Genomic DNA, 449,105 nt, shown 5'->3' with positions numbered 1-449,105 from the left:
GAGGACAGCCGTTCCTGCTGACCGAGTTGCTGCGCGGGATGCGCGAGGAGAAGTCGGTAGCGGTCGACGACGGTGTCGCCCGACTCACCGGGACCCGGATCCCCTTGCGGTTCGTCGATTCCGTGAACCAGCAGCTGGCGCGGCTGTCCGTCGAGGCGTACGACGTGCTGCAGATGGCCTGCGTACTGGGCCGGCGGTTCTCGGCCGACGAGCTGGCCGGGCTCGTCGGCACCACACCGGCCGCGATCCTCGGCGCGCTGCGCGAAGCTCTGGCCGCCGGCCTGATCGCGGAGGACGGCGATCGGGTCGCGTTCCGGCACGATCTGGTCCGCGAGGCTGTCGCCGCGACGCTGCCCAGGACCGTGAAGCGCAGTCTGCGCCGTCGCGCGATCGACGTGATGCTCCAGAACGGCGCTCCGCCGTCGGACGTCGCCGACCATGTCCTGGAGGTGGCTCAGCCCGGGGACGCCGATGCGATCGCGATCCTGCGCCGGGCCGCCGCGGAGACAGCGCGGGTCTCGCCGACGGTCGCGGGCACCCTCAGCCGGCGGGCCCTGGACCTGGCGCCGCGCGGTGATCCCAGTCGCGGTCCGCTGACCGCCGAGACCCTTGCCTACCTGGTGCATGCCGGGAAGGCGGCGGAGGCGGTGGGACTGATGACGGCCGCGCCGGAGGACCTGGTCGATCCGGCGGCGGAGGCCGAAGCACGGCTCAGCCTCGCGATGCTTTCGATGCAGTACAAGTCCATCGACGTGGTCGAGCAGTCGCAGCGTGGGCTGCGGTTGTCCGGCGTACCCGTGACGCTGCGAACCCAGCTGCAGTCGTTCCTGGCGCTGGGGCTCGACCTGTGTGGCGACGTCGCCGGCGCAGGCCGGGCCGTGCAGGACGCCGTCGACAGCGCGCGGTCGACCGGTGACCCGGCCAACGAGGTGGTCACGCTGCTCCCGCGCGCTACGCAGGCGCTCGCGCGCGGCTGCTGGCGGGAGGCCGTCCGACTGATCGACGAGGCGCTCGCCGGGCAGGCCGCCACCGACCGCCTGGCCGTGCGGCTGTGGCTCGCCGATGCGTGGAAGGCACTGTTCTTCATCATGCTGGCCCGTCTCGACGAGGCGTTCGCGCTCATCGACGCCGGGATGAACGCCGCCCAGCAGGCCGGGGTCTCGGCGCACCTCCGGATCTGGTCGATGGTGCGGTGCCGGGCGATGTTCGCCGCCGGGCACCTCGCTGACGCCCGGAGCGACGCCGAGGCGACCATCGAGATGGCCGACGAGATCGGCGACGGGAGCTACGGCTACATCAACCACGTCTGCCTCTACATCCTCGGCAGGGTGGCACTGCACACCGGGGACCCGGCAGGAGTCGCCCAGGCCCGCCGATCCGCGGCCCGGCTCTGCGAGGCACAGGAGTCTCCATTCAGCCGCCGTCTCGGAGCCTGGCTGATGGCGCTGGCGGCCGACGCGGACGGCGATCCAGCAGCAGCCGCACAGTCTGGCGGAGACGTACTCGATCCATTGGGCGCGGACCTGCTCTCGGCAAGCAACCCACGGATGTACGCCGACTCGGCCGCACTCACCCGCATCCTGCTCGACGCGGACCGACGTGCGGAGGCGAAGGACGTGGTCGCCCGCGTGGAGGACTTCTCGGCGCAGCATCCGGACTTCCCGATGCTGCAATGCGCTGCTCTGCACGCCCGGGCGATCCTCGACAGCGACCCGGACATCGCGCTGCAAGCAGTGGCCTGCAGCGAGACGGATCCCCGCCCTCTGGTTCGGGCGGCTGTGCTCGAGGATGCCGGCCGGCTCCTTCCGGACGCTCGGGCGGGCGAGGCCGTGGCACTGCTGGAGTCCGCGCTCGCCGCCTATACCCAGGCCGGCGCCGAGCGGGACGCCTCTCGGGTACGCAGCATGCTGCGCGCTCGCGGCGTACGACCGGCGGCCAGCGGCCCGCGTTCGGCTCCCGACTGGCCAGAGCTCACCGAATCGGAGTTCGCGGTGGTCGGCCTGGTGGCGCGGGGAGCCACGAACCGCGAGGTCGCCGAGCGCCTTTACCTGTCGCCGTACACGGTCAACACACACCTACGGCACGTGTTCGCCAAGCTCTGCATCCGGTCCCGCGTCGAGCTGGCGCATCTCGCAGCCACCCGCGGGATCGCTGCCGAACATCCGTGACCGCCGTCACTCCAGCACGGACGCCATCAGAGCCTCGCCTCCTCCCGTGATTGAATCTCACTTGTAGGTGAATATTCAGAACTATGTGAATCTTGGAGAGATTATGAGCAGGGTGAGGCGAGTGCTGCTCGGCGGCGCCGCGGCCGTGGCGCTGATCACGGCCGGAACCACCGCGACCGCGTCGGCAGCAACAGGCGTACCGAGCGGACCGCCCCCGGCCGAGAACGGCTGGGACGTCTGGTGCGTATCGGTGACCGGCGCGAAGGCGTGCTTCGCGTCCTACGGCGACCGGGTCTGGGTGAAGGACACGAAGACGAACGGCCATTCCGTCGCCGCCACCATCAAGTCGGACCCGAGCCACAGCCACTGGGGCCGGGAGTGCTTGAACACCCGCGGCGCCGACGGCGGCTGGGTCATGTGCAACTTCGACGTACCGGAATTCCAGCCCGGCAAACTGTGGGTCATCGACCAGCCCTGGATCGGCGACGCGGCCTACACCGCAATCAGCACCGGCAACACCGCCTGACCCGCCACCCACCGAAAAGTTGACCCAGGCAACAGTCTCGACCCCTTGCCTGGGTCAACCGTTTGATCCACTTCATCGACGGCGCGACACGACGAAGCCCCGGTCCGCAGGACCGGGGCTCATGTTCTGACAAATGGAGCGGGTGACGAGAATCGAACTCGCACTGTCAGCTTGGGAAGCTGATGTTCTGCCATTGAACTACACCCGCGCGGCCGGTCGCCCGGCGACGGGGACGAGCATAGCCGATCCCGGGGCCGGGGAGCACGCCGGGTCCGCGCGCCGGACCGGCCCGGTTGCGCGCACCGGAGCCCGCCGATCGGCTCGCTCCGGGGGCCGCTGCCGGGCGAGTTTGCTGCGGCGTCAGTGGGATACCCGGAAAAGGTGGCCGAATGCATCGAAAAGACCGCTACGGACGGTTTGCACCCGGGCTTCTTGGGCAGTTTTTCACAAAGGGTACGTTCAGGACTGGGCAGGTTCGTCATCTTCTGGCAGATTAGAACGCGTTGCCGGGGGCAACATTCGACGCATGTGAGGATCCGGTCCTGGACCGGGCGAGATGGTTGCGGGGCAACTGGATGAAGGGGTGAACGGTGGCAACAGACACAACTGACGCGGTCGACAATCTCGAGAAGGAGCTCGTCACGTTGGCACGCCGGCTGCGCGGTCTGCAGCGGACGCTGTCCGACGAGGCGCACCCGGATCTCGAGCCGGCACAGTACGCGTTGCTGAACCACGTGGAAGAGCTGGCGCCGGTGCGGATGGCCGACCTGGTGGCAGCGCTCGAGGTGGACAAGGGACCGGTCAGCCGGGCCTGTGCGCGCCTGGAGGAGGAGGGTCTGCTGAAGCGGGCGGCCGACAAGTCGGACGCGCGCGCGACCCTGCTGACGCTGACCGCGGCCGGCAAGCGCAAGCTGACCGCGGCCCGGAAGAAGCGGCACAAGGTGATCGAGGACCTGCTCAAGGACTGGTCCCCGTCGCAGGTGAAGACCTTCGCCACCCAGGTGTCGAAGTTCAACAAGCTCGCCAACTGACGATAGTTGCCTCGGGCCCTGGTCTTGGTGGTGCGGCCCCGCCGGAGAGCTGAGGGCTCCGGACGACCCACCACCAGGCACCCGGATCACAGGCACCGAAGCTGTGCGGATGAGCAGCACGCTGCTAACGTGCGACCGTGCTGCTCTCCGACCGTGACATTTTGGCCGAGCTCGACGCGAAACGGGTCCAGCTGGATCCGTTCGATGCTGCGATGGTGCAGCCGTCGAGTGTCGACGTACGGCTGGACCGGTTCTTCCGGGTCTTCGAGAACCACCGGTACCCGCACATCGACCCCGCCGAGGAACAGCCGGACCTGACCCGGCTGGTGGAGCCCGACGGCGGTGAACCGTTCATACTGCATCCCGGTGAGTTCGTCCTGGGATCGACGTACGAACTGGTGACGCTGCCCGACGACGTGGCCGCGCGCCTCGAGGGCAAGTCGTCGCTGGGCCGTCTCGGCCTGCTCACGCACTCCACGGCCGGCTTCATCGACCCGGGCTTCTCCGGCCACGTGACGCTCGAGCTGTCGAACGTCGCGACGCTCCCGATCAAGCTCTGGCCCGGGATGAAGATCGGCCAGCTGTGCTTCTTCCGGCTGTCCTCCCCCGCCGAGAACCCGTACGGCTCCGCGAAGTACGGCTCGCGGTACCAGGGCCAGCGCGGCCCGACCCCGTCCCGCTCCTTCAAGAACTTCCACCGTACCGACATCTGAGCACCGAAAAGGGGCCGCGGGCAGTACGCCCGGGCCCCTTCTGGTCGATCGATCAGGCGGTCGCCTTCAGGAAGATGCAGACCGAATCGAGCTCGCTGGTGACGCTGTAGTCACCGTGTGGCGCCTGCTTGAAGACGCCGCCGTACGGCGAGACGGACTCGGGCGAATCCAGCTTGCCTGCCCAAAGACCCAGGTCGCCGTTGCCGGGAGAGCTGCCGTCCGAGGGGGTGCCGCTGTCGGACGGAGTGTCACCGTCGGACGGCGTGTCACCGGCGGTCGGGCTGTCACCGTCCGACGGCGAGTCACCCGTGGACGGGCTGGCGCTCGAGCTGCCGGACGGGGCCTTGCTGGGCAGGTCGGCGCCGGTCTTCGCGTCGATCAGCACCGCCTGCGCCTCGGTCTGCGCGTACAAGACACCGTGGTACGCCGCGGTCACGTCCGGCACGTTGCGGTTGCCGGAATCGTCCGTGAAGCCCCAAACCTTCTTGCCGCTGGTGTCGTCGAGCCCGATGATCGTGGCGACTCCCGGGGAACCCGTCTTCCCGGTGCAGACAACTGAGGTCGCCGCGTCGTAGTCGCAGATCAGGGCCGAGTCCTGGGTGCTGTCCTGGATCGGCGGCAGCGGGGTGGTGGTCACCGCACCTGTCGAGAGATCGACGGCGTACAGCCCGAGCGACCACCCCTTCTCGTAGCTGATGTACTTCGAACCCTTGAAGTAGGCGTGCTTGCTGCCACCTGCCAGGTTCTCGTAGCCCGTCTGCAGCGGGCCGACCTTCTTCGTGACCTTCCCGCTCGGGCCGTCCGCGAGCGCCATCGAGGCATCGTTGGCGTTGGTCGACGACGGCTCGGTCGAACCCACGATCGCGCCGTCGTGCACCGCGGCCGGCGAGATCCCCGGCACCGGCGTGACCTTCTTCGTCGCCGGGTCGGCGAACAGCGTGACAGGCACCGAGCCGCCACCCGCGCGGGCCGCTCCCCCGGTCCCGACGACGACCTGGCCGCTCTCGACGTCGTACGCCACGTTGCCGATCGAGGCGGTGTCGTACGCGGTCTTCGACGAGATCTCGGCGATCTTGTCGCCGGTCGCCACGTCGATCCACTGGATCACCACCAGGCCCTGCGGCTTCTGGGTGCCGTTGCCCTTGTCGGTCTCGGAGTAGATCGCGACCGCGACGTCCTTGCCGTCGACCTTCACGGCCTGCGGCTTCACCGCCTTGTTGATCTTCGTGGTGGTTGCCGGGGTCGCCTTGACCGTCCAGGACTTGGTCGGATCGGTGACATCGCGGCCGGTGAGGCCCGTGATGGAGCTGGTCACGACCACCTTGCCGACGATGCCCATCTCGGCTCCGTCGTAGGAGTACTGCTCGGACTTGAGCACCGGGTAGGCCGCGCCGATCGCGAAGCCCTTCGGCGGGTCGAAGGTCGGGATGCTCGGGGCCGTGGGCGAGGCGGAGCTGTTGGGCTGGTTGCCGTTGCTGTCGGAGCCCGCGTCGGACTTCTTGTCGTTGCCACCGCAACCGGCCACCAGAATCAGGGCTGCGGTGACAGCTGTAGTTGCCACCATCGGACGCAACATCGTTGGTTTCTCTCCCAGGTCGACCGAGAATGATCGCCTGAACGCTAGCAGTGTCCGTGGGTCTGCCAGGGGAGTTATCCACAGGCGTTGCAGGAAGCTGCAGTTCTACCGGCGGCGCTGCGCCCCGACGAGCCCCAGGCGGACGAGCAGCGCGAGGAGCGCGGCGCCGTTGATCGGCGTACCGGTCACCGGACGATCGAGAGGCCGGTCCCGCGGTGCCGGGCCTGCGGCTCGGTGATCGCCCGGGCGGCCGGCTCCGTCAGCCGGCGCGACGTCGGCTCCAGCTTGTCGGCCAGCCGGCGCAGTACGCCCGCCAGCCCCGCCCGAGGGGTGGTGCGTTCCCTGCCTTCGTGCAACTGGGCCCTGGCCTCGGCGGCGCGCACCTGCTCGGCGACGCGGTAACGGGCAACCTCTGCGTGTTCGGTCATCATGATCGTGCTCCCCTCGCGTAATCCCCGTGCTGTCTGGTTTTTGGCAGTGCTTCGCCCAGGTCCCGCCGTGTCGGCGGGACCTTCGAGCGGGTGGTGCTGGTGTCAGACCTTGACGACGGTGATGTCGCCGGAGACGGTGCGGGCCCGCAGCATCAGGGCGCGCTCCCCCTCGGCCGGCTTCTGGCCGGGCTCGAGGTCACACCGGATCCGTCCGGTGACCGTCTTCAGGTCCAGGTACGCCGGGAGCCCGTCCGGAACCCCGATCTGTACGTCGCCGCGGGCCGTCTCGGCCTGGACGCTCGGTCCGTCGGCGATCTCGACCTTGACGTCGCCGGAACCGGAGGTGGCGACCGAGTGGTCGCGGATCCGCTCGATGGTGATGTCCCCCGAGCCGACCTTGACCGACGTCGGACCGGACGCGTCGCCGATCGTGACGTCGCCGGAGCCGGTGCTCAGGCCGAGCGCGTCGGCCGCCTCCTCGATGTCGATCGAACCGGACCCGGTGCTCGCCCGGACGGCCCCGCCGGCCTGCTCGACCTTGACGTCACCGCTCCCGGTGTTGATGCCGAGCTCCTGCTCGACCCGGGACAGCTGGACATCACCGGAGCCGGTCGCGAGCCTGGCCACCCCGAGCGGAACCTCGGCGGTGATGTCGCCGGAGCCGGTCTTGACCCGGGCGTCGAGCACCGCGGAGGTCGCGATCCGGACCGTGATCTCCGGCCCCCGGCGGACGTTCCGCGGGCTCTCGATGATCAGCTCGCCGTCGTGGGCCTCGAAGATCACGCCCTCGTCGTCACCCTCGACCTCCATCGAGACCACAGTGCCCTCGCCCTCGGAGTTCGGCCCGATCTCGATCAGCCCGGAGCCGATCTCGATCCGGATCCGATCGATCCGGTCGTTCTCGTCGTCGATCAACTGGGTCGCACTGTGCTCGCTCATTCTGCCCATCCCGTCAGTCGCTGGCCCGGACCGTGTCCGCCACGGCGCCGTTCCTTGTCTTCCCGTCGCCGGTCCTTGTCGTCGCGCCGGCGGTCCCGGTCGTCCCGGCGGCGGTCCCGGTCTCCCCGGCCGCGGTCGGGGCCGAAGACGCCCTCGTCACCGAACGGTCCGTTCGGACCGAACACGCCGTTCGGGCCGAAGACACCGTCGGGGCCGAGCGGCCCGTTCGGACCCAGCGGGCCCTCGGGGCCGAACACCGGTCCTCGCGGTGGGCGCGGCGGCCGGGGCGGGCGCGGGCCACCACGGCGGGCGACGCTCAGCTCGGTCATCACGGTGCGCATCAGCCACGCGTTCGAGGAGATGCCCTCGGCGTTGGCGGCTTCGTCCACCTTGTTCTTGATCGACATCGGCAGCCGCAGCGTGATCCGCGCGGTCGGCTCGTCGGCGTCCGGGACGAACTGCTCGCCGTCCTCGGCGTCCACCTCGTCGTCGATGTCTTCGTCGGGCTCGTCCGGACCGGTCAGCTGGCTGGGCGCCGGCGTGACCACGAACTCCGGGCGGCCGCCGGCCATCCGGAGCTCGACCGAGCCCGGGGACAGCTCGCGGCTGATCTCCCCGGCGGCGTCGGACAGCGCTGAGATGAGGGCCAGGCGGCCCGCGTCATCCAGCGTGGCCCCGAGGCGCTGAGCCACGGAGCGGGTTTGCTCGTCGGCCAGGGCGGTGGCGTTCTCGACGCTCCGCCGGACCGACTCGAGGTAGTGGTCAAGTTCCATGGCAGCAATCATGACGTCAGCGTGACGTCACTGTCAACCCCTACTGATGTCAGTGTGCCGCCAAAGGCAGAATGGGATGCTGTCACCCGGACGCGCACCGACAAGGAGAATCATGTCCAGAGGAGTACTGATCACCGGCGCCTCCCGAGGGGTCGGTGCGGCCGCGGCGAAGGCGTTCGCAAACGCCGGCGACCGGGTGCTGCTGCACTGCCGCGGCGCCGTCGACCGTGCCGAGGAGATCCGTTCCGCGCTGCCCGGCGAGGGCCACGCGGTGCTCGCCGCCGATCTCGGCGATCCGGCCGCAATCCCTGCCCTGGTTGACGAATCGGCCGCCCGGCTCGGCCGGATCGACGTCCTGGTGAACAACGCCGCGATGTTCGTCGACGAGCCGGTCGCGGGCTCCCGGCGGATCGGTCACCCGTTGGCCGAGACGTCGTACGACGAGTGGGTCGCGACCTGGCGCCGGACGCTCGCGGTCAACCTCGAGGGCGCCGCCCACGTGACGTGGTGCGTGGCGCGACAGATGCTCGACTCCGACCCCGCGAAGGGCGTCAGGCGGGGCGCGATCGTCAACGTCGGGTCCCGCGGCGCGTACCGCGGTGAGCCCGACGTCCCGGCGTACGGTGCCTCGAAGGCGGGACTGCACGCGCTCGGCCAGTCGTTGGCGGCATCGCTGGCACCCGCTGACATCACCGTGACGTCAATCGCGCCCGGATTCATCGCCACCGACATGACCGAGACGTTCCTCGCCGGCCCGGGCGGCGACGCGATCCGCGCGCAGAGCCCGTTCGGCCGGGTCGCGACCGCCGAGGAGGTCGGGAACGCGATCTACTGGCTCGCGTCAGCCGAGGCGAACTGGGCCAGCGGCGCGGTCCTCGACTTCAACGGAGCGTCGTACCTGCACTGAGCCCGCCCAGCCGACCACGACCGCGGTGACCGTCCAGACCGCGGCGAGCACCGCGATCGGGAAGAGGTCGCCGCCCTCCTCGTCGAACAGCAGGATCAGTGCCAGGTTGACCGCCGCGTGCGCCGCCGTCGCAACCACGAGGTTGGTACGGCGGGCACCCTGCAGCACCGCGCCCATCACCACGGACAGGGCAGTCGCCATCACGACGAACAGGCCCATGAACGCGAGACCGTTGGCGAACCCACCGATATGCCAGAAGCCCCACAGCACACCGACGATCAGCGAGGACCCGAGCACCGGGAACCGCGTCTGCAGGTACGGCTGCAGGTATGCGCGCCAGCCGAGCTCCTCGCCCGCCGCACCGACGATCATCGTGATCACCAACGCCCAGACCGGGAACGGCAGGCTGTCCGCACGCCACGACCGCCCGGCGACCACATGCACGAGGACGGACACCAGCATCGCCGCGACGACGATGCCGACCACCAGGGCGCTCCGCCCGGCGGCGACCTTCGCCGGCTTGAACCGTACGGCGACCCGAGTGGTACGGCGGAACGCCAGGAACATCACGCCCACGCCGAGCGCCGGCGCGAACTGCACCAGCTGGATCAGGTCCGGATCCGGGCCGACCGCCGACTGCAGCGCGTTCAGGATCCCGCTGAAGGCCATCGTGGCCAGGTAGAACACCACCACCCGCAAGAACACAGCTACTCCTTGATGAGATGGGGAGCGATCAACAGGTCGAGCTGCTCGGTGAGGAACTCGGTCAGCGAGCCCCAGCCGTTCACCGCCCAGACCTGGAGCGCGCCGTTGAAACAGACCAGGGTGTGCCGCGCCAGGGCCGGTACGTCGGTGTCCGCGCGCAGCTCGCCCGCCTGTACCGCCTCCCGGTAGAACCGGTCGCAGCTGTCGACGATCGCCGCCGAGTGCGCCAGCGCGTGCTGCCGGAAGTCCGGATCGGCGACGTCGAGCTGGACGAATCCGAGACCGTTGCCGAGCTGTTCACGGCGCTCGATGTGGGCGACCGACGACAGCGCGAAGTCCCGGAGGGTGGCCAGCGGCGAGGAGTTCCGTTCCGCGACCGCCGCGGCCAGACGCTGGACCATCAGCGGCGATCGGGCCGCGGACGCGAGCAGCAGACCACGCTTGGAGCCGAACCGCTGCATCAGCGTCGGCGCCGCCAGACCGGCGCGGGCCCCGACCGCCGCGAGGGTCAGCTTCAGCGGCCCCAGCTCGGCCAGCACCTCGCGGGTCGCGTCGAGGATCACCTCGTCACTCACCAGCCGTGGCCGGGCCATGTCGGCGCCTCCGAGTTTGTGAATGGCTATTCGTTAATATCTGAAATCGTAACAGATCCCTGTGCGATCAGTTAGTCAGTGACAACGGGTGAGCATCCGGATACCTGGAGAGGGGTCCGGACCGCGAGTCCGCCGTCCGGTGCACCCGTCCGTTGCCGGACACGTCGTACAACGGGAGCCTCTTCATGCGTTTCGCCCGCATCGTCCTCGGCCTGCTGCTGGCAGTGGCAGGTTCCGTGGCCACCGTCGCCGGAGCCGCCGCCGCGTTCTGGCTGGTCGGCCCGGACAACACGATCTCCACGCCCAGCCGCCAACTCGCCAGTACGGGTCTCGCGGTCGTCAGCGCGCCGGCGCTGCTCGATCGGCACGGTCCGACGCTGCACGTCAGTGCGTCCGGCGACAAGCCGCTGTTCATCGGCGTCGCGCAGGACCTGGACGTCCGCGACTACCTGTCCGGCGTCGCGCACACCCGGGTGGTCAGCTTCGACCCTCCTGCCACGTTCGGGACGCAGGACCTGCGCGGCGGAGACAAGAAGCTGACGCCGCCCGGCGAGCTGGACTGGTGGGTCGCGCAGTCCGCGACCGGCGCGCAGTCGATCAGCTGGCCGGTGCAGGACGGCCGGTACGACGTCGTCGTGATGAACGCCGACGGTTCGCCGGCTGTCGGCGCACGGGTCACGTTCGGCATCCAGGTGCACCGCCTGTTCGGCATCTGCCTGCTGGTGCTCGGTGCCGGCGTGCTGGTGCTCGCGCTCGGGCTGGCGCTGATGCTGCGCCGCCGGCGGGTGCCGGCCGCGATCCTGGACACCACTGAGATCCCGGTCCTCACCAGCACCCGGATCCCCGTGCTGGTGTCGGCCGCTCCTGCGGACCGCAACGAACAGGACTACGCCCCGGCGTACCGCGTCTCTCCCTTCGCCCCCGACCGAGTAAGCCCCTTCGCTCCCCTGACAAATCAAGAGCGCGAGGAGGACGCCCCCGTCGAGCCGACGCCGGTGCAGGCGGCTCCCGTGCAGGCGGCTCCGGTCGCGCCGGCCGCGGTTGCGGTGCCGGCGGCGGGGGTTGCGGTGCCGGCGGCGCCGGTGTTCATGTCGGCGGCCGCCGTTGCCCGTGCGAAGTCTCCGGTGCTGATCGGCGCCGGCGCTCCGCACCGCTCCGAGGCACGACACGACGAGCCCACGTACGAAGCCCCTGAGACCAACGCCTCGACTGCGGTGAAGACGGAGGAGATTGTGCCTTTGGCTGAGTCTCCCGAGTTTGTCAAAAGTGATGAGGCGGTGCGCAAGACTGCCGCGTTGCTGGCCAGCGGGGCTCTGCTGCTGACGGCGACGAGCTGCGGGCTGATGCCGCCGAAGAACAGCTTGAGCGTGCCCGACAGCCGCCCGGCCGTCACCCTCGCCGACGCCCAGGCGGTCGTCCAGCGCTACAACCAGGTCAACAACCAGGCGAACCAGACCCGCGACGCCAAGCTCGCCGCCACCATCGAGGGCACGCCGACGCTCACCCAGACCCAGGCGGGCTTCGTGATCGGCCGGAAGCTCGACGCCGCCGGCAAGCAGGTGTCGAAGCCGTTCAGCTACACCGACCCGGAGATCGGCGCGCCGCAGTTCACCTCGTACCCGATGCGGTTCGTGGTCAGCTCCGGCGTCTCGGACGACCCGGCGAGCCGGCAGCTCGGCGTCTGGCAGCGGGCGAGCGCGGGCAGCCCGTGGCTCCTCACCCACTCGGTCTACCCGACGAAGTCGGTCACCGTACCGTCCGTCGAGGGCCTCCGAACCCCGGACACCGCCGACCTGAACAAGCTCCGCGCCCAGCCCGCAGCGGTCGCCAAGGACCTCGCGGCGTACCTCACCGGCGGCCCGAAGGCCCCGCAGGCGGCCGTCTTCACGCCGTCGCCCGGCCTGTCCAAGCTGGTCGAGCTGCGCGCGAAGTCGAAGGTCACCGACACTGCCGAGCCGTACATCGCGAGCGTCACCGACACCTTCCAGCCGTCCGGGACCCCACTCGCCTTCACCATGGCAACCGGTGACGCACTGGTGTTCCTCACGCTCACCGAGCAGTACCTGCAGCGCGTCGAGCCGGGCTCGAACGCGTACTGGACGAGCGGCGAGGCGACCGCGTTCAGCAGCATGGTCAAGTACACGCAGACCCTGCACCAGGACTATCTGCACCAGGTCGCGCTGGTGATCCCGGCGAAGGCGGCCGGCAAGGCGGTCCAGGTGCTGTCGATCGATCCGCAGCTGGTCGGCGCCGGCGGTGCCTGACTAGTCAGCGGTAAACGCTTGTCGAAAGATAGTTCCGACTGATTGACTCCCGGGGTCAGGATTTCCCGTCCGCCCGGGAGTACCAGTGCATCTCACCCGTCGCCGCCTGCTGTCGTTCGTTCCCGCCACCGCTCTGCTGACCGCGGTCAATCCGGCCCCGGCCGCGCGCGCGGCCACCACCGGCGCCGCCGTCGGGGCGACCGGCACCGCCGAGCCCGGCCAACTCCTCGCCAACGCGATCGCGATCTACGCCGGTACGGCGGAGTCCAACGTGCGGCCCGAGGTCGCGGCGAAGGTCGCCGCGATCGACCAGACCGCCCGTACCTGGCTGGCCGCCCTGGACAAGGCGGGCACCGGCGAACTGTTCGCCGGCGTCCCGCTCGGCACCAGCGATCCGAACCTGAGCGCGTCGTACCAGCACCTGTACGAGATCGCGCTCGCCTACCGCCGCCCCGGCCCCGCGTCGGACCTCCAGGTCGCGGCCGTACGGGACCGCATCGCGACCGGGCTGCAGTGGTTGTACGACAACTACTACGGCGACCAGTCGAAGGGGTACTACGGCAACTGGTTCACCTGGGAGATCGGCATCTCGACGTACGTGTCGAAGACCCTCGCGCTGATCGACGCACCGGCCGAGCTGATCACGCCGTACGTCGCCGCGATGGACGCGTACCTGCGCAACGGCAAGGACGGCGACGTCGACCTCGACTCGCGCTTCCACACCGGCGCGAACCTCGTCGACATCACCGCGAACCGCGTCCTGCAGGGCGCACTGCTGACCGACGACGCGCGGATCCGCAAGGCGCTGCAGGACCAGTTCACGGTGTTCGCAACCGTCGATCCGTACAACCTGCAGCACGGCGTCACGGACGGGTACTACGCGGACGGGTCGTTCATCCAGCACGCGTCGGTCGCGTACACCGGCTCGTACGGGAAAGGCCTGCTCAGCCGGGTCGTGCAGACCATCAAGGTGCTGTCCGGAACGGAGTACGCGCAGAGCGACGACCTGGTCGGCGTCGTACAGGGCTGGGTCGAGCACGGGTTCGCGCCGCTGATCTTCGAGGGCTGGATGATGGAGATCGTCAAGGGCCGCGCGGTCTCGCGGACCGGAACCGGGTACGCCGACGTCGCGGTGATCGTGGAGGCGATCGTCGACCTGGCCGACTACGCGACCGGCGCGGACGCGGCCCGGCTGAAGTCGTTCGCGAAGTTCACCGCACAGCCGACGATCAACCCGAACAGCTTCGTCTCCCCGGTCAGCATCGGCCGGTTCGCGGACCTCAAGGCGGACGCGTCGATCGTGCCGGCCGATCTCAACCCGGCAGCGCTCAGTACGGCGTTCAACGCGATGGACCGGACCGTGCACCGCCGTCCGGGGTACGCGTTCGCACTGGCACGCAACTCGCAGCGGATCAGCAAGTACGAGTACATGAGCGGCGAGAACCTGCTGCCGTGGTTCCAGGGCGACGGCGCGCACTACCTGTATCTGTCCGGTCAGGACCAGACGCAGGCGTTCGGCATCGACTACTTCACCACGGTGTCGCCGTACGCGCTGGGTGGGGTGACCGCGCCGGTCGAGACCCGCAAGTCGGTGCCGGAGCTGTACGGGACGGCGTACTACGACAACGTCGATGCAGGTTTCACCGCATCATCGGAGTCGCAGAACACGTACGTGTACTTCCCGGTCGGTACCAATGCGCATTCCGGCGGCGCGACGCTCGACGCGTACGGCGCGGTGGGCTGGGTGCAGTCCGACGACTTCGCGTACGCGTCGCGCAAGGACCTGCCCGACGACTTCGTGGTGTACAAGAACGCGTCGGCGACCAAGTCCTGGTTCCTGCTCGACGACGAGATCGTCGTACTCGCCGCAGGTGTCGGCGACGCGACCCGCGCCGTGACGACGACGCTGGACACTCGCATCGCGGCCGCCACGGCGCCGGTGAACGTCTCCAGGTCGTCGCGATGGTTCCGGTACTCCGACGGAACCGTTGCTGTCGGCTACTACTTGCTGCAGGCGGCAGACGTGTCCGCACAGGTGGAGACGGTGACGCGGAGCCGTCGAGTGGTCCGTACGTCGAACCCGGACACGGCTGTCACCAAGCAGGTCTTCGCACTCACGCACAAGCAGCCGGCCGGCAGGAAGCATTCACTCGCGTACGCATTGGTGCCCAACGCAACGGAATCCGCGCTGAAGTCGTACCAGCACGGGCGCGTCGTGGTGCTCTCGAACACCGTTGCCCTGCAGGCGATTCAGCATCTCGGCCTGCGCCTGACCGCCGCCAACACCTTCACCCGCGGCCTGCATCACCTGCCCGGGCTGAGCGTGGACGGACCGGCGTCGGTGCTCGTCCAGCGCCAGGCTGCCGACATACAGGTTGCGGTGTCCGATCCGACGACGCAGCGCGACAGCATCACCGTCAACCTGTGGGCGCAGTACTTGAAGACCGCGGCTCCGGTCGACGGGGTTCGGGTGACGCGCACGGCGGTCGGCACGCGGCTGACGTTCAGGACCCGGCACACGAACGGGGCGAGTCTGCAGGTCAAGCTTCTTCCAGCTTGGTGATCAGGGCCTGCATCGTGCTGAGCGTCGTCCGGAGCTCGTCGAGGTCGACGGTCTTCGCGAGCTCGGAGGTCCAGGGGTGCTGCGCGACCGCGATCTGGCGGATCGCGTAGTACCCAGCCTCCGTGCACGCGAGCAGCTTGGCGCGGCGGTGCGCCGGATTCGGCCGGTACTCGGCCAGCCCGCGCTCGACGAGCAGGTCCGCGATCCGCTGCACGCCCTGCCGGCTCACGCCCATGATCCGACCGACGTCCGCGACCGACCGCGGCTGGTCGAGGACGCCACCGAGCACCTGCCACCACGCGGCGGTCAGCCCGCCGTTCGCCGCCAGACCCTGCGCGGCCTCCATCAGCCGCGCGTTCAGCCGGAAGGTGGCGAGGACGACGTCCGTCAACAGCGCACCACCTTCCGACTGCCGCCCGGGCTTCGGCCACTCCTCCCGCGGTGGAACAGTCATCCCACCAGGGTCGCGTACGCGGCCGGGTCGGCACGGTGGAACACGCCCTCGTACGCCTCCAGCTTCCGCTCGTCCGCGAGTCCGAGCCGCTCCAGCACCGCCCGCGCGAACTGCACCGGCGAGTCCGGCCCCGCGGTGATCAGATCGCCGCCGACGACCGCGCGCGCATCGACGTACCGACCCGAACCCTGATAGCCGGTCGCCTGCAGATACTCCTTCGCGGCGCTGGTGTGGTCACGCTCGTCGAGCAGCCCGGCCCGCGCCAGCCCCGCCGTCGCACCGCAGATCGCCGCCACCGGTACGCCGTCGTCCAGGAACCGCCCCGCCAGCTTCGCGAACGCCTCGCCACCTCCGGCATCCCACTGTCCAGACCCCGCAAGCACGAGCAGGTCGCCCGCCACCGGCTCCACCTCGCCGATCGTCACGTCCGGCACCACCCGCATCCCACCCATGGTCGTCAACGGCTCCAACGACTCCCCCACCGTCACCACCCGCCAAGGCACCCCGGTAAACCGCCCCGTCCGCAACTCCACAAGAAGATGCCCAATCTCCCAGTCCGCCAACGTCTCGTACACCGCCACGTATGCCGTCTTCATAGACAACATGCTGTCATTTCGGCAACATGTTGTCAAGAGGTGTGCAAATCCAGGTGCTCGTGAGGGTTGGGGGTGCGAGGGTGTGGGGATGGGCGTGCGTGCGGTGACGTTGGAGGATTGGCGGGAGTTTTGGCCGTTGGTGGAGGGGTTCGGGACGGCGTTTTCGGAGGCGGAGAGTCGGGGGTTCTTTGCGGAGTTGGTGGGGGATCCGCGGTGGGTGGTGTTGGGGTACGACGACGGCGGGCTGGTGGGGTATGCCGCGGTGCAGGACTACGGGACGCATCTGCGGGGTGGGGCGCGGCATCACGGGCGGTTGCACGACCTGTACGTGATTCCGGAGCGGCGCGGCGCCGGCATCGGGCGGGCCTTGATGGACGGTGCGGTCGAGTGGGCGTCGATCCGCGTGCGGTACCTCGAATGGCAGGCGCACCACGAGCGCTCGGCCCCGTTCTACGAGGCCCTCGGGTACCACGGCCAGCCGTGTCCGCAGCCTGACTACCCGACGTTCGAGATCGACTTCAAAGCCTCAGCAGGCTGACCCCGGCGAGCGCGGTCGCGGCGGCGGCCACCGCGAGGGCGTGGCGTACGTCGAGTGTCGCGAGCAGATTGGTCGAGGCGATCAACGGCACGGTCTGTACGAGGGACAAGAGCGACTGCAGGCGGGTCAGGTGTGATCGTGGAGTACTGCGGACGAACACCGGCGCAAGGTGTGACGCGAAGAGGCCGACGCCCAAGCCTTGTACGAGAGTCGCCCCGACGGCGGCTGGGACTGATGGCGCCAGTGCGAGGCCCGCGATCCCCACTGCACCGAGGAGACACCCGACTCCGCCCGCCAGGCCGGCGCGGGCGAACGTCCCGAACCGAGCGACCAGGACAGTCACCAACAGGCTCCCGCAGACGTTGCCTGCAACAACAAAGCCGGCCTGGCCCGCTGTCCAGGCGTGCGATCGGGCGAGGAGCGGCACGCACAACGACGTCACCGGCAGGACGAACGCGGCGACGAGTGCGACCACCCCCAGGACCATCCGCAGTACTGGATCACCGATCGCGACCCGCAGCCCGTCCAGCGCAGCACGTACCATCGACGGGCGCTCGCTCTGCGGCGGGACGTCGTACGGCGGCCTGAGGATCAGCAGCACGAAGAACTGCACCGCGAATGTCAACCCGTCGAGCACAAGCGCCCCGACCAACCCAACCGTCGCAACCAGCACACCGCTGAACGGGCCGCCAGCCAACCGCATCACCTGCGACGCAGAGGTCTGCATGGCCATTGCCCTGGGCAACTGATCGTCCGGTACGAACAGCCGCGCGAGCACACCGGCCGCGGGCAGGGCGAACGCGTCGACAGTCCCCACCGTGATCGACGTGGCGAGCAACAGACCCGCGGACACACCGCGGATGCCGACCACCAGCGCCAGCAGGAAGCAGCAAGCGCCGACGATCGCGGTGCAGGCGAGCAGCAAGCGGCGCGGGCCGATGCGGTCGCCGAGCACACCGCCGAGCAGGAGCAGTACGGCGCGCGGCAGGGTGAACCCGGTCAGTACGAGCGCGGCGACCTGCGGACCGATGCCTGTCGCGGCCCATCCGAGCGCAAAGTACAGCGCCGTGTCGCCGAGTACCGAGAGAGTGGAGCCTGCCAGCCAGCCGTAGTAGGTCCGGTTCACCCATCCAGCCGGACGGGCATCACGAGCGTCGTGAACGTACCCTGATCCGCCGACCGTACGACGACCGGCCGGGCCGGCTCGCAGATCTCGAGCAGTACGTCCGGACCGACGCTCGCCTCCAGCGCCGCGGCCAGCATGCTCGCGGTGAATCCGACCCGTGCCGTACCGGACCCGATCGCGTCCAGCCGCACCTCGTCGCCTGATCCTGGAGGTACGTCGACGATGCGTAGCGCGTCGGACTCGAGGTCCAGGACGACCACCTCGCGCCCGACGAGCGCGCCGAGTAGCGCCACCCGATCGACGACCACGCGGCACACCGGCGGCGCCAGCCCCTCGAGGATCTGCTGGTACGCCGGGTACTCGGCATCGGAGACCGGAAGCGCCCGGGCCTCGTACTCGGCATCGGAGACCGGAAGCGCCCGGGCCTCATCCTCCCGCGCGAGCACCAGCCCTCCGTCCACCTCCACCCGTACGACGTCTCCGGCCGCGATCCACCGGCTCAAGGCCATCAGGTCCGCGGCGGGTGCGAGGACCCGTCCGGTGGCGCCGGCGAACTCCACCGGCCGTACGGTCCGCACCGCCAGCCGGTAGCGGTCGGTCGCCACGAACGTGATCTCCTCGGGCGACAGCTCGATCAGCACACAGTCCAGCCCCGGGTACTCGTCGGTCGGAGCAGCGGTCGGCGCGACCTGCCGGACCGCACTCGCGAATTCGGGCCCGCCAAGAACCGCAGTCGTCCGCTGCGAGAGGAGCTGGGTGAGCAGCCGGGTCGCGGCTTCCCGGGTCGCGGTGGACTTGGCCTCCAACGTACGAAGGTGTGCGCGGACCAGCTCGGCAACCTCGGCGGCCGGCGCGTCCAGCGCGAGCCGAACATCCGGGAGCGGCAGGTCGATCTCTCGCAGGTCGCGAAGCAACCGCGCCCGATCCGCCTGCGACGCGTCGTAGTACCGGTAGCCATTGGTCGCGTCGACCTCGGCAGGTGGAAGCAGCCCACAGTCGTCGTAGAACCGCAACGCACTCGGCGCCAGCCCCACCAGCCGCGCAAACTCACTGATCGTCATCCCGCGACCCTCCCCCCTGCACCAACTCGAAGGTCAACCCACAGCCCCCGCATCTGGAGGGTCAGCCGCGGATTCGGCCCCAGAGGTTGAGGGTTTTGCCGAAGCGTTCGCCGCGGATCCAGTCCAGGATGCCCTTGGCGGAGCGTTCCGGTGGTACGTCGCCGCGCACGGAGCGCGGGACGTGTTTGCGGATCTCCGCCGCGTCCGCGAGCGCGTCCTGGATCTGCGCCTCGATCCAGCCACGGGCCGCGAGCCGCTTGCGCCGTACCGCGTCCGGACAGTCCAGGTGCAGCCAGCGGCCCTCGGGCAGCTCGGTCGGCAGCAGCGGCGACAACAGCAGTACCGGGATCCCCGAGCGCCGGATCAGCTCGGTGATCCGCAGCCACAGCGCGTTGTACGCCGGCCAGATCGGCGCCGCCGTCGGACTCGCGATGCTGATCCCGAGCAGCCGGCCGTTGTCGTCCAGCAGCTCGTCCATGTCCATCACGACCAGATTGCCGGGGCTGAGCCGTACCAGCTCCGGCACAACCGTCGACTTCCCTGAACCGGGCGCCCCGGTCACCACGAACAACCTCGTCACAGCTCTAGTGTGCGGTCATTCGACTGAGAGGCGCACGGGAGGTCGTGCTTCGCCGGGAACTGTGGGGAGTCCGCTGGGTCCTGGGGTGACCGAACCGAGGACGCTGGAGTGGCCTGCGCCGGTGCAACTAGGGACCGTGCCGCCGAGTCCGTGAACGGTCAGGAAGCCGAGGACGGCAAACGCGTACGCCTCCTTGGCCGCCGCCGGCATGCCCAGCTCATCGGTGGTCCGGACCGGTACGTCGAGCTCGTCCGCGAGCAGGTGCATCAGGACCGGGTTGCGGATCCCGCCGCCCGAGGCCACCACCTCGGTCCCGCCGTACCGGCGTACGGCATCAGCCACCGTCCGCGCCGTCAGCGTGGTCACGGTCGCGACCAGGTCCTCGGCCGGGATCACGGGCAGCCCCTCCATCGCATGCGCGACGTACGCGAGGTTGAACAGCTCCTTGCCCGTCGACTTCGGCGCCGGGCGCTGATAGTACGGCTCGGCCAGCAGCCGCGTGAGCAGCTCCTCGTGCACCTGCCCACGCGCGGCCATCACGCCGTCCGCGTCGAACGCGTGCCCGGTCAACTCCGTCACCACGGCATCGATCAGCGCGTTCGCCGGCCCGGTGTCGAACGCGACCGGATCGCCGTGCACGACGGTGATGTTCGCGATCCCACCTAGATTCAGCGCCACCGGTACGCCCGGACGCCCGCGCAACCACAGCACGTCGACGATGCTGACGAGCGGCGCACCCTGCCCACCGGCCGCCACGTCCCGCGCCTGCAGATCCGACACAACCGGTACGCCGGTGGCCTCCGCGATCCAGGCCGGCTGCCCGAGCTGCAGCGTCCCGCGCGCCACCCCGTTGTCGACCCAGTGGAACATCGTCTGCCCGTGCGACACGATCAGGTCCGCGTACCCACCGCACAGCTGCTCGACGGCCTGCCGGGCGACCGTCGCGAACGCCTGCCCGATCCCGGTGTCGAGCTTGCACACCTCTTCGGCCGACGTCGGCGCCGGCGGCAGCGCGGACGCGACCGCAGCCCGAAGATCGTCCGGGTACGGCTGACTCAGCATCCCCAGCGGTGTCAGCACCAACTGGTCCCCGTCCAGCCGCAGATCCGCTGCGGCAGCATCGATCGCGTCGTACGACGTCCCGGACATCAGCCCGATCACTCGCATGTCACTCCCGTCGGTGGCGGTCGCAACCCCCAGTCTCGGTCATCAGGCCGGGGGTCTTGACAGCCGGTGATCGCCGATTGATGATCGGTGACGCTATACCGGTTTATCTCCGCCGTCTGCACGCACAGCCAGACAGGTGGTGAGGGCTACTTAACCGATATAGCAACTCCGCCCACCTTTGACGAGGAGTCGATCTGCTCATGAAGCGAAGGACCCTGTTGTCTGCTCTGGCCGCCGGCACTGCCGCGGCCACCGTCACAGCCACCGGCGCCACGCTGCCTGCCGAGGCCGCCCGTAAGTGCCGCCGCGCGCAGAAGACCGGGCCGGTCACCGTCGCGTACGTCGAGGTCAACGACCACAGCATGCTGAGCGCCGGCAAGTACACCTTGGCGAACGGCGGCGCGCAGGTGATCGACGTCGCGGTGATCTTCGCGGCGAACATCAACTACGACGGCTCGAACGCGTACCTGTTCTTCAACGACCAGGTGACCAACGTCCTGAACAACGTCGCCACCCAGGTCCGCCCGCTGCAGCAGAAGGGCATCAAGGTCCTGCTGTCGATCCTCGGCAACCATCAGGGCGCCGGCTTCGCGAACTTCCCGAACCAGGCGGCCGCCGACGCGTTCGCGCAGCAGCTCGCGGACGCGGTCAACCAGTACGGTCTGGACGGCATCGACTTCGACGACGAGTACGCGGAGTACGGCAACAACGGCACCGGCCAGCCGAACGACTTCTCGTTCGTCTACCTGGTCCAGGCGCTCCGCGCCAAGCTCCCGAACAAGCTCATCACGCTGTACGACATCGGCCCGGCGGCGGATCGCCTGTCGTACAACGGCCAGAGCATCGCGGAAACCTTCAACTACGCCTGGAACCCGTACTACGGCACCTGGGGCGTGCCCGCCGGCCCGAGCGAGAAGTCCCGCCTCTCCCCGGCTGCCATCTCCTACACCGCCACCAGCTCGTCGACCACCGCAAGCCTCGCCCAACGCACGGTCGACGAGGGCTACGGCGTCTTCCTCACCTACAACCTCACCGAGTCCGACACGTCGTCGTACATGACGGCCTTCACTCAGAAGCTCTACGGCAGCGCCACGGTCTACAACCCGTAGGTCCAGCCCGGCTGCCAGTTGAAGGGCGACTCGATCAGTTCCTCCAGGGGGCGGCCGCTGCCGAGCAGATGGTCGAGGGCCCAGCGGTTGGCCGAGTGGGCGACCACGAGGACAGTCGCGGCGTCGTACGACCGTTTGAGGTCGGTCAGGAAGGAACGGGTCAGGTCGACCACGTCGGCGTACGACTGACCGCCCGGGAACGGGGTCCGGACGCGCTCGATCCTGGGGGCGAGCGCGTCCACCGGGGCGCCGTTCAGCTCGCCGTAGTTGCATTCGCGCAGGCGCCAGTCCTGGAGGTGCGGGACAGTCAGCCCGGACAACTCGACGGTCTGCACGGCTCGCCGGAGGTCGGAGCTGAACACCACGTCGACATCCTGCCGGCGCGGCCCGATCTCCGCGGCCAGTCGCCGCCCCTCCTCCGACAGCTCCCCCGGCAGCCAGCCGGTCGCGAAGCCCTGCTCGTTGTCCACCGTGGTCGAGTGCGTCTCGTAAATCAGCTTCATAACCTCACACCCAATCTCACTTTGCCTCTATTACCGACGGGTATATACTCAAGTTACTCGTGAGTAAACTGCTTAGGGGATCTCTGTGAGTCATTACAAGTCGAATCTGCGGGACATCGAGTTCAACCTGCTCGAGGTGCTGGGCCGTGCCGACGTGCTCGGTCAGGGCCCGTACGCCGAGATGGACGTCGACACCGCCCGTGAGGTGCTCGCGGAGGTCGACCGGCTGGCCAAGCACGAGCTGGCCGAGTCCTTCGCGGAGGCTGACCGGAACCCACCGGTCTTCGACGCGGCAGCCCATGAGGTCCGGATGCCCGAGGCGTTCAAGAAGAGCTACCACGCCTACATGGACGCCGAGTGGTTCAAGCTCGAGCTCCCCGCCGAGCTGGGCGGTCAGCCGACCCCGCCGTCGCTGCGCTGGGCTGCCGCCGAGCTGGTCCTGGGCGCGAACCCGCCCGTCCACATGTACGCCGCCGGCCCGAACTTCGCGCACGTGCTCTGGCGCAACGGCACCGAGCGCGACCAGAAGATCGCGCACCACATCATCGAGCGCGGCTGGGGCGCGACGATGGTGCTGACCGAGCCGGACGCCGGCTCCGACGTCGGCGCCGGGCGGACCAGGGCCACGCTGCAGGACGACGGCTCGTGGAACATCGAGGGCGTCAAGCGGTTCATCACCTCGGGCGAGCACGACATGACCGAGAACATCGTCCACCTGGTGCTCGCGCGTCCGCAGGGCATCGAGGGCGCCGGCGGTCCGGGCACGAAGGGCCTGAGCCTGTTCGTGGTCCCGAAGTACCACTTCGACCTCGAGACCGGCGAGCTGACCGGGGAGCGCAACGGCGCCTTCGTCACCAACGTCGAGAAGAAGATGGGCATCAAGGTCTCCACGACCTGCGAGGTCACCTTCGGCGACACCAACATCGGCGGTCCGGCCAAGGGCTGGCTGCTCGGCGAGGTGCACGACGGCATCGCGCAGATGTTCCAGGTGATCGAGTACGCCCGGATGATGGTCGGCACCAAGGCGATCGCCACCCTGTCCACCGGCTACCTGAACGCGCTCGAGTACGCGAAGGAGCGGGTGCAGGGCGCCGACCTGACGCAGCCGGCCAAGGACGCGCCGCGCGTCACGATCACCCACCACCCCGACGTACGGCGCTCGCTGCTGACGCAGAAGGCGTACGCCGAGGCGCTCCGGGCGCTCGTGCTGTTCACCGCGACGTACCAGGACCGTGCCGAGCAGGCGCGGTACGCCGGTGAGCACGACAAGCTCGCCGAAGGCGTCAACGACCTGCTGCTGCCGCTGGTGAAGGGCTACGGCTCGGAGAAGTCCTGGACGCTGCTCGGCACCGAGTCGCTGCAGACGTTCGGCGGCTCCGGCTTCCTGCAGGACTACCCGATCGAGCAGTACGTCCGGGACGCGAAGATCGACACCCTCTACGAGGGCACGACCGCCATCCAGGGCCAGGACCTGTTCTTCCGCAAGATCATCAAGGACCAGGGCAAGGCGCTCGGCCATCTCGCCGAGCAGGTGCAGGCGTTCGTCGCCTCCGAGGCCGGCAACGGCCGGCTCAAGGAGGAGCGCGGACTGCTCGCCAAGGGCCTCGAGGACACGCAGAAGATCCTGGGCATCATGGGGCAGGCCCTGATGGCCAGCAACCCGCAGGCCGAGAACGGCGACCCGCGGAACGTCTACAAGGTCGGCCTGAACACTTCGCGGCTGCTGTTCGTGCTCGGCGACGTGGTCTGCTCGTGGCTGATGCTCCGGCAGGCCGAGATCGCGCTGGAGAAGCTCGGCGGCGAGCTGTCCCCCGCCGACCAGGACTTCTATACAGGCAAGGTCGCAGCGGCCCAGTGGTTCGTCCGGAGCACGATGCCGTCGGTCCGCGCCGAGCGGGTCAAGGCCGAGCTCACCGACCTCGACGTGATGGACCTCCCGGAGTCCGCGTTCTGAGGGTATGACCCCTCCGGCTCGGCCGCTTGCGCGGGTCGAGCCGGAGGCCCCGGGCCCTTCGGGGCTCTCCGGGCCGAGAGCCTCGGGGCATGATTTGCCCGATCTGCCCCGGGTTGCCCCGCGATCTGCCCTGTTGCGGAGCGCGTTGGTGTAGCAACGTTTCTGCCCTGAAACACCGTGACCCTGGCTTGGTCTCCCCTGTCCAGGCCAGGGTCGCGTCTACTCCGGAGCGGAACCGGGCGAGGATGGTCTGCGTCGGTGTGAATGTGTCCACCCTCGGTCGTCGTACGCTGTCCGCGATGCGCCTCCGATTTCTCACCGCCCTGCTCGCGGCCCTCGCGTTCCTTCCCGCCCTCCCGGCGCGGGCGGACACGCCCGAGTTGCCCGACCGGATCGCCACCGCGTGGCGGACCGACCACCTGTCGGTCGACCCACGGCTGGCGATCCCGGCGACCGAGCTGAACCGGATCCGCGCCGCGATGCGCACTGCGGGCATCCCGGTGTACGTCGCGATCGTGCCGCGGACGCCGTACCTGAAGACGAACGCCTACAACATGCCGACGCTGCTGCACGCCCGGATCGGCGAGCAGGGGCTGTACGTCCTCGCGGTTGCGAACGACGACTACTGGTCGACGACCGCGGGGCTCTACCGCCAGGGTGGCCTGCACGGCCGTGACCTGATCGGTGTCCAGGCCGACGACAAGCAGCGCCTCGACATCGTCACGGACCGTCCGGCGCCGACGATCGTCCGGACGATCCAGCAGGCCTCGACCGCGTTCGACGGGCGCGCGCTGCCGCCGGTCCCGGCCGGCGACCTCGAGCCGCCCGACAAGCCCCGCGACCACCGTCTGTCGGTGACCGACAAGAAGGACCGGTCGGCCTACATCGGCATGGGCATCGGCGGATTCCTCGGGCTCGTGCTGACGCTGGTGATCGGGCTGCGGCACCGGCGGGGCACCAAGCGCACGAAGCAACCGGTCAAGGACAGGAAGCCGGTCGACACCAAGGGCGTGCAACTCAAGGCCGCCGCCAAGATCAAGGCGGCCGAGCGCGCCGTCGCACGGCTCGACAAGCGTCGCAACCGGACGACGGAGCAACTGGACCAGCGCGACGACGCGTACCGCCGGCTGGATGCGGCGCGGACGCTGCGCGCGGACCAGCCGGAGGACCTGCTCGCCTCGGCCGGCGCTCTCGTGCTGGCCCGGCAGGCTGAGCGGGTCGCGTCCGGCGCGGCCCTGCAGCCGCCGTGCTTCTTCGACCCGAGGCACAATCCCGGTACGGCGACGGTCGAGTGGGCGGACGACGTCGAGGTGCCGGCCTGCCAGCAGTGCGCGACCGTCGTCCGGCAGGGAAAGACGCCGCGCGGCCTGCGGGTCTCGTCCAGGTCCGGCGTGCTCGGCCACGACCGCAAGCAGGTGCCGTACTGGACGCTCGACCCGGAGGACAGCCCGATGGTCGCGACCGGTTTCGGCGCGCTGTCCGACGACCTCCCCGAGCGGATCGCGAACCGGAAGGACGACGTGCGATGAGACGACTCGTCCTGTTGCTCGCAGCAACAATTTTCCTGCTGACCGGGACCGCTCACGCGGCCACGCCGACGGACACCCGGATCACCGGCGCGGTCGCCGCCTGGGCGCACGAGCCGCTGTACGTCGACCCCGACTTCAGCACAGTCGTCGATCGCTCCGAGACGCTGCAGGTGATCTCCGGCCAGCAGGTCCCGGTCTTCGTCGCCGTCGTACCGACCGGCGAATGGTTCCCGGAGAAGGGCGACGCCGAGTTGCTGGCCGGCCGCCTGGCCGCTGCGAACGGCAAGCCCGGCGTGTACGTCGTGACGGACGGCGACCGGACGTACGGCGTCGCGAACCAGCTCGCTGTCTACGCGCCGAGCTGGACGTACGGGACCGGCGACGACTCGGTCAGCAAGCAGCTCGCGGCGTACCTCGACGGCGTCGAGCAGACGAAGCACAGCACGCCCGAGCCCGCGCGGACGACGCCGACACCGCCGCCCGGACCGCCGCGGGAGTACCCGGAGGAGAAGTTCACCGTCGGGAGCGCGATCGGGAACGGCGTCGCCGGTAGTGTCGTCGGCCTGATCGGCGGCGGTTTCCTGGGCGGGATCGTACTGATCGTGGCGGCGATCGCCACCCCACGACGACGGAAGGAACGCGCGTGAAGGTCCGGATTCTCCTGACGTGCCTGGCCGCGGCACTGACGCTGCTGGTCGCGGCACCGGCGCAGGCCGGTACGACGCGGACCCCGGCGGAACGGGCCCGCGAGATCGCGACCGCGCTGACCAAGGACCCGCTGTACATCGACCCGGCGTACGCGACCGCCCTGCCGGCGAACCTGCGCGCCGACGTCAAGAAGCGCTCGGACGCGCTCGGGTACCCGGTGTTCACGATCATCCTGCCGCTGACGCCGAGCGACGAGTTCGAGGGCAAGGAGAGCAACGTCCTCACGCTGGTGATGGACGCGCTGAAGAAGCCGGGCCTGTTCGTCGTGGTCGACGGCGGCAGCCGCTTCCCGTGGTACGAGGCGCGCGACGTACCGCAGCTCAGCGACGAGAAGCTGGACGCCTCGCGCCAGCGTGCGCTGGACGACACCGGGTACGACGCCGGACCGACCCAGGTACTGGCCCGGATGTACGAGCTGCTCGCTCAGCCCGGGATCCCGAAGACGTCCGCACGGCCGACATCGGCGTCGCGGCCGGACCGGGGAGACTCCGACTCCGGCGGCCATGGCTGGATCGTGGCGTTGTCGATCGTCGGTGGGCTCGTCGTCCTGATCGGGCTCGGGCTGGTGATCGGGCGGACGCGTGGTTCGGGGTCGGGACCGCGGCGGGAGAAGACCTTCCAGATTCCGCCGCACGTGGCCGCGACGGTGGCGGCCGAGCGGCGCCGGAAGCTGACCCGCGACACCAACGCCGAGCTCACCAGCCTCGGTTCGGAACTCGCCGCGTTGCCGACGACGGCGGGCGGTGGGCTGGTTCACCAGCAGGCCGCGCTCGACGATCACGCGGCCGCGGCGAAGATCCTCGACACCTCCGCGCCGGAGCTCGTCGACCTGGTCGGCGCGATGGTGCTGCTCGACAAGGGCCGCCGGGAGTACGACGCCGCGGTCGCGGTCGCCGCGGGCCGGCGCGCCGCCGACGTACCGGAACTGTGCGCCTTCAACCCGCTGCACGGGCGCTCGTCCGCACGGCCGACGAAGGTCGAGTCGAACGGCACCACGCTGACGCTGCCGCTCTGCAACGAGTGCCGGCAGGCGCTCAAGCGCGGTGCCGCGCCCGCGTCCCTGCCCGGCAAGGACGGCCCGTACTGGTACGAGGACTCACTCTGGGCCCGGACCTTCTTCGGCACCACCGGCGACGACCTGGCCGCGGCCGTGTCACGGGGCGAGCTGCGTCGGTGAATCCCTGAGAGGGGCTCAGGGACTGGTCGGGGGACCTGCCGGATCCTGGAGTACTGCCTTCGAGCCTACTGTCGTTGCGACAGCGTGGGTGGGCTCGAGAAGAGGCGGACGATGGCGGAGAACAAGCAGCTCGGCGTGATCCTGCTGGTAGCGGCGGCCGGGTTGGCGTTCTGGCAGTTCGGGGACCGGGACTCCGACGACACACACAAGATCGACGACCAGATCAGCACGGTCCAGCTGGCCGCCGACCACTCCGACATCACGATCAAGGTGTCCGACGACGACCACGCGAGCGTGCGGGAGAAGCGCAAGTTCTGGTTCTTCAAGCACGGCGACGCGTACTCGGTGGACAACGGCGTACTGAAGCTCACCGGCGACTGCGGCTGGCAGTGCTCCGCCGACTACGAGGTCACCGTGCCGCGCGGCACGAAGGTCACCGGCGACAACGGCAGCGGCGATCTCGAGGTCAGCGGCGTCGGCGGGATCGACGCCAAGTCCCGCTCCGGCAAGGTCGAACTCCGCGACGTCGCCGGGGACGTCAACCTGGACGTGACCTCCGGCGACGTGTCCGTCCACGGCCTGGCCGGGAAGCTCGACGTCAAGGCGAACTCCGGCGATATCGAGGGCAAGGACCTGAAGGGCGGCGCGGTCGACGTCGAGACCACCTCCGGCGACATCGAGCTGGGCCTCGCCCAGGCGAACGACGTCCACGTCAAGGGCACCAGCGGCGACATCGAGATCACCGCTCCCGGCGGCGACTACAAGGTCACCACCGACAGCAAGCACGGCGAGGTCGACAACACCCTGGGCAACAACTCCTCCGCCGCCCACTCCGTCACCGCCACCACCACCTCAGGCGACATCGAGCTCCGCGCTACTCATTGACGTCGCGGTGGTGTTCTTCGACCACGCGGTATTCCTCTTCGACGGCCGGGTCGATGGCGTTCGTCTCGACCCGCCGACGGCGGTTGGTGATGTAGAAGGACAGCAGGATGCCGGCCACGCCGGCCAGCAGCAGGATGTAGCCGACGACCTGCAGGTTGACCGCGTCCCAGCTGTCCCGAACGGCGAACGCCAGGATGGCGCCCACCACCATCAGAAAGATCCCCACACCGATACTCATCGACGTCCTACCTTTCCGGCGCGCGACTACCTGAATCCGCCCACCCAGTACCCCAGCGCCAAACTCCCAGTGCGGGGCACTAGCTAGTTGGCGCCGGACAGGACCAGTTGCAGGCGTGCCGGACCGTCGGGGGTGACCGTGACGGGGACGCCCCAGTCCTGGCGGTGCATGTGGCAGGCGGGGAACTCGACCTCGGCGGAGTCGTCGCAGGACGCGGCCTGGACCGCGACGTGCAGGACACCGGAGCCGGCGTGCGGGTCGATCACGAGGCGGCGTACGAGGTCCGTCGAATCACCGGCCCCCTCGCGCAGCAGGTTGTCCGGAGTGGACGAGACCAGGAGCCTGGTCGACGGGCCGTACCGGGTATCGAGTTTCTGGCCGGGCGGTGGCGTGAACACGACCTCCAGGGTCACCTCGCCGGCGGCGATGTCCATCGGAGGACGCTGCGAACGGGTGCTGAACTCGTCCGCGGTCGCCGACGCACCGAGCGGGATCCGCGTCAACCGGTGCGCGGCCGACTCGACCACCACCAGCTCGTTGCCTACGACAACGGCACCGCTCGGCTCGGCCAGCCCGGTCGCCATCGTCTCCACGCTCTCGGTCGCCGGGTCGTACCGCCGGACGGCACCGTTGTACGTGTCCGCGATCGCGACCGACCCGTCCGGCAGTGCCGTCACACCGAGCGGGTGCTGCAGCAATGCCTCGCCGGCCTTCCCGTCCCGGAGCCCGAAGTCGAACAGGCCAGTCCCGACGGCGGTGTGTACGCCGGCCTCGTCGACCCATCGCAGCGCCGAGATCTCGGAGTCCGCGAGCCACAACCGCTCACCGTCCGCCGCGAGCCCGCTCGTCTGCGCGAACCAGGCCTCGTCGAGCGGACCATCCTTGAGCCCTTCGTTGGTCGTCCCCGCAGCAACCGCTGTCACCCCGCTGAACGGATCGAACGTCCACAGCTGGTGGACGCCGGCCATCGCGATCCACACCTTGCCGCCCCACCAGGCCACGTCCCACGGCGAACTCAGCACGTCGGTGCCGTCGCCGTCCATCCACTGCTTCCCCGTGCCGACCAACGTTCGCACCTCACCGGTGCCCAACGAGATCCCGCGCAGCGCGTGGTTGACGGTGTCCGCGACCACCACGTCGTACCCGACCTGGCCGGCCACGTCGTCCGGTAGCACGACCAGACCGTTCGGCTCGGAGAAGCGCGGCTCGAGGCCGTCGATGAAGCCCCGCTCGCCGGTCCCGATCCGCCGTACGACGGTGGTCGCGTCGGCGGCGAGCTCGACGATGCTGTGGTTCCCGGCGTCCGCGACCAGGAACCCGTTGTCGAGCGCAACCACCTTCGCTGGGAAGCGTAGGTCGGTCGGCTCGGCAGCGGGAGCGACGTACGGCGACTTGCCGCGCGTCAGCGTACCGGCGGCCTCGTGCTGGGGCACCAACTCGGCCAGCAGCGCGTCGAGCGCGTGCAGATGCCCTTCACCGGAGTACTGCGCGACGATGTAGCCGTTCGGATCGACCAGAACGAGGGTCGGCCAGGCGCGTGCGGTGTAGTTCTGCCAAGTGATCAGCTCCGGGTCGTCCAGCACCGGATGCCCCACCTCGTACCGCTCGACGGCGGACCGTACGGCGGCCTCCTCGCCCTCATGCGCGAACTTCGGCGAGTGCACCCCCACAATCACCAGCGCATCGCCGTACTTCTCCTCCAGCGGCCGCAACTCATCCAGCACATGCAGACAGTTGATACAACAAAACGTCCAAAAATCGAGCATCAAAAAACGGCCCCGGAAGTCGGCCAGCGCCAACTCCCGCCCACCGGTGTTCAACCACCCACGACCCCGCAACTCAGGCGCACGCACATGCATGCCCCCATTGTCCGTCCTGGCTCAACCGGACGCGTCAGCGCGGGAGGATCAGGGTGTCGGTGAGGAGTTTGGCGGTTTTGCGGAGGGTGGCCGGGGAGGAGGAGAGGTCGGTGGCGAGGGTGTAGGGAGTGAGAGTCTCGCCGGGGCCGACCAGGCGGTGGCGATGGGCGATCAGCCAGACGATGGCGCGCGGCCAGGTGGAGAGGCGGGCCTTGGCGAGCAGGTCGGGGGCGTCGCGGACCAGGCGTTCGGCGATGTCGAACGCGTCCGGCGCGTACGCCGTACCGAGAGTTTCGCCGGCCATCAGCCAGGCGTGCGGGGCGAGCACCGAGAGGGTGGCGGCCTGGTGGTTGTCGAGGCCGCTGAGGTCCGGTTGCGGCGGGGACCCGAGACCGGCCAGGGCGCGGTAAGCGTCTTCCAGGTCGTTGGTGCTGTCATCCAGGAAAACCCGCTCGCCCGGCTTCGTACCGACCGGGTCGATCATCGCGGTGGCCTCCAGCGCGGGCTGCCAGACGTCGACGGCGTCGACGGCCTCCTCGATCGTGTCCAGCGGCAGCTGCGTGTGGTCGCCGGCGAACTCGAGCCAGGCCTTCACCACGGCCGGCACCGCGTCGAAGTAGGTGCTGTCGGCAAGCACCTTGCGGGGCAGCCAGTGCGCCAGGAACAGCTCGACGAGCACCCCGCTGACCCGGAGCGGGCCGCCGACGGTGTGGTCGACCGCGTGGTCGATCCAGAGCCGGACGATGTCCTGGGCATCGTGGGGCAGGCCAACGGCGAACCGTGACTCGAGGAACTCCTCCACCAACTGCTCGCGCTGCCGCGGGGAGAGCAGCGGCCGCATCGGTGGGCGGACCGGGCGTTCCGGCATCTGGGTCAGCCGGTTCACCAGCAGGCCGGTGAAGAACTCGAAGTCCTCGCTGACCGGCGGATCGTCGTAGTCGCGGGTCTCGCCGAGCGCCTGCAGGATGATCCCGGCCGCAATCGGCGGGCGCACGGTCCGGATGGTCACCCGGCCGCCGCGCTCGTACGCCTCCAGGACGCGGTCCACCGGCGGGCCGACGAACACGTCCTTGATGATCGCGCCGACGTTGTTGTCGATGAACACCACCACGGTGTGCGGATGATGCTCGTCGTAGTAGTCCAGGACGACGCTCAGCCCGTCGCCGGTGATGTCCTCGGAGACGATCGCGCTGGTCAGCCGGAAACCGGCGATCCGCGTAACCCACTCCGGCACTTCGTCCTGCGTCCGCAGGCGGGACACGTGGGCCCGCTGCAGCGGCAGCCGCCCGGCCGGACCGACCGTCCGCGCCAGGCTGGTGAGCAGCACGAAGGACTCCAGATCACGGCGCTCACCGAGCACCCGGGCTGCGTCGGCCCAGAAGAACCGCTCCACCTCTCCGATCTCGTCCGGACGCCCGGCCGGCCACAGCTGGTCGGCGAGCATCGCCGCCGAGCGCGCCACGGACGCCTCGGCGATCACCGGGTGCAGCGCGGCCGGCACGGAGGCCAGGTCGAGGGCAAGCGTTTCCAGCAGGGTCTCCAGCACAGCGAGGCTCGGCGTGGTGTCGACATCGACACCCGCCACCGGCGCGTAGGGCTCGCCGGGCTCCGAACCGACGAGCCGCAAGTGGCTGCGCCGTCCGTCCCGTCCACGAGGAGACTTGGTCACCTCCGTGAGATTACCGTCCGGAGCCACTCCCCCGCAGTCCCCACCGCGTGCCCTGTGGACAACTGTGCTTTCGGCCTCGCCTTCGGCTCGGCGGGTCCTGGCGCTTTGTCTCCCGTTCTTCCCTCGTCGCTTCGGTCGCTTCGCTTCCTACGCTCCTCAGTCCAGAACGGGAGGCCCCAGGACCACACAGATCGCCCTGCCGTCAGCCCTTCAATGCGCCTGCCATCAGGCCTCCGATGAACCAGCGGCCCAGGAGGATGTAGACGATCAGCGTCGGGAACGACGTGATCAGGGCGCCGGCCATGCTGGCCGCGTAGTCGACCTTCTGGCCGCCCGCGAGGGCCGCCAGGCCCAGAGTGACCGGGCCGTTGTTCTGCTGGGTGAGGAACAACGCGAACAGGAAGTCGTTCCAGACCGAGGTGAACTGCCAGATCAGCGTCACCACGAACCCGGAGATCGAGATCGGCAGGATGATTCGCAGGTACGTCTGCACCAGTCCGGCCCCGTCCACCCGGGCCGACTCGATGATCTCGTTCGGCACGATGGTGGCGTAGTAGTTCCGGAAGATCAGCGTGCAGATCGGGATGCCGTAGATGCAGTGCGCGACGATCAGCGTCGGCACGCCCCGGGTCACGTCCAGCTCGGTGAAGGTCGTCCGCAGCGGCAGCATCACCGCCTGGTACGGGATGAACATCCCGAACAGGATGAACGCGAACACGATGTTCGCGCCCGGGAACCGCCAGCGGGCCAGGACGAACCCGTTCATCGACCCGATCAGCGAGGAGATGATCGCGGCCGGGATCGCCAGCGACAGCGACCGGATCATGTACGGCTGCAGCACGTCCCAGGCCTTGCGCCACGGCTCCAGCGTCCATTCCTTCGGAAGGTTCCACTGCGAGGCGGCCGTGGTGTCCCCGGAGGTCTTGAAGCTGGTGATCAGTACGACATAAACCGGGATCAGCACGAACAACAGGAACAGCAGCAGCAGAACGTACCGGACCGTGCGGCTGCGCCGGGTCGAGCCGTCCGTGATCGTGCTGTGCTTCTGCGGCTTCCGGCGGATCGCCGCCGCAGCCTGACCGGTCGCAGCGGCCGTATCGGCGCTCATTCCTCGTTCTCCTGCCGGACGGTGTACGCGATGTACGGGATGACGAGGACCGCGACGACCGCGAGCAGCACGATCGCGATCGCGGCCGATTTGGCCATGTCACTGCGCAGCAAGGTGTTCCACATGTAGACCGCGGGCACCTCGGTACGGAACTGGTTCGGCCCGGTGATCGCGTAGATCAGGTCGAACAGCTTCAGCGACATGTGCCCGAGGATGATCAGCGCGGAGAGCGCGATCGGGGACAGCTGCGGGAACAGCACGTGCCGGTACAGCTTGAACTCCGACGCACCGTCCACCCGGGCCGCCTCGCGCAGCTCCGGCGGGATGCCCCGGAAGCCGGCCAGGAACAGGGCCATGATGTATCCGGACAGCTGCCAGACCGCGGGCAGTGCGATGGACGCCATCGTTGTCCATCTGCTCCCCGCGGTCCACCAGGGATTCTCCAGGAAATTCAGATGGAGCATCTCGAACAGCCGGTTCAGGCCGCGCGCCTCGTCGCCCTGGGACGGGTTCAGCAACCAGCCCCAGACCACGCCCGAAGCGATCATCGAGATCGCCATCGGGAACAGGTAGATCGACCGGAAGATCGACTCGCCAGGCACGCCCTTCTCCAGCAGCAGTGCCCAGAGCAGGCCGAAGATCAGCGTGCCCACGATGAACGCCACCGTGAGCACGCCGAGGTTCTTCAGCGAGTTGAGGAACCGGTCCTCACCGAACAGGTGCCCGTAGTTCTCGAATCCGACGTAGTCGGCCGGGCCCTTCCGAGCCGTGTGCCGGTTCGTCAGCGAGGTGTTGAAGGACCATGCGATCAGCCCGTACACGAAGTACCCGAGCAGCAGCACGGTCGGCAGCAGCACCAGGGCTCCGGGTCCCCAGGTGCGGATTCTTCCGTGCACGCTCAGTCCTCCAGCTCGGTTCGCAACTCGCGGTGCATCAGCTCGTCTTCATCGCCGTGACGAGCGACGCCTGCAGCTTCGCGATGTCCTGGCTGCCGCTGAACTGACTGAGCGCGGACAGGATGTCGTTGTTCTGCCCCAGCGTGCACGCGGCACCGTGGGCGCAGGACGGCACGATCTTGTCCTTCTTCCAGTCAGCCATCGCCGACTGCTGGTACTTCGGGTAGTCGGCCGGGTTGGCGTCCGAGCGGGCCGGGATCGAGCCCTTCTTGGTGTTGAACGCCTTCTGGCCCTCGGCCGAGCCGACCGTCTTCAGCCAGCACTTCGCGCCGTCCGGGTCCGCGCCGTTCGTCGGCAGCGTGAACGAGTCCGACAGGAACTGGAAGTTGCCCGCCGTGCCCGGCGCCGGCCAGTACGTGTACGCCGTGTCCGGCACCTTGTCGGCCAACTGCTGCGCGGCGACCCAGTCACCCATCACGAAGTACGCGGACTGACCCTTGTTCAGGTAGCCCAGCGCGTCCGGCCAGTCCACCGCCTCGCGGTCGACGTTGGTGTACGACAGCAGCTTCTTGTACTTGTTCAGCGCCGAGGTGACGTTGGCGCCGGACCAGTCGGTCTTGCCGTCGAACAGGCCCTTGAAGCTGTCCGGCCCGAGCTCGGCCAGCAGCACGACCTCCATCACCATCTCCTGCGCGAAGCCCTTGGAGATGGCCAGCGGCGCCTTGACGCCGGCAGCCTTCAGCTTGTCCATGTCGGCGATCCAGGCGTCCACGCTGGCCGGAGCCGTCGCGGCGTCCAGGTTCGCCTTCTTCAGCACGGTCGGGTTCGTCCAGACCATGTTCGCGCGGTGCACGTTGGCGGGGATCGAGTAGATCTTGCCGTCGACGGTCAGGTTGTCGATCAGGTTCTGCGGGAACGCCTTGTCCAGCCCGAAGTCCTTGTACAGGCCGCTGATGTCGTCGACCTGACCGGCGTTGATGTAGTCGCTCAGTTCCTTGCCGGCGTGCGCCTGGAAGGTGGACGGCGGCTTGCCCGCCTGCAGGTCGTTGGCCAGCACCTGCTTGGCGTTCGAGCCCGCGCCACCGGCGACCGCCGAGTTGACGAACTTGTAGTCCTTGCAGTCGTTCTTGAACACCGACACCATGCCGTCCAGGCCGGCCTTCTCACCACCGTCGGCCCACCAGGTGAAGACCGTGACGTCCTTGTTCGCCGACGAGTCGCCGCCACCGCCGCTGTCGTCGCTGTTACCGCAGGCGCTCACCGCGAGCAGACCCGCCGCACCCACCAGCGCCAGGGTCTTACTCAGACCACCACGCATGATTCACTCTCCGATCAATAGATGGAGCCGCCTGTGACAACGATGCCCCCTTGACTGTGCAACTCTGGGACGGCGCGCAGCGAGTGTCAACGTTCCGCGCAGTCGCGTTGCGCAGCCGTGACCCCGTGCAGCTTGACAGTGTGAGAGCGCGCACATTTGCCGCCTGCGGAGGCTCTGCGCGCACTTGCGATGCGCAAAACTCAGGGCCGTAGCAGCACCTTGATCGCCTGCCGTTCGTGCATCGCGGTGTACCCCTGTGCGACGTCGGCGAGCGGGAGTTCGGAGTCGAACACCCGGCCCGGGTCGATCTCCCCGGCGAGGACGTCGGCCATCAGGTCCGGCAGGTACGCGCGGCACGGTGCCGCACCACCGTTCAGGCCGATGTTCCGCCTGAACATGGTCGAGATCGGCACCTCGACACCGTGCGGTACGCCGACGAATCCGACCGTTGAACCTGGCCGCGCGACCTCGAACGCGGTGGTCATCGACTGTTCCGTACCGACGCATTCGAGGACGGCGTCCGCGCCGACGCCGTTCGTCAGTTCGAGGACGGCCTCGCGCGCCGCGTCGCCGCGTTCGGCAATGATGTCCGTGGCGCCGAACTCCTTCGCCAACTTCTGCCGGGGCAGATGCCGCGACAGGGCAACGACCCGCTCCGCACCCATCCGCGCCGCCGCGAGGACGCCGCACAGGCCGACCGCTCCGTCACCCACGACAACGACCGTGTCGCCGGGCTTGACCCGCGCCGACCGCGCCGCGTGCCAGCCGGTTCCCATCACGTCCGACAACGTCAGCAGGGACGGGATCATCGCGTCGTCGGGCAGCTCGGGTGTGGCGACCAGCGTGCCGTCGGCGTACGGGAGCTTCACGTACTCACCTTGGCCGCCGTCCGCCTTCGCGGTGCCGTAGCCGACCCGGTTCTGGCAAGCGGTCTGGTAGCCCGCCAGGCAGTGCGGGCAGGTGCCGTCGCTGACCACGAACGGCGCGATCACGAAGTCGCCCGGCTTGACCGTACGGACCTCGGCGCCGATCTCCTCGACGATGCCGACGAACTCGTGCCCGATCGGCCGCGGTTCCCGCACCTCCGGGTCACCGCGGTACGGCCAGAGGTCGGACCCACAGATGCACGAGGCAACGACCTTGACCACCGCGTCGCCCGGCCCGTCGATGCGCGGATCCGGGCGGTCTTCCAGCCGTACGTCGAATGCTCCGTGAATCACCGTGGCTCGCATGAGCGCAACGTTAGATCGTCACGTAGCGTCCCCGACGGTGGGCCAGGGCGGGGACGTCGTCCGCGCCGAACTCGACGTGGACGATCTCGAGCTGGATCTGCAGGCCCCACCCGATCTCGGGCGGGTCTTGGTTCACCAACGTGCAGCCCGCCCACGTACTCACGCCGACGGGCGCCGGGCCCCAGGCGGTGTCCGTCCAGTCGATCAGACGGAACGGCCCACCGGGGGCCGGCGCAACGTACCCGAAGGCGTCGGCCAGCTGGCGATGCGGCTCGCCGAGCAGCGACACCACCGCGGTCCTTGCCTCACGCAACGTTTCCCACAGGTCCGACTCCGGGTCGAGCAGACCGATCACGTACCCGGGCGCACCGTCGGCGACGAGCATCGACGACACCGTGAGCCCGGCCCGCTCCCCCTCGTGCGCCGTCGTCCACAGCCCCACCGGCGACGCCAGCCGCCCCCGAAACCGCCGCACCGGACTCCGCTCCGACTCGGGCGGAAGAAACGGATGATCGCCGTGAATGGTCACCCGGCAACGGTAACCCGGTCCGGGAGGGTGAAGTTGTGGATCGGGTGCAGAGTGAGGCCGCTGGAGCCTCGGACGGACTGGACGGCGCCGTTCGCGTCGAACGTGAAGCGGTACGACTCGCCGTACGAGTTGTAGCCGTTGCCGCCCGCGACGCGCAGGGCGTCACCGTCGACCTCGAGCGGCAGCGGCTCGTCGGCCGGGTTCGGTCCGGACGGGTCGGTCACGTACAGCCGCCCGCCGATCAGCATGATGTCGGTGAGGCCCCAGAGGTTCGCGAACCGTCCGGTGAAGCGGGCAAGATCGGCCTCCTCGCCACGCTCCTTCGACTCGGCCAGGTCGAGCAGCCGGAAGAAGCCCTCGGCGAGCTGCGACGCCGGTGCGTCGATCGCGTTCGTCAGGACGACCACGACCAGCCGCTTCTCCGGGTCGACGAGCGTCCGGGTGATGTGGCCCGGGTACCCGCCGCCGTGCCCGATGAGCTCCCGCTCACCGATCTTCGTGACCGCCAGGCCGAGGCCGTACCGCGCCTTGTCGTCGGCGCCGGTGGTCCACAGCGGGTGCTGCATCTCGCGCTTGGACTTGTCGGTCAGCAGCCGGTCGTCGCCGGGCAGGTGCGCGGAGAAGTACGTCGCCAGGTCCCGCGCGTTGCCGAAGAACCCGGTCGCCGAGGCCAGCGCCCGGGTGTCGATGTGCTCGATCGGCACCCGCGCGTCCGCGTACGCCAGACTGCTGTAGCCGGCGGCGTACTCGGTCAGCCTGGCCGGGTCGAGCTCCGGCCCGAGCCCGGTCAGCCCGAGCTTGTCCACGATCGCGGTCTGGACATAGGCGTTGTACGACATTCCGGTGGCCGCCTCGACGACCAGACCGAGCAGCCCGAACCCGATGTTCGAGTACTTGAAACGCTCGTTCTCCGGGATCACGGCCGAGGAGGCGTCCCGCAGTACGGCGAGCAGCTGGTCGCGGTCCGGGAAGGCCGCGGCCAACTGCCACCAGTCCGCGTCCAGGCTGTCCCGGGTCACGCCGCCGGCATGCGCCAGCAGCTCCCGTACGGTCCGCTCGCCGATCGGCGTACCGACGATCTCGGTGACGTGCTGCGACGCCTTGTCGTCCAGCCGCAACCGCCCCTGCTCGACCAGCTGCAGGACGGCCGTCCCGGTGAACGTCTTCGAGTGCGACGCGATCCGGAACAGGTGCTGGTCGGTCAGCGGTACGTCGTTCTCCACATCGGCGTGGCCGTACGCGCCGGAGAACGCGATCCGGTCTCCGGCGTACACCGCGGCCTGGATCCCCGGCACCCGCAGATACCGCTGGTTGTAGCTCAGCCAGCTGTCGTAGTAGGCGAGTACCTCGGTCAGATTCTGGGTCACGGTCGGCTCCTGGGCGGATCGGCGGAACGGAGATGTCCTGCGGGTGTGAAATTCATACCTTCCGCATCAGGGTCTGCTCAACGACGCTTCGGCAGCAACTTCAGCACCGCGAGTCCCGCAAACAAGAGCGCGAAACCGGCCACCGCCAGGGCCAGCGTGTTGGTCGCGGCACCGGTGGCGGCGAGGGTGGTTCCGGGCAGGGTGAGGCTGGTGTGTCCGTACATGGTTGTCCCCGTAAGGCTGTGAATGGATAGGAAGTCCGGTCAGGAGACCGGGGTGGTGACGTGGTGCCAACGGGCCTCGGCCCGCCGGACGGCATCCCACGCCGAGCGGAGCAGGACGGCCTGCAGGAACAGGTCGTACGCCCACTCGACCACCATGACGGTGGCCAGAATCATGGCTCGAAAACCGCGACGGCGAACCGTCACGATCCGTTCGGCGACGAAAACCAGGCCGACCGCGAGCCAGAGCGGCCGGACGTGGAAGTCCGCACCGGCGGTCAGCACGGTGAGCATCAGGAAGCACCACATCGCGAGCAGACCGACGCCCATGCCGGCCTGCTGGACGGCGTACGGGAGCGTGATGCGGTTCAGGCCGTACGCGCGCAGGTTCTCGATCGCACCGCGTTGCCAGCGGACACGCTGCCGCCACAGGTCCCGCCAGGTGGGCATCACCTCGGTGATCACCCAGCAGTCAGCGGGCGACACGCAGCGGTATCCGAGCGACTTGATCGCCAGCGTGATCTCGTTGTCCTCGGTGAGCGCGGTGGTGTCGTACACGAGGCCGTGCGGCCCGGGCAGCTCGTCCCCACGCGCGGCCGCGACGCGTGTCAGTACGTCGACGCGATGCAGGGTCGCCGTACCGGTAAGCACCATCGCGCGCCCCCTCTTGCGGTCGATGTCGCGGGCGTACCGCGCGTACTCGTTGCGCTGCAGCTCGCCGACCAGGCCGTGGCCCTGCTCGCCCCAGAAGATGCCGCCGACCGCACCGACCGTCTCGTCCTCGAGTTCGCGCAGCGCGGTCTCGACGAACGCCGGGGCGAGGGCGCCGTCGGCGTCCATCACCAGGACACGGTCGGCCGGCTCCAGGACCTCGAGCAGGATCGCCAGGGCCTGATTCAGGCCGCCGGCCTTCTTGTCGACGTTACCCACGGTCTCAAAGACCTCGGCGCCGGCCGAGCGCGCGACGGCCGCCGTTGCGTCCGTGCAGTTGTCTGCGACCACGACGACCCGGTCCGGCCGCCGGGTCTGCCGCCACAACGAGTCGAGCGCCGCCGGCAAGGCGGCCTCCTCGTTGTGCGCAGGCACCAGCACCACTACTTGGGCACGACGGCCCGTCCCCCGCTCCAGCACCGCTCTGCCCCCAGTTAGTAAGTGCTTCTACGCTCAACTAACGGAGAGTGTGCGGCCGCGGATCAGAAAAGGCAAGTGGTTGCTCTGAGTATTTTTTTAACGTCCAAGTCACCTTACGTGCACGAAGGCTCCGATCGGCGATCACCCAATGTGGCGGCGGGACTGGATGACGCGGAAGCGGCTCGCTACATAGGCGCCGTCGGTGTAGGTGGCGTTCGCGGCCGGGTTGGCGCCGGTGCCGTGGAAATCGCTGAAGGCGGCCGACTGGTTCACGAACACCGGGCCGGTCAGGTTCTCCGACAAGGCGACGCCTGCGTCGAGGGCCGCGTCCCGGGCTTCGTCGAGGATCTTGGAGTCGGTCGAGTAGATCCCGGCGGTCATCGCGCCGCCCTCGGTGACGGTCGACCGGAACAGCTCCAGCGACTGCGCGGTGTCGGCCGTACGGACCAGGAACGAGACCGGGCCGAAGCACTCCCGCCCGAACACGTCGGCCTCGTCCGCGTCGAGCGCGACGAGCAACGGCGTCCGAACGGTCGCGTCCTCGAACGCCGGGTGCTGGATCGCCCGCGACTCGAGCACGACGTCGCCGTACTCCGCGGCCAGGTCGAGGCGGTTGATGACGGCCTGGTTGACGATGCCGCCGAGGATCTCCACCGCGCGGGCGTCGTCGCCGAGCAGCTTGCCGATCGCAGACCCGAGCGCGGCGCCGACCTCGTCAAAGGACTTGTGGCCCTCGTCGGTCTCGATGCCGCCGGCCGGGACGAACAGGTTCTGGGTGGTGGTGCACATCTGGCCCGAGTACAGACTCAGGGTGAAGGCGAGGTTGTTGCAGAGCGCCTTGAACGCGTCGGTGGAGTCGACGATGACCGCGTTCACACCGGCCTTCTCGGTGAAGACGGTCGCCTGGGTCGCGTTCTGCTCGAGCCACTCGCCGAACTCGCTGCCACCGGTGAAGTCGATCAGCTTCACCTCGGGCCGGGTCGCGAGCGGCTTGGCGAGGCCGTCGCCGGCGCGCTCGGTGGCGAGCGTCACCAGGTTCGGATCGAAACCGGCCTCGGCGAGCACCTCACGGCAGACCTCGACAGTGATCGCGAGCGGCAGTACCGCGAGCGGGTGCGGCTTCACGACGACGGCGTTGCCGGTCACCAGCGAGGCGAACAGACCGGGCCACGAGTTCCAGGTCGGGAAGGTGTTGCAGCCGATCACGAGCGCGACCCCGCGACCGGTGACCGTGAACGTCTTCTCCATCCGGATCGGGTCGCCCTTGGCCGGCTTCTCCCAGGTCGCCGTCGCCGGGTAGCGGCTCATCTCCTCGTACGCGTACGCGACCGCCTCCAGCGCACGGTCCAGCGCGTGCGCGCCACCGGCCTGGAACGCCATCACGAACGCCTGTCCGCTGGTGTGCTGGACCGCGTTCGCCAGCTCGAACACCCGCTTGTGCAGCCGGTCGAGGATCTCCAGCGCGACCCCGGCCCGGCCGTCGATGCCGGCCCGCCGCCAGTCCGCGAGACCCCGCTGGGCCGCGGTCAGCAGCTCGTCCAGCCCGTCCTCGACCACCCGCGGGTACGAGACGTCCATCGCGATCCCGAACGGCGACTGCTCGGTGACGACCGTGCCGCGCGCACCGGGGATCTCGAGGCCGTACGTCGCCCCGAGATGCGCCTCGAAGGCCGCCTTGCCGTCGGCCGCGGCGGTCTCGCCGTACACCCGTGGGCTCGGCGACTCGGGGAACGCGGAGTGGTACCCGCGGTCGTGGATCGCCTTCAGGGCGCCGTTCAGGCGGTCACGATGTGCGGAGAGCAGGTCCGTGGTCATGACTGCGATGTTACAGTCGATGGCGCAACCGGTACTAGTGTGTCACAAGCCGACTTTCTCGATGGGGCAGGCGTATGGACGACTTGGCGGCGCGCGTCGCGGCGGCGATGTGGGCCGAGGACACCGCGAGCGCCGGACTGGGGATGAAGCTCGTCGAGGTCGGCGAGGGGACCGCGCGGGTCGAGATGACTGTGCGCGAGGACATGGTCAACGGGCACGGGATCGCGCATGGTGGATTCGTGTTCAGTCTGGCCGACTCCGCGTTCGCGTTCGCGTGCAACTCGCGTAACCGGGTGACGGTCGCGCAGGCGTGCGACATCGTGTTCGTGGCCCCGGCACATCGCGGCGACGTCCTGGTCGCAGCGGCGCAGGAACGGACGACGTTCGGGCGGAACGCGATCTACGACATCACGGTCACCCGCGGCGACGACGTGATCGCCGAGTTCCGTGGCCGCAGCCGGCAACTCTCAGGCACCATCGTTTCGGAGGAAGTACATGAGTCGTGAGGCCTTTCTGGTCGACGGGGTCCGGACGCCGATCGGGCGGTACGGCGGTGCGCTCGCGGCGGTGCGTCCCGACGATCTGGCCGCACATACGATCTCCTCGCTGCTGAACCGGACGGCGCTCGATCCGGCGCGGATCGACGACGTGATCCTCGGCTGCGCGAACCAGGCCGGCGAGGACAACCGGAACGTCGCGCGGATGGCACTGCTGCTCGCCGGCCTCCCGGACTCGGTGCCCGGGACGACGATCAACCGGCTGTGCGGATCCGGCCTGGACGCGGTCGCGTACGCGGCCCGCTCGATCATTGCCGGAGACAACGACATCGTGGTGGCCGGCGGCGTGGAGTCGATGTCGCGGGCCCCGTTCGTGATACCCAAGGCCACCACGGCGTACTCCCGGCAGGCGGAGGTCTACGACACCACCATCGGCTGGCGCTTCGTGAACCCGGCGCTCAAGACGCAGTACGGGATCGACTCGATGCCGGAGACCGCGGAGAACGTGGCCGCGGAGTTCTCGATCTCCCGCGAGGACCAGGACCTGTTCGCGCTGCGATCGCAGCAGCGGGCCGCGAAGGCCCAGGCGAACGGGCGGCTGGCGGAGGAGATCGTGTCCGTCGACGTACCGGGGAAGCGCGGTGCCGTGACAGTGGTGGATGCCGACGAGCATCCGCGGGACACGTCCCTCGAAGCGCTTGCCGGCTTGAAGACCCCGTTCCGAACGCCCGGTACTGTCACCGCGGGCAATGCCTCCGGGGTCAATGACGGCTCGGCGGCCCTGCTCGTGATGAGCGGGCAGGCAGTCGAGCAGTACGGCGTGACACCGATTGCCCGCATCGTGGGGACAGCCGCCGCCGGCGTACCGCCCCGGATCATGGGGATCGGGCCGGCGCCCGCGACCCGCAAGCTGCTCGAGCGCACCGGTGTCGCGCTGTCCGACATCGAGGTGATCGAGTTGAACGAGGCGTTCGCGTCGCAGTCGCTGGCCGTACTGCGCGAGCTCGGGCTGCCCGACGACGCCGAGCACGTCAACCCGAACGGGGGCGCGATCGCGCTCGGCCACCCACTCGGGATGTCCGGGGCACGGCTCGCACTGACCGCCGCACTGGAGCTCCGGCACCGCGACGCCCAGTACGCGTTGGCCACCATGTGCATCGGCGTCGGTCAAGGGATCGCGACCTTGCTTGCCCGTCCCTAGTCGGAGGTGCTGGATGCTTGGCGAACCTTGCCCTGTTGAGCTGCGGGATGCCGGCGAGCAGTTGTCCGTCGACGAGCTCCGGTCGCGTCAGCTGTCGTTGCTGCAGGCAACAGTACGGCGGGCGTACGAGAACGTGCCGCACTACCGTTCCGCGCTGGACGCGGTGGGGTTCAAGCCGGACGACCTGCACGAGCTGTCCGATCTGAGCCGGTTGCCGTTCACCGCCAAGAAGGATCTGCGGGACAACTACCCGTTCGGGATGTTCGCGGTGCCACGGACCGAGGTGGCGCGGGTGCACGCATCGTCCGGGACCACCGGGCGGCCGACCGTGGTCGGGTACACACAGCGGGACCTGGACACCTGGGCCGACCTGATGGCGCGGTCGATCCGCGCAGCAGGCGGACGCGCCGGGGACGTGTGCCATGTTGCCTACGGCTACGGGTTGTTCACCGGCGGGCTCGGCGCGCACTACGGAGCCGAGCGGCTCGGGTGCACCGTCGTACCGGTCTCGGGCGGCATGACCGAGCGGCAGGTGGACCTGATCCGCGACTTCGGGGCCCGGATCATCATGGTCACCCCCTCGTACTTCCTGTCGATCGTCGACGAGCTGGAGCGCCGCGGGCTCGATCCGCGGGACACCTCGTTGCGGATCGGGATCTTCGGCGCGGAGCCCTGGACCGAGCAGATGCGGACCGAGGTCGAGGAACGGACCGGCATTCACGCGGTCGACATCTACGGGCTGTCCGAGGTGATGGGGCCCGGTGTCGCGCAGGAGTGCGTGGAGACCAAGGACGGGCTGCACATCTGGGAGGACCACTTCTACCCGGAGATCATCGACCCGGTGACCGGTGAGGTGCTGCCGGACGGCTCCGAAGGCGAGTTGGTCTTCACCACGCTGACCAAGGAAGCCTTTCCGGTACTGCGGTACCGCACCCGCGACCTGACCCGGCTGCTCCCCGGCACCGCCCGCCCCGGCCTGCGCCGGATGGAGAAGATCACCGGGCGTACCGACGACATGATGATCGTCCGCGGCGTCAACGTCTTCCCCACCCAGATCGAGGAACAACTCCTCCTGGTCGACGGTCTCACCCCGCACTACCTCTGCGTCCTCACCCGCCCCGGCCGCCTCGACGAACTCACCGTCCAGGTCGAAGCCGCCCCCGGCCTTACCGACCGCTCAGCAGCCGCCGCAGCCCTCGCCCACCGCATCAAGAGCCGGGTAGGCGTCACCGCAACCGTCGAGGTAGTCGCCCCACACGCCCTCGAACGCTCCCTCGGCAAAGCCAAACGCATCCGCGACGACCGGTAGCTGTACCGAAGAACGGGTAGTGGTGCCGGTCGACCGGTCGGTCGCGGGCCGGCTGAGCGGGCGCCGGCGGCGCCGGTGCGGCCGACGCCCGACCACAACCCGTTCTTCGGTACGTCAGAGCAGCACTTCGGTCTGGGCGTCGGCGGGGCGGGACTTGCGGAAGGCGGGTGGGCGGATGTGCGGGCGGACCAGGGCCTCCACCTCGAAGTCCTCGAGGTTAAATTTGGCGGCGATCTCCCGGTAGGTGGCTCCGGTGCGGACCTCGTCGATGACGTCCTCGACCGGTACGTCGTCGACCAGCGGGCGGCCGTTGGCGCGTTCGGGATCCACGATCACGTCGATGTCGTGGTAGATCACCAGCCGGAGCGTTCCGGCGTACCCGTCGTCGGACCAGCCGATCGCGGCCGAACCGCGGCGGAGGACCCCGGGGAAGCCGCCCTGGCTGTCGCGGATCCGTTCCCAGCCGGCCTCACGGCCCTCCGCGGCGATCTCGACGAGCAGATCGCGGCCGTCGTGCGCGAGCCCGGACCACGCCAGCGGGTACCGGCGGCCGGCCCGTGAGCGGAGCGCGACCGCGGCCTCGCCAATCGCGTGCAGCGACAGTCCCGTACGCCGCAGATAGCGGAGCATGTGCGTCTCGACCAGCCCGGCGAACGTGATCGTCGGCTCGCCACGGCCGCCGCTGCGCGCCTCCAGCGCCCCGGACCGCATCCAGTCACCGAGCGTAGTAGCCGGCAACCCGAGCTGGAGCGCCACCTCAGCCCGCGTGTAGAGCGCCACATCGAACCGCGGATCCACCGCTCACCTCCCTCACAAAGGCGACTCCGCTGAGCATGCCATCCCCGGAGCCGACCTTGAGCACCCATCAACCGTTCTGCGCTGCGGAAATTGGTTGGTAGGGCCCCGAAGAAGGCCAGTACGGTGCTCAGCCATGACTGACGTACAACGCCCTGCCCTGACCGCCGACGAGCGCACCCAGCTGATCGGGTGGCTCGACGTCCAGCGATCCTTCGTCCGGATGAAGTGCATCGGACTCTCCGAGGAGGACGCGCACCGCAAGGTCCTGCCCACCTCCCCCTTGATGACACCGGCGGGGCTCGTCGCCCACCTGCGCTGGGTCGAGTACTCGTGGTTCCAGCTCGGGATGGTCGGGGTGCCGGACACCGGCCAGACGCCATGGGTCGAGGGCGCGCACGTCGACGCCGAGATGTTCGTCGACGACGTACCGATCGCGCAGCTGCTCGACGAGTACGACGAGGAGTGCCGGAGCTCGAACGCGGCGATCGCGGACCTCCCGCTGGAGACCGTCGAGGCCGGGCATCCCACGGAGAAGGCGGCGTCGTTGCGGTACGTCCTGTGCCACATGATCGAGGAAACCGCCCGGCACGTCGGCCACCTGGACATCATCCGCGAGCTGCTCGACGGCACCAAGGGCTACACCGACCCGGAGTAACCCGGTTACGCCCGGGCCGAGGGGTGGATAGGATGTCCGGCATCTGGCACGGGGTAGCGACAAGAGGTGTGATGAGGGAACCCTCCGTACGCCGTTATTCCGGGCGGTCAGTCGAGGAGTGGAAGGCCGCGCGCCGGGAACGGTTGCTGGCCGCCGCGCTCGAACTCTTCGGGACCGACGGCTATCCGGCGACATCCGTGGAACGCCTGTGCACACAGGCGAAAGTGTCCACGCGGCACTTCTACCACGAGTTCCAGAACAAGGAGGCCGTGCTGCTCGCGGTGCACGCGCAGGTGATCGAGCTCGCGGTCCGGAGCACCGGTGACGCGCTCCGGCAGACCGCCGACAAGCCGGTCCGGGAGCGGATCGCCGCGGCCGTCGACTCGTACCTGCGGACCATCATGGCGGATCTCCGGCAGGCCCGGATCTCGTTCGTCGAGGTGGTCGGCACCAGTCCGGCGGTCGAGGAGCAGCGGAACGCGTTCCGGGAGCTGCTGATCGGCAACGTCCGGGATCTCGGCGACACCGCGGTCGAGCGCGGCGAGATCAAGCGCAAGGACTTCCGGTTCCTCGCGCTGGCGTTCTTCGGCGCGGTGAACGCGGTCGTCCACGACTGGATGCTCGCCGAGCCACGCCCGCCCGAACAACGCGTTCAGAAGTCCCTACGCGAGCTTGCGGTGCAACTCATCACGGCCTAGCGGGTCCTCGTCGGGGAGGTAGCGCTTGCGGACCTCGGCGACGGCCTCGTCGCGCGACAAGGCGGCGCCGTCCGCGAACGCGGCCTCGTACGCATCGTTGCCCAGGGCATCGCGAATGTTGTCGACGAGCCGTTGTACGTCGGCGTCCGGGATCGCGCGCAGGCCGCGCATGCTCGCCGCGAGCCCGAGCAGGCGGGCTATCTCGGCCGGCTCGCTGGTCAGCAGGTCGGCGTCCAACCCGATCTCGACGACGGCGGCCGCGACCGGCATGTCCTCCGTACTGAGCGCCAGCCCGACGGCCTCGTGGGCGTATCGCTGGGCCTTCTCGATGTCGCCGATGGACGCGTAGATCCGGCTCAGTGCGCCGAGCATCACCGCCTGGCCGTGCGGAGCGATCCGCTCGGCGTCCAGGTCGAGGGTCGCGTACGCACGCTCGGCCAGCTCGCGCGCCTGGTCGACCCGATCGAGCCGGAACTCGATCTTGGCCAGGCCCATGTACGCCATCGCCTCGCCACCACGGGACCCGGTCTCCTCGGACAACCGCCGCGCGCGCTCCAGGTCCGCCCGGGCGCCGTCGTAGTCACCGAGCTCGAGGCGGCTCATCGCACAGCTGCCGAGCAACTGGTTGACGCCCTCGGTCGTGCCGAGCTCCTCGATCAGCCGGAGCGCCTCGATCAGCGCCTCCAACGCCGCCGCGTGGTCGCCGGTGGTGGCCCAGTACCCGGCGAGGCCGCGCTGCGCCATCGACGTACCGAAGCGGTCACCGATCTTGCGGAAGCCGTCGAGGGCGATGTTCAGGTTGACCACCATCTCCTCGACCTCGCCCTCGTTCTCGCGGAACATGGCGCTGGTCATCAGCCCCATGTTCCGGATCCAGGGATCGGGGTGCCGTCCGGCGGCCTCCAGTTCGGCGAAACAGGTCGCCTTGTCCCGGCGTACGGCGGCCCACACGGCATTGGTGAACAGCCCGATGCCGGAGTCGATCAGGATCTGGTGCTTGCGGGTCATCCAGCGCACTGTGGCAAGGCCGCGGATCCCCTGCTGGAACGAGGCTGCCGGGTCCTCGCTGGCGGACATCCGGCCGAGGGCGAGCAGGTACAGCGCCTCGGCCTTGTCGGTCGGCACACTCTTGCCGGGCACTGCGAGCGCGGCCTGCATCCAGCTGACTGCCTCGGCCGGGCGGCCGCTCATCGTCCAGTACTCACCGAGGACGGCGACCATCTGGACGGCGACTCGCGCGTTGCCGGTGTCGATGGCGGTCCGGAGCGCGTCGATCAGGTTCTCGTTGTCGGCGTCCAGCCGATGGATCCACTCGATCTGCTCGCCGGTCCGCAGCTTCGGCCTGGCCTTGCGGAGCATGCGGCTGAAGTACGCGGTGTGGGCGTGGCGGAAGCGCTCGTACTCGCCGGAGGCGTGCAGCTGCTCACCGGCGTACGCACGGACCGTCTCCAGCATCCGGTAGCGCACCGACCGCTCGTCGGCGGCCGCCTCCACGAGCGACTTGTCCACCAGGGAGGCGAGGACGCCGAGCACGGACTCCGACGGGATGCTCTCGTCGCTGCAGATCACCTCGGCGGCGTCGAGCGTCGCCCCGCCGGAGAACAGCGAGAGCCGCCGCGCAACCGCCTGCTCGTCCGGAGCGAGCAGGTCCCAGCTCCACTCGACCACGGCGCGGAGCGTCTGGTGCCGCGGCAGAGCAGTCCGGGAGCCGCTGGTGAGCAGCCGGAACCGGTCGGTCAGCCGGTCGACGATCTGCGGCGGGGTCAGCGCCCGCAGGCGCGCCGCGGCCAGCTCGATCGCCAGCGGCATGCCGTCCAGCCGGCGGCAGATCTCGGCGACCGCCGCGCGATTGGCGTCGGTCAGCTGGAAGTCGGGGCGTACGGCACGAGCGCGGTCGACGAACAGCTGCATCGACGGATACTCGGCGGTGGCCGAGTCCTCCGGCGGCAGACCGAGCGGACCGACCGGATGCAGGTGCTCACCGGGGATGCTCAGCGGCTCGCGGCTCGTCGTCAGCACCCGCAGCCGCGGGCAGGAGGCGAGCAGCGAGTCGACCAGTCCGGCGACCTCCTGGACCAGGTGCTCGCAGTTGTCGAACACGAGGAGGATGCGGCGGTCGCCGATGACCTCCACCAACCGTTGGGTCGCGGCCCGGCTGGTCGGGATGTGCTTGGGCGCGAAGTGCGCCGGGGAGACGTCGACGTACTCGCTGGCACCGAGGGTGGACAGTACGGCGGGCGCCACGTCGGCGGCGTCGCCCAGGGGCGCGAGCTCCACGAACCAGATGCCGTCGCCGGACTGGTCCACGAGCGACCTGCTCGTCTCGGTGGCCAGCCTGGTCTTGCCGGCACCACCTGGGCCCACCATAGTGACCAGCCGGGTCCCGTTGCTCAGCAGACGGGACAGCTCGGCCACGTCCTCACGCCGGCCGACGAAGCTGGTCAACGGTGCACGCAGGTTGCTCCGCGGTGGTGTTGGCACGGGAGCCGGTGTTGTGTTCGCAACCGGGTCGATCGAGTCGCCCCGGAGAACTGCCACGTGCAGCTCGCGGAGCCGTGAGCCCGGGTCGGCGCCCAGCTCCTCGGCCAGGGTGGTGCGGATCCGTTCGTACGCGGTCAGCGCCTCCGCCTGACGTCCGTCGGCGTACAGGGCCCGGATCAGCAGCTCGTGGACGCGTTCGCGGAGCGGATGCGTGACGGCGAGGTGCTCGAGGTCAGCGATCAGGTCGCGAGCGTGGCCGCAGCTGACGGCCGCCTCGGCCAGATCCTCCTCGGCGGCCAGGCGCAGCTCGGCCAGCCGGTCCGCCTCGACCGCGGCGAACGGGAGGTCACGGAGGTCGGTCAGGGCCTCGCCCCGCCACAGCTTGTCGGCTTGGGCGAGCAGTGCGTGCGCCTTGGCCGGGTCGGAGGTGAGCGCTGCGCGTCCGCGCCGTACCAGCTCCTCGAACTGGAGTGCGTCGACGCAGTCCTGGGCGATCGTCAGCGTGTAGCCGGCCGGGCCGGACTGGACGGAGATGCTCGACTCGGTCGCCGGCAGGCTCGCGCGCAGGCGCGACACCAGGGACTGCAGTGCGTTCGCGCTCGGGGCCTCGCTGCACCACAGACCGTCGACGAGCGTCTCGACGCTCACCGGCCGCCCCGCGGACAGCGCGAGTCGCGCGAGCAGTCCGCGCAGGCGGACGCCGCGGATGTCGAGCGGAGTCCCGTCGGCCGCCCACATCGCGAGAGGACCGAGCACCGCTATGCGCACTCCACCAGCCTCGCACATCCCACCGACCAAACCCCTGCCTTTTGTCACTTGGCTCCCTTAGGCTCCGAACTCGTGACCGATATCGCCGCGCCGGTGCAGACCGCGCTCACCCGTCTCGTCGCCGAACGTCAGTCCAAGGGCCGCGTGCCCGGTGTCGTCGGGGCCGTCGCCCGTGCCGGATCGCTCGCCTGGTCGTACGGGGCCGGATCCGCGGACCTGGAGCATCCGGGCGTACCGCCGACCGCCGATTCGCAGTTCCTGATCGCGTCGCAGAGCAAGACGCTGACCGCGGTGACGATCATGGCCCTGCGCGACGAGGGCAAGCTCAGCCTGGACGACCCGATCGAGAAGCTGATCACGGACAGCAAGCACGAGGGCATCACCGTACGGCAGATGCTCAGCCACGCCAGCGGGATGCAGCGCGAGCCGGTCGGCGACGTGTGGGACCTGATGAAGTTCCCGTCCCGCGAAGACCTCGTCCCCGGCTGGAACGGCGCCGCGCGGATCGGCAGGCCGCACCACAGGTTCCACTACTCGAACCTGGTCTTCTCGCTGCTCGGCGAGATCGTCGCGCGGCTGGAAGGCCGGTCCTGGTACGACTCCGTCAAGGCGCGGATCCTGGACCCGCTGGAGATGCGCCGGACGACGGTCGGCATGGACGGCGGCCCGGCCCAGACCGGGTACTACGTGCCGCCGTTCTCGGACGTACCGGTGCGGGAACCGCTGCTCGACATCGGCGCGATGGACGCGTGCGGCGGGCTGGCGTCGACCGCCGAGGACCTGGCGAAGTGGGCGATGTTCGTCGCGAACCCGGTCGACGAGGTGCTCTCGAAGGACACGCTGGACGAGATGTGCCAGGTGCAGATCATGGCCGACGTGGACCGCTGGCAGCTCGCGTTCGGACTCGGGTTCATGCTGCTGCGCCGCGGCGACCGGTTGTTCGTCGGGCACGACGGTGGGATGCCGGGCCACATCACGTCGACGTTCGTCGACCGCTCCTCCGGTACGGCGGGGATCGCGCTCTTCGGCTCCACGTCCTCGCCGGCCCCGAGCGCGCTGGCGACCGACCTGATCATCAAGGTCCTCGAGGACGACCCGCTGCCCGACGAGGCCTGGGTCCCCGGCACCTCGGTCCCCGACGAACTGGTCGAGGTCCTCGGCACCTGGTTCACCGAGGGTTCGCCGTTCGTCTTCTCGGTCAAGAACGGCACCCTCGAGGCGAAGAGCCCGACAGCTGCCGAACACCAGTCCCCCGCCGTCTTCGAACGCCTCTCCGAAGACACCTACCGCACCGTCTCCGGCCGCGAAACCGGCGAACTCCTGCACATCACCCGAGACCCCGCCGGCCACCCCACAAAGTTGCACTGGGCAACCTACCTCTGCACCCGCCAACCCCTCGCCTTCAGCGAGATCATGCCTGGATGAACCGTGTTGCCCGGAACCAGATCGTCGGATAGCCTTTGAGCATTCCCCCAGTTGCTTCGGTGGCTGGGTGCGAGGCCCCACTTCGGTGGGGCTTCTGCTTTTTCACCACCCGGCCGGTTTCCGGATCACCGATCCCGTGCTGTCCGGCAGCCGATCGGGAAGCTGGCTGGCACTCAGGACTCCCGCACGAATCTGCTTCGCGAACGTCGGTCGACAGGTCCGCAGTCTCTGTCGTGCCGAGAAGTGCTGCTTGTGGACAACTCAGGTCCATCTGCCCCGGGATGCCCCTGGATGCCCCTTAAACGACGCAGAAGTCGTTGCCTTCGGGGTCTTTTAGCCAGAGGTGGTCGAGGGGGGTGGTGTTTTCGTGGGGCACCTCGCGGAACAGGGTGGCGCCGGCCGCGAGGAGGGTTTCGGCGGTGCTGCGGATGCGTTGTTCGCGGAGGTGCTGAGGTTCGGAGCGGCCGCCTGCTACCTGGAGGTCCAGGTGCAGACGGTTCTTGACGGTGCGCGGCTCCGGGACCTTGAGGAAGGAGATGGACGGGAGGACGCCGTTCGGGTCGGAGATCGACGCGCCGTCGTTCCACTCGTTCTCGGGGACGTTGAGCTCGGTGAGCCACGCCTCCCAGGTGTCCCAGCCGGCCGGCGGATCGGACTCGGTGTAGCCCAGCGCCGTACACCAGAAGCGCGCGACCAGCGCCGGGTCCACGCAGTCGATGGTGAGCGTCCAGTTGGTCGTCATACCGACCACTCTGACGCCCACCACCGACAAATTTCAGGTACGGCGGCGGTAGGCGCGGATCGCCAGCGGAGCGAAGACCGCGATCAGGCCGACCATCCAGGCGAGGGTGATCAGCAGCGGCTTCTGGATCGGGCCGCCGAGCATCAGGCCGCGCATCGTGTCGACCAGGTACTTGACCGGGTTCACGTTCACGAAGGCCTGCAGGAAGCCCGGCAGGGTGCTGGTCTGTACGAACACGTTGCTGCCGAACGTGAGCGGGAACATCACCAGGAAGGCGACGCCCTGCACGCCCTGGGCGGTCTTCAGGGTCAGCCCGAGCCACACCCAGATCCAGCACATCGACAGCGCGAACAACAGCACGACCACCAGCGCGAGCAGCCCGTACCCGACCCCGTTCTGGAACCGGAACCCGAGGATGAAGCCGGTCGTCATCAAGATCACGATCGACAGCGTGTACCGCACCGCGTCCCCGAGCACCGCACCGATCAGCGGCGCCACCCGGGCGATCGGCAGCGACCGGAACCGGTCGAACACACCCTTCGCGAAGTCGTCGTTCAGCGCGACGCCGGTGCCCATCGTGGAGAACACCACGGTCTGCACCAGCAGGCCGGGCAGCAGGAACGGCAGGTAGTCGTGCCAGGTCCCGCCGTTGGCGATCGCGCCGCCGAACACGAACAGGAACAGCACCAGGAAGATGATCGGCTGGAACGTCACGTCCGCCAGCGCCTCCGGGTTCTGCCGGATCCGGACGATGTTCCGCCAGGCCAGCGTCAGGCTCTGCTGGGCCCACGCCAGCGGATTGCTGCGGCGCGCCAGGTGGGCCGCAGGCTCAAGAGTTGCCGCGCTCATCGACCGACTCCTTCCAGGATGTTCTCGGACTGCTTCGCTTCGGCGGTGTGCCCGGTCAGCGCCAGGAACACCTCGTCCAGGCTGGGCAGCCGCAGCGACAGTTCGGTCACCGCGATCCCGGCTTCGTCCAGCCGCCGTACGACGACCGGCATCGACGAACCGTCCGTCACCGGCACACTGACCAGCGTGTTCACGACGTCGACCGTCGGCCGCGTACCGACCGCCTCGGCGACGATCGCGGCGACCCGCTCGATGTGCGACGGCTCGGCGGGACGTACGTCAAGCGATTGCTTGCCGGCTTGCGCCTTGAGCTCCGACGGCCGTCCGTTCGCGACCACGGCGCCCTTGTCGAACACCACGATCGAGTCGGCCAGTGCGTCGGCCTCCTCCAGGTACTGCGTGGTGAGCAGGACCGTGGTGCCGTCGAGCACCAGGTTCCGGATCGTCTCCCAGACGCCGTTGCGGGCGTGCGGGTCGAGGCCGGTCGTGGGCTCGTCCAGGTAGAGGATGCTCGGGTTGCCGACCAGGCTGGAGGCCAGGTCGAGACGCCGGCGCATACCACCGGAGTACGTCTTCGCGATCCGGTCGCCGGCGTCGGTCAGCTCGAACCGCTCCAGCAGCTCGTCCGCCCTGGCGCGCGACTCCGGCCGCGAGTAGCCGAGCAGCCGGCCGATCATGATCAGGTTCCGGCGGCCGGACATGTCCTCGTCGACCGACGCGTACTGCCCGGTCAGCCCGATGATGCTCCGGACCTTCCCGGCCTCCCGTACGACGTCGTAGCCGCCGACCGTCGCGTGCCCGGCGTCCGGCCGGAGCAGCGTGCCGAGAATGCGGACCGCGGTCGTCTTGCCGGCGCCGTTCGGGCCGAGGACCCCCAGAACGGTGCCGGTCGGCACGCTCAGGTCGACGCCGGCAAGCGCGGTCGTACTGCCATATTTCTTGACCAAGCCGACCGCCTCGATAGCGACCTGGTTCGTTGTGGTCATCGGATTCCTCCCAGTGGTCTTACTCAACTGGGACTACCATCCTGCGTCGCCCTGGCACCGGGCTGGCACTTCGCTGACAGCCCGTGTCAGCGCGCTGGCTCAGCCCTTCAGCGGAACGATCTGGTTGGCCAGCAGCGCCTGGTACGCCTCCGGGTTGTACCGAGCCAGGTTCCCGCGCGCCTTCCGCCGGTACTTGAGAATCTGCCGCGTCCCGATCGCCCACAGCACGTACTGGAAGGCCAGCGCGAACTTGAAGTCGTCGATCGCCTGCGGCGCACCGCCCGACGACGCGTCCAGCAGGACCCCGACCATGCCGATGCAGAGCAGCGTCGCGATGAACCCACCGGTGTTGACCATCCCGTTCGCGGCGCCGAACCGGGTCGTCGGGTTGAACGTCCGCGCGTAGTCGAGTCCGAGCATCGACCCCGGACCGCCGGCCGCCTGCACCACGATCAGTGCCAGCAGCACCGGCATCGGGGCGCGCCCCGGCCACAGCAGTACGACGGTCCACATCACCACCGAGCCGGCGATCACCGCCAGCACGATCCAGGACCGGTAGAACGGGAACTTGGCGGCGTACCGCCCGACCAGGGGCCCGTAGCAGAGGCCCGCCAGCACAGGGACGATCAGCATCGCTGCAGCGGTCGTTGGTGCGACCCCCTGTCCCTGGACGAGGAACGGGAAGCCCCAGAGCAGGCCGAACGTGCTGCCGGAGAAGCTGGTGGTGAAGTGCGTCCACAGCCCGAGGCGGGTCCCCGGCTCCTGCCAGGCGCGGCGCAGGTTCTTCTTGACCTCGTTGAGCGGCTGCTTGGCGCGGCGGAGCGGCTCATCGTACGGCGTGTTCTTGACGAGCAGCAGCACGAGCAGACCGGTCACAAGGCTCAGCACGCTCGCGGTGGCGAACGTCGGCGTCCAGCCGAACGCGTGGAACGCCGCGGCCATCGGGACGGTCGACATGATCGCGCCAAGACCGCCGAGCATCCCGGTCGCCTGTGACATCACCGGCTGGCGCAGCGCGGGGAACCAGGACATGACCACGCGCAGCACACTGATGAAGACCAGTGCGTCACCAACGCCCAGCACTGCACGAGCAGCAAGAGCGGCGGGGTACGAGTCGACCATGCTGAACGCGGACTGCGCCACGAACAGCAGACCGGACGCAGCGATCAGGAGGCGCTTGGAGCCGTAGCGGTCGAGCAGGACGCCGACGGGAACCTGCATGGCCGCGTACACCGTGAGCTGTACGACGGTGAAGCTGGCCAGCGCCGACGCGGAGATGTGGAAACGCTCCGCGGCCTGCAGACCGGCCACGCTCATCGAGCCACGGTGCAGCACAGTCACGAGGTACGTCAGGACAGCAGTGGCCCACACCGCCCAGGCTCGCCGTCCGCCCAGGGGGTAGAGGAGTTCGGTCACCGGGTGCCCCGCAGATCTGTTGCGGCCTCTGCGATGTGGGTGACGACGAGCTCGCGGAAACGCTTGACGCTGTTGCCGCCGAGGGCCTCGATCATCTCCTGGTGCGCGGTGATCGACTTGTCCATCCGGGCCGGCTGGACCTCGATCCCGGGCACGCCCATCCGGACCTGGCGGTCGCGGAGGCTGTTGTAGAGCTTGGCGAGAATTTGGTTGCCTGCGGCATCGACGATCGCCTCGTGGAAGGCCCGGTCGGCCTCCAGGAAGGTCTTCGCGTCACCGGCCTTGCGGTGCGCGCGCATCTCGTCGACGCGCTCGGTGAGCGCCTCGATCAACTGCTTGCGGCGCGGCCAGACCTTCGCGGCGGCGTGCGTCTCGATCAGCTCGCGGGCCTCGAGGACGTCCTCGATCTCCTGCGGCAGCACCGGCAGGACCAGCGCGCCCTTCTTCGGGTAGAGCTTGACGAGGCCGGACTCCTCCAGCCGCAGCAGTGCCTCGCGCACCGGCGTACGGGAGACACCGACCGCACTCGCCAGCTCACCCTCGGTGAGCAACTCACCGCCCGGATATGTCCGCTCGAGGATCGCGGCCTTCACGTACGCGTACACGCGCTCGGCCGCGGGGATCTTGTCCACCCCCGGCGCCGCCTCGACCACCACCCGTGCGATCTCCGCGGTCTCTTCACCCAATGTCAACGCGTCGTTCGCCGCGTCCCCGGTTGTCACTGCACTCCCACCCATACGACTCGTATACCTGTTGTATCTATCCTACCTGGAGACGTAATCCACTGTCCAAGCGAGATATTCCCCAAGTTATCCACAGGTCGGTCCACAGTGTGTGGGCAACGGAGGGTGATGCAGGGTTTCCCCTGTGTTGGGGACGAGCCGCTCCGCTGGTCGGTGATCCGGCCTAGAGTCCCGGGTTATCGGCCCGGGCCCGTCCGCCCGGACCTTGCCCTGAGGAGGCCTCGTGTCCCGAACATCCCGTCCTCGCCGGCTGGCCGCCGGTCTCTCGGCGGCCGCGCTCGTCTGCGTGTCACTCGGCGCGACCACCAACGCGAACGCCGCCGACCCCGAGCCCGGCCCCCTGATGAACTACGTGGTCAACACCAAGGCCACTCCCGGCCACGTCCGGAAGACCGAGGACGCCGTGAAGGCGGCCGGCGGCTCGGTTCTGGTGTCGTACCGGCAGTTCGGCGTGGTGGTCGCGCAGTCGACCAACCCGGACTTCAAGACCGACGTACGCAGCGGCCACAACGGCAAGGAGGTGCAGTCGGTCGGCGCCACCCGGACCGCGGCGGTCAGCGAAGGCGCCGGCGGGCTCAACGCACTCGCGGCGACCCCGGCGCCCGACCCGCGCGAGGGCGACCAATGGGACATGGTCCAGATCAAGGCCGACCAGGCTCACCAGGTGACCGACGGGTCGCGCAAGGTGCTCGTCGGCATCAACGACAGCGGCGTCGACGACACCCACCCCGACCTCGCCCCGAACTTCGACGCCGCGGACTCCGTGAGCTGCATCAAGAACGGGGTGCCGGACCGGACCGCCGGCGCGTGGCGTCCGACGACCAGCTCGCACGGCACGCACGTGGCCGGTACGGTCGCCGCCGCCCGCAACGGCGTCGGCATCGTCGGCGTCGCGCCCGGCGTACGGATCGCGTCGGTCAAGGTGGTGAACGACAACGGCTTCATCTACCCGGAGTACTCGATCTGCGGGATCGTCTGGGCCGCCGAGCACCACATGGCCGTGACGAACCACAGCTACTTCATCGACCCGTTCGAGTTCTGGTGCGCGGACAACGGCGACCAGGGCGCGGTTCAGGAGGCCGTACGGCGTGCGTACGCCTGGGCGACGGGCGAGGGCACGCTCTCGGTTGCGGCGGCCGGCAACTCGAACTACGACCTGGCCAACAAGACCACCGACAGCGGCAGCCCGAACGACTCGACCGCCGTCACCCGCACCATCAACAACAACTGCCTCGACATGCCGACCGAGCTGCCCGGCGTGATCACCGTCGCCAGCACCACCCAGACCCGGGCGCGGAGCAGCTTCTCCAACTTCGGCCTGCACAAGATCGACGTCGCCGCCCCCGGCAGTTCGATCCTGTCCACGCTCCCCGGCGGCGGCTACGGCCTGATGAGCGGTACGTCGATGGCGTCCCCGCACGTCACCGGTATCGCGGCCCTGATGAAGTCCGCGCATCCGTCGTGGGGTCCCCGTGACATCGAGCGCGCTCTCCAGCGTGAGGCCGACGACACCGCCTGCCCCACCACCCCCGACGCCCGCTGCACCGGCACCACCGCCAACAACGCGTTCTACGGCGAAGGCATAGCCGACGCCCTTGACGCAGTCACCCCCTGACCGAGTGGGGGTCCCCCGCCCGGGACCCCCACTCACATTCGGGCTCTGAGGACGTCTACCTCGCCACCTGGGCTGAAGGGGTCGTAGTTGTGTTCGATCAGCCAGCGGACGGACAGGAGAGTTCGTAGCGACCACCAGGCGCGGATGATGGCGGGGTCGGCTTCGCCGCCGTACCCGGCCAGGACGTCGTCGAGGTGCTCCGGGTGGCCGAGGGTCATGGTCGCGACGTCGCGGAGCGGATCTCCCTGGCCTGCTTCGGACCAGTCGATGATGCCCGTCAGCTCGTCACCGTCCGCGAAGACGTGGGCGATGTGCAGGTCGCCGTGGGTGAACGCCGGCGTCCACGGTCGCAGCGCGGCCTGGGCGACCTCCCGGTTGCGGGTCACCAGGTCGCGCGGCAGGACGTCGTCGGCGACAAGCCGCTCGCATTCGGCGTCGAGCTCAGCCGCGAGCTCGTCGAGGTTCCCGCCGTTGCGGCCGATCCAGGGTGGCAGCGGCGCGTCGTGCAACCTGCGGAGCGCGGCGCCGGCTGAGGCCCAGGCTGCCGGGGGCGAGGTGGATGGCCGGCAGAGGCGGGCGAGTACGGTCCCGCGGACCGCCGCGATCGCGAGCACGGGGGGCTCGTGCCACAGGATGTCCGGGGTCGGGACCGGCGCCAGCGTCATCGCCTCGACCTCACGCTCCAGCCGCGCGCGGTCCGTGTCCACCTTCAAGAACACGTCCCCGACCCGCAGCGTCGCGCGCTCGGGATGAGCAACAACAACGCTCACCTCATCCATGCCCACCCAGTATGCCGACGACGACCGTCCGAGTCGCCTGCTTTAGCTGGTGGTGATGAGGATGATGCCGGCTACCACGACGGCCGCAGCGGCAGCTCGTTTCGGGCCGAAGCGCTCCTTGAAGAAGATGGCTCCGATGACGGCGCCGAAGATGATGCTGGTTTCACGCAGGGCGGCGATCGCGGCCAGGGTGCCACGGGTCTGGGCCCAGAGCACGAGCCCGTACGCGACCATCGAGACGACACCGCCCGCGAGACCGGACACGATCGCGGGACGAGGAAGGTTGAACGCCTGCGGCCCACGCCACGCGAGCACCGCGATCGGAACCGCGAACCCCTGCAGCATGAACACCCAGCCCATGTACGTCGCCACCGGCATCTTGTGCACCGCGACCCCGTCGACGACCGTGTACGAGGCGATCATCAACCCGGTGCCGATCGCCGCGAACAACGCCGGCACCTGACTGCGTCCGGGCCTCCCGATGAAGACGAGCCCGATCAAACCGGCCGAGACGAGCAGCACGCCGGCCAACTCCAGTACGGCGAGCTGCTGGTGCAGTACGACGATCGACACCACAGCCACGACCCACGGCGACGTACCGCGGGCCAGTGGGTACATCTGGCTGAACTGCCCCAGCTGGTACGACGCCAGCAGCCCACCGAGGTACGCGAGATGCAGCAACGCCGACGCGATGATGAAACCCCACGTCCCGGCCGGCGGCAGCCCCATCACCAGGACCCCGACCAGCCCGATCACCCCGGCGGCGAGCTCGAACAATGCCAGCCCAGCCACCCGATCCGGAGCCCCGTGCGCCATCGCGTTCCACGTAGCATGCAGAACAGCAGCCCCCAGCACCACCAAGATCACCACCACCCCCACACCCTCTCACCACCAGCCTGAGCCGGTCAGGCGGATTATGTGGCGTTCAAGCGGCGCTTGGAGCCAGCAGGCCGAGGGCTTGGAGGCTTTGAGCGGTTTCGAGGATGGTTGTTTCGGCGGGGCGGGGAGTCCAGTCGAGGAGTTTTCGGGCGCGGGTGTTGTGGATGACCGGGCGCGGGAGGTCCGGCCCCGGCGCCTCCTCAGTGGGTGTGTCGGCGCCGAGCTCGCGGTGCAGCAGTTGAGCGATCTCCAGGAAGCTGGTGGCCGGGTCGTTGCTGACAGCAAGGAAGCGGTTGCCTGCAGCATCGGGGGTGGCCATGGCGCGGACGTGCAGGTCGGCGACGTCGCGTACGTCGGCCACTCCGAAGCGGGCGCGCGGTACGACCTGCATCGTGCCGTCGAGCATCAGCTTGATCAACTGGGTCGAGGAGCGCAGTTCGGCCGTGAGGGTGGGGCCGAAGATGCCGGTCGGGTTGACCACTACCAGTTCGGTTTCGGCGTCGCGCATCAGGTCCCACGCGGCGCGTTCGGCGATCGCCTTCGAGCGCGGGTACGGCGCGAGGCCGGGCGTATCGGGATCCGTCCAGTCGTCCTCGGTGTAGTCGGCCCCGGGCTTCGGTGAGTAGCCGACCGCGGCGAACGACGAGGTCAGTACGACGCGTCGCGCGCCGGCGGCCTGGGCTGCTCGCAGTACCCGCAAGGTTCCTTCGCGGGCGGGAACGATCAGCTCGTCCGGGTCCTCCGGCTGGACGACGGGGATCGGCGAGGCGGTGTGATGGATCTCGGCGCACCCGTCCACCGCGGCCGGCCAGCCGTCGTCGGACAGCAGGTCCGCCTCGACGATCTCCAGGCGGCTGTCGTCCGCATCACCCCGACGTACGGCCGCACGCAACGCGTCGGAGCGCGCCGTGGAGCGTACCGTCGTACGGACATCCCGGCCGTCCCGCAGCAGACGCGCGATCAGATGCGTCGCCAGATACCCGGACCCGCCAGTCACCAGGACCGGGCTCATCGGAGCGCTCCCAGGTCGTCGACGACCCCGATCAGGCGCTCGATCGTCGCCGCCTCGGCAGTGTCGTCGCCTCGGTCGCGGGCGTCCCAGAGTGCTGCCTTCTCGCGGAGGTATCGCAGGCGTGCCTGCTGCGCCGCGATCTCCGCCTCGACGCGCTCGGCGTGCCGGAGCAGGAGATCGCGCTGCTCGCCGGCGGCCTCGCGGCCACGACCACGATTGGCAAGGTACGTACGCATGTCCCCGATGCCGACGCCGGCCGCCCGCAGGCAGGACAACGCCTCGAGGGTGTCGACGTCGGTGGTGCGGTAGCGCCGGTGCCCGCTGCTGGTGTCGCGATCGATCGGACCGACCAGCCCGACGTCCTCGTAGTACCGCAACGTCGGCTCGCTCAGACCGCTGCGGCGCGCGACCTCCTGGATGGTGAAAACCGTCATGCCGTCACCGTCACATACCTCAAGCGCTTGAGGTCAACCTCAGCTCCCGGGGCTGTTGTACCTGCGGATCATCCGGTTGAAGAGGGTCAGACCGGCCGCGAAGATGATCGGGCCGCCGAGAGGTGAGGCGGCTGCCAGCCAGGTAGGGATCGGGAGTTCGTCGCTGCGTCCGAGGAGCACCGTCGCCGGCAGGTACGCGATGAAGGCCATCGGGAAGACGAAGGTGAGCGAGAGGAATCCCCACCGGTTGAACATCGTCAGCGGATAACCACTGAAGCGGGTGATGGTGTCGTCGGCGAGGATCCGCAGCGACGCGGTGGACGTCATCCGGAAGGACAGCCCAGCCAGGAGGGTCTGCAGGCCGGTCTCGACCAAACCGCCACTGACAAGCGCGGCGATCAGGAACGCCACTTTCCCGGGTGTCCAGGACACCGCTGACTGTGGAGCGAAGATCGCCAGCGATCCGAACCCCAGAAGCGCGTCGCCGAGCGCCGCCAGCGGTGCATAGCGGGTCATGACCTGCAGATAGATCCCGGCTGGGCGGAGCAGGTAGCGGTCGACGTCGCCCTGCTGGATCGCGGTGTCGATCGAGTACAGCGCGCCGAACGGGACGACGTAGAACGCATGCGCGGCCAGCCGCATCGCGAACAGGAAGGCAATGTCGTTCAGCCGCCAGCCGTGGATCACGTTGAACTTCGCCAGCAGCACCCCGATGAACAACAACTGCGTACCCTGCAGGGCCACGCCGCCGATGATCATCGCGAGAAAGCTGACGCGGTACCCCATCGCGGCACGCCAGGACGCCCGCAGCAGGATCCGGCCAGCGCGCAGGTCCTGTCCGATCGCCGACCGTGGTCCAGCCGTCTCAGCCACCGAGAACCACCACCCTGTGGACCGCCCGCCGCCAGACAAGTTGCAGGAGCACGAAGAGGGCGAGCACCCAGCCGAGCTGAAGCGCCAGCGTTCCGATCAGCTCGCCCCCGTGCCTGGTGCCGAACCAGATCGACAGCGGGGCGTAGATCTGGGCCTGGAACGGAAGCCGGCCGATGATCGGCTGCAACCACTCCGGCATGAACCACAGTGGAATCAGTGCACCGGACAGGAACGCCGACGCGAACCGGTAGAGGATCATCACGCCGCCGGTCTCCAGCGTCCAGAACGCGATCATCGACACCAACAGGTTGATGGTCATGATGTTGGCGATGCCCAGCAGGATCGACACGGCCGAGGCGAAGAGATCAAGCAGCGACCGTGGCGCCTGGACGCCTCCGAGAGCGAGGCCGACGGCCAACCCCGCGACACCGATCGGAAGCCTTCCCACCATCGTTCCGGCCGCCTGGGCCAGATTCTGGCTGATCAGCGATCGCGGCCGCATCATGTCCACTCCGATCTGGCCGCGGAACACTCGTTGCGGGAGCGACGAGAACTGCCAGGGCATCACGACGGACTGGATGCAGCCGGCCAGCACCGCGTACGCGACGGCTGTGGAACTCGCGACTCCGGCGACCTCGTCGTGACCGTCGTACAACACGCGCCAGACCGCCACGGCCAGCACGGTCTGGATGACGAAACCGATCACGCCGAACAGGAGATCCGCGCGGTAGGCAAGAACCGACCGATATCCGGCTCGGTAGAAGCCCCGCAGCCCGGTCAGCCGGGTGCCGAGCGTGTCCGCCGGGGTGATCACGCCGTTCACGGGGCAGCAGCCTGCGTCCGCTGTGAGTACAGCTGCCGGATCACGTCCTCGAGGTTCGGTTCGAGCAGAGTCAGGTCGGTGATCGGGTAGCGCGAGGTGAGATCGTGGATGACCTTCGGCGCGGCGGTCGTCGCCGGCGCGAACCGCAGTGTGGCCTTGAACCGGTCGGCCGAGATCACCTGCGCGAACGGCGACGAGATCGTGGCTGCGTCGACGTCGCTGCAGTGCACCACGATGTCCCGGGTACTGACGAACTGCGCCTTGAGGGTCTCGATGTCACCCTCGTACAGGATCTTGCCGTGGTCGATGATCACCACCCGCCGGCACAGCCGCTCGACGTCGTCGGTGTCGTGGGTCGTCAGGATGACCGTCGTACTGCGGCCTGCGTTGATCTTCGCGACAAACTCACGAATCTTGCCCTTGGCAACAACATCGAGCCCGACCGTCGGCTCGTCGAGGTACAGGATCCGCGGTGCGTACAGCATCGCGGCGACCAGGTCCCCACGCATCCGCTGGCCCAGCGAGAGCGACCGCACCGGGGTGTCGATGAACTCGTTCAGGTCGAGCAGTTCGATGAACTCTCCGAGCCGCGCCGAGTAGGTCGCGGAGTCCATGCTGTACAGGTCTCTGATGATTTCGAACGAGTCCCGCAACGGGAGGTCGTACCAGAGCTGGGTGCGCTGACCGAACACTGCGCCGATGGCCCGGGCGTTGCTGCGCCGATCACGCCACGGCACCCGCCCGGCGACCGTGATGGTTCCCGACGTGGGCACGAGGATTCCGGTGAGCATCTTGATGGTCGTGGACTTTCCGGCACCGTTCGGTCCGAGGAAGCCGATCAACTCACCCTCGTCGATGCCGAAGCTGATGCCGTCGACCGCCCTGGTGACCTTGCGCGCCCGGGTGAACAGGGATCTCGTCGCCTCGAAGCGGCCGGGCCGGACATCGGGCCGCGAGAACTCCTTGATGAGGTCAGAAACCTCGATGATCGGGAGCATCCCGCGATGCTAGCAAGAGCAGGACAGCCCGGCCCGGCGCTGCGTGTCTCCGATCAGCTGCGGCGCAATTCAGGCAAGAGACTCGATCGCCTGAATCGTCTGGGCCAACTCGGCGCGATGTTTGTGGTGGATGTCTTCCGATCTGGCAAGAGCATTCCTGCTCGCCTCTTGCTCGTACGCGGGATCAGTCGTCAACCGGCTGAGCTGACTCCGCCACGCTTCAGGGTTTCTCGGGTGCAGATAGATCGCAGATGATCCCATCGCCTCCCGGACGCCCGCCAGCATGTTCGATACGACCGGAATCCCGGACGCGGCGGCTTCAAGCGCCACCATTCCGTACGACTCTGATTTCGACGGCATCAGCAGGATCCGGGTGCGCGACCACACGTCCGATCGCATGTCATCCGTGTGGTTCTGGATGGTGACATTTTTCGGGAGGTTTTCCGTCTCCTGGACGCCGTAGCCACCGACCACGCCCAGAAAGGGAATCTCCGGGAGTTGTTCGGCCAGCGAACGGAAGATGCCGACCCCTTTGTCCTCGCGGAGATTCACCAGAGTTACATGGCTCCCTTTCTGGATGCGATGAAGCTCTGGGTTGACGGGTGGGTGGAAGACCTCGGACCGACCGCAGTGGGTCGTGAAGAAGTCGCGCAGCAGTCGCGTGTTGAAGATCGTGAGATCGGGCCGGCCGGCGATCAGGTTCCGGTAAGCCCTGGGGTCGTCTCCGTGAATGACCTCGATGTACTTGGCGCGGTGCGACCTGGCCAGCTCGGACGCTGTCGCGCTGGCGCCGAGCTGGCTGATGACCACATCGATCGATCGCGAACCGTCGAAGATCGCGCGGAGTTGCGCGATGGTGCAGACCTTGATCTGGATCCCGTCCAGGCAGACCTCTTCGAGCGGCAGTACGGAGTCCCGCCGGACCTCGGGAATCACCAGAACCTGAACGGAATGGCCGGCCTCCGCCAGTCCGCGTAGCAGGGCATGCGTCATGACCTCGGCGCCTGCCCGGCGCCAGGGAAGGTACAACGGAAAGATCGCGACAATGTTGATGACAGGTGCCTTTCTGAAGGTCAAGCGCTCCGAAGTTTCGCGGCGAGGGCTGTGGTGGATCGGCCCGGGACGAGCGGAATCGCGACCGTACGACCGTGCCAGGCCTCGAGCAGGGACTCCTCGGGAAGTCGCGCATCGAGGTAGTCGGCGCCCTTCACCCAGACATCCGGACGGAGATCTCGGAGGGCCTGGCCAGGCGTCGGCTCGTCGAAGACGACCACGGCATCGACACATTCGAGGGCGAGCAGCATCTCGGCCCGATCGGCCTGCGGCACGATGGGTCGGCCGGCGCCTTTCAAGCTCCGAACGGAGTCGTCGGAATTGATCAGCACGACCAGGACGTCACCCAACTGCCGCGCGGAGCGGAGGGTCCGCAGGTGCCCAGGGTGGATCAGGTCGAAGCAGCCACCAGCAGCGACAACGGTGCCGCCCGCCGACCGGATGCGCTCGACCAGCGGCCTCCAGTCCGACGTTGATGAGCGATGGACCGAAGCTGCATGGCCCATTGCGGCGACTCCGCCACCCGCGAGGAACTCGCAAGCCTCGTCGACGGCGGCGTCAACGGCTGTCGGTGGGTCCGCGCCGGCGGCGAGCTGGGTCGCGACGGAGGCGGTGAACCGATCGCCCGCGCCGCAGGTGTCTCCGGCCACCTGGCGAGGTGCTGGAACGTACAGGCAATGGTGGCCGCCGCCGGAGACGACCGCGCCGTCCTGGCCGAGAGTTACCGCTACGGCAGCGACGCCCCACTCCCGACGCAGCCGGTCGGCGGCGTCGATCGAGCTGCTCAGGCCGACTCCGCTGACTCTGGACAGCCGACGGGCCTCGTCCGCATTAGGAGTCACCAGGCTGACGTTCTTCGTGGGCGGAACGCCACGAGCATGCGGGTCCCAGACGATCGGCATCAAACCGGCGAGTCGATCCAGGCGCTCCCGGATCAGAGGTGCAGCGGCGACGCCACGCGCGTAGTCGGCGACAACGATCGCGTCGGCATCGTCGAGGCAGCTCAAGTCCGGCCCGCCGAACACGGGAACGGCTGTCGACTCGCAGTGTTCGTCGAAACGGCCGATGACCTCGGATCCTTCGAACAGGCGGGTCTTCACCGGCGTACGACTGCGGAGCTCGCCGGCGACGACGTTCACACCCTCGAGCTGCGCGACGACCGACGCTGCGCTCTGATCGTCACCGATCGCCGTCAGCAGGGTGACCTCATGGCCGTCGTCGCGCAGCATCGACGCGACGAGACCCGCCCCGCCCGCGCGGCGCAGCCGCCGACCGACGTCCAGCACCGGAGTAGCGAAGGGATTCGGTTCCCGGGTCACGCCCAGGATGTCCACATCGAGAAAAGCATCCCCGACCACTGTCAGCCGCAGCGATCGGCCGATCATGCGTGGTCCGCCGGTGCGATCCCCCGCAGCGTCGGCTCGAGCGCTTTGCAGAGCGTGTGGATCAACACGAGATGGCCTTCTTGCACCTGGTGACGAGGCCCGACGACGCAGATGGCGCTCTCGACAGCATCCGCGAGCGGGTTGGGAGCCGCGCCGGTCATCGCGAGAGTGTGCACCTGCAGTGCCGAAGCCACGCGCGCCGCCCGCATCAGGTTGGGGCTCTCGCCACTCGTGGTCAGCAGGATCAACACGTCTCCCGGACGTGCATGCGCCCGCACCTGGCGTTCGAAGGTCTGCTCGTAACCGAAGTCGTTCCCGATCGCCGTCACGGCCGAACTGTCCGCGTGCAGCGGGATGGCGGAGAACGGAGGCCGGTCGCCGTCGAACCTCCCCACCAGCTCCGCGCTCAGGTGCTGGGCTTCGGCAGCCGAGCCGCCATTTCCAGCCACCAGCAGGCGCCCGTCGTTGGCGAAACAGGTCCCGAGGCGGTCGGCCCAGTCGAGCAGCGTCCGGATATGACCGGGCAGCGCGGCGATCGTCGCCGCCGAGTCCTCGAGGTGCCGTGTCACCGAAGCCGCGACGGTGGCTTGGACCCCGGGGCCAGGGGCGGGCCGAGCCGAGAGGGTCAACGCCGGCCCCGCAGCAACTCGCTCGAGACGACCTGCTCGACGAAGCCTGCTGCGGCATCCATCAACTCGGGCGCTCGCTGGAGATCGACGGTGTTGCGCAAGGCACCGGGGGTGACCGTCGCCAGGGCGGCACTCGGGGTGTTCATCGCGGCGGAGAACTTCACGGTGACGGCCGCCCAGGCGAGGAAGACCTGGAACATGATCGGGCGGGTGATGATCGGGTCGACGGGCCAGGTAGCACGCCAGATGCGCTCGAATTCGGCCACCAGCTCCCGCCCGTCCCAGCCATGTGCCCTGAGCCAGTCGAGGGCGGACGTTTCCGTGATCGCCTCGGCCGGGCGGGCCGGAGTCGTCACCCTCGCCTCGGCCTGCCAGCCCACATAGGGCAGGAGATCAACGGCAGCGCCGGCGCCCGACGCGTCGGGTGACCAATCCCCGGCATCGTCAGCGAACAGCGCCGACCGGATCGGTCCTCTCTCGACCTTGTCGGGCCACAGGCTCGGCTGATGAGTCACGTCGTGCTGCACAAGATTCGGCACGGAGATGCCGACGGACAGACCGCGAGCCCGGCAGAACTCCCACATCAGCTTAGAGTCGCGGGTTTCACCGCGTTCGATAGCTTCGGCGCAGCAGCGGGCGAACTCCTGCGCGGCATCCGCGCGCATCAACATCGCCTGCGGTGGGATGGACCGCTGGAAGATCGGCGCGATGCCACGGCCGTGCATTGCCGCGATCCGGACCGACTGCCCGTTGACCGATCCCCAGTCGGCGAACATGCTGACCGCGTCGCAGTCACCGGTCGACACGGCGCCCAGCCGGGACTCGAAGTCGACGCAGAGGGTCGTGTCGTCCTGCAGGACGAGGTGGTACCCCTCAGCACCCGCGCTGTCCCAGGCAAGTGCCGCTGTCCTCATCGCCGACGGCGCGCCGTCCGGCTCTGGGTCCAGGACCACGGCCGGGCTCAGGGTCGGCAGATTCGCGGCCAGCTTCTCGGCGCGTTCCCACCGTCGAGGATGCGCCATGATGCTTGCGCTGATCTTCAACGTCGCTCCTTTCGCCGGACGAGCACGGTTCCCGCAGTCCTGAAACAAAGGGCTGGCATATTGCAGTTGGTCATCGATATCCTCGGACCGTGAGCGCACATGGATTCTACTGAGTTCGTGTCAATACCAATCATGATTCCGCCCAGAATCTCTGCCGCCCGGCCGCCAAGTATCCTCGGGTTCGAGCGCATTCGCAACCGGATTGCGCGTGTCGCCGTCATTCACGACACCGACCGTTGGTATCTCGGAGACTTCCTCCGCGCCCTTCCCTGGGCTGCCGTCGCAGCGTCGATCGCGGCGACAGATCTCCATTCGGACACCTCGTACGGAGCACTCGCAGAGACAACGGGTCTCTTCTCCGACATCCTTTCTGTACAGGCGCTTTCGGCGTCCGTGGCGTCGCAGTACGACCTGGTGGTTGTACCTTCCGCCTTCCCGCCCACGGATCTGGATCCGCGCTTCTCACGAGCCCTCTATTCATGGAACGACGGATGGCTCTATGCCAGATACGGAACCATATTCGCGCGCGGCGGCGCGACCGCCATCAATGCATTCGACCGGGCGGCTGAACAAATGCGGGAAATCGGTCTTCCGGTCCCGCCGCCGGTTCGAATCCAACCCCGGCCCGCCGACATTGAAGCGATCGAGGTTGCCAATGGCCCGCCCGTCATCATTTACAATCCGACGGCTTCGAATCCAACGACGCGCCGCACTTCGGTACCCAAGGAAATAACATCGGTCCTCGATGTCGGTGAACATGAGGATTTGATTCGCGCGCTTCTGCAGAAGCTTCCGGCGCACCATTTCCTGATCGGAAGTGCGCTCGTTCCCAATGACGTCTTGAACCGCGGCCTCATCGCCGAACTCGGGGCACGTTTCGCGGCGGAGAGCCGGGTTGTCACCGTCCTGGAGGCGGCACCGCAGGCCGTGTCGCTGAGCGGCTTCGCGGCCCTGCTGGCGTCGCCCGCGGTCGAGGCGACGATCGGAACGGCGACCGGCACGAACACCCACCTCGCGGCGCTGGTGGGAAAGCGATCGTTCTGCCTCGAACGAGCGGTGGACGATGACATCCGGGCAACGTGGCGGCAACCCGAGGCTGTCTCCATGGGGGCAATCCACTGGCGGAACCCGAGTCCGCTCGCCGGATCCGTCAATCTGCGGTGGGACTCGAAATCTCGAGACGAACTCCTGCAAGCGGCCGATGCCTTCGCACTGCATCTCGCTGTCGGACGGCAGGGCGCCGCTGCCGTCTCACCCGAGCCGGAGCGATGCGTCGAGTACGCCGGTGATCTCGTACGGGCATTGGAAAGTGGCTCGGATCGTCCCGCGCGGGCGGCGCTGCGGCTGTCCAGATCACTGACTGCGGCTGCCGTCGCGATCTATGCGGACGTCACGGAGGAGCTGACCTATCTGGCCGACGCCGGCCGGGAGTACCGCACCCTTGAAGAGCTCGACCTCGCATCCGCCGAGCTCGACGATGCAGGCCGACGGCTCATCCGCCAAGTGCTCAGGAACTCGGCACTCCACCGGTTGGCTCAGGAACTGGCGCCCGCGGAGCCGCCGGCATCGTCGAGCAGTCCGGCGCGGATCCTCGGCCGGCTCCGGTCCGCGGTTCCACTCGCCGACGACCAATTGGCCGAGCTCGGGCTGCCCGATCAGCACGCGGCGCGGCAATGGATCGCGGACACGTTGCGGGACACGGTCGCCGAGGTGGCCGCGGACGTGAGTGCGCCGGAACTCGTCGTCGGCTGGCAGCATCGCGTCCGCGTCCTGGAGTCGTCGGTCGTCAAACGAGTCTTCACGAACCCCGCGAGTGAGTACTTGTCGGACGAGTTCACCCGGCGATGCATCGATGACGTACTCGAGCGCGGTGGCGGTCTCGTTCCCCCCTCTGCGCGGGCCGGCGACAACGGCGTCGTGTCTCGTCGACTCGCGATGTTCGTCACCCCGGATGGGGATCACGCCGAAGACCATCTCGGCGGAAGATGCCTCGAGGAGACGCACCTCGCCGCCGGATGGGTGTCCACGCACGTCAGCCACTGGGCGGCGCTGATGGATCAGGGCCTGTTCAACTTCGACATCAAGTTCAAGGACACCGGGGTGGACCAGCAGGGGATCTACCTGCTGGCCGACTTCTCGAGCACCATGTTCCTCGAGCGTGCGCTCGCCTACCGGCGTGGCGATCGCCGGCTGTCGATGGATCGCCTGTGTGTCAACGAGATCGTACGGAACGGGCAGTTCTTCTCGCGGTTCGCCAACGGCGGCGAGCTGGTCGACGCGTACGCCGGCGCGATCTTCGAGTCGCTGCGGTTCGACGTACGTCCATTGATGCCGGGCTGGGTCTGGGGCGACCAGGAATCTCCAGCAGCTGACGAGCCTGCCGCACAGGTGCGGGCCATGATGGAAAGCCGGATCCGCGACAAGTACACGGCCTTCCCGGCTGTACCACTGGTCTCCGAAGCGGCCGACCGTTCCTTGCTGGCTGCAGTGTCGCAGCGCGTCTCTGATCGCCCACGAGCACCATGCCAAGAACACCAGATCGGATGAGACCGGCCGTCTTCCTGGATCGCGACGGCACCGTGACGGAGCCTCGTCACTATCCCAGCCGTCCGGACGACCTGGTGCTGCAGTCCGGTGTCGCCGCAGGCATCAAGTTGTTACGACGCGCCGGGCTGGCGGTAGTTCTCGTGACGAATCAGTCGGGTCTTGCGCGCGGCTTCTTCGACGGCGCCGAACTGGCAGCCATGCACGCACACCTCGATCGGCTGCTGACCCGCGAAGGCACGGAGTTGGATTCGGTCGAGGTGTGTCCACACCATCCCGACGGTGTGGTGCGGGGGCTGACCATGGTCTGCGGATGCCGCAAGCCCGCCCCTGGCATGCTGCTCAACTCCGCGGCCCGGCTGGATCTCGATCTCAGCAGGTCCTGGATGGTCGGCGACACACCGAGCGATGTCCAGGCTGGGCAAGCCGCCGGCTGCCGGACAGTGCTCGTCGGGCAGGCGACCGACAGCGTCCGTTCTCCGAACCCGGACGCCTACTTCGCGACGACTGCGCAGGCGCTGCACTTCATCCTCAGTCAGGTCGACGGCTGACCGGTACAAGGCGAAAGGCCCGGACGGGATTGTCCGGGCCTTTCGTCGTACTGGAGCTCAGAACATCAGTGCGCGGGCGGGATCCTCGAGGATGCTTGCGACGTCGGCGAGGAAGATGGAGCCCTTCTCGCCGTCGATCAGCCGGTGGTCGAAGGACAGCGCGAGCGTGGTGATCCAGCGCGGGACGATCTCGTCGTCCACCACCCACGGCTGCTTGCGGATCGCGCCGAACGCGAGGATCGCGGCCTCGCCCGGGTTGATGATCGGCGTACCGGCGTCGACACCGAACACGCCGACGTTCGTGATCGTGAACGAGCCGCCGGCCTGGTCAGCCGGCTGCGTCTTGCCCTCGCGGGCAGTGGCGACCAGGTCGTTCAGCGCCTTGCACAGGTCCGGGAGGGTCAGTGCGTCGGCACCCTTGATGTTCGGGACGATCAGCCCGCGCGGGGTGGCCGCGGCGATGCCGAGGTTGACCGCGCCCTTGTACACGATCTCCTGGGCTTGCTCGTCCCAGGCAGCGTTGATGATCGGCGTACGGCGGGCGGCCAGCGTGACCGCCTTCGCGACGATCAACAGCGGTGAGACACGCAGGTCCTTGAACGCCCTGTCCGTCTTCAGGCGCTCGACCAGCTCCATCGTGGCGCTGACGTCGACGGTGATCCACTCGGTGACGTGCGGCGCGGTGAACGCACTGGCGACCATCGCCTGGGCCATCACCTTCTGCACACCCTTGACCGGAACGCGCGTGTCCTCGCGCCCACTCACCACCGGCGCCGGTTCGTATGCCGCGACAGCCGGCGCCTCCGCAACAGCCGGGGCCGCCGTATGCGATTCCACGTCAGCCCGGGTGATGATTCCACCTGGTCCGGTCGCCGTCACCGCACCCAGGTCGATCCCCAGATCTTTCGCCAACTTCCGCACCGGCGGCTTGGCCAACACATGCACAGCCCCGTTGCCCCCAGCAACCGGCGCCTGCGGCGCCGGGGTGGTGACGGCGGGTGCTGGTGGCGGGGCCGGGGTTGCTGCGAGTGCGGCCACACCTGGTCCGCCCGCTGCGGGTTTGCGTTGGCGGCGTTTGGCTTCGGTGGTTTTGGGGCCGTAGCCGACCAGGACCGCCGTACGGCCGCCGTTCTCCGCGGGCTCGGGGACCGCCGGAACCAGGTCGTCCGCGAGCGGCTCGTCACCGGCGGACTCGGTCTCCACCGCGATGATCGGGGTGCCGACGTCGACCGTTTCACCCTCAGGGACCAAGAGCTCCTTCACGACGCCCGCGAACGGGACCGGGAGCTCGACCAGCGACTTCGCGGTCTCGATCTCGACGATCGTGTCGTTGAGCTTGACGGTGTCGCCGGGCTTGACCTTCCAGCTGACGATCTCCGCCTCGACGAGCCCTTCACCGACGTCGGGGAGGCGGAACTGCTGCGTGCCCATCAGTACCCCATCACGCGGTCGACGCCGTCCAGGACCCGATCAAGGTCCGGCAGGTAGTCGTCCTCCATCCGCGACGGCGGGTACGGAGTGTCGTACCCGGTCACGCGGAGCACCGGCGCCTCGAGGTGGTAGAAGCACTCCTCGGTCACCCGCGCCGCGATCTCCGAGCCGGGGCCGAACGAGTACGGCGCCTCGTGCACCACGACCGCGCGCCGAGTCTTCTTCACCGACGCGAAGATCGTCTGCAGGTCGAACGGCGCGATCGTCCGCAGGTCGACGACCTCCAGGTTCCGCCCGTCCTCGACCGCGGCCTCGGCCGCCTGGACACACGTCTTCACCATCGGGCCGTAACAGAGCAGCGTCGCGTCCGTACCCTCGCGCACCACCTTCGCCTTGTGCAGCGGCAGTGCCGGCGGCGTGGACTCGTCCAGCTCGGCCTTCTCGTGGTACCGGCGCTTCGGCTCGAAGAAGATCACCGGGTCGTCGGACGCGATCGCCTGCTGGATCATCCAGTACGCGTCCACCGGGTCGCCGCAGGAGACGACCTTCAGCCCCGGTACGTGCGCGAACAACGTCTCCGGCGACTCCGAGTGGTGCTCGACCGCGCCGATGCCACCGCCGTACGGGATCCGGATGACGATCGGCATCTTGATCTTGCCCATCGACCGGTAGTGCATCTTCGCGACCTGGCTGATGATCTGGTCGTACGCCGGGAACACGAACCCGTCGAACTGGATCTCGCACACCGGGCGGTACCCGCGCAGCGCGAGCCCGACCGCGGTGCCGATGATCCCGGACTCGGCCAGCGGGGTGTCGATCACCCGGTCCTCACCGAAGTCCTTCTGCAGGCCTTCGGTGACCCGGAAGACGCCGCCGAGCTTGCCGATGTCCTCGCCCATCACGACGACCTTCGGGTCCTTCTCCATCGCGGACCGGAGACCGGCGTTGATGGCCTTGCCGAGAGTGATCTTGGTCATCGCTCAGCCCTCGCCTTCGAACGAAGCGGCGTACGCGGCGTACTGCCCGCGCTGCTCGGCCAGTTGTGGCGTCTCCTCGACGTACACATGCTGGAAGAAGTCGGTCAGCTCCGGCTCCGGCAGCGCCAGGCAGCCGGCCCGCAGCTCCGCGGCGACCTTGTCGGCCTCCGCCTCGACCTCGTCGAAGTAGTCGTGGTCGACGCCGGCATGCCGGGTCAGGTACGCGTGCACGCGCTCGATCGGGTCCTTGAGCTTCCAGTGCTCGAGGTCCTCGTTCAGGCGGTACTTCGTCGGGTCGTCGGAGGTGGTGTGCGCACCCATCCGGTACGTGTACGCCTCGATCAGCGACGGCCCGCTGCCTTCGCGGGCCCGTTTGAGCGCCTGCTGGGTCACGGCGTACGTAGCAAGGACGTCGTTGCCGTCGACGCGGACGCCCGGGAAGCCGAAGCCGGCCGCGCGCTGGTACAGCGGGATCCGGGTCTGCCGGTCGATCGGCTCCGAGATCGCCCACTGGTTGTTCTGGCAGAAGAAGACCACCGGCGCGTTGAACACCGAGGACCAGATGAACGCCTCGTTGACGTCGCCCTGGCTGCTGGCGCCGTCGCCGAAGTACGCGATCGTGGCCTCGCCGTCGTCGGCGTCGCCGATCGCGTGGTCGCGTTGCTGGCCCATCGCGTACCCGGTCGCGTGCAGCGTCTGGGCGCCGATCACGATCGTGTAGAGGTGGAAGTTGTTGTCCTTGGGGTCCCACGCGCCCTGGTCGACACCGCGGAACAGGCCGAGCAGGTTCAGCGGGTTGACCCCCTGACACCACGCGACGCCGTGCTCGCGGTACGTCGGGAAGACCATGTCCTTCTTGTTCAGCGCCCGGCCGGAGCCGATCTGCGCGGCCTCCTGGCCGAGCAGCGACGCCCAGAGGCCGAGCTCACCCTGACGCTGCAGGGCGGTCGCCTCGGTATCGATGCGGCGCACCAGGACCATGTCCTGGTAGAAGCCCTTGATCGCCTCGTCGTCGAGGTCGAACGAGTAGTCCGGATGCTCGACGCGCTCGCCTTCGGGCGTCAGGAGCTGGACGAACTCGACCTCTTCGGAGGCCTGGGGCGGACTCACCGGCGCCTTGTGGGGCGCGAACACTTCCGGGGCAGGGCCCGGCACCGACTCACTCACATGCACTCCTCGGGTTCGAGCGCGGGATCGCCGCGACCGCAACGTTGCACGGGTCCCCCCGTTCTTGCCGGATGCGGCTGTCGCAGGTTGGGTCCGCGTGATTCCAGGGGTTGATGCACTGCTGGCAGTGGACCATCTCACCGGTCTCACTCCCATCTTGCCGGACACCGTACCGACCAGGTGCCTGATCCGCTAACTGTCTGGACTCCGGCGGGTACGGCGGTACCGAAATGGGTCTCGCGCTGAGACACCAGTCCATCAACTGGTCCCATCCGCACGCTCATCTTACAGACGTACGCGGATCTCGACGAGAAGTGTCACAAATACGTCTCGACCTGCCGGGTTGGCGGGATCCCGCCGCGCGGTGGCCGGAAACCGCCTTGTGCGGCCGCCGCCCCCGGATCTAGCGTAAGCATCGTTCTTGCATGACACCCCTGACACCCCGAGGATGGTTGCGATGGCGACTGCCGCCCCGGCCGGAGTGGTCGAGACTGGTTCACGGCCGGCCTCCGGCGCGATGATCTGGACCGCACTCGGGGTCGTCTATGTCGTCTGGGGTTCGACGTACCTGGCGATCCGGGTCGTCGTCGAGGCCGAGATCCCGCCGATGCTCGGGATGGCCACCCGCTTCCTCACCGCGAGCGCGCTGATGGCGATCGGCCTCGCCCTGAAATCGGGATGGCGGCGACTGCGGATCACCCGCCGGGAGGCGATCGGCGCGGCTACCGTCGGCATCCTGCTGCTTGCCCTCGGCAACGGCGCGGTCGCGATCGCGGAGCAGACCGTCCCGTCGGGGCTGGCGGCATTGCTGGTCGCCGCGATCCCGCTGTGGCTGATGCTGCTGCGGGTCGGCGGCGGCGAGCGCCCGCGGGCCTTGACCTGGGTCGGCGTACTGATCGGGTTCGGCGGGGCCGCACTGCTCGCGTTGTCAGGTGGCAACACGAGCGCGAAGCCGCTGTCGGTGGCGATCCTGGTCGTCGGCACGATCTGCTGGGCGACCGGCTCGCGGTACGCGCCCCGGCTCGGTCTCCCCCGCGATCCGTTGGTGACAGCGCTCTACGAGATGGCCTTCGGCGGTACGGCGATGGTGCTGCTCGGCGTACTGCGGGGCGAACCCGGGCGGCTGCATTTCGATCGGATCCACGGCTCCGGGTGGATCGGGCTGGCGTACCTGGTCGTGTTCGGGTCGCTGCTCGCGTACACGGCGTACTCGTATCTGCTCGCGAACGCACCGATCTCTCTGGTCGGGACGTACGCGTACGTGAACCCGGCGGTCGCGGTGTTCCTCGGCTGGCTGATCCTGAGCGAACCGCTGACCTGGCAGATCCTGCTCGGCGGCGCGGTGATCATCGTCGGGGTCGCGCTGGTCGTCACCTCGGAGCGCCGGCGGTCGGCGCGCGGGTCGGCTCACTGACCCGGAGAATGGGAAAGACCCGGGCCCTAGGGACCCGGGTCTCCCACCGCTGCCGATGCGCGCGGCAGCGGGTCTGGCTGCCGGTCGCGCCCTGCCCCGAAAAAACACGGCACGAAACTCCGGCAATGGTTCCAAATTGTTCCGACGAATCGTGCTATTGCCAATTCGGCAGCCACCGAGTCCACCGAAACAATCCTGCGATCCGTCACCCGCGCTGACTCAACGACGTATCCTCAGCGCGGTTACGGGCGCTTCCATCTCAACTTCCGCTCGCCGAGATCACTGTTGTATCAGGGAAAATAGTTGACGAAAAAGTTTGTAACCGGCCGTGCCAGGTGTCGTTAGCACTAAGACGAATCCGTCAAACCCGAAAGGAAACCTGGCATAATGCAGGTAACTCGTAAGATCGTCGCGGCCGCGGCGGTGGCGACGGTCGCCACCCTCGGTCTGGCAACCGTTGTGAGCGCCAACGTTCTCGACGACACCCAGAAGAAGGCCCAGGACGCGGGTCTGGCCGACGCGGTGTCCGCGGCGAGCAAGGGCGGCTACGACCAGGGCCACGCGCGCTGGTGGGGCATGCACAAGGACGGCTCGCTGGTCGCCCTCGACCGCAACGACCTCGGTGCGGTTCAGGCCTGCCACAACTTCGGTGCCGGTACCGGCATCGGCGGCACCGTCCCGGCCCAGGACATCACCGGCATCATCGGCTGGGGCAACGACGGCAACAGCATCACCGCGGTCAAGACCTGCGAGCAGGACAACACGCAGGACCGCAAGTGGTACAAGGCCGACAGCAACGGGCTCGTGTCGATCAGCGACAACAAGGTCGGCCCGTGGCAGGTCTGCCACAACGAGATCGACGCCACGGGCATCGGCGGCACCGTTCCGCTGACGAACCCGACCGGCATCCTCGGTTTCAACAACGACGGTAACTCGATCGACTCGCTGAAGACCTGCGAGCAGAGCAACCAGCAGAACAACTGACCCTCCCTGGTCAGTGATGATGCAGGACCCGAAAGAGCCACCTCGGTGGGGTGACTGATTCGGAGCAACACCGCGGCGCCGGGAGCAAGCCTCACTCCTCCCGGCGCCGCATCCTTGTCTGCAGGTGCTCGAACCCGCGGGAGCTACTCCCCGCGCTGCCGCCAGGATTGGGCGACGGTCAGGAAGAGGTTGTTGGCTTCGGGTTCGCCGATGGTTATGCGGACGCCGTCGCCGGGGAAGGGGCGTACGGAGACGCCTTCGGCCTGGACTGCTGCAGCGAACTTCACGGTGTCGTCGCCGAGTTCCAGCCAGACGAAGTTCGTTTCGGGCTCGGGGACGGTCCAGCCGGCGGAGCGCAGTTCGGCGACCACGCGGCGGCGTTCCTCGACCAGCGCGTCGACGCGCTCCAGCAACTGGTCCTCGACGGCGAGCGACGCGATCGCGGCCGCCTGGGCGACGTAGCTGACCCCGAACGGCAGCGCGCACTTGCGGATCGCGGCGACCACGTCCGGATGCCCGACCGCGTACCCGACCCGGAAGCCAGCCAGCCCGTACGCCTTCGAGAACGTCCGCAGCACCAGCACGTTCGGCCGGTCGCGGTACAGCTCGACGCCGTCCACCACATCGGTGTCCCGGACGAACTCGCGGTACGCCTCGTCCACCACGACCAGCACGTCCGACGGTACGGCGTCGAGGAACGCGACCAGCTCGTCGCGATGCACCACCGGGCCGGTCGGGTTGTTCGGCGTACAGACCAGGACGACCTTGGTGCGGTCGGTGATCGCGGCCTCCATCGCCTTGAAGTCGTGGCGGGCGTCCACGGTCAGCGGGACCTGGACCGAGGTCGCGCCGGTCAGTTGCACCGCGATCGGGTACGCCTCGAACGAGCGCCAGGCGTACACCACCTCGTCGCCGTCCGCGACCGTCGCCTGCAGCAGGTGGTAGAGCAACGCGACCGATCCGGTCCCCACCGCGAGGTCGTCGACGGGCACGCCGAACCGGGCCGACAGCGCCTCCAGCAGCTCCACGGCCCCCATGTCCGGGTAGCGGTTCATCTGCGCGGCGGCCTCGGTCGCGGCGGCCAGCACTCCCGGAAGCGGCGGGTACGGGTTCTCGTTGCTGGACAGCTTGTACGTCGGACGGCCGTCGGAGCGCTCCGGCGGACGGCCGGGCTTGTAAGCCGCGACATCGTCCAGGCAAGCGCGAAAGCGAACCTCGTTGTCAGGGGTCATGCCCGCAGGTTAGTCCTTACCGAATCCCCGCGGAAGCGACCTGGAGCACACCGTTTGACTCCGGCCACAACGAGCCTCAAACTGACTGATTGTCGGACAATCAGGGGATCTATAGTTGGATCCCGCAGGGTCAGGGAGGGTGTCATGGGGCAGCCGCTGGAGTGGGGTCGTCGCTATCTGATGGTCCGGCCGGACCACTTCCGGATCGACTACGTGATCAACCCGTACATGTCCACGCAGGACCAGCCGGACCCGGCGCTGACACTGAAGCAGTGGGACGCGCTCCGGCAGGCGATCCTGGACGCCGGCGGCGAGGTCGAGGTGCTCGAGCAGCGCGCCGACTCACCGGACATGGTGTACGCGATGAACCTCGGCCTGGCCGCCGCGGACGGCCGCGCGATGCTCTCGCACATGCGGTTCGAGCCGCGCCGGAAGGAGTCGCTGAGCGCGGCCGAGTGGTTCACCGGTCACGGGTTCCGCCTGGACCGGGTCGGCGGCGAGGGCGTCGGACCGCACTTCGAGTCCGGGGACGCGTTCGTGTTCGGCGACAGCCTGGTCGTCGGATACGGCCCGCGCACCGAGGCGGACGCCCTCAAGCACCTCGCGACCGGGTGGAACCTCCGGGTCCGCGGGCTGCGGATCGCGCACGAGGGGATGTACCACCTCGACCTGCCGTTCTGCCCGGTGGACAGCACGCACGCGATGGTCTACCCGCCGGCGTTCGATGCCGCGAGCCAGGGTGCGCTGGCGGGGATTGTGCCGGACCCGATCGTGCTCACCGACGAGGAGGCGTTCGCGTTCTCCGCGAACTCGATCGTGGTCGGGGCGACGATCATCATGCCGGCCTGCTCACCGCGGCTGCGGGAGATCTTCGCGGGCCTCGGGCTGCGGGTCGTCGTCCTCGACCTGTCCGAGTTCCACAAGGGTGGCGGCTCGGCGCGCTGCCTCACCAACCCGCTCGACTTCCCCCTGCACACCATCACCACGGCCGGCGGCGAGCTCGTCCTCCCGCTCTGATCCGACGGCTACTTGCCGGTGGTCCAGATGATGTCGAGCGTGCTCGGGTCCCAGCCGTAGCCGTCGATCCACTCCAGGGCCTTGGCCTTGCCTTGCGGTCCGAAGACCTCGATGCCGAGCGAGATGGCCTCGGGGTTCTTCGGATCGGTCTTGGAGGTCTCCCGGGTGGCCTCGAACCCGTCGCCGATGTACGGCAGGTAGCTGATCACCGGGTACTTCGCGAGCAGTCTGGCCTGCATCTCGTCGAAGTGCCGGCCGGCCTCGGCCTCGAGCTCCCGCTCCTGCTCGGGGTTCTTCGAGGCCCACTCGTAGCCGTCGGGCCCGTTCGCATAGAGGTACATCTTGTACTGGAGGGCGTCGCCGGTCAGGTCGATGTCCTGGCTGTAGCTCTGGAAGCCGCGCCGCGATCCCTCCAGGGTGTGCCGGCCCGATTTGACCTTGATCTCGCCGTTGGCCGGAATCTCGTGCCCGTCCAGCCGCAGGGTGAGGTCTCCCGGGATCGACTGGACGATGAGCTTGGTCTGCGAGCCGCCCCGGAACAGCAGGATGCTGCCGATCAGTACGACGATCACCGCCACCGCGACACCGCCGATGACCAACGGCCGCCGGTTCTCCTCAAGCATCGGTACTCCCGTCCTTACTCAGCTCGTCGGCGTCGTCGTCGGTGTGGTCCCGCCCTTGACCCGGAAGACCCAGAACCCGCTGGGACCGACGTCGTACAGGTGTCCCGCCGCCGGTACGTGGTCGCCGAGGGACCCGGACGCGGAATCGAATCCGCCGCCGTCCTTGCCCCACGGGCCAACGTACAGATACGTGTGGCCGGGGCCGTTCAGGACGTCACCGGGTTTCATGCCGCCCGGCGGCTTCGAGTCCCAATGGTCCCACTTCTCCGGGTGCGCCAGCATGTAGCTGCGCTGCACACCGGTTCCCACGTTCGGGAACTTCGGGTCGGCGCCGCTCATGTGCAACACGGTCGCGACGAATCGCCCGCAGTCGCTGTACGGAGTCTGACCGTTGGGGCCGTCGTTGTACTTCTTCATCGCGGCCACGAACTCCGGCTTCGCCGCGCTCGCCTCGACACTCCAGTGGTTCCTGGCGTCGTCCGGCCAGGCGAGGTTCTTTGCGACCTGGGCGATGTTTCCGCTGCCGGCTCCGCAGGGGTCTGCGGCCGGGGCCTTGGGATCGCTGCTCGCCGGTGCGCCGCCACCGAAGGTGGCCAGTACGTGCTCGGCGTTCGCCTTGCGCTCGGCGTAGCGCGAGTTGTTCGGGTTCTCGTACCCCGCGAAGCGCTCGAACTTGCCGCCGAACGCGACCGCGGCAGCGTCCACGGTCGTCGCCGCCTTCACGGCGTCGCCGGCGGCCTTCTCTGGCAGCGAGCCCTGGCCGAGGAGCTGTTTGTGCAGGAAGTCCAGCTGGAACGCCAGCGTGCCGATCTCGTCGTCGCTGGCGCCGCCCGACCTGGCCGGGTTGATCATCTTGCGGGCCGGGGTCCACTGCACGATGCCCCAGCCGCCCTCGGTGCCGATCACATCCATCGGTTTGCTCACCGTGCCGGGCTTGGTGCCCTGGAGGCGGCCCGGTTCGACGCCGGACTCCGAGATCATGTTGCCGACGATGCCGGCCGCCTGCTGCTTGGAGTAGCCGACCGAGACGAAGTAGTTGAAGGCCTTCTGCTGGTTGTTCGTACCCGTCAGGTCGCCGCCCGGGCAGGAGCCGCAGCCGTCTCCGGGGTCCTCCTCCGCGCTGGTGTCGGGCACGAACGGGTTGGCGTTCAGATGGGTGTTCTTGAGGTGACCGTCGGATTCCTGGTCGATCCAGATCTCGAGGTGCAGGTGCGGGCCGGACAGTCCGGGCGGGCTCTCGTCGCCGGAGCCGGAGGTGGCGATCTGGTCGCCCTTCTTCACGGCCTGGCCCGCATGGACCTTGATGGTCTTCAAGAACTTGTAGTGGCTCTGGACCTCTTGCTCGTGCTTGATCACGACCTCGTTGTCCTTGGTCGAGACCACGCTGCCGTCGGCAACCGCGTACACCTTGCTGCCCTCGTCGACCTTGAAGTCCATCCCGGAGTGCATGTCGCCGGTGTTCGGGTCCGGGTCGGCCCAGTCCTGGGAGATCTCGGTCTTGTCGGTCGGCCACGCGAACGAGGCCGAATCCGCACTGTTCGCCGGGGACAACGCGCAGGACGCGGCTTCGGAGTCGATGCTCATCAGCGAGCCCAGCATCATCACGATGGCGATCACCAGGGCGAAGATCAGGAACGCCGGCGCAGCGAGGAGCGGCAGCAGCTTCTTGGCATCCACGATCTGCTCCTCGCTCACTCGAGTGGTCTTCCACGCCGATCCGCGGAAGGGGCGGCCACCAGGTCAAATGGTGCCTGAAAACCGGGTCAACGTGTCGAGAGTTATCCACAGGCCGCGCAGCGGGGCGGGGCGGACGCGACAACGGACCCCGTCTGGACGAGAATCCTCCCATGTACGAACGGCTGCGGGTGGACCGCTCGACCACGGTGGACCGGGTGGTCGACGCGCTCCGCGCCGCCCTGTTCGCCGGCGATCTGGAGCCCGGTACGCCGCTGCGCGAGCAGCCGCTCGCCGAGGCGCTGGGGGTCGCCCGGAGCACGATCCGGGAGGCGATGACCATGCTCGTCACCGAGGGCCTCGCGGTCCGCGAGCCGAACAAGGGCGTCAGCGTCGCGATCCTGCACCCGGCGGCGGTGGCGGACATCTGCCGGGCCCGCTTCGTCCTGGAGTCCGCCGGCATCCGGGCCTGGTACGACGCCGACGAGCCGGCCCGGGAACGGGTCCGCGAGGCGATGCGGGTGTTCGCCGCGACCGCCAAGGACGGCGCCGACCCGGAGGCACTCACCGAGACCCACCTGGCGATCCACCGCAGCCTGGTCGCGCTGACCGGCAGTGAGCGCCTGATCGCGACCGCCGACTCGGTCACCGGCGAGGCCCGGCTCGCGCTGGCCCGGGTGGACGCGCTGCGCCAGGACGCGCGCCAGCAGGTCGCGTCGCACCGCAAACTCGTCCGGCTGCTCGAGCGCGGCGAGCTCGACGAATGCGTCGAGGAGCTCCGGCGGCACCTCGCCGGCGCCGAGGAGTCGCTCCTCGAGGCCATCGCGATGCCGCCGAGCTGATCCCATTTGCCTGGCTGACCCATCAAATGAGGGGTTCCACACCCTGAGTCAGGGTGTGGAACCCCTCATTTGCCTGGCTGACCAGGCAAATTGCCTGGTCAGCCAGGCAAATGGGATCAGGCGAGGCCGGCTGCGGTGACGGTGTAGGTCGTGGGGCCGACGCGGAGGCCGGTCAGGCGGGCGTTGGGGTCGAGTTCGGTGACCTGGGGGTTGGCGGTGACGGTGCCGTCCAGGGCTACCTCGATGCCGAAGATGCCCTCGAGGACCAGGCTGACCCAGGAGCCGGAGGACGAGCAGGACCAGTCGATCAGGTACGGGAACTGGGGCGGCGACTTCCGTGCGCCGCCGGCCATCGCGGGTTGCGCCTCCTCGACGAAGTGCGCCTGACCCGTCGGGCCCTGGTTCGCGGTCTTCGCGAGACCCGGCAGCCAGTCCAGCAGTACGTCACCGCGCCCGAGCGCGAACAGTGCGCGCCCGGCGTCGGCCGGCCAGGCCGGGTAAGCGCCGTTCCACTGGTGGTCCGGGCGGAGGCTGAACGCGGCATCCGGGTCGTACGGCGACAGTGCCCGCATCCACGTGGGTGTCTGCAGCTCCCGCTGGAAGAACGCCACCATCTCCGCGCGCTGCGACTCGGACAGGTCGTCCGGGATCGTCGTACCGACGATGTTGAAGTCGTAGCAGTGCCGGACCGGGACCAGCGTGCCGTCCGGCTGCCGCGCGTGCCAGAAGCCCTTGCCCTCGACGTACAGCTGGTTGACGTGACCTGCCTGCGCTGACGCTTCCTTGCGCAGCAGGGCGGCCCGGTCGGTGTCACCTGACCGGTCTGCGAGCTCGGCCGCGACACGCATGCACCACACGTTGGCGGCGTTGAAGCTGGCCACCTCGTGCACGTAGCTGCTGACGCACTCCAGCAGGTTGTCGATACCGCCGTAGTCCGCGAGTGCGTGCTCACCGCGCAGACCGCGCCAGGCGGTCGCCCAGTCGTGCACGTGCTCCCCCACCTGCTTCGGGCCGACCTGTGCATCCAGGAAGGCGCCGTCACCGGTGAAGCGCACGTAGTCCCGTACCAGGCGGGTCATGGCGAAGTCGTTGACGGAGTACCAGTAGCCGACCGGTCCTCCGGTCAGCCACTCGGTGCCGAAGTGCTTGTGGGTGTCCAGGGTGATCCAGTGCTCGATGTGCTTGCGCATCGGCTCCGGGTCCAGCAGTGCGTGGGTCAGGGACGAGAGGCTGTAGTCCCAGATGAACGTCGTCGTCTGCCAGTACCGCGGCATCAACGTGTCGTACGTCCGCCCCAGCACCGACGCCGGGTTGTCGCGCCGGAACCAGATGACGCCGAGCACACCCCACCAGTACAGCTTCTGCAGCGCCTCGTTGGACGTCTCCAGGACGGGCAGCGAGCCGCTGAACCCGTCGCTGTCCGGGTCGAACGCATCCGCGATCGCCACATCCCACATGCTCTCCGCGACAGTGAGCACCGCCGGTACGTCAGCCACGCAGACGTCGAAGTGCTCCGACGCCTCGTCCAACGTGCCCGCCAGCACATGCACGTACGACAGCCGGCCGTGCCCGGCGTCGTCGAGCACAACGGTCGCGTTGAGCATCCCTCTGTCCACAGTGCTGGGCACATCAAGGCCCTGGAGGCTCACGGCTGATTCGGACGCGCCAGTGCCGACAACCCGATTGTCAACAATCTGCAGGGTGTTCGGCTCGGACGGGGGCTCCGGGCGCAACCAGCCTTCGGCTGAGCGGGTCGCGGTACTTGCGAGCGAAAGCCCCAGCTGGACGGAGCGTCCCGGCTCGCCGGCAATGTCCAGTTGTACGACCACAGCCGGCCGGCCGGGGGCGCAGGCGGTGGAGGTGCGCAGGTGCAGCCCGTCGACGGTCGTGGAGCGTACGACGCAGTCCGGCCGCCACACCACCTCGACCGTTCCACCGTACGAGCGGGCCAACCGCCCGTCGACGTACAGCTGGCCGGTGATCGTGTCGCCGTGCGAGTACGGCGGGAAGTTCACGCTGCGGATCGCCAGCACGTCCAGGTCGACCTGCGCGGTGCCGAGGAAGTTCGTCAGCCCGGGCGGGTTGAACATGTCGTCGTACGTGTGCGTGAGAACGTCGCTCGCCAGGTCGGCGCTACGCGGAATCATGAAGGGTCTGCCCAATCGGTGTTCGGGAGGAGCGGGTACCAGTCCGGGCGGGCCGGATCGCGGTCGTACGGATAGGGGCCGAGTTCGCGGAACAGTTCGGCGTACTCGGCGAGCTTGTCGCGGTCCAGCTCGACGCCGAGCCCGGGTCCGTCCGGGACCGCGATCGCGCCGTCGACGTACGGAAGCTTGCCGCCGGCAATGATGTCGTCGCGCAGGTGGTGGTAGTGCGCGTCCGCGGCGAACGACAGGTTCGGTACGACGGCGCCCAGGTGCAGCATTGTCGACAACTGGATGCCCAGCTCGCCCGACGAGTGCACGGCGACGCCGAGCTGGAACGTCTCACACACGCCGGCTGCCTTGATGCACGGCCGGATCCCGCCCCAGAACGTCGTGTCCAGCAGGATCACGTCGACCGCGGGGTCCCGGACGTTGGCCGCGAGCTGTTCGAAGTTCACCACGACAGTGTTGGTGGCGAGCGGGATCGGGGTGTTCTCGCGAACCCGGCGCATCCCGTTCAGGCCCCAGGCCGGGTCCTCGAGATAGTCGTTGTCGAGGTCCTCGATGCCGCGCGCGAACCGGATCGCCTCCTCGACGCTGAACGCGCCGTTCGGGTCGAACCGTACGCGGTGCCCGGGAAACGCCTCCGCCAAGGCACGGAAGCACTCCCGCTCGTAGTCCGGCGGAAACACGCCGCCCTTGAGCTTGTGCACGCTGAACCCGTGCTCGTCGACCAAGGAGCGCGCGTGCGCCACCAACTGCTCGGCGGTCCGGATCTCACCGGTGCCGTCGTCGTTCGGGTGCCGGAAGAACAGATAGCTCGCGAACGGGACCTTCTCGCGCACCTTCCCGCCGAGCAGTTCATGCACCGGTACGCCGAGCTCACGCCCCTGCAGGTCCAGGCACGCGAACTCGATTGCCGCAAGCAACTGCGTGCGGTTGTTGTACAGGCTCGCGGTCGGGTTGGCGAGCATCCAGCGCAGCGCCTCCGTACGCGCCGGATCGTGGCCGACCAGGTACTCCTTCAGCCCGGTGACCGCGGCCTCGGCGCTCTGCCCGCCACCACCCATCTCGCCCAGCCCGACCAGCCCGTTGTCGGCCTCGACCTCTACGACAGTCCGTACGAAACGTCCCCAGTGCGCTCCGTTGCTGTGCCGCAGCGGCGCCTCCAACGGCACCGTCACCGTGGTCGCGCGGATATCGACGATCTTCACTTCGCGTCCTCCGGCAGTACGACGGGAAGGCCCGCGGTCAGGCCGCCGTCGACCTTGACGTCCGCGCCGGTCATGAACGACGCGGCCGGCGAGGACAGGAAATAGATGACCTCGGCAACTTCTTCGGAGGTCGCCACGCGGCCGAGCGGATGCGAGCGACCCCACTCCGCGACCACCTCGTCGGTCGAGCGGCCGCCGGCGAACTGCGCGGCCGACGTCCGCAGCATCGGGGTGTCGACGGAGCCCGGGCAGACCGCATTCACGCGGATCCCGTCCGGTGCGTGGTCGACAGCCATCGCGCGGACCAGGCTGAGCAGTGCGCCCTTCCCCATCGAGTACGCCGCGACGCTCTTCTGCGCCGCGTACGCCTGAACGGACGCCACCACCACGACGCTCCCGCCCCGCGGCAGCTTGGGCACGAACGCCTGGCAGGCGAAGAACACCCCGCCGACGTTCACCGCCAGCACCTCGTCGTACACGCTGTCCGGTGTGTCGACGACAGTCCCGTACCGCTGGATGCCGGCCGCACACACCAGCGCATCCACCGCACCGACCTCCTCGGCGGCGGCTGCAAGCGCGGCCCGGTCCGAAACATCTACCTGAACGCCAGTCACCCGATCGCCCAATGCCGCGAGCGAAGAGGTGTCGCGGTCGAGGACCACGACTTGGTCGCCGGCGGCGAGGAACCGTTCGACGGCACCTCGTCCGATCCCCGCGGCACCCCCGGTGACCACGACTTTGCGGCTACTCATACACGTCCTTTCAGAACTGGCCGAGGGCGAGGCCCCGGGAGAAGAAGCGTTGCGCGGCGAGGAACAAGATCACGGTCGGCAGCGAGACGAGCAGGCCTCCGGCAAGGACCGTCGGCAAGGCAGCACCGCCGTACGTGCTCTGCAGGCCGGTCAGTGCGGGCATGATCGGGCGCACCGAGTCGGACTGACTCAGGGTCAGGCCGAGCAGCAGGTCGTTCCAGACGAACGTCGCCTGCAGGATGAAGATCGCGGCCAGCGCCGCACCCGCCATCGGCAGGTAGATGCTGCGGAAGATCCGGAACAGCCCGCCGCCGTCGACCACCGCGGCCTCGAAGACACTGCGCGCGATCCCGGTGAAGAAGTTCCGCATCACGAAGGCCGAGAACGGCACGCTGATCGCTGTGTAGACGATGATCATGCCGGTCCGGGTGTCGTACAGCCCGGAGTTCGCGTACCCGGAGAACAGCGGCATCAGGATCATCTGCAGCGGGAAGATCGTCCCGCCGAAGATGAACACGAACCACAAGAACCCGCGCTTCAGCTTGAGTACGACGATCGCGTAGCCGGCCGCGGCGCCGATCAGTACGGCGAGCACCGGCGCGATCACCGAGTACATCGTGGTGGCCACCAACGTGTCGCCCAGCGACGCCTTGCTCCAGGCGTCACCGATGTTCGCGAACAACGAGAAGCCGGCCGGCTTCCAGACGGTCTTGGCGTCGTACCCGTCGATGGACTTGGACGCGTTGACGATCAGCAGGTACACCGGTGCCAGCCAGACCAGGCCCAGCAGCATCAGCACTGCGGTCTTAACCCTGCTCACGGGCGTCCCCCAACTGGTAGCGCAGGTAGAGGATCGACGCGGCGAACGTGACCAGGCTGAGGAACAGCGCGATCGCCGCGCCCTGCCCGTAGTCGTTCAGCACGAAGGTCTCCTTGTACATGGACAGCGCCAGGGTCTCCGACGAGGTCCCGGGACCGCCCTGCGTCATCACCCACACCACATCGAACGTCTTCAGACTGCCGACGAGCGAGAGACCGATGACGACCGTGGTGATCGCTCTGAGCTGCGGCCACAGGTGATGGCGGAACAGGCTGAACCCCTCAGCCCCGTCCAGACGGGCTGCTTCGAGCGGCTCGTTCGGGATGGACTGGAGGCCTACGACGAACAGCAGGGCGTTGACGCCGGCCGCCTGCCAGGTGGTGGCGACGATCATCATGATCGTGTTGCCGGGACCTGCCTGCAGCCAGCCGGTGTGGGCACCCGGGAGCCCGAAGAACCCGAGTGCCTGACCCAGCGCGCCGTCCGGCTGCAGTACGAAGCCCCAGATGACGCCGACAGCAACGCCCGAGATCGCGTACGGCAGCAGGAACGGCAGCCGCAGCCACGTGCCCCACTTGTGCCCGTACGTCATCACGGCGATCAGCAGACCGAGCGCCACCGGCAGCGTGATCATGCCGGCCACCCACAGCAGTGTGTTGACCAGCGCCCCGATCAGGTCAGGGTCGCTGAACATCGCCTTGTAGTTGGCCAGCCCGGACCACACCGGTGACGCCAGGCCGTCGTAGTCGGTGAAGCTGACGTACGTCGTCCACAGGAACGGCAGGTACAGCAGCAACGCCACGACAGCCGCGGCGGGCAGGCCGAAGAGCGGTGCCACGCGGGCACCAGTCCGGTCCGGGCGCTGCCTGCTCGCCCGGACCTTCAACGGCGGCCGCTCGATCGTCGAAGTCACTTCTGCTTGGCCCAGTACGCGTCCGCCTCGGCCTGGATCTTCTGCAGGCCCGGCATCGGGTCACCCGGCTTGGTCACGAACGCGCCGAACACCTCGAGCGCCTTGTTCGCGACCGGGACCGGGGTCGCCTCGAACCACCGGTTGATCAGCCGGTACCCGTCGCCGCCGACGTCCTTGTTCAGCGTCGCCAGGCCCGGGTCCTTGACCTCGGCCTTCGGGTTGAACGACAGGTCGCCGCGCGAGTTCGCCCAGGCGGTCTGCGCCTGCGGCGTGACCCACCAGTCGGTCCACTTCTTGACCGTCGACGCATGGTCGCTGGCCGCGGCCGAGCAGACCGGTCCGGTCTCGAAGATCATCGAGGTCTTCGGCAGCGACGGGTTCACGTTCGGGATCACGAAGAAGTCGTAGTCGGTGCCGGCCTTCATCTTCAGCGTGTTCAGGTTGCCTGAGAACCAGGTGCCGAAGTTGATCATCGCGACGTCGCCGTTCTTCAGCTGCGCCTGCGGCTCGGTCTTCGAGCCCGGGTCGCTGAAGTACCCGGCGTCGATCATCTTCTTCCACTCGTTCATCACGTCGACCACGCCCGGGTCGGTGTACTTCGCCTTGCCGGCCGCCAGCTTGTCGTACAGGTCCGGGTCCTTGCCGGCCAGCAGCGTCTCGAACCAGACGAACGAGAACAGGATGTTGGTCTGGTAGAACGGCTTCACGCCGATCGCCTTGACCTTGTCCGCGGCCTGGGTCAGCTCGGCCCAGGTGGTCGGCTTCGCGGTGATGCCGGCCTTCTTGAAGACGGCCTTGTTGTAGTACATCACCCAGTACCCGGCGTTCAGCGGCACGCAGTACTGCTTGCCGTCGTAGGTGAAGTACTGCTTGAGCTGCTCCGGGATGTTGCCGTCGGCAACCGCCTTGGTCCACTGGTCGGTGGTCTCGGCGACGAGCTTCTGGTCCACCAGATCCTGAAGCTCCTTGCCGGTGTGCCAGCTGAACAGGTCGGCCTTCTCCTTGGTCCGGAACGACGACCGGATGAAGGCGGTGTACGTGTTCGAGTCGGAGTACCCGACCGGCTCCATGCCGACACCGATGTCCTTCTTGCTGGCCGCGCCGACCTGGGTGAACGCGTCCTTCCAGCCGCCCTTGTCGTTGTAGAACTTCAGCGAGTCCACGGGCTTGTCGGCACCCTTCTTCGGCGCCACAGCCCCGCCGCCTCCGCCACAGGCGGACAGTGCGAGCGCGCCCACCACCACCAGTGCGGCCAGCGCCTTGCCTTTGTTGCGTTGCATGATGCGTCCTTCCAGCTCAGGGCTTCTGAACTCGGTCGTTGATGACGGCCAGCACGCCGTCGAGATGTTCGCGGGTGAGGAGCTCGGCCAGGTCGGGGTCGCCGGACCGGACGGCGTCGTAGATCGCGCGATGCTCGTCGAGATCGGCCTGGCGATCGCCGTGGATGTGCAGGATCTCGAGCTGCTCACGGGAGTTCACGACGGTCACGGACTCGACCACCTCGGCCAGGGTGGCGTTGCCGGACGCCTGGGCCAGCGAGCGGTGGAAGTCCATGTTGACCTCGGCCAGCTGTGCGCCGTCGCCGGACGCGATCAGTCCGGCTGCTGCGTCGAGGTCCTTGGCCATCTGCTCCAACGCCGCCTCGACCTGAGTCGTCGCAGCCAGTGCGGCCACGGGCGGCTCGATCAGTACGCGTGCCTGCAGCAACTCCACGAGCCGGCCAGGACTCGGTGCCAGTGCCAGGGGGTTGGCCAGCACCAGCCTGCCGACGTTCGGCCCGACGTACACGCCAGAACCGTGCCGGAGCTCCACAGCCCCGGTCGCCTCCAGCCGGCGCAGGGCCTCCCGGACAGTGGGTACGGCGACCTTGAACCGCTCGGCGAGCGACCGTACGGCCTCGAACTGGTCACCGGGCGTCAGCTTCCGCTCGGCGATCAGCGCGAGCATCGACGTGGCCAGGTCATCCAGCAGACTCCGCCGTACGACGCCTCCGGAGGAGCTCACTTGGCCGCCGCCAGCGTGACCGAGAGGAACCGGGGGCGGTAGATGCTCACGTCGCCGTACAGCTCGTCGCTGACCAGGCTGTTGACGTTGTAGCTCACCAGGAGCGAGGTACCGCGCCGCAGGTCCGGGTGCTCGTGGGAGTTGTACGTGATGATGTTCCCGCCGGTCTCCGGCGTCTGGTACAGCTCAACCGGCTTGACCCACGGGCCGGTCGGAGAGCAGGAGAAGTACCCCAGGACGCTCTTGCTGAACAGCTCCTTGGTGTTGTGCGTGACCAGCAGGTAGCCGTCACCCCAGCGGGTCACGCTGTGCTCGTTCGCCACGCCTTCGAGCACACGAGCCGACGCGGCCTCGTCCTGGGACCAGCCGGAGCCGGTCCAGTACTCCCACGGCTTGGCGGTCAGGTCGTCGCCACGGACGCGGGCGACGTGCTGGTACTTCGACCCGCCCAGGTCCTCCACCCCGTACACGTAGGTGTAGCCGTGATCGCGGAGCAGCCAGCCGGACCACTGCACGTTCGCGGACGACGGGAGCGGCTTGAGCGACAGCAGCTTGAACGTCTTGCTGTCGAAGCGCGCCAGGTAGTTGCTGGCCCAGTGCCAGTCCCACTGACCCGTACCCGTCTTCTCGAACCGCAGTGCGACCACGTCGAGGTCGCGACCGGCGTGGCTGGTCTGTGCGGCGCCGAACCAGTACCAGCCGTTGGCAGGCGGCGGTACGAGCGCTGTCGGGGCGGCAGCCGTACCGCCGTGGACCGTCTTCAGGTCGGAGCCGTGCTGGATCACGAACGAGTTGTTGATGAACGGCGCCGTGGTCGGACGGGAGCCGTCCGCGTTCACCGGGCCGAGGAACGTGTCGGAGAAGATCCACGCCGTACGGCCGCCGGACAGCGGCACGGAGTACGTGCTGTCGGCCCCCGTCCAGCCCTTCCCGGTGTTGCTGTAGGCGTTCAGCAGACCCTCGGGCGCGGCGTGCGGGGTCGTCTTGGCGGTCCAGTTCGTGCTGACCGTGCTGCAGCTCGTGGGCGCAGCGGCGGCGGAAACAGCGGGGACAGCGAGGCTCGCTGCCGTCAGAGACAACGCAACAACCGCAACCAGTGGGCGTGACATGAAAATGATCAGATCACTTGGTCATTTTCGTTGTCAAGAGTCAGGGTTCGATCAGGGCGCGTACCGAGAGTGGTGTCACCCCGTGGGTGGGAGGATCGACAGCATGAAGAACTTGATCATCAGACTGCTGGCGAACGCCGTCGCGCTGGCGGCAGCGAGCTGGATCGTCGGCGGCATCACGCTGCAGGGCGCGACCACCGGCAAACGGGTGCTCACGCTGCTCATCGTGGCCGCGATCTTCGGCGTCGTGAACGCGATCGTGAAGCCGGTCGTGAAGGTGCTGTCGTTCCCGCTGCTGATCCTCACGCTGGGGTTGCTGACCTTCGTGATCAACGCGGCGATGCTGCTGCTGACGTCCTGGATCACCGGCAAGCTCGACGTCCAGTTCCACGTCGACGGCTTCTGGTCAGCCCTGTTCGGCGCGCTGATCATCAGCATCGTCGGCATGATCATCAACGCCGTCCTGCCGGAGAAGGCCGAAGTCCACTAGCCAGCCGTAGTGGGTGGAGACAGGAACTGGTGGGTGCAGACAGGCAATTACCTGTTCACACCCACCAGTACATGTCACAGGCCGCCGCGCCGGACCGACGCGGGGCCGCAGGCTCAGGCTTGGCCGATCTCCGACTTCAGCTGGACGAACCAGTCGACGCCTGCGTCGAACTCCTTGCCGCCGGCGATCCGCGGGAACTCGATCGCCCGCAGCTCGTCGCCGCGCTCCTCGTCCTGCCCGACGACCCCGGACTCACCGCGCAGCGCGGCGTCGACGGCGTAGTCGGTGCACTCCTTGATCAGCGCGAGGTCGCGGTCGTTGGCCGCGGCCGACCGGCTGAAGTAGCCGCTCTTCTGCACCATCGTCTTCTCCGCGCCGATCCGCTCCGCGAACTGCTTCGCGAACCAGGCGCCCGGATTGATGGTGTCCAGCTTGACGTGCCCGAACGGGTCCCGCCCGACCTCCTCGCCACGCGCCTCCAGCTCTGCCACGATCGACGGCACGCCCGCACCCTCGGACAGGAAGATGTTCACGCAGTCCGCGGAGTCCATCACCTTGCGCAGCCGCTCCGCCTCGGCGTCCAGGTCGATCGTTGCCTCCGGCACGTACACGGCGTGCACCGACCAGCTGTCCTTGTCCAGGCCGATGCCCGGGTTCCACTCCTGCGCGTCGACCCACTGCTGGTACTCGCGCGCGGTCTCCGCGGTCAGCCACCCGCAGTTCCGGCCCATCACCTCGTGGACGATCAGCATCCGCGGGTTCGAGCTGTGCTCGGCGATGATGTTGCGGGCGAACAGCGCGCCCTGCTCCGCCGCGGTCCACGCACCGAGGCTCTGCCGGATCGGCACCACGTCGTTGTCGATGGTCTTCGGCAGGCCGACCACGGTCAGGTCGTAGTCGTGCTCCTGCAGGTACGCCGCGAGGTCGGCGGCGGTGGTGTTGGTGTCGTCACCGCCGATGGTGTGCAGTACGTCGACGCCGTCCGCGACCAGCCGCTCGGCGGCCACCTGGAGGGCGTTCTGCCCGTCCTGGATCAGGCCGCGCTTGACCAGGTCCGCGGTGTTGGTGAGCTTCACCCGGCTGTTGCCGATCGGGCTGCCGCCGAACTTGTGCAGCACGGCGGCCTTACTCCGCACCTCGGGCGTGACCTCGAGGAACCGGCCGCTGAGCAGGCCGTGGTATCCGTTCAGGTACGCGATGATCTCCACATCGGGCGCCACCTCGGTGTAGCGCTCGATGAGCCCGCCGACGGCGGACGACAGGCAGGGCGCGAGCCCGCCGGCGGTGAGCAGGGCAACTCTGCGGACAGACTTGTCGGCAGCCATGGTCGAGGTCCTTCCAGGGGTCACTGAAGTCGGCTACAGACTAGTGATGCAGACCACCCCTCGGGGTGGTTGGGGTTCAGCTCGCGGACAGCGGCACTCTGCGCGGCGGGACCGGCGTGGAGACGATGAACGAGCTGGTCGTCTGTCCGTGCACGAGGAACTTGTCCAGGACCTCCTCGAGCGCCGCGATCTCGGCGACCTGGACGCGCAGCAGAAAGCAGTCCTCGCCGGAGATCCGGTGGCACTCGACGACGGCCGGGGTACGGCCGGCGAGCTCGATGATCTTCGGGATCTGGTTCGGCCCTGGCCGGAGCCGCACCCAGGCGGCGACCGGCAGCCCGACCGCGGCCGGATCGACGTCGAGCCGGTACCCGCGGATCACGCCGGACTCCTCGAGCCGCGCGACCCGCTCGCGCACCGTCGGTGTCGAGACTCCGAGCCGGCGGGCCAGCTCGGTGGTCCGCAGCCGCGGGTCCGCGGTGAGCTCCTCCAGGATCCGGGTGTTGAGCTCATCCAGCATTTGGCTTCTCATTTCAGTAAGCACAATCGCCTCCTAGCCTCCGATCTGCCATGGAGATGCGCAGACTCCCTTCCTATCGTAGTGAGGGTGACAACCCTCGCAGAAGCCCCGCCCCGGACCGGTCTCGCCACCGGCGCCGCTGCCGTGACCGTCGTCTTGTGGGCGTCGTCCTTCGTCGCCATCCGGCACGTCGGCACCGAGATCTCCGCCGGTGCGCTGTCGCTGGCCCGCCTCGGGCTGGGCAGCATCTTCCTCGGCGCCCTGCTCTTCGTCCGCCCGCGTCCCGTCCGCCCGCTGCCGGCCGGAAGGCGCTGGCCGGCGCAGCGCGACTGGCTGCCGCTGATCGCCTGCGGCGTGCTCTGGTTCGGCGTCTACAACCTGGCCCTGAACGAGGCCGAGCGCCGACTCGATGCCGGCACGTCGGCGATGCTCGTGCACATCGCGCCGCTGCTCATCGCCGTACTCGCCGGATTCGGTCTCGGTGAGGGCTTCCCGCGGCAGTTGGTGATCGGCGGCCTGGTCGCGTTCGCCGGCATCGTCGTGATCGGTATGTCGACCTCCAGCGGCCGCGCCGAGACATGGGGTGTCGTCCTGTGCGTGGTCGCCGCGATCTCGTACGCAGTCGGTGTGGTCACCCAGAAGCCTCTACTGAGCCGTCTGCCCGCTGCTGAGATCACCTGGCTCGCCTGCACGATCGGCGCAGTCGTCTGCCTGCCGTTCGCACCGACCCTGGTCGATGAGTTCCGTACTGCCGACGCAGCAACCATCTGGTGGGTCGTGTACCTGGCGGCCTTCCCCACTGCGCTCGGCTTCACCACGTGGGCCTTCGCGCTCAGCCGTACCAGCGCCGGCCGCATGGGCGTCACCGTGTACGCCGTACCCGTCGTAGCGATCGCCCTGGGCTGGCTAGTCCTTGGCGAGACACCTGCGGTCCTAGCACTGGCCGGCGGCGCTCTGTGCCTGACAGGAGTCGCAATCTCTAGGAGAGCAGCATGAAGTTCGGTGTATTTGTCCCACAGGGCTGGCGGATGGATCTGGTCGAGCTGGCCGACCCTGTTGAGCAGTGGGAGGCCATGACCGCCGTCGCCCGTGCAGCCGACGCAGGTCCGTGGGACTCGATCTGGTTGTTCGACCACTTCCACACGGTGCCTGAGGAGGTCCGCGAGACTGTCTTCGAGATGTGGACGACCACGGCGGCGCTGGCCCGTGACACCTCCCGGGTGAACCTGGGACAGCTGGTTGGATGCAACGGGTATCGCAACCCGGCACTGGTCGCCAAGATGGCTGCCACGGTGGACGTCGCCAGCCACGGTCGCATGTACGCCGGACTCGGTGCAGGCTGGTCGGAGCAGGAGTGGAAGGCCTACGGCTACCCCTGGACGAGCCAGAAGGAGCGCATGGGTTCGTTCGTCGAGTCGGTCGAGCTGATGCACCGCCTGTGGACCCAGGACGACGTGGTGTTCGACGGGCAGTACCACTCGGTCGACAAGCCGTACGTGGTCCCGCGGCGCAAGCCGAAGCTCTGGATCGGCGGTGGTGGTGAGCAGGTCACGCTGCGGCTGGTCGCGAAGTACGGGGACGCCTGCAACTTCGGTACCGGACGGGTGGACGTCATCGAGCGCAAGCTGGCGATCCTGCGCAGGCACTGCGAGGACGTGGGTCGCGACTACGACGAGATCACCAAGTCGACCAGCCTGAACGTCTTCCCGATCGAGGCCGGTGCCGATCCGGTGTCCGCGACGGCCACGGCACGTGGTCGCTGCAGCCTGGACGAGTTCCTGGAGATCGGCTCCGGCGGCACCTCCCACATGCTGGCGGAGGTGGTCACCACGAAGCAGCTCAGCGAGCACGTGGAGCGGCTGGCGGAGGCCGGGATCGACTACGTGATCTCGTACATCCCAGGCGTCGCCTACGACCACGAGCCCCTGCATCGCTTCGCGGAGGACGTCGCACCGCAGTTCAGCTGAGTGCGGAGCGCAGGTGCTGGTGGATGCCGTCGTACGCCGTGACGCGTGGCAGCAGCCGCTTCGGGACCTTGGTGACCACGCTGTAGTTGGCGTCGACGACGTTGGCCAGCGGGACCTCACTGACCTGGCTCAGCAGCTGGTACGCGTCCAGCTTGTCGAGTCCGTAGAGATCACCGAGCCAGCGGACCATGTCCACCTGCCCTGCTCGCCACGCATCCTCGAGCGGGCGGCTCGATCCGACGACGGCGAGGTACTCGTCGTTCTCGATCCGGGGCCAGACCGGTCCCGGAGTCTTGAGCAGATCGACGATCAGGACGACGTTCATCGCGCCCTCGACCGCGGTCCCGCAGGACTCCCCCTCGCCCTGGCGGTAGTGACCGTCGCCGACCGAGAACAGCGCGCCCTCGACGTTGACGTTCAGGTAACACGTCGCACCGGCACGCAGCTCCGGCGTGTCCATGTTGCCGCCGAACACGTCCGGGACCAGCGCCGACCGGACCTCGCCGGCGGCCGGCGCGACGCCGACCGTACCGAGCATCGGTTCCAGCGGGAGCGCGATCTCCAGCTCGCTGCCCTGCGCCTGGAAGCCCACGGTCTGCCGGTGCGAGTCCACCTCGTAGATCCAGGTCCGCTCCGGCAGCGGGTCCTGCAGTGTCGCAGTACGGTCGGTGCTGGTCAGACCACCGAAGAACGGGATGGTCGCCGAGGCGCCCCAGGTCCGCGCGGGCGTCAGCTCGACGAAGTGCAGCACCAGGGTGTCGCCCGGCTCCGCACCCTCGACATAGAACGGCCCGGTCTGCGGATTCACGAACGGCATGTTCAGCGAGGCACTCGCCAGGTCCGTCGTACTCCGGAGACTCCCCGCGAACGCGTCCTCCGTCCACAGCCGCAACGCAGTACCCGGCTTGACCCGGCGAACCGGCGGAACCCCACCGAAGGTCCAGGCGAAGTCGGCAGGCTCTGGGGTGAATTCGAGAATGTCCACGCCTGACAAGTTATGTGAATTGGACGATCAGCGGGTTCTCAGGCGATTCTCACAGAAGCGACTTACTCTCGGTGGCGGAACTTCTAGCGGAGCGGGGACTACAGATGCGGGTACTGGTGGTGGACGACGACCGGGCGGTCCGGGACTCGCTGCGCCGTTCGCTGGAGTTCAACGACTTCGAGGTGGTGACCGCGTCCGACGGCGCCGAGGCGCTCGCGGTGATCGGCAACGTCGAGCCGGACGTGGTCGTGATGGACGTGATGATGCCGCGCCTGGACGGGCTGGAGACCACCAAGGCCTTGCGGGCCGCGGGCAACAATGTGCCGATCCTGGTGCTGACCGCGCGGGACGCGGTCGCCGACCGGGTGGACGGCCTGGACGCCGGCGGCGACGACTACCTGACCAAGCCGTTCGCGCTCGAGGAGCTGCTGGCCCGGCTGCGCGCACTGCTGCGCCGCAGCACCACACCGGGCGAGGGCGGCCAGCGCGGCGAGGTGCTGCAGTACGCCGACCTCGTGGTCGACGTCGACGCGCACGAGGTGCACCGCGGTGAGGTCGCGATCCAGCTCACCCGCACGGAGTTCTCGCTGCTCGAGCTGCTGATCCGCAACCCGCGCCGGGTGCTGGAGCGCGCGGTCATCCTGGACGCGGTCTGGGGCTACGACTTCCCCACCACGGCCAACTCGCTCGAGGTGTACGTCGGCTACCTGCGCCGCAAGACCGAGGTCGACGGTCTGCCCCGGCTGATCCACACCGTCCGCGGCATCGGGTACGTACTGAGAGACACCCCACCGTGAGTCAGCAACACCCTCAGGGTTTCCCCTCGTACACCGGGGGACCGCAGCAACCTTCGGACACCGAGCCCGCACTACCTGTTGCCAACGGCAACGGCGGTCGGGTGGCGGCGACGGCTGCCCGGACCCAGACCTGGTGGAACGAGTCGCTCCACAAGCTCAGCCTGCACGCGCGCGTAACGCTGCTGGCCGCGGTCGCCGTCGGTCTGGCGGTCGCGATCGTGAGTGTGGCGGCGTACATCACCGTCCGCCAGCAGATGTACCAGAACCTCGACAACAGCCTGCAGCAGCGGGCTGTCCAGGCCGCGCGGAACGGCGTCCTGACCAACCTGACGAACCTGCAGAAGGCCTCGGCCGACGCGTTCGGGCTGAGCGACATCCGGGTCGGGGTGCTGGGCGCGAACGGCGAGGCGTACGGCGCCCAGCAGAGTCCGCTCCCGCCGCTCGACGAGCACGAGCTCCAGGTTGCCCAGGAGCAGAGCAGCGAACCCAGCATCCGGACCGCAGGAGCACGCAACGGCGCCTCGCACTTCCGCGTGATCGCGGTCGCCACGCGCTACTGCCCAGCGGGCCAGACCGACTACTGCTCGGCCGAGCCGGACGACTTCCTGAAGCCCGGTGCACTGGTGGTGGCGCAGTCGCTGGGGTCGATCGACCAGACGCTGCACAACCTCGGCATCGTGCTGTGGGCGTTCGGGCTGATCGGCGTCATCGGGGCCGCGTTGGCCGGCAACGCCGTGGCGCGATCCGGGCTGCGGCCGCTGGCCCGACTGACCGGCGCCGCCGAGCACGTCGCGGTGACCGAGGACCTGAAACCGATCCCGGTGACCGGGACCGACGAGATCTCCCGGCTCGCGGTGGCCTTCAACGCGATGCTCGGCGCGCTTGCGCAGTCCCGCGACCGCCAGCGCCGGCTCGTCGGCGACGCGGGCCACGAGCTGCGTACGCCGCTGACGAGTGTGCGGACGAACCTCGACCTGCTCGCCCAGGCGGACAAGCGCGGAGGCCTCCGGTCCGAAGACCGGCAACAGTTGCTGGACGACGTACGGGCTCAGATGGACGAGCTGACCCAGCTGATCGGCGACCTCACCGAACTGGCCCGCGACACCCCGCAGGTGCGGAACGCGGAGCTGATCGAGCTGTCCAACGTGGTCGAGGACGCGGTCATCAAGGTACGGCGGCGCGCCCCCGGCCTGGACTGGGACGTGCAGCTGATGCCGTTCCCGGTCTGGGGTGACGAGCGGCTGCTCGGGCGCGCGGTGATGAACCTGCTCGACAATGCAGCGAAGTACAGCGTCCCGGACGAGGCGGGCCGGCCGACCGACCGGGAGCACGACGACGGGCAGCCGCGCGGGCACGTCGCGGTCCGGCTGCTGGACGGCGTACTGACTGTGACCGACTCCGGGCCGGGGATCGCCGAGGCGGACCTGCCGCACGTGTTCGACCGGTTCTACCGGTCCAGCGAAGCGCGAAGCCTGCCCGGATCGGGGCTCGGACTCGCGATCGTCAAGCACGCCGCGGAGCAGCACGGCGGCATGATCTACGCCCGGAACGCCCCCGGAGCAGGCGCCCAGTTCACCCTCTGGCTCCCCCACGCAGCCACCCAGACCCGCTGACTGTCGCCTGCCCCCTGCCTGACAGGTCCTTCAGAGGATCTTCATGGAGTTCTTCGGTCACTCCGAGGGGATCTTCAGGCGCCTTTCAGGTCCGGCGGACAAAGTACTTCCCATGACCGAGAACCAGCCGCAGCAGCCGCAGCCGCACCCCGGCCAGAATGCACAGGGACAGCAAGGGCCGGAGCGGACGCAGCAGCTGCCGATGTACGGGCAGCATCAGCAGCAGCACTACGCGCCGCAAGGCGGGCAGCCGCGGCTGGACTCGGGGCCGCAGGGGCAGCGGCCGGGCCAGTACCCCGCAGGTGGGGGTGCCTACCCGCAGTTCGGGCAACCGGGGACGCATCAGGGGGCGTCTCCGGGCCCGAACTGGCCCCACGGACCGCAGCCGCCGGCGACGGCTGCCGCCCCGAAGCAGAAGCGCCGGGCCGGCCTGGCCGCGGTGGCACTCACCGCGCTGCTCGTCGGTACTGCCGGCGGCGTCGGTGGCGCCGCGGTGTACTCGGCCAGCAACGACCACACCACGAACACCCCGTCGGTGACCGCCCCGCTGAACGGCAACCAGGCGGCTCCGGCTGCTGCGCCGGACGGCTCGGTGCAGAGCGCCTCCGCGAAGGTGCTGCCGAGCGTGGTCAAGATCGCCGTCGTCTCCTCGCAGGGTGCGGAGACCGGTTCCGGCATCGTGATCAGCAAGGACGGCCTGATCGTCACGAACAACCACGTGGCCGCCGGGCTCGGCAGCGCCGGCAAGATCTCGGTGATGCTGAACGACGGCCGGACCGTACCGGCGACGATCAAGGGCACCGACCCGCTCACCGACATCGCCGTGATCAAGGTCGACGCGACCGACCTGACGCCCGCCACGCTCGGTTCGAGCGGGAAGCTCGCGGTCGGCCAGGGCGTGGTCGCCATCGGCTCACCGTTCGGCCTGGAGGCGACCGTGACGAGCGGGATCGTCTCGGCGCTGAACCGCCCGGTGACGTCCGGCGACGAGCAGCAGGACAGTACGACAGTCTTCCCAGCAATCCAGACGGACGCCGCGATCAATCCAGGGAACTCCGGCGGCGCCCTGATCGACCTCGCCGGCCAGGTGGTCGGTATCAACAGCGCGATCAAGACCGCCGGAGGATCGGGACAATCCGAGGGCGGCAACATCGGCCTGGGCTTCGCGATTCCGATCGACCAGGCCAAGCCGATCATCGACGAGCTGGTGGCCAAGGGCAAGGCCACCCATGCGAGGCTCGGCGTGACGGTCGGCGACGCGCAGTCCTCCGACGGGCTCACCAGTGGGGCACGCCTCGGCGAGGTCACGTCCGGCGGTGCGGCGGACAAAGCCGGTCTGCAGTCAGGTGATGTGGTGACCGCTGTGGACGGCAAGACGATCGCGTCAGGGGACGCGCTGGTCGCCGCAGTCCGTTCGCACCGCCCGGGCGACCAGGTGAAGCTCAGCATCACTCGCGGCGGCACGAAGCAGACCCTCACCGCCACCCTCGGCTCCGACAACGGGAACCCGACGGGCTGACCGAGCGTCTCACCCTTAGACCGGACTGCGCCGCCCACCGAGCGGCGCAGTCCGTTCCTGTATTACTGGACCGTGGAGATCTTCCGGGCGGACGAGCGGTTCGCGACGACGTCGGACTGGCTGGAGTCGCGGCATTCGTTCTCGTTCGGGGCGCACTACGACCCGGCGAACGTCGGGTTCGGGTTCCTGGTCGCGCACAACGACGAGACGGTTGCCCCTGGCACCGGGTTCGGCACGCATCCGCATCAGGACCTGGAGATCGTCACCTGGGTACTGGGGGGCGCGCTGGCGCACCGTGATTCGCAGGGGAACAGCGGCACGATCCACCCCGGTCTCGCGCAGCGGATGAGCGCGGGCTCCGGGATCCAGCACTCGGAGTGGAACGACGGCGCGGACCCGGTGCACTACGTCCAGATGTGGGTACGCCCGGAGCAGTTCGACCTGCCGCCGTCGTACGAACAGAGCGAACTCGATCTGCGTACTGGCGAACTCGTCCCGGTCGCCTCAGGTCTCGCGAAGCACGCCGCCTCGACCGCGATCCGCCTCAACCAGCCTGCCGCCGGGATGTCCGTCGCGCGACTCGCGGCGGGCGGCACGATCACGCTGCCCACCGCCCCGTACGTGCACCTGTTCGTCGCGACCGGTACGGCAACCCTCGAGGGCGCCGGCGAGCTCAGTACCGCGGACGCCGTACGGCTGACCGGCGCGGACGGCGAACGCCTCACCGCCGGCCCGACCGGCGCCGAAGTGCTCGTGTGGGAGATGTACTAGGCCTGCTCGCTCATTGTCCAGACATGACGGAGGGACTGGCCGGCGACGCCTTCGGGGTTCTGGGCGAAGCCTTCGACGAACTGGCTCATGTGCTGCTGCCAGCGCTGGTCGGTCGGGTTGTCGCGCAGGTACGCGACGGCGGACTCGTAGTCGTCGGACTCGACCAGATGGAACAGGTCCCGGCCGCTGCGCCAGATCGACCAGTCGCTGATGCCGGCGGCGTGCATCACCGTGATCAGCTCCGGCCAGACGCGGGCATGCTCGGTCTCGTAGGCCTCTTCGGTTCCGGGAATCAGGCGGCTGTGCAGAGCAAGGCGGGTCACAAAGGAGCAGAATACGCCGCGTCCGGCGGGCGTGGAACGCGGTTCCAGATTCCGGCAGACCAATTCACGCAGCGTCTTGCCCCTGATTCACCCTTCCTCTGCTGCCAACTCCTGAGCGGGCCGGGGCGTCGTACTTGGGCAGGTTGAGTAAGTTTCCGAGGTAGCCACACGCCGAAGACCGTGTCCCGGTGTCCATCCGTCGTCGTGCGAGAGTTGGGATTGTGAAGCGAACCACTGCCATCGTCTGCCTGAGTAGTCTGCTGATCACCGCTGGTTGTTCGGACAGCAAGTCCGGTGGCGGCAAGTCCGGGAACGACGAGCAGCAGGCGTCCGGAGCGGTCATCAAGCAGTTCGCCGACGCCTGGGTGAAGGCCTGGGCGCCGAACGGCAAGCCCGACGCGGCCGGTGCCCTCACCGACAACCCGACGGTGTTCTCGAAGCGCCTCGACGACGTCGACAGCGCGCTGGTAGCGAGCACCGTCACGGTCGCGCCACAGGGCGACCCGAAGTGCTCCGACGACAACAACTGCACCCAGGAGCTCGCGGTCGAGGCGCAGTTGCGCGGCATCGGCGCGATGAAGTGGACCAGTACGGCCACCGCGGTCAAGACCGGCGACGCCTGGAAGATCAAGGCCGCCGGCGACACCATCTACCCCGGCCTCGGCGACGCGAACTACCTGAAGCGGGTCCGCGCGCTGCCGGCCCGCGCGTCGATCCTGGACCGCAACGGCGTCGCGCTGACCGCGAACCGGCAGGTCGTGATCGTCGGCGTCGCGTCCGGCACCAAGGCCACCGCGGCGACGTACGCCGCGTTCACGAAGTACCTCCAGGTCGACGGGGCGAAGCTCGCCGCCCGCGCGAAGGCGGCGCCGGCCGGGCAGTTCGTGGACGCGATCACGATCCGCGCCGAGCAGTGGGAGGCGCTGCGGCCGAAGATGAGCGCGCTGCCGGGCGTCCTGACCATGGGCGGCACCCAGTCCCTGCCGCCGACCGCGACGTTCGCGCGTTCGCTGATCGGCACCATGAAGACCGCGACCGAGGACACCCTGAAGAACGCCGGCCCGACCGCGTCCGCCCAGGACCAGGTCGGTACCACCGGCCTGCAGTACGCGTTCCAGCAGCAGCTCGCCGGGACACCGGGCGGCACGGTCACGCTGCGGGACGGCAAGACCAAGCTGACCATCAAGACGGTCTTCAGCCAGAAGGGCACCGCCGGCAAGCCGGTGAAGACCACGCTCGACACCAACATGCAGAAGGCCGCCGAGGCCGCGCTGGCGACGAGCAAGCTGCCCGCCTCGCTGGTCGCGGTGCAGGCGTCCACGGGCCAGATCCTCGCGGCCGCGAACGGCCCGGACCCGACCACGTACAACAAGGCCTTCCAGGGCCGGTACGCGCCGGGTTCGACGTTCAAGATCGTCACCTCGGCCGCGCTCCTCGGCGCCGGTGAGACCACCACGACCATGCTGCCGTGCACGGACACGATCAACGTGTTCGGCAAGTCGTTCAAGAACTACGACGGTCTGGCGGCGTACGGCAACGGCACCATGCAGAAGGCGTTCAACGAGTCCTGCAACACCGCGTTCATCTCGCAGCACGGGAAGCTGCCGAAGGACGGCATGACCAAGGCCGCCGCGATGTTCGGCATCGGGCGGGACCTCGGGCTGTCGCTGTCCGCGTACGGCGGTCAGGTGCCGGCGCCCAAGGACGACGTCGACCAGGCCGCGTCGATGATCGGTCAGGGCACCGTGACGGCCAGCCCGCTGGCGATCTCGCTGGTCGCCGGTGCGGTCGACCACGGTACGGCGATGAAGCCGGTGCTGGTACCGGGCAAGGACGCGGCCGGCGCGGCGGCGTCTCCGTTGCCCGCGGCAACGGTTGCGGCACTGCGGACGTTCATGCGGACCACGGTCACCAGCGGTACCGCGAAGGTGCTGGAGGGCAGCGGCGCGGTCGCCGCCAAGACCGGTACCGCCGAGGTGGTATCGAACGGCAAGGTCATCACGAACGCCTGGATGGCCGGCTACCGCGGCGACGTCGCGTTCGCGGTCATCGTCGAGGGCGGCGAGTCCGGCTCGCACACCGCGGGCCCGATCCTGAAGCCGTTCCTGGCCAGCTTCAAGTAGGAAGTTGCTGATAGTTCGCTGAGAGTCCGGGTCCGGGCGGATTTCGTCACCTACCGTTTCCGGATGGAGAGCCTGACGTGTCCCAAGTGCCATGGGCTGATGCGAACCTACGAGCGCAGCGGCGTCACCGTCGACCAGTGCGGTGACTGCCGCGGCGTCTTCCTCGACCGCGGCGAACTGGAACACCTCGTGGACGCCGAACTGCGCTTCAACGCGCCACCACGGCGCGAGGAGAAGCACTACGACGACCGGCGGTACGAAGACAAGCGGTACGGCAATCAGCAGTACGGGAATCAGCAGTACCCGCGCAAGAAGAAGAAGTCGTTCCTCGAAGACCTCTTCGACTGATCCCTACCGCTTGACGGCGATCACCGTGCCCTGGGCCAGTGCGCACAGGGTTTCGGTGTCGCCGTCGACGGTGCGGAGTTCGCACGTACAGGTGGCCTGCCGGCTGGTTGCGTGCGCGACCGTGGCGACGGCTCGCAGTACGTCACCCTTGGCCGGATGCAGGTAGTTGATGGTGAACCCACCAGTCAGCACACTCGGGCCCAGAGCCGTACCGCCCGCGAACGTCAGCGCATTGTCGGCCGCGTAGCTGAGCACGCCGCCGTGCAGAAACCCGTTCTGTTGCTGGAGATCCGGGCGGATGTCGAGCTCCAGCGTCGCACCCCCGTCCCCGAACGCCGTCACCCGCGCCCCGACCAGCACACTGAACGGCTGCATCGCCAGCAACTCCTGCGCAAACCCCAACGTCAACTCGGTCACGTTGTGCACCTTAGGCGAACTGCCTGATCAGGTTGGCGAATTGTTGCGGCTGGTCGAGTGGGATCAGCGTGTAACTGTCGTCGATCAGCTCGAGGCGCGCCTGGGGCAGCAGCTCGGCGAGCCGGCGGCCGTGTTCGAGCGGCATCACCCGATCGGCGGACGCCCAGATCACGAGCGCCGGCCGGTCGAAGTGCGCGAGCTCGGGCGCGGTCTCGTCGAGCAGGCCGCGGTCCGCGAAGACCGCCCGCAGCATCCGTACCGCATCGACGCGGATCTCGGGCGACTCCAGTACGGGCCTGATCCAGCGCGCGACCGCCGCGTCACCGCGCTTGGTCAGCGTTCCGAACGCGAACGGCGCACGACGCGCCGGCTTGAGCCGCAACTGCTGCATGAACGCACCGAACAGCGCCGGCGACAGCTTGCCGGCCATCGCGATCGCCTTCCCCGTCAGGCCGGGCGGCAGATTCCCGAACGCCTCACACGAGGCCAGCACCGCGCGCCCCACCCGCTTGGCACCGTCCCGCAGGATGAGCTGCACGAGCGCCCCACCCGTGTCGTTCCCGACCAGTACGACGTCGCGCAGGTCGAGCCGCTCGAGGAACTCGACGACCAGCGCGGCAATGCCCGGGAGCGACAGATCCGCATCGGGGCTCATCGGCAGCCGGTGTGCGCCGAGCGGCAGCGTCGGGGCGATACATCGGTGGTCCGTGGCGAGGTCGGTGATCACGTCGTCCCATAGCGACGCGTCCATCAACAGTCCATGCAGCAGCACGACCACCGGCCCGTCGGTCCCGCTGTCGACGTACTGCAGGGTCCCCGAGGACAGCTCCAGCTCGTTCATCGTTCCTCCTGTTAGTATGAATCTCATACTATACGAAACTCATACGTAGGAGTTCTCTCGTGACGAACATCCTGGTCACCGGCGCGACCGGAACCGTCGGCCGGCCGTTGGTGGAACTGCTCAGCGGGCGCGGGGCGAACGTCCGCGCGGTCGCCCGGTCCTTCGATTCCGGCGTGCCGACGAGCGTCGAGCGCTGTACTGCGGACCTCGCCGATCCCGCCGGCGTCGCGCCGGTGCTGAAGGGCATCGACGTCCTGTTCGTCCATCCGCGGGCGGTCGGCGAGCGAGCCGGTGACCTGCTCGCGGTGGCGGTCGAGGCCGGCGTCCGGCGGGTCGTGGTGATGTCGGCGATCAATGTCGACGACGACCCTGCGCTGCAGCCGTCGCGCTGGAACGGCGATCGCAACCGGGAGGTCGAGGAAGCGGTCGTCGCGAGCGGACTGCCGTGGACGGCGGTGCGGCCGACATCGTTCGCCGGCAATGTGATTGGGATGTTCGGTGGTCAGATCCGGGCCGGCGACGTGGTGCGCGCACCGTACGCGGGGTTCACCGAGGCGCCGACCCATGAGGGCGATCTGTCCGCCGTACTGGCCGAGGTTCTGCTCGACGACGCCTGGGAGGGTCAGCGGCTCGCGGTGACGGGGTCGGAGGCGCTCACCCAGGAGCAGTTGGTGGCGGTCATCGGCGAGGTGCTCGGACTTCCGCTGCGCTTCCAGGAGATCCCGGCGGATGCTGCCGTACGGGCGATGACCGCCAACGGACTGCCTGAGGGCTTCGCGGTCGCCCTGATGGAGCGGTACGCGCGCGATGATGCGGGGATCGTCACGGACACCGTCGAGCGGGTTCTCGGACGGCCGGCGCGGACGTTCGCGGAGTGGGTGGACGAGCACCGGGCGGCCTTCCGGCGCTGAAAGGTGGTGGACGGCGCTTTCCGGTCGGAATACCGTGGGGGAGGCGGCAGCCGCACGTCGGAAGGATCCACAGGACGCTGCCCGGTCCTGACAATCTCCCGAAAGCGGTGCACTCACGTGACACCTGTTCACGACCTGCCGCCGGTCATCGCGGCACACGACCTGACCAAGACCTACACGTTCCACAAGCAGCGTGCCGGACTCGGCGGCGCGCTGAAGAGCCTGGTGCGGCGCAAGTACGAGACCCGGCTCGCGGTCGATCGGATCTCGTTCGCGATCGACCGCGGCGAGGTCGTCGGACTGCTCGGCCCGAACGGCGCCGGCAAGACGACGACGCTGAAAATGCTGTCCGGCCTGCTCTACACGACCTCCGGCGAACTGGAGGTGCTCGGCCACACGCCGTCCGATCGCAAACACGACTACCTGCGGCGGATCGCGCTCGTGATGGGCCAGAAGACCATGCTGTGGTGGGACGTCCCGGCGATGGAGAGCCTCCTGCTGCACAAGGACATGTACGGCCTGTCCACCGCGGAGTTCGACCGCAACGTCGCCGAACTCGCCGAGCTGCTCGACGTCCAGGACCTGCTGAACGTACAGGTCCGCAAGACCTCGCTCGGTGAACGGATGAAGCTCGAGCTGATGGCGGCGCTCGTACACGGACCGGAGATCCTGTTCCTGGACGAGCCGACGATCGGGCTGGACGTGGTCGCGAAGGCCCGCGTCCGCTCGTTCCTCGGCGATCTCAACCGGGCCCGTGGGACGACGATCCTGATCACCAGCCACGACATGGACGACATCGAGGCGCTCTGCTCGCGGGTGATGATCATCGACCACGGGCGGCTGCAGTTCGACGGCGGGCTCGACGACCTGGTCCGGACGGCGCAGCCGCGCAAGCTGGTCCAGGCGACGTACGCGACGCCGGTCGATGCCACCCGGCTGACCGCGATGGACGGGGTGGGCGCGGTCGAGGTGACCGGCCAGATCGTCCGGCTGGAGGCTGATCGGGAGCGCGCGGGATCGGTGATGGAGCAACTCACCCGGCTCGGTCCGCTCGTCGACCTCGACGTCGCGGACGCCGACATCGAGGACATCATGCGGGACCTGTTCCAGCGCCGGAGCTCGCTGTGACGGGCTCTCTGACGGGCCCTCTGACGGGCTCTGTGATGGGTACCGTCACGCGCAACCTCCGCGTCGTCCGGCGGATGACCGCGGCCGAGGTCGCGCAGGGGTCGGTGTACCGCGCCGCGTTCGTGATCTTCATGCTCTCGAACATCACCATGCCGATCATCTCGCTGCTGATCTGGCGGACGGCGATCGCGAGCGGGGCCCGGTTGCCGGTCGACGAGCGGTACGTCACGACGTACTTCGTGCTGCTCGGGTTCGTGACGATGGCGACCTCGTCGTGGATGGCGGGATTCCTCGCGCAGGACATCCGGCTCGGGAAGCTGTCGAGCTGGATGGTCCGGCCGGCGTCGCTGCTCGTCGGGTTCGTTGCGAACAACCTGTCGGAGAAGTTCCTGAAGCTGTTCGCGCTGGTGCCGATGATCGGCATCGTGTGGTGGATCTTCCGCGACTCGATGAACATTCCGGCGGGTCCGGGGCGGTGGGTCCTGTTCGCGATCAGCATCGGCCTCGGGGCGGTCCTGGCGTTCACGATCGACATCCTGGTCGCGTCGCTGGCGTTCTGGATGGACGACGTGAGCGCCTTGGTGCAGGCCCGCGTGATCATCGCGAGCGTGCTGTCCGGCGCGGTCGTACCGCTGGCGCTGATGCCGGAGTGGTCGCGCGGGTTCGTCGACCATCAGCCGTTCCGGTACACGGTGTCGTTCCCGGTCGAGATCGTCGCGGGCCAGCTCACCGGCCGCGAGTTGCTCGCCGGGCTGGGATTCCAGTTCGGGTACGTCGTCGTGTTCGCCGTGATCGCCCGCGTGGTGTGGTCGGCCGGGATCCGCGCGTACTCGGCGGTGGGCGCATGAATACGTATGCAGCGGAGCGTCCGCCACTCGACCGGAGCTGGTGGCACATGCAGTGGCGGCACGTGCGGCTGTGGCGGCGGTTCTTCGCGCAGGCCGTCGTACGGGAGACGCACTACCGCGCGCACTTCCTGACCACGTTGCTCGTCGGGCTGGTGCAGCTGGGGCTGGGGATCGTACCGACGTTGCTGCTGTTCGGGTTCACGGCCGAGGTGCACGGGTGGTCGCGGGCGCAGGTGATCGCGCTGGTCGGGGTGTTCCAGATCGTCACCGGGCTGATCGGCACGTTCATCGCGCCGAACCTGAACCGGATGACGACCTACCTCACCGAGGGCGAACTGGACGGCGTACTGCTGCGGCCGGTGTCGAGCCAGTTCTATCTGACCTTGCGGTGGATCAACGTCGCCGAGCTGACGAACGTTGCCAGCGGCATCGTCGTCCTGGTGATCGGGCTGGTGCAGGCCAGGATCGGCTTCGGGCCGGGCCAGGTCGTGCAGGCACTCATCCTGGTCGGCTGCGGACTCGTGCTGCTGACGGCGGTGTGGTCGGCGATGTCGTTCCTGGCGTTCTGGCTGCAGTCGGTGAACCCGATCGGCTTCGTGTTCCTGAACCTGATGGAGGCCGGCCGGTACCCGTTGGTGTTCTTCCCGCTCGCGGTCCGGACGTTCCTCACCTTCGCGTTCCCGGTGGCGTTTGCGACGACGTTCCCGGTCCGGGCGCTGGCGGGCGACCTCGACTGGTGGCCGGTCCTGCTCGGCGTCGTGCTCTCGGCGGTGGCGTTGCTCCTGGTGCGGCTGTTGTGGCGGCGCGGGCTCCTGACGTACTCCAGTGCGTCCAGCTGATGTGGTTACCTGTGCCGTATGAGCTGGTGGATCCTGCACGTGGACATGGATCAGTTCATCGCGGCCGTCGAGATCCGGCGGCGGCCTGAGCTTCGCGGGCTGCCTGTCGTGGTGGGTGGATCCGGCGATCCCGCCCTGCCGCGGCAGGTGGTCGCCACGGCGTCGTACGAGGCGCGCGCGTTCGGCGTCCACTCCGGGATGCCGGTGCGGGCCGCGTACAAGAAGTGCCCGGCCGCGGTCTTCCTGCCCACGGACCCAGCGGCGTACGACGCGGCGTCGGCCGAGGTGATGGACACCCTGCGGTCGTTCCCGGTCGTGGTCGAGGTGTGGGGCTGGGACGAATGCTTCGTCGGCGCCGAGACCGACGATCCGGAGGCCCTGGCCGCCGAACTGCGGACCGCCGTGGCCGAGCGGACAGGGCTGACCTGTTCGGTCGGGATCGGCGACAACAAGACCCGCGCCAAGCTCGCCACCGGGTTCGCGAAACACGAACGCTCGCACGCCGAACCATTCGAAGGCGCCGGGCCGGTCGAGGGCGCCTCAGGTGGCGCCGGCGTCTATCGCCTGACCGGCGCGAACTGGCGCGAGGTGATGGACCACCGCCCGGTCCGCGACCTCTGGGGCATCGGCTCGCGGATGGAACGCAACCTCAACGAACTCGGCCTGCTCACGGTCGCCGACCTGGCCGCCGCGGACGTCGACGTACTGAAGAAACGCTTCGGCCCCAAGATGGGCGCCTGGTACGCCGCACTCGGCCGCGGCCTCGGCGACACGCAGGTCACCGACGTACCCCGCGAACCCGTCTCCCGCAGCCACGAGGAAACCTTCGCCGCGGATCTCGTCGAACGCCCCGACATAGAACGCGAACTCCGCCGCATCGCCACCGAACTCACCCAAGAGGTCGTCGCCGAAGGCCGCACCATCCAACGAGTCTGGGTCAAGCTCCGCTTCGTCAACTTCTACACCCCCATCAAAAGCCGCAAACTCCCCGCCCCGACCCAGGACCCCGAGGTCATAGCCGCAACAACCATGGCCCTCCTGGAAAAGTTCGACCTCCACCGCCCCATCCGCCTACTAGGCATCCGCGTCGAGTTCGTCCCCCCACCGACCTGACAGCGCCCGCTATTTAACTTTATTGAGAGAAAGTTATATAGCGAGAACTCGCCGCGTCCCTGCCCCGGGCCGACGGCGAACTGGTTCCGCTTGCCGTGGTCCTGCTGCGCATCGAGTCGATCCTGGCCGCCCATCGCGCCCTGATGCACGACCAGACCTACGCTCGCCCCGGACAGCTCCGGGACGGGCAGGTCTGGATCGGCGGTGGTCCGACTCCGCACACCGCGGCGTTCGTCCCGCCCCGGCACGAACGGGTCCTCGCATTGATGGATGACCTCGTCGCCTTCTGCCGGCGGACCGACGTCCCCGTACTCACGCAGGTCTCGATCGCCCACGCACAGTTCGAGACCATCCACCCGTTCAACGACGGGAACGGCCGCACCGGCCGGACACTGGTGCACGCGATGCTGCGCCGGTCCGGCGTGACGCGACGGCTGACCGTCCCGGTCTCCGCAGGCCTGCTCACCGACACCGACGCGTACTTCGCGGCGCTCGGCTCGTACCGCGAGGGCGACCCCACGCCGATCATCACCCAGTTCAGCCGCGCGTCGTTTGCTGCCGTCGGCTCGTCGGCGACCTCACCGGCATCTACGCCACCTGGCAGGACACCGTCCCGTCGCGGAAGGGTTCGGCCGCCCGTCGCCTGCTGCCACACCTGCTCAGCCAGCCGGCGGTCACCGTCACGTACGTCCGGCAGCACCTTGCTGTCTCACAACCCGCTGCGCAACGTGCGATCGACCAACTCGTCGACGCACAGGTCCTGAAGCAGATCAGCACCGGACGGCGGGACCGCGCCTGGGTCGCCCGTGACGTGATCACCGCCCTCGACAACTTCGCAACGCGCACCGGCCGCCGAGCCTGAACCCCAACGACCGCCGATCAGGTGAGGGTGGTGAGAAGGTTGGCGAGGGCTGGGTAGGTTTCGTGGACGGGGGTGTGTTTGGCGAGGCGGTGGCGTTCGAGGCGGACGGCGGCCAGGTGCCAGGCCTCGTAGATGCGGGCTCGGTGGGCGGCCTCGGGCGAGCGGTCCAAGGGGCCGTACGAGTCCCAGAAGGATTCGCGTTCGTCGGTCCTGGCTTGGGCCATTCGGATCGTCCAGTCGGCGGCGGGGTCACCGAATTCGGCTCGGTCGAAGTCCAGCACGCCGGAAATCAGGGGCTCCGGTGCGTCGGCGTCGAGCATGCAGTTGACCGTCCACAGGTCGCCGGTCAGCAGCCGCGGTTCGCGGATCTCGTCGAGGAGGGCGCGGTCGCGGGTGGCTACGGTGGCGGCTGTTCGTACGTCGGTGGCGTCGAGGCCGGCGTGCTCCAGGTCGTCGGCGATCTGTTCGAAGGAGGCGATGACGAGTGCGCTCCAGGAGGTGTACGTCGGGCCGGCCGGGCGTCCGAAGTACGGTCCGCGTACGTCGTGAACGCTGCGGGTGATCGCCCCGAGTTGGCGGAAGAACGTCGTACGGCCGGATCGTGGATAGTGGCCGAGATGCTCAGGCGCGGGGAGACCGGACAGGCAGCTCTGGATCATCCAGTCCCGGTCGACAATGTCGTGCGACCAGTCGACCGCCAGGACCCGGGGCATCAACGGTGCGATCACCGCGAGCCAGGGCGTCGCGGCGTACTCGTTCCGCATCAGCTGCCGCTCCGACCCGTACTGCACGGACTCCCGCGGCGCCACCCGCAGAACCACCGGACCGCTCTCGAGCTCGACCCGGTACACAGTGTTGTACCCGCCAAGTCCCAACTCGACCGCCTCCGTCGCCCGCACGTCCTCCCCGAACGCCCGCCGGCAGATCGCCAAGATCTCCGGTCCCGACAGCGACTGCTGAAACGCGTCCTGGGGCCGCTCGAGGGTGTGCAGTCTCATGAAGTCATCCTCACGCCTGAACGGATCTCCACGCAGGCAGAACCCCCTGAATCGAGGCGTTTGCCCCTAAAAAGGGGGTTGTGCCTGCGTGGCGGTACTCACAGCCGGTACGTTCGCGTGGCGGTGGCGCCGAAGACGGCGTCGCGTTCGGTCGGGGTGAGGTTCGCCGTTAGGGTCTCGGCGGTTTCGACTACCTGGTCGTACGTCGCCGCGAGCAGGCAGACGGGCCAGTCCGAGCCGAACATGACCCGCTCCGGACCGAACGCGTCCAGCACGACGTCGGCGTACGGCTGGAGGTCGGCGGGTTTCCACGTGGTCCAGGGCGCCTCGGTCACCATGCCCGAGAGCTTGCACGTGACGTTGGGCAGGGCGGCCAGCTCCCGGAGCCGGGTCGCCCACGGCTCCAGCGGTTCGCCGATGACGGGCTTGGAGATGTGGTCGAGGACGAACGTCAACTGCGGCAGCTCACGCGCCGTCCGGATCGCGGCCGGCAGGTGCGGCGCCTTGGTGAGCAGGTCGTAAGCAAGGCCGGCGTCCGCAACCGCACCCAGACCACGCTGTACGTCCGGACGCAGCAGCCAGTCGATGTCGGGCTCGTCGTGGACCTGGTGCCGGATCGCCTTCAAATACAGGCCATCCGGCCGGGCAAGGAGACCGGCGAGCGCGTCCGCGACGTCGTCCGCGGTGAGATTCACCCAGCCGACCACGCCACCGACAAGGTCGTTGCTGGCAGCAACCTCCAGGAATTCGACCGTCTCCTCGACCAGGCCGATGGTCTGCACCAGCACGGTCGCCTCGACGTCGGCGGCCGCCGCGAGCGGCGCGAGGTCGGAGATCGCGAAGTTCCGCCGGATCGGATCCAGCTCCGGACCGGCCATCCACGACTGCTCGCGAACGGTCAGGTCCCACACGTGGTGATGTGCGTCGACCCTGCGCATCCTGCGTACCTCCTCATCCGACCCGGCGGTCGTCGATCGCGTCCTGGTTCCAGTCGATGCCGAGACCGGGCGTGTCCGGCGCGACCGCGTGCCCGTCGACAATATCCATCTCGGTCGACGTGATCGCCCGCAACTGCGGGATGTGTTCGACGTACCGGCCGTTCGGTACGGCGGCGGTGAGGCTGACGTGCAGCTCCATCAGGAAATGCGGGCAGACCTCGAGGTTGAACGTCTCAGCCAGGTGCGCGACCTTCAGCCACGGGGTGATCCCGCCGATCCGGGCGACGTCGACCTGGACGATCCCGGCGCCGCCGGCCGCGACGTACTCGCGGAACTGCGAGACCGAGTACAGCGACTCGCCGACCGCGATCGGAATCGAGGTCCCCGAGGCCAGCCGGACGTGCCCGGTCAGGTCGTCGGCCGGCAGCGGTTCCTCGAACCAGGACAGGTCCACGGCCTCGAACGCCGCAGCGCGCCGGCGGGCCTCGGGATAGGTCATCGACTGGTTCGCGTCGACCATGATGTCCATCGCCGGCCCGACCGCGTCCCGGACCGCGGTCAGCCGCTCGAGGTCCTCGTGCACGCGCGGCTTCCCGACCTTGAGCTTCACGCCCGGCCAGCCGGCCTTCTGCGACGCGAGCGCACCGGCGACCAGCTCGTCCGTTGTCAGGTGCAACCACCCGCCCTCGGTGTCGTACAGCGGGACCTCGCGGCGGTATCCGCCGGCCAGGCGCCACAGCGGCTCGGCCGCCCGCAGGCAGCGCAGATCCCAGAGCGCGGTGTCGACCGCGGCCAGGGCAAGGGAGGTGATCGCGCCCACGGTCGTGGCGTGGGTCGACCAGAACAGGTCCGACCACAGGGCCTCGACGTTGCGCGCGTCCGCACCGGTCAGGCGCGGCAGCAGGTGGTCCCGGAGCAGCGCCAGTACGGCGGTGCCTCCGGTGCCGATCGTGTACGAGTACCCGAGGCCGGTCAGCCCGTCCGCCGTGGTCAGCGAGACGAAGATCGTCTCCTGTTTCAGGAACGACTGGACGGCGTCGGTCCGGACGGTCTCGACCTCGAGGTCGACCAGGAACGCCTCGGCCCGGACGATCGCCGTACTCACATTGCCTCCCGAGATCCTATAGGATATTGCGCATCTTGATGTTGCCGCCTCACACTGGACCCGTCAAGGCGGACCGCGAGTCGCTAGGTTGGGCAGATTCATGTTGGGAGGAGCGACAGGTGACGGATGCGCATGCAGGTCTGGCCGGGCAGCTCGCCCGTCTGCCGCAGCGGCAGGTGCTGAGCGACGACGTCTACGAGACGGTCAAGGGCCTGATCATGGACAGCGTCGTCGAGCCCGGTACGCGGCTGAACATCGACGCCCTGACCCGTGAGCTGGGCATCTCGCAGACCCCGATCCGGGAGTCGCTGGCCCGGCTGGAGTCCGACGGTCTGGTGATCAAGGAGCCGTTGCGCGGGTACCGGGTGTCTTCGCGGCTGACCCGCGCGGAGTTCGAGGACCTCTTCGAGTACCGGCTGCACATCGAGCCGTGGGCGGCCGCGCGCGCCGCGGAGCGGGCCGCCGACGAGGACCTCGCCCGGTTGAAGGCCGAGATGCTTAGCTACACCGACGTGCCGGATCGACCGTCGTACGACAGCTACCGGGCGATGGCCGGGCACGACCAGCGCTTCCACGACCTGGTGCTGGAGCTGGCCGGCAACGAGACCGCCCGGCTGTCCTTCCAGCGGACACACTGCCACCTGCACCTGTTCCGGCTGTACTACGGTGGCGGCATCGCGACGAAGGCGTTGCGAGAGCACAAAACAGTGGTGACCGCGGTCCGCAAGGGTGACCCGGAGGAGGCGGCCGCGGCGATGCGGTCGCACATCGAGGCCTCCCGCGCCCGCCTGCGACTGATCTACGACAAAGAGTCATAGGAGACATCTGTGGAACTGCTCCGCCTCGGGGCGGTCGGTGAGGAGCGCCCGTACGTGCGCGCCGCCGACGGCACCGTTCACGACCTGACCCCGCTGACCGCCGACATCGACGGCGCGTTCCTCGCCGCCGACGGGATCGCCCGGACGCGCGCCGCGCTCGAGGCCGGTGAGCTGCCGGTCGCCGAGACCGACGGCCTGCGGGTCGGCGCCCCGGTCGCTCGTCCTGGCGCCGTGGTCTGCATCGGCCAGAACTACGCGGCGCACGCCGCCGAGTCCGGTGCCGAGCCGCCCAAGCAGCCGATCGTGTTCTTCAAGCACCCGAACACCGTCGTCGGCCCGTACGACGACGTGCTCGTCCCGCGTGGCTCCGTCAAGACCGACTGGGAGGTCGAGCTGGCGGTCGTGATCGGCAAGCAGGCGCGGTACGTCGAGACCGACGAGGACGCGCTCGCCTGTATCGCCGGGTACGCGATCTCGAACGACGTGTCCGAGCGCGCGTTCCAGATCGAGGTCTCCGGTGGCCAGTGGTCGAAGGGGAAGTGCTGCGAGACGTTCAACCCGTTCGGGCCGGCGCTGGTTCCGGCCGACGAGGTCGACCCCACCAACCTGAACCTGAAGTCGTGGGTGAACGGCGAGCCGCGGCAGGACTCGAACACCCAGGACATGATCTTCTCGGTGGCGGCGCTGATCCGTGATCTCTCGCAGTACATGGTGCTCAGCCCCGGCGACATCGTGAACACCGGTACGCCGGAAGGCGTCGCGATGTCCGGCCGGTTCCCGTACCTGTCGCCCGGCGACGAGATGGAGCTGGAGATCGACGGCCTCGGCCGCCAGAAGCAGTCCCTCGGCAAGGCCTGAAAAACTGTCCCCGGCCGGCCTTAGTGTCGGCCGGGTGACCGACTACCTCGCGGATATCCAGACGTCCTACGACAATGTCGCCAGTTCGTACGCCGACTTGGTGGTGGATGCCGCGGATGGGGAGGACGACGCGTTCGACCTGCTGACGCAGCTTGTCGCCGATGCAGACGGACGGGTCGTTCTGGATGTCGGCTGCGGGCCGGGGCGGACCACCGGTTCGCTGGCCAGGCGCGGTCTGCAGGTTGTCGGCATCGACCTCTCCCCCGGCATGATCGAGGTCGCCCGCCGCGATCACCCGGAGCTCGACTTCCGGGTCGGCTCGATGACCGCCCTGGACATTGCGGACGGCTCGGCCGCCGCAATCGTCGCGTGGTGGTCGATCATCCACCTGCCCCGCGACGTCGTACCGCGGGCGTTCTCCGAGTTCCACCGGGTGCTCGCTCCGGGCGGTGTGCTGCTCCTCGGGTTCCACCTCGGCACCAAGTCGACGCACAAGACCTCCGGGTACGGCGGCCACCCGATGAACATCCATGTCCATCGCTGGACCGCGCCCGGGCTCAGCGAGATCGCGGTCGCGGCCGGCTTCACGCCGTACCCTTCCGATCTGGCCGAGGATCGGCTGCTGTTCCGCCGCTGACTAAGGAGAATTCCCGAGGGCGGTGGCCGCTTTTCGCAAGTAGCCTCTGCGCATGACTTCTCGCGTGCGGACGGTGACGTTCGATGCCCACGACCCCTATGAGATCGCCGGCTTCTGGCTCCAGGTCCTGAAGGCCGAGCGCCCCGACGACGACCAGCCCGGCGACCCGTACGCAGCGGTGCCCGCCGACGGCCTGACCGTCCTGTTCGAGCAGAACAACGACGAGAAGGCGGTCAAGAACCGCGCCCACCTCGACCTGGAGCCCGAGACCACCCGCGACGAGGAGGTCGCGTGGCTGCTGACCCTCGGCGCGACCATCGCCAACGACCACCGCGAACCGGACGGCACCGGCTGGGTCGTCATGCAGGACCCCGAGGGCAACGAGTTCTGCGTCCTCCGCAGCGCCTCCGAACGCGCCGCAACCAGCTGACCGGCTACAGGTCGTCGACGTGTGGCGTCTGGCCGGTGAAGGTCAAACGCCAGTCGGTGGTCTCGGCGGTGGCGGTGAGGTCGTAGCCCTCGCGGCGGGCGGTGAGCTCGTGGCGGCCGTCCGTGACCTCGGAGAACGTGACCTTCCAGCCGCGGGACTCGAGGGTCTCGGCGGCGAAGCCGATCTGGGCCTCGGGGTCCGGCGTGGTGGTCGGGTCGCCGGTCTCGACGGTGATCGTGCAGACGGACTCCGGGCCGCGGTCGCCGGACAGCGCGCCCTGGTCGACGGGACCGACGTCCTGCGTCACCGTCGGGGTCTGGTCGGGTACGACGGTCGCTGCCACCACCAGGAGTTCAGAGCGGAGGAAGTTGCGGGCTTCGGTCAGGGTCACGCTTCCGTGATACACCGTCCAGCCAAGGCTCGCGAGGACACGCCGTACACCGATTCTCAGGAAACGACGGGTGTCTCTCCGGTGAACGTGATCCGCCAGTCCGTCGCCCAGGCGTGGACGGCGACGTCGTACCCGTCCCGCGCCGCCGCGACCCGGTAGTGACCGTTCTCCGGAGGTACGACGTCCGCTGTCCACCCCCGGCTCCGCAACGCCGCCGCCGCGGCCTCGACCGCCGCCGCCGGGTCCGGTGACTGCGGGTTGCCGCTCTCGACCGTCACTCGGGCGACGGTCGCGGATCCACGGCCGTCGAACAGTACGCCGGGGTTCACCGGCCCTGGGTCGTGCGTGACGACCGGCCGCTGATTCGGTACGACGGCCTCAGCCACCGCCACCAACTCGCTCCGCAGGAACTCCCGTCCGTCCGTCACAGCCCTCGCCCCTCTCGAGCTCCGCCGGTCGAACGCGGCGTCGCGGATTGTTGCGCGGCAGCCGCTGCCGACTCCTTCGACGGCTTGGTGAGCGACACCACTCCGTTGTACACCGACGAGGCCACATGGGCGGCCTTGTTCAGTACGCCGCCCCACGACGTACCGAGAACGAGCTTGGTCTCTGCCTCGCGTCCCGTCTTGGTGGTCGTGATGTGGTCGACGTCGCCACGGACCACCCGGCCGATGTTGCGCAACGCCTCGCTGTTCGGCCGGTAGTACTCGTTGTGCCAGTGCACCGACACCGGGTCGTCCCCGCCGCGCGGATCAGCCGTCGCCATCCGGATCGCGTCGTCGAAGTTCGCCGGATCCGGCCCATGCCATTCCGAGTACGAGACGTAGTCCCCGGGCGCGCGTTCGGTGTACAGCCTGGTCGGCGGGAGGACGAAATCCGAGGCCTCGTCGATGTACGTCTCGATGCCGGGCGACCCCGTCATCACCAGTCGTCTCGGGCGCGCGCCGCCCTCGATGACCGCCTGCGCGGCAACATCGGTGCCGTACGAGTGCGCGACTACCGTGACATCCGCGTTCTCGTCCTTCAGCTGATTGATCTCGTTCAGGGACGCCGCGAGTTGCGGGCCGCCCTCGAGCGCCGCTTCCTTGCTGGCCGCCTCCAGCAACCCGTGCGGCGAGTCGTAGTCCAGCCACACGACCACTGCCGTACCGGGGCCGGCCTCGTCCTTGATCAGCCGTCCGCGGTCCGACTGCCCGCGGAACGTCTCCAGGCTGTTCCCCATGCCGGGGACCAGCACCGCGATGTTCTTCGCCGCCTGGAGGTCGCCGAGCACCTCGACCGCGCGGCCCTGTCCCTCCGGGTCGACCTTCAGGAACTGCCGCGGCCGCTGTTCCTCGACAACGTTGCCGTCGGCATTCACCTCGCTGACGGTGACCGGGGTGAGCAGCTCCTTGACGGTCGCGAGCCGCTGCTCCTGCTCGGCACTCGCGGAGCCGGCGCCGACCGCGGCCTGCAGCCGGTCGCGGGCGGCGACGAGCAGGTCGTGGTTCGCGCGGAACCGTTCCGCCAACTGGTCGGACTCAGCCATCGCGACTCCCCGTGACATCCGGTCACCTGGGCGTGCGACCGGGGCAACCGCAGTTTGTCAGGCCGAAGGTCCGAAAGCGAGGGACCAGTTGCCGGAGTGGTGTGACAGGGCGATCGTGTCCAGCGGCCGTACGTCGACGTGCCGGAGCGACTCCGCGGGGGCGTCGACGACGTACAGGACGACCGCCCGGACGACCGCGGGATGGACGATCGCGACCGCGGAGGTGCGCTCGTCGTGCCGTTCGACCAGGTCCCCGAGCCAGTCGGCGACTCGGGTCAGTACGTCGTTCTCGGTCTCGCCGCCGGGAGTGGCGTTGTGCGGCCGCTCGAGCCACGCTGCCACTCGCGACGGTTCGGACGCGAGCAGCTCCTCCAGGCCGCGAGCAGCCCATTCGCCGTACTCACGGTCGCGCAGCGCCGGCTCGACCACCGGGTCGAGCCCGAGCGCCGCAGCTGTCAGTACGGCAGCCCGCTCCGGCCCCGCGTACACGACGTCGGCCGCGAACTTCAGCTCGCGCGCCGCCTCGACACTCGCCGGATCAGGCTCGGCGTCGCCACCGAGCACGAGTCCACGCAGCGCGGGCGTCAAGGCGTGCGCCACCAGCGTCAACCTCAAACTGCCACCTTCTGTCGGGCCGGCCGGCGATCCACCGCGACCGCGTACCCGAATCCGAGCAGGAGCCACAGGGTCGCCTGCGTACCGAGCGAGGCGAACCGGAACTGCCACAGCAGCGTAGCGGGGAACGTCTCCGGAACCTCGTTGATCCGCGGCAGGATCAGGTACGCCACCACGACGGTGACGAGCACCCCGACGACACCGCCTGCGAGCCGGGCGACTTCGCCGTACCGGGCGGCCCACCGGGACAGCGCGACGCCGCCCCAGACCGCGAGCAGGCCGATCACGAGCGTCAGGAGATACGTGACGGTCCGCCTGGTGATCGTGTCCGGATCGCCGACGGCGGGTGGATTGGGTGGGTACTTGAAGAACGGGACCAGGACGATCCCGACGAAGCCGGCCGCGGCGAGTCCGAGCGCGGCGTACGCGTCGTTCCCGGTACGGAGCTTGCGCCGCAGCAGCGTGAACGCGACGGCGAACAGGCCGCCGAGCGCAACGCCGTACAGGCTGGTGGCGAGGAACAGGCCGGCCTTCTGGCCTTCGCGGCTGACGAGCGGCTGCTCTTCCGCCTGCTCGGTGCCGTCAGCATGGTCGTGGTTGTGGTCATGGGTGTGCGCGGCGCCGCCCTCTTCGATCGCAATCGCCGCGTCGACACGCGGCTCGCCCATCACGTAGGCGAACGTTCCGGCCAGCAGGCCGGCGAAGAGTCCGACGATCAGTCCGCGCACCAGGAGCGATCCGAAGGTGCGCATCGTCTTAATGGCAGGGCACGCCGAGCAGGTGGCGACCGTCGTGCATCAGCTCGTGCAGGTACATCCCCGAGCGGGAGACGGCCCCCTGGTCGAACCCGACCAGGTACGCGAGCAGCAACATCAGGCCGACGCTGAGCAGCGCGGCACCGAGGATCTTGGGAGAAAGCGCCGGTACGGCGACCGAGCGGGCAGGAACTGCCATCTGAACTGGACCTCCTGGGGAAGTGCGCGTCCCCTTAGAAAGGCTGCTGTGCCCGAGCGTCCTGACTTACGAGCCGAAGCTCGATCACAGTGGCGCGGCCGTGCCGGTCTCTCACCGGCTTCCCTCATGGCACCGCAGGTTGACCCTCGAACCGTAGAGCCCCACCCCGACCCCGGTCAACGCACCACGACGGCCCGGTGACCAATCCCACCTCGCGGCAGGTGGGGTCAGGAGGCCGGGGTTCGGCGGGCGGCTTGGAGACCAAGTAGGGCGAGGAGGGCGGGCAGGCCGAAGGCGACCAGGTAGGCGGCACTTTCGGAGTGGGGTTCCATCGCGGCGAACAGGGAGCCGCCGATGGCCAGGACTGTTGCCGTGAACAACGAGTCGCTGAGTTGCGCGGCCGAGCTGTTGGCACCCTGTTCGGCGCGCGGCGAGTATTCGAGGACGAGCACCGACAGGGTCGGGAAGACCGTACCCATCCCGAGGCCGGTCAGGCTCCAGCCGAGGATGCCGACCAGGACCGGGACGTGCGGGTTCAGCGTGAGGGTCGCCGTGGCGATGCCGAGCACGATCGCGATCATCCCCGCCTGCAGGAACACCGTGTTCGAGAACGGTTGGTTCGGACGGCCCCGGTACCAGGATGCCGCGCTCCAGCTCAGCGCACTCACCGTCAGCACGAGCCCGGCCAGCGCCGGCGACAATCCACGCTCACGGGTCAGCATCAGCGGCAGGAACACCTCAGCCCCGAAGCCCGCAGCGGCCACCAAGCCCCGCAGAGCAACAACAGACGGCAACCCACGCCCGAACGCGAACGTCCCACGCGGCAACAGTCGCGGCCCGAACGCAACCACACCAGCCAGCCCCACGACCAGTAGCCCAACCTGTACCAGCCCGCGCTGCTGACCGCCGTAATGCAGCAGTCCAACACCAATCGCGGCCGCGACCGCCCATAGCGCCCGCTTGTCCCACAGCCTCCCCGGCCGTACGTCGTAGGCACCGCTCTTGGCCAGCCCTGGCCGCATGACGAGAGCTGCTGGTATTGCGATGACCGGTACGGCGAGGAACACGATTCGCCAGGTGGTGTGCTCGACGATCAGGCCGGCGATCGCGGGACCGACCAACGACGGCACCACCCAGCCGGTCGCGAAGGCCGCGAAGATCCGTGGCCGCAGGCGCGCCGGGTACAGCTGTCCGACGACGACGTACAGCGCGACCGTCAGCAGACCCGAACCGAAGCCTTGGATGATCCGCCCGGCGACCAGGACCTCCATCGACGGCGCAAAGCCCGCGATCAGCAGTCCGCCCAGGAACCATGCCGTACCGTGCCAGAGCGGGCGGGTCGGACCCTTCAGGTCGCTCCAGGTGCCGGAGACAACCATCGCGACCACACCCGACGCGAGCGGTCCGCCGAACGCGAGCGCGTACAGGCTGAGCCCGTCGAGGGCCTGTGCAACAGTCGGCATCGCGGTCGCGACCGCCAGCGACTCGAAGGCGACCAGCGTGATCAGCGCAACCATCCCGACGGTCAACGCACGGTACTGCGGGGACAGGACGCCGCTGGTGTCAGTGGCCGGCTCGGCAAGGGTGCTCATGCCGAGAACTGTCGGTGCTCAAGTGCACTTTAAGTCAATTGGAGGATTGCGGCGAGTACGAGCGCGATGATCGGCGGGACGGCCTGGGTGGCGGCGGCGCGGGCCATGCGGCGGTCGGAGGCGAGCAGGACGACGCCCGCGCCGGCCATGCAGGCACAGGCGAAGAGGGCGATCGCGTGGCCCTTGTCACCGCCCCAGATCAGTCCGCCGAGCGCACCGATCGCCAGGAACAGGTTGTAGAAGCCCTGGTTGAAGGCCCACGGCCGGGCGACCTCCACCTCGGCGTCCTTCACCAGGAATCGCCGGTACGTACTCGGCTTGCGGAACAGCACGCTCTCCATCGCGAACACGACCACATGAAAGACACCGGCAAGCGCGACAAAGACCTGAGCAACGACGTTCATCCGCGGAACGTACCGCTAGCTGCGCCAATCCGTCGCGAAGGCGCGCGCTGGGTTGAGCCGGAACACGGCGTCCGCGACGTCCGCGCCGAAGTACCGCGTGATCCGCGGCAGTAGGTGGGTGAGCAGGTACGGCATGCCCGGCCCCTCGCCGGTCGAGGCCCGCGCCCGGGCGCTTGTCGTGTCGCCGCCGAGCAGCAGGCGATCGCCATACCCACCGTCGATCAAAGCGGCCAGGCAGTCCGTCAGCCGCGGGTCGGTCGCGTTGTTGGCTCGCGAAGGCCCATCGAAGGCGAGCCACGCACCCCGCTGCGCCAGCTCGAGATGGACGCGATGGTCCGGAAAGCGGTTCAGATGGCCGAGGATGACCGCGGCCGGATGGACGTCGAGCTCGTCGACGAGCAGGTCCAGTACGGCGTCGGCGGCCGAGCCGAGCTCGTGGTGGATCGCGATCGGCGCATTCGTCGCGTGATGCGCCTCGGCGGCCGCGCGCAGCACCAGTTCGGCGTGCGCGTCGAGGAGGTGGAACCCGCTCGCGACCTTGATGATCCCCGCGCGGACCTGGGTGTCGCCGATCCCGGCCGTCAGTTCGCGGACGAAGATCTCGGCGAGCTGGTCCTGCACCTTGTCGACGAAACCCTCAGGGTAGTGCTCGCGCCGGTGCAGGCCGGTCGCGGCGACGATCGAAACGCCCGTCCGGGTCGAGATCCCGGGCAGCAGCCCGGCGCGCCGATTGAGCCCGTACGGAGTCCACTGCACGATCGCCTGGCCGCCCGCGTCCGCGAACGTACGCACCTCGGCCACCGCGGCCGCCTCGTCATCCAGCGCCTGATCCGCCGGCAACGCGGCCGAACGGAAGAACAAGTGGTCGTGCGAGTCGGTCACGCCCAGCGCACCCGGCACCAGGTCGTTCAGCACCGTACGGATCCGCATCAGCACCTCGTCATCTCACTGTCAGGTCACGGCTCCCAGCACGGGAACCGTAACCTGACAACTGGAGCGTGTCTCCTGATCCCCCGCCGTAGCTCAGGCGGCCTGGCGCCCGGTGGAACGACGCCGGCCGCCACGACGTGCGGGGCGGCGCCCCGGACCTGCGGAGCGTCCGCCGCCTGCGCGGCCCGGCGTCTGCTTGGCGGAGGAGGCCTGCTTGGGCGGCGCCTGCTTGACCGCCGGCTCGACGTACGTCCGGTCGCCGGGGGCGAGCTCGGACAGCAGCGGGTGGTCGGCTCCGACCTTGGTGATCGTCGGGGAGATGCCGGCCTTGCGGGTCAGGTCACGGACGTCGCGGACCTGGTCGTCGGTCATCAGCGTGACGACGGTGCCCTCGGCTCCGGCGCGCGCGGTCCGGCCGGAGCGGTGCAGGTACGCCTTGTGCTCGACCGGCGGGTCGGCGTGGATGACGAGCGTGACCCCGTCGACGTGGATGCCGCGGGCGGCGATGTCGGTCGCCACCAGGGTCCGCGCCGAACCGTCGGAGAACGCCTCGAGGTTGCGCGTGCGCGCGCCCTGCGAGAGGTTGCCGTGCAGCTCGACGGCGGGCACGCCCTGGGCGATCAGCTTCTTGGTGAGTGACTTGGCGCCGTACTTCGTCCTGGTGAACACCAGCGAACGCCCGGGCGCCGCGGTCAGGTCGACGAGCACCGGGAGCCGGGCGTCGGACTGGACCTGCAGGACGTGGTGCGTCATCTGGGAGACCGGTGAACGCGCCGAGTCGACACTGTGCGTGACCGGGTCGGTCATGAACCGGCGGACGAGGACGTCGACACCGGCGTCCAGGGTCGCCGAGAACAGCAGCCGCTGCGCAGTGGCCGGGGTCTGCTCGAGAATCCGGCGGACGGCGGGCAGGAAGCCGAGGTCGGCCATGTGGTCGGCCTCGTCGAGCACGCTGATCTCCACCGAGCCGAGCTTGGCGTGACCGGCCTGCATGTGGTCCTCGAGGCGGCCCGGGCAGGCGACGACGATGTCGGCGCCCTTGCGCAGGCCGTTGATCTGCGGTCCGTGGCCGACGCCGCCGAAGATCGTCATCGAGCGCAGGCCGAGCTGCTCGGCGAGCGGGGTGATCGAGGCCTGGATCTGCGTCACGAGCTCGCGGGTCGGGGCCAGGATCAGCGCACGGGGGTGGTTCGGACGGCGCTTGCCGGCGCCGGCCGCGAGCCGCGCCAGGACCGGCAGTACGAAGGCGTAGGTCTTGCCGGAGCCGGTCCGGCCGCGGCCGAGAACGTCCTTGCCGGCCAGGGAATCCGGCAGCGTGGCCGCCTGGATCGGGAACGGCTTGGTCACGCCGGAGGCAGCCAGGGCAGTGACCAGCGAGGCCGGCACACCGAGCTCGCCGAACGTACGGTTGTCATCGGCAACTGTCTCGACGACGTCGTCGCCGAGCGTTCCCTGATCGTTGCTTGCAGCAACCTCTGCGCGTGGGGCAGCGGACTGCTGGTTGCGCGCGGTGCCGGAGCGGCGCCGGCGGCGCGGCCGTGCGGACCCACCACGCGCGTCGCCCGCTGCGGCGGGGGCGGCGGTGGACCGGCGGTTCTGGGGGGCGGACTGGTTGGGCGTGGTTGTAGACGTGGGGCGGCGGACCGCCATAGAAGTACTCCAAAGTTCGGGGGGTCGTCCTGCCCGGCGCGGCTGGTGGGCCGCGGCGCGTGGTGGTCGACTGCTGGCGCACAGTTACCGTGCGCTCACCGGCCCGAGGCAGAACTGGGCGGGCCGTCACAGACAGTCTACGGCACGGGTGGGTGCGGCTGGTCGAATTGTTCACAGGATGCTCGTCACACGGGTTACGTTCTGCCCGTGACCGAGTTCCGAGTGGATCCGCCGACCGCTGCCGGCGAACGTGAGCTGCTGCAAGGCTTCCTCGACTACCACCGGGGAACCCTGCTCTGGAAAGTGTCCGGGTTGAGCGGTACGCAACTGGTCGAACGGTCGGTCGATCCGTCGACGATGTCGCTGCTCGGGCTGGTCCGGCACCTGAGCGAGGTCGAGAAGTACTGGTTCCATCGCGCTCTGGCCGGCCATGACTCGCCCCCGAAGTACTGGACCGCCGAGCATCCCGACGGCGACTTCGACCTGGCGACACCCGCACAGGCCGAGCAGGACGTCGAGGACTTCCGCAAGATCGTGAAGCTGTCGGACGAGCTCGCCGCGCGGCACGCCCTGGACGACACCTTCATCCGCCCAGGTCACGAGGGGCCGTACTCGGTCCGCTACCTCTACATCCACATGGTCGAGGAGTACGCGCGCCACAACGGCCATGCCGACCTGCTCCGCGAACGGATCGACGGCGCGGTCGGCGAGTAGGTCCTGGCTGCTAGGGCTTGATCGAGTTGATCAGGCTGACGATGTCGCCGGTCACGCCTCTGAAGCCGGGGAGGCGCGAGAGGCGGAGCAGGCGGTCGACGAGCGGTACGGCGCGGTCGATCAGTGTGCGCGTACGACGTACGTCATCGCTCTGGTCGTGCACCCAGAACAGGACGACACCCATCTGGAGGAGCCAGAGCAGCTCGGGGAGCTCGGCCTTCAGGTCGGGCGGGAGCTTCAGGTCGGAGCCGTCGACGACCCGCCGGAAGACCTCGACGCTCGCGTCCCGGGCCGGGTGCGACTCCGCGCTGAACGGCGACAACGGGCTGCGCGGATCGGCGGCCGTCTTGAAGAACGTACCGGCGAACTCGTGGTACGGCGCGGCGACGTCCAGCCATTCCTGCAGTACGCCCCTGAGTCGCGGCACGAACGCCTTCTGACCGGCGAGAACGGACTCGACCGCGTCCCGGTGCTGATCCTGGAGCAGGTCGTAGTACGCCTGCATCAGGTGGTCCTTGGAGCCGTAGTAGTAGTACGCGTTGCCGACCGAGACTCCCGCCTCGTTGGCGATCGCGCGCATCGTCGTGCGCCCGTACCCCTGCTCCCGGAACAACCGCAACGCGGTCGTCAGGATCAGCTCACGCGTCTGCTCACCCTTCGCGGTCGCACCGTCCGTCACACCGGTCAGCGTAATCACCCCCATTCAGTCGCCGCAGCCCCGCCGCCGCCTCCACCATCGCCCGCGCCACGGGCCGCATCATCGGACTCGCCAACCGTACGGCGGTAGGCCTGTGCTCCCCCGTGGCCCACAGGCAAACGATCCACGCGCGGTCGCCGACGTACACCGAGCCGTCGTCCGCAACCACTGTCACGTCGCGCAAGGTGGCCGCATGATCCAGCGCGGGGTAGAGCGCCCGCGCGTTCGCCGACCCCGCCGCGACGAACCGCAGACGCACCACCCCGCCGTACCCGTCCGGCGCCGGGGTCTGCGCGGCCAGCCAATCCTTGAACCGGCGGCACAGGCCACACTCGGCGTCGTACAGAACGGTCAGCTCACGCATGGTCGGCGGGCCAGATCTGTGGCGCGCCTCCCACGAAGCCCGGGCCGTGCACGGTGTCGTTCGGCGGCACCGGCGGCCGGGTCATGGTGTCGAGCCGGCTCCGGGTACGGATCTTGTTGAAGATCCAGACGTTGGTCAGATGCACCACGCCGAGCACGAGCATCACGACGCCGAGCTTCACACTCAGCTGCTCGAACACGCCGCTCGCGTCCTCCACCGGGCTCCCACTGCGCAGGAACAGCGTCACGAACCCGAGGTTGAGCAGGTAGAACCCGACCACGAGCAGCCTGTTCACCGCGTCGGCGAAGTCCTCGTTCCCGCCGAACACGTCGACCAGGAAGATCCGCCCGTTCCGGCTCAGCGTCCGCGCCACCCAGATCGTCAGCGGCACCGCGATCAGCAGGTACAGCAGGTAGGTCGTCACCGTCATGCTCATCATCCACCCCACATCTTGAACACGTTCAAATTCCTTGTGGTCCTGACCGTACGCCGCTCTTTTGAACATGTTCAAGTCGAGGTCCACGTGATCTGGATCTCCCCTGGGGCAGGATGGCGTCATGACGACCTGGGTCTTCGAAGGAACCGTCCTCCCCGCCGGGGACAGCGCCCGCCTGACGTTCGGCCAGGATCCGTCCGGAGAGCAGTTGCCCGGCCGGTACGCCGTACCGGGGCTGGTCGACTCGCATTGCCACCTGACGTTCGACGCGACGGTGAACGGACCGGTCCTGCGTGGCGAGGACTTCGCGGCCGATCGGCTGGCTGAGCTGGCCGGAGCCGGAGTCAGCGCACTCCGGGACGTCGGCGGCAACCGTGACGTCACCCTGCGGCTCGCCCGGGACGCGGATGACGGCCGCCCGCTCGTGCTCGCAGCCGGACGCTTCCTCGCGCCGGCCGGCGCGTACTTCCCACAGGCTTACGAGCCGGTCGCGCCGGAGGACCTGCTCGCCGCGGTCGAGGCCGAGATCGCCGACGGAGCGACCTGGCTCAAGCTGGTCGGCGACTTCCCGGAGGTCGGTCCGGACGGCCCGATCCGGGGCAGCAAGATCAGCCCGACGTACGACCTCGAACTGGTCGCCGCGATGGTCGACCTTGCGCATTCCCGCAACGCCCGCGTCGCGGCGCACGTCAACACCGACCACGTGACCGGGCTGATCCAAGCGGGGATCGACTCGGTCGAACACGGTACGGCGCTCACCGAGCGGGACCTGGAGGCGCTGGGCGCGCGCGGAGGTGCCTGGACTCCGACGCTGTCCGCGTCGGTCAGCCCGAGCCCGAACGAGACTGCTGAACAGAAGGCCCGGCGCGAAGGACGGTCGGCGTACCTCGCCTCGGTCCTCCCACTAGCCGAGCGGTACGGCGTCCGCGTACTGACCGGATCCGATGTGGTTGGTACGGTCGCCGGCGAGATCGACATGCTCGTCAAGCACGGACTGTCGGTCGAGCAGGCCATCACGGCCGCGTCGACCGGCGCGCAGGACTTCCTCGGCCTCACCGGGACCGGCAACCTCGTCACGTACGAGGCGGATCCGCGGGATCATCCCGACGTACTGGCGCGGCCGGCCGCGGTCGTACTCAGCAACCGGCGGATCCGGTGAAGGAGAGGGACCTCGACCGGTGGGTCCAGAAGTACCGGAAGGCGTGGGAGTCCAACGACCGCAAGGACATCGCGGCGCTCTGGACGGCGGAGGCGACCATGTACCGGCGCCCGGACGAGGCGCCGGTGGTCGGCCGGGACGCGATCGTGGACGCCTGGCTCGAGCTCGCGGACGCGCCGGGCGAGACGACGTTCGAGTACGAGGTACTGGGGTTCGGCGACGGCGTGGCGTTCGTCCGCGGCTGGACGACGTACCTGACGAATCCGCCGGGCGAGTTCAGCAACCTGTGGGTGATCCGGATGGAGAAGGACCGCGCCTACGAGTTCACCGAGTGGTGGATGGAGAAGCCGCGGTGAGCTACTGTTCGAGTAGGCACTCAGGGTGCCACCGGTCCGCGGGAAGGGCTCAGCCCACCTGAGGAGCTGCACCCTGTGCACAGTTTGACCTCCTTTCTCGCCTGACGATGCGGACAGCAGGCTCGTAGAGAGGAGGTCGGCCATGCCGACCATGCCGACCCGACGTCTTCCGGACGACCCGAACCTGGACCATCTGCGCGGCCAGGCGAAAGCCCTGCTGAAACAGGTCCGCGGCGGCCAAAGCTCCGCGCTGGCCGACGAGTTCCATCCCGTGCAGAACCTGGCGGACGCGCAGCTCGTGATCGCCCGCAGCTACGGCTTCCCCAGCTGGCCGCGGATCGTGCGGCACGTGGAGCTGGTCGATCACTACAGCCGTTCGCCACACCGGCAGTCCGTCGGTGGACCGCTCGAGACCCCGGAGCAGCGGGCCGACGAGTTCCTCCGGCTGGCGACCCTGCACTACGGGCAGGACGATCCGGCACGGCAGCGATCCGCACGCGAGCTCCTGGAGCGATTCCCAGAGGTTGCCCAGAGCAACATCTACACCCAGGTGGTCGCCGGAGACCTGGACGGGATCGACTTCTCCGCAGCGAGTACCGAGGGCGGACCGTTCCGCTGGGAGCCGCTGCTCTATCTCACCTACAGCCGCCTCGAGGCGCCGCATCAGCTCGAGATCGCGCGCCGGCTGCTCGAGAACGGCGCGGATCCGAACGCCGGCTACCTGTGGCAGGGCATGCCGTCACCGTTCACGGCCATCACCGGCGTCTTCGGCCGCGGCGAGGGTGATCAACCACCGCACCTTCATCGAGTCGAGCTTGCACGGCTGCTGCTCGACGCGGGCGCCGACCCCAACGACAGCCAGACCATGTACAACTGCGGTCCCGGCTGTCCCCCGCCGTACGACGATGTGCATCTGGAACTCCTGCTGGAGTACGGCCTCGGCCGCGGTGACGGAGGCCCGTGGCACGAACGCATGACGACCGCACACCCCACTCCGCAACAATTGCTCGAGGACGAGTTGGTGTTCGCATCCTGGGCCGGTCTGCTGCACCGGGCCGAGCTGGTCCTTGCCCAGGGCACCGATCCGGAGGGCACCGGCACCCGGCACCCGGCGTTCGGCGGCGAACGTCCGTACGAGCTGGCCGCCGTCCAAGGGCATACGGAGATCGCGGAGCTGCTGCGGGCGCGCGGTGCGGCACCGTTGGACGACGTCCACGAGGTGTACGCCGCCGCAATGCGCGGTGAGACACCCGACGTCGACGCCGAGCTGGCCGCCCGTGCGGTGGCGCGCATCAGCCACCTTCCGGTACGCGCCGCCGAGATCGGGAGGACCGAGGCGATGGAGCCGCTGCAACGCTTGGGGTACGACCTCGGCCGGCTGTACGGCAGCACCGCGCCGATCCATCGGGCCGCGCTGAACGGTCACCTGGAGACCGTACGGAAGCTGATCGAGCTCGGCGCCGACCCGGAGCTGCGCGACCTCAACTACCACGGGAACGCGCTGGGCTGGGCCGAACACAACCACCAGGACGCGGTGGCCGACTACCTCAGGGGCTTACCGCGAGGAACAGGAACGCGCTGAACACCGCCAGGTGAACGGCGCCCTGCAACAGGGTCGCCCGGCCGGTCGAGAGCGTGATGATGGCGGTCACGACGGTCAGCGCGAACAGCACCATCTCCTTGCCGCCGAGCCCGAGGACGAGCGGCCCGCTCAGCCAGATCGAGGCGACGGCGATCGCGGGGATGGTCAGGCCGATGCTGGCCAGCGCTGACCCGAGGGCCAGGTTGAGGCTGGTCTGGAGACGGTTCCGCAGTGCTGCGCGTACTGCGGCAACCGTCTCCGGCAGCAGGACGAGCAACGCGATCACGACACCGACCACGGACAACGGCGCGCCGGCCGACTCGACCGCGGACTCCAGCTTCGGCGAGACGGTCTTGGCCAGCCCGACCACCGAGATCAGGCAGACGAACAGCAGTGCGAGGCTGAGGACCGCGGTCTTCGTGCTCGGTGCGGCCGCGTGCTGATCCTCGTCCTCGTCGACATCACTGTCCGGCGCGACGGGCAGGAAGTAGTCCCGATGGCGGATCGTCTGCACGAACACGAACACGCCGTACAGAACCAGCGACGTGACACCGGCGAACGCGAGCTGCGCGGGGCTGAAGCGCGGCCCCTCCGCACTCGTGGTGAAGGTCGGCACCACGAGGCTGAGCGTCACCAGGGCGGTCATCACCGTCAGAGCTGAGTACGACGCCTGGACGCGAAACTCCTGCACGCGGTGCCGCAGCGAGCCGACGACGAGTGCGAGCCCGAGGATGCCGTTGGAGGTGATCATCACGGCGGCGAACACGGTGTCGCGGGCCAGCGAAGCGGCCTTGTCGCCGCCGGACGCCATCAGCGTGACGATGAGTGCAACCTCGATGACTGTCACCGCGAGCGCGAGGATCAACGTACCGAACGGCTCGCCGACCCGATGCGCGACAACCTCGGCGTGGTGCACTGCCGCGATCACCGCAGCGCCGAGCCCCAGACAGACCAGGATCAGCAGAACCGCACCGAGATTGCGATGCCAGGTCGCGGCCAGGACGACGAAGGCGAGCGGCGGCACTGCCAGCGTCCAGCGCGGCAGCTCGTGGATCACAGAGTCGGTCATCCCCGCTCAGCCTATCCGGGGAATCGGCTTGGCATCGGGGGAATCGCGGGTGATGCTTCTCCCAATGACTATCGACATCAGGGACGCCCGGCCCGAGGACTGGACGGCGATCTGGCCGTTCTTCCACGAGATCGTCACGGCGCGCGAGACGTACACGTACGACCCGGATCTCACCTCGGAGCAGGCCGAGGCACTGTGGATGTCGCCGTCGAGTTCTCCGCTGGCGCGGACGACGGTCGCAGTCGATGCCGACGGCACCGTTCTCGGCAGCGCGAACATGTACCCGAACCGCCCCGGCCCGGGCGCGCACGTCTCCAGCGCGAGCTTCATGGTCGACGGCAAGGCCCGCGGTCGCGGCGTCGGCCGGCGGCTCTGCGAGGACATGATCGCCTGGGCCGGACGATCCGGTTTCCGCTCGATCCAGTTCAACGCGGTCGTCGAGACCAACGAACCCGCCGTGCACCTCTGGCAGGCCCTCGGCTTCCGGATTGCCGGCACCGTCCCCGAAACCTTCGACCACCCCAAACTCGGGTACGTCGGCTTGCATGTGATGTACCGTCCGCTTACATGAATCGCGCCCGCCAGATGTGGAAAGCGCTCGAACCGTTTCACGCGATCACGTACTTCGCGCCTGAGACGCGGAAGGCGACCGACGCGCTCGGGCTCAAGGGCGGGTGGATGAGCTACTTCGGCTGCCGTGCTGCTCCGCTCGGGGCGGTCGGACCGGAGATCGTGGCCGCGGTGTTCTACAACTTCCATCCGGCGATGGTCGGGCGCTCACTCCCGGACGCGTGGAGCTACGCGACCCCGGCCCAGCTCCTCGACGCGCGCCTGGCGGCGGTTGACAGCGCCGTACGTCGACTGTTCCCGGACGCCCCGTTCGACCGGGCCGCGGCACTCGCCCGGCAGGCCGCCGAGCTCGCACCGATCGCCGGGCGACCACTCGCCGCGGCGAATGCATCGTTGGAGTGGCCAACTGATCCTGGAACCGCGCTCTGGCAGGCGACCGCAATCCTGCGGGAGTCACGCGGCGACGGGCACGTCGCGGCACTCGTCACCGCCGGCCTCAGTCCCTGTCAGGCGCTCGTGACGATCTCGGCCGCGACTGGTCCTTCGAAGGCCGTCTTCCAGGCCAGCCGGCGGTGGAGCGACGAGGAGTGGGATGCGGCCTCAGACGATCTCCGGACGCGCGGTCTGCTGGACGCCTCCGGAGCCCTCACGCCGGCCGGGCACGCACTGCGGCAGCAGGTCGAGGACACCACGGACGCCCTCGCCGACCAGGCCTGGCAGGCGCTCGGCGACGAGCTGACCACCGAACTGCACGACCTCGTACACCCCTTGAGTGCCGTCCTGATGGCAGACGGCCTGGTCCCACCCGACAACCCCATGGCCATGCGCTGGGACTGACCGATCGCTATGCGCGGGGACTGATCCGATCGGCGAGCGCGCGCAGCGATCGTGCGAGCTCGTCGCCGCTCGGAGCGCTGTCCGGATCGAACATGCGCTGCGCGACGACACCGAGCAGCATCGCCTGGAGCAGTGAGCCGATCGCCTGAATCTCCTCGAGGTCGGCATCCGGGCCGACACCGCCGAACAGTTGCGCGAGCCCTTCGCGCGCCTCGCCCTGCATCTTGGCCAGGTCCGCGACCAGCTCCGGCATGCTCCCCCCGAGACTGAGCACCTCGAACTGAGCGGTCCACAGCGCCCGCATCCGCGGATTCTGCAGGCTCTCGGCGATCTGCCCCCAGGTGCCCACGAACTGCTCGTAAGGCACCCGCGCAGCCGCCCGCCCCGTGCCCGCACCTTCCGCGCCCGCATCAGTCGTACCCGCGTCAGTCGTACTGGCGGCGTCTGTCGTCGTGGCTGCGACCTCGGTCGCCCACTCGTTGATGAGGAGCTCGCGGAGCGCCTCATTCAGCAGGGCGTCCTTCGAACCGAAGTGGTACCCGATCGCCGCCAGGCTGACCCCGGCAGCGGTCGCGATGTCGCGCGCCGTCGTACGGCCGTAGCCCTTCTCCAGCAAACACGACTTCGCACCCTCGACCAGGGCTTCGCGGTTTCCCATGCCCCGCACTCTAACACAACCGTCTCATACATATGTCTTGCACAATCGTCTAAGACCGTCGTACAGTCACCGCATCAACCGAGCTTCCGGAGGGGTGCACGATGACGACGGTTCTGATCTCAGGCGCGAGCGTGGCGGGTCCGGCGCTGGCCTACTGGCTCCAGCGGTACGGGTACGAGACGACCGTGGTCGAGCGGGCGCCGGCGCCCCGTCCCGGCGGCTACGCGGTCGACTTCCGCGGGGCGTCGATGACTGTGCTGGAGCGGATGGGCATCCTGTCCGCGGTCCAGGAGCGTGCCACCCGGATGGGCGCGATGACGTACGTGAACGAGGCCGGCAAGAACACGGCGACGACCTCCGTCGAGGCGTTCAGCGGCGAACTCGAGATCCTTCGCGGCGACCTCGTCGAGATCCTGTACGACCTCACCCGCGACACGACGGAATACGTATTCAACGACTCGATCGCGGAGCTGACGCAGGACGGCTCGGGTGTCGACGTGGTCTTCGACAGCGGTACGCAGCGGCGGTTCGACCTCGTGATCGGCGCGGACGGCCTGCATTCGAACGTACGGCGGCTCGCGTTCGGGCCGGAGTCGTCGTACATCCACGACCTCGGGTACTACGCCTCGGTCTGCACCGTCGAGAACCACCTCGGCCTCGACCACACCGGGCAGATCTTGAACGTACCGGGCAAGACCGTCGGTACGTACAGCGCCCACGACAACACCGAGGCGAAGGCATTGTTCTACTTCACCTCCGATCCGCTGACCTACGACCGGCGCGACGCCGCAGCACAGAAGGCGATCGTCGAGCAGCAGTTCGAGGGGATCGGCTGGGAGGTGCCGCGGCTGCTGGACGGGCTGCGGACCGCGCCGGACTTCTACTTCGACTCGATCAGCCAGATCAAGCTGGACAGCTGGTCACGCGGTCGCGTCGCATTGTGCGGAGACGCCGGGTACTGCGCTTCGCCGCTGTCCGGGATGGGTACGAGCCTCGCGATCGTGGGAGCGTACGTACTGGCCGGCGAGCTGCACGCGGCCGACGGCGATCACGGCGCGGCGTTCGGGCTGTACGACGTACGGATGAGGGACTTCGTGGAGGCGTGCCAGAAGCAGGGCGTCGACGGGGCGAGATGGTTCATCCCGGCGAGCAAGCGATTCACCGTGCTGCGGAACCTGATGTTCCGGATGATGCCCTACCTGCCGTGGCGGAACGTGATCCGCGACATGTCGCTCAAGGTCGGGAACGCGATCGAGCTGAGGGCGTACGCTGCGTCACCGTCCGAAGGCCTGCCTTCGCGGCCCGCAGCACCGCGGCCGTGAGCGCGTCGAGGACGCCGGACTCGAGCTTCCAGTGCTGCCAGTACAGCGGCACGTCGATGTACTTGCCTGGGGCAACCTCTACCAGACGGCCCGCGGCGAGCTCGGGTCCGGCGACCTGATCCTCGATCATCCCCCAGCCGAGCCCGATCCGGACGGCCTCGTGGAACGGGGCCGACGCCGGGATCGCGTGCGACGGCGGATCCAGCTTGCGCCGCGTGACCTTGCGGACCAGTCGGTGCTGCAGCACGTCTTTCTCGTTGAACACCACCATCGGCGCCGCAGCCAGTGCCTCCGGCAACGGTTTGCCGGTCAACCAGCGTTCGGCGTACTCCGGAGTTGCGAGCGGGAGGTAGCGCATCTTGCCGAGCGGTACGACCCGGCAGCCCTGCACCGGCCGCGGGTCGGCGGTGACTGCGGCGAGGACGGTGCCGTTGCGCAGGTACTCGGCCGAGTGCTCCTCATCCTCCTGGTGCACGAGGAATCGCGCGTCGTGCGTACGGGACAGGTCGAGCATCGCGGGCAGAAACCAGTTGTTCAGCGAGTCCGCGTTCACGGCGAGCGGGATGCGTTGCGCATCGATCGTGCCGCGGACGGCCGCGATCGCCTCGAGCTCGAGCAGAGCGACCTGCCGCGCGAGCCGGAGCAGCGCCTCCCCCGCCGCGGTCGCCCGGGCCGGCTTGCCGCGCATCACCACGACCTGACCGAGGCGGCTCTCCAACGCCTTGATCCGTTGACTGACCGCGGACGGCGTCACACTGAGCCGACGCGCAGCCGCGTCGAAGCTGCCCTCGTCGAGGACCGCCACGAACGTCTCGAGCTGCACCGAGTCGAACTGCATGATGAAGCAATCCTAATGGTGCGTCAGAATCTTTAGCTGGTTTGGAGCGGCTCAAGGTCCTTACCGTCGAAGACATGCCCCTCCTCGCCGGCTTCGTCACGTCGCTGTCCCTGATCGTCGCGATCGGCGCCCAGAACGCGTTCGTCCTCCGCCAGGGTCTCCGCCGCGAGCACGTCCTGCCGGTCGTACTGACCTGTGCACTGTCCGACGCAGTACTGATCACGAGCGGCATCGTCGGCCTCGGCGCACTCCTCACCCGCAGCCAACTCGCCCTGGACATCGCGAAGTACGGCGGCGCAGCGTTCCTCTACTCGTACGCTTTCCTCGCCGCCAAGCGCGCATTCAAACCCGGCGCCATCACCCCCGCCGACCACGCTCCCGCGGCGCTCCGCACTGTCGTCCTCGCATGCCTGGGCTTCACGTACCTCAATCCGCACGTCTACCTGGACACCGTCGTACTCCTGGGTTCCCTGGCCAACCAGCAAGGCACCAACAACCGCTGGCTCTACGGCCTAGGCGCCGTAACCGCCAGCTTCACCTGGTTCTTCGCCCTGGGCTTCTTCTCCCGCAACCTAACCCCCCTCTTCGCCCACCCCCGCGCCTGGCGCCTCCTCGACACAGCCATAACCCTCCTAATGACAACCCTCGCCACCTACCTCCTCCTCTGACATCCGGCTCTCCTGACAGATCCGTGGATGCTGATCCCCCTCCCCTCCCCGTCCCCCTCGCCATGGCGCCGAGTCGTGGCGTTTGGCCGGACCCCGGATCGCCGAGTCGTGGATCGAGCCTGCAATCGGTCGCATTTCGCCGCCACAATCCACGACCCGACAAAACGTGAGGCACTACGGCCCACATCCGGCGTCGACAGGTCGAAGGCCCGGCAGGCGCGCGCCCACACCTGCGTCAGAAGAGTGGACATCCGCTGCTCTGGTGGGTTCTTCGCTCGTACACCAGCAGAGAACCCTCAACGCGAGTGGAGATCCACAGGCACACATTCACCTCGCAGCCGATCACTGGCGTCTGTGCGTTGATCACCGTCGAGCTGTCCGCGTGCGGATGGGGCCCGTTGGAGATGGGATTCCCGGCGGGATGGGAGAGGATCAACCCGTGGATGTGACGGTGTTGTGTGATGCGGTGGCGGTTTTTCCTGAGGGGGTGGGGGAGGCTTTTCCTGGGTGGGGGAGTCGGGAGGGGGAATGGGTTCGGCGGGTGGTGCCTGGGAATGTTCGGGGTGGAGCTTCTGCGCCTGGAGCGACCGAGCGTGGGTGGTTGCTGCATTTTCATAGTTACTTGGTGGTGGGGGACGACGGGGTGGTGCTGGTCGATGCGGGGGTTGGGCCGGCGGGTGGGGAGGCGGCTGAGTGGTTGGGGGTGAGTGGGCGGTTGCCTCAGTTGTTGCAGCAGGTGGGTGTGGCGGTGGAGGACGTCGATGCGGTTGTGGTGACGCATGTACATCTGGATCACGTGGGGTGGATGTCCGACGGGGTGCGGCCGGCGTTCCTGCGGGCGGAGTACGTCGTGCAGCGGGACGAGGTTGAGCACACGCGCAGCGGGTCGACGTACGCGAGTCGCATCCGTCCGATCGAGGAGGCCGGCCAGTTGCGAGTGGTCGACGGCGAGACGGCGCTGCGGGGCGTGCGGTTGCTGCCGACGCCGGGTCATACGCCGGGGCATCAGTCCGTGGTGACCGAACGGGCCTTGCTGGGCGGTGACGTGCTGGTGCATCCCGCGCAAGCGCGCTGGCCCGAGCTCACGTACGTCTATGAGCAGGATCCGGCGACGGCCGTGACCTCGCGCCGTGAGGTGCTGGCGTTGGCGGCCACGCTGGGGATCCCGATCGCCGCCGCGCATCCGCACGCCGCGCTGTCGTCAACAGCCGAGCCAGTCACCTCCGCAGGCACCGGCGACGAGATCTGCCCGCCGTACCAGCTCTAATCCGTAAGGACCGGCGAGGCCGTACGTGCTTCAGCGGTAGCCGGTTGTGTCTGCGGGCTTTCCGGCGCTCTCGACCTCGACGATGTACCGCCAGGCGTCCGGGCGACTGCCGTCCAGATCCGTGAAGCCGTAGAGCTGCGCGAGTTCACCGCTCGAGGTCGACTTCCCGTTCCATCGCCGTACGTCGGGATCGGCCGCAAGCGCCGCGACCGCGCGACCGACGTACGACGGGCTCTCGGAGATCGCAAAGTGCGGGACCTGTGCCGTCGCGTCCCGCCAGTTGTCCTCGCGGACGCCGAACCCTTCGAGCATCGCCTCGGACCGCAACCACCCCGGCGACAGCAGTACGGAGGTCGCCTCGTACTTGTCCAACTCGTGCGCCAGCGCGAACGCGATCCGGCCGACCACACCTTTGGCGACGTCGTAGAAGAACGACACCCGGTAGTTGTCCGCGTTGTACTCGTTCGTCCCGTCAGTCATCTCGACCACCAGACCGCCGGGCGACTTGATCAGCAACGGCAGCGCATAGTGCGCGGTGATCGCATGCGTATTCACGCCCAGCTGCAGCAACCGCAACCCGCCGTCGAGGTCGCTCTCCCACACGGTCTTGTCCCACTCGGGCTCACCGTGCTGTCCCCAGATGTCGTTGACCAGTACGTGGAGCGCGCCCTGCTCCTCCTCGATCCGCGCGACGAGCGACTGCACCTGTGCGGGATCCAGATGATCCACCGGTACGGCGATGCCGTGGCCACCGGCCTTGTCGACGAGCTCGGCCGTCTCCTCGATCGTCTCCGGACGATCCATCTCCGACCGCTGCGCCCGAGTGCTACGCCCGGTCACGTACACGGTCGCGCCGGCCGCGCCGAGCTCGACCGCGATTCCACGCCCGGCCGCCCGGGTCGCCCCGGCGACCAACGCCACCTTCCCCGCCAACGACTGCATGCCACGCTCCTTTATCCATACGTTGTACGATTATGTACCATACGGCGTATGGTTAACGTCGGCAAGCGCTCCGGGCGTCCACGCGCGGGGGAGGAGCGGCTCAGCCGGCAGGCGATCCTCACCGCCGCGCTGCGGATCGTCGACGACGAGGGCATCGACGGGCTGACCATGCGGCGACTCGCGGCGACGCTGCAGGTCAACCCGATGTCGCTGTACCACCACCTGCCGAACAAGGCCGCCGTGCTGGCCGGCCTCGCCGAACTCGTGTTCGCCGGACTGGAGTTGCCCGACCCCGGCGACGCGGTGCCCTGGGATGAGCAACTGAAGGCAGCCGCCCGCGCTTACCGAGACGGACTGCGCGCGCACCCGAATCTCGCACTGCAGGTGCTGTCGGACACGTCCGCAGTGTCGGACGTCGTGGTCGTGACGATGGAGCCGTTCTACCGCGCCCTCGACCGCGCCGGGCTGACACCGCGGCAGATCTTCGAAGCCGCGAACACGCTGGTCGACTTCATCCACGGCTTCACTCTCGGCGAGACGTCCGTCCAGGGCGAGACCTTCGAGCTTGCCCCCGACCTGCTGTCCCGGGTGAGCAACCTGCCGGAGGGCAGGGCGCCGATGCTGACCCGGATCGTCAACGAACTGGGCGAGGACGGCCTCGCCTACGACTTCGACAGCGGGTTCGAAGCCGGACTCAACATCCTGGTCGCCGGCCTCGCGCGACAAGCAGACTAGGTTTCAGCCGTCGCCGGACTGCGCGGCGCCGGCAGTGCGGCGGGTACGACGAACGCCGTCAGCAGCACTGGGACAGTCAGCGCCGCGACCAGGATCGACATCGTGAACCACACCGACCCGATCGCGAACCCTCCGTACACCGCGATCGCGGACACCTCGGAGAACAGTCCGGACACCGACGTCACGGTCGCCCGCGCGGGACCGGTGATCGCGTCCTGCAGCCGCGCCTCCGACACCACGATCACCAGTTGCATGACGCCGTACCCGATCGCGATCGGCAGGAACCCCCACGCCGATCCGCTGAGCGCGCCAACGGCGATCAGTACGGCGGTCAGCACCAGACCACTCGCGAACGTTGCTGCGGGCAACTTATATGCCGGACCCGCGAGCGCGCCGCCGATCGCCTGCGCCGCAACGGTTCCCGCGATCAGCAACGGGATCACGCCGGTCGCCGCACCGGTGTCGCGAGCGAGCAACGGGAAGTATTCGTCGAACGCCAGGAACCCGCCCAACAGCGCGACCAGCAGGACAGCCCGCCGTACGAGTCGACTCGTCGTCACCTCGGACACGCCCGCGCGCAACATGTGCAAGTAGCTGCCGACCACCGCCCGCGCGCCCGTGACCTCGGCGACCTCGACTGCACGGGCCTCCGGCAACGACCACGCGACACCGGCCTGCGCAACGCAGCTCAGAACGCTGACCACGCCGGCCAACACGTACCCACCGACGTGGAACAGCGGTGCCGCGAGCGCAGTCGCCGCGAGGTTCATCACGAACGACGCGGAACGGGCGCGACCCAGCAGCGTGGGGTAGTGCGCGGTGCGCTCGCGGGCGGCCAGTTCGTCGTACACGAAGGCCTCGTAGGTACCGGACATCAGCGCCGACGACACGCCCCACAACACGAAGCCGGCCGCGAATCCGGCGTACGACGGCAAGGCGATCCAGACCGCGTACCCGAGACCGCTGAGCAGAGCACCGAGAATCAGCAGCTTGCGCCGCGAGTAGCTGTCCGCCCAGGCGCCGGACGGCACCTCGAACACGAAGCCGGTCGCGGACCAGATCACGAACAACGTCGAGATCTGCGCAGCCGTCAGCCCGTGATCGGTGAACAGCAGCTGATACAGCGGATAGAGCGGGATGAAGTCGTGCAACGCCTCGAAGGCGATGATCCTGGCACTCAACCCGCGGCCGGAGCGTCAAAGGTGCGGTTTCATGCTGTCGACGATACTGCATAAATCAGGCGCGGTTCAGCTGAAATATCCGTCACAGTAGGGCGATGGGAGATGTCAGCGAACGGTTCTGGGCGAAGCTGCCGGACGGCAGCCGGGACGCCCTCGTCAACGGACTGAGCCAGTCCGAGCTGCAGTCCGTCCTGCTGGACGTGACCCGCGAGCGTGCCGCGGCGGTGAAGCCCGCGCGTCTGCTGCAGCGGTGGACGCAGGACCGGTTCGTGGCGCCGTCCGCTGCCGATCCGCGGGAGCTGGTGCAGACACAGCAGCGACTGTGGGGCCTGCTCCCGGACGCCTTCGCGGCGGTTCAGTTGTCGCCGGTCGCGCCGCTGGGGACCTGTTCGGCGATCGCGCCGATCAACCAGCACCAGGTTGTCAGCACGATCCGCGGTACCGAGGTGGCCAGTGATCCCACCAACGAACTGGCGATCGAGGCCGCCGTACGACGGCGTGCCGGGCAGGACCGCGTACACCTGGCGGCCTGTCAGCGCGTGGTCCGCGCGCAACCCTTCGACGGTCCGGGGATGTCCGCGCATTTCGAGCTGTTCGCGCTGGTGTCGAGCGCGCGCGACACCGGTTCGTGCCGGACTGAGACGGAGTTGCTGATCGAGCACCTGCGGTTCTGGCACGCCGTACTGGGCGACAAGGCCGAGCTCACGTTCACCGCGTTCAAAGAGTCCGCACTGCGGGAGCGGATCGAGGACACTGTCCGTCCCGCGCTCGGCGTCCCGTTCACCGAGGACACCGAGCGCACCAAGAGCGCGAACTACTACGCCGGTACGGGGCTCGGCATCGCCCGTGACGGCGAAGGACTCGGCGACGGCGGCTTCACCACGTGGACCGCCGACCTGCTCGGCGACGCGAAGGAGCGCTGCCTGACGTCCTGCATCTCGACCGAACGCCTCACGGCTATCGGAGCTTGAGCAGGCCCGCATCCGTCGCGCGAAAGCCGCAGGCATCGAGGTAGAACGTGGTCAGGTGCGGCTCGAAGTCGACATGCAGCCATTCGCACCCGGCCTTGCGAGCCTCCTCGGCGGCGGTCAGTACGAGGTGCTTGCCGATGCCGCGCCGGCCGTGGTCCGGGTGTACTGCGGTGTCGAGCACGAATGCGTGCGCACCACCGTCCCAGCACACCTGCACGAACCCGACCAGCTGATCGTTGCTAAAGGCACCGACCCAGGTCAGCGCCCACCGCTCCAGCCGTTCCGCCCACGGCTCCACCTCCAGCTCGCCCTCGAACGCGGCCGCATGCAACGCCGACAGCTCCCGATCGTCCACCGCGAACCGCACGACGTACTTCACAGCACCCCCACCGCGGCTTCGAGCCGGGCGTTCCACGCCGCGCCGTCGCCGTCGGGCAGGTCGGACAAACTCAGATAGCCCTGCACCATCACCGAAGGCAGCACCGTGGCGAGCCCGTCCACCGCGCCGTACGCCTCCAACGCCTCCGCCCACCGTGCCGGCTCCACGGACGACACCAGGAACCAGCCGAGATCCAGTACGCCGGGAGCCGCCGACACGTCCTCCCAGTCGAGGAACGCGACCTCGCCGCCTGGCCCGGTCCGCAGGTTCTGCGCGGAGGCGTCGCCGTGCGCCAAAGTCAGTACGCCGGCGGACGCGACCGCCACGTCGACCTCCTGGACCCGCCCGACGAGGCTCGCGCCGAAGTCCCGGACCGGCGCGCTCAGGTCGTGGCGCTCGGCCAGCGCGGGCCAGGTGGAGTCGTACAGCTCCGCGATCAGGTCCTCGCCGGCTCCGATCGGCCGCAGCCACGGCCACCGCTCGAGCGCTGCACCCGCCCAGCGATCGTGGAGGCCTCGAAGCGCGCGGGCGCCGGCCGCCGGTTCCGCGCCGGGCGTCCACGCGGACAGGTCCTCGAGCTCGAGCAGCGTCCCGTCGGGACCGGCCTCCGCCCGATAGCACTCCGGCACGCGAACGCCGACGTACGGCGCGACCTCGCGATAGAAGCGCACCTCGGATTCGAACATCTTCAGGACATCCGGGATCGACCCCGGTACTGCAGGCGCCCGGCGCTTCAGGTGAGTCACCAGGTCAGGCTAGAGACATCGCCCGCCCGGTGGGACCGATTTTTCTAGGCGACGAGCGTGTACGCCACGGCGGTGGCGGAGTAGGCGCGCGGGCCGGACGGGATGCGCCGCGCGGAGCCGTCCTCGACGCGGATCGCCGCGGTCTGGAGGCGAACCGGGAGCGTGGACCGGACCGCGGTCGTCAGGTCGAACTGCACCTCGGTCAGCAGGTCGGTGAGCTCGAGCTCGAGCGCCCGGCAGATCGCGGCCAGGATCTCCGACGACGGCTCCTTGCGGCCGCGCTCGATCTCGGACAGGTACGGCACCGACACCTGGGCCAGCTCGGCGAGCTCACGCAGCGTGATGCCCCGCTCGCGCCGCAGCCGACGGAACACGTTTCCGATCACCTGGCGTAGCAACACGTCTGGCCCTCCTCGCTCCGGATGTCCTGTACCGAGTGTGCCACCCCGGACCGGTCCGCCGCCCCGGATCTGCCCTGAGCAGACGTTCTGCCCTGCGCAGAATCAGCGCTCGAGGGCGTTCCGGAGGTCGGTCGTCAGGTCCTCGGCGTCCTCCAGACCAAGGCTCAGGCGTAGTAGGGCGTCGGTCGGCTTGGCCTCGGATGCGACCAGGCGATGGGTAAGCGCGGCCGGGTGCTGGATGAGGGTGTCCACGCCGCCCAGTGAGACTGCGTGGGTGATGAGCTTCAGGCTGCTCGCCACTCGGGCCGCCGCCTCGAAACCGCCCGTGAGCGTGAACGCGAGCACCGCTCCGGGGCCCGCCTGCTGGCGACCGATCAGCCCGGCCGGGTCGTTCAGGCCCGGGTAGTACACCCGTTCGACGGTCGGTTGCGCGGAGAGCCAGTCCGCGACCTTGATGGCGGTCGCCTGCTGCGCCCGTACTCGCAGTGGCAGCGTCTGCAGTCCCCGGTGCAGTTCGTACGCCGCCAGCGGGTGCAGCAGGCCACCTGTCACAGCGCGGATCTGCCGGAGCCGGCCGACCCACTCCACGCCGGCCGCGACGACGCCACCCATAACGTCGCCATGGCCGCCGAGGTACTTGGTTGCCGAGTGCAACACCAGGCTCGCCCCGTGGGTGGCCGGCTGCTGCAGCACCGGGGTGGCGAAGGTGTTGTCCACAAGCAGCGGTACGTCGCCGGCCGCGTTCGCGACGTACCGGATGTCGACGAGGTCGACGGTCGGGTTGGCCGGCGTCTCGACGATCACCAGGCCGGTGTCCGGGCGGATCGCGGCGGCGACCTCGCTCGGTTCGGCGTACGTGACAGTTGTCCCCAGGAGGCCTGTGGACAACAAGTGGTCGGTGCCGCCGTACAGGGGCCGTACGGCGACCACGTGTGGACGGCCCGCGGTGACGGACGCGAGCAGGCACGCGGTCAAAGCGGCCATGCCGGAGCCGAAGGCGACCGCGCCGTCGGTCTGCTCGAGTTCGGCGAGCGCGTCTTCGAAGCGGGCGACGTTCGGGTTCCACAGGCGCTGGTAGACGAGGCTCCCGCCGTCCGGGCCGCGGCCCTGCGCGAGTTCGTCGTACGACGCGCCGCCGGCGTCGACGCCCGGCAGCGGGTACGTGGTGGACAGGTCGATCGGCGGGACGTGGACGCCGAGGGCGGCCAGGTCGTCGCGTCCGGCGTGCACGGCACGGGTGTCCAGCATCGTCGCCTCCCTGTGGATAACTTCAGGCGACTGTGGAATCTTCTGCGGTCAGACGCAAGAGTTCCGAAGAAAATTCGTCCACAGGGTCATCCACACGCTGTGGATTCTGTGGATGGGCTCTAGAGTGAGGGCATGCCGAAGGATCGTCGGAGCCCGGGACCGGCTCCGCGACCGGCTCCCGAAGGGCTCGACGACGTCGACCGGAGGCTGGTCGAGCTGCTCACGGCCGACGGCCGGATGCCGAACAACGCGCTCGCCGACGCCGTCGGGATCGCGCCGTCGACGTGCCTGACCCGCGTCCGCTCGTTACGCGAACGCGGGGTGATCCGCGGCTTCCACGCCGACGTAGACCTGGCGGCGCTCGGTCAGCCGCTGCAGGCGATGATCGCGATCCGGATCGGCGCGCACTCCCGCGACGAGATCAACCGCTTCCGCGCGAAGGTCCCGACGCTGCCCGGCGTGCTCTCGCTCTTCCACGTCAGCGGCGCCAACGACTACCTGCTGCATGTCTCCGCGGCGACCCCCGACGGGCTCCGCGAGTTCGTCCTCGACCACCTGACCGCAGACCCCGCGGTCAGCCACGCCGAAACCAGCCTGATCTTCGAACACGTCCTCGGGACACCGGACGTCCAGCACTCACCAACCTCGCGCACACCGCGCTCAGCGCGCCGCTGACGCTCAGCCGAGCGGCATCGCGGCCACGCGGTGGGGGTTGGTGAGTGGTACAGATCCGCCGATCAGCGGGGCTTCAGGTTCCAGGCGTTTGCGAGCAACTGGAAGGACTGGCGGCGTTCGGCGGGGTTGTGAATGTTCGTGGTGATGATGAGTTCGTCCGCGCCGGCGTTGTTCGCCTTGCGGCGGAGCTCGGCGGCGACCTGCTCCGGCGTACCGACGGTGACCAGGCCGGTCCATTCCTCGATCGCGGCCTCCTCGGCCTCGGACCACGGGTACGCGGCTGCCTCTTCCGGCGACGGGAGCGGGCCCGGGCGGCCGGAGCGCAGGCGCAACGTGGAGAGCGCGTTGGCGCGGGCGAGTTGCGCGGCGCGTTCCTCGGTCTCGGCGACGATCGCGGCCAGCGCGAGGATCGCGTGCGGTTCACCACCGTGCTCGAAGCGCTGGAAGTTCGTCTTGTACGCCGAGATCACCCCGGCCGGATCGAGCGTCCCGAAGTGCCCCGCGTACGCGAACCCGGTACCGAGCGCGGCAGCCGCCTGACCGCCGTACGTGCTGGAACCGAGGATCCACACCGGCGGCAGCGGTACGTCGTCCGGCTGCGCGCTGATCGGCTCGAACGGATGCCCGGCCGGGAATCCCTCGGCGTACGCGCGAAGCTCGGCGTACTGCTCGGTGAAGTCGTCCGCGCCGAGCGCCTCCCGGCTGCGGCGCAGCGCGAGCGCGGTGCGCTGGTCGGTACCGGGTGCACGCCCGATGCCGAGGTCGATGCGGTCCGGGTACAGCCCACCGAGGACACGGAACGTCTCGGCCACCTTGAGCGGGGAGTGGTTCGGCAGCATGATGCCGCCGGATCCAACGCGGATCGTCGACGTCGCCGCCGCGACCGCCGCGATCATCACCTCGGGGCTCGTGCTCACCACGCTGCGGATGTTGTGGTGCTCCGCCAGCCAGAACCGGTGGTAGCCGGCCGCCTCGGCAGTGCGGGCCAGCTCGATCGTCTCGTGCAGCGCCTCCGACGGCCGCGTGCCCGTCGGCACCGGCGAGAGGTCGAGCACGGACAGGGGCATCGGGTCTGCGGTCACCTTCACGGCAACCGCTCGACGCCGGAACGTATTCCGGTGGATCGCCAGGCAGGCAGAAGTGGTGGTTTTGGGGCGTTCAAGGGCCGAAAACGGGGGTTCTGCCTGCGTGGCGGTACAGCTAGGCCGGGTAGGGCGTGGTTGCGCGGGCGTCGCGGAGTGCGCGGGCCCACCAGGCGAGCTGGCGGAGGAGTGCGGCCGCAGCGGCGGACGTGGTCGGGTCCACCGGCTCGCCGTCGGCGAAGTCCTCCTCGCGGAAGCCGAGGCTGTCGCGGATCGGCATCGCGTGCAGCTCGCCGAAGACCAGCCGGAGCTGCTCGGCCGCGCGCAGTCCGCCGGAACGCCCGCCGTACACGACGAACCCGACCGGCTTCGCGTACCAGGGCCGGCGAACGCAGTCGATCGCGGTCTTCACGTCACCCGGATACGCGTGGTTGTACTCGGCCGTGACGATCATCACCGCGTCCGCGTCCTCGATCCGCGCCGGCAGGGCCTCGAGTGGCGTCCGGCTGAGATCGATCAGGTCGAGCTTGAACTCGTCCGCCCGCTCGACCTCACGCACGAACCACCCGGTCACCGACGTCCCGAACCGCCCCACGTCGAGATTGCGCGTCAGCACGACCAGCCGGAGCGGATGAACAGTCACGCCTCCGGACGCTAATACCTCAACAAGACTTCAGGTCAACTCGTCTCATCCCGCAGCCGAGGCCGAGGGTGGTGCCGCAGGCGGGGTGGTGGTCTTGAGGTTGGTCTGAGCGGCGTTCATGAGTGGGGTCTGGTCGCCGAGAACGCCGACCGTCTGCCAGGACTTGGTGACTGCGGCAACCTGAGGGGAGTCGGCGCCGAACAGGTCGCGCGCGGTGGTCTGGGTCGCCTCGGCGAAGTCCTTGAAGGTGGCGGCGGACGCCAGGTTGCCCGACGTCAGCGTGCCGTACCAGATCTTGCCGGCGTCGTCGTACGCGTTCCCGCCGATCGCGGTCGCGACCAGGTAGAACGCGTGGTTCGGGATGCCGGAGTTGATGTGGACGCCGCCGTTGTCGTCCTGCGTGTCGACGTACCCGGACATGTCGGCGGGCTGCGGGTCCTTGCCGAGCCGCGGATCGTCGTACGCGGTGCCGGGCGCCTTCATCGATCGCAGCGCCACACCCTGTACGCCCGGGAGGAACAGCCCCGCCCCGATCAACCAGTCGGCATCCGCGGCGCTCTGACCGTTCGCATACTGCTTCGCGAGCGATCCGAAGACGTCCGAGATGCTCTCGTTCAGCGCACCGGACTGACCTTCGTAGTCGAGGTTCGCCGTGTACTGCGTGACGCCGTGCGTCAGCTCGTGCCCTGTCACGTCGATCGACGAGGTGAAGTTGCCGAAGATCTCGCCGTCCCCGTCGCCGAACACCATCTGGGAGCCGTCCCAGAACGCGTTCGCGTAGCCGCGGTCGTAGTGCACCGACGAGACCAGCACCAGCCCGTTGCCGTCGATCGAGTCGCGTCCGTAGCGCTCCTTGTACAGCGTCCAGGTCGCGCCGGTCCCGTCGTACGCCTGATTGACCGCCTGGTCCTGGACCGCGTCGTCACCCTCGGAGCGGACCAGCGTGCCGGGCAGGTCGGTGCCGTTCTCGGCGTCGTACACCTTGCGCTGCCGGCCGCCCGCAGCCTTCGCGGTCTCCGGAGTACGGCCGGCCGCGGGCCGGGTTCGCAGTACGGCGTCGTGCTGCAACGACTGCCGGATCCGGGCTCGGACGCTGGGGTCAGCCGCGGACCGCTCGAGTTGCTCGAGCAGGTACGGCGGGATGATCGAGTGGAACACCACTACAGGAAAACGCCACGAGCCGATAAACTCAAGCATTTGTGGCAGCCACGCAGCGAGTTTCAGAAATGCGGCCCGAAAACCAACGGGTGGCATTTTACCACGAGGGGTTGGAATTGCCGAATCCGGTCGACGCCGAACAGGCACACCTGACGACTTTTTACACCGCGCTGGACGCCGAGCGGGCGCGCACCGACGCCCGTACCGACGACGAGCAGCAGATCAGTACCCGCAACCGCCAAGCACTGCACCAGCGCGACGGGCGGATCCGCGATCTGAAGCTGCGCCAGGCCCGGCTGAACTCCGCCGAGGAGGGGCTGTACTTCGGCCGCCTCGACGACGCCGACGGCGAGGTGCTGCACATCGGGCGGATCGGTCTGCACGACGACGAGTACGAGCCGCTGCTGGTCGACTGGCGCGCCCCGGCCGCGCGACCGTTCTACATCGCGACCGCCGTCGCGAACCACGGCATCGTCCGCCGCCGGCACCTCCAGACCCGCCTGCGCCGGGTGCTCGACGTCCAGGACGAGCAGCTCGACCTCGGCCGCGAGGCCGCCGACCCGTCGAAGCCGGGCACCGGCGTGATCGGCGAAGCCGTACTGATGAAGGCGCTGGACGCCCGCCGGACCGGCCGGATGGAGTCGATCGTCCAGACGATCCAGGCCGACCAGGACCGAATCATCCGCTCCGAACTGCCGGGAATCCTCGTTGTCCAAGGCGGTCCCGGTACCGGTAAGACCGCGATCGCGCTGCACCGCGCGGCATTTCTGCTGTACACCCATCGCGAGCAACTGGAAAAGCGCGGAATTCTCGTCGTCGGCCCGAATGCGGCGTTCCTGCGGTTCATCGGCCAGGTGCTTCCGTCGCTCGGTGAGGACGGCGTGCGGCTGGTCACGATCGCCGAGCTGTACCCCGGGATCAACGCCACCCGGCCGGAGGCTTCGGAGAGCGCCGAGGTCAAGGGCCGGACGGTGATGGCCGACGTGATCGCGAAGGCGGTCGACGACCGGCAGTGGATCCCCGAGCGCCCGGTGCGCGTGACCGTGGAGCGCACCGAGCTGACGCTGGAGCCGTCGGTGTGCGAGGCGGTCCACGCCCGCGTACGCAACCGCAACCTCACCCACAACCAGGCGCGGCCCTTCGTCCTGAACGAGATCACTGACCACCTCACCACCCAGTACGCAGACCTGATCGGCACCGATCCACTCGACGGCGAGCAGTTGCTCGACGAGTACGACCTGGCCGAGCTGCGCAACGAGGTCCTCGCCGAGCCTGCCGTACAGGCTCTGCTCGAGCGGCTGTGGCCGTTGCTCAGTCCGCAGAAGCTGCTCGAGGACCTGTACGGCGACGAGGACCGGCTGGCGTCCGCGGCACCGCAGCTGTCCGCGCTCGATCGCGAGCACCTGCTGCGGTACGGCGCCGACTGGAGCCCGGCGGACGTGCCGCTGCTCGACGAGGCGGCGGAGCTGCTCGGTGACGACGGGACCGAGGCGGCGCGGGAGCGAGCCGCGCGGGCGCGCGCAGTCGCTTATGCACAAGGCGCTCTCGATGTTCTGTCGGGTTCCGGGTCGACGGACTACGACGACGAGGACGAGGCGGAAATCCTTACCGCAAAGGACATTCTGGACGCCGAGGCGTTCGCCGAGCGGTACGAGGCCGACGACGACCGGACGCTCGCCGACCGCGCGGGCGCCGACCGGCGCTGGACGTACGGGCACGTGATCGTCGACGAGGCGCAGGAGCTGTCGCCGATGGCCTGGCGCGCGATCGCCCGGCGGTGCCCCCTGCGGTCGATGACGGTGGTCGGCGATGTGGCGCAGACGAGTTCGGTCGGCGGCGGTACGTCCTGGTCGAGCGCGCTCGGTGAGACGTTCGGCGATCGCTGGCGGCTGGCCGAGTTGACGCTGAACTACCGCACGCCGGCCGAGGTCATGGAGCTGGCGAACGCGGTCCTGCATGAGGTGGACCCGTCGGCACACGCACCTCAGTCGGTCCGTTCGACCGGCGTACGGCCGTGGCATCTCGACGTACCGGCTGCCGAGCAGGCCTTGCACGTCTACAAGATGGCGGCCGAGGAGACGGCCCACGGCGAGGTAGGCGTGATCACGTCGCGCAGCCGGCTCGAGCTGATCCAGGAAGCAGTCGACGGCCTGTCCGGCGTCACGGTCCTGACCGCCCGCGAGGCAAAAGGCCTCGAGTTCGACTCGGTCCTGGTCGTCGACCCGGACGGCATCGTCATCGAGTCCCCCCGCGGCCTCCGCGACCTGTACGTAGCCCTGACCCGCTGCACCCAACGCCTAGGAGTAGTAGGCGAACTCCCCGACGCACTACAAACCTCGCCCGCCTGGAGCTAGCAACGCGATGTTCCTCCCGGGCTGAGTGCAGCAATCGATTGAGCCAGCTTGTCCGTCGGCGGATGGAATTCCGGGACGAGGCATGGACAACGGAAAGTGACGTAGCTTCAATGGCTTGCGGGGGGAGTCATGAATGGAGCACCGTATTCACGCACGCAGTGTCACCGGCGGAACCAACGCGGTAATGCGACCTTGGCAGCTCTGGGAGGAGTGGCGGTCGGCGTCATCGTCGTTCTGCTGGCCTGGCTCGTCGTACTGACGACGAGGGACGATCCTGCGAGGAAGGTGGCGGACGCACCGCCGTCGGCTCCGGTCGCCGCAGCACCTGCAGCGTCCGTCCCGGCGTCTGCTCCCGCGTCCGTCACGACGCGGACCGTCGCACCGAAGCCGTCGGTCAAGGACACCTCGGGACGAGACGTCCGCGTGCTGCCGGCCGGATTGTTCTGCCGGGACCTGGACGCCAAGGGATACAGCTACGTCGCGGCCGTCGACTACTGGCGACTGCACGGGCAACCGAACCAGATGGATGCCGACCGCAACGGAATTCCGTGCGAGACCGTCTACCCGCGCAGCGATGTCGCCGCCTACTGGAACGGGCGCGTGATCAGCGGCGCCGTGTACTGGTCGTCCGGGCTGTTCTGCCGCGACCTTGCCGCCCGCGGTGCGTCGTACGCCGAGGCCGTCAGGTACTGGTGGTACTACGGCATGCCGGACCGGATGGACGCGGACAAGAACGGCATCCCGTGCGAGACGGTCTACTCGCCTGGAGCGGTCAACGCGTTCTGGAATCCGTGACGCGGCCCGCGTGGGCGGTCTTCCTGGCGGCGGCGGCGCTGGTCATCGGTGGTGGGCTGCTCGGCCTGTCGGCCGGCGGCGTCCTGGACAGAACATCACCCGTCGCCGCTCCAACGCTTGCACCCGGACCGACTACATCAGCACCAACTCGATCCCCGTCATCATCCAGCACACTTCCACGCTCGGCAGCGCGAACCCCCACGACCAAACCTCGCCCGACCCCAGCTCGTCCAACTGCACTTCATCCGACTGCGGCGCGCACCGCGATCAGGTACGTGTTTCCGGTGGGCGGTTGTCGCGCGGACGCGTCGCAGAGTCATCACGACTACCCGGCGTCGGACATCTTCGCCGCGGTGGGCTGCCGGTTCGTGGCGCCGGTGGACGGGCGCGTCGACGAGGTGACCCGGGCCGACGTGTGGGATCCGAAGACGAACCGCGGCGCCGATCGGGGCGGCCTCTCGGTGTCAGTGATCGGGGTCGACGGAGTGCGGTACTACGGGTCGCATCTGTCTGCGATCCAGCCCGGGATCACCCCTGGAGTGACCGTACGCGCGGGCCAGACGCTGGGACGGACCGGCAAGACCGGGAGCGCGCGACCGACAGCACCACACCTGCACTTCGGCATCAGCTGGCCGACCGGCCGCGACACCTGGTGGCTCCGCCGCGGAGCCGTCCCACCGCAGGCGTTCCTCAACAGCTGGCACCACGGCGGACAACTGTCGCCCACCAAGCTGGTCACCCAGACCCACGACACCTACGGCGTCGACCGCGGCTGCCGATCGTATTGCTGAAGGTCTGGCCGGCGCCCCCCGCGAGTTTCAGTTGATCGGCATGCGAAGTCGGCGAGGCATGTCGAGGACTCTGCTGCGGTTCCGACGTAGCGGAGTCAGTGTCGTGCGGAAGGAGAGAGCGTGAATTTGAACAGTATGTTGCTTGGTAGTGCGGATGCTGAGCGGTTGAAGGCTTGGTATCGGGACGGGTTCCGGGCGAAGGTGGACGGGTACGGGAACCTTGACCTCGGCGGGTTCGGGCTGGTGATCGAGCAGCGCGAGGACGTCGCGGCGCGGAACGCGGAGCCGGGGCGGCACATCGTGAACTTCGGGGTCGACGACATCGAGGCGGCGGCCGCGCACTTGCGGACGCTGGACGTCGAGTGGCTGGTCGAGCCGGAGGACCGCGGGCCCGGCTGGTTCGCCACGCTCGTCGATCCGGACGGCAATTACGTCCAGATCATTCAGTTCAAGCCGGAGTACTACACGCAAAAGTAAAAAGGGGCGGCAAGCGAGGGGCAGAACGCCCAGGCTCGCTTGCCGCCCAAACACCGGTGCCCTTCGGTGGTCGAGGTGAGGTTCTCGACCTGGCGACGTTCCGGGTGGGTTGTCTGGTGAGATACGGAACGCGAAAAGGTACCGGAGGATTTCTCAGGACGCACCCGATCAGCGGGGTGCTACGTCCCACATACGCTCGCCGGGCAGGGGGTCGGGGAGCTTGTCGAACGCCGGCATCGGGTCGTTGGTGACTCGCAGTCCGGCGAATCGACGGCTCATGGCATCTGCGTACCGCTCGGCCAACGCCGGCTCGGCGTTGTAGTCGGCGATCACGTGCTCACCGAACCAGACACGCACGCGTCGGCGCTGAACGGTCTGGGTGGCGGTGGCGGTTGTCACTGGTCCTCCTGGCTGTACTTCAAGGGGTGGTCGGCCTGGAAAACGCGGGCGAGCGCGGTGCCGGTGCGCCGTGTTGTGTTCACCGTCACGTCACTTTCAACGGAGGACGGCGAGTCGAGGTCACGCCCGGATCCGGAAATTCTGGCCGACCGCCCAAAGTTTCCGCTCAGACCGCCGACGTGCCGCCGTCGACGGCCAGCTCCATGCCATTCACGTACGTCGAATCGTCCGAAGCGAGGAACAAAGCAACGGTCGCGATCTCCTCCGGAGTACCCATCTTTCCGCGCGGGATCAACGCCTCGAACTGCCGCTTGGTCGCCTCGTCGAACAACTCCTCCTGCTTCGCCGTCGCGACCTGTCCGGGCATCAGTACGTTCACCCGGATCCGCCGGTCCTTCAACTCCGACAGCCACACCCGCGCGTACGCCTGCAGTACGGCCTTGCTCGCCGCGTACACGCTCCACTCCGGGTAGCCCTTGACCGAGGCGTTCGACCCGGTCATGAAGATCGAGCCGCCGTCGTTGAACAGCGGCAGCGCCTTCTGCACCGTGAACAGCGTGCCGCGCGCGTTCAGCCCGAAGGCGGTATCGAAATGCTCCTCGGTGATCTCGCCGAGCCGGCGCTGCTCGCCCACCCCGGCGCTCGCCCACAGCACGTCGATCGAGCCCTTCTCCCGCTTCACCGTGTCGAACAGGCGCTCCAGATCACCCAGATCCGCCGCGTCTCCCTGGACGCCGGTCACGTTCCGGCCGATCGCCTTGACCGCCTCGTCGACCGCCTCCTGCCGTCGGCCCGAGATGAATACGTATGCACCTTCGTCGACGAACAGCTTGGCGCCGGCGAGCGCCATACCGCTCGTCGCTCCCGTGATCACCGCGACCTTGCCGTCGAGCTTTCCCATCACATGCTCCGTTCATCAACGCGTTATGTACACCAGTTAGTGTGCTTAACGTAGCCGTCGGTGAGCTGCTGCGCAAGCTAAGTACACCGATCATTACCCAAGAGGGCTAAGCTGGAGGCATGACGGAGTTGGAGAAGGGTCCGCAGGGCCGGCGCCGTGGGCGGGGCGCGCGTGAGCGCATCCTCACCGCGTCCCAGCAACTGTTCCGCGAGCAGGGCATCAGCCATACCGGCATGGATCAGCTCTGCGCGGTGGCCCAGGTGTCGAAGCGGACCGCGTACCAGCACTTCAGCACCAAGGACGAGCTGATCACCGAGTACCTGCGGCGCTTCGATCCTGAGGTGATGCCCGGAGTGTTCGACAACACCGAGCTCACGCCGCGCGAACGGCTCCTCGCCGCGTTCGACGTACCGACCGGACCTGACGACGTCACCCCGCTGTGCCCGTACATCGCGGCGTCCGTCGAGATCAGCGACCAGCAGCACCCGGCCCGCCGGCAGGCGCACGACTACAAGCTGGCGATCGCCGCACGACTGACGGAAACCGCCCGCGAGGCCGGTGCGACCAATCCCGAGGAGCTCGGCGAACAGCTCGCTCTGCTCCTCGACGGCGCCGCGGCCCGCACCCGGGTGCTCAATGCCGACGCGTTCCGCACCGCCGCCGCGATCGCCGCCGTACTGATCGACGCAGCGATCCCGCGCTGATCACTCGACCTACGCGAACTGGCCGCGCGCCTACTCAAACAGCTCACGCACCTACTCGAACGGGCCGCGGACGGAGACGCCGCCGTCCAGGACGACTTGCTGTCCGGTGATGTACGACGCTGCATCGGAGGCCAGGTACACCACCGCCTCGGCAACTTCCTCGGAACGTCCGAACCGCCCCACCGGGATCTCCTCGACGACGTCATCCCCGACGTTCGCGTTGGCGATCGCGGTGGCGATCGCGCCGGCCGCGGCGACGTTCATCCGGATCCCGTCCCGCGCGTACTCGGCGGCGACCGTCCGGGCCAGGCTGAGGATGCCGGCCTTCATCACGCCGTACGCCGCCTGCTCAGGTGCCGCCATGAATCCGGTGACCGAGCCGACGCTGACGATCGCGCCGCCGGTGCCCTGCGCAAGGAAGACCCGGAGCGCGGCACGGACCGCGCGCGCAACGTACCGGAGGTTGACCTCGTAGATCGTGTCCCAGTCCGCGTCGGCCATCTCGTGCAGCTTCACCGCGGGCACGAACGCGACCTGCCCGCCGACAACGGTGACCAGTACGTCGAGCCCGCCGAGCTTCTCGACCGCGCCCGCGATCATCGCCTCGAGGTCGGTCGCCGAGCGCACGTCGCCGACGATCGGGTACGCCGTGCCGCCGGCTGCCCGGACCGCGTCCGCCGCTTCCCCGGCGCGCTGCAGGTCGACGTCCGCGACGAGCACCGCGGCGCCTTCGTTGCCGAGGGCGCCGGTCGTCGCGCGGCCGATCCCGCCGCCACCGCCGCCGATCACCAGAGCTCGTTTACCAGTGAGTCGCATGCGCGGAGAGTACGGCAACAGCGTCATGAGATTCACAGGGATTCCTCAGGTAGGACACGCCGAAGCTGTCGGAACGGCTCCGTACGCTGGAGACGTGACCATCGAAGACGCTGGTATCAGGCCGCTGACAGACAGCTCCATCGGATCCACCGACCGGGGACCCACGAGCGAGCCCACCGTGGCGAACACGCTCGTCGTGCCCGAGCGGGTCATCGGCGGCGTCGTACCGTCTCCGGTCCGGCCCGGGCCCGCGGGCATCGCGGCCGTCCAGACCGAGCACCTGATCAGTGACGTCGGCGACGCGCTCCGCCTGCTGGACGCGGTCGAGCGCGTCCGCGGGCATGCGCACCCACTGATCCTCGGGCTGCAGGAAGCGGTCGGGATGAAGATGCCGGCCGCGCTGGTGCTGAGCGCGATCGCGAACGGCCGTACCTCGGCCCACCAGGTCGCCAAGCAGGTCGGCATCACGACCGGCGAGGCGGAGCTGGCGATCGCGGACCTCGAAGCGCTCGGCATGGTCCGGACCGCGCCGACGCTGACCGTCACGTCGCTCGGCCAGGCCCGCCTGTCCCAGCTCGACGGTCTGACCGTCCGCGTCCTCGACGTCATCACCGGCATCCTCGGCCCGACCGACGCCGCGCACCTCGTCCGCCTGCTGCACACGGTCGCCGACGGCCTCGAGTCCGCCTCGGTCGCCGCCGCAGTCAACTCGCCGGTCGTCCTCAACAACTAGCCGGTCGTTCTCAGCACCTGGTCGAAATTGTCGGAGTAGCTTCGACGTAGCTGGTGTCGGTCGAACTAGGAGGACATCAGATGTTGAAGGACAGCAAGGCGTTCAGCGGGTTCTCGGTGGACGACATCCCGCGGGCCAAGGAGTTCTACAGCACGACGCTCGGCCTCGACGTCGGCGAGGAGAACGGGATGCTGCGCCTGCGTACGGCGGGTGGCAACAACGTGCTCGTCTACCCGAAGCCCAACCATGTCCCGGCGGAGTACACCGTGCTCAACTTCCCGGTCGGCGACATCGAGGCGACCGCCCGCGAGCTGATCGCCCGCGGCATCACCTTCGAGAAGTACAACGACAAGCACGACGAGCTCGGCATCTTCCACGGCGGCGGCCCACTGATCGCCTGGTTCAAGGACCCGGCGGGCAACGTCCTGTCGATCATTCAGGAGTAGGACGGGTTCAGTGGTCCCGTCCTACAGGCACGGAGTCGTCGTACTGACCTAGGCGGCCGGTGTAGCGGGCGCCGTTGACGTACGGCCAGGCATAGGCCACGCAGCCGTGCAGGCCGAGGGTCTGTTGCTCCATGACCGGCGCCGGTTGGCCGGCGCCCGGGCAGAGCTCGTGGCCGCGGCCGAGCCGGTGGCCGGTCTCGTGGTTGATCATGTACTGCCGGTACGTCGTCAGCGACGCGCCGTACTTCGGTACGCCGTGCACCCAGCGCGCCACGTTCAGCACCACACGCTTCCCGATCCGGCAGCTCGTGTACCGGTCCGGCGCCGCACCGCAGAGCACGTCTCGGGTTTGCGGCGTGACCAGCATCAATGTGAAGTCCGGGTTCGTCCCCGGGCCGACCTGCTGGAACCGCCACAGCCCGTGCGACGCCCACCCTTGCGCCCCGCCGTACGTCGCACGCACGAACCGCGTGAACGCAGCGCGGTCGATCCCGGCGATCCCGCCCTCGATCGCGATCTGGAACTGCATCAGCTTGCCGGCCCGCCCGATCACTCCGGGCGAGGCGGGCAGGACCGCGTACTTCTGCGTTCCGGCGACTGGATACGTAATCACCTCTGACGGCGTCGTCACCGGGTGCGACACCGGAGGTCGCGCCGGTGACTGCAGCGCAGTCCGGCCGGGCTGGGTCGACTCGACCGACGCCGGTACGACACCACGCTGCGGGTAACCGTGCCGCGCGAACGGGCTCGCCGGTAACTGGAACAGCACGCCGCCCACGACCACAGCCGCGACCACGAGTCCGATCGTCCTGACAACACCCCAGCGCCGCATCCGGTGAGCTCCTCACACCACGCCCGGGCGGGCGTGTCCTCACTCTCTACTTGCCACAGTGCCCCGAAACCCTTCTCCGCCCACAGGTGGATATCTGATTTCCACCTCCCGCACCCGGGCCCGGCTCGCGTAGTTTCGGTCGAAGAAAGCACAGTCGTATCAAATAAAGGAGTCTTGGATGAGACGCTGGACCGCGGGCATCGCGACCCTGCTGACAGCCGTCAGCAGCACAGCAATCACCACAGCAGTCCCCGCGGAAACCGCCTGGGGGACGACACCGGAGCCAAGGCTGACCGCCGACGTGAACCGGGACGGTCTGCTGACCCACGCCGACGACGCCGGCAAGACCACCTGGACCGACGAGCGTGGAGCCATCTTCCTGCCGAACCTGGACGACGACGAGCACCGCTGTACGGTCGACCCGGCGGACCTCGACGCACCCGGTCGCGCGGTCGACGACAAACTTGCCGCCTGCAACGATGCCGCCGACGACCGGATCAACGGTCCGCGCGACGCCGCCGACCTGGCGCCGCTCGCGATCGAGGCCGAACGCAACCTTTCGGACCGAGCACGAGGCAGCATCACGATCGCCCCGGCCGGCAAGGCGCGCATCTTCGCGAACGGTCGCCCGGTCGACGCCCTGACCGCAAAGGACCTACGGCGTGGCGTCGGCCTGCAACTCGAAGGCCGCGACATCGTCCGCGACCCGAAGAAGTGGGACGGCCGAATCACCGTCACGCTGTCCGTCACCGATCACGGCCGCACCCGGACCGACACCGTACGGCTGCGGGTCGCGCCGTTGATGCTGCAGAACGATCTGCAGCCCGCCCAGACCGTCCTGGCCGCACGCCCGAACAAGGGCCAGGGCTGGTGGGGCGGCACCCCGCCGTACCAGCAAGGCGCTCCGCGGGACTGGCGGGCGTTCGCATCAACGTTGCGCAAGGCAACGAAAGTACAGTTCGTGCAAGGCACACCGGACGGCTGGAAGGACCTGTGGCTGCAGGACAGCTTCGAGCCGTCGACCGCGAGCATGCCAGCCGTCGGCGGTCCGCACACAATGCGCATCCTGATCCGTTCCGGCAACGTGTGGGACATCCCGGCCCCGAACACCCCGCGCCCGTCCGGGCGGCTGCTGTACCGCGACCTGCGCGGACCGGACGTCGGCATCGTGCAGGAACTCGCGGACAAGGCGTCACCTGGTCTCGACGACCTGTTGAACATGGGCGGCAACATCGAGTCGCTCCCACCGTACGACGGCTATCCGCAGGGGCGGATCGTGTACGGGTCGGGCGAGCGGCACCCGGACGCCGGGTTCATCACGATGGTGACGGGCCAGGGCTACCAGCCGCCCGTCGTGGTCGACACGTCCTGGCTGATGGTCGGGCACGCGGACGAGACGACCCACGTGGTCCGCGCCGGCAACGCCCGCGGCTGGACGCTCGCGGTCGCAGACCCGCGGCTCGCGGCGCGACTGTTGCGCGACGTGCAACGACAGGGCGGTGGCGGCCAGCGACTGTTCGCGGACACCAAGTCGACCTACCAGCCGACCGTCGACGAGTTGCTCCACGGCGGACTGCCCGGCAACGAGGCGGCGGCCAAGCACATCGACGGCCAACTCAAGGTCCTACTGAAGGCCACCGGACTGCGCGAGGACGAACTGGTCCGGCTGCCGGTGCTCTTCGACGAGGTCCCTGGGACGGGGCTGCTCAAGGCAATGACTCCGGGCCTCACGAACGGCCTGTCGGTCACTGACCGTAAGTTCGCCGCACCCGATCCGCACGGGCCGCGGCTGCACGGCCGGGACGTCTTCCGCCACGTGACCGAGCAAGCGCTGAACCGCAACGGCGTACAGGTGCACTGGGTCGAGGACTTCTTCTGGGCGCACCTGGGCGGCGGTGAGGTGCACTGCGCCACAAACGCGCTCCGCGATACCAGGGCCACTAAGCCTTGGTGGTCCGGAAGCGCAGGCTCGGGTAGCGCGACTGGATGAAGCCGAGGTCGCGGTAGAGGTCGACACCGTCGTCGGTCGCGTGCAGCTCGACCTGGCCGACGGCGGTCTCGTCACAGAACCAGTCCATCAGCGCGACCACGCAGGCCTTGGCCAGGCCGCGACGCCGGAAGTCCGGCTCGGTGCTGACGTTGTACAGGTGGCCGCGGACCGTACTCAGATCTCTCGGGCCCGGCGGGTGCACGTACACATTGCCGGCCGCCCCCGCGACGACTCCCGCCACCGGATCGTCGACGAGGTACGCCGCGAACGTGTCCGGCGACGCCAGTTGCCCGGCGAACCATTCGCGCGCGATCACCCGCCACTGCGCGTCCGGTCCGCCGACGTCGTTGCCCATGGCCGCGAGCATCAAACCGCGTAAGTGGACCAGCGACTCCGTATCGTCCGCGCCCGCCCGTCGTACCTGAATGTCGGTCACCTGGTCGATCATGCCAACTTTTTGCCGAGTCAGTGAATCGTACGAATCATGGCCCCCAGCAGAGCTCAGCGCGCAAGCCGAGGCCGCCGAGCAGATCCTCGACGCGCCGCATCGCGGCGACCGACCGGGATCGGCGCACTGGCGATCGCAGTGCTCGGTGTGCTGGTCCCCGGCACGGCCTACCTGGCCGCCCGCCGCACGAGGCTCGGCGCGGTGGTGACCTTCGTGAGCCTCTGCCTGTACGGCGCGGCGGCCTACCTCGCGCTGCGCCGGCGGGACGCGGTGATCTCGTGGGCGCTGAACCCGTCGCTGCTGCTCTGGATGGTCGTCGGCCTGAGCGCGATCGGGATCGCGTGGGTCGTCGTCCTGGTCTCGTCGTACAAGATGCTCCGGCCGCTGACCGCCGGGCCGGCGTCCCGGATGCTCGGCTCGCTGGTGATCGGCGTGCTCTGTTTCGGGATGGCGTTCAGTACTGCGACCGGCGCCCAGGCGCTGATGGCGCAGCGTGAGCTGGTCGACAAGGTCTTCGCCGGCGGCGACTCGAAGAGCGTCACGCGGCCGACGATCACGCCGAAGAAGGACGTCTGGGACCAGTTGCCGCGGCTGAACGTGCTGCTGCTCGGCGCGGACAACGGCGCGGACCGGCAGGGCACCCGGACCGACACCGTGATGGTCGCGAGCATCGACACCAAGACCGGCAACACCTCGCTGATCTCGCTGACCCGGAACTTCATGCGGATGCCGTTCCCGGCCGATTCGCCGCTGCACGAGAAGTACCCGACCGGCTTCTGGGATCCGAGCGAGGGTGACTCCGAGGATTCCGAGTTCTACCTGGACGCGATGTACCGGAACATCCCGAAGAAGTACCCGGGCATCCTCGGCCCGTCCGACAACGAGGGCGCGGACATTCTGAAGGTGTCCGTCGGCGAGGCGCTCGGGCTGAAGATCCACTACTACGTGCAGGTCGACCTGAAGGGCTTCGCGCAGTTCGTCGAGGCCCTCGGCGGGATCACCGTGAACATCAACTACCCGGTCCCGGTCGGCGGCAACGACGACAAGAAGATCCCGCCCAGCCGGTACCTCGCTCCGGGGCCGAACCGGAAGCTGAACGGCACCGACGCGCTGTGGTTCGCGCGCGGCCGGTACGGCCTGCCAGGTGCGGACCTCGACCGCCAGGCCCGCCAGCACTGCACGGTGAAAGCACTCGTCGAGCAGGCGTCGCCGCAGAACGTACTGGCCAACTACACGTCGATCGCGAAGGCCGGCGAGAAGCTGATCCGCACCGACATCCCGACCAAGCTGCTCGGGCAGTTCGTCACGCTCGGCCAGCGGGTGAAGACCGCGAAAATCACCAACATCGACCTGGACAAGAAGAAGAACTTCCCGAACGGCCGGAACCCGGACTACGCGGCGATGCGGGAGATCGTGGCCAAGGCCATCAACCCGCCCGCCAGTACGCCGAAACCGGGCCGGACCGCCACCACCGCACCGTCGGCCCTGTCGTCACCGGTGAAGCCGTCGAAGCCGCGCTCCACCCCGACGCCGGCCAAGGGCGACCTGGCGTCGGACTGCGCGTACGTCCCGGGCAAGCACTGACCGGTCAGGCGTAGCGGATGCCGAGGCCTCCGTCGACGGCCCAGTTGGCGCCGGTGACGAAGGCCGCGGCCGCCGAGGCGAGGAAGCAGACCACCTCGGCGACATTCTCCGGCGTACCGATGCGGCCGAGCGGGTGCACGCCGAGCGCCTTCTCGCGCTCGCCGGGGATCGTGTCGAAGAACTCCTCGAGCAGGTCCGTGGCGATGTAGCCGGGGCTGACCGCGTTCACCCGGACGTCGTACTGCGCGACGTCGAGCGCGAGCGACCGTGTCATCCCGACCAGGCCGGACTTCGCGGCCGCGTACGGGAACATGCCGGCCTGGGTCAGCTTGGAGTGGATCGAGGCGATGTTGACGATCGAGCCGTGCCGGTTGTCGATCATCGGCTGCAGCACCTGGCGGGACATCAGGAACGCGCCCTTGAGGTCGACGTCGAACACGTCGTCCCACTCCGACACCGACATCTTGGCCGGGTCGGCGTACGAGTTCTTGCCGGCGTTGTTGACCAGTACGGTCACCGGCCGGCCGAGGTCCTCGACCAGCTTGCCGACCGACTGCCGTACCGACACCTCGTCGGTGATGTCGCCGACGGCCGCGGCCACCGTCGCGCCAGACTCGGCCAGCTCCGCCGTCGTCGCGGTCAGCTCGTCCGCGAGGATGTCGATCAGCCCGACCGCCGCACCCTCCGCCGCCGCCTTCACCGCGACCGCCCGGCCGATCCCGCGCGCGGCCCCCGTCACCAGCACAACCTCATCCACCAACCGACCAGTCACAACGTCTCCCTCAACCTAGGTGTGGCTGCCAGCCTCATGCCGTAGCGAGCAGGTGCTCGGTGCGGTGCCTCGGCGTGCTGGAGGGGAGGCCTCGATGTGGTTTCATCGTGGCCTTTCCTCCAGTGCGGCGAGGTGCCGTGCCGAGTGCCGCGCAGTAGGCGTGGGGCTGGCAGCCGCACCTATGGCGTCGGGTACGACCCTAGTCGGGACCGGCAGTCAGGCTCGGATGTTGGTCAGGATGCAGAACTCGTTGCCGTCGACGTCGGCCATCGGGATCGCGTCGCGCTCCTGGCCGCTGTCCAGCCGGGTCGCGCCGAGCGCGATCAGCCGCGCGGCCTCGGCCTCGGGATCGCCGTCCGCGACGACGTCGATGTGGAACCGGTTCTTCGGTGGCTTCGGGCTGACGGGCGGGCCGCCCCAGGCGACCTTCGGGCCACCCTGCGGCGACTGGATCGCGGTCTCCTCGTTCTCGTCCCACACCAGTGGCCAGTCGAGCGCCTTGCTCCAGAACACCCCGACGTCCCGGGTGCCGTCGGTCGCCACCTCACCGAGGAACGCGGTGTCGGCGAGGAAGTTGTTCCCCGCCTCGATCACACAGAAGTCGTTGTCCTCCGGATCCGCGAGGACGATATGTCCTTCCTCCGGCTTCTGCCCGATGTCCTTGTGCCGGCCGCCGAGCTCGAGCGCCCGCGCCACCGTCTCCTGCTGCTCCTCCGGCGTCTGACTGGTCAGGTGGAGGTGGAGATGGTTCGGGCGGTCCATGGCGACATCGCTCGGCAGGAACCGCAGCCGGAACGGGGTCTTCGCGTCCGGCAGAAGTTCGTTGCCGTCGGCCTGCTCCCACCCGAGGAGGCCGGCCCAGAACCGCGCCATGTTGGCGGGATCCTTTGCGTCGAGCGACAGTGCGTGCAAGGTCGTGCTCATCGGATCTCCCATCGTCGGGGGCTGCCACCGTAGGGCGGGCCGGATCGGCACCGCAAAGCAATTAGCAGACGGTCGCGGCGGCGACCCGTGCGTGGTGGTCGGCCTCGGCGCGCGACATCGGCTGCCGGAGCAGGACCAGCTGGTGATAGATCGGACCGGTCGCGGTCAGCAGGAGCTGCTGCGCATCGACGTCGGCCGGGACCTCGCCGCGCGCGACAGCTCGCCGGACAATCAGCGCGGTCCGCGCGTAGCGATCCTCCCAGAAGCGGGTCAGTGCATCGGCTGCTTCGGCCGTACGGAACGAAGCGGCGATCACCGCCTGGGTGACGGACGGCCGCGCGGTCAGCGCGGCGTGCACCTCGCGGTTGACTGCGATCAGGTCGCCCTCCAGCGAGCCGGTGTCGGGCGGCTCCCAAGCGTCGTCGGCCCCGGCGCGGAGCAGGTCGACGAGCAACCCCGGCACGGTCTTCCATCGCCGGTAGAGCGTCGTCCGATGCACGCCGGAGCGCGCCGCGACGGCGTCGATCGTGAGCCCGTCGTACCCGTGCTCGGCGAGCTCGGCGTCCACCGCGGCGAGGACGTCGGCGCGCACGCGCGCGGTCCGCCCACCCGGCCTGCTTGCGTGCTGCTCCTCGACCATGGCATCATCTTAACGCAACTATCGTCGCATTAGTGGGAGCCAATGATCCTCAACGAGTTCAGCATCGATGGTGCGCCGTACGGCGTGGTCGAGGCAGCGGGTGAGGTGTGGACGACGCTGGTCCACACCGGCCTGGTCGCGACCGCATCCGGCCGGGTCTTCAACCTCGACGCGCCACAGTCCCGCCCGAGCGTGATCGTCGACGGGCCGGACGACGCCGTGTGGTTCACCCGCAACGGCGACGACCGGATCGGCCGCATCTCCTATGACGCCGCGATGTCGGCGGTCGAGATCGCCGGAGCGCCGTACGGGCTGTGCGTCGGACCCGACGACGCCTTGTGGTGCACGCTGATGAGCACCGACGCGATCGGCCGAATCACCGTGGACGGCGATGTGTCGACGTACCCGATCGGTACGACCGGGGCGTTCCCGGCGATGATCACCTCGTACGGTGGCGACCTGTGGTTCACCCTCAACCAGGCGAACGCGATCGGCCGGATGACTGTGGACGGGGCCGTCAGCACCTATCCCCTACCGACCGACGCCGCCGGACCGGTCGGGATCAGCGCGGGGCCTGACGGCGTCTGGTTCACCGAACTGCTGGCGAGCCAGGTAGGACGGATCACCACCGAGGGGAAGATCGACGAGTTCGCCGTGCCGCTCGACTCGAAGCCGCATGCCGTTGCCGCGACCGCTGACGGAGCCTGCTGGGTCACCCTGTGGGGAGCCGGTGCCGTGGCGCGACTGGATGCCGACGGCAACATCACCGAACAGCACCCATTCGGCAAGGATTCCGAGCCGCACGGCCTGACTGCCGGCTCCGACAACTCGATCTGGGTCGCCCTCGAAGCCGGCTCACTGGCCCAACTTCATCCTTGACGGCAGTTAGTTGCCGACGCCAAGGGTCGACATGTGGACGGGCGGGTAGCGGTCGCCACGAGCGGCTCCGCGCGGAACTGCTCGCTCGATGGCCGCGAGGTCGTCAGTGGAGAGCTGGACGTCCAGGGCGGGAAGCGCCTCGGTCAGGCGCTGCCGTGAGCGGGCACCCACCAGCGCGACGATGTCGTCGCCCTGGGCAACCACCCACGCGATCACCAACTGGGCGACGGTGCAGCCCTTCGCCTCGGCGACCGTACGGAGCGCTTCGACCAGGGCGAGGTTGTGGTCGACGTTCTCGCTGGTGAAGCGCGGGCTGGCGCCCCGATGGTCGCCGGGTCCCGCACTGTGCCCCGCGGACCAGTGACCGGAGATCAGTCCGCGGCCGAGGACGCCGTACGCGGTCATCCCGATGCCGAGCTCGCGCAACGTCGGCAGCACCTCCGGCTCGACCGCCCGCGCGATCAGCGAGTACTCGATCTGCAGGTCGGAGATCGGGTGCACGGCGTGTGCCCGGCGGATCGTCTCCGCGCCGACCTCGGACAGTCCGATGTTCCGTACGTACCCGGCCTCGACCATGTCCTTGATCGCGCCGACCGTCTCTTCGATCGGTACGGCGGGATCGAGCCGCGCCGGCCGGTAGATGTCGATGTAGTCCGTGCCGAGCCGGGTGAGCGAGTGTGCAAGGAACGTCTTCACCGCCTCGGGCCGCCCGTCGAACCCGAAGTACTGCAGCCCTGGGCCGGCGAGCATGCCGAACTTCACGCTCAACTGGTAGCTGTCCCGCGGCCTGCCCCGCAACGCTTCGGCGAGCAGCAGCTCGTTGTGGCCCATCCCGTAGAAGTCGCCGGTGTCGACGAGCGTGACGCCGGCGTCCAGCGCGGCGTGCACGGTCGCGATGCTCTCGGCCCGGTCGGACTCGCCGTACGCACCCGACATGCCCATCGCCCCGAGGCCGAGCGCCGACGTGCTGGGACCGGTCTTGCCGAGGGTTCGCGTCTGCATGGTGTTCTCCTTCGTCGGTTTCCTCCACCTTGGGTCGGGTCCGGCGGGCGCGGTAGCGGAGCGTTCATCCTGGGAGTCCCGCTCCCTGGCTCGCGGACCGGCCGGGAGGCAGCATGGGGGCATGGAACGTGACGAGCTCGCCGACTTCCTGCGCCGGCGCCGCGCGGCGATCCGCCCCGCCGAGGCCGGGCTGACCGAGAGCCCGCGGCGGCGGACGAACGGTCTACGCCGCGAGGAGGTCGCGATGCTGGCCGGGATGTCGGTGGACTACGTCGTACGCCTCGAACAGGGCCGCAGCAGTCAGCCGTCGACGCAATTGCTAGCGGCGCTCGCACGGGCGCTGCGGTTGTCCGACGACGAGCGCGACCATCTGTTCCATCTGGCCGGGCATCAACCACCGCCTGCCGACGGCGTCGCGAGCCTGGCCCGGGCCGGGCTGATCCGGATGCTCGACCTGCTCGGCGACACGCCCGCGATGGTGCTGTCCGATCTCGGGGAGGCGCTCGCGCAGAACCGGATGTCGATGTTGCTGGCCGGCGACCACACCGGTCTGACCGGCGATCGGCGCTATCTCGTCCACCGCTGGTTCGTCGAGGCCGACGGGCGCGACGGCTGCCCGCCCGAGGATCGGGACCACCAGTCCCGGCAGGCGGTCGCCGACCTCCGCGCGGTGGCCGGGCGCCGCGCCACCGACCCAGTCGTCACCGGCTTGGTCGAGCGCCTGCAGCAGGCGAGCGCCGAGTTCCGCGAACTCTGGTCCGACCACGAGGTTGCCGTCCGCCGTGCCGACCAGAAGACCGTGCTGCACGCCAAGGTCGGTCCGATGCTGATGGACTGCGAGACCCTGATGACTCCCGACCAGGGCCAGGTCCTCCTCGTCCTCACTCCCGCCGATGCGCAGACGCGGGACCGGCTCGACCTGCTCCGCGTCCTGGGCACACAGGAGTTTCCCGCCGACTCGTCGCAGTCGTCGTGAGGGGATTCACCCTCAGGAGGGAAGCGCTGCGGACCGCTGCTGGAGGACAGTAGTGGTGTGAGCACGGTCGTGCAGGTACGGGGCCAGCGGGTTCGTGATGTCGTCGCGATCGGCCGGCCCGCGTTCTGGGTGGTGTCGATCGTCCCTTACTACACAGGGATTCTGCTCGCGACCCATCGGCTGTTCCCGCCCGTGCACGAATGGCCGCGGCTGATCGTCGGCGCGGTCGTCATGGGTCCCCTGGTGTGGCTCGCGGTCCTTGCCGTCAACGACGCGTACGACCTGCCGAGCGACCGGCTCAACCCGCGCAAGGCGAAGTCGCCGCTGCTCGACGGGCGGATCACGCTCCGTACCGCGACCCGCCTGGCCTTCGCAGCCGCCGTTGCAGCGGTCGGGTTGAGCCTGGTCGTCGGCGTCGTGTTCGCGTTCGGCGTGCTGCTCGCGGTCCTGCTGGGGTACGCGTACTCCGTCCCTCCCGTCAGGCTCAAGACCCGTGCAGGCTTCGACGTCGCCGTGAATGCCCTTGCGTTGGGGGCTTTCGGGCCGTTGGCCGGCTGGGCGGCGATCAACCCGGACCTCAGCGACTTCCCGTGGCTGATGGGCCTGCAGGGCACGCTCGCCGCCGCGGCCCTCTACCTGCCCACCACGCTCGCCGACCTCGAGGCGGACCGCGCCGCGGGCTACCAGACGATCGCAGTCAGGTACGGCGCACGGACGACGTACCTGATCGGGTACGGCGCGTGGATCGCAGCGGCCGCGTTGTCGGTGATCCTGGCCGCGACCGGCACGATCATCCCGCGCAGCATGCTCCTGCTCGAGGTCGTGATGGTACCGGTGCTGATCCTTGCGTACGGCAAACTCATTGGCCCACGTCAGTCGTTCAAGGGCATCGTCGTGCTCGCGTCGCTGTTCCTCTTCCCCTGCGGCACGTTCGCCCTCACCTACACGGGAGTCCTCTGAGCATGTACGAACCGTTCGAAGCCTATGACCACGGCATGCTCGACGCCGGCGACGGCAACCAGGTGTACTGGGAGGTCTGCGGCAACCCGGACGGCAAGCCCGCGCTGGTGATCCACGGCGGCCCGGGCTCCGGTGCGGGCGCGTTCTGGCGGCGGTTCTTCGATCCGTCGAAGTACAAGGTGGTGCTCGTCGACCAGCGCAACTGCGGCCGCAGTACGCCGGACGCGGCCGAGCCGGACGTCGACCTGAGCACGAACACCACGGCGCATCTGATCGCGGACTTCGAGCAGCTCCGCGAGCAGCTCGGCATCCCGAGCTGGCTGATCCTCGGCGCGTCCTGGGGCGCGACGCTCGGCTTCGCGTACGCCGAGCAGCACCCGGAGGCGATCTCCGAGATCGTGCTGTTCAGCGTCACCAACACCACGAGGCGCGAGGTCGAGTGGCTGACCCGCGAGATGGGCCGGATCTTCCCCGAGGAGTGGGAGCGGTTTCGCGATGTCGTACCGGAAGGTGAGCGCGACGGCAACCTGGCGCTCGCGTACAGCCGGCTCCTGCACGATCCGGATCCCGCGGTCCGCGAGCACGCGGCGAAGAGCTGGTGCGCCTGGGAGGACACCCACGTCCGTACGCACGCGGACTGGCAGCCCGACCCGCGGTACAACGACCCGGTGCTGCGGCTCCGGTTCGCGCGGCTCGTCACGCGCTACTGGGGTCATGCGGCCTGGCTGGAGGAAGGCTCGCTGGTCCGCGACGCCGGCAAGCTCGCCGGGATCCCGGGGGTGCTGATCCACGGACGGCTCGACATCAGCAGCCCGGTCGAGGTCGCCTGGCGGATGGCCCAGGCCTGGCCGGACGCCGAACTGCAGCTGGTCGAGCAGGAGGGGCACGGCGCCGGAGGGGCCCGGACCGAGGAGCTGATCATCGAGGCACTGGACCGTTTCGCTTTACGGTCCTGACCGGATTTTCCCCATCGTGCACGTGCACGTGCACGGGTGGCAAAGATTTGATCACTGATCTTTACAGCGATGGAACCAGCCGGAACCCTTGGGTCGCATGACTGAGCTGGATTCCCGCCCGGAGCTCGAGACCGTCTACACCCTGAGCCGGTCCGACGTTGCGCGCTTCGCCGACCACGGATTCGTGAAGCTGAAGAACGTGCTCAGCCCGGAGACGATCGCCGCGTACGAACCGGAGATCACCGGCAAGGTGATCGAGCTGAACACGCAGCACCTACCGCTGGAGGAGCGCGACACCTACGGGAAGGCGTTCCTCCAGGTCTCGAACCTCTGGCAGGACAGCGAGCGCGTCCTGGAGTTCGTGTCCTCGCCGCGGCTGGCGAAGATCGCGGCGCAACTGCTCGGTGTCCAGTCCGTACGGCTCTACCACGACCAGGCGCTCTACAAGGAGTCTGGTGGCGGCGTCACGCCCTGGCACGCGGACCAGTACTACTGGCCGTTCACGACCGACCGGTGCGTGACGATCTGGGTGCCGCTGCAGGAGACCCCGATGGAGATGGGCCCGCTGTCGTTCGCGGCCGGCAGCCACAAGTTCGAGTTCGGGCGCGACCTGCCGATCAGCGACGAGTCGGAGCGGGTACTGCAGCAGGCCCTGGCCGAGCAGGAGTTCCCCGAGGTCTCCGAGCCGTACGAGCTCGGTGAGGTCAGCTACCACCTCGGCTGGACGTTCCACCATGCGCCGCCGAACACCACCGACATCCCACGCCGGGTGATGACGGTGATCTACGTCGACGCCTCGATGGAGATCTCGGAGCCGGCGAACGGCAATCAGACCGTCGACCTGGCGACATGGATGCCCGGCAACGAGCCGGGCGAGACGATCTCCTCGCCGCTGAACCCGATCCTTTACTGACCGCCGCCGCTCCCGGACCTTTCCGGGGTGTCGGCCGACCTCTGTACCTATTAGTATGTACGGCATGAACTCACCGATCAGCCGTGTCGTCGTCCTCGACCAGCAACTTCCGGAGGCGCTCCCGGTGCAGCGCGTCGAGGTACGGCGGATCACCATCGACCCGCACACCGCGCTCGGCGCCCACGTCCACAACGGTCCCGTGTTCGGGAACATCGTGTCCGGGTCGGCGATCTACCAGCAGTCGGCCGGCTCCGAGCCCCAGGTCCTGCACCCCGGCGACGTGTTCTACGAACCGGCCGTCGACGAGATCATCCGCTTCGACACCGAGGCTGAGGGCGTCACGTTCCTCGCCTACTTCCCGCTCACCGCCGGCCAAGAGGCAACCCTCGACCTGGTCTAGTGGACCGCCACGCAGGCAGAACCCCCTGAAACGGGGCCAAAACGACCCGGAAACGGGGGTTCTGCCTGCCTAGCGGTCCAGCTTCCGCTTCTGCGGGTAGATCGTCTCGCCGCGGGCGAGTTGCTCGACGAACTGCGCGATCCGGTTCGTCCTGGTCTCGGCGCGCTTCACGCTGGTCACCCGGTGGATGACCGCGAACCGGTTGGCGCTGGTGAGGATCTCGAACATCGCCAGCGCCTGCGGTTCCGCGGCCAGCGCCGCCGCCAGGTCGTCCGGCACCTCGCGCGCACTCGCCCCTCCGTACGCCTTGTCCCAGCGACCGTCGGCCTTCGCGCGCTCGACCTCGGCGCGACCGGCGTCCTGCATCCGCCCGTCCTGCTCGAGCCGCGCGATCAGGTCGACGTTGCGCTGCGACCACATGCTCCGCGTGCGCCGCGGCGTGTACCGCTGGATGAACGTCTGCTCGTCGCGACCCCGCCGCTGCCCGTCGATCCACCCGTGACACAAGGCCTCCTCGAGCGCCTCGTCGTAGGTCAGGCTGGTCGGCGACGTCACGTTCTTCTTCGCCAGTACGAGCCAGACGCCGTCCGGTTCCCGATGGTTCTTCCGCAGCCAGGCACGCCACGCGGCCGCATCCACGACGATCAGCTCGGTACTCATGACGCAGCCTCCCGGTAACGAGCGGCCAACTGGGCCGCGGCATCCTTCAACTCCTGCGGACCGACGAACTCCAGATCGCACTCGAACATCCCGAACGTCGCCGCCAGCCCGGTCCACGACCAGCCGCTGATCGCCAGCCGGCAACTCGTCGGCGAGAGTTCCTCGACGACCGCTCCGTAACCGGCCCACTGCGCGATATCGGACGCCTTCGCCTGCAGGATTGCCTCGCCACGGCACGGGTTCTTGTCCTGCCCGCGGAAACGGTCGGAGATGAACGTCGCGATGTCCGGCGCCGGCAGTTCGCGCGGCGTGAACCGCGGACCGGTCGGCGTCTTCGGCGTCATCCGATCGACCCGGAACGTCCGCCAGTCCTTCCGGTCCAGGTCCCACCCGACGAGGTACCAGCGGCCGCCCCACGTGACCAGGTGATGCGGCTCGACCTGGCGGGGCGGCGTCCACACGTCGTCCGGAGCACCGGGCGCGGCGTAGTCGAAGCGCAGTACCTCCTGGGCACGTACGGCCGAACCGATCGCGATCAGCTGGTCCGAGTCGATCTTCGTACGGCGGTCGGCGTACCGGTCGACGGTGGTGACCTGCAGCGCGTCGACCCGGTGCCGCAACCGCGCCGGCATCACCTGACGAACCGTGGCCAGCGCCCGCAGCGCACCTTCCTCGATCCCGGTGACCGTGGTCGTTGCCGTCTGCAGCGCCACCGCGACCGCGATCGCCTGGTCGTCGTCGAACAGCAGCGGCGGAAGCTCGGCGCCGGCGTCCAGGCGGTAGCCGCCGTCCGGTCCTTTGGTCGCGCGCACCGGGTAGCCCAGGTCGCGGAGCCGGTCGACGTCACGACGTACGGTCCGCGGACTCACCTCGAGCCGGTCGGCAAGCAGTGCGCCCGGCCAGTCACGACGAGCCTGCAGCAGCGACAACAGCGCGAGCAGTCGAGCAGAGGTTTCGGACATGCCTTCAGATTGCCACGAATAGCGGCCAGAACCTGTCCTCTTCCACTGGAAATGTCTCTGCTGCAGCCCCCGACCGAAGGAGACATCGTGATCAGCACCCGAGCGCTCACCAGGGATTTCGTGGTGAGCCGTACCGAGACCGTGCACGCCGTCCGCGGCATCAGCCTGGACGTCGGTCCCGGCGAACTGGTCGCCGTCCTCGGCCCGAACGGCGCGGGCAAGACCACCACGCTGCGGATGCTCACCACCCTCATCACCCCGACCTCGGGCACCGCGACGGTCGCCGGGTACGACGTGACCGCGCACCCCAGCCAGGTCCGGCGACGGATCGGGTACGTCGGTCAGGGCAACGGAGCCGGCCACACCCAACGGGTCGGCGACGAGCTGACCAGTCAGGGCGTCATCTACGGGCTCGACCGCCGCGCCGCGAAGAGCCGGGCGGGCGAACTGCTCGAGGCGCTCGAACTGAAGGACCTCGCGCAGCGCAAGGTGTCCGACCTGTCCGGGGGCCAACGCCGGCGCCTCGACGTCGCGATGGGCCTGGTACACGGGCCGTCCCTGCTGTTCCTGGACGAGCCCTCGACCGGTCTCGATCCGCAGAACCGCGCGAACCTGTGGGACCACATCCTCCGGATGCGCGCCCGGTACGAGATGACGATCGTGCTCACCACGCACTACCTGGACGAGGCCGACTCGATGGCCGAGCGGGTCGTCGTGGTGGACCACGGCGAGGTGATCGCCGACGACACCGCGAACACCCTGAAGGCGAAGCTGGCCGGCGACCGGATCGCGATCACCGTTGCCCCGAGCAACATCGACCGGGTGCGGCAGCTCGCCGGCCGGTTGCCCGGCGCTCGGGAAGTGGTGGCCGTCGGCGACGAAGTCAGCGTCCGGGTCGCGGACGGTCCGGCAGCACTCCCCGAGTTGATCGCCGCCACCCAGCAGGCCGGCGTACCGATCGCCGCGGCGCAGGTTTACCGGCCGACGCTCGACGACGTATTCCTCAACCTCACCGGCCGCAGCCTGCGTGAGGACAACCCCGGAAAGGCCGCTTGAGATGACCACCCTGACGCTTGGACCGACGCTCGCCCCGACCACCGCCCAGCCGTCCCGGAGCCTGCTGCGCGACATTCGGATCGTGATGACTCGCGAACTCCGCCCGGTACTGCGGGATCCGTTCAGCCTGCTCTTCGGGATGATCCAGCCGCTGGTCTTCCTCGCTCTGTTCGGCCCGCTGCTGTCGGGGTCGATGGGAGCCACGTTCGGGGCCGGCGTCTGGCAGTGGTTCGTGCCGTCGATCCTGGTGATGACCACGCTCTTCGGTACCTCGACCACGGGCGCGAACCTGCTGTCGGAGTTCCAGACCGGAGCGCACGAACGGATGCTGGTCACGCCGCTGTCCCGCTCCTCGTTGCTGATCGGCCGGGCGCTGAAGGAGATGGTGCCGCTGTTCGGGCAGGCGGTGATCGTGATCGCGGTGATGACACCGTTCGCGTTCGACCTGCAGCTCGGCGGCGCGATCGTCGGGCTGGCCCTGCTCGCGGTCTTCGGTGTCGGCCTCGGCTCGTTCAGCTACGCGCTGGCGATCGCGGTCCGCAAGCAGGACTGGATGTTCTGGGTCGTGCAGCAGACGTTCCTGTTCCCGCTGATGATCCTGTCCGGGATGCTACTGCCGCTCGAGACCGGTCCGGAGTGGATGCGGATCGCGTCGAAGTTCAACCCGCTGTCGTACGTGGTCGACGCCGAGCGAACCCTGTTCTCGGGTGACGTGTGGTCCGGCGCGGCGCTCTGGGGCCTGATCGCGGCACTCGTCACGGCCGCTGTGGGGCTGACGGTCGGGATCCGCGCGATGCTCCGTTCGGCGAACTGACCCAAAGGGGCCAATGGCCTCATTTGGCCATCCCGGCCCATATATTTCACCTACGGTAGCGCTCAGATCACCCACCGCCCCCGAAGGAGATCTGATGAGGCCCCGCCCCGCCTTGTTCGCCGTCTTGACCTCGCTTGCCGTCGCCGCTCTGGCCGGATCGAACGCCCTCGCCGGCCCGAGCGCTTCGGCGGCCGAGGCGCCATCGGCCGTCCCAAAGGTTGTGGCGCCGGCCGCGACCGACACCGACGGCGACTCGCTGCCGGACGCGTGGGAGACCAACGGGTACGACGCCAACGGTGACGGCGTGGTCGACGTCGACCTGCCCGCGATGGGCGCCGACCCGAACAAGAAGGACCTGTTCGTCGAGATGGACTACATGGACGGACTGCTCGCCAGTACAGCGGCTCTGGACCGGATCGTGCAGGTCTTCGCGTCCGCGCCGGTCAGCAACCCGGACGGTACGAGCGGTGTCACGATCCACCTCGACGCAGGCTCCGCAGGTGGGGCGAAGTACGACCTCGGTGGTGGCAACGAGGTTGCGTACGACGCCGATCTCAACCCGTCGGCGACGCAGACCAACGCGATCAAGGCGGCCAACTTCGCCGCGGCACGCAAGGCCGTCTTCCACTACATGCTCTGGGGCGACAGCTACGACGGTGGCTGCAGCAGCGGGCAGGCGTTCAACATCCCCAACGACACGTTCATCGTCACGGTCGGCCCGAAGTGCAACTGGAAGGCGACCGACGACACCAACGTCGGTACGTTCGTCCACGAACTCGGCCACAACCTCGGACTGCAGCACGGCGGCACCGACGGCCTGAACTACAAGCCGAACTACCTGAGCGTGATGAACTACTCGTTCCAGCTCGGCGGCGTGCTGAAGGCCGACGGCACCAAGTACTGGGGCTACTCGAACGTCCAGCCGGCCTCGATCAACGAGGCGCGACCCGACGAGACCGCCGGCCTCGGCAGCCTCGGCGCCGGGTACAAGACGAGCTGGAAGTGCCCGAACGGCGCGACCCGGACCACGACCGGCGCCGCGAACCAGCCGATCGACTGGAACTGCGACGGCGACGCCACGGACACCACCACCGCAGCCGACATCAACGGCGACAAGACCACGTCGATCCTGATCGCCCAGAACAACTGGGCCAACATCGTCTTCGGCGGCGGCGCGGTCGGCGGCGGCTCCGAGCCCCGCACCAAGACCCCGGCGTCCGAGCTGAAGGAACTCACCCACGACGAGGCCGAACAACTGCACCGCTGAGCACGCGGCCCTCGCACTCTCAGGTGTGCGAGGGCCTCGGCGGTCTTCGGATGCGGACCGCCAGCACTCAACAACTGCACTCTCGGCGCACGGCTGAGCGTGGAGAGGTGCCTCCGGCGTCAATTGATGAGTGCTGGCGGTCCGCCCCAGACCCCGGACGCTGCGGTTTCGCGGGCCCAGTCGGTGAAATCGCGGGGCGGGCGGCCGAGGACGCGCTCCACGCCGTCGGACACGTACTCGGAGCGGTGGTTGCGGATCACCGTGAACAGGTCGCGGACCGCCTCGGCGTCCTCCTGCGGCACGCCCTGCTCGAGCATCTCGGCGACATGACTGTCCGGGTCCAGGTCGACGTAGCGGATCGGACGACCGGTGGCCGCGGTCAGTTCGGCGGCGACCTCGGGCATGGTCAACGTACGCGGGCCGGAGATCGCCAGCACCTGGCCGACATACGACTCGTCGAGCAGCGCCGTGGTCATCACGTCGCCGACGTCATTGGTGTCGATCCACGCCTCCGCACCGGTGCCCGCGGACAGCCGGATCTCCCCCGCGAGCACGTGGTACTGCAGGAAGTCCTCGCTGAACCCCTGCGCGAACCAAGCCGGCTGCACGATCGTCCAGTCCAGCCCGCTCGCAGTCACCACACTCTCCAGCTCGAGCTGTCCGTCGTACACGGCGAAATCGCGCCCAGAGCTGCCGACGCCGCGACCCGACAGCAGTACGACACGACGCAACCCGTCGGCCTGCTGGATGAATCGGCCCGCCTGCGCGAGCCCGGTCGGCCCGACCGGTGGTGCGAGGTACGCCGTCTTGGCGCCGCGGAGCGTATCCGCCCAGGTGCTCTCGTCGTACCAGTCGAACCGCCGCTCGCTGGAGCGGGACGCCAGCCGGTACGGGACGCCGCGCGCGTCGAGCTGAGCCGCGACGCGACGGCCGGTCTTGCCTTTGCCACTGAGGATCAGAATCGGTGTCATGACTCCAGTCCACCGGGTTCCGGTGAGACAAACCATGGCTGCACGCTGCACTTCGATGTTCGGAACGCTCAAACCTGACATAGACTCACTTCATGGACGTTCTCGACGAACTGCTCACCGGGACCCGCGCGCAGGACGGCGTCTTCAACCTGACGATCCTGGATCTGCCGTGGGCTCTGGAGATCCGCGACGAGGCGCCACTCGCCCTCGCCACGGTGGTCCGCGGTTCCGGCTGGTTGACGCGCGCCGGCGTCGAGCCGCAGCGGATGGAGCAGGGCGACGTCGCGATCGTCACCGGCCCGGAGCCGTACGTCGTCGGCGACTCGCAGCAGACCGCGCCGGTATTGCGGATCCACCCCGGCGGGATCTGCGAACGGTTGCCTGGGGCACCGATCGACTACTCGGCGCAGCTCGGCGTCCGGACGTACGGCGGCCGGAAGACCGGCGAGGTAATGGTTGCCAGCGGCACCTACCAGGTCGCCGGCGATGTCAGCCGGCGACTGGTCACGGCACTCCCGTCGGTGCTCGTGGTGCCCGCGGCCGAGGTGGCCGGAGCGGTGATGGACATGATCACCAGCGAGATCCAGCGTGACGTACCAGGGCAGCAGACCGTGCTCGACCGCTGGCTCGACCTGGCGCTGATCACCACGCTGCGCGCGTGGTTCGCCCGGCCGGATTCGCACGCACCGGGGTGGTACCAGGCACAGACCGATCCGGTCGCCGGTACTGCGTTGCGCCTGCTGCACGAGGATCCGGCGTACCCGTGGAACGTCACGGAGCTCGCGGATCGTGCCGGGGTCTCGCGCGCTTCGCTGGCCCGCCGGTTCACGGCTGTCGTCGGCGAGGCACCGATGAGCTACCTGACCGGATGGCGGATCACGCTCGCCGCCGACCAGCTGCGGTCGACCCGGGACACGGTCGAGACGATCGCCCGCCGGGTCGGCTACGCGAACGCCTTCGCATTGAGCGTTGCCTTCAAGCGCGTCCGCGGAATCACCCCCACCGCCCACCGCCGGGCCGCTTGAAAGTCTCAACGCACGGGTTCAACGATACGATTGAGGCTCATGGGCCATCAGGAGATCCCGCTCGCGCTCGGCGAACTGCGGCAACTCAGCCTGTGGACGGCGGACTGCGCCGAGCAGGCGCTGCCGATCTTCGAAGCGGCGGCGCCAGGCGATCGGCGGGCCCGGGACGCGATCGAGGTCGTGCGCGAGTTCGGTGCCGGAGGCAAGCGAACCAAGGCGATCCGGACCGCTGCCTGGGCGGCGCTCAAGGCAGCCGGCGAGCTGACCGATCCGGCGGCCGAAGCGGCTGCCCGGGCCGCGGTCGGCACCGCCGGCTCGGCGTACCTGCACCCGTTCGCGGCAGCCACGCAGGTGAAGCACATCGTTGCCTCGGCACAGTACGCGGCGTACGCACATGAACTGTCGACCGGCGATCCGGCGGCGGCCGATGCAGTGATTCGCTGGGCGATCGACCGCGTCCCGGAGGTGGTCCGGGACGTGATCGCGCGCTATCCGGACGGTACGCCGGGCCGCAGTCGGCTGGGCGACTTGCACCGGCGGGTGGAGGCGGAGCTCAGGCGATCGTTGACTTCATGAATGCGAGCGCCTGCGGCCAGGCCAGCCGGTACGCGTCCGCGTTGACGTCCTTGCCGTGCCGCGACTTGTCGGAGAATCCGTGGTCCGCGCCAGGGAAGTACTGCGCGAACGTCGCGCCGGCGGTCCGCGACTGCAGCACGGTCTGCAGCGTCTCGAAGTCCGCGTTCGGTACGGCGGTGTCCGCGCTCGGGTAGCTCACCAGCACCGGCGCCGTGATCCCAGCCGCTTCGGCGATCGCGTCGTACGTGTGGTGCGGCGGCCGGTTCGACGGAACCGTCGGGTGGAAGGCGACGACGTTCGCCACCCGCTGGTCGCGCGCCCCAAGCAGGAACGCGAACCGCCCACCGAGGCACCACCCGATCACGCCGACCTTGTCGCACCCGAGCTCGTCGAACAGGTAGTCCAGCAAGGCGCCCTGCTCCGCGAGCGCAGCGTCGTCGTCCATCTGCTTGAGCATCCCGCTGAGCTCTTCACGCGTCGCGTTGTCGGTACTGCGGCCCTTGAACGGATCCCACGACAGCGCGGTGATCCCCTCGCCGGCCAGCTCGTCGGCCCACTCCCGGATCTGCTCACCGATGCCGGTGATCATCGGCAGCATCAACATGCCCGCCCGCCCGACCTGCGCCAGATAAGCGTCCTGCTCCCCTACCGTCACCTTTACGCCCATGAGCGTGATCTTAAGGTCAGCTGACGCCGACCGTCTGGTGGTCCACCTCGATGACACCGACGATGCGCTCCAGGTCCCGCCCGTACGGTTGACCGATGTACTTCTGGGCGATCTGGTCGACGAGGGCCCAGCCTGCGTCGCCGTCGATCCAGTCGACGACGCGGCCGCGGACGATGACCGGCTCGTACGGGTTGCCGACCGGGGCGAGTGAGAGCGCGACGCGGGGGTCGCGGCGCAGGTTGCGGGCCTTCTGGGAATCCGGGCCGGTCAGGAAGATGATCTTGTCGTCGAGCGTGCTCACCCAGAGCGGGATCGAGTGCGGCGAGCCGTCCGGCAGGACGGTGGCAAGGTGGGCGATCGACGTGCTCTCGACGGCGGCGCGTACGGCGGGCTTCAACATGGCAGGCTCCTTCAGCGAACGATTTCGTAGTGCAGGTGGGTGACGCCGGGGGCCGGTACGGCCTCCAGAAGGTTCAGGCGGATGTGTTCCGGCAGCTCCTGGAAGAACGGGCGGCCACCACCGAGCAGGATCGGGACCTGGTGCAGGATCAGTTCGTCGACCAGTCCTGCCCGGAGGGCCGCGGTGACGGCACCGCCGCCCATCAGCCCGACATCCTTCCGGCCGGCCAGCTCACGTGCCGCGGCGACAGCGTCCTCGATGGTGTTGGCGAGGGTCTGCCGCTCGCTGACCTCCGCCACCGGACCGTGGCTGAGCACGACCAGCGGCGCCTTCGGGTGCGGGCTGTTGCCGCCGAAGTGACCGGAGTCGTCGTACGTCTTGTGGCCGGCGATCACCGCACCGACCCGCGCCGCCTCGGCGTCGAAGACCCGGGCGCTCGGCGCGCTGAGCTTGAACCCGTCGAACACCTCACTCGGTGTGTCACCGTCGAAGTACCAGTCGAACAGCATCGGCGCATCGCCGAGCCCGTGGTCCGGACCGGAGTCGCGTCCGGTGATGTAGCCGTCGACCGAGACCGCGAGGGCGCAGATCACCTTGCTCATCGTGTTCACCTTCCGTTCGGGGTTCCTTGAAGGAACGCTAACATGCCGAAGTTCCCTAAGGGAACCCCAACGGCTAGACTGATTCCATGCAGCGCACAGACTTCCGTGAGATGGCGTGCTCGATCGCGCGCACGCTGGACGTGATCGGCGAGCCCTGGTCGCCGTTGATCCTGCGCGACATCTGGGTCGGGCTCGCGCGGTTCGAGCAGCTCCAGGCGGACCTCGGGATCTCCCGCAAGGTCCTCACCGAGCGGCTGAACCACCTGGTCGACCGCGGCGTGATCGAGCGCCGGCCGTACGACCAGCGCCCGCGGTACGAGTACGTACTGACCGAGCGCGGCCGCGAACTGGTCGACGTCCTGATGGTGATGGTTGCCTGGGGCGACAAATGGCTGGCCGGCGAGGCGGGCCCGCCGGTCCTCTACCGGCACCACGCCTGCGGCGAGATCAGCCACGTCGACCTGGTCTGCGCCAACTGCGGCAAACCGATGCACGCCGACGACGTCGAGGTACTTCCCGGCCCGGGCGCAGCTCAACCGCAGTAGGGCCGATAGATCTCGAGGTTGCTGTCCACGCGGGCGATTCGGTCGAAGCCCCAGGTGTCGACGCCCGGGCGGTCGACCTCGTTCACCACCCGTGCGGACAGGTCGCGGAGACCGCGGGCGAGCAGCGCGAACTCGAGATGATCCGCATCGAGATCGTGGGCGCCGTACTCGTCGAGGAAGTCCACGAGCGGCTCGCCGTCGGCGGCCACCCACAGGTCGTACTCGCGCGGCCCGATCACGGCGTTCTCCCAATCGAGGATGGCCGCGACCTCACCGTGCTCGCCGATCAGTACGTTCAGCCCATGGAAGTCGGTGTGGCAGACGACCTCCCGTACGGGCTTCAGTCGTGCCCGTACGTCATCGAGCCGCGCGATTGCCGCCGTCACCACGTCTGCTCGCTCGGCGATCCACGGATGTTCCAAGTACTCAGCGAGCATGTGGATGTGCGGTTCGCTGATGTCCGCGGGCGGCAGTGAGACCTGCCGCGGCGCCTCATGCACCTGGCGCAACGCGCGCGCCACCACTCGCCAGTCGTCCCAGGTCGCCGTACGCCCCGCTATATAAGGGAAAACAGCGTAGGCACGCGACCCGCTCAACGCGGACAACTCGCCCTGCACAGTCCGTACCGGCTCCACGACGGGCAGGCCGAGGGCGTGCAACTCCCCCAGCTGCTCCAGCCCGATCGGCCGCTCGCCTTCCTTCCACCGCTTCACGAACCACCGGCGGTCCGCCACCCAGCCCTCGGTGGCGAATCCGCCGGCGTGCGGCACCAGCTCGGTGGCGGTCAGCCCGTAGTCGCGTTCTAGATCCACCCCTGCATCAGATCACTTCTGGGCCGCGCAATCAGATCATTTCTGGGCCGCGAGCATCCGCAGGACGGCGGCGTTCACCAGGATCAGGATCAGCACCGAGAAGATCAGCAGCGCCACCTGCGCCGGGAGCAGGGCGATTCCGAGCCCGATCAACAGCACGGGGATCGCAAGCCCGGCGTACGCGATCAAGAAGAGCGCGGCCAGGACCTCACCACGCGACGACGGCTCGGCGAGCGACGCGGCGGTGGCGACCGCACCGCGGAAGACCAGACCCACGCCGGCACCCGCGACGACGCCACCGATGACGAAGAGCCAGAGGCTCGGGATCAGCCCACCGACCGCGACACCGACCAGGCCGACCGTCATCGCCACCAGACCGAGCCGCAGCTGATGCGGCCGCGACATACGAACGAACACAGCCTGGCTGCCCGCACCTGCGGCGAAGACCGCGAACGTCACAACACCGGCGAGCAGCCGCGACGTCTGGTGCAGTACGCCGGCCAGGAACGTCGGCGCCAGCGAGGTGAAGAGTCCGAAGATCGCGAACGCGGCGAACGCCCCGATCGCCGACGCGAAGAACAGCGGGCGGGCCGAGGACGGGAGCGCGACCCGCTGCGGCCGGTACGCAGGACGCTCCTCCAACCGCTCCACGGTCTCCGGCACCAGCGCGATGCCGAGCGCACTGAGCAGCAGCAGGACCAGGAAGATCTCGTACGGACGCTGCAGCGGCGCGTCGACGTACTGCGCGAGCAATCCACCCACGAGCGGACCGAACGCCAGGCCGCCGAGGTTCACCATGCTCGAGATCAGCGCGGAGCGGCTCGGGTCCTCGCCGGGCCGCGCGATCTGCCGCAGCTCGGACAGGTGCGCGGTGGCGGTCGCGGTCAGGACGCCCACCCCGACGCCACAGATGAACCGGGCGAGCAGCAGCCCCGGGACGGCCGGCCAGATCAGGAAGATCGCCGCGGACAGAGCCTCGGCGAGGACCGCGAGCAGCGCTACCCGGCGACGGCCGAGCCAGTCGCTGACGTGGCCGGCCAGGTACAGCGAGGCCATCACGCCGACCGCGTAGCTGGCGAAGATCACCGTGATCATGAACGTCGGGAAGCCGTCGCGCTGCTGGTAGATCGCATAGAGCGGAGTCGGGATCGTCGAGAAGGCCATCGTGGTGAGGAAGGCCGCCGCGATCACCCAGAATCCCGGAGCGTGCGCGAACCGGATCCGTACGCCGGTCCGCGAAGAGGTCATGGTGGACATGGTTCCAGCGTGCCGCGACGGATCTATCGAGTCCAACGAAAGTTCTTGCATGCTCTTATCGAGATCCTCGATAATTCGGAGCTATGGACAGCCGCCAGCTGGAGTACTTCGTCGCGGTCGCCGAGGAGCTGAGTTTCACCCGAGCGGCGCAACGGCTGTTCACGGTCCAGTCCACGGTGTCGGCCGGCGTCCGCGCGCTGGAGACCGATCTGAAGACGACCCTCTTCGACCGCTCGACCCGGCGGGTCGTACTGTCGGCCGCCGGCCAGGCGTTGCTGCCCGAGGCGAAGGCGGCGCTCGAGGCGCTCGACCGCGCACGGGCCGTGGTCGAGGAGGCATCGTCCGGGCTGCGCGGCAACGTCCGGATCGGGACTCTGGCCCGGCTCAGCCTGGTCGACCTGGCCGACCTGCTCGGCACCTTTCACCACAAGTACCCGCTGGTGGAGGTACAGGTCACCACCTCGCCGACCGGATCCACCGGCCTCGCCGACGATGTACGGCATGGCCGGCTCGATCTCGCACTGCTCGGCCTGCCCCGGTCCGAGCTGCCCGGACTCGACGTCCACGACCTCGCGACCATGCCGTTCGTGGCGCTCGTGCCGTCGACGCACCGGCTGGCCGGACGGGACGCCGTACGCCTCGACGATCTGATCGACGAGCGCTTCATCGACATGCCGCCCGGCTTCGGGAACCGCCGGCAGATCGACCGGGCCTTCGACGCGCTCGGCCGGCCGCGGCGGATCCAGGTCGAGGTGCCGGAGCTCACCGCGATCCCGGACTACGTCGGCGCCGGACTCGGCGTCGCGGTGGTCCCCGACGTCCAGCTCGCCGCCGAGCCGGGGGTCACCAAGGTGGCGCTCACCGGCATCGACCTGACCTGGACGCTGTCAGTCGTCACCGCGGGCGGCCGGCGATCGAGCCGGGCGACCACCGCCCTGCTCGACCTGATCACCGACTCGGCCGGGCCCGAGGGCCGGTTCTTCTGACCTGCCCCCTTCGTTCACGAGGGAATGTAAGTTCGGCCGCGGTCGTTGCAACTAACACTTCGGTGATGAATCACCGAGCCAGACACCCAAGACCTGGGGGCCTTTGCTACGGATCGTCCGGCACGTTCCTGCCGGCGGAGGAGAGGAAGCGCGACATGGCAACTGTCTCGTTCAAGGGAGCGACCCGGGTCTACCCGGGCACCGACCTGGCCGCAGTGGATACGCTCGACCTGGATATCGAGGACGGCGAATTCATGGTGCTCGTCGGCCCGTCCGGGTCCGGCAAGTCGACAGCACTGCGGATGCTGGCCGGGCTCGAAGAGGTGAATGATGGAGCGATCTTCATCGGCGACCGCGACGTCACGAACGCGCCGCCGAAGGAACGCGACATCGCGATGGTGTTCCAGAACTACGCGCTGTACCCACATATGTCGGTGGCCGACAACATGGGCTTCGCCCTGAAGATGCAGGGCATCCACAAGGACGACCGCGCCAAGCGCGTCATGGAGGCGGCCAAGCTGCTCGGTCTGGAGGAGTACCTCGACCGGAAGCCGAAGGCGCTGTCCGGCGGTCAGCGTCAGCGGGTCGCGATGGGGCGTGCGATCGTGCGTAACCCGCAGGTGTTCCTGATGGACGAGCCGCTGTCGAACCTCGACGCCAAGTTGCGCGTTCAGACCCGTACGCAGATCGCCGAGCTGCAGCACCGGCTTGGCGTCACCACTGTCTACGTCACCCACGACCAGGTCGAGGCGATGACGATGGGCGACCGGGTTGCGGTGCTTCGCGACGGCAAGCTGCAGCAGGTCGACACCCCGCTGAACCTCTACGACCGGCCGAAGAACAAGTTCGTCGCCGGCTTCATCGGCTCCCCCGCGATGAACCTGATCACCGCCGAGATCACCGACGGCGGCGCGAAGATCGGCGACTACGTGGTCCCGATCGCGCGCGAGTTGCTGGCCAAGGCCGGTGCCGACAAGACGCTGACGATCGGTGTCCGCCCCGAGGCGCTGCACATTGCCGATGAGGGCCTGCCCGTCAAGGTGTCGGTGATCGAGGAGCTCGGCTCGGACGCGTTCCTGTACGGCTCTGCAGACCACGCCGAGAACCAGCAGATCATCGCCCGGATCGGCACCCGCCTGCACAACGACAAGGGCACCGAGGTCTACCTCGCTCCGGACCCGGAAAAGGTGCACCTGTTCTCCACGTCGACGGAGGAAAGACTAGTAATTTGACCCTGTGGGCTTGTGGGAGAAGGACGCACCAGGAGTGATGGAGCTGCCGTCGGGGCGGCTGGTCCGCGGACGCGGTCTGCGGCACGGCCCGGCGGCAGCGCCGTTTCCGACGTACGGCGTGTACCTGCTCGGCAAGGAGCCGCCCGACGTCCCCTGGGAGACGCATTGGGTGAAGTGGCCGGACTTCCGGCTCCCGTCGGATCGGACTCAGGCACTGACAGAGTTTCGCGCGGCGCTGGAGCGCACCGCGACCGGTCGCGTCGAGTTCGCCTGTGACGGCGGCCGCGGCCGGAGCGGTACGGCGCTCGCCTGCCTCGCCGTACTGGACGGTGTGCCTGCTGACCAAGCCGTCGCGTACGTACGGCAGCACTATGACAAGCACGCGGTCGAGACGCCGTGGCAGAAGCGCTATGTACTAAATCTGTTGACCCAGGCGTGACGGATCGCGTTGGCTCGGGCCGTGACGATCGAGCGGAGCAACCCTGACGGCCTGCATGCGACGCCTGGCTATCACCACGTGACGCGAGTGCAGGCGGACACCTTGGTGTACCTGGCGGGGCAGTGTCCGCTGCAAGCCTCCGGCGAGCTGGCCGCGGGCGGCCTCGAAGGGCAGACGGCGCAGGTCATCGCCAACATCCTGACCGCTCTCGAGTCCGTGGGCGCCACCCCCGAGAGCGTCGTCCGTACGGTGATCTACGTCGCCAGCTCGGACCGCGCCGACCTGAGCGCGGTCTGGACGCAGCTCAACGCCTCACCACTCGCGCCGGCCTTCACCACGGCGAGCACACTGCTCGGCGTCGCACAGCTCGGATTCCCCGGGCAACTGGTCGAGGTGGACGTCACCGCAGCTCTGTGAGCTGGTGGTTCGCCCAGAGTCGCCTCGTCGGGTCGTAGCGGCGTTGGAGGTTGGTGAGCCGGTTGTAGTCGTCGTACGCGTCGGCCACCTCGGCGGCGGTCAGCTTCCCGAAGCTGAAGTTGAGGGCGCGGCCAACGGCTGCCGTACGCCACGGTTCGAGGACCTTGTCGCCACCGGTGCCCTTCCCCGGGGTGAGGACGGTCAACGAGTACTTCGCCGCACGGCGCCCGACGGCGTTCGGGATCTCCGGTTCACGGGCCAGCGCGCCGCCGAGGTGGCGGATCCCGATCACGTGCATCCGTGACGCTCCCGGACCGGCCAGCTCGGGCAGCGTCTTGAGGGCGTTGAGGTCGTCGAGCAGCACATTGCGCGAGCTGTAACTGTCCGGGCGCTCCGGCTCCGCGAAGATCTGGCCCGAGTCGACGTACGGGATCACGCCCACCGTGTCGAGCACCGGCGTCCCGATCGCCCGCAACGGTGCGATCAGCTCCTCGCCCCGTTCGCCGAGGATTGCGAGCTGGACCTGGCCGACGTACTTCCCGCGCACCGGCTCCGGCACCTGCGGGATGTCCGGGATCGGCAGGATCGCGATCGCCGACGTCACCTCGTCGGGCACCGACTGCGTCCACTCCCGCCACTGCTCCGGCACCTCCGGGTACTCGGCGAGGTCGAAGTACAGGCTCCCGCCGAAGATCGTAGGTACGTCGAACAGGTCGACCTCGATCCCCGTCACCACACCGAAGTTCCCACCGCCGCCGCGCAACGCCCAGAACAGATCCGGGTCCTCCTCCGCGTTCCGCCGGACGCCGTCCGGAGTCACCACCTCGATCCGCCGGACGTGGTCCGCGGCGTACCCGTACCGCCGCGCCATCAACCCCAGCCCGCCGCCGAGCGTGTACGAGATCGCGCCGACGCCCGGCGCGCTGCCGGACAGCGGCGCGAGACCGTACGGCGCGCTTGCGGTCAGTACGTCCCGCCAGGTCGCGCCCGCCTCGATCCAGGCCGTCTTCCGGCCGGCGTCGACCGTCACACCGTTGAAACCGGCGGTCGCGATCAGCACCCCGCCGTCGATCCCTTCGTTGAGTCCGTGCCCTGCAGCCTGGACAGCGATCCGCAGGTCGTGGTCGATCGAGTAGCGCACCGCCTCCTCGATCTCGTCCGCGCTCGTGACCGGGAAGACCACCGCTGGCCGGTGCGGGTCGCGGCGCTGGAACCCGAGCCGCGCCTCGTCGTACCCCTTGCTTGTCGTCGTCAGCATCATGAAAGTCACGCTAGAGCCCCTTGCGGACATATCTTGTCCGCAAGCGATCATGGATGGATGAGTGCCCGCAAGGAAATGCCCGGCCGGCTGCTGCGGCTGTTGTCATTGCTGCAGAGTCGGCGCGAGTGGTCCGGGCACGAGCTGGCCGACCGCCTCGGCGTCACCGAACGGACCGTACGGCGAGACGTCGAGCGGCTCCGTTCACTCGACTACCCGGTGACCGGCACCACCGGGACCGCGGGCGGCTACCGGCTCGGATCCGGAACCCACCTGCCGCCGCTGCAACTGGACGACGACGAGGCGATCGCCGTCGCGCTCGGTCTCGTCGGCGCGGCCGGCGGCGGGTTGAGCGGGATGGCGGACAGCTCGATGAGCGCGCTCGCGAAGCTGGAGCAGGTCCTGCCCGCGCGGCTCCGGCCACAACTCGCGGCGGTCGGCTCGGCCGCGGAGGCGATCCCGCGTCCCGGCGTACCGCAGGTCGATCCGGGCGCCCTCGCCGTCCTCGCCCGCTGCTGCCGCAACCACGAGATCGTTGCCTTCGACTACCAAGGACGCGCACGCGGTGCGACGCGACGCCGGGTGGAGCCGCATCAGCTGCTGACGCTGGCCTGGCGCTGGTACCTGCTCGCCTTCGATCCGGAACGGGACGACTGGCGGAGCTTCCGCGTCGACCGGATCTCGTCGGTGACGCCGGTACTGCATCGCTTCACCCCACGCGTGCTGGACGGGCCGTCGTACCTGGTGGAGTCGTTCGCGTCGGCGCAGTACCAGCACTCCGTCCATCTGACCGTACGGGCATCTGCAGCCACTGTCTCCGCAACCTTCGAGGGGATTGTGCGCGGGATCGTCGAGCCGGTCGATTCGTCGACGTGCACCGTGCGGTTCAGTGCGGACACGCCCGCGCTGCTGCTGACCCAGGTTGCCGCGATTGCTGCTGTCGCGCCGTTCGTGGTCGACCACGCCACGCCGGAGACCGCTGCGCTGATCGGCCGGGTGGGCGACCAGCTCAAGCAGTCGTTCGGGGCCTCAGGCAACGATCAGGCCGACTCCGAGCGTCAGGACGCCGATCGCCAGGCAGACCGCGCCTGACCAGAGGACCCAGAGGAACTGGTTCGGCTGGGTCCGGTCCTTGCCGGCCGAGGACGCGAAGAACCCGCCGGACATCAGGATCGCGGCGACCGGCATCGCGAGCCGGGCGACCCACAGCCAGAACCCGGTGAGGCCGGTCTGGTCGACGTACAGCAGGGCGACCAGGCTGAGGATCACCAGAACTCCGGCGTGGGCGTGACCGGCACGGGCGAACGACTTCTGGAAGTCGGTCATCGGCACCTGGCCGCGGACGATCTTGGTCATGAAGTACCCGCCGAACTGGATCGTCACGACGGTGAGCAGGATGACACCGGCGATGACGCGGGATGCGTCGGTCATGCGTAGACCTCTTCTTTCTCGACTGGTGTGCTGACGCGGGACGTCCGCGCGATCCACAGCGCGACGGCGATGTAGAGAACCTGTTCAGGGATGCGTTGCCACAGCGGCGTCGCCTCCGCGCCGCCGAACGAGATGTCCGCGACCGCCTCGTGGATGTTCGCGGGCAGGAGCCCGACGAACAGCGCGGCCAGCGCGTAGCCGGCCGGCTTGCGCGTCGCAGTCACCACCAGGCCGATGGCGCCGAGCAGCTCGAAGACTCCGGTCAGGTAGACGAGCGCGTCGGCGGACGGCAGGAACGGCGGCACGATCCGCACCATGTCGGCGTGGTTCGGCATCACCGTCACGCTCGCCGGTACGAAGTGCGCGCTCGCGGTCAGCAGCAGCATCACGGACATCGCGTGCGCCGCGGCGACCGGCCAGGTCGCGAACCGCCGGACGCCGAGCGCACCGAGCGCCCGGAAGGCGAGGGTGCCGAGGATCAGTACGAGCAGGATCATCTGACTCGCCTCCTTATGGATAGTTCAGATATCCGCTTATGGATACTGCTACTATCCATCACAGACGACAGGAAGGCAAGCCATGCGAATCGGGGAACTCAGCAAGGCCACCGACGTCCCGGTGCCGACGATCAAGTACTACCTGCGCGAGGGCCTGCTGCCCGCGGGCGAGCTCAGCAGCCCGAACCAGGCGGCGTACGGTGGGACCCATGTCCGCCGGCTGCGCCTGATCCGGGCCCTGATCGAACTGGCAGGAGTACCGGTGGCCACCGTGAAGGAGATCCTCGAGTCGCTCGACGCGGACACCGAGCCGCTGCACGAGCAGATCGGCCGCGCGCATCGCGCTCTGACTCCGACCCGCCGGCTGTCTGCAACCGACGAGGCCCGTACGGCGGCGACCGCTCAGGTCGCGGACCTGATCCACGACCGCGGCTGGTCGGTCGACCCCGAGGCGCCCGCGCTGGCCACGCTCGTCGAGACCATCGCCGCGCTCCGCACGCTCGGCCAGGACAACCTCGTCGCCCACCTCGACACGTACGCCGACGCCGTCGAAGCCTTCACCCAACTGGAGATCGACGCCGTCACCACCAACCCGACCCGCGACCAACTGGCCGAATCGGTGGTCATCGGCACCATCCTCGGCGAAACCCTGATCGCCTCCCTGCGCCTCCTCGCCCAGGAATCCATCTCCGCCGAGCGCTGGAAGGACCGCTGAATCAGACGCGAGGCTTGAGCACCTCCCGGCACCACGTACGGAAGTCCGTGCCCGTGATGGCGGCTCTCGACCAGTCCGCGTCGTAGATGCCTTCGTCGTGTGCGGCGAACGCCTCGGCCACGTCCTGCACCGCCTGATCGTCGGCACCTTGGGAGCGCAGCAGCGATCCGTAATCCTCGATCGGCACGCGGCGGTAGGTGATCGGACGCCCGAGTTCCTGGCTGAGCACCTCCGCCATACCGTCCGGAGTCAGGCGATCAGGCCCGTACACCGGAAGGTCTTCCTGACCGCTCCAGGCCAGATCGACGAGCAGACCGGCGGCCGTACGGGCGATGTCGCGCGTCGCGATCATGGCCAGCGGGTGATCGCCGGCGCCCGTGAGCGAGAACGTCCCCTGCGTGCGGATGGATTCGAGGTGCCGGAAGAGGTTCTCCATGTAGAACGGCAGGCCCAGCGCGCGGTACGCCGCACCGGATGCCGCGAGCTCTACGTCCATCGCGAAGGCTGCGGAGAGTACGCCGGCCCGCGTCGGCCAGCCATGTCCCGCACTGGAAACCGCGACGACATGCCCCACGCCGTGACGAGCGACGGCGGCCCGCCCGGCACGGGCGAAGTTGAGGTAGTGCGCCTCCGCGCTCGACGCCTGCGGGTTCGGCGGGACGAGCCAGAACAGTGCATCGGCGCCCGGCAAGGCCTTGTCGAGCACGGCCGCGTCGTCGTGCGAGCCCTCGACGATCTCGACCCGCTCGCGAACCGCGTCGCTCAGCCGGGACGCGTCGCGAACGATGACACGGACCTGAGCGTCCTGGTCGAGCAGCAGGCCGACCAGCTCGGAGCCGATCTGCCCGGTCGGTGTGGTGACGGCAATCATCAGTACGCCTCTCATAACATGAACAGGAATTCCGGTTCCGAATCTAGGCCCGGCCCTGGGTTCCCGTCAACTAGAGTGCAGACATGACCTCCAGCGACCGCCCGTTGCGCGCGGACGCCAGGCGCAATCGCGACGCGGTCATCGACGCGGCCGGCGAGCTGTTCGCCCAGCACGGCGACGCCGTGCAGATGGACGAGATCGCGGCGCGCGCCGGGCTCGGCGTCGGCACGCTCTACCGGCACTTCGCTGACAAGCAGGCGCTGATCGCGGCGATCATCGGCCGGCGCTTCGCCGCGATGACCGCGCTCGCCCGCAGCGCCGACCAGGCCGAAGACCCGTGGACCGCGTTCGAGCAACTGCTCTACGGCTACCTGGAGTCCGCGCGCACCGACGCCGCGTTCTGCCTCGCGCTCCTCGGGCCGGAGAAGCCCGACTGGAACGAGATCGCGGCGGAGAAGGCCGAGTTCTCGGCCGTCACCGAACAGATCGTCCGACGCGCGGTCGAAGCCGGCCACCTGCGCGAGGACTTCAGCTCCGACGATTTCATCCTCATCACCCGCGGAGCGATGGCGACCATGACCGGCGCCGGCGACTGGCGGCGCTATGTACAGCTGACCCTCGAGGGCATCCGCCGTTAGCAGGCGCCGCCAAGGCCCGGGAGGAGTTTGGACAGGGCTTTGTGGAGGGCGCGGCGGTCGGTCTCGGTCAGCGGGTCGAAGACCAGTTGGCGGACGAGTTCGACGTGGCCGGGGGCGGCCTTGACGAGTTCGGCGTAGCCGTCGGTCGTGAGGATCGCGTTCGTGAAGCGTCCGTCGGCGGCGTCGGGTTCGCGACGTACCAGCCCACGGTTCTCCAGGCGGCGGATCAGATGCGAGAGCCGGGAGAGCTCGGAGTTGGTCAGGATCGCGAGCCGGCTCAGACGCATTGTGTGGTCCGGCTGATCCGAGAGGCCGGCCAGAACGTAGTACTCCAGGAAGCTCAGGTTGGAGTCGCGCTGCAGCTGCTCCCCGAGCGCGCCGGTGAGCAGCGCCATCATCAGCTGCAGCGTCTGCCAGGTCTCCAGCTCGGCAGGCAGCAACCAGCGCGGCTCGACCGCCTCCTCCGCCACTTCACTCCCCATGACTGCAGCATAGCCAGGACCGAGTTGACTTGAACTTTCATGTTAACCGGCTTACCTTGGCTATTGACATGAACATTCAAGTCATCCCCCCCGAAGGAGTCGTCGCCATGAGCGACCTGAAGATCGCCATCATCCTCGGCAGCACCCGCCCCGGGCGGAACGGCAAGGCGGTGGCCGACTGGGTGGTCGAGCAGGCCGCGCGCCGTACGGACGCCACCTATGAACTGATCGACCTGCTCGACTACCCGCTGCCGCACCTGGACGAGGCGATGCCGCCGGCCGCCGGGCAGTACGCCGGCGAGCACACGAAGGCGTGGGCCGCGACCATCGCGGCGTACGACGGCTTCGTGTTCGTCACCCCGGAGTACAACCACTCCACGTCCGGTGTGCTGAAGAACGCGATCGACTACCTGTACGCCGAGTGGAACAACAAGGCGGCCGGCTTCGTGTCGTACGGCTCGCTCGGCGGCGCGCGGGCGATCGAGCACCTGCGCGCGATCAGCGCCGAGTTGCAGCTCGCGGACGTACGGCAGCAGTTGTCGTTCTCGATGTTCACCGACTTCGAGAACTTCAGTACGTTCCGGCCGGGACCGCAGTACGCCGACCAGGCGACCGTGCTGTTCGATCAGCTGGAGTCGTGGGCGCGCGCCCTCAAGCAGGTCCGCGTCGGCCAGCCGATCGCGGCATGAACGTCGCGGTCTGGATCATCTCCGGCGTACTCGCCGCGCTCTTCCTGCTCTCCGGCGCGGCGAAGGCCCCCGCGACCAAGGCATCGCTGGGGGCCAATCCGCGGATGGGTTGGGCCACTCCGTTCCCGATCGGCCTGATCAAGTTCATCGGCGTCGCCGAGATCGCCGGGGCCCTCGGGCTGATCCTGCCCCGCGTGTTCGACACCGCCACCTGGCTCGTGCCCGCCGCCGCCATCGGCCTCGCCGCCACGATGCTCGGCGCGATCGTCACCCACGGGCGCCGGTCGGAGTACCCGAACGTCGCGATCAACACCATCCTGCTGGTGCTGACCGTCTTCGTCGCAGTAGCACGCCTCAGCTCCTGACGTACGTACCCTTGTGGGTACGTAACTGATTGGGTACATTGCATCCATGGATGCGGTACTGCACGCGTTGGCCGACGAGAGCCGACGCACGATGCTGGCGATCCTCCGGGATCATCCGGCCGCGGCCGGCGAGCTCGCCGACGCGCTGCCGATCGCCCGGCCCGGCGTCTCCCGGCACCTGCGCGTGCTCCGGGAGGCCGGGCTGGTCGACGTACGTCAGGAGGCGCAGCGACGGATCTACACGCTGCGCCCCGAGGCGCTCGTCGAGGTGGACGAATGGCTGGACGGCTATCGCGCGCTGTGGCGAAACCGGCTCGACGCGTTGCACACCGAAATAGCCCGCGGAAAGAAGGCGCGAAAGTGAAGCTGATCGGGACCATGAGGGCGCTCGACGAGACCCGCGGAGCCGTCCGCGTCGAGGACGTGTACGACACCGACATCGACGACCTGTGGCAGTCGTGCACGACACCGGAACGACTCGCGCGCTGGATCGCCGAGGTATCGGGTGAGCTGCGCGTCGGCGGGACGGTTCAGGCCGTCTTCACCAGCACCTGGAACGGCCCGGCGCGGATCGAGGTCTGCGAGGCGCCGCACCATCTGCTGCTCACCACCGAGCCGGGCACGGACGACGAGGGTCAACTCGAGGCCTGGCTCACCGCGGAAGGTTCGCGGACCAGGCTGGTCGTCGAGGAGCGCGGTCTGCCGGTCGGCAAGCTGCATTACTACGGAGCGGGCTGGCAGGCGCACCTCGAAGATCTGAGGCGGTCACTGATGGCGGACGGCCCCACTCACGAAGGCGGCTGGTCCAACGAGAAGCCCGCAACCGCGTGGCACGAGCGTTGGACCGAGCTGACCGCGACGTACGAGGGCACGGAGGTCGGCTGATGTCGGATCGGATCAAGTTCAGCGGCGTCACCGTGAACGCACCCGACGCGCTTGCCCTCGCCAACTTCTACGCCGAGATCACCCGCGGTGTTGCGAAGGGCAACGAACACTGGGCGATCACCACCGGGCCCGACGGGGACATCGGGTTCCAGCAGGTCGCGGACTTCCGTCCACCGCAGTGGCCGGACGGCGAGGTCCCGATGGAGATGCATCTCGAGTTCTACGTCGACGACCTGGAGGCGACGGAGACCCGCGTACTGGCCGCCGGCGCGACCCGATTCACGTACCAGCCGAACTCCGACCACTGCTTCGTGTACGCCGATCCGGCAGGCCATCCGTTCTGCCTCTCCACCTGGGACAGCCCGCAAGTCGACTAACTGCGCGACGCCGCGACCTCACCTACCTCTGCTCGATCGGGCGTGCTGCAGGGTCGTTCGGTGCCGGCGTCGCGAGCAGGCTGCGGACTCGTCGCGGGGTTTGGCCCAGCTCGCGCCGCATGCTGCGGGTCAGGTGCGCCTGGTCGCTGAAGCCGAGGGCGATCGCCAGGCCGGCGAGGTCGGCCTCGCCGTCCGCGAGCCGCTGCAGCGCTCGACTCACCCGGACGCGATTGCGGTAGCGGCTGAGGCTCATCCCCGCGTGATGGTGGAAGGTACGGCTCAGGTGTGACGGCGACGCACCGAGCGCGTCGGCCAGCGCGATCAGGCTCGTACTGATCGGATCGTCCGCGAGCATCGCATCGCGCGCACGATCCGCGAGCGCGTACCGTCCGGGCGCCGGCAGCTCATCAGGCTCCTTTCGCAGCGCCAGCCGGAGCAGAGTCACGACCGCCTCGACGGCCGCAAAGTCCGGGTCGGCACCGGTACGCAGGAGCATCCGATGAGCCAGCTCGAGCCGTCCGTCTACCCGCACGTCGGGCCGGCGGTGCCCGTCGATCCCCTCGCTCAGCCGCTCCCCCGGCAGGCTGATCGACGTACAGACGTCGCCCCCTGCGGGGTGTGAGAACCGCGCCTCATGACCCGGCGCCTCCAGGTAGCCAGTGGTCGGATCAACCGTTACCCGCCGCCCCTCGGAACGCAACCGGAACCGACCGCTCCGAACCAGCACAAGGTGCGCCGCAGTCGCCTGCTCAGGCGACGACCACCCAACCTGATCGTCGCTGCACTCGACAACCCGCACCACCACCTGCGGACTCTCCGCCAACGTTCTGGTCACGCGCACCTCTAAAACCTACCGACCCCCACCGACACTTCCAGCGGCCTTGGAGCGATCCGCATATTCGTTCAAGACCGTCGGCGGCGGCTTGGCCGAGGCTTTGGGTGTGGGCAACAGTCTTGTGAGAAGTGCCGCGCGTCGGCGGTCGATGCTTGCTGTTCTGCTTGCCGGGCAGGCGATGGCGTCGATCGACGGCTCGATCGTCTCCGTGGCGGCTGAGACCATTCGTCGCGGTCTGGACGCGAACGACGCCGAGATCCAGTTGGTCGTATCGAGCTACCTGCTGACCACCGGCGTACTGTTCGTCACCTGCGCGCGGATCGGGGACGTCATCGGTCACCGGCGTGCGTTCCTGATCGGGCTGAGTTGGTTCACCGCGGCCTCGGTGCTGTGCGGGATCTCGGTCAGTCCGTCGATGCTGATCGTGTGCCGGATCGCGCAAGCGGTCGGGGCGGCCTTGCTGACACCACAGGTCTTCTCGCTCATCCACCTGCAGTGGGAGGGTGCCGAGCGTCGGAAGGCGATCGGCCTCTACAGCATGGTGCTCGCGTTGGGAGTCGCGCTCGGCCAGGTGTGCGGTGGGCTCGTTGCTGGTGCCGACCTGTTCGGGCTGTCCTGGCGGCCGGTGTTTCTGGTCAACGGCCCGATCGGTGTGATCGTGCTCGCCGTCGGGGCGCGGTACCTGCCGAGCTCGCGTTCCCGAGAGCCTGCTCACCTGGATCTCGGCGGGGTGGCGCTGCTGACCGCGGCCATGACGGCGATCACGCTCCCGCTCATCTTCGGCGGATCCCACGGCTGGCCGGCCTGGGTGTGGATCATGCTGGCGGGCGGAGGTCTCCTGCTCGCGCTCTTCGTACGTCACGAGACCAGGTCACTGCATCCCGTACTCGACCTCGCCGCGTTGAAGCCGCGGGAGCTCCAACTGGGATTGGTTGCCTGCTGCATCGTTATGGGCTGCTACACCGTCCTGTTGCTGACGCTGACCCTGCATCTACAGTCCCACCTCGGCTACACCCCGCTGCAGGCCGGGTTGGCCTTCGTCCCGTACGCCATCGGCTTCGGCGTACTGAGCCTCACCTGGAGCGCCTGTCCGCGCTGGGTGCAACGCGCCCTGCCGATCGCCGGCCCACTGGTGTACGCGACCGGGATGCTCCTCCTGGTGCTCGCCTATCGCGAGGAATGGCACCCGATCGGCGCCACAGCCCTCCTGCTCCTCGCCGGTGCCGGGCACGCCGCCGGCTACAGCCCACTGATCGCGCAGATCACCTCGCGCGTCGAACCACGACTCGCCTCGGCAATCTCCGCACTGAACTCCACCGGCCCCGTACTCGCCGAGGTCGTAGCGGTCGCGGGCCTCGGCAGCCTCTACTTCGCCGCCCCAACCTCCGCCACCGGCCTCCTCCGACTGGCCGCCGCAGTCACCGCACTACTAGTCCTCGCAGCAACCTGCGCAACCGCCGCCATCCACATCCACATCCACCAAGGCGGCAGCGGTCAGGGGTCTGCTGTTCCCAGGTAAACGGGTACCTGTTTGGAGCCGGATCGGCGAGCGATGGTGGGCACATGACAGACACCATCGATCCGAAGAACTGGTTCATCACGGGTACCTCGCGCGGCTTCGGCCGGGCGTTCGCGCAGGCGGCTCTGGACCGCGGCGACCGTGTCGCGGCAACTGCCCGAAATGTCAGCGCGCTCGCTGACCTGGCCGCTGCGTTCCCCGAGACGCTCGTTCCGCTCGCTCTCGACGTGACAGACGCGGACGCCGCTCGATCCGCGGTGGCCGACGCAGAAGACCGCCTCGGCCGACTCGACGTGGTCGTCAACAACGCCGGCTACGGACACTTCGGTGCGGTCGAGGAGGTCACCGACGCCGAACTACGCGACCAACTCGAAGCCAATCTGTTCGGCGCACTGCACGTCACGCAGGCTGCCCTTCCGGGCATGCGCGAACGCGGTCACGGCCACATCGTCCAGGTGTCCTCGATCGGAGGCATCGGTGCGTTCGCGAATCTTGGTGCGTACCACGCGTCGAAGTGGGCCCTCGAGGCGCTCAGCGAGTCGCTCGCGGTAGAAGTCGCCCGGTTCGGCATCGCGGTCACGCTCGTCGAACCCGGCGGCTACGCCACCGATTGGTCGGGAGCCTCGGCGCGGCACAGCAACCCACTCGGCGCGTACGACCCGATGCGCGCCGAGGCCGCGGCCCGCCGTAGCGCGCAGGCGCCCGGCGATCCGACCGCGGCGGCGCAGGCGCTGCTCGAGATCGTCGATGCCGACAAACCGCCCCTGCGGGTCCTGTTCGGCGCGCAGGCACCCGGCATCGTCCGCAGCATCTACGAACGCCGACTCACCGAATGGGACGCCTGGTCCGAACTCTCAGCCCGCGCGCACGCCTCGGTCACCAACTGACCCGGCCGCGCCGACCGAGAGCTCAGCCGTCGTGAGCCATGTCCACGAACCGCGAATAGTGCCCCTGGAACGCCACCACTACATCCGCCGTCGGCCCGTTCCGGTGCTTGGCCACAATGAAGTCCGCCTCCCCCGGCCGAGTCGACTCCCGCTCATACGCATCCTCCCGATGCAACAGCAGTACGACGTCCGCGTCCTGTTCCAGGCTGCCGGATTCGCGGAGGTCGGAGGCCATGGGGCGTTTGTCGGAGCGTTGTTCGGAGCCTCGGTTCAGCTGGCAGATGGCGACTACCGGGAGCTCGAGCTCTTTGGCGAGGAGCTTGATGGAGCGGGAGAACTCGGAGACCTCGAGCTGGCGGGACTCGACCTTCTTGCCGGACGTCATCAGCTGCAGGTAGTCGATGATGATCAGCTTCAGGTCGTGGCGCTGTTTGAGGCGGCGGGCCTTGGCGCGGATCTCCATCATCGTCAGGTTCGGCGAGTCGTCGATGAACAGCGGGGCCTCGGAGACCTCGCCCATCTTGCGGGCCAGCCGGGCCCAGTCCTCGTCGGTCATCTTGCCGTTGCGCATGTGGTGCAGCGGCACCTTCGCCTCGGCCGAGAGCAGTCGCATGGTGATCTCGTTGCGGCTCATCTCCAGCGAGAAGATGCACGAGGTCAGGCCGTGCTTGATCGAGCAGGAGCGGGCGAAGTCCAGGCCCAGGGTGGAGTTGTGGGTCGGGATCATGGTCTTGCCGGCCAGGTACAGATGGTCGGCGTTGTCGACCTCGACGCAGCGCACCGGCACGCTGTCCACCGGGTCGACCCACTCGAGCCGCCGCTCCCCCTCGCCGGTCAGCGCGGCCGGGTAGCCGTGCCCGGCGATCTGCCGCGGCTCCGATCCGGGGATCGACGGTGTCAGCCCAGGACTCGCCGACATCGCCGTGAACAGATCGGCGGTCGTGCAGATCACCGGGCGGCCGCCGTCCTCGACCCGCCACTGGTGCTCGGCGTCGGCGACGATCGCGCTGCCGTCGGAGAACGACAGCCGGAAGCACGGCCGGTCCACCAGCACCTCGGTCGCCGCGACCACCGTCGTCGGCAGCCCCTCGGCGTCGAGCAACTGGTCGCCGACCGCGACCTCGGCCATCGTGGTCCAGCCGCTCGGCGTCGGCAGCGGCGTGTCGAGCGCCAGCGCCTTACCCATCGCGGGCCGGGCGGCGACGATGATCATCTGGCCCGGGTGCAGTCCGTTGGTCAGCTCGTCCAGGTCGGTGAACCCGGTCGGCACGCCGACCATCGCGTCACCGCGGGAGTCGATCGCCTCGATCTCGTCGAGGGTGCCCTCCATGATGTCCTTCAGCGGGGCGTAGTCCTCGGCGGTGCGCTTCTCGGTGACCGAGTAGATCTCCGCCTGCGCCTCGTCGACGACGTCGTCGACCTCGCCCTCACCCGCATACCCCAACTGGACGATCTTGGTGCCGGCCTCGACCAGGCGGCGGAGGATCGCCTTCTCCCGGACGATGTGCGAGTAGTAGCTCGCGTTCGCCGCGAGCGGGACCGCGGCGACCAGGGTGTGGACGTACGGCGCGCCGCCGATCCGGGTCATCTCGCCGCGCTTGTTGAGCTCGGCCGCGACCGTGATCGCGTCGGCCGGCTCGCCGCGCGCATACAGGTCCGTGATCGCGTCGAAGACGACCTCGTGCGCCGGACGGTAGAAGTCCGTGCCGCGCAGGTTCTCGATCACGTCGGCGATCGCATCCTTGCTCAGCATCATCGCGCCGAGCACGCACTGCTCGGCCGCCAGATCCTGAGGTGGGGTGCGGTCGAAGCCCATCGCCGGACTGCGCTCTTCGTGGCCGCCGTCCTGGCCCCCGCGGAACTCCGCCACGCTCACTTCGCCCGACCTCCTCGCCAGCACTGCCGATCATCGGTGCCGGATTCGAACACCTGATCGAACCATAGCCAGCCCCGCGGACAATTTCTGTTCGGCGGACGGCATCGGCCTCGCGACCGTACGCCGGTCCTGTCGCCCAAAGCCACCTGGTCATCCACAGGGGGTGGGGATGAGCTGTGGGTAACTCGGCGAAGTGCTGTGCACAGGTTGGGAACAAGCCTGTGGACAGCTGCCGAAAAACTGTCCACAAATGCGCTCTGACCTGCGGTTTCTCCAGTACACAACTGTGGAGAAGAAAAACTTGGGAAGGTTCTTCCGGAGTCCGGGACGGACCAGGTTTTCCACAGGGTGCGTCAGGCACAATAACGGTCATGCCCCTGACGCTTGTGCTCACCCGGTGAGGCGGCGGCTGTTCGGCGATCAGGACCGGGAGATCCTGCGGCTCGCGGTCCCGGCCTTCTTCGCGCTGGTGTCCGAACCGCTGATGCTGCTCGCCGACTCGGCGATCGTCGGCCACCTCGGTACGCCGCAGCTCGCCGCCCTCGGCGTCGCCGGGACGATCCTGCAGACCCTGGTCGGGATCTGCGTGTTCCTTGCCTACGGCACCACCTCCGCCGTCGCCCGGCGGATCGGGGCCGGGGACCACAAGGGCGCGCTGGCGCAGGGCATCGACGGCCTCTGGCTCGCGCTGCTGCTCGGGGTCGTACTGGCTCTGCTCGGGCTGGCGCTGGCGCCACAGGCGATCGGGGCGTTCGATCCGTCCCAGGAGGTCGCCGACCACGCGGTGACGTACCTGCGGATCTCCTGCTTCGGCATCCCGTCGATGTTGCTCCTGCTCGCCGCCACCGGCGTACTGCGGGGGCTGCAGGACACCAAGACCCCGATGGTCGTCGCGATCACGGCCAACCTCGCGAACATCGGGCTGAACGTCCTGCTCGTCTACGGCCTGCACCTGAACATCGCCGGCTCCGCCCTCGGGACCGCGCTCGCGCAGACCGGCGCCGGGATCGCGCTGGTCGTCGTCGTGGTCCGTGGCGCCCGCCGCGACGGCGCCAAGCTCCGGCCGGACCGCCCTGGCATCCTTGCGTCGGCGCAGATGGGCGTACCGCTGATCGTCCGGACGCTCACGCTCCGGGCCGCGATCATCCTGCTCACGTTCGTCGCGACCGCACTCGGTACGACGTCCGTCGCCGCGCATCAGGTCGCGTTCACGCTGTGGTCGTTCCTCGCGCTCGCCCTGGACGCGATCGCGATCGCCGCGCAGGCGCTCACCGGCCGCGCGCTGGGCGCCGGCGACGTCGCGGGGACGCGGGCGATCACCCGCCGGATGATGTGGTGGGGCCTGTTCTCCGGGCTGATCGGCGGGCTCGCGCTGTGGGGCCTGCGGGACGTCTACGTCCCGTGGTTCACCACGGATCCCGAGGTCCGTCGTACGCTCGCCGCCATCCTGATCGTCTCGGCCCTGTGGCAGCCGGTGAACGGCGTCGTGTTCGTACTGGACGGCGTCCTGATCGGCGCCGGAGACGGCCGGTACCTGGCGGTGGCCGGGGTAGTGGCGCTCGCACTGTACGTGCCGCTGGCGCTGGCGGTGCTGTGGCTCGGTGGCGGGATCGTGGCGCTGTGGTGGGCGTTCGGCGGCTACATGCTGCTGCGGTTCCTCACGCTGACGCTGCGGGAGCGCCGCGACGGGTGGCTGGTCACGGGCGCTACCCGCTGACCCCGGCGTACGGCATCTTGGAGCGGACGAAAGGAAGCGGCATGCCCGACACCCACGACGACCCGTCCGTCGAGCTCGACCTGGTACAGCGGGAGCAGGGCGACGACGACTCCGAGGGCGCGCGTGAGCGGCGTGCCGCCAAGGCTCGCGCCGAGGCTCACCAGAACCCGACCCGCGACCTCGACGACGAGGCCCGTAAACACCTCGAAGAGACGGACGAGCAGGTCCACCTGGACGAGGAGGAGACGGCCGCGCGAAACGAGGAACTCGAGCTCGCCACCAAGGACCAGCAGACGCTCGAGGAGCATCGTCTCCGCGGGGAGGATCTGGCCACCGTGGAAGCCAACGAGGCGATGCGGCTCGCGTACGTCGACGAGCAGCTGAGCGCGACGCATCGGCAGTTCGCCACGAACGACACGCAGCGTGAGATCGCCGACCGCGCCCACGGACGGCATGAACGGGACGAGGCGGCCGCCCATCCCGACGAGCCCGGTTCGGCCGAGCTCGACGCCCGGGGCCGGCGGATGGAGAACCTCGCCACCATCGAGGGCCGCAACGCCCGTGCCGAGGACCGGATCGCCGATGGGTACGACGACTCGGCGCAGGAGCACCGCGAAGAGGCCCGCGACGCCCAGCCGCACGCGTCCGAGGCGGTCCGCAACCCGCCGGAGGAAGCACCCGAGGCGCAGCCTCCCCAGGAACGCCTGCACGTCCGTGGCCACGCCCAGGTCCGGGACAAGCAAGGCAAGGCCCTCAAGCCGAACCCGAGCCGCGCCGGCACCCCCGACCTGAACATCGACAGGCGCCGGGAACGTAACTAGGGCTGCAGCTTCTGGACGTGGATGATCGCCAGGTTCGCGGCGACCACGACGACGAACACGAGGCCGAGCAGCGGGTGCCCCAGGCTCCACAGGGCGGCACCCGCCAGGCCGAACACGAGGACCTTCACGGTCCAGCGGTGGACGGACGTACCGTGCGACGCCTTCGGCGCTGCGAACAGGCCCCACAGTACGGCGGCCAGCAGCGGCAACCCGACGGCGAGCAGCCAGCGCATCGCGGTCGTACCGCCGGTGTCCCAGCCCCAGCGCGCGAAGATGCCCAGGGCAAGGATCTCGACGAGGAACGCGAGCAGCAGATTAGCTGCCTTCCACACCTCAGACGCCGCGGATGTTCGGCTGCCGCTGGTCGAAGAACAGGCCGGCCGGCGGCTCCTGGACCGGGAGCGGCGGGATCGGGTAGTCGGTGTGCTGGTTGTTCCGGCAGGCCGCGAACGGGCCGTCCGGGTCGAGCAGCGCCATCATGTGCGGGTCCGCGTGGTCGCGCCACCAGACCGACATCCCGGTCGCGGGGTCGAGCCGGAGGTGCTCCCAGGCCCGCCAGATCGAGTCCAGCCGGCTGAGCGCCTCCGCGTGCCGGTACCACTCCGGGCACCAGACGAACTGCTGCCCGAGCCGCCGCGTGTAGAGGTAGATCAGCCGGTCTTCCACGAACTCGGCGACGTGCGGGTAGAAGAGCTCCTGCTCACCATCCACCGCTGCTGCCTCCCTCGTTCTGCTCCCAGATCGGCTTCTCCGGGCCACGTTGCTGGATCGCCGGCTGCTGCGAGGCCACCCACGGGTTGTTGCTCATCGGGGCGTTCATCGCCGCACCTGGATCGTACTTCTGCAGGGACGCCTTGACCGCACCGGCGTCCGGACGGGTGAACCACGGGACGGTCTTCACCATCGTGGCCGGGTTACCCGACGAGAGCACGACCGCGCGACCGGGCGGCATCGCGGCGAGCTCGGAGACTTCGAGGATGTTGTGCCGCTGGACCTGCTGGCTGGTGCCACGCTTGCCCTCGTTGTACGACGCCGAGTTGGACTGGATGTCGTAGTCGCCGACCATCTTGCTCAGCCGCTCGAGGAAGTTCGTGTCGGCGCCGCCACCGCCGTACACGCGGATGTTGGCCGAGCCCCAGAGCTTCTCCATGCCGTGGTCGCCCCAGCACTCCTGGCCCTGCGCCCAGGACTGCAGGATCGTCATCAGCACGATGCCGCGGGAACCGAAGTGCGAGTACAGGTCGGGGAGGTTCTTCCACCGGCAGACGTTCGCGGCCTCGTCCAGGACGCCGACGAGCGGCTTCGGCATCCGGCCGAGTGCGCAGCCGCGCGCGAACTGCTCGGCCGCCTCGACGACGGCGACAGTGAGCGCGGTGACCAGCGGACCCGCCGTACCGGCGCCCTCCTTGGAGAGGCTGTAGAGCGTGCCGCCCTGGCGGACGAACTCGTGCGGGTTGAACTGCGGACGGTTGTCGTTCGGGCCGTTCGGGATCACCCAGCGGGTGACCTTGCGGTTGATCAGGAACTGGGCGCTCTGCTGCGCCGTACCGTAAACACCGGCGCGCTGCTTGTCCGGCGCATTGATGACACCGGCGAGCCCGTCCGCGGACATCTGCAGGCCCGGGGTGTTGCGCAGGATCCGCTCCGGCTCGTCGTTGCGCTGGTCGGCGAGCCAGCTGTACACCTGCGTGATCGGGCGCTTCGCCACCGCGGCGGCGAGCAGCAGGCCGGCGAGCAGGTCGGTACCGGCGGCGTCGAAGAACGCGTCGGTCTGGGCGCCGACCGTACGCTGCGAGGCGACGAAATGTTCCGCGAGCTCGCGCGCCTTGGTCTCGTCGGTGATGTAGGTCAGCGGGTTCCACCACCAGTTCGGCGGCTCCTCGCAGACCTCCTGCGGATCGAACACCCACAGCGGGCCCTTCTCGGAACGCGGCCCGCGGGTGGCGTCGACGATGTCGCGCTTGTTCGAGGTGGCGACGACGCAGCCCGGGGCGTCCAGGATCGCCGGCACCGCCCGGGAGGTGGTCTTACCGGTACGGGGACCCCAGATGTCGACGTGCATGTCTTCCCAGTTGCCGAAGACCTCGAGGTTGTCGGTCACCGTGCGGCCGATCAGGATGCCCGGGCCGGCCTCGGCGATGCCCAACTGGTTCGCCTTCGCCTGCGCACCCTCACGGGTGAGCTTGTAGATCTCCGACCGCTTCGCCATCAGCGACGCCTGCCGGTCGACCCGGCCGACCGACTGCTGCTTGTTCCGGATCAGCCACCAGGCGCCGCCGGCCAGGCCGAGCAGCACCACGACCTCGATCACCAGGACGCCGGTGGCGGCCCCGGACCAGTGCAGCTCGCCCTTGGCGAGATCGACGATCGCACCGAACGGGTTCCCGGCCGGATGCGTTCCGTTGATCGCGGAGGCGACCTTCAGCGCGATCCACAGCGTGCAGACCACCAGCGCAACGGCACCGACAAGGACGAAGATGAAGATTGCCTCGGGTGATACCGAGCCCGGTCCGGTGCTCTTCTTGCCCTGGGCCATTTACTCGTCAACTCCCGTTCTGGCGACCACGCGGGTGGTCGGGTCGGGGGGCGGCAGCATCGCCGGGTCGTCCAGGCTGTACTCGCCGACGACGGCCTCGCTGCCGTCCGGCGCGATCTCGACCTTCTGCGGCTTGCCGTCCTCGCTGGTCGTCCACAGCTTGTTGGTGTCGTTGATCTCCCGCTCGACCGAGGTCAGGCCGACGTGCACCGGGATGCCCGGGCGGCCACCGACCTTGACCAGGAAGTTTCCCCGGCCGGGAGGCGCCGCCTCCTTGCCGGTGGCCGGGTCCCAGGCCGGCGGGTCCTGCCAGCCGACGAGCATGTTCTGCTCCTCCTGCGACATCGACACGACCTCGGTCAGGTTCTCCATCTCGGCGCGCGGCAGGCCGCCACAGATGACCATGCCGGAACGCTCGACGAAACCCTTCGCCTTCATCCGGTCCTCGGGGTTCGGCAGTGCGAGCAGGTCGGACATGGTGTGCGAGATCATCGCCATCCCGACACCACGCTGCCGGTTCAGACGGGTCAGCGCGTCGACCCGGTCGACCAGGCCGCTGCCGGCCCGCAGTACCCGCCACAGCTCGTCGAGGATGACGAAGTAGTGCCGCCGCGGTTCCAGGCCGGCGTCGGCCAGCGCCTGCGAGACCGCAACCGCGCCGAACCCGTACGACCAGCAGGCCAGCAGTACGGCGGCCTGCAGGCTGGTCTCGGAGTCGTCGACGTTCGACACGTCGAAGACCACCGGACGGTCCATCTGGATCGGGTTGTCGGTCTGCTCGGAGAAGATCTCACCCAGCCGGCCACCGCCGACCAGACCGATCAGCGACGCCTCCAGGCCTTCGGTGATCTGCCGGTAGCGGTCCAGACTGCCGCGGTCCAGGGCCACGTTGCGGACCCGGTCCGGGGCGTCCTGGATGACCTGCAGCAGGTCGCGGAGCACCGGCGTACCTTGGAAGCGCTCGTCGAGCACCTTGAGCGCCTCGTCGAGGATGGTCTCCTCGCGGTCGTTCGGGTTCTGGCTACGCATGATGGCGATCAGCGCGGAGACCATCGTCTGCCGGCGGCCGTGCGCGTCGGCCTGGATCGCCTCCCGGGCCTTGCCGGTGAGCCGCAGCGCGGCCTCGCGGGACTCGCCCGGGTCCAGTACGTTCAGGTGGCCGCGGCCACGGCCGAGCTGGATGACCTGGCCGCCGAGGGCCTCGATCAGGTCCTTGTAGTCCGGCTTGAGGTCGCCGAGCACCAGCGGCTGGACGCCGTACCCGGCCAGGCCGAGCGCCATCCGCCGGGTGATCGTCGACTTGCCCAGACCCGGCTTGCCGAGCACGAACATCGACGGGTTCGAGATCAGCTTGGCCCGCATGAACCAGCTGATCGGGTCGCAGCACATGGTCGCGCCGGAGAGGATGTTCCGGCCGATCGGTACGCCGACCATCGGGCTGCCGGTGCCGGCCGAGAACGGCCACATCCCGCAGACCTGCACCGTCGTACCGCGCCACTCCTGCGGAGCCTGCAGGTACGTCGAGTAGCCGCCGCCCGCGCCGGGCCAGCCGCGCGGCATCGGCCGCCGGCCCCTCCTGCTCGGGTCGACGGGCTTCTTCTGCTTCTTCTTCTTGTCGCTCACTGTGACTCCCCAGACGCCACTGCGCTGAACCCAATCATAGGGATTCCCGCAGTCCGGCGGGCACTGCGAGGTGGCTCGACACCACGACGCCGAGCGGCAGCGCGGCGACGAACGCGGAGTCCTGCGAGCCGTACGCCGGCCGCAGCAGCACGCGCGCGGTGGCGCCGAGGTTGTCGATCGCCGCCACCATGTCCGGCAGTTGCTCCGCCGACATCACGGTCCCGGTCACCACCATGCCGAAGTTCACCAGGCCGGCGCCGCGGGCCTCCTCCTGCGCGGACCGGTCCGCTGCCCGGGCCTCGGCCAGGCTGCGTGCGGACGGCCGCGCGGACGTGGTCGCGCGGAATGACGCGTTGCGCTTGTCGGCCTCCACCATCCGGGCCGCCGTACCGGCGTCCAGCGGGCGGTAGAGCAGCGTGACGCGCTTGCGGTCGATATCGGGATGTGGCCCGACAAGCTGGGACAGCACCGACGAGAACACCTCACCGCGAGGTGCCTGTGTCATCTGCCACGTCATCGACCAGGCGGAGTCGTGGCGGTACTTCTCCCAGAACGCCTGCGCGGCGGCCGGGCCGACGTCCGTCCACTGCAGCTCGGGCGGCATGCCCTGGCTGCGGGCCTCGTCGATCAGCGAGGCGGACGCCGGGTCGTACGCGATCCGGACGGCCTCGCACAGCTCCTGGGCGCTGACCGGCCGGGCAGCGCCCGCTCCGGTGGCGTTCAGGCTCTGGGTCAGCGCGGGCAGCCGGGCCGCGAGCTCCCGGCCCATGTCGTCCTCCTTGCGCCGCTTCCCGCTCCGGTCGGTGCCCTTGAAGGTCAGCGCGACCCGGGCGGAGACCAGCGCGGAGCCCTCCGGGTAGGTCTGCACGACCTCGGTGAGCATGGCGCGGGAGATCGGCGGCGAGCCGTCCATCATGTTGTTGCCGACCTCGCGGCGCAGCCGGATCCCGGTGTCCGGTGCGCTCTCCACCGTCACCGAGGCGGCGACGATGCCCGGCTCGTGGCCGAGGGACGCCAGCCACTGGCCCCAGTGCGCCACCCAGATGTCGACCTGTTCCTCGTCGACCAGCGAGGCGCCGTCGGGCTCGGCGTTGATGACGACCGTGAAGTGCCGGGTGCTCGGGTAGTAGAGCAGCGCGAACGGGCGGCCGTACGAGTCCTGGTACTCACTCAATTGGGAGGCCGAGGCGAGACCGGGAAGCTGGAACTTGCCCCAGGCGGTCCGGCCGAGCGGGCCGGAGCGGTACAGGTTGTGCTTAGCCATCTTTGCTCGTTGCCATCCAATGTAGGTCGAGAGCCGTTGCAGCGTCGACTGCCCGTGCTTGTCCTTGGTCACCAGGAGCCCGAGCACGACGCCGACGACCACCAGGGTGACGAGTGCGGCCTTGATGCCGCCGGACATCGTCGCGATGACCACCAGCAGCAGGCCACCCATCATGATGGCCGTGCCGAGCATGCCCAGGCCGGCGATGCCCGCGGAGGCGGGCTGCCGCCAGTTGCCGTAGGTGCGAGGTGCGCGTCGTACGTTCTCAGCCGCTGCCACTTGGTCCGTCCGGTTCTGGTGGTGGTGGCTGGTTGCCTCCACCGTCGTCGTTTGAGCCCTGTGCGGTGTCGGGTGTGCTGCCGCTCGGGCCGCCACCACCGCCACCGCCACCACCGCCGCCTCCACCACCGCCACCGCCGCCGCCGGCACTTTCGCCGGTCGTCTCCTCGACGCCGGTACGGGCGGCGGACTGGATGCCCTTGGCTACCGCAACGCCGACGATGATCGGTGCAGCCACCGCGGCGGCCGGGCCTGCGGCAGCAGCCGCACCACCACCGGCAGCGGCACCACCACCGGCAGCAGCTCCACCACCAGCAGCTGCGCCGCCACCAGCCCCACCGGCGGCACCGGCAGCCGCGCCGCCTTCACCACCAGCGGCCGCAGCACCTTCACCGCCACCGGCTGCGCCTTCGCCACCACTTGGGCCACTACTCGGTGCCTGTTGCTGCGCTCTGCCGACGTTCTGGGCGCCAGTCGGCCCGTCGCTCTCACCACCGGGGCTGTCCGACCCCTGCTCGGCGCTCTTGTTCGCCATGTCGCCGAGCTTGTCCATGCCGACCATCCGCGCCGCGATCATGCCGGCGCCGGCCGATCCCGCGGTGGCGGCGACCATCGGCACGATGAACCGCATCAGCGCCGGCAGTGCGAACAGCGCGAGCACCAGCATCGTGACGCCGGTGACCATGTTCATCACCGTGTTGCCGACGTCCTTGCCGCTGAACGCCAGGGGGTCGCCGTTGTTCGTGGTCAGCCGGATCGCGGTGGCGTAGACGATCGCGGCCACCGGTTTGTAGAGGATGAAGGCGAAGATCCAGGCCAGGATCTTCTTGAACCAGTTCCGGCCCATCTCGGTGTTGGTGGCGGACGCCGCGATCGGCAGCACCCCGAGCAGCAGGATCAGCATCGCGGTCCGGACCACCATCAGCACGATCTGGATCACGCCGGCGATGATGCACAGGATTCCGATGCAGATCATCAGGCCGATACCGAGCCCCGGAGCGCCGACGACCGTACCCGCGGCCGTGGCGAATCCGAGCAGCGCGATCATGGCCTTGCCGAAGTCCTCGGAGCCCTCGGGATCGACATGGCCGTAGACGTGGCACTGCCAGCCACCGACGTTGTGCACCAGCGACGACTGCGGGTCCGGGTTCTTCGCCAGCGCCGTGGTGATCAGGCAGTTCGAGAACGAGTCGCCCCAGCTGATCAGCACCTGCGCCAGGGCGATCACGAAGGCGCAGGCCACGGCCAGGGTGAGCAGCGCCTTGAGCAGCTCGCGGGCGGACTCGCCGCGTTGTGTCCAGGCCATCTGCATGCAGCCGACGATCAGGCCGACGGTGGCGATCGTGACACTGATGAACGAAGTGTGTTCCCAGACCCAGCTGACCGTCCCGCTCGCCGGGGTCCCGGCGCCGACGTTGCCGATGGTCGGTGTCTTGACGTAGATCCAGAAGGTGCCGATCGTGCTCATGATGAGCCCGACTGCTTGCGCCAACGCGTCGAGAATTGGTTGGAAAATCAATTCGATCAGCTTCCCCACTAAGCCCTTGGCTGCGTCCCCGGCGACGTTCAGGACGGCCTCGAACGCGTGCTTCATCGTGTCGACCCAGCCGAGCGGAATCATGTCATCACGTCTTCGGTGAGACGAACCGCAGGATGGCCGGCAGCGCCACGATCGCGACGATCATGAGCGTGATGCCCATCGCCATGTTCAGCGTCTCGGAGCTGCCCTTGACCGCCCCGTCCACGGGCGGCGCGCCGCCGATCAGGAGAATGGCCGTGGCGTAGATCAGTGCTGCCACCGGTTTGTAGATGATGAAGCCGACCAGCCAGCTGATTGCCCGTTTGAACCACATCATCCCCATCTCGGTGTTCGTCGCGGCCGCGGTCAGCGGCAGCATGCCGACCAGCAGCACGAGCATCCCGTACCGGACGACCATCAGGGCCAGCTGGATGATCCCCGTGATCACCATCAAGATGCCGACGAAGATGACCAGCATGAAGCCGAACGTCTCCGACGGGCCCTTGAGTGGATTGATCAGGACCGTGGTGAGCTTGTCGACGGCCGCGTCCTGGGTCACGTGACCCTGCGAGTCCCTGGGCAGCAGCGCAGCGTTGATGATCCACTTCGAGAAGCTGTCGGAGGCGCTGATCAGGGTGGCCGCGAAGGCCGCGCCGCCAGCCGACACGACCACCAGCGTGAGCAGCGACTTCAGAATGTCGCGGAGCGGTTCGCCGCGATGCGTGAACGCCATCTGCATCGCGCCCACCATCACCGCGACCCCGCCGACCACCACGACGATGAAGGACGTGTGGTCCTGGATCCAGCTGGCGGGTCCGTTGCCGTTGACACTCGGGGTGGCGAGCTCGATCCAGAGGAAGCCGAGCGCCTTGATCACACTGGCGACGGCCTCGAGGATGAGATCCCGGATCGCCTCGAAGATGTGGCCGAAGAGCTTGCCGACGAACCACTGGACGGCCTCTCCGACGTACTTCGCGACGCACTCGGGCCAGTCTCCCGGCCACCACGAACATCCGAGCGTGATCATGAGGAACCACTGAACCTTACGTAGCCGTTGAGCGAGGACAGGATGTCCGGCTCGACCGTTCCGTTGAAGCTTCCGTCATCCTGCAGCACCGCGCGCCAGTCGCCTTTGGACCACTGCATGGTGACGAGCAGTGCACCGACTCCCTGGTCACCGAGCTGGGACGCGATCTGGATGATCGCCTGTGAGCCGTCCTTCGGGTACGCGACCACCTTGAAGCCGACGAACTGCACGCTGGTGGTGTCCAGCGGCGTCTGCATGTCCGCCTTGGCCTGGGCGATCGCCCTGACCTGGCCGGGACCGGGCACCACCCGCTCCTTCAGGACGTCGAGCGCGATGGACCGGTTCTGGACCTGCCCGAGCAGGACCATGGCCGCGAGCACGGCGCCGGTCGGCGAGTGCGCGAAGCAGTACTTGACGCCGTTCGTCCGGGTCGCCGCGGGTCCGCCGGCCACCTGCAACGGGATCAGCATCGCCCCGTCGAACTGCCAGGTGACCGCCGTGGGTGCGTAGTACCGCGGAATCGCCTGGGGGGGCTTGGCGACGTGGCAGCCGCCGACGGTGTTGTTCGCCGGCGGCGGGGTGACCCGCGGGGTCGTCGACCCGGTCGGATCCGGTGTGGCGGGCGGTCCACTCGGCTCGTCGGTGGGCTGGTCAGTGGGCTCGGCCGTACGCGGTGTCTCGGTCGGCGTGGCCGCCGGGGTACCCGATCCACCACGCAGCACGAAGAACGCCACGAGACAGAGGATCAGGGCCACGACGACGATCGCCCCGGCGACGAGACCGCGCTGCTGGAGCATGCCGGTTCCGTCGCCGTCGGAGTCCTCGCCCGAGTCCGGGTCCCTGCTGAACAGTCCCACCTACGATCAACCTCCCCGGCAGGTCCGTGCGAGTCGGGCTGCCGTCACTTCAGGGTGTCGACGATCGCGGTCGCTGCACCGATCACGATGCAGGCGGCCAGCACCCAGCCGAGGCGGGCGGCGTGCTCGCCACCCTCACCGCGGCGCTGACCGATCGCCATCATGCCGCCGGCGATGATGATGCCGAGGCCGCAGACGATGTAGGCGATGTACTTGACCCAGCTGACGACCGTGTCCAGGCCGTCCGTCACCGGCTTCGGCAGATCTTCGGTCATCGGGACCAGGGTCGGCAGCTCGGTCGCCAGGTGGTGAAGCAACATCATTATGAAACGCCTTTCAGTACGGGGCGGGGTAGTCCGCTGGGTTTGACGCGCGAAGTGCGTAGATGGATTCGAGTACTTCGAAAACCTCGTCGGGGGTGTTGTCAGGCGTGGGAGCCTCCCCTCTGCGCCACTCCTCGATCCACGGGATGTCCCAGACCCTCGGAACACCCCCACCGACGATGTCGGCGAAGTCGTCGAGCACTCGGGGCAGCCGGCCCGGGGCGTCCGCGATCAGCACGAGGCCGAGCACTGCGACTCCCTGAACGACTCCCGAGGCCCACTCGATCGCGGCTCGCTGAGCGGCACGCAGTCCGGACCCGTGGGTCCGGGCAACCAGGATCACCGGTGTGGGCACCGGCGGTGGCGGGATCGGCCAACGGTGGTTGGCCGCCCGGGTCCCCGGAAGCAGGACGGACATCGTGGTCTCGCCGGCGCCACCGTGCACACCGACCCACCACAGCGTGTCCGCAGCCGGAATCGCGAATTTGGGCAGCCGTTGGTCCTCCGCGGGCGCCGGCACCCCGTGCTGCGGGGCGGACGGCCCCCGCGGGGTGATGTCCGGCTGAGGTCCGGGACCCGGTGACGCCTCCTGCTGCGGACCCGGGTTCTGCTCTCGTGTCCACGGGTTCTGCGTCATGGCCCCTCCTCTCGCTGTCCGTCACAGGCTGTCGCCCACCGTATTCTCTCGCTTTCCGGGTGTACTTTCGTGACCCATCCACAGGCGAGGATGTTTCTACCCCCTTGTCGGGGTCAGTCGAGCCGCCGGGCCCGCGTGGTTTCTGCGTGCCCGGAATCCCTGGCATGCCTCGTGCGGGGGACATGCTAGAACGAGGACGTCGGAACCGGATGAGCGAGGGAGATCTGTGGCGCGAATGAGAGGTCACTGTGGCTGAGAAGATCCCTTCCTGGCCAAAGGTCACGATTCGGCTTTACGACGACCACAACGCCGAGGTGAAGATTGCCGGGCGTAGTCACCCGCTCAACCACACCGACCCGCGACAGGCTGCGATCCAGCTGGTCGCGGAGCGCGCGGCCCAGCTGGGACGCCCGGTCAAGGTCACCGCAGTCGAGTCCGACGGCGCCTCCTGGCCGCTGGTCGTGCACCCGGACGGGCAGGTCGACGGCATCGACACCGACGCCGGCAAGAAGAAGCCGATCTGGCCGATCGTCCTGGCCATGGCCGTGGCCGTCGTGCTGCTCGGCGGGACACTGCTCTATCTGACGGTCTTCAGCAAGCTCGGCGACCACAAGCCGGTGGCGACCGTCTCGCCGAAGCTGCCCTCGCTTCCAGGGCCGGACGTGCACGATGACGACTTCCCCCCGAAGACGCAGCCGCCGGGCTACACCGCCCATGCCAGCTGGACCGTCGACATCGCTCCGGACAGCACGCCGGCGATCCGGCCGGACGGTACCGAGGTCGCCGTCGTCGTGACGGACCCGGACTCGTCGAACAAGAAGAAGCTCGTCGTGTTCGACGGCAACGGCAAGGTGCTGTGGCAGGACACGATCTCGAAGGACGCCGACAATCCGGTCTACACCACGATCGACGGCAAACTGGTGCTCGCGGTCACGACCAGCGACACGCTGTACTACTGGGCCGGCGACGGCGCGCAGGCGAAGGAGATCGAGCTCCCGGACGGGGCCGATGTGCAGTTCTTCGGCAAGTCGCCGTTGATCATGCTCTCCGGCGACAACGCCGGCGCCATGGTGATCTCGGGCGGTGTTCTCAAGGCGATCCCGCAACCACCGCGGCTGTCGACGATCCTGCTCGCCGAGGGCGATCGGGCGTTGGTGTCGCGGTACGACAGTCCGATCTACTGGGCCCAGCCGGACAAGGGGCTGACCCCCTTGAAGCTGGAGAAGCCGGGTGGATCCGGGGACGTCAAGCAGGTGGTGGCGGCCAGCCCCGATTACGTCCTGGTGCTGTGGGCCCTCGCCAAGGACCCGAGCAAGGTGATCCCGGTGGTGCACTCGACCGCCAGCGGCAAGATGGTCGCGGTCTGCGAGAGCCAGCAGGGCAGCGGCGTCGACAACTGGGACTGGGTGCCGGGTCCGGACCGCAAGTCCGCCGCCTGGGGCGAGTGCCTGATCAATCTGTCCACCCGCAAGATCCACATGGTCCCCGGCTTCAAGCCGCTGTCCATGGCCGGCGGATTCCTCTACGGCACACTCGACAGCAAGACGGTCGCCCTGTCCTCGAACTGGACGCCCTACACGCTGACGGCGGTCACAAGGCCCTGGGGGATCGCCGGTACGCACGCGATCATCGTCTACGACTCGGTCCTCTACGCCTTGGACCGGAAGTGAACGCGCGGCGTCGTACGGCGCGCATCCTCACTGCTCTCGCCGCGGTCGGCGTCCTGCTGGCGCCGTCCACGCAGGCGCTGGCCGACGACAGCGAGCCGGAGCCGACCGCCTGGCCGACGGTCGACGCCGCCGGGAGCACCTCCGACCAAGCCTCGGAGCCCGAACCGGTCAAGTGGCCCGCCCCGGTCGAAAACCCAGGCTGACCTGCCAGGTCGGCCGGCCCGGTTCAGGAGCAGCCGGCGTGGGTTGCCCGTAACGTCGAAGGCCCGCGCTCCCCAGTGGGGAGCGCGGGCCTTCTGCGTACTGCGGGTGTCAGCCGGCCGCGACCTCGAGGCGGACCGTGGCGGCCACCTCCGGGTGCAGCTGGACGGCCACCTGGTGCTTGCCGGTGGTCTTGATCGGCGACGCGATCGCGATCGCGCGCTTCTCGACCAGCGGGCCGCCGGCGGCCTTGATGGCACCGGCGATGTCGGCCGGGGTGACCGAACCGAACAGCCGGCCGGTGTCGCCGGCCTTGACGTCCAGCGTCACGGAGAGCTGCTCGAGCTGGTTCTTGACCTCGCTCGCGTGCTCCTTGCCCTGGATCGCCCGGGCGTCACGCGCCCGCTTGATCGTGACGATCTGCTTCTCGGCGCCGCGGGTCCAGCCGATGGCCAGGCCACGCGGAACCAGGTAGTTACGGCCGTAGCCGTCCTTCACCTCGACGATGTCGCCGGGAGCCCCGAGGCCCTCGACCTCCTGAGACAGGATGAGCTTCATGGTCCGCGCCTCCCTCAGCGAGCGGTGCTCGTGTACGGCAGCAGGGCCACCTCACGAGCGTTCTTGATAGCGGTCGCGACATCGCGCTGGTGCTGCACGCAGTTCCCGGTCACCCGGCGGGCGCGGATCTTGCCGCGGTCCGAGATGAACTTGCGCAGCAGCGCGGTGTCCTTGTAATCGACGTACGTCGCCTTGTCCTTGCAGAAGCCGCAGACCTTCTTCTTCGGCTTCCGAATGATCTTGGCCATTGTGGTGCTCTCTTCCTTCCAGAGCCCGGCTGTCTGCCGGAATGGTCACTGACTAGTGAATTGCGGGCCGATCAGAACGGAGGCTCCTCCGTGGAGCCGCCGCCCTGGCTGGCCCAGGGGTCGTTCTGCTGGGCGGAGGACTGACCGCCGCCGCCCTGCGGGGTTGCCCAGGGGTCGTTCTGGGAGGCGCCGCCACCCTGCTGGTTGCCGCCACCCTGGTTGCCGCCGTAGCCGCCGCCCTGGTTGCCGCCACCACCTTGGTAGTTGCCACCACCTTGGTTGCCGCCACCACCGAAGCCACCGCCACCACCGCCGTCGGAGCGCGAGGTCTTGGAGATCTTCAGCGTCGCGTACCGCATGCTGGCGCCGATCTCCTCGACGTCACACTCGAAGACGGTCCGCTTGTTCCCGTCGCGGTCGTCGTAGCTGCGCGCCTTCAGACGCCCGTGCACGACGACCCGGGAACCGCGGGTCAGAGACTCGGCAACGTTCTCGGCGACCTGCCGCCACACCGCGCACGAGATGAAGAGGGTCTCCCCGTCCTTCCACTCGTTGCTCTGCCGATCCAGCGTCCGCGGGGTCGATGCGATGGTGAAATTCGCCACCGCAGCGCCCGAGGGCGTGAAACGCAGTTCCGGGTCACCCGTGAGGTTTCCGATCAGGGTGATGGGTGGTTCGCCTGCCATTGCCGTTCCTCCTGTTATCGGGTGTGGCTGTGTCTTCAGCTATCGGTAGGACTATTGGTACCGGCCGGTGCCGACAGTACCGATGGCTGCTGACGACCCCAGGGTCAGTGCTGGTCCGGCCGGATGACCTTGGTGCGCAGGATCGACTCGTTCAGCGTGAGCTGACGGTCGAGCTCCTTCACCACCGCCGGCTCGGCGGTCAGGTCGACGACGGCATAGATGCCTTCGGACTTCTTCTTCACGTCATAAGCAAGCTTGCGACGACCCCAGATGTCGAGCTTCTCGACCGTGCCACCTTCCTTGCGGACGATGTTCAGGTACTGGTCGATGGACGGCTCTACGGTGCGCTCATCGAGCTCAGGGTCGAGGATCACCATGACTTCATAACGACGCATGCGCGAACTCCACCTCCTTCGGACTTGGCGGCCACGGTCTCTCCGTGGCAGGAGGGCGATGCGGTGTGCTCCGTACCGGCACTTGCCACCGGCACCAAGCAGTGAGCCCGGTCGATGGACCGGGCCACAGCAAAAAGAGTACCAGCGTTCGGACGGCCGATTGACCATATCCACAGGCCTGTTCCGATCACTCTGCGTCAGCAGGCGGCCTCGATCCGGTCACGCTGACGGAGCACCAGCAGAAGCAACGGTACGGCGAGAACCAGCGAGATCGCCGCCAGTACGGGGAAGCCGCCGATCGTGAACAGCCACGGCGATGTGGCGGTGGCGAGCGCCGACACCGTCCAGATCGACGACTCCACACGACTCTCCAGTGCGGCCGATCCGAGCTGCGCGCTTCCGCCGAGGTAGCAGAGGTTCCACGCGTACCCGAGCAGGAACAGAGCGGGTGTGAAGACCAGACCGGTCCTCGTGACGAGCAGTGCGGCCACCAAGAGGCCGGTGAGTCCAGCAAGCGTCACGGCGCGCGGTCCGAAACGGTCGATCAGCCAACCGGTGAGAGGCGACAGGGCGAACATCCCCAGGGTGTGGACAGACAGCATTACTCCCAGGGCACCCAGCCCGGCGTGGTGTTGGTGGGTGTGGACAGGCACCGCCGTGGTCACGGACACCATCACCAACTGCCCTACGACCATGACGCCGGCAGCCAGCAGCACAGGTCGTCCGCCAGGCTCCTCGCGGACCTGTGGTGCGTCGGTCGACCCGGTACGTCGGATGTACGTCGCCGCGACCAGCGCGGAGAAGACCGCAGCCAATGCGAGCAGGAACGGTCCTGCGATCGCGGGCAGGCCGAAGCTGGAGGCAGCGGACTGGGAGGGCTCCAGGAGGAACGGTCCGCCCGCTGCGCCGAGCGTGCTGGCCCAGACGACCGTACTCATGGCCGAGGACCGTCTCGCCGTAGGTACGAGGTCGGCTGCGGCGTAGCGGGACAGGAGGCTCGCTGCGTTACCTGCTCCGAGCAGGAACATGCCGATGAAGAGCAGGGCGACCGGAGCGCCGACAGCGGCGAGCACGGTGGCCGCTCCGCCTGCCACGCCGAACCCGTACCCGAGCCGAAGGGCTTGTGCGCGTCCGAGCCGGGCTGTCCAGCGGCCGACCGCCACAGCGCCCGCGGCGGTGCCCAGCACACCCGCGGTGTTGGGCAGCCCGGCCAGCGCCGGACCGAGGTCGTCGGCGATCAGGATCGCGCTGATCGCGCTCGCGGCGACCATCGCGGCGTTCATCAGGGCGGCGGCGAGAATGACGGGGATCAGCATGCTCACCACGCTAGAAAGCCGCGGCGCTCCGTTGAAGGCACGATGAAAGGCGTCCAGCCTTGTGGAGCAGCGATCTGAAAGGTGTTCTTGAGCTATGACCTTTCAGGAGCGTGAACTCGACGCCACCGACTGGCAGATCCTCGCCGCGCTGCAGGCCGACGGACGACTGTCGTTCAACCAGCTCGGCAAGCGGGTCAGCCTCTCGCCGCCCGCGGTCGCCGACCGGGTACGGCGGCTGGAGGAGGCCGGCGTGATCACCGGCTACCGCGCCGAGGTGGATCCGGGGAGAGCCGGGCAGCCGCTGTCCGCGTTCGTACAGATGCGCTGTACGACGGGACGCTGCCTGCTCAAGACCACCCGCGCCGAGGACTTCCCGGAGGTGCTCGAGATCCACAAGCTGAGCGGCAACGCCTGCTCGATGCTGCGCGTCCGGGTGACGTCGATGCAGCACCTGGAGGGCCTGTTCGAACGCCTAGGTGAACACGGCGAGATGAACACCCACATTGTGTTGTCCACAGAGTTCGAGGGCCGGCCGGTGCAGCCGCCGGCCCCCGGCGAACGCAAGGTCACGCGCTCAGCCGGCTGGGGCACCTGAGGTCGTGGCTGGAACTGTCCGGACCCTCTTCTAGGGTGTGGTTATGACTGTGAAGCTTGGTGCGCACGTGGAGCAGGAAGACCCGCTGGCCGAGGCGGCCGATCGGGGCGCCGACCTGGTGCAGTTCTTCCTGGGGAACCCGCAGGACTACAAGGCGCCCAAGCTCGCGTACGCCGACGGCGAGGCCGCGCTGAAGGAGCGCGCGGCCACTGCAGGCGTCGATCTGTACGTGCACGCGCCGTACCGGCTGAACGTCGCGAACACGAACAACCGGATCCGGATCCCGAGCCGCAAGCTGCTGCAGCAGACGCTCGACAAGGCCGCCGAGATCGACGTCAAGGGCGTGATCGTGCACGGCGGGCACGTCGGCGACGAGGACGACCCGGAGGCCGGGTTCGACAACTGGCGCAAGTGCATCGAGCGCGCCGAGCTGCCGGTCCCGCTGCTGATCGAGAACACGGCCGGCGGTGAGAACGCGATGGCCCGCCAGCTGGAGCGGATCGCGCGGCTCTGGGAGGCGGTGCAGGCCTCCGGCAACGACCGGCTGGAGAACGTCGGTTTCTGCCTGGACACCTGTCACTTCCACGCGGCCGGCGAGGACCTGCCGACGATCGTCGAGCGGGTGCTGGCGATCACCGGGCGGATCGATCTGGTGCATGCGAACGGGTCCCGGGACGAGTTCGGCTCCGGCGCCGACCGGCACAGCAACTTCGAGGAGGGCCACATCGACCCGGCCGAGATCGTCGCGGTCGTCGAGGCCGCGGGCGCGCCGGTCGTCGTCGAGACCCCGACCGCGAACAACGGCCAGAAGGCCGACCTCGACTACCTACGGTCGCACCTCAAGTCGTAGGGTCCGCGGGCGGCTTCTCGCGATCCATCCCGTAGATCCAGTAGGTCAGGGCCCACGGGAGCAGCAGCGAGAGCGCCGAGCGGTTGTCGGTCGGGACTGCGAGGCCGCAGATCACCGCGACCGCCACGACCACCGTGCTCACCTGGAAGAGGTCGAAGGAGCCGACGGCGCGGGTGCGCAGCGTGACCTTGTCCCGCGCGCACCCGACGTACAGGGCGATCAGCGCGAGGACACAGAGGATGACCGCGATCGCGCCGAGCCAGGCGAGGGCGGTGAAGTTCTTCTCGGTCTGGGCCATGCCGGACAGCACGAACCCGCCGGCGAGCAGGGTCAGCCAGGCGCAGGACCATTCGAAGGTCCGGATCGTACGCCGGGCGCGCTCGGCAGGATCCTCGTCCTCCGCCGCCTTCTCCGACTCCCCCGGCTCCTTCGAGGCTTTCGGGTCCGTCGAGGGATCGGGGTCTGGCCGTGTCATGGGGCCTCCCGGCCTGGACTGAGGAGCGGAGGGAGCGCAGCGACTGGAGCGACGAGGGAAGGCCGGGAGTTGCAGCCCCATGACCCGCCGCGCCGGAGGCGTGGCCAATTGCACTGCACCATGAGAGCGACGGTAGCGCAGAATGAGGTTATGCAGCCTTGGGCGGAGCAGTTCCCCGATCTGTTCGCTCCGGGCTACTGGGCCTGGGGCGACCTCGACGTCCAGTACACCGTCGAGGAACCGCGCGACGAGCTGATCAGCAACGTGCACGTCGTCTGCCGGACCGCCGGCGGAATCGTTGTCTGCACCAACGATCTCGGCTGGCGCTTCCTCCCGGGCGGGACCCGCGAGCCCGGCGAGACGATCGAGCAGCTGGTCCGTCGCGAGCTGATCGAGGAGGCCGGCGCCCGGGTGACCGGCCCGTTGACCTGGCTCGGTGCCCATCGCGCCGACCATCGCCGGCCGGCGCCGTACCGTCCGCACCTGCCGCACCCGGTCTCGTACTGGGCGAACTTCGTCGCCGACGTCGTCATCGAGCACCCGCCGACCAACCCCGACGACGGCGAGCAAGTCACCGACGTACTGGTGCTGCCGCCGGACAAGGCGGCCGAGTACCTCGACGGCCAGGTGGAAGAGGTCGGCTCGGTGGTCAGGCTGGCTCAGGCAATGCAGCTGGTTTAGCCGCCCGCCACGGCAGCAGTACGGCGCTGAGCGCGCAGCAGATGCCCGCGACCCACAGGGCACCGCGCATCCCGACCGCCGTCGCGAGCACGCCACCGAGCGCGATGAACAACGGCTGCAGGCACCGCGAACTGATCGACCACGACCCGATCACGCGCGCCATGAACCCGTCCTCGGTCATCTCCATCCGGTACGTCGTGAACGACGGGTTGAACGCACCGGCGCCGACGAGGAGCGCGGTCTCCGCCAGAGTGATCAGCACGAATCCGCCCCAGCCGTGCGGCGCGAGCGGGAAGAGCAGCAGCCAGGGAGCGCGCAGTACGCCGAACACCAGCAGCATCCACTGCAGCCCGAACCGCCGGGTCAGCCGCGGCGCCAGCCGCGCACCTATGAACCCCCCGACACACGAAACGCCGAGCATCGCTCCGTAGGTCCACGCGGGCAGGCCCAGGTCACGCAGCATGAAGACCGCCAGCAGCGGCGAGGTCATCATCGCCGGTCCGCCGAAAAGCTGCGAGTTCCAGAACAGGATGCGGAGGCCGCGGTGCCGCAGGATGTAGCGCCAGCCGGCGGTGATGTCGCGCTTGCCTTCGCGTTTGACCGGCTCCGGCTCGGGCTGCTGGATCCGCCGGATGCCGAGCGCCGACCCGAGGAACGAGACCGCGTCGACTGCGAGCGTGACGGTGGCGCCGACCAGGCTGACCAGCGCGCCGCCGACCGCGGGACCGATGCTGAGCGACACCCAGTTCGTCTGCTCGAAGCGGCTGTTCGCCTCGGCCCTGCCCGCAGACGGCACCAGCGCCTTCAGATGCGCGCCGCTCGCCGACTGGAACGCGATCGTGCCGGCTGCCTGGATGACACCCGCGATACATAGGTGCACATAGGTCAGTACGCCGAAGGCCGCCGCGATCGGCACCGACACCAGCGCGACGAACCGTACGAGGTCCGAGGCGATCATCACCGGCCGCTTGTGCCGCTGCTCGATGAAGTCCCCCATCGGCAACGCGAGCACCCCGCCCGCCAGTGCGGACAGCGCCGCGAGCAACGAGACCTGGAGCGTGCTGGAGTGCAGGGCGAGTACTGCGACGAGCGGCAACGCGCCGAGTCCGACCGCCGATCCGAACGCACTGACCGTGAACGCGACCCACAACCGACGGAAGTCCCGACCCAAAGACATCCCGCGATCGTAGAAGTAGGCACCGACAAAATCAGCGCAGGTTCAGGCCGCCGTCGAGGAGGATGACTTCTCCGGTCAGGTAGCTGTTGTGGACAACCGCGGAGATCAGGTCCGCGACGTCGGCCGGCTGGGCTGCGCGACCCATCGGGCTCGAGGTTTTCCACAGGTCCTGCGCTTCGGTCCACGACTGGGTCAGTGGTGTGTCGACGAGTCCCGGAGCGACCGCGTTGACCCGTACCGACGGCCCGAGTGCGGCGGCGAGCAGCTTCGTCGTGTGGTTCAGAGCGGCCTTCGAGGTGGCGTACGCGATCGAGCTGCCCTTCGGCCGGACGCCCGCGTGGCTCGTGACGTTCACGATGCAGCCTTCGGACGTACGGAGTGCAGGGAGCGCCGCTGTACAGAGCAACCAGGGCGCGATCAGGTTGACGTCGAGCAGCTGCCGCCAGTCGGACGCGGTTAGTCCGTCGAGGTCCGCGTGCGGGACGGGCCAACTGATGCCTGCGTTGTTGACCAGTACGTCGAGACGCCCGTACTCGGCCACGACCTCCGGCACCAGTGCCGAGGCAGCCGCATCGTCCGCGAGGTCGGCCTGGTGGTACGACCCACCCAGCTCCGCGGCGAGCGCTTCGCCCGCGTCCCGGCTCGACCGCGAGTGCACCGCGACGGTCATCCCGTCGGCGGCCAGCCGTCGTGCTGTCGCGGCGCCGATGCCGGACGCGGATCCGGTCACCAACGCAACCTTCACGCGCCGTACCTCAGGCCGTCGAGAAGCAGGTCGAGCAGACGGTCGGCTTGGTCGCGCCGGCCGCTCGCGGCCAGACCGACGCCGCTCAGACTCAGCAGTACGTCGTCGGCGGTCACGTCGGACCGCAGGTCGCCCGCGGCGGCGCCGGCGTCGAGCATCGGCTTGATGGCACCGACCAGCAGGTCCCGGCTGTGCGCGTACGGGTCGGCGCCGGATGCGATCACGGCGCGCAGCGCGTCGGCCATGCCGAGCTTGCGGGTCATGTAGTCGATGAAGCGGTCCATCCAGGCTCGCAGCGCGTCCGCCGGGGGCAGCTTGGCGAGCAGCTCGGGGGCAGCGTCGCAGACCGCCGCGAGCTCACTGCGGTACGCCGCCTCGATCAGTGCCTCGCGGGTCGGGAAGTGCCGGTAGAGGGTCCCGATGCCGACGCCGGCATCCTTTGCGATCCCTTCGAGGGTCGCCTCCAGGCCGCACTTCGTGAACGCCTGCGACGCGGCGGTCAGGATCTGGCCGCGGTTGCGCTGGGCGTCCGCGCGCAACGGACGTTCGCTCGTACTGCTCATGTCCCCTCCCTCCGGACAAACCTAGCCGAAGTTGATATCCGGAGGCTCCTCCGGTTAACTCGAAAGTACCGGAGGCTCCTCCGGTTAAAGCCTAGCTCGCAGAACAGGACTGAGCCTGATGAGCAGAATCACCACACCCTTCGGCTACGAGTCGACCGCGGCCGAGGTGATCGCCGGAGTCGACCTGAGCGGTCGGCGCGCGATGGTCACCGGCGGCGCGTCCGGGATCGGTGTCGAGACCGTCCGTGCGCTCGCCACGGCCGGCGCCGAGGTCACGCTGGCCGTACGGAACACCGCCGCCGGTGAGCGCGTCGCCGGGCAGATCATCGAGGCCACCGGTAACAACCACGTGTTCGTCGCGCCGATCGAGCTCGCCGACCGCGCCTCGGTGCGCGCGTTCGCCGAGACCTGGAGCGGCCCGCTGCACATCCTGGTCAACAACGCCGGCGTGATGGCCGAGCCGCTGAACCGGACACCGGAGGGCTGGGAGCACCAGTTCGCAGCCAACCACCTCGGGCACTTCGGCCTCGCGCTCGGCCTGCACGCGGCGCTTGCGGCGGCCGGTGACGCGCGGGTCGTGTCGGTGAGCTCGAGCGCACACCTGCGCTCCGACGTACACCTGGACGACCTGCACTTCGAGAACCGTCCGTACGAGCCGTGGGCCGCGTACGGGCAGTCGAAGACCGCGAACATCCTGTTCGCCGTCGAGGGCGCCAAGCGGTGGGCCGCGGACGGGATCGTGCTCAACGCCCTGATGCCTGGCGGGATCCGGACCGCGCTCCAGCGGCACGTCCCGGAGGACGTACAGCAGCAATGGGACCAGTACCGCTGGAAGACGGTCGAGCAGGGCGCGGCGACGTCGGTCCTGCTCGCCGCCTCGCCCGTCGTACAGGGCGTGACCGGTAAGTACTTTGAGGACAACAACGAGGCACTGCCGACCGTCGCGGGCGAGAACACCGGCGTCGCGCCGTACGCCCTCGATCCGGAGTCGGCCACTCGGTTGTGGGACCTCTCCGAGAAGCTCGTTTGATCAGACACCGGCTCAGCTTGCGGCCCGACCAGGGCCGCTAGGGTTAACGGAGCCGGGCCGGTAGCCTGACCCACCGTGAGTGACTTGAGCATCCGGACCATCTCGTCCGACGAGCACGCCGCGTACATCGCGGCGCAGCCGGCCGCGAGCTTCCTGCAGACGCCTGGCTGGGCCGCGGTGAAGAGCGAGTGGAAGGCAGAGTCACTCGGTTGGTACGAGGCCGGGAAGCCTGCCGACCTGGTCGGCGTCGGCCTGGTGCTCTACCGGCAGATGCCGAAGGTGAAGCGGTATCTCGCCTATCTGCCGGAGGGCCCGGTGATCGACTGGGACGCGATCGACCTCGGCAGCTACCTGCGCCCGCTCGCCGCGCACCTGCAGGAGCGCGGCGCGTTCGGCATCCGGATGGGTCCGCCGGTGGCGACCCGGCGCTGGAACGCGCAGACGATCAAGGACGCGATCGCCGGCGGGCAGCAGCCGCGGCTCGGCGACGTCCGCCCGGACGTGATCGAGCCGTCCGGCGCGACCGTCGGCGAGAAGCTCCGCAAGCTCGGCTGGAAGCCGCCCCGGATCGCCGAGGGTTTCGCGGCCGGTCAGCCGCAGTACGTCTTCCAGGTGCCGCTGGCCGGCCGCACCGAGGACGACCTGCTGAAAGGCATGAACCAGCTCTGGCGCCGCAACATCAAGAAGGCCACCAAGCTCGGGGTCGAGGTGACGCAGGGCGGACCGGAAGACATCAAGGCCTTCCACCAGCTGTACGTCGAGACCGCGGAGCGCGACCACTTCACGCCGCGCCCGTTGCCGTACTTCGAGAAGATGTACGCGGCGATGGCCAACCAGCCGGCCGATTGCTGTGACTTCCGGATCTACAACGCCCACCACGAGGGCGACCTGGTCGCGTCGACGATCTGGGTCCGGGTCGGCGGTCATTCCTGGTACTCCTACGGGGCCAGCTCGACCGCCAAGCGGGATGTGCGCGGATCGAATGCGGTCCAGTGGCGCATGATGACGGACGCACTCGCGGCGGGCGCGTCCGTGTACGACCTACGGGGCATCACCGACACCTTGGACCCGAACGACCCGCACGTCGGGTTGATCCAGTTCAAGACCGGTACCGGCGGCGAGGCCGTCGAGTACGTCGGTGAATGGGATCTGCCGTTGAACAAGGCGCTCTACACCGCATTCGACCTCTACATGAGACGGCGTTGACACCATGCCCCTAGTCCTGCACGTCGATTCCGATCGATGGCGCGAGCACCTGCGTTCCACGTGGAACCCCGACATCGTCCCGGTCGCCAAGGGCAACGGGTACGGGTTCGGGAACCACCGGCTGTTCGCGGAGGCCCGCGCGCTAGGCGCCCGGACGGTCGCAGTCGGCACGTACTTCGAGGTCCCCCCGGATCCGCGGGAGGACGTCGTGGTGCTGTCGCCGTGGCGGCCGTTCCTGGAGATGCCGCAGAGCCAGAACGTGATCCACACGGTCAGCCGGCTGGCCGACCTGGTGTCGATCCCGGCCGGCAGCCGGGTGCTGATCGAGGTGATGACCTCGATGCGCCGGCACGGCATCGGCGCCGCGGAACTCCGGCACACGATGCTGCTGAACGCGCTCGACCGGATCCGGTTCGAGGGCTGGTCGCTGCACTTCCCGATGGGCGCGGGCGGCACCTCGGCGAACCTTCGCGAGGCACAGCAGCTGGCCAAGGCGGCGCTCGACGTACGCAAGGGCCGGCTGTGGGTGTCGCACGTTCCGCCGCAGAAGCTGACCGACATCGGCGACGACGTGAAGCTCCGGATGGGCACCCGGCTGTGGCTGGGTGACCGTGGAGCGCTGTCGGTGAAGGCGACCGTGCTCGACGTGCATTCGGTCCGCCGCGGCGAGCGCGTCGGGTACCGCCAGCGCCGGGTGAGCGGTGACGGACACATTCTGATCGTCTCCGGCGGTACGGCCAACGGCGTCGGGCTGGAGGCTCCGACCGGCGCCGCGACCGTACGGCAGCGGGCGATCGCGATGGCCAAGGGCAGCCTGGACGCGGCCGGGATGGCGCTGTCCCCGTTCAGCATCGAGGGCAAGCAGCGGTGGTTCGCGGAGCCGCCGCACATGCAGGCCAGCATGCTGTTCCTGCCGTCCTCGATCGCCCCGCCGGCTGTCGGCGACGAGGTCGACCTGGACGTCCGCTACACCACCAGTACGTTCGACAAGGTGTCGATGGATTGACTTCAGGTCCACCTGAAGTTGCAGCGTGGACCGTATGAGCTTTCTGGAGCGGATCGAGGAGCGACCCGGTGCCGCCGAGCTGCGTGCGGCGTCGTACCGGATGCTGGGGCTGAAACGCGGCGCGACCTGTGTCGATGTCGCCTGTGGCGCGGGTCATGCGGTCGCCGAGCTGGCGAAGCACGGCCTCAAGGTGACCGGGATCGACGCCGATCCCGACGCGGTCGAGGCGGCCCGGGAGCGGGTGCCCGGGGCAATGTTTCACGTGGCACATTCCAGCGACCTGCCGCTGGAGGACGGGTCGCTGGACGGCTACCGCGCGCTGCGGCTGTTCCACCTGCTCGACGATCCGGGCCCGACGATCGCCGAGGCGCATCGCGTCCTGCGTCCCGGCGGGCGGATCGTGGTCGGCGGGCAGGACTACGGCTTCGTACTGATCGACAGCTCCGACCAGGACCTGACCGACGTGATCCGCCTCGGTCTTGAGTCCCGGACGGTGTCGCCGCGCGCGGTACGGACACTCCGGGACACCCTTCTCGACCAGGGCTTCCGGGATGTCGAGGTAGCCGTACACACCGAGGTCGTCACCGACTATCGCGAGCTGGCGCCACAGCTCAGGTCGGCCGCCGGCGCCGCGGTCGAGAAGGCGCTGATCACAAAGAAAGACGCCGACAGCTGGCTCGCTGAACAGTCCCGGCGAGGACGCCGCAATCGCTTCCTCGCCGTACTTCCGACGCTGCTCGTCGGGGCCCGCCGCTGAGCTGAGCGGCGGGCTCCGGCCGAGTCAGCGCTGCTTGAGCGGGCCCTGCCAGCGGACGGTGGGCAGAAGTGCTGCCGGGTCCACGCGGTCCTTGTTGGCGGAGACGATGTCGAACATCGACTCGATCAACGTCTCGGACAGCAGGTGCGGCTGGAGGCCGAGGCCGACCAAACCGGTGTGCTTGACGTTGTAGTAGTGCTCCGGCTGCTCGACGCGCGGGTTGTCCAGGTGCTCGACCTGCACCGGGCCGGGGAAGCACTCCGCGACCAGGTTGGCCAGCTGGGACACCGAGTAGCTCTCGGTCATCTGGTTGAAGACCCGGAACTCGCCGGCATCTGCCGGGTTCTCCACGGCGAGCCGGATGCACTCGACCGTGTCCCGGATGTCGAGGAAGCCGCGCGTCTGGCCGCCGGTGCCGTAGACCGTGAGCGGTTCGCCGAGCACGGCCTGGATCGCGAACCGGTTGAGCACCGTCCCGAACACCGCGTCGTAGTCGAACCGGGTCGCGAGCCGCGCATCGCGGACGGTCTGCTCGGTCTGCTGCCCGTACACCACGCCCTGGTTGAGGTCGGTGACGCGCATTCCCCAGATCCGGCAGCCGAACTCGAGGTTGTGCGAGTCGTGCACCTTGCTGAGGTGGTAGAACGAGCCCGGCTTCTTCGGGTAGAGCATCCGGTCCTTGCGGCCGTTGTGCTCGACCTCCAGCCAGCCTTCCTCGATGTCGATGTTCGGCGTCCCGTACTCACCCATCGTGCCGAGCTTGACCAGGTGGATGTCCGGGTTGGTCTCGGCGATGGCGTACATCAGGTTCAGCGTGCCGACCACGTTGTTGTGCTGTGTGTACACAGCGTGTTCGCGGTCGATCATCGAGTACGGTGCCGCCCGCTGCTCGGCGAAGTGCACGATCGCGTCCGGTTCGAACTCCCGCAGCACCTGGTAGACGAAGTCGGCGTCGAGCAGGTCGCCGACGTACGACGGGATCGTCTGCCCGGAGACCTCCTTCCAGGCCTGCACCCGGGACTCGAGATCCTCGATCGGGACCAGGCTCTGCACGCCCAGCTCGCGGTCGTACCCGCGGCGGGCCATGTTGTCGAGCACGGCCGTGTGATGGCCGCGGTCGGAGAGGTGCAGGGCAGTCGGCCACCCCAGGTAGCCGTCACCGCCCAGTACGAGTACGCGCACGGTTCGGCCGCCTTCCGTCAGGAAACTTCGTTACGGTCCTTCATATCCCGAGTACCCACTGGCGTAACGTGACCAGCCCCACCTATTCGCTGGCAATCGGCTGAGAATCCCCTCCAGGCTGCCACGGCCTGGTGCAGGGGTGCACAATAGGGCCCGATGCGCGTTCTCACCAAGCTCCGATCCCGCCGCGGCAGATGGTTGCTGTGGGCGAAGTACTCGGCGTCCTCCGTGGTCGCCACGGTGGTCAGCCAGGTGGCGTTCGCGCTGTGTTACTGGTTCGGTACTCCGGCGCTCGTCGCGACTCTGGTCGCCTGGCTCGCCGGCGCCATTCCGAACTACCTGCTGAACCGCCGCTACACGTGGGGCCGCAGCGGACAGAAGTTGCCGTACACAATCATCGTGGTCGGCTCCGCGATCGCCGCCGCGCTGGTCACCTCGCTGACCGCGCACCTGGTGCAGCCGATCGAGTCTCACGCGTGGAAGACCGTGCTGGTCAGCGGGTCGTACCTCGGGACCTACGCGCTGCTGTTCATCGCGAAGTTCGTGCTGTTCGATCGGCTGGTGTTCGCCAGCTCCGAGCCCGCCGCCGACCGCGCCCCAGAACGTACTCCCGTAGCCACGTAGTCGTCATCACCCGCCCGTAGTTCGCGCCGTACACGATCCCCGGGCCCTTCTTGCTCGTCCCGTCGCCGCGCCGGCGCATCGTCATCGGCAGCTCGACGACGCGGGCCTGTAGTGCGAGTGCACCCAGCAGCAGTTCTGACGACTGGTACTGCGGCTCACGCAACGTCACCGCCGTCGCGAGCTCGGCCCGCATCGCGCGGAACCCGAACGAGGTGTCGGTCAGCTTCTTCCGGGTCAGTACGGATGCCAGTACGGCGAACACCCGCACGCCGACCCAGCGCAGCCGGCTGTCCGCGTCCTCGGCCCCGAGGCGGCGCGACCCGGTGACGAAGTCGGCCCGGTCGAGCAGGATCGGCTCGAGCAGCACCTCCAGCTCGTCGTTGTCGTACTGCCCGTCCGCGTCGGTGGTGACGACGTACTGCGCCCCGCCCTGCGCGGCGACGTGGTACCCGAGCCGGAGCGCGGCGCCCTGCCCACGGTTGCTCGGGGCAACACAGACGTGCGCTCCGTGCCTGCGCGCGACCTCGGCGGTGTCGTCGGTGGCGCCGTCGACCACGACCAGTACGTCGACCGGCATGCCGGCACAGGTCCTGGGCATGTCCTTCAGTACCGGTCCGATGCCGTCCGCCTCGTTGTACGCCGCGATCACGACGACGACCGGCGCGAATTCAGTTTGCTGGAAGGGCCTCTCCGCCTCGGAGTCGACCGGGTCCGGGTAGTCGGCCATCGCGGGACGCGCCTGGTCCTTGCCGAGTACGGCGCGGAGGCCGATCACGCCCGCGAGCGGGAAGAACACCAGCCCGGGCAGTTGATAGCGCCAGGAGAACTCGAACGCGGCGGATCCTAGGAGGAGGATCACGCCGGCTGCGGCCGGGAACAGGGCGGCCGCGCGGAGACCGGACGTCTTCGCTCGGCCCAGTCCGGCCACCGCGGCCAGGGCGATCAGTACGTACAGCCCGAGCAGGACGCCTGAGGTGTAGCCGCCGTCGAGTTGATAGGCGCGCAGGATCTTCGCCGGGACGCTCGCGACGGACGGGTCCGAGCCGCCCCACTTCTTCGCGACCTTGGCGGTGTTGGGGTCCTGCAGGTTCGGATAGGTGGGCTGGAACTGCCAGCGCGACAAGGGCACGTCGTCCGGGGACGAGGTTCGCGTCGGCGCGAAGCCCTTCGCGAAATCCTTCAGCGCGGCGCGGGTGACGTCCAGTGGCTGATGCCTGATCACGAGCCGCGCGAACTTGGTGGCCAGCTCCCGCTTGGTGGTCCCCGGCGGCAGCGGGCCGGGCCAGTTCTTGTCGCCGTACCGATCGTGGGCGTACGTGTCGACGCCGAGTCGGTGCCCGAGCGGCTCCTTGGGGCAGAACAGCTTGGTGCCTTCGTCGAGCGGGAGCTTCGAGCAGTCCGCGACGACGGCGGTCCGGCCGTACAGGATCTCGTTCTGCGCACCGGTGAATCCCCAGCGGCCCGTCTCGGCGCGGAAGTAGCCGACGTACGCGCCGAAGACCACCGCGAAACCTGCCACCGCGGCTGCGGTCCGGCGGATCAGCAACCGGCGATCCCGGCGCCAGGCGGAGCCGACGACGACCAGGTAGAGGACCACCGCGATGAGCATCGTCATGCCGATCGCACGCACCGCGAACGCGGAGCCGACGAGCAGCCCGGCCCAGGCGGCCCGCTTCCAGCTCGGCGCGCCCTTGCCGAGCAGGAGCCAGAGGATGCCGACGAGCAGCACGTCGAACGTGGTCTCGGCCATGATGTTCTGCTCGATCTGCACCTGGTACGCATCGAGCAGGATCGGTGCGGCGGCCACCGCGGACAGCCAGCGGTAGACCGTCAGGCGGCGGGCGAGCGCATAGATCGCGACACCGAGCAGCAGCCCGGTCAGGTGCTGGATCACCGCGACGAGCGTGATGCCGCCGAGCCACACCAGCGGGATCAGGACGAAGTCGTACCCGATCGGGTTCAACTGGTCCGGCTTGAGCGCCGACATGTTCTCGAGGTAGTGCTGCGAGTCGATGTAGACGATCGCCGGCCGGTACGCGACGGTCGCGAGGATCCGCAGTACCAGCCCCAGCAGCAGGAAGATCGAGAGCAGCCAGTGCTTGCGCAGCACCCTCCGAGCGCGGCCGGCGAGCCAAGCGAGGGTGACCTTCTCCCTCACTGTTGCTTGAAGTACTGCCACGTACGCGCCAGGCCGTCCTCCAACGAGACCGTCGGCCGGTAGCCGAGATCGTTGGTGATGTCCACAACCACGGCCGGCATCTCGCCCGCCGGAGCCTCGATGTGCTCGGCCGGCACCGGGCATCCGGTCACCGCGCGCACCGTCTCGATCATCTCCAGTACGGACACCGAACGCCCGGACCCGACGATCGCGCGGCCGTCGTACTTGTTGTCCAGCGCCAGCAGGATGCCGCTCACCACGTCCTCGATGAACACCAGGTCGCGCCGCTGCTCACCGTCGCCGTACACCCGCACGCCGGTTCCGCCCAGCGCGGCCCGCATCATCCGCGGCACGAAGCTGTCCTTGTGCGACATCCCCGGCCCGTACACGTTCGTGAACCGCAGCGCGGCAGTCGCCATCCCGTAGCTTCCCGAGTACGCCGAGAGCAGCATCTCGCACGCCGCCTTCGTCGCCCCGTACGGCGTCAGCGGCCGCAGCGGAAGATTCGTGTTGATGGTCGACGTACCGACATCACCCACCACCGCGTTGGTGGAGGCGAGCACGAACCGGTCCACGCCACTGCCCCGCGACAACTCCAGCAGGACCTGCGTAATGGTCACGTTCTGCGCGAACGTCTGCATCGGCGCATCCACCGACCGCAACACCGACGTCATCGCCGCCAGATGCACCACCGCCGTCGGCCGCGTCTCGAACGCCGCCACGCAGGTCTCCTGCTCCGCAAGATCCCCCGTCACCACGTGCACCCCGTCGTCCCACGAAGAATCCGGCGGCTCCCGATCCACCGCAGTAACCGCAACCCCCCGCCCCCGCAACGCAGCCACCACAGCCCGCCCAATAAACCCAGAGGCCCCCGTGACCAGCACACGCTCATCCATACCGCTCAACCTACCCACACCCTCACCCCCCGGGCCACGGTCCTCCACCCCTCACTGATCGTCACCGACCTGCTCCAGCACCTCCAGATAGTGCGCGTACTTCGCGTCCAGTCGCTCCCGCGTCTCCACGTCGAGGTGAGCGCGGCGGGCTGGGTCGGTGTTGTTCTCGATGTCCGCGCGTTTGATGAGGACCGCACCCGGCGTACGGGCGAGCCTCGTCAGGTAGCCGTCATCGTCCTCGTCCGCACGATGGGTGAGCGCGTCGACCAACTCGAGCACTCGGCCTGGCACCCCCAGCTCCTGGAGCTGCTCGACAGTGCACCGCTCGTCCTCGACCGAATCGTGCAGCAGCCCCGCCATCTGCTGGTACTCATCGGCTCCGTTGCGCCGGGCGATCTCCGCGACCGCACGGACATGGAGCACGTACGGCGCGCCGCCCTTGTCGGTCTGCTCCCGGTGCACCGCGGCGGCCAGCTTCCCGACCGATTCCACGCTGTCGACCGGACCGGTCAGGTACGAGTACGCATCCGCCCACACCTGGAACCACGCCTGCAGCCGCTCGTCCACACCCGCCAACGGAACAAAATGCTCAACCGTCTCCGCGTAATACGACCGCTGCTTGGCCACCCGCGGATGCGTATGCAACCGCTGCACATTGCTGTACCGATCCGACAACTTCAAAACCAGCACATCCCGCGGGGCATGCACCAGCTTCGCAAGATAAGCCGATCGCACAGATCCCTTCGACTCCCCTACTTCCGGAATGGTGACCGCCGCAACCAGCTCCGCCGTACGCCGCCCGAACCGCTCCTCCACCTCAGCAGCCGTCCCGTCGGTGTCCTCAACCACGTCATGAAGCACCCCGGCCCGCAACAGGTCGCCATCCGTCACGCCAAGCCCCACCGCCAAAACCTCCACCACCTGCAACAAATGCTGCAAGTAAGGCTCACCCCCTGGCCGAGCCTGCCCCTCATGCCACACCCCCGCAGCCGCAACGGCCTCACCCAACCCACCGAGAACCTCATCCGGCACCCGCCCGAACAACCCAGCCCCGGCAGCACCCCAATTCGCCCAACCAGCAAAAACTCGCACTTCGCTTGAGCTACTCACCGAACTCCTGACCTCTGCCGTTGTCCACACTCCTGGGCAGCGGCTCGCCCGGGTACAACTCCTTCCAGAGCCACGCCAGAAATTCGTCATCAGTCTTCCAGTCGTCGTACGCCGTAGCTGTGTCGATTGCTCCGGGTCGCAAACCTTCGCGATCACCCCGAACCAACCTGGACAACTCGTCCTTGAAGATCACCATGCGGTCCCCACCACGCCCAGCCCTCGCCATCTCGACGAGTTCTTCAAAGTTGTCGTTGCGGACTTCTGGATGGTAATGCGTCTGAATAACTGCAAGGAACGTAGCGAACGGCAGCGATTTATCCTCGAGCCAGTACGAGCCAAACGCTAATCGCTCCCGTTGCCGAGGGGCTACCTCCCCGGGATACAACGCGTCCCACAACCACCGGAGGAACTCGTCGTCACTGCGTTGGTCGTACTCCGCAGCCAAACCGATCGCCTGCGGATACAGCCCTTCCCGATTGCCCTCCAGCAACTGGATGAGTTCGCCCCTGAACGTCGCGAACGGCGCCGACGGCGCCGACCCGTCCTCGAGCCAGTACCGGTCGATTTCATACATCATTGCTTCACCACCGACACTCAAACGCTATTCGGATTGCTTCGGCGAATTTCCAGTGGAATCGCCCGAGGAGTCCGGCAAGGGCGCCCCGGGGTAAAGCTCCCGCCACAGCCAGGCGAGAAACTCCTCGTCTGTAGTCCAGTTGTCGCCGTCGGCCGCGAGGCTGATTGCGTCGCTCGGCAGGCCCTCTCGGTCGCCTTTCAGCAGCCGAGAGAATTCCGCCTTGAACGCCTGCAGTTCGACGTCGTCAGCGCGATCGCTCCGCACCCGCCGCTTCAGCGCCGAGAAGTTGTCCGGATCCGCCTCGGAGTGCAGGTGGGACTGGACCACCGCTAGGAACGTGGCAAACGGCGCATCCGGATACTTCAGCCAGTACTCACCGGAGTAACTCACGTGAATCTCCTCAGTCATTCTTCGAAAGGACGCGGGAACAGCGTGTAGATCCCGTACCTTTTGGCCTCGACATTCCGTTTGAAGACGATCTTGATATCGCCTCCCTCGAATGTCGGGATGCGTTCAACCTCCGGTTCGCGCAGACCGGAGAGATCTGACCCGGTTCGCTTCGCCTGCAACCATTCTTTCCGTACAGACTTGGCTTCGGGCCAATCCTTCAACCTGAAGCCTGAACAGAACTCATGTCCGTCCGGGCCCAACAGGTCCCTGATCGGCACGACGAGGTCACGCGGCTGCACATTCTCGTCGAAGGGACCGTCGAGAACGGCACGCACCTTAGGATGCTCGGCCGCCATCACATAGACCGCAGCGAGAGCGGTCGCGTCGTGCACCCTTGTCGAGTCTTTACCGCAGTAGTGCTGCTTGGTCTGATCGAGGCCATCGACGCCCGCTTCGCGCTTCACCGGGTCCGTTTGGGCGGGGTCTTCGTTGAACGCCACCCTGCGCGCCTGCAGGTCATCCGAGCCCATCGCACCGTGCCGGATGTGGCCGTGACCTTCCGACTGATCGATCGAGGCGTACACGCTTTGGACGATCGGCTCGCAGTCGGCCGCCGGAGCCAGCCACGGTCGAGTGTCCTTGTTAGCCGCGATGTAAGCGACGCCGGTCCGCACGTCTAGCGAAGGTCGATCGCTTGCTTCGGTTCGCTCGCCGGGGTGAGCGTTGGACACCTCTGGTTCGGCAGGTCGAGGCATCGCCAGCCGCTCTGGATCCCAACGGTCGAAGCGATCCCTGACAGTCTCACCGCCAATCTCGATGTCGACGGGGAATGTTCCCCGGTCACCCTTCTTGTGCACATCGTCATCTGTCCGTCGATCGGTGCCGGCCTCGTCGGCAACTGCTTCCTCGTCTACCGCTTGGTCACTCCGCGATGTCTCGCGTGGACTGGAGGTGTCAGCGTCCTTCTCTTCAGCGGACTCGTTGGGCTTGGGAGTTGTCGGTGGTTCCGGGGATGCGGGCGGCTCTTTCGGGTCCTTCGGATCGCTTGTCGGGGCTTCCGGTGCGTGCGGCGGCTCGGGGAGACCGGTGGGGTCGGGTACGCGGGGTTCGGCCTCGTCCACCGGCTCCTTTGGGGACGGGGGCGTGGGCCTGGGTTCCGTGGAATCGCGGAGTGATGGCTCGTCGGCGCGGTCGACCTGCGCAGGCTGATTCTGCTCCTGAGGGTTGTCGGCGTCGCGACTGTCCGGGGCCCAGCCGTCGCGGTTGAAGAGGGGGTTTTCGGCCATGCGTTGGTGGCGGTCGGAGGGGAGCTGCGGTTCGGGTTTGTCGGTAAGTGGGATTTCTGGGCGGTCGGGTTTGTCGATCGCGGGTGAGGGGTCGGCATCGGGTGCCGGTTTGTCGGTGGGTTCGTCGGTGGATTCGTCGGTGGGGCGTTCGGCTGGCTTCGCGTCGCTTGGGGCGCGGGGCTCCGGAGATGGGGCGGGGGGCCGATCGATGGGCAGCTCGGGAGGTGGAGTGTCCGGCGCGGTTGGCCCGGTGGGCTCTACACGGCGGTGGGCGCGGCTGTCCATCAGGGGTGCCTGTTGGTGGGGGCGGGCGGGCGGAAGAGGTGGTGGTGCCAGGCGTTTGGGATTTTCAGGGCGTCGGCGGCCTCGATGATCTGCAGGGTTCGGTCGGGGGCGCTGGAGAGTTTGGATGCTGCGGCGGCGAGGGTGCCGTTGCCGAAGAGGAGAGAGTCCGAGGGGCGGCCGGGTGATGCCTCGAGGATGGCGTCGATCTGGTCGTTGATCGAGGTGCCGGTGAGGTTCAGGCCGCGGGTGCGCCACGCGTCGGTTGCCGGATGCGGTGCGTCTGTTGGGCCGTCGTAGTCGCGCAGGTCGTCGGCGATGTCGGCGTACCGGTAGAAGCCTGCCTGCCACTCGATCTCTCGTCGTCGGCACGGGGGTTCGCGGTGCGTCAGGAGGGCCGCGGCGGTGTCTGACAGGTGTTTGGACAGCGCCTGGGGGTCGACGTCGGCGGTGATTGCGTCGGCTCGGCCGGTGACGGCGGCAGTGATGGCTCCGGCGAGGGCGCATTGCAGCTCTCGGTCCGACCAGGCGCCGGTTGGTTCGGGCGGTACGGGTCGGGCGAGGTTTGCGAGGTGGGCGACGGTGAGGAACTCGATCCATACGGTCAGAGTCGGGTTCTCGCCGAGGATCCGAGTGGCGGTCGCGATGTCCCGCACGGTGCAAGGCGTATGCGTACAGGCTGATCCGCACGCGGCGGTGCGGCGCGAGGCTGTGGCGACGGTCGGTGGGTGCAGGGCGCGGCGTTCGTGGGGTTCGTTGTGGGGGACTTTCAGGAGGATGGGGCGGTCCATGCCGTCGGTGAAGGTGGCGGCTCGGCCGGGTGGGAGGGAGACCACGGCTCGGGATTGGGCGGGGTCGAGGTTCATGGTGGTGCCGACGGTTTCGCGGTCGTCGGCGGCGGGGAGGCGGTGCAGGATCTTGAGGGCGGAGTTCTTGACGACGTCGGGGATGACCTTGCCGGGGATCTGTTCGGCGATCACGAGGCCTTCGCCGTAGGCGCGGATCTCGGCGAGCAGGCCGGCGAAGAGTTCGACCGCGTGGTTGGTGGTGCCGTCGGTGGTTGCCTTGAGCAAGCGGTGCGCCTCTTCGACGACCGTCACGTGGTGCAAGCCGGTCGCGGACGTGCGGTGGACGCGGAGGTGTTCGATCAGGCGGATCAGGACGACGCCCATGCAGAACGCCTTGTCCTGGTCGTCGCCGACGTCTTCGAGCTCCAGTACGACGTTGCGTCGCAGCAGGTCCGCGACGTCCAGCGGGTGCCCGCCGCCGAGGAAGCGGCCGGGCGTACCGAGCAGCAGTGAGGTCAGCCGTACGTCGACGAAACCGCGGACGTCCGCGGCGAGCTCGGCGCCGTACCCGATGTCGTCGACGACCGCGCACGCCGTGGTCTGCAGGTCGGCGAGCGTCGGGTACTGCGTCGCGCCGGAGCCGAGCGCCAGGTCCCAGCCGTACGACGTGTAGGACCGGGTCAAGGCCTGACTGAGAACCTGTGGAAAAGGTTCATGCGCCTCGAACGCGGCGAGGAAGAGCGCACGTACCAGGTCAAGGTGGGTCTGTAGCGGGAACCCCGCTTCGGGTTCGAGCGGGTTGAGGCTGAGCGGTACGGCATCCGGATCGCCCAGCCGGATGACCGCGACCGACGAGTCCGCACCGAGCCGGCCGGCCATCCCGGCGTACTCCGCCTTCGCCGGCTCGATCACCAGCCACGGAACATCGGCCGCGCTCAGGCCCTCGAGCAGATGCCGGATCGTCTGCGACTTGCCCGAACCGGTGGCGCCGGCAACGAATGCGTGCCGATTGAGCGTGTCCAACGAGACCGTCATGGGCGCAACAACGCGGCCCGCGGTGTCGATCACATCTCCGAGCGGGATCCCGTCCGCGGGCGTCTCCGGCGTCAGATCGAACCGCACCTGCTCAACCGCACGAATTCCGGCGATCTCACGCGCCGGCGGCCGCGCGATCGCCGCGAGCAGTTCACCGGTCGCAGCGAACGAAGGCTCGCCGGCCGTCAGTGTGTACGGCGTGGCATGCAGGTCGGCTGCTCCGGCCAAGGTCTGTGCGACGAGCCGCGCCGATGCCTCGTCAGCAGCACCCGCAAGAACCTGCACCGTCCACAGCCCACCCTGACCTGTGGAAAAGTCGCGGTAGCGGGCGCGATTGCGTTCGAGCTCGAGCGCCTCGCGGCCGGAGATCTTCTCCCGGTCCAGCCCGATCGTCATCCGCAGATGCAGATCGTCGAGCAGCTCGGCGCGTTCCTCCGCTGCGATCGGCGTCGCGCGCACGAGCCACGCGAACGCCGGCAATCCCTCGACCAGATCCTCCAGCGTTCCCGCCGGTTCGACCTCGGTCTCGGGAAGCGCGCTCAGTACGTCATGTGTGCCCCGAACCGCCAGCCAGGCTGGGAAATCCACCGTCTCCGCTCCGACGCCTCGCGCGCCGGCCGGATAGGGCACCGCACCGGCGGCATCGGGCTCGATCCCGACACGTACCTCGATCGGCCCGTTCGCGACCGTGCGGGTCCAGCAGCAACTGAACGGCTGACCCGACGCGGCCTGCAGCACCAGCACGGGCAGCAACCCTCGCCGCAGTGCGGTCAGCCGGTGCGCAGCATCCGCGTCCGATCCACCGATCAGCGGCACCTCGGTGATCCGCCACTGCGGAATCATGGCGAGGCCAGCCGCGGGTCGCAGTCACCGAGCCGAGGGCTGGCCGGGTCCAGCGGGTCGACCATCACGAACGCGGTCGGCGACAACCCCTGCAGTACGGTCGGTTCGACGGCGAACTCGTACTGACGCTGGTACCCGATCGACGTACTCTCCGTCGTCCCGCTCGACGTCGAACTCGAGATCGACTCCGACCACGACGTACCGCCCGTGGTCGACGACGAGTACTGCTCGCCGGAGCTCTTCGACCCGGACCGGTGCCGCCGGCTGAACAGCAACCCGAACGTCGCCTGCCGGCTGTCCGAGGTCTGCACGCCGACCGAATCGCTCGTCGACGCACTGTTGCCGCGCGTCGTGCTGTCGGAGGTCGACGTGGACGTGTTCGTGCCGTGTGAGTACGTGAACTGACTCGCCACGAGCCGGTGCTGCCGCCCGATGAACGTCGCGGCCTGCTCGGCCTCCTTCGCGTTCCCGAGGCGCATGAACAGAACGGCGTCCCCGCCACCGAGAACCTCGACCGCACTGTCCCGCAGATGCGCGAACAGCAGTACGAGCCGCAGACCGTTCCGCCGGCAGATGCTGTCGAACCGCTCCAGGTCGGGCCGTGCGAACGTGTCGGCGCCCGCGATCACCACGATCCGCTCGCCGCGCCCCGACAGCTCACCGCGCTGGATCCGCACCATCGTGATCTGGAACAGCAGGTGCCTGAGCAAAGCCGCCGTGAGCTCCGACTCCCGGTGCGACAGCTCGAAGACGCGCAACGACACCTCCTCGCCCTCCCACCCGTCCATCGGCTCGTCACCGGTCACCGCGGCTGCACTCCAGCAGCCAGCCGGAACAGCCGCGCCTCAGCGGAGCGCCTGGCCGACTCACTGAGCAGATCGGTCAGATTCGCGTACTCAGAGCGGGTCAGCGCACCACGCTGGTCCGGTGTGAGCTGCCGCAGGAGCACCTGGAACGCGAGGTTGAGCCGCGTAAAGGTGACGGGTGCATCCGTAAGGCACTCGACGACCTGCTGGACCAGCGTGGCGTCAACACCGCGTGACTCGCTCTGCTCGGGCTCCGCGGCACGTAGGCCCTCGGCCACGACCACACCGATCTCATCTGCAGTCAGGGCAGTCAGCGGGTTCCCAGCGTGCTCCGGTACGACGGCGGCTCGGATCGGCGCTCCGTGCTCCTCGGCCAGGCGCTGCAGCGGCTCAGCCACGGAGTCCTGGGTGAGGTCAAGAACGACCAGCCGTCCACCGCCGCTCATCAGCGAGCTGCCCATTGCCAGCAACGCAGCACGCCAGCCTGCCGCGGTACCTCCGTACAGGTCGACGCGTTCCTTCGTCACTGGGCCGACCGGGACCCAGGGACGTACGGCGCTGACCTCGAGCGACTTGGTCCGCTCCCGTTCGTGCAGGTCCTGTTGCCAGGCCGCGACGTCTCGCTCGAAGCCGGCCATTGTGCTGACGCAGTTGGCCAACCACAGCTGATGTTCTTTGACGGCTGCCCGCCGCAACTGCTCGGGGCGTCCCCAGCACATCCACGCCAGCCCGAGCGCCACCAGGAGCGGCACCAAGCCCAGCAACGGCTGCACGACGACGGCGACCACGACAGCCGCGACGACGGCTCCAACCATCACCCAGGTCAGAACCGGACGCAGCCGCGCAGCTGTAGCACGCTTCGCCTCCAGGGTGGCAAGCACTGACGGCGGGGGTACGGCAGGCACTGGAGGAGTCTGTTGCTCGACAACAACCACCTGACGCCCGCGGTACTCCCAGCCCCACTGCTCGGCCTCACGCGTCTGAACGGCGTCAGCCACGCGAAACACCGCCCAGCCGCTCCAGCACCACACCGCGCGCCAACTCGGCCAGGGCCGTCTCCGCCTCCTTGACGGTTGCAGTGGCGCGGCTGACGGTCGTGTCGCGCTCCGCGTCGTCCGCCGAGGTGAACCGCCGACGGCAGCCGGCACAGTGTGTCGCGGACAGGTCCGACCACGTCCCGCAGTACGAGCAGCGGCGTGCCTGTAGCAGCCGCTCCGCTGTGGACAGCCGCTGTCGCTCCATCAGTGCGCGCTGCCAACGGAGCTGTGACTGTGGCAGGTACTCGACCAGTTGTCGGTCGGTGAAGCTCTTGCCGCCGCCGGCCAGGACCGCGGCAGTCAGCCGAGCGGCCGCATCGCGGTGGACCGCGGACGGCTTCCCGATCGGTCCGACCGTGACCAGCAGCGGGAACCAGCCGAGGGTCTGTACCCGCAGGGCCGTGTGGTCTCGTCGCCATCGCAGCGACATGGTCGAGTTCTCGTCCGGGTCGGCGATCCAGCCCGCGGGGCGCAGCGCCACCTCGAACAGGGCCCGCTGCGGAGCGTCCAGCGAGGCATGCGGCAACAGCAGATGCGTGTGCTGCCGACGCACGAGCTCCACAGCCACGCGGTCCTCCCGAGTACGTGCGGTCCCCCGCGGACCGCGCAAGGTAACTCTAGTTACCGCCTGTGCCCGCCGCAGCACGATTGCGTTGCCACTTGTGGCAAACTCACCAGCCAATGCGGACCGACTGCGACGAAGCCTTGACCCCACGTGATCGGCGGGAGACGATTCCGGCCGGGCGTGGGCTGACAACCTTGTCATCGGGGCCGCGCACCCACACCGGCGGACGGGGGTCGCGTCGGTCCGGCCGTGCAAGGAGCGTAGATGGATCTCCGCCGCCCACTGGGGCTCGTCACGTCTCTCACGTTGGTTGTGACACTGTCTGTTGCCATGACGCCAGCGCATGCCGCCTCACCTGCTGCCTCGGAGCAGCCGGTGGTCAGCGGCTCGTCGTACTTCACCTCGTTCGAGCCCGGTCAGCCGCAGCCCGGCTACACCGACGCCGTGGAGACCGGTCCGGACGGGAAGCCACGCACCGATGGGGTGCGCGGCCCGACGCCGACCGGAGTCGGCGGCAGCGAGATGGACAAGGTCACCAAGGTCACCGCGAGCGGTGAGAACACCGGTGGCGGCGAGATCGCCACCAACGTCGCCGACGGTGACAAGTTCACCAAGTGGCTGGTGTTCGAGCCGACCGGCTGGCTGGTCTACCAGACCTCCGCGCCGGTGGTGATCAAGAAGTACGCGCTGACCTCGGCGAACGACGCCGACGGTCGCGACCCGAAGAACTGGACGATGTCCGGCTCGAACGACGGCAGCACCTGGACCACGCTGGACACCCAGACGGACCAGAGCTTCGAGAGCCGCTTCCAGACCAAGGAGTACAGCTTCGCCAACGACACGGCGTACACGTACTACAAGCTGGACGTCACGCTGAATCACGGCGAGGACATCGTCCAACTCGCCGACTGGTACCTCTCGAACGGCGATCCGCTGCCGCCACCCGGCCCGGTCGCCGAGTCGCGGCTGGACTCCGGCCCGACCAGTGCCTACAACGCCCGCGCCCGCGTCGGTTTCACCGGCGTGAAGTCGTTCCGGTACGCCGGCCACCAGACCACCGAGGGCCGCGGCTACACGTGGAACAAGATCTCGGACGTCGACCTGAAGGTCGGCAGGGACACTCGTCTGTCGTACAAGATCTTCCCCGAGCACGTCGAGGGTGATCTCAGCTATCCGAGTACGTACGCCGCCGTGGACCTGGCGTTCGACGACGGTACGTACCTGAGCGACCTGAAGGCGAAGGACCACCACGGCTTCGAGCTGAGTCCGCGCGGCCAGGGCGACTCCAAGGCGCTGTACACGAACCAGTGGAACAACATCGAGGCCGATCTCGGGAAGGTTGCCGCCGGCAAGACCATCAAGCGGATCCTGGTCGGCTACGACAAGCCCTCCGGACCGGCCGAGTTCCGCGGCTGGCTGGACGACATCCGGATCGCCGCCGCGATCAACCCGGACCGCGCCGCGCAGAAGACGGCGGCCAAGCACCCGTCGGACCTCGCGCTCACCACCCGCGGCACGAACGCGACCGGCGGCTTCTCGCGGGGCAACAACTTCCCGGCGACCGCCGTACCGCACGGCTTCAACTTCTGGACGCCGGTGACGAACGCCGGCTCGACGTCCTGGCTGTACGACTACGCCAAGGGCAACAACGAGGCCAACCGGCCGACGATGCAGGCGCTGTCGATCAGCCACGAGCCCAGCCCGTGGATGGGTGACCGGCAGACCTTCCAGGTGATGCCGTCGACCGCCGACACCCCGACCGCGGACCGCAAGGCGCGGGCCTGGTCGTTCAGCCACGACAACGAGGTCGCCCGGCCGTACTACTACGGCGTCACGTTCGACAACGGCAACGCGGCCGAGATCGCGCCGACCGACCACGCCGCGATGCTGCGGTTCAGCTTCCCGGCCGGCAAGGCGTCGCTGGTCTTCGACAACGTGAACACCAGCGGCGGCCTGACGCTCGATCCCGAGACCGGTGTGGTGACCGGGTTCAGCGACATCAAGAGCGGCCTGTCCACCGGTGCCGGCCGGCTGTTCGTGTACGGCGTGGTGGATCAGAAGGTGGTTGCCTCCGGCAAGCTGTCCGACGGCGGCGGCGCCGGTGTCGGCGGCTACTTCTCGTTCGGCGCGAAGACCACCCAGGTACAACTCCGGATCGCGACCTCGCTGATCGGCACCGCGCAGGCGAAGAAGAACCTCGAGCTCGAACTGCCGGCCGGATCGAAGTTCGCCCACGTGAAGGACGCCGCGCAGGAGCAGTGGGACAAGAAGCTGAGCACGATCGAGGTCGAGGGCGCGACGGCGGACCAGCTGACCAGCCTGTACTCGAACCTCTACCGCCTGTTCCTCTACCCGAACAACGGCTCCGAGAACACCGGTACCGCGTCGAAGCCGGTGATCACGTACGCGTCGCCGACCTCGCCGAAGGTGGGCACCGACACGCCGACCACGACCGGCTCGAAGATCGTGGGCGGTCAGACGTACGTGAACAACGGCTTCTGGGACACGTACCGGACGGTGTGGCCGGCGTACTCGCTGTTCTCCCAGGACGACGCCGCGGCGCTCGTCAACGGGTTCGTCCAGCAGTACAAGGACGGCGGCTGGATCTCGCGCTGGTCCTCCCCCGGCTACGCGAACCTGATGGTCGGTACGTCGTCCGACGTGGCCTTCGCGGACGCGTACCTCAAGGGCATCAAGGGGATCGACGTCCAGGCGATGTACGACGCGGCGGTCAAGAACGCGTCCGTCGTACCACCGTCGGCGAACGTCGGGCGCAAGGGCATGGACCTGTCCACGTTCAACGGCTACACGGCCAACACCACCGGTGAGGGCTTCAGCTGGTCGATGGACGGCTACATCAACGACTTCGGCATCGCGAACCTGTCGAAGGCGCTGTACGACAAGGCGAAGAAGAACGACCCGCGCAAGCAGGAGTACCTGGACAACTACAAGTACTTCCTGAACCGGGCCCGCAACTACGTCACGCTGTTCGACCCGGCGGTCGGGTTCTTCCAGGGCAAGGATCCGAGCGGCGTCTGGGGCAACTCGACCAGTACGTTCGACCCGCAGGACTGGGGCCACGACTACACCGAGACGAACGCGTGGAACATGGCGTTCTCGACGCCGCAGGACGGGGCCGGACTGGCCGCGATCTACGGCGGGCGGGACGGGCTGGCGAAGAAGCTCGACGAGTTCTTCAGCACGCCCGAGGACGCGCTGCACACCGGTGGGTACGGCGGCACGATCCACGAGATGCTCGAGGCCCGCGACGTCCGGATGGGTCAGTACGGGCACAGCAACCAGCCGTCGCACCACATCACGTACATGTACGACGTGGCGGGACAGCCGTGGAAGACGCAGGAGAAGGTGCGCGAGGTGCTGTCGCGGCTGTACAGCGGCTCCGAGATCGGCCAGGGGTACCCGGGTGACGAGGACAACGGCGAGATGTCGTCGTGGTACCTGTTCAGCTCACTCGGCTTCTACCCGCTGCAGGTCGGCTCACCGTCGTACGCGATCGGCTCGCCGCTGTTCACCAAGGCGACAATCAAGCTGGCCGGCGGCAAGAAGCTGCTCGTCAGCGCTCCCAACAACAGCTCGCGCAACATTTATGTGAAGAGCGTCAAGGTCAACGGCAAGAACTGGACCTCGACCGCGTTGCCGCACGACCTGATCGCCAACGGGGGCAAGATCGAGTTCGAGATGACCGACCAGCCGACCAAGTGGGGCACCGGCCGCAACGACGCCCCACCGTCGATCACCAAGCCGGGCGAGGACCCGACGACGTGGCGGGACTCGACCTCCGACACCGGCGCGGTGACCGGTGCGGGCACCGCAGACGTCTCCACGCTGGTCGACAACGACGCGAAGACGCAGGTCACGCTCACCGGTGCCCAGCCGACCGTCACGGTCGCGCTGCCGCAGGGCCGTCCGGTCGGGATGTACACGCTGACCAGCGGTGCCACCGGTACGGCACCGTCCGCGTGGACGCTGGAGGGTTCGAACGACGGTACGACCTGGAGCACGGTGGATCGGCGGACCGGTCAGTCGTGGGCGTGGGCGTCGTACACGAGATCGTTCAGCATCGCCTCGCCGAAGGCCTACACGCAGTACCGCCTCGTCCTCACGCCGGCCGCCGGTGCGAGTGGCGTCACGCTGGCCGAGATCGAGCTCCTCGGCACCCTGAAGGGCGTCGAACCCGGCACGCACCCGAGCGACAAGCGCGTCGCCGAGACGAAGCCGAGCCCGACACCGTCGCAGTCGATCGACCGCAACTGGGGCTGATCCCGGGTTCGCCGGTTCCTGTCACTTGTAGTGGCAGGAACCGGCGAACTTCAGCAGGGTGTTCATGTCCCAGGCCAGGTTGTACGCGTTGTTGGTGACGCCGACGATCTTGCTGCTCTTGTCCGGCTTCACGAACACCTGCTGCCGGCCGTACGGACTGCCCGGCACGCCGGAGGTGACCGCCTCGTGATTGCCCGCGCGCACCTTCGGCAGCTTCGTCCACGCCGTCGAGTACTTGTCCACGGTGAGGCCCTCGCCCTCGTCCATCAACTTGGTCTGCCGGATGACCACCGTGTACGTCGCGGCGTGCAGGTTGGCGGCGTTGCCCAGCTTCGGGTCGTACAACTCCTGCTGCTGACTGCCCGCGGCTGCGTACACGATGCGCGCGGACCAGCCTTGCGGAACGAGATCGCAGGTGATCACGCCGGGGAACGGCTTCGTGTTGGCCACCAGAGGGACCGCCGTTGCCGGGATGACCGGGGGCTTGCGCTTGTCCGGGTCAAGCCGCACCGAGTCCGGAATCTTCGGCGACTTGGCGGCGGGTGTCTTGGTGGCCGGCGGCTTGGTGGTGTGGGTCGCGGGGGCGGGTTCGCTGTTGTCCGTCAGTGCGGATGGGAGGACGGACCAGCCGACGGCGATGACGACGGCGGTGCTGATGGCGCCGGCTGCGATGCCGGTGATCCGGCGGCGGCGCAGAGCGCCCCGGCCGCGGTTGAGGTCGGCGGCGAGGTCGGAGTCCGTGACGCCGGACTCAGGGCCTGCGGCGTCGTCGAGGAGTTCCTTGAGGTCGGTCATCGCTGGGTCTCCAGGGTCTCGAGTGGCTCGTGGAGGAGATCGCGCAACGTCGCGAGCGCCCGCGAGGACTGCGACTTCACGGTGCCTTCCGAGCAGCCCATCAGCTCGGCGGTGGTGTGGATGTCGAAGTCGCGGAAGTAGCGCAGCACCACGACTGCGTGCTGGCGGCGCGGGAGCTTCGCCAGAGCGGCCAGTACGGCGAGACGCTCCGTCGGGTCCTGACTGGGTGGCGGCGCCGCGTCGTACATCTGCTCGGTGGTCGTCTCGCGCCGGCGCCACATCCGGCGGCGCTCGTCGAGGAACGTGTTCACCAGGATCCGATCCGCGTACCGGGCCGCGCCGTCCTCCCGGCGCACCTTCGACCAGTGCACGTAGAGCTTGGTCAGCGCGACCTGGACCAGGTCCTCGGCCCAGTGCGCGTCGCCCGAGGTCAGCAGCCGCGCGGTGCGCAGCATCCGGCCGCGGTGCGCGGTCACGTACTCGAGGAACTCCGCGTCGCGGTCGCTCACGGTGGGGGGTCCTCCCTGGTCGGCGATCTCCACCCTGGAACTACTGGGTGGACCCGCAAGGAGGTTGCATCAGGCCGCGAGGGCGACGGCTGGTGCGCCATCGCCCTCAGTACGGACCACCCGGCGGAGCCTGCCCCTGAGAGGTTCCGCCGGAACTTGATGAGGGGTGGCGGTCCCCGCCCGGACTGCCACCCCTTCTCTCCTATCGACGTCCGAACCGTCCCGAGGGTTGCCTCATCCCAAAACTGTCCACATGCCGGACATCGACAGGAACCAGACCAGGTTCAGGGCCAGCAGGCCGACCGTGCCGAGCACCGCGAACGTCCATCCCAGCCCGGCTCGCAGCGCCAGGACCGGCAGCGCCAAGGCCGTGGCGACACCACCGAGCTGTACGGCAAGCAGCGGGCCACCGCTCGCGACAGCGCAGCTCGCGGCGGTTGGTGCGCACATCGGGGCACCCAGCTGCCACGCCAGCGCGTACACGACACCTGCCAGTACTCCGACGATCACCGTCTGCAGGCTGACTCTGCCGATCGCTCCCATGGGAACACGCTAAGAACGCGCCAGCCGCAGCGCCTGAGCAAAACTACTCAGCCGGACCAGCGGCCGGTGAAGAACGCCGCCGCCCACACGGCAGCCAGTGGTATCGCCAGTGCCAGGTACAGCCGGCCGAGGAACGGCTTCCGCCGTGCCAGGACAGCCAGACCGATCCAGAGCGGCCAGAGCAGCAGGGTGGCCCGGGTGAGCGAGAAGACCCAGTACGACGTACAGAAGGCACCCAGTGTGGCGGCGACCCACGCAGACTCGCCCCAGGAACGGCGCCACAGCAGCCAGACCAGGAGCACCAGACAGACGAACAGCGCGACCAGCTCCGCCCGGAACATCCACGTCCAGTCAGTGTGGTCCGCCGGGAAGCGGCCCTTGGTCGCGGCGTCGAGCGTGTTGTGCAGGGAGGTCCACGGCCAGGTGAACTTGCGCGGCCAGCCCTTTTCCTGCGCCTGGTGCCACGCGAACCAGGACCCGTGGATCTGTTTCAGGTACGCCATGAAGCCGAGCACCGGTACGACGGGCAACGCCAGCCACGGCAGCGACAACCAATCCCGCTTCTTCGACGTCACGAACTCCACGAGCAGCGCGAAGATCAGGAACAGCCCGGACACCCGCACCGTCGATGCCAGCGCGACGAACACGGCCGCCCGCGCCCAGCGCCCCTGCCGCGCGGCCAGCCAGGCGGGGAACGCGAACGCGCAGAACAGCGACTCGGTGTATCCGGCCGCGAGGAAGACGCCGACCGGGGCGCCGTACCAGATCATCGCCGCGTTGGGCCCGATGCCTTTCAGCTCCGGGAACTCGTACTGCGCCAGGCGCGCGAGGTACACGCCGGCGACCGCGCTGGCGATCGCAGACACGACGACGCCGGCGGCGATGTACCCGATTCCGGTGAACGCGACCAGATGCACGAGCAACGGGAAGCCCGGGAAGAACGCCGCCAACGGCGCGCCGGACGGCTCACCGTGGTTGTACCCGAACTCGGCGACCGCGTTCAGGTGCGCGACGTCCCACTGCAGCCAGGCGTGCCAGACGTTCGGGTAGTCCTTGCCCGGGTTGAACAGCAACGGCGCCGAGACCGACAGCAGGAAGAGCCCGGCGCGGGTGACCAGCCACCACCAGAGCACCTCGCGTCCCTGCGCGCTCGGCAGCCAGCGCTGCCACCAGACCCCGTCCACCCGGGCCCGCCGGGCGCGACCCGGCCGGGGCTCGCCGGCAGCCGCGCGCTCAAACACGCCGCCACCACCGCACACCACACGCCGCCCGAGTCACGCCCCTATCGTCCCTCATCCCGGTACCAAGCCGAGGACGTGCTACTGACCGGTACCGGCGGGCGTCCGTGGTGTATTGCCTGGTTTCGTCGGCTTGGTCGACGTCCCACCGGTCGGCAACGTGATGATCGGCGTCGACGGATCACTTGTCGGATCGGTCCTGGTGGGCGTGTCCGACGGCTTGGTCGGCTTGGTCTTCGTGGGCGTGCTCGGCGGCGGCGTACTCGGAGGCGGAGTGCTCGGCGGCGGCGTACTCGGCGTGTTCGTCGGAGTGTTCGTCGGCGTCGGCGTGAACGCCGGGGTCGAGGTGTCCTTGATGTCGTCGCCGTTCGGCTCTGCGAACGCGGCATTTGGCACGCCGTCGAGCGCCGGCTTCATGAACGCCAGCCAGGTCTTCAGCGGCCAGTTGCCACCGAAGAACGCCGGGTCGTCGCTGTACGGGTCCAGGTCGGACTCGCCGCTGGCGCCGGCTCGGTACAGCACCGAGGTCGACTCCTGCGGCGTGTAGCCGGTCCACCACGAGGTCAGCGTCGCAGAGCCGTCCTTGCAGCCGTCGCAGGCCTTGTTCTTGGCTCGGTCCTCGATGGCGACACCACCCGCCGTGCCGGTCTTTCCGGCCACGTCGCGATCCAGGTCCTTGGCGCCCTCACCGGTGCCCTTCTTGACCACGTTCTGCAGGGCGTAGTTGACCAGCTTGGCGATCTCCGGATCGATGTTCTGCTTCTGCTTCTTCAGCACGCTCGCGTCGGAGTACACCACCTTGCCAGTGGCGTCGCGGACTTCCTTGATCACGTGCACCGGCGTGTACTTGCCGTCGGCAGCGAACGTCGCGTACGCGTTCGCCATGTCGAGCGGTGACGCGTACGCGTCCGGACCGAGCACGGTCGACGGGTTGCCCTTGTCGTCCTCGAGCGTCTTGGTCGCCGGGATCCCGGCCGCCTCGGCCGCCGCGACGACCTTCTCCGGGCCGTTGTCCATGTGGTTGTCGACCAGGTCGTAGAAGGCGGTGTTGATCGACTGCTCGGTCGCCTTCATCAACGTGACGTCGCCGTAGTCGGTGCTGAGCTCGTTGCCGAACTTCTGGCCCTGGACCACGATCGGACTGTCACCCTGGTAGATGTCCCACAGCGACTTGTTGTCCTTCAGCGCCGCGGCGAGCGCGAACGGCTTGAACGACGAACCCGGTCTGGCCTTGAGCGTCGCCCAGTTCAGCTGGCTCTTGAGGTAGTCCGGTCCGCCGTAGAGGGCGAGCAGTTGACCGGTCCCCGGTTGTACTGCGGCCATCCCGACGTGCAGGTTGGTGCGCTTGTCCGGCAGCTCGTTCTTCGCCGCTATCAGCATCTTGTTCTGCTGCTGGTAGTTGAAGGTCGTGGTCACCTTCAGGCCGCCACCCTGGATCTCGTCCTCGTCGAAGTGCTGCGCAAGCTCCTTGCGCGCCATGTCGAGCAGGAAGCCGTTCGGCCCCTTGTAGCGGTTGCTCTTCTTCTGCAGGTTTTCCAGGCTCGGGAGACGCGCGCTGTACTGCGTGTGCTGTTTCTCGGTGATCGTGCCCATCTGCAGCATGCCGTCGAGGACGTAGTGGTACCGGTCGACGATGCGCTGCTTGGTGCGCGGATCCGGGTCGGTCACGTCGAACAAGGTCGGGTTGTTCAGCACAGTCGCGAGCAGGGCCGTCTGCGGGACGGACAGCTGGCTCGGCTCCTTCACGTTGAAGTAGGTCTTGCCGGCGGCCGCGACACCGTACGCACCCTGACCGAAGTAGATCGTGTTCAGGTAGCCCTCGAGGGTCTTGCTCTTGTCCTCCTGCCGACCGAGCTTGGTCGCGATGAACAGTTCCTTGAGCTTCCGCGAGACCGTGCGCTCCTGCGTCAGGTACATGATCTTCACGTACTGCTGGGTGATCGTCGAACCACCCTGGAGCTGCTCGCCGCGGGCGATGTTCACCGCGGCCCGGACCATGCCGCTCGGGGAGATGCCCGGGTTCGTCCAGAACGTCCGGTCCTCGGCCGCGATCACCGAGTCCTGGACGTACTTCGGGATCTGCGACAGCGGCACCGTGCGCCGGTTCTGGTCGTAGAACGAGCCCAGCGGGTTCCGTCCGTCGGCGAACGTCACGGTGGTGGTGTTCGTCTTGAACTCGGCGTTCGCGTCGGGGATCTTCGTGGTCTGGTAGATGATGAAGAACGACGCGACGGCGCCGATCACCCCGAGGAAGAAGAGCGCCGCGAGCCAGCCGAGAACCCGGAGCGCCCAGTGCTTCTTGCGCCGGCGCGGCGGGGCGGCCTTCCTACGAGCTTCACTCACTGTGCAATCCTCGACGATCTCGCTGGAGTCATTGCCCCACAGACTACGGTGGGTGTGGTAACAGGCCCGAATCCGCATCGGATGCTAGCAACCACCGGCCGACCGGGCGAAAACTGGTCCACCGCAACCTTCGGTTGGACCCTTTACAACGTTGGAAGGTTCGGGTTCGCTGGGCGATGTGATCCGCCTCTCACTGCTTGCGGCGAGCCTGAGCCTGCTCGCGACCTCCGTGACCCATGCCGCGGCGCCATCTGCCGCCGGCTACTCCAATCCCGTCACTGCCAACTACTCCGCCGACTTCCCGGATCCCTCGATGATCAAGGGCCGCGACGGCTGGTGGTACGCGTACTCGACCGGCGGCCCGTACGCCAAGGACGGGCACGACGGCGACTCGTACAAGATCGCCCGCTCCCGCGACCTGACGCACTGGGAGAAGGTCGGCTCGGTGTTCAACGCGGACAACCGGCCGACCTGGGCGGATCCGACCAGCGGGTTCTGGGCGCCGGACATCCGGTACGTCGGCGGGAAGTACGTGCTGTACTTCACCGTCCACAACACCACCACGACACCGGACAACTGGGACTACGCGATCGGTGCCGCGACCGCGCCGACACCGGCCGGCCCGTGGACCGACTCCGGAGCACCGGTCGTCGCGCCACGTCCAGCGGCCGACGGCGGATTCCAGTGGACCATCGACCCGGCCGAGTTCACCGACACCGACGGTACGCGCTACCTGTACTGGGGCAGCTACAACGGCGGCATCCACGCCGTACGGCTGACACCTGACGGCCTGCGCACCGTCGGAGCGGTCACCGATGTCGCCCGCGACCGCTTCGAAGGCCCGTACGTCGTGAAGCACGACGGGTACTACTACCTCTTCGGCTCCTCCGCGAACTGCTGCGCCGGTGCGACCACGGGGTACGCAGTCTTCGCAGGACGGTCCCGCAGCCCGCTCGGCCCGTTCGTGGACCGCTACGGGAACGACCTGAATGCCTCTCGTACAGGCGGAACGCCGGTCGTCGCGTCGAACGGCAACCGCTGGGTTGGTACGGGGCACTCGTCGATCGTCACGGACCTCAGCGGCCAGCAGTGGTTCGCGTACCACGCGGTGGACCGTACGGATCCGTACGTGACCAACAGCAACGGCTGGCTGCTCCGCCCGATGCTGCTCGACCGCCTGGACTGGATCGACGGCTGGCCGACTGTCAACGCAGGCACTGGACCGAGCGAGTCCAGCACGGCTGCTCCGGTCACCACGTCCACTGCCGCAGCGGGTGACATGCGGGTCGAGGCTGACGTCACCCGTACCGGCCAGGGCGTGTCTGCGCGCGGCGGGCGTGTGAGAGCCGTTGTGGAGCAGGGGAAGCTCCGGCTGACCAGTACTCCTGGTCTGACTCGTTCGGTGCGACTGCCGCTCGATGTACCGGGGACGATCTCGTTGCAGATCCGTGGCAACCGGGCCACTGCAGAGTTCAGCGAGGACCGTCTGGGCGATCCGCTCGCAACGCTCGAGTTGCCTGCCCTGCCAGGACATGGCGCAGCCGCGCCAGTAGGTGACGCCGGCAACTTCTCCGTCGCACCGCTGTACAAGCCGGTCACGCACGCAGCACCGACGCCGCACATCGGTCGTGTCGATCCGCAGTACTCCGACGAGTTCACGGGCGGTCTCGATGCGGGCTGGACGTGGCGCAACGTCAGTCCGGACGCCACGGTCGCCAACGGTGCGCTGCAGTGGAAGACGGAGACGAACGACCTGTCCGACAACAACACCTCCGCCAAGGCCTCGCTGCTGCTCCGCGACCAGCCGCCGGGCAACTTCGTGGTGGAGACCAAGCTGAAGCTCGACGTCGGCACGGACACCGTACGGAACTACCAGCAGGCCGGTCTGCTCGTGTATCTCGACGACGAGAACTGGATGCGGCTCGATCATGTTGCCGGAGGCACCGGTCGGTTCGTCGAGTTCGGCAAGCGGATGCGGTTCACGCCGGTCGGTGCTCCCTCGGTGATCACGTTCGGCGGCGCGATGATCGGCCCGCCGGCCGAGACGACCTGGTTGCGGCTGGCACACGACGTCGTACCGCTGACCGGCGAGCACAGGTACCGCGCAGCGTCCAGCACGGACGGGAAGCACTGGGTGTGGGGTGCAGCGTGGACACTGCCCGCCGGCACGACGCCACGCATCGGCCTGGTGTCACAGGGCTCCTCAGCACAGACAGAGGCCCAGTACGGCAAGGCAACTGCTGGATTCGACTACTTCCGCGTCATGAGGCCTCCCGTTCTGGACTGAGGAGCGCAGGGAGCGAAGCGACCGGAGCGAAGCGACCGGAGCGAAGCGACCGGAGCGAAGCGACCGGAGCGACGAGGGAAGAACGGGAGTTCGAGCCTCATGACCGCCGCGCCGGAGGCGCGGCATTCAATACAGTTACGAGGTGACGTGGGGCGCCAGTAGCGTCACCGCGATCAGCGCGGCGGGGAAGCAGGCCAGGAACATCGTGAACGTGTAGCCCATGATGTCCCGCGCCTTGAGTCCGAGGATGGCGAGCGTCGGCAGCATCCAGAACGGTTGCAGCAGGTTGGCGCTCGCCTCCCCGAGGTCGTACACGACGACCATCCAGCCCGCGTCGACCTTCAGCGCGTTCGCCGCCTGCAGTACGTACGGTGCCTCGATCACCCACTTGCTGCCACCGCTCGGGACGAAGATGCCGAGGATGCACGAGTAGATCGCGACCAGCGGCGGGAAGAAGAACTGGCTGCTCGCGTGCACCAGCCAGCCGGCCAGCCGCGCCGAGATCCCGGTGTAGGCGATCATCCCGAAGATCCCGCCGTACAAGGGGAACTGGAGCAGTACGCCGGCCGCTGCCGGGGCACCGTCACGAACCGCACGCGCCATCCGCCACGGCCGCCAGTGCAGCAGCAGTGCGAGCAGGAAGAGCACCAGGTTGACGGTGTTCAGATCCAGGGCGCTGAAGAAGTTCTTGCCGCTGAAGTAGCGCACCAGGTAGACCGCACCGAGCAGGACGATCAGCAAACTGAACAGTGGCGAGTGTTCGAGCCAGTCACCAGGGCGGCGCTTCTCGTCGCGCTGACCGTTGCCCTGCTGTCCGTTGTAGGCAGACCCGCGCCCGATCAACGGTTTGAGCTCGATGCCGAGCTGCTCCGCGGTCCGCGCATTGCCTTCACCCGGCGCGATGAACCACGCCATCGCGACGCCGATGACGTACACGATCAAGGTCGCGACGAGCGCCTGCCAGGTGAAGATCGTGTCGCTGAGCGGGATCAGGCCGCCGGCGTGACCGGCGGCCTTGATCACCTCCTGCACCGGTGGCGGGCTGCTGCTCGCACTCGCCACTTGCAAGGCCGCCGAGCCTGACAAGCCCTGCGCCCACACGGTTCCGAGACCGAGGAACGCCATCGCACCGAGCGCGCGGTAATCCGCCTTCGGCACGTTCCGCGCGACCTCGCGGGCCAGGATCGCGGCGAAGATCAGGCTGAAGGCCCAGTTCAGGTACGAGGCCAGCATCGCGACCCCGGCCACGAACGCGACCGCGCTCCGCGGGCTCTTCGGGATCCGCGCCAGCCGGGTGATCAAGCGGGCGATCGGCCCACTGGTCGCGACCGCGTACCCGCCGATGATGATCATCGCCATCTGCAGGGTGAACGTGATCAGCGACCAGAACCCGACGCCCCACGCGTCGACGAGCCCGAAGCCCTTGGTCGCGGCCGGATCGTCGGGACGCTTCAGCAGCGGCTCACCGGTGACGAGCCCGAACAGCAGCACCACGAACGTACCGACCAGGACGAACCCGAAGGCGTCCGGCAGCCACTTCTCGGTGAACGCGGTGAACCGCAGCGCCAGCCGGGCGAGCCCGCCCTCGGCCTCGACGTCGGACTTGGCGTGCTTGCCGTGACTGTCGGTCATTGGGCCTCCCGGCCTGGACTGAGGAGCGCAGAGAGCGGAGCGAACGGAGCGAACGGAGCGAACGGAGCGACGGGGGAAGGCCGGGAGTTACAGCCCAATGACCCGCCGTGCCGGAGGCGCGGCAGCTATACCGTCATTACTGTCCGCTCCCGAGCTACGACGCTGTGTCATTCGATTAACGCAGATCGACGCCTGACGTAACAGATTCCCGGGCACGGCGGCGCGCGGAGGTGACAAAGGCCGGGTTTGTCATGAGTTGTCCACAGCTCACGGCTCTGCTTACAGTGGCGGCACGATGTATCGAACCGATACATCAGGTCATGACAAACTGGACCGAGGGAGGTGGCTCATGGGAAACCGCAGTGGGGTCCTGGAGCTCGCCGTACTCGGTCTGCTGCACGAAGCGCCGATGCACGGTTACGAGCTCCGCAAGCGCGTCAACGCCCAGTTCGGCTGGGGACGTGTGCTGTCGTTCGGTTCGCTCTACCCGTGTCTGAAGGCGATGCTCCGCAACGGGCTGATCACGGCCGACCCCGGGACGCCGGAGTCGGGTCGCCGGCCCAAGATCGTTTACACGATCACGGCCGACGGCAAGGACTACTTCGCGCACGCGATGCACGAAGCCGGTCCGTCGGCCTGGGAGGACGACACGTTCGGCGTCCGCTTCTCGTTCTTCGGCCGGACCGATCCGGCCACCCGGTTGCGCATCCTCGAGGGCCGCAGGGCCCGGATGGAGGAGCGCCTGGCCAATTTCCGGGCGGCAATGAGCCGGACGGCGGAGCGGGTCGATACCTACACCCTCGAGCTGCAACGGCACGGCCTGGAGTCGGCCGAGCGCGAGGTCCGCTGGCTGAACGAGTTGATCGACGGCGAGCGGCGGCAACAGCGGCCCCCTGACCAGCACCATCCGCCAACCCAAGGAGATTCCAGATGACCTCGATCCGCGTAGCGATCGTCGGCGTCGGCAACTGCGCAAGCTCGCTCGTCCAGGGCGTGCACTACTACCGCGACGCGAAGCCCGAAGAGCGCGTCCCCGGTCTGATGCACGTCCAGTTCGGCGACTACCACGTCCGGGACGTGGAGTTCGTGGCCGCGTTCGACGTCGACGGCAAGAAGGTCGGCCTGGACCTCGCGGACGCGATCGGCGCCAGCGAGAACAACACGATCAAGATCTGCGACGTACCGTCCACCGGCATCACGGTGCAGCGCGGTCACACCCTCGACGGCCTCGGCAAGTACTACCGCGAGACCATCACCGAGTCCGACGCGGCGCCGGTCGACGTGGTCGCGGCGCTGCGTGAGGCGGCCGTGGACGTGCTCGTCTGCTACCTGCCAGTCGGTTCGGAGCAGGCGGCCAAGTTCTACGCGCAGTGCGCGATCGACGCAGGTGTCGCGTTCGTGAACGCGCTGCCGGTGTTCATCGCCGGCACCAAGGAGTGGGCGGACAAGTTCACCGCCGCCGGGGTGCCCATCGTCGGGGACGACATCAAGTCCCAGATCGGTGCGACCATCACGCACCGCGTGCTGACCAAGCTGTTCGAGGACCGCGGCGTGACCGTGGACCGGACGTACCAGCTGAACGTCGGCGGCAACATGGACTTCAAGAACATGCTCGAGCGGGAGCGCCTGGAGTCCAAGAAGATCAGCAAGACCCAGTCCGTCACCTCGCAACTGCGGGACGAGATCGAGCCCCGCAACGTACACATCGGCCCGTCCGACTACGTGGCCTGGCTGGACGACCGCAAGTGGGCGTTCATCCGGCTCGAGGGCCGCAACTTCGGCGACGTGCCGCTGTCGCTGGAGTACAAGCTCGAGGTCTGGGACTCGCCGAACTCGGCCGGCATCATCATCGACGCGATCCGCGCCGTGAAGATTGCCAAGGACCGCGGCATCGGTGGCCCGATCCTGTCCGCGTCGTCGTACTTCATGAAGTCGCCGCCGGAGCAGTACGCCGACGACGTCTGCCGCGACCTGGTGGAGAAGTTCATCCGCGGCGAGGTCGAGCGCTGACCCGGTTCTGACCCGACGCTGCCCCGTACCCCTCGCGGGGTGCGGGGCAGCGTGCGATCATGGCGCCGGATGACCGAGATCCGCGAGTACCGCGCCTCCGACGCCGACAGCTGGCTGCGCTGCCGCCTGCTCAGCTTCTTCGGTACCGAGTACTACGACGACATCGTGGTGCGCCGTCCGACGTTCACCCGTCCGGTGCATCAACTCGTTGCCGTCGACGACGACACCGTGGTCGGCCTGATGGACGTCGAGGTCTTCGTGGATCGCGCCACGATCGACGTACTCGCGATCCACCCCGACCACCAACGGACCGGCCTCGCGACGCAGCTGCTCGAAACGGTTCTCCCCCGGCTGGACGTCGAGGTGCTGGACGCCTGGACCCGTGGGGATGTGGGGGCGAACGACTGGTACCGGAGGTCCGGGTTCACCGAGAACTTCCGCTATCTCCATGTCTACAAGTCGGCGGAGGACGCGGTCGATCTGGCGCCGCCGGAAGGTGTCGACCGCGTGATGAGCGCGTTCATGCAGGCGCCGATCTCGGCCGAGGCGGCGATGCGCGAGCGGTACTCCCGCGTCCATGTCTGCCGTCAGTACGTGCGAAGTCTGTGAGCACCATGCTGTACGTCGGGTGCGCTCAATGGACTCATCCCGCGTGGCCGCAGCCGTCCCGGGAGAAGCTGCGGTCGTACGCGTCGTGGTGCAATGCGGTCGAGAGCAACACGACGTTCTACGCAACGCCGTCCGCGTCCTCGGTGGCTTCGTGGGCCGCGCAGACCCCGCCCGATTTCCGGTTCGTGGTGAAGCTGCCGCAGGTCATCACCCACGAACGTCGGCTCACGAACACCGACGCGGAGCTCCGGGCGTTCCTCGACGCGATCGAGCCGCTCGGGCCGCGCAACCACGCGGTGTGGATCCAGCTGCCGGCCGCGTTCTCCCCTACCGACCTCGGGACGCTCGCCGCCTTTCTGCACAAGGCGCCTGCCGGATACCGGTACGCCGTCGAGGTCCGGCACCGCGACTTCTTCGACGATCCACAGGCTGCCGCGAACCTCGAACGGGTGCTCGCGCGCGCTGACGCGGAGTGGATCCCGTTCGACACCGGCACGCTCTTCTCCCGGCGGCCGACCAGCTTCGCCGAGCGGGACGCGTGGATGAAGAAGCCCCGCGTCGCCCGCCGGACCCGCGCCCTCACCGCGCACCCGATCGTCCGCTACATCGGCCGCGACTCGGTCGCCGAAACCATCGAAGGCTGGGCGTATCTCGTCGACCTGGTCGTCCACTGGCTCTCCGAAGGCCGCTCCCCGACCGTCTTCCTGCACACCCCCGACAACGCCGAATCTCTCAACCTGGCCCGCCACTTCCACACCACCATCGCCAAGTCCGTCCCCACCCTCGCTCCCCTCCCCACCCCCACAAACCCCGATCCCCCCACACTCTTCTAGCCACCCTCCCCGCTGCCCCACCCCCGCGCGTGCGCTCGCCGGGCTGCGGGCGCTCGCAGCTGGGTCCGGCCCACCAACTCAGAGGCCAACTTCTGAGTTGGTGGGTTCCACCCTCGTATGCGGCCTGCCAACCCACCATCTGGGCGGTTAACCCCTGAGCTGGTGGCGATCGGAGTTATCCACAGTTCCAGAAGTCCTCCGTAGAAACGGCGCCGAACTCCGTATGTTCTCCGCCGACTTCACGACTCGGGAGGACACCTCATGGAACACACCACCGGTACGACGCCGTATGCCGAAGCAAACCGCGCCGACCGCCAGGCGCGCGCAGACTGGCTGATCACCGAGCTCGGCCGGCTCGCGGCCCACGCCGAGACCCCGGACGAGCAGGTCAGGTACCGCCGCGCAGCCGACTCGCTCGTCCGCCTCTCCATCGCCCTGCGCTCGTGACCGCGACCATTCAGGTCCCGGCATCCTTCGGGGACCTGCTGACGGTCAGCGGTGAGACGGCCCGCGCTCTCGCAGGCGCCGACCAGTCCGCGTGGAACGGGAAGATCGTCGCGTCGTCCAGCGCGATGCTCGGCCTGGCGCACTGGGACGGCACGCTCTACCTCGACACCGAGGCAATCCTCGACCCACTCCGCCATCTGTACGAACACGCCGGCGAAGATCACCCGATCGGCACTCTGCGCGTCTATCGGGAGTCCCTCGCCACCCTCCTCCACGAACACGCGCACTTCCTCGGACCGTCCGGCGCCACCCAGGACGCCGCCCGCGAAGGATTCATCAAACCCGGCAGCCGCGAGCTCGAGGAGGGTGTCACCGAGTCCTGGGCACAGGACCACCTCGACGACTACATCCGCCGGCTCGGCATCGACAAAGTTGCCCCCGGCATCAACTCCGTCCGCTCCGTCGGGTACTACCCCGCCTTCGTCCCCGCCGTCCGCCATCTCACCACAGAGCTGGAGCGCCGCAACGGGCTACCGCACGGACAGGTCCTGCAGGACCTCAACCGGCAGACCGCCGCCGGCCAGTTCCCGCTCCTGGTCGATCTCGCCTACAACTCCACCCGACTCCCCAGGCTGGGGCCCGACGCCGGCCTTCGTCCCCGCATCGAGTCCATCCTCCGTACCGGCCTCACCCACCTCGACGCCTACGAGCTGCTCCACCCCGAGCTCGCCGCCGACAAGTCCCGCTCCGCCTCCGAGTCCCTGCTCACCCACCTCGACCAGGAGGTCCAGACCGCCGAGGCTGCCCGCATCTTCCAACCGCTCCGAGCCGTCGTCACCCCGTCCTCGACCCACGTCGCCTTGGCCGGGCTGACACCGCCGACCCGAGTCGCCGGCGCGCATCAAGCCGTGCCCGTCCAACGCCCCGCCCCCGCTACCGCTGGGCTCAGCAGATGTTGAGAGCGCAGCCCGCGGTAGAAGCGCCGTCGTCGGACGCTCGGTACCGGGTGGAGGGTCGTGACTCGTTTCGGGGGCCGCGGAATTCTGTTTCACTGACGAGCATGGGGCTGGAGAGTCGCATCATCAGTGGGCCGGCCGGTCCCGTGCGGCAGATCTGGTCTGCGGAGTGCGACAGTCCTACACCGTTCCGTTCGCTGGCGTCAGCGACTGCTGGTATCGGGTTCGCCCGGATCAGTGGGCGGTGGGCCGTGCACCTACGCGGTCCGGCGACGTCGGCGACACCCGTGGTGTGTTCCGCGGACACCGAGTACTTCGGCGCGGATTTCCGGATCGGGACGTACCTGCCGATGTTCCCTCCGGCGCGGCTGACGAACTTCCGTGACTCGGTGCTGCCGATGCTCCCGGACGGGCGCATCCTGCTGGACGGCCGCGCATGGGAGATGCCGACACCACAGAACCTCGACGTCTTCATCGACCGGCTGCGGCGGGACGGACTGCTGCTGGTCGATCCGGTGATCGAGGAGCTACGGCACGGCGCCGTACGTTCGATGCCGGCCCGCACGGCGCAGGCTCGGTTCCTGCGCGCGGTCGGTCTGCCGCAACGGACGCTGGAGCTGATCGAGCGCGCCCGGTACGCGGTCCGCATGCTGCAGGTCGGCCGGACGATCGCGGAGGTGGCGTCGGACGCGGGCTACTACGACCAGCCGCACCTGACCCGGTCCCTTCGACGGTTCATCGGACACACCCCCGGGGAGGTCGCTCAAGGCAGTGTCGTCCTCGGGCTGTGACGTGCCAGTGCAGCGGCAGGGCTGCGTTTCCGTACAAGACGGGTCGCGAGGCAGGGCGGTAGCTTCCGGCGGCATGAGAGTCATCGAATCGACGTACATCTCGCTCGACGGCATGGTGTCCGGGGAGGCGTTCTGGGGTGCTCAGCAGGGCTTCCAGGGCGACGCCCACAACGAACAGGCCGCAGCGTTGCTGCGGTCCGCCGACGCCTTGCTGCTCGGCCGGCAGACCTACGACGTCTTCGCCGCGTCCTGGCCCGGACGTCCCGGAGAACTGGCGGAGCTGATCAACCCGCTCCCGAAGTACGTCGCGTCGCGCACGCTCAGCGACGCGACCTGGAACTCCGAGATCCTGCCCGGCGACGCCGTCGAGGCTGTCGCCGAGCTCAAGAAATCACGCGAAGGGACGCTGCTCAAGTACGGCACAGGTTCGTTCAGCCGGGCCCTGGTCGACGCCGGTCTGCTCGACGAGCTCAAGCTGTGGGTGCACCCATTCGTCGCCGGCAACGGCGATCGTCTGCTGCCGGACATCGCACCAACCCAGCTGACTCTCGCGGGCGTGACGGAAGTCGGCAACGGCGTCGTCATCCTGACCTACACGCCGACCCGCTGATACCGGTCAACGCCTCAGGTGGCACGCGGCGGGCCGAAGGTGCAGGGTGGGTGGGGTCTGCCGGAGTGGGTCGGAGTGGCTGGAGAGAGTGCGCGTGGATTTTGTTGCTGAAGGTGCCGAGATTCTGCCCGGGCTGGTGGAGTTGCGGCGGGTGTTGCATCGGGAGCCTGAGGTCGGGCTGGTGTTGCCTCGGACGCAGCAGGTGGTGCTGGATGCGCTGGCGGGCTTGCCGCTGGACGTCAGTACCGGTCGCGAGGTGACGTCCGTGGTGGCGGTGCTGCGCGGTGGAGCACCGGGACCGACCGTGTTGTTGCGAGGCGACATGGACGCGTTGCCGGTCGTCGAGGAGACCGGTCTCGAGTACGCCGCTGAGAACGGGAACATGCATGCCTGTGGCCACGACCTGCACACCGCCGGGCTGGTCGGTGCCGCGCAACTCCTGAGCGCGCAGCGCGAGGAGCTCCAGGGGAACGTGATCTTCATGTTCCAACCCGGCGAGGAGGGTCTCGGCGGCGCGGGCTACATGCTGCGCGAAGGGCTGCTGGATGCGACCGGCGACAAACCCGTCGCGGCGTACGCATTGCACGTCTGGGCGCAGGCGGCGCAGGGGACCTTCCAACTGCGGCCCGGGACGATGATGGCGAGCTCGAACCAGTTGCATATCACCGTGCACGGCAAGGGCGGCCACGGGTCGATGCCGGCCACCACCGTGGACCCGGTGCCGGTCGTCGCCGAGATCGTGCTGGCGTTGCAGGCGTACGTCACGCGACGGGTCGACGTGTTCGATCCGGTGGTGGTGACCGTGACGCAACTCGAGGCCGGTGTGGCGATCAACGTCATTCCTAACTCGGCCCGCCTCGGCGCGACCGTACGCACACTGTCCGACGCGATGCTCGAGCAGCTCACCCGCGACTTGCCGGCGCTGGCCGAGCGGATCGCGGCGGCGCACGGGTGCACGGTCGATGCGCGGCTCAATCCGCAGTACCCGGTGACGGTGAACGATGCCGCACGTACGGCGGAGACGTCCGAGGTCCTCGCCGAGGTGTTCGGCGCGGAGCGGGTGGAGCAGCTCGCGAATCCGTTGATGGGCGCCGAGGACTTCTCGATGGTGCTGCGGGAGGTGCCGGGTACGTTCGCGATGGTCGGTGCACGTCCCGACGACGTCACCGCCGCCGAAGCACCGTCCAACCACTCCAGCGTCGTCCGCTTCGACGACGCTGGACTCGCCGACAACGCGGCCGCCCTGGCCCACCTTGCCACCACCCACCTCACATCGGCCTGACTCCGATGATGGCGTGGCCCGGGTTTGAAGCGGGGCGGGTTGGGCCTGTGGCTGGTCGGTCCGCCAGAGGCCGACCAGCCACAGGGGCTCAGGAGGGCGAAATGCCGAGGGTGTACGCGCCGCGGCTGCCGTACGTCGAGTATCCCGTGTTCAGGGGGTCGCCGTACCCGACGTTGTCGATCCGCAGGTAGTACGTGCCCGGCTGGAGGCTGCTCGTGACACTTGCGCCCAGACCCGTCGGCGTACCGGCGTCGCTCTGGCCGGAGGCTGGGTCGTTCGAGGCAACGACTGCACCCGAGCTGTCGAGCAGGTCCAGCTTGATGTCCAGGTTGCCGCCGGTCGGAGCTGGGCTCGCCGTCGCGGTGTAGTTGCCTGCGGCACTCACATCGACGCGGTACACGTCGGTGTCGTCCTCGGCCGCGATGATCCCGGACGCCGGCGTACCGACCGTCAGCGCTGCGGCATCGCCGGTCGTGTTGCCCGCCTCGTCGGTACGGAGGGCGAGGCCGTGCGAGCCGACAACCGCGTAGTCGTCTTCCTTGTTGTTCGCGTCGGCGTATTCGCCCTTGCTCCACTGGCTGATGCCGCGGTAGTAGCCGACGCCCATGATCGGGGCCCAGGCGCCGTGGCCCTGGTAGTACCCGACCGTCGACGTACCGTCGTGCGAAAGCCCGACGTTGTGGCCGGCCTCGTGCGACGCTGCCTCGGCGAGGTTCTTGGCGCCGGTACCGACGCCCTTCGTGAACACCAGCGCCGGCTGGTAGTAGTCGTGCTGGCTCGTGTTGTCGTACACGCCGACGTACGCGACGCCGCCGCAACCGCACCCGGACTGGTACCAGGTGTCGGGATCGATCAGCACTCGCGTCCCGTACTGCTCGTCGGAGGCACCGGACCGGTCGATCGCCGACTGAGCCGGCTCCTGCGTGGTGACGTCCACGTCGAACGTCGAGTAGTCCTCCGCGACGCGGGACCACACCTCGTGGACAGCGTCCTGCTCGGCGGTGCTGAAGTTGGCCGGATCGCCGTCGGTGTCGTACGCGGAGACGTTGACCAGATCGATGCCCTTCGACGCGTTCCAGGCGGTGCCGGTGATGGTGTGGCCGTCGAAGTCGAGGTAGATGACGCGGTTCGAGCCGGGCTTGCTGTGCAGCTCGAACGCCGGGCCGGTGGCGCCCTCGGCCGCGGTGCGCGCCCAGCGTGGCGAGGCTTCGGGTGCCTTCTGCGCGGCCGTCAGGCCCGGCTCGCGGAAGAACAGTTTGCTGTCGGCGTCCAGCCAGGCGGTCTTGTCGGTCGCCAGGATCTGCCGCAGTTGATCGGTCGGCAGTCCGTTGTGCGCGGCAACCTCAGCCAACCGCGACTGCACCTTCCCCAGCGCCTGGCCACCGGCCAGTGGCTGCGCGAGCAGCTGGTCGATCGGCGTCTGTTGTGCCTCGGCCTGGCTGCCGAGCGCAACAGCCAGCCCTCCGAACGCAAGAGCACCGGCACACGCAAGTGCACCAGTACGGCGGATTCTCTTCACACGTTCCTCCTCACAGTCCCCCCAGATGGGCGGGCCCCCCAAAACACGGACCCGGGGCCGTCGGTCTCGGTGGGACCGGCGGCCCCGGGTGGATCGTGGGTCAGGCTGCGGTGACGCGGACGGTGTACGCGCCGCGGCTGCCGTACGTCGAGTAGCCGGTGTTCAGCGGATTGCCGTAGCCGGAGTTCTCGATCCGCAGGTAGTAGCGGCCGGCGGCGACCTGTTTGCTGAGGCTCGCGCTCAATCCGGTCGGCGTGGCGGCGCTCGACTGGCCGGACGCCGGGTTGGCAGTGGCGACGACCGTGCCCGACGCGTTCAGCAGTTGCAGCTTGATGTCCAGGTCGGCGCCTGCAGCTGCCGCGTTCGCGGCGAACTTGAAGGTCCCCGCCTTCAGGTCGATCCCGAACACGTCGACATCGGAGTCCTTCTCGTAGATGCCCTTCGCGGCGGCACCGAGCGACAGTGCAGTGGCAGCTGCGGTGGTGTTCCCGTGGTCATCGGCGCGCAGCGCCAGCCCGTTCTGGCCTATGACCGCGTAGTCGTCTTCCTTGTTGTTGGCGCCGGAGTACTCGCCCTTGCTCCACTGGCTGATCGCCTTGGAGTAGCCGACGCCCATGATCGGCGCCCACGCGCCGTGCCCGGCGTAGTACCCGACGGACGCGGTGCCGTCGTGCGACAGCCCGACGTTGTGCCCGGCCTCGTGCGCCGCGGCCTCGGCGAGGTTCTTCGCGCCGGTGCCGACACCCTTCGTGAACACGAGCGCCGGCTGGTAGTAGGCGTGCTGGCTGGTGTTGTCGTACACCCCGACGTACGCGACGCCGCCGCATCCACAGCCCGACTGGTACCAAGTGGTCGGATCGATGACGACACGCGTTCCGTACTGCTGGTCGGACGCGCCGGAGCGGTCGATCGCGGCCGCGGTCGGCTGTTGCGTCGTCACGTCCACGTCGAACGGCGCGTAGTCCTCGGCGACGCGAGCCCACACGTCGTGGACGACGTCCTGCTCGGCGGTGCTCCAGTTGCTCGTGTTGCCGTCCGTGTCGTACGGCGTGATGTTCACCGTCGCGGGCTTGCCGTTCGCGTTCCACGCGGTACCGGTGATCGTGTGGCCGGTGAAATCGAGGTAGATGACGCGGTTCGACCCGGACTTGCTGTGCAGCTCGAACGCGGGACCGGTTGCGGCGGGGACCGCGGCCTTGGCCCAGCGCGGTGACGCGGCGGCGTCAGATTGACGCTCGACCGTCGTCGCCACCGGCTCGCGGTAGAACAGCCTCCCGCCCTGGTCCAGCCAGGCGGTTTTGTCGCTGGTCAGGATCTGCCGGAGGTGGTCTGTGGACAGCTTGTTTTTCTCGGCGACCTCGGCGAGCCGGGTCTCGACGCGCCCGAGGGCGGTCCGGCCCTGGAGCTCTTGACCGAGGACCTGGCCGAGCGTCAGCGGAGTGGGTTGCTTGGCGTCGGCCTGGCTGCCGAGCGCGACGGCCAACGCGCCGAAGGCGAGCGTGCCGGCGACGGCGAGCGCACCGATCCGGCGGCGATTCAAGCCACGATTCAAGGGACGGGTACTCAGGGGGCGGGTGGTCATGGGGCGGGAACTCCTCAGGTACTCCGGCGTGCCTCACTTGACATCTTCACGAGCGGTGTGCGCGAAGGTACTGTGCGTAGCCTGCCCGAAACCCCCGCCCGCTGTATAGATTCGTCTCGGTATTTAACGCCGACTTGGGAGGGTTCCGATGCGCTTCATGATGGTGTTCAAGGGCAGCGTGGAGTTCGAGGCCGGACAGCCGCCGAGCGCGGAGGGCCTGACCGCGATGGGCCTGGTGATGGCCGAGATGGCGGAGAAGGGGATCCTGCTCGCCGGCGACGGGCTGTTGCCGAGTTCGCACGGCTTCCGGATGCAGCTCGACGAGGGTCAGCGCCGCGTGGTCGACGGCCCGTTCACCGAGACCAAGGAGCTGATCGCCGGGTTCTGCCTGATCGAGGTCGCCTCCCGCGAAGAGGCGGAGGAGTGGGGCTGGCGGTGCATCGCGGCAGATGCGAAGACCGGCGGCGACCCGCAGACGTCCGGTCAGCTGGAGATCCGGCCGATCGCGACCGCGGAATTCTTCGGCGACAACTACACCGTCGAGGCGCGCGACCGGAACGAAGACACCTTCCAGAAGGCGGCCGGGAACCTTCAGAGCGTGTCTGAGACACCCTCCTAGAAGAGCAGCACCTGACGGATCGACGTACCGGCGGCCAGATCGTCGAAGGCTTCGTTGAGGTCGTCGAGCCCGACGGTCGCGGTCAGCAGCCGGTCCACCGGCAGGCGGCCGGCCTGGTACAGGGCGACGTACCGCGGGATGTCGCGGGACGGCACCGACGAGCCGAGGTAGGAGCCCTTCACCGTGCGTTCCTCCGCGACCAGGCTGACGGCGGGCACGCTGAACGCCTGGGACGGGTGCGGTAGGCCGACGGTGATCGTGGTGCCGCCGCGGCGGGTGGCAGCGTACGCCTGCTCGAGCACCTTCGCGCTGCCGACCGTTTCGAACGCGTACTCCGCTCCGCCGGCGGTTGCCGCTCGCACCTGCTCTACGGCATCGGGGTCGCGGGCATCCACTGCTGCGGTAGCGCCCAACTCCCGTGCGAGCTCGAGCTTGGCGGGGATGACGTCGACCGCGACGATGGGGTGGGCTCCGACGAGTACGGCGCCGAGGAGGGCGGACAGTCCTACGCCGCCCAGTCCGAAGACTGCAGTACTGCGGCCTGCGCGGACCTGCGCTGTGTTCACCACCGCGCCGACACCGGTCATCACCGCGCAGCCGAACAACGCGGCGATCTGCGGTGGAAGCGATGGGTCGATCTTCACCGCCGAGCGCCCCGAGATCACCGCATGATCCGCAAACCCAGAAACGCCCAGATGATGGTGAACGTCAGCCCCGGGTGGGCGGTGGGCGGCGTCAGCCCTGGGTAGATGTGACTCGGATAGGTGGTGGCTGCCGGATAGGAGGGTGCCGGCGGTGTTGGCGGTGGCGGCCGGTTCGCAGAGGGCGGGGCGGCCGTCGGCGCAAGGGGCGCAGTTGCCGCAGGCGGGGACGAAGGCGCAGGCGATGACATCGCCCGGCGCGAAACCCTCGGCCGAGGAGTGCACGACCTCGCCGGTGGCCTCGTGACCGAGCAGCATCGGCATCACCCGCGGGCGGGATCCGTCGATCACCGACAGGTCCGAGTGACACAGCCCTGCCGCGCGGATCCGGACCAGCAACTCCCCCGGGCCGGGCGGCGCCAGCTCGAGCTCCTCGACCCGGAGCGGTCGCGAGTCGGCGTACGGCTGTGGCAGACCCATCTCCCGCAGTACGGCACCCTGCAACCTCATCGCATGATCCCTTCGAGCGCCGCGCGGATCCGATCCGGCACCGGCACCGGCCGCCGATCGGAACGCGCGACGAACACGTGTACGAATCGGCCGGTCGCGACCGGCTGTACGGAATCCGCACGGAACAAGGCGATCTCGTACCGCACGCTGGAGTTGCCGAGCTGTCCGCAGCGCAACCCGGCATCCACGACCCCGGGGAACTCGAGCGCCTGCTTGAACGTGCACTGCGAGTCCACGCACAGCCCGATGACGTCACCGCGATGAATGTCCAACCCACCGGAGCGGATCAGGAAGTCGTTGATGACCGTGTCGAAGAAGCTGTAGTACTCGACGTTGTTGACGTGCCCGTAGACGTCGTTGTCCTTCCACCGGAGGGTGATCTCCAGGTGGTGCGGATACGCCTCGCGCTCCATCGACGGCTCCGGCACTAGGGCTTACGACCGACTCCGCACCACAGGCTGCACATGATGTCGGTGAACTCACCGGAGTCGACCCGCCGCTGTGTCTCCGCGTCGGGGAACCAGCGAATCGGCGACACGACGCCCGGATCGATCAGCTCGGTGCCGTCGAAGAACCGGGTCACGTCCTCCTTGTTGCGGACCTGCGCGTTGCCGCCACCGTCGGACTTGTAGCCCTGCACCGCGCGGTCCCACATCTCCGGCGCGAAGTCCTGCGTCGCGTGCGAGATGATCAGCAGCGATCCGGGTGCCAGCGGGGCGAGCAGGTTGCTGACGATCTCGTACGGCTTGAGGTCGTCGGCGAGCGAATGCAGGACGCCGACCAGGCTGAGCGCGACCGGCTTGCTCAGGTCGAGCAGGTCGTTGACCTCGTCGGTGCCGAGCACCGCGTCCGGGAGGGTGATGTCGGCATCGAGGTAGGCGGTCCGGCCCTTCGGTCCGCTGGCGAGCAGCGCGCGGGCGTGGGTAAGCACGATCGGGTCGTTGTCGGCGTACACGACGTGCGCCTCGGGCGTCACCTGCTGGACGATCTCGTGCAGGTTCGGGCTGGTGGGGATGCCGGTGCCGACGTCGAGGAACTGGCTGATGCCCTGCTCGGCGGCGAACCGCGCGGCGCGGTGCATCCACATCCGGTTCGACTGGGCGGTGACGCGGCAGCCCGGGAACGCCTTCAGCAGGTGCTCGCCCGCCTGGCGGTCGATCTCGAAGTTGTCCTTCCCGCCCAGGAAGTAGTCGTAGACCCGAGCCGCGTGCGGCCGGTCGAGCCGCAACTGCTCGTACATGCCCGGCTCGACTTCGGCGTCCTGCGATTCAGCCATGAACATCCCATCCGCACTGCGGCTCAGAACCGAGAATCCATCGTAACCGGTACGCAACACACGGTGACACCGGCATATCGACACTACTCCGGCACGGCGCCACTGCCACCACCTCCGGCGCGTCCGCGGACCGGCTTAACAGAGCCTTGATTCCGGTGAACCTTAGTCCGTACGCCGCGGGCGTGGTGGACTGTTTCGTGAACAGTGAGGGGGCGTCGAAATGGGCGACGTGATGGAGGGCCGGCACACAGCGGCGTACGACGGGGAACTGGTCGTGTTCCTGATCGGGATGCGGGTGAATTCGCCGCTCAAGGTGCGCGAGTGGCTGCCCGTGGCGCGGGCGATGGGGCCGATGCTGCGGGAGCTGTCGAAGGACAAGGAGAGCGGGCTGCTGGGGTTCCGTACGCTGCCGACCTGGCGGGGCGTCACGCTCATCCAGTACTGGGAGTCCGTGGAGAAGCTGCAGGCGTTCGCGGGTGACTCCGGCCGCACGCACCGGCCGGCGTGGGTCGACTTCTTCCGCAACTCGTACAAGGGCGGCGCGGTGGGCATCTGGCACGAGACGTACGTCGTGCCGGCCGGCCACACCGAGACGATCTACGGCAACATGCCGCTGCTCGGCCTCGGCCGCGCCGCCGGCGTCGAACCGGTCGGCAACCGCGGCGAGACCGCAGCCGAACGACTCGGGTAGGCGGATCCCCAGCCCATCACAATTGCCGCTGCCGGGCCCGAGCCAGGCGGGGTCACCTCGAGCAGGCGTGATTGTGATGGCCTGGGCGTCCGGGTCTGCGGTTACAGTGCAGGCGTGCGGTTCATCCGGGATCTTTGGACGCTGTTGCAGCGGCGGGATTTTCGGCGGTTGTTCGCGGTTCGGCTGACGTCGCAGTGCGGTGACGGGGTGTTCCAGGTCGCGCTGGCGTCGTACGTGCTGTTCTCGCCGGAGCGGGCGCCGGACGCCGCCGCGATCGCCGGGTTGTTCGCGGTCTCCCTGCTGCCGTACTCCGTTCTCGGCCCGTTCACCGGCGTCCTGCTGGACCGCTGGTCGCGCCGGCAGATCCTGTTCGGCGCGAACCTGACGCGGGCGGTGCTCGTGATCGGCGTCGGCGCGATCGTCGCGACCGGCAGTACGGGCGTGCTGTTCTACCTCGCCGTACTGCTCACGCTCGGCGTCAACCGCTTCCTGCTGTCCGGTCTGTCCGCCGGCCTCCCGCACGTCGTCGAGCGCGACGAGTTGGTGATGGCGAACGCCGTCACGCCGACATCCGGTACGGCGTCCTTCCTGATCGGCGGCGGGATCGGCGCCGGCGTGAAGCTCCTCGTCGACTCCGACCTCGCAGTACTGGGGCTGACGGTCGTCGTCTACACCTGCGCCGCGCTGCTCGCGCTCCGGCTGCGCCGCGACCAGCTCGGCCCGGACCTGCACGGTGACGAGCCTGGCATCCGCGAGGCGCTGCGTACCATCGCGGCCGGCCTGATCGACGGCGGCCGGCACCTCCGCGAGCGCCGGCAGCCCGCGCTCGGTCTGGCCGCGATCGGCTCGCTGCGGTTCTTCTTCGGGCTGATGACGGTCGCGATGATCCTGCTGTACCGCAACTACTTCTACGGCCCCGGCCAGCTCGACCAGGCGTTCGCCGGCCTCGCGATCGCGACCGGTGCAGTCGGGGCGGGGCTGTTCGTTGCCGCGCTCGTCACGCCGTGGGGCACTCGCGTGATGGCGTTGCAGCAATGGATCACCTGGCTGTTCGTCGGTGCGGCCGTCGTGAGCGCCGTACCGATCGGCTTCTACACCAAGCCCGCGCTGGTGATCGGCGGATTCCTCACCGGGTTCTGCGCGCAGGGCATCAAGATCAGCGTCGACACCCTCGTCCAGACGGGTGTCGACGACGTGTACCGCGGCCGGGTGTTCGCGCTCTACGACATGATCTTCAACGTCGGCCAGGTCTCCGCGGCCGCACTCGGCGCCTGGATCCTGCCCGACACGGGGAAGTCCTACCCGGTGCTGGCGCTGATCGTGGCCGGCTTCGCGATCACCGCACTGCTCTACTCACGTGCCGCGCAGCGCAGTGATCGGCTGGATGGCGGAGGCCTTCCAGGCGGGGTACGTACCGGCGACCAGTCCGATGAACGCACCCAGCAGGGGTGACCCGAACGCCAGCCGGTTGTCGAGGATCGGCGTCCAGTCCCGGATCCAGGACACGCAGACGGTCAGGATGACGCCGACGGCGGTCCCGAGCAGTCCGCCGAGGAACCCGACGAGCACGCTCTCCACCAGGAACTGGACGGCGATGTGTCTTCGCGCCGCCCCGAGCGCTCGGCGCAGACCGATCTCCGAGATCCGTTCCAGTACGGACAACAGAGTCACGTTCGCGATGCCGAGACCACCGACCAGGAGTGCGACCGCACCGAGCAGCAGGAAGAGTGCGTTCAGGTCGGACTCGACTCCCTTCCGTACGGCGCCCTGCTTGGGTGGGGCGTCGACGCTCAGGGTGCTCGGGTCGTTGGGCTGGATGGCGATCGGGGCCTGTTGCGCGATCAGTTGCGCAGCGCCGACGGCCGTACGGATCTCGACGGCGTCCGGCGATTCCAGGTCGTAGGTGTCGCGCCCGGTGCCGTTCGGCATGATCACGGCGTCGTTGAGCTCGGCGCGTCCGGTGACGGAGTCGAGGATGCCGATCACCGTGTACGGCTCGTCGCCGATGAACACGGCCGGTTGCGCGTCGACCCGGTTGATGCCGAGACGTTCGGCCGCGTGTTTGCCCAGGACAACTACCTTGTCGGCGCGCTGGTCGTGACCCGCGTCGAAGAACCTGCCTGTCTTGAGCACTGCGCGTACGGCGTCCCACAGGCCCGCGGAACCGGCCATCACCGGTAGGGCCTTGCCCGTACCGCCGTCCAGCCCGGTCACGTTCTGGACCAGGTCGTCGCCGATCTCCAAGGTGCTGACCGTACCGACTGCGTCGACACCGTTCAGGCGTTCGATCCGGTCGGGTGCGTCCCAGGGGAGTTGGGTCGCCGCCTCACCCTCTTGGCCGGCCTTGTCGTCCGGCGACACCACCACGCGGGTCGCCGCGGCCAGATCGAACCGCTGCGTGATCTGCCCGGCCGCCGTCTGCCCGAGCCCGACAGTCCCTACCAGGGCGGCGACTCCGAGTACGGTGCCGAGGGTCGTGAGGATCAGCCGGGTGGGCCGAGCCGCGACCCCCGCCAGCGCCTCGTCGAGAAGGTCCCGAATTGCGGGGCGGCTGCGGGACGACACCCGACGGCGGCGACGGGAAGTGGACGGCCCGCCGGTCGGGTCCGGGGGGCCTGCTTGGGTTACCACTGGAGGGTTCCGTCGACGATGCGGACCTGGCGCTGCGCGCGGCGGCTGACGTGATCGTCGTGGGTGATGACAGCCAGCGTCATCCCCTCGGCGTGCAGTTCGTCGAACACCTTCAGGATCGCCTCCGCGTTCGTACTGTCCAGGTTGCCGGTCGGCTCGTCGGCGAGCAGCAGACTCGGCTCGGCGACGAGCGCCCGCGCGATCGCGACCCGCTGCCGTTCACCGCCGGAGAGCATCGTCGGCGCGAAGTCCATCCGGTGCGACAGCCCGACGCGTTCGAGCGCGACCCGGGCCCGCGCCATCCGTTCCCGCCGCGGCACGCCGACGTACACCATCGACAGCGCGACGTTCTCCAGTACGGTCCGGTGGTCGAGCAGATGGAACGACTGGAACACGAACCCGATCCGCTCCCCGCGCAGCACCGCCCGCCGCCGTTCGCGCAGGCTCATCGTGTCCACACCGTCGAGCCGATAGACCCCATCCGTTGGGTTGTCCAACAACCCGAGCAGATGCAGCAGCGTCGACTTCCCGGACCCGGACGGCCCGACGATCGACAGGTACTCCCCCTGCCCGATCGTCAGATCGATCCCCTTGATCGCCCGTACTTCGGGCGGCCCCGGAAAGAACCGCCGCACCCCGATCATCTCGACCACGGGCCCCGGCAACGCAACTGCGGTGCTCATTTCCCGACCACCACCTGATCGCCCGCGGACAGCTTCGCGTCGCCCTTCGGTGTCACCTGGGCGAACCCGTCCGCGGACAGTCCGACCGTGACCGGAACCAGCTCGACCTTCCCGCCCCGCAGCACCTCGACGCGCGAGGCCCCGTCCGATCCCGACGACAGAGCAGCCACCGGTACGGCGAGGACCTTGCCGCTGGTGCTCTTCACCGGGATCGTCACCCGCACGTTCGCGTCCCGGAGCAGGGCCAGCTGGCTCGCGGTCAACGCGTTCGGCGCGACCACCACGTCGTACTGGTTCCCGTTCTTCGCGACCCGCCGGACCTTCGCCGCGATCGGCGTTCCGTCGACCTCGAGGGATGCCGTCATCCCCGCCTTCAGGCGCTGTGCGGTCTCGGCGTCGACCTTGAGTGTGACGACGAGCGAGGCGCCGCTCGCCGACATCACCACCCCGTTCACGGTCCCGCCACGCTCGACCTTCACGTCGTCGACCCGGCGCGGGAGCGTCTTCACGTACACGACCTCGGACACGGGCAACGGCGTACCGGCCTTGGACTCGGCCTCGGCGCGGGCGTCCTGCGCATCCGCGAGGTTCTCCTCCGCGTCGTCGACCGCGCCCTGCTGCACCGTGGTGTCAGCCTCACTGGACTGTGCAGCCTGAGCCGCCTTATTCTTGGCCGCCTTCAGTTGCGACTGCGCCTGGCGGAGCTGCTTCTTCGCTGCGTCGACCTGCTTCTTCGCCTGGTCGACGGCCTGCGTGAGCTGCTTGTCCGGTTCGGGTGCGTCGTACCCGGCGTCCTCGTACAGCTGCTCGACGGCGCCCGACGTACTGAGCGTGTACTCGTCGTCGACGGTGCCCGGGTCGTACCCGAGCCGATCGAGCGTCTGCTCCAACTGCAGTACGTCCGGCCCCTTGCTCCCCGGTGACAGCGTGCGATACATCGGCAGTACGCCGGCCAGCCCGATCACCGGCCGCCCGGTGATCTCGAGCAGCGCCTTGCCCTCCGTGATCGTCGAACCCACCGCCGGCACCTTGCCCGTGACGATCGCTGGTGTGGTCAGCCCGCTGGTCTCGACCCGGATGTTCACCGCGCCGTCGAACGACGCGTCACCACGCCCGACCACCTTGCTGGACAGCGTCTTGCTCGCGACCGGCACGGTGATCTGGGACGCGGACGGCGGCGCGGTCTTCGCGGCCGCGTCCTCCGGTGAACTGATCCGGCTGCCTGCGACCACTCCAACGCCGAGGGACGCCACCGCGACTCCCGCGACACTGACGAGTACCCGGCGACGGGACTTGGGCGAAGCGGTCACCGGTTCGCCATCTCGTCGCGGTACGCCTCGAGCTCGGCCTTGTGCTGCTCGACGAACTCCTTCTCCTGCTCGTACTGCACCTTCTTGTACGCGTCGTCGTACCCGCCGGCCTTGCACTTCTGGTCGGCCACCGCGAGGTCGATCTCCGACTTGCGCAGCTCGGACAGCTTCGCCGCGTCGACCTTGTCGAACGACGGCGGCCCGGTGATCGTCTTCATCGGCTGGCCCTTGGCCGCCGGCTTGTTCCCGGTCAGCTCGTCGAGCTTCTTCTGGACCTGCTCACGCGCATCGTCGACCTTCTTGAGGCCGGTGTGCCCGGCGTCGGCCATGCAGTCGGTCCAGGCGGTGGTCGCGTCCACGACGCGCTGGTCGGTGTCGATCCGCTTCTGCAGCGCCTGGATGTCCTTGAACAGGCTCTCGAACTTCTTGAAGTCGACGTTCCCGCGCGCGTCGCCGTACACCTGCTTGACCGCCTTGCCGCGGCAGCCGAGGTCGGTCCCGCCGCTCGTGCTCGGACCGTCGTCGTCGGGGTTGCCCTGGATCACCACAGCGCCGTTGCCGGTCGCGTTCGGCCCGTTCAGCGCCTTGTCGTACGCCTTCTGCGCGGCCGGCGAGAGCGCCTTGCGGATCTTGGTGTTCGGGTTCGAGTCCTCGTCGCCGGCCTTCGACCAGTCGATGGTGCTGATCCCGTACCCGTACTGCTCGGCGAACTTGTCCGGCGGCAGGTTGAACGCGTCGCTGAACTTGCCCTTCGCGGCCTGTTCCGGCGGTACGGCGACGTAGTCGAAACCGGCGGTCTTCATGCATGCGACCGTGGCGTCCTCGACCTTGCGCTGCTTGGCGAGGTCCTCCTCGCTCGGCTGCTGCGCGCCGCCGACCCGGCTCGCGATCCGGATCGCGCCGCCGCCGGACGAACTGACGAAACCGTCGCCCATGTACTCCGCGAGCGGGCTCTTGCCGCTCTTCTGGTCGGACGCGACCGGCGCCTTGTCGTTCCCACAGCCGGTCAGCGCGAGGACCGCCAGCACGGCGAGTGCAGTTTTCGTCTTCATGGCGGTCGAGCCTGGGCGCCGGGCAATGAAGAACCTGTGAAGGACCGGTTTGCACCCGATGCTCTCAGCCGATCTTCATCGGATTCTCATCAACATCCGGGACATTGAGCGGTATGCCAGCGCGGATTCTGGTCGCCGAAGACGACCTCAAGCAGGCGGAGCTGATCCGGCGGTACCTCGAACGGGAAGGGCACCTGACCGTCGTCGTGCACGACGGGCGGGAGGCCATCGACGAGGCCCGCCGGCGCAGCCCCGACCTGCTGGTGCTCGACGTGATGATGCCCAAGGTCGACGGCCTCGACGTCTGCCGGGTACTGCGGGCGGACGGCTCCAACGGCATGGACGTACCGATCATCATGCTGACGGCCCGTTCCACCGAGGACGATCTGCTGCTCGGGCTGGATCTGGGCGCGGACGACTACCTGACCAAGCCGTACAACCCGCGCGAGCTGGTCGCCCGGGTGCGTACGGTGCTGCGCCGTACGCGGATCAGGTCCGAGGGCGAGGTGTACCGGATCGGCGAGCTGGAGATCGATCCGAACCGGCACGAGGTCCGGCTGACCGGGAAGCTCGTCGACCTGACGCCGGCCGAGTTCAAGATCCTCGCCTGCCTGGCAGCCTCGCCGGGGCGGGCGTTCTCCCGGCAACAGTTGCTCGAGCACGCGTTCGGCTTCGACCATTACGTGTTCGACCGGACCGTCGACGTGCACGTGATGAACCTGCGGAAGAAGATCGAGCCGGCGCCCGGCGCCCCGGCGTACCTGAAGACCGTGTACGGCGTGGGTTACAAACTGGCCGAGGTGAGCCATGCGTCGTAGCGTGCTGATCCGCTTCCTCGGCCTGTCGCTCGCCGTCGCGCTCGGTGCCGTGATCGCGACCGCGCTGATCGCGACGTACAGCACCTCAGAGAAACTGCAGGGCGAGATCGACGCCAACACCGGACAGCTGCAGGTGGACGGCGAGATCTACGGCGAGCTGTCGAAGTACGCCTCGGACCACACGAGCTGGTCGGGCGTGGACAAACTGGTGCACGACCTGGCCGACAAGCTCGGCCGCCGGGTCGCCGTGACCTCCGAGGACGGCACGCTGATCGCGGACTCCGCGCGCCGGCTCGGCGCCGCCCCCGAGCTCCCGACGGTGCCGGCGGCAACAATCGACGTACGCACCGCGGGCGTCCCGAAACTGGCCGGCGTCTCGAACGCGACGAACGTCTACACCGCCCGGAAGACCGTCGCCACCGACGCCGGGGGTGGATTCGTCGCGACGGCATCGGCCGCGCCGCCGTTCGTCGCCTTCCCCGACTGGGGAATGACCGCTCAGGAGCGTCAGGCAAAGGAACGGCTCGCCAAGCAGGCGGTCGCCTGTTACGAGGCCAAGGGCCGGCCCGCGAGCGTCCGGCTGTCTGGCGAGAGCAGCCCACAGGTGATGATCGAGTCGACGCAGGCGGTCGCCGGGATCCGCGTGATGGAGTCGTCAGGCGGCACCGCCGAGAAGGACAGCTGCACCCCCGCAGGGCTGTACGCGCCGAGCGCCAAGGCCAAGGTCGTCAACGATGATGAGGTCCGGCGCGCGACGGCCTGCCTGGACGCGGCGCACCTGCTGTACCAGGTCAACGATCTGCAGGGCGTGAAGGTGGTCGAGCCGAAGGACAGGGGCGACTTCTCGGACAAGTTCATCGACTGCACCAGCCAGGCCCGCGTGCAGGCGTTGACACCGTACGTGGCTCCGCCGGCGCAGTTGTATCTCGGGGCGAAGAGCACGTTCAACGTGTTCTCGGGCGAGGGATTGGTGCGTACGGCAGCGACAGCGCTCGGCGTGGTGCTGATCGCGGCGCTGGTGATGTTGTTCGCCGGCCGGCGGCTCGTACGGCCGATCGTCGCGCTGACCGGGGCGGCGCAACGGATGCGCAACGGGGACCATGCGGCGCGCGTACCGGTGAGCGGGAAGGACGAGGTGGCCCGGCTGGGGCACGCGTTCAACGACATGGCCGAGGCGATCCAGCGACACGACTTCCAGCGCAAGGCGATGGTCAGTGACGTCGCGCATGAGCTGCGGACGCCGCTCGCCAACATCAAGGGATACCTGGTCGCTTCCGAGGACGGAGTCGTACCGCTCGACGGTGCGCTCGTCACGTCGCTGCTGGAGGAGACCGGGCTGCTCGAGCACCTGGTCGCTGACCTGCAAGACCTCGCGCTCGCGGACGCCGGCATGCTCCGCCTGCACCCAGCTCCTCGTGACCTGACCGAGTTGGCTCAACAGGTCGTACTGGCTCATCAACCCGCAGCCGAAGCTGCCTCAGTCACTCTCACCTCCACGGCTCCTGGGCCCGCGCCAGCAGTCGTCGACAGCGCGCGCATCCGGCAAGCCCTGGGCAACCTGGTCTCGAACGCCATCCGCTACACGCCGTCCGGCGGCCGGGTGATCGTCGGCGTACGGGCTGTGGACAACGGGTACAACCTGACCGTCACCGACAACGGGACCGGGATCGCGGACGAGCATCTGCCACATCTGTTCGACCGCTTCTACCGCGCCGACGTCTCGCGAGCGCGTACGACCGGCGGCAGCGGTTTGGGCCTCGCGATCACCAAACACCTGACCGAAGCCCACCACGGCCACATCAAGGTCACGAGCCAACTGAGGGCCGGATCAACGTTCACCATCTGGCTCCCTGCCACACTGTCCGAGTGACCCAGCCACGTGCGCGGAAGGCCCGGCTCGCCGACGTCCACGAGATCGCGTCGGGGATGCCGCACGTCACCAAGTGGGAGCGGGACGACGGCACCGACCGCCCGGTGTACCAGGTCGGCGGCAAGTCGTTCGTCTTCTTCCGCACCGCTCGGCCGGACGCGGTGGATCCGGTCAGCGGCGAGAAGTACGACGACGTGATCATGATCTGGGTCGAGTCCGAGGCCGAAAAACTCGCGCTGCTCGCCGACGACTCCACCCCGTTCTTCACCACCCCGCACTTCGACGGCCACCCCTCGGTCCTGCTCCGCGCCCGCGACCTCCCCACCCTCACCAAACAAGAACTCACCGAAATCATCCAAGACGCCTGGCTAGCCCAAGCCTCCACCCGCCGAGCCACCACCTGGCTGAACGCCCACCGCCTCACCCCTTAACCCGTCGCACCCCTGCCTCAACCACCACGAGCCGTGGGTGTGGACAGGATCCGGTGGGTGTGGACACGTTATTTCCTGTGCAGAGCCACGGCTGCGTGTGCACGGCCACCTGATTCGGCTGGTTGTTGTTAGTTGGGGGCCAGGGCTCGGGCGGTGTCTAGGAGGCTTGTGCCGGTGGGGAGGGTGGCGATTATGGGGGTGTCCAGGCCGTTGGTTACGTAGCGGTTGATGTGGGTGCGGCATTGGGCGGGGGTGCCGTGGACAATGAGGGCGTCGACGAGGGTGTCGGGGATGGCGGCCATGGCGGTGTTGCGGTCGCCGGCGGCCCAGGCGTCGCGCATCGGTTGCATGGCCTCGCCGCGGCCTAGCCAGTCGTGGAACGCGGCGTAGCCGGGGACCGTCAGGTAGGTCGCGATCAGGAAGCGGCCGATGTTGCGGGCCATCTCCGCGTCCTCGGTGACGCAGACGAAGATCCGCGCCGCGAGTTCCTTGTCCGGGCCCAGTTCCGCGCGCACCTGCCGTACGTCGTCCGCGGAGAGCCAGTTGGTGATCGCACCGTCGGCCTCCCGGGCCGCCAGCCGCAGCATCTGCGGGCGCAGCGCCGCGAGCATGATCGCGGGCGGTACGTCGGGCGCCTTCTCGAGCCGGAACCGCTTGACCGTGAAGCTGTCGAACTCCCCGTCGACCTTCTCCCCCGCGAACGCTTGCCGCAGGAACCGCAGCACGTCCCGCGTCCGTGCGAGCGGCGGGTCGTACGCGATCCCGTTCCACCCGGTCACGATCGTCTCCGACGACGCCCCGATCCCGAGCACGAACCGCCCCGGAGCGAGATCCGCCAACGCCGCAGCGCTCATCGCCAGCGCAGCCGGTCCACGCGTGTGCACCGGTACGACAGCCGTACCCAACCGCAGCGACGAGTCCCACTCAGATGCGAGCACCAGCGGCGTGAACGCGTCCGCGCCGGCTACCTCCGCCGACCACAGGTCCGTGTACCCGAGCGAATGCAGCTCCGAGATCAGCGCGCGATGCTCCCGCAGCGGTACGCCGGTCAGCGGAACGGTCAGCCCCCAACGCATTCAGATCATCCTCTTCAGCAACGGCAGCGGCGCGACCCGCAGCACCTGGGCGAGCGGCCACCACGGCCGTGCCGGTACGTACGCCTTCGACTTCTCCGCCTCGATCGCGGCCACCATCGCCCGTACGCCCGGCTCGGTGTCGACGATGAACGGCGTGTGCTTGACCCGGTCGTTCATCTCCGACCGGATGTACCCGGGGTAGATCGTGCTGACCTTGATCGGCTTGCCCAGCAGCTCAAGCCGGAGGCCTTCACCGAGCGCGGCGAGCCCCGCCTTCGTCGCGGCGTACGTGGTGACCGTCTTCGGCATGCCGCGCAAGGCAGAGATCGACGCGATCAGGACGAGGTGGCCGGCGTTCCGCGCCCGGAACAGCTCGAGCGCCGCCTCCGCCTGGGCGAGCGCGCCGACGAAGTTGGTCAGCGCCGTCTCCCGATTCGCCTCGAACCGTCCGGTGCCGAGCGGCGCGCCCTTGCCGAGCCCGGCGTTCACCACGATCCGGTCCAGCGGCAGCTCGGCGTCGATCGCGCGGAACACCTCGAACACCCGGTCGTGATCGTTCACATCCAGGCTGTGGATAACCACGTTGAGCTGTGGATAACGTTCGGTCAGCTCGGCGCGGAGCGTCTCCAGCCGTTCGATACGGCGCGCGGTCAGCGCCAGGTCGTGGCCCTTCGCGGCGAACTGCCGCGCCATCTCCGCACCGAGGCCGGAACTCGCGCCGGTGATCAGGATGTTGCGTCGCATCGCGGGAGTCCTATCTGTAAGTGAGCAGGTCCGCACCGAGGTGGACGTGCTCGTTGTAGCTCACCACAGTCAGGCCGCTGCGCCCGGACACGACCTTCGTGATCGCAGTGTTGATCGTCACCGGGTTCAGCTTCGCCCACAGCCCGTCGCCGCCGGACAGCAGCCGGCTGACCACGGCCGCGATCGGCCCGCCGGACGTGAAGACGAGCGCGGTCTCACTCTTCGCGAGCCGCTCGGCGGTCCGTCGTACCGCGTCCTCCGACCGGTCACAGAACGCGGTGAACGACTCGGAATACCCAGCTTCACCGTCGATCCAGCGCTGGGTGGCCGCCGTGAACATCTCCTGGAACGCCCGCTTCGGGTTCCCGGTCCGCGCCAGGTCGGCGAGCATCACCGGGTGCCGCTTGTACGCGGGTTTGTGCGCCACGATCACCGCCTGGTGATCGAACTCGTCGTACCCGCGATCCACCTCCGCAGCGAAGCCGGCGAGCGTCGCAGTCTGCTGATGCCGGCGCATCGAGCCTGACATGACGACATCCGGCTTCACATCACCCACAACTGTGCTGAGATGCGCGGCCTGTTGCTCACCGAGCGCTGACAGTTTGTCGTAGTTGCGCGCACCGAACGACGCCTGCGCGTGCCGGATCAGGTAGATCGCTGCCACTCACGCCTGCCGGATGATCCGGCGGCAGCGCCGCTCGAGCAGATTGACCGGGAGCCAGAAGTTCTTGAACCGCGGGTTCCGGGTCTGCTTGTGGTGGTAGCGGTAGTAGATCTGCTGCGCGATCACCGCCAGCCGGAACAGCCCGAACACCTCGTAGAACGCCCAGTTGTCCACAGGCTGACCCGACTGCTGCACGTAGTACTGCACGATCTCGTCGCGGGTCAGCATCCCGGGCACGTCCGACGGCTGCAGCCGGAACCGGCGGAACGCCCAGTCGTCGTCGGCCTGCACCCAGTACGCGAGCGCGCTGCCGAGATCCATCAACGGATCGCCGAGCGTGGCGAGCTCCCAGTCGAGTACGCCGGCCACCCGCAGCGGATCGTCCGGGGTCAGGACGACGTTGTCGAGCCGGAAGTCGTTGTGGATGACGCACGTACGGACGTCGGCAGGTTGATGCGCCGCAAGCCACGCCATCACGCGCTCGTAGCTCGGCACGTTCCACGTCTTCGCCTTGCGGTAGCGCTCGGACCAGCCGGTGACCTGGCGCCCGACATACCCCGCGCCGCGACCGAGATCCTCGAGCGTGGCGGCGGCCGGGTCGACGGCGTGCAGCTCGGCGAGCGTGTCGATCAGCGTGAACCCCAACTGGCGCGTCTGTGCGGGCGTCAGGTCGACGCCGAGCGCGTGATGACCCGGGATCGTCCCGGCGACCCGCTCCATCACGTAGAACTCGGAGCCGATCACGGACTCATCGTTGCAGTGCGCAACCATCTCGGGGACGTACCGGAAGACCGGCTTGAGGCCCTTCTGGATCCGGAACTCGCGACCCATGTCGTGTGCGCCCTTGGCCTTGGTCCCGGCCGGCGGACGCCGCAGGATCAGGTCGTGGCCCGGATAACTCAGCAGGTACGTCAGGTTGGACGCACCGCCGGAGAACTGCCGCACCTCCGGCAGGCCGTCCGGTACTGCGGTCTGCTGCCGCAGCCAGGCGTCCACCGCCGGTACGTCGAACGCGTCCTCGTCGCGGACGGGCCGCGCACCATCACCCATCCTTGGCCTCGGCGCGCTGCTGGGCGCGGGTCGCGATCCTGCGCATCTGCCGGTCGTACAGCGGCCGCGCGAACCGCTTGGTCAGGTACGCCATCCGGGCCGGCCGGTCCGGGATGATCAGGTACGTCTTCTTGTTGATACCGGCAACCACCACGGCCGCGATGTCGTCGGCCGAGCGTGGCGACTTCTCGATCAGCTGCCGCGCGGTCGCGCCCATCGCACTGTCCGCGCCGCGGATCGAGTCGGCCAGATTGGTACGGAAGAACGAGGGGCAGACCACCGACACGTTCACGCCGTACGGGCCGAGTTCGTGCGAAAGCGTCTCGGAGAGCGCGACCACGCCCGCCTTCACCGTGTTGTACGAGCTCATCATCGGCGGATGCACCAACCCGGCCGCGGACGCAGTGTTGACGATGTGCCCGGATCGTTGCCGCTTGAAGAGCGGGACGAACGCCCGGCATCCGCGGACCACGCCCATCAGGTTGATGTCGACGATCCGGTCCCACTCGTCGAGCGTCTCGACGTCGATCCGGCCGCCGGTCGCGATACCCGCGTTGTTCACCAGGATGTCCAGACCACCCCAGTTGTCCGTGCACCACGCGACCGCCGCATCCCAGTCCGCCGGGTTGCGGACATCGAGCTTCAGGTACGACGGACCGCCGTCCTCGGCAACGTCCGTACTGAGCACCTGGTGGCCGTCGGCAACGAACCGGGCGACCAGCGCCGCACCCAGCCCGCTCGCGGCACCCGTGACGAGGACACGACTCACTTGGACTCCTGAGCAGCGGCTGCGGAGAGGTACGACGCCAGCTCGATCCTGGCGATCACCCCACGATGCACCTCGTCGGGTCCGTCGGCCAGCCGCAACGCGCGAGCGCCCGTCCACGCGGCCGCGAGCGGGAAGTCCTCCGAGAGGCCACCGCCGCCGTGCAGCTGGATCGCCATGTCGACAACGTCCTGCGCCATCCGCGGTACGGCGACCTTGATCTGGCTGACCTCGCTCAACGCGCCGACCAGGCCCTCGGTGTCCAGCAGGTACGCCGTCTGCAGGACGAGCAACCGCGCCTGGTTGATCGCGATCCGCGCGTCGGCGATCCGCTCGCGGTTCCCGCCGAGGTTGACGAGCGGCTTGCCGAACGCGGTCCGGCTGCTACCGCGCTGCAGCGCGAGCTCGAGCGCCTTCTCGGCGAGGCCGACCAGCCGCATGCAGTGATGCACGCGGCCCGGGCCGAGGCGGCCCTGGGCGATCTCGAACGCTCTGCCCGGTCCGACCAGGATGTTCGCGGCCGGGACCCGCACCTCGGTGAACGACACCTCGCCGTGGCCGTACGGCTCGTCGTACCGGTTCATCGTCGGCAGCAGGCGCTCGACCTTCACACCCGGCGTGTCCCGCGGGACGAGGACCATGGTGTGCCGTGCGTACCGGTGGGCGCCGGGGTCGGTGAGGCCCATGAAGATGAGCAGCTCGCAGTCCGGGTGGCCGACGCCGGTGCTCCACCACTTGCGACCGTTCAGCACGACCTCGTCGCCGTCCAGGATCGCTGTCGCCTCCATGTTGGTGGCGTCGGAGGACGCGACGTCCGGCTCGGTCATGCAGAACGCGGACCGGATCGTGCCGTCCAGCAGCGGCTCCAGCCAGCGCTGCTTCTGCTCGGCGTTGCCGTAGCGGAGCAGGACCTCCATGTTGCCGGTGTCCGGCGCGTTGCAGTTGAAGATGTGCGGCGCGATGAACGAGCGGCCGGTGAGCTCCGCGATCGGTGCGTAGTCGAGGTTACTCAGGCCCTCGCCGTACTGCTCGTTGCCCGGCTCGGCGGGCGGCAGGAACAGGTTCCACAGGCCGGCGTCGCGCGCCCTCGCCTGCAGGTCCTTGATGATCGGCTGCGGTTGCCAGGGATCACCGGCGGACCGGATCGCGCTCTGCAACTCGGCCTCGGCCGGCTCGATCTCGGTACGCAGGAAGGTCTGCGCGCGCGCGATCAGCTCCTGAGCCCGGGCCGAAGGTTCGAACCCCATCAAGACTCCTCTCCCTCGGCTTGACCGTAGCTCAGCGTCTAAGCAATGCTCAATAGATGGAACACCGTCTGACAGCGGACGACCGCAAGCGGCAACTGGTCAAGATCGGCCTGATGATGCTGCGCGACAAGCCGATCCACGAGTTGTCGATCGACGCGATCGCGAGCGAGGCCGGAATCTCCCGCGGACTGCTGTTCCACTACTTCCCGAGCAAGCGGGACTACTACGTCGCGGTCATCTCCGCGGCCGGCCGCCGTCTGCTCCGCGTCACCAAGCCCGCCGACTCGCTGGCCCCGGAGCAGCAGCTCCGCGAGATGCTCGTCCAGTTCGTGGCCTTCATCGAGCGCCGGCGTACCGCCTATATCTCGTTCGTCCGCGGCGCGGCCGGGGGCGACGACTTCGCGGTCGAGGTGTACGACGAGACCCGCGCGGGCCTCACCAAGCGCGTCCTCACCTACCTCGGCGTGCCCGAGGTGGCCGACGAACGTATGTCCGCCGAGTACCTGCGCATCCACGCCTGGCTGTCCTACACCGAGGACCTGGCCATCGAGTGGTCCGCCCTGCTCGAGGAGGACCGCCCGTACGGCGCCGACGCGCTGGTGGACCATGCCATCGACGCCCTACAGGTCCTGCGCAAGCTCTGAATCATTTCGTCGGCGGTAAAAGTATGCGCCGAGGCGGAGCGGCATGCGCTTGAATCGGACCCTGCGCAGGGCGTGCTGCCCGCTGCTGGGTTCGTCGAGGCCCGGGCCGGCGCTGCCTTCCGCGCGCTGCTGGACAGCAGCAGCTGGGTGGCCGACGAGCCGTGGACGCCTCTGGTCCGGGACCTGTCTGCACCGGTGGAGGAGTTCGGGCTCCGGATCGAGTACGTCGACGCGCAGCACCTTCGCGACGACATCCTCGAGGACCGGATCGCGGTGCACCGCTCAGCGTTCCCCAAGACGTCGTTGACCCTTGAGCGCTGGCAGACCATGGCCGCGGGATCGCCGTACCGCCGGGGTCGCTGCCTGGTCGGCTACGACGCCGACGGCCGCGCGATCACCATCGCGGCAGCGGCCGCGTTGCAGGAACTGGGATCGTCGAGCGTGACCGTGTGCACCCCGAGCAGCAACGTCGGTGGCGTCGCGGCGTACGTGTCGGCCGGCTTCGAGAAGCTGCCGGACGTCACCGACTTCGCCCACAAGAGCTAGCGTTCGTCGCCGGACCAGTTCTGGTTGAAGCCGCCGAGGTGGGGGTGGTACATCTCGCTGCCGTCGTGCTGGGTGAACTCGACCTTCAGCCACAGGGCGTCGAGCTCGAAGGTCTCCACGCACGCGTCGATCAATGCCTGCGCCAGCCGGGCGCGGGTCTCGGTCGGGCGCCCGGACCGGATGTCGCACATGATCAGGCCGGATGGCGTGGGCGGTCCGGACTCGTGGCAGCGCCACACGCCGCCGCTGCCGAGCGCGTGCACGGACACCGTGAGCAGATCCATGCCGACCTGCATGATCTCCCCGTAGATGCGGCCGATGCGTTCCGCGAACGCACGTTTCGTCGCTTCGTCCGCGGTCAGCGGCAGGTCGACCTGGATCGAGGGCATGTCGTTCCTTCCTAGTGGTTGTTGGCGGTCTCGAGGTGCTGGGCGGCCGCGAAGAGCAGACCCTCGCGGCCCGGTGCGGTGACGAGTTGTACGCCGATCGGCAGCCCGTCGAGGCGCCCGGCGGGGATGCTGAGCGCAGGCGATCCGGTGAGGTTCCACGGGCAGGTCAGCGACAGCAGCGCGGACCGTACCTCCAGCTCGGCGCCCGCGACCCGGACGCTGCGCTCGCCCACAAGCGGCGCGACAACCGGTACGGCAGGCAGGGCGAGGACGTCGTACGCCGACAGCAACTCGTCGACCAGGACCCTGAACTCGTGACGCGCCGCGTCGGCCGCGGCGTAGTCCCGAGCGCTGATCTCCCGGCCCCTGCGAAGCCGGGCGAGCACCTCCGGATCGATGAGGCCGGCGTCGGTCTCGAGATGCTGCTCATGCACGCGGTACGCCTCGCAGCCTTGCAGCGTCGAGAAGATCTCGAACAGGTCCTCGGTCCGCGACCACTTCGGAAACCCGTCGACGATGTCGACGGCGAAGCCGGCGTGCAGGACGGCCTGCCGCGTCAGCTCCACGACCTCCGGATCGGTGACAGCGATCGACTCCGGCGGAATCCATCCGACCGTGAGCCCAGCGGCCGGGACCGGTTCGGCCGGACTGTCGGCCAGGGCCTGGTAGCCGAGGCGTGCGTCCTCCGTCGTCGCGGTGAAGATCCCGACGTGATCGAGCGTCGGCGCCAGCGGGTACACCCCGCCGCTGGGAATCGCGTCGTACGCCGGCTTGAGCCCGACGACACCACACAACGCAGCCGGCACGCGGACCGAACCGGCCGTGTCCGTGCCCAGCGCGAGCGACACCATCCCGGCCGCCACCGCGACCGCGCTGCCACCGCTGCTGCCACCGGACATCCGGCTCGGATCGATCGGGTTGCGGGAGGCACCGTGCACGGATCGATCGCCCGTGGCGCCGTACGCGAACTCGTGCAGTGTCGTCTTGCCGATGATCACGGCGCCTCCGGCCCGCAACCGGCGTACGACCTCGGCGTCTTCGGTCGCGGTCGCGCCGAAGGAGGTGGCCGACCCGCAACTGGTGGGAAGACCGGCCATGTCGATCAGGTCCTTCACGGCCACGGGGATGCCGTGCAGGGGTCCGAGGTCGATGCCTGCGGCAAGCTGTTCGTCCGCCTCCTTGGCGGCGGTGCGGGCGCCGTCGTCGTCGATCAGAGTGAACGCGTTGAGGGTCGGGTTCAGTTCGTGGGTACGGCGGAGCGCGGCGTCGACGACCTCGGTCACGGAGGTCTCCCGGCTGCGCAACGCCCGGGCCAGTTCAGTAGCAGTCATGAAGTGAATCCAGGGACGAGTCGGAGCGCCGGGACGATGAGCGCCGTACACAGGCTCATCGAGGCGACGTTGCCGACGAACGGATGGAAGGTCTTCGGCAGCCGCGACGAGATCGCGGCCGCCACCGGTGGCGCGATCAGCGCACCGGCGAGCGCACCGACCAGGATCGACTGGAGGCTCCCGCCGAACGCGAGCACCGTGGCCGGCGCCACCGAGACGACCGGCACGAAGGTCGGGTAGAACCCGTGCTGCCGCCAGCGTTTCCGCCAGATGAGTACGCCGGCGAACGCCGTGATCACCTGGCTGGCGAGTACTGCGCTGAAGAGGCCGGATCCGTACGCCGTACTCGACGAACTGATCAGGTGGGCGACGACTGCTCCGGCGAGGAGTGTGGCGCTGGCCCACTCGTTGCCGAAGAACTGCGCTTCGGAGAAGTCCGCCAGGGCGCGGCGCGGTACCCAGAGCAAGGAGTTCTCGGGTCCGGCCGCGGCAGGCTTATTTGCACGCCAGGCTCCGGCCGATGGCATCCAGCGAAGGCGGCCACAGATCCAGAACGCGACGGCGGCACCGAGCCACATGCCTGTGGTCGCTCCGACCACAGGCGGGAGGTTCAGGGGTCCGCAGACGTACTCGACAGCAAGGATCGAAGCGGGCGGAGTGAGGAGTGCCCCGAGGACAGCCGCCGACAGGGCGATCCGCCGGCCCGGTCCGTAGAGGACGACAACCGCGGGAGCTACCGAGACGAGTGGCACGAAGAGCGGTTGCCAACTTCCGGGGGAAAGCGTCCAGCCCCAGATGAGGTTGCCCAGAACCAGGCTCGCAAGTGCGCTCCCCGCAGCCCACGGCCAGAGGCCGGAGCCGCAGGCTTGGGTGAAGCCTCGGTGGCGCCACGACGTGCGGTGCGCGACGTGGCCGAGTAGGCCGCCGACCAGCAGTAGCGCGCCGGCCGGGGCGACCGCGTAGTACTGCGGCTCGCTGATCGATCCGAGCAGCCAGGAGACGAGTCGGGCCGGTTCGCGGTAGTCGCCGTTCCAGGGCTGCCCGCCCTGGGCGAGCCACGCGAACGTCCATCCGGCGAGCGCCAGGAGCGCTACGAAGACCACGCCGGCACCGATCGCGGCACGGCGCGAACCGATGAGTCCCGCTGTACGCCGGACAGTCGCACCGCGCGCCGTCGTACCTCGTGCCGGTGTATCTCGGGCGGTTGTCACGGGGTCACCGCGGGAGCGGAGCGCGGTCGCTGTAACCCAGCATCTGGTCGTACAGGTCGGTACGACGGTCGCGGTGCAGATCGTTGAGCTGGTTCCAGATCGGCGCCGTCCGGGCGGCGGTCAGGTCGACGTCCGCGTAGATGATCGTGTCCTCGTCCGGGCCGGCGATCCGGTCGATCGGCCAGCCGTTCGTACCGGCGATCAGCGAGTTGCCCATGAACCCGGCGCCGCGTTCCTGGCCGATCCGGTCCGCGGTCGCGATGAAGACGTTGTTGGCGTGCGCGGCCGTCATCGTCAGGTACGCCGCCATGCAGACCCCGCTCGCGTCGTACAGCGGCGGCGGCGTCCACACCCAGCCGGTCGGAATGCAGATGATGTCGGCGCCCATCTGCGCCACGATCCGCGCGGTCTCGGGGAACCAGATGTCCCAGCAGACCAGCAGGCCGATCCGGCCGATCTTCGTGTCGTAGACGGCGAAGCCCTCGTTGCCGGGCGTGAACCAGAGCTTCTCGGTGTTCCACAGGTGCGTCTTGCGGTACCGGCCGATGTAGCCCTCGGGGCCGACCAGGACCGCGGTGTCGTAGAGGGTGACGCCGTCGCGCTCGGCGACACAGCCGACGATGTAGACGTTCCGCTCGGCCGCGATCCGTACGAACGACTCGACGGTCGGACCGTCCGGGACCGACTCTGCGTGGGCGTACGCCTCCTCGCGGGTCTCGAACACGTACCCGGTGGTCGCCAGCTCCGGGAGCACGATCAGCCCGGCTCCCCCGTCGGCCGCCGCGGTCAGCCGCTGCTCAACCGCCAGCGCGTTCGCCTTCAGGTTCTCGACGCCCACGCGGGGCTCGAACTGCACGACCGCCACCCGCACCGGGCTCACGCGGGTCTCTGCCTCTGTCATGACCGCACACCTCTCGCTCGCCGAATCTGGTTTCAACTTGAAACCGCGTGGCAGTGAGCGTAGAGCAGCTGGTTTATACTTGCAACCAGTTGCCGGAACTGAATTGCCCGGCCGTACGAGGAGGCAGGCGCGAATGCCGCAGCGCGTGACGCACGAGACCGCCGAGTGCCCGGTGGCGCGGGCAGTGGATGTGATCGGCGACCGGTGGTCGCTGCTCATCGTCCGCGACGCCTTCGACGGGATCACCCGCTTCAGCGAGTTCCAGCGCAACCTGGGCCTGGCGAAGAACATCCTGTCGTCGCGACTACGCGAACTGGTCGCCCACGGGATCCTGGAGATCGTCCCGGGCGCGGACGGCAGCGCCTACCACGAGTACGCGCTGACCGAGCGCGGCCGCGACCTGTTCGTCATCCTCGTCAGCCTGCGCCAGTGGGGCGAGGAGCACCTGTTCGAGCCTGCGGAACAGCACTCCGTACTCCTCGACACCCACCACAACAAACCGCTCCGCAAGCTGGAGCCCACCGACACCACCGGCCGCGTCGTCACCCCCTCCGAAGCCTTCGTGCAGAAGGTCTCGGACTAGGGCAGGAGTTCCGGGGTCAGGGCCGGAGCTTCCATGTCCGGGTCAAAGGGGAACAGCGGACGTAGTACTTCGTGGTGACCGAGGCGGAGGAGGTCCTGGTCCACGCCGCCGGGGGTGAGGGCGAGGAGCCAGTCGGCCGCGAGGTTGTAGAGCTCCGGCTCCAGGTAGCCGATCTTGACGATGACGAGGTCCGTGGCCGCTGGGTCCAGGCCGAGCAGCGTGAAGTCGGCGATGTGGTGGTACGGCTTGCGGCGGCTGGTGAGGATCGAGTGCAGCCCACCGGCCTTGACGACCGCGACCGTACCGCCGACCGGATCCTCTGAGATCGAGAAGACCGTGCCCGCAAGCGCGACGGGGCCCGACGGACCGGAGTCAACCTTGCCGCCCGCACTCACTTCGATTGGGTTGCCGAGGCCGGCCGCGACGCACGCCGCGACGGCATCCGGGTCGGTGATGCTCGCGTGGATCGCGGTGGCCTTGCCGGACGCGAGCTCCTCGACCTTGAGCAGCTCACCGAGAGTCCACGAGACGTCGTCCGCGCCGCCCGCGGTCGGGTTGTCGCCGGAGTCGCTGATCAGGAACGGGCGTGCGCTGCTCGCAAGGCCGGCCGCGACACACTCCTCCAACGTCCCGGTCGGAGCTACGAACTCGAACCCGTCCCGCGCCTCCCAGTACGCCTGCGCCAACTCGGCCGCCCGCGCGGTGATCAGCTCCTCGTCGTCCCCGGTGACCACGACCGCCGCTCGGCAGCGGGGTTCGTCGGCCCACGCGTACCCGACCCAGACTGCGGCATCCAGTACGCCGGGCTCGTCCGCGATCTCGCCCACGCGCCGGTAGATCGACTTCGCCGGCTCCAGCCGCGTCGAGGTCTTCTCGCCCGGCAGCAGTACGGGCACCTGCACCCACGCCTTGCCCGGCTTGCCGGCGCCGGACCGCAGCCGCTCGACGAGGTTCCGCAGGGCGCGCTCGCGGCTCTCCATCGCGTCCTCGTGCGGCGCCATCCGGTAGCAGGTGATCAGATCCACCGCCGTACCGAGCTCGCGGGACACGTTCCCGTGCAGGTCCATCGAGGCCGACACCAGTACGTCGGGACCGAGCACGGTCCGGATCCGCGTGGCCAGATCAGCCTCTGCGTCCTGCCGTCCGACGACACTCATCGCGCCGTGGATGTCGAAGAACAATCCGTCGAGCCGACCGGCGTCCTCGAGGCGGGTGATGATCTCCGCCGACAGGTCGTCGTACACCTCCGGAAGCACCGCGCCGCCGGGCAGCGAACGCGCGTGCAGCAGCGGCACCCACTCGATCCCCTGCGCCCAGTCCTTGCCGAGGAAGTCGTACCGCTCCAGCAGGTGGTCTCCACGCCGTACGTCGAAGTCCGCCAGCCCGGCGCGATGCGGCGAGAACGTACTGGACTCGATGGCGATCCCGGCAATGCCGATCCGAAGGTTCATGCCTAAAAACTCCCACAACCGAGCCGTTTCGCGCATCGGCCCCGGCTCGGTTGTGGACACCGCGGATCAGTGGTCGTTGACGAAGGTCACGTACTTGTGGCCGGACCCGCTGCCGTCACCGTCCATCTCGAGTCCGATCGTGTCGCCCTCGTGCAGGTCGAACTGGTAGCCGTCGGCAGCCGACCGGGTCATGCAACTGCCGTAGCCGTTCTTGACCTCGAGCCGGTACGACTGCTCGACCCGGTCCTGGACGACGACGTACGCCCCGGACCCGTTCGCCGCGGAATCGCACAAGGACACCCAGTCTCCGTGCTCCTCGACGTACACCGTCACACCGGTCGTCTTGTACACGTGGTCCCAGACGATGCCGCCGGGAGGCTCACTGGCGAACGCGCTCCCGGTCGTCAGCACGGCCGTGGTGGCGGACAGGGCCAGTGCGCCCAGCAGGACGCGGCGCAGGTGATATCTCACAGCAGCTCCTCAGATGTTCCAACAGGTTCGAGTGGAATCCTGACGGACGATCGGGTCAGGAGCCAAAACCGGCGACGGGTCCAGTACTGCCGCGGACGACGAGTTCGGTGGCGAGTTCGATGTGGAGGGCTTCGAGGGCGTGGTGTTCGAGGAGGCGGATCAGGAGGCTGACGGCCATCCGGCCCATTTCCTGGAGGGGCTGGCGGACCGTGGTGAGTTGCGGGGTGGTCGACCGGGCGAGGTCGAGGTCGTCGAAGCCGGCGATCGACACGTCGGCGGGGACCGACAGCCCGCGCTCCGACGCGGCCCGGAGAGCGCCGACCGCGGCCTTGTCGTTGAACGCGACCAGCGCCGTCGGCCGCGGACTCAGGTCGAGCAACTCGCCGGCGGCTCGGTACCCGTGGGCCGTCGTCGGTTCGTCGTGCCGGACCAGCGACGGATCCAGCAGGATGCCGACGTCCGCCAGCGCGGCCGCGTGACCGCTCAACCGCGCATCGGCAGCCAGCCACTCCCGCGGGCCGGCGATCACGCCGATCCGCGTGTGCCCGAGCCCGGTCAGGTACGTCGTGAGTTGCCGGGCGCCGGCGTGATGGGCGGCGGAAACAGACGGAATGTCGCGCGGCAACGCGGTGCGCGGATCGACGACCACGAACGGGAAGCGGCGGGAACTCAGCCGGACCAGGTCCTCGCTCGGCTCCGGCGGCAGGATCAGGATCGCCCCACCGATCGATCGCTGCGAGGGCAGGGATTGCAGGACCGGATCGTTCGCAACCGCCTCGCCCGCGTTCAGGACGACCTGCCGGCCGTGGCGGTCGAGCGTCTCGGCGATCGACGACACGATCAGCCCGAAGTAGTCGGTGAGGACGTACGGGCAGCGTACGTAGACCGCACCCTCAACCGGTTTCGGCGTACCGCCCCGGGGTCGTGGCCCGGGCAGCCCGAGCTCCTCGATCGCCTGCTGCACCCGCCGACGGGTCTCGGGCGTGATGCCGCCCAGCTGATTGACCACCCGGGACACGGTCGCGAGTGACACCCCGGCCGCCTCCGCGACGTCTCGCATCGTCGCCCTAGCGTGCGGCATTTGTTACATCCCGTTGTTTCACGCTCAGCACTCTACGTCCACGCTCCCAGACCTTGACAGTGCTCGATCGCAGGCGTGTTCTGTGGCCGTTTGTTTCAGCCCTGAGGAGTGCGATGAGAACACCCGCCTTCGGCGTCGCCCTTGCTCTCGCGGTGGCGTCACTCACCGGTCCTGCCCAGGCCCGTCCGCCGACGACCCAGGTGCACGTCTGGGTCACGACCCCCGACCGCGCCGAGCTGCTGCACGAGCGCGCGCCGGTCACGTTCCACGACGGTGCGAGCGACCTGACCACGATCACGGTCGACCCACGCACGACATACCAGACCATGGACGGCTTCGGCGCCGCGATCACCGACTCGTCCGCCGCGGTGCTGTACCGGCTCAGCCCGGCCGATCGCGAGCAGACGCTGCGCAAGCTCTTCGATCCGGCCCAGGGCATCGGCGTGAGTTTCCTGCGCCAGCCTGTCGGCTCGTCCGACTTCACGGCGGCGAGCGAGCACTACACGTACGACGACGTACCGGCCGGCCGGACCGACTTCGGGCTGCGCCAGTTCAGCATCGCGCACGACGAGCAGCAGGTCCTGCCGCTGCTCCGGCGCGCCAAGCAGCTCAATCCACAACTCAAGGTGATGGCGACGCCGTGGAGCCCGCCGGCCTGGATGAAGACCGGCGACTCGCTCGGCGGCGGCCGGCTGAAGGACGATCCGAAGGTCTACGACGCGTACGCGCGCTACCTGGTGAAGTTCGTGCAGGCCTACGCGCGGGCCGGCGTACCGGTCGACTTCCTCTCCATCCAGAACGAGCCGCAGAACCGCAAGCCGAGCGGGTACCCGGGCACCGACATGCCCGTACGCCAGGAGGCAGCGGTCATCAACGCGCTCGGACCGCTGCTGCGCAAGGCCAGTCCGCGAACGAAGATCCTCGGGTACGACCACAACTGGACCACCCATCCCGGCGATGTCGAGTCCACTCCGCCTGGCGAGGACCCGGAGACCGACTACCCGTACAAGCTGCTCGAGTCCTCAGCCGCGAAGTGGATTGCGGGCACCGCGTACCACTGCTACTCGGGCGATCCGTCGAAGCAGACCGACCTGCACAAGGCGTTCCCGTCGAAGGGGATCTGGTTCACCGAGTGCTCGGGGTCGCACGGACCGGACGACACGCCGCCGCAGATCTTCCGCGGCACGCTCACCTGGCACGCCCGCACGCTGATGCTCGGGACCACGCGCAACTGGGCGAAGTCGGTCGTGAACTGGAACATCGCGCTCGACTCCACCGGCGGCCCGCACCTCGGCGGCTGTGACACGTGCACCGGCCTGGTCACGTTGCAGCCGGACGGATCGGTCTCCACGGATGCGGAGTACTACACGATCGGCCACCTGTCGAAGTTCGTGAAGCCGGGCGCGGTGCGGATCGGGAGCACCTCGTACGGGACGACCGGGTGGAACGGGCAGCTGATGTCGGCCGCGTTCCGCAACCCGGACGGTACGTCGGCGCTCGTCGTGCACAACGAGAACGACGACCCGCGATCGTTCGCGGTGGCGGTCGGCGATCGGACGTTCGAGTACGAGCTGCCCGGCGGCGCGATCGCGACGTACACGTGGGGGCGGGAGACCGCGAACGTACCGCAGGAGCTGCCGGCCCGAGCCGCGACGACGAGCGTGAACGGCGCCGATGCCGGGCTGCTGATCGATGCGGACGGATCGACCGTGTGGCAGAGCAAGGAGGCGCAAGCACCAGGTCAATGGGTGCAGGTCGATCTAGGCAAGGGCCAGACGTTCCGCGAGGTCGCGGTGGACAGTGGTGGGAACCTCGGCGACTACGCGCACGGCTACGAGGTTGCTGTCAGCAACGATGGGAGCCATTGGAAGACCGTCGCGTCGGGCGTGTCCACGGGACAGCTCAGCACGATCTCGGTGCGGCCGACGCATGCACGCTTCATCCGGGTCACGCAGACCGGCAGCGCGGCGAACTGGTGGAGCCTGGCGGACCTGCGCGTCTACCGCTGAGCCTCGATCCAGCACGCGACCGCGGCCGCCTGCTCGTTGCTCGACGCAATGATCTGGAGACCGACGGGGAGGCCGTCAGCCGGGATCGGCAGGCTGACGGCCGCGTGCCGGGTGAGGTTCGCCAGGCGGGTGTTGTTGAGCAGTTGCTTGCGTACCTCGAGACCGCCGTCGGCGGTGTCCGCGGCTGCGATGAGTGGCGCCGTGGTGAGAACCGTTGGTGTGACCACCGCATCCACCTGGTGGAGCAGTTGGTCGAGTTCGTCGGTGATGCGTCGCGCGTGTTCCTTGGCCTGTTGATGGTCGGCCTCGGTGACCCGCGCTGCCTCAGTCAAGCGTTGCTGGACGTCGGGTTGGTAGCGCTCGTGTGATCGGTTGCTGTGGTTGGCCGCGGCTTCGGGACCTTGCAGGTTGGCGGCGGTGGTGAAGCTGCGCGTCCAGTCCGGGAGTTGTACGTCGACCGTGTCGAGCTTCTCCAGTGCGGCCAGCCAGGCGCTGCGTACCTCGGGAGTGAGTTGGAGGTACTCCGGGTTCGTGACGACACCGATGCGGGGCGCGTCGAGTTCGGCGGTCGCCGGCTGGGACGTCAGGGCTTGTAAGGCGTACGCAGCGTCGGCGGCGGTCCGGGTCAGGACGCCCAGGTGGTCGAGGCTTTGGGAGAGCGGGAACACGCGGTCGGTCGGCAGGGTTCCGTACGACGGTTTGAAGCCGACGACCCCGCACAGCGCAGCCGGGATGCGGACCGAGCCCGCTGTATCGGTCCCGATCGCCAGCGGGACAACACCCGCTGCGACCGCAGCTGCCGATCCCGAGCTCGATCCGCCGGTCATCCGCTCCGGGTCGTGCGGGTTCCGGCACGGGCCGACGCGGTTCGACGTACCTGTACAGCCGTACGCGAACTCGTGCGTATGCGCGAGCCCGATCACGATCGCCCCGGCGGCGCGCAACCGGCGTACGACGTCCGCGTCCTGCTGCCCGATCCCCTCCATCGAGGCGGACCCGCAACGGTGCGGCAGGCCCTCGACCTCGATGATCTCCTTCAGCAGCACCGGTACGCCCGCGAGCGCCCCGCGCCGGTCGTGCGCGGCCGCGGCCTTGCGGGCACCGTCGACGTCCAGGTGGACAACGGCGTTCAGCCCGGCGGCGTCCGCAGCCCGCGACAGCGCGTCCTCGACCAGCTCCACCGGATCCAGAGCACCGGCCCGGACACCAGCAACGATCTCCTCCAACGACTTCACCGGCTCATCACATCACGGCAGCGCGGACGACGGGAGGTGCACCATCGGGAGAGCCCGGACGGCCTTGACCAGGTCCGAGGTTGACCGCTGAGCTGGTGGGTTCGCGCAGGGATGCGCAGGGCGGGGGCAGGCGGGGGGCGGTCGGCGGAGCGCGAACGCTCGGGTGGGTTAGTTCGGGAGGTCGAGGACCAGGTTGCTGCCGTCGCGGTGGAAGCCGAGAGTCTTCAGGTACGGGGTGGAGTCGCGCATCCCGGGCGGTGCGATGACCTGGCGGAACCCGTGCTCGGTGAACACGTCACTGCGCCGGTACACGAACTCGCCGGGCGTGAAGTCGCGGTACTTCGGCACCACGTAGTCGAGGTCGATCTGCGCACGCCCGGTGCCGGCGTCATGGGCGAGGACCACGCCGACCGTACGGTCACCGTGCTGGACCAGAAACGCGTACGGGCTGACACCCGCAGTGAACTCCGGGTTGAACCGGCTGATGTCCTTGCGATGCCGCTCGAGGATGAACCCCAGGTACGCATCGCCGTCGTGCACCTGGAGCACCTGGTACTCCGCCTCGTCATGCCTGTGCCGCAGCAGCCGCCACAGATGCACAACGTTGATGACGGCAAGCACCGCGTTCATCCCGACCATCGGCCAGACGCCGACCACCGCGTTGAACGCAACCAGAATCACGCACCCGACCAGGTTCAGCACCCGCAGCCGCAGAATCCGGGTCTGCACCAACGACCAGACAACCAGCGCCGACCCGCCCCACCCGACAACACTCCATACATCCACAGCGCGAGAGTAAGGCCTGAGTTCGGCGTGGACTCAGCGCTCGGACCACCAGTGGAGGAGTTTTTCGCGGGCGCGCTCCTCGCCGAGGGGGCCTTCGTCGAGGCGGAGGTTCATCAGGAACTTGTAGGCCTCGCCGACCTCGCGGCCGGGCGGGATACCGAGGATCTCCATGATCTGGTTGCCGTCGAGGTCCGGGCGCAGGGCGTCCAGTTCCTCCTGCTCCTGCAGGCGGTCGATCCGGACCTCGAGGTCGTCGTACGCGGCGCGCAGCGAGTCCGCCTTCTTGCGGTTCCGGGTGGTGCAGTCGGCGCGGGTCAGGACGTGCAGACGCTCGAGCTGGTCGCCGGCGTCGCGGACATAGCGCCGTACGGCGGAATCGGTCCACTCACCGTCGCCGTACCCGTGGAACCGCAGATGCAGCTCGATCAGCTTGCTGACCTGGTCGATCTGCTCGTTGCTGAACCGCAGCGCCTTCATCCGCTTCCGGGCTAGCTTCGCGCCGACCACGTCGTGGTGGTGGAACGTCACCTTGCGTGCACCTTCGAAGCGGCGCGTCTTCGGTTTCCCGATGTCGTGGATCAGTGCGGCGAACCGAACGACGAAATCCGGCGTCCGAACAGACAGACGGGATTCCAGATCGATGGCCTGGTCGAGGACGGTGAGCGAATGCTGGTACACATCCTTGTGCCGATGGTGCTCGTCCTCCGCGTCCAGGAGCGCCGGCAGCTCGGGCAGCACGTGCTTGGCCAGCCCGGTGCCGACCAGCAGGTCGAGCCCGATCCGCGGGTGGTCGGCGCAGATCAGCTTCTCCAGCTCGTCGCGGACCCGCTCCGCGGACACGATCGTGATCCGCTCGGCCATCGCGGTCATCGCGGTCACCACCGCCGGGTCCGGTGTGAACCCGAGCTGCGCCGCGAACCGGGCCGCCCGCATCATCCGCAGCGGGTCGTCGGAGAACGAGTCCTCCGGCGTACCGGGGGTCCGGATCCGGCGGTTCGCGACGTCCTCGAGCCCGCCGTACAGGTCGACGAACTGCCGCGACGGCAGCCGGACCGCCATCGCGTTCATCGCGAAGTCCCGGCGGGCCAGGTCGCCCTCCAGGCTGTCGCCGTAGGACACCTCCGGTTTGCGCGAGGTGGGATCGTAGGTTTCCGACCTGTAGGTCGTGACCTCCAGGACCCAGTCGCCCTTCCGACTACCGATGGTGCCGAACGCCTTGCCGATGTCCCAGACATGGTCCGCCCAGCCGGACAGCAACCGCTCGATCACGTCCGGGTGCGCTGACGTGGTGAAGTCCAGATCCTTGCTCCCCCGGCCCAGCAGAATGTCCCGGACAGGACCGCCGACCAGGGCGATCTCGTGGCCGGCGTCGGCGAACCGGGAGCCCAGTTCGTCGACCACGGGTGCGAGTTCCAGCAGGGCCTGGACGGCTCGTTGCTGGACGCCGGACAACGATCCGGCGGAGGCTGACTGGTCGGCAAAGGGTGACACGGGGAACTAGGTTACGGTGACGGCGTGTTGACACGGAGACTGAGGCTCCCGGCGGTGCTGGGTGCCTGCTTGTTGGTTGCTGCTTCGGCAGCGACTCTCAGCGCTCCTGCCAATGCGGAACCGGTCGACGAGCCGGGCGTTCAGGTCACCATCGACTCGTTCGGGCCGGTCGCGCCGAAGGTCGGTCAGGACGTGGTGATCAAGGGCCGGGTGACCAACACCAGTTCGGTGACGTTCAACGAGCCGCAGGCACTGGCCTGTATCGACCGGACCCGGCTGTCCAGTACGGCCGCGCTGGACCGGATCTCGACCGAGCAGAACCTCCCGATGGACAAGCGGGACAGCTGCAGCAACCTGACCAACGACAGCCAGACGTTCCAGCCGTTCGACCAGCCGCTGGCGCCGAAGCAGACCGTCGCGTTCTCTCTCAAGGTCCCGTGGAACGAGTGGCAGATCCGTTCCGAGACCGGCGTGTACGTCGTCGGCGTGACGTTCCGCGGTGCCGGACCCGACGGTGCCCGCGTGATGGCCGGCCGGGCCCGGACCCTGATGCCGGTGCTGGGCAAGAAGCCGCTGACCCGTACGGTCAGCACCGCACTCGTGATCCCGCTGCGGCACCGCCCGACCCAGCTCGGCGGCCGGAACTTCGCCGACGAGTCGCTGGCGAAGGCGATCGCCCCGACCGGTTCGCTCGGCCGGCTACTGGCCCTGGGCAAGCAGCACCGGGTGACCTGGCTGGTCGATCCGGCAATGCTCGACGAGATCCGGCAGTTGGCGAACGGCTACGGAATCCTCGGCCAGTCCGCGCCGGGCGCCGGTCAGGCTGCGGCGATCACGTGGCTCAAGGAGTTCGACACCGTCCAGGCCAAGGGCGACCAGGTCGTCCTGCTGCCGTACGGCGACCCGGACGTGGCCGGCTTGCTCGACTCCGGTGCCCCGCTCAAGGAACTGGTCGGCGAAGCCCGCAAGAAGACCGAACAATCCGGCGGCGAGCAGGCCAAGAGCTTCACGAACGGGCTGCTGCTCGAGGGCGGCGCTGCGGCCGGCCGCTATCTCGGCGCCGCGTCCGGCGGCTTCACCGGCTCCACGCCGGACGACCTCAACCTGGTCACCAGCTCGTCCTGGTCCGCGGCCACCCGGCCGGTTCTCACGAGCACCCCGGTGTACAACGTACAAACGCCGGGTCCCGACCAGATGGTGCGGACCGTCATCGCGGACTCCGACCTGACCCACGGCGGCCCCGACCCGGAGACGGCGGACAGCCCGCTCCAGGTCCGCCAGCGGTTCGCCGCCGTCACCGCACTGATCGCCGCCGCCGGCACCGGCACCGCGTCCGTCGTCGCTCTGCCGCCGCGCAGCTGGGACGCCGACGGGGCGGCCACGGCTGCGATCGCGGCCAGCTTGTCGACGCTGCCCTGGATCACGCCCACCGATCTCAGCTCGATCATCGCCGCCAACCCGAAGCCGCAGCCCACCAAGGCACCGGCCGCACCGCGCTCGAACGGCGTCCTGTCCGAGGCTCAGATCGAGAGCATCAAGCAGCTCGACAGCGCGACCACCACGATGGAGAACCTGCTCGACGACGGCAGCCAGCTCCCCGAGGTGATGACCCAGGCCTTGCTGCGCTCGACCTCGGCCGGCTGGGCCGGGCACCCCGAAGAGGCGCAGTACTTCACCACCATCGAGCTCGGCTCCGCGAACCAGCAGCTCGGCAAGGTGCACCTGGTGAACGCCAGCGTCGACCGCGGCCTGCGCAAGGAGATCAAGGTCAACCTGGCCGGCAGCAAGGGCACGTTCCCGCTGACGGTCACCAACGACACCGACTGGTCGGTACGGGTCGGCATCGAGGTCGCCCCGGTGAACCGCTCCGACCTGAAGATCAAGCGCCCGCAGACCGCCGTGCTCGCCCCCGGGCAGAAGTGGACCCCGCGGATCACCGCGAGCGCCGAGCAGAACGGCCTGATCCGCGCCACCGCCCAGGTGACGAACGCGGACGGCCAGCCGGTCGGCAAGCCCCAGGAGCTGCTCATCCAGGCCAGCCAGTACGGCAGCGTCGGCTGGATCCTGGTCGCTGTCGCCTGCGCACTGCTGTTCGGGACATCGTTCGTCCGCATCTACCGCCGGATCCGCAACGAGCGCCGGAACCCGGCGCCCGCGGCCGAGTCCGCGGCCGAATCCGAGTCCGAGTCCGCGGACACCGGCGACGAGTCGCCCGATCCCGCCCACGATCGCCCGGAGGCGACCGACGTTCCCGAACAAACACCGGGGACGTCGCTGAAAGAAGGAGTCGGTTCGAAGGATGGCTGACCGCACCCTGCGATCCGCGGCGGTGATGGCAGCCGGAACGGTGCTGTCCCGCCTGCTCGGATTCATCCGGATCGCCCTGCTCGCGGCCGCCATCGGCACCGCGCTGCGCGGCGACATCTTCACCGCCGCGAACACGATCCCGAACAGCCTCTACATCCTGCTGGCCGGCGGGGTGTTCAACACCGTGCTCGTCCCGCAGTTGGTGCGCGCGATCAAGAACCACGACGACGGCGGCCAGGACTTCACCAACCGGGTGCTGACGTTCGGCTTCGTCGTACTCGCGGTCGTCACCGTGGGCTGCGTACTGCTGGCGCCGGCGATCGCCGAGCTGTACCTGCCGAAGGAGCTGCACAACCCGTCCCGGGTGACCGAGAAGGCGAACATGATCATGTTCGTCCGGCTCTGCCTGCCGCAGATCTTCTTCTACGGTGCGTTCGTCCTGGTCGGCCAGGTGCTGAACGCGCGCCGCCGGTTCGGCCCGATGATGTGGGCGCCGATCGCGAACAACATCGTCGCCTGCGCGTCGATCGTCACCTTCCTGCTGATCTACCGCACCGGCGACAACCCGCCGACGTACAGCCACGGCGAGGAGTTGCTGCTCGGGCTCGGGCACACGCTCGGGATCGCGGTGCAGCTGCTCGTGCTGCTGCCGTACCTGAAGGCCAGCGGACACCGGTACCGGATGAAATTCGGCCTCCGCGGCACCGGGCTGGGACACACTGCCCGATTGGGCACCTGGACCGTCCTGTTCGTCGCGGTGAACCAGGTGACGCTCGTCGTCGTCACCCAACTGGCGATCGCCGGTAGTGCCTCGGACGATCCGGGCGCGAAGGCGGGTCTGTTCGCGTACAGCACGGCGATGCTGATCATCCTGGTGCCGCACGGCATCGTCACGGTCTCGCTCGCGACGGCGGCGCTGCCACAGATGTCCGCGCTGGCCGCCGACGGCGACACCGCCGAGGTGGGGCGGATGTCGGCGCGTTCGATCCGGCAGACGCTCGCGATCGTGGTCCCGGCGGCGGCCGCGATGATCGCGTTCGCGCACCCGATCGTGACGCTGATCGCCGGGTACGGCTCCGGCAAGAACAACCTGCCGCTGATGTCGTACACGCTGATGACGCTCGCGCTCGGGATCGTGCCGTTCACCGTCCAGTACTTCCAGCTACGCACGTTCTACGCCTTCGAGGACACGCGGACACCGTTCTTTCTGCAGTGCGTGATCGCCGCGACGAACATCGCAGCCGCGCTGATCGGCGTCCGGGTACTGCTCGACAAGGCACACCTGCGCTTCAGCGGTGTGGTGCTCGGTGGGGCGTACGCGCTGGCGTACCTGGTCGCAGTCCTGATCTCCCGCCCGGTGCTGCGCCGGAAGGTGCCGCGCGTGCCGGGCGCGGGGATCGGCCTGCCGCTGCTCGCGATGGTGATTGCGGCGGTCGCCGGCGCCGGTGCGGGACGTGTAGTGCTCTGGGTCCTGAGCCTGGCGATCGACTGGTCCGGACCGATCGGCGCGCTCCTCGAACTCGCCGTGGCCGGGGTCGTGATGCTCCCGGTGTACGCCGGTGTGTCGCGGGTACTGCGTATCCACGAGGTCAACGATGTGGTGTCCATGGTCACATCGAAGTTGCCGATCGGACGCTGATCCGGACCGCTTGTGCATTAGTGCACCACGTGCCGGGTCAGTAGGGCATTAGCATGGGGCCTGCGATCAGGCCGCTGGCTTCAAGGAGGGCGAGAGACACCGTGTCGAACCAGACCGTGAGTCCTGGTGCCCTCCTGGCCGGGCGGTACCGGATCGCCGAGTTGCTCGCGGAGATCGACGGCGCCCGCGTGTGGCGAGCCGTCGACGAGGTGCTCAGCCGTGCGGTCGTCGTGGACGTCCTGCCGGTCGGGGACCCGCGGACCAATCTGCTCTTCGACGCCGCCCGCCGGGCCGCCGCGGCGAACGACCCGCGGTTCCTGCGGGTGCTCGACTGCGACATGCACGACGGCGTGACGTACTGCGTACGCGAGTGGGCCGGCGGCCGGACGCTGGAGCGGATGCTCGGCAGCGGGCCGCTCACCGGGCAGCAGGCGGGCTGGCTGGCCCGCGAGGTGTCCGAGGCCCTCGAGAACCTGCACCGCACCGGCTTCGCACACGGCGCGATCAGCCCGGCGACCGTGGTCGTCACGGACGCAGGCGCGATCAAGGTCGTCGGTGTCGCCACCGAGGCGGCGCTGCGTTCGTCCGGTGCCGGTTCGCCGGAGGAGGACGTGCACTCGCTCGGTGAACTGCTGTTCGCCTCCCTGACCGGCCGCTGGCCCGGCCCGGCTCCCGCCTGGGGCCTCCAGCCCGCTCCGGTCGAGCACGGCCGGCTGCTGAGCCCGCGCCAGGTGCGCGCCGGCGTACCGCGATCGCTGGACGACATCAGCGACCGGCTGCTCGGCGACCCGCCGCGGCACCACGCCCCGCCGATCACGAGCGCGGCCGGTCTGTCCGCCGCGCTGTCCGGAGTCGTCGGCAGCTCCCACGAGCCCCCGAACCAGATGGACGAGACCGTCCAGGTCGCCCGTCAGAACGGCAGCATCGACGACGCCACCCAGGTGGTGCCGCAGGCCCCGCCGCCGGCGCTCGACCCGCACTCGGCGTACAACTCCGAGCCGAACGGCTACCGCCAGCCGCAACAGGCCTACGAACCGGCCACGGACACCCGCCCGGTCCGCCGGCAGCCGTCCTCGTCGAACGGGAACGGCCGGCGCCGCGACGAGCCGAAGCGGAAGGGCTCCTGGGGCGGCCGGATCCTGATCCTGCTGGCGATCCTCGCGCTGCTGTCGGTCGTCGCGATGGCGCAGTTCCTGCTCAAGGGCGCGATGAACAACGACCAGGACAGCGGTGACGGCGGCACCAAGTCGAGTGCCCCGCCGCAGACCAGCACCACCCCGTCGGCGACCACCGGCGGCAAGGCCACCATCGCCGGCGCCAAGGACTTCGACCCGCCGCCGGGCAACGGCGAGGAGCACCGCAAGGACGTCCCGAACACGTACGACGGCAAGCCCGACACCACGTGGAAGACGCAGTCGTACAAGAACAAGCCGAACCTCGGCGGCATCAAGGAGGGCGTCGGCATCATCTACGACCTCGGCGCGAAGACCTCCGTGTCGAGCGTCGCGGTGGCGCTGCAGGGTGACGACACGAGCCTCGAGGTGCTGATCCCGAAGGGCGACACCACCAAGTCGCCGACCTCGATCGACGGCTGGGACTCGGTGGCGACCCAGGAGGACCAGCCCGAGGGTACGGTGACCCTGAAGCCGACGGCACCGGCCGAGACCCGGTATGTACTGGTCTGGCTGACCAAGCTGCCGAAGGTGTCGGACGGTTACCAGGGGATCATCTCGGAGGTCACGATCCAGAAATGACCGCTCACCTGGACTCGGGCAATCCGCCGCCCCGGCCGGACGTCCCGCGCATCGGCGCGGACGAACCGGTTCCGCAGGGTGTGGCGCAGCCTGCCCCTCCGAGTGGCCCGGCGAGCTTCGACCAACTGGACGACCACGAACTGCTCCGGATGCACGTGGCCGGCAACCCGGACTCGTTCGGGTACCTGGTCAAGCGGCACCGGGACCGGATGTGGGCGGTCGCGATCCGGACGCTCGGTGAGCCCGAAGAGGCCGCCGACGCGCTGCAGGAGGCGTTCATCTCGGCATTTCGCCGGGCGGACTCGTTCCGCGGCGACGCCAAGGTGACCACCTGGCTGCACCGGATCGTCGTGAACGCCTGCCTGGACCGGATCCGCCGCCGTCAGGTGCGGGCCGCCGATCCACTGCCCGAGGACGAGGACCGCGCCGCCGAGCTGGCCGGTCCGGCCGAGGACGACCCGGCCGAGGTCCGCGAGCGCCGGCTCGACGTACTGAACGCGCTGAAGCAGATCAACGAGGACCAGCGGGCCGCGCTGGTTCTGGTCGACATGGAGGGGTACTCGATCGAGGAGGCGGCCGCGATCCTGGACTGCGCCCCCGGTACGGTCAAGTCCCGCTGCGCTCGCGGCCGCGCGAAACTGCTTCCGCTGCTGCGGCACTGGCAGACGACCCGGAAGTCCGACGTACCGGAAGAGTCCGCCGCGGAAGCGGTGGGAACCGAATGAGCAACTCCCCCGTCGAAGCGAAGTCGCCTGCCTCTGGCGACCGGACGACTGACACCTTCGACCGGAGTTTCCTGATGACCATGTGGCAACGGCCACGCACCTCCCGTGAGGAGGCGAGCCCCCGATGACCGATCCCGGTCTGCCGACCAGTGAGCACCTCGAGCACCTGGACACGGACACGATCGCCGATCTGATCGAGAACCTGCTGCCTGCCCCCGAGGCGCATCGCGCTCGTGAGCATGTGAAGGCCTGCCCGGAGTGCCAGCAGACGTACGACGCGCTCGTGCAACTGACCATCGACCTGGCCGACGAGGGCCGCGCCGACATCCCGATCCCGGCCGACGTCGCCGAGCACCTGGACGCGGTGATCGTGTCCGAGTCGGTGCTGCGGGCCTCGACCGTCGGCGTGCACTCGCTCGCCCAGATCCGCGAAGAGCCGCGCCGGCACCTGCCGAAGCTGCTCGGCGCCGCGGCCGGTGTGGTGCTGATCGCCGCGCTCGGCATCGGCGTCGTGTTCGCGACCAAGGACCAGGCGAACGAGGGCGCCGCGGCCACCGACTCGAACACGCCGCCCGCCGAGACCGTGACGATGAACTCCAAGGACATCGGCTCGTCGGCGAAGCGCTGGCTGGATCACACCCCGAAGGCGATCCTGCACGGTTCGAACGACGAGCAGTCCTGCGCCCGGGCGTTCGCGGCCGACCGCTCGAACTCGAACGTCCGGCTGGTGCAGCCTGCCAAGGTGGACGGCAAGCGGTCCACGCTGATCGGGCTGCAGGGCGCGTCACCGAGCGACATCCAGGTCTTCGCGGTCACCGGATGTAGTGCTCCTGGTGGCGTTGCCACGTCGTTCTACGAGACCACGGTCACTCTCAGCAACCGCTGACCCGCCCGCTGTACGGCGATGCGGTGCACACGCTCCTCGGTGGGTACCGTATTCACACGGTCCCACCCCACCACCCGGCTCTGGGGAATGGTCGGCCTCTAGGATCCGTTGAGTACGACGTCACTGTCTCGACGACACGAGGAACGCCTGAATGAGCGACTCCACAGTCCGCAACGTCATCATCGTCGGTTCCGGCCCGGCCGGTTACACCGCCGCCGTGTACGCGGCACGCGCGGCCCTGGAGCCGTTGGTCTTCGAGGGCTCGGTCACCGCGGGTGGCGCGCTGATGAACACCACCGAGGTGGAAAACTTCCCCGGCTTCTCGCAGGGCATCATGGGCCCGGCGCTGATGGACGAGATGCGTACCCAGGCCGAGCGGTTCGGCGCCGAACTGGTGCCGGACGACGTCACCAAGGTCGACCTGACCGGCGACATCAAGGTGGTCACCGACTCGGCCGGCACCGAGCACCGCGCGAAGGCCGTCATCCTGGCGATGGGCTCCGGCTACCGCAAGCTCGGGCTGAGCGACGAGGACCGGATGTCCGGGCACGGAGTGTCCTGGTGTGCGACCTGTGACGGCTTCTTCTTCCGCGACCACGAGATCGCGGTGGTCGGCGGTGGCGACTCCGCCATCGAGGAGGCCACCTTCCTGACCAAGTTCGCGAAGAAGGTGCACCTGGTGCACCGTCGCGACGAGCTGCGCGCGTCGAAGATCATGGCCGACCGGGCCTTCGCCAACGACAAGATCGAGTTCCAGTGGAACTCGGCGGTCGACAAGATCCACGGCGAGGACAAGCTCAGCCACGTGACGCTGAAGGACACCGTCACCGGCGAGACCCGCGACCTGCCAACGACCGGCCTGTTCATCGCGATCGGCCACGACCCGCGGTCCGAGCTGGTCAAGGGCCAGGTCGACCTGGACGAGGAGGGGTACGTGCTGGTCAAGGCGAACAGCACCGAGACCAACCTGCCCGGCGTGTTCGCGGCCGGCGACCTGGTGGACCACACGTACCGGCAGGCGATCACCGCCGCCGGCACCGGTTGTGCCGCCGCGCTGGACGCCGAGCGTTACCTGACCGCGCTCGAGGACGTGGCGACTGCCGCGCCCGCCACCCAGCCCGTCTCCGTCTGAACCTCAACCATTCCATTCCAAGGCATTGAAGGAGCTACACCCGTGGCCGAGAAGATGAACGCCGTCACCGACGCCGAGTTCGACCAGACCGTACTGAAGAGCGACAAGCCGGTCCTGGTGGACTTCTGGGCCGAGTGGTGCGGACCGTGCCGTCAGGTATCGCCGATCCTGGAGGAGCTGAACCAGGACCACGGCGACAAGCTGACGTTCCTGAAGATGAACGTGGACGAGAACCCGGTTACCCCGAGCAACTACAAGGTCACGGGTATCCCTACTATCAACGTCTACGTGAACGGTGAGCTCGCGAAGTCCATCGTCGGCGCCAAGCCGAAGGCGGCGCTGCTGAAGGAGCTGGCAGCCTTCACGGGCTGATACTGAACGGCCTGAGTCACCCCGCCACACCGGCAAGGAGCTTTACCTGATGGAATCCCCGCACGGCGTGTACCGGATCGGCGACAGCGGTGAGGCGGTCGCAGAGATCGTCGGCAAGCTGCAAAGACTCGGGCTGCTGGCCGGCGGTCACGACGTCTACGACGAAGCGACCGCACACGCTGTCCGGGGATTCCAGCAGCAACGCGGGCTGATGATCGACGGGGTCGTCGGCCCGCAGACGTACCGGGCGATCGACGACGCGCGCTGGCGGCTGGGCGACCGGCTGCTGACGTACGTTCCGGCGCATCCGCTGAGCGGTGACGACGTGCAGAGCCTGCAGGCGAAGCTGCAGGAGCTCGGGTTCGCGGTCGCCCGGATCGACGGGATCTTCGCGGCCGACACCCAGCGCGCGGTGACCGAGTTCCAGCGCAACATGGGTCTCCCGGCGGACGGCACCTGCGGACCGTCGACGTTCAAGGCCTTGCAGCGGATCCGCCCGATGGCGACCGGCGGCCGTCCGGACGCGCTGCGCGCACGGGAAGCAGTGCGCGCCGCCGGGCCGCGGCTGTCCGGCAAGACCGTGGTGATCGACGCGGGGCACGGTGGCTTCGACTACGGCTGGGAGGGCTTCGGCCTGCGCGAGTCCGACATCGCGTACGACCTGGCCGCGCGGATCGAGGGCCGCCTCGGCGCGACCGGCGTACGGGCGTACCTGTCCCGCGGCCGCGACCAGGGGCCGGACGAGCTGGCCCGCGCTGCGTTCGCCAACGACACCGACGCGAACCTGTGCGTCTCCCTGCACACCGACGGTTCGATGAACCCGGAGGCGCAGGGCGTCGCGACGTACTACTACGGCAACGACCTGCACGGCGCCTCGTCGAGCGTCGGCGAGCAGTTCGCCGGGCTGGTACAGCGCGAGATCGTCGCCCGTACCGACCTGCTGAACTGCCGTACCCACGCGAAGACCTGGGACCTGCTCCGCCGCACGAAGATGCCGGCGGTCCGCCTCGAGATCGGGTACGTCACCAATCCGCACGACTCGGCCCGCCTGGCCGACCCCGCCTTCCGCGACGTGATCGCCGAGTCGATCGTCGTCGCCATCCAGCGCGTCTACCTCCCCCCCGACCAAGACGCCGCCACCGGCATGCTCCGCTTCGGCCAACTCACGGTCTAGTGTCCTGGGTCTGCCCGACTCTGTGCACGAGATCCGTATCCTGGGCACCGCTCCGTACGGATCTCGTGCACGAGGTCGCAGCGCCAGCCCGGGTAGGTGAGGATTCAGGATGCGGGATCTCGACTTATCTCACGGACTTCAGGCGCACCCGACCCGGCTGGAGCAACTTTGTGCTGAAGGATTAGTGCAGCGAGCCCGTCGGAAGAAACTGCCGGCCCCCGACCCGGTTCGTGCCGATGGGTTGGTCAGCGAGCTCATCGACGAGCAGCGCCGGTGATCGGCTATCTCGATACAGCGGCATTCGTCCCGCTGATGGTCAGCGAGCCGAGTAGTGCGGCCTGTCGCCGCGTCCGGCGACAAGCGGCTTCTCGATGCGTGGAAGTCGTTGGGGTTGGCAACGTTCGACACCAACACACCCGAGTCCGTGGCTTGAGTTCGCGCTACGAATGATCCTCGAGCTTGATCGTTGGCAGGAAGCGATTGAGGGGTTGGGGTAGCCACCAGGCTCGATTGCCTAGGAGGCGCAGGATGGCGGGGACGATGATGCAGCGGATCAGCAGGGCGTCGAGGAGTACTGCGGTGGCCAGGCCGAGGCCGAATTGCTTGAGCATCCGGTCGGGGCTCAGCAGGAACGCGCCGAAGACCACGATCATGATCGCGGCGGCCGCGGTGATCACGCTGCCGGTGGTCGCGAGCCCTTCCCGTACGGCGGCCTGCGCGTCCTTGGTGCGCCGCCACTCCTCGTGGATCCGCGACACCAGGAACACCTCGTAGTCCATCGACAACCCGAACACGATCGCGAAGATCATCACCGGGACGAACGCCTCGATCGGCCCCGCCTGCGCGCCGAACCAGCCCAGCTGGAAAACCAGCGTGATCACCCCGAGCGAGGCGCCGATGCTGAGCAGGTTCAGGAACGCGGCCTTCAATGGGATCAGCACCGACCGGAACACCGCCATCAGCAAGAGCGCCGACAGTCCGACCACCACCAGTACGAAGATCGGCAGCCGCTGACTCACCGCGGCCGCGAAGTCGTCCGCGGCGGCCGTCGACCCACCGACGAGGTACGTCGCGTTGGTCTGCGACTCGAGCTTCGGCAGCGTGTCGTCACGCAACCGCTGGACGAGATCGCTCGTCGCCGCATCCTGCGGGGCCGACTTCGGGAACGCCAGAACCGTGGCGACCTTCCCGTCCGGTGTCAGCTGCGGCGGAGTCACCGCGGCGATGTCGGGATCCGCGGCCAGCGTCTGCCCCGCGACCTGTGCCGCCTCCTTGCCGCCCTCGGTGACGACCACCAGTGGTCCGTTGAACCCGGGCCCGAACCCGTCCGCCAGCAGGTCGTACGCCTTCCGGCTGGTCTTCACCGGATCATCGGTCCCCGCATCCGCGAACCCGAGCCGCATCCCGAACGCCGGCAGCGACAGCGCGATCAGTGCGAGCACCCCGACCACCAACGGGATCCACGGCCCACGCTGCACAACGCCGGCCAGCTTCCGCCAACCGTCGCCAGGGGTACGGCGCTGTTTCGCGGCATGCTTGCGCACGTTCCGCTCGATCCGCTTGCCGAACAGCGTCAGCAACGAAGGCAGCAACGTGACCGCCGCGAGCATCGTCATCAGCACCGTCAGCGTGACGCCGAGCGCCACCCCCTGCAGGGATCCGAGCCCCAGCGCCAGCAGCCCGAGCAGTGCGATCACGACCGTGCAGCCGGCGAACATCACCGATCGCCCGGCGGTGTCGAGGGCAACGACCTTCGGATCGGCCGTGCCCTTGAGCAGCTCGTGGCGGTACCGCGAGAAGATCAGCAACGCGTAGTCGATACCGACACCGAGCCCGACGAGCATCATCACCGGTGTCGTGTACTCCGGCACCGTGAACAGATGCGATGCGAGCATCAGCAGCGCGACCGTACTGCCGACGGCAAACACCGCGGTCAGCAGCGGAAGTGTTGCCGCGAGCAACGATCCGAAGAGGAACACCAGGATCACCAGTGCGGCCAGGATCCCCGCACCCTCGGAGATGCCGCCCGGACTCTCCGCGGCGTTCCGCGCGAGATCCCCGCCGGCCTCCACCTGGAACCCGTCCCGCGCGAAGTCCTGCGCGCGATGGATGATCGTCCGTACGTCGGCGACCGGCATGTCCGTGGCCGCGACGTCGAGGCTCACCGTCGAATACGCAGCACGTCGATCTGTCGACAATGCACCCGGAGCCGCGAACGGGTCCGCAACCGAGGCCACATGCGGAAGCCCGCGGATAGCCGCGAGCATCGACGCGACCCGCGGCTTCTCCGCCTCGAGACCACCGTCGGCCCGGACGACGATCTGCACCGATGCCGTGTCGCCCTTGGGCTGATGGGCGGTGAAGATGTCCGTCACGCGTTGCGAGTCGGTGCCCGGCAGCGAGTTGTCGTTCTTGTAGTTGGCGCCGACCACCGTCGCGGCGGCGGTGACCGCAGCCAGCACCAGCACCCAGAGCAGGAGTGCCAGGCCGGCGTGCCGCATTGCCCAGCCCGACGCCCGGTGCAGGAGCCCGGGCCGGGTCGCTTGTCGGATCGGAGTGTGCACGGTCATCGCGAATCCTCGATAAGTAGAATGGCTACATGTTGCCTCTCGACATTAACACGCATATGAGTAGACTGGCTACATGAAGGCGGATGCTTTGCGTGGACACCTGGACCCGATGATCCTGGCGGTCGTCGAGCACGAACCGCTGCACGGCTACGCGATCATGGAGGCGCTGCTCGACCGCAGCGGCGGCGAGCTGGACCTACCGACCGGCACGCTGTACCCGGCGTTGCGGCGGCTCGAGCGCGCGGGCTACCTGGCCAGCGAGTGGAGCACGGTCGGCGGCCGCAAGCGCCGTACGTACCAGCTCACCAGCTCCGGGGTGAAGATGCTCGCCTCCGGCAAGCAGGACTGGCTGACGTTCCGAGCGGTCGTCGAAGGGGTGCTACGCCCGAGCCAGGCGTAGCCCGCGGGCGGCCTGGATGCTGACCAGCACGAGCGGCAGCACGACGAACGTACCGACCACGCCGAACGCGGGCACACCCGGAGTGTGGACGCTGGTCGCTGCCATCAGTACGCCGATCCCGGCAACCAGTGCGGAGCCGACAAGGGCGAAGAGTGCCGTCACGCGGCTCAGATGCTCGCGGACGACGGGGTAACGCACCCCGATCCCGGTGCCGAGCACGGCGAGCACCGCGCCGACGATCACCACACCGCCGATCGCACGCACGCCGGTCTGCAGCAGGGTATTGAGTGCGGTCGCCGTTTCTGGCTCCTGCGTCCAGATCCAGGCGCCGCCCTGCCAGACGATCGGCTGGATCATCAGCGCGATCAGCAGCATCATCGCCGTGCGCCGGCTCTGGCTGATCGCCAGCTCGGAGCGATACCCCGGGACGACGTCGGCGAGGTCGCCGAAGTCGGCGACGGCCTCCCGTTCCGCCTCGTGTCGCTCGCACCCGTCGGCCTCGAACGCCTCGGTGGCGTCGGTCAGGTGGTCGCGGGCCTCGGCCAGCAGATCGGCCTTCCGCCGCCGCGGTCCCCTGAGCTCCCGGCTCAGCGCCGCCAGATAGTCGTCGACCGGCGTACTGGTTCTGGACACCCCATCAGTATGCGCATCCCGCGTCCTCGTCACTTCCGGGGTCCCACTGACTCGTCCCTGACCTTCGAGCGCCGCCGATGCCGTACGACGAAGTAGCCGGCGTACCCGATCACGACCAGGGCGAAGCCGACCTTCTCCGCGACGGGTGTAGCGCCCGTCGGCCACAGGTGTCCCTCGAGGTAGTGGCTGATGTACCCGCCTGAATAGACGGTCTCGCCGCCCAGCCGGCGGAAGTACTTCTCGGTGGCGGTCACAGGGCAGCCGAAGTCGACCAGGACGATGACGAGGTTCCACGCGACGATGGCGAGGTGTAGCCAGATCAGCCTCGGCCAGCGCCAGGCGAGGTATGCGCCGACCACGAAGAACAGCAACAGGGCGCCGTGCACGACCATGACGCAGTCGGCCAGCACCCGCCAGATCATTCGGGGCCCGACCTCAACGCGTCGCGGACCGTCGCCGGGGTCGGCGGTGAGTGCTCGGGGCGGATCGCTCCCATCAGCCGCTCGACGGCGGCCTCCATCTCACTGCGCCAGGTGATCGTCGAGCGCAGGTCCAGCCGCAGCCGCGGATTGCGTGGATGCTCCCGAACCACGCCGAACCCGACCGCGCGCAGGAACTCGGTCGGCCACACACAGCTCGGCCCGTCCCACCGGGAGTCGCCGAACGCCTCCACAGCACGGAAGCCGCGCTTCATCACGTCCTTCACCACCGCCTGGACGAGGACCTTCCCGAGCCCAAGGCCCAGGTACCGCGGCAGGATCCGGCCGGTCGCCAGCACCACGGCGTCCGGACTCACCGGCGCGGTCGGGAACGCCTGGATCCGCGGCAGGTACTTCGCCGGTCCATAGACCGCGAACCCGGCCGGCTCGTCGTCGACGTACAGCACGATGCCGGCGGTCCCCCAGTCGAGCAGCAGCTGGGACAGCCAGGCTTCCTTCTCGAGCGCGGTGTCCCCGTTCCGGCCCGCCTGGCGCCCGGCCACCGGGTCCAGCTCCCAGAACACGCAGTCACGGCACGGCACCGGCAGCTCGTCCAGGTTGGCGAGCGTCAGCGGTTCGAGCCGTCGAGCCATCAGTGCATCCGATCAGGGATACCGGCTGTTAGGTTCGTCACGATGCGTCATCGTACGGCCGGCTCGGCTGCCGGTTCGGGGACCACGGACGGGGTCCGCGCGTCCGGAGTACGGGTCGCCTCCGGCGCGACGTACCGCTGCTGCACCTTCGCGGCCGGTTGCCGCCGGAACAGCTCACCGGCGAACCCGGCCAGCACACCCAGCAACAGGCCGGCGAGTGTCCAGCCAGCTGTCTTGCCCACGCTCATTCCGTTCCACCTCTCAGGCCGCACCGGACTGGCCGGCTGTCTCAGCAGCCAGATTCCGGCATGGTCGAACCTGCCCCTATAAGGCATGGTAGTGAGAGGTCACGCCGATCCCCAGTCCGGACCGGGGTCTGTCGACGTAACCTGGTGACTTCCCCCTCGATCACCGTTGGAGCGATCCTCGTGAGTGCTGACGTGCCCGATGTCCGGCAGACCCGACTCGACAACTACGTCGAGGCGTACGCAGCCCGGACCAAGGGCATGACCGCATCGGAGATCCGCGCACTGTTCTCGGTCGCGAGCCGGCCCGAGGTGGTCTCGCTCGCCGGTGGCATGCCGAACATCGCCGGCCTGCCGCTGGACGTGGTCGGCGGCGCGGTCCGCGACCTGGTGATCGACAACGGCGCCGTCGCGATGCAGTACGGCTCCGGCCAGGGCGACCCGACGCTGCGCGACCAGATCTGCGACATCATGCGGCTCGAGGGCATCGAGGCGCACCCCGACGACGTGGTCGTGACCGTCGGCAGTCAGCAGGCCGTCGACCTGGTGACGCGGGTGTTCTGCGATCCGGGCGACGTGGTGATCTGCGAAGCACCGTCGTACGTCGGTGCGCTCGGCGTCTTCCGGGCGTACCAGTGCGAGGTCGTACATGTGGCGATGGACGACGACGGTGTCGTACCGGAGGCGCTGGAGCAGGCGATCGCCTCCGTCCGCGCGGCCGGCAAGCGGATCAAGTTCTTCTACACGATCCCGAACTTCCACAATCCGGCCGGCGTCTCGCTGTCCGACGAGCGCCGGGCCCGGGTGCTGGAGATCTGCCAGCGGGCGAATCTGCTCATCCTGGAGGACAACCCGTACGGCTTGCTCGGCTTCGAGGGTGAGCCGCAGCGTGCGCTGCGTGCGGACGATCGGGAAGGCGTCATCTACCTCGGCTCGTTCTCGAAGACGTTCGCGCCCGGGTTCCGGGTCGGCTGGGCGGTCGCGCCGCACGCCGTCCGGGAGAAACTCGTGCTGGCGCAGGAGTCCGCGACTCTCTGCCCCCCGACGTTCAGCCAGCTCGCCATCTCGTCGTACCTGGTTCGGCACGACTGGATGGGGCAGGTGAAGCAGTTTCGCGAGATGTACCGCGAGCGCCGGGACGCGATGCTCGCCGCCCTGACCGAAAAGATGCCGGCGGCAACCACTTGGACGCGGCCGCGGGGCGGCTTCTACGTCTGGCTGACGCTGCCCGAGGGCCTGGACGCGAAGGCGATGCTGCCCCGCGCGGTCACGGCGCGGGTCGCGTACGTCCCCGGAACGGCCTTCTTCTCCGACGGTTTCGGGTCCCAGTGCATGCGCTTGTCGTACTGTCATCCGACGCCGGAGCGGATCACCGAAGGAGTCGGCCGGCTCGCCGCGGTGATCAACGAGGAGCTCGAGCTCCGGCAGACCTTCGGCCCGCTGCCCCCGGGCGCCGGACGCGACTACGACGCTCCGGGGCCGGAGCTCACCTAGTTCCAGGTGCAAAGGTTGCGCAAGGGACCAACGGGTGGCCGGGGGTCCATGACGCGGTAGGGGTACCGTTCCAGTGGGCCTCGGGGCCGGCGCCGCGCCGGAGACGCCCACGAGTGATCGGGATATTTGTGATGAGTGATCTGGGTCGAGTGCTGGTATTGGCCGGCGGACTGTCGCACGAGCGGGACGTCTCGCTGCGGTCCGGCCGGCGGGTGTCGGACGCCCTGCGCAGCGTCGGCGTGGAAGTCGAGCAGCGCGACGTCGACGCCTCCCTGGTCGACCGGCTGCGCGAGGATCGGCCGGACGCCGTCTTTCCCGTCCTGCACGGCGTCACCGGTGAGGACGGCGCGCTCCGCCAGGTCCTCGACCTGTACGGCGTGCCGTACGTCGGCGCCGACGCGGCAGCCTGCCGTACCGCGTTCGACAAGCCGGTCGCGTCCACCGTCGTCGGCGCCGCGGGCCTGCGGACACCGGCATCGGTCGTGCTCGGGCACGACACGTTCCGCGAGCTGGGCGCTGCCGCGCTGATGCAGGCGGTCGTCTCCCAGATCGGACTGCCCCTGGTGGTGAAGCCCGCGCGCGGTGGTTCGGCGCTGGGTGCCTCGATCGTACGGTCGGCGGACGAGCTGCCGTCGGCGATGGTGAACTGCTACGCGTACGGTCCGGTCGCACTGATCGAGCAGTACATCGACGGCACCGAGGTGGCGGTCACGGTCGTCGACATCGGCGACGGCCCGCGGGCGCTGCCTGCTGTGGAGATCCGCCCGGACTCGGGGTTCTACGACTACGAGGCGCGGTACACCGCCGGGGCGACGCAGTTCGTCGTGCCTGCCCGTCTTGAGCCGGAGGCCGCCGGTGCGTGCGCGGCAGCCGCCGTGGAGGCGCATCAGGCGCTCGGGTTGCGCGACCTGTCCCGGACGGACCTGGTTGTGGACGCGGCCGGGATTCCGTGGTTCCTGGAGGTCAACGTCGCTCCCGGGATGACGGAGACGTCAACCGTTCCGCTGGCCGCCGAGGCCGCCGGGATCGAGCTCGGCGTGCTCTGCCGCGACCTGCTGGCCACCGCTGCCGCTCGTTGACGTTGATGTCCGACCCTGCGCCCCAGCCCCTCTGGCGTACTGCGATCGCGCCGCGGTGGATCGGGCTGCTCGTACTCGCGCTGGCGATTGCCGGAGTGATGACCCTGATGGGCGTCTGGCAGCTCGGCGTCTACAAGTCGAAGACCGCTGAGGCCACCGCCGAGCGAGCGGCCGCTGCGCCGGTTGCGTTGCAGTCGCTGTTCTCAGTCGACGAAGGACTGCCGGCGAAGGCGGTCGGCCGGCAGGTGACGATCGACGGGACTTGGGGTCCGGTTGCGGACCAGGTGTTCATCTCCGGTCGTCAGCAGGACGGGCGCGACGGGTTCTGGGTCGTGTCGCCGCTGCAAGTTTCCTCGTCGTCCTCTTCCTCCGACGCCGTGATGGTCGTTCGTGGATGGGTTCCGTCGACGTCCACTCCTGCTGCCAAGGCTCCGGCTGGGCCGGTGTCGTTGCGTGGCGTTGTCGTTGCATCCGAGGCCGAGGACTCGTCGGACGATGCGGCGAAGGGACGAGTGCTGTCGTCGCTGCGGATCCCGACCATCGTGCACCTGGTCAAGTACCGGGTGTACGACGCGTTCGTCGTACAGACCGCGGTGTCCGCCGGCATCGTACAGTCGCCTGCCCCGGAGGCTGTCGTGCCGCCTCCCCCACCGACGGATCACGCCGGCCTGCGCAACGTCGCGTACGCCTTCCAATGGTGGATCTTCGCCGCCTTCACGCTCTGGATGTGGGGCCGGATGGTCCTCGACGCACACCGGTCCGAGGACGCCGACTCCGCAGCGGACGCGGACGATGCCGACCAGGGCGGGGAGCGGATGGAGCCAAGCGGTACCGTTTCAGCGTGACTTCCTCTGCCGACCCTGCCACCTCCGCCGGTGCGCAACCACTCACCCCGGCTGTCCGCGGCGCGCTGACCCGGTACCGCGTGATCGCGTACGTCGTCGGCGTAATGCTGCTCCTGCTGGTGTTCCTCGCGATGCCGCTGAAGTACTTCGGCGACAACCCCGGCGCGATGAACGTCATCGGCCCGCTGCACGGCTTCCTGTACGTCGTGTATCTGCTGCTGACCTTCGACCTGTTCCGCCGCGTTCGTTGGTCGTTCCCGCGACTCGTCCTGATGGCGCTGGCCGGCACGATCCCGTTCCTGTCGTTCTACGCCGAGCGCAAGACGTCACACGAACTCCTCGGCCGCTAATCCCGTTGTACGGCGAGGGTGTGCGCCCTTAGCGTCTGGCGCATGCCCAACTCCGTCACCGAGGCGAACCGTGCCAGCTGGAACCAGATTCATCATGCTCGCCCCGGCGAGCCCGCGTCGTACTTCGTTGCCGGCGGCACCACTCTCTCCCCGGAGGAGCTCGCCGCGGCGGGTGATGTGAGTGGCCGCCGGGTCCTCCAACTCGCCTGCTCCTGCGGGGACGAAGTCTTGTCCTGGGCACAGCTCGGCGCGGCAGTGACCGGTGTCGACATCTCCGAGGTCGCGCTCGAACTGGCTGTCGCGAAGTCCACTGCGACCGGAATCCCGGCTGAGTTCATTCGCGCCGATATGACTGCACTGCCGGAGTCGCTGACCGACTTCGACCTGATCTACCTGAGCTGGGGCGCGATCTGCTGGGTCCCCGACCTGACCGCTTTCGCCGGCTCGATCGCGACGCGCCTTGCGCCGGGCGGCTCGATCCTGATCGCTGACCATCACCCGGTCTGGGAGATCCTCTCCGTCCAGGGTCCGAACCACCTGTCGGTCAGCTCGGACTACTTCGCTCGCAGCACACCGCTCGCCACCGTCGACAATGCCAAGCGACCTGTGGGTGCTCGCGACAATCCGGACGCCCCCACGTTCGCTGCTTTCATCTGGCCGCCGAGTGATGTCATCACGGCACTGCTCGCCGCCGGCCTGACGCTCACCAGGTTCCAGGAGTCCGCCGAGGCCGAGATGTACGAAGGCCTGGGTTCGACCGCCGCGCAACTCCCAGCGACGTACCTGATCCAGGCGACTCGCAATGTTTCACATGAAACATTGCGAGAAGCCGACAGATAACTTTGTCGACAAATCCCCATGCCGAGATAGTGTCGTAGTTAGGACCACGAAGTATCTCCGAGAGCGCCATCCTAAGCCGCCGCGGCGAACTTACATCTCTGTGATTCTGGAGCTCCTGGCGCAGGATTCGCGGCGTCTTCGGGCGTGTCAGAGTTGCCCGTCAGGCTGACTCTCGGGTAGGGCGTAGTGAAGCCGGACGGATCCGCCCGCATCCGACTGCACCGACAGCAATTGCAGTCCGGTCGGAGCCTCGCCCACGGCGAGCGGCCGTCCGTCCATGATCGACGGTGTGCCGAGTCCGCCAACCAGCGCCGGCGCCAAGGTCAGATGCAGTTCGTCGACCAGGCCGGCCCGCAGCAGCGCACCGTTCAGTCCACCACCCGCCGTCGACAGAACGCAGCTCACCCCAAGCTCGGTGCCCAGAGCGACCAGCGCTCGCGTCAGGTCCACGCGTTCCTCGCCGACCACCAGATAGCAGACCCGTTCACGACGGAGGTACGCGAGATAGTCGGCCGGCGTAGAACGCGCCACTAGCACCAGCACGTCCCAGTCAGCATGCTTCTCCGTCCAGCGCACCCGACCGCGGCTGTCGACCACGGTCAGCCAATAGTGCGGTGGCGATGGCTGATTGGTGATGTCCTCGGGAAGGAAGTGCGTGTAGAGCACCGGCGCATCACCGTCGTACGCGGGCAACTTGTCCGGGATCTCGCTCTCGCTCACGAAGCTTCCACTGCCCTCGAGGACCGCGTTGCACCCGTACTGTCGGCTGACCAACTCGAGGGCGTCGATCGCGACCGAGTCCGGGGCCGGTGGCGTCATCGATCCCCAGAGCTCCGAGCTCGGCTGGTGCATGAGGAGCGCGTTGCGGGTAAGCGCGACCTTCCCGTCGACGCTGGCTCCCACACTGACCACCACGCGCGGTCGCTTCTGCACCGTAGACCCCCTCCGCCTCCCTCAACACCACCCACCAGAACTACCACCCCCCACCGACATTCACCGCGCACCGGTGGAGGCCGGTAGACGGAGAAGGACGGTAGACGGAGAAGGACGGCGGCCGGGTCACGGATGGCGGGCGGGTCACGGCGGGTGGCGGCGGGCGGATGATGGACCGCGGGCGACGGGCGGCGGCGGGCGGCGGCGGGCAGCGGGCAGCGGGCAGGCGGTACGAAATCCCCCGGGGGACGCCGCAAAGGCGCGGATGCGCACGGTCAGCCATCTGTGCGGCAGCGACGGCCGTCAGGGTGCTGTCCTGGGCCCCGCGCCCTCCCTCCCCCTCCTTCTCCCCCTCCACCTCCCTCGCCCGCTCCACCTCCACCTCCTTCCCCCGCCCGACCTCCTTCGCCCGCCCGACCTCCCTCGCCCGCCCGACCTCCACCGCCCGCTCCACCTGCCGGCCCGTCGTTCGCCGAGTCGTGGCGGATGGTTCAGCCCCCGGCACGTGAGTCGTGGATCTTGGTCGCCGAAAGCGCCGTTTCCCGAACCGATTTCCACGACTCGACGCGCTGGTGCGTCGGGCGGGGGCTCGATCGTCGGGCGCGGGGGCGTTGGGTGAACGGGACCAGAGCGCGACGGCATCGTCGCGGCGAGCTCGGCCGGGGAGTTGGCGATGTCCTTCGTGCCGAGGTTGGTGGCGGGTCTCGCTGACGAAGGTTCCGTTGACCTGGACGCTCGCGCTGCAGGCGTACTGGTCGGCGGATAGCTCGAGGATGCTGATTGGCTCTGCGTCGTCGGTCCTCTGGCTCGCTCAACGGCAGGTATCAGAAATGCCAGCGCCCGCCGACAATTCGGCGGGCGCTGGTGGAGAGACGGCAGTACGGGTCAGGGCCCGGTCACCTTGTTCGGGTCCATCAGCCCGACGATGCGCTCGAGGTCGTCCAGAGTCGCGAACTCAACGGTGATCTTGCCCTTGTTCTTTCCGAGGTCGACCTTGACCCGGGTCTCGAAACGGTCGGACAGCCGATCAGCCAGGTCGACCAGACGCGGGGCGACAGGCTTGTTGCGGCGCCGCGGAGCGACCGCATCGTCGTCGTTCATGTCGCCCAGGGCAACGATCTCTTCGACCGTACGCACCGAGAGCCCCTCGGCCACGATCCGCTGTGCAAGGCGCTCGATGGCGTCTCCACTGGGAAGCCCGAGCAGCGCGCGTGCATGCCCGGCAGACAGCACCCCGGCCGCGACGCGACGCTGCACGGAGGCCGGCAGCTTGAGCAGCCGCAGCGTGTTGGAGATCTGCGGACGCGACCGCCCGATCCGGGTCGCGAGAACCTCCTGCGTACAGCCGAAGTCGTCGAGCATCTGCTGATACGCCGCCGCCTCTTCCAGCGGGTTCAGCTGGCTGCGGTGCAGGTTCTCCAGCAGGGCGTCGCGGAGCATGTCGTCGTCCGACGTCTCGCGAACGATCGCCGGGATCGTCGCCAGGCCGGCCGCCTGCGTGGCGCGCCACCGGCGCTCACCCATGACGAGCTCGAACCGGTCGTCCTCGAGCCGCCGGACGACGATCGGCTGCAGCAGGCCGATCTCCTTGACCGAGTGGACGAGCTCATCCATCGCGTCTTCATCGAAGACCGTTCGCGGCTGCTTCGGGTTCGGGGTGATCTTCTCGACGTCGATCTCGGCGAACGAGGCACCCGGGACCACGGCCAGCTCCGGTCCCCCTGCCGTGGCCGGCTGCTGAACCGGAGGCGCGCCCGGGATCGAGTTCGACTTGCTGCCGAGGGTTGTGGTGCCAGGCGCCGGCGAGCTGGGAATCAGCGCACCAAGTCCGCGTCCGAGTCGGGTATTCATCGCGCTCCCTCGAGTTCGACATCCTGCTGAGCCAGTGCTGACCTACCACAACGCCTGCCGGATGCCGTCACACTCACCTCGGCCCCCGCGCTCCGTTCCACGTGAAACGGTGCCACACAACGCCACCGTTTCACGTGGAACGCTCGCCTGTCACACCGCGGAGCTTCAGGGGTTGTTCCGCAGCGCGATCTCGCGGGACGCTTCCAGGTACGACAGCGCGCCCGCCGAAGCCGGATCGTACGCGAGCACGGTCTGCCCGTGGCTCGGCGCCTCCGAGATGCGGACGGACCGCGGAACGGCGGTGCGCAGTACGGCGTCCTTGAAGTGCCCCCGTACCTCGGCCGCGACCTCGCCGGCGAGCTTGGTACGGGCGTCGTACATCGTCAGCAGGATCGTGGAGACGTCGAGCCCGGGATTCAGGTGCGACTTCACCATGTCGATGTGGCGGAGCAACTGCGAGAGCCCCTCGAGCGCGTAGTACTCGCTCTGGATCGGGACGAGCACCTCGCGCGCGGCAGTCAGCGCGTTCACCGTCAGCAGGCCGAGGGACGGCGGGCAGTCGATGAACACGTAGTCGTACTTCTCGCCGGCGCTTTCGGTCTCGGCGAGGTACGCCTCCAGGACGCTCTTCAACCGGCTCTCACGGGCCACCAGGCTGACGAGCTCGATCTCGGCGCCGGCCAGGTCGATCGTGGCCGGGATGACCTGGATTCCAGGGTGCTCGGCGCACGGCTGAATCAGCTTGCTCAGCGGCTCGCCTTCGATGACCGCCTCGTACACCCCCGGCGTACCTTCGGCGTGGTCGATCCCGAGGGCCGTCGAGGCGTTGCCCTGCGGGTCCAGATCGATGACGAGGATCTTCGCGCCGTACAGCGCGAGGCCGGCTGCGACGTTCACCGTCGTGGTGGTCTTGCCGACGCCACCCTTCTGGTTCGCGACGACGAACACCCGGGTCTCGGCGGGGAGCGGGAACTCACGGCCCATCGTGCGTCCTTCATTCACCAGCAGGGTCCGTTCGGTCGCGGCGGCGATCGGAGTCTCGAGGAGTCGTCGCTGAAGCTCGTCCGACGTGGCCCGCGCGGCGATCTGTGCGGCAGTCATAGCGCCCATTCCAATAGGTGCGGGACTTGGCCCGAAGAGGATGTCTGTAGGGGTCGGGGCGGGTCTGCCCCCAGCTCCATCCACAGGCTTCTGTGGATGGATTCCCGTGTGCGGGGGCGGTTTCGACCGGTCGTCATCCACAGGCGGTGGAGACTCCGACAGGTCCGGCTCGATGTCCGTCAAGGACGCCGAATCGGGCCCGGAACCATCATCCCGCATGTCCGGCGTTTCACGTGAAACGGAGCCGGACTCAGCAGCAGTTTGTACGTCTAGGCCGGCCGCGGCGGCGGCCTGCAGACCCGAAGTGTCGATCGGCGGAACACTGACGGCCGGCCGAGTTGTCGCGGCCGGGGACGCAGTCGCGACCGGAGGTGCGGGGGCCGGGGCGAGATCGGGCGACGGGTCCTGAGTGACCACGCGGACGGTGGAGTCCGCCTCGGTCGGCCAGCCGATGCCCTGCGATGACCTCGGTTCGCCGGTGCTCTTCTCAGGCCATCCGAGGGCACGACTCACCAACCCGCTCACCTCCCGTGTCTTCCGTGCCGGGATCCCCCTGCAGCACGTCCGGCCACAATACTCACGACAGTCGTGGGGAGGGCCAGTTCATCGCCGCCGAGTTGGTGAATATGACAAACCTCTGCACCAAGCTTCATCAGTTCGCGCTCTGAGCCGTCCAATTCCTCCTCTGCGGACGACCCTTTCATGGCCAGCATCAGACCGCCTTCGACACAGAGCGGCAGGCACCAGCGCGCCAACTTGCCCAGCGGAGCGACCGCTCGAGACGTCACCACGTCGTACGACGCCGGCGGCAGATCCTCCGCGCGGGATCGTACGACCGTGGCGTTGTCCAGCTCGAGCGACTCCACCGCCTCCTCGAGGAAGGTCGTCCGGCGGAGCAACGGATCGACCAGGTCGACGTGGAGATCGGGCCGAACGATCGCGAGGACGATGCCGGGCAGCCCCGCACCGGTGCCGATGTCGGCGACCGACGACTCGTCCGGAATCAGGCGCTCGACGACCGCACAGTTCAGCAGGTGCCGGTCCCACAGCCGCGGGACCTCCCGCGGTCCGATCAGACCCCGGAGCGTGCCCTCGGTCGCGAGCAGTTCCGCGTACGCCGAAAGCCGGACCGCCGCCCGTGGGAACAACTTGTCCACGAGCGGCGGTGTTTCACGTGAAACGAATTCGGTCACTGCAGTGCGACCATCATGGCTGGATCACCACGCGGCGGCGGGGCTCCTCGCCCTCCGACTCCGACGTCAGGCCGGCGGCCGCCACGACATCGTGGACGACCTTCCGCTCGAACGGCGTCATCGCGTCGAGCCGCACCGGCGTACCGGTGGCCTTGGCCTCCTCCACAGCCTTCCGGCCGACCTCTTCGAGCTCGGCCTTCCGGTTGGCGCGGTAGTTCGAGACGTCGAGCATCAGCCGCGACCGCTCACCGGTCTCCCGGTACACGGCCAGGCGGGTCAGCTCCTGGAGCGCCTCCAGGACCTTGCCGTTCTCGCCGACGAGGTTGTTCAGTTCGGCGCCGACGATCGAGACCGCGGCCCGGTCACCGTCGATGTCCATGTCGATGTCGCCGTCGAGATCGGCGATGTCGAGCAACTCCTCGAGGTAGTCGGCCGCGATGTCGCTCTCGGCCTCGAGTGCCTTCAACCGGTCGCTGCCGGAACTCTTCGGGCTGACCGACTCGTCCGCCGTCTCGGTGTTCTGAATGCCGTCGCTCACGGCCACTCCTTCGAATGCTTCATAGTGTCGAGGTCCGCCTCACGGGGACCCGGGTCGATCAAAGGGGAGAACGGCGCGCGCGCAGGCGTCAGCGCGAGCCGCCGGAACGCTTCTGCGCCGCCTTCCGCTGCGCGGCCGACTTCGCCGCGGGCTGGCGCTTGCCTCCGGACCCCTTCTTGCCGGCCGGCTGCTTCTTGGCAACACCGGCCTGAGTCTTCTTCTTGGGTGCATCCTGCTTCGGCGCGTCCTGCATCGGCTCGGCGTCCTCGGTCGTCTGCCCGTCGCTCGACGCGGCCGAGCCGGTCCCGACGGGGCCCGTCTTCCGGTCGCTACGGGACTGACGCTTCGGCTGCTGCCGCTGCGCCGGGCGGCGGTCCGACCCGGTGGCGGTGTCGGTCGCGGCACCGGCCGTGCCCGGAACGTTCTCGTCGGCCGGGCGCCCGTGGCGCAGGTTGGCCTCGCGCTTGCGGGCCTGCATCGAGTCGTAGGCCGGCGTCCCCGGAGCCGGGTTGCGGCGGATCACGTAGAACTGCTGGCCCATCGTCCACAGGTTCGAGATGAACCAGTAGATCAGCACACCGATCGGGAAGTTGAAGCCACCGATCAGGAAGAAGATCGGGAAGACGTACAGCATGACCTTCTGCATCTGAGCGGCCTGGCCGGTGAGGGCCTCCTTCGGCATGTTCTTCCGCATCAGCTGCAGCTGCGTGGTGAACATGGTCGCCGTCATCAAGATGATCAGCACGATCGCGACAACCTTGACGTTGCCGGCGCCGTCGCCGCTCGCCTTCAGGAAGGTCTGCGAGATCTCGGCACCGAAGATCTTCGCGTGCTGCAGCGAGTTGACGTGCGGCTTCATGATCTCGCTGTGCCACTGGCCCTTGGCGGCGTAGTCGAGCACCCGGAACAGCGCCAGGAAGATCGGCGACTGCAGCAGCAGCGGCAGGCACGAGGAGAACGGGTTGGTCCCGGTCTCCTTGTACAGCTTCATCATTTCCTGACCGAGCTTCTCCCGGTCGTGGCCGTACTTCTTCTGCAGCTCCTTCATCTTGGGCTGCAGGAGCTGCATGTTCCGGCTGGAGCGGATCTGCCGGACGAACAGCGGGATCAGGATGGTCCGGATCACGATCGTCAGACCCGCGATCGACAGCGCCCAGGCCCAGCCGCCGTTCGGGTCCAGGACCTGGCCGAGCAGCCAGTGCCACCCGACCAGCAGTGCGGATACGGCCCAGTACAGCGGCGTCATGACCGTGTTGAACAGGTCTACGATCCCGTCCCACACCGCGAGCCCGGGGATGGCCAGAAGAGTCACTCACACACCTCGCTGCACAGGCCCGGCGTCGGCGGACGGTCCGGGCTGGTTGGCGGAGACTGACTCTCCGCGCTGGTCGACATCTTTGGGTGGAACGGGGTCGTAGCCTCCGGGGTTCCACGGGTGGCAGCGGATGAGTCTCCTCATCGCCAGCCAGCTACCGCGCACCGCACCGTGGCGCTCGACCGCTTCCAAGGCGTACGCCGAACAACTCGGGTAGAACCTGCACACCTGCCCGTACAGCGGGCTGATCAACAGACGGTACAGCTTCAGGAAGCCGATGATCCCGCTGCGCACGGGATTGATCCGCATCATGACTTCTGCAATCGCCGAAGCGCACCGTCGACGTCCGCGACCAGGTCGTCGTACGACGCCGTCGCGGACGAAGGCAGTGCGCGAACCACGGTCAGGCTCCCGGCCGGCAGGTCGGGCAGTCGCGTGGCCAGGACAGCACGAAGGCGGCGGTGGACCCGGTTCCGCAGAACCGCGTTGCCCACCGCCTTGTTCACAACGAACCCGACGCGCGCAGGACCGGTGTCGCCGGTCGCTGCCAGCTGATGGAGAACCACCGCGCGCCGCGCCGCGCGCCGTCCGGACCGGACGGCGCGACTGAAGTCGTCGGACCGGCGCAACCGGTTCGACGCGGGCAACACGAGGTGGTCACCGTCGCTGAGGTCGCTCAGGCCGCGAGGCGCTGGCGACCCTTGCCACGGCGGGCGGCGATGATGGCGCGACCCGCACGGGTACGCATCCGAAGACGGAAGCCGTGCTTCTTGTGCCGGCGACGGTTGTTCGGCTGGAACGTCCGCTTGCTCACTGGAATGACTCCGGTTACTCGAGATCACAGAATTTGTCGACAAATCCACTGATCGGATCTGTCCCTTGGTGCAGTCCTGCACATCGCCGGAAAACCAGTGGGATGGTCCCGCAGGGAGCGCAGCACGAAACGGCCGGCTCAACACCGACCGATCCACGGTACGTGCCTGCCTGTGGACAGGTCAAACCGGGTATCCCCAGAGTTTTCCACAGCCTTGTGGACAGAGTAGTGGGTAACTGGTTGCCGCCGTTCTCGTCACTGTCCGGACCGAGCTGCCACAGAGAGCGATCGCCAACCATGGTTACGCTCCGGCGTCTACCCGACACGCCGGAGGTTGCCCCCAATTTCCTGTTCATAGCCTGTGGATGACGGCTTGAAGGTGGCTATCCAGACTTGTTAGCGTCACTCCCTCACACCAGAGGTCACAGACCCCGCCATCGGTAACCAACCTGCTCCGGCGGTCGTTCACAACTGTGGACAACCGTGTGGACAGCGAGTCGGGACGGTGTCGGGTCGAACGGTCGCGCCGCCCGGATCATCCGGAACGCGCCGGCCACCGCAGCGATGGATTCGGGGAGCAACGCGTGGTCGAGGACCATTCCGCCAGTGCGGAATTCACACCGGTGGAATTCACGCCAGCTGAGCACCGGACGGACCACGGTGCCGAACCGCGGCAGGACCTGCGGCCCGAACCCGACGCGGACATCCGCCCTGAACCCGAGGCGAACTTCCGCACCGAGGTCCCGCCGGCACCAGAACCTCTGCCCCGCGCTGATGCCCCGCCGCGCCCCGATGCTCCGCCCCGTCCCGAGCCGCAGCGGAGTGAGCCTGCGCCGCGGACGGAGACGCCCCGGACCGAGACGCCGCGGATGGACCCGGGCGACTACCTGAGTCCTTCGCTTCCGATTCCGATGCCCGAGCCGTCGGTCTTCGGCTACCGTCCCGCGCCACCGCAGGCGCCGTACGAATATCGCTCCGAGCTCGAACGGGCGGCCACCGATCTTCCGGCCGGCCCACCTATGCCCACCGCTGGTACGACCTACTTCGGTGCGGCCCCGGCCGTCGGCAACTACCGCCATCCCGGCAATGCCTGGGGTGCTGCGGAATGGGGTACCGGCAATGCCAACGCAGCTGGCTCGGTACCGAATGAGGGCGAGGCACGTGTGGACAACGCAGCCACCAACCAGTGGTCACCGGACGACCGAACCGCCAAGCAGCCCGTTGCCGAACAGTTGCCGCCCGAACAGTTGCCCCTCGAGCAGCCGCCGCACGAGCAGCTGTCGCTCGAGGACGCCCAGACAGACGGACCGTCTGAGGAGCAGGCACCCGAGCAGCAGCCCGCCGAGCAGCCCCAGCCACAAGCCGCTCACCCACAAGCTCCTCAGCCGCAAGCTGATCAGCAACCGTCCCAGCCGCTCGCCGCACAGCCACACTCCCAGCCGCACGCCCCTCAGCAGTCCCAGCCGCTCGCCGCTCAGCAGTCTCAGCCGGACGCCGCTCAGCAGCAGTCCCAGCAGCAGGCTCAGGTGATGCCGCACCGGTTCCAGGCGATTCTGCAGCAGTCCGCACCGGACCAGGCCTCGCCGCAAGCACAGGTGCCGCAACTGTCCGACGGACGGCAGCCGCAGCACGAGCAGGCGCCGTACCAGACCCAGCAGCAATCTGACGGGCAGCAGCAGTCCACTCCGCAGCAGACCCCGGTGCACCAGCAACAGCAGCTCGGGCAGCAGCAACCGCAGCAACCTCAGCAGTCGGCGTCGCACCAGCAGGAGCCGCAGCAACCCCAGCAGTCCGCACCGCACCAACAGGATCCGCAGCAGTCGCAACAGTCCGCGCCGCACCAGCAGACTCCGCAGCAGCACCTCCCCCAACAAGCGGCGCCACAACAGTCCGGCCCGCAGCAGGCGGCCTCACAACAGCACGCTCCTCAGCAGGCGGCTCAGCAACAGCCGTCAGCCCCACAACACCAGCCCGCTCAGCAGCAGCAGTCGGGCCAGCAGCAGTCGGCGTCGCACCAGCACGCACCGCAGCAGGCCGCACCTCAGCAGCACGCTTCCCAGCAGGCCGCTCCGCACCAGCACGCACCTCAACAGCAGTCGGTGCCGCAGCAGCAGATGGGGCAGCAGCAGGTGCGGGCGGAGGCGCCGGCGGCTACGGATCTGGGTGAGGCGTGGGCGCGCGTTCTGGCCGGCCTGCCGCCGAACCAGCGCGCCTGGCTGACGAACTCGCGCCCGGTCACGCTGCATGAAAGTACGGCGATCGTCGCGGTCCCCGACGACTTCACCCGCGGGCAGCTCGAGACGCGTCTCCGTCCCGACCTCGAGCGGATCCTCACCGAGAGCTTCGGTCGCGACATCCGCATCGCCGTCACGGTCGACCCCTCGCTCGACCCGGAGCTCGGCCAGCAGCAGGCCCAGCAGCAACCGGCCCAGCACCAGGCCCCCCAAAACCAGCAGATCCAGAACCAGCAGGCCCAGCACCAGCAACTCCAGGCCCCACAACAGCAACAGCCCCAGCAACAACAGCAGTACGGGCAGCAGCCCCACCAGCAGCCACCGCCCGTACGCGAGCCGATGCACACCGACGGTGCGTACCAGCCGACCATCCAGTCAGCTCTGACCGACCCCGCCAACGTCCCGCAGTTCAGCCCACCGCCGGCACCGCAGCAGTACCAGCAGCAACAACAGTCGAACTACGGCCAGCCGCTCGGCTCAGTAGCCCCGCCGCCGAACGGTTCCAGCCAGCCCACCGAGGCGCAGGCCGAGGCGCGTCTGAACCCGAAGTACACCTTCGAGACCTTCGTCATCGGTAGCTCGAACCGCTTCGCCCACGCGGCCGCGGTCGCCGTCGCCGAGGCCCCCGGCAAGGCGTACAACCCACAGCTGATCTACGGCGATTCCGGTCTGGGCAAGACCCACCTGCTGCACGCGATCGGCCACTACGTCCGCAGCCTCTACACCGGCGCCCGGGTCCGGTACGTGTCGAGCGAAGAGTTCACCAACGACTTCATCAACGCCATCCGCGACGACAAGGCGTCCCAGTTCCAGCGCCGGTACCGCGATGTCGACGTCCTCCTGATCGACGACATCCAGTTCCTCGAGGGCAAGATCCAGACCCAGGAAGAGTTCTTCCACACCTTCAACACGCTGCACAACGCGAACAAGCAGATCGTGATCAGCTCCGACCGCGCACCGAAACGCCTGGAGGCGCTGGAGGACCGGCTGCGGAACCGGTTCGAGTGGGGCCTGATCACCGATATCCAGCCGCCCGACCTCGAGACGCGGATCGCGATCCTCCGCAAGAAGGCCGCCACCGAACGGCTGACCGCGCCGCCGGACGTACTGGAGTTCATCGCGACCAAGGTGCAGACCAACATCCGTGAGCTCGAGGGCGCGCTGATCCGCGTCACCGCGTTCGCCAGCCTGAACCGGCAGCCGGTCGACCTGAGCCTCGCCGAGATCGTGCTGAAGGACCTGATCCCCGAAGGCAGCAAGCCCGAGGTGACCGCGAGCATGATCATGGGCCAGACCGCGTCGTACTTCGGACTCTCGATCGACGACCTGTGCGGTTCGAGCCGGAGCCGCGTCCTGGTGACCGCTCGGCAGATCGCCATGTATCTGTGCCGCGAGCTGACGGATCTGTCGCTGCCGAAGATCGGTCAGCAGTTCGGCGGCCGCGACCACACCACCGTGATGCACGCCGAACGCAAGATCCGGCAGCTGATGTCCGAGCGGCGCAGCGTTTTCAACCAGGTCACCGAGCTGACCAACCGGATCAAACACCAGGCAAAACAGCAGTAATCAGGACGCACAGGTTGGGGACGCAGCTGTGGAAAACTGTGGGAAACCCCCGCTCTGGCTGTGGATCGGCTGTGGGGACAGAAATCTTCGTCCACGGCTGTCCTCAACCGAAGCGGGCGTCGTCCACACGGCGTCCACATGGCAATTCGTGGCCTGACCTGCGAACTCGTCGCTTTTCCACAGTATCCACCGGTGCGAAGAACACTATGGAATCTATAGAGAGCTCGAAGGCCACAAAACGATCGAGCGGCCCAACCTGGGGAAAACCCCGATCTCGCGCCGGCTGGCCGGACCTGTCAGGCTGTTCCCACAAGCACCACGAGCAGCACCGAGAGCAGCACCGAAACCACCAGCGGTACGACGCCGACGCGACCCGCCCGAAGCGCCTCGTCCGGCCCGATGGGCGCACAGCACACTTGTCCGTGGCAGGATCTGCCTGGCACACAGCCGAAACAGGAGGCACCCAGCGGTGAAGTTTCGCGTCGAGCGCGACGTACTGGCCGAGTCGGTGGCCTGGGCCGCGCGCAGCTTGCCCAGTCGTCCCAGCGTTCCGATCCTCGCCGGCCTTCTGGTCGAGGCCGAGGACGGGCAGATCACCCTGTCCGGTTTCGACTACGAGACCTCGGTCCGGGTCACGGTGCCCGCGCAGGTGGCGGACGCCGGCAAGTGCCTGATCTCCGGCCGGCTTGTCGCCGACATCTCCAAGAGTCTCCCGAACCAGCCCGTGGACGTCGCCGTGGACGGCGCGAAGGCACAGGTCACCTGTGGCAGCTCGCGCTTCACGCTCCAGACGCTTCCCACAGAGGAATATCCGGCCCTTCCGGAGCTTCCGGCGGCCAGCGGCACGGTGAAGGCCGAGGTCTTCGCCCAGGCCGTCTCGCAGGTCGTCACGGCGGCCGGCCGCGAGGACACGCTGCCGGTCCTCACCGGCGTCCGGGTCGAGATCGAGGGCTCGACGATCTCCCTGCTGGCCACCGACCGCTACCGGCTGGCGATCCGCGAGCTGGAGTGGAACCCCCAGTCCCCCGATGCGTCGGCGGCCGCGCTGGTGCCGGCCCGGGTGCTGTCCGAGACCGCCAAGGCGATGACCGGGTCCGACGTGATCGTCTCGCTGGCGGCTCCGGGCACCGGTGACGGCATCGTCGGCTTCGAGGGCCAGGTGTCCGGCGGCAACCGGCGCGCCACCACCCGCCTCCTCGACGGCGAGTTCCCGAAGGTTCGCGGCATCATCCCGACCGATTCGGCGATCGCGACCCGGGTGCGGATCGACACCGCGACCCTGGTCGAGGCGGTCAAGCGCGTCGCCCTGGTCGCGGAGCGGAACGCACCGGTCCGGCTGACCTTCGACGACGACACCGTGACGCTGGACGCGGGCAGCGGCGACGAGGCCCAGGCGTCCGAGTCACTGGAGGCGCGGGTCGTCGGCGATCCGGTGACCGTAGGCTTCAACCCGACGTACCTGCTCGACGGTCTTGGCGCGATCGGTACGCCGGTCGCGCACCTGGCCTTCACGCAGGCGACGAAGCCGGCCGAACTGACCGGTGTCAGGGACTTCGACGGCGAACCGATCAGCGAATTCCGGTACGTGCTGATGCCGGTCCGCCTGAACAGCTGAAAGCCAACAGAACAAGGGGATTCAGATGGAGCTCGGCCTTGTCGGTCTCGGCAAGATGGGCGGCAACATGCGCCAGCGGATCCGCAACGCCGGCCACACTGTGGTCGGGTTCGATCACAACCAGGACATCTCCGACGCCAAGGACCTCGCCGACATGGTCGGCAAGCTGTCCGCCTCCGGTCAGCCGAAGGTCGTCTGGGTGATGGTGCCGGTGCAGGCCATCGACCCGGTCGTCACCGAGCTGGCCGAGCTGCTCTCCCCCGGCGACATCGTCATCGACGGCGGCAACAGCCGCTGGACCGACGACACCCGCCGGGCCGCTCAGCTCGCCGAGAAGGACATCCAGTTCGTGGATTGCGGTGTCTCCGGCGGCGTCTGGGGCCTGGAGAACGGCTACGCCCTGATGTGCGGCGGCGACAAGGCCACCGTCGACACCGTGATGCCGATCTTCGAGGCGCTCAAGCCGGAGGGCGAGTTCGGGTTCGTGCACGCCGGCAAGGTCGGCGCGGGGCACTTCTCGAAGATGGTCCACAACGGCATCGAGTACGGGATCATGCAGGCGTACGCCGAGGGCTACGAGCTGCTCGAGGCGGCCGACATCGTGGACAACGTGCCGCAGGCGTTCCAGTCCTGGCGCGAGGGCACCGTGATCCGCTCCTGGCTGCTCGACCTGCTGGTGAACGCGCTCGACGACGACAACCACCTCGAGAAGATCAAGGGCTACGCCGACGACTCCGGCGAGGGCCGGTGGACCGTCGAGGCCGCGATCGACCACGCCGTCCCGGTGCCGGCCATCTCGGCGGCGCTGTTCGCGCGGTTCGCGTCCCGGCAGGAGGACTCGCCGGCGATGAAGGCGATCGCCGCGATGCGCAACCAGTTCGGTGGCCACGCGGTGAAGGGCGCCGAGGCCGCCGACCCGTCGTACGCCACTCCGCCCAAGCACTGAGGTGTACGTCACCGCCCTGGGTCTGCTCGACTTCCGGTCCTACCAGCAGGCGGAGGTCCAACTCGCTCAGGGCGTGACGGCCTTCGTCGGTCCGAACGGCCACGGCAAGACCAACCTGGTCGAGGCGATCCACTACACCGCGACGCTCGGCTCACACCGGGTGGCGAACGACGCCCCGCTGGTGCGCGCCGGTGCCACCCGGGCGATCGTGCGGACCGAGATCCGCAGTCAGTACGACCGGGACGTGGTCGTCGAACTCGAGATCAATCCCGGGAAGGCGAACCGGGCCCGGATCAACCGCTCGCCGGTGCCGCGGCCACGCGAGGTGCTCGGTCTGCTCCGGACGGTGCTGTTCGCGCCGGAGGATCTGGCGCTGGTGAAGGGCGACCCGTCCGAGCGACGCCGGTTCCTGGACGAGCTGCTGACCCTGCGGGCGCCGCGGATGGCCGGCGTACGGGCGGACTACGACCGGGTGCTCAAGCAACGGAACTCGTTGCTGCGGAGCGCCTCGCAGGCCCGTCGGCAGAACCGTTCGAGTGCCGCCGAGGGACAGCTCCGTACGCTCGAGGTCTGGGACTCGAACCTCGCCCGCACCGGCGCCGAGCTGCTCGCCACCCGCCTCGAGCTGCTGGAGGCGCTGCGCCCGCTGGTCTCCAGCTCGTACGACGCCGTTGCCCGCGGCAAGGGTGATGCGCGCCTGGAGTACAAGTCGTCGGTCGCGCTCGAGCCGGGCGTCGCGTCGCGCGAGCAACTCGAGGAAGTACTCCTGGCGGCGGTCCGGGAGAAGCGCCAGGACGAGCTCGACCGTGGTGTGTCGCTGGTCGGTCCGCACCGCGACGACGTCGTTCTCGGGCTCGGCGACTTGCCTGCGAAGGGGTACGCGAGTCACGGTGAGTCCTGGTCGTTCGCGCTCGCGCTGCGACTGGCGTCGTACGAACTGCTCCGCGCGGACGGGGGTGAACCGGTGCTGATCCTGGACGACGTGTTCGCCGAGCTGGACTCGCAGCGCCGGGACCGGCTCGCCGAGCTGGTGCTGCCCGCCGAGCAGGTGCTGGTGACCGCCGCGGTCGGCGCTGACGTGCCCGCTGAGCTCAGCGGGACGCGCTTCGAGGTGGGTGAAGGGGTCGTTCAGCGTGCCTGAACCCCCGGATTCCTCTGAGAGCCTCCCTGAGAGCGACGCAGCGACCGAGCTGCCGGCCGAGGAAGCGCACGACAAGCAGGGCCTGGAGCTGGCGAAGTCGCTGGCCGGGCGGCTCAAGCAGCAGGCGGCGAAGGGCGGCATCAGGCCGGTCAAGCGCCGCCGCCGGCCGCGCATCGACGGCGCGCAGATCAGCAGCGCCCGCCCCGACGACCGCGACCCGCAGAAGCTGACCAACACCCTCGGCCGCCTGATGCGCGACCAGGGCTGGGAGGTCGACGTCGCCGTTCACGGCGTCATGGCCCGCTGGCCGACCATCGTCGGTCCGGAGATGGCCGAGCACTGCAAGCCGGAGTCGTACGACGACACGGTGCTCACCGTCCGTACGTCATCGACCGCATGGAAGGTCCAACTCGACCTCCTCGTCCCGCAACTGATCTTCCGCCTGAACGCCGAACTCGGCGAAGGCACCGTCACCCAGGTCAAGGTCCTCGGCCCGAACACCTACACCTGGCGCAAGGGCCCCCGCACCATCCGCGGCGGCCGCGGCCCGCGGGATACGTACGGATAGCCGCCTGGATTGCCGGTACGACCCAGGGCTCCCCTAGGATCAGGCGCGATGCGCACGATCGTCGACGGCTTTCGCGAGATGGTCCACCTGATCGGGGATACGTTCCGGCTCTGGTGGAAGAACCTGCTGCCCATGACCACCTGGTGGGCGGCCGGCTTCCTGGGCTTCACGGTCTGCTCGCAAGGCGCGATCTGGCTGGCCAAGCACGCGCACTCGAGTCTTGGCACCGGTCTGTTCGCGGTCGGCGTACTGCTGCAGATCAGCGCGACCGTCGGCATGATCCGGACCTGTGCGATGTCGCTGTACCGCTGGCGGGACGCGGCGAGCAGCGATGCGGAAGAAACCTCCGACCCGACCCAACGCGGCCTGCTCGAGTTGCTCGCCGTGACCCTGCTGCCGCTGGTGGCGGTCTGGTCGGCCTGGGGCTTCTTCGACGCGCAGGTCAGCCAACTGAGCGCGAGCGCCCTGGTGCAGAACGGCCTGCAACCCGGCTCCGGGTTCTTCAAGCTCGGCAATCATCAATGGCACGGGTACCTGCCGGCACTCATCATCCTGCTGGTCATCCGGCGGTTGCTGCAGGCCGTCGACGACCGGTGGCCCAGCCGTCCGGTGAAGTTCGCGCAGGTCTGGTCCGAGGCGTTCTTCGTGCTGCTGACCTTTGTCATCACGCCGTTCGCGATCGCCGACGGCAAGGAGTGGTTCAAGGACCGGAGCTTCTGGTACTGGTCACTGGACTGGTGGGACGGCTTCAAGAACGTCTTCGACAAGATCCACATCCCGATCCCGGCCGGTATCGAGTTCCTCTGGGGCTTCTTCTTCGACTCGCTCTGGCCGCTGTTCAAGGATGGTGTCGCCGAGCCGCTGACCTGGCTGGCGATCACCACGGTCGTCTTCGGCCACCGCGTCCTGTCCGGCGGCGGGGTCTTCCGCGGCACCAGGCTGGAGCGACGGCTCGGCACTCAGACTGAGCAGCCCGAGGCGCCGCAGCGCGGCCGGCTCGTCGGCCTCACCTACAAGGCCCCCGACCTGGTGCTGGCCGGCCTGCGGGAGAAGTTCTATCCCGCGATCAACGCGTTCCGGCTGCTCGTCCGGGTCGGACCGGTCTTCCTCGGCGTCGTCTGTCTGGTCTACACGTTCTGGGTGCTCGGCGACGACTGGGCGTTCGTCGCGGTGCAGCGGCTGATCGGGATTCACGGGAACCATTGGGGCCTGATGAACCACGAGATCGCGGCCCTGGTGCAAGGGCTGCTCTTCGAGCCGCTCCGGATCGCGCTGCTGGCAGCCGCGTTCGACCTGTGCATCTCGGTCGGCATGGAGCGCCGTACTGAGGCGGCTGCGATCGCCGAGGTGAAAGCGCCGCCCGCCCAGCCGGCGACCGTGACTGTCTGACCGCCGGGGCCGGCTGGATCAGGGGGTGATCAGCACCCGCCGGTGCAGGTAGAAGTCCTCTGTGGTGAGGCCGACCAGGTTCGGTACGGCGCTCTTGGGGACGATGTAGACCTTCGCGATCTTGGCCGGCTTGTCGATGGTGAACGGGTGGTCGTCGTCACCGCAGTACGTCGGCAGCGGGTACCCGGTGGCCTGCGTGTCGTCCCACGTGTTGCCCTTGCTGTCGCGCAGGAGCGCATCACAGGTGAACCCGTGGTCCTTGAGATACAGACCCTTCTGCGGCGTCACCGTGAGTGTGGCGAGGACGAGCGTGCTCCCGGCCGGGCCGCCGAGCTCGATCGGTTCACCCTCGTCGTCCAGGATCGACGTGTAGACCTTCAGCGAGTCGAGCTTCCACTCGACGCTCGCAACCGTCACCGGGCCCTTGCTCACGACCTCGTCGATCCGGCCCTGCTTGTAGAGGTCCTCGTCATCGGTCAGGTACGGACGCAGCATCACGACGACGCCGACAGCCAGCAGCGCGAGCATCACGAGGATCTGAAGTGTCAGCCGGGTCGCCCGGTTTCCGAAGTTCATGAGGCCACCCGTGTGACGGCACTGTTGACGACGTACTGTTCCTCGGCGCCGTCGACCATCTGCTGGGCGATGGCCTCGGTCGGGATCCCCAGGTCGATGCGGATCTCGGAGTTGTAGTAATTGAAGAACATGCTCGGTTTGAGTCTGAGGGTGAGACCCTTCAGATCGGCGGGGTTGGCCTCGAAGACCACCGACCCGGTCCGCGCGAAGCCGGCGTCCGGGAAGTCGATGCCGCTGTCGGACGGGTCGCTGACCTCCGCGTACACACTGCCGCCGTCGGTGATCAGAGTCGGCGAGAGCGTGTCCGGGTCCTTGACGCCGCGGACCGTGTCCCACTCGATCGCGATGTAGACACCGTTCGTGTCGACCGGTTTCTCGTCATCGCTCGCGTTGTCGCTGAGGATGCTCCGGGCGAACGCGATCCGGGTCACCTTCACCGTCGACCCGCTACCCGCCCAGGGGAGCGCCTGGCCGATCGACCCGCTCACGACCTTCAGGTTCGAGTCGTCGCCGAGCACGTGGTCGGTCCCGGCCAGCCGGGCGACGCCACCGAGCAGGACGAACAGCACGCCGACCAGGATGGTCGCCGGTCGGTACAGCTTCATTTGTCTTTCCCGTCGTCGATGACGACCGTGGGCTTGAGCCTGACGACTGCGGCCGCATCCTCGTTGTGCCAGTACGGCTTGTCCTGCAGACCGAGGGCGGCGTTGTCGCCCTCGAAATGCTCCTGGAGGACGCCGATCTCGACCACGTCTGCCGCGAAGTCCGGAGCGACCTCGAAGTCGGTGCTGCACTCTTCCGGCGGCAGGCCGTACACCAGTGGCCAGCTGAGTTTGTCCTCGTGGCAGGTGTCCCCGCCGGACTCGATGTTGTCCTTGCCGCCGCCCGGCACGAAGCGCATCATGCCGTGGTCCATCGAGGTGCTGGTCTGTTCCTCGGAGTCGATGTTCTTCGCGGTGAAGTACACCTTCAGTTTGGTTTCGGCCTTGGAATACTCGCCCTTGGGCTTCCGGATGATCTCCGCCTTGGTGAAGCCGTACTCGAACCGGCCGGCAGTGATCGTCACGGGGGCCTCCAGGGTCGGGACCGTGCGGCCCTTCTTCTCTTTCCAGCCGCCGGTCGCCAGGACCACGAGGATCGCCGCCACGACGAGCGCGATCAGGATCAGCCAGATCCGCCGGTGCCGGTGAATCACCCGGTCGGCGATCATCGCATCGATGACCTCGTCGAGACTTTCCACGGCAGCGATCCTAGAGGGCGGTGGGTGCGCGCCGGGCATACCGTCCGATGTCGGCTGTCTGGTCTGGACCGGTAGGCGTCCAAACCGTCAGTCGCGAAACCGTCGAAGGCCACTGAGAGGCCGTGAGCGCTTTTCGGCCCCCCACCCGCGAGAGGGGACATGGCGACGAGGGAGAAAAGACGCCCTGAGGTGAGTTTCAGGCGCCTGGTGGCAGGTTCTGCTTCGGTCGACGGGTAGAATGAACGGTGTAGGGCGAGCCGCACCGCCACCATCACCGTGGAGGGCGGCTCTACTGTGCCGCGATGCCTCGCGAACGCGGGGTCCGAGGAGGACAACCACCGGTGACCGACGAGCCGATCGAGATCGACGCCAACCAGTCCGCCGACCCCATCGGCACCCCCGCACCCAGCGAGGAACTCCCCGCGATGCTCGACGCGATCCCGTCGAACGTCGTCGAGCGTGAGTACGACGCGAGTGCGATCCAGGTCCTGGAGGGACTCGACGCGGTCCGGAAACGCCCGGGCATGTACATCGGCTCCACCGGCGAGCGGGGTCTGCACCATCTCGTCACCGAGGTGGTCGACAACGCGGTCGACGAGGCGATGGCCGGGTACGGCGACAGTATCGTGGTCACGCTGCTGGCCGACGGCGGCGTCCGCGTCGAGGACAACGGCCGCGGTATCCCGGTCGACATCGTCGAGTCCGAGGGCAAGCCGGCGGTCACGGTCGTGCTGACCGTCCTGCATGCCGGCGGCAAGTTCGGCGGCGGCGGTTACAAGGTGTCCGGCGGTCTGCACGGCGTCGGCGTCTCCGTGGTGAACGCGCTGTCCACCAAGCTCCAGGTCGACGTCAAGCTGAAGGGCAAGCTCTACACGCAGACCTTCACCAACGGCGTCCCGGACGCCGACCTCGCCGAGATCGGCACCTCGACCTCGAACGGTACGACGATCACGTTCTGGGCCAGCGCGGACGTCTTCGAGACCACGACGTACTCGTACGAGACGCTCGCCACCCGCTTCCGCGAGTACGCCTTCCTGAACAAGGGCCTCGAGTTGGTCATCCGCGACGAGCGGCCGGACCACCTCGACGAGGACGGCAAGCCGCTCGAGCAGTCCTTCCGGTACGCCGACGGTCTGGTCGACTACGTGAAGTACCTGACCGGCATCCGCGAGACCGTGCACCGCGACGTGATCTCGTTCGAGGCGGCCACTGCCGACGACACGATGAGCCTCGAGGTCGCGCTGCAGTGGAGCGGCTCCTTCCAGGAGTCCGTGCACACCTTCGCGAACGCGATCAACACCCACGAGGGCGGCACCCATGAAGAGGGCTTCCGGGCCGCGCTGACCTCGCTGGTGAACGGCTTCGGCGAGGACCAGGGGATGATCAAGAAGAAGGAGGACAGACTCACCGGCGACGACATCCGGGAGGGTCTGACCGCGATCATCTCGGTCAAGCTCGCCGAGCCTCAGTTCGAGGGCCAGACCAAGACCAAGCTCGGCAACACCGAGGTCAAGGGCTTCGTCCAGCGGGTCGTGAACGACAAGCTCGGTGCCTGGTTCGAGCAGAACCCGGCCGAGGGCCGCGAGATCATCCGCAAGGCGTCCGCGGCGGCGAGCGCCCGGATCGCGGCCCGGAAGGCCCGCGACCTGGCCCGCAACCGCAAGGGCCTGCTCGGCGGCGGCGGTCTGCCGGGCAAGCTGGCCGACTGCCAGTCGACCAACCCCGAGGAGTGCGAGGTCTACATCGTCGAGGGTGACTCGGCGGGTGGCTCCGCGAAGGGCGGCCGGGACCCGAAGTTCCAGGCCATCCTGCCGATCCGGGGCAAGATCCTGAACGTCGAGAAGGCCCGGATCGACAAGGTCCTGCAGAACAACGAGGTCCAGGCGATCATCTCCGCGCTCGGTACCGGCATCCACGAGGACTTCGACGAGGAGAAGCTGCGGTACCACAAGATCGTGATCATGGCCGACGCCGACGTCGACGGCCAGCACATCCGGACCCTGCTGCTGACGCTGCTGTTCCGCTTCATGCGCCCGCTGATCGAGCGCGGTCACGTGTACGCCGCGCAGCCGCCGCTGTACAAGATCCGCTGGAGCAACCAGCCGGACGAGCTGGCCTACACCGACCGCGAGCGTGACGGCCTGCTCGAGGCGGGCGCCGAGGCCGGCAAGAAGCTGCCCAAGGAGAACCCGATCCAGCGCTACAAGGGTCTGGGCGAGATGAACGCGAACGAGCTGTGGGACACCACGATGGATCCCGCCAACCGGGTGCTGCTGCAGATCACGCTGGACGACGCGATCCGGGCCGACGAGACGTTCCAGACGCTGATGGGCGACGACATCGAGGCACGGCGCAACTTCATCCAGCGCAACGCCAAGGACGTCCGCTTCCTCGACATCTGATCCGCGCTGCTCACCGACGTACTGATTTGAACGGGATTCTTCTATGACCGAGACCCCCACCTCGCCGGGCCACGACCGGGTCGAGCCGCTCGACCTCCAGACCGAGATGCAGCAGTCGTACCTCGACTACGCGATGGCCGTGATCGTCGGCCGCGCACTGCCCGAGGTCCGCGACGGCCTGAAGCCGGTGCACCGCCGGATCCTCTACGCGATGTACGACGGCGGATACCGGCCGGACCGTGGCTTCAACAAGTGCTCCCGTGTCGTCGGTGACGTCATGGGTCAGTACCACCCGCACGGCGACTCGGCGATCTACGACACCCTGGTCCGGCTCGCGCAGCCGTGGGTGATGCGCGCGCCGCTGATTCAGGGCCAGGGCAACTTCGGCTCGCCCGGTAACGACCCGGCGGCCGCGATGCGGTACACCGAGTGCCGGATGGCGCCGCTGGCGATGGAAATGGTCCGCGACATCGACCAGGACACCGTCGACTTCCGGGCGAACTACGACGGCAAGTCGCAGGAGCCGGTGATCCTGCCGGCCCGCTTCCCGAACCTGCTGGTCAACGGCTCGTCGGGCATCGCGGTCGGCATGGCGACGCAGATCCCGCCGCACAACCTGCGTGAGGTTGCGGCCGCGGTCGACTGGGCGCTGGAGCACCCGGACGCGACCCGGGAAGAGCTGCTCGACGCCTGCCTGCAGAACATCAAGGGCCCGGACTTCCCGAACGGCGCGCTGATCGTCGGCTACAAGGGCATCGACGACGCGTACCGCACCGGGCGTGGCTCGGTCACGATGCGCGCGGTCGTCGACATCGAAGAGGACGCCAAGGGCCGTACCAGCCTGGTCGTCACCGAGCTGCCGTACATGGTGAACCCGGACAACCTGGCGCTGAAGATCGCAGACCTGGTGAACACCGGCAAGATGACCGGGATCGCGGACATCCGCGACGACAGCTCGTCGCGGACCGGGCAGCGGCTCGTCATCGTGCTGAAGCGGGACGCCCAGCCGCGCGTCGTACTGAACAACCTGTACAAGCACACCCCGCTGCAGGACACCTTCGGGTGCAACATGCTGGCGCTTGTCGACGGCGTACCGCGCACGCTCAGCGTGGACCTGTTCATCAGCCACTGGATCGACCACCAGATCGAGGTCATCCAGCGGCGGACCCGCTTCCGCCTGCGCGAGGCCGAGAAGAACGCCCACATCTACCGCGGGTACGTGAAGGCGCTGGACGCCCTCGACGAGGTGATCGCGCTGATCCGGCGCAGCCCGGACGTGGACGAGGCGCGCACCGGCCTGATCCAGCTGCTCGACATCGACGAGATCCAGGCGCAGGCGATCCTGGACATGCAGCTGCGCCGGCTGGCGGCCCTGGAGCGGCAGAAGATCATCGAGCGGTTGCAGGAGCTCGAGGCGATCATCGCCGACCTCGAGGACATCCTGGCCAGCCCGGAGCGGCAGCGGACGATCGTCAAGGACGAGCTCGGCGAGATCGTCGAGAAGTACGGCAACGAGCGCCGGACCGAGATCATCGCGGCCGACGGCGACCTGTCCGTCCAGGACCTGGTGCCGGACGAGGACGTCGTCGTGACGATCTCCCGGGGCGGTTACGCGAAGCGGACCAAGACCGACCTCTACCGGACGCAGAACCGCGGCGGCAAGGGCGTCCGCGGCGCCGCGCTGCGGGCCGAGGACGAGATCAACCACTTCTTCGCGACCACGAACCACCACTGGATGCTGTTCTTCACCACCAAGGGACGGGTCTACCGGGCCAAGGTGTGGCAGCTGCCCGAGTCCGCCCGGGACGCGAAGGGCTCGCACGTCGCCGGCCTGCTCTCGTTCCAGCCGGACGAGGAGATCGCACAGGTCCTCACGCTGCGTGACTACGACCAGTCCGACTACCTGGTGCTCGCGACCAAGCGTGGCCTGGTCAAGAAGACCGCCCTCCGCGACTACGACTCGGCGCGGCAGAGCGGCATCATCGCGGTGAACTTCCGCGAGGACGACGACGAGCTGATCGGCGCCGACCTGGCCACCGCCGAGGACGACCTGCTGCTGGTCTCCCGCAAGGGCCAGTCGATCCGCTTCACCGCGAACGACGAGCAGCTGCGGCCGATGGGCCGGGCCACGTCCGGCGTCACCGGGATGAAGTTCCGTTCCAGCGACGAGCTGTTGTCGATGTCGGTGGTCCGGGCCGGTGCGGACGAGGACACGCAGTTCGTGTTCACGGTCACTGACGCCGGCTACGCGAAGCGGTCCCGCGTGTCGGAGTACCGGCAGCAGGGCCGTGGCGGCCTCGGCATCAAGGCGGTCAAGCTGAACGACGAGCGCGGCTCGCTGGTCGGCGCGATCATCGTCACCGACGAGGACCAGGTGCTGGCGATCAAGGCCAGTGGCCAGGTCGTCCGCAGCCGGGTCGACAGCGTCCCGGTGAAGGGCCGCGACACGATGGGCGTCCGGTTCGCCGGCGTCGGTGAGTCCGACGCGGTCGTCGCGATCGCCCGGAACACCGATCTGACCGTCGCGCTGGAGGAGTCCGAGGAGGCTGAAGCGGGTACAGATGCTGCTGATGCCCAAAATGTGGACGCATCGACAACCGAAACCGCCTCTCAGAGCGTCCAGAAGGATGACGAACGTTCGACGGATGTGGACGGCGCGGCTACCGTCGAAGGCGACGAAGCCGGCCAGGAGGGTGACTGATGACCAACCGCGCGAGGCCGACATGGCCTGAAGGTGCGGCCGACGGCTCCAAGTCCCAGCGCACAGCGCAGGGTTCGAGGCCGTCTGCTGCCCAGGCCAACCCAGCCTCCAACGGTCGTTCCAACGGTGTGCCGAGCAGCAACGGCCAGCGGAACGGTACGCCGAACGGGCAACGACCGTCCGAGTACCGCCCCCAGCCGCGACCGGCCACACCGGGCGCTGGGCCTGCTCCAGTACGCCCGCAGCAGCCCGCTCCCAGCACTCCGGGCCGCCCGGAGCCGTGGGCGCCGTCGTCGAACGGGGCTCCGGCCGCCGGCGCGTACACGGATCAGCCCGAGGCGAAGACCGAGTCGTTAGGTGACCGGATGAGTTCGGCGCGCCAGGCGGTCCTGGACAAGGCCGCCGCGGTGAAGGCGGCGCGGCCGGACAAGGCCGACCGGGCCGAGGCCAAGGAGGCCCGGCTCGCCCAGAAGGACGCGAAGTCGTCGAGCCGCCCGCAGACGCGGAAGGCGCGGCTGCGGATGTCCCGCATCGACCCGTGGTCGGTGATGAAGACGGCGTTCCTGCTCGCGATCGCGTTCGGCATCGTGACCTGGGTGGCGGTCTTCATCATCTGGTCCGCGATCGGCGCGGCCGGCGTGTTCGACAACATCAACTCGACGGTCCGTGAGGTTCTCGGTACGCCGACCGGTGAGCCGTTCCGGGTGGAGAACTACATCAACACCGGCAAGGTGATGGGTTTCACCACCCTGCTCGCGTGCGCCGACGTACTGATCATCACCGCGCTCGCGACCCTCGGATCCTTCCTCTACAACATCGCCGCCGCGCTCCTCGGCGGCCTCGAAGTCACACTGGCGTCGGAGGACTGACCGGACCCGGCCGGGCCCGCTGCGGCCCGGCCCTAACCGGTTTGGGAGTAGGGCACTTGGTGCGGTAATCTCTCCCGGGTTCGACACCGCAGTACGCGGGCCTATAGCTCAGTTGGTTAGAGCGCTGCCCTGATAAGGCAGAGGTCACTGGTTCAAATCCAGTTAGGCCCACCCATCCCGTACCTTTGAAGTGTTACCCGTGTCGACCTGAGCCGAGGAGTCCCAGTGCTGAGAAAGTTCCTGCTGGTGCTGCTGGCGGGCGTCGGTGGATACTTCGTCTACAAGAAGACCCAGCAGTCCCGCGCCGAGAAGGACCTCTGGGCCGAGGTCGCCGACCCGGTAACCCCGGGCCACTGACCACCCCACGGGGGCGTAGCTCAACTGGCAGAGCACTGCCTTTGCAAGGCAGGGGTTAGGGGTTCAAGTCCCCTCGTCTCCACCAACTTCTTCGGGTACTCGGAAGAGCCCCCACGCGGTGCTGCGCGCCGCCCCACCCACCCTCCGGCTGAGCGCCGGCAACGGCGACAGCCTCGTGCCACCGCGCCGCCGATGAAGCCAAAGCCAATGCACTGAGCCGCGCGCGACTCAGCCATCGCATCGATGCCGCCGCCCAAGACTCGATGTGGAGCCTGCACCCCTGATCGGCGAAGTACAGGCCGCTTACTTCGGGGTCTGGACAGGTGTGGATGTTGTGCCGGAGGACCTGCTGCTAGGCGACCCCAGGAGAAAGACGACTCTCGATACGAGACCTGGCGTGTCGGCGTCGACCCAGATCTGAAGTGGGTAGTTCCCCTCCGGAAGTGCCAGCTCCGTCATGTCATTGCTCTGGTCGTTGCCAACCAGTACTCCATGCATGCCGACGCTCAGAACGGTTTCGTGGATGCATCGCACCCCATCCGGTGTGCCTCCCGACCACACCTCCACCCAGACCTGGCACGGTCCATCGGTGCCGATGTCGCCCCGAGTGGCCACGGCGATGCCCGGATATGGAGGGTTGTCGGGGTCGATCAGCGATTCCGCGCGGAACGCGACCCACTCCTGCCCGTCTGTCCACTCGGGATAGTCCTGCCAGGTGGCATCGACGATCGCGACCTGTGCATACATAGGACTCACGTCGATCCGGAGCGGCATGCCCACGCTCCAACCGTACCGGGACTCCCGTACCCAACAGACGTGCGTCAAGGGCCCCAGGACAACGTCGCACCGGAGTGACGCAAGCTCGTGGACCACGGCGTGCCCTCCGCGTGCCCTACCGAGCGCATGCCAAGGGGCTCGACCGGTCACTCAGGGGGTCAAACCGGTCGAGTCCTCGCTCAGCGAACTCACGCTCAAGTCAGCTGGAGCTCCACAACCGCCTTTGCATGGCACTGTTAGTGGTTCAACTCGGGAAGTGAACCCGGCAAGCCTTCCGGACGGTTGGTGAGCCGGGTTTCGCGCGTTCAGAGCCTAGGCTCGGGCTACTCGGTCAGACCTTGATCAGCTCGCAGTAAGGCGCGACCAGTTGCCGCCACTCGCCGCCCTTCGCCCACGACCAGGCGATCGCGTCGGGGATCCACAGCAGCGGATCCAGGTGCGGCGCGAGCAACTCGTACTGCAGGGTGTCTGAGCACTTATGCGCTCGGACCGCGCGGTACAGAGTCCGCTTGTCGAACTCGAGCCGCGATTCGTCGCGTTCTATCACCAGGCGCTCGGCGAAGCCGGCGGCATCCTGGACGATGGCGTTCAGACAGCGCTCACGCCCGGCGTGGCTGTCCGACGGCGTGGCGTAGAGCTTGACGCTCAGGCCGAAGCCATCGATCACAGCCAGAACCTTGCACTGTAGATCCCCGCACAGACACCGAATGTAGGAGTGTCGCCGACGCTGCCAGACCGTTGCCCAGCTTCACTCAGCATTGCTGAGCTCTTCGCCAGGTTCGAGCGGGCGCAAGGGTGCTTTACGAGGGACCGGTGGGTGGGGTTTAGGGGGTGAGGAGGTTGAGGAGGTCGGGGGTGGGGCGGACGTCGCCGAAGGTTCGGTAGATGGTGTGGAGGGTGGCGTTGAGGTCTTGGTCGCGGCGGGCTGCGTTTGCGTCGGCGACCATGAGGACGCGGTAGCCGAGGGTGCTGGCGTCGCGGGCGGTTGATTCGCAGCAGACGTTCGCGACGGTGCCTGTGATCAGAACGGTGTCGATGCCGCGTGCTTGAAGCAGGTCGGACAGGTCGCAGTGGCCTGGGAAGAAGGCGCTTGAGGCTGTCTTTTCTACGATCAGGTCTTCGTCCCGTACGTCGAACTCGTGCCAGATTCGGTCCCGTAGCGGACCGGTGCCGCCTGACTCGCTGAAGAGCTTCGCAACGTCGGCACCGAGGAACTCCTCTGTCACAGCGGTGATCTCAGTACGTCCCGGCAAGACCCAGCCGACTGTCCCACCCCGGTCGCGCAGGGTGCCGGCCAGCGCCTGGATGTTCGGCACGATGCCGCGTGCGTAGTCTGCCTCCGCGACGAAGAACGGCACCATGTCGACCACGACCAGCGCAGTACGCTCAGGCACCAGTTCCTCATAAGCGTGCCGCTTCCCGCGCCTTGCCTCCTGCCTCAGGTACTCCCGCGTCTCGATCGTCCACTCGTGCAGCTTGGGAACCACCGTCTCCGTCACGCGAATCACCCTGCCAGTCCCCACCGACACTGCCGTCCGGGTCTGGGAGCTAGTGGCGTGTCGGACTACGCGGTCACAGGTGGTTCCACTTGCCGAGGGTCGCTGGGTTGCCGTTGGTGGCGAACTTCTTGAGCGCTGTTCGCGCGTGGGTCATGTCGAGGACGAATTCGCCTGTGAAGGTCGCGAGGTCGTTCATGATGGGCACTTCGACAGGCTCTCTCGGCGGTACGGAACCGTCCCCGTGCAGGAGGGCCAGCTCGGTTGGTGTGTACGCACAGTGGATCACCGCACAACTGCCCCGGAAGCCAACCGTTACGACGGGGAACTCCTGGCCGGTCGAGCGCAGTTCCAAGTACCCCTGCCCGATGTCCGCGAGCCGATCGAAGAGGCTGAGCAGGCTGTCCAGGTCAACGGTTCTCTCGGCCGGACGAAATCGCCCGGATTCAACTGAGGTTGCCGCCACGATCACTTCGACCTTCGACAAGGACCTGACTCCTACCGCGTCGACTCCCCCCGAGTATGCCAACCAGACCACCGCCGATCCGCTCTTCTGGTTCGGGCTAGCATCGGGTTGTGGTGGCGACGGCTTCTGGGGTGTTTCGGCGGAGTGCGATCGAGCGGGCGGATCAGCGGGTGTCTTGGGAGCGTACGGACCAAGCCTTCTTCTCCAGCGGGGCGTGTCATGTGCTGGCTTGGACGTGCAGGGACTTCTATCCCGAGCAGGGCGTCGCGTTGGCGGCTATGTATATGGGGGATTTCGAGCATCCGCTGCATACGTACGCGAGGTGGGGTACGTGGGCGTTCGACGCGTCGGGGTGGAATCCTGAGGCCGAGCTGCTGCGGGTCAACAGTGAGTTCGAGAACCTCCCCGTACGCGAGGTTGAGACGATCGAGACTGACCTTCGCGAGTTCTGTGAGAAGCACGTGCACCGGCAGCCGCACCAGTACTGGGCGGATCCGACCGAACGGGCGCGCGCCTATGTGGGCCGGTACGTCCCACCTTGGCTCTAGAGGTCCAGTAGGTAGAGGCTGAACAGCGTGGGGGTTCCGTCGGGGTGGGTGTCTCGGTTGGACGGGAAGTCGCGGACGTAGGTGAAGCCGCACTTCTGGGCTACCCGGACTGATGCCAGGTTCTCGGGTTCCACCCGGATGGCTGCTCGCGTGCCGATCTTGTCGGCTCGCAGGACGTCGCAGATGAGGCGGACGGCGTCGACGGCGAGGCCTTGGCCGCGGGCCCAGGGGTGGACGCAGTAGGACAACGCCACGTCGTCGGGTTCGATGCCGTCATCCAGGTCCGGGGTGAAGTCGACGTAGCCGGCAAGGCGACCGGCCTTCCAGATTCCGAACCCGCGCTTTCCGGTTCCCGCGGCGGCGTTCGCTGCTAGCCACTCGAAGTACTGCATCGTCCCCTCGACATCGCCGTAGCCACCGGTGAGCCAGCGAACGGTCAGTTCGTCTTCACCCGCGCAATGGGCTTCGGCGTCCGCGGCCGTCAGCGGTCTGAGCTCGATCGTCACCAGGCCGACCGTACGGCGAGTACCTCAACCCGTCCACCGGCTTACAGGGACGGGTCTGCCTGCGTCGAGTCGTGGCTAATGGTTCTGACCCCCTCGCCGAGTCGTGGAGAAAGGTCGGCTGAGTGCGCCAGAATCCACGACTCGGCGAACGACCGGCGGCGGAGCGGGGCTGTGGCGGTGGGCTGAGTTGTCGGCTGTCGAGGGCTAGCCGGCGCGGCGGGGGGGCGTGAACAGGTTATTTCAGGTGGGTAGCCCCTCACACCCCTAGGTGGAGGGGTGGAGCCAGGTGGTGAGGATCTGGGTGGTGATTTCGTCCAGGGGGCGGGTGGTGGGGATGGTGAAGTTGCTGATGTCGTTGGTGGTTAGTTGGGTGGAGAGTTCGGCGGCTCGGGTGATGAGGGGGAGCAGGCTGGATTCGTCCTCGCGGCCGCGGTGGCGGATGCGGTGGGCGAGTTCGGTGTCGGGGGCGGTGAGGCGGCAGATGGTGACGGGGCCGCCGGTGGCGTCTTCGAGTTGCAGGCGCTCTTCGTGGTTCTCGACGACGCCGGCGATGATCAGTCGGCGGCTGCCGGCTTGGCGGTAGTTCGACCAGACGGCCGCGAGGTTGGTTGCCTTCAGGCGTGCGTGGTGCGGGTCGTCGTCGGGCGGTGGCCAGGCGGCGCCGAGCAGGTCCAGGTCTACGAAGGCGGGGTCGAGGCCGAGGTCGATGCAGCGGTCGAAGACTCGCCAGCCGACCGTCGTCTTGCCGACTCCTGGCGGGCCTGACAGTACGAGCGCAGTGGGATGGGACACCCGAGCGATGATGCCCGCAGCACCCACCACAGGCAACGCGATTCCACCGCGCGGGGCTGGACGATTCCGTCGGGCAGGCCAGGCGATTCCGGCGGACGGGGCTGGACCGCGACGTGTTGAGCGCAAGAGACTGGACGCAACTGCCGAGGAAGGGGACGGCCATGCGGGTTACTCGTCTGATTGCGAACCTGTCGGTACCGGACATCGACGAGGCTCGTGACTTCTACGTGGACTACCTCGGGCTCACGGACGAGGGACTCACAGAGCTGTCCTGGGTCGCTCGCTTCCAGTCCCTGGACGGTCAGGCCGCCGTGCAGCTCGTCACCCGCGACGAGACGGCGCCGGAGGACTCGGTCATCTCGGTTGCCGTGGGCGACGACATCGAGGAGGCGTACGCGGAGGCGCAGCGCCGCGGGTTCGAGATCGTGTATCCGCTGACGACGGAGCCCTGGGGGATCCGGCGATTCTTCGTACGGGCGCCCGACGGGAACCTGATCAACGTGAACGGACACAAGGACCCGGCACCTGATCGGGTGCCGCAGACATGATGTGAGGAGGTAGCGTCTCCCGCATGTCGGCGTGGGGTGTGCCTGAGCGGCGGGAGCCGCCGAACGATCCGGTGGACGAGCGGACCGCGCTTGACGACCGGCTGGACTTTCAGCGGACAACGCTGTTGATGAAGTGCGGCGGGCTCACGCCGGAGCAGTTGGCGTTGCAGTCAGTACCACCGTCCCCGCTGTCGCTGCTCGGACTCGTTCGGCACCTGTCGGCGGTCGAGGCCTGGTTCCATGCGTACGACGGGCAGCCGGACCACCTGTTCTTCTGGGACTACGTGCCGGACTCGACCGGGGGCTCCGAGGTGGTCGATGTCGCGCGTGCGGCTGATGACCTGGCCAGCTATCAGGCGAGTGTCGCCCGGTCGCGCGCGGCTGTGGCCGGCCGCAGTCTCGACGAAGCGAGCCCCGGCGAGGACTACACGCTGCGGTGGATCTACCTGCACATGATCGAGGAGTACGCCCGCCACAACGGGCACGCGGATTTCCTCCGCGAACGCATCGACGGAGCCACCGGCGAGTAGTTCAGGACGCGAACGCCCAGCGCACCATCAACGGGAACTCTTCGCGCCAGAACGGATCGCCGTGGTTTCCCGGCCGCTCGGTCATCACGATGTCGGCGTCGGCGTCGCGCAATGCGTCCGCCCAGCGGGTCGCGTTCTCGCGGAAGAACGGCTCATCCGTACCGGCCACGAGGTACGTCCGCGGCAAGTGATCCGGCATCACCTCAGGCGGCCGATAGCCCCCGCCGGGCGAGGCGGCGAACACCGAGCCGTAGATGTCCGGATGCCGCATCCCCATCGCCAGCGAGAGTTCCGCGCTCGCCGACACTCCGCACACCGCCGTACGTTCGGGCGGCAGCGCGACGCCGAACCGGGACCGGACCCAGCTCCGTACGTCGTCGACGAAGAAGGCCTCGTGCGCCGCGAACTGATCCGGCTCGAACGACGGCGAGTACTCCCGGATCCGCACCATCTCGTCCGCGTCGTCCGTCCGGTGCGCGCCGACAATCATCGTCGCCGGTACGTCAGCAAGGTCCGGTCCCCACCGCGAGATCAGCTGACCATCCCCCGCATACACAACCGCCTCCGGAGCATCCGCCGGCACATAAACAGTCACCTCCCGCCCACCGTCGTACTCAAATCTCTCGGTGACGAACTCGCCTGATGAACTGGTCATGGATCACTCGCATCCCGTGCTGTGGTTGAGAAGTTCCAGGTCGACCATGATCATGGCGATCGCACCGGAGGCGTCGCGGCCGATCCGTACCGGATAGAAGCCGTCACCCATCCCGCACGAGACGAAGACGGCGACAGTTCGGCCCGCGTCGTCGGTGATCGGGGCGAAGCCGGCCTCGAGGGCCGCGTGCAACAACGTGTCGACCCGGTCCTCATCCGCGCTGAGCGGTGCGAGCCGCTCGAGCTCGGCGGCGTCGAACAGGCAGATCGTGCCCGCATCGACCCCGACCCCGGCAACGGTGCCGTCCGGCATCTCGCCGACCCAACTCCAGCCGACGACCGGGTTGTTGCTGACCTTGAGGGTGGCCGCCGTGACGACGCGCCTGCGGGCACCAGGCCTGTCCGTCTCAGGCCAGACGACGACCGAGAGCAGGAGCGGATATCTGCCGGCGGGCACCTGCGCGAGCACAGGTCCTGTCTCGTCGAAGGAATGCGAGTAGGCCGGATCCACGACGACGACCTGACCGGTTGCGAGGTCGAGCGCACAGACCTCGACGACGTCCAGGGTCGAGGTAGGGCTGTTGGGCCAGTGGTGGCGTGCGCCGTGTTCTAGGAGTGCTCCTGGGGCGAGCCAGTCGTCAAAACTCACTCCGGTCCTCTTCTCCGACGACGTACCTGACCCTGACTTCGGGCTGGCAGACTTGTGCGGGTGAATGGGTTTGATTTTGGGCGTTATCAGGAGGCTGCGGCGCGGACGGGGGCGCCGATCGCGACCGATCACCCGATTGTGTACCCGACTTTGGGTCTCGTGAACGAGGCGGGTGAGGTGGCCGGCAAGGTGAAGAAGATCTTTCGGGACCGGCAGGGTGTGATCACGGAGGCGGATCGGGAGGCATTGACGCTCGAGTTGGGCGACGTGCTCTGGTATCTGTCCGAGCTGTCCACGCGGCTCGGGATCCGGCTCGAGGATGTTGCCGAACGGAACATCGCGAAGCTCGCGGACCGCGCATCGCGCGGCGTCCTCGGAGGCGACGGCGACCTGCGCTGAGCAGCTACGGCTGCGTGAGCAGCTAGGGCTGGAAGTGGTCGGCGGCCGCCTGGATCTGGGACCTGCGTTCGCGCCAGAAGGCTTCGTCGGCGCCAACTCTCGTGTTCCCGCCGAGCCGCCCGTCCAGCTGCTCACGCAGGATGTCGGCGTGGCCGGCGTGCTGGCTGGTCTCCGCGACCATCCGGATCAGCAACACACCGAGCGTCGTGTCGCGGTGCCCGTCGGCCCAGTGAGCGACGTACGCCGGACTGTCCAGATCGAGGTCCGCGACAGTCCGATCGGAATGCGCGCCGACCTGCTCGTACACCCCGACGATGTACGCACTCGACTCGTCCGGCACAGCCCACATGTCGATCTCGTCGTACGGGTCGTCACGGAACCATGAAGGACGCTCGGCCGGCGGTCGTCCGAGCGCCTCGCCGAGGTACCCGTACTCCAGACCCGCAAGGTGCTTCACCAACCCGAGCAGATTCGTACCGGTCGGAGTCAGCGGCCGCCGCCGGTCGTACTCCGGCAACCCGTCGAGCTTCCCGAGCATCGCCGCACGACTCCCCTGCAACACCCGCAGCAACTCGTCCTTCGGATCCACAACAGGCCTCCCGGTCAGTGTTCGATCAGGCCGCCGACCTGGACGGGGCCGACGTGGCCCGTGACCGGTCGCGACAACGCGAGGGCGATGCCGATGTCCACCTGCGCGGAGCGACGCAAGGTGGTGACCTCGGCGAGCGGGGTCCAGACCGATTCCGCGGTCTCGCCGTTCGGCTCGGGCCGGGTGGTGCCGGCGGTGATCCGGACGGCGTAGAAGATGCCGATGTTCTGGTGGTCACCGCGGCCGCGGCGGCGACGTTCGGCGGCCGGGATGACGCGGGAGTCGACGCCGAGGAGTTGCTCGACGACCGACTCGTACCCGGTCTCCTCACTCACCTCGCGCGTTACCGCGTCGAACGGGTCCTCGCCCTGCTCGACGCCGCCACCCGGCAGGGTCCACCAACTGCCATCTCCGTACGGGGAGACGTACCGCGCCAGCAGCACCCGGCCGTCGTCGACACAGACCGCGTACGCCGCCACCCGCTGACTCATGTCATGGACCCTAAGCGAGGTCGGGGATCTTCGCGGCGCTGACGTAGTCGCGGAAGAGCTTGATCTCGCCGTCGCGGATCCGGAACACCTGGATGCACGGCGCCTCGAAGGTCGCGCCGGTCGTGGTGTGCCGGCCTTCGGTGACGAGCTCGACGATCACGACCTCCGGGTCCACCGTCTGGTGCAGCCCGACGATCCGCAGGTCGAGGATGTCGATCGGCCGGTCGCTGGTGTTCAGGGAGAACTCGCGAATCGCGTCGCGTCCCTCCAGCCGCGCGGGCAGCCCGCCGACGGCGAACGGCAGCTCGATCACCGCATCCTCCGCGAACAGGTCGGCGAACGACGCGAAGTCGCGGGCGATCAAATGCCGGCGACGCAGTTCCAGTACGTCCAGTGCGGTCCTCACAACAACTCTCCTTCATTCAACAGATGTAGAACGGCTCAACGAGCGTAGAACGAAACCGCGTCAATGGTCAACAGGCGTAGAATGAACGGGATGAGCGAGCCCCCACCGCGGACGTCGCGGGCCCAGCAGCGGATCGACACCCAGGAGCGGATCCTGACCGCGGCGCGGACGCTGTTCGCCGCGGTCGGTTATGACCGGGCCACGATCCGCGCGGTCGCTGCCGCGGCGCAGGTGGATGCCGGCCTGGTGATGCACTACTTCGGCAGCAAGGAGCAACTGTTCGCGCTGGCGACGCAGGTCGAGACGCCGTTGGTGACCGGCGAGACTCCCGAGGAGATTGCCGAGCAGCTGCTCGGCGTCCTCCGGCAGTCGTTGATCGAGGAACCGATCGGATCGCTGGCGATGCTGCGCTCGATGCTCACCCACCCGGAAGCCGCGGCAGAGGTCGGCAACGCGCATGCCGAACGGGTGAAGGTCAGCAAGGCGATACCCGGTGTCGACGGCAACCTTCGCGCGGCCGTGCTGAGCGCGATCCTGATCGGGGTGGTGCTCGGCCGGCACCTGATCAAGCTCGAAGAGTTGGCCGACGCCGATCCTGAGGAGATCGTCGAGCTGCTCCGCCCGGTGGTCCAGTCGCTGACCAAGGCCGATCAACCGGAATAGGTCCGTCGGCCGGCGGGTTGGCGCGGGTATGAGCCTTGAGTTCGGAGTGATCCTGCCGACGTCCACGCCGGATCCGGCCAAGCCGATCATCGGAGACGTACGAGAGAGTGCGCGGTACGCCGAGGACGTCGGGCTGGACTCGGTGTGGTCGACGGATCATCTGATCGCGAGCGCACCGATGCTCGAGAGCTCCGTCGTACTGGCGACGGCAGCTGCGGTGACGGAGCGGATCACCATCGGGTACAACGTGATGCTGCTAGCGCTGCGGCCGGTGGCGTGGGCGGCGAAGCAGATCAGCACGCTGCAGCACGTGTCCGGCAACCGCCTGGTGCTCGGCGTCGGCACCGGCAATCCGGCGCATGGTGACGCCGGCTGGCGCGCGGCCGGGGTCGAGTTCTCGGAGCGTGGCCGGCTGACGGACGAGGCGCTGGCCGTACTGCCGGGGCTCATCTCCGGTACGGACCCTGAGTTCGCGATCGCACCGGGTGCGGAGGTGCCGCCGATCTTCGTGGCCGGTGGTGGTGCAAGGGCACACCGCCGGGCAGCAAAGTACGCCGACGGCTGGGCGACGATCGCGCTCCCACCGGCCGAGGTCCGCGCCAACCTCGAGCAAATCAACGAGTTGGCCGAAGGCAAGCAACTGAAAGCCACAGTCGTAGCACCACAACTCACCGGCGATCCCCTGGAACAACTCGCCGCCTACGAAGCAGCCGGCACCGAACGCATCATCCTCCCACCCACCGGCAACTGGCGCGAAGACTACGACACTGCCGCAACCCTCCGCACCCAATTCCAAAACTAGTTGCTCACAGCCCGCACCCATCTCCTTCGATTCGTGAGGAGTGGTTGGCGACACGCCGTAGACGGCAACCACGATTCACGACTCGGGTGATGGGTGCGGAGCCTTTTGACACGACTGGGCGTGGTCAGTTGGTCGTGTGTTCGCCGCCGAGGATGGTTGAGAGGACCTTGGTGGTGGGGATCTCCTCGGTCGGGCAGGTGATGATGTTGCGGTCGAGGATGATGAAGTCGGCCAGTTTGCCGGGTTCGATCGAGCCCAGGCGGTCGGCTACGCCCAGGACCGTGGCGGCCGCGGAGGTCCAGCCGCGGATTGCTTCTTCGCGGGTGATCGTCTTTGCGGGGGTGAGCAGGCTGCGACCGGTTCGGCCGTCGGCGCGGGTCAGTGCGGCCCACAGGTGGAACAGTGGCGGGTGTGCGCCGTCGCTCGCCATCGACGTCGGTACGCCCGCGTCGAGACATCGACGCCCGGCCGTCCGACCGGTGCCTCGTAGGTCCCGACGACTCGGCAGGCGAGCTGTCCGTCCGCCTGCAGGGCACGCAGGTCAGGAACGAAGGGCGTGCCGCCATGGCCTTCGTAGATCGTGGTCGTGCCGTTCGCCAGGTTCTGCCGAGTGGCCGCGGTGATCGCCGCCCGGCGTACCTTCTCATCGGTTGCCGGGAGCAACGACAAGAGCTTGCCGACGAGCGGGATGCGCGCGTTGTAGAAGACCAGGCCGTGGATCACGCCGGTCGGTTCGCCGTCCTGGTCGTGTTCGATCCGCAGGCCGGGTACGTCGGGTGTCGTGCGGTCGACGCCGAGCATCGCCAGGGCCTTGCTGTTCAGGATCGCCGGATGCGGCCAGAACGCGGGCGTCGGGATGAACACCGGATTGTCCGGCGCCACCGCGTCCAGGTCGGCACGCGTCGGCCAACGGCCCTCGGCAAGTCCTTCCGGAAGACCGAAGTAGTCGGGCGGCTCACCGATGGAAGTCGTCACGATCCAGACGCCCGGCTCGGTCGTGGCCGCCACGTCCCCGATCCGCTCACTGATCGCAGCAACCGATGTCAGACCGGCCAGCGCCGGATTCGCCGAGTTGTCCACAGCCAGATGCACAGTGTGTGCATGAGAGTCGATGAAGCCCGGCAGGACAGTACGACCGCCGAGGTCGACAACCGGGCCGTCGAACGTGGCCAGTTCCGCATTGCTGCCGACCGCGACGAACCGCCCGTCAGCAACAGCGAAGGCTTCGGCGATCGAGAAGGCGCCGTCGACCGTGACGACGTTGCCGTTCAGATAACAGTCATGAAAGCTCCTGAAGATGGGTGCGGTGCTGCCGCGACGCTGAGTTGACCTTGACCCAAGGGGCAAGGTTTATCCTCACCTGCATGGCTGGAGTTGTGGTGATCGGGGTCGGTCCAGGAGTCGGGGTCGCGGTGGCGCGGCGGTTCGTCCGCGAAGGGATGAGCGCCGGGTTGATCGCGCGCTCGGAGGCGACGGTGAAGACCGCGGCCGAGGCGCTCGGGGGCGCCGACGTACTGGCGGCAACGGCGGACGTGACGGACGAGCAGGCGCTCCGGGCTGCACTCGACCAGGTCGTCGATGCGTACGGCGTACCGGACGTGGTCGTCTACAACGCCGCGTTCATCCAGGCCGACCGGATCGGTGATCTCACCGCGAAGCAGCACCTCGACGCCTGGGCCGTGAACGTGGTCGGCGCGATCACCACCGCCGCGCACCTCGCGCCCGCGATGGCCGAGCGCGGCAGCGGATCGTTCCTGATCACCGGCGGCATGCCCGTACCGAAGCCCGACTACACGAGCCTGTCCCTGGGCAAAGCGGGGGTCCGCGCGCTCGTCACGCTCCTCCACCAGCAGTACGGCGACGCCGGCGTCCACGCTGCGAGCGTCACCATCAGTGGCGGCATTGCGCCCGGCAGCCTGTGGGATCCGGACGACCTCGCCAACCACTACTGGCGCCTGCACAAGCAGACGCCGGCCGAGTGGATCCACGAACTCGTCGTCTAGCCCGGCTTGAGCAGCCCGCGGTTGTACGCCTCGGCGACGGCTGCGGCGCGGTCCGAGACCTCGAGCTTGGCGTAGATGTTCAGCAGGTGCGTCTTGACCGTCGCCTCGCTGATGAACAGGTGCCGCGCGGTCTCACGGTTCGTGTTGCCACCAGCAACCAACTGCAGGACCTCGAGCTCGCGCGGGCTGAGCAGTTCCGGAGCGGGTGGCGTGCGGACGTGGTTCATCAACGTGGCCGCCACCGATGGCGCGAGCACTGAGTGTCCGTCCGCGGCGGCCCGGACCGCGCGCAGGAGTTCGTCGCGTGGCGAGTCCTTGAGCAGGTACCCGGTGGCGCCGGCCTCGATCGCAGGCACGACGTAGCCGTCGGTGTCGTACGTCGTCAGCACCAGCACCCGCGCCCGGATGCCGCGCTCGGCCAGCTCGCTGATCGCGGCGAGGCCGTTCATGCCCGGCATCTGCAGGTCCATCAGGATCACGTCCGGCTGCAGAGCCGCTGCCAGCCGGATCGCCTCGCCGCCGTCGCCCGCCTCGCCGACCACCTCGAACTCCGGCTCGGCCGCGAACATCCCGCTCAGCCCGTCCCGAACGATCGGGTGATCGTCCGCGATCAGCAGCCGGATCATGCGCCCGCTCCGGTGACTGGGACAGTGGCCGAGATGGCCGTACCGAAGCCCGGCTCGGACTCGATCTCCAGCGTCCCGTTCAGCGCCTCGACCCGCTGGCGCATGGCGACCAGGCCGAAGCCCCCGGACTCCGACGGCCGGGTCTGCTGCGGATCGAACCCGGTGCCGTCGTCCCGTACGTCCAGCGCGACCGTCCTGTCCATGTACGACAGCGTCACACCGACGCGGTTCGCCCGCGCGTACTTCGCCACGTTCGCCAACGCCTCCTGAGTCGCGCGGAGCAGGGTCGATTCCGTCTCGGGCGTCAGCACCCGCGGCGTACCGGTCGTGGTCAGTTGCCCGTCGATCCCGTGCAGCGCCGACCACCGCCGTACGACGTCCCCGATCGCCTCGCTCAGCGTCGCCGACTGCAGTGGTTGTGGACGTAGCGCGTGGACCGAACGGCGGGCCTCGGTCAGACTCTCGCGCGCCAGGCCGACCGCGCTCGTCACGTGCCGGCGCCAGTCGTCCGCGGTCTCGGCAGCTTGGAGTTGAGTGACGATCCCGGTGAGGCCCTGCGCGAGCGTGTCGTGAATCTCGCGGGCCATCCGCTGGCGCTCGTCGATCACCCCGGCCTCGCGGGCCTGAGCCAGCAACTGCTCGTGTAGGTCCGCGTTCTCCGCGAGCGTCGACTCCAGCCGGCGGTTGGTCTCGGTGAGTGCGTCGACCGCGTCCTTGCGCTGCCGGCTCAGCACCTCGCCGCGCCGACCGAGCCAGCCGGTGAGGCACATCCCGACCACGTTCACCCCGATCACCGCCGCGGTCGCGAGCAGCCCGACGACGTCCGTCTTCGGGATCGCGTACGACTGCGCATAGCCGGCGATGACCGCGACAGCGCCGACCCCGAACAGCTCCACGGGCCACGGCAACAGCACGAACGTGTAGAAGTACCCGGCCGGGGTGAGGAAGCCGAACCACGGATCGCGCGCCACCAGCACGGCCAGCAGTAGAACGAACCCCACGATGAAGACGGCCATCGCGCGGTGGTCGGTCCGCCGGGCCGGGCGCAACGTGAACATCCCGAGCGTCCAGAGCCCGATCAGCGCGCACAGCCCCAGGTCGATGACGAGCGACCGAGGCTGATCGCGCTTGATCACGGCGGTGACCGCGGTGAGGCCGGCGAGGAGCACGTACGGCACCACGGTCAACCGCATCGGCCAGGCTTGCTCGCTCACGCTACTTAGTGAACACCGAGCGGAGGTGCTTGCCGTTCACGAGCAGTGTCACGGCGAGCAGCAGGAGTCCGCAGACGGCCTGCTCGCTCTTCATCCACAGCGGGAAGGTGCCCGGCAGCGCGATGATCACCACGATCGCGACCAGCATCACCGCCGACACGATCCGGAGTCGCAGGTACCCGCGCCGGGATCCCCGGGCGGTGCTGCGGGCGAACAGAAAGGTCAGCGCCGAGCTCACCACCACGATCGTCCCGCGGGTCCAGACCGCGTCGTTGACGACGGTGGTGTGGTTGCGCAGGGCGATGATCGCGACCAGGGTCAGCACGCTGATCGCGACGTACCCGATCACCAGTAGTTGCACGCTCCGCAACGCGGCGGCGCTGCGCGGGTGTCCGACGTTCACGGGGGTAGTCATCTCGGGGCCTTTCGGGGTCGTTTTCGGTACTACGACTCTCGCGTTCGGGCCGCGCTCGGCGCATCGCCCGGGCGGCCCCAACCGGCCTCCACCGATCGGTTGACCGGAGGCTCACCCGAAGGGCGGGCACGCACAGGATCGTTGCCTGGAGCACCTTCCTTCCGTGTCAATTTGCGCACGGAGTGTCACGAACTGTCACGGACGGTTTACGGCTGCGTGCAGATGTCCGGACAAGCCTTCCGGCGCGGGGAGTGGGCAGCTGATCGTCGAGTCAGGAACACGCAGTCGAGAAGAGTTCGAGTCAGGTCGACCAGGGAGGGTCCGGCACGTGCTCGAGACTTATCGTGGAATTCCACATCTGCTGGACACCTGGTTCGTACTGACCGGCATGACTCTGCCAGTCGCTCTGTCCGCACTCCGTCGCCCCGGCGACCTGATCCCCCGGCTGGCGGCGTTCTGCATGCCGGCCGCGTTCGCGCTGGTGATCGCGGCGACCCTGAGCCCGACGCCGCACGATCTCGGTCAGGTCGGTCTGTGCGGTACACACCTGACGACCACCGGCGGGCTGACCTCGCTCCAGGGTCTGCTCAACGTGCTGCTGTTCGTGCCGGCCGCGGGCATGCTCACACTGGCCGGCGGCCGTCCGGGCGACGGCATCGCCGCCGGGATCGGTCTGTCGGCCGCGGTCGAGGCGGTGCAGGCACTGGTACCGCCGCTCGGTCGCTCGTGCCAGCTGCACGACTTGATCGCGAACTCGATCGGGACGCTCTGCGGGGTCGGGCTCGCCGCGGGGCTCCAGCTGCTGACGCGGAGCGTACTGACCCGGGGCTTGGCGGCGCGGCCGCTCGTGGTCGGCCCGCCGGCGGTGGTGGAGCATGCCGCGATGTTCGTCGTACGGTCGCGGCCGCGGGCCCGGCACCGGCGCGATCCCCGGATGGCTCCCGGACGGCCGGCGAGATATCACAGAACGAATACACAGTTATCCGGATAGTTATCCACAGGCTGTGGATAGGCCCGTGGATGACCGCGTGCGCGCCTGGGGATATCCACAGGTCAGGGCCGGACGTCGAGCCCCAGACCGGCCGCGACAACCATCGCTTGGGTTACATCGATCCGGGCGTCCCGCAGCGTGACGGTCAGCGGATCGAGCGTCGACAGGTCCGATCCGCGCAGGTCGGCGCCGCTCAGATCGGACTTCTGCAGGAGGGCGCCGGACAGGTCGAGGTCCCGGAGGACGGCCTTCGGGGCCCGGACGCCGCTCAGGTCGGCCTCGCGGAACTTCACGCCGGTGAACTCCGCACCCTTGAGGTCCGCGCCCGGTAGCCCGCTGAACGACCAGTCGCCGCCGGACACCTTCATCAGGCTGTACGTGCACTGGTCGAAGAAGCTGCCGACGAACTTGCACCGGGTGAACGTGGCGTCGAACAGCGAGCACCGGACGAACGTGCAGTTCACGAAGGCGGCGTCGGTGTGCGTCGAGGCGTTGAACCGGACGCCGCGGAACGTGCACTCCTCGAACACGCCGCCGTGGTTGTCCACCTCGGTCAGGTCGGAGTCCACGAACAGCACCCGCCGGTACGTCTGCCCCGACGGATCGGCGTCGTCCCAGTCCCGGATCGTCGACTCGGTCGGTACTCCTGCACGCGCAGCCATGCCGCCAGACTGCCACGTTGTACCGACAAAGGCCGTGGCTCGCTGGATCACGAGCCACGACCTAGTTGTGATGCTGACGACGGAGAACGGTAGGCCCATCGACAAATACGGACCGCACGATGGAGAGGTGACCGGAACTGAGCGGGTGATGGTGTTCGGCGCGGGAGGCTTTCTCGGCGCCAGGATCTGCGCGCTGCTCGCCGACCGGGGGATCGAGTACCGCGGACTGAGCCGGACCCGGAGCGAGCCGTACCGGCGCTGCGACCTGGCCGCGATGCACCCGTACGCGCTCGACACCCAGATCGGGATGTACAAGCCGACCGTGATCATCAACGCGGTCGGCGCCACGCTCGGTGAACCGGCCGACCTGGTCCGGGCGAACGTGATCGCCGTCGAGGCGCTGCTCGCGTCGGTCCGTGACCAGGCCGGTCACGCCCGGTTCGTGCAGCTCGGCTCCGCGGCCGAGTACGGCGGTACGGCGCACGGCACTGACCTGTCCGAGGACACGCCGCCGCGGCCGCTCGGTCCGTACGGGATCACCAAGCTGGCCGGATCCGAGCTCGTCCTCCGGGCGCAGCGGGCCGGCGCGGATGCCGTCGTACTGCGGATCTTCGACGTGATCGGCCCGGGCGCCCCGGACAGTACGCTCACCGGCCGGGTGATCCGCGACCTGCGCGCACGGCAGCTGATCGAGGTCGGATCGCTCGACGTCTGGCGCGACTTCGTCGACGTCCGGGACGTGGCGGAGGCGGTCCTCGCGGTCGCGTTCGCGGACGGCAAGCTGCCGCCGGTGCTGAATGTCGGGACCGGTCGAGCGACCCTCGCGCGGGACGTTGCGGGCCAGCTGTTCGAGCTGAGCGGTCAGCCGGCGACGATCGTGGACGAGGCCGACCAGCAGTCCGCACTAGGCGCGGCCTGGCAGCAGGCCGACATCACGCTGATCGGCGATCACCTCGGCTGGTCCCCGAAGGTCGCCCTGGACCAGTCCCTCGCCGACAGTTGGTCTGAGTCAAACTAGTGTCCCGATAGCGTCAAGTTACATCGCTCACGGGACACTAACTGCGTGGAGATCCGCTCGCTCAGTGAGGCCGCGCCGGATCGACGACCACCTGCGGTCAACGAGGATCTCGTCATCACCGGCCCTGACTTCGCCGTGGTCCTCGACGGTGCGACCGCTCCGAAGGGCGTCGAGTCCGGCTGCCTGCACGACGTGCCCTGGCTGGTCCGGCAGCTCGCCGTCCAGTTGGCGCCTCCGCTGCTCGCACGGTCTGCGGCACCGCTGCCCGACCTGCTGGCCGACGCGATCGTCGCGGTTCGCGACACGCACGCCGGCACCTGCGACGTCAGCAATCCCGACAGTCCGTCGTCCACCGTCGCGATGGTTCGCCTGTTCCCGGACCACGTCGAACACCTGGTCCTCGCCGACTCGCCCGTCGTACTGCGCTCACCCGAAGGCCGCGTCACCGTCCACAACGACGACCGCGTCGAACGGCTCCCCGAGCGGACCCTCGAGGCCGTACGCCGGTTGCGCAACCAGCCGGGCGGCTTCTGGGCCGCGAGCACCGAACCCAAGGCGGCGTACGAGGCGATTACCGGGACCACCGACCGCGCCGACGTCGACGTGATCGCGATCCTCTCGGACGGCGCATCACGCTTCACCGAGCGATACGGGCACTCCTGGGACGAGCTGCTCGACGTACTCACGACGGCAGGTCCGCGACAGCTGATCGACCGCGTGCATGCATACGACGCCGTCGCCGCGGCCGGCGGCAAGCGGTACGACGATGCGAGCGTCGTACTGCTTCAGGGGCCGTAGGTCGGGAACCCTGGCCCGGGGTGCTGCTGCCGCGGAGCGTACTGCGGGGGTGCCAGCGGCTGTACGTAGTCCTGGACCGGTGGCGGTGGGGTGGACTGCACCCGCTGCCAGTCGCCGACCTGGAGCATCAGCAACGCCATCGCGACACCGGCGACGATGAGCAGAACGGTCGCGACCGTGAAGCCGATGTCGACCCCCAGCGCGACGTGGACCATGTAGTCCTGCAGGTCGTAGATGTCGACGTACGGGCTGTCCGGGTCGCTGCTGTCCGCGAGCTCGACCACGCGCACGATCCAGATGATCAGCCCGACCGTCGCGACCGTGCCGCCACCGAGCAGGATCACCCAGAACCCGGTCCAGGACGCCCACCACCCGTACAGCAGCGTGCGGATCCGGCCGGACCGCGCGGCGCCGGGCCGGCTGACCGGCTCGCTGGCGCGAACGACGTCCTCGACGACCTGGAGCGGGTACCAGAACTGCACGATCGGGCAGAACCACGCGCCGACCACCCATCCGGGCACCCGCCGGTGCAGGCGGTGCGGCGGGACGATCGGTTGCGGCGCGAACGGTGAGTAGAGGAAGTCGACGTTCTCGCGGGCGCGCCACAGCCACAGTACGAACGCGATCGCGGTTCCGAGCAGCAGGTAGCTGACCAGGTTCAGGAACGGACCGGTACCGGCGATCGACTGGACGCCGCGCTCGATCTCCTCGTCGGAGAGCAGCCCGTACACGAAGCGCTTGACCTCGTCGTACGAACGCCAGAGCAGCACGCACTGGACCACGGCCGCGAGCACGGTCAGCCCCATCAGCACGATGCTGACGATCGCCACCGCCCGCAACGGCCGGAACTGCGGCCCGACCGGCCGGTAGGGCAACGGCTGATAAGGCCCCTGCTGGTACGGCCCTTGCTGATAAGGCCCCGGTCCTTGATAAGGCCGAGGTCCTTGGTGCGGCCCCGGATACGGCTGCGTCACCCTTCCACCTCCCCGCAGCCAAGTTAACCAAAGCCCGGTCTCAGACGGCGGCAAAAGCCTCCCGTACGGCAGGTAGCGCCAAGTCCCGGTCTGCCGCCGACAGGCCGATCCGGGTCCGCCGATCGAGCACGTCGTCCTCGGTCAGCGCACCCTCGTGCCGTACCGCGAACCGCAGCTCCGCGTGCGTCGTCCGCAACCCCGGCGCGATCGGCTCCTGCAACTCCGCGGGACCGTCGATCACGCGCGGCGCCTCCACGCCGTACCGCTGCACGAAGCGCGCCGGCGCGCGCACCGCGGCCAGTTGCGCGCGATCCGCCGCCCCGACCAGCGGGATCCGGTGCGTCTCGCACCCTCGCCGTACGTCGAGGTCCGTCTGCGCGAGCGCCGTGTCGAGCGCGTCCTGCGCCATCCGCCGGTACGTCGTGAGCTTGCCGCCGACGATCGTGACCACTCCGTCCGGGCTGGTGATCACCGCGTGCCGCCGGGAGATGTCCGCGGTCTTGTCCTCGCCCTTGTGGTGCCCGGTGTCGAGCAGCGGGCGCAAGCCCGCGTACGTGCCGAGCAGGTCCGTGCGCGTCACCGGCTGCTGGACGGCGGCGCTGATCGTGTCCAGCAGGAAGTCGATCTCAGCGTCGGTGGCCCGCGGTACGTCGCTCACCGGGCCCGGCGCGTCCTCGTCGGTGAGTCCGACGTACACGCGGTCGTCGGGCGCGGGGATCGCCATCACGACGCGGCGCAGCTCACCCGGGACCGGCACGGTGAGCACGGCGGACAGCCCGCCGAACACCGACTGCGGCAGCACCAGGTGGGTGCCGCGGCTCGGCCGGAGCTTGATGCCGGAGGCAACTTGATCGGCCCAGATCCCGGCCGCGTTGATCACGACCCGCGCGTCCACCGAACGCCGCTCACCGGTCAGCTGGTCGACCAGGACCGCACCGCGACCCGTCACCTCGGTCGCGGCGACCCTGGTCAGGATGCGGGCGCCGTACTGCGCGGCGGTCCGCGCGATCGCCACGACGAGGCGCGCGTCGTCGTACAGCTGACCGTCCCAGGTCAGGAAGCCGCCGCGCATCCCCTCCGGCCGGAGCGTCGGCGCGTACCGCAGGATCTCGGCCGAGGAGACCCGGCGGGAGTGCGGCAGGTAGTCGTCGCTGGTCCGCGCGAACGTACGCAGGACGTCACCGCCGAGGAATGCCGACCGGAGCAGCGCGGCCTGTACGAACCTTGCCTGCGGCAACCACGGCGCGACCTGCGGAACCGGGTGCACGAGATGTGGCGCGGTCGTCTTCATCAGGATGCCGCGCTCGACGGCGCTCTCGTACGCGATCCCGACGTGCCCGGACGCGAGGTACCGCAGGCCGCCGTGCACGAGCTTCGAACTCCAGCGGCTGGTGCCGAACGCCAGGTCGTGCTTCTCCACCAGGGCAACGCTCAGCCCGCGCGCGGCCGCGTCCAGCGCCACCCCGGCGCCGGTCACGCCACCGCCGACGACCAGCACGTCGACGGCCTGGAGCGAGTCGAGCTCACGGGCCCGTCGCGCCGCGTTCAGACTCGCATCGCCCACGGTGCTCACGGTTCCCCCTGCCCCCGGTCGGTCATGGCATCAGATACCGGGTGAGCATCACGCGCAGCTCCTCGTCGAGCTTGGTGTACTCGTCCTTCTCCGCCATCACCGGACCGGACACCGCGGAGGCCAGTGAGATCAGGATGATCTGCCGGGCCAGCCACACCGGATCGCCGGCCCGGATCGAGTCGTCGGCCTGCCCCTGGCGGAGGCCCTCCTCGACGAGCGCGAGATGCGCGACCGTACTGCTGCCGCGACGCTCGAGCAGGTACGGCGTGAGGAACTCGGGGTCGAGCTCGATGATCTTCCGCATCAACGGGTGCACGCGGGTCTTGGCGACCACCTCGACGACGCCCTCGACCAGGCGGGTGCGGCCGTCGGGAGCGTCCGGGTGGAACGCGGACACCAGAGCGATCGTCCACTCCCGGGTCATCAGCGCGGCGACCACGGCCTGCACGTTCGGCCAGCGGCGGTACAGCGTCGCGCGCGAGACCTCGGCGTGCCGGGCGATGTCGGCCATCGTCATCCGGCGCATCCCGATCGCGAGCAGCAGCTCGTACGCCGCGTCCAGGATCCGCTCCTCGCCGATCGCGTTCGCCGGCGTGGGACGGCTGCTGGTCTCTTGGTCCGGTTCGCTGCTACGCTGAGACATCACATGCCAAAGTGTATCAGCGACTTCGGCATCCCGGAACTGTCCAGGGAAGGTGGAGGCCAGGGGGTTCCACCTCCCCTGGACGCTACCTCGCCCAACCACGGAACGGGAGTCAGCAATGACCGAATCCGACCTCCCGGTGGCACAACTCACTCCCGGCCGCTGGGGCGACCCGTCCCACGCCGTAGACCTGCCCGCAGCTGCCCTCGACGCCTTGAAGCGCCTGGGTATCCAGCACCCCGCCGAGCCTGCTGCTGTGACACCGGCATCTGAAGGGGGTGAGCTGTCCGCGGTTCAGCTCGCGTTTCTCACCTCGGTTGTGGGTTCCCAATACGTGCTCTCGGACGTGGACTCTCGGTGGGCTCACACGCGCGGCTACTCGACCACCGACCTACTCCGGTTCCGCGCCGGCGACACGTCGGACATGCCGGATGCCGTCGTCTATCCCGCCTCCCACGACGAAGTACAGGCTCTCCTGACCGGCGCCGCCGAGCACGACCTCGCCGTCGTCCCGTACTCCGGGGGCACCTCGGTAGTGGGCGGCCTCGCCGCGTCCCGCCGCTTCGTCACCGTCGACCTCCGCCGCCTGGACCGGCTCATCGACCTCGATGAGATCTCCAGAACAGCCACCCTGCAGGCAGGCGTCCGGGGACCCGCCGCCGAGGCCCTGCTCGCGGAGCGCGGCTACACCCTCGGTCACTTCCCCCAGTCGTACGAAGGCGCCTCGATCGGCGGCTACGCCGCGGCGAGGTCCAGCGGCCAGTCGTCAGCCGGGTACGGACGCTTCGACCAGATGGTCGTCGGCCTCACCCTCGCCACGCCGCGCGGCACGATCGAGCTCGGCCGCGCGCCGATGTCCGCCGCCGGTCCCGACCTCCGTCAGCTCGTCCTCGGCTCCGAGGGCGCCTTCGGCATCATCACCTCGGTCGTCGTACGGATCCGCCCGCGCCCGACCGAGCGGCACTTCGAGGGCTGGCAGTTCGAGAACTTCGACGCGGCGCTGACTGCCGTCCGGCGGCTCGCGCAGGACGGACCGCTGCCGACCGTGCTCCGGCTGTCGGACGAGGTCGAGACCGCGGTGAACCTCGCCGACCCCGATGTCCTCGGCGGGAGTGCCGGCGGGGTCCAGGCGATCATTGGTTTCGACGGCCCGTACGACCAGGCGACCGCGGACGTCCTCACCGCGGCGGGCGGTACGAATCTCGGCGCCGGACCGGGTGAGACGTGGCGCGTCGGCCGGTACCGGGCGCCGTACCTCCGGGATCCGCTTCTCGACGAGGGCGCACTGGTCGAGACGCTCGAGACGGCGACGTTCTGGTCACGCATCCCGGCCCTGAAGGCCGCGGTCACGGAGGCGCTCGTCGGCGCGCTGAGTGCAACTCCGCCGCTCGTGCTTTGCCACATCTCGCATGTGTACGAGACGGGTGCGTCGCTCTACTTCACGGTCGTGTGCGCCCAGGCCGACGACCCGGTCGCCCAATGGCGCTCCGCGAAGGCCGCCGCAAACCAGGCGATCGCCGACGCCGGCGGCACGATCTCGCACCACCACGGAGTCGGCGCCGATCACCGCGCTGCCTACGCCACCGAGATCGGCCCGCTCGCTGTCGACGCACTCCAGGCCGTCAAGAAGCTCCTCGACCCCAACAACATCATGAACCCCGGCATCCTGCTCCCAGAGAGCTGACCAAGGCGAGGCGGGAGAGGCGGCTCCCGCCGGGAGACCGGTGCGCCGTGCCGGCTCCAGTCGCCGCCACCCTTCTTCTGGTCGCCGCTCTCGTGACCGTTCGATGCTGATGGCAACGCTTGACTTCAAGTTCAGTTGAGGTACGACGGTGTCGGCATGACTCCTGAACCGTCCGAACGTCCTGTTGCCCTGGTGACCGGTGCCTCCGCGGGACTCGGGCTCGCACTGGCGCACGGGCTGGCCGATCGCGGCTGGACGCTGGTGATCGACGCCCGTGGTGCCGAAGCACTGAAAGCCGCCGCGGACGCACTGTCCGGCCACACCGACGTCTTCCCGCTCGCCGGCGACGTCACCGACCCCGACCACCGCGCCGACCTGGTCGACGCGATCACCGAGCTCGGCAGGCTCGACCTGCTCGTCAACAACGCCAGCTACCTCGGCCCGAGTCCCCTGCAGGCGCTGGCCGCTGCGGACCTCGACGAACTGCGTCGCGTGTACGAGGTCGACGTACTCGCGCCGATCGCACTCACCCAAGCTCTCCTGCCTGCACTCACCGCAGCATCTGGTGCGCTGATCAACATCAGCTCCGACGCCGCCGTGGAGGCGTATGAGACGTGGGGTGGCTACGGCTCCGCCAAGGCTGCACTGGACCACGCGACGCGGATCCTGGCCGCAGAGCATCCGGCGCTGGTGGTGTACGCCGTCGACCCAGGTGATCTGCGTACGGCGATGCATCAGGCAGCGTTCCCAGGTGAGGACATCTCGGACCGGCCTGAGCCCGCGACCGTCGTACCGGCGTTCTTGCAGCTGCTCGACAAGCGGCCTGCCAGCGGCAGGTACCGGGCGGCCGAATTCACGCCGGCGGTGACGTCGTGAAGGTGCATCCACACACCAGGTTCGAACTGCCGGATGCACTGAACGCCGGCGAACCGCCCGAGGCCCGGGGTATGTCACGGGATCACGTGAAGCTGCTGGTCGCGGAGGGGTCGACCGTCACGCACACGCGCTTCGACCGGCTCGGCGATCACCTGTGGCCGGGTGACTTGCTGCTGGTCAACACCTCGGGCACGCTGGCAGCCGCCGTCGACGGTCCGACGTACACCGTGCACTTCTCCACACCGCTCGACGACGGCACCTGGGTCGTCGAACTGCGTGCTGATGGTGCACCGATGTTCGACGGTACGGCCGGGCAGCAGGTGGAGCTGCCCGAGGGCATCTTGACGCTGCTGGCGCCGTACGAGGCCTCACCGAATCGGCTGTGGATCGCGCGGCCTCCGGTGTCCGATGTGCTCGGGTACCTGCAGCGGCAGGGGCGGCCGATCACCTACGGGTACATGGGGAAGCGCTGGCCGCTGGCGTCGTACCAGACCGTCTTCGCCAGGGAGCCGGGCAGCGCGGAGATGCCGAGCGCGGCCAGGCCGTTCAGCTTCGAGCTGGTGAGCCATCTTGCGGCGCAGGGTGTGCTGATCGCGCCAATCAGGTTGCACTGCGGCGTTTCCTCGCTGGAGAGCCATGAGCCGCCACAACCCGAGCGGTACGACGTTCCCATGCACACCGCTCGCTTGGTCAACTGGGTCAAGGCGAACGGTGGCCGGGTGATCGCGGTCGGCACCACGGCCGTACGAGCCATCGAGACGGCCGCGCGGCAAGGCACAGTCGCCGCGTCCCGCGGCTGGACCGACCTCGTACTGGGCCCGGACCATCAACCCCAGATCGTCGACGGCCTCATCACCGGCTGGCACGCCCCCGAGGCGTCCCATCTCCTCCTACTCGAGTCCGTCGCCGGAACCGAGCAGGTCCAGCACGCCTACGACGCCGCCGTACAACACGACTACCTGTGGCACGAATTCGGCGACAGCTGCCTACTCCTCCGCTGAGATCAGGAGGCGGCTTTGGTCGGTGGCTCGTGCTGCTGCGAGATGCGGGTGGTGGAGCGATCGGCGGACTGCAGAGCGGTGACTGCGCTCGGGGCGTCCGGCGTCGTCGGTCGTTGGATCTGATGCTCGTTGCCGGGCCGGGCCCGTTTGTCCACTGCGCGTGGGCTCATGCGGATGTCCTTACCAAGCTGGTCCCCCGTCGGGACGTCACCTGATTAGACGAGCACCTCAACCCCGTTGTCACCTGATTTGATCCAACTGAGCAGAAATTGTGGCCTAGGCCATTTAGTTGCACTTTGAACCGCAGAACGCTAGAACGAGGTATGGGGATGAGCCGGGATCATCGCATCGACTCTGGGCTCGGCGCCGTGGTGGACAGTCGACGCGAGGCCGACCGGGAACGGCTGAGACGATTCGCCGACCTCGTGGTTCGAGTCGGCGTGAACATCGAACCGGGACAAGGCGTCGTGGTCAATGCGGACATCGCTCATGCGGAGGTCGCCCGCGCCATCGTCGAGCAGGCGTATCTGGCCGGAGCTAGTTCGGTGGAGATGGTCTGGTCCGACGGGCTGACGCGGCGATCGGAGTTGATGCACGCGACGATCGAGAATCTCACAGCTGACGGGCGTGGGCGCTTGAGCGGATTCGCGGCTGGGCGAACGACGGGTTCGCATCTATTGCCCTCAGCGGCAACCCGCAAGCCAACTTGTTCGCCGACGTCGACCCACATCGGCTGACTGCTGTTCGAATGCAGGAGCGGACGGCAAGTCGGCAGGCCGTACTGGATGGGCGCAGGCGTTGGACGGAAGTGGCGGCGCCGAACGCGGGCTGGGCTACCCAGGTGTACGGCCAGCCGGACGTTGAACGCCTTTGGACAGCTGTGGCGTTCGCGATGAGGCTGGACGAGCCCGATCCCGTCGGACGATGGCGTGCGCGCGCGACGACGCTCGCCGCACGTGCCAGGGCCCTCGACGAGTTATACATCAGTGAGATCAGATACGTCGGAGAAGGCACGGACCTGACAGTCGGACTCATTCCGGATTGTCGCTGGACAGGTGGGGCGGTCATCGATCCAGGTGGTGTTGTCTACATGCCGAACCTTCCGACAGAGGAGGTCTTCACGAGCCCCGATCGTCGCCTCGCGGAGGGCTTCGTTCGTGTGACCAAGCCAGTCGTCATCGCTGGTCAGTTGGTGGAAGGCCTCCGGCTGACCTTTGCGGACGGGCGCATCTCCAAGATTTCAGCAAGCGCCGGCGTCGACGTCGTCCGGGCTCAGCTCGCCACCGACCACGGCGCCCGCAGGCTGGGAGAGGTGGCCTTGGTGGACAAGGAATCCAGAGTCGCTCAAGCCGGTACGGTTTTCCACAACACGTTGTTCGACGAGAATGCCGGCTGTCACATCGCCTGGGGACAGAGCCTGCCGTTCGCCGTCGACAACAGCCACGAGTTGGCGCCGGATGAGCGTGCCGCGAGAGGACTGAACGCCTCGGACGTCCACACGGACGTAGTCCTGGGCGGCGAAGGCCTGACCGTCACCGCCAAGACGCCCCAGGGTTGGGTGACGTTGATCGAGAACGACACCTGGATCCTGACGAACTGAAGACCTGGTTGCCAGACTTGCGGCGGTTGGCCCAGGTTGGGGTGTATTTCGTCCCTGTTCGGGTGGGAAATCTTCCCCAACCTCGCACCCGGCGTGTGGGGCGCGGTGGTGCGCCGACAGTGCGTGGGCGGCGGTTGTGTCAGCTGGATTGGTTTTTGCGGCGGGGGCTGGAGAGGTGGAGGAAGATCCAGGCCAGGGCGGCGCCTACGACGAAGCCGCCCAGGTGGCCTTGCCAGGAGACGTTGGGGATGGCGAAGGACAGGAAGGCGGTCACGGCGACGTACATGATGATCCAGGTGATGTCCAAGCCGCGGGCCCGGCTGATCACCAGCAGGGCGCCGACCAGGCCGAGGACCGCGCCGGACGCGCCGAGGGTCGCGCCGCCGGGGGCCGACAGGAGCCAGACCGCGACGCTGCCGCCGAGCGCGGAGAGCAGGTACAGGATCGTGAAACGGAGCCGGCCGAGCATCTGCTCCAGTGGCGGACCGAGCTGCCAGAGCATGAACAGGTTCGAGAAGATGTGGAAGATCTGTACGTGGGTGAAGGCCGACGTGAGCAGCCGCCACGGCTCGCTCTCGGCCAGCACCGGGACCATCACGAGGTCGTTGACGGCCTGTGGGCTGCCGAAGCGGACCGCGATGAAGACCAGTACGTTCAGCGCGAGGATCGTGTAGGTGACGACCTGCTGGCTGCCGGCGCGCTGGATTCCACCGAGCGACGTCCGGGTCCGCGGGACCGAACGGACGCCCTGGTTGAAGCAGTTCGGGCACTGGAAGCCGACGGCGGCGCTGTTCATGCACGACGGGCAGATCGGCCGGTCGCAGCGCTGGCAGCGCACCCCGGCGGGCCGATCCGGGTGCCGGTAGCAGACGGTCTCGGTCACGCGGGTTGCGTCCCTCCCCTGGATGGAGAAGCGGGACCGGTGGTGAACCGGCCCCGCCAGAAACTCAGGCCATAACGCAGGCCGTTACTCAGGTGAAAGCTCAGGCGTTCCGGCGCTCGACGACGACCTTGCTGATCACGATCGGCTCGAGCGGCCGGTCGCCCGGCGCGGTCTTCGCGGTCGCGATCGCGTCCACGACCTTCTTCGAGTCGTCGTCGGCGACCTCACCGAAGATGGTGTGCTTGCGGTTCAGGTGCGGGGTCGGGACCACGGTCACGAAGAACTGCGAACCGTTGGTGCCGTGTCCCTGCTGGATGCCGGCGTTCGCCATCGCGAGCAGGTACGGACGGTCGAACTGGAGCTCCGGGTGGATCTCGTCGTCGAACTCGTACCCGGGCGTGCCGGTGCCGGTGCCCAGCGGGCAACCGCCCTGGATCATGAAGCCGTCGATCACCCGGTGGAACCCGAGACCGTCGTAGAACGGCCGGGTGACCTGCTGGCCGGTCTCCGGGTCGGTCCACTCCTTGGTGCCCTCGGCCAGGCCGACGAAGTTGTTCACCGTCTTCGGCGCGTGGTTGGGGAACAACCTGATGACGACGTCGCCCTTGTTCGTCTGCAGGGTCGCGTACAGCTCTTCGGCCACGGGGGGTCAACTCCTAGTCGGAATACAACACGTACGCCCTCGATCCTGTCATGCCGCTCCAAGAACCGGTGCATCGACGGGCTGGAGACCAGCAGCAACGGCGGCGAACGGTGTGATGTGTCCCCGATGTGTACGGAGAGTGCGGTGCGGGCACCGGGTGATCGGCTCGGAACGTCGTACGATGCAGATGCAGCCGGATTTGTCCAGAGCCGTAACCAGAACGAGCCCATGTCGCCGATGGGCGGGAGAGCCGTCCGCGGCGCGGGCGGCACCGAGGAGGGAACCGTGGGTTTGAGGAAGTCCAAGGGCCGGGTCGAGGTCGCCAAGGACCGGGTCCGGCCGCTCGCCGAGTCCGCGTCGGAGAAGATCGGCCCGGCCGTCGGCCAGGTCCGTGAGCACCTCGGGCCGGCTGTGGGCACCGCACGGGAGAAGGTGTCGCCGTACGCCGAGAAGGCCGTCGAGCGGGGCGCGCACCTGGCCCACCAGGCGGTGGAGAAGGCCGGTCCGGTGCTCGACGACGCGCTCGCCAAGGTCGGCCCGGCCACCGAGCACGCGGCCGAGAAGGCCCGTGGCCGGCTGAACGACGACGTCCTGCCGAAGGTGACCGCCGCACTGGCCACCCTGGCGGCCGCCGCCGAGCCGGTCGTCGAGGAGACCGCCCGTCGGGGCAAGGCCACCAAGGCCGCGCTGGCCGGCGAGCTCGACGCCCCGAAGAAGAGCCACAAGCTCCGCAACGTGGTGCTGTTCCTGGGTCTCGGCGCCCTCGCCGCAGCCGCGGTGAAGAAGCTGCTGACCCCGCCGGAGCCGGCCTGGCAGTCGACTCCGACGAGCGGTCGCGACTACAGCTCGGCCCCGGCCGGTGCCACCTCGCGCCCGACCGACAGCACCTCGTCGAGCACCGCCTCGTCGTCCGGTACGTCGTCGAACGGCAAGTCCGACGCCAAGCCGGAGTCCGGGGCCCCGGCGTCCGACGCAGCGAAGGCGGCCGCGCCGAAGGCGGAGACGCCCAAGGCGGACGCCCCGAAGGCCGAGGCCAAGCCGGAGGAGTCCAAGGACGAGGTGAAGGCCGCGTCCAACGGCACCACGAAGAAGACCACCACCAGGAAGTCGACGGGTTCGGGCGAGTCCCGTCCCAGCGACTCCTGACACCACCGCAACGGCGAAGGTCCCGAACCCCAGGTGGGGTTCGGGACCTTCGTTCGTCTGGACGTCGTCTTGCGCGAACGACGCTCAAGGCGTGTCTAGGGCCTGCGGCTCCGCGTCGTCGTCGGGCTTGGTCATCGTGTAACGGCCGGCCGAGAGCAGCTGGGTCGCGTACCGGTGGGTGATGCACGGGTACGTGCCGCCGCAGCTCAGGCAGACCGCGTCGTTGCGGTGCAGCCAGGGAACGACCTTGAACCGCTTGGTCCAGGTCATCGGTTCCCGGTCGGGGGCGTGCATCCGGAGCGCCGCACGGGCGACGTCCTGGATCTCCGGGGCGGACCAATCCTCGGCGCTCTTGTCCATCAGGGCACTGAGGTCGGGGTGGTGGTGATCGGTGGTGCGGGCTTTGTTCATTTATGTGTCTTCCAAGGCAGGTGGGGAGGACGCCTGAATCGCTCGCTTCAAACGTTAGTGCCCGGGGCGGACCGTCGCGCCTCGATATCGCTCCACCGAGTGTCAGATCTTCGTCAGGTTCAGGCCCAGAGCGTCTCGAGGGTGATTCGGGCCTCGAGCTCGAGCAGGTGCCGCTTGGTCGGGATGCCGCCGCCGAAGCCGACCATCTTCCCGCCGGCGCCGACCACGCGGTGGCAGGGCACCACGATCGCGATCGGGTTCCGGTTGCAGGCCGTGCCGACGGCGCGGGCGGCGCCCAGGTCGCCGACGATCTTCGCGACGTCGCCGTACGTCTGCATCTCGCCGTACGGGATCCGGGTCAGCTGTTGCCACACCGCGCGCTCGAAGTCGGAGCCGCCGCGGATCGACAGCGGCAGCGTGAACTCCTGCAACTCGCCGGCGAAGTACGCCTTCAGCTGCTCGGCGGCCGCGCTCAACAGCGGGTCGGTGTCCTGCGGGCGGTCGGTGCCGCCGAAGTGCAGCCGGCACAGACCGGTCTCGTCGACCGCGAGCGTCAGGTCGCCGATCGGCGAGTCGACCACGGACCAGTACATAAGGGCCATCCTCCCCGCCGCCGCCGACAGTTTCCGGCAGGAATGCGCCACAACCCGATGCTCTCGCCCGGTCACGCCCTGTTGTGCTATGTCTGATCCATGCCGAGCCGGCCGTCGAAGGTACCGCTGGACCGCTGGTTCAGTTCCGAGCGGGTGATGGGCCTCGCCGCGTCCGTTCTGATCGGCCTCGTCACTGTCACCACCTGGTCGACGGCCTGGTCCGACTGGTATCTCTACCGGACCCGCAGGACGTACGGCAACAACCCGGACAAGATGTCCGAGGCGAATCTGATCTCCGGATCGCTCGGGATCGTCGCCGCGCTCGCACTGCTCGCGGCCGCGGTGGTCTTCATCGTCTGGCTCTGGCGCGTCCGGTGGAACGCGGAGATGTTCTGCCGCGGCGAGCACCGCTACACCCGCGGGTGGGTGCTCGGCGGCTGGTTGGTGCCGGTGGTGAACCTCTGGTACCCGAAGCAGGTCGTCGACGACGTCGTCGCGGCCAGCGACCAGCGGACCGATCCGCTGATCACCAACCTGCAGGACGTTCCGGGCACCCGGCTGGTCTGGGCCTGGTGGCTGACCTGGGTGGCCGGCTTCGTCACCGGGAACATTGTGCAAAGAGGCGTCCTGGCCGGCGCGTCGGAGCTCGGAGATCTGCGGACGAACGTCATACTGTCCTCCGTCTCGGCGCTGTTCACCACCGGCGCGGCCGTGCTCGCGGTGATCCTGATCCAGCGGATCGACGAGCTCCAGAGCATGCGTCCCTGGGTGCCGTGGTGGGCGGTCGGAACAGCGCAGAACGGCTTCCAACCACCTGCGCGGTAAACCAAACCGTCACGCCCGGTCCACTGCGTCGTTACCAGTGGTGATGGGCGTACGAAAAGAACACGTTAAGTCGACACCCTCTGTGCTGGGGCCGGCTGCCCTGGCATACCTACTTCGTGGTATCAATGTGGCTCGGTCACGCGGGGGCAGGATCTGGCCGAAGAGCCGAACAGACGACGGAGTTCCAGCAACGCGAGGGACGCGAGACGTGAGCCACCCGCAGGCATTGATGACCCCTGTCGAGGACGAGGAAGAGTGGCAGCCGCACGCGGCTGAAGAGTTCCAGCGGATCGGTACGGTCGGCAAGATCGCGATCGGGCTGCTGGGTGCCTCCACAGTGACTCATCTGCTCTCCACGTGGTCCGACTGGAACACGTACTCGGTGGTCCACGGCTACCTGACCGGAGCGCCGAACGTCGACGACGCGGATCTGAACCGCGCCGACGCGATCGCCAAGGTCACCGCCGTTCCGAACGTCGTCATCTCGGTCGCCGCCGCGGTCTTCTTCGTTCTGTGGTTGTGGCGGACCCGGGTCAACTCCGAGGTGTTCTGCCAGGCCGACCACCGCCGCAGCCACGGCTGGGTGCTGGCCAGCTGGTTCGTCCCCGGCCCCAACCTCTGGTACCCGAAGCAGATCGTCGACGACGTCTGGCTCGCCAGCGACCCGAAGACCCCTGTCTACGCGGACGACCTGCGCCGGTTCAGGACCCCGCCGCTCACCTCGGTGTGGTGGGTCGCCTGGATCGGCGCGCTCGCGTTCGACGTGGTGGTCCGCCGGTTCCTGATGTGGATGGACGCAACGGTCGGCTCGCTGCGCGGCATCGCGCTCGCCGGGACCGCGTCGCTGGTGCTGACCGCGATCTCCGCGGTCGGGGCGACGATGATCATCCGCAAGATCAACCACATGCAGACCAGCCGGACCTGGGTGCCGTGGTGGGACCAGGGCCCGAAGCTGAGCGCCGTTCCGTCGTACGAGGTGACCCAGGTCCCGTCGTACGCGAACGACGACACCGACGAGCAGCCGGCGATCTCCGAGCCGATCGCGCCGTCGCTGGGTCTGGTCCGCGAGCCGCAGCCGCAGTTGCAGATGGCCGGCGCGCCGCAGGCCCCGGGCAACCCGTTCGCCCCGGCTCCGGAAGCACCGGCCACGAGCCCGTTCGCACCGCAGCAGCAGCCACAGCCGCAGGGTTTCCCGGGCGACGGCGCCGCCGCTCCGGCCGCGTTCGCCGGCGCTGCTCCGGCTGCGTTCGCGGGTCCGCCGCAGCCGGCTCAGGAGGCGGCGCAGTGGAGCCCGTTCGCGCCTGTCGTGGAGAACTGGCAGGACGACAACGGTGGCCCGGCGACCGAGCAGTTCAGCCCGGTCGAGTCCTGGCAGGACGAGAAGCCCGCCGTACCGGAGTACGAGAAGCCGGCCGCGCCGACGTACGCCGCCCCGGAGCCGACCTGGGAGGAGTACCGCAACACGATCACCCAGGACACGCTCGGTTCGGCGAGCAGTTGGCGCGAGGAGACTCCGCCGATGACCGTCGCCGAGCCCGAGCCGTACTCGTACCAGCCGCAGCAGCCGGCCGAGCAGCAGTGGGCGGCCAGCTACTCCGAGCCGTACACCTACGAGTCGGACTACCTGACCTCGACGTCCTCCCCTGCGGAGACGTACGAGGCCCCGCAGCCCGCACCCGAGCCTGAGCCCGCGCCTGTTGCGCGCGCTGGTCGCCGGGCGGCTCGGGTCGCGGTAGACAGCCCGTCGGCGATCCAGCCGGCGGTTCCGGGCCACGCCACGCACACCGAGCACACCGAGCACTCCGGCTACCCCGAGTACTCCGAGCACCCGACGCAGCCGGCGTACCAGGACCACCCCGTCTACGGGCAGTCCGAGCACACGCAGCAGGCATCGCCCGTGTCCGCCTCCTCCGGGTACTACGAGCCCGCGCCGGCCCCGAGCCACGAGGTACAGGACGACTTCCTGACGCCGTCGAAGCCGCTGCCGCCGGTGCCGTCGTACGGACCCGAGCCGACCTACTCGGCCGGCAACGAGTACACGGACTACGGCTCGACGTCGTACACCTCGGACTACACCTCGTCGTACAACTCGGAGTCCAACTCGAACCAGTACGACAACTACACCAGCGGTTCGGAGTACGGCAGCAGCACCGAGTCGTACGAGACCTACAGCCCGAACTACGCCACCGAGTCGTACGGCACGCAGTATCAGCAGGAGCAGGGCGAGTACCAGCAGCAGTCGCCGTACGCGTACGACCAGCAGCAGCCGACCGACCCCGACGAGCAGACCGCCCCGCGGACCCAACCGCGCCGTGGCCGCTGGATCTGATCAGATAGAGCGTATGCGCTTAGGTTTCGCCACCCTCGGTTGTCCCGGAGCAGCACTCGACGACGTCCTGGCACTTGCCCAGGGCAACAATTTCACCGGTCTGGAGCTGCGCGCCGCTCCGGAAGAGTTCACGAACACCGGTCTGTCCACGGCCGAGCGCCGCACGTTGCGGACGCGGATCGAGGACGCCGGCCTGGAGATCTTCGCGGTCAGCAGCTACGTGCGGCTGTGTGCGGTCGAGGAGCAGCCGCTCGAGGCACACCTCGAGCTCGCGGCCGATCTCGGCGCGCTCGGCGTCCGGGTGTTCCCCGGTGACGACCCGGCCGTCGACGGGACGCCGGACGGCCCGAGCGCCGGTGAGATCCGGGCCCTCGACCGCGTGACGTCAGCGTCCCGCGAGGTGCCGATCCTGCTCGAGACGCACGACTCGCACTCGACCGCGCGTCAGGTCGGCGCGTTCCTCGCGCTGCTCGACAGCGACGTACCGGGCCATCAGGTGAAGGCGCTCTGGGACAGCTCGCACACCTGGTCGCACGGCGAGACGCTTGCCGAGTCGTTTGCGCTGCTGCGGCCGTGGCTGGAGCTCGTCCAGTTCAAGCAGGCCGACTCGCAGCAGGACTACCGTCCGGTGGCGATCGACGAGGGCGACTTCCCGATCCAGGAACTGCTGGGGGTGCTCGAGGGCACCGATTACCCGCTCTCCCTCGAGTGGGAGCTGAAGTGGCATCCGCAGTTGCCGTCGCTGGCCGAGACGCTTCCGGCGGTTCACACCTGGCTAAGTGCCCCGTAAGCGGCGTGGCCCGGCGCTATCGACGCCCAGGCGCGATGCACGCACCTGAACGCCGCTATCGCTCGGGCCACGCCGCTTACGGGGCACTGGGCGACGGCTCGGTCAAGTAGCGCGTCATGGTCGGCCCGAGCCAGTAGACCACCTCGTCCGCGGGCATAGTCACGATCGGCGGTAGCTCCAGGATGTAGCGCCACAGTGCGAACCCGAGCATCTGGGTCGAGACCAAGCCGGCCCGGACTTCCGGTGAGTCGATCGCGTGCCGGCGCAACGTGGGTTCGAGCTGCGCAGCGAAGATCTCCCGCATTCGCTGCACCGCGACCTCGTTGGTGACCGCCGTCCGGAGCAGGACGCGCAGGGAGTCATCGGCCTCCCAGCGCGCGAGGAAGTGCCGCACCAGCACCTCGCCCAGCGACTCCAGCGGGATGTTGCCGAAGTCCGGCAGCCGGATGTCGAACTCGGCGGCGGCCGCGAACAGTTTCTCCTTGCTGCCGTAGTACCGCATCACCATCGCCGGGTCGATCGCCGCGTCCGCCGCGATCGCCCGGATCGTGGCCCGTTCGTACCCGTCCGCGCCGAACCGCTCGCGAGCCGCCGCGAGGATCGCCGCCCGGGTCCGGTCCGACTTCTTCTCCGCCATGCCTGCAGCATATGCCAACGGTTGTTGACTTTTGCCAGTGAGCGGCCTAGCGTAAAAGTCAACAAGCGTTGATAAATATTGCAGGCAGGGGAAGGTGCGAACGATGACTCCGCAGAACGCAGAGGTCGTGGTGGTAGGTGCGGGTCCGGTCGGGCTCGCGGTGGCGGTCGGGCTCCGGCTGCACGGGCACGACGTGGTCGTCGTCGACCGGCAGGCCGAGGGCACGAACACCTCGCGGGCCTGTGTCATCCACCCGCGGACGCTCGAGGTGCTGGAGGAGCTCGGCGTCACCAAGCGGCTCGTCGACCTCGGCCTGGAGTTGGAGGCCTTCTCGATCCGCGCCGGCGATCAGAAGCTGATCCCGGTCGGCTTCAAGGACCTGCCGACCGCTTACCCGTTCGTCACGATGATTCCGCAGCCGGTCACCGAGCAGGTGCTGCTCGAGCGCCTGCTGGAGCTCGGCGGTTCGGTCCTCCGCCCGTACGCCGCAACCGGCCTCACGCAGACGGCCGAGGGTGCGGTCGTCACGCTCGACAGCGGCGACGAGATCACGGCGCGGTACGTCGTCGCCGCCGACGGGATGCACAGCACGGTCCGCGAGCTCGCCGGCCTGCGGATGCCCGGCAACACGCTCGAGCTGTCGCTGAGTCTGGTGGACGTACGCGTCGCGGGCGGACTGCCGATCGACGAGGTCGGGCTGTACTTCGCGCCCGCCGGGATGCTCGTGGTCGCACCGCTGCCGGACGGGAGCTTCCGGCTGGTCGCCGAGGTGCACGACGCACCGGAGCACCCGGACGTCGCGTTCGCCCAAGGGCTGCTGTCCGATCGCGGCCGGCGGACGTCGGATCCGAAGGTCACCGAGGTGGTCTGGGGATCGCGGTTCCGGATCCACGAGCGGGTCGCCGACAAGTACCGGGCCGGGCGCGTGCTGCTCGCCGGCGACGCGGCGCACACCCACAGCCCGGCCGGCGGCCAGGGCATGAACCTGGGCCTGCGCGATGCGGTCACGCTGGCGGACGCGGTCTCGAAGGCGCTCGGCGGCGACGAGTCAGGCCTCGACTCGTACGCGACGAAGAGCCGGGAGGAAGCGGTCCGCGTCATCGGACTCGCCCACCGCTTGACCCGCCTCGCCAACGTCCCGCGCCCGGTCCGTCCAGTACGCAACGCCGTCCTCAGCCTGATCGGCCGTACCAGCAAGACCCAGACCGGCCTCGCCAAGCAACTCGCCGGCTTCCCGGAGCGTTAAGCCGCAAATGGCCCCTTCACCGCTGGCATGGAAGTGCGGAAGGGGCCATTTGCGGGGTCAACCGGCGGTCGATTCGCGGATCTGCAGGGTGTACGGCACGGTCAGGTCGCGGTGCGGCGAGTCGTCGGCGCCGGTGATCCGCTCCAGGAGCAGCGCGACCGCGTTGTCGGCCAGCCACTCCTTGTCCGGCGAAATCGAGGTCAGCGACGGCGAATGGAACCGGCCGTCCTCGATGTCGTCGAAGCCGACCACCGCGACGTCCTCCGGTACTCGCAGCCCAGCGTCGGCCAGGCTCCGCAGCGCGCCGAGCGCCAGCAGGTCGTTGAAGCAGAACACCGCGTCCGGCGGATTCGGCAGCGCGAGCAGCTCACGCATCGAGGCGGCACCGTCCGGGCGGTGGTAGCCGGTGCCGGCGAGCTCCAGCGCGGGCTCGTGTGACAGCCCGGCCTCCTTGAGCGCCTTGCGGTACCCCTTCCGACGGACCGCGCCAGTACTGGTCCCGCCGACACCGATCGCCGCGATCCGGGTCCGGCCGAGTGAGATGAGATGCGTCGTCGCGTCGTACGACGCCTGCACCGAGTCGACCGCGACCCGGTCGAACTGGCCGCCGGCCGGGCGTTCGCCGAGCAGCACCAGCGGCTTCCCGGTGTCGACGGAGGTCAGCTTGGCCGGGGCGGTGGCGAGCGGGGAGAAGATGATGCCGTCGATCAGCTGCCCGCGCATCCCGTCCAGTACGAACCGTTCGGCGGCCGCCTCGCCCTCGGTCTGGTCGATCAGCACGGTGATCCCACGGCGCTTCGCGGCCCGGCTGATCTCGGCGCCGAGCTCGGCGAAGTACGGCGAGCCCATCTCCGGGATGGCCAGCGCGATGAAGTCCGAGCGGCCCTTGCGCAGCGAGCGGGCGCTGACGTTCGGCTTGTAGTCCAGCGCGTCGATCGCGGCCTCGACCTTGGCCCGGGTCCTGGCGGTGATGTGCGGGTAGTCGTTGATCACGTTCGAGACGGTCTTCACCGACACCCCGGCCCGCGCGGCCACGTCGCTCAGCCTGGTCGCCATCCGAACCTCCTGTCACGCAGCTGTCGCCCGAGTGTGCCACCGCCGAGCTCTTTACACCGATTGTCAATCGTTGTAGACATCCACGTTAAACGTTGTAAACGATCCTGGGGAGACCCTGTGACTCAGCTCGTGGTGGACCCGGCGTTCGTGGTCGGGGCCTTGGACCGGCGGCTGTTCGGCTCGTTCGTCGAGCACATGGGCCGTTGCGTCTACACCGGCATCTACGAGCCCGGCCATCCGGGCGCGGACGCCGACGGGTTCCGGCAGGACGTACTGGAGCTGGTGCGCGAGCTGGGCGTCACCGCGATCCGCTACCCGGGCGGCAACTTCGTCTCGAACTACGACTGGGAGGACGGGGTCGGCCCGCAGGAGCACCGGCCGCGGCGGCTCGACCTCGCCTGGCGGGCGCTCGAGTCGAACCAGTTCGGCACCGACGAGTTCGTGGCCTGGTCGCGGAAGGCGCAGGTGCAGCCGATCTGGGCCGTGAACCTCGGCACCCGCGGCATCCGTGACGCCGTCAACCTGCTCGAGTACTGCAACCTCCCGCCCGGCACCGAGCTGTCCGACCGCCGGGTCGCGAACGGCAGCCCGGAGCCGCACAACATCCGGATCTGGTGCCTGGGCAACGAGATGGACGGCCCCTGGCAGATCGGCCACAAGACCGCGGAGGAGTACGCCCGGCTCGCCGAGGAGACCGCGAACGCGATGCGCCGGGTGCAACCGGACCTCGAGCTGGTCGCCTGCGGATCGAGCAACGCCGGGATGCCGACGTTCGGCGAATGGGAACGCGTCGTCCTGGAGCGTACCTACGACCTGGTCGACCACATCAGCCTGCACGCGTACTACGAACCGCACGACGGCGACCAGGCGAGTTTCCTGGCGGCCGCCGAGGAGATGGACCGGATGATCTCGTCGGTGATCGCGACCGCGGATCACGTGAAGGCGCTGAAGCGCAGCGACAAGGAGCTCACGCTCTCGTTCGACGAATGGAACGTCTGGTACCAGCAGCACTTCCCCGGCGAGCTCGGCCTCGGCATCCGGGAGGTCGCCCCGCTGATCGAGGACACCTACACGGTCGACGACGCGGTGGTCGTCGGCAGCCTGCTGATCACGCTGCTCCGGCACGCCGACCGGGTGAAGATCGCTTGCCTTGCGCAACTGGTCAACGTGATCGGCCCGATCCGCACCGAGCCCGGCGGCCGCGCCTGGCGGCAGACCATCTTCTACCCGTTCGCCCTGACCGCCCGGTACGCCGGCCCGACCGTCCTGCAGACGGCGACCACCGGCGGCCCCGAGATCGACACGGCCGCGTTCGGCCGGGTCCCGGCGCTGTGGAGCACAGCGACGTACGACGAGAGCACCGGGGAGACCGCGATCTTCGTGGTGAACCGGAGCGAGACCGACAAGATCGACCTGGAGGTCCCGGCGCGCGGACAAGTGGTCCGGCACCTGGCCCTCTACGACGAGGACCGCTCCGCCGTGAACACGGCGGACGATCCGGACCGGGTCCAGCCCCGGGCCGTCGACACCACCGAGGTGGTCGACGGCGTCTGCCGTGCCACACTGCCGCCGGCATCGTGGCACGTGATCCTGCTCAGCAGTTGATTCCAGAGGGGACCCGCCCGTGCCTTCGAAACGACTACTCGCCGCCGCCCTGACGGTGGCCGCAATCGCTGCCGGCACTCAAGCCGCGACAGCCGCACCAGTGGTGACCAGTACGAACCCCGTCTCGGCGGCGTTCGGCGCCGACACGTTCGCCGACCCGTCGATCATCCAGGGCCGGGACGGCTACTGGTACGCGTACGCCACCTCCGACCCGTTGGTGGCGAACGGCCCGTTCGGCCTGATGCACATGGCGCGAACCAAGGACTTCCACTCCTGGGAGTACCTCGGGACCGTCTTCAACGACCAGACCAAGCCCGCCTGGGCCGCGCCGGGATCGTTCTTCTGGGCGCCCGACATCCGGTACCTCGACGGCCACTACGTCATGTACTTCACCGTGACCGACACGAACGCCAACGCCGGCGGCGATCCGGCGATCGGTGTCGCGACGGCCCCGACTCCCTCCGGTCCATGGACCGCGACGGACGGGCCGGTCGTGGCGCCCCGATCGGACGGCAACGGCGGCTTCCTCGGCACGATCGACCCGGCGATGCTCACCGCGGCCGACGGCAAGCGGTACCTGTACTACGGCGGCTTCAACGGCGGCATCTCCGTCACCGAGTTGAGCGCCGACGGCATGCATGCGGTCGGAACGCCGACCCAGGTGACGATCGGCGACCGCTACGAGGGTTCGTACGTCGTCTATCGCGACGGCTGGTACTACTTCATGGGCTCGTCGATGAACTGTTGCGCCGGCCCCACCACCGGGTACTCCGTGTTTGCCGGCCGTTCCCGTTCGCCGCGGGGTCCGTTCGTCGACGCCGACGGTGCGGCGCTCACGGACTCGCGCGTCGGCGGTACGACGGTGATCACGCAGAACGGCAACCAGTGGATCGGCCCCGGCCACCACGCGTTCATCACCGACGCGGCCGGGCAGGACCACATCGTCTACCACGCGATCGACCGCAACACCCCGTGGCTGACGACGCCGTTCGGCATCAACCGGCGACCGATGCTGATCGACGACATCGACTGGATCAACGGTTGGCCGCGCACCAACGCCGGCGCCGGCCCGTCCCAAGGCCCGGTCACCGCACCGACGACCGGCTCCGCACTCGGCATCGACTCCACTGATCCGACCTCCGGACTCCAAGGCGCCACCCGCCGTCCGGGCGATTCGCTCGGCGGTCCGACGGCCGCCATCAATGGCGTCGCACAAACCCGCGCCGCTGCTCCGGGTGGCTCCGTCCGCGTAGAGGCGGACGTCCAGCTCGGCTCGTCCTTCACCACAGTCCTGGGCAACCAGGTGGTGGCGACTGTCGCGAACAATCGTCTGACGGTGACAGTCGGTCGGCGTACGTCGTCGGTGCAGTTGCCCGCGGACTTCGACCGTACGCAGTGGAACAAGCTGTCCGTACAGGTCTCCCAATCAACCGTGACTGCACGACTGAACGATGCAGGCTTGGGGGATGTCTACGGAGAGGCGCAGCTGAACGTGCCGGGCCTGAGGGTGAAGGCGGCGCCGGTGCGCTGGTTGGGCTCGGCCGAGGTCGACAACCTGACCGTACGTCCGGTCGCGAAGCCTGTGACCAAGACGGTCGCTGTCCCGCGGACCGGCAAGCTGCTGGCTGGTGACGACTTCAACGGTGCGATCGGTGCGGACTGGTCGTGGGTGCGGCAGGACGACAAGGCGATCGTTGCCGACGGCAAGTTGTCGTGGCCGTTGGAGAACGCCGACATGACCGGTTCCTCGAACAACGCCGGACTGCTGCTGCACAGTACGCCGGCCGGCGACAGCTGGATCGCGGAGACCAAGCTGCATCTCGACACCGGGCAGGGCGATGTCCGCAACTACCAGCAGGCCGGGATGATCGCGTACCTGAACGACAGCGACTTCGCGCGGCTCGGCAGCGTCGCGATCTGGAAGACCCGCCAGACCGAGTACGGCCGGGAGCTCGTGGCCCGTCCGTCCGACGGCGCGACGTCCTACGGCGCGGCCGCGATCGGGCGCTCGGCGCCGACGTTGTGGATGCGGCTCGCGTACCACAAGAACGCGGCCGGCGAGCACGTGTACCGCGCCGGTACGTCGGTGGACGGGAAGAACTGGACCTGGGGTGCGTCCTGGGTGCTGCCGTCCGCGGCCAAGATCGGGCTCTACGCCCACGGCGAGTTCACCGGCGCAAACCCGCCGCCGGTCGCCACCTTCGACTACCTCCACTTCTACGAAAGTAAGTGAATGACGTTTTCCAACCCGGTGTACGACGGTAGTTTTGCCGATCCGCAGATCATTGCGGTGGGCAACGAGTACTACGCGTTCGCGACCAACGGACCGCTCGGCAACGTACAGACGCTGACCTCCCGCGACCTGGTGTCGTGGGAGCCGGTGGGTGATGCGCTGCCGTCGGTGCCGGGTTGGACGGCCCCGGGGCGGGTGTGGGCGCCCGAGGTCGCGGTCCATGCGCCCGACCGGTACGTCATGTACTACACGTCTCGCGACGTCGCCGCCGGACGGCAGGCGGTCGGCGTCGCGGTGGCGTCCGCACCCGAAGGTCCATATGTCGACAAATCTATGAATCCGCTCATCAGCCAGGCCGACGAGGGTGGTTCGATCGACGCGTCGCCGTTCCAGGACTCGGCCGGCCGGCGCTGGCTGTACTGGAAGAACGACGGCAACGCGATCGGCGTCGACACCTGGATCTACGTGTCGGAACTGTCCGAGGACGGGCTCACGCTGGTCGGCCCGGTGCACCGGATGATCAAGCAGGACCTGCCCTGGGAGGGCAACCTGGTCGAGGCGCCGTACATGGTCGAACGGAACGGGAAGTTCCACCTGTTCTACTCGGCCAACGCCTTCGACAAGGCGGCGTACGCCGTCGGTCATGCCCTGTGCGACTCACCGATCGGCCCGTGCGTGAAGTCCGGTGACCCGATCCTGTCCAGCTCCCCGGACGCCGCCGGCCCCGGCCACAACATGGTCCTCGGCGACTGGTTCGTCTACCACGCCTGGAACCCCACCCAACCAGGCACCGACCCCAAAGGCCGAACCATGTGGCTCTCAAAACTCACCTGGCATGGCGACGTCCCGGTAGTCCAACCCCCACTCGCACAGAACCCGCTCACCCCATAGGCCCCAACCATCTCCGGGGTTGGCCTCTGAGCTTGTGGGTTGGTCCGATGCATGCGGGCGGCACACCCACCATCTCGGAGGTCAACCCCGGAGATGGGCGCGGTTGCTGAGGATGTTGGTCAGGGTTTTTAGGGCTTGGTGTAGGTCGGGGGTGGAGGGGGTTGCGTAGCCGACTACCAGGCCTGGGGGGCCTGGGACCGTTCTGCGGTAGTCCGAGAGGGGGGCTACTACTACGCCGGCAGCGCGGGCGGCGGTTGCGATCTGGCGGTCGTCGGTGGTGGTGGGGAGCAGGAGGGTGACGTGCAGGCCGGCGTCTTGGCCGATCACCTGGCCGTACGGCGACAGCAGGGCGACCGTGTGCGTGCGGCGTTCCGCGTACAGGCGGCGGTTTCGGCGTACGGCGCGGTCGAGGTAGCCGTCGCGGAGCATCGCGAGCAGAGCTGCCTGCATCGGCCAGGCCGGCCAGTCGCCGGAGTTGGCGCGGAACGTGGCGAGCCGGTCGACCATCGCCTCCGACGCGACCAGCCAGCCGAGGCGGAGGGCGGGGCTGAGCGTCTTCGAGAGCGTACCGAGATGCACGACCCGCTCCAGGTCGAGCTGCGCCAGCGCGGGCAGCGGCGCGACGTCGTACCGGAACTCGCTGTCGTAGTCGTCCTCGATCAGCAGGCTGCCGGTACGGCGCGCCCAACGCACCAGTTCGTTGCGTCGGGCAACGGGTAGCCGGCCGCCGAGCGGGTACTGGTGCGACGGCGTCACGTAGACGGCGTCCACGTCGTCGGTCAGTGCGCCGACCTGCAGGCCGTCCTCGTCGACCGGTACGTCGACGATCTCGAGCCGGTGGTCGTGCGCGGCGGCGACCGCGTTCAGGTACCCGGGGTCCTCGATGGCGATCCGGTCGCCGGGTTTCCGCGTGACCGCGAGCAGCAGCCGGAGCCCGTGCACGGTCCCGTTCGTGACCAGTACGTTCTCCGGGTCGCACGCGATGCCGCGCACCCGCGCGACGTGACTCGCGAGCGCGGCACGAAGCTCGGGGAGGCCGGCCGCCGCGTCGTACCCGCGCGGCGGTGCCTGGGTGGACACCTCGCGCCATGCCCGCCGCCAGCCCGGGTCCGGTGTCGGCGCGATGTACGGGATGCCGGGCCGCAACGTCAGCAGTTTCGCGTCGGCGTCCGGGCGGTGTTCCGTACGGCGACGAACGGCGGGTTGCAGCGGTACGACGTCCGTGACGAACGTGCCCGCACCGGTCCGGCCCTCGATCCAGCCCTCCGCATGCAACTGGTCGTACGCCGCCTGCGTCACGGACCGGGACACGGCCAGCTCCCGCGCCAGGTCCCGCGTGGACGGCAGCCGATGCCCCGCCTGGAGCCGCCCGTCCACGACCGCGGCCCTAAACTGCTCAGCCAACTGCAGATGCAACGGCACCCCGGATCCGCGGTCAATCAGCAGCGGCAACGAACTCTGCACAGCTACTAGGATCCCAGCATGGCCATGACCGCGGAGGACGTGTCTCGCTTCGAGCGGTCCAGGGGTCGTCTCGAGGCCATCGCGTACCGCCTGCTCGGGTCGGCGAGTGAGGCGGAGGACGCGGTCCAGGAGACGTTCCTGCGCTGGCAGGCCGCGGACCTGGACCGGATCGAGGTCCCCGAGGCGTGGCTGACAAAGGTCCTGACCAACCTGTGCCTCAACCAGCTCACCTCCGCCCGCGCCCGGCGGGAGACGTACGTCGGCCAATGGCTTCCCGAGCCGCTGCTCGACGGCGACCCGCTGCTCGGTCCGGCGGACACCGTCGAGCAACGCGAGTCGGTCTCGTACGCCGTCCTCACGCTGATGGAGCGCCTGGCGCCGAACGAGCGCGCGGTCTACGTGCTGCGCGAGGCGTTCGACTACCCGCACCGCGAGATCGCGGCGATCCTCGAGATCAGCGAGTCCGCCAGCCAGCAGGTCCTGCACCGCGCCAAGCAGCACCTGGCGGCCGGCCGGGCCCGGACCGAGGTCGACGAGACGACCGCGCGCCGGATCGTGGACGAGTTCATCGCCGCCGCGACCAGTGGGCAGACCGACTCGATGCTGCGGCTGCTCACCGCCGACGCGGTCTCGGTCGGCGACGGCGGCGGCAGGGTGCCGGCCCGGACTGCCGCGGTCGAGGGCGCGCTCGCGGTCGCACGCTTCCTGCGCGGCCTCTTCAAGCCGTCCGAGGCGAAGCGCCTGTACGTCGGTGGCCGGGCGGAGGTCTACGCCTGGCCGGTGAACAGCGAGCCCGCGCTGGTCGTGACCGTGAACGACGAGGTCATCGGCGTGCTGTGCATCGACGTGACCGCCGACGGCATCACCGCGGTCCGGACCCAGGCGAACCCGGACAAGCTGACCCGCGCGACCGAGCTGTTCGCAGCTTCCGATCACGGAGAGCCGCTGCTGACCATCCTGTGAGCTGCTTCACAGTGCGTTCCTGTCATGAATCGGCGGGCTGTCCGGTTCAAGGGGCGACACCGAAGCAGACAGGAGTACCGATATGAAGCACCGCATCGTGGTCCTCGGCGCCGGGTACGCCGGAGCCATCGCCACCGGCCGGCTCGCGGCCCGCCTGTACGGCGACGAGGTCAGCATCACCCTGGTCAACGCCGAGTCCGACTTCGTGGAGCGGGTCCGGATGCATCAGGTGGCGACCGGACAGGACCTCAAGTTCCGGCCGTTCGACGAGGTGTACGCCGGGACCGGCGTCGTCCTGAAGGTCGCGAACGTGACCAGGGTGGACGTCGAGCACAAGACGGTCGCGCTCGACTCAGACAAGCACGGCGGCGAGGAGCTCGAGTACGACACGCTCGTGTACGCGCTCGGCAGCCGCTGGAATCCACAAGGCGTCGCCGGCACCACTGACAATGCGTACGAGATCGCCAGCCGTCCCGGTGCGCTCCGAACCCGGGACCGGTTGTCGACGCTGACGAACGGGCAGCCCGTGACGGTCGTCGGTGGCGGGCTGACCGGCGTGGAGTTCGTGACCGAGCTCGCCGAGGCCCGGCCGGAGCTCGACATCGCGCTGCTGGTGCGCGGCACGCTCGGCGACTGGCTGTCGCCGAGGGGCCGGAAGCACCTCCGCAAGGTGCTCGACCGGCTCGGCATCACCGTCCACGAGAACGCGGCCGTCACGCACGTCGAGGCCGACCAGGTCAGCACCGGCGACGGCAGGACGATCCCGTCCGCGGTCACCGTCTGGACGGCCGGGTTCGCTGTGCATCCGATCGTGCAGGAGACCGGCCTGGAGGTCAGCGAGACCGGGCGGATCGTCGTCGACGAGACCATGCGGTCGGTCTCGCACCCGGACGTGTACGCGATCGGCGATGCGGCGTACGCGATGGGTTCGAAGAACAAGCCGCTCCGGATGTCCTGTGCCTCGGGCCAGCCGATGGCGTGGCAGGCGGCCGACTCGATCGCGGCCCGGCTGACCGGCGGGAAGCTCCCGCACTCGCCGCTGGCTTACTTCAACCAGTGCATCTCGCTCGGCCGCAAGAACGGGCTGATCCAGTACGTGACCAGCGACGACCGCTCCGTCAACGCCGCTCTGACCGGCCGCGTAGCCGCCCTCTACAAGGAGGCCATCTGCAAGGGCGCCGCCTGGGCGGTCTCGAACCCGATGCTCGGCCTGCCGACCCGCCGTCGGCACCTGATCCGCCCGGCCGTCCCGCTGCGCGAATGGACTAGCTGATTGGGGCCGGAATGGACCGTGTCAGGAGGCCACTGCGGCAGCGAACCTGATGACATGACCACCACGCCGCTGCAGCCCACCGCCCGTACGTCGCTCCGGCGCTCGAAGGAGCGCGCTGCCACGGATCGTCGGGCGCTGCACGACGTACTGGCTGACGGCATGTTCTGTCATCTGGGCGTGGTGGTCGACGGCGCTCCGCTCGTGCTGCCCACGGCGTACGGTGTGGACCTCGATCGCGGGCCGGACGGCACGCTGTACCTGCACGGCTCGGTCGCGGCACGCAGTGTCGTCGCGGCCCCGGAGCAGACCATCTGTGTGACCGTCACGCATGCCGACGGGCTGGTGCTGGCGCGGTCCGCGTTCCACCACTCGGTGAACTACCGGTCGGCGGTGATCTTCGGCGTACCGCGGCTGATCACCGATCCGGACGAGAAGCTCCACGGGCTGAACCGGATCGTCGACCACCTGGTCCCCGGACGGTCGCTCGCGGTCCGGCCGCCGAACCGCAAGGAGCTCGCGAAGACCTCGGTCCTCGCGCTGTCGCTCACCGAGGCCTCGGTGAAGACGCGGTCCGGCGGCGCCAACGACGACGAGGAGGATCTCGACCTGCCGTACTGGACAGGTGTCGTCCCGCTCCGCGTCGTCGCCGGCGAACCGGAGAACAACCACGATTGCGACCTGCTGGTGCCGGCCCACGTCCGCACCCGCGCGAACCTGCTCGGCGCCCCCTCCTGACCGCACCTTCTTAGGCGACGGTCCCCTTGTTGTAGTTCTTCTGCGCCCAGAAGTAGCCGACGAGCGCGATCGCCACGCACCACGCCGCGGCCAGCCAGCCGTTGCCGCTGTCCATCGGCGTACCGAGCAGCAGATGCCGCAGGGTGTCGATGATCGGGGTGAACGGCTGGTACCGGGCGAACCAGCGGATGCCGCTCGGCATCGCCTCCAGCGGGATGAACGTGTTGCTCAGGAACGGCAGCAGCAGGCTGATCGGCAGTACGACGTTGCTGGCGCCCTCCGGCGTCTTGCTGGTCAGCCCGAGCGCGATCGCGAACCAGGTCAGGCCGATGGTCAGCCCAATCATCAGCGCGACCGCCAGCAGCCATTCGGCCGGCGACGCGTTCGGCCGGAAGCCGAGCAGGATCGCGAACCCGACCACGAGTCCCAGGCTGACGATCGTCACCAGTACGTTGCCGAGCACGTGCCCGGTCAGGACGGCCGGCCGGAAGATCGCCATCGTCCGGAACCGGGCGACGATGCCCTCGGTCATGTCCATGCAGACCGCCACGGCCGGCGACATCGTCCCGGACGCGATCGACATCAGCAGGATTCCCGGCGTCAGGAAGTCGATGTAGTCCAGTCCCTGCGCGCCGCTGCCGAGGCCGGCCGAGAACGTGTCGCCGAAGACCAGGCCGAACAGCAGGATCATGATCACCGGCATCCCGAGCGCGCCGAGCGACAGGCCCGGGTAGCGCTGGGCGTGCCGCAGCGTGCGGCGGAGCATCGTCGAGGTGTCTTGGAGTGCGTAGCTCATGATGCGGTCGCCTTCTCGGTGGGTTGACCGGTGACGGCGAAGAACACGTCGTCCAGGTCGGGGGTGTGGACAGTGAGTTCGTCGACCTCGAGCGAGGCGTCGTCGATCCGCGCCAGCAGGTCGCGCAGCGCGTGCACGCTGCCGTCGTTCGGTACCTGCAGGACGAGAGCTTCGCGGTTCGGCACGGCGGTGGGCAGCACCTGTCCCGCGAGCGTGAACTCCTCCGGTGAGGTGAACCGCAGGCGGATGTGACCGCCCGGAGCGAGCCGCTTGAGCTCCTCCGCCGTACCTTGGGCGACGAGTCGTCCGTGGTCGAGCACGGCGATCCGGTCGGCCAGCTGGTCGGCCTCTTCGAGGTACTGCGTGGTGAGCAGGACCGTGACGCCGCCGGCGACGAGTTCGCGGATCATCGTCCACATGCTGTGCCGGCTGCGCGGGTCCAGCCCGGTCGTCGGCTCGTCCAGGAAGATGATCCGCGGGCGGCCGACGAGCGTCATCGCGAGGTCGAGCCGGCGCTTCATGCCGCCCGAGTACGTCGACGCGAGCTTCCGGCCGGCGTCGACCAGGTCGAACTGCTCCAGCAGTTCGTCCGCCCGGCGGCGCGTCTCCTGCTTGCCGAGGTGGTACAGGTCGGCCATCAGGATCAGGTTCTCGCGGCCGGTCATCAGGCCGTCGACCGCGGAGAACTGGCCGGTGACGCCGATCGCGGCCCGGACCGCCTCCGGGTCGGCGGTCAGGTCGTGGCCGGCCACCCGGACGTCGCCGGCGTCGGCGGCGGTCAGCGTGGACAGGATCCGGACCACGGTGGTCTTGCCGGCCCCGTTCGGGCCGAGCAGCGAGAAGATGGTGCCTTCGGCAACGTTCAGGTCGATGCCGTCGAGTACGAGCTTGCCGCCGTAGGACTTGCGCAGCCCACGGACGTCGATCGCTGGTGACATGAGAGGTCCTCGGTGTTTTCGGGCAGGGCGAACCTGACCCGGGTGGCTTGACGGGTCGTGCGAGGAGGAGGTTTTGGGCGTGCCTCACCAGCCGAGCGGCTCGGAGTCGAGCCCTCGGTGCTGGGAGGGGTCAGTTAGATGTCGAGGTCTTCGACGGCCGGCTGGTCGGCCGCCTCCTCGACGAGTGCGTAGAGGTCTTCGGGGATCAGTTCGCGGAGCTCGTCGACGGTGTCCACGACGGACAGGGTGGCCTCGCCCTGCGCCATGCTCCAGGACTGGTCGGCGCTCCAGTTGCCGACCCAGGAACGCCAGCCGGTCAGGTAGCGCTCGTCGTCGGCGTTCTGCTTGAACTGGTTGCGGCGGTCCGCGTGCAGTACGAACTTGCCGGTGCGGCTGCGGTAGACCTTGAAGGCCTCGTAGCCGGTGTTGCTGGAACGTCCGCCCTCGGCGAGCAGGACGCCGGAGAACCGTTGCTTGCGGCCGGTGCCCCGGCCCACCCGCACGGTGATCTCGTCGTACCCCTCGACGCGGCCTTCCTCCAGCTCGACGTACTTGCGGAGCGCGATCGAGATCGCCGAGGACAGGTTCCCCGCCAGCTCCTGCGCCCGCTTGTACAGCGGTAGGTCGTCGTCGGACACGTAGATCGTCTTGTTCGGCATGTCTCCTCCTACGTAGAACTATACGCAGACGTCTCCACATATGTCTACGTAGATCTGTACGTAGCTGGGGAAACTGGGGACAGCCGACCTGAACGGTGTGGAAACCGGGTCGCTCAAACCAGAGTTATCCACAGATGTGGGCCAATTTCAGGCCATTTCGGTGGAGAAGTAACGGTCAGCTTGGGGATAACTCGCCCGAATCGGTGTGCACAACTGGGGATACGGCTGTGGATAACTCTCGGATGACTCGGGTCAGATCCACTGGGTGGAGACGACGAAGCCGACCGCGATCAGGCCCATGCCGATCAGCAGGTTCAGGTTGCCGAGGTCTTTCATCACCGGGATCTGGTCACCGGCCACGTAGAAGACGACCAGCCAGGCGAGACCGATCAGCCAGCAGGCCAGCATCAGCGGCGCCACCCAGACGCGTGACTGGGTACGCGGCTTCTTCGGCGTCTTCTCCGCCTTGACCTTCTCGGTCTTCTTCTTGTTGCGACTGCTCGACTCGGGCACGTCTGAACTCCTTGTAAGGACGCATAAGCTAACCGCAGCAGGACCTGTTCCGGTCCGGTCCCGCGCTAGCGTAGTGCAGAGAGCAATCTGGAGATCATGGGTGCGTAGGTTGAGGCGGATTTCGCTGTGGCGTGTGGGTGCGCCACTGGCGCTGATGTGCGCCGGTCTGCTGTTCGCGACCAGTGCCACCAACGCCCGGGGTACCGACCTGCGACCCAGCCGCAACACTACGCTCGCGGGCCTCGTGGAGGAACAGAGCCGCCGCAGCGCAACCCTGGTCCGCCAGCACGCGGCGCTGACCCACGACATCGAGGCGCTGCAGGCCCAGCAGGGCTCGATCGACCCGAAGCTCGCCCAGCAGTTCGAGAGTCTCTCCGAGCAGGTCGGCACCCGCCCGGTCACCGGGCCCGGGCTCTCCGTCACCCTCCGGGACGCTCCGCCCGAGGTGGTGAAGGAGAACCCGGACGTCGACGAGAACTGGCTGGTCATCCACCAGCAGGACATCCAGGCCGTGGTGAACGCGTTGTGGGCCGGCGGTGCCGAGGCGATGACGATCCAGAACCAGCGGGTCATCTCCACCACCGGGATCAAGTGCGTCGGCAACTCGGTCGTCCTGCACGGTGTCCCGTACCTCCCGCCGTACAAGATCTCCGCGATCGGCGACCGGCGGAAACTGCAGGACGCGCTCGACCACTCGCAGTACATCGAGAACCTGCAGGACTACGTCGTGAAGTTCCAGCTCGGGTACGACGTGAAGAACGAGTCCTCGCTCCAGATGCCGGCCTACGAGGGCACCCTGGACCTGCAGAGCGCCACCGTTCCGGGCTTCGAACGGACACCGTCGGTCAGTCCGAGCGTCACCGGGCGATAATGGGCCGCATGCCGCGGATCCTTGTCGTCGACAACTACGACTCCTTCGTCTACAACCTCGTGCAGTACCTGCAGCAGCTGCAGGCCGACACCACGGTGTTGCGCAACGACGAGGTGACCCCCGAACAGGCCGCCGAGTACGACGGTGTCCTGCTCTCCCCCGGTCCGGGAACGCCCGAAGAGGCCGGCGCCTGCGTCGACATCGTGAAGCAGGTCGGTCACAAGGTCCCGGTCTTCGGGGTCTGCCTCGGCCTGCAGGCGATCGGCGTTGCGTACGGTGGCGTCGTCGGCCGCGCGGACGAGCTGCTGCACGGCAAGACCAGCCAGGTGTTCCACGAGGGCGCCGGTGTCCTCGCCGGCCTGCCGTCGCCGTTCACCGCGACCCGGTACCACTCGCTGGCGATCGCCGAGGACAGTGTGCCGAACGAGCTGCGGGTGACTGCCCGTACCGAGGCCGGCGTCATCATGGCGGCCCGGCACCGCGACCTCCCGGTCGAGGGCGTGCAGTTCCACCCGGAGTCCGTACTCACCGAGGGCGGCCACCGGATGCTCGCGAACTGGCTGGCGATCTGTGGCGACCCGGACGCGATCGCTCGCTCCGTCGGCCTGGCCCCGGTCGTCGGCTAGGTCCCCCAACCGAAGCCGGAAAGCGAAGAACCCCTCGAGGCGATCGCCTCGAGGGGTTCTGTGCGTTCAGCCGCCGATCGTGATGCCCGGCGTGGTGGGCGTCGACGGTGGAGTGTCCGTCGGCTGGGTCGGTTGCGTCGGTTGGGTCGGCTCGTCCTGCAGCCTGTTGACCGTCAGCGTGATCAGGGTGTTCTTCGGCGCCTTGGTGCCGCCCTTGATCGACTGCTGCAGCACGGCGCCCTCGGCCGCGTTCTGGTCGTTGCCGAACGTCTGCCCGACCCGGAAGCCGGCCTGCTGCAGTGTCAGCTTCGCGTCGTCGAAGGTCTGGGTGACGACGTTCGGTACCTCGAGGTTCTCCACACCGGAGGACACGGTCAGCGTGAACTCGGTACCCGGTGGGTACGAGGAACCCGGGTCCGGGCTGACCGCGATCACGGTGCCCTTCTTCTCCGAGCTGTCCTTCTCGATCGCCTTGTCCTTGACCTGGAACTGGCCCTTGGACTCCTCGAGCGCCTTGCGCGCCTTCGACTCGGTCATCCCGATCACGTCCGGGACGCCGAAGGCCGACGGGCCCGCGGACACCGCGACGGTGACGACCGAGCCCGACTCCGCGTCCGCGCCGCCGTCCGGGGTCTGGCGGATGATCGCGCCCTTCCCGACGGTGTCGCTCTTCTCCGAGGTGGCCGACACCTTGAGGTTCTGCGCGCTCAGCAGCGTGGTCGCCTCGGCCAGCGACTTGCCCCTGACATCGGGCACCGTCACCTTCGCCGGTGGCGTGTTCGACGTTGTCGCGCCGCCACCGCCGGCCGTGTTGTCGTTGTTCAGGTGCGAGAACAGCGCGTACGCGCCGATCGCGACCGCCACGATCGCCAGGCCGAGCAGGAAGTAGGCCAGGCCACGGTTCCGGCGGGAGCGGGAATCGTCGTCGTCCTCATCCAGATCGTCGCCGCCCGGCGGCAGCACGTCGTTGCCTCCGGTCTGCCGGTACGCCTGGGTCGCAGCCGTCGGCGCCGCCGCGGTCGGCTGCATCTGCCGGGTCTCCGCGACCGCGGCCATCGGCGCGGTCACCTGCTGACCGGCCAGCACCCGGTGGATGTCGGCCCGCATCTCGGACGCGCTCTGGTACCGCTCCTCGCGGCTCTTCGCCAGCGCCTTCAGGACGACCGCGTCGACTTCCGGCGGGATGTCCGGGTCGAACGAGGACGGCGGCAGCGGCTGCTCCCGGACGTGCTGGTACGCCACCGATACCGGGGACTCGCCGACGAACGGCGGCCGGCCGGTGAGCAGTTCGTACAGCAGGCAGCCGGTCGAGTACAGGTCGGAGCGGGCGTCGACGGTCTCGCCGCGGGCCTGCTCCGGAGACAGGTACTGCGCCGTGCCGATGACGGCCGCGGTCTGGGTCATCGTGGAGGACGTGTCGGCGACCGCGCGGGCGATGCCGAAGTCCATCACCTTGACCTGACCCTGCGGGGTCAGCATCACGTTCCCGGGCTTGATGTCGCGGTGCACGATGCCGGCCCGGTGGCTGTAGTCGAGCGCCTCGAGCACGCCGGAGGTGATCTCCAGGGCTCGCTCGGGCATGATCTTGCGGCCCTCGCGGATCAGGTCCCGCAGCGTCTTGCCGGTGACGAGCTCCATCACGATGTACGGGATCGTGACGCCGGAGCCGTTCGGATCCGGCTCCTCACCGGTGTCGTAGACCGAGACGATCGTCGGGTGGTTCAGGGAAGCGGCCGACTGCGCCTCGCGGCGGAATCGGGCCTGGAAGGTCGCATCGCTGGCCAGGTCGACCCGCAGCCGTTTGATCGCGACGCTGCGGCCGAGCCGGTTGTCGACACCCCTGCGGACCTCGGCCATGCCGCCGCGGCCGAGCGGTTCGCCTTCTTCGTACCGGCCGCCGACGAGACGTGCCTGCGATGTCATGACTCAGCCTTCCAACCTGTCTGCGGTAGACACAAAAACACACTCAACTTGCCCACGGTAGCGGCCGCCACACGTGGATCCCCGTTGGAAAGACGCACTGTCATCGCATCATTCCGTATCGTGCTCATTGGCCCAGCACCGCCTCCATCACCTTCTTGGCGATCGGGGCGGCCAGGGTGCCGCCGGCCACGTCGGTGCGCGGGACGTTCGCGTCCTCGATCAGCACCGCCACCGCGACCTTCGGGTCGTCCGCGGGCGCGAACGCGGTGAACCAGGCGAACGGCGGGCGATCCTTCGAGGTCTGCGCCGTACCGGTCTTGCCGGCCACCTGGACGTTCTTGATCTGGCCCGGCTTGCCGGTGCCGTTGTTGACGACGTCGACCATCATCGCGGTCAGCTGACTCGCGACCTGCGGGGTGACCGCCTGGTGCAGCGACTCCGGCTTGGTCTCCGACACCGTCTTCAGGTCCGGGGTCTTGACGCTCTGGACCAGGTACGGCTTCATCACCTCGCCCTTGTTCGCGATCCCGGCCGCGACCATCGCCATCTGCAGCGGCGTGGCCCGGACGTCGAACTGGCCGATCGCGGACTGCGCGGTCTGCGGCGCGTTCGGGTCGCCCGGGAACTGGCTGGTGGCGACGCTCGGCAGCTCGGTCAGCGGGCGGGAGCCGAAGCCGAACTTGGCGGCCTGCTCGCTCATCGCGTCCGCGCCGATGTCCAGGCCGACGGTGCCGAACGCGGTGTTGCAGGAATACCGCAGGGCGATCGTCAGCGTCGCGTTGTTGCTGCCGCCGCAGTTCTTGCCGTCCTCGTTCACCAGCGGGGTCGTGGTCTGCGGGAGCGGCAATGAAGCCGGCGAGTTCACCTTCGTGTCCGGCTGGTACTTGCCGCTGGAGAGCGCGGCCGCCGCAGTGACCAGCTTGAACGTCGACCCGGGCGGGTAGAGCTCCTGGACCGCGCGGTTCGACAGCGGCTTGCCCTTGTCCTCGGTCAGGCTCTTCCAGGCCTTGGCCACCTTGTCGGCGTCGTGCGAGGCGAGCTGGTTCGGGTCGTACGACGGGCGGGTCGCCATCGCCAGGATCCGGCCGGTCTTCGGCTCGATCGCCACCACGGCGCCGGTCTTCCCGGCGAGTCCGTTGTAGGCCGCCTGCTGCGCGGCCGCGTTCAGCGTCAGCGTCACGCTGCCGCCCTGCTGCGGCCGGTTGCTGATCACGTCGATGATCCGCCGGAACGCCATCGACGGGTCCGAACCGTTCAGCTCGGAGTTCATCGTCAGCTCGATGCCGCCACGGCCGTAGAGGTAGGAGTAGAACCCGGTCGCCGGCGCGTACACCGGACCGGACGCGTACGACCGCTGGTACTTGAAGCGGTCCTCGGACGGCTTGCTCTGCGCGACCGGCGTACTGCCGATCAGGATCGGGCCGCGGTTCACCGAGAACTGCGAGTCGCGGACCCGGTTGTTGTCGTTGCGGCCGTTGATCTCGTTCGCCCGGAAGGCCTGCAGGTACGTCGAGTTGGCCATCAGCGCGAGCATCAGGATGATCGCTGCCAGGGCCAATCGCCGGATCGCCGAGTTCACTGCTTCTGCACCGCCATCGCGATCGTATCGTCGGACACTGGAGCGGCCGGGGTCTGCGGCCGCCGGGCCTGGTCGCTGATCCGCAGCAGCAGCGCGATGATCGCCCAGTTGGCGACCAGCGACGTACCACCGAGGGCCATGAACGGGGTGGCTAGACCGGTCAGCGGGATCAGGCCGGTGACACCGCCGACGATCACGAACACCTGCAGCGCGAACGACATCGCCAGACCGGTCGCGATCAGCTTGCCGAAGATGTCCCGGCAGCCGAGCGCGGTCCGCAGGCCGCGCTCGATGATCAGCGTGTACACCAAGATGATCGCGATCAGGCCCGTCAGGCCGAGCTCCTCGGCGAACGAGGAGATGATCATGTCGCTCTGCGCGTAGAGAGTCGCCTCCGGGTGGCCCTGGCCGAGACCGCGGCCGAGGATGCCACCCCAGGCCTGGCCCATCAGCCCGAGCTTCACCTGGCCACCGTCGATCGCCCACGGGTCCAGCCAGTCGGTGACGCGGCGGTGCACATGGCCGAACGTCGCATACGCGAAGTACGCGCCGCCGACGAACAGCAGGCCACCGATGATCAGCCACCCGGCCCGCTCGGTGGACACGTACAGCAGAAACAGGAACAGGCCGAAGAACAACAGCGACGACCCGAGGTCGCTCTCGAAGACCAGCACGCCGAGGCTGACGGCCCAGGCGATCCCGATCGGGCCGAGGTCGCGGGCCCGCGGCAGGTCCAGCCCGAGGAACCGGTGCCCGGCCAGGGTCAGGACGTCGCGTTTCACCACCAGGTAGCCGGCGAAGAACACGACCAGACAGATCTTCGCGAACTCACCGGGCTGGAACGACATGCCGGCCAGCCGGATCCAGATCCGGGCACCGTTCAGGTTCACGCCGAGACCCGGGATCAGCGGCAGCACGAGCAGTACCAGACCGGCCAGGCCGGCCGTGTACGTGAACGCCTGCAGCCGGCGGTGATCTCTGATCAGAACGATGACCACCAGGAACAGCACGACGCCGACCGCGGTCCAGGTGATCTGCTGCGGGGCCGCGGGCCCCTTCGGCACCCGGCCCTTCGCCTCGGCGACGATCGCCAGCCCGAGGTCGATCCGGTGGATCATCGCGACGCCGAGCCCGTTCAGCAGGACGGCGCACGGCAACAGCACCGGATCGGCGTACGGCGCCCGGTAGCGGAGCGCGAGGTGCGCGATCATCGCCAGCAGCCCGATCCCGGCCGCGTAGTACCCGGTGCTGGCCGGGACGGCGTTCTGGACCGTGATGCCGATGTTCACGTACGCGCCGACCGAGACCGCGATCGCGATCACGAGCAGCAGCAACTCCACCCCGCGCCGGGTCCGCGGAATGATCTGGATGACGGACGTCGAGGCGATACTCATCGGACCCCGTCGCAGTCGTCGGGGTCGACCGGGGTGCTCGGGGACGGCGACGTGGACGTGGAGGCCGAGGTCTGGGTGACCGGTGGCTTCGAGACCGGTGGCTTCGAGGTCGGCGGCACGGTCACTGGCGGCTTCACCGTCGGGGTGGGTGTCGGGGTCGGCTTGATCTTCGCGGCACACTCGGTGGCGGTCTGCTGCAGCTCCGCGACGATCGACCGGGCTCCGGCCAGGTTGTCGGCCTGGATGTTCCCCTCCACCTGCTCACGGCTGTACGTCGGAAGTTTGTCGACCTGCAGCGACTGCCGCTCGTACACCTTCGACAGCGACAACCCGGGCAGATCCGCCTCGACGCCCTTGAAGATCGCCACGTAGTCGCCGTCGGTGCCGACGTAGTACTGCTTCTGGGTCCAGCTGTACGCGAACCAGCCACCACCGACGATCACCGCCAGTACGACGACGAGCAGCGCGATCCGGCGCGGCCACAGGAACCGCCTCGGCGGCCGCGGCGCGTACCGCAGCTCCTCGGGGTCGACGGCGGCACCGGCCCCGCCGCCGCCCGGCTCCTCGCCGCGGGCGCGGATCGCGGTCGTCGGCTCACCCCGGCCGGTACTGCCCTGGGCCAGCTCGGCGGCGGCGCCGACCAGTTGCGGCTGGGTCCCACCGGTGGGCTCGGTCTCGACGACGTCCGCCACCACGCAGGTGACGTTGTCGTTCGAGCCCGCCTCGAGCGCGTGCGTGATCAGCTCGACGACGACCGAGTCCGGCGTCCCGGAGGACATCGAGGCCGCGATCACCTCGTCGCTCACGTAGTCGGGGAGGCCGTCGCTGCACAGCATCAACCGGTCGCCGGCCTGGACGTCGAGCATCTCCAGGTCCGGATCGGAGTCCGGCCGGCCGTCGAGCACCCGGAGGATCAGGTTCCGGTGCGGGTGGGTGAAGGCCTCCTCCTGGGAGATCCGGCCCTCGTCGACCAGCGACTGCACGAACGTGTGGTCGTGGCTCAACTGGTACAGCCGGCCGTCCCGCAGCCGGTACGCACGGGAGTCGCCGAGATGCGCCAGCCCGAGCTGCTTGCCGTCGAACATCAGCGCGGTGACCGTCGAGCCCATGCCCTCGCGCTCGGGGTCCTCCTCGACGAGCTCGGACAGCCGCTCGTTGGCGCGGTGCACGGCGCCGGCCAGCGCCTCGATCATGTCGTCGCCGCTGATCTCCGCGGTGTCCAGCCGCCTGATCACCTGTACCGCCGCCGAACTGGCGACCTCGCCGGCCGCCGCGCCACCCATCCCGTCGGCGAGCAGCAGCAGGTGCGGACCGGCGTACGCCGAGTCCTCGTTGTTGCGGCGCACACGTCCGACGTCGGAGAGCGTTGCGTAGTCGAGCGACAGGGTCATCGGGGCAGGCCTACTTCGCGATGTTCAGCGTCGTCCGGCCGATCCGGATCGAACCACCGATCTCGGCCGGGACCGGGCGGGTGACCCGCTGGCCGTCCAGGTACGTGCCGTTGGTGGAGCCGAGGTCCTCGACCCACCACTGGCCCTCGGACTGGAACAGCCGGGCGTGCCGGGTCGAAGAGTAGTCGTCGTCGAGGCGGATCTGACAGTCCGAACCGCGACCGATCACGACCGGTTCGTCGACCAGCGAGGCGCCGACGCCGGCCTGGGGCCCGTCGGCGATGCTCAGCGACCCGGGCAGGCCTTTGCGCTTCTTGGCCGGTTTGGCCGGCTTCGGCGTGCGGGTGTTCTGCGGTACGGCGGCGGCCGCGGCGCGGCTGTCCACCTTCGCACCGAACAGGTCGGACCTGATCACGGACAGCACCGCGAGGACGAACATCCACAACAGGGCCAGGAACCCCAGTTTGATCAGGGTCAGGGTCAGTTCCGACATGGAAGGTCAGTCACCACCCGCTGCTCGGCGGCTGGGCGATCGGCTCGTCCGCCAGACGCAGCGTCATGGTCGTGTTGCCGATCCGGACGGTGGAGCCGTCGGTCAGCTCGGCCTCGGTGGCCCGGCGGCCGTTCACCAGGGTGCCGTTGGTGGAGCCGAGGTCGACCAGCACCACCCGGATGCCGCCCGGGCCCTCGGGCATCAGGCGGATCTCGGCGTGCCGCCGGGAGACGCCCGGGTCGTTGATCTGGATGTCCGCGTCGGTGCCGCGACCGAGCACCACGCCGGGCGGGTTGACCGGCCGGCGGCGGCCGTTCACCTCGAGCATCACCTGCGGGTGGCCGCTGCGCGGCGCCTGCTGCTGTGGCGGAGGCTGCTGCTGGTACTGCGGGACGACCGGCGGGGGGTTCGGCGGCACGTAGGGCTCCTGCTGGTAGGGCTGGGGCTCGGGCTGCTGGTACTCGGCCGGGCGCCGCTGGGGCGTCCCGACCGTCTCGCTGACCACCCGGAACTTACCGGTCGGCAGTTCGTCGTGCTGGACCAGCTCGATGTCGATCGGTCCGGAGAAGGTGTACCGCTGGATGTCCGCGTGGTCGCGCAGCTCGTTCGCCAGCTCGTGGTTCAGGGTCCGGCCGTACGCGTCCAGCCGCTCGAAGTCGTCCGGGCCCAGCTCGATGGTGAAGTGGTTCGGCACCAGCCGGCGGTCCCGGGACAGGATCCGCGCAGTGTTGTCGATCTCACGCTTGAGGGCGGCGGCCAGCTCGATCGGCTCCACGTCGCCTTTGAAAGCGCGCGCGAAGACACCGCTCACAATTCCTTCCAGGCGTCGCTCGAAGCGTTGCAGCGGTCGCACGCCTCCTCCTCCACGGTCGGTACGTCGGACGCTCGTCCACGGTTGGGCGGACACACCGGGTACGACGATCGATCGTATCGGGAGGTTCGACCGAACCCGCAATGTGAAGCACCGCCAGATCCCGTGCTACTGTTCCTTCTCGTCGCCAGGAGATCATCTCAGGCGGCTGCGCGCGGGTGGCGGAATAGGCAGACGCGCACGGTTCAGGTCCGTGTGCCCGAAAGGGCGTGGGGGTTCAACTCCCCCCTCGCGCACAGAAGAAAGTCCCGGTCGATCAGACCGGGACTTTTTGCGTTCCCGGCCACTTTTCGTCCTTTCGGACGATCTCTCGACGGATCTGGCGCGCCAAGCTTCACGATGTACATTATTCTGTACATCGTGAAGACGATGAGCTTTACCGATACGCGCGCGAACCTCGCAACTGCTCTCGATGCGGTCGAGAACGATGCGGAGGAGTTGGTCATCACCCGCGCCGGGCACGAGCCTGTCGTCGTCATCACGCTGGCCGAGTACGAGTCGTTGAAGGAGACCGACTATCTCCTCCGGTCCCCTGCCAATGCCCAGCGGCTGCGCGAGGCGATCGAGCAGGACCGGGCGGGCGGTGGCACTCTGCACGAGCTCGCCGACCCGGACGCCGGTGCCGAAGGCTCGCCGATCCGGGCGTGAAGATCGTCTTCCTCGACCGCGGCTGGGAGGACTACCTGTGGTGGCAGGCCAATGACCGCAAGCTCCTCCAGCGGATCAACCAGCTGATCGACGACGTGCACCGGAACGGCCATGACGGCATCGGCAAGCCGGAGCCGTTGCGGCACGAATTCGCCGGCTACTGGTCGAGACGGATCAACTCGGAGCATCGTCTCGTCTACCGGATCGCGGACGACGGAATCCATGTCATCGCGTGTCGCTACCACTACGGTCCTTGACCCGGTGACGGCCCCGCCGAACAGCTGATGGGATGGGTCAACCGTCAGGGTGATGTGACGGCGGGAGGCCTGATGGCAGAGTGCCGCCTATGGAGCAGGCGCTGGAGCTCGAGGGGCTCACGAAGGTGTTCGGGGCGGAGCGGGCTGTTGACGGTCTCAGTTTGAGCGTGCCGGCGGGGTCGTTCTTCGGGATGCTGGGGCCGAACGGCGCCGGCAAGACGACGTCACTGTCGATGGCGGTCGGGCTGCTGCGGCCGGACGCCGGGACGGCGCGGATCTTCGGCGTCGACGTGTGGCACGAGCCGACCCGGGCGAAGGCGCTGGTCGGGGTGCTGCCGGACGGGCTCGGGATGCCGGAGCGGCTGACCGGCCGCGAGGTGCTGACGTACCTGGGCCTGCTCCGCGGTCTGCCCGAGGACGAGGTCGGACGGCGTACGGCCGAACTGCTGGAGGTGCTCGAGCTCGACCACGAGGACGACAAGCAGGTGATCGGCTACTCGACCGGCATGCGCAAGAAGCTCGGCCTCGCGGTCGCGTTGCTGCACGCGCCGCGGCTGCTGGTGCTCGACGAGCCGTTCGAGGCCGTCGACCCGGTGTCGGCGGCGACCATCCGGACGATCCTGCACCGCTTCATCGTCGGTGGTGGATCGGTGGTGATCTCGAGTCACGTGATGGCGCTGGTCGAGCAGTTGTGCGACCGCGTCGCCGTGATCGCGGACGGGAAGGTCGTCGCCGCAGGCACCGTTTCGGAGGTGCAGGCGGGCGGCAGCTTGGAGGACGCCTTCGTCTCGCTGGTGGGCGCGTCGACGCGCGGGGCGGAGGGATTGGCGTGGCTCTCGCACTGACGTACGGCACGTCGCACACGCTCGTCCGGATGCGGATGGCCGCGTTCCGGCACGCGCTCCGGGACGGGTTCCGGCGGAGCTGGATCATCACCGGCGCACTGGTCGGGCTGGCGCTGGCGGGCGGCACGATCTGGGTGGCTGCGCGCGGCGACGACGACATTCTGGTCGTCGTACTGGCGATCTGGATGCTGGGCTGGGTCGTCGGGCCGCTGTTCACCGGCGGCGGCGACGAGACGCTCAAGCCCGAGTACTTCACGATGACGCCGCTGCCGCCGCGGACGCTCTCCACGGGGTTGATCGTGGCGGCGATGGCCGGGGTCGCACCGGTCATCAGCTTGGTCGCACTGGTTGCGCTGATGGTTTCTGGCCGCGACGTCGCGGCGGTCCTGGTAGCCGTGCCTGCGTTGCTGCTGCAGTTGTTCTGCTTCGTCCTGGCGTCGCGGCTCGCTGTCGCGGTGTACGGCGTGCTGCTGCAGGTGCGGGCCGGTGCGACGATCGCGGCGCTCGTCAACGCGTTCATCCTCGCGTTCACGGCGCAGGGGTGGGCGCTGATCGTCGCGTTCGTGTCCACGGACGTCCAGGGCACGATCGCGCGAGCAGCCCGGATCGCACCGTCCGGTTGGGGTTTCGACGCCGTACAGGCCGCCGGTCGTGGTGAGTGGCTGCAGGTGGTCGGGTTGCTGCTCGCGCTCGTGATGCTTGCGGTGGCGATGCTCTTCGCATGGTCGGCTCTGCTGGTACGTCGTACGACTGTCCCTCGTGCAGGTGCGAAGCCCAAGCGCTTGCTGACGGCAAACACAGCGCAGGGCGCGGCGGCGGCCAAGGAGATCCGTTCGTGGAGCAGGGACCTGGTCTACGGCCACAAAGCGGTCTTCTCGATCGCGTACGGACTGTTCTTCTGCACGATGCCGTTGGCGATCGGGATGCGGTCGATGCTCCCCTGGGCCGGGCCGGCCGGAGTCGTGATGGGTGGCGCGATGGCCGCCAACCTGTACGGCTCGGACGGCACCTCGTTCTGGACGACGCTGATGACGCCCGGTTCCAGCCGGCTGGACGTGCGGGCGCGGCAGCGGGCGTTCCTGCTCGTGTTCGGGCCGTTGGCGGTGCTCATCACCGTCCTGCTGACCTGGTGGTCGGGCGTGGTCAGCGCGTGGCCGCTGGTCTTGAGCGTGCTGCCCGCACTGCTCGGCGGTTCGGCCGGCCTGATCGTCGCGGCCTCGGTGTACGCCGCCGTACCGACGACCGATGCGCACAAGCGGTCCGGCAACCCGCTCAACACGGGTGAGAACGAGGGCGAGTCGATGGGCATCGTCTACGTGATGCTCGTACTGGTCGCGACCACCTGTGCTCCGGCGCTGATCGTGGCGCTCTACTTCGGATGGTGGGGCGTGCCGGTCGGGCTGCTCTCCGGCGGCCTTGCCTGGTGGTACCTCGGACTCCTCGCGGCGCACCGCCTCGACAAGCGGGGTCCCGAGCTCCTCACGCTGCTCAGGCACGGCCGATCGCCCGCAGAGCAGGCCAAGAAGACCGCGGCGTTCGATGCGCTCCCGAAATGGCGCCGTACGCTGGCCGGCTTCTGCCTGGGCTTCGGGGCGCTCCCGTTGTTCCCGCAGGCCGTCGTACCGGCGATCTTCAAGCTGACCGGCAATCACGACACCAAGTCATGGTTCCTGGCCCTCTACCAGGACGGCCCGTGGCAGTGGATCGTGATCGCCCTGATGGCCGCACTGGGCCTGTCGATGTACGCGTACGGAGGCCTCACCTACTACTCCGCGAAGAAGCACGCTCCGGATGCGCAGCCCGCGGCAGCCGCAGGGTAGGGGCTCCGCGGTGGCGGGCGGTCGGGGAGACGGCGCGGTGGTTACGCAGCATCCAGATCGCTACGGCGGCCGCAGCGATCAGACCGGCGATTCCGGCGTAATCGGTCATGCTCATCATCGGTTCTCGATCCTGGCTGGGCGGTGGCGAGTTCCGCTGTCTGACCGGAAGTGACGGTTGCTCAGCACTGACGTGATGGCACAGAACTGACGTGGCTCATTCGTGCCAATGGGCGGTATCGGCTATTGGGCTCGCTTCCGGATCAGCAAGCCTGCTTAGGTGGTGCCGGGAGGTGGGGCGGATGCAGGAAGGGTCGTTGCTCGACGCGCGCGAGGAGCAGACGTACCGGCTGCTGGTCGGCCTGTCCGCCGCGCGGGCTGAGGAACTCGCCGAGGTGGCCGAACTGCCACCGCAGGAGGCCGACGAGGTCCTGCAGCGGCTGCAGGCGAAGGGGCTGGTGACCGCGCAGCCGGCCGACGAGCCGGTGTTCCGGCCGCTGCCCCCGGACGTCGCGTTCGGTACGACGCTGTTGCGCCGCCAGGAGTCGCTCGAGGCCGCGCGGCAGACCGTCGCCTCGCTCAGCGAGGAGTTCCGTGCCAGCGCGAGCCGCCGGGACGCGCACCACCTGGTCGAGGTCATCCTCGGCGCCACCACGCTCCGCGAACGGCTGCGCGACCTGCAGAATTCGGCCCGCCAGGAGATCCTCTGGTTCTGCCGCGCGAACCCGCTGGCGATGCAGGGCGCGGACAACACCGAGGAGTACGGCGCGTTGTCCCGCGGCGTCCGGTACCGCGCGATCTACGAGCGCGCGCTGATCGAGACGCCGGGCGAGCTGGACTCGATCGCCGAGGGAGTCAGCTGGGGCGAGGAGGCGCGGGTGGTGCCGACGCTGCCGGTCCGAATCGCGATCGTGGACCGGCAGACGGCGATCTGCCCGCTGGTGCGCGACGACGAGCAGAGCGTCGGTGAGCCGTCCGCCGCGATCATCAGCCGTGGTCAGCTGCTGGACGCGTTGCTGGCACTGTTCGAGAGCTACTGGGAGCTGGCGACGCCAGTACGCCTGCAGGCCGATCGCCCGGAGCACCCGGAGGGCCTCGACGACTCCGAGCGGCTGCTGCTGTCGCTCCTCGTCGGCGGTGTACCGGACAAGTCGATCGCAACACAGCTGGGAATCAGCCGCCGTACAGTGCAACGCCGCCTGGACCGCCTGATGGCTCTGGCTGGTGTGGATACCAGAACCGGTTTGGCGTTCCAGGCGGCGAAGCGCGACTGGCTGTAGGCGTCAGCGGACGCCGTAGGCGCGGATGACTGTTTGGGTCACCTTTGTGGCGTGCGGGGCGGTGGCTTCGATCTTCAACGACACGGTGTCGTGGGCGTTCGGGACGACGGCCAGGTAGTGGCCGGCGGCACCTATCACTGCGAGCCGCTTCCAGGTCGTGCCTTCGTCGAAGGAGGCCCAGGCCCGCAGCGAGGTCGCGCGCGGCGACTCGAAGCCGACCACGTGGGTCCGGGTGAGTACCCGTCCCGTCAGGTCGACCGGCACCTTGTAGTTGACCTGCTGCAGCGCGAGCGGCACCGCCTGGTCATCCGGCTGCTTGGTCGACCGGAACTCCCAGGACGTCTGCGTCCGCGTACCCCAGTTCCACTCGCCTTCCGTGTCGATCCGCTCGGTCGACAGGTCGAGCTTGTACGCAGCGTCCGCGCTGGACGTCACCACGTCCGCCCACGCGTTCGGCAACTCTGCTACGACCTTGCCGTCGCGGGACAGCGTTGCTGACGCCTTGGTGGTCTCGCCGAGCGTGTAGTGCCCGTCAGCGTCGACAAACGTCGGGATGCGCAGCGAGAGCCGGTCTCCGGTACGGGTGGACTCCACCCCGGGTGCTGCCGCAGGGCGGACAACAGGACCGAACCACGTCTCGGTCGTACGAGCCGGCCGGTAGCTGCGCGGTACTGACGTCATGCCGCCACCGAGCGGGTTCATGGTGTCCCACGTGTACAGGTGGTGCACCCTGTGCTGCCAGACGGAGTCACCCGAGGTCACCCACTCCTCCCGTACCTTCGGGGTCTCGACGAAGCGCTGCGCGTCGTTCCACGAGTACTCCTGCCACGGGCGCCACCCGAACCGCTGCTCCTTGGCCCAGGTGAACCCGCCGTTGTCGGCGTACCGGGTGTTGATCCGGGCGCTGTTCGCCGGCGTCACCTTGTAGTCGATCTTCGCCGGGATGGCCCCGGTCGAGACCTGCTGCACGTCGTACAGGTACGGGCTGGAGGTGGTCAGTGTCAGGTCGATCGTGGCGTGGCCACGCTCGGCCCGGCCGCGGAGCTTCTGACCGTCGTTGTATGTGGTCACCATTGCCGGGATCGGCTCCCGGTCACCGATCGGCCGCCACACCGTCCACGCGGAGCGATCGGCCGGGCGGACCAGGATGATGCCCGCGGCACCGGCGTCCGCTGCTGCTTTGATCTGCTCCCCTTCGTCGTCGGCCGGCATCACGACCACCGCACCGCGTACACCGTCGAGGGACGAATCGGAGTACACGAGCGGGAAGCGCCGCTTGCCTTCGAAGGACGGCGATTGGTGCAGGAGGTTGATGTCGAACGGACCCTGCAGTCCAGGTACGGACGCCTGCACCATGGGCGCCACGAGTTGCCAGCGGGACGCGAACTCGAAGGTGCCGTCCTTGACCGGCTTGGTCGGCGTCACGTTGACCTGGTGGACCGTGCTGAAGTGCATCACGCCATGACTGATCGAGCGGCCGTTGCCGTACACGCGATGCACGTAGTAGCTCAGCACCGCCTGCTGCTCGGACGGTTTCGGCGTCTCGATCGTGATCGGGACCGCCTTCCGGGCATCGATGACGACCTCGATGTCCTTGTCCACCACGACGTTCGGGTCGGTGAACAGACTGGCCTGCTCGTCCTGCGGGTCGTTGCTCTCCACCAGCGAGTGCAGAAGGTACGTGCCCTCCTCCACGTCGGCGGTGATGGACTGGCCGTCCTTGATCCAGCTCAGGACGTCGGAGCGCGAGTTGTCGCCGTACAGCGAGAGCACCGGGACGCCCGTGGGCTTGCCGTCCAGGCCGATGGCGCGGAGCGTGACCTTGTGCGTCGGGCCGGCCCGGAGCGCACCGACCGCGGTGTGCGTGGTGACCCCATCGAGGCCGGAGGCAACGATCCAGCCGCTGTACTGACCGCGGCCGAGCTTCGCCGGATCCAGCGTCAGGGGTACGTCGGCGGAGCCGTGCGCGGGCACCGTGACCGTGGCCGGGAGCGCGAACCTGTCGGCCGCCGGCTTGCCGTCGTCCAGGTTCGTGATCTGCGCCGCCAGGTTCAGCGTGACCTCGGCGTCGGAGTCGTTCCGGTACGTGATCGTCCGGCTGCTCGCGTCCGCCGCCGTCTGCAGTCCGAAATCGGCGACACCGCTCGCGGTGACCTTCTGCGCGACGGCACGGGTCAGGTCGACCCGGCCGGCGCCCTGCTGGTACACCGTCTGGTCCGGTTGCGTCTTCGCGGTGCTGACCAGTGCGTTCTTGAGTTGGTCGGCCTTCCAGTCCGGGTGCTGCTGCGCGAGCAGTGCGGCGGCACCGGCGACGTGCGGAGTCGCCATCGACGTACCGGAGGCGGCCGTGTAGAGCTCGTCGACCGGGTCGCCCATCACGGTGCCGGCGGCGCGGGCGGCGATGATGCCGACGCCCGGCGCGGTGATCTCCGGCTTCAGGCCCGAGTCGCCGAGCCGCGGTCCGCGGCTGGAGAAGTCCGCGAGCTTGTCCTCCCGGTCGACGGCGCCGACGGTGAGCGCGGAGGCCGCCGCTCCCGGCGTGCCGACCGACTCGTCGCGGCCTTCGTTGCCGGCCGCAACGACGAACAGCGTGCCGGACTGGGCGGTGATGTCGTTGACCGCCTGGCTGAGCGGGTCGGTGCCGTCGGTGGCGTCACCGCCGAGGCTCATGTTCACGACCTTCGCGCCTTCGGCGGCGGCCCACTCCATCCCGGCGATGATCCAGGAGTCGTACCCGTAGCCGTCGTCGCCGAGCACCTTCCCGACGAGCAGGTCGGCCTTCGGCGCGACGCCCTTCCGGGTGCCGCCGGCTCCCGCGCCGGTTCCGGCGATAGTGGCGGCGACGTGCGTCCCGTGGCCGAAGTGGTCCTCGGCGCCGCTCGGGCTGCCGGAGAAGTCCTGGCTCTCCTTGACCTTGCCCTGCAGGTCCGGGTGCGTCGCGTCGACCCCGGTGTCCAGTACGGCGACCTCGACTCCCGAGCCCTCGTACCCGGCCTTCCAGGCGTCCGGCGCACCGATCTGCGGCACGCTCTTGTCCAGTACCGGCTTGACCTTGCCGTCCAGCCAGATCTTGGTGACGCCGCTGTTCAGGCTCCGCTGACCGTCCGCGGGCTTCAGTGACTTCCACAGCGCCGGGAGTTGGTCTTTGGCCGCGTTGACGGCGCGGCCGCCGATGGACGGCAGTTGCCGGGTGGTCGTCGTACCGGCGAGGCTCTGGGCGGTACGGACGCCGGGCGTGTCCTTGACGATCAGCGGGAGGCCGGCGGACTTGCCGTACCCGTCCGCGATCAGCTCGTCGACGTCGAACAGGTTCACGTCGAGGACGCCGGTGGAGATGTACGGGACAGCGTCGCTCGGCAGCACCCGGAGGCCGCCGTCGGCCTCGATGGTGTGGAACGAGACGCCTTCGCGGCCGGCGGCCGGATGCACCGTGGCGGCCTTCTTGCCGCCACCGGCGTCGGTCACGTCGACCACGTCACCGGTGATCAGCGTGACCGACGAGGTCACACCCGTCGCAGTGGACTCGGCGGACTTGGGAGGAGGAGCGGCAGCGGACGGGATCACCGTCGCCGCGCCCAGGGCCAGCACTGCCGCGGTGGTGAGCGCGGCGGCACGTCGAGTGGAGGACATAGGCGGATTCTCCTTCGAGAGGTTTGGGGCAGGCACACCTCTGCTTCCGACAGAGTTTGCAGTCAGGTCACACCGATCCGCCCTGTCCAGCGCTGCCGTCCCTGGGACATGGCGCAAGGTGGCCGTTCCGGGCACCATCGACAGATGACGATCACGGCAGTCCGCAGGTGGGCCTGGGTCGGGACGTTCCTGATCGGGGCGGGGTTGTACGTCGCCGTACTGGCGGTGCTCGCCGACACCGGCAATCCGAACCTGTTCCCGACGTTGATCCTGCTCGGCGCGCTCGTCGTACCGCTGACGTTCGTCACGTTCGCGGCCGGGCGCTCGGGCCGCTGGCTGATCGACGGGCCCACGCTCGGCGGCTGCCCGCTGTTCGGTGGCGTGGTGGGCGTGGTCGTCGCGGGTCTGCTCGAGTACGACGCGATGCGCCGGCTCGGGACGCTGCCGATGGTCGGCGTCGGGCTGATCGAGGAGGCGGCCAAGCTCGTCGTACCGGCGATCCTGGTGGTCTTCTTCGGGCACCGGTACCGGGTCTCGATCGGGCGCGGGATCATCATCGGCGTCGCGGTCGGCACCGGGTTCGCGGTCCTGGAGACGATGGGCTACGCGTTCGTCGCGCTGTTGCAGTCGGGCGGGAACGTCGGCGCGGCCGAGCAGACGCTGTTCATCCGCGGCCTGCTGGCGCCCGCCGGGCACGCGGCCTGGACGGGGCTGACCTGCTGGGGGCTGTGGCGGTTCGTGATGGAGCCGACCGGCAGGCACTTCGCCGGCTTCCTCGGGATGTACGCGCTGGCCGTCGCGCTGCACTCCACCTGGGACGGTATCGGCGGCCGGATCACGTACCTGGTCGTCGGAGTGATCTCGATCGGGCTGCTGCTGTACGGTCTGAGGCGCGCGCAGCGAAAGGATCTGCTCCATGCCGGACCTGCCTGACTTCCGCCTCGAGACGTACTTCGCGCAGTGGGAGTTCAAGGCCCGCTACCACCTCACCGCCTCGGACGCGCAGACGCTGCCGATGGCCGAGCTGCTCGCGATGGCCGACGCGGACGGCCGGGCGCGCTGGGAGTCGCTGGACCTCGGCTACACCGAGACCCGCGGGTTGCCTGCACTCCGCGAGGAGATCGCGGCGACGTACGACAACGCCCACCCCGACGACGTGCTGTGCTTCGCGGGCGCCGAGGAGGCGATCTACCTCGCGATGCGGACCTTGCTCGAGCCGACCGACCACCTCGTCGTGATGACGCCGAACTACCAGGCCGCCGAGACCGTGCCGCTCGCGGTCTGCGAGGTGACCGGCGTACCGCTGCGGCCCGAGGACGGCTGGACGCCGGATGTCGACGCGATCGAGCGGGCGCTGCGCCCGAACACGCGGATGGTCTCGGTCAACTTCCCCAACAACCCGACCGGCGCGGTCCCGCCGCCGGACGTCTGGGCCCGCCTGGTGCAGCTCTGCGACGACCGCGGCATCACGCTGTTCTCCGACGAGGTCTACCGCGGGCTCGAGGCCACACCCTTGCCGCAGGCAACGGACCTTTCGGGGACGGCGATCTCGCTGAACGTGATGTCCAAGGCGTACGGACTGCCCGGCCTGCGGATCGGGTGGATCGTCTGCCGGGATCGCGCCGTCCTGGATCGGCTCGATCGCGCCAAGCACTACACGACGATCTGCAACGCCGGGCCGAGCGAGGTGCTGGCGCTGATCGCGCTGCGGGCGCGGGACCGGATCCTCGGGCGCAACCGCGGCATCATCGCGGAGAACGTGCCGCTGTTCACCGAGTTCTTCGAGCGGTACGCCGACCTGTTCGAGTTCAGTGCGCCGGACGGTGGCTGTGTCTGCTACCCGCGGTACCTCGGCGCGGACGGTGTCGAGGCGATGTGCGCGAACCTGGTCGACCAGACCGGCGTACTGCTGCTCCCGGCCGGGATGTACTCCTCCGAGCTGACACCGACGCCGACGGACCGCTTCCGGCTCGGGATCGGGCGGAGCGGACCGGCCGAGGCGCTGGCTGTCTGGGCGGACTGGCTGGACGCGCGAGACCGCCCGGTCGCCAGGTGAGACGCTCACGCTGAGCCATGGACAACGCGTGCCCAGATGAGTACCGTCCGTAAACGGCGTCCGCCCAACGCCACCGAGTCGGTGAGGTGCCGCCCGCCAGTGGTGCCTCGCTGGTAGGTGGGCGAGCAGGCTGGGGCGACACGTCACGGCTTGATGGGGGCCCACTTGCCCAGGTGGGGTGCTGAATGACACTCACTCGTTCAGCGCCCCACCGGTTCAACTCTTCACCTGGTGTTTGTTAGGTCGCCCGGGAAGCTGGGCAGACTGATCTGCGTCCGGTCCCCACCCGCCCCTGGGAGTACCTGTGCCACGACTATTGCGTCCGGCGCTGCTTGTCACCGCCGTACTAGCGTTGCTCGGCTTCGGCATTACGCCGTCGAATGCCGCCACCTCGATCACCGTCGCCACCGCGATCGGTCGTCAGGACAGTTCGACCGCATCGGTCACCGGGTACGTCGTCGGTCAGCCGACCGCGACCAGCACGGTTGTCCGCAGCAACTTCCCGAACGACTACGCGCTGGCGCTCGCCGACTCGGCCTCGCAGACCAGTACGTCCTCGATGCTCTACGTGCAGATCCCGTCCGCGTTCCGCGCGGCGTACGGGCTGCAGAGCAACCCCGGCCTGCTCGGCAAGCAGATCACCGTCACCGGCACGCTGGCCGCGTACTTCTCGCACCCGGGCCTGAAGAACGGCACCGCCTTCACCGGTGGTGGCGGCTCGTCGGACCCCGGTGACCCGGGCGATCCCGGTGACTACTACGCCGGCGCCGAGGGCAAGACCGGTGCCGCGCTGAAGTCCGCGCTGCACACGATCATCTCGCAGCAGACCAAGCTCACCTACGACCAGGTCTGGGACGCGCTCGAGGTCACCGACCAGGACCCGAACAACAGCAACAACGTCATCGAGGTGTACTCCGGCCGCTCGATCGCGAAGAGCAGCGAGGGCGGCGACGTCGACGACTGGAACCGCGAGCACGTCTGGGCCAAGTCGCACGGTGACTTCGGCACCGCGACCGGGCCGGGCACCGACATCCATCACCTGCGTCCCGAGGACGTCTCGGTGAACTCGGCCCGCGGCAACCTCGACTTCGACAACGGCGGTACGGCGGTTGCCCAGTGCACCGGTTGTACGGCCGACTCGGACTCGTTCGCGCCCCGTCCGGCGGTCCGCGGCGACGTCGCGCGGATGATCTTCTACATGGCTGTCCGCTACGAGGGCGACGACGGGTTCGCGAACCTGGAGCTCAACGACCAGGTCGGCAACGGGACCGCGCCGTACATCGGCAAGCTGTCGGTGCTGAAGGCCTGGGCGGCCGGCGACCCGCCGGACGCGTTCGAGAAGAACCGCAACGAGGTCATCTACAACCAGTTCCAGCACAACCGGAACCCGTTCATCGACCACCCCGAGTGGATCACCTCCATCTGGCCGAACTAGGGCGTGTCCGACCTAACGGTTCGCCTGTACGTCCCGTTGGGAGCCGCCCGGACCAAGCGCCGGGCGGCTTTCGGCCGGTCGCTCGCCGGCGGTTGCGAGTTGTGGCTGCGATCCGACCGGGCGGGCGATGCCGGTCTGGGCGGCGGACAGGCCGAGCCGGACCTGCAGCCAGGCCTGGAAACCGGGGTCGGCGACGACGATGTGATGCTTGCCGGACCTGGCGAGCAGGCCGTCCGACAGCAGGTCCTGCGCAGCCCGGTCGCGGCTCCAGGTCGAGTCGTCCCGGGTCCGCTCGTTGGCCGGCCGCAGTAGCCCTTGCGGGCCACTTGCCGCGGTCTTGACCAGCAGGTCCTTCTGAATCGGCGTGCAGTTGTACCAGGCAGCGGCGTACAGCAGATGTGACCGTGTGTTCAGTCGCGTCGATGCGGCGTTGGCCACGGTCGCGGTGATGCTGTCGGAATCCGGCCCGACCAGCTCGAGCGCCGAGGCGGCCAGCGCCCGGAGGCGGGCCGGATTGCCGTTCGCCTCCTTGACCAGTTTGTCGATCGCCGCCGGCTCGTGCCGGATCCCGGCCTGGTCGAGCGGTTCGACCAGGGCCGGACGGAGCTCGTCCTCGGCCCACTGCGGAACCTTGCGGAGATCCATCTTCAAGGGCGTGGTGGTGGCGACCTTGGACTTTCCGCCGGAGGCTGTGCTCAGCCGGGTGACCGACTGCTCGCCGCCGGCAGCGATCAGGAAGACCGGCTTCTTCTCCTCGCCGAGGTGCTTCGACAGCTTGGAGAGCGCAGCGAGGTCGTCGTCGGTCGCCGCGTCGAGGTTGTCGATCATGAACAGCACCGGCTGCCGCTTGGCGCCGGCCAGCTGACCGAGGTACTGCGCGAGCTCGGGCAGCCCGACGCCGACGTTGTCGGCCTGCACGCCCTCGAAGGACTTGTGCAGACCGAACTGGGGACCGCCGGACGGACCGAGCCGGACCTGCGCGGTGTTCATCGTGTTCCGGGTCCGCAGGGCCAGCTGGCTGAGGAGCTTCTTCACGTGCTTGGCCTCGGCGTCGCCGAAGTTCTCCTTGATCGAGTCCAGCTGCTCGTTGACCGCGCGGATGAAGCGGAACTCCAACGGTTCCCGCGGGCTGGCGTCGAGGGTCATCGTGGTCCAGCCCTCGCGCGCGGCCAGCTTCCGCGTCCGGCTGAGCTCCTGGCTCGTACCCACCCCGGGCGGGCCCTGGAAGACGATGGTGTTTCCGGTGGGCAGCCGCTGGTCGAGGGACAGCGGCAGGCCGTCGTTGTCGGTCCGGTCGAGCCGGTGAACCGGGTCGCCGGCGGCGCCGAGGATCTGGTTGATCCGGGTCGCGTCGGTCGTCGGGTGGATCGGTGCGAGCTCGGGATCCCGCTTCTTGAGCTGTACGAAGAACTGCTCCGGCTCGCTCGGAGCACCGTCCTGCCACGGCTCCCGGATGTACTCCCGCAGGTGCGGCTCGGCGATGGTGACGTACTCACCGTGCTCACGGAGCAGACCGCGGGCGACCAGCTCCTGGCGCGCGGCATCCATCGCCTGCCACTTGTCCGGACCGGCCGCCCGCAGCTCCGCGGGCATGAACAGGCCGTTCGGGTCCTGCTCGGCAACCCTGGCGAGCAGCTCGCGCTCGGCATCCCCGCACTCGTTCAGGCGTGGCTCGTACTGGAGCTCCTCCACCTTCTCGACCCGGTCGATCGCCGCGGTCGCCACGTCCATGGTGATCCCGGTGCGGACATCCGCCAGCGCCTCCGCCGCCAGTGCGAAGCCGCGGAGCCGGTACGGGCTGCCGTTCGCCCTGCGGACCAGACGCTCGACCGCCTCGGGCTCGTACGGCACCCGTGCCAGCCGGAGCGGTTCGGTGAGGGCCGGGCGGAGGTCGGCGTCGGACAGCGGTCCGACGTTCCGGACGCTGAACTGGTTCGTGAACGTACTGGCGATCCCGGACATCCGCTTGGACGCCGCCATCATCAGCGTCGTGGACTTCGCGCCGCCGGCCGCGACCAGCCAGACCGGGACGCCGCTCTGCTCCAGATGGATGGCCAGCTCGTTCAGGCCGGCGAGATCCCGGGCGGAGCCTTGGTCGACGTCGTCGATCAGGAGCAGCACAGGCTTCCCGCCCGCGGCCTTGCCGAGCTCGCCGGCCAGGTCGGTCAGCGTTGTGCCCAGCTGGTCGTACGGCGTCGTGTCGAACTCCTGCTTGAGGACGCCCTGACCGATGTTGAGCGGTCCGAGGCCGAGCGGCACGCGGGCTTCCCAGCCCCAGCGGGACTTCCGGCCGCTGCGCGTCAGGTCGCGGACCGTCTTGCGGACGTTCCGGAACCGGCGCTTGCCGTGCTCCCGCTCCAGCTCGGGCAGCTTGGTCAGGATCGCGTTGGTGATGTGGCGTTCGATCGAGACGTTCTCCGACGCCGCCAGCCGGATCGCGAGATAGCCGTTGCGCTCGGCCGCGTCCTCGGCGTTCTTGAGCTCCTTGGTCTTGCCCATCCCGGGCGGGCCGCTGTACATGACCGCATTGCTCACCGGCAGTCTGTCGCCGATCGAGATCGGCTGTCCCTGGCCGTCCGTACGCACAACAGAGAACGCCGGCCGCTCGGAGTCGCCGAAAAGCCTGCTCACGGCAACAGCCTGCGAGAACGAGCGGTCCTCAGCACCTGCTGTACGTGACGCGCGGGTTAACAACTGGATCCCGGCAGTTGAATGACGATCGCGGGCAACTGGTCTACAGGCACCGGCCCGATCGCGCACTTCTGGCCCGAAATGGTTGGAACCGGCCTGCACCGCTGTCACGCTCGGTGTTATGCGAATCGATCGAGTAGTGGCGGCGTTGCTCGCCGTACCTCTTGCGGGAGGCCTGCTCGGTGGTGTGCCGGCCGCCCAGGCCGCCGCTGATCCGGACCTGACCATCTCCCAGGTCACCCTCGACCGTACGTCGGTCGCGGTGTCCGGCCTGAACACCTATCCGATCAACGTCACCGTCAAGGGCGGCTACAACTCCAGTGAGCCCGGCGACGCCAACCTGGTGCTGAACGTCGTCCTCGAACGCACCGGCGGTACCGGCCCGCGCAGCGGCATCGTCTCGGCGGACCTGAAGCGGACCGCCGGCACCGTGCAGAACGGCACCTGGACCGGCCGGCTCAATGTCGCGTCGACCGCCAACGGCACCTTCAAGGTCACCGGCGTGATGACCGGCCCGTACGGCGGCCCGGACCCGGGCACGCCCGTCGACCCGACGCCGTACGCCGGCCAGACGATCACGGTGAAGGGCACGAACCTGCCGAAGATCACCGCCGCCGTGAACCCGCGGGTGGTGCCGTTCGGCAAGCCGTACTCGATCACCTGGGCGGTCACGAACACCGCCACCGGCAAGCCGTACGGCAGCCGGATCTCGATCGGCCTCGGCGTCGACACGCCGTGCGCCGAGGGCGGCAGCCCGCTGTACAGGACCGGGACGAACGGTGTCATCACGAAGGCGTACACGGCCGCCGACGCCGGTGCGCTGAACTGCGCGCACCTCTACACGGATCCGTACTACATCGCAGGGCAATGGCTGTTCCCGGCACGGCCGGCGATCGTGGCGGCGGTGCCGTCGAAGACCAGCGCCCGGGTCGGGACGGTTGTCCCGGTCAACGGTTCGGTCGCGTACGTCACCGGCTCGTGCCCTGTGCAACTGCAGCGGCTGTACGGCCGGACGCAATGGCGGACGGTCAGCGCCGGCGCAGTTCGGCAGTCCGGGCGGTTCACCGTCAACGCGCAGCCGTCGTACAGGGGCCTGATTCCGTACCGGGTGTACTTCCCCGCCTGTCAGCCGTTCGTCGCCGGTGTCAGCAAGCCGTTCAGCATCCGAGGGACATGAGATGAGAATCAGCCGAGTACTCGCCGCGCTGCTGCTCGCCGTACCAGTTGCCGCTGCCCCGGTCGCGGCGCACGCCTCGACTGATCCGGACCTGAAGATCACGTCGGTGACGCTGAACAAGACGAGCGTCGCGGTCAGCGGTCTCAACACCGTCGCGGTCACGGTGACGGTGAAGGGCTCGTACGCGCCGGGTCCCACCGAGCCGGTGAACGTGATCCTGGAACGCACCGGCGGGTCCGGTATGGAGCGCGTGCTGTTCTCCACGAACCTGGTCCGGAACGCCGCGGCCGGTACGTGGAGCGGGCCGGTGCTGGTCCCGTCGACCGCCAACGGCACGTTCAAGGTCACCTACGTCCAGGTCGGGCCGTACTTCCCGGGCAGCGGCTCCATGACGGACCCGACTCCGTACGCCGGCCAGACGCTCACCGTCACCGGCACGCACCAGCCGAAGATCACCGCCTCGGTGAGCCCGAAGCTGGTGCCGTACGGCTCGCCGTACTCGATCACCTGGGCGGTCACCGACGCGCAGACCGGCAAGCCGTACGGCAGCCGGCTCCGGGTAGAGCTTGCCTTCGACAACATCTGCGCCGAGTACATCGGCCCGGGCTACACCCATCTCACCAACGTCAGCGGCCTGGTGACACAGGCACACGGCGCCGCCGAAGCCGAGGGGGTCAACTGTCTGTTGCTGCCTGGCAACCCGTCCTCGGTCGGCGGGCTGGGTCTCAGCATTGCGCGGCCGGTCGTCAAGCCGACGGTGACTGCGGTGCCCTACCGGACGAGTGCGCCGGTCGGCACAATCGTCCTGGTCAACGGGTCGGTCCACACCGTCGAAAGCGGCTGCAAGGTGTACCTGCAGCGGCTGTACGGCGCGACGCAGTGGCGGACCGTCAGCATCAACGCGGTCCGGCAGTCCGGGCGCTACACGGTGAACGCGCAGCCGGCGTACAAGGGCAGCATCCCGTACCGGGTCTACGTTCCGGCCTGCCACTCGATCGCGACCTTCAGCAAAGCCTTCTACATCCGGGGGACCTGATGAAAAAGTTGCTCGCGGCATCATTTGCGGCACCGCTGATGCTGGCGCTGTTTCCGGCGGTGGCACAGGCCGATCCGGATCCGGACCTGAAGATTACCTCGGTGACGCTGAACCGGACGAGCGTCGCGGTCAGTGGTCTGAACACGGTGCCGGTGACCGTGACTGTCAAGGGCTCGTTCGCCCGGGAGCCCAACCAGGCTGTGAACGTGGTCCTCGAACGGACCGGCGGATCCGGCTCGGAGAACGTGCTGTTCTCCACGAACCTGGTACGCAACGCGGCCGCGGGCACCTGGAGCGGGCCGCTCAAGGTCCCCTCGACGGCGAACGGAACGTTCAAGGTGACCAGCGTCCAGACCGGACCGTTCTACCCCGGCAGCGAAACCTCCTTCGACCCGACGCCGTACGCCGGCCAGACGCTCACGGTGACCGGCACGCACCAGCCGAAGATCACCGCGTCGGTGACGCCGAAGGTGGTGCCGTTCTACCAGCCGTACACGATCAAGTGGGCGGTCACCGACGCGCAGACCGGCAAGCCGTACGGCATCCGGATCAAGGTCGCGCTGCTGAACAACAGCGGCTGTGTCGAGTACTTCGGGCCGCGCTACACGCACCTCACCGACACGAACGGCGTGGCGACCAAGACGTACCCGGGCTCACCGGTCGCGCCGATCAACTGCCTGGTCGTTCCGGGTGATCCTTATGTGACGGCATATCTGGGATTCGTCGCGGCGCGGCCGGCGATCGTGGCCGCCGTACCGTCCAAGACCAGCGCGCCCGTCGGATCGATCGTGCCGGTCAACGGGTCGGTGGCCGGCGCACCGTTCAACTGCCCGGTGCAGTTGCAGCGGCTGTACGGCGCGACTCAGTGGCGGACCGTCAGCACCGGCGCGGTCCGGCGATCCGGGCGGTTCACGGTCAACGCCCAACCGGCCTACAAAGGGAGCATCCCGTACCGGGTCTACTTCCCCGCCTGCAAGCCGTACGTCGCGGGCGCGAGCAAGGCCTTCTCGATCCGCGGAACCTGATCCTGTTGGGCGGGTGAGTTAGGCTGACTTAGGTTGCCCTAACTATCCGCCCGAGAGGACCGTGGTCGTGTGACCAGCCCCGCACCCCGCCGCAATCGCGTCTGCAAGCGCGCCGTCGTTCAGAGGACCGAACGGATCACCCCGCACATGATCCGAGTCGTGCTGACCTCGGACGACTTCGCGGACAACGGCTTCACCGACCACTACGTGAAGCTGCTGTTCTGCAAGGACGGCGTCGAGTACCCGGAGCCGCTGGACATGGGCGTGGTGCGCGAGACGTACCCGTCCGAGCAGTGGCCGACGATGCGGACCTACACCGTCCGCGGCTGGGACGAGTCGACGCGCGAGCTGACCATCGACTTCGTGTACCACGGCGACGAGGGTGTTGCGGGCCCGTGGGCGGCGTCCGCGCAGCCGGGCGACGTGCTGTGGTTCAACGGTCCCGGCGGTGCGTACTCCCCGGAGGAGACAGCCGACTGGCATCTGCTCGTGGGTGACGAGAGCGCGCTGCCGGCGATCGGTGCCGCGATCGAGCAGCTTGCGCCGGGTGCGCGGGCCACGGTCCTGCTCGAGGTGGCGGACGCGACCGAGGAGCAGAAGTTCGGCGGATCCGGCGATGTCGACGTGCAGTGGTTCCACCGCACGACCGCCGACGGCGACCGCGGTGCCGGGCTGGTCGCGGCGGTCGAGGCGCTGGACTTCCCGGACGGCACGCCGCACGTGTTCGTCCACGGTGAAGCCGGCTTCGTCTTCCGGATCCGCAAGAACCTCTTCACCGACCGCGCCCTCCCCCGCGACCGCGTCTCCCTCTCCGGCTACTGGCGCCTCGGCAAGAACGAAGACGGCTGGCAAGCCGAAAAAGCCGAGACCAAGTCGCGCGAAGCCGCCACCTAGACGCGGCGCCCACCTTATGGACCGGTCGCTGCTTAGGCTCGATGGATGAGCGAGCAGCAGCCTCCGCGTCCGTACGCCTCCGGCCCCACCGATGCGGCGTGGCCCGGACCCGTAACGGGCTACCCGGGACAGGGCTACCCGGGACAACTGGGCGAGGCGCCGCGGGGGCGATCGGGCACCGCGGGCCGGATCGGCTTGATCGTCGGTCTGCTGAGCGTCTTGGTCAGCGTCGTCGGATCCTTCGTGCTGCGATCGCTGATCTACACGCACTCGACGAGCCCGGGCCGCGACGGGTTTGCCCTGTTCCGGATCGGTTCCGTGGTGGAGGTGATCGTGCTACTGGCCGGGTACGCGACCGCACTGATTCTCGGGATCGTCGGCGCTCGCGCGACTCAGAACCGGCTGTCCGCCGGCATCGCGATCGGCATCGGCGGCGCCGGCGTGATCGGGATCGCCACCTCCTGGCTGGCCACCCTCGTGGGGTCGACCCTCGCCGGCTACTGATCCCCGATCAGGTTGGAACGTGGTGACACCCGGTTAGGGTTCGCGGCGAACGGTCAGTACGTCGATCAGGGTGCTTGCCTGGTTGGTGGGGAGGACCCAGTCCTCGCCGTTCGCCTGCAGGATGACGGCGGGGCCTTCGGTGGCGACTGCGTGCGTGACCGCGATCGGGAACTTGAGCCGCTCCGCGCCGGAGAGCGCGAACTCGTAGGTGCCGGTGACGCTGGACAGCGGGTAAGTGCGGAGTTGGTGCTCGGAGCGCGGGAGCGGGTGCGACTGGATCGTCACCGAGTCCGCGCCGACCAGCACGGCCGCAAGCGGGATGCCACGGAGCCGGAACACCAGTTCGTACGGCGTACTGGCCAGCTCCGGCACGAACGGGACGATCAGCGCGCGGTTGGCTGCCCGCGCAAGCGCCAACCCGCCGACGACCCCGACGATGAGGGCCGGCAGCGCAAGGATCGCCGGCCACCAGACACCGACCGCCAACGGGAACAGCGTCACCATCAGCCCCGCGACGCCACCGAACAGCCCACCAACAGCTGTCCACCACCGCGGCAGATACCGGTGTCGCCGCCGCAGGACCAGCCCCGCCACCAGCATCAGCACCGGCACAACGCACCCGATCCACGCTGCCGCAGAGCCCCCTGCCGCGATCACCGCAACAACCACCAGCAGCAGCACCGGAATCCCGATGTACGTCGCCGCCACGATCCGCTGAACCCGCCGATGCCTGCTCTCCACGGCAAAACCCAAGCACATCGCCGGGGTGACCGCCTACTGTGCATCAGGTGATCGAGATTCCTGCGAAGCTCATCCGGAACCACAGCGAGAAGGCGTCCGAGTGGCTGGACAGTCTGCCGGGGGCGGTTGAGCGGTACGTCGGTGAATGGGATCTGCGCGTCGACGGTGCGGTGCTGAGCGGTGAGGCGTCGCTGATCGTGCCTGTTGTGCGGCGGGACGGGACGCCGGCGATGCTCAAGCTGCAGTCGGTGAACGACGAGTCGGAGAGCGAGGCGCTGGCGCTTCGTACGTGGAACCGCGATGACGTTGTCCAGGTGCTCGAGGACGACCCGGCGACGTCCACGATCCTGCTCGAACGGCTCCGGCCGCGGACGCTCAACGACGTGCCCGACGATCTCGAGGCGACGCGGATCCTCGCCGAACTCCTCACGCACCTGATGGTTGTCCCCGCACCGCCGGGCGTGCGGCGGCTCGCAGACATCGCCGGCCAGATGCTGGCGGATGCCCCCGCGATCATCCCGTTGCTGGCCGACCCGGCCGAGCGCGCGCTGACCCGCCGCCTGGCCGACCGGATGGCGGAGGCGCTGCCCGAGCCCGGTGATCGGCTGCTGCACTGGGACCTGCACTACGAGAACGTCATGGCCGCGGACCGGCAGCCATGGTTGGTGATCGACCCGAAGCCGCTCGCCGGGGATCCGGCGTTCGAGTTGATGCCCGCGGTGTGGAACCGCTGGGACGAGCTGGTGGCCACGGGTGACCTCGCGCAGGCGATCCGGAACCGGCTCGACCTGATGCTGGAGGTCACCGGGATCGAGCGGGACCGGGCGCTCGCCTGGACCGCAGGGCGGATCCTGCAGAACATCCTCTGGTTCACCGAGGACGGCGACACCCGGATCGAGAACGAGCTCGCGGCGGTGGCCGATGCACTCTTCGCGTGATTACATCATTACGTGACGACTCCTACGCTGTACGACTGGGCCGGCGGCCACGAGGCGCTCCGGCGGCTGATCGACGTGTTCTACGACCAGGTGCTCGAGGACCCGGTCCTGATGCCGGTCTTCGGCAACATGAGCGAGAACCACCGTGAGCACGTGGCCGTCTGGCTCGGGGAGGTGTTCCGCGGGCACAGCCGCTACACCGACGAGCTCGGCGGCTACCCGGCGATGCTGTCGCACCACCTGAACCTCGGACTGACCGAGGAGCAGCGCTCGCGCTGGGCGGCACTCATCGCGGCCAGCGCCGACCCGGCCGGGCTCCCCGACGACCCGGAGTTCCGCTCGGCGTTCGTCGCGTACATCGAGTGGGGCACCCGGATCGCGCTGTCGAACTCGCAGCCCGGCGCGACACCGCCACCGAAGGCGCCCGTTCCGCACTGGGGTTGGGGCGAGGCGCCGCCGTACCAGCCCTAACGACAGGACGTAGTCGTATGCGCAGACGCGATGCTGAGCGTGCACAAGCCGCGCGCCGGTCCCGATCAGCCCACACCTCCTGTCCTTAGACCCGGGACCTACCAGGAGTCGGCGGCCTTTGGGGTGGGTAGAGTCCCGGGTTCACGCTGTGTCTGCCTGCGGGGATGCGAGGCTTTAACCTGTGACCGCTCAGCTCGAGTACCCCGACGTACAGGATTCCGAGGCGCTGCTGTCCGTCCAGGGGCTGTGGAAAGTGTTCGGCCCGAAGGCGCAGCGGGTGCCGCACCGCCCGGAGCTTTCCGCACTGGACCGCAGCGCGCTGTACGCGAAGACCGGCTGTACGGCGGCCGTCCGCGACCTGAGTTTCGACGTCGCGCCCGGTGAGGTGTTCGTCGTGATGGGACTGTCCGGGTCGGGCAAGTCGACGCTGGTGCGCTGCCTGACCCGGCTGATCGAGCCGACCGCCGGGCGGCTGACCTTCGAGGGCGAGGACCTCCGTGCAGCCGACGAGAAGCGGCTGCGCGCACTCCGGCGGAGCAAGTTCTCGATGGTGTTCCAGCACTTCGGCCTGCTCCCGCACCGCAAGGTGATCGACAACGTGTCGTACGGCCTGGAGATCCGCGGTGAGAGCAAGCCCGACCGGCGCCGGCGCGCCCAGGAGGTCATCGACCTGGTCGGCCTGGCCGGCAACGAGCACCTGTACCCCGAGCAGCTGTCCGGCGGCATGCAGCAGCGCGTCGGCCTGGCGCGGGCGCTCGCGAACGATCCCGACGTACTGCTGTTCGACGAGCCGTTCTCGGCGCTCGACCCGCTGATCCGGCGGGAGATGCAGACCGAGGTGGTGCGGCTGCACCGCGAGGTCGGCAAGACGATGGTGTTCGTCACCCACGACCTGTCCGAGGCGCTGAAGCTCGGCGACCGGATCCTGCTGATGCGCGACGGCGGCGCCGTCCAGCTCGGGACCGGCGACGAGCTGGTCGGGGCGCCGGCCGACGACTACGTCCGGGAGTTCGTCCGCGACGTCTCCCGGGCCGACGTCCTCACGCTGCGCTGGATCGTCCGCGAGCCGCGCCCGGACGAGGCGCTCGACGGTCCCGAGCTCGGTCCGGACGTCCTGGTCCGGGACGCGACCCGGCTGGTGCTGGAGTCCGACCGGCCGGTCAAGGTCGTGGACGGCGGCACGCTGCTCGGGGTGATCGGCGACGAGGAGATCCTCGCCGTCGTCGCGCCGCCCGAAGACGCCGTCGCCTGATGGCCGCGATCACCAGCGACGTGGAGGTCGAGGTACGCCGGCCGCGGCGCAGCGTGGTGCTCGCCGTCCTGCTGCTCGTCTGGGTCGCGGCGTACTTCGCGCTGCGCGGCATCGACACGCTCGTCCTCGGCGGCCAGGACACCACCGGGCTGCACCGCTGGCTGACCGAGCACCGCGACGACGTCGGTCAGGGCAACGTGTTCTTCGACGCGATCCGGATCGCCGTCGAACACTTCGTCGTCCTGCTGCAGAACGTGATCGCGCAGCCGTCGTTCGATCGTCCGGTCCCGGTGATCGGCTGGCTCGGAATGATCGCGATCGCGGCGTACTGCGCGTGGGCGTTCGGCAACTGGAAGGTCGCCGTACTGACCGCGCTCGGGCTCGGGTTCGTCGGGCTGCAGGGGCTGTGGCAGGAGAGCATGGACACGCTCTCGCTGACCATCGCGGCGGTCCTGCTCTCGTTGCTGGTCGCGATCCCGCTGGGGATCTGGGCCGGGCTGTCCGATCGTGCGTTCAAGGTCGCGACGCTGCTGCTCGACCTGATGCAGACGCTGCCGACGTTCGTGTACCTCGCGCCGCTGACGCTGTTCTTCGCGATCGGGCCGGCTGCGGCCACGATCGCCACGCTGATCTACGCGGCGCCGCCCGCGGTCCGGCTGACCGCGCACGCGATCCGCTCGGTGCCGCCGGAGAGTGTCGAGGCGGCACGCTCGCTCGGCTCGACCGGCGGGCAGACCCTGCTCAAGGTGCTGCTGCCGATGTCGCGGTCGACCGTTGTCGTCGGCATCAACCAGACCATCATGGCCGCGCTGTCGATGGTGACCGTCGCCGCGCTGATCGACGCGCCGGGCCTCGGCCAGACGGTGCTGAAGGCGCTGCAGACGCTCGACGTCGGCGTCGCGTTCAACGCCGGGCTGGCGATCGTCGTGATTGCGATCGTGCTCGACCGCGTGACGACCGCAGCCGGCGACCGGCCCTGGCGTACGGCGAGTGTGCGCCGGCGGGTCCTGCTCGGTGCGGGCGCTGTCGCGGTCCTTGTCGCCGTCTACTTCTCCCGTACGTACGTGTGGGCGGCTGATTTCCCGACGGGCGTGAACGTGGGCTCGCGGATCGCAGTGATCGCGTCGGACGTGACGAACTGGGTGCAGGATGTCTTCGGCGGCTTCACGTACGGCGTCCGCGACGCGGTGACGGTGGCACTGCTCAACCCGCTGGAGGGTCTGCTGACCGGCTCACCGTGGTGGCTGGTCAGTGCGGTCGTGGTCGCGCTCGCCGCCGTACTCGGAGGCTGGCGAGGCGCCGTACCGGCCGCGGTCTGCCTGGTGCTGCTGGTGGCCACGGGCGTGTGGCACGACAGCATGGTCACGCTGGCGTCGACGCTGCTCGCGACCGTGGTGGTCGTGGCGGTCGGGCTCGCGCTCGGCGTGTGGGCCGGCCGGAACCGGCGGGTCGACACCTGGATCCGGCCGGTGCTGGACGCGGGGCAGACGATGCCCCCGTTCGTGTACCTGGTGCCGTTCCTGGCGTTGTTCGGCACCAGCAGGTTCACGGCGATCGCGGCCGCGGTCGTGTTCGCCGTGCCGGTCACCACCAAGATTGTTGCCGACGGCATCAAAGCGGTGTCGGTCGCGACCGTCGAGGCGGCGAACTCGGTCGGCTCGAGCGGGTGGCAGGTGATCAGCAAGGTGCAACTGCCGGTGGCCCGGCGGGCGATCACGCTCGCGGTCAACCAGGGGCTGATCTACGTGTTGTCGATGGTGGTCGTCGGCGGGCTGGTCGGCGCGGGTGCCCTCGGGTACGACGTGGCGGCCGGCTTCGCGCAGAGCGACCTGTACGGCAAGGGGCTGGCCGCGGGGCTGGCGATCGTCCTGCTGGGCGTGATGCTCGACCGCATCACGCAGGCGGCGGCCCGCCGTACGCAGAACTTCCCAACAAGAGGAGACAAGCGGTGAAGAAACTCCGGTACGCCGGTGTGCTGACGGCGGTCGCGCTTGCGCTGACAGCGACTGCCGGCTGCGGTGGGCAGAAGATCGCTGACGACAAGCCCGCTGCCGCGGGGAAGGACTGCGGTTCGTTCAACCTGACCGTGAGCCCGTGGGTCGGGTACGAGGCGAACGCGGCCGTCGTGGCGTACGTCGCGACCAAGGACCTCGGCTGCAAGGTGGTGAAGAAGAACCTCGCGGAGGAGGTCGCCTGGCAGGGCTTCGGCACCGGGCAGGTCGACGTGAACCTGGAGAACTGGGGGCACGAGGACCTGAAGAAGAAGTACATCACCGACAGCAAGGTTGCGGTCGAAGCCGGCTCCACCGGGGTCAAGGGCGTGATCGGCTGGTACGTACCGCCGTGGATGGCGGCCAAGTACCCGGACATCACCGACTACAAGAACCTCAACAAGTACGCTGCGCTGTTCAAGACGTCGGAGTCCGGCGGCAAGGGGCAGTTGCTCGACGGCGACCCCTCGTACGTGACGAACGACGAGGCGCTGGTGAAGAACCTGTCGCTGAACTACAAGGTCGTGCAGAGCGGCAGCGAGACCGCGCTGATCCAGGCGTTCCGGGACGCGGAGAAGAACAAGCGCCCGCTGCTCGCGTACTTCTACGAGCCGCAGTGGTTCTTCAACGAGGTCAAGCTGGTCAAGGTCAACCTGCCGACGTACAAGGCCGGCTGCGACGCCGTCCCGGCGAAGATCGCCTGCGACTACCCGCCGTACGACCTGGACAAGATCGTCTCGAAGAAGTTCGCCGACTCCGGCAGCCCGGCGTACGACCTGGTCAAGAACTTCAAGTGGACCAACGAGGACCAGAACGCCGTCGCCCGGATGATCGCCGTCGACAAACTGACTCCCGACCAGGCCGCCGAGAAGTGGGTCAACGCCAACCAGCCGAAGGTCAACGCCTGGCTGGGTAAGTAGCCCGGCACTGGCCGTCGGTGCAGTCGCGCTGCAGCCTGCCGTTCGAGATGGTCTCCATCAGGCCGATCAACCAGCAGGTCGGGCAACCGCGGAAGGCCACCAGAGCCAGCGGGAGCAGCAGGAGGGCGAGCGGGCCGAAGACAGGGACCAGGGCGAAGGCGGCGACGATGCTGCCGAACCCGATGGTGCCGCGGACAAGGTGACGCGGCAAGGACTTGCTGGCGAAGGTCATGTGGGGGCTCCTAGGGTCTCGCGGACGGTTTGGCGGGCCCGGTGCAGGCGGGACTTCATGGCGGGGACTGTGAGGCCGAGGGCCTTGGCGACCATCGGGCCGCTGTAGCCCTGCACGTCACGGAGGACGAGGACGCGGCGCTGGTCGGGCGGCAGTTGCGCGATCGCCGCCGCGACCGCCTGCGCCTCGAGTTGCCGGAGCGCCTCGTCCTCGGCGGACGGCGCGGTCTCCGGTACGAGGGGCTGGTCCCGGAGTACCGCCCGGGCGCGGCGCAGGCACTCGTTGCGGATGATGCGGAACATCCAGGACGTCAGCGCGCTGGTGGCGCGGAGCATGCCGATCTTGCGGTACAGGATGATCAGCGCCTCCTGCGCCGCGTCGTCTGCGTCCTCCGGTGTTGCGCACAGGGTCCGGGCGAACCGCCGTACGGTCGGATGGGAGTCCGCGACCAGCGTGGTGAGCGCGTCGACGTCACCGTGCTGGGCGGCGCGGATCAGCTGTTCGTCGAGGTCAGCCACGGGCCCGCCGGCGCAGTACGACGACGCTGCAGGTGCCGAGCATCAGGACCGCGACGGCGGCCGCGACGATGATCCAGGTCATGAGGTGCTCCTTCGTCCGGGTGTGATTTCCCGGGTAAGAGGCAGCCGCCCGCGGAAAGGATTCACCGGTGAAGTGGGGTTGAGCTTGTTCACACGGGCCGGGGGCAACTATCACGATGTGAGCGGGCAACGCCGATGACACGCCGGATTCCGGGCGAAACCGGGTAAGTTCACTTCCATGATCATCGTGACAGCTGCACTGAAGGGCGGGGTCGGTAAGACAACCACGTCGGTGTATTTGGCCGCGCTGGCATCTTCCAACCGTCGCACATCCACCCTGGTCGACGCGGATCCGCAAGGCAGCGCCGCGGACTGGATCGCGGATTCCTCCGACGACCACCTGACCAGGATCGAGATCGCCGAGGCGCCGACCGAGCGGCTGCTGAACAAGGCGCTGGACAAGGTACCGCCGGAGGGCATCGGCATCGTCGATATGCCGCCGTCGCACGAACGCCTGCTCAACAAGGCGCTCGAACGGGCCCGGATCGTGGTCATCCCGACCCGCGTCGGCGGCGTCGAGACTCCACGGGTGAAGGCCGTGATGGAGCTCGTCCCCGACGGCGTACCGGCCGGCCTGGTGATCTGCTCGGCGCGCACCTACACCCGCTCGTACCAGGAGGCGATGCAGCAGTACGCCGCCGAGAACATCCCGGTCTGGGGCACCATCCCCGAGCGCGTCTCGATCACCGCCGGCCCGACCGGCCCGCTGGCCGCCGACGGCCTCGAGTCCTACAAGAAGGTCTGGCGGAAGATCCTGGCCGCCGCCCGCACCTGACCGACCCAGCTCACACCCCACCCGAGGTTCGGGTGGGGTCAGCGCTGGAGGGGTGGTTCGCCGCGGACGTAGGAGCGGATGACGGTGGCTGCCGCGCCGCGGGCCCAGTCGTCGAACGTGTGCGAGCGGAGCGTCAGCCGGCAGTCCCCCGCGGCGCCGAAGGCATGTTCCGCGAACGCTCGCCGCATGCGCTCCTCGTACAGGTCGTACTCCGCGACGCCCTCGCCGGCGATCATCACCAGCTCCGGGCCGACCAGGTTCACCATCGCGGCCAGCGCGGAGCCGATCACCTCACCGGCGCGGTCGAACGCCTCGCGCGCCTGCAGGTTCCCGTTGTGCGCCAGCTCGACGGCACCGGCCAGATCCAGGTCCGGCTGCCCGGTCGTCTCGCGTGTCCGGGCCAGGATGGCGTCCGATGACGCGACCGTCTCCACGCAGCCCCGGCGCCCGCACGTACACACCAGGTCGCCGGGCGCCAGCGGCAAATGGCCGAGCTCTCCCGAGACGCCGTACGCGCCGGAGACCACCTCGCCGTTGATGTAGAGCCCGCAGCCGATCCCCGAGCCGATCGTCACCACCGCGAACGAGTCCGCGTTCACGCCGACCCCGAACCAGTGCTCCGCGACGGTCAGCGCGCGGACGTCGTTCGACACCAGGATCGGCACCCGGACCTGCTTGCCGAGCAGTTCCGCGACCGGTACGCCGCGCCAGCCCATCAGCGGCGAGTCCCGGACCACGCCGTGCGTCGCGTCGACGTCACCGGAGATCGCGATCCCGATCCCGGCGAGCGGGCCGGCCACCGCCGTACCGGACTTCAGGGCGCCGATCAGCGCCTTCACATGCTCGGCGAGCCGCTCGATCACCACGTCCGGGTCGGTGCTGTCCAGTTGCTGGTGCCGTACGTTCAGGATCCCGGCGGTGAAGTCGGTGGTGACGCCGATCAGGCTGGTCGGCGTGACCTTGACGCCGATCACCGAGACGCTGCTCGGAACGACCGTCAGCGGGCTCACCGGCCGCCCGATACCGAGCTGGCTCTCCTCGTCGACGGGGGCGTCGGTGACGAACCCGGTCTCGATCAGCGGCGCGACCGCCTTCGTGACCGCCGCCTGCGACAGCCCGGTCCGGCGCGCGATCTCCACCCGCGGGATCGGTCCCTGCGTCAAGATCTTGGTCAGCACCTCGACCCCGGCCGGCGTGGCCAGGGGCAGCGGACGATGGGGACGCAACGGCACGAGAACAACTTACAAGCGGGACGTGCTCATACGCCGGTTTCTGCCAGTGTTGGTGACGTCAGTGCCCACCGGATGGTCCTGGTGAGACCGTCGCCTGCCGCCCGTACGACGGTCCGCTCGGACAGCGGGAGGTACGGGAGTCGCAGCGGCAGCCTGGTCCACCAGGGCAGCAGCCCGATCGCCGCAGCTGTGAGGACGCCGTACGCGGGCCGGGCCGCCCACGGCACCGGCGGATGCACCAGGATGAAACGCGCCGCCTGCCGTGCTTCCGTCGTACCGCGCAGCTCGGGCTGGTACTCCTTCAGCAGCTGCCGCACCTCGGCGAGCGTCGTGGGCGGATCGATCACGCCCAGCTTGCCCGCCACGAGCGCCGCGTCCTCCACGTACTGGTCCTGCTCCGCAGCGGTCAGCGGATGCGCACCGTACCGCTGATGTGCCGCCAGGAAGCTGTCCACCTCCGCCACGTGCACCCACTTGAGCAGGTGTGGGTCGGACGCCCGGTACTTCACCCCGCCCGGGCTGGTTCCGCGGACGCGCTCATGTACCGACCTGACGTGGGCGATCGCCTCCTCGGCGTCGGGGATCGCCCCGTACGTCGTGATCGCCAGGAAGTAGCTGGTACGCCGCAAGCGGCCCCACGGATCGCCCTGGTACCCGGAGTGCGCTGCGACCGCGGCCATCGCGAGCGGATGCAGCGACTGCAGCAGCAGCGCCCGCAGCCCGCCGGCGAACATCGAAGCGTCGCCGTGCACGCGACGGATCGGACGGTCCTCCGCGAACCAGCGCGGACCCGGTGTGTTGTGCACCCTGGCGCGCTCAGCGTGCGGGTCCGGCCCGGCGACCTTGGTCAGGATCATCCGGGCCAGCCCGTCACGCAGCGGGTCCAGCGGTCGAGCGTTGGTGGCGGACACCTCTCCAGTCTGCCTCGTCAGCGCACAGGAACCAGATCGAGCACGGTCTGGTCGATGGAGCTACCGGCCCTGTCGGTGACTGCGGCGCGAACCGAGAGCGTGTGGCCAGGGAGCAGCAGGTGCGGAGGGACCACGGTTCGGTAGCCGTCCTTGGACCGGACCAGGAATCCCGGTGCCCAGTGCTTGCCGCGGTCCGCCGAGAACCACAGGCGTGCGGACGCCGGGGTCGACGTTGTCGCGCCTGGCTGGTAACTGACCCGCAGATCGAACCTCAGCGGCCGCAGCGCCCGCGTGCTGCCGTCCAGTGCCACGTACGGGTCGTAGTCGAGCCGCATCATCGACGGGTGGACCGGATTCTCGCTCGGCCCCGGCGTGTTCGCGGTGAACTCCCAGGTGGTCCTGGCTTCCGTCGAGGACGGCAGCTGGCTGGTCTTCCAGCTGTGCTCGACCCGCCAGCGCGCCGGACCGTCGGGTACGTCGAAGTAGCCGGACGTCTGGTTCGTCTCCCCGACCTGTTGACCGTTGCGATAGAGCGCCAGCCGGGCCGCCTCGAACGCCGAGGTGTCGAGGACGCCGACGTGTCCGGGGTCGGCCACGCCCACCTGGATACCGAACTGGCCGCCGTAGATGTCGCTGCCGCTGACCTGCGGGTGCATCGCTGTCCCGAAGACCGAGCGAACGTCGGCGCCCGGCTGGTAGGTCCGGTACGGGTCGTCGCAGACGCCGGACGTACCCGTCGACGGCAGGCCCAGGCACTGCCACCACTGGATGCCGGGGCCGGCCGAGAGCATCTCGATCCGGTGTGCGGGCACCTTGACCGGCTGCCAGACCGAGCCGCCGAAGGTGGTCAGCGTGCTCGAGGCACCGCGGGAGACGCCGGTCTCGCCACTGCCCCAGACCCCGCCGAACGTCGTGTCGACGCGGGCCATGTTCCGGACCGCCTTCCGGTCGAGGTTCTTCGCCAGCGGCAGGGTGAAGTGGTTCGCGCTCTGGTACACCTCGTACACGTCCGGATCGTCACGGTGCGCCTTCCCGGTGGCCTGCAACTGCCACCGGGTCACCGTCTCGGTGATGCCTGCCTTGGGCGCCGCGGTCGGCTGGACGTAGATCCGGCCGGCAGTCACGTCGGCCATGCTCGGATAGAGGTCCTCCGCCTGCCATTTGCTCGGCTCGGACGCACGCAGCGCGCTGACCGCCGCCATGGTCGCCTCGGTCGGCCGGCCCTCGACGACCGGGGCCTTCAGCTGGGCCGCCTTCCGGGCATCCAGCGTGATGGAGGTCTTCCCGGCGACAACCAGGTCCGGCCCGCCGGTCAGGGCAAGAGTGTCGCCCGTCGTCACCCAGCTGTACATGCTCCACTCGCCGGGCGGGACCCGCCGGGTCGAGCGTCCCTGGTCGTCGAGCCCGAACTGCATGAAGCTGCCGTTCGCGCTGTTGAACGCGTTGACCCATCCGCCGTTGACCGGCTTCCCGGAGCGGTCCAGGACCTGGACGGACACGTCGTACATCGGCGGCTCGTCGTAGGCGTTGAGGGCCAGCCGCAGCAGCTCCTTGCCGTCGGAGCCCAGTACGTCGACCGAGCCTTGCCACATGTCGTCGGCGATCGCGGCCGGGTCCAACGTGACGGTCACGCTCGCCGTACCGCCCGCCGGGACCGTGACCGCGGACGGCGATACGACAACGGCCGCGTCGGACGCCGGCGTACCGGCGACGGACCGCACCTCGTGGTCGGCGGTCGTCACGGCAATCGGTGTGCTGCCGGGATTGGTCAGCGTCACGGTGCGGGTCTGCTTCGAGTCGTCGGGGTGCCGGATCGCTCCGAAGTCGATGACGCCCAGATCCGAGGTCAAGCCTGCTGAGGTGGCCTTGTCGAGGTTCACCCGACCGCTACCTGACCAGGACGTGTACGTGCCGGTGTCGTCGACCGCGCTGCTGAGCCGTGCCTTCAGCTGTTGCCAGGTCAGCTCGGGGTGCTGCTGCAGCAACAGCGCGGCCGATCCGGTGACCAGCGGGGTCGCCTGCGACGTACCGGACATCGAGACGTACAGGTCACCGTCACGCGCACCTGCGCGGGCCCCGGGGATGTCGACGCCGGGGGCCGATACCTCCGGCTTCTGCAGGTACGACCAGGTCGGTCCCTCGCTGGAGAAGTACGCCTTGTGGTCGGTGCCGTCCACGGCGCCGACGGTGAGAGCCGACGCCGCCGTACCCGGGGACTGGATCGAGAACGGGGTCGGCCAGGGCAGCCCGTTGTTGCCGGCGGCCACCACGAACAACGCGCCGCTGCTCGCGGTCAGCCGGTCGACGGTCTCGGCCAGCAGGTCCTCGCCGGACTGCGGCGCACGCCCTCCGAGGCTGACGTTCACCAGGTCGGCGTGCTGCGCGGCGGCCCACTCCATTCCGGCGATGATGCCGGAGGTGGTGCCCTCGTTCTGGGCGTTCAGCACCTTGCTCGAGATCAGTTCGACGCCCGGTGCGACTCCGTGCCGCGCTCCGTCCGCGCCGGCGCCGCTGCCGCCGACCAGCGAGGCCACATGCGTACCGTGCCCGACGTCGTCCTGGGTCCCTTCGCCGGTGAAATCGACCGCGGCGGTGACCTTGCCGGCCAGTGCCGGGTGCCCGTTGTCGATACCCGAGTCGACGACCGCGACCTTCACGCCATGTCCGTCCAGGCCGCGCTGCCACGCGGCCGGCGCCTTCAGCTGATCCAGGTAGCCGTCGAGCGGAACCGACGTGCTGGCCGTCGTCGAGTCGCCGTGTACGGCCGCGTCCAGCCAGATCTTGGCCGGACGGGACGCTCCCGCGGCAGTCAGGGAGGCGCCGAACGTCGCGGTCCTGGCCTTCGGCACTCGTCCCGCGGTCGCGTCGAGGGTGCCCAGGGCCCGGGTCGGGATGAACCCGCTGCTCGCCAGCGTGTGCGTACCGGGGGCTTCACGGACGATGACGGGCGTGTCCGAGCGGTGGGCGTCGTCGTACTTCATCTCGATCAGACCGCTCACGTCGAACAGCGCCGGATCGAGGACGGACGGTACGAGGTCCTGGACCGCGTACGGCACGACGGTGATCCGGCCCTTGTCGTTCCGGATCGTGTAGCCCGTCGTCTTCGCCTCGCCGTCGCGGGACCGTACGTCGACGCGCGGTGTTCCGTTCTTCCCCGGGGTCAGCGTGACGCGATCGCCGGTCAGCAGCGTCACGGTGGCCGCACTCTTGAGCGCCGGTGCGGCACTCGTGAACGCAGGGGTGGGTTCGGCGGCGGATGCCGTACCGGGGACCGTGGCCGCCGACAGCACCAAGGCGCTGCTGAGCAGGAGCGCCGCCGTGCGGGTCCGGATCGTTCTCGACAAGAGCATGCCTCAGGTCATACCTGACCTGTCAGGATCGCGACCAGCAAACGCAGCTGACAGATCCCGGACATGACGGAACCTGGCCAGCCGGCCCCGGTCCCACAGCGGTCAGCTCGGCAACTCGTCCTCGAGCAGCGAGTAGAGCCGGGAGTCCCGCCAGGCGCCGTTCGTGAAGACGTGATCGCGCAGCTGGCCCTCGTAGGTGAAGCCGATCCGTTTGACGACCGCGATCGAGGCCTCGTTCTCCGGACCGATCGCGGCGGTCACCCGATGCCGGCCGAGCGTGCCGAACGCGAACCGCAGCAGTGTGCGGGCCGCGTCCGTGGCGTACCCGCGCCCCCAGTGGTCGGCGCCGATCGCATACCCGAGCTTGGCGGTCCAGGACCCGCTCGGAGCGATCCGACCGAACCCGATCACGCGATCGTCGTTCGGCCGGGTCACCGCGAGCATGTAGTCGGGACGTTTCTCCAGCGCCGACCGTTGGACGATGCCGGCCAGGTTCTGCTCGGCCTTCGCCCGGTCGTAGCTGTCGAACGCCATCCAGGTCGTCACCCGGTCGTCACCGGCGACGGCCAGGTAGTCGTCGAGGTCGGAGGCCCGGAATTCACGCAGTACGGTCAGCTTTCCGGTGAGCTCCATCGCCGCAGGCTACCGGGGGAAGGTCTGCATCGGAGTCCGGGTGAAGGACTCGATCTCCTCCTGGAGCTCGCGGGCGTCCTCCGCACGACCGGACTGCCGCAGCGCCTGGTGGACGCGGCGGGCCGAGTGCACGACACCGTTGATCCGGCGCTCGGTCGGCAGTGTCAGCACCGGGGCCAGCGCATCCGCGGCACCGTCCAGCTCACCGCTCGAGATCCGGGTGATCGCCATCGCGGCGTGGCTGCCGGCGGCATCGCCGAAGGCCCACTCCGGGTGGTTCTGGTCGGTGTACGCGTCGACGGCCTGGCTGGAGTACCGCTGGGCCTGTTCCACCTCGCCGGGCAGCTGCGCGAGCGCGTCGGCGGCGTAGTACAGCTGGCGGTTGCGGCCGAAGGTGCACAGGCCGCCCATGTCGTCCAGGTCGTCGTTGTGGACCGAGTTCCACGCCTCTTCGGCGCGCTCGAGCGCGGCCCGGGTGGCCTCGGGGTTGCCGAGCGCTGCCCAGGCACGGGCCTCGCTGACTGGCAGCCAGACGCTGGTGGTGCTGTTGGCCTGCTCGGCGTACCCGGCGCCGAGCTGGGCGTACCGCACCGAGTCGTGGGGGTTGCCGGCCCAGTACGAGACCAGCGACTGCAGACCGCGCACCCAGGCGCGCAGGCCGTGGTGGTCGGCGTTGTCGGCGCACATGAAGGCGGTCCGGGCCTGGGTCAGCGCCGCGTGCGGGTTGCCGAGGTCGTGGGAGGCCTTGGCCAGCAGCCCGCCGGTGACACCGGCCAGGAAGTACAGCTGGCGATGGTTCTCCGGGCGCTGGCGGCTCTCCAGCAGTCCGAACACGAGATCCTGGGTCTCGACCAGCTGGCCGAGGATTTCTGGCAGTGGGCGCTGCGGGTACGCCTGGGCGGCATGACGTACGTCGTCGTACACCTGTTCCATGGCCTCGCTTCCGAGACCGGACTGGGCCGCGAGGGCAAATGCCCTCGCGCGGCTGGCAGCCATGTCGAGAACCTCCATCTCATTACCTGTCGTGATCCGTCCACTCGCGGCAGGTGCCGGCACCACCTGGGCGGCCTGTTCGGGCACGTACGGTGCGAAGAGTTCTTCGACCGGCTTGCCGAACATGCGTTGCAGGGTGCGCCGGGTCTGAGGAGTGGTCCCTGCGCGCTCGCCCGATGCGAGGCGACGCAGGTGCCGCTCGGTGATGGTTCCACCCAGCTCGACGAACTCGGCGACGATCTCGGAGTAGGTCTGGTTCCGGCGCTGGATCAGGTGCGCCAGCACCGTCTTTGGCGCGTACCTACCCGCCATCGTTCCTCCCGTTCACGTCAGCTAAGACGTTGTCTCGACTCATGCCCCACGACAAGGTGCTGTCCCCCAGATGTCCGCGAGAGGACCGGAAGAGGTCCGGCAAAGGTCCGGTCCAGGTCCTAGAGCGGTCACGTTGGGCTCGTGCACCATTACTGCCATGACAACCAGTAAGTCCAACTGGTTGCAAGGCCTGAGAGTTACGGGGTGAGCGGTAGTGACCATCGCGGAAATGACGTCGAGGCAGCACCGGCGCAGGGTCCGGGTGTGGTTCGGCGAGCACGTGATCGCGCAGTACGTCGCGGAGGCGCCGCTGGCGGCCCGCTACGAGCAGGCGATGCGGCGCCGTTTCGCCGGTCTCAAGGTCACCAACGACCTGCTCGGCCCGCTCGACTCCACAGACTGAAAATCCTGATTTCCGGGTCCTCCTCAGACCCGGTCTGCTGACCCTGGGGTCTCCTCACGCTCAGGGTCGGCGCTTGGAAGGTCCGGAGCACTCCTCAGCACCGGACGAAACCCAAGGTGCGGTCCGGGGCACTCCTCAGCTCCGGACCGCACCGCCCACCGACCCGGCTGGGCCGGCGGTTGAGTCCCTGTATCGCCGCCGCCCAGCCGTTCCAAACCACCTCCTGACCGACACCTCGGGTCAGGCAGGGCCGAGTGTCCTGGGCGGTAGGACACCGGAGGCTCCCGACACCTCACCGGGAACCTCCCCCTTGAGGTGGCCGGTTCCGAGTGTGACCGTCGCGCCTGGGCGGTCACGCTCGGAACCTCCTGACGTTTCAGGCCAGATTGGCGGCCATCCGGCGCAGTACGTCGATCGTCGCCAGGTAGTCGGCGTCGGTGATCCCGTTGGTGATGGTGCGGCGCTCGGCGATGACCTTCGTGGTCAGCGCCTCGAGCGCCCGCTCACCCTCGGCGGTGAGCGCGTCGCCGGCCAGCCAGCCGCGCTCGGTCAGCGGGCCGGTGATTGCTGCGAGCTCCGCCGGGTCGCCGCTCAGGAACGGGGCCAGCGCCGCCGTCATCGGCTGCTTGCGCGCGGCCGCGTTCAGCGCCTGCCATTGGCGACGGGTCAGCCCGTCGTCGGTCAGCAGCCGCTCGAACGACGCCTCGAGCAGCCGGTCGACCTCCTTCACCCACCAGCCGATAGGCTTGTTGTCACCCGACATATGCATGTCATCGACCATATAGTTGGAGTCCGACATGAACAACCCCCACCAACCCCCGCCGTTCCTGCCGAACGCGGACCCGGCGGGCGGGAACCCGGCGGGTGCGGGCTGGGTGGGAGCGGACGCGGAGCGGCCGGGTGGGGACTCGCTGGGCGCGGGTGAGGTGGGTGTGGGTGAGATAGGGGTGGTTGCTGCGGTTGAGGCGGCGATGATTGCTATCCGGCGGCGGCAGACGCGGCGTACGTTTGCGGTCGAGTCGGGCGGGCCGGACCCGGTCCAGGAAGTACTGGACGCGATCGAGGCCGCCGCGCCCGACCCGCTAGGTGTCAACGGTGTCGCCGCCGCCCTCGGGGTAGACCAGCCCCGCGCCAGCAAACTCACCGCCGCCGCGGTCGCCGCGGGCCTGGTCCGCCGCGAAGCCGATCAGACCGACGGCCGCCGCACCAACCTCGTCCTGACCCCCACCGGCCGGGCCCAGCTGGACACCGTCCACGCCTACCGTCGCGCCCACTTCGCCACCGCAATGAACACCTGGACCCCCGAGGAGCGGTCCACCTTCGCCACCCTCCTGACCCGCTTCACCACCGCCCTGACCCCCTAGCCCACCTTTCCGGAACCTTTCCGCCACCCACCGCAAACTTCTTTCCGCAAACCCTCAGATGTCCGCTTCGGGTCCGCCACAGGACCGGACCTGAGCAGCGGGGTTGGTGGTGTAGACAGCGAAGGGGGCGTTGGGTTGTACGTCGGGGGAGGTGGCGGTCCAGCCTTCGGCGTGGATTTGGCCGGCGTACTGCATGCCGAGGCGCTTCATGACCGCTTGGGAGGAGGTGTTGACCTGCTCGGTGAAGGCGATGACTGATGAGGCGTGCAGGGTGTTGAACGCGTAGTCCAGGCCGGCGCGGCCGAGTTCGGTGGCCAGGCCGCGGCCGCGGGCGGACTCGACGAAGGCCCAGCCGAGCTCCAGGCGGTCAGCAGCCCACTCCGGTCCGACCAGGGCGGTGATGGCGTCGGCTGTCGGTGCGTCGGACGGGATGCGGGACAGACCACCGCGGCCGGCGAGGGCGCTGGTGTGACGGTCGTACGCGATCCACTTGTTGACAGCGTCACGCTCCCACCCCGCTTGGTGAGTCGCGACCTGGGCGGCTGCGGCGTCCGGTGAGAGCGTCCTGTCGTACCAGCGCGCCACCCACGGGTCCGCGAACACACGCTGCAGGTCCGGTGCATGTCCGGGGAGGACGCCGTTCGGGCCGGTGATCGGTTCGAGCCGAAGGTGGTCGGTGAAGCGGGTACGGATCGCGTGCGCCACCAGGTCGCGCAGGCGCCGGTCGCCGTCGGTGCGATTGACCATCAGCAGATCCAGGTCGTCCGGCCCGGCCCACGCGGAGGCGTCGTGCTTGCCGGCCTCGAGACGCGGGCGGGTCAGGTCGCCGTCGACGGTGACGAGGTAGTCGACCTCGCGCCGTACGCGGCCCTCCCACTCCCACTCCCAGTCCGCGACCGTCCAGACGATGTCGCGGACCTTCCAGCCGGTCTCTTCCTCGACCTCCCGCGCGAGCGCATCCTCCGGCGTCTCACCCGCCTCGAGGTGACCCCCGACGATGTCCCAGATCCCCGGCAACAACCGGCGTTCCGCAGTACGCCGTTGCAGATACACCCGATGCTCCGAGTCCCGAATCAGCGCACCCACACAATCAACAGCCCGCATCCCGCCAACCTAGCCTCACGCCCGGGTTTCATCTCAGCGGTTATCGCAGCAGGTGGTGGGTTGGCCCACCGCATGCACCGAGGCGAACCCACCAGCTCGGCGGTCAACCCCTGAGCTGGTGGGTTCGCGGGAGGGGTCGGGGGTTGTGGGGAGCCCGGGGTGTTTGTGCGGGGCGAGAGCTCAGCGGAGCGGGCGTTCGGTGATGCGGTTGGGCATGAAGAGGACGGCGACTACGAGTAGGAGGGCGGCTGCGGCGGCTCCGTAGTAGACGTCGTGGATCGCGGGGGCGAGGGTGCCGGCGGGGACCTTTTCGAGGTCGGCGTGGTCGTCGCCGAGGCGGGCCGCGACGACGCCGTTCGCGACCGCGCCGAAGATCGCGACCCCGACCGCGCTGCCGACCGAGCGGGAGAACATGTTCGCCCCGGTCACCACGCCCCGCGTCTGCCAGTCGACGGACGACTGCGCCGCCACGACCGACGGCGATGCGGAGAAGCCGAGACCGATCCCGATCACGAAGCACGCCGCGGCCAGATGCAGTACGGAACTCGTGGAGCCGACCGTGAGCAGGATCCCGGAGCCGAGGACGACGATCAGCGCGCCCATCAGCATCGTCGTCCGGAACCCCACGCGCAGATAGATCCGGCCCGCGAACGACGCCGCGATCGGCCAGCCGAGCGTCATCGCCGCGAGTGTGAACCCCGCGACGAGCGCCGACGTACCGAGGACGCTCTGCGCGAACAGCGGCACGTACGTGGACAGCCCGATCATCAGCAGCCCGATCAGCAGTGCGGCCGCGTTCGCCGAGTTCAGAACGCGCTGCCCGAGCACCCACAGCGGCAGGATCGGCTCGGCGGCGCGGCGCTCGACCAGTACGAACGCGATCAGCAGGACGACCGCGGCGGCCAGGATCGCGATGCTCGTCGGCGAGGCCCAGTCCCACATCACGCCGCCCTCGAGCAGCCCGAGCAGCAGCAGCGATCCGCCGACCGCGAGCAGGATAGCGCCGGCGTAGTCGATCGTGTGACCGGTCTTCTCCGCGACCTTCTCCTCGAACCGGCGGACCAGCACCCACGCTGCCGCGAACCCGAGCGGGATGTTCACGAAGAAGATCCAGCGCCACGAGATGTAGTCCGAGAAGACACCGCCGAGCGTCGGTCCGACGAACGACGAGATCCCCCAGACGCTGGCGACGTACCCCTGGACCTTCGCGCGCTCCGCGACCGTGTAGATGTCGCCGATGATCGTCATCCCGATCGGCTGGATCGCGCCCGCGCCGAGTCCTTGGACCAGCCGGAACGCGATCAGCGCCGGCATGCTCCAGGCGAACCCGCAGAGCACCGACCCGAGCAGGAACAGCCCGACGCCGACGAGCATGATCGGCTTCCGCCCGCGCTGGTCGGCGAGCTTTCCGTAGATCGGCACCGACACGGCCTGCGCGAGCAGGTAGATCGAGAACAGCCAAGGGAACTGGGTGAAGCCGCCGAGGTCGGCCACGACGGACGGTACGGCGGTGGCCAGGATCGTCGCGTCGATCGCGACCAGCCCGACGCTCAGCATCACCGCCAGCAGGATCGGCCCGCGCTCCGACCGGAGCCCCACATCCGCCCGGCCGATCCGCTGAGTAGTCATATCGCTAGTCAATGTATGTGATCTGACAACAATTCCCCTACGCGGCGATCGCCTGCTGGACCGCGGCGTCCATGGGCTGCAGACGGTGGGCTCACGGACGGTTACGCTCCGGGGCGTGAGGATGCGGACGCTGGTGAATGCTGTCGTGCTGGTGGTGTCCGTGTCGCTGACGCTGGTGCTGCTGCCGATCGCGATCAACGTCGGCACCGGCGGCACCGCACCCGCGTTTCTGGAGTCGTACGTCGGATGGGTCTGGCCGCTGATCGGCGTGCTCTGGGTGCTTGTGATCGGGACCGCGCTGCTCGAGGTACGGAACCGCCGCCGGCCGCGCCTGTCCAACCGTGGTGCGGACCTGCCGCGGAACCGGCTGAACGCGCTCGACCGCATCGACCGGTACCTGTCCGAACGCCGCGCCGGCTCGCTCGCCTCGCGGACCCGGATCGCCCTGGAGCTCGACGGCCAGCCGGACGCGGTCCGTGCGTTCGACCTGCTTGTGCAGCCGCTGAACAAGTCTGCCCGGCGGATCCCGCACGGAGAGGACATCGCGACGGTCTTCGACGAGCTCGAGGACAGCATGCTGGTCCTCGGCGCACCCGGTGCCGGCAAGACCACGCTGCTGCTCGACCTGGCCCGGCGGCTCGCTGCGCACGCACATGCCGACCAGGACCACCCCATCCCGGTCGTGGTCGACCTGGCCGGCTGGGACGCACAGTCGTCGCACCGCAAGGACGACGACCCGAACGACAGCGCTCTGCTGGCCGGCTTCGTCCGCTGGCTCCTTTACGAGGTGAGCGACCGGTACCGGATTCCGCCGGGTGTCGGCCGTACGTGGCTGCGCGCCGGCCGGCTGGCGCTGCTGCTCGACGGACTCGACGAGATCGCCGAGTCGAACCGCGCCAAGCTCGAACCGGTCCTGAAGGAGCTGCGCCACAACTACGAGGTCAGCCAGCTCGCGGTGACCTGCCGGACGCACGACTACGAACGCCTCCCGCGTCAGCTCAGCCTGTTCGGCGCCGTGCACATCAGACCGCTCACGAGGCAGCGGGTGCTCGACTACTTCGCGACGATCGGGCCGGCGCTCGACGGGGCGCGCGCCGCGATCGAGCAGGACGACGAGCTGTGGGACCTGATCAGCTCGCCGCTGATGCTCAACGTGATGACGCTCGCGTACCAGGGCCGGGCGCCCGAGGACGTCGTGGCCGGCGGAGTCGCCGACCTGCGCCGCGAGCTGTTCGACACGTTCGTCTGCGAGGTCCTGGCCCGCAACCGCAAGATCGGCAGGCAGTACGACGCCAAGACTGCAGTACGGCGCTTGTGGTGCCTGGCCTGGTGGACGCGCAGTCGCGCCGGCGACCGTACTGCCGTACCGCGCTGGATGACGCCGGACGGCTGGTACGGGCTACCGCTGCCCGAGGTCGACTACCTGACACATGCGGTGTGCCTGCCGGCCCTGTTCGGAGCACTCAGTGCAGGTGCGACGCTGATGATGCTGGCGCAGTACGGGGTACTCGCCGGGCTGTCTGTCGCGGGCGCAGCGCTGGTGCTCGTACACCTGCTGCCGCACCCGTGGCAGCAGGTGAAAGGCCACGGGCCGCGACAGGTGATGCTGTACGTCCTGATCGTCCTCACAGGTACCGCCGTGACCATCGCCATCACAGGTGCCGCCCTGGGGCTGGTGGAACTACTCACCGCCAAGCTGGCACTAGCCATTGAGGCCGTGTTGGTCGCAGGTGCGTACGGTGTCGAGCTGATCGTGTTCCACGACAACAGGCGGCGGTTGCTGGTCGGTGTCCGACTGCTGGCAGTGCTGGTCGTCAGTGCGGTCGTACTGCACTTCGGTGACGCCGGTCCGTTCGCTTCTGGCATCGCGATCGGGCTGCTGGTTGCCCAGGGCATCCGTATGGTCAAGTCGCTGCCGACAGACCACCTGTCCGCTACAGAGATCGCGGACACCTGGCGGATGGACGTGTGGGTTGCTGGGGGTGCAGTGGGCGCGTTCCTGATCGCACTGGTGCTGGGCGCGGACCTGTCGTCGCCGCAACTGGAGGCGGTCGCCGGAATCGTGGTCGGGGCCGTTGCTGCGAAGGCCTGGCGGCGCCGACCACCTGTGCTCGCCGGACCGCTGTCCCGGTGGTTGCACGACCTCCTGCTGCACTGGACCGGGTACCTGTCCTGGCGGCGCCGGGCGTTCCTGCAGTACGCCGCCGACCGCTACGTACTCGCACGCACCGGGCACAGCCAGTACGCCTTCATCCATCTACTCGTTCGCGACCACCTGGCGGAGTGCACGCCGGACGAGTTGGCAGCCAAGGTGGACCGCCGGATCGCGGAGCGGGAGCAGGAACGCGGTCACGCGGGCTCCTTGAGCGCGTAGCCGATCAGGCTGCTGAACAGCGCCAGGGCGATCAGCGGGCTGAGTGCGAGCCGCAGCGAGTTGTGCTCGGCGATCGTGCCGAGAATCGGCGTCGCGACGCCGCCGATGCTGACCGCGAGTCCGAGCGTCATGCCGCCCGCCGTACCGACGCGGCCCGGGAGGAAGTCCTGGCCGAGCGTGACATGCAGCGAGAACGGGATCGACATCGCGATCGCGGTCAGCGCCAGGAAGCCGAAGAAGGCCGGCCCCGGGACGAACACCAGGCACGCGAGCGCCGGCGCTGCGACCGCGTACGACGTGCGCAGGGTGCGAATGCGCCCGTACCGGGTCGCGAACCGCCCGCCGAGCAGCGTTCCGAGCGCACCGGCTGCGAACAGTACGAACAGGGCGATGCCGCCCGTCGTCGTACCGCCGCCGACGCGCTGCCCCGCGTACAGCGCGATGAACGTACCGAGGCCGACGAACACGATCGACCGGCAGACCATGATCACCGACAACCGCAGGAACGACGGCCAGTCGTCGGTGCCCTCGGACCGGCCGCGGACAACGGCGTCGGTGACGCGGGAGCGGATCGCCCACGAGGTGATCGCGGCGCCGGCCAGTGCCGGTACGACTAGTACGGGCGTGAGCGCCAGCCCGCCCGCGGCGATGATCGGCGTGACCAGTACGGGCGCCATTGCGAAGCCGAGGTTGCCGCCGACCGAGAACCAGCTCATCCCGACGTGGCTGCCGCCGCTGACGATCCGCGCCATTCGCGCCGCCTCCGGGTGGTACGCCGCGACGCCGAGCCCGGACAGCGCCGCCGCGAGCCACATCAGCCAGTACTGCTGCCCGACGCCGACCAGTGCGATGCCGAGCCCGGCCGTGGTCATCGCGACCGGGATCAGCCAGGTGAGTGGACGGCGATCCGTCAGCACGCCGAACACGGGCTGGACCACCGACGACAGCAGGGTTGCGGCGAGCGTGATGCCGGAGACCGCGACGTACCCGAGGCCGCGCTCGGCGACCAGGAACGGGACGAGCGCCGGTACGCAGCCCTGGTAGATGTCCACGCACGCGTGGCCGGTCGCCATCAGCCCGATTGATCTCCGCACCTATCGATCGTCGCCGGGCCGACCACTGTCCGGCTTCCGATAAGATGCCAACTGATGCCGGAAACCCGCCAACGTCCCGCGAACACCGGCCACCGGCCGATCAAGGCCGGCGGCGGCATCGAACCGCACTGGCACGACCGCCACCAGATCGTCTACGCCGGCCGCGGCGTCCTGTCCGTCACGACCGATGCCGGCAGTTGGGTGGCGCCGGGCACTCGCGCGATCTGGGTCCCGGCCGGCACCGTCCACCAGCACCGCGCGTACGGCGAAACCACGCTGCACACAGTCGGCCTGACCGAGAACCCTCTCGACCTGGACGCGCCGTCGGCCCTGGTTGTGAGCCCTCTGCTCAGGGAGCTGATCCTCACCTACACCGCTGAGGAGAAGGCGGAGTCGGCGGAGTGGCGCCGCCTGCGCGGTGTGCTGCTCGACCAACTGCGGCGGTCCCCGCAGCGGCCGACCTATCTACCCACGGCGAAGGACGCTCGTCTTGCCGCGGTCTGTGAGCTGCTGCGGAGCGACCCCGCGGACAACCGCACCTTGACGGAGCTCGGGCGCGAGGTCGGTGCCAGTGAGCGGACCCTGAGCAGACTGTGCAAGGCCGACCTGGGCATGACGTTCCCACAGTGGCGTACCCAACTCAGACTGCATGAGGCGCTCAGACTGCTCGCCGAAGGACATTCGGTGACGCAGGTGGCGCACGCGTGCGGCTGGGCGTCGACGAGCGCGTTCATCGACACGTTCCGGCGGGCATTCGGTCACACGCCAGGGTCGCGCAGGGCCTGATCGAGGATCCGGCTCCACTGGCGGACGATGCCGCGCCGCCGGGTGCTGTCGTCGGTCAGCAGGTCCGCGAGCCCGAGCCCGCGCGCCAGGTCCAGCACGCCCTGCACGGTCTCGCGTACGCCCGGCGTCCGCTCGCTGACGTCGAGCACCTCCAGCAACGCGCGGTGCGCCTGCCGCCCCACGTGGGCTTCCAGCCGCACAATCTGCTGCCGCAACGGCTCCTCCGTCGACGCCGCCACCCACAGATGGAGCGCCGCCCGGAACAGTGGCCCTGTGTAGACGTCCGCCAGCATCGCCACGATCGCCTCAGTACGCCCCGAGCCGCTCGGCAACCGCGCGGCCTGCGCGCGGATCTCCGCCAGCCGCACCTCGGTCATGTACTCGACGGCGGCCGCGAACAGATCCGCCCTGGTCGGGAAGTGGTGCTGCGCCGCGCCCCGCGACACCCCGGCGCGCGTTGCCACCACACTGACCGTTGTGGCGGCGTACCCGACCTCGGCGAGCGACTCGAGCGCAGCCTCCAGCAGCCGCTGCCGGGTTGCCCGCGAACGGTCCTGCTGCGGTGCCTTCAGCGCTTCACTCATGGGCCTCACTCACGGGCCGCCTCGCGGGCTCGCAGCTCGCGCCGCAGGATCTTCCCGGACGCCGCCTTCGGCACCGCGTCGATGAACTCCACCTGCCGGATCTTCTTGTACGGCGCGACGCGCGCGGCGACGTACTCCATCACGTCGGCCGCGGTCAGCTCGACACCGGGCATCGGCACCACGAACGCCTTGGGCACTTCGTTGCCGTCCGCCGTGACGCCGATCACCGCGGCGTCAGCGATCCGGTCGTCGCCGAGCAGCACGGCCTCCAGCTCCGCGGGCGGCACCTGATAGCCGTGGTACTTGATCAGCTCCTTCACCCGATCCACGACGTACAGATAGCCGCGGTCGTCCACGCGGCCGATGTCGCCGGTGTGCAGCCAGCCGTCCGCGTCGACGGTGGCGTCGGTCTCGGCGGGCCGGCCGAGGTAGCCCTTCATCACCTGCGGCCCACGGATCCAGATCTCGCCCTCGTCCGCATCGTTGCCATCGGCACCGACCAGGCGCTGCTCGGTCGACGGGAACAGCTTCCCGACAGCGCCCGCCGGCGGCGCCGGGTCGTCCTGCGGTACGGCGTGCGTACCGGGCGAAAGCTCCGTCATTCCGTACGCCTGCAGGACGGCGTGCAACCCGAGCCGCTTCGCGCATGCCTCGGCGAGGTCCCCGTCGAGTGGTGCCGCCGCGGACGTCACGTACTTCAGCGCGGACAGATCGACCCCGTCGACGGCAGGGTGCTTCGCCAGCGCCAGTACGACCGGCGGCGCGACGAATGCCCGCGTGATCCGCTGCTCGTCCAGCGTGGTGAGGAACTGTTGCAGGTCGAACTTCGGCAGTACGACGACCGTTGCGCCGAGCCGCAGCGGCAGGTTCATCAACACCGACAGCCCGTAGATGTGGAAGAACGGCAGGATCGCGATGATCCGCTCGTCCTGCTCGAGCGTGATCATCACCTCGGCCTGCGAGATGTTCGTCGCGATGTTGCGGTGCGTCAGCATCACGCCCTTGGCCGCGCCGGTGGTGCCGCTCGAATACGGCAGTACGGCGACGTCCTCGGCCGGATCGATCGTGACGACAGGCTCCGGAGCCGTCGACGCGAACAACTCCTGCACCGAGCGATACCCCTCGGCCTGGTCGCAGACCAGGATCTGCTCGACGCCGGTGCCCTCGACCGCCGCCGTCGCGACCGGCAGGAACAGCGATATCGTCACCAGCAACTTCGCCTTCGAGTCGATCAACTGTTTGTGCAGCTCGTCCGCGGTGTAGAGCGCGTTCACCGTGGTCACGGTCGCGCCGGCGCGGGTGGCGCCGTAGAACACCACCGGGTACAGGATCGTGTTCGGGCTGTACAGCGCGATCACGTCGCCGTGCCGGATGCCGAGCTCCGCCAGGCCGGCCGCGACCCGGCGGGTCAGGTGGTCCAGCTGGGCGTAGCTGAGCTCCTGGCCGGTGACGCCGTCGACCATCGCGGGCCGGTCGCCGAACTCCTGGGCTCTGCCGAGCACGGCGTCGTGGATCGGTACGTCGAGGACCTCGACTGGCGGAAACTCGCTGGTGATGATCATCGGCCCAGGCCTTTCTCAGTAGGACTTCGGCAACCCGAGGCTGTGCTGCGCGACGAAGTTGAGAATCATCTCCCGGCTCACCGGCGCGATCCGGGTCGCACGGGACGCCGCGACGAGCGATGCGACGCCGTACTCGACAGTCATACCGTTCCCGCCGAGCGATTGCACTGCTTGATCGGTGGCCCGTACGGCGACCTCCCCGGCCGCGTACTTCGCCATGTTCGCGGCCTCGCCCGCGGCCAGGTCCTCGCCCGCGTCGTAGAGCGCGGCGGCCTTCTGCATCATCAGGCGGGCCAGCTCGAGCTCGATCTTGATCTGCGCGAGCGGGTGCGCGAGGCCCTGGTGCGCGCCGATCGGCTGCTTCCAGACCTGACGTTCCTTGACGTACGCGGTCGCCTTGCCGAGCGCGTGCCGCGCGATGCCGATCGCGAACGCGGACGCCATGATCCGCTCCGGGTTGAGGCCCGCGAACAGCTGCATGAGCGCGGCGTCCTCGGAGCCGACGAGCGCCTCACGCGGCAGTTGCACGTCGTCGAGGAACAGCGCGTACTGCTTGTCCGGGCTGATCAGGTCCATCTCGATCTGCCGGAACTCCACGCCGGGCGCGTCGGTCGGGACGATGAACAGCGCCGGCTTCAGCTTGCCGGTCTTTGCGTCTTCCGTGCGGCCGACGACGAGGACCGCCTTCGCCACATCGAGCCCCGAGATGAAGACCTTGCGCCCGGTCAGCGACCAGCCGTCGTCGGTCCGGCGGGCGGTGGTGGTGATCTGGTGCGAGTTCGAGCCGGCGTCGGGTTCGGTGATCGCGAACGCCATCACCGTCGTGCCGTCGGCGAGACCGGGCAGCCAGCGCTGCTTCTGCTCGTCGGTGCCGAAGCGGGAGATCACCGTGCCGCAGATCGACGGCGAGACGACCATCATCAGCAGCGGGCAGCCCGCGGCGCCGAGCTCTTCGAGCACGATCGACAGGTCGGCCATCCCGCCGCCTCCACCGCCGTACTGCTCGGGGAGGTTCACGCCGAGGTACCCGAGCTTGCCGGCCTCCAGCCACAGCTCGGTGGTGTGACCGCCCGTACGGGCCTGCTGGTTGAACCACTCGTAGCCGTACTTCTTCCCGAGCTCGCCGACAACCTTCCGCAACTCCCGGCGTTCCTCGGACTCGACGAAGCTCATATATCCTCCCCAACCACGGCCAGTACTGCGCCGACCTCGACCTGTTCTCCGGCTGCCACCTTCAACTCATCGACCACACCGTCTGCCGGCGCGGCGATCGTGTGCTCCATCTTCATCGCCTCCAGCCACAGCAGCGGCTGTCCTTGTTTCACCACGTCACCGACCGCGACCCCGACGCGGATCACCGTCCCGGGCATTGGCGCAACCAACGACCCAGCAGCGACCAGCTGCGCCGGATCCGTGAATCGCGCAACAGGCATGAGCGTCACGGATCCGAGCGACGAGTCCACGCACACGAGCGGCCCAATCGTCGGGGTACGTCCGCCGTACGCGGCGACCTCGAACACCCGCCGTACACCGTCGACCTCGAGCACCACCCGCTCGGAGGTGCTGTCGAGGAGCTTGATGTTGCCGTCCGCAACCAACCCGTCGCGGGTCAGCCGGTACGCCACCTCGTGCACGACATCACCCACGCGATAACTCTTCCGCTGCGGCTGCGACGCCAGATTCCGCCACCCACCCGGCACCCGCACAGGCAAACCGGATGGCGCTGCGGTAACGTCTGCCTGCCGGCCGGCACCGCCCGCATCCCGCCCTGCACCGCCCGCCTGCCGGCCCGGAACGCCCGCCTGGCGTGCGGCGGCGTCTGCGAGTGCGGCTGCGAGCGCCGACACCTGCACCACGTCGTCGCCGACCGATGAGCCCACGCCGTGCGTGTCGAAGAACGCGGTGTTGGTGTCGCCCGCGAGGAACGCCGGATGGCGCAGGATCCACGCCAGCAGATCGCGGTTCGTCCCGACCCCATGGATCTTTGCGCGATCCAGCACGCCCGCGAGCCGCCGCGCCACCGCAGTCCGCGAAGGCCCGTACGCGACCACCTTGGCGAGCATGGCGTCGTAGTACGGGGTGACCTCCGACCCATCCTCGACGCCGGAGTCCACGCGGAGCCCCACACCGCGGCTTTCCGGAACTTTTTCGCCACCAGGTGCAACATTTCTTCCGGAAAGCGCCGCATCGCCGACCTGGAAGCGGTGCAGACGGCCGGTTTGGGGTTGCCAGTTGTTTAGGGGGTCCTCGGCGTAAAGGCGTACCTCGATCGCGTGACCGATGGTTGGCGGCGGATCGGGTGGGAGGTGCTCGCCCGCGGCGACGGCGAACTGGAGTTCGACCAGGTCCAGTCCGGTTGTCTCCTCCGTCACCGGGTGCTCGACCTGGAGACGGGTGTTCATCTCGAGGAAGTAGAAGTTGCCGTCCTCGTCAGCGAGGAACTCGACGGTGCCGGCGCCGACGTACCCAATCGTGGCCGCAGCCTTTCGTGCCGCGTCGAACAACCGCGGGCGCATCGAGGGGATCCGCTCGACCAGCGGGCTGGGCGCCTCCTCGACGACCTTTTGGTGCCGGCGCTGGATCGAGCACTCGCGCTCGCCGACCGCCCAGATCGTGCCGTGCTGGTCGGCCATTACCTGTACCTCGATGTGCCGGCCGGCCGCCAGGTAGCGCTCGCAGAACACGGTCCCGTCGCCGAACGCAGACAGCGCCTCCGCCGACGCCGCGTCGATCTCGGACGCGAGGTCGGCGAGCCGCGACACCACCCGCATCCCGCGCCCGCCGCCGCCGGCCGACGCCTTCACCAGCACCGGCAGGTCGTCCGCCGACACCTGCGCAGGCGTGAGCTCAGCCAGCACCGGTACGCCGGCTGCAGTCATCAACTTCTTCGCCTCGATCTTCGACCCCATCGACGAGATCGCATCCACCGGCGGCCCGATCCACGTCAGCCCCGCGTCGATCACCGACCGCGCAAACGCAGCGTTCTCCGACAAGAAGCCATACCCCGGATGTACGGCGTCCGCCCCCGCCCGCAACGCAGCCTCAACGATCAGGTCGGCACGCAGGTACGTCTCACCGGGTGTGTTGCCCAGCAGATGCACGGCAGCATCCGCCTCGTCCACGAACGGCATCCGCGCGTCGGCAGTCGAGTAGACCGCAACCGTGCCGAGACCGGCGGACCGCGCAGTGCGGAAGATGCGCCGAGCGATCTCACTCCGGTTGGCCACCAGGACCGACGCGAAGGAGTGGGGGGTTGGCAGGCGCATGGCCGGAGTGGACGGGGTGGACGGGGGCGGTGTGGAGGGGGTGGGGGGTTTGGGCATTTGTGTCACATCCTGAAGACGCCGAAGGTGGAGGTGCCTTTGACGGGGGCGGAGTGGATGGCGGACAGGGTGATGCCGAGGACTGTTCGGGTGTCGCGGGGGTCGATGACGCCGTCGTCGTAGAGCCGGCCGGACAAGAACATCGGCAGCGATTCCGTCTCGATCTGCCCCTCGACGTACGCGCGCATCTGCCGGTCGCCGTCCTCGTCGTACGGCATGCCCTTCGCCTCCGCGGCCGCGCGCGCGACGATCGACAGCACGCCGGCGAGCTGCTGCGGCCCCATCACCGCGGACTTCGCGGACGGCCACGCGAACAGGAACCGTGGATCGAACGCGCGCCCGCACATCCCGTAGTGCCCGGCGCCGTACGACGCGCCCATCAGGATCGAGATGTGCGGCACGGACGAGTTCGAGACCGCGTTGATCATCTGCGCACCGTGCTTGATGATCCCGCCCTGTTCGTACTCCTGCCCGACCATGTAGCCGGTCGTGTTGTGCAGGAAGATCAGCGGCGTGTTCGCCCGGTTCGCCAGCTGGATGAACTGCGCCGCCTTCTGCGACTCCTCGCTGAACAGCACCCCGCGCGCATTCGCCAGGATCCCCACCGGGTACCCGTGCACCGATGCCCACCCGGTCGCCAGCGACGACCCGTACAACGGCTTGAACTCGTCGAACACCGACCCGTCCACCACCCGGGCGATCACGTCCCGCGGATCGAACGGGATCTTCAGATCACCTGGCACGATGTCCAGCAGCTCGTCCGGCTCGAACAGCGGTTCGTCGTACGAGGGCGCGGCGGCCGGACCGAGCTTGCGCCAGTTCAGCCGGGAGACGATCTGCCGCCCGAGCCGGATCGCGTCCTGCTCGTCGACGGCGAAGTAGTCCGCGAGGCCGGACTGCCGTGCATGCATCGACGCGCCGCCGAGCGACTCGTCGTCCGCGTCTTCACCGGTTGCCATCTTCACCAGCGGCGGCCCGGCGAGGAACACCTTCGCGCCGCCGTCGACCATCACCACGTGGTCGCTCATGCCGGGGATGTACGCGCCGCCGGCGGTCGAGTTGCCGAACACCAGCGCGATCGTCGGGATCCCCTCCGCGGACAGCCGGGTCAGATTCCGGAACATGGCGCCGCCGGGGATGAAGATCTCCTTCTGGGTCGGCAGGTCCGCGCCACCGGACTCGACCAGGCTGATCACCGGCAGCCGGTTCACCCGGGCGATCTCGTCCGACCGCAGCGCCTTGCGCAGCGTCCACGGGTTGCTCGAGCCGCCCTTGACTGTCGGGTCGTTCGCGGTGATCAGGCATTCGACGCCCTCGACCACCCCGATCCCGGTCACCAGGCTCGCGCCGACGGTGAAGTCCGAGCCCCAACCGGCCAGCGGTGACAGTTCGAGGAAGTACGAGTCCGGATCGAGCAGCAACTCGATCCGCTCCCGAGCGAGCAGCTTCCCGCGCTTGTGATGCCGCGCGACGTACTTCTCCCCACCCCCCGCGAGCGCCTTCGCATGCTCAACATCTAGCGCAGCTAGCTTCTCTAGCATTGCTCCCCGGTTGCTTGCGTCCGAAGATGTGCGGTCCTGAGCCCTCGGATCTTCGGACGTAACAGAGTCGGTCATGAGGTGAACCCCAGTCGTTTCGCGGCGAGGCTGGTGAGGATCTCGGTGGTGCCGCCGCCGACGGCGAGGATCTTCTGGTCGCGGTACTGACGTTCGACCTCCGCCTCTCGCAGATAGCCGAGCCCGCCGTGCAACTGCAGCGCCTGGTCACATACCCACTGCCCCGCCTCCACCGCGGTGTTCTTCGCGAAACAGGTCTCTGCGATCACGTCCTCGCCCGCGCCGGCCCGCCGCGCCACCTCATGTACGTAGACCCGAGCCACCGCGATCCGCCGAGCCATCTCGGTCAACGTGTGCTGCACCGTCTGCCGCGAAACCAACGGCCGGCCGAACGTCTCGCGCTCCCGGCACCACGCAAGCGTGAGGTCCAGCGCCCGCTGAGCCCCCGCATACGCCTGCACCGCCAACGTCAACCGCTCCGCCACGAAGTTGACCGCCAGTTGCACGAATCCAGACCCCTGAGCCCCCACCAAATTCGCAACCGGCACGCGAACCTCCGTGAACGAAAGCTCAGCCGTGTCCGAGCACAACCACCCCATCTTCTCCAGCTTCCGCGAAACCGCGAACCCAGCCGCCCCGCGCTCAATCACGAGCAGGCTGATCCCGTGCGCTCCAGGTCCATCGGTACGGACTGCCGTGGTCACGAAATCCGCCCGGCATCCTGAGGTGATGTACGTCTTCGCACCATTCACCACAAACGCATCGCCCTCGCGGCGCGCCGTCGTACGAAGAGAAGCCACATCCGACCCACCATCAGGCTCCGTGATCGCCAGCGCCCCGATCAGCTCCCCGTCCAACGTTGGACGCACCCACCGATCGACGTGCTGCTCGTTGCCCTCAGCAATGATGTGCGGCAATGCGATCCCACAAGTGAGCAGCCCGGCGACCAGACCCCCGGAGCCACCCGCGTAGTGCATCTCCTCCACGACGGCGATCGCGTCCAGGAGCGACCCGCCGCCACCACCGACCGCCTCCGGAAACCCGACGCCGAGCAGCCCGAGCGCGCCCGCCTTCTTGTGCAGGTCCCGCGGCAGCTCACCGTCTCGCTCCCACTGGTCCAGGTGCGGCAGCACCTCCGCGCGCATGAATCGCCGTACGGACTCCCGCAGCGCATGCTCTTCCGCGTTCACAGCAGGACCTCAGGTACGTCGACGTACCGCGACCGCAGCCACTCGGCGACGGCCTTCGCCTGCGGGTCGAACCGGGCCTGTGCGGCAACGCCTTCGCCCAAGAGGCCCTCGACGACGAAGTTCACCGCCCAGAGGTTCGGCAGCAGGTGCCGCGTGACGGTCAGCGGCTGGGTCTCCGGCAGGAG

453 protein-coding genes, 4 tRNA genes, 2 pseudogenes and 1 riboswitch (2 of these 460 running past the window's edge) are annotated in these 449,105 nt (G+C 68.6%); of the genes and pseudogenes, 206 read left to right on the top strand and 253 right to left on the bottom strand.

The genetic code is table 11. From position 1 onward, the window contains the following. Together ACGFI6_RS11955 and ACGFI6_RS11950 are read left to right on the top strand one after the other, a co-directional pair. Positions 1-2,168, top strand: partial view of an ATP-binding protein gene (locus ACGFI6_RS11955; RefSeq protein WP_393117565.1) — the 3' portion only. It extends 664 nt beyond the left edge of the window; the window shows 2,168 of its 2,832 coding nt (coding positions 665-2,832); its start codon lies off the left edge, out of view; it ends in the stop codon at positions 2,166-2,168. Positions 2,169-2,271: 103 nt separating this feature from the next. After that, positions 2,272-2,694 carry a hypothetical protein gene (locus ACGFI6_RS11950; RefSeq protein ID WP_393117563.1) on the top strand — a complete coding sequence of 141 codons (423 nt, stop codon included), beginning with the start codon at positions 2,272-2,274 and terminating at the stop codon, positions 2,692-2,694. A 134-nt stretch (positions 2,695-2,828) separates the two neighbouring features. Here ACGFI6_RS11950 and ACGFI6_RS11945 read toward each other — a convergent pair. Continuing rightward, a tRNA-Gly gene (locus tag ACGFI6_RS11945) sits at positions 2,829-2,902 on the bottom strand. A gap of 382 nt (positions 2,903-3,284) precedes the next feature. Here ACGFI6_RS11945 and ACGFI6_RS11940 point away from each other — a divergent pair. Continuing rightward, positions 3,285-3,725 (top strand): MarR family winged helix-turn-helix transcriptional regulator, encoded by a 441-nt coding sequence (locus tag ACGFI6_RS11940; protein ID WP_393117561.1) that lies wholly within the window; start codon positions 3,285-3,287, stop codon positions 3,723-3,725. A gap of 137 nt (positions 3,726-3,862) precedes the next feature. After that, positions 3,863-4,438: a dCTP deaminase gene (gene dcd / locus ACGFI6_RS11935; protein WP_393117559.1), complete on the top strand. Its 576-nt coding sequence runs from the start codon at positions 3,863-3,865 to the stop codon at positions 4,436-4,438. Between the two features lie 52 nt (positions 4,439-4,490). Here the strand turns inward: dcd and ACGFI6_RS11930 are convergent, their stop codons facing one another. The 4 genes from ACGFI6_RS11930 to ACGFI6_RS11915 form a co-directional block, all read right to left on the bottom strand. Then, positions 4,491-6,014, bottom strand: a complete 1,524-nt coding sequence (locus ACGFI6_RS11930; protein ID WP_393117558.1) for a hypothetical protein — start codon at positions 6,012-6,014, stop codon at positions 4,491-4,493. 185 nt (positions 6,015-6,199) lie between these two features. Continuing rightward, entirely contained in the window at positions 6,200-6,445 is a 246-nt protein-coding gene (locus tag ACGFI6_RS11925) for a hypothetical protein (RefSeq protein ID WP_393117556.1), read from the bottom strand. A gap of 102 nt (positions 6,446-6,547) precedes the next feature. Further along, on the bottom strand, positions 6,548-7,384 hold the full coding sequence (locus tag ACGFI6_RS11920) for a DUF4097 domain-containing protein (RefSeq protein WP_393117554.1): 837 nt from the start codon (positions 7,382-7,384) through the stop codon (positions 6,548-6,550). Continuing rightward, a complete protein-coding gene (locus tag ACGFI6_RS11915; protein WP_393117552.1) occupies positions 7,381-8,157 on the bottom strand; it encodes a hypothetical protein in 777 nt (258 codons plus the stop codon). The genes ACGFI6_RS11920 and ACGFI6_RS11915 overlap by 4 nt, the downstream gene beginning before the upstream one ends. A 112-nt stretch (positions 8,158-8,269) precedes the next feature. Here ACGFI6_RS11915 and ACGFI6_RS11910 point away from each other — a divergent pair, with 112 nt between their 5' ends. Then, positions 8,270-9,064, top strand: a complete 795-nt coding sequence (locus ACGFI6_RS11910; protein WP_393117550.1) for an SDR family NAD(P)-dependent oxidoreductase — start codon at positions 8,270-8,272, stop codon at positions 9,062-9,064. On the opposite strand, the gene ACGFI6_RS11905 is transcribed toward ACGFI6_RS11910, so the two are convergent. Beyond that, positions 8,999-9,769, bottom strand: a complete 771-nt coding sequence (locus tag ACGFI6_RS11905) for a CPBP family intramembrane glutamic endopeptidase (protein ID WP_393117548.1) — start codon at positions 9,767-9,769, stop codon at positions 8,999-9,001. The two genes, ACGFI6_RS11910 and ACGFI6_RS11905, sit on opposite strands and share 66 nt — an antisense overlap. Before the next feature lie 2 nt (positions 9,770-9,771). Further along, entirely contained in the window at positions 9,772-10,362 is a 591-nt protein-coding gene (locus ACGFI6_RS11900) for a TetR/AcrR family transcriptional regulator (protein ID WP_393117546.1), read from the bottom strand. Between the two features lie 185 nt (positions 10,363-10,547). Here ACGFI6_RS11900 and ACGFI6_RS11895 point away from each other — a divergent pair, with 185 nt between their 5' ends. Both ACGFI6_RS11895 and ACGFI6_RS11890 read left to right on the top strand, forming a co-directional pair. Continuing rightward, positions 10,548-12,626, top strand: coding sequence for a hypothetical protein (locus tag ACGFI6_RS11895; RefSeq protein ID WP_393117544.1), 2,079 nt, complete (start codon positions 10,548-10,550; stop codon positions 12,624-12,626). Positions 12,627-12,711: 85 nt separating this feature from the next. Then, a complete protein-coding gene (locus tag ACGFI6_RS11890; protein WP_393117543.1) occupies positions 12,712-15,189 on the top strand; it encodes a polysaccharide lyase family 8 super-sandwich domain-containing protein in 2,478 nt (825 codons plus the stop codon). On the opposite strand, the gene ACGFI6_RS11885 is transcribed toward ACGFI6_RS11890, so the two are convergent. Together ACGFI6_RS11885 and ACGFI6_RS11880 are read right to left on the bottom strand one after the other, a co-directional pair. Beyond that, positions 15,167-15,643: a MarR family winged helix-turn-helix transcriptional regulator gene (locus tag ACGFI6_RS11885; protein ID WP_393117541.1), complete on the bottom strand. Its 477-nt coding sequence runs from the start codon at positions 15,641-15,643 to the stop codon at positions 15,167-15,169. The genes ACGFI6_RS11890 and ACGFI6_RS11885 overlap by 23 nt on opposite strands. Then, positions 15,640-16,239, bottom strand: coding sequence for a DJ-1/PfpI family protein (locus ACGFI6_RS11880; RefSeq protein ID WP_393117539.1), 600 nt, complete (start codon positions 16,237-16,239; stop codon positions 15,640-15,642). The genes ACGFI6_RS11885 and ACGFI6_RS11880 overlap by 4 nt, the downstream gene beginning before the upstream one ends. A 7-nt stretch (positions 16,240-16,246) precedes the next feature. Between ACGFI6_RS11880 and ACGFI6_RS11875 the strand changes: the two genes are divergently transcribed. Next, positions 16,247-16,777, top strand: coding sequence for a GNAT family N-acetyltransferase (locus tag ACGFI6_RS11875; protein ID WP_393117537.1), 531 nt, complete (start codon positions 16,247-16,249; stop codon positions 16,775-16,777). Here the strand turns inward: ACGFI6_RS11875 and ACGFI6_RS11870 are convergent. The 4 genes from ACGFI6_RS11870 to ACGFI6_RS11855 all read right to left on the bottom strand — a co-directional run bounded on the left by ACGFI6_RS11870 (position 16,758) and on the right by ACGFI6_RS11855 (position 20,711). Beyond that, complete coding sequence (locus ACGFI6_RS11870; RefSeq protein ID WP_393117535.1) at positions 16,758-17,903, bottom strand: MFS transporter; 1,146 nt, start codon at positions 17,901-17,903, stop codon at positions 16,758-16,760. The genes ACGFI6_RS11875 and ACGFI6_RS11870 overlap by 20 nt on opposite strands. After that, entirely contained in the window at positions 17,900-18,964 is a 1,065-nt protein-coding gene (locus ACGFI6_RS11865) for a MerR family transcriptional regulator (protein ID WP_393117533.1), read from the bottom strand. Before ACGFI6_RS11865 ends, ACGFI6_RS11870 begins: the two co-directional genes overlap by 4 nt. 61 nt (positions 18,965-19,025) lie before the next feature. After that, entirely contained in the window at positions 19,026-19,544 is a 519-nt protein-coding gene (locus ACGFI6_RS11860; RefSeq protein WP_393117531.1) for an AAA family ATPase, read from the bottom strand. A gap of 15 nt (positions 19,545-19,559) precedes the next feature. After that, positions 19,560-20,711, bottom strand: a complete 1,152-nt coding sequence (locus ACGFI6_RS11855) for an anhydro-N-acetylmuramic acid kinase (protein ID WP_393117529.1) — start codon at positions 20,709-20,711, stop codon at positions 19,560-19,562. Between the two features lie 200 nt (positions 20,712-20,911). Between ACGFI6_RS11855 and ACGFI6_RS11850 the strand changes: the two genes are divergently transcribed. Next, entirely contained in the window at positions 20,912-21,820 is a 909-nt protein-coding gene (locus ACGFI6_RS11850; RefSeq protein WP_393117528.1) for an endo-beta-N-acetylglucosaminidase H, read from the top strand. Here the strand turns inward: ACGFI6_RS11850 and ACGFI6_RS11845 are convergent. Continuing rightward, the gene (locus tag ACGFI6_RS11845; protein ID WP_393117526.1) at positions 21,808-22,323 is read right to left on the bottom strand and encodes a histidine phosphatase family protein; all 516 of its coding nucleotides are present in this window, start codon (positions 22,321-22,323) and stop codon (positions 21,808-21,810) included. The genes ACGFI6_RS11850 and ACGFI6_RS11845 overlap by 13 nt on opposite strands. Positions 22,324-22,408: 85 nt before the next feature. Between ACGFI6_RS11845 and ACGFI6_RS11840 the strand changes: the two genes are divergently transcribed. The 5 genes from ACGFI6_RS11840 (at position 22,409) to ACGFI6_RS11820 (ending at position 28,576) form a co-directional block, all read left to right on the top strand. Further along, complete coding sequence (locus ACGFI6_RS11840; protein ID WP_393117524.1) at positions 22,409-24,277, top strand: acyl-CoA dehydrogenase; 1,869 nt, start codon at positions 22,409-22,411, stop codon at positions 24,275-24,277. Positions 24,278-24,576: 299 nt separating this feature from the next. Continuing rightward, complete coding sequence (locus tag ACGFI6_RS11835) at positions 24,577-25,806, top strand: hypothetical protein (protein ID WP_393117522.1); 1,230 nt, start codon at positions 24,577-24,579, stop codon at positions 25,804-25,806. Further along, complete coding sequence (locus ACGFI6_RS11830; RefSeq protein WP_393117520.1) at positions 25,803-26,453, top strand: hypothetical protein; 651 nt, start codon at positions 25,803-25,805, stop codon at positions 26,451-26,453. Before ACGFI6_RS11835 ends, ACGFI6_RS11830 begins: the two co-directional genes overlap by 4 nt. After that, complete coding sequence (locus ACGFI6_RS11825; protein ID WP_393117518.1) at positions 26,450-27,691, top strand: hypothetical protein; 1,242 nt, start codon at positions 26,450-26,452, stop codon at positions 27,689-27,691. Before ACGFI6_RS11830 ends, ACGFI6_RS11825 begins: the two co-directional genes overlap by 4 nt. Before the next feature lie 111 nt (positions 27,692-27,802). After that, a complete protein-coding gene (locus tag ACGFI6_RS11820) occupies positions 27,803-28,576 on the top strand; it encodes a DUF4097 domain-containing protein (protein ID WP_393117516.1) in 774 nt (257 codons plus the stop codon). On the opposite strand, the gene ACGFI6_RS11815 is transcribed toward ACGFI6_RS11820, so the two are convergent. The 12 genes from ACGFI6_RS11815 to paaN form a co-directional block, all read right to left on the bottom strand. After that, positions 28,566-28,814 (bottom strand): DUF6458 family protein, encoded by a 249-nt coding sequence (locus ACGFI6_RS11815; protein WP_393117514.1) that lies wholly within the window; start codon positions 28,812-28,814, stop codon positions 28,566-28,568. The genes ACGFI6_RS11820 and ACGFI6_RS11815 overlap by 11 nt on opposite strands. An 83-nt stretch (positions 28,815-28,897) precedes the next feature. After that, positions 28,898-30,673 carry an NHL domain-containing thioredoxin family protein gene (locus ACGFI6_RS11810; protein WP_393117512.1) on the bottom strand — a complete coding sequence of 592 codons (1,776 nt, stop codon included), beginning with the start codon at positions 30,671-30,673 and terminating at the stop codon, positions 28,898-28,900. Between the two features lie 34 nt (positions 30,674-30,707). Next, positions 30,708-32,342 (bottom strand): hypothetical protein, encoded by a 1,635-nt coding sequence (locus ACGFI6_RS11805; RefSeq protein WP_393117510.1) that lies wholly within the window; start codon positions 32,340-32,342, stop codon positions 30,708-30,710. Between the two features lie 202 nt (positions 32,343-32,544). After that, positions 32,545-33,450, bottom strand: coding sequence for a carbohydrate ABC transporter permease (locus ACGFI6_RS11800; protein ID WP_393117508.1), 906 nt, complete (start codon positions 33,448-33,450; stop codon positions 32,545-32,547). Continuing rightward, positions 33,447-34,346, bottom strand: coding sequence for a carbohydrate ABC transporter permease (locus ACGFI6_RS11795; protein WP_393117506.1), 900 nt, complete (start codon positions 34,344-34,346; stop codon positions 33,447-33,449). The genes ACGFI6_RS11800 and ACGFI6_RS11795 overlap by 4 nt, the downstream gene beginning before the upstream one ends. 37 nt (positions 34,347-34,383) lie before the next feature. Further along, on the bottom strand, positions 34,384-35,664 hold the full coding sequence (locus ACGFI6_RS11790) for an ABC transporter substrate-binding protein (protein WP_393117504.1): 1,281 nt from the start codon (positions 35,662-35,664) through the stop codon (positions 34,384-34,386). A gap of 200 nt (positions 35,665-35,864) precedes the next feature. Next, on the bottom strand, positions 35,865-36,896 hold the full coding sequence (locus tag ACGFI6_RS11785; protein ID WP_393117503.1) for a zinc-dependent alcohol dehydrogenase family protein: 1,032 nt from the start codon (positions 36,894-36,896) through the stop codon (positions 35,865-35,867). Between the two features lie 10 nt (positions 36,897-36,906). Beyond that, complete coding sequence (locus tag ACGFI6_RS11780; RefSeq protein ID WP_393117501.1) at positions 36,907-37,371, bottom strand: flavin reductase family protein; 465 nt, start codon at positions 37,369-37,371, stop codon at positions 36,907-36,909. A 50-nt stretch (positions 37,372-37,421) separates the two neighbouring features. After that, positions 37,422-38,792, bottom strand: a complete 1,371-nt coding sequence (locus tag ACGFI6_RS11775) for a serine hydrolase domain-containing protein (protein ID WP_393117499.1) — start codon at positions 38,790-38,792, stop codon at positions 37,422-37,424. Between the two features lie 77 nt (positions 38,793-38,869). Next, on the bottom strand, positions 38,870-39,016 hold the full coding sequence (locus tag ACGFI6_RS11770; protein ID WP_393117497.1) for an LPXTG cell wall anchor domain-containing protein: 147 nt from the start codon (positions 39,014-39,016) through the stop codon (positions 38,870-38,872). Positions 39,017-39,055: 39 nt separating this feature from the next. Beyond that, complete coding sequence (locus ACGFI6_RS11765; protein ID WP_393118114.1) at positions 39,056-40,105, bottom strand: glycosyltransferase family 2 protein; 1,050 nt, start codon at positions 40,103-40,105, stop codon at positions 39,056-39,058. A gap of 180 nt (positions 40,106-40,285) precedes the next feature. After that, entirely contained in the window at positions 40,286-41,959 is a 1,674-nt protein-coding gene (paaN, locus tag ACGFI6_RS11760; RefSeq protein ID WP_393117495.1) for a phenylacetic acid degradation protein PaaN, read from the bottom strand. Between the two features lie 74 nt (positions 41,960-42,033). On the opposite strand from paaN, the gene paaI reads away from it, so the two are divergent. The 3 genes from paaI to paaK are packed head-to-tail and all read left to right on the top strand — an operon-like array spanning position 42,034 to position 44,966. Further along, positions 42,034-42,465 (top strand): hydroxyphenylacetyl-CoA thioesterase PaaI, encoded by a 432-nt coding sequence (paaI, locus tag ACGFI6_RS11755; RefSeq protein ID WP_393117493.1) that lies wholly within the window; start codon positions 42,034-42,036, stop codon positions 42,463-42,465. Continuing rightward, positions 42,455-43,657: a 3-oxoadipyl-CoA thiolase gene (gene pcaF, locus ACGFI6_RS11750; RefSeq protein WP_393117491.1), complete on the top strand. Its 1,203-nt coding sequence runs from the start codon at positions 42,455-42,457 to the stop codon at positions 43,655-43,657. Before paaI ends, pcaF begins: the two co-directional genes overlap by 11 nt. A gap of 13 nt (positions 43,658-43,670) precedes the next feature. Then, on the top strand, positions 43,671-44,966 hold the full coding sequence (gene paaK, locus ACGFI6_RS11745) for a phenylacetate--CoA ligase PaaK (RefSeq protein ID WP_393117489.1): 1,296 nt from the start codon (positions 43,671-43,673) through the stop codon (positions 44,964-44,966). 114 nt (positions 44,967-45,080) lie between these two features. Here the strand turns inward: paaK and ACGFI6_RS11740 are convergent, their stop codons facing one another. Continuing rightward, entirely contained in the window at positions 45,081-45,764 is a 684-nt protein-coding gene (locus ACGFI6_RS11740; protein WP_393117487.1) for a hypothetical protein, read from the bottom strand. A 133-nt stretch (positions 45,765-45,897) separates the two neighbouring features. Here ACGFI6_RS11740 and ACGFI6_RS11735 point away from each other — a divergent pair, with 133 nt between their 5' ends. Together ACGFI6_RS11735 and ACGFI6_RS11730 are read left to right on the top strand one after the other, a co-directional pair. Continuing rightward, positions 45,898-46,419: a DinB family protein gene (locus ACGFI6_RS11735; RefSeq protein ID WP_393117485.1), complete on the top strand. Its 522-nt coding sequence runs from the start codon at positions 45,898-45,900 to the stop codon at positions 46,417-46,419. Positions 46,420-46,490: 71 nt separating this feature from the next. Then, the gene (locus ACGFI6_RS11730) at positions 46,491-47,117 is read left to right on the top strand and encodes a TetR/AcrR family transcriptional regulator (RefSeq protein WP_393117483.1); all 627 of its coding nucleotides are present in this window, start codon (positions 46,491-46,493) and stop codon (positions 47,115-47,117) included. Here the strand turns inward: ACGFI6_RS11730 and ACGFI6_RS11725 are convergent. Further along, entirely contained in the window at positions 47,082-50,354 is a 3,273-nt protein-coding gene (locus tag ACGFI6_RS11725; RefSeq protein ID WP_393117481.1) for an ATP-binding protein, read from the bottom strand. The genes ACGFI6_RS11730 and ACGFI6_RS11725 overlap by 36 nt on opposite strands. Before the next feature lie 84 nt (positions 50,355-50,438). Here ACGFI6_RS11725 and ACGFI6_RS11720 point away from each other — a divergent pair, with 84 nt between their 5' ends. Beyond that, the gene (locus tag ACGFI6_RS11720) at positions 50,439-51,791 is read left to right on the top strand and encodes a serine hydrolase domain-containing protein (protein ID WP_393117480.1); all 1,353 of its coding nucleotides are present in this window, start codon (positions 50,439-50,441) and stop codon (positions 51,789-51,791) included. 298 nt (positions 51,792-52,089) lie between these two features. Here the strand turns inward: ACGFI6_RS11720 and ACGFI6_RS11715 are convergent, their stop codons facing one another. From ACGFI6_RS11715 to ACGFI6_RS11695, 5 genes are all read right to left on the bottom strand, one after another. Then, complete coding sequence (locus ACGFI6_RS11715) at positions 52,090-52,533, bottom strand: VOC family protein (RefSeq protein WP_393117478.1); 444 nt, start codon at positions 52,531-52,533, stop codon at positions 52,090-52,092. A gap of 33 nt (positions 52,534-52,566) precedes the next feature. Further along, positions 52,567-53,382, bottom strand: coding sequence for an ABC transporter permease (locus ACGFI6_RS11710; protein ID WP_393117476.1), 816 nt, complete (start codon positions 53,380-53,382; stop codon positions 52,567-52,569). Further along, positions 53,379-54,368 (bottom strand): ATP-binding cassette domain-containing protein, encoded by a 990-nt coding sequence (locus tag ACGFI6_RS11705; protein ID WP_393117474.1) that lies wholly within the window; start codon positions 54,366-54,368, stop codon positions 53,379-53,381. The genes ACGFI6_RS11710 and ACGFI6_RS11705 overlap by 4 nt, the downstream gene beginning before the upstream one ends. A 99-nt stretch (positions 54,369-54,467) precedes the next feature. Next, positions 54,468-55,784: a nitrate/nitrite transporter gene (locus ACGFI6_RS11700; RefSeq protein WP_393117472.1), complete on the bottom strand. Its 1,317-nt coding sequence runs from the start codon at positions 55,782-55,784 to the stop codon at positions 54,468-54,470. Further along, positions 55,781-56,506 (bottom strand): GntR family transcriptional regulator, encoded by a 726-nt coding sequence (locus tag ACGFI6_RS11695; protein ID WP_393117470.1) that lies wholly within the window; start codon positions 56,504-56,506, stop codon positions 55,781-55,783. Before ACGFI6_RS11695 ends, ACGFI6_RS11700 begins: the two co-directional genes overlap by 4 nt. A gap of 244 nt (positions 56,507-56,750) precedes the next feature. Here ACGFI6_RS11695 and ACGFI6_RS11690 point away from each other — a divergent pair, with 244 nt between their 5' ends. Continuing rightward, positions 56,751-58,142, top strand: a complete 1,392-nt coding sequence (locus ACGFI6_RS11690; RefSeq protein ID WP_393117468.1) for a S8 family serine peptidase — start codon at positions 56,751-56,753, stop codon at positions 58,140-58,142. Between the two features lie 32 nt (positions 58,143-58,174). On the opposite strand, the gene ACGFI6_RS11685 is transcribed toward ACGFI6_RS11690, so the two are convergent. From ACGFI6_RS11685 to ACGFI6_RS11635, 11 genes are all read right to left on the bottom strand, one after another. After that, positions 58,175-58,921: a phosphotransferase family protein gene (locus ACGFI6_RS11685; RefSeq protein WP_393117466.1), complete on the bottom strand. Its 747-nt coding sequence runs from the start codon at positions 58,919-58,921 to the stop codon at positions 58,175-58,177. A 42-nt stretch (positions 58,922-58,963) separates the two neighbouring features. After that, a complete protein-coding gene (locus tag ACGFI6_RS11680; protein ID WP_393117464.1) occupies positions 58,964-59,794 on the bottom strand; it encodes an EamA family transporter in 831 nt (276 codons plus the stop codon). 52 nt (positions 59,795-59,846) lie between these two features. Next, positions 59,847-60,812, bottom strand: coding sequence for an NAD-dependent epimerase/dehydratase family protein (locus ACGFI6_RS11675; protein ID WP_393117462.1), 966 nt, complete (start codon positions 60,810-60,812; stop codon positions 59,847-59,849). Next, on the bottom strand, positions 60,809-61,246 hold the full coding sequence (locus ACGFI6_RS11670) for a MerR family transcriptional regulator (protein WP_393117461.1): 438 nt from the start codon (positions 61,244-61,246) through the stop codon (positions 60,809-60,811). Before ACGFI6_RS11670 ends, ACGFI6_RS11675 begins: the two co-directional genes overlap by 4 nt. A 39-nt stretch (positions 61,247-61,285) precedes the next feature. Next, positions 61,286-62,119 (bottom strand): ABC transporter permease, encoded by an 834-nt coding sequence (locus tag ACGFI6_RS11665; RefSeq protein ID WP_393117459.1) that lies wholly within the window; start codon positions 62,117-62,119, stop codon positions 61,286-61,288. Beyond that, a complete protein-coding gene (locus ACGFI6_RS11660) occupies positions 62,112-62,942 on the bottom strand; it encodes an ABC transporter permease (RefSeq protein ID WP_393117457.1) in 831 nt (276 codons plus the stop codon). The genes ACGFI6_RS11665 and ACGFI6_RS11660 overlap by 8 nt, the downstream gene beginning before the upstream one ends. After that, positions 62,939-63,940 (bottom strand): ATP-binding cassette domain-containing protein, encoded by a 1,002-nt coding sequence (locus ACGFI6_RS11655; protein WP_393117455.1) that lies wholly within the window; start codon positions 63,938-63,940, stop codon positions 62,939-62,941. Before ACGFI6_RS11655 ends, ACGFI6_RS11660 begins: the two co-directional genes overlap by 4 nt. Before the next feature lie 69 nt (positions 63,941-64,009). Then, positions 64,010-65,017, bottom strand: a complete 1,008-nt coding sequence (locus ACGFI6_RS11650; protein WP_393117453.1) for a glycosyltransferase family 4 protein — start codon at positions 65,015-65,017, stop codon at positions 64,010-64,012. Further along, the gene (locus tag ACGFI6_RS11645; protein ID WP_393117451.1) at positions 65,014-66,378 is read right to left on the bottom strand and encodes a PfkB family carbohydrate kinase; all 1,365 of its coding nucleotides are present in this window, start codon (positions 66,376-66,378) and stop codon (positions 65,014-65,016) included. The genes ACGFI6_RS11650 and ACGFI6_RS11645 overlap by 4 nt, the downstream gene beginning before the upstream one ends. Further along, positions 66,375-66,947: an SIS domain-containing protein gene (locus tag ACGFI6_RS11640; RefSeq protein ID WP_393117450.1), complete on the bottom strand. Its 573-nt coding sequence runs from the start codon at positions 66,945-66,947 to the stop codon at positions 66,375-66,377. The genes ACGFI6_RS11645 and ACGFI6_RS11640 overlap by 4 nt, the downstream gene beginning before the upstream one ends. A 56-nt stretch (positions 66,948-67,003) precedes the next feature. Then, the gene (locus ACGFI6_RS11635; RefSeq protein ID WP_393117448.1) at positions 67,004-68,050 is read right to left on the bottom strand and encodes a hypothetical protein; all 1,047 of its coding nucleotides are present in this window, start codon (positions 68,048-68,050) and stop codon (positions 67,004-67,006) included. Between the two features lie 132 nt (positions 68,051-68,182). Between ACGFI6_RS11635 and ACGFI6_RS11630 the strand changes: the two genes are divergently transcribed. Both ACGFI6_RS11630 and ACGFI6_RS11625 read left to right on the top strand, forming a co-directional pair. Further along, entirely contained in the window at positions 68,183-70,597 is a 2,415-nt protein-coding gene (locus tag ACGFI6_RS11630; protein WP_393117446.1) for a hypothetical protein, read from the top strand. Next, the gene (locus ACGFI6_RS11625) at positions 70,594-71,145 is read left to right on the top strand and encodes a D-glycero-alpha-D-manno-heptose-1,7-bisphosphate 7-phosphatase (protein ID WP_393117444.1); all 552 of its coding nucleotides are present in this window, start codon (positions 70,594-70,596) and stop codon (positions 71,143-71,145) included. The genes ACGFI6_RS11630 and ACGFI6_RS11625 overlap by 4 nt, the downstream gene beginning before the upstream one ends. A gap of 57 nt (positions 71,146-71,202) precedes the next feature. On the opposite strand, the gene ACGFI6_RS11620 is transcribed toward ACGFI6_RS11625, so the two are convergent. Genes ACGFI6_RS11620 through pdhA form a run of 3 tightly spaced genes read right to left on the bottom strand, consistent with a single transcriptional unit; the run spans position 71,203 to position 74,720 of the window. After that, on the bottom strand, positions 71,203-72,576 hold the full coding sequence (locus ACGFI6_RS11620; protein ID WP_393117442.1) for a dihydrolipoamide acetyltransferase family protein: 1,374 nt from the start codon (positions 72,574-72,576) through the stop codon (positions 71,203-71,205). Continuing rightward, positions 72,576-73,553 (bottom strand): alpha-ketoacid dehydrogenase subunit beta, encoded by a 978-nt coding sequence (locus ACGFI6_RS11615; RefSeq protein WP_393117441.1) that lies wholly within the window; start codon positions 73,551-73,553, stop codon positions 72,576-72,578. Before ACGFI6_RS11615 ends, ACGFI6_RS11620 begins: the two co-directional genes overlap by 1 nt. Positions 73,554-73,556: 3 nt before the next feature. Then, the gene (gene pdhA / locus ACGFI6_RS11610) at positions 73,557-74,720 is read right to left on the bottom strand and encodes a pyruvate dehydrogenase (acetyl-transferring) E1 component subunit alpha (RefSeq protein WP_393117439.1); all 1,164 of its coding nucleotides are present in this window, start codon (positions 74,718-74,720) and stop codon (positions 73,557-73,559) included. Positions 74,721-75,177: 457 nt separating this feature from the next. Between pdhA and ACGFI6_RS11605 the strand changes: the two genes are divergently transcribed. Together ACGFI6_RS11605 and ACGFI6_RS11600 are read left to right on the top strand one after the other, a co-directional pair. Continuing rightward, entirely contained in the window at positions 75,178-76,134 is a 957-nt protein-coding gene (locus ACGFI6_RS11605; RefSeq protein ID WP_393117437.1) for an EamA family transporter, read from the top strand. 387 nt (positions 76,135-76,521) lie between these two features. After that, positions 76,522-77,118, top strand: coding sequence for a hypothetical protein (locus ACGFI6_RS11600; RefSeq protein ID WP_393117436.1), 597 nt, complete (start codon positions 76,522-76,524; stop codon positions 77,116-77,118). A gap of 143 nt (positions 77,119-77,261) precedes the next feature. On the opposite strand, the gene hisC is transcribed toward ACGFI6_RS11600, so the two are convergent. Continuing rightward, positions 77,262-78,350, bottom strand: coding sequence for a histidinol-phosphate transaminase (gene hisC, locus ACGFI6_RS11595; protein ID WP_393117434.1), 1,089 nt, complete (start codon positions 78,348-78,350; stop codon positions 77,262-77,264). Between the two features lie 144 nt (positions 78,351-78,494). Here hisC and ACGFI6_RS11590 point away from each other — a divergent pair, with 144 nt between their 5' ends. Further along, positions 78,495-79,367, top strand: coding sequence for a dimethylarginine dimethylaminohydrolase family protein (locus tag ACGFI6_RS11590; RefSeq protein WP_393117432.1), 873 nt, complete (start codon positions 78,495-78,497; stop codon positions 79,365-79,367). Between the two features lie 8 nt (positions 79,368-79,375). Here the strand turns inward: ACGFI6_RS11590 and ACGFI6_RS11585 are convergent, their stop codons facing one another. Together ACGFI6_RS11585 and ACGFI6_RS11580 are read right to left on the bottom strand one after the other, a co-directional pair. Further along, the gene (locus ACGFI6_RS11585; RefSeq protein ID WP_393117431.1) at positions 79,376-79,990 is read right to left on the bottom strand and encodes an S-layer protein; all 615 of its coding nucleotides are present in this window, start codon (positions 79,988-79,990) and stop codon (positions 79,376-79,378) included. An 18-nt stretch (positions 79,991-80,008) separates the two neighbouring features. Continuing rightward, the gene (locus ACGFI6_RS11580) at positions 80,009-81,667 is read right to left on the bottom strand and encodes a phage tail tip lysozyme (RefSeq protein WP_393117429.1); all 1,659 of its coding nucleotides are present in this window, start codon (positions 81,665-81,667) and stop codon (positions 80,009-80,011) included. Between the two features lie 170 nt (positions 81,668-81,837). On the opposite strand from ACGFI6_RS11580, the gene ACGFI6_RS11575 reads away from it, so the two are divergent. Then, positions 81,838-82,506, top strand: a complete 669-nt coding sequence (locus tag ACGFI6_RS11575; protein ID WP_393117427.1) for a GntR family transcriptional regulator — start codon at positions 81,838-81,840, stop codon at positions 82,504-82,506. A 116-nt stretch (positions 82,507-82,622) separates the two neighbouring features. On the opposite strand, the gene ACGFI6_RS11570 is transcribed toward ACGFI6_RS11575, so the two are convergent. The 8 genes from ACGFI6_RS11570 to ACGFI6_RS11535 are packed head-to-tail and all read right to left on the bottom strand — an operon-like array spanning position 82,623 to position 91,462. Then, positions 82,623-84,653, bottom strand: coding sequence for a hypothetical protein (locus ACGFI6_RS11570; protein ID WP_393117426.1), 2,031 nt, complete (start codon positions 84,651-84,653; stop codon positions 82,623-82,625). Then, positions 84,650-85,864 carry an enolase C-terminal domain-like protein gene (locus ACGFI6_RS11565; RefSeq protein WP_393117424.1) on the bottom strand — a complete coding sequence of 405 codons (1,215 nt, stop codon included), beginning with the start codon at positions 85,862-85,864 and terminating at the stop codon, positions 84,650-84,652. The genes ACGFI6_RS11570 and ACGFI6_RS11565 overlap by 4 nt, the downstream gene beginning before the upstream one ends. Beyond that, a complete protein-coding gene (locus ACGFI6_RS11560) occupies positions 85,861-86,616 on the bottom strand; it encodes an SDR family NAD(P)-dependent oxidoreductase (RefSeq protein ID WP_393117422.1) in 756 nt (251 codons plus the stop codon). Before ACGFI6_RS11560 ends, ACGFI6_RS11565 begins: the two co-directional genes overlap by 4 nt. A 10-nt stretch (positions 86,617-86,626) precedes the next feature. Further along, positions 86,627-87,436 (bottom strand): carbohydrate ABC transporter permease, encoded by an 810-nt coding sequence (locus ACGFI6_RS11555; RefSeq protein WP_393117420.1) that lies wholly within the window; start codon positions 87,434-87,436, stop codon positions 86,627-86,629. Further along, a complete protein-coding gene (locus tag ACGFI6_RS11550) occupies positions 87,423-88,349 on the bottom strand; it encodes a carbohydrate ABC transporter permease (RefSeq protein WP_393117418.1) in 927 nt (308 codons plus the stop codon). Before ACGFI6_RS11550 ends, ACGFI6_RS11555 begins: the two co-directional genes overlap by 14 nt. Continuing rightward, positions 88,346-89,629: an ABC transporter substrate-binding protein gene (locus ACGFI6_RS11545; protein WP_393117416.1), complete on the bottom strand. Its 1,284-nt coding sequence runs from the start codon at positions 89,627-89,629 to the stop codon at positions 88,346-88,348. Before ACGFI6_RS11545 ends, ACGFI6_RS11550 begins: the two co-directional genes overlap by 4 nt. A gap of 16 nt (positions 89,630-89,645) precedes the next feature. After that, positions 89,646-90,353: a FadR/GntR family transcriptional regulator gene (locus ACGFI6_RS11540; RefSeq protein WP_393117414.1), complete on the bottom strand. Its 708-nt coding sequence runs from the start codon at positions 90,351-90,353 to the stop codon at positions 89,646-89,648. Next, positions 90,350-91,462: a DUF4185 domain-containing protein gene (locus tag ACGFI6_RS11535; RefSeq protein ID WP_393117412.1), complete on the bottom strand. Its 1,113-nt coding sequence runs from the start codon at positions 91,460-91,462 to the stop codon at positions 90,350-90,352. The genes ACGFI6_RS11540 and ACGFI6_RS11535 overlap by 4 nt, the downstream gene beginning before the upstream one ends. 103 nt (positions 91,463-91,565) lie before the next feature. Here ACGFI6_RS11535 and ACGFI6_RS11530 point away from each other — a divergent pair, with 103 nt between their 5' ends. Next, a complete protein-coding gene (locus ACGFI6_RS11530) occupies positions 91,566-91,952 on the top strand; it encodes a phage holin family protein (protein ID WP_393117411.1) in 387 nt (128 codons plus the stop codon). Positions 91,953-92,065: 113 nt separating this feature from the next. Here ACGFI6_RS11530 and ACGFI6_RS11525 read toward each other — a convergent pair whose 3' ends face one another. Together ACGFI6_RS11525 and ACGFI6_RS11520 are read right to left on the bottom strand one after the other, a co-directional pair. Next, entirely contained in the window at positions 92,066-93,277 is a 1,212-nt protein-coding gene (locus ACGFI6_RS11525; protein WP_393117410.1) for a pyrophosphate--fructose-6-phosphate 1-phosphotransferase, read from the bottom strand. A 76-nt stretch (positions 93,278-93,353) separates the two neighbouring features. Next, positions 93,354-93,797 (bottom strand): Lrp/AsnC family transcriptional regulator, encoded by a 444-nt coding sequence (locus ACGFI6_RS11520; protein ID WP_393117409.1) that lies wholly within the window; start codon positions 93,795-93,797, stop codon positions 93,354-93,356. A gap of 87 nt (positions 93,798-93,884) precedes the next feature. Here ACGFI6_RS11520 and ACGFI6_RS11515 point away from each other — a divergent pair, with 87 nt between their 5' ends. Beyond that, the gene (locus ACGFI6_RS11515) at positions 93,885-94,793 is read left to right on the top strand and encodes a DMT family transporter (protein WP_393117407.1); all 909 of its coding nucleotides are present in this window, start codon (positions 93,885-93,887) and stop codon (positions 94,791-94,793) included. Beyond that, a complete protein-coding gene (locus tag ACGFI6_RS11510) occupies positions 94,790-95,764 on the top strand; it encodes a TIGR03560 family F420-dependent LLM class oxidoreductase (protein WP_393117405.1) in 975 nt (324 codons plus the stop codon). The genes ACGFI6_RS11515 and ACGFI6_RS11510 overlap by 4 nt, the downstream gene beginning before the upstream one ends. Here the strand turns inward: ACGFI6_RS11510 and ACGFI6_RS11505 are convergent. Further along, the gene (locus tag ACGFI6_RS11505; protein WP_393117404.1) at positions 95,757-96,749 is read right to left on the bottom strand and encodes an acetamidase/formamidase family protein; all 993 of its coding nucleotides are present in this window, start codon (positions 96,747-96,749) and stop codon (positions 95,757-95,759) included. The genes ACGFI6_RS11510 and ACGFI6_RS11505 overlap by 8 nt on opposite strands. Before the next feature lie 104 nt (positions 96,750-96,853). Here ACGFI6_RS11505 and ACGFI6_RS11500 point away from each other — a divergent pair, with 104 nt between their 5' ends. From ACGFI6_RS11500 to ACGFI6_RS11485, 4 genes are all read left to right on the top strand, one after another. Beyond that, the gene (locus tag ACGFI6_RS11500; RefSeq protein WP_393117403.1) at positions 96,854-97,546 is read left to right on the top strand and encodes a response regulator transcription factor; all 693 of its coding nucleotides are present in this window, start codon (positions 96,854-96,856) and stop codon (positions 97,544-97,546) included. A gap of 101 nt (positions 97,547-97,647) precedes the next feature. Continuing rightward, positions 97,648-99,159: a sensor histidine kinase gene (locus tag ACGFI6_RS11495; RefSeq protein WP_393117401.1), complete on the top strand. Its 1,512-nt coding sequence runs from the start codon at positions 97,648-97,650 to the stop codon at positions 99,157-99,159. 112 nt (positions 99,160-99,271) lie between these two features. After that, complete coding sequence (locus ACGFI6_RS11490; RefSeq protein ID WP_393117399.1) at positions 99,272-100,678, top strand: S1C family serine protease; 1,407 nt, start codon at positions 99,272-99,274, stop codon at positions 100,676-100,678. Between the two features lie 72 nt (positions 100,679-100,750). Further along, positions 100,751-101,449, top strand: a complete 699-nt coding sequence (locus tag ACGFI6_RS11485; protein ID WP_393117398.1) for a pirin family protein — start codon at positions 100,751-100,753, stop codon at positions 101,447-101,449. Here ACGFI6_RS11485 and ACGFI6_RS11480 read toward each other — a convergent pair. Further along, on the bottom strand, positions 101,446-101,772 hold the full coding sequence (locus ACGFI6_RS11480) for an L-rhamnose mutarotase (RefSeq protein WP_393117396.1): 327 nt from the start codon (positions 101,770-101,772) through the stop codon (positions 101,446-101,448). The genes ACGFI6_RS11485 and ACGFI6_RS11480 overlap by 4 nt on opposite strands. 221 nt (positions 101,773-101,993) lie before the next feature. Here ACGFI6_RS11480 and ACGFI6_RS11475 point away from each other — a divergent pair, with 221 nt between their 5' ends. Next, positions 101,994-103,895, top strand: coding sequence for a penicillin-binding transpeptidase domain-containing protein (locus ACGFI6_RS11475; protein ID WP_393117394.1), 1,902 nt, complete (start codon positions 101,994-101,996; stop codon positions 103,893-103,895). A gap of 63 nt (positions 103,896-103,958) precedes the next feature. Beyond that, complete coding sequence (locus ACGFI6_RS11470) at positions 103,959-104,243, top strand: zf-TFIIB domain-containing protein (RefSeq protein WP_393117392.1); 285 nt, start codon at positions 103,959-103,961, stop codon at positions 104,241-104,243. A 3-nt stretch (positions 104,244-104,246) separates the two neighbouring features. Here the strand turns inward: ACGFI6_RS11470 and ACGFI6_RS11465 are convergent, their stop codons facing one another. Both ACGFI6_RS11465 and ACGFI6_RS11460 read right to left on the bottom strand, forming a co-directional pair. Next, the gene (locus tag ACGFI6_RS11465) at positions 104,247-104,660 is read right to left on the bottom strand and encodes a PaaI family thioesterase (protein ID WP_393117390.1); all 414 of its coding nucleotides are present in this window, start codon (positions 104,658-104,660) and stop codon (positions 104,247-104,249) included. 10 nt (positions 104,661-104,670) lie between these two features. After that, on the bottom strand, positions 104,671-105,501 hold the full coding sequence (locus ACGFI6_RS11460; protein ID WP_393117387.1) for an alpha/beta fold hydrolase: 831 nt from the start codon (positions 105,499-105,501) through the stop codon (positions 104,671-104,673). A gap of 59 nt (positions 105,502-105,560) precedes the next feature. Here ACGFI6_RS11460 and ACGFI6_RS11455 point away from each other — a divergent pair, with 59 nt between their 5' ends. The 6 genes from ACGFI6_RS11455 (at position 105,561) to ACGFI6_RS11430 (ending at position 111,104) form a co-directional block, all read left to right on the top strand. Then, positions 105,561-106,412 (top strand): NAD(P)H-binding protein, encoded by an 852-nt coding sequence (locus tag ACGFI6_RS11455; RefSeq protein WP_393117386.1) that lies wholly within the window; start codon positions 105,561-105,563, stop codon positions 106,410-106,412. 117 nt (positions 106,413-106,529) lie between these two features. Beyond that, positions 106,530-107,540 (top strand): ATP-binding cassette domain-containing protein, encoded by a 1,011-nt coding sequence (locus ACGFI6_RS11450; RefSeq protein ID WP_393117384.1) that lies wholly within the window; start codon positions 106,530-106,532, stop codon positions 107,538-107,540. A 35-nt stretch (positions 107,541-107,575) separates the two neighbouring features. Then, a complete protein-coding gene (locus ACGFI6_RS11445) occupies positions 107,576-108,388 on the top strand; it encodes an ABC transporter permease (protein ID WP_393117382.1) in 813 nt (270 codons plus the stop codon). Further along, positions 108,385-109,227: an ABC transporter permease gene (locus tag ACGFI6_RS11440; protein WP_393117380.1), complete on the top strand. Its 843-nt coding sequence runs from the start codon at positions 108,385-108,387 to the stop codon at positions 109,225-109,227. Before ACGFI6_RS11445 ends, ACGFI6_RS11440 begins: the two co-directional genes overlap by 4 nt. A gap of 18 nt (positions 109,228-109,245) precedes the next feature. Then, the gene (locus ACGFI6_RS11435; RefSeq protein WP_393117379.1) at positions 109,246-110,340 is read left to right on the top strand and encodes a DNA polymerase IV; all 1,095 of its coding nucleotides are present in this window, start codon (positions 109,246-109,248) and stop codon (positions 110,338-110,340) included. A 95-nt stretch (positions 110,341-110,435) separates the two neighbouring features. Beyond that, the gene (locus ACGFI6_RS11430; protein ID WP_393117377.1) at positions 110,436-111,104 is read left to right on the top strand and encodes a Fic family protein; all 669 of its coding nucleotides are present in this window, start codon (positions 110,436-110,438) and stop codon (positions 111,102-111,104) included. A gap of 115 nt (positions 111,105-111,219) precedes the next feature. On the opposite strand, the gene ACGFI6_RS11425 is transcribed toward ACGFI6_RS11430, so the two are convergent. The 3 genes from ACGFI6_RS11425 to ACGFI6_RS11415 form a co-directional block, all read right to left on the bottom strand. Next, positions 111,220-112,200, bottom strand: coding sequence for a phosphotransferase family protein (locus tag ACGFI6_RS11425; RefSeq protein WP_393117375.1), 981 nt, complete (start codon positions 112,198-112,200; stop codon positions 111,220-111,222). Between the two features lie 98 nt (positions 112,201-112,298). Then, positions 112,299-113,138 carry an amidohydrolase family protein gene (locus ACGFI6_RS11420; protein ID WP_393117374.1) on the bottom strand — a complete coding sequence of 280 codons (840 nt, stop codon included), beginning with the start codon at positions 113,136-113,138 and terminating at the stop codon, positions 112,299-112,301. Between the two features lie 13 nt (positions 113,139-113,151). Continuing rightward, a complete protein-coding gene (locus tag ACGFI6_RS11415; RefSeq protein WP_393117372.1) occupies positions 113,152-114,243 on the bottom strand; it encodes a mandelate racemase/muconate lactonizing enzyme family protein in 1,092 nt (363 codons plus the stop codon). A gap of 119 nt (positions 114,244-114,362) precedes the next feature. On the opposite strand from ACGFI6_RS11415, the gene ACGFI6_RS11410 reads away from it, so the two are divergent. The 4 genes from ACGFI6_RS11410 to ACGFI6_RS11395 are packed head-to-tail and all read left to right on the top strand — an operon-like array spanning position 114,363 to position 116,986. Then, positions 114,363-115,061 (top strand): GntR family transcriptional regulator, encoded by a 699-nt coding sequence (locus ACGFI6_RS11410; protein WP_393117370.1) that lies wholly within the window; start codon positions 114,363-114,365, stop codon positions 115,059-115,061. Between the two features lie 9 nt (positions 115,062-115,070). Next, entirely contained in the window at positions 115,071-115,919 is an 849-nt protein-coding gene (locus ACGFI6_RS11405; protein WP_393117368.1) for a fumarylacetoacetate hydrolase family protein, read from the top strand. Between the two features lie 34 nt (positions 115,920-115,953). Continuing rightward, positions 115,954-116,556 (top strand): class I SAM-dependent methyltransferase, encoded by a 603-nt coding sequence (locus ACGFI6_RS11400; RefSeq protein ID WP_393117366.1) that lies wholly within the window; start codon positions 115,954-115,956, stop codon positions 116,554-116,556. A gap of 52 nt (positions 116,557-116,608) precedes the next feature. After that, the gene (locus ACGFI6_RS11395) at positions 116,609-116,986 is read left to right on the top strand and encodes a VOC family protein (RefSeq protein WP_393117364.1); all 378 of its coding nucleotides are present in this window, start codon (positions 116,609-116,611) and stop codon (positions 116,984-116,986) included. Positions 116,987-116,990: 4 nt separating this feature from the next. Here ACGFI6_RS11395 and ACGFI6_RS11390 read toward each other — a convergent pair whose 3' ends face one another. The 10 genes from ACGFI6_RS11390 to ACGFI6_RS11345 form a co-directional block, all read right to left on the bottom strand. After that, the gene (locus ACGFI6_RS11390) at positions 116,991-117,377 is read right to left on the bottom strand and encodes a hypothetical protein (RefSeq protein WP_393117362.1); all 387 of its coding nucleotides are present in this window, start codon (positions 117,375-117,377) and stop codon (positions 116,991-116,993) included. A gap of 56 nt (positions 117,378-117,433) precedes the next feature. Further along, on the bottom strand, positions 117,434-117,805 hold the full coding sequence (locus ACGFI6_RS11385) for a hypothetical protein (RefSeq protein ID WP_393117360.1): 372 nt from the start codon (positions 117,803-117,805) through the stop codon (positions 117,434-117,436). Then, on the bottom strand, positions 117,802-118,905 hold the full coding sequence (locus ACGFI6_RS11380; protein ID WP_393117358.1) for an alpha/beta hydrolase: 1,104 nt from the start codon (positions 118,903-118,905) through the stop codon (positions 117,802-117,804). The genes ACGFI6_RS11385 and ACGFI6_RS11380 overlap by 4 nt, the downstream gene beginning before the upstream one ends. Positions 118,906-118,962: 57 nt before the next feature. Further along, complete coding sequence (locus tag ACGFI6_RS11375) at positions 118,963-119,520, bottom strand: histidine phosphatase family protein (protein WP_393117356.1); 558 nt, start codon at positions 119,518-119,520, stop codon at positions 118,963-118,965. Continuing rightward, positions 119,517-120,272, bottom strand: a complete 756-nt coding sequence (locus tag ACGFI6_RS11370) for a CbtA family protein (RefSeq protein ID WP_393117354.1) — start codon at positions 120,270-120,272, stop codon at positions 119,517-119,519. Before ACGFI6_RS11370 ends, ACGFI6_RS11375 begins: the two co-directional genes overlap by 4 nt. 4 nt (positions 120,273-120,276) lie before the next feature. Continuing rightward, positions 120,277-120,474, bottom strand: coding sequence for a CbtB-domain containing protein (locus ACGFI6_RS11365; protein WP_393117352.1), 198 nt, complete (start codon positions 120,472-120,474; stop codon positions 120,277-120,279). 56 nt (positions 120,475-120,530) lie between these two features. Then, positions 120,531-120,597: riboswitch (cobalamin riboswitch) on the bottom strand. Between the two features lie 104 nt (positions 120,598-120,701). Then, positions 120,702-122,066, bottom strand: a complete 1,365-nt coding sequence (locus tag ACGFI6_RS11360; RefSeq protein WP_393117350.1) for an MFS transporter — start codon at positions 122,064-122,066, stop codon at positions 120,702-120,704. A gap of 29 nt (positions 122,067-122,095) precedes the next feature. After that, positions 122,096-122,470, bottom strand: a complete 375-nt coding sequence (locus ACGFI6_RS11355; protein ID WP_393117349.1) for a DUF1304 domain-containing protein — start codon at positions 122,468-122,470, stop codon at positions 122,096-122,098. Positions 122,471-122,485: 15 nt separating this feature from the next. Continuing rightward, positions 122,486-123,400 (bottom strand): phosphotriesterase, encoded by a 915-nt coding sequence (locus ACGFI6_RS11350; protein WP_393117347.1) that lies wholly within the window; start codon positions 123,398-123,400, stop codon positions 122,486-122,488. Between the two features lie 93 nt (positions 123,401-123,493). Continuing rightward, entirely contained in the window at positions 123,494-125,050 is a 1,557-nt protein-coding gene (locus ACGFI6_RS11345) for a DEAD/DEAH box helicase (protein ID WP_393117345.1), read from the bottom strand. A gap of 207 nt (positions 125,051-125,257) precedes the next feature. Here ACGFI6_RS11345 and ACGFI6_RS11340 point away from each other — a divergent pair, with 207 nt between their 5' ends. Next, on the top strand, positions 125,258-125,764 hold the full coding sequence (locus tag ACGFI6_RS11340) for a DinB family protein (protein WP_393117343.1): 507 nt from the start codon (positions 125,258-125,260) through the stop codon (positions 125,762-125,764). A 10-nt stretch (positions 125,765-125,774) separates the two neighbouring features. Here ACGFI6_RS11340 and ACGFI6_RS11335 read toward each other — a convergent pair whose 3' ends face one another. The 3 genes from ACGFI6_RS11335 to ACGFI6_RS11325 are packed head-to-tail and all read right to left on the bottom strand — an operon-like array spanning position 125,775 to position 127,255. Next, positions 125,775-126,443: a TetR family transcriptional regulator gene (locus ACGFI6_RS11335; protein ID WP_393117341.1), complete on the bottom strand. Its 669-nt coding sequence runs from the start codon at positions 126,441-126,443 to the stop codon at positions 125,775-125,777. Beyond that, positions 126,415-126,825: a thiol-disulfide oxidoreductase DCC family protein gene (locus tag ACGFI6_RS11330; RefSeq protein ID WP_393117339.1), complete on the bottom strand. Its 411-nt coding sequence runs from the start codon at positions 126,823-126,825 to the stop codon at positions 126,415-126,417. The genes ACGFI6_RS11335 and ACGFI6_RS11330 overlap by 29 nt, the downstream gene beginning before the upstream one ends. After that, entirely contained in the window at positions 126,818-127,255 is a 438-nt protein-coding gene (locus ACGFI6_RS11325; RefSeq protein ID WP_393117338.1) for a hypothetical protein, read from the bottom strand. The genes ACGFI6_RS11330 and ACGFI6_RS11325 overlap by 8 nt, the downstream gene beginning before the upstream one ends. Positions 127,256-127,382: 127 nt before the next feature. On the opposite strand from ACGFI6_RS11325, the gene ACGFI6_RS11320 reads away from it, so the two are divergent. From ACGFI6_RS11320 to ACGFI6_RS11310, 3 genes are all read left to right on the top strand, one after another. Next, entirely contained in the window at positions 127,383-128,420 is a 1,038-nt protein-coding gene (locus ACGFI6_RS11320; protein WP_393117336.1) for an amidohydrolase family protein, read from the top strand. After that, positions 128,417-128,776 (top strand): YybH family protein, encoded by a 360-nt coding sequence (locus ACGFI6_RS11315; protein WP_393117334.1) that lies wholly within the window; start codon positions 128,417-128,419, stop codon positions 128,774-128,776. Before ACGFI6_RS11320 ends, ACGFI6_RS11315 begins: the two co-directional genes overlap by 4 nt. 142 nt (positions 128,777-128,918) lie before the next feature. Then, positions 128,919-130,358 (top strand): ankyrin repeat domain-containing protein, encoded by a 1,440-nt coding sequence (locus ACGFI6_RS11310; RefSeq protein WP_393117332.1) that lies wholly within the window; start codon positions 128,919-128,921, stop codon positions 130,356-130,358. Here the strand turns inward: ACGFI6_RS11310 and ACGFI6_RS11305 are convergent. Beyond that, positions 130,324-131,427, bottom strand: a complete 1,104-nt coding sequence (locus ACGFI6_RS11305) for a calcium:proton antiporter (protein ID WP_393117331.1) — start codon at positions 131,425-131,427, stop codon at positions 130,324-130,326. The two genes, ACGFI6_RS11310 and ACGFI6_RS11305, sit on opposite strands and share 35 nt — an antisense overlap. Positions 131,428-131,491: 64 nt before the next feature. On the opposite strand from ACGFI6_RS11305, the gene ACGFI6_RS11300 reads away from it, so the two are divergent. Together ACGFI6_RS11300 and ACGFI6_RS11295 are read left to right on the top strand one after the other, a co-directional pair. Beyond that, positions 131,492-131,998, top strand: a complete 507-nt coding sequence (locus tag ACGFI6_RS11300) for a GNAT family N-acetyltransferase (protein WP_393117329.1) — start codon at positions 131,492-131,494, stop codon at positions 131,996-131,998. Beyond that, entirely contained in the window at positions 131,995-132,834 is an 840-nt protein-coding gene (locus tag ACGFI6_RS11295; RefSeq protein WP_393117327.1) for a hypothetical protein, read from the top strand. Before ACGFI6_RS11300 ends, ACGFI6_RS11295 begins: the two co-directional genes overlap by 4 nt. Positions 132,835-132,841: 7 nt before the next feature. On the opposite strand, the gene ACGFI6_RS11290 is transcribed toward ACGFI6_RS11295, so the two are convergent. Beyond that, the gene (locus ACGFI6_RS11290; protein ID WP_393117325.1) at positions 132,842-133,492 is read right to left on the bottom strand and encodes a TetR/AcrR family transcriptional regulator; all 651 of its coding nucleotides are present in this window, start codon (positions 133,490-133,492) and stop codon (positions 132,842-132,844) included. Positions 133,493-133,593: 101 nt separating this feature from the next. On the opposite strand from ACGFI6_RS11290, the gene ACGFI6_RS11285 reads away from it, so the two are divergent. Continuing rightward, the gene (locus ACGFI6_RS11285) at positions 133,594-134,814 is read left to right on the top strand and encodes an FAD-dependent monooxygenase (protein WP_393117323.1); all 1,221 of its coding nucleotides are present in this window, start codon (positions 133,594-133,596) and stop codon (positions 134,812-134,814) included. Here ACGFI6_RS11285 and ACGFI6_RS11280 read toward each other — a convergent pair. After that, entirely contained in the window at positions 134,726-135,652 is a 927-nt protein-coding gene (locus ACGFI6_RS11280) for a LysR family transcriptional regulator ArgP (protein WP_393117321.1), read from the bottom strand. The genes ACGFI6_RS11285 and ACGFI6_RS11280 overlap by 89 nt on opposite strands. A 74-nt stretch (positions 135,653-135,726) precedes the next feature. Here ACGFI6_RS11280 and ACGFI6_RS11275 point away from each other — a divergent pair, with 74 nt between their 5' ends. Further along, positions 135,727-136,320: a LysE/ArgO family amino acid transporter gene (locus ACGFI6_RS11275; RefSeq protein ID WP_393117320.1), complete on the top strand. Its 594-nt coding sequence runs from the start codon at positions 135,727-135,729 to the stop codon at positions 136,318-136,320. A gap of 388 nt (positions 136,321-136,708) precedes the next feature. Then, positions 136,709-137,587, top strand: a complete 879-nt coding sequence (locus ACGFI6_RS11270) for an MBL fold metallo-hydrolase (RefSeq protein WP_393118112.1) — start codon at positions 136,709-136,711, stop codon at positions 137,585-137,587. A gap of 30 nt (positions 137,588-137,617) precedes the next feature. Here ACGFI6_RS11270 and ACGFI6_RS11265 read toward each other — a convergent pair whose 3' ends face one another. After that, positions 137,618-138,529 carry an SDR family oxidoreductase gene (locus tag ACGFI6_RS11265; RefSeq protein WP_393117318.1) on the bottom strand — a complete coding sequence of 304 codons (912 nt, stop codon included), beginning with the start codon at positions 138,527-138,529 and terminating at the stop codon, positions 137,618-137,620. 48 nt (positions 138,530-138,577) lie between these two features. Here ACGFI6_RS11265 and ACGFI6_RS11260 point away from each other — a divergent pair, with 48 nt between their 5' ends. Beyond that, a complete protein-coding gene (locus ACGFI6_RS11260; protein WP_393117316.1) occupies positions 138,578-139,264 on the top strand; it encodes a TetR/AcrR family transcriptional regulator in 687 nt (228 codons plus the stop codon). Here ACGFI6_RS11260 and ACGFI6_RS11255 read toward each other — a convergent pair. Further along, a complete protein-coding gene (locus tag ACGFI6_RS11255; protein WP_393117314.1) occupies positions 139,261-140,445 on the bottom strand; it encodes an MFS transporter in 1,185 nt (394 codons plus the stop codon). The two genes, ACGFI6_RS11260 and ACGFI6_RS11255, sit on opposite strands and share 4 nt — an antisense overlap. 95 nt (positions 140,446-140,540) lie before the next feature. On the opposite strand from ACGFI6_RS11255, the gene ACGFI6_RS11250 reads away from it, so the two are divergent. Further along, the gene (locus ACGFI6_RS11250) at positions 140,541-141,416 is read left to right on the top strand and encodes a hypothetical protein (RefSeq protein ID WP_393117312.1); all 876 of its coding nucleotides are present in this window, start codon (positions 140,541-140,543) and stop codon (positions 141,414-141,416) included. Here the strand turns inward: ACGFI6_RS11250 and ACGFI6_RS11245 are convergent. The 4 genes from ACGFI6_RS11245 to ACGFI6_RS11230 form a co-directional block, all read right to left on the bottom strand. Then, positions 141,403-141,795 carry a GNAT family N-acetyltransferase gene (locus ACGFI6_RS11245; protein WP_393117310.1) on the bottom strand — a complete coding sequence of 131 codons (393 nt, stop codon included), beginning with the start codon at positions 141,793-141,795 and terminating at the stop codon, positions 141,403-141,405. The genes ACGFI6_RS11250 and ACGFI6_RS11245 overlap by 14 nt on opposite strands. After that, the gene (locus ACGFI6_RS11240; protein WP_393117308.1) at positions 141,792-142,541 is read right to left on the bottom strand and encodes a phosphotransferase family protein; all 750 of its coding nucleotides are present in this window, start codon (positions 142,539-142,541) and stop codon (positions 141,792-141,794) included. The genes ACGFI6_RS11245 and ACGFI6_RS11240 overlap by 4 nt, the downstream gene beginning before the upstream one ends. 44 nt (positions 142,542-142,585) lie before the next feature. Further along, positions 142,586-142,942 (bottom strand): helix-turn-helix domain-containing protein, encoded by a 357-nt coding sequence (locus tag ACGFI6_RS11235; RefSeq protein WP_393117306.1) that lies wholly within the window; start codon positions 142,940-142,942, stop codon positions 142,586-142,588. A gap of 102 nt (positions 142,943-143,044) precedes the next feature. Further along, positions 143,045-144,190, bottom strand: coding sequence for a trans-sulfuration enzyme family protein (locus tag ACGFI6_RS11230; RefSeq protein WP_393117304.1), 1,146 nt, complete (start codon positions 144,188-144,190; stop codon positions 143,045-143,047). Between the two features lie 132 nt (positions 144,191-144,322). On the opposite strand from ACGFI6_RS11230, the gene ACGFI6_RS11225 reads away from it, so the two are divergent. Further along, a complete protein-coding gene (locus tag ACGFI6_RS11225; protein WP_393117302.1) occupies positions 144,323-144,865 on the top strand; it encodes an Lrp/AsnC family transcriptional regulator in 543 nt (180 codons plus the stop codon). 62 nt (positions 144,866-144,927) lie between these two features. Here ACGFI6_RS11225 and ACGFI6_RS11220 read toward each other — a convergent pair whose 3' ends face one another. The 3 genes from ACGFI6_RS11220 to ACGFI6_RS11210 all read right to left on the bottom strand — a co-directional run bounded on the left by ACGFI6_RS11220 (position 144,928) and on the right by ACGFI6_RS11210 (position 147,787). Next, positions 144,928-145,932, bottom strand: a complete 1,005-nt coding sequence (locus ACGFI6_RS11220) for an LLM class flavin-dependent oxidoreductase (RefSeq protein ID WP_393117300.1) — start codon at positions 145,930-145,932, stop codon at positions 144,928-144,930. A 133-nt stretch (positions 145,933-146,065) separates the two neighbouring features. Continuing rightward, a complete protein-coding gene (locus ACGFI6_RS11215; protein WP_393117299.1) occupies positions 146,066-146,590 on the bottom strand; it encodes an NADPH-dependent FMN reductase in 525 nt (174 codons plus the stop codon). A 45-nt stretch (positions 146,591-146,635) separates the two neighbouring features. Continuing rightward, the gene (locus ACGFI6_RS11210) at positions 146,636-147,787 is read right to left on the bottom strand and encodes a M4 family metallopeptidase (RefSeq protein WP_393117297.1); all 1,152 of its coding nucleotides are present in this window, start codon (positions 147,785-147,787) and stop codon (positions 146,636-146,638) included. Between the two features lie 71 nt (positions 147,788-147,858). On the opposite strand from ACGFI6_RS11210, the gene ACGFI6_RS11205 reads away from it, so the two are divergent. The 4 genes from ACGFI6_RS11205 (at position 147,859) to ACGFI6_RS11190 (ending at position 152,165) form a co-directional block, all read left to right on the top strand. Beyond that, positions 147,859-150,102 carry a HelD family protein gene (locus ACGFI6_RS11205; RefSeq protein ID WP_393117295.1) on the top strand — a complete coding sequence of 748 codons (2,244 nt, stop codon included), beginning with the start codon at positions 147,859-147,861 and terminating at the stop codon, positions 150,100-150,102. Between the two features lie 192 nt (positions 150,103-150,294). Further along, entirely contained in the window at positions 150,295-150,897 is a 603-nt protein-coding gene (locus ACGFI6_RS11200) for a hypothetical protein (RefSeq protein ID WP_393117293.1), read from the top strand. Between the two features lie 284 nt (positions 150,898-151,181). Then, the gene (locus ACGFI6_RS11195) at positions 151,182-151,688 is read left to right on the top strand and encodes a M23 family metallopeptidase (protein ID WP_393117291.1); all 507 of its coding nucleotides are present in this window, start codon (positions 151,182-151,184) and stop codon (positions 151,686-151,688) included. Positions 151,689-151,808: 120 nt separating this feature from the next. Continuing rightward, positions 151,809-152,165 (top strand): VOC family protein, encoded by a 357-nt coding sequence (locus tag ACGFI6_RS11190; RefSeq protein WP_393117289.1) that lies wholly within the window; start codon positions 151,809-151,811, stop codon positions 152,163-152,165. Between the two features lie 168 nt (positions 152,166-152,333). Here the strand turns inward: ACGFI6_RS11190 and ACGFI6_RS11185 are convergent, their stop codons facing one another. Then, positions 152,334-152,564, bottom strand: coding sequence for a hypothetical protein (locus tag ACGFI6_RS11185; protein WP_393117287.1), 231 nt, complete (start codon positions 152,562-152,564; stop codon positions 152,334-152,336). A 166-nt stretch (positions 152,565-152,730) separates the two neighbouring features. Beyond that, on the bottom strand, positions 152,731-153,465 hold the full coding sequence (locus ACGFI6_RS11180; RefSeq protein ID WP_393117286.1) for an SDR family NAD(P)-dependent oxidoreductase: 735 nt from the start codon (positions 153,463-153,465) through the stop codon (positions 152,731-152,733). Between the two features lie 119 nt (positions 153,466-153,584). On the opposite strand from ACGFI6_RS11180, the gene ACGFI6_RS11175 reads away from it, so the two are divergent. Beyond that, positions 153,585-154,169 (top strand): TetR/AcrR family transcriptional regulator, encoded by a 585-nt coding sequence (locus ACGFI6_RS11175; protein WP_393117284.1) that lies wholly within the window; start codon positions 153,585-153,587, stop codon positions 154,167-154,169. Positions 154,170-154,220: 51 nt separating this feature from the next. On the opposite strand, the gene ACGFI6_RS11170 is transcribed toward ACGFI6_RS11175, so the two are convergent. Continuing rightward, a complete protein-coding gene (locus ACGFI6_RS11170) occupies positions 154,221-154,985 on the bottom strand; it encodes an SDR family NAD(P)-dependent oxidoreductase (protein ID WP_393117282.1) in 765 nt (254 codons plus the stop codon). A gap of 94 nt (positions 154,986-155,079) precedes the next feature. Here ACGFI6_RS11170 and ACGFI6_RS11165 point away from each other — a divergent pair, with 94 nt between their 5' ends. Then, positions 155,080-155,718: a MarR family transcriptional regulator gene (locus tag ACGFI6_RS11165; RefSeq protein WP_393117280.1), complete on the top strand. Its 639-nt coding sequence runs from the start codon at positions 155,080-155,082 to the stop codon at positions 155,716-155,718. Positions 155,719-155,798: 80 nt separating this feature from the next. Continuing rightward, complete coding sequence (locus tag ACGFI6_RS11160; protein WP_393117278.1) at positions 155,799-156,164, top strand: VOC family protein; 366 nt, start codon at positions 155,799-155,801, stop codon at positions 156,162-156,164. A gap of 7 nt (positions 156,165-156,171) precedes the next feature. Here the strand turns inward: ACGFI6_RS11160 and ACGFI6_RS11155 are convergent, their stop codons facing one another. Then, the gene (locus ACGFI6_RS11155; RefSeq protein WP_393117276.1) at positions 156,172-156,996 is read right to left on the bottom strand and encodes a DUF3152 domain-containing protein; all 825 of its coding nucleotides are present in this window, start codon (positions 156,994-156,996) and stop codon (positions 156,172-156,174) included. A gap of 178 nt (positions 156,997-157,174) precedes the next feature. Between ACGFI6_RS11155 and ACGFI6_RS11150 the strand changes: the two genes are divergently transcribed. Continuing rightward, on the top strand, positions 157,175-158,986 hold the full coding sequence (locus tag ACGFI6_RS11150) for a protein-arginine deiminase family protein (protein WP_393117274.1): 1,812 nt from the start codon (positions 157,175-157,177) through the stop codon (positions 158,984-158,986). Here ACGFI6_RS11150 and ACGFI6_RS11145 read toward each other — a convergent pair. Continuing rightward, positions 158,937-159,422 (bottom strand): GNAT family N-acetyltransferase, encoded by a 486-nt coding sequence (locus tag ACGFI6_RS11145; RefSeq protein WP_393117272.1) that lies wholly within the window; start codon positions 159,420-159,422, stop codon positions 158,937-158,939. The genes ACGFI6_RS11150 and ACGFI6_RS11145 overlap by 50 nt on opposite strands. Before the next feature lie 48 nt (positions 159,423-159,470). Between ACGFI6_RS11145 and ACGFI6_RS11140 the strand changes: the two genes are divergently transcribed. Then, positions 159,471-161,018: an LCP family protein gene (locus ACGFI6_RS11140; protein WP_393117270.1), complete on the top strand. Its 1,548-nt coding sequence runs from the start codon at positions 159,471-159,473 to the stop codon at positions 161,016-161,018. A gap of 4 nt (positions 161,019-161,022) precedes the next feature. Here ACGFI6_RS11140 and ACGFI6_RS11135 read toward each other — a convergent pair whose 3' ends face one another. From ACGFI6_RS11135 to ACGFI6_RS11125, 3 genes are all read right to left on the bottom strand, one after another. Then, the gene (locus ACGFI6_RS11135) at positions 161,023-161,790 is read right to left on the bottom strand and encodes an SDR family NAD(P)-dependent oxidoreductase (RefSeq protein ID WP_393117268.1); all 768 of its coding nucleotides are present in this window, start codon (positions 161,788-161,790) and stop codon (positions 161,023-161,025) included. 216 nt (positions 161,791-162,006) lie between these two features. Then, positions 162,007-162,714 (bottom strand): VOC family protein, encoded by a 708-nt coding sequence (locus ACGFI6_RS11130; protein WP_393117266.1) that lies wholly within the window; start codon positions 162,712-162,714, stop codon positions 162,007-162,009. Between the two features lie 61 nt (positions 162,715-162,775). Further along, a complete protein-coding gene (locus tag ACGFI6_RS11125; RefSeq protein ID WP_393117264.1) occupies positions 162,776-163,354 on the bottom strand; it encodes a TetR/AcrR family transcriptional regulator in 579 nt (192 codons plus the stop codon). A gap of 42 nt (positions 163,355-163,396) precedes the next feature. On the opposite strand from ACGFI6_RS11125, the gene ACGFI6_RS11120 reads away from it, so the two are divergent. Continuing rightward, positions 163,397-164,233, top strand: a complete 837-nt coding sequence (locus ACGFI6_RS11120; protein ID WP_393117262.1) for a virginiamycin B lyase — start codon at positions 163,397-163,399, stop codon at positions 164,231-164,233. 6 nt (positions 164,234-164,239) lie between these two features. Here ACGFI6_RS11120 and ACGFI6_RS11115 read toward each other — a convergent pair whose 3' ends face one another. After that, the gene (locus tag ACGFI6_RS11115) at positions 164,240-165,235 is read right to left on the bottom strand and encodes an aldo/keto reductase (protein WP_393117260.1); all 996 of its coding nucleotides are present in this window, start codon (positions 165,233-165,235) and stop codon (positions 164,240-164,242) included. A 121-nt stretch (positions 165,236-165,356) separates the two neighbouring features. Here ACGFI6_RS11115 and ACGFI6_RS11110 point away from each other — a divergent pair, with 121 nt between their 5' ends. The 5 genes from ACGFI6_RS11110 to ACGFI6_RS11090 all read left to right on the top strand — a co-directional run bounded on the left by ACGFI6_RS11110 (position 165,357) and on the right by ACGFI6_RS11090 (position 169,440). Further along, positions 165,357-166,211 (top strand): helix-turn-helix transcriptional regulator, encoded by an 855-nt coding sequence (locus tag ACGFI6_RS11110; RefSeq protein WP_393117258.1) that lies wholly within the window; start codon positions 165,357-165,359, stop codon positions 166,209-166,211. Between the two features lie 57 nt (positions 166,212-166,268). Beyond that, complete coding sequence (locus ACGFI6_RS11105) at positions 166,269-167,171, top strand: UbiA prenyltransferase family protein (protein WP_393117256.1); 903 nt, start codon at positions 166,269-166,271, stop codon at positions 167,169-167,171. 2 nt (positions 167,172-167,173) lie between these two features. Continuing rightward, positions 167,174-168,127, top strand: a complete 954-nt coding sequence (gene pip, locus ACGFI6_RS11100) for a prolyl aminopeptidase (protein WP_393117254.1) — start codon at positions 167,174-167,176, stop codon at positions 168,125-168,127. A 97-nt stretch (positions 168,128-168,224) separates the two neighbouring features. Continuing rightward, positions 168,225-169,040: a phytanoyl-CoA dioxygenase family protein gene (locus ACGFI6_RS11095; RefSeq protein WP_393117252.1), complete on the top strand. Its 816-nt coding sequence runs from the start codon at positions 168,225-168,227 to the stop codon at positions 169,038-169,040. A gap of 64 nt (positions 169,041-169,104) precedes the next feature. After that, positions 169,105-169,440 carry a hypothetical protein gene (locus tag ACGFI6_RS11090; RefSeq protein ID WP_393117250.1) on the top strand — a complete coding sequence of 112 codons (336 nt, stop codon included), beginning with the start codon at positions 169,105-169,107 and terminating at the stop codon, positions 169,438-169,440. Positions 169,441-169,509: 69 nt separating this feature from the next. On the opposite strand, the gene ACGFI6_RS11085 is transcribed toward ACGFI6_RS11090, so the two are convergent. Together ACGFI6_RS11085 and ACGFI6_RS11080 are read right to left on the bottom strand one after the other, a co-directional pair. Continuing rightward, positions 169,510-170,100: a YdeI family protein gene (locus tag ACGFI6_RS11085; RefSeq protein WP_393117248.1), complete on the bottom strand. Its 591-nt coding sequence runs from the start codon at positions 170,098-170,100 to the stop codon at positions 169,510-169,512. Then, positions 170,097-171,062, bottom strand: coding sequence for a helix-turn-helix transcriptional regulator (locus tag ACGFI6_RS11080; RefSeq protein WP_393117246.1), 966 nt, complete (start codon positions 171,060-171,062; stop codon positions 170,097-170,099). The genes ACGFI6_RS11085 and ACGFI6_RS11080 overlap by 4 nt, the downstream gene beginning before the upstream one ends. A gap of 87 nt (positions 171,063-171,149) precedes the next feature. Between ACGFI6_RS11080 and ACGFI6_RS11075 the strand changes: the two genes are divergently transcribed. The 3 genes from ACGFI6_RS11075 (at position 171,150) to ACGFI6_RS11065 (ending at position 174,199) form a co-directional block, all read left to right on the top strand. Continuing rightward, the gene (locus ACGFI6_RS11075; protein ID WP_393117244.1) at positions 171,150-172,118 is read left to right on the top strand and encodes an ATP-binding cassette domain-containing protein; all 969 of its coding nucleotides are present in this window, start codon (positions 171,150-171,152) and stop codon (positions 172,116-172,118) included. Position 172,119: 1 nt separating this feature from the next. Beyond that, a complete protein-coding gene (locus ACGFI6_RS11070; protein WP_393117242.1) occupies positions 172,120-172,932 on the top strand; it encodes an ABC transporter permease in 813 nt (270 codons plus the stop codon). Between the two features lie 94 nt (positions 172,933-173,026). Beyond that, on the top strand, positions 173,027-174,199 hold the full coding sequence (locus ACGFI6_RS11065; RefSeq protein ID WP_393117240.1) for a zinc-dependent metalloprotease family protein: 1,173 nt from the start codon (positions 173,027-173,029) through the stop codon (positions 174,197-174,199). 119 nt (positions 174,200-174,318) lie between these two features. On the opposite strand, the gene ACGFI6_RS11060 is transcribed toward ACGFI6_RS11065, so the two are convergent. After that, positions 174,319-175,170 (bottom strand): NAD(P)H-binding protein, encoded by an 852-nt coding sequence (locus ACGFI6_RS11060; protein WP_393117239.1) that lies wholly within the window; start codon positions 175,168-175,170, stop codon positions 174,319-174,321. 92 nt (positions 175,171-175,262) lie between these two features. On the opposite strand from ACGFI6_RS11060, the gene ACGFI6_RS11055 reads away from it, so the two are divergent. After that, entirely contained in the window at positions 175,263-176,195 is a 933-nt protein-coding gene (locus tag ACGFI6_RS11055; RefSeq protein WP_393117238.1) for an AraC family transcriptional regulator, read from the top strand. A 39-nt stretch (positions 176,196-176,234) separates the two neighbouring features. Continuing rightward, entirely contained in the window at positions 176,235-176,771 is a 537-nt protein-coding gene (locus ACGFI6_RS11050) for a putative immunity protein (protein WP_393117236.1), read from the top strand. On the opposite strand, the gene ACGFI6_RS11045 is transcribed toward ACGFI6_RS11050, so the two are convergent. Genes ACGFI6_RS11045 through ACGFI6_RS11035 form a run of 3 tightly spaced genes read right to left on the bottom strand, consistent with a single transcriptional unit; the run spans position 176,749 to position 178,440 of the window. Next, positions 176,749-177,438 carry a dienelactone hydrolase family protein gene (locus ACGFI6_RS11045; RefSeq protein WP_393117234.1) on the bottom strand — a complete coding sequence of 230 codons (690 nt, stop codon included), beginning with the start codon at positions 177,436-177,438 and terminating at the stop codon, positions 176,749-176,751. The two genes, ACGFI6_RS11050 and ACGFI6_RS11045, sit on opposite strands and share 23 nt — an antisense overlap. A 16-nt stretch (positions 177,439-177,454) precedes the next feature. Next, a complete protein-coding gene (locus tag ACGFI6_RS11040) occupies positions 177,455-177,838 on the bottom strand; it encodes a TIGR03618 family F420-dependent PPOX class oxidoreductase (RefSeq protein WP_393117232.1) in 384 nt (127 codons plus the stop codon). Positions 177,839-177,849: 11 nt separating this feature from the next. Then, a complete protein-coding gene (locus ACGFI6_RS11035) occupies positions 177,850-178,440 on the bottom strand; it encodes a dihydrofolate reductase family protein (RefSeq protein ID WP_393117230.1) in 591 nt (196 codons plus the stop codon). A gap of 86 nt (positions 178,441-178,526) precedes the next feature. On the opposite strand from ACGFI6_RS11035, the gene ACGFI6_RS11030 reads away from it, so the two are divergent. Then, positions 178,527-178,985 (top strand): winged helix-turn-helix transcriptional regulator, encoded by a 459-nt coding sequence (locus tag ACGFI6_RS11030; RefSeq protein WP_393117228.1) that lies wholly within the window; start codon positions 178,527-178,529, stop codon positions 178,983-178,985. Here ACGFI6_RS11030 and ACGFI6_RS11025 read toward each other — a convergent pair. Next, complete coding sequence (locus tag ACGFI6_RS11025; RefSeq protein ID WP_393117226.1) at positions 178,973-179,797, bottom strand: phosphotransferase enzyme family protein; 825 nt, start codon at positions 179,795-179,797, stop codon at positions 178,973-178,975. The genes ACGFI6_RS11030 and ACGFI6_RS11025 overlap by 13 nt on opposite strands. Positions 179,798-179,833: 36 nt before the next feature. Continuing rightward, on the bottom strand, positions 179,834-181,045 hold the full coding sequence (locus tag ACGFI6_RS11020; protein ID WP_393117224.1) for an MFS transporter: 1,212 nt from the start codon (positions 181,043-181,045) through the stop codon (positions 179,834-179,836). Positions 181,046-181,137: 92 nt separating this feature from the next. On the opposite strand from ACGFI6_RS11020, the gene ACGFI6_RS11015 reads away from it, so the two are divergent. The 4 genes from ACGFI6_RS11015 to ACGFI6_RS11000 all read left to right on the top strand — a co-directional run bounded on the left by ACGFI6_RS11015 (position 181,138) and on the right by ACGFI6_RS11000 (position 184,128). After that, positions 181,138-182,040 (top strand): LysR family transcriptional regulator, encoded by a 903-nt coding sequence (locus ACGFI6_RS11015; protein WP_393117222.1) that lies wholly within the window; start codon positions 181,138-181,140, stop codon positions 182,038-182,040. A 155-nt stretch (positions 182,041-182,195) separates the two neighbouring features. Next, complete coding sequence (locus ACGFI6_RS11010) at positions 182,196-183,272, top strand: ABC transporter ATP-binding protein (protein WP_393117220.1); 1,077 nt, start codon at positions 182,196-182,198, stop codon at positions 183,270-183,272. A gap of 4 nt (positions 183,273-183,276) precedes the next feature. Then, entirely contained in the window at positions 183,277-183,711 is a 435-nt protein-coding gene (locus ACGFI6_RS11005) for a protein-tyrosine phosphatase family protein (RefSeq protein WP_393117218.1), read from the top strand. A 21-nt stretch (positions 183,712-183,732) separates the two neighbouring features. Then, the gene (locus ACGFI6_RS11000) at positions 183,733-184,128 is read left to right on the top strand and encodes a RidA family protein (protein ID WP_393117216.1); all 396 of its coding nucleotides are present in this window, start codon (positions 183,733-183,735) and stop codon (positions 184,126-184,128) included. On the opposite strand, the gene ACGFI6_RS10995 is transcribed toward ACGFI6_RS11000, so the two are convergent. Continuing rightward, entirely contained in the window at positions 184,112-185,389 is a 1,278-nt protein-coding gene (locus tag ACGFI6_RS10995) for an FAD-binding oxidoreductase (RefSeq protein ID WP_393117214.1), read from the bottom strand. The genes ACGFI6_RS11000 and ACGFI6_RS10995 overlap by 17 nt on opposite strands. A 57-nt stretch (positions 185,390-185,446) precedes the next feature. Here ACGFI6_RS10995 and ACGFI6_RS10990 point away from each other — a divergent pair, with 57 nt between their 5' ends. Beyond that, a complete protein-coding gene (locus ACGFI6_RS10990; protein WP_393117213.1) occupies positions 185,447-186,478 on the top strand; it encodes a helix-turn-helix transcriptional regulator in 1,032 nt (343 codons plus the stop codon). On the opposite strand, the gene ACGFI6_RS10985 is transcribed toward ACGFI6_RS10990, so the two are convergent. Next, positions 186,416-186,817, bottom strand: coding sequence for a hypothetical protein (locus tag ACGFI6_RS10985; RefSeq protein ID WP_393117211.1), 402 nt, complete (start codon positions 186,815-186,817; stop codon positions 186,416-186,418). The genes ACGFI6_RS10990 and ACGFI6_RS10985 overlap by 63 nt on opposite strands. Positions 186,818-186,907: 90 nt before the next feature. On the opposite strand from ACGFI6_RS10985, the gene ACGFI6_RS10980 reads away from it, so the two are divergent. From ACGFI6_RS10980 to ACGFI6_RS10970, 3 genes are all read left to right on the top strand, one after another. Continuing rightward, positions 186,908-187,015 carry a hypothetical protein gene (locus ACGFI6_RS10980; protein WP_393117209.1) on the top strand — a complete coding sequence of 36 codons (108 nt, stop codon included), beginning with the start codon at positions 186,908-186,910 and terminating at the stop codon, positions 187,013-187,015. 117 nt (positions 187,016-187,132) lie between these two features. Next, entirely contained in the window at positions 187,133-187,318 is a 186-nt protein-coding gene (locus tag ACGFI6_RS10975) for a hypothetical protein (RefSeq protein WP_393117207.1), read from the top strand. 78 nt (positions 187,319-187,396) lie between these two features. Continuing rightward, positions 187,397-188,029, top strand: a complete 633-nt coding sequence (locus ACGFI6_RS10970; protein WP_393117205.1) for a MerR family transcriptional regulator — start codon at positions 187,397-187,399, stop codon at positions 188,027-188,029. A 1-nt stretch (position 188,030) separates the two neighbouring features. Here ACGFI6_RS10970 and ACGFI6_RS10965 read toward each other — a convergent pair whose 3' ends face one another. Next, positions 188,031-188,915 (bottom strand): NAD(P)H-binding protein, encoded by an 885-nt coding sequence (locus ACGFI6_RS10965; protein ID WP_393117203.1) that lies wholly within the window; start codon positions 188,913-188,915, stop codon positions 188,031-188,033. 68 nt (positions 188,916-188,983) lie between these two features. Here ACGFI6_RS10965 and ACGFI6_RS10960 point away from each other — a divergent pair, with 68 nt between their 5' ends. Further along, positions 188,984-189,538: a TetR/AcrR family transcriptional regulator gene (locus ACGFI6_RS10960; protein WP_393117201.1), complete on the top strand. Its 555-nt coding sequence runs from the start codon at positions 188,984-188,986 to the stop codon at positions 189,536-189,538. Here ACGFI6_RS10960 and ACGFI6_RS10955 read toward each other — a convergent pair. Then, positions 189,535-190,020, bottom strand: a complete 486-nt coding sequence (locus ACGFI6_RS10955; RefSeq protein WP_393117199.1) for a MarR family winged helix-turn-helix transcriptional regulator — start codon at positions 190,018-190,020, stop codon at positions 189,535-189,537. The genes ACGFI6_RS10960 and ACGFI6_RS10955 overlap by 4 nt on opposite strands. 107 nt (positions 190,021-190,127) lie before the next feature. Here ACGFI6_RS10955 and ACGFI6_RS10950 point away from each other — a divergent pair, with 107 nt between their 5' ends. Genes ACGFI6_RS10950 through ACGFI6_RS10930 form a run of 5 tightly spaced genes read left to right on the top strand, consistent with a single transcriptional unit; the run spans position 190,128 to position 192,336 of the window. After that, positions 190,128-190,709, top strand: coding sequence for an NADPH-dependent FMN reductase (locus tag ACGFI6_RS10950; protein ID WP_393117197.1), 582 nt, complete (start codon positions 190,128-190,130; stop codon positions 190,707-190,709). Then, on the top strand, positions 190,706-191,074 hold the full coding sequence (locus tag ACGFI6_RS10945) for a DoxX family protein (protein WP_393117195.1): 369 nt from the start codon (positions 190,706-190,708) through the stop codon (positions 191,072-191,074). Before ACGFI6_RS10950 ends, ACGFI6_RS10945 begins: the two co-directional genes overlap by 4 nt. Before the next feature lie 46 nt (positions 191,075-191,120). Beyond that, the gene (locus tag ACGFI6_RS10940; RefSeq protein WP_393117193.1) at positions 191,121-191,438 is read left to right on the top strand and encodes an ArsR/SmtB family transcription factor; all 318 of its coding nucleotides are present in this window, start codon (positions 191,121-191,123) and stop codon (positions 191,436-191,438) included. After that, the gene (locus ACGFI6_RS10935) at positions 191,435-191,959 is read left to right on the top strand and encodes an SRPBCC domain-containing protein (RefSeq protein WP_393117191.1); all 525 of its coding nucleotides are present in this window, start codon (positions 191,435-191,437) and stop codon (positions 191,957-191,959) included. Before ACGFI6_RS10940 ends, ACGFI6_RS10935 begins: the two co-directional genes overlap by 4 nt. Continuing rightward, the gene (locus tag ACGFI6_RS10930) at positions 191,959-192,336 is read left to right on the top strand and encodes a VOC family protein (protein WP_393117189.1); all 378 of its coding nucleotides are present in this window, start codon (positions 191,959-191,961) and stop codon (positions 192,334-192,336) included. Before ACGFI6_RS10935 ends, ACGFI6_RS10930 begins: the two co-directional genes overlap by 1 nt. 22 nt (positions 192,337-192,358) lie before the next feature. Here ACGFI6_RS10930 and ACGFI6_RS10925 read toward each other — a convergent pair whose 3' ends face one another. Beyond that, entirely contained in the window at positions 192,359-193,171 is an 813-nt protein-coding gene (locus ACGFI6_RS10925; protein ID WP_393117187.1) for a helix-turn-helix domain-containing protein, read from the bottom strand. Positions 193,172-193,319: 148 nt separating this feature from the next. Between ACGFI6_RS10925 and ACGFI6_RS10920 the strand changes: the two genes are divergently transcribed. Then, entirely contained in the window at positions 193,320-194,690 is a 1,371-nt protein-coding gene (locus ACGFI6_RS10920) for an MFS transporter (protein ID WP_393117185.1), read from the top strand. A 44-nt stretch (positions 194,691-194,734) separates the two neighbouring features. Next, positions 194,735-195,577, top strand: coding sequence for an oxidoreductase (locus ACGFI6_RS10915; RefSeq protein WP_393117183.1), 843 nt, complete (start codon positions 194,735-194,737; stop codon positions 195,575-195,577). Positions 195,578-195,599: 22 nt separating this feature from the next. On the opposite strand, the gene dnaB is transcribed toward ACGFI6_RS10915, so the two are convergent. Beyond that, a complete protein-coding gene (gene dnaB, locus ACGFI6_RS10910; protein ID WP_393117181.1) occupies positions 195,600-197,453 on the bottom strand; it encodes a replicative DNA helicase in 1,854 nt (617 codons plus the stop codon). Between the two features lie 397 nt (positions 197,454-197,850). Between dnaB and ACGFI6_RS10905 the strand changes: the two genes are divergently transcribed. Both ACGFI6_RS10905 and ACGFI6_RS10900 read left to right on the top strand, forming a co-directional pair. Next, positions 197,851-199,170 carry an MATE family efflux transporter gene (locus tag ACGFI6_RS10905; protein WP_393117179.1) on the top strand — a complete coding sequence of 440 codons (1,320 nt, stop codon included), beginning with the start codon at positions 197,851-197,853 and terminating at the stop codon, positions 199,168-199,170. Between the two features lie 41 nt (positions 199,171-199,211). Beyond that, positions 199,212-199,991 (top strand): hypothetical protein, encoded by a 780-nt coding sequence (locus ACGFI6_RS10900; protein WP_393117178.1) that lies wholly within the window; start codon positions 199,212-199,214, stop codon positions 199,989-199,991. Here ACGFI6_RS10900 and ACGFI6_RS10895 read toward each other — a convergent pair. The 10 genes from ACGFI6_RS10895 to ACGFI6_RS10850 are packed head-to-tail and all read right to left on the bottom strand — an operon-like array spanning position 199,988 to position 210,056. Then, entirely contained in the window at positions 199,988-200,323 is a 336-nt protein-coding gene (locus tag ACGFI6_RS10895; RefSeq protein ID WP_393117176.1) for a YrdB family protein, read from the bottom strand. The genes ACGFI6_RS10900 and ACGFI6_RS10895 overlap by 4 nt on opposite strands. A 1-nt stretch (position 200,324) precedes the next feature. Next, positions 200,325-200,702: a DUF4913 domain-containing protein gene (locus ACGFI6_RS10890; RefSeq protein ID WP_141856453.1), complete on the bottom strand. Its 378-nt coding sequence runs from the start codon at positions 200,700-200,702 to the stop codon at positions 200,325-200,327. Beyond that, positions 200,692-202,527 carry a type IV secretory system conjugative DNA transfer family protein gene (locus ACGFI6_RS10885; protein ID WP_393117174.1) on the bottom strand — a complete coding sequence of 612 codons (1,836 nt, stop codon included), beginning with the start codon at positions 202,525-202,527 and terminating at the stop codon, positions 200,692-200,694. Before ACGFI6_RS10885 ends, ACGFI6_RS10890 begins: the two co-directional genes overlap by 11 nt. Further along, positions 202,528-204,150 carry an ATP/GTP-binding protein gene (locus ACGFI6_RS10880; RefSeq protein WP_393117172.1) on the bottom strand — a complete coding sequence of 541 codons (1,623 nt, stop codon included), beginning with the start codon at positions 204,148-204,150 and terminating at the stop codon, positions 202,528-202,530. A gap of 34 nt (positions 204,151-204,184) precedes the next feature. After that, the gene (locus ACGFI6_RS10875) at positions 204,185-205,693 is read right to left on the bottom strand and encodes an SCO6880 family protein (protein ID WP_393117170.1); all 1,509 of its coding nucleotides are present in this window, start codon (positions 205,691-205,693) and stop codon (positions 204,185-204,187) included. Continuing rightward, positions 205,680-207,314 carry a hypothetical protein gene (locus ACGFI6_RS10870; protein ID WP_393117168.1) on the bottom strand — a complete coding sequence of 545 codons (1,635 nt, stop codon included), beginning with the start codon at positions 207,312-207,314 and terminating at the stop codon, positions 205,680-205,682. The genes ACGFI6_RS10875 and ACGFI6_RS10870 overlap by 14 nt, the downstream gene beginning before the upstream one ends. A 4-nt stretch (positions 207,315-207,318) precedes the next feature. Continuing rightward, entirely contained in the window at positions 207,319-208,239 is a 921-nt protein-coding gene (locus ACGFI6_RS10865; RefSeq protein WP_393117166.1) for a hypothetical protein, read from the bottom strand. Then, entirely contained in the window at positions 208,236-209,096 is an 861-nt protein-coding gene (locus ACGFI6_RS10860) for a hypothetical protein (RefSeq protein WP_393117165.1), read from the bottom strand. Before ACGFI6_RS10860 ends, ACGFI6_RS10865 begins: the two co-directional genes overlap by 4 nt. A 44-nt stretch (positions 209,097-209,140) precedes the next feature. Continuing rightward, complete coding sequence (locus tag ACGFI6_RS10855; protein WP_393117163.1) at positions 209,141-209,419, bottom strand: TrbC/VirB2 family protein; 279 nt, start codon at positions 209,417-209,419, stop codon at positions 209,141-209,143. A 13-nt stretch (positions 209,420-209,432) separates the two neighbouring features. Next, entirely contained in the window at positions 209,433-210,056 is a 624-nt protein-coding gene (locus ACGFI6_RS10850; RefSeq protein WP_393117161.1) for a DUF6668 family protein, read from the bottom strand. A 248-nt stretch (positions 210,057-210,304) separates the two neighbouring features. Between ACGFI6_RS10850 and ACGFI6_RS10845 the strand changes: the two genes are divergently transcribed. Then, positions 210,305-211,726 carry a hypothetical protein gene (locus ACGFI6_RS10845; RefSeq protein ID WP_393117159.1) on the top strand — a complete coding sequence of 474 codons (1,422 nt, stop codon included), beginning with the start codon at positions 210,305-210,307 and terminating at the stop codon, positions 211,724-211,726. Continuing rightward, positions 211,723-211,929, top strand: a complete 207-nt coding sequence (locus ACGFI6_RS10840) for a hypothetical protein (RefSeq protein ID WP_393117158.1) — start codon at positions 211,723-211,725, stop codon at positions 211,927-211,929. Before ACGFI6_RS10845 ends, ACGFI6_RS10840 begins: the two co-directional genes overlap by 4 nt. 109 nt (positions 211,930-212,038) lie before the next feature. Here the strand turns inward: ACGFI6_RS10840 and rplI are convergent, their stop codons facing one another. From rplI to ACGFI6_RS10815, 5 genes are all read right to left on the bottom strand, one after another. Further along, on the bottom strand, positions 212,039-212,485 hold the full coding sequence (gene rplI / locus ACGFI6_RS10835; RefSeq protein ID WP_393117156.1) for a 50S ribosomal protein L9: 447 nt from the start codon (positions 212,483-212,485) through the stop codon (positions 212,039-212,041). Positions 212,486-212,499: 14 nt separating this feature from the next. Further along, complete coding sequence (gene rpsR, locus ACGFI6_RS10830; RefSeq protein WP_012924539.1) at positions 212,500-212,733, bottom strand: 30S ribosomal protein S18; 234 nt, start codon at positions 212,731-212,733, stop codon at positions 212,500-212,502. A gap of 71 nt (positions 212,734-212,804) precedes the next feature. Further along, positions 212,805-213,419, bottom strand: coding sequence for a single-stranded DNA-binding protein (locus ACGFI6_RS10825; protein WP_393117154.1), 615 nt, complete (start codon positions 213,417-213,419; stop codon positions 212,805-212,807). A gap of 104 nt (positions 213,420-213,523) precedes the next feature. Beyond that, positions 213,524-213,814 carry a 30S ribosomal protein S6 gene (rpsF, locus tag ACGFI6_RS10820; RefSeq protein WP_130386399.1) on the bottom strand — a complete coding sequence of 97 codons (291 nt, stop codon included), beginning with the start codon at positions 213,812-213,814 and terminating at the stop codon, positions 213,524-213,526. A 197-nt stretch (positions 213,815-214,011) separates the two neighbouring features. Continuing rightward, positions 214,012-215,130: an MFS transporter gene (locus ACGFI6_RS10815; protein ID WP_393117152.1), complete on the bottom strand. Its 1,119-nt coding sequence runs from the start codon at positions 215,128-215,130 to the stop codon at positions 214,012-214,014. Positions 215,131-215,224: 94 nt separating this feature from the next. Between ACGFI6_RS10815 and ACGFI6_RS10810 the strand changes: the two genes are divergently transcribed. Further along, positions 215,225-215,725, top strand: a complete 501-nt coding sequence (locus tag ACGFI6_RS10810; RefSeq protein ID WP_393117150.1) for an Lrp/AsnC family transcriptional regulator — start codon at positions 215,225-215,227, stop codon at positions 215,723-215,725. Positions 215,726-215,768: 43 nt separating this feature from the next. Then, on the top strand, positions 215,769-216,575 hold the full coding sequence (locus ACGFI6_RS10805) for a deoxyribonuclease IV (protein WP_393117148.1): 807 nt from the start codon (positions 215,769-215,771) through the stop codon (positions 216,573-216,575). Here ACGFI6_RS10805 and ACGFI6_RS10800 read toward each other — a convergent pair. Further along, a complete protein-coding gene (locus tag ACGFI6_RS10800) occupies positions 216,565-217,050 on the bottom strand; it encodes a hypothetical protein (RefSeq protein WP_393117146.1) in 486 nt (161 codons plus the stop codon). The two genes, ACGFI6_RS10805 and ACGFI6_RS10800, sit on opposite strands and share 11 nt — an antisense overlap. Positions 217,051-217,200: 150 nt before the next feature. Between ACGFI6_RS10800 and ACGFI6_RS10795 the strand changes: the two genes are divergently transcribed. Then, positions 217,201-217,731 (top strand): NUDIX domain-containing protein, encoded by a 531-nt coding sequence (locus ACGFI6_RS10795; protein WP_393117144.1) that lies wholly within the window; start codon positions 217,201-217,203, stop codon positions 217,729-217,731. Here ACGFI6_RS10795 and ACGFI6_RS10790 read toward each other — a convergent pair. The 3 genes from ACGFI6_RS10790 to ACGFI6_RS10780 are packed head-to-tail and all read right to left on the bottom strand — an operon-like array spanning position 217,700 to position 220,216. Further along, positions 217,700-218,908 carry an MFS transporter gene (locus ACGFI6_RS10790; protein WP_393117142.1) on the bottom strand — a complete coding sequence of 403 codons (1,209 nt, stop codon included), beginning with the start codon at positions 218,906-218,908 and terminating at the stop codon, positions 217,700-217,702. The two genes, ACGFI6_RS10795 and ACGFI6_RS10790, sit on opposite strands and share 32 nt — an antisense overlap. 31 nt (positions 218,909-218,939) lie before the next feature. Continuing rightward, a complete protein-coding gene (locus ACGFI6_RS10785; RefSeq protein WP_393117141.1) occupies positions 218,940-219,653 on the bottom strand; it encodes an SDR family NAD(P)-dependent oxidoreductase in 714 nt (237 codons plus the stop codon). Next, positions 219,650-220,216: a TetR/AcrR family transcriptional regulator gene (locus tag ACGFI6_RS10780; protein ID WP_393117139.1), complete on the bottom strand. Its 567-nt coding sequence runs from the start codon at positions 220,214-220,216 to the stop codon at positions 219,650-219,652. The genes ACGFI6_RS10785 and ACGFI6_RS10780 overlap by 4 nt, the downstream gene beginning before the upstream one ends. Before the next feature lie 118 nt (positions 220,217-220,334). Between ACGFI6_RS10780 and ACGFI6_RS10775 the strand changes: the two genes are divergently transcribed. From ACGFI6_RS10775 to ACGFI6_RS10760, 4 genes are all read left to right on the top strand, one after another. After that, entirely contained in the window at positions 220,335-221,246 is a 912-nt protein-coding gene (locus tag ACGFI6_RS10775; RefSeq protein ID WP_393117137.1) for an SDR family NAD(P)-dependent oxidoreductase, read from the top strand. A gap of 75 nt (positions 221,247-221,321) precedes the next feature. Then, complete coding sequence (locus ACGFI6_RS10770; protein WP_393117135.1) at positions 221,322-222,452, top strand: lipid II:glycine glycyltransferase FemX; 1,131 nt, start codon at positions 221,322-221,324, stop codon at positions 222,450-222,452. A 4-nt stretch (positions 222,453-222,456) separates the two neighbouring features. After that, positions 222,457-223,458 carry an alanine racemase gene (locus ACGFI6_RS10765; protein ID WP_393117133.1) on the top strand — a complete coding sequence of 334 codons (1,002 nt, stop codon included), beginning with the start codon at positions 222,457-222,459 and terminating at the stop codon, positions 223,456-223,458. A gap of 34 nt (positions 223,459-223,492) precedes the next feature. Further along, positions 223,493-224,215: a methyltransferase domain-containing protein gene (locus ACGFI6_RS10760; protein ID WP_393117132.1), complete on the top strand. Its 723-nt coding sequence runs from the start codon at positions 223,493-223,495 to the stop codon at positions 224,213-224,215. 24 nt (positions 224,216-224,239) lie between these two features. Here ACGFI6_RS10760 and ACGFI6_RS10755 read toward each other — a convergent pair whose 3' ends face one another. After that, the gene (locus ACGFI6_RS10755; protein ID WP_393117130.1) at positions 224,240-225,397 is read right to left on the bottom strand and encodes an NAD-dependent epimerase/dehydratase family protein; all 1,158 of its coding nucleotides are present in this window, start codon (positions 225,395-225,397) and stop codon (positions 224,240-224,242) included. 156 nt (positions 225,398-225,553) lie between these two features. Here ACGFI6_RS10755 and ACGFI6_RS10750 point away from each other — a divergent pair, with 156 nt between their 5' ends. Then, on the top strand, positions 225,554-226,021 hold the full coding sequence (locus ACGFI6_RS10750; RefSeq protein WP_393117128.1) for a GtrA family protein: 468 nt from the start codon (positions 225,554-225,556) through the stop codon (positions 226,019-226,021). Here ACGFI6_RS10750 and ACGFI6_RS10745 read toward each other — a convergent pair. From ACGFI6_RS10745 to ACGFI6_RS10700, 10 genes are all read right to left on the bottom strand, one after another. Continuing rightward, positions 225,927-228,179 (bottom strand): glycosyltransferase family 2 protein, encoded by a 2,253-nt coding sequence (locus ACGFI6_RS10745; RefSeq protein WP_393117127.1) that lies wholly within the window; start codon positions 228,177-228,179, stop codon positions 225,927-225,929. The two genes, ACGFI6_RS10750 and ACGFI6_RS10745, sit on opposite strands and share 95 nt — an antisense overlap. After that, positions 228,176-229,075 (bottom strand): NAD-dependent epimerase/dehydratase family protein, encoded by a 900-nt coding sequence (locus ACGFI6_RS10740; RefSeq protein WP_393117125.1) that lies wholly within the window; start codon positions 229,073-229,075, stop codon positions 228,176-228,178. Before ACGFI6_RS10740 ends, ACGFI6_RS10745 begins: the two co-directional genes overlap by 4 nt. Positions 229,076-229,126: 51 nt before the next feature. Continuing rightward, a complete protein-coding gene (locus tag ACGFI6_RS10735; RefSeq protein ID WP_393117124.1) occupies positions 229,127-230,275 on the bottom strand; it encodes an HD domain-containing protein in 1,149 nt (382 codons plus the stop codon). Continuing rightward, the gene (locus ACGFI6_RS10730; protein WP_393117122.1) at positions 230,178-230,762 is read right to left on the bottom strand and encodes a hypothetical protein; all 585 of its coding nucleotides are present in this window, start codon (positions 230,760-230,762) and stop codon (positions 230,178-230,180) included. Before ACGFI6_RS10730 ends, ACGFI6_RS10735 begins: the two co-directional genes overlap by 98 nt. A gap of 24 nt (positions 230,763-230,786) precedes the next feature. Further along, positions 230,787-231,170 (bottom strand): hypothetical protein, encoded by a 384-nt coding sequence (locus tag ACGFI6_RS10725; RefSeq protein ID WP_393117120.1) that lies wholly within the window; start codon positions 231,168-231,170, stop codon positions 230,787-230,789. Next, positions 231,167-232,273, bottom strand: a complete 1,107-nt coding sequence (locus ACGFI6_RS10720; protein WP_393117119.1) for a hypothetical protein — start codon at positions 232,271-232,273, stop codon at positions 231,167-231,169. Before ACGFI6_RS10720 ends, ACGFI6_RS10725 begins: the two co-directional genes overlap by 4 nt. A 449-nt stretch (positions 232,274-232,722) precedes the next feature. Further along, on the bottom strand, positions 232,723-235,386 hold the full coding sequence (locus tag ACGFI6_RS10715; protein WP_393117117.1) for an ATP-binding protein: 2,664 nt from the start codon (positions 235,384-235,386) through the stop codon (positions 232,723-232,725). Next, positions 235,383-236,192 (bottom strand): hypothetical protein, encoded by an 810-nt coding sequence (locus tag ACGFI6_RS10710; protein ID WP_393117115.1) that lies wholly within the window; start codon positions 236,190-236,192, stop codon positions 235,383-235,385. Before ACGFI6_RS10710 ends, ACGFI6_RS10715 begins: the two co-directional genes overlap by 4 nt. After that, on the bottom strand, positions 236,189-237,190 hold the full coding sequence (locus tag ACGFI6_RS10705; protein ID WP_393117113.1) for a hypothetical protein: 1,002 nt from the start codon (positions 237,188-237,190) through the stop codon (positions 236,189-236,191). The genes ACGFI6_RS10710 and ACGFI6_RS10705 overlap by 4 nt, the downstream gene beginning before the upstream one ends. Then, positions 237,183-237,797, bottom strand: coding sequence for a hypothetical protein (locus tag ACGFI6_RS10700; RefSeq protein ID WP_393117111.1), 615 nt, complete (start codon positions 237,795-237,797; stop codon positions 237,183-237,185). Before ACGFI6_RS10700 ends, ACGFI6_RS10705 begins: the two co-directional genes overlap by 8 nt. 327 nt (positions 237,798-238,124) lie before the next feature. On the opposite strand from ACGFI6_RS10700, the gene ACGFI6_RS10695 reads away from it, so the two are divergent. Then, positions 238,125-242,075 (top strand): GH92 family glycosyl hydrolase, encoded by a 3,951-nt coding sequence (locus ACGFI6_RS10695; RefSeq protein ID WP_393117109.1) that lies wholly within the window; start codon positions 238,125-238,127, stop codon positions 242,073-242,075. 21 nt (positions 242,076-242,096) lie between these two features. Here the strand turns inward: ACGFI6_RS10695 and ACGFI6_RS10690 are convergent, their stop codons facing one another. From ACGFI6_RS10690 to ACGFI6_RS10670, 5 genes are all read right to left on the bottom strand, one after another. Continuing rightward, positions 242,097-242,870, bottom strand: a complete 774-nt coding sequence (locus ACGFI6_RS10690) for a hypothetical protein (protein WP_393117107.1) — start codon at positions 242,868-242,870, stop codon at positions 242,097-242,099. Beyond that, a complete protein-coding gene (locus tag ACGFI6_RS10685; RefSeq protein ID WP_393117105.1) occupies positions 242,867-243,379 on the bottom strand; it encodes a SigE family RNA polymerase sigma factor in 513 nt (170 codons plus the stop codon). The genes ACGFI6_RS10690 and ACGFI6_RS10685 overlap by 4 nt, the downstream gene beginning before the upstream one ends. Before the next feature lie 234 nt (positions 243,380-243,613). Then, the gene (locus ACGFI6_RS10680; RefSeq protein WP_393117103.1) at positions 243,614-243,922 is read right to left on the bottom strand and encodes a hypothetical protein; all 309 of its coding nucleotides are present in this window, start codon (positions 243,920-243,922) and stop codon (positions 243,614-243,616) included. Positions 243,923-243,969: 47 nt separating this feature from the next. Further along, positions 243,970-245,163 carry a mannosyltransferase family protein gene (locus ACGFI6_RS10675; RefSeq protein ID WP_393117101.1) on the bottom strand — a complete coding sequence of 398 codons (1,194 nt, stop codon included), beginning with the start codon at positions 245,161-245,163 and terminating at the stop codon, positions 243,970-243,972. 78 nt (positions 245,164-245,241) lie between these two features. Further along, positions 245,242-247,503 (bottom strand): transglycosylase domain-containing protein, encoded by a 2,262-nt coding sequence (locus ACGFI6_RS10670; RefSeq protein WP_393117099.1) that lies wholly within the window; start codon positions 247,501-247,503, stop codon positions 245,242-245,244. Positions 247,504-247,681: 178 nt separating this feature from the next. Between ACGFI6_RS10670 and ACGFI6_RS10665 the strand changes: the two genes are divergently transcribed. Continuing rightward, the gene (locus tag ACGFI6_RS10665; RefSeq protein WP_393117098.1) at positions 247,682-249,790 is read left to right on the top strand and encodes a family 43 glycosylhydrolase; all 2,109 of its coding nucleotides are present in this window, start codon (positions 247,682-247,684) and stop codon (positions 249,788-249,790) included. 135 nt (positions 249,791-249,925) lie between these two features. Here ACGFI6_RS10665 and ACGFI6_RS10660 read toward each other — a convergent pair whose 3' ends face one another. Next, positions 249,926-251,422, bottom strand: coding sequence for a short-chain fatty acid transporter (locus ACGFI6_RS10660; protein ID WP_393117096.1), 1,497 nt, complete (start codon positions 251,420-251,422; stop codon positions 249,926-249,928). A gap of 349 nt (positions 251,423-251,771) precedes the next feature. Between ACGFI6_RS10660 and ACGFI6_RS10655 the strand changes: the two genes are divergently transcribed. The 9 genes from ACGFI6_RS10655 to ACGFI6_RS10615 all read left to right on the top strand — a co-directional run bounded on the left by ACGFI6_RS10655 (position 251,772) and on the right by ACGFI6_RS10615 (position 258,960). After that, positions 251,772-252,356, top strand: coding sequence for a helix-turn-helix transcriptional regulator (locus ACGFI6_RS10655; RefSeq protein ID WP_393117094.1), 585 nt, complete (start codon positions 251,772-251,774; stop codon positions 252,354-252,356). Then, complete coding sequence (locus ACGFI6_RS10650; protein WP_393117093.1) at positions 252,353-253,432, top strand: inositol-3-phosphate synthase; 1,080 nt, start codon at positions 252,353-252,355, stop codon at positions 253,430-253,432. The genes ACGFI6_RS10655 and ACGFI6_RS10650 overlap by 4 nt, the downstream gene beginning before the upstream one ends. A 69-nt stretch (positions 253,433-253,501) precedes the next feature. Beyond that, on the top strand, positions 253,502-254,041 hold the full coding sequence (locus tag ACGFI6_RS10645; protein WP_393117091.1) for a GNAT family N-acetyltransferase: 540 nt from the start codon (positions 253,502-253,504) through the stop codon (positions 254,039-254,041). A 5-nt stretch (positions 254,042-254,046) separates the two neighbouring features. Beyond that, positions 254,047-254,874 carry a DUF72 domain-containing protein gene (locus ACGFI6_RS10640; protein WP_393118110.1) on the top strand — a complete coding sequence of 276 codons (828 nt, stop codon included), beginning with the start codon at positions 254,047-254,049 and terminating at the stop codon, positions 254,872-254,874. 261 nt (positions 254,875-255,135) lie between these two features. Beyond that, the gene (locus ACGFI6_RS10635; protein ID WP_393117089.1) at positions 255,136-255,321 is read left to right on the top strand and encodes a hypothetical protein; all 186 of its coding nucleotides are present in this window, start codon (positions 255,136-255,138) and stop codon (positions 255,319-255,321) included. Further along, positions 255,318-256,280, top strand: a complete 963-nt coding sequence (locus tag ACGFI6_RS10630) for a hypothetical protein (RefSeq protein WP_393117087.1) — start codon at positions 255,318-255,320, stop codon at positions 256,278-256,280. The genes ACGFI6_RS10635 and ACGFI6_RS10630 overlap by 4 nt, the downstream gene beginning before the upstream one ends. A 101-nt stretch (positions 256,281-256,381) precedes the next feature. Next, positions 256,382-257,068, top strand: a complete 687-nt coding sequence (locus ACGFI6_RS10625; protein ID WP_393117085.1) for a helix-turn-helix domain-containing protein — start codon at positions 256,382-256,384, stop codon at positions 257,066-257,068. A gap of 73 nt (positions 257,069-257,141) precedes the next feature. Beyond that, a complete protein-coding gene (locus ACGFI6_RS10620) occupies positions 257,142-257,678 on the top strand; it encodes a dihydrofolate reductase family protein (protein ID WP_393117084.1) in 537 nt (178 codons plus the stop codon). Positions 257,679-257,772: 94 nt separating this feature from the next. Next, complete coding sequence (locus tag ACGFI6_RS10615) at positions 257,773-258,960, top strand: M20 family metallopeptidase (RefSeq protein ID WP_393117083.1); 1,188 nt, start codon at positions 257,773-257,775, stop codon at positions 258,958-258,960. An 88-nt stretch (positions 258,961-259,048) separates the two neighbouring features. Here ACGFI6_RS10615 and ACGFI6_RS10610 read toward each other — a convergent pair whose 3' ends face one another. Both ACGFI6_RS10610 and ACGFI6_RS10605 read right to left on the bottom strand, forming a co-directional pair. Continuing rightward, a complete protein-coding gene (locus ACGFI6_RS10610) occupies positions 259,049-260,479 on the bottom strand; it encodes a pre-peptidase C-terminal domain-containing protein (RefSeq protein ID WP_393117081.1) in 1,431 nt (476 codons plus the stop codon). 100 nt (positions 260,480-260,579) lie between these two features. After that, positions 260,580-262,019 carry a zinc-dependent metalloprotease family protein gene (locus tag ACGFI6_RS10605; RefSeq protein ID WP_393117079.1) on the bottom strand — a complete coding sequence of 480 codons (1,440 nt, stop codon included), beginning with the start codon at positions 262,017-262,019 and terminating at the stop codon, positions 260,580-260,582. A 190-nt stretch (positions 262,020-262,209) separates the two neighbouring features. On the opposite strand from ACGFI6_RS10605, the gene ACGFI6_RS10600 reads away from it, so the two are divergent. Continuing rightward, on the top strand, positions 262,210-262,680 hold the full coding sequence (locus ACGFI6_RS10600; RefSeq protein WP_393117077.1) for a YciI family protein: 471 nt from the start codon (positions 262,210-262,212) through the stop codon (positions 262,678-262,680). Here ACGFI6_RS10600 and ACGFI6_RS10595 read toward each other — a convergent pair. Genes ACGFI6_RS10595 through ACGFI6_RS10585 form a run of 3 tightly spaced genes read right to left on the bottom strand, consistent with a single transcriptional unit; the run spans position 262,677 to position 265,107 of the window. Continuing rightward, positions 262,677-263,831 (bottom strand): zinc-dependent alcohol dehydrogenase family protein, encoded by a 1,155-nt coding sequence (locus tag ACGFI6_RS10595; RefSeq protein WP_393117075.1) that lies wholly within the window; start codon positions 263,829-263,831, stop codon positions 262,677-262,679. The two genes, ACGFI6_RS10600 and ACGFI6_RS10595, sit on opposite strands and share 4 nt — an antisense overlap. Continuing rightward, complete coding sequence (locus tag ACGFI6_RS10590) at positions 263,828-264,244, bottom strand: acyl-CoA thioesterase (RefSeq protein ID WP_393117073.1); 417 nt, start codon at positions 264,242-264,244, stop codon at positions 263,828-263,830. Before ACGFI6_RS10590 ends, ACGFI6_RS10595 begins: the two co-directional genes overlap by 4 nt. Before the next feature lie 14 nt (positions 264,245-264,258). Further along, the gene (locus ACGFI6_RS10585) at positions 264,259-265,107 is read right to left on the bottom strand and encodes an SAM-dependent methyltransferase (RefSeq protein WP_393117072.1); all 849 of its coding nucleotides are present in this window, start codon (positions 265,105-265,107) and stop codon (positions 264,259-264,261) included. Positions 265,108-265,327: 220 nt separating this feature from the next. Between ACGFI6_RS10585 and ACGFI6_RS10580 the strand changes: the two genes are divergently transcribed. Together ACGFI6_RS10580 and ACGFI6_RS10575 are read left to right on the top strand one after the other, a co-directional pair. Next, positions 265,328-265,798 carry a DUF4188 domain-containing protein gene (locus ACGFI6_RS10580; protein WP_393117070.1) on the top strand — a complete coding sequence of 157 codons (471 nt, stop codon included), beginning with the start codon at positions 265,328-265,330 and terminating at the stop codon, positions 265,796-265,798. Between the two features lie 114 nt (positions 265,799-265,912). After that, entirely contained in the window at positions 265,913-267,250 is a 1,338-nt protein-coding gene (locus ACGFI6_RS10575; RefSeq protein WP_393117068.1) for an MFS transporter, read from the top strand. On the opposite strand, the gene ACGFI6_RS10570 is transcribed toward ACGFI6_RS10575, so the two are convergent. The 4 genes from ACGFI6_RS10570 to ACGFI6_RS10555 are packed head-to-tail and all read right to left on the bottom strand — an operon-like array spanning position 267,152 to position 271,474. Further along, a complete protein-coding gene (locus ACGFI6_RS10570; protein WP_393117066.1) occupies positions 267,152-268,363 on the bottom strand; it encodes an ABC transporter permease in 1,212 nt (403 codons plus the stop codon). The genes ACGFI6_RS10575 and ACGFI6_RS10570 overlap by 99 nt on opposite strands. Positions 268,364-268,422: 59 nt before the next feature. Then, positions 268,423-269,112, bottom strand: a complete 690-nt coding sequence (locus ACGFI6_RS10565; RefSeq protein WP_393117064.1) for an ABC transporter ATP-binding protein — start codon at positions 269,110-269,112, stop codon at positions 268,423-268,425. Then, entirely contained in the window at positions 269,109-270,422 is a 1,314-nt protein-coding gene (locus tag ACGFI6_RS10560) for a peptidoglycan-binding protein (RefSeq protein ID WP_393117062.1), read from the bottom strand. The genes ACGFI6_RS10565 and ACGFI6_RS10560 overlap by 4 nt, the downstream gene beginning before the upstream one ends. After that, complete coding sequence (locus tag ACGFI6_RS10555) at positions 270,419-271,474, bottom strand: hypothetical protein (protein WP_393117060.1); 1,056 nt, start codon at positions 271,472-271,474, stop codon at positions 270,419-270,421. The genes ACGFI6_RS10560 and ACGFI6_RS10555 overlap by 4 nt, the downstream gene beginning before the upstream one ends. Positions 271,475-271,587: 113 nt before the next feature. Between ACGFI6_RS10555 and ACGFI6_RS10550 the strand changes: the two genes are divergently transcribed. From ACGFI6_RS10550 to ACGFI6_RS10540, 3 genes are read left to right on the top strand one after another with little or no spacing between them, the layout of a single operon-like run. Then, positions 271,588-272,292 carry a response regulator transcription factor gene (locus tag ACGFI6_RS10550; protein WP_393117058.1) on the top strand — a complete coding sequence of 235 codons (705 nt, stop codon included), beginning with the start codon at positions 271,588-271,590 and terminating at the stop codon, positions 272,290-272,292. Then, positions 272,282-274,162, top strand: coding sequence for a sensor histidine kinase (locus ACGFI6_RS10545; RefSeq protein ID WP_393117057.1), 1,881 nt, complete (start codon positions 272,282-272,284; stop codon positions 274,160-274,162). The genes ACGFI6_RS10550 and ACGFI6_RS10545 overlap by 11 nt, the downstream gene beginning before the upstream one ends. Continuing rightward, on the top strand, positions 274,159-274,593 hold the full coding sequence (locus ACGFI6_RS10540; protein WP_393117055.1) for an MmcQ/YjbR family DNA-binding protein: 435 nt from the start codon (positions 274,159-274,161) through the stop codon (positions 274,591-274,593). The genes ACGFI6_RS10545 and ACGFI6_RS10540 overlap by 4 nt, the downstream gene beginning before the upstream one ends. Before the next feature lie 128 nt (positions 274,594-274,721). Here ACGFI6_RS10540 and ACGFI6_RS10535 read toward each other — a convergent pair whose 3' ends face one another. From ACGFI6_RS10535 to ACGFI6_RS10510, 6 genes are read right to left on the bottom strand one after another with little or no spacing between them, the layout of a single operon-like run. After that, a complete protein-coding gene (locus tag ACGFI6_RS10535; protein ID WP_393117054.1) occupies positions 274,722-275,669 on the bottom strand; it encodes an LLM class F420-dependent oxidoreductase in 948 nt (315 codons plus the stop codon). Then, the gene (locus tag ACGFI6_RS10530; protein WP_393117052.1) at positions 275,670-276,413 is read right to left on the bottom strand and encodes an SDR family oxidoreductase; all 744 of its coding nucleotides are present in this window, start codon (positions 276,411-276,413) and stop codon (positions 275,670-275,672) included. It lies immediately after the preceding gene. A gap of 10 nt (positions 276,414-276,423) precedes the next feature. After that, positions 276,424-277,077 carry a histidine phosphatase family protein gene (locus ACGFI6_RS10525; protein WP_393117050.1) on the bottom strand — a complete coding sequence of 218 codons (654 nt, stop codon included), beginning with the start codon at positions 277,075-277,077 and terminating at the stop codon, positions 276,424-276,426. Further along, entirely contained in the window at positions 277,078-278,127 is a 1,050-nt protein-coding gene (locus ACGFI6_RS10520) for a phosphotransferase family protein (protein ID WP_393117048.1), read from the bottom strand. After that, on the bottom strand, positions 278,120-278,896 hold the full coding sequence (locus ACGFI6_RS10515; RefSeq protein WP_393117046.1) for an SDR family NAD(P)-dependent oxidoreductase: 777 nt from the start codon (positions 278,894-278,896) through the stop codon (positions 278,120-278,122). The genes ACGFI6_RS10520 and ACGFI6_RS10515 overlap by 8 nt, the downstream gene beginning before the upstream one ends. Then, on the bottom strand, positions 278,893-280,140 hold the full coding sequence (locus ACGFI6_RS10510) for an acyl-CoA dehydrogenase family protein (protein WP_393117044.1): 1,248 nt from the start codon (positions 280,138-280,140) through the stop codon (positions 278,893-278,895). The genes ACGFI6_RS10515 and ACGFI6_RS10510 overlap by 4 nt, the downstream gene beginning before the upstream one ends. 56 nt (positions 280,141-280,196) lie before the next feature. On the opposite strand from ACGFI6_RS10510, the gene ACGFI6_RS10505 reads away from it, so the two are divergent. Both ACGFI6_RS10505 and ACGFI6_RS10500 read left to right on the top strand, forming a co-directional pair. Further along, complete coding sequence (locus ACGFI6_RS10505) at positions 280,197-280,784, top strand: TetR/AcrR family transcriptional regulator (protein ID WP_393117042.1); 588 nt, start codon at positions 280,197-280,199, stop codon at positions 280,782-280,784. A gap of 72 nt (positions 280,785-280,856) precedes the next feature. Next, on the top strand, positions 280,857-281,330 hold the full coding sequence (locus tag ACGFI6_RS10500; RefSeq protein WP_393117040.1) for a hypothetical protein: 474 nt from the start codon (positions 280,857-280,859) through the stop codon (positions 281,328-281,330). On the opposite strand, the gene ACGFI6_RS10495 is transcribed toward ACGFI6_RS10500, so the two are convergent. From ACGFI6_RS10495 to ACGFI6_RS10480, 4 genes are read right to left on the bottom strand one after another with little or no spacing between them, the layout of a single operon-like run. Further along, on the bottom strand, positions 281,327-281,719 hold the full coding sequence (locus ACGFI6_RS10495) for a hypothetical protein (protein ID WP_393117039.1): 393 nt from the start codon (positions 281,717-281,719) through the stop codon (positions 281,327-281,329). The two genes, ACGFI6_RS10500 and ACGFI6_RS10495, sit on opposite strands and share 4 nt — an antisense overlap. Before the next feature lie 11 nt (positions 281,720-281,730). Continuing rightward, positions 281,731-283,050 (bottom strand): amidase, encoded by a 1,320-nt coding sequence (locus ACGFI6_RS10490; RefSeq protein ID WP_393117037.1) that lies wholly within the window; start codon positions 283,048-283,050, stop codon positions 281,731-281,733. Next, entirely contained in the window at positions 283,047-284,261 is a 1,215-nt protein-coding gene (locus tag ACGFI6_RS10485) for a hypothetical protein (protein ID WP_393117035.1), read from the bottom strand. The genes ACGFI6_RS10490 and ACGFI6_RS10485 overlap by 4 nt, the downstream gene beginning before the upstream one ends. Before the next feature lie 4 nt (positions 284,262-284,265). Then, the gene (locus tag ACGFI6_RS10480) at positions 284,266-285,162 is read right to left on the bottom strand and encodes a nitrilase family protein (protein ID WP_393117033.1); all 897 of its coding nucleotides are present in this window, start codon (positions 285,160-285,162) and stop codon (positions 284,266-284,268) included. 133 nt (positions 285,163-285,295) lie between these two features. Between ACGFI6_RS10480 and ACGFI6_RS10475 the strand changes: the two genes are divergently transcribed. Continuing rightward, a complete protein-coding gene (locus ACGFI6_RS10475) occupies positions 285,296-285,745 on the top strand; it encodes a winged helix-turn-helix transcriptional regulator (RefSeq protein WP_393117031.1) in 450 nt (149 codons plus the stop codon). Here ACGFI6_RS10475 and ACGFI6_RS10470 read toward each other — a convergent pair. The 3 genes from ACGFI6_RS10470 to ACGFI6_RS10460 all read right to left on the bottom strand — a co-directional run bounded on the left by ACGFI6_RS10470 (position 285,742) and on the right by ACGFI6_RS10460 (position 288,727). Then, a complete protein-coding gene (locus ACGFI6_RS10470; protein WP_393117029.1) occupies positions 285,742-287,196 on the bottom strand; it encodes a M81 family metallopeptidase in 1,455 nt (484 codons plus the stop codon). The genes ACGFI6_RS10475 and ACGFI6_RS10470 overlap by 4 nt on opposite strands. Before the next feature lie 66 nt (positions 287,197-287,262). After that, on the bottom strand, positions 287,263-287,667 hold the full coding sequence (locus tag ACGFI6_RS10465; protein ID WP_393117028.1) for a hypothetical protein: 405 nt from the start codon (positions 287,665-287,667) through the stop codon (positions 287,263-287,265). A gap of 55 nt (positions 287,668-287,722) precedes the next feature. After that, entirely contained in the window at positions 287,723-288,727 is a 1,005-nt protein-coding gene (locus ACGFI6_RS10460; RefSeq protein ID WP_393117026.1) for a LacI family DNA-binding transcriptional regulator, read from the bottom strand. A 134-nt stretch (positions 288,728-288,861) separates the two neighbouring features. Here ACGFI6_RS10460 and ACGFI6_RS10455 point away from each other — a divergent pair, with 134 nt between their 5' ends. Further along, positions 288,862-290,757, top strand: a complete 1,896-nt coding sequence (locus tag ACGFI6_RS10455; protein ID WP_393117024.1) for a discoidin domain-containing protein — start codon at positions 288,862-288,864, stop codon at positions 290,755-290,757. Here ACGFI6_RS10455 and ACGFI6_RS10450 read toward each other — a convergent pair. The 3 genes from ACGFI6_RS10450 to ACGFI6_RS10440 all read right to left on the bottom strand — a co-directional run bounded on the left by ACGFI6_RS10450 (position 290,748) and on the right by ACGFI6_RS10440 (position 294,230). Then, complete coding sequence (locus ACGFI6_RS10450) at positions 290,748-291,992, bottom strand: amidase (RefSeq protein ID WP_393117022.1); 1,245 nt, start codon at positions 291,990-291,992, stop codon at positions 290,748-290,750. The two genes, ACGFI6_RS10455 and ACGFI6_RS10450, sit on opposite strands and share 10 nt — an antisense overlap. A 168-nt stretch (positions 291,993-292,160) precedes the next feature. Next, positions 292,161-292,778 (bottom strand): hypothetical protein, encoded by a 618-nt coding sequence (locus ACGFI6_RS10445; protein WP_393117020.1) that lies wholly within the window; start codon positions 292,776-292,778, stop codon positions 292,161-292,163. A gap of 33 nt (positions 292,779-292,811) precedes the next feature. Continuing rightward, positions 292,812-294,230 carry a CCA tRNA nucleotidyltransferase gene (locus ACGFI6_RS10440; RefSeq protein WP_393118109.1) on the bottom strand — a complete coding sequence of 473 codons (1,419 nt, stop codon included), beginning with the start codon at positions 294,228-294,230 and terminating at the stop codon, positions 292,812-292,814. A gap of 63 nt (positions 294,231-294,293) precedes the next feature. Here ACGFI6_RS10440 and ACGFI6_RS10435 point away from each other — a divergent pair, with 63 nt between their 5' ends. The 8 genes from ACGFI6_RS10435 (at position 294,294) to ACGFI6_RS10400 (ending at position 304,258) form a co-directional block, all read left to right on the top strand. Continuing rightward, positions 294,294-296,576 (top strand): DUF6049 family protein, encoded by a 2,283-nt coding sequence (locus ACGFI6_RS10435; protein WP_393117018.1) that lies wholly within the window; start codon positions 294,294-294,296, stop codon positions 296,574-296,576. After that, positions 296,569-298,215 carry a murein biosynthesis integral membrane protein MurJ gene (gene murJ, locus ACGFI6_RS10430; protein WP_393117016.1) on the top strand — a complete coding sequence of 549 codons (1,647 nt, stop codon included), beginning with the start codon at positions 296,569-296,571 and terminating at the stop codon, positions 298,213-298,215. The genes ACGFI6_RS10435 and murJ overlap by 8 nt, the downstream gene beginning before the upstream one ends. Before the next feature lie 101 nt (positions 298,216-298,316). Beyond that, positions 298,317-299,969, top strand: coding sequence for a protein kinase family protein (locus ACGFI6_RS10425; RefSeq protein WP_393117014.1), 1,653 nt, complete (start codon positions 298,317-298,319; stop codon positions 299,967-299,969). Beyond that, on the top strand, positions 299,966-300,694 hold the full coding sequence (sigM, locus tag ACGFI6_RS10420) for an RNA polymerase sigma factor SigM (protein ID WP_393117013.1): 729 nt from the start codon (positions 299,966-299,968) through the stop codon (positions 300,692-300,694). Before ACGFI6_RS10425 ends, sigM begins: the two co-directional genes overlap by 4 nt. A gap of 124 nt (positions 300,695-300,818) precedes the next feature. Beyond that, on the top strand, positions 300,819-301,580 hold the full coding sequence (locus ACGFI6_RS10415; protein ID WP_393117011.1) for an anti-sigma factor family protein: 762 nt from the start codon (positions 300,819-300,821) through the stop codon (positions 301,578-301,580). Between the two features lie 151 nt (positions 301,581-301,731). Beyond that, positions 301,732-302,712, top strand: coding sequence for a thioredoxin-disulfide reductase (gene trxB / locus ACGFI6_RS10410; RefSeq protein WP_393117009.1), 981 nt, complete (start codon positions 301,732-301,734; stop codon positions 302,710-302,712). 42 nt (positions 302,713-302,754) lie between these two features. Continuing rightward, positions 302,755-303,084, top strand: a complete 330-nt coding sequence (gene trxA / locus ACGFI6_RS10405; protein ID WP_393117007.1) for a thioredoxin — start codon at positions 302,755-302,757, stop codon at positions 303,082-303,084. A 49-nt stretch (positions 303,085-303,133) separates the two neighbouring features. Beyond that, positions 303,134-304,258: an N-acetylmuramoyl-L-alanine amidase gene (locus ACGFI6_RS10400; protein WP_393117005.1), complete on the top strand. Its 1,125-nt coding sequence runs from the start codon at positions 303,134-303,136 to the stop codon at positions 304,256-304,258. Between the two features lie 440 nt (positions 304,259-304,698). On the opposite strand, the gene ACGFI6_RS10395 is transcribed toward ACGFI6_RS10400, so the two are convergent. Next, complete coding sequence (locus ACGFI6_RS10395) at positions 304,699-306,828, bottom strand: MMPL family transporter (protein ID WP_393117003.1); 2,130 nt, start codon at positions 306,826-306,828, stop codon at positions 304,699-304,701. Between the two features lie 73 nt (positions 306,829-306,901). On the opposite strand from ACGFI6_RS10395, the gene ACGFI6_RS10390 reads away from it, so the two are divergent. Further along, positions 306,902-307,228, top strand: a complete 327-nt coding sequence (locus tag ACGFI6_RS10390) for a PadR family transcriptional regulator (protein WP_393117002.1) — start codon at positions 306,902-306,904, stop codon at positions 307,226-307,228. On the opposite strand, the gene ACGFI6_RS10385 is transcribed toward ACGFI6_RS10390, so the two are convergent. From ACGFI6_RS10385 to ACGFI6_RS10370, 4 genes are read right to left on the bottom strand one after another with little or no spacing between them, the layout of a single operon-like run. Further along, positions 307,208-307,861: a permease prefix domain 1-containing protein gene (locus tag ACGFI6_RS10385; RefSeq protein ID WP_393117000.1), complete on the bottom strand. Its 654-nt coding sequence runs from the start codon at positions 307,859-307,861 to the stop codon at positions 307,208-307,210. The two genes, ACGFI6_RS10390 and ACGFI6_RS10385, sit on opposite strands and share 21 nt — an antisense overlap. Positions 307,862-307,890: 29 nt before the next feature. Continuing rightward, a complete protein-coding gene (locus tag ACGFI6_RS10380) occupies positions 307,891-308,283 on the bottom strand; it encodes a DUF2784 domain-containing protein (protein WP_393116998.1) in 393 nt (130 codons plus the stop codon). Next, positions 308,280-308,933 carry a GNAT family N-acetyltransferase gene (locus ACGFI6_RS10375; protein ID WP_393116996.1) on the bottom strand — a complete coding sequence of 218 codons (654 nt, stop codon included), beginning with the start codon at positions 308,931-308,933 and terminating at the stop codon, positions 308,280-308,282. The genes ACGFI6_RS10380 and ACGFI6_RS10375 overlap by 4 nt, the downstream gene beginning before the upstream one ends. A gap of 47 nt (positions 308,934-308,980) precedes the next feature. After that, the gene (locus tag ACGFI6_RS10370) at positions 308,981-309,181 is read right to left on the bottom strand and encodes a hypothetical protein (protein WP_393116994.1); all 201 of its coding nucleotides are present in this window, start codon (positions 309,179-309,181) and stop codon (positions 308,981-308,983) included. Positions 309,182-309,361: 180 nt separating this feature from the next. Between ACGFI6_RS10370 and ACGFI6_RS10365 the strand changes: the two genes are divergently transcribed. From ACGFI6_RS10365 to ACGFI6_RS10345, 5 genes are all read left to right on the top strand, one after another. Further along, the gene (locus ACGFI6_RS10365; protein ID WP_393116992.1) at positions 309,362-310,672 is read left to right on the top strand and encodes a PLP-dependent aminotransferase family protein; all 1,311 of its coding nucleotides are present in this window, start codon (positions 309,362-309,364) and stop codon (positions 310,670-310,672) included. Between the two features lie 131 nt (positions 310,673-310,803). Next, the gene (locus ACGFI6_RS10360; RefSeq protein WP_393116990.1) at positions 310,804-311,751 is read left to right on the top strand and encodes a D-alanine--D-alanine ligase; all 948 of its coding nucleotides are present in this window, start codon (positions 310,804-310,806) and stop codon (positions 311,749-311,751) included. A 5-nt stretch (positions 311,752-311,756) separates the two neighbouring features. Beyond that, positions 311,757-312,596, top strand: coding sequence for an SURF1 family protein (locus ACGFI6_RS10355; protein ID WP_393116988.1), 840 nt, complete (start codon positions 311,757-311,759; stop codon positions 312,594-312,596). After that, positions 312,593-312,946: a DUF3817 domain-containing protein gene (locus ACGFI6_RS10350; RefSeq protein ID WP_393116987.1), complete on the top strand. Its 354-nt coding sequence runs from the start codon at positions 312,593-312,595 to the stop codon at positions 312,944-312,946. Before ACGFI6_RS10355 ends, ACGFI6_RS10350 begins: the two co-directional genes overlap by 4 nt. 42 nt (positions 312,947-312,988) lie before the next feature. Further along, positions 312,989-313,786: a class I SAM-dependent methyltransferase gene (locus ACGFI6_RS10345; protein ID WP_393116985.1), complete on the top strand. Its 798-nt coding sequence runs from the start codon at positions 312,989-312,991 to the stop codon at positions 313,784-313,786. A gap of 147 nt (positions 313,787-313,933) precedes the next feature. Here the strand turns inward: ACGFI6_RS10345 and ACGFI6_RS10340 are convergent, their stop codons facing one another. From ACGFI6_RS10340 to ACGFI6_RS10295, 10 genes and pseudogenes are all read right to left on the bottom strand, one after another. Beyond that, on the bottom strand, positions 313,934-314,719 hold the full coding sequence (locus ACGFI6_RS10340) for a RibD family protein (protein ID WP_393116984.1): 786 nt from the start codon (positions 314,717-314,719) through the stop codon (positions 313,934-313,936). 885 nt (positions 314,720-315,604) lie between these two features. Continuing rightward, positions 315,605-316,570, bottom strand: coding sequence for a ParB/RepB/Spo0J family partition protein (locus ACGFI6_RS10335; protein WP_393116982.1), 966 nt, complete (start codon positions 316,568-316,570; stop codon positions 315,605-315,607). Between the two features lie 165 nt (positions 316,571-316,735). Continuing rightward, entirely contained in the window at positions 316,736-317,671 is a 936-nt protein-coding gene (locus ACGFI6_RS10330) for an AAA family ATPase (RefSeq protein ID WP_393116980.1), read from the bottom strand. A 521-nt stretch (positions 317,672-318,192) separates the two neighbouring features. Beyond that, entirely contained in the window at positions 318,193-318,828 is a 636-nt protein-coding gene (gene rsmG / locus ACGFI6_RS10325; protein WP_393116978.1) for a 16S rRNA (guanine(527)-N(7))-methyltransferase RsmG, read from the bottom strand. Between the two features lie 49 nt (positions 318,829-318,877). Beyond that, complete coding sequence (locus ACGFI6_RS10320; protein ID WP_393118107.1) at positions 318,878-319,390, bottom strand: protein jag; 513 nt, start codon at positions 319,388-319,390, stop codon at positions 318,878-318,880. 331 nt (positions 319,391-319,721) lie between these two features. Further along, positions 319,722-320,648, bottom strand: a pseudogene (gene yidC / locus ACGFI6_RS10315) (membrane protein insertase YidC); the annotation flags it as partial. A gap of 66 nt (positions 320,649-320,714) precedes the next feature. Further along, on the bottom strand, positions 320,715-321,026 hold the full coding sequence (gene yidD, locus ACGFI6_RS10310) for a membrane protein insertion efficiency factor YidD (protein ID WP_393118106.1): 312 nt from the start codon (positions 321,024-321,026) through the stop codon (positions 320,715-320,717). Beyond that, complete coding sequence (gene rnpA, locus ACGFI6_RS10305) at positions 321,026-321,367, bottom strand: ribonuclease P protein component (RefSeq protein WP_393116977.1); 342 nt, start codon at positions 321,365-321,367, stop codon at positions 321,026-321,028. Before rnpA ends, yidD begins: the two co-directional genes overlap by 1 nt. Positions 321,368-321,393: 26 nt before the next feature. Continuing rightward, the gene (rpmH, locus tag ACGFI6_RS10300; protein ID WP_130386492.1) at positions 321,394-321,531 is read right to left on the bottom strand and encodes a 50S ribosomal protein L34; all 138 of its coding nucleotides are present in this window, start codon (positions 321,529-321,531) and stop codon (positions 321,394-321,396) included. Between the two features lie 1,190 nt (positions 321,532-322,721). Next, positions 322,722-323,069 carry a hypothetical protein gene (locus tag ACGFI6_RS10295; RefSeq protein ID WP_393116974.1) on the bottom strand — a complete coding sequence of 116 codons (348 nt, stop codon included), beginning with the start codon at positions 323,067-323,069 and terminating at the stop codon, positions 322,722-322,724. A 576-nt stretch (positions 323,070-323,645) separates the two neighbouring features. On the opposite strand from ACGFI6_RS10295, the gene dnaA reads away from it, so the two are divergent. From dnaA to ACGFI6_RS10265, 6 genes are all read left to right on the top strand, one after another. Beyond that, entirely contained in the window at positions 323,646-325,331 is a 1,686-nt protein-coding gene (dnaA, locus tag ACGFI6_RS10290; RefSeq protein WP_393118104.1) for a chromosomal replication initiator protein DnaA, read from the top strand. 469 nt (positions 325,332-325,800) lie between these two features. Next, on the top strand, positions 325,801-326,946 hold the full coding sequence (dnaN, locus tag ACGFI6_RS10285; protein ID WP_393116972.1) for a DNA polymerase III subunit beta: 1,146 nt from the start codon (positions 325,801-325,803) through the stop codon (positions 326,944-326,946). Positions 326,947-326,971: 25 nt separating this feature from the next. Then, positions 326,972-327,892 carry a phosphogluconate dehydrogenase (NAD(+)-dependent, decarboxylating) gene (gene gnd / locus ACGFI6_RS10280; protein ID WP_393116970.1) on the top strand — a complete coding sequence of 307 codons (921 nt, stop codon included), beginning with the start codon at positions 326,972-326,974 and terminating at the stop codon, positions 327,890-327,892. A gap of 1 nt (position 327,893) precedes the next feature. Then, positions 327,894-329,033, top strand: coding sequence for a DNA replication/repair protein RecF (gene recF / locus ACGFI6_RS10275; protein ID WP_393116968.1), 1,140 nt, complete (start codon positions 327,894-327,896; stop codon positions 329,031-329,033). Beyond that, positions 329,026-329,601: a DUF721 domain-containing protein gene (locus ACGFI6_RS10270; protein ID WP_393116967.1), complete on the top strand. Its 576-nt coding sequence runs from the start codon at positions 329,026-329,028 to the stop codon at positions 329,599-329,601. The genes recF and ACGFI6_RS10270 overlap by 8 nt, the downstream gene beginning before the upstream one ends. 48 nt (positions 329,602-329,649) lie before the next feature. Next, a complete protein-coding gene (locus tag ACGFI6_RS10265) occupies positions 329,650-330,990 on the top strand; it encodes a hypothetical protein (protein ID WP_393116965.1) in 1,341 nt (446 codons plus the stop codon). Between the two features lie 18 nt (positions 330,991-331,008). Here ACGFI6_RS10265 and ACGFI6_RS10260 read toward each other — a convergent pair whose 3' ends face one another. Genes ACGFI6_RS10260 through ACGFI6_RS10250 form a run of 3 tightly spaced genes read right to left on the bottom strand, consistent with a single transcriptional unit; the run spans position 331,009 to position 332,806 of the window. Beyond that, positions 331,009-331,566 (bottom strand): hypothetical protein, encoded by a 558-nt coding sequence (locus ACGFI6_RS10260; protein ID WP_393116963.1) that lies wholly within the window; start codon positions 331,564-331,566, stop codon positions 331,009-331,011. Next, complete coding sequence (locus ACGFI6_RS10255; protein WP_393116962.1) at positions 331,563-332,171, bottom strand: hypothetical protein; 609 nt, start codon at positions 332,169-332,171, stop codon at positions 331,563-331,565. Before ACGFI6_RS10255 ends, ACGFI6_RS10260 begins: the two co-directional genes overlap by 4 nt. Continuing rightward, positions 332,168-332,806 carry a hypothetical protein gene (locus ACGFI6_RS10250; protein WP_393116960.1) on the bottom strand — a complete coding sequence of 213 codons (639 nt, stop codon included), beginning with the start codon at positions 332,804-332,806 and terminating at the stop codon, positions 332,168-332,170. Before ACGFI6_RS10250 ends, ACGFI6_RS10255 begins: the two co-directional genes overlap by 4 nt. 341 nt (positions 332,807-333,147) lie before the next feature. Between ACGFI6_RS10250 and gyrB the strand changes: the two genes are divergently transcribed. From gyrB to ACGFI6_RS10220, 6 genes are all read left to right on the top strand, one after another. Then, positions 333,148-335,208: a DNA topoisomerase (ATP-hydrolyzing) subunit B gene (gene gyrB / locus ACGFI6_RS10245; protein WP_393116958.1), complete on the top strand. Its 2,061-nt coding sequence runs from the start codon at positions 333,148-333,150 to the stop codon at positions 335,206-335,208. A gap of 106 nt (positions 335,209-335,314) precedes the next feature. Continuing rightward, positions 335,315-337,909, top strand: coding sequence for a DNA gyrase subunit A (gene gyrA, locus ACGFI6_RS10240; RefSeq protein ID WP_393118102.1), 2,595 nt, complete (start codon positions 335,315-335,317; stop codon positions 337,907-337,909). A 128-nt stretch (positions 337,910-338,037) separates the two neighbouring features. Then, positions 338,038-338,778 carry a DUF3566 domain-containing protein gene (locus ACGFI6_RS10235; protein ID WP_393116956.1) on the top strand — a complete coding sequence of 247 codons (741 nt, stop codon included), beginning with the start codon at positions 338,038-338,040 and terminating at the stop codon, positions 338,776-338,778. 97 nt (positions 338,779-338,875) lie between these two features. Beyond that, positions 338,876-338,949 (top strand) — tRNA-Ile (locus ACGFI6_RS10230). A gap of 54 nt (positions 338,950-339,003) precedes the next feature. Next, positions 339,004-339,135 (top strand): DLW-39 family protein, encoded by a 132-nt coding sequence (locus ACGFI6_RS10225; RefSeq protein WP_209696738.1) that lies wholly within the window; start codon positions 339,004-339,006, stop codon positions 339,133-339,135. A 9-nt stretch (positions 339,136-339,144) separates the two neighbouring features. After that, positions 339,145-339,220, top strand: a tRNA-Ala gene (locus ACGFI6_RS10220). A 218-nt stretch (positions 339,221-339,438) separates the two neighbouring features. Here ACGFI6_RS10220 and ACGFI6_RS10215 read toward each other — a convergent pair. The 4 genes from ACGFI6_RS10215 to ACGFI6_RS10200 all read right to left on the bottom strand — a co-directional run bounded on the left by ACGFI6_RS10215 (position 339,439) and on the right by ACGFI6_RS10200 (position 341,607). Beyond that, a complete protein-coding gene (locus ACGFI6_RS10215; RefSeq protein WP_393116955.1) occupies positions 339,439-339,915 on the bottom strand; it encodes a hypothetical protein in 477 nt (158 codons plus the stop codon). Between the two features lie 328 nt (positions 339,916-340,243). Next, a complete protein-coding gene (locus tag ACGFI6_RS10210) occupies positions 340,244-340,579 on the bottom strand; it encodes a hypothetical protein (protein WP_393116953.1) in 336 nt (111 codons plus the stop codon). Positions 340,580-340,736: 157 nt separating this feature from the next. Further along, positions 340,737-341,411, bottom strand: coding sequence for an isochorismatase family protein (locus ACGFI6_RS10205; RefSeq protein ID WP_393116951.1), 675 nt, complete (start codon positions 341,409-341,411; stop codon positions 340,737-340,739). 73 nt (positions 341,412-341,484) lie between these two features. Next, the gene (locus ACGFI6_RS10200) at positions 341,485-341,607 is read right to left on the bottom strand and encodes a hypothetical protein (RefSeq protein WP_393116949.1); all 123 of its coding nucleotides are present in this window, start codon (positions 341,605-341,607) and stop codon (positions 341,485-341,487) included. 551 nt (positions 341,608-342,158) lie between these two features. Here ACGFI6_RS10200 and ACGFI6_RS10195 point away from each other — a divergent pair. Then, positions 342,159-342,422, top strand: coding sequence for a hypothetical protein (locus ACGFI6_RS10195; protein ID WP_393116947.1), 264 nt, complete (start codon positions 342,159-342,161; stop codon positions 342,420-342,422). On the opposite strand, the gene ACGFI6_RS10190 is transcribed toward ACGFI6_RS10195, so the two are convergent. Continuing rightward, a complete protein-coding gene (locus ACGFI6_RS10190; protein ID WP_393116945.1) occupies positions 342,419-342,928 on the bottom strand; it encodes a GNAT family N-acetyltransferase in 510 nt (169 codons plus the stop codon). The two genes, ACGFI6_RS10195 and ACGFI6_RS10190, sit on opposite strands and share 4 nt — an antisense overlap. A gap of 264 nt (positions 342,929-343,192) precedes the next feature. Further along, positions 343,193-343,720 carry an AAA family ATPase gene (locus ACGFI6_RS10185; RefSeq protein WP_393116943.1) on the bottom strand — a complete coding sequence of 176 codons (528 nt, stop codon included), beginning with the start codon at positions 343,718-343,720 and terminating at the stop codon, positions 343,193-343,195. A gap of 161 nt (positions 343,721-343,881) precedes the next feature. On the opposite strand from ACGFI6_RS10185, the gene ACGFI6_RS10180 reads away from it, so the two are divergent. Together ACGFI6_RS10180 and ACGFI6_RS10175 are read left to right on the top strand one after the other, a co-directional pair. After that, positions 343,882-344,268 carry a VOC family protein gene (locus ACGFI6_RS10180; RefSeq protein WP_393116942.1) on the top strand — a complete coding sequence of 129 codons (387 nt, stop codon included), beginning with the start codon at positions 343,882-343,884 and terminating at the stop codon, positions 344,266-344,268. Positions 344,269-344,291: 23 nt separating this feature from the next. Then, positions 344,292-344,798 (top strand): DinB family protein, encoded by a 507-nt coding sequence (locus ACGFI6_RS10175; protein ID WP_393116941.1) that lies wholly within the window; start codon positions 344,292-344,294, stop codon positions 344,796-344,798. A gap of 1 nt (position 344,799) precedes the next feature. Here ACGFI6_RS10175 and ACGFI6_RS10170 read toward each other — a convergent pair whose 3' ends face one another. Together ACGFI6_RS10170 and ACGFI6_RS10165 are read right to left on the bottom strand one after the other, a co-directional pair. Next, complete coding sequence (locus tag ACGFI6_RS10170) at positions 344,800-345,453, bottom strand: alpha/beta hydrolase-fold protein (protein WP_393116940.1); 654 nt, start codon at positions 345,451-345,453, stop codon at positions 344,800-344,802. Between the two features lie 3 nt (positions 345,454-345,456). Continuing rightward, complete coding sequence (locus tag ACGFI6_RS10165) at positions 345,457-346,101, bottom strand: DUF4241 domain-containing protein (protein WP_393116938.1); 645 nt, start codon at positions 346,099-346,101, stop codon at positions 345,457-345,459. 159 nt (positions 346,102-346,260) lie between these two features. On the opposite strand from ACGFI6_RS10165, the gene ACGFI6_RS10160 reads away from it, so the two are divergent. Beyond that, the gene (locus tag ACGFI6_RS10160) at positions 346,261-346,500 is read left to right on the top strand and encodes a nucleoside triphosphate pyrophosphohydrolase family protein (protein WP_393116936.1); all 240 of its coding nucleotides are present in this window, start codon (positions 346,261-346,263) and stop codon (positions 346,498-346,500) included. A 22-nt stretch (positions 346,501-346,522) separates the two neighbouring features. On the opposite strand, the gene ACGFI6_RS10155 is transcribed toward ACGFI6_RS10160, so the two are convergent. Genes ACGFI6_RS10155 through ACGFI6_RS10145 form a run of 3 tightly spaced genes read right to left on the bottom strand, consistent with a single transcriptional unit; the run spans position 346,523 to position 347,986 of the window. Further along, positions 346,523-347,089, bottom strand: a complete 567-nt coding sequence (locus ACGFI6_RS10155) for a DinB family protein (RefSeq protein ID WP_393116934.1) — start codon at positions 347,087-347,089, stop codon at positions 346,523-346,525. A gap of 14 nt (positions 347,090-347,103) precedes the next feature. Continuing rightward, entirely contained in the window at positions 347,104-347,580 is a 477-nt protein-coding gene (locus ACGFI6_RS10150) for an NUDIX hydrolase (protein ID WP_393116932.1), read from the bottom strand. Positions 347,581-347,590: 10 nt separating this feature from the next. Then, positions 347,591-347,986 carry a nuclear transport factor 2 family protein gene (locus tag ACGFI6_RS10145; RefSeq protein WP_393116930.1) on the bottom strand — a complete coding sequence of 132 codons (396 nt, stop codon included), beginning with the start codon at positions 347,984-347,986 and terminating at the stop codon, positions 347,591-347,593. 90 nt (positions 347,987-348,076) lie between these two features. Here ACGFI6_RS10145 and ACGFI6_RS10140 point away from each other — a divergent pair, with 90 nt between their 5' ends. Both ACGFI6_RS10140 and ACGFI6_RS10135 read left to right on the top strand, forming a co-directional pair. Continuing rightward, positions 348,077-348,649, top strand: a complete 573-nt coding sequence (locus ACGFI6_RS10140; protein ID WP_393116928.1) for a TetR family transcriptional regulator — start codon at positions 348,077-348,079, stop codon at positions 348,647-348,649. A gap of 28 nt (positions 348,650-348,677) precedes the next feature. Then, positions 348,678-349,451 (top strand): LLM class flavin-dependent oxidoreductase, encoded by a 774-nt coding sequence (locus ACGFI6_RS10135; RefSeq protein ID WP_393116926.1) that lies wholly within the window; start codon positions 348,678-348,680, stop codon positions 349,449-349,451. 124 nt (positions 349,452-349,575) lie between these two features. Here ACGFI6_RS10135 and ACGFI6_RS10130 read toward each other — a convergent pair whose 3' ends face one another. Both ACGFI6_RS10130 and ACGFI6_RS10125 read right to left on the bottom strand, forming a co-directional pair. Beyond that, positions 349,576-349,959 carry an amidohydrolase family protein gene (locus ACGFI6_RS10130; protein ID WP_393118100.1) on the bottom strand — a complete coding sequence of 128 codons (384 nt, stop codon included), beginning with the start codon at positions 349,957-349,959 and terminating at the stop codon, positions 349,576-349,578. Then, positions 349,947-350,798, bottom strand: a pseudogene (locus ACGFI6_RS10125) (amidohydrolase family protein); the annotation flags it as partial. The gene ACGFI6_RS10130 and the pseudogene ACGFI6_RS10125, both read right to left, overlap by 13 nt. A 17-nt stretch (positions 350,799-350,815) precedes the next feature. On the opposite strand from ACGFI6_RS10125, the gene ACGFI6_RS10120 reads away from it, so the two are divergent. Further along, positions 350,816-351,454 carry an SDR family NAD(P)-dependent oxidoreductase gene (locus ACGFI6_RS10120; RefSeq protein ID WP_393116924.1) on the top strand — a complete coding sequence of 213 codons (639 nt, stop codon included), beginning with the start codon at positions 350,816-350,818 and terminating at the stop codon, positions 351,452-351,454. Here ACGFI6_RS10120 and ACGFI6_RS10115 read toward each other — a convergent pair. The 3 genes from ACGFI6_RS10115 to ACGFI6_RS10105 are packed head-to-tail and all read right to left on the bottom strand — an operon-like array spanning position 351,451 to position 353,709. Continuing rightward, positions 351,451-352,080 carry a response regulator gene (locus ACGFI6_RS10115; RefSeq protein ID WP_393116923.1) on the bottom strand — a complete coding sequence of 210 codons (630 nt, stop codon included), beginning with the start codon at positions 352,078-352,080 and terminating at the stop codon, positions 351,451-351,453. The genes ACGFI6_RS10120 and ACGFI6_RS10115 overlap by 4 nt on opposite strands. Beyond that, the gene (locus ACGFI6_RS10110) at positions 352,077-353,294 is read right to left on the bottom strand and encodes a histidine kinase (RefSeq protein ID WP_393116921.1); all 1,218 of its coding nucleotides are present in this window, start codon (positions 353,292-353,294) and stop codon (positions 352,077-352,079) included. The genes ACGFI6_RS10115 and ACGFI6_RS10110 overlap by 4 nt, the downstream gene beginning before the upstream one ends. A gap of 1 nt (position 353,295) precedes the next feature. Beyond that, positions 353,296-353,709, bottom strand: a complete 414-nt coding sequence (locus tag ACGFI6_RS10105) for a hypothetical protein (RefSeq protein ID WP_393116919.1) — start codon at positions 353,707-353,709, stop codon at positions 353,296-353,298. A 328-nt stretch (positions 353,710-354,037) separates the two neighbouring features. Between ACGFI6_RS10105 and ACGFI6_RS10100 the strand changes: the two genes are divergently transcribed. Next, positions 354,038-354,700 (top strand): VanZ family protein, encoded by a 663-nt coding sequence (locus ACGFI6_RS10100; protein ID WP_393116917.1) that lies wholly within the window; start codon positions 354,038-354,040, stop codon positions 354,698-354,700. Positions 354,701-354,762: 62 nt separating this feature from the next. Here the strand turns inward: ACGFI6_RS10100 and ACGFI6_RS10095 are convergent, their stop codons facing one another. After that, positions 354,763-355,362: a pentapeptide repeat-containing protein gene (locus ACGFI6_RS10095; protein WP_393116915.1), complete on the bottom strand. Its 600-nt coding sequence runs from the start codon at positions 355,360-355,362 to the stop codon at positions 354,763-354,765. Between the two features lie 127 nt (positions 355,363-355,489). Here ACGFI6_RS10095 and ACGFI6_RS10090 point away from each other — a divergent pair, with 127 nt between their 5' ends. Both ACGFI6_RS10090 and ACGFI6_RS10085 read left to right on the top strand, forming a co-directional pair. After that, the gene (locus ACGFI6_RS10090; RefSeq protein WP_393116913.1) at positions 355,490-356,380 is read left to right on the top strand and encodes an NAD-dependent epimerase/dehydratase family protein; all 891 of its coding nucleotides are present in this window, start codon (positions 355,490-355,492) and stop codon (positions 356,378-356,380) included. Positions 356,381-356,425: 45 nt separating this feature from the next. After that, positions 356,426-357,178: a protein phosphatase 2C domain-containing protein gene (locus ACGFI6_RS10085; protein WP_393116911.1), complete on the top strand. Its 753-nt coding sequence runs from the start codon at positions 356,426-356,428 to the stop codon at positions 357,176-357,178. On the opposite strand, the gene ACGFI6_RS10080 is transcribed toward ACGFI6_RS10085, so the two are convergent. From ACGFI6_RS10080 to ACGFI6_RS10070, 3 genes are read right to left on the bottom strand one after another with little or no spacing between them, the layout of a single operon-like run. Continuing rightward, complete coding sequence (locus ACGFI6_RS10080; protein ID WP_393116909.1) at positions 357,166-358,152, bottom strand: DUF4328 domain-containing protein; 987 nt, start codon at positions 358,150-358,152, stop codon at positions 357,166-357,168. The genes ACGFI6_RS10085 and ACGFI6_RS10080 overlap by 13 nt on opposite strands. A gap of 40 nt (positions 358,153-358,192) precedes the next feature. Beyond that, a complete protein-coding gene (locus tag ACGFI6_RS10075) occupies positions 358,193-359,725 on the bottom strand; it encodes a glycerol-3-phosphate dehydrogenase/oxidase (RefSeq protein WP_393116908.1) in 1,533 nt (510 codons plus the stop codon). A gap of 22 nt (positions 359,726-359,747) precedes the next feature. Continuing rightward, complete coding sequence (locus ACGFI6_RS10070) at positions 359,748-360,368, bottom strand: TetR/AcrR family transcriptional regulator (protein ID WP_393116906.1); 621 nt, start codon at positions 360,366-360,368, stop codon at positions 359,748-359,750. Positions 360,369-360,486: 118 nt separating this feature from the next. Between ACGFI6_RS10070 and ACGFI6_RS10065 the strand changes: the two genes are divergently transcribed. The 3 genes from ACGFI6_RS10065 to ACGFI6_RS10055 all read left to right on the top strand — a co-directional run bounded on the left by ACGFI6_RS10065 (position 360,487) and on the right by ACGFI6_RS10055 (position 363,929). Continuing rightward, complete coding sequence (locus ACGFI6_RS10065) at positions 360,487-362,052, top strand: FAD-binding oxidoreductase (RefSeq protein WP_393116904.1); 1,566 nt, start codon at positions 360,487-360,489, stop codon at positions 362,050-362,052. A 156-nt stretch (positions 362,053-362,208) separates the two neighbouring features. Then, positions 362,209-362,928: an SDR family NAD(P)-dependent oxidoreductase gene (locus tag ACGFI6_RS10060; RefSeq protein ID WP_393116902.1), complete on the top strand. Its 720-nt coding sequence runs from the start codon at positions 362,209-362,211 to the stop codon at positions 362,926-362,928. Further along, complete coding sequence (locus ACGFI6_RS10055; protein ID WP_393116900.1) at positions 362,925-363,929, top strand: S-adenosylmethionine:tRNA ribosyltransferase-isomerase; 1,005 nt, start codon at positions 362,925-362,927, stop codon at positions 363,927-363,929. The genes ACGFI6_RS10060 and ACGFI6_RS10055 overlap by 4 nt, the downstream gene beginning before the upstream one ends. A gap of 2 nt (positions 363,930-363,931) precedes the next feature. On the opposite strand, the gene ACGFI6_RS10050 is transcribed toward ACGFI6_RS10055, so the two are convergent. Then, entirely contained in the window at positions 363,932-364,099 is a 168-nt protein-coding gene (locus ACGFI6_RS10050; RefSeq protein ID WP_393116898.1) for a hypothetical protein, read from the bottom strand. Positions 364,100-364,258: 159 nt separating this feature from the next. Between ACGFI6_RS10050 and ACGFI6_RS10045 the strand changes: the two genes are divergently transcribed. Both ACGFI6_RS10045 and ACGFI6_RS10040 read left to right on the top strand, forming a co-directional pair. Next, positions 364,259-364,666, top strand: coding sequence for an aminopeptidase (locus ACGFI6_RS10045; protein WP_393116896.1), 408 nt, complete (start codon positions 364,259-364,261; stop codon positions 364,664-364,666). Continuing rightward, the gene (locus ACGFI6_RS10040; RefSeq protein WP_393118098.1) at positions 364,573-365,529 is read left to right on the top strand and encodes an aminopeptidase; all 957 of its coding nucleotides are present in this window, start codon (positions 364,573-364,575) and stop codon (positions 365,527-365,529) included. The genes ACGFI6_RS10045 and ACGFI6_RS10040 overlap by 94 nt, the downstream gene beginning before the upstream one ends. Before the next feature lie 139 nt (positions 365,530-365,668). On the opposite strand, the gene ACGFI6_RS10035 is transcribed toward ACGFI6_RS10040, so the two are convergent. Both ACGFI6_RS10035 and ACGFI6_RS10030 read right to left on the bottom strand, forming a co-directional pair. After that, positions 365,669-366,412, bottom strand: coding sequence for a rhomboid family intramembrane serine protease (locus tag ACGFI6_RS10035; protein WP_393116894.1), 744 nt, complete (start codon positions 366,410-366,412; stop codon positions 365,669-365,671). A gap of 100 nt (positions 366,413-366,512) precedes the next feature. Then, positions 366,513-367,055, bottom strand: coding sequence for a peptidylprolyl isomerase (locus ACGFI6_RS10030; protein WP_393116892.1), 543 nt, complete (start codon positions 367,053-367,055; stop codon positions 366,513-366,515). Positions 367,056-367,340: 285 nt separating this feature from the next. Here ACGFI6_RS10030 and ACGFI6_RS10025 point away from each other — a divergent pair, with 285 nt between their 5' ends. Next, entirely contained in the window at positions 367,341-368,201 is an 861-nt protein-coding gene (locus ACGFI6_RS10025; RefSeq protein WP_393116891.1) for a hypothetical protein, read from the top strand. Between the two features lie 84 nt (positions 368,202-368,285). Here the strand turns inward: ACGFI6_RS10025 and ACGFI6_RS10020 are convergent, their stop codons facing one another. Next, positions 368,286-368,612, bottom strand: a complete 327-nt coding sequence (locus ACGFI6_RS10020) for a hypothetical protein (RefSeq protein WP_393116889.1) — start codon at positions 368,610-368,612, stop codon at positions 368,286-368,288. A 119-nt stretch (positions 368,613-368,731) separates the two neighbouring features. Next, the gene (locus ACGFI6_RS10015) at positions 368,732-369,205 is read right to left on the bottom strand and encodes a methylated-DNA--[protein]-cysteine S-methyltransferase (RefSeq protein ID WP_393116887.1); all 474 of its coding nucleotides are present in this window, start codon (positions 369,203-369,205) and stop codon (positions 368,732-368,734) included. A 99-nt stretch (positions 369,206-369,304) separates the two neighbouring features. Between ACGFI6_RS10015 and ACGFI6_RS10010 the strand changes: the two genes are divergently transcribed. The 3 genes from ACGFI6_RS10010 (at position 369,305) to ACGFI6_RS10000 (ending at position 373,149) form a co-directional block, all read left to right on the top strand. Then, a complete protein-coding gene (locus ACGFI6_RS10010; protein WP_393116886.1) occupies positions 369,305-370,030 on the top strand; it encodes a DUF4328 domain-containing protein in 726 nt (241 codons plus the stop codon). A gap of 229 nt (positions 370,031-370,259) precedes the next feature. Further along, positions 370,260-372,359, top strand: a complete 2,100-nt coding sequence (locus ACGFI6_RS10005) for a DUF4328 domain-containing protein (RefSeq protein WP_393116884.1) — start codon at positions 370,260-370,262, stop codon at positions 372,357-372,359. Between the two features lie 13 nt (positions 372,360-372,372). Then, complete coding sequence (locus ACGFI6_RS10000; protein WP_393116882.1) at positions 372,373-373,149, top strand: sugar phosphate isomerase/epimerase family protein; 777 nt, start codon at positions 372,373-372,375, stop codon at positions 373,147-373,149. Positions 373,150-373,225: 76 nt separating this feature from the next. Here the strand turns inward: ACGFI6_RS10000 and ACGFI6_RS09995 are convergent, their stop codons facing one another. Beyond that, positions 373,226-373,786 (bottom strand): TetR family transcriptional regulator, encoded by a 561-nt coding sequence (locus tag ACGFI6_RS09995; protein WP_393116880.1) that lies wholly within the window; start codon positions 373,784-373,786, stop codon positions 373,226-373,228. Positions 373,787-373,889: 103 nt separating this feature from the next. On the opposite strand from ACGFI6_RS09995, the gene ACGFI6_RS09990 reads away from it, so the two are divergent. Then, positions 373,890-375,032 carry an FAD-dependent oxidoreductase gene (locus ACGFI6_RS09990; RefSeq protein ID WP_393116878.1) on the top strand — a complete coding sequence of 381 codons (1,143 nt, stop codon included), beginning with the start codon at positions 373,890-373,892 and terminating at the stop codon, positions 375,030-375,032. Between the two features lie 57 nt (positions 375,033-375,089). Here the strand turns inward: ACGFI6_RS09990 and ACGFI6_RS09985 are convergent, their stop codons facing one another. Continuing rightward, positions 375,090-376,088 (bottom strand): LacI family DNA-binding transcriptional regulator, encoded by a 999-nt coding sequence (locus tag ACGFI6_RS09985; protein WP_393116876.1) that lies wholly within the window; start codon positions 376,086-376,088, stop codon positions 375,090-375,092. Between the two features lie 117 nt (positions 376,089-376,205). Here ACGFI6_RS09985 and ACGFI6_RS09980 point away from each other — a divergent pair, with 117 nt between their 5' ends. Genes ACGFI6_RS09980 through ACGFI6_RS09970 form a run of 3 tightly spaced genes read left to right on the top strand, consistent with a single transcriptional unit; the run spans position 376,206 to position 380,817 of the window. After that, positions 376,206-377,693 carry an alpha-N-arabinofuranosidase gene (locus ACGFI6_RS09980; protein ID WP_393116875.1) on the top strand — a complete coding sequence of 496 codons (1,488 nt, stop codon included), beginning with the start codon at positions 376,206-376,208 and terminating at the stop codon, positions 377,691-377,693. A gap of 19 nt (positions 377,694-377,712) precedes the next feature. After that, on the top strand, positions 377,713-379,926 hold the full coding sequence (locus tag ACGFI6_RS09975) for a family 43 glycosylhydrolase (protein ID WP_393116873.1): 2,214 nt from the start codon (positions 377,713-377,715) through the stop codon (positions 379,924-379,926). Continuing rightward, on the top strand, positions 379,927-380,817 hold the full coding sequence (locus tag ACGFI6_RS09970) for a glycoside hydrolase family 43 protein (protein ID WP_393116871.1): 891 nt from the start codon (positions 379,927-379,929) through the stop codon (positions 380,815-380,817). 81 nt (positions 380,818-380,898) lie between these two features. Here ACGFI6_RS09970 and ACGFI6_RS09965 read toward each other — a convergent pair whose 3' ends face one another. Beyond that, on the bottom strand, positions 380,899-382,281 hold the full coding sequence (locus ACGFI6_RS09965) for a PLP-dependent aminotransferase family protein (protein ID WP_393116869.1): 1,383 nt from the start codon (positions 382,279-382,281) through the stop codon (positions 380,899-380,901). Positions 382,282-382,299: 18 nt separating this feature from the next. Between ACGFI6_RS09965 and ACGFI6_RS09960 the strand changes: the two genes are divergently transcribed. The 3 genes from ACGFI6_RS09960 (at position 382,300) to ACGFI6_RS09950 (ending at position 385,252) form a co-directional block, all read left to right on the top strand. Next, positions 382,300-383,244, top strand: a complete 945-nt coding sequence (locus tag ACGFI6_RS09960; protein ID WP_393116867.1) for an RNA polymerase sigma-70 factor — start codon at positions 382,300-382,302, stop codon at positions 383,242-383,244. Between the two features lie 82 nt (positions 383,245-383,326). Beyond that, the gene (locus ACGFI6_RS09955) at positions 383,327-384,517 is read left to right on the top strand and encodes an NAD(P)/FAD-dependent oxidoreductase (protein WP_393116866.1); all 1,191 of its coding nucleotides are present in this window, start codon (positions 383,327-383,329) and stop codon (positions 384,515-384,517) included. Between the two features lie 54 nt (positions 384,518-384,571). After that, a complete protein-coding gene (locus ACGFI6_RS09950) occupies positions 384,572-385,252 on the top strand; it encodes a pyridoxamine 5'-phosphate oxidase family protein (protein WP_393116864.1) in 681 nt (226 codons plus the stop codon). Between the two features lie 10 nt (positions 385,253-385,262). Here ACGFI6_RS09950 and ACGFI6_RS09945 read toward each other — a convergent pair whose 3' ends face one another. The 4 genes from ACGFI6_RS09945 to ACGFI6_RS09930 form a co-directional block, all read right to left on the bottom strand. Then, positions 385,263-386,048 (bottom strand): ABC transporter permease, encoded by a 786-nt coding sequence (locus ACGFI6_RS09945; protein ID WP_393116863.1) that lies wholly within the window; start codon positions 386,046-386,048, stop codon positions 385,263-385,265. Next, positions 386,045-386,986: an ATP-binding cassette domain-containing protein gene (locus ACGFI6_RS09940; RefSeq protein WP_393116861.1), complete on the bottom strand. Its 942-nt coding sequence runs from the start codon at positions 386,984-386,986 to the stop codon at positions 386,045-386,047. Before ACGFI6_RS09940 ends, ACGFI6_RS09945 begins: the two co-directional genes overlap by 4 nt. A gap of 134 nt (positions 386,987-387,120) precedes the next feature. After that, positions 387,121-387,645: an EXLDI protein gene (locus ACGFI6_RS09935; RefSeq protein ID WP_393116860.1), complete on the bottom strand. Its 525-nt coding sequence runs from the start codon at positions 387,643-387,645 to the stop codon at positions 387,121-387,123. Positions 387,646-387,897: 252 nt separating this feature from the next. Further along, positions 387,898-388,158, bottom strand: a complete 261-nt coding sequence (locus ACGFI6_RS09930; RefSeq protein WP_393116858.1) for a cell division protein CrgA — start codon at positions 388,156-388,158, stop codon at positions 387,898-387,900. 133 nt (positions 388,159-388,291) lie between these two features. On the opposite strand from ACGFI6_RS09930, the gene ACGFI6_RS09925 reads away from it, so the two are divergent. Both ACGFI6_RS09925 and ACGFI6_RS09920 read left to right on the top strand, forming a co-directional pair. Then, positions 388,292-389,029 carry a DUF881 domain-containing protein gene (locus ACGFI6_RS09925; RefSeq protein WP_393116856.1) on the top strand — a complete coding sequence of 246 codons (738 nt, stop codon included), beginning with the start codon at positions 388,292-388,294 and terminating at the stop codon, positions 389,027-389,029. A gap of 8 nt (positions 389,030-389,037) precedes the next feature. Further along, entirely contained in the window at positions 389,038-389,655 is a 618-nt protein-coding gene (locus ACGFI6_RS09920; protein ID WP_393116854.1) for an aminodeoxychorismate/anthranilate synthase component II, read from the top strand. Positions 389,656-389,721: 66 nt separating this feature from the next. Here the strand turns inward: ACGFI6_RS09920 and pknB are convergent, their stop codons facing one another. The 6 genes from pknB to ACGFI6_RS09890 all read right to left on the bottom strand — a co-directional run bounded on the left by pknB (position 389,722) and on the right by ACGFI6_RS09890 (position 397,288). Then, positions 389,722-391,578, bottom strand: coding sequence for a Stk1 family PASTA domain-containing Ser/Thr kinase (gene pknB, locus ACGFI6_RS09915; protein ID WP_393116852.1), 1,857 nt, complete (start codon positions 391,576-391,578; stop codon positions 389,722-389,724). Between the two features lie 124 nt (positions 391,579-391,702). Continuing rightward, positions 391,703-393,157: a peptidoglycan D,D-transpeptidase FtsI family protein gene (locus ACGFI6_RS09910; protein WP_393116850.1), complete on the bottom strand. Its 1,455-nt coding sequence runs from the start codon at positions 393,155-393,157 to the stop codon at positions 391,703-391,705. Continuing rightward, complete coding sequence (locus ACGFI6_RS09905; protein WP_393116848.1) at positions 393,154-394,551, bottom strand: FtsW/RodA/SpoVE family cell cycle protein; 1,398 nt, start codon at positions 394,549-394,551, stop codon at positions 393,154-393,156. The genes ACGFI6_RS09910 and ACGFI6_RS09905 overlap by 4 nt, the downstream gene beginning before the upstream one ends. Continuing rightward, complete coding sequence (locus ACGFI6_RS09900) at positions 394,548-395,942, bottom strand: PP2C family protein-serine/threonine phosphatase (RefSeq protein ID WP_393116847.1); 1,395 nt, start codon at positions 395,940-395,942, stop codon at positions 394,548-394,550. The genes ACGFI6_RS09905 and ACGFI6_RS09900 overlap by 4 nt, the downstream gene beginning before the upstream one ends. 10 nt (positions 395,943-395,952) lie before the next feature. Beyond that, the gene (locus tag ACGFI6_RS09895) at positions 395,953-396,435 is read right to left on the bottom strand and encodes an FHA domain-containing protein (protein WP_393116845.1); all 483 of its coding nucleotides are present in this window, start codon (positions 396,433-396,435) and stop codon (positions 395,953-395,955) included. Positions 396,436-396,445: 10 nt separating this feature from the next. Beyond that, positions 396,446-397,288 (bottom strand): FhaA domain-containing protein, encoded by an 843-nt coding sequence (locus ACGFI6_RS09890; protein WP_393116843.1) that lies wholly within the window; start codon positions 397,286-397,288, stop codon positions 396,446-396,448. Positions 397,289-397,458: 170 nt separating this feature from the next. Between ACGFI6_RS09890 and ACGFI6_RS09885 the strand changes: the two genes are divergently transcribed. The 6 genes from ACGFI6_RS09885 to ACGFI6_RS09860 all read left to right on the top strand — a co-directional run bounded on the left by ACGFI6_RS09885 (position 397,459) and on the right by ACGFI6_RS09860 (position 402,153). Further along, positions 397,459-397,542: transfer RNA gene (locus tag ACGFI6_RS09885), tRNA-Leu, on the top strand. Positions 397,543-397,675: 133 nt separating this feature from the next. Further along, a complete protein-coding gene (locus tag ACGFI6_RS09880) occupies positions 397,676-397,954 on the top strand; it encodes a type II toxin-antitoxin system Phd/YefM family antitoxin (RefSeq protein WP_393116842.1) in 279 nt (92 codons plus the stop codon). Next, positions 397,951-398,211 (top strand): Txe/YoeB family addiction module toxin, encoded by a 261-nt coding sequence (locus ACGFI6_RS09875; RefSeq protein ID WP_393116840.1) that lies wholly within the window; start codon positions 397,951-397,953, stop codon positions 398,209-398,211. Before ACGFI6_RS09880 ends, ACGFI6_RS09875 begins: the two co-directional genes overlap by 4 nt. Before the next feature lie 89 nt (positions 398,212-398,300). Next, positions 398,301-399,056, top strand: coding sequence for an ABC transporter ATP-binding protein (locus tag ACGFI6_RS09870; protein WP_393116838.1), 756 nt, complete (start codon positions 398,301-398,303; stop codon positions 399,054-399,056). Continuing rightward, positions 399,041-400,876, top strand: a complete 1,836-nt coding sequence (locus ACGFI6_RS09865) for a hypothetical protein (RefSeq protein WP_393116836.1) — start codon at positions 399,041-399,043, stop codon at positions 400,874-400,876. Before ACGFI6_RS09870 ends, ACGFI6_RS09865 begins: the two co-directional genes overlap by 16 nt. A gap of 299 nt (positions 400,877-401,175) precedes the next feature. Further along, positions 401,176-402,153 carry a helix-turn-helix domain-containing protein gene (locus tag ACGFI6_RS09860; protein WP_393116834.1) on the top strand — a complete coding sequence of 326 codons (978 nt, stop codon included), beginning with the start codon at positions 401,176-401,178 and terminating at the stop codon, positions 402,151-402,153. A 3-nt stretch (positions 402,154-402,156) separates the two neighbouring features. Here the strand turns inward: ACGFI6_RS09860 and ACGFI6_RS09855 are convergent, their stop codons facing one another. After that, on the bottom strand, positions 402,157-405,783 hold the full coding sequence (locus ACGFI6_RS09855) for a S8 family serine peptidase (RefSeq protein ID WP_393116832.1): 3,627 nt from the start codon (positions 405,781-405,783) through the stop codon (positions 402,157-402,159). A 144-nt stretch (positions 405,784-405,927) separates the two neighbouring features. On the opposite strand from ACGFI6_RS09855, the gene ACGFI6_RS09850 reads away from it, so the two are divergent. The 3 genes from ACGFI6_RS09850 to ACGFI6_RS09840 all read left to right on the top strand — a co-directional run bounded on the left by ACGFI6_RS09850 (position 405,928) and on the right by ACGFI6_RS09840 (position 409,274). Further along, positions 405,928-406,716, top strand: a complete 789-nt coding sequence (locus ACGFI6_RS09850; protein WP_393116830.1) for a PrsW family intramembrane metalloprotease — start codon at positions 405,928-405,930, stop codon at positions 406,714-406,716. Next, entirely contained in the window at positions 406,700-407,839 is a 1,140-nt protein-coding gene (locus ACGFI6_RS09845; protein ID WP_393116828.1) for an aminotransferase class I/II-fold pyridoxal phosphate-dependent enzyme, read from the top strand. Before ACGFI6_RS09850 ends, ACGFI6_RS09845 begins: the two co-directional genes overlap by 17 nt. Positions 407,840-408,143: 304 nt before the next feature. Beyond that, positions 408,144-409,274 carry an endonuclease gene (locus tag ACGFI6_RS09840; RefSeq protein WP_393116826.1) on the top strand — a complete coding sequence of 377 codons (1,131 nt, stop codon included), beginning with the start codon at positions 408,144-408,146 and terminating at the stop codon, positions 409,272-409,274. Positions 409,275-409,286: 12 nt separating this feature from the next. On the opposite strand, the gene ACGFI6_RS09835 is transcribed toward ACGFI6_RS09840, so the two are convergent. Beyond that, the gene (locus ACGFI6_RS09835) at positions 409,287-411,905 is read right to left on the bottom strand and encodes a hypothetical protein (protein WP_393116824.1); all 2,619 of its coding nucleotides are present in this window, start codon (positions 411,903-411,905) and stop codon (positions 409,287-409,289) included. Between the two features lie 181 nt (positions 411,906-412,086). On the opposite strand from ACGFI6_RS09835, the gene ACGFI6_RS09830 reads away from it, so the two are divergent. From ACGFI6_RS09830 to ACGFI6_RS09810, 5 genes are all read left to right on the top strand, one after another. Continuing rightward, positions 412,087-413,142, top strand: a complete 1,056-nt coding sequence (locus tag ACGFI6_RS09830) for a hypothetical protein (protein WP_393116822.1) — start codon at positions 412,087-412,089, stop codon at positions 413,140-413,142. A 1-nt stretch (position 413,143) separates the two neighbouring features. Then, positions 413,144-414,178, top strand: coding sequence for a hypothetical protein (locus tag ACGFI6_RS09825; RefSeq protein ID WP_393116820.1), 1,035 nt, complete (start codon positions 413,144-413,146; stop codon positions 414,176-414,178). After that, positions 414,178-415,203: a hypothetical protein gene (locus ACGFI6_RS09820; protein ID WP_393116818.1), complete on the top strand. Its 1,026-nt coding sequence runs from the start codon at positions 414,178-414,180 to the stop codon at positions 415,201-415,203. Before ACGFI6_RS09825 ends, ACGFI6_RS09820 begins: the two co-directional genes overlap by 1 nt. Before the next feature lie 69 nt (positions 415,204-415,272). Beyond that, on the top strand, positions 415,273-416,097 hold the full coding sequence (locus tag ACGFI6_RS09815) for a siderophore-interacting protein (RefSeq protein WP_393116816.1): 825 nt from the start codon (positions 415,273-415,275) through the stop codon (positions 416,095-416,097). Between the two features lie 45 nt (positions 416,098-416,142). Then, on the top strand, positions 416,143-416,601 hold the full coding sequence (locus ACGFI6_RS09810; RefSeq protein ID WP_393116814.1) for a hypothetical protein: 459 nt from the start codon (positions 416,143-416,145) through the stop codon (positions 416,599-416,601). Positions 416,602-416,634: 33 nt separating this feature from the next. On the opposite strand, the gene ACGFI6_RS09805 is transcribed toward ACGFI6_RS09810, so the two are convergent. Next, positions 416,635-417,342: a hypothetical protein gene (locus tag ACGFI6_RS09805; protein ID WP_393116812.1), complete on the bottom strand. Its 708-nt coding sequence runs from the start codon at positions 417,340-417,342 to the stop codon at positions 416,635-416,637. 38 nt (positions 417,343-417,380) lie between these two features. Between ACGFI6_RS09805 and ACGFI6_RS09800 the strand changes: the two genes are divergently transcribed. The 5 genes from ACGFI6_RS09800 (at position 417,381) to ACGFI6_RS09780 (ending at position 422,914) form a co-directional block, all read left to right on the top strand. Next, positions 417,381-418,280, top strand: coding sequence for an aminoglycoside phosphotransferase family protein (locus ACGFI6_RS09800; protein WP_393116810.1), 900 nt, complete (start codon positions 417,381-417,383; stop codon positions 418,278-418,280). A gap of 12 nt (positions 418,281-418,292) precedes the next feature. Next, entirely contained in the window at positions 418,293-418,751 is a 459-nt protein-coding gene (locus ACGFI6_RS09795; protein ID WP_393116808.1) for a group II truncated hemoglobin, read from the top strand. 181 nt (positions 418,752-418,932) lie between these two features. Then, the gene (locus ACGFI6_RS09790; protein WP_393116807.1) at positions 418,933-420,003 is read left to right on the top strand and encodes a glycine betaine/L-proline ABC transporter ATP-binding protein; all 1,071 of its coding nucleotides are present in this window, start codon (positions 418,933-418,935) and stop codon (positions 420,001-420,003) included. Then, positions 420,003-421,955 carry an ABC transporter permease subunit gene (locus ACGFI6_RS09785; protein ID WP_393116805.1) on the top strand — a complete coding sequence of 651 codons (1,953 nt, stop codon included), beginning with the start codon at positions 420,003-420,005 and terminating at the stop codon, positions 421,953-421,955. The genes ACGFI6_RS09790 and ACGFI6_RS09785 overlap by 1 nt, the downstream gene beginning before the upstream one ends. Further along, the gene (locus ACGFI6_RS09780) at positions 421,952-422,914 is read left to right on the top strand and encodes an ABC transporter substrate-binding protein (RefSeq protein WP_393116804.1); all 963 of its coding nucleotides are present in this window, start codon (positions 421,952-421,954) and stop codon (positions 422,912-422,914) included. The genes ACGFI6_RS09785 and ACGFI6_RS09780 overlap by 4 nt, the downstream gene beginning before the upstream one ends. Here ACGFI6_RS09780 and ACGFI6_RS09775 read toward each other — a convergent pair. Continuing rightward, positions 422,892-423,146 carry a hypothetical protein gene (locus tag ACGFI6_RS09775; RefSeq protein ID WP_393116802.1) on the bottom strand — a complete coding sequence of 85 codons (255 nt, stop codon included), beginning with the start codon at positions 423,144-423,146 and terminating at the stop codon, positions 422,892-422,894. The two genes, ACGFI6_RS09780 and ACGFI6_RS09775, sit on opposite strands and share 23 nt — an antisense overlap. Beyond that, positions 423,143-423,664: an RNA polymerase sigma factor gene (locus ACGFI6_RS09770; protein WP_393116800.1), complete on the bottom strand. Its 522-nt coding sequence runs from the start codon at positions 423,662-423,664 to the stop codon at positions 423,143-423,145. Before ACGFI6_RS09770 ends, ACGFI6_RS09775 begins: the two co-directional genes overlap by 4 nt. 259 nt (positions 423,665-423,923) lie before the next feature. On the opposite strand from ACGFI6_RS09770, the gene ACGFI6_RS09765 reads away from it, so the two are divergent. Beyond that, positions 423,924-424,520, top strand: a complete 597-nt coding sequence (locus ACGFI6_RS09765) for a ParA family protein (protein WP_393116798.1) — start codon at positions 423,924-423,926, stop codon at positions 424,518-424,520. A 38-nt stretch (positions 424,521-424,558) separates the two neighbouring features. Here the strand turns inward: ACGFI6_RS09765 and ACGFI6_RS09760 are convergent, their stop codons facing one another. The 5 genes from ACGFI6_RS09760 to ACGFI6_RS09740 all read right to left on the bottom strand — a co-directional run bounded on the left by ACGFI6_RS09760 (position 424,559) and on the right by ACGFI6_RS09740 (position 431,951). Beyond that, the gene (locus tag ACGFI6_RS09760) at positions 424,559-425,752 is read right to left on the bottom strand and encodes an ROK family protein (protein ID WP_393116796.1); all 1,194 of its coding nucleotides are present in this window, start codon (positions 425,750-425,752) and stop codon (positions 424,559-424,561) included. Between the two features lie 26 nt (positions 425,753-425,778). Beyond that, complete coding sequence (locus ACGFI6_RS09755) at positions 425,779-426,663, bottom strand: oxygenase MpaB family protein (protein ID WP_393116794.1); 885 nt, start codon at positions 426,661-426,663, stop codon at positions 425,779-425,781. A 17-nt stretch (positions 426,664-426,680) separates the two neighbouring features. Then, on the bottom strand, positions 426,681-430,013 hold the full coding sequence (locus tag ACGFI6_RS09750) for a S8 family serine peptidase (protein WP_393116792.1): 3,333 nt from the start codon (positions 430,011-430,013) through the stop codon (positions 426,681-426,683). Positions 430,014-430,115: 102 nt separating this feature from the next. Further along, positions 430,116-430,646, bottom strand: coding sequence for a GNAT family N-acetyltransferase (locus ACGFI6_RS09745; RefSeq protein WP_393116791.1), 531 nt, complete (start codon positions 430,644-430,646; stop codon positions 430,116-430,118). A gap of 9 nt (positions 430,647-430,655) precedes the next feature. Continuing rightward, positions 430,656-431,951, bottom strand: a complete 1,296-nt coding sequence (locus ACGFI6_RS09740) for an XRE family transcriptional regulator (RefSeq protein WP_393116789.1) — start codon at positions 431,949-431,951, stop codon at positions 430,656-430,658. Between the two features lie 229 nt (positions 431,952-432,180). Between ACGFI6_RS09740 and ACGFI6_RS09735 the strand changes: the two genes are divergently transcribed. After that, complete coding sequence (locus ACGFI6_RS09735) at positions 432,181-432,354, top strand: hypothetical protein (protein WP_165549662.1); 174 nt, start codon at positions 432,181-432,183, stop codon at positions 432,352-432,354. Between the two features lie 376 nt (positions 432,355-432,730). Here the strand turns inward: ACGFI6_RS09735 and ACGFI6_RS09730 are convergent, their stop codons facing one another. Beyond that, a complete protein-coding gene (locus ACGFI6_RS09730; RefSeq protein ID WP_393116788.1) occupies positions 432,731-433,123 on the bottom strand; it encodes a MarR family winged helix-turn-helix transcriptional regulator in 393 nt (130 codons plus the stop codon). Positions 433,124-433,151: 28 nt separating this feature from the next. Here ACGFI6_RS09730 and ACGFI6_RS09725 point away from each other — a divergent pair, with 28 nt between their 5' ends. After that, entirely contained in the window at positions 433,152-433,718 is a 567-nt protein-coding gene (locus ACGFI6_RS09725) for a MarR family winged helix-turn-helix transcriptional regulator (protein WP_393116787.1), read from the top strand. A gap of 54 nt (positions 433,719-433,772) precedes the next feature. On the opposite strand, the gene ACGFI6_RS09720 is transcribed toward ACGFI6_RS09725, so the two are convergent. Continuing rightward, positions 433,773-434,822, bottom strand: a complete 1,050-nt coding sequence (locus tag ACGFI6_RS09720; RefSeq protein ID WP_393116786.1) for a GNAT family N-acetyltransferase — start codon at positions 434,820-434,822, stop codon at positions 433,773-433,775. Positions 434,823-435,002: 180 nt separating this feature from the next. Continuing rightward, entirely contained in the window at positions 435,003-436,451 is a 1,449-nt protein-coding gene (locus ACGFI6_RS09715; RefSeq protein ID WP_393116784.1) for an MDR family MFS transporter, read from the bottom strand. Positions 436,452-436,572: 121 nt separating this feature from the next. Between ACGFI6_RS09715 and ACGFI6_RS09710 the strand changes: the two genes are divergently transcribed. Beyond that, positions 436,573-438,825 (top strand): NACHT domain-containing protein, encoded by a 2,253-nt coding sequence (locus tag ACGFI6_RS09710; RefSeq protein WP_393118096.1) that lies wholly within the window; start codon positions 436,573-436,575, stop codon positions 438,823-438,825. Here the strand turns inward: ACGFI6_RS09710 and ACGFI6_RS09705 are convergent. After that, entirely contained in the window at positions 438,801-439,919 is a 1,119-nt protein-coding gene (locus ACGFI6_RS09705; RefSeq protein ID WP_393116782.1) for an MFS transporter, read from the bottom strand. The two genes, ACGFI6_RS09710 and ACGFI6_RS09705, sit on opposite strands and share 25 nt — an antisense overlap. Before the next feature lie 54 nt (positions 439,920-439,973). Between ACGFI6_RS09705 and ACGFI6_RS09700 the strand changes: the two genes are divergently transcribed. After that, positions 439,974-440,705 carry an AraC family transcriptional regulator gene (locus ACGFI6_RS09700; RefSeq protein ID WP_393116780.1) on the top strand — a complete coding sequence of 244 codons (732 nt, stop codon included), beginning with the start codon at positions 439,974-439,976 and terminating at the stop codon, positions 440,703-440,705. Here ACGFI6_RS09700 and ACGFI6_RS09695 read toward each other — a convergent pair. The 7 genes from ACGFI6_RS09695 to ACGFI6_RS09665 all read right to left on the bottom strand — a co-directional run. Next, positions 440,678-441,289, bottom strand: a complete 612-nt coding sequence (locus ACGFI6_RS09695) for a TetR/AcrR family transcriptional regulator (protein WP_393116778.1) — start codon at positions 441,287-441,289, stop codon at positions 440,678-440,680. The two genes, ACGFI6_RS09700 and ACGFI6_RS09695, sit on opposite strands and share 28 nt — an antisense overlap. Positions 441,290-441,294: 5 nt before the next feature. Beyond that, positions 441,295-442,851, bottom strand: coding sequence for an AMP-binding protein (locus tag ACGFI6_RS09690; RefSeq protein WP_393116776.1), 1,557 nt, complete (start codon positions 442,849-442,851; stop codon positions 441,295-441,297). Between the two features lie 15 nt (positions 442,852-442,866). Then, entirely contained in the window at positions 442,867-444,024 is a 1,158-nt protein-coding gene (locus ACGFI6_RS09685) for an acyl-CoA dehydrogenase family protein (RefSeq protein ID WP_393116775.1), read from the bottom strand. Continuing rightward, a complete protein-coding gene (locus tag ACGFI6_RS09680) occupies positions 444,021-446,117 on the bottom strand; it encodes a biotin carboxylase N-terminal domain-containing protein (RefSeq protein ID WP_393116773.1) in 2,097 nt (698 codons plus the stop codon). Before ACGFI6_RS09680 ends, ACGFI6_RS09685 begins: the two co-directional genes overlap by 4 nt. Positions 446,118-446,179: 62 nt before the next feature. Further along, a complete protein-coding gene (locus ACGFI6_RS09675; protein ID WP_393116771.1) occupies positions 446,180-447,715 on the bottom strand; it encodes an acyl-CoA carboxylase subunit beta in 1,536 nt (511 codons plus the stop codon). Between the two features lie 71 nt (positions 447,716-447,786). After that, complete coding sequence (locus tag ACGFI6_RS09670; protein WP_393116769.1) at positions 447,787-448,920, bottom strand: acyl-CoA dehydrogenase family protein; 1,134 nt, start codon at positions 448,918-448,920, stop codon at positions 447,787-447,789. Continuing rightward, a protein-coding gene (locus ACGFI6_RS09665; protein WP_393116768.1) for an acyclic terpene utilization AtuA family protein crosses the window boundary here: on the bottom strand, positions 448,917-449,105 show its end. Its footprint extends 1,521 nt past the window's final position; only the last 189 of its 1,710 coding nucleotides appear in the window; the start codon falls outside the window, past its right edge — the gene reads right to left on this strand; the stop codon is at positions 448,917-448,919. Before ACGFI6_RS09665 ends, ACGFI6_RS09670 begins: the two co-directional genes overlap by 4 nt.

Source organism: Kribbella sp. NPDC048928 (genome assembly GCF_043197975.1).
Classification (GTDB): Bacteria; Actinomycetota; Actinomycetes; order Propionibacteriales; family Kribbellaceae; genus Kribbella.
The sequence above is the reverse complement of the archived record's forward strand: the minus strand, read 5'-3'. Positions and strand labels throughout refer to the sequence as shown.

Bases quoted from the DNA above. Each gene is read 5' to 3' on its own strand.
- ACGFI6_RS09870 (WP_393116838.1), top strand. From the start codon at position 398,301: ATGGAGCAGGCGCTGGAGCTCGAGGGGCTCACGAAGGTGTTCGGGGCG.
- ACGFI6_RS09730 (WP_393116788.1), bottom strand. From the start codon at position 433,123: ATGCATATGTCGGGTGACAACAAGCCTATCGGCTGGTGGGTGAAGGAG.
- ACGFI6_RS10595 (WP_393117075.1), bottom strand. From the start codon at position 263,831: ATGAGGTTGCAGGGTGCCGTACTGCGGGAGATGGGTCTGCCACAGCCG.
- ACGFI6_RS11225 (WP_393117302.1), top strand. From the start codon at position 144,323: ATGCCGAAGGATCGTCGGAGCCCGGGACCGGCTCCGCGACCGGCTCCC.
- ACGFI6_RS11645 (WP_393117451.1), bottom strand. From the start codon at position 66,378: ATGATCGGCCGATCGCTGCGGCTGACAGTGGTCGGGGATGCTTTTCTC.
- ACGFI6_RS11320 (WP_393117336.1), top strand. From the start codon at position 127,383: ATGACGACCTGGGTCTTCGAAGGAACCGTCCTCCCCGCCGGGGACAGC.
- ACGFI6_RS10170 (WP_393116940.1), bottom strand. From the start codon at position 345,453: ATGACCAGTTCATCAGGCGAGTTCGTCACCGAGAGATTTGAGTACGAC.
- ACGFI6_RS10370 (WP_393116994.1), bottom strand. From the start codon at position 309,181: ATGAGCGTGGGCAAGACAGCTGGCTGGACACTCGCCGGCCTGTTGCTG.
- ACGFI6_RS10780 (WP_393117139.1), bottom strand. From the start codon at position 220,216: ATGAGCAGTACGAGCGAACGTCCGTTGCGCGCGGACGCCCAGCGCAAC.
- ACGFI6_RS11270 (WP_393118112.1), top strand. From the start codon at position 136,709: ATGGGGCCCGTTGGAGATGGGATTCCCGGCGGGATGGGAGAGGATCAA.
- ACGFI6_RS09725 (WP_393116787.1), top strand. From the start codon at position 433,152: ATGAACAACCCCCACCAACCCCCGCCGTTCCTGCCGAACGCGGACCCG.
- ACGFI6_RS11295 (WP_393117327.1), top strand. From the start codon at position 131,995: ATGAATCGCGCCCGCCAGATGTGGAAAGCGCTCGAACCGTTTCACGCG.
- ACGFI6_RS11440 (WP_393117380.1), top strand. From the start codon at position 108,385: ATGAATACGTATGCAGCGGAGCGTCCGCCACTCGACCGGAGCTGGTGG.
- ACGFI6_RS11445 (WP_393117382.1), top strand. From the start codon at position 107,576: ATGGGTACCGTCACGCGCAACCTCCGCGTCGTCCGGCGGATGACCGCG.
- ACGFI6_RS10345 (WP_393116985.1), top strand. From the start codon at position 312,989: ATGCCCAACTCCGTCACCGAGGCGAACCGTGCCAGCTGGAACCAGATT.
- ACGFI6_RS11575 (WP_393117427.1), top strand. From the start codon at position 81,838: ATGTACGAACGGCTGCGGGTGGACCGCTCGACCACGGTGGACCGGGTG.
- ACGFI6_RS11545 (WP_393117416.1), bottom strand. From the start codon at position 89,629: ATGCAACGCAACAAAGGCAAGGCGCTGGCCGCACTGGTGGTGGTGGGC.
- ACGFI6_RS10680 (WP_393117103.1), bottom strand. From the start codon at position 243,922: ATGGGAGCGATCGGCAGAGTCAGCCTGCAGACGGTGATCGTCGGAGTA.
- ACGFI6_RS09985 (WP_393116876.1), bottom strand. From the start codon at position 376,088: ATGGCGACCAGGCTGAGCGACGTGGCCGCGCGGGCCGGGGTGTCGGTG.
- ACGFI6_RS11625 (WP_393117444.1), top strand. From the start codon at position 70,594: ATGAGACCGGCCGTCTTCCTGGATCGCGACGGCACCGTGACGGAGCCT.
- ACGFI6_RS11040 (WP_393117232.1), bottom strand. From the start codon at position 177,838: ATGTTGAAGCCCGCCGTACGCGCCGCCGTCGAGAGCACGTCGATCGCC.
- ACGFI6_RS10355 (WP_393116988.1), top strand. From the start codon at position 311,757: ATGTCCGACCCTGCGCCCCAGCCCCTCTGGCGTACTGCGATCGCGCCG.
- ACGFI6_RS09990 (WP_393116878.1), top strand. From the start codon at position 373,890: ATGACTCCGCAGAACGCAGAGGTCGTGGTGGTAGGTGCGGGTCCGGTC.
- ACGFI6_RS11880 (WP_393117539.1), bottom strand. From the start codon at position 16,239: ATGAAGACGGCATACGTGGCGGTGTACGAGACGTTGGCGGACTGGGAG.
- ACGFI6_RS11950 (WP_393117563.1), top strand. From the start codon at position 2,272: ATGAGCAGGGTGAGGCGAGTGCTGCTCGGCGGCGCCGCGGCCGTGGCG.
- ACGFI6_RS10015 (WP_393116887.1), bottom strand. From the start codon at position 369,205: ATGTACTGGTCCGTGGTCGACTCGCCGATCGGCGACCTGACGCTCGCG.
- ACGFI6_RS11395 (WP_393117364.1), top strand. From the start codon at position 116,609: ATGACTTCTCGCGTGCGGACGGTGACGTTCGATGCCCACGACCCCTAT.
- ACGFI6_RS11570 (WP_393117426.1), bottom strand. From the start codon at position 84,653: ATGATTCCGCGTAGCGCCGACCTGGCGAGCGACGTTCTCACGCACACG.
- ACGFI6_RS10390 (WP_393117002.1), top strand. From the start codon at position 306,902: ATGAAGGCGGATGCTTTGCGTGGACACCTGGACCCGATGATCCTGGCG.
- ACGFI6_RS10105 (WP_393116919.1), bottom strand. From the start codon at position 353,709: ATGACTACCCCCGTGAACGTCGGACACCCGCGCAGCGCCGCCGCGTTG.
- ACGFI6_RS11615 (WP_393117441.1), bottom strand. From the start codon at position 73,553: ATGACCAAGATCACTCTCGGCAAGGCCATCAACGCCGGTCTCCGGTCC.
- ACGFI6_RS10255 (WP_393116962.1), bottom strand. From the start codon at position 332,171: ATGAAGCTGTACCGACCGGCGACCATCCTGGTCGGCGTGCTGTTCGTC.
- ACGFI6_RS11675 (WP_393117462.1), bottom strand. From the start codon at position 60,812: ATGAGCCCGGTCCTGGTGACTGGCGGGTCCGGGTATCTGGCGACGCAT.
- ACGFI6_RS10980 (WP_393117209.1), top strand. From the start codon at position 186,908: ATGCGTTGCCACAGCGGCGTCGCCTCCGCGCCGCCGAACGAGATGTCC.
- ACGFI6_RS10495 (WP_393117039.1), bottom strand. From the start codon at position 281,719: ATGCCCTCGATCCAGGTCGACCTGCCGCTGACCGCGGACGAAGCGACG.
- ACGFI6_RS11060 (WP_393117239.1), bottom strand. From the start codon at position 175,170: ATGACACCGATTCTGATCCTCAGTGGCAAAGGCAAGACCGGCCGTCGC.
- ACGFI6_RS10115 (WP_393116923.1), bottom strand. From the start codon at position 352,080: ATGATCCGGCTGCTGATCGCGGACGATCACCCGATCGTTCGGGACGGG.
- ACGFI6_RS11090 (WP_393117250.1), top strand. From the start codon at position 169,105: ATGAACTCACCGATCAGCCGTGTCGTCGTCCTCGACCAGCAACTTCCG.
- ACGFI6_RS11510 (WP_393117405.1), top strand. From the start codon at position 94,790: ATGAAGTTCGGTGTATTTGTCCCACAGGGCTGGCGGATGGATCTGGTC.
- ACGFI6_RS11920 (WP_393117554.1), bottom strand. From the start codon at position 7,384: ATGAGCGAGCACAGTGCGACCCAGTTGATCGACGACGAGAACGACCGG.
- ACGFI6_RS10545 (WP_393117057.1), top strand. From the start codon at position 272,282: ATGCGTCGTAGCGTGCTGATCCGCTTCCTCGGCCTGTCGCTCGCCGTC.
- ACGFI6_RS11220 (WP_393117300.1), bottom strand. From the start codon at position 145,932: ATGCCCCTGTCCGTGCTCGACCTCTCGCCGGTGCCGACGGGCACGCGG.
- ACGFI6_RS10975 (WP_393117207.1), top strand. From the start codon at position 187,133: ATGTCGGCGTGGTTCGGCATCACCGTCACGCTCGCCGGTACGAAGTGC.
- ACGFI6_RS10200 (WP_393116949.1), bottom strand. From the start codon at position 341,607: ATGAACGACCTCGCGACCTTCACAGGCGAATTCGTCCTCGACATGACC.
- ACGFI6_RS11070 (WP_393117242.1), top strand. From the start codon at position 172,120: ATGACCACCCTGACGCTTGGACCGACGCTCGCCCCGACCACCGCCCAG.
- ACGFI6_RS11310 (WP_393117332.1), top strand. From the start codon at position 128,919: ATGCCGACCATGCCGACCCGACGTCTTCCGGACGACCCGAACCTGGAC.
- rpsF (WP_130386399.1), bottom strand. From the start codon at position 213,814: ATGCGTCGTTATGAAGTCATGGTGATCCTCGACCCTGAGCTCGATGAG.
- ACGFI6_RS11175 (WP_393117284.1), top strand. From the start codon at position 153,585: ATGACGGAGTTGGAGAAGGGTCCGCAGGGCCGGCGCCGTGGGCGGGGC.
- ACGFI6_RS10625 (WP_393117085.1), top strand. From the start codon at position 256,382: ATGGGGCTGGAGAGTCGCATCATCAGTGGGCCGGCCGGTCCCGTGCGG.
- ACGFI6_RS10555 (WP_393117060.1), bottom strand. From the start codon at position 271,474: ATGAAGACGAAAACTGCACTCGCCGTGCTGGCGGTCCTCGCGCTGACC.
- ACGFI6_RS10580 (WP_393117070.1), top strand. From the start codon at position 265,328: ATGGGCGACGTGATGGAGGGCCGGCACACAGCGGCGTACGACGGGGAA.
- ACGFI6_RS10795 (WP_393117144.1), top strand. From the start codon at position 217,201: ATGCAGCCTTGGGCGGAGCAGTTCCCCGATCTGTTCGCTCCGGGCTAC.
- ACGFI6_RS10655 (WP_393117094.1), top strand. From the start codon at position 251,772: ATGGGAAACCGCAGTGGGGTCCTGGAGCTCGCCGTACTCGGTCTGCTG.
- ACGFI6_RS10805 (WP_393117148.1), top strand. From the start codon at position 215,769: ATGACTGTGAAGCTTGGTGCGCACGTGGAGCAGGAAGACCCGCTGGCC.
- ACGFI6_RS11500 (WP_393117403.1), top strand. From the start codon at position 96,854: ATGCGGGTACTGGTGGTGGACGACGACCGGGCGGTCCGGGACTCGCTG.
- ACGFI6_RS11885 (WP_393117541.1), bottom strand. From the start codon at position 15,643: ATGACTGTTCCACCGCGGGAGGAGTGGCCGAAGCCCGGGCGGCAGTCG.
- ACGFI6_RS09950 (WP_393116864.1), top strand. From the start codon at position 384,572: ATGACCACCACGCCGCTGCAGCCCACCGCCCGTACGTCGCTCCGGCGC.
- ACGFI6_RS11470 (WP_393117392.1), top strand. From the start codon at position 103,959: ATGGAGAGCCTGACGTGTCCCAAGTGCCATGGGCTGATGCGAACCTAC.
- ACGFI6_RS11810 (WP_393117512.1), bottom strand. From the start codon at position 30,673: ATGCATGTGCGTGCGCCTGAGTTGCGGGGTCGTGGGTGGTTGAACACC.
- ACGFI6_RS10135 (WP_393116926.1), top strand. From the start codon at position 348,678: ATGAGCCTTGAGTTCGGAGTGATCCTGCCGACGTCCACGCCGGATCCG.
- ACGFI6_RS11845 (WP_393117526.1), bottom strand. From the start codon at position 22,323: ATGAAGCTGATTTACGAGACGCACTCGACCACGGTGGACAACGAGCAG.
- ACGFI6_RS11585 (WP_393117431.1), bottom strand. From the start codon at position 79,990: ATGCTTGAGGAGAACCGGCGGCCGTTGGTCATCGGCGGTGTCGCGGTG.
- ACGFI6_RS11560 (WP_393117422.1), bottom strand. From the start codon at position 86,616: ATGAGTAGCCGCAAAGTCGTGGTCACCGGGGGTGCCGCGGGGATCGGA.
- ACGFI6_RS09845 (WP_393116828.1), top strand. From the start codon at position 406,700: ATGCCGGACCTGCCTGACTTCCGCCTCGAGACGTACTTCGCGCAGTGG.
- ACGFI6_RS10455 (WP_393117024.1), top strand. From the start codon at position 288,862: ATGAGAACACCCGCCTTCGGCGTCGCCCTTGCTCTCGCGGTGGCGTCA.
- ACGFI6_RS11065 (WP_393117240.1), top strand. From the start codon at position 173,027: ATGAGGCCCCGCCCCGCCTTGTTCGCCGTCTTGACCTCGCTTGCCGTC.
- ACGFI6_RS11015 (WP_393117222.1), top strand. From the start codon at position 181,138: ATGGACAGCCGCCAGCTGGAGTACTTCGTCGCGGTCGCCGAGGAGCTG.
- dnaA (WP_393118104.1), top strand. From the start codon at position 323,646: ATGGGGCAGCAGCAGGTGCGGGCGGAGGCGCCGGCGGCTACGGATCTG.
- ACGFI6_RS11525 (WP_393117410.1), bottom strand. From the start codon at position 93,277: ATGGCTGCCGACAAGTCTGTCCGCAGAGTTGCCCTGCTCACCGCCGGC.
- trxB (WP_393117009.1), top strand. From the start codon at position 301,732: ATGAGCGACTCCACAGTCCGCAACGTCATCATCGTCGGTTCCGGCCCG.
- ACGFI6_RS11865 (WP_393117533.1), bottom strand. From the start codon at position 18,964: ATGACGATCAGTGAGTTTGCGCGGCTGGTGGGGCTGGCGCCGAGTGCG.
- ACGFI6_RS10050 (WP_393116898.1), bottom strand. From the start codon at position 364,099: ATGAGCCCACGCGCAGTGGACAAACGGGCCCGGCCCGGCAACGAGCAT.
- ACGFI6_RS10005 (WP_393116884.1), top strand. From the start codon at position 370,260: ATGACCCCTGTCGAGGACGAGGAAGAGTGGCAGCCGCACGCGGCTGAA.
- ACGFI6_RS10985 (WP_393117211.1), bottom strand. From the start codon at position 186,817: ATGACCGACGCATCCCGCGTCATCGCCGGTGTCATCCTGCTCACCGTC.
- ACGFI6_RS10800 (WP_393117146.1), bottom strand. From the start codon at position 217,050: ATGACACGGCCAGACCCCGATCCCTCGACGGACCCGAAAGCCTCGAAG.
- ACGFI6_RS11620 (WP_393117442.1), bottom strand. From the start codon at position 72,576: ATGGGCACGCAGCAGTTCCGCCTCCCCGACGTCGGTGAAGGGCTCGTC.
- ACGFI6_RS11425 (WP_393117375.1), bottom strand. From the start codon at position 112,200: ATGAGACTGCACACCCTCGAGCGGCCCCAGGACGCGTTTCAGCAGTCG.
- ACGFI6_RS09685 (WP_393116775.1), bottom strand. From the start codon at position 444,024: ATGAGCTTCGTCGAGTCCGAGGAACGCCGGGAGTTGCGGAAGGTTGTC.
- ACGFI6_RS11010 (WP_393117220.1), top strand. From the start codon at position 182,196: ATGGCAACTGTCTCGTTCAAGGGAGCGACCCGGGTCTACCCGGGCACC.
- ACGFI6_RS11350 (WP_393117347.1), bottom strand. From the start codon at position 123,400: ATGCGGATCCGTACGGTGCTGAACGACCTGGTGCCGGGTGCGCTGGGC.
- ACGFI6_RS10730 (WP_393117122.1), bottom strand. From the start codon at position 230,762: ATGATGTATGAAATCGACCGGTACTGGCTCGAGGACGGGTCGGCGCCG.
- ACGFI6_RS10950 (WP_393117197.1), top strand. From the start codon at position 190,128: ATGAGCGACCTGAAGATCGCCATCATCCTCGGCAGCACCCGCCCCGGG.
- ACGFI6_RS11735 (WP_393117485.1), top strand. From the start codon at position 45,898: ATGACTGACGTACAACGCCCTGCCCTGACCGCCGACGAGCGCACCCAG.
- rpsR (WP_012924539.1), bottom strand. From the start codon at position 212,733: ATGGCCAAGATCATTCGGAAGCCGAAGAAGAAGGTCTGCGGCTTCTGC.
- ACGFI6_RS10855 (WP_393117163.1), bottom strand. From the start codon at position 209,419: ATGATGTTGCTTCACCACCTGGCGACCGAGCTGCCGACCCTGGTCCCG.
- ACGFI6_RS09710 (WP_393118096.1), top strand. From the start codon at position 436,573: ATGCGGACGCTGGTGAATGCTGTCGTGCTGGTGGTGTCCGTGTCGCTG.
- gnd (WP_393116970.1), top strand. From the start codon at position 326,972: ATGGAGCTCGGCCTTGTCGGTCTCGGCAAGATGGGCGGCAACATGCGC.
- ACGFI6_RS10635 (WP_393117089.1), top strand. From the start codon at position 255,136: ATGGAACACACCACCGGTACGACGCCGTATGCCGAAGCAAACCGCGCC.
- hisC (WP_393117434.1), bottom strand. From the start codon at position 78,350: ATGACCCCTGACAACGAGGTTCGCTTTCGCGCTTGCCTGGACGATGTC.
- ACGFI6_RS11125 (WP_393117264.1), bottom strand. From the start codon at position 163,354: ATGGTCGAGGAGCAGCACGCAAGCAGGCCGGGTGGGCGGACCGCGCGC.
- ACGFI6_RS10870 (WP_393117168.1), bottom strand. From the start codon at position 207,314: ATGATTCCGCTCGGCTGGGTCGACACGATGAAGCACGCGTTCGAGGCC.
- ACGFI6_RS10140 (WP_393116928.1), top strand. From the start codon at position 348,077: ATGAGCGAGCCCCCACCGCGGACGTCGCGGGCCCAGCAGCGGATCGAC.
- rplI (WP_393117156.1), bottom strand. From the start codon at position 212,485: ATGAAGCTCATCCTGTCTCAGGAGGTCGAGGGCCTCGGGGCTCCCGGC.
- ACGFI6_RS10475 (WP_393117031.1), top strand. From the start codon at position 285,296: ATGCCGCAGCGCGTGACGCACGAGACCGCCGAGTGCCCGGTGGCGCGG.
- ACGFI6_RS09810 (WP_393116814.1), top strand. From the start codon at position 416,143: ATGAGCGAGCAGCAGCCTCCGCGTCCGTACGCCTCCGGCCCCACCGAT.
- ACGFI6_RS11300 (WP_393117329.1), top strand. From the start codon at position 131,492: ATGACTATCGACATCAGGGACGCCCGGCCCGAGGACTGGACGGCGATC.
- ACGFI6_RS11790 (WP_393117504.1), bottom strand. From the start codon at position 35,664: ATGCGTGGTGGTCTGAGTAAGACCCTGGCGCTGGTGGGTGCGGCGGGT.
- ACGFI6_RS10505 (WP_393117042.1), top strand. From the start codon at position 280,197: ATGGAACACCGTCTGACAGCGGACGACCGCAAGCGGCAACTGGTCAAG.
- ACGFI6_RS10690 (WP_393117107.1), bottom strand. From the start codon at position 242,870: ATGACCGACCTCAAGGAACTCCTCGACGACGCCGCAGGCCCTGAGTCC.
- pknB (WP_393116852.1), bottom strand. From the start codon at position 391,578: ATGACATCGCAGGCACGTCTCGTCGGCGGCCGGTACGAAGAAGGCGAA.
- ACGFI6_RS09765 (WP_393116798.1), top strand. From the start codon at position 423,924: ATGATCATCGTGACAGCTGCACTGAAGGGCGGGGTCGGTAAGACAACC.
- ACGFI6_RS10045 (WP_393116896.1), top strand. From the start codon at position 364,259: ATGAGCCGGGATCATCGCATCGACTCTGGGCTCGGCGCCGTGGTGGAC.
- ACGFI6_RS11785 (WP_393117503.1), bottom strand. From the start codon at position 36,896: ATGCGAGCCACGGTGATTCACGGAGCATTCGACGTACGGCTGGAAGAC.
- ACGFI6_RS10520 (WP_393117048.1), bottom strand. From the start codon at position 278,127: ATGGGTGATGGTGCGCGGCCCGTCCGCGACGAGGACGCGTTCGACGTA.
- ACGFI6_RS11590 (WP_393117432.1), top strand. From the start codon at position 78,495: ATGGGGCAGCCGCTGGAGTGGGGTCGTCGCTATCTGATGGTCCGGCCG.
- ACGFI6_RS10400 (WP_393117005.1), top strand. From the start codon at position 303,134: ATGGAATCCCCGCACGGCGTGTACCGGATCGGCGACAGCGGTGAGGCG.
- ACGFI6_RS09825 (WP_393116820.1), top strand. From the start codon at position 413,144: ATGAGAATCAGCCGAGTACTCGCCGCGCTGCTGCTCGCCGTACCAGTT.
- ACGFI6_RS11435 (WP_393117379.1), top strand. From the start codon at position 109,246: ATGAGCTGGTGGATCCTGCACGTGGACATGGATCAGTTCATCGCGGCC.
- ACGFI6_RS11305 (WP_393117331.1), bottom strand. From the start codon at position 131,427: ATGACCGACTCTGTGATCCACGAGCTGCCGCGCTGGACGCTGGCAGTG.
- ACGFI6_RS10585 (WP_393117072.1), bottom strand. From the start codon at position 265,107: ATGGCTGAATCGCAGGACGCCGAAGTCGAGCCGGGCATGTACGAGCAG.
- ACGFI6_RS10000 (WP_393116882.1), top strand. From the start codon at position 372,373: ATGCGCTTAGGTTTCGCCACCCTCGGTTGTCCCGGAGCAGCACTCGAC.
- ACGFI6_RS10740 (WP_393117125.1), bottom strand. From the start codon at position 229,075: ATGGATGAGCGTGTGCTGGTCACGGGGGCCTCTGGGTTTATTGGGCGG.
- ACGFI6_RS10510 (WP_393117044.1), bottom strand. From the start codon at position 280,140: ATGGGGTTCGAACCTTCGGCCCGGGCTCAGGAGCTGATCGCGCGCGCG.
- murJ (WP_393117016.1), top strand. From the start codon at position 296,569: ATGGCTGACCGCACCCTGCGATCCGCGGCGGTGATGGCAGCCGGAACG.
- ACGFI6_RS10480 (WP_393117033.1), bottom strand. From the start codon at position 285,162: ATGACAGAGGCAGAGACCCGCGTGAGCCCGGTGCGGGTGGCGGTCGTG.
- ACGFI6_RS09935 (WP_393116860.1), bottom strand. From the start codon at position 387,645: ATGCCGAACAAGACGATCTACGTGTCCGACGACGACCTACCGCTGTAC.
- ACGFI6_RS10815 (WP_393117152.1), bottom strand. From the start codon at position 215,130: ATGCTGATCCCCGTCATTCTCGCCGCCGCCCTGATGAACGCCGCGATG.
- ACGFI6_RS10660 (WP_393117096.1), bottom strand. From the start codon at position 251,422: ATGACCGACAGTCACGGCAAGCACGCCAAGTCCGACGTCGAGGCCGAG.
- ACGFI6_RS10865 (WP_393117166.1), bottom strand. From the start codon at position 208,239: ATGATCACGCTCGGATGTTCGTGGTGGCCGGGAGACTGGCCCGAGTGC.
- ACGFI6_RS11715 (WP_393117478.1), bottom strand. From the start codon at position 52,533: ATGACGACCAACTGGACGCTCACCATCGACTGCGTGGACCCGGCGCTG.
- ACGFI6_RS09720 (WP_393116786.1), bottom strand. From the start codon at position 434,822: ATGCGGGCTGTTGATTGTGTGGGTGCGCTGATTCGGGACTCGGAGCAT.
- ACGFI6_RS10725 (WP_393117120.1), bottom strand. From the start codon at position 231,170: ATGACTGAGGAGATTCACGTGAGTTACTCCGGTGAGTACTGGCTGAAG.
- ACGFI6_RS10940 (WP_393117193.1), top strand. From the start codon at position 191,121: ATGGATGCGGTACTGCACGCGTTGGCCGACGAGAGCCGACGCACGATG.
- ACGFI6_RS09860 (WP_393116834.1), top strand. From the start codon at position 401,176: ATGCAGGAAGGGTCGTTGCTCGACGCGCGCGAGGAGCAGACGTACCGG.
- ACGFI6_RS11600 (WP_393117436.1), top strand. From the start codon at position 76,522: ATGCAGGTAACTCGTAAGATCGTCGCGGCCGCGGCGGTGGCGACGGTC.
- ACGFI6_RS11925 (WP_393117556.1), bottom strand. From the start codon at position 6,445: ATGATGACCGAACACGCAGAGGTTGCCCGTTACCGCGTCGCCGAGCAG.
- ACGFI6_RS10650 (WP_393117093.1), top strand. From the start codon at position 252,353: ATGACCTCGATCCGCGTAGCGATCGTCGGCGTCGGCAACTGCGCAAGC.
- ACGFI6_RS10395 (WP_393117003.1), bottom strand. From the start codon at position 306,828: ATGACCGTGCACACTCCGATCCGACAAGCGACCCGGCCCGGGCTCCTG.
- ACGFI6_RS10645 (WP_393117091.1), top strand. From the start codon at position 253,502: ATGACCGAGATCCGCGAGTACCGCGCCTCCGACGCCGACAGCTGGCTG.
- ACGFI6_RS11250 (WP_393117312.1), top strand. From the start codon at position 140,541: ATGGGAGATGTCAGCGAACGGTTCTGGGCGAAGCTGCCGGACGGCAGC.
- ACGFI6_RS11535 (WP_393117412.1), bottom strand. From the start codon at position 91,462: ATGTCACGCCCACTGGTTGCGGTTGTTGCGTTGTCTCTGACGGCAGCG.
- ACGFI6_RS10490 (WP_393117037.1), bottom strand. From the start codon at position 283,050: ATGACTGCTACTGAACTGGCCCGGGCGTTGCGCAGCCGGGAGACCTCC.
- ACGFI6_RS11710 (WP_393117476.1), bottom strand. From the start codon at position 53,382: ATGAGCGCGGCAACTCTTGAGCCTGCGGCCCACCTGGCGCGCCGCAGC.
- ACGFI6_RS10535 (WP_393117054.1), bottom strand. From the start codon at position 275,669: ATGCGTTGGGGGCTGACCGTTCCGCTGACCGGCGTACCGCTGCGGGAG.
- ACGFI6_RS10415 (WP_393117011.1), top strand. From the start codon at position 300,819: ATGACCGATCCCGGTCTGCCGACCAGTGAGCACCTCGAGCACCTGGAC.
- ACGFI6_RS11685 (WP_393117466.1), bottom strand. From the start codon at position 58,921: ATGGATGAGGTGAGCGTTGTTGTTGCTCATCCCGAGCGCGCGACGCTG.
- gyrA (WP_393118102.1), top strand. From the start codon at position 335,315: ATGCAGCAGTCGTACCTCGACTACGCGATGGCCGTGATCGTCGGCCGC.
- ACGFI6_RS09690 (WP_393116776.1), bottom strand. From the start codon at position 442,851: ATGATCATCACCAGCGAGTTTCCGCCAGTCGAGGTCCTCGACGTACCG.
- ACGFI6_RS11490 (WP_393117399.1), top strand. From the start codon at position 99,272: ATGACCGAGAACCAGCCGCAGCAGCCGCAGCCGCACCCCGGCCAGAAT.
- ACGFI6_RS10760 (WP_393117132.1), top strand. From the start codon at position 223,493: ATGAGCTTTCTGGAGCGGATCGAGGAGCGACCCGGTGCCGCCGAGCTG.
- ACGFI6_RS09715 (WP_393116784.1), bottom strand. From the start codon at position 436,451: ATGACTACTCAGCGGATCGGCCGGGCGGATGTGGGGCTCCGGTCGGAG.
- ACGFI6_RS09750 (WP_393116792.1), bottom strand. From the start codon at position 430,013: ATGCTCTTGTCGAGAACGATCCGGACCCGCACGGCGGCGCTCCTGCTC.
- sigM (WP_393117013.1), top strand. From the start codon at position 299,966: ATGACCGCTCACCTGGACTCGGGCAATCCGCCGCCCCGGCCGGACGTC.
- ACGFI6_RS11230 (WP_393117304.1), bottom strand. From the start codon at position 144,190: ATGCTGGACACCCGTGCCGTGCACGCCGGACGCGACGACCTGGCCGCC.
- ACGFI6_RS11130 (WP_393117266.1), bottom strand. From the start codon at position 162,714: ATGAGCACGACCTTGCACGCACTGTCGCTCGACGCAAAGGATCCCGCC.
- ACGFI6_RS10020 (WP_393116889.1), bottom strand. From the start codon at position 368,612: ATGAACAAAGCCCGCACCACCGATCACCACCACCCCGACCTCAGTGCC.
- ACGFI6_RS11285 (WP_393117323.1), top strand. From the start codon at position 133,594: ATGACGACGGTTCTGATCTCAGGCGCGAGCGTGGCGGGTCCGGCGCTG.
- ACGFI6_RS10640 (WP_393118110.1), top strand. From the start codon at position 254,047: ATGCTGTACGTCGGGTGCGCTCAATGGACTCATCCCGCGTGGCCGCAG.
- ACGFI6_RS11915 (WP_393117552.1), bottom strand. From the start codon at position 8,157: ATGGAACTTGACCACTACCTCGAGTCGGTCCGGCGGAGCGTCGAGAAC.
- ACGFI6_RS11365 (WP_393117352.1), bottom strand. From the start codon at position 120,474: ATGGCAGTTCCTGCCCGCTCGGTCGCCGTACCGGCGCTTTCTCCCAAG.
- ACGFI6_RS10120 (WP_393116924.1), top strand. From the start codon at position 350,816: ATGGCTGGAGTTGTGGTGATCGGGGTCGGTCCAGGAGTCGGGGTCGCG.
- ACGFI6_RS09855 (WP_393116832.1), bottom strand. From the start codon at position 405,783: ATGTCCTCCACTCGACGTGCCGCCGCGCTCACCACCGCGGCAGTGCTG.
- ACGFI6_RS09700 (WP_393116780.1), top strand. From the start codon at position 439,974: ATGCCGGAAACCCGCCAACGTCCCGCGAACACCGGCCACCGGCCGATC.
- ACGFI6_RS10175 (WP_393116941.1), top strand. From the start codon at position 344,292: ATGTCGGCGTGGGGTGTGCCTGAGCGGCGGGAGCCGCCGAACGATCCG.
- ACGFI6_RS10380 (WP_393116998.1), bottom strand. From the start codon at position 308,283: ATGATCTGGCGGGTGCTGGCCGACTGCGTCATGGTCGTGCACGGCGCC.
- ACGFI6_RS11930 (WP_393117558.1), bottom strand. From the start codon at position 6,014: ATGTTGCGTCCGATGGTGGCAACTACAGCTGTCACCGCAGCCCTGATT.
- ACGFI6_RS10195 (WP_393116947.1), top strand. From the start codon at position 342,159: ATGGGGGATTTCGAGCATCCGCTGCATACGTACGCGAGGTGGGGTACG.
- ACGFI6_RS11360 (WP_393117350.1), bottom strand. From the start codon at position 122,066: ATGAGCACCCTTGCCGAGCCGGCCACTGACACCAGCGGCGTCCTGTCC.
- ACGFI6_RS10915 (WP_393117183.1), top strand. From the start codon at position 194,735: ATGACAGACACCATCGATCCGAAGAACTGGTTCATCACGGGTACCTCG.
- ACGFI6_RS11180 (WP_393117286.1), bottom strand. From the start codon at position 153,465: ATGGGAAAGCTCGACGGCAAGGTCGCGGTGATCACGGGAGCGACGAGC.
- ACGFI6_RS10945 (WP_393117195.1), top strand. From the start codon at position 190,706: ATGAACGTCGCGGTCTGGATCATCTCCGGCGTACTCGCCGCGCTCTTC.
- ACGFI6_RS10360 (WP_393116990.1), top strand. From the start codon at position 310,804: ATGAGTGATCTGGGTCGAGTGCTGGTATTGGCCGGCGGACTGTCGCAC.
- ACGFI6_RS11705 (WP_393117474.1), bottom strand. From the start codon at position 54,368: ATGACCACAACGAACCAGGTCGCTATCGAGGCGGTCGGCTTGGTCAAG.
- ACGFI6_RS11655 (WP_393117455.1), bottom strand. From the start codon at position 63,940: ATGCTCCCGATCATCGAGGTTTCTGACCTCATCAAGGAGTTCTCGCGG.
- ACGFI6_RS09945 (WP_393116863.1), bottom strand. From the start codon at position 386,048: ATGAGCTACGCACTCCAAGACACCTCGACGATGCTCCGCCGCACGCTG.
- ACGFI6_RS10695 (WP_393117109.1), top strand. From the start codon at position 238,125: ATGACGCCAGCGCATGCCGCCTCACCTGCTGCCTCGGAGCAGCCGGTG.
- ACGFI6_RS10715 (WP_393117117.1), bottom strand. From the start codon at position 235,386: ATGATTCCGCAGTGGCGGATCACCGAGGTGCCGCTGATCGGTGGATCG.
- ACGFI6_RS10825 (WP_393117154.1), bottom strand. From the start codon at position 213,419: ATGGCAGGCGAACCACCCATCACCCTGATCGGAAACCTCACGGGTGAC.
- ACGFI6_RS11030 (WP_393117228.1), top strand. From the start codon at position 178,527: ATGCAGCGCACAGACTTCCGTGAGATGGCGTGCTCGATCGCGCGCACG.
- ACGFI6_RS11160 (WP_393117278.1), top strand. From the start codon at position 155,799: ATGTTGAAGGACAGCAAGGCGTTCAGCGGGTTCTCGGTGGACGACATC.
- ACGFI6_RS09955 (WP_393116866.1), top strand. From the start codon at position 383,327: ATGAAGCACCGCATCGTGGTCCTCGGCGCCGGGTACGCCGGAGCCATC.
- ACGFI6_RS11380 (WP_393117358.1), bottom strand. From the start codon at position 118,905: ATGGCTGAGTCCGACCAGTTGGCGGAACGGTTCCGCGCGAACCACGAC.
- ACGFI6_RS10920 (WP_393117185.1), top strand. From the start codon at position 193,320: ATGCTTGCTGTTCTGCTTGCCGGGCAGGCGATGGCGTCGATCGACGGC.
- ACGFI6_RS11265 (WP_393117318.1), bottom strand. From the start codon at position 138,529: ATGCAGTCGTTGGCGGGGAAGGTGGCGTTGGTCGCCGGGGCGACCCGG.
- ACGFI6_RS11670 (WP_393117461.1), bottom strand. From the start codon at position 61,246: ATGACGGTTTTCACCATCCAGGAGGTCGCGCGCCGCAGCGGTCTGAGC.
- ACGFI6_RS11050 (WP_393117236.1), top strand. From the start codon at position 176,235: ATGGGCCATCAGGAGATCCCGCTCGCGCTCGGCGAACTGCGGCAACTC.
- ACGFI6_RS10620 (WP_393117084.1), top strand. From the start codon at position 257,142: ATGAGAGTCATCGAATCGACGTACATCTCGCTCGACGGCATGGTGTCC.
- ACGFI6_RS09735 (WP_165549662.1), top strand. From the start codon at position 432,181: ATGACGTCGAGGCAGCACCGGCGCAGGGTCCGGGTGTGGTTCGGCGAG.
- ACGFI6_RS10790 (WP_393117142.1), bottom strand. From the start codon at position 218,908: ATGTCTTTGGGTCGGGACTTCCGTCGGTTGTGGGTCGCGTTCACGGTC.
- ACGFI6_RS10550 (WP_393117058.1), top strand. From the start codon at position 271,588: ATGCCAGCGCGGATTCTGGTCGCCGAAGACGACCTCAAGCAGGCGGAG.
- ACGFI6_RS10070 (WP_393116906.1), bottom strand. From the start codon at position 360,368: ATGTCTCAGCGTAGCAGCGAACCGGACCAAGAGACCAGCAGCCGTCCC.
- ACGFI6_RS11210 (WP_393117297.1), bottom strand. From the start codon at position 147,787: ATGCTTGAGTTTATCGGCTCGTGGCGTTTTCCTGTAGTGGTGTTCCAC.
- ACGFI6_RS09830 (WP_393116822.1), top strand. From the start codon at position 412,087: ATGCGAATCGATCGAGTAGTGGCGGCGTTGCTCGCCGTACCTCTTGCG.
- ACGFI6_RS10900 (WP_393117178.1), top strand. From the start codon at position 199,212: ATGCCCGACACCCACGACGACCCGTCCGTCGAGCTCGACCTGGTACAG.
- ACGFI6_RS10930 (WP_393117189.1), top strand. From the start codon at position 191,959: ATGTCGGATCGGATCAAGTTCAGCGGCGTCACCGTGAACGCACCCGAC.
- ACGFI6_RS11730 (WP_393117483.1), top strand. From the start codon at position 46,491: ATGAGGGAACCCTCCGTACGCCGTTATTCCGGGCGGTCAGTCGAGGAG.
- ACGFI6_RS11370 (WP_393117354.1), bottom strand. From the start codon at position 120,272: ATGCGCACCTTCGGATCGCTCCTGGTGCGCGGACTGATCGTCGGACTC.
- ACGFI6_RS10990 (WP_393117213.1), top strand. From the start codon at position 185,447: ATGAGTGCCCGCAAGGAAATGCCCGGCCGGCTGCTGCGGCTGTTGTCA.
- ACGFI6_RS10850 (WP_393117161.1), bottom strand. From the start codon at position 210,056: ATGACGCAGAACCCGTGGACACGAGAGCAGAACCCGGGTCCGCAGCAG.
- ACGFI6_RS10180 (WP_393116942.1), top strand. From the start codon at position 343,882: ATGCGGGTTACTCGTCTGATTGCGAACCTGTCGGTACCGGACATCGAC.
- ACGFI6_RS11855 (WP_393117529.1), bottom strand. From the start codon at position 20,711: ATGCGAGTGATCGGGCTGATGTCCGGGACGTCGTACGACGCGATCGAT.
- ACGFI6_RS10335 (WP_393116982.1), bottom strand. From the start codon at position 316,570: ATGAATACCCGACTCGGACGCGGACTTGGTGCGCTGATTCCCAGCTCG.
- ACGFI6_RS10735 (WP_393117124.1), bottom strand. From the start codon at position 230,275: ATGACGAATTTCTGGCGTGGCTCTGGAAGGAGTTGTACCCGGGCGAGC.
- ACGFI6_RS11875 (WP_393117537.1), top strand. From the start codon at position 16,247: ATGCTGTCATTTCGGCAACATGTTGTCAAGAGGTGTGCAAATCCAGGT.
- ACGFI6_RS09775 (WP_393116802.1), bottom strand. From the start codon at position 423,146: ATGACCTTCGCCAGCAAGTCCTTGCCGCGTCACCTTGTCCGCGGCACC.
- ACGFI6_RS10060 (WP_393116902.1), top strand. From the start codon at position 362,209: ATGACTCCTGAACCGTCCGAACGTCCTGTTGCCCTGGTGACCGGTGCC.
- ACGFI6_RS11095 (WP_393117252.1), top strand. From the start codon at position 168,225: ATGACTGAGCTGGATTCCCGCCCGGAGCTCGAGACCGTCTACACCCTG.
- ACGFI6_RS11080 (WP_393117246.1), bottom strand. From the start codon at position 171,062: ATGTCCGAAACCTCTGCTCGACTGCTCGCGCTGTTGTCGCTGCTGCAG.
- ACGFI6_RS09995 (WP_393116880.1), bottom strand. From the start codon at position 373,786: ATGGCGGAGAAGAAGTCGGACCGGACCCGGGCGGCGATCCTCGCGGCG.
- ACGFI6_RS10530 (WP_393117052.1), bottom strand. From the start codon at position 276,413: ATGCGACGCAACATCCTGATCACCGGCGCGAGTTCCGGCCTCGGTGCG.
- ACGFI6_RS11140 (WP_393117270.1), top strand. From the start codon at position 159,471: ATGGCCCCCAGCAGAGCTCAGCGCGCAAGCCGAGGCCGCCGAGCAGAT.
- ACGFI6_RS10375 (WP_393116996.1), bottom strand. From the start codon at position 308,933: ATGGCTCGACGGCTCGAACCGCTGACGCTCGCCAACCTGGACGAGCTG.
- ACGFI6_RS11800 (WP_393117508.1), bottom strand. From the start codon at position 33,450: ATGAGCGCCGATACGGCCGCTGCGACCGGTCAGGCTGCGGCGGCGATC.
- ACGFI6_RS10010 (WP_393116886.1), top strand. From the start codon at position 369,305: ATGCCGAGCCGGCCGTCGAAGGTACCGCTGGACCGCTGGTTCAGTTCC.
- ACGFI6_RS10970 (WP_393117205.1), top strand. From the start codon at position 187,397: ATGCGAATCGGGGAACTCAGCAAGGCCACCGACGTCCCGGTGCCGACG.
- ACGFI6_RS11085 (WP_393117248.1), bottom strand. From the start codon at position 170,100: ATGAGTACCGAGCTGATCGTCGTGGATGCGGCCGCGTGGCGTGCCTGG.
- ACGFI6_RS09880 (WP_393116842.1), top strand. From the start codon at position 397,676: ATGAGCTTTACCGATACGCGCGCGAACCTCGCAACTGCTCTCGATGCG.
- pip (WP_393117254.1), top strand. From the start codon at position 167,174: ATGTACGAACCGTTCGAAGCCTATGACCACGGCATGCTCGACGCCGGC.
- ACGFI6_RS09900 (WP_393116847.1), bottom strand. From the start codon at position 395,942: ATGACCCTGTCGCTCGACTACGCAACGCTCTCCGACGTCGGACGTGTG.
- ACGFI6_RS11330 (WP_393117339.1), bottom strand. From the start codon at position 126,825: ATGCGTGAGCTGACCGTTCTGTACGACGCCGAGTGTGGCCTGTGCCGC.
- ACGFI6_RS10460 (WP_393117026.1), bottom strand. From the start codon at position 288,727: ATGCGAGACGTCGCGGAGGCGGCCGGGGTGTCACTCGCGACCGTGTCC.
- paaN (WP_393117495.1), bottom strand. From the start codon at position 41,959: ATGACCACGGACCTGCTCTCCGCACATCGTGACCGCCTGAACGGCGCC.
- ACGFI6_RS11420 (WP_393117374.1), bottom strand. From the start codon at position 113,138: ATGCGCAGGGTCGACGCACATCACCACGTGTGGGACCTGACCGTTCGC.
- ACGFI6_RS11120 (WP_393117262.1), top strand. From the start codon at position 163,397: ATGATCCTCAACGAGTTCAGCATCGATGGTGCGCCGTACGGCGTGGTC.
- ACGFI6_RS11170 (WP_393117282.1), bottom strand. From the start codon at position 154,985: ATGCGACTCACTGGTAAACGAGCTCTGGTGATCGGCGGCGGTGGCGGC.
- ACGFI6_RS11520 (WP_393117409.1), bottom strand. From the start codon at position 93,797: ATGCTGGATGAGCTCAACACCCGGATCCTGGAGGAGCTCACCGCGGAC.
- ACGFI6_RS10330 (WP_393116980.1), bottom strand. From the start codon at position 317,671: ATGACTGCCGCACAGATCGCCGCGCGGGCCACGTCGGACGAGCTTCAG.
- ACGFI6_RS10260 (WP_393116963.1), bottom strand. From the start codon at position 331,566: ATGAACTTCGGAAACCGGGCGACCCGGCTGACACTTCAGATCCTCGTG.
- paaI (WP_393117493.1), top strand. From the start codon at position 42,034: ATGGACGACTTGGCGGCGCGCGTCGCGGCGGCGATGTGGGCCGAGGAC.
- pcaF (WP_393117491.1), top strand. From the start codon at position 42,455: ATGAGTCGTGAGGCCTTTCTGGTCGACGGGGTCCGGACGCCGATCGGG.
- ACGFI6_RS11605 (WP_393117437.1), top strand. From the start codon at position 75,178: ATGGCGACTGCCGCCCCGGCCGGAGTGGTCGAGACTGGTTCACGGCCG.
- ACGFI6_RS10565 (WP_393117064.1), bottom strand. From the start codon at position 269,112: ATGAGCACCGCAGTTGCGTTGCCGGGGCCCGTGGTCGAGATGATCGGG.
- yidD (WP_393118106.1), bottom strand. From the start codon at position 321,026: ATGCGGATCAATCCCGTGCGCAGCGGGATCATCGGCTTCCTGAAGCTG.
- ACGFI6_RS11260 (WP_393117316.1), top strand. From the start codon at position 138,578: ATGGTTAACGTCGGCAAGCGCTCCGGGCGTCCACGCGCGGGGGAGGAG.
- ACGFI6_RS10810 (WP_393117150.1), top strand. From the start codon at position 215,225: ATGACCTTTCAGGAGCGTGAACTCGACGCCACCGACTGGCAGATCCTC.
- ACGFI6_RS11345 (WP_393117345.1), bottom strand. From the start codon at position 125,050: ATGGCGGTCCGCCGCCCCACGTCTACAACCACGCCCAACCAGTCCGCC.
- ACGFI6_RS11895 (WP_393117544.1), top strand. From the start codon at position 10,548: ATGCGTTTCGCCCGCATCGTCCTCGGCCTGCTGCTGGCAGTGGCAGGT.
- ACGFI6_RS11150 (WP_393117274.1), top strand. From the start codon at position 157,175: ATGAGACGCTGGACCGCGGGCATCGCGACCCTGCTGACAGCCGTCAGC.
- ACGFI6_RS10955 (WP_393117199.1), bottom strand. From the start codon at position 190,020: ATGGGGAGTGAAGTGGCGGAGGAGGCGGTCGAGCCGCGCTGGTTGCTG.
- ACGFI6_RS11290 (WP_393117325.1), bottom strand. From the start codon at position 133,492: ATGGGAAACCGCGAAGCCCTGGTCGAGGGTGCGAAGTCGTGTTTGCTG.
- ACGFI6_RS10995 (WP_393117214.1), bottom strand. From the start codon at position 185,389: ATGATGCTGACGACGACAAGCAAGGGGTACGACGAGGCGCGGCTCGGG.
- ACGFI6_RS09850 (WP_393116830.1), top strand. From the start codon at position 405,928: ATGACGATCACGGCAGTCCGCAGGTGGGCCTGGGTCGGGACGTTCCTG.
- ACGFI6_RS11055 (WP_393117238.1), top strand. From the start codon at position 175,263: ATGGACGTTCTCGACGAACTGCTCACCGGGACCCGCGCGCAGGACGGC.
- ACGFI6_RS11530 (WP_393117411.1), top strand. From the start codon at position 91,566: ATGAAGAACTTGATCATCAGACTGCTGGCGAACGCCGTCGCGCTGGCG.
- ACGFI6_RS11910 (WP_393117550.1), top strand. From the start codon at position 8,270: ATGTCCAGAGGAGTACTGATCACCGGCGCCTCCCGAGGGGTCGGTGCG.
- ACGFI6_RS09895 (WP_393116845.1), bottom strand. From the start codon at position 396,435: ATGTCGGAACTGACCCTGACCCTGATCAAACTGGGGTTCCTGGCCCTG.
- ACGFI6_RS09820 (WP_393116818.1), top strand. From the start codon at position 414,178: ATGAAAAAGTTGCTCGCGGCATCATTTGCGGCACCGCTGATGCTGGCG.
- ACGFI6_RS10265 (WP_393116965.1), top strand. From the start codon at position 329,650: ATGCGCACGATCGTCGACGGCTTTCGCGAGATGGTCCACCTGATCGGG.
- ACGFI6_RS11110 (WP_393117258.1), top strand. From the start codon at position 165,357: ATGGAACGTGACGAGCTCGCCGACTTCCTGCGCCGGCGCCGCGCGGCG.
- ACGFI6_RS10590 (WP_393117073.1), bottom strand. From the start codon at position 264,244: ATGGAGCGCGAGGCGTATCCGCACCACCTGGAGATCACCCTCCGGTGG.
- ACGFI6_RS11115 (WP_393117260.1), bottom strand. From the start codon at position 165,235: ATGCAGACGCGAACCCTCGGCAAGACCGGTCCCAGCACGTCGGCGCTC.
- ACGFI6_RS11355 (WP_393117349.1), bottom strand. From the start codon at position 122,470: ATGAACGTCGTTGCTCAGGTCTTTGTCGCGCTTGCCGGTGTCTTTCAT.
- ACGFI6_RS11275 (WP_393117320.1), top strand. From the start codon at position 135,727: ATGCCCCTCCTCGCCGGCTTCGTCACGTCGCTGTCCCTGATCGTCGCG.
- paaK (WP_393117489.1), top strand. From the start codon at position 43,671: ATGCTTGGCGAACCTTGCCCTGTTGAGCTGCGGGATGCCGGCGAGCAG.
- ACGFI6_RS09695 (WP_393116778.1), bottom strand. From the start codon at position 441,289: ATGAGTGAAGCGCTGAAGGCACCGCAGCAGGACCGTTCGCGGGCAACC.
- ACGFI6_RS10150 (WP_393116932.1), bottom strand. From the start codon at position 347,580: ATGAGTCAGCGGGTGGCGGCGTACGCGGTCTGTGTCGACGACGGCCGG.
- ACGFI6_RS10065 (WP_393116904.1), top strand. From the start codon at position 360,487: ATGACCGAATCCGACCTCCCGGTGGCACAACTCACTCCCGGCCGCTGG.
- ACGFI6_RS09745 (WP_393116791.1), bottom strand. From the start codon at position 430,646: ATGGAGCTCACCGGAAAGCTGACCGTACTGCGTGAATTCCGGGCCTCC.
- ACGFI6_RS09905 (WP_393116848.1), bottom strand. From the start codon at position 394,551: ATGAGTATCGCCTCGACGTCCGTCATCCAGATCATTCCGCGGACCCGG.
- ACGFI6_RS09920 (WP_393116854.1), top strand. From the start codon at position 389,038: ATGCCGCGGATCCTTGTCGTCGACAACTACGACTCCTTCGTCTACAAC.
- ACGFI6_RS09680 (WP_393116773.1), bottom strand. From the start codon at position 446,117: ATGCGCCTGCCAACCCCCCACTCCTTCGCGTCGGTCCTGGTGGCCAAC.
- ACGFI6_RS11045 (WP_393117234.1), bottom strand. From the start codon at position 177,438: ATGGGCGTAAAGGTGACGGTAGGGGAGCAGGACGCTTATCTGGCGCAG.
- ACGFI6_RS09675 (WP_393116771.1), bottom strand. From the start codon at position 447,715: ATGCTAGAGAAGCTAGCTGCGCTAGATGTTGAGCATGCGAAGGCGCTC.
- ACGFI6_RS11850 (WP_393117528.1), top strand. From the start codon at position 20,912: ATGAAGCGAAGGACCCTGTTGTCTGCTCTGGCCGCCGGCACTGCCGCG.
- ACGFI6_RS10470 (WP_393117029.1), bottom strand. From the start codon at position 287,196: ATGAACCTTCGGATCGGCATTGCCGGGATCGCCATCGAGTCCAGTACG.
- ACGFI6_RS11900 (WP_393117546.1), bottom strand. From the start codon at position 10,362: ATGGCCCGGCCACGGCTGGTGAGTGACGAGGTGATCCTCGACGCGACC.
- ACGFI6_RS11770 (WP_393117497.1), bottom strand. From the start codon at position 39,016: ATGTACGGACACACCAGCCTCACCCTGCCCGGAACCACCCTCGCCGCC.
- ACGFI6_RS09740 (WP_393116789.1), bottom strand. From the start codon at position 431,951: ATGGCGGGTAGGTACGCGCCAAAGACGGTGCTGGCGCACCTGATCCAG.
- ACGFI6_RS10600 (WP_393117077.1), top strand. From the start codon at position 262,210: ATGCGCTTCATGATGGTGTTCAAGGGCAGCGTGGAGTTCGAGGCCGGA.
- ACGFI6_RS11630 (WP_393117446.1), top strand. From the start codon at position 68,183: ATGATTCCGCCCAGAATCTCTGCCGCCCGGCCGCCAAGTATCCTCGGG.
- ACGFI6_RS11835 (WP_393117522.1), top strand. From the start codon at position 24,577: ATGCGCCTCCGATTTCTCACCGCCCTGCTCGCGGCCCTCGCGTTCCTT.
- ACGFI6_RS09940 (WP_393116861.1), bottom strand. From the start codon at position 386,986: ATGTCACCAGCGATCGACGTCCGTGGGCTGCGCAAGTCCTACGGCGGC.
- ACGFI6_RS09785 (WP_393116805.1), top strand. From the start codon at position 420,003: ATGGCCGCGATCACCAGCGACGTGGAGGTCGAGGTACGCCGGCCGCGG.
- ACGFI6_RS11035 (WP_393117230.1), bottom strand. From the start codon at position 178,440: ATGAGCAAGGTGATCTGCGCCCTCGCGGTCTCGGTCGACGGCTACATC.
- ACGFI6_RS10095 (WP_393116915.1), bottom strand. From the start codon at position 355,362: ATGGCTGCGCGTGCAGGAGTACCGACCGAGTCGACGATCCGGGACTGG.
- ACGFI6_RS11020 (WP_393117224.1), bottom strand. From the start codon at position 181,045: ATGACCTCTTCGCGGACCGGCGTACGGATCCGGTTCGCGCACGCTCCG.
- ACGFI6_RS11325 (WP_393117338.1), bottom strand. From the start codon at position 127,255: ATGACGGTGACGACCTACCTGCTGTACCTGCTGATCGCGGTGCCGCTG.
- ACGFI6_RS11280 (WP_393117321.1), bottom strand. From the start codon at position 135,652: ATGCAGTTCGACTCGGTGCAGCTCGAGACGTTCGTGGCGGTCCTCGAC.
- ACGFI6_RS10960 (WP_393117201.1), top strand. From the start codon at position 188,984: ATGACCTCCAGCGACCGCCCGTTGCGCGCGGACGCCAGGCGCAATCGC.
- ACGFI6_RS10965 (WP_393117203.1), bottom strand. From the start codon at position 188,915: ATGAGAGGCGTACTGATGATTGCCGTCACCACACCGACCGGGCAGATC.
- ACGFI6_RS10775 (WP_393117137.1), top strand. From the start codon at position 220,335: ATGAGCAGAATCACCACACCCTTCGGCTACGAGTCGACCGCGGCCGAG.
- ACGFI6_RS11830 (WP_393117520.1), top strand. From the start codon at position 25,803: ATGAGACGACTCGTCCTGTTGCTCGCAGCAACAATTTTCCTGCTGACC.
- ACGFI6_RS11820 (WP_393117516.1), top strand. From the start codon at position 27,803: ATGGCGGAGAACAAGCAGCTCGGCGTGATCCTGCTGGTAGCGGCGGCC.
- ACGFI6_RS10885 (WP_393117174.1), bottom strand. From the start codon at position 202,527: ATGGCCCAGGGCAAGAAGAGCACCGGACCGGGCTCGGTATCACCCGAG.
- ACGFI6_RS11460 (WP_393117387.1), bottom strand. From the start codon at position 105,501: ATGAACGAGCTGGAGCTGTCCTCGGGGACCCTGCAGTACGTCGACAGC.
- ACGFI6_RS09970 (WP_393116871.1), top strand. From the start codon at position 379,927: ATGACGTTTTCCAACCCGGTGTACGACGGTAGTTTTGCCGATCCGCAG.
- ACGFI6_RS10750 (WP_393117128.1), top strand. From the start codon at position 225,554: ATGCGCGTTCTCACCAAGCTCCGATCCCGCCGCGGCAGATGGTTGCTG.
- ACGFI6_RS11155 (WP_393117276.1), bottom strand. From the start codon at position 156,996: ATGCGGCGCTGGGGTGTTGTCAGGACGATCGGACTCGTGGTCGCGGCT.
- ACGFI6_RS09960 (WP_393116867.1), top strand. From the start codon at position 382,300: ATGGCCATGACCGCGGAGGACGTGTCTCGCTTCGAGCGGTCCAGGGGT.
- ACGFI6_RS11815 (WP_393117514.1), bottom strand. From the start codon at position 28,814: ATGAGTATCGGTGTGGGGATCTTTCTGATGGTGGTGGGCGCCATCCTG.
- ACGFI6_RS10765 (WP_393117133.1), top strand. From the start codon at position 222,457: ATGCCCCTAGTCCTGCACGTCGATTCCGATCGATGGCGCGAGCACCTG.